This is a genomic window from Roseateles sp. GW821-FHT03B02 (assembly GCF_059421025.1).
In genome coordinates, this window is the sequence record NZ_JBWKUV010000001.1 from 688,831 (window position 1) to 1,136,077 (window position 447,247).

405 protein-coding genes, 1 tRNA gene and 2 pseudogenes (2 of these 408 running past the window's edge) are annotated in these 447,247 nt (G+C 70.3%); 198 read left to right on the plus strand and 210 right to left on the minus strand.

Annotated elements, in window-relative coordinates:
* Positions 1 to 547, plus strand: partial view of a sensor histidine kinase gene (locus AC07VX_RS02990; RefSeq protein WP_493163205.1) — the end only. Its footprint begins 764 nt before the window's first position; the window shows 547 of its 1,311 coding nt (coding positions 765-1,311); the start codon falls outside the window, past its left edge; its stop codon occupies positions 545 to 547.
* Here the strand turns inward: AC07VX_RS02990 and AC07VX_RS02995 are convergent.
* Positions 544 to 927, minus strand: coding sequence for a hypothetical protein (locus AC07VX_RS02995; protein WP_493163203.1), 384 nt, complete (start codon positions 925 to 927; stop codon positions 544 to 546). The genes AC07VX_RS02990 and AC07VX_RS02995 overlap by 4 nt on opposite strands.
* A gap of 135 nt (positions 928 to 1,062) precedes the next feature.
* On the opposite strand from AC07VX_RS02995, the gene AC07VX_RS03000 reads away from it, so the two are divergent.
* The 4 genes from AC07VX_RS03000 to AC07VX_RS03015 all read left to right on the plus strand — a co-directional run bounded on the left by AC07VX_RS03000 (position 1,063) and on the right by AC07VX_RS03015 (position 5,298).
* A complete protein-coding gene (locus AC07VX_RS03000; protein WP_493163202.1) occupies positions 1,063 to 2,307 on the plus strand; it encodes a cyanophycinase in 1,245 nt (414 codons plus the stop codon).
* Positions 2,308 to 2,400: 93 nt separating this feature from the next.
* Positions 2,401 to 3,939: a Do family serine endopeptidase gene (locus AC07VX_RS03005; RefSeq protein ID WP_493163201.1), complete on the plus strand. Its 1,539-nt coding sequence runs from the start codon at positions 2,401 to 2,403 to the stop codon at positions 3,937 to 3,939.
* 21 nt (positions 3,940 to 3,960) lie between these two features.
* On the plus strand, positions 3,961 to 4,425 hold the full coding sequence (locus tag AC07VX_RS03010) for a hypothetical protein (protein WP_493163200.1): 465 nt from the start codon (positions 3,961 to 3,963) through the stop codon (positions 4,423 to 4,425).
* A 6-nt stretch (positions 4,426 to 4,431) separates the two neighbouring features.
* Positions 4,432 to 5,298 carry a hypothetical protein gene (locus AC07VX_RS03015; RefSeq protein ID WP_493163199.1) on the plus strand — a complete coding sequence of 289 codons (867 nt, stop codon included), beginning with the start codon at positions 4,432 to 4,434 and terminating at the stop codon, positions 5,296 to 5,298.
* 6 nt (positions 5,299 to 5,304) lie between these two features.
* Here the strand turns inward: AC07VX_RS03015 and AC07VX_RS03020 are convergent, their stop codons facing one another.
* The 6 genes from AC07VX_RS03020 to AC07VX_RS03045 all read right to left on the minus strand — a co-directional run bounded on the left by AC07VX_RS03020 (position 5,305) and on the right by AC07VX_RS03045 (position 11,999).
* Positions 5,305 to 5,919 (minus strand): glutathione S-transferase family protein, encoded by a 615-nt coding sequence (locus AC07VX_RS03020; RefSeq protein WP_493163198.1) that lies wholly within the window; start codon positions 5,917 to 5,919, stop codon positions 5,305 to 5,307.
* Positions 5,920 to 5,976: 57 nt separating this feature from the next.
* Positions 5,977 to 6,657 (minus strand): dioxygenase family protein, encoded by a 681-nt coding sequence (locus tag AC07VX_RS03025; RefSeq protein WP_493163197.1) that lies wholly within the window; start codon positions 6,655 to 6,657, stop codon positions 5,977 to 5,979.
* A gap of 282 nt (positions 6,658 to 6,939) precedes the next feature.
* Complete coding sequence (locus AC07VX_RS03030; protein WP_493163196.1) at positions 6,940 to 8,685, minus strand: methyl-accepting chemotaxis protein; 1,746 nt, start codon at positions 8,683 to 8,685, stop codon at positions 6,940 to 6,942.
* A gap of 26 nt (positions 8,686 to 8,711) precedes the next feature.
* Positions 8,712 to 9,230 (minus strand): chemotaxis protein CheW, encoded by a 519-nt coding sequence (locus AC07VX_RS03035; RefSeq protein WP_493163195.1) that lies wholly within the window; start codon positions 9,228 to 9,230, stop codon positions 8,712 to 8,714.
* Between the two features lie 245 nt (positions 9,231 to 9,475).
* The gene (locus AC07VX_RS03040) at positions 9,476 to 9,727 is read right to left on the minus strand and encodes a hypothetical protein (RefSeq protein ID WP_493163194.1); all 252 of its coding nucleotides are present in this window, start codon (positions 9,725 to 9,727) and stop codon (positions 9,476 to 9,478) included.
* Positions 9,696 to 11,999 carry an FdhF/YdeP family oxidoreductase gene (locus AC07VX_RS03045; protein WP_493163193.1) on the minus strand — a complete coding sequence of 768 codons (2,304 nt, stop codon included), beginning with the start codon at positions 11,997 to 11,999 and terminating at the stop codon, positions 9,696 to 9,698. The genes AC07VX_RS03040 and AC07VX_RS03045 overlap by 32 nt, the downstream gene beginning before the upstream one ends.
* Positions 12,000 to 12,020: 21 nt before the next feature.
* Between AC07VX_RS03045 and AC07VX_RS03050 the strand changes: the two genes are divergently transcribed.
* Genes AC07VX_RS03050 through AC07VX_RS03060 form a run of 3 tightly spaced genes read left to right on the plus strand, consistent with a single transcriptional unit; the run spans position 12,021 to position 15,863 of the window.
* Complete coding sequence (locus AC07VX_RS03050; protein ID WP_493163192.1) at positions 12,021 to 13,361, plus strand: sigma-54-dependent transcriptional regulator; 1,341 nt, start codon at positions 12,021 to 12,023, stop codon at positions 13,359 to 13,361.
* Positions 13,361 to 14,725: a sensor histidine kinase gene (locus tag AC07VX_RS03055; protein ID WP_493163191.1), complete on the plus strand. Its 1,365-nt coding sequence runs from the start codon at positions 13,361 to 13,363 to the stop codon at positions 14,723 to 14,725. The genes AC07VX_RS03050 and AC07VX_RS03055 overlap by 1 nt, the downstream gene beginning before the upstream one ends.
* 43 nt (positions 14,726 to 14,768) lie before the next feature.
* Positions 14,769 to 15,863, plus strand: coding sequence for a PEP-CTERM sorting domain-containing protein (locus AC07VX_RS03060; protein WP_493183856.1), 1,095 nt, complete (start codon positions 14,769 to 14,771; stop codon positions 15,861 to 15,863).
* A gap of 18 nt (positions 15,864 to 15,881) precedes the next feature.
* Here AC07VX_RS03060 and AC07VX_RS03065 read toward each other — a convergent pair whose 3' ends face one another.
* The gene (locus tag AC07VX_RS03065; RefSeq protein WP_493163188.1) at positions 15,882 to 16,841 is read right to left on the minus strand and encodes an AEC family transporter; all 960 of its coding nucleotides are present in this window, start codon (positions 16,839 to 16,841) and stop codon (positions 15,882 to 15,884) included.
* 104 nt (positions 16,842 to 16,945) lie between these two features.
* Here AC07VX_RS03065 and AC07VX_RS03070 point away from each other — a divergent pair, with 104 nt between their 5' ends.
* The 6 genes from AC07VX_RS03070 to AC07VX_RS03095 all read left to right on the plus strand — a co-directional run bounded on the left by AC07VX_RS03070 (position 16,946) and on the right by AC07VX_RS03095 (position 24,689).
* Entirely contained in the window at positions 16,946 to 17,977 is a 1,032-nt protein-coding gene (locus AC07VX_RS03070) for a serine/threonine-protein kinase (protein WP_493163187.1), read from the plus strand.
* Positions 17,978 to 18,084: 107 nt separating this feature from the next.
* Entirely contained in the window at positions 18,085 to 18,699 is a 615-nt protein-coding gene (locus AC07VX_RS03075; RefSeq protein ID WP_493163186.1) for a PEP-CTERM sorting domain-containing protein, read from the plus strand.
* Positions 18,699 to 21,320: a hypothetical protein gene (locus AC07VX_RS03080; protein ID WP_493163185.1), complete on the plus strand. Its 2,622-nt coding sequence runs from the start codon at positions 18,699 to 18,701 to the stop codon at positions 21,318 to 21,320. The genes AC07VX_RS03075 and AC07VX_RS03080 overlap by 1 nt, the downstream gene beginning before the upstream one ends.
* Before the next feature lie 10 nt (positions 21,321 to 21,330).
* Positions 21,331 to 23,397 (plus strand): ATP-dependent helicase, encoded by a 2,067-nt coding sequence (locus AC07VX_RS03085; RefSeq protein WP_493163184.1) that lies wholly within the window; start codon positions 21,331 to 21,333, stop codon positions 23,395 to 23,397.
* A 106-nt stretch (positions 23,398 to 23,503) separates the two neighbouring features.
* Positions 23,504 to 23,878, plus strand: coding sequence for a hypothetical protein (locus AC07VX_RS03090; protein ID WP_493163183.1), 375 nt, complete (start codon positions 23,504 to 23,506; stop codon positions 23,876 to 23,878).
* A gap of 133 nt (positions 23,879 to 24,011) precedes the next feature.
* Positions 24,012 to 24,689, plus strand: a complete 678-nt coding sequence (locus tag AC07VX_RS03095) for a PEP-CTERM sorting domain-containing protein (RefSeq protein WP_493163182.1) — start codon at positions 24,012 to 24,014, stop codon at positions 24,687 to 24,689.
* On the opposite strand, the gene AC07VX_RS03100 is transcribed toward AC07VX_RS03095, so the two are convergent.
* The 29 genes from AC07VX_RS03100 to AC07VX_RS03240 form a co-directional block, all read right to left on the minus strand.
* The gene (locus tag AC07VX_RS03100) at positions 24,686 to 26,764 is read right to left on the minus strand and encodes a primosomal protein N' (RefSeq protein ID WP_493163181.1); all 2,079 of its coding nucleotides are present in this window, start codon (positions 26,762 to 26,764) and stop codon (positions 24,686 to 24,688) included. The genes AC07VX_RS03095 and AC07VX_RS03100 overlap by 4 nt on opposite strands.
* A 317-nt stretch (positions 26,765 to 27,081) precedes the next feature.
* The gene (gene hemE / locus AC07VX_RS03105; RefSeq protein ID WP_493163180.1) at positions 27,082 to 28,161 is read right to left on the minus strand and encodes a uroporphyrinogen decarboxylase; all 1,080 of its coding nucleotides are present in this window, start codon (positions 28,159 to 28,161) and stop codon (positions 27,082 to 27,084) included.
* Between the two features lie 38 nt (positions 28,162 to 28,199).
* Complete coding sequence (locus AC07VX_RS03110) at positions 28,200 to 29,021, minus strand: D-hexose-6-phosphate mutarotase (protein ID WP_493163178.1); 822 nt, start codon at positions 29,019 to 29,021, stop codon at positions 28,200 to 28,202.
* Entirely contained in the window at positions 29,018 to 29,686 is a 669-nt protein-coding gene (locus AC07VX_RS03115; RefSeq protein ID WP_493163177.1) for a DUF799 domain-containing protein, read from the minus strand. The genes AC07VX_RS03110 and AC07VX_RS03115 overlap by 4 nt, the downstream gene beginning before the upstream one ends.
* Positions 29,687 to 29,699: 13 nt before the next feature.
* Positions 29,700 to 30,083, minus strand: coding sequence for a DUF4810 domain-containing protein (locus AC07VX_RS03120; protein WP_493163176.1), 384 nt, complete (start codon positions 30,081 to 30,083; stop codon positions 29,700 to 29,702).
* Complete coding sequence (locus tag AC07VX_RS03125; RefSeq protein ID WP_493163175.1) at positions 30,080 to 30,757, minus strand: CsgG/HfaB family protein; 678 nt, start codon at positions 30,755 to 30,757, stop codon at positions 30,080 to 30,082. The genes AC07VX_RS03120 and AC07VX_RS03125 overlap by 4 nt, the downstream gene beginning before the upstream one ends.
* Positions 30,758 to 30,912: 155 nt before the next feature.
* On the minus strand, positions 30,913 to 31,929 hold the full coding sequence (locus tag AC07VX_RS03130; protein ID WP_493163174.1) for a SpoIIE family protein phosphatase: 1,017 nt from the start codon (positions 31,927 to 31,929) through the stop codon (positions 30,913 to 30,915).
* A gap of 123 nt (positions 31,930 to 32,052) precedes the next feature.
* Positions 32,053 to 32,466, minus strand: coding sequence for a F0F1 ATP synthase subunit epsilon (locus AC07VX_RS03135; RefSeq protein WP_493163173.1), 414 nt, complete (start codon positions 32,464 to 32,466; stop codon positions 32,053 to 32,055).
* Between the two features lie 70 nt (positions 32,467 to 32,536).
* Complete coding sequence (gene atpD, locus AC07VX_RS03140) at positions 32,537 to 33,949, minus strand: F0F1 ATP synthase subunit beta (RefSeq protein WP_493163172.1); 1,413 nt, start codon at positions 33,947 to 33,949, stop codon at positions 32,537 to 32,539.
* Positions 33,950 to 33,990: 41 nt separating this feature from the next.
* A complete protein-coding gene (gene atpG, locus AC07VX_RS03145; RefSeq protein ID WP_493163171.1) occupies positions 33,991 to 34,875 on the minus strand; it encodes a F0F1 ATP synthase subunit gamma in 885 nt (294 codons plus the stop codon).
* 60 nt (positions 34,876 to 34,935) lie between these two features.
* Positions 34,936 to 36,489 carry a F0F1 ATP synthase subunit alpha gene (gene atpA / locus AC07VX_RS03150; RefSeq protein WP_493163170.1) on the minus strand — a complete coding sequence of 518 codons (1,554 nt, stop codon included), beginning with the start codon at positions 36,487 to 36,489 and terminating at the stop codon, positions 34,936 to 34,938.
* Positions 36,490 to 36,581: 92 nt separating this feature from the next.
* Complete coding sequence (locus AC07VX_RS03155; protein WP_493163169.1) at positions 36,582 to 37,115, minus strand: F0F1 ATP synthase subunit delta; 534 nt, start codon at positions 37,113 to 37,115, stop codon at positions 36,582 to 36,584.
* Entirely contained in the window at positions 37,116 to 37,586 is a 471-nt protein-coding gene (locus tag AC07VX_RS03160; RefSeq protein ID WP_493163167.1) for a F0F1 ATP synthase subunit B, read from the minus strand.
* A 74-nt stretch (positions 37,587 to 37,660) separates the two neighbouring features.
* The gene (gene atpE / locus AC07VX_RS03165; protein ID WP_409983278.1) at positions 37,661 to 37,927 is read right to left on the minus strand and encodes a F0F1 ATP synthase subunit C; all 267 of its coding nucleotides are present in this window, start codon (positions 37,925 to 37,927) and stop codon (positions 37,661 to 37,663) included.
* Positions 37,928 to 37,994: 67 nt separating this feature from the next.
* A complete protein-coding gene (gene atpB / locus AC07VX_RS03170) occupies positions 37,995 to 38,849 on the minus strand; it encodes a F0F1 ATP synthase subunit A (protein ID WP_493163165.1) in 855 nt (284 codons plus the stop codon).
* 16 nt (positions 38,850 to 38,865) lie between these two features.
* Entirely contained in the window at positions 38,866 to 39,363 is a 498-nt protein-coding gene (locus tag AC07VX_RS03175; protein WP_493163164.1) for an ATP synthase subunit I, read from the minus strand.
* Positions 39,364 to 39,510: 147 nt separating this feature from the next.
* Entirely contained in the window at positions 39,511 to 40,404 is an 894-nt protein-coding gene (locus tag AC07VX_RS03180; RefSeq protein ID WP_493163163.1) for an SMP-30/gluconolactonase/LRE family protein, read from the minus strand.
* Positions 40,405 to 40,421: 17 nt separating this feature from the next.
* A complete protein-coding gene (locus AC07VX_RS03185) occupies positions 40,422 to 40,937 on the minus strand; it encodes a GNAT family N-acetyltransferase (RefSeq protein ID WP_493163162.1) in 516 nt (171 codons plus the stop codon).
* Between the two features lie 12 nt (positions 40,938 to 40,949).
* The gene (locus AC07VX_RS03190) at positions 40,950 to 41,654 is read right to left on the minus strand and encodes an alanyl-tRNA editing protein (protein ID WP_493163161.1); all 705 of its coding nucleotides are present in this window, start codon (positions 41,652 to 41,654) and stop codon (positions 40,950 to 40,952) included.
* On the minus strand, positions 41,651 to 42,493 hold the full coding sequence (locus AC07VX_RS03195; protein ID WP_493163160.1) for a PhzF family phenazine biosynthesis protein: 843 nt from the start codon (positions 42,491 to 42,493) through the stop codon (positions 41,651 to 41,653). Before AC07VX_RS03195 ends, AC07VX_RS03190 begins: the two co-directional genes overlap by 4 nt.
* Positions 42,486 to 42,938, minus strand: coding sequence for a GNAT family N-acetyltransferase (locus tag AC07VX_RS03200; protein WP_493163159.1), 453 nt, complete (start codon positions 42,936 to 42,938; stop codon positions 42,486 to 42,488). The genes AC07VX_RS03195 and AC07VX_RS03200 overlap by 8 nt, the downstream gene beginning before the upstream one ends.
* Before the next feature lie 2 nt (positions 42,939 to 42,940).
* Positions 42,941 to 43,663, minus strand: a complete 723-nt coding sequence (locus AC07VX_RS03205) for an ABC transporter ATP-binding protein (RefSeq protein ID WP_493163158.1) — start codon at positions 43,661 to 43,663, stop codon at positions 42,941 to 42,943.
* 10 nt (positions 43,664 to 43,673) lie between these two features.
* On the minus strand, positions 43,674 to 45,587 hold the full coding sequence (locus AC07VX_RS03210; protein ID WP_493163157.1) for a branched-chain amino acid ABC transporter ATP-binding protein/permease: 1,914 nt from the start codon (positions 45,585 to 45,587) through the stop codon (positions 43,674 to 43,676).
* Between the two features lie 3 nt (positions 45,588 to 45,590).
* Positions 45,591 to 46,466, minus strand: a complete 876-nt coding sequence (locus AC07VX_RS03215; RefSeq protein ID WP_493163156.1) for a branched-chain amino acid ABC transporter permease — start codon at positions 46,464 to 46,466, stop codon at positions 45,591 to 45,593.
* Positions 46,467 to 46,577: 111 nt separating this feature from the next.
* The gene (locus AC07VX_RS03220; protein WP_493163154.1) at positions 46,578 to 47,807 is read right to left on the minus strand and encodes an ABC transporter substrate-binding protein; all 1,230 of its coding nucleotides are present in this window, start codon (positions 47,805 to 47,807) and stop codon (positions 46,578 to 46,580) included.
* A gap of 147 nt (positions 47,808 to 47,954) precedes the next feature.
* On the minus strand, positions 47,955 to 49,163 hold the full coding sequence (locus tag AC07VX_RS03225; protein ID WP_493163153.1) for an aminotransferase-like domain-containing protein: 1,209 nt from the start codon (positions 49,161 to 49,163) through the stop codon (positions 47,955 to 47,957).
* A 28-nt stretch (positions 49,164 to 49,191) separates the two neighbouring features.
* Positions 49,192 to 49,887, minus strand: a complete 696-nt coding sequence (locus AC07VX_RS03230) for an aspartate/glutamate racemase family protein (RefSeq protein ID WP_493163152.1) — start codon at positions 49,885 to 49,887, stop codon at positions 49,192 to 49,194.
* Positions 49,884 to 50,177, minus strand: a complete 294-nt coding sequence (locus tag AC07VX_RS03235) for a DUF2917 domain-containing protein (RefSeq protein WP_493163151.1) — start codon at positions 50,175 to 50,177, stop codon at positions 49,884 to 49,886. Before AC07VX_RS03235 ends, AC07VX_RS03230 begins: the two co-directional genes overlap by 4 nt.
* 11 nt (positions 50,178 to 50,188) lie before the next feature.
* A complete protein-coding gene (locus AC07VX_RS03240; protein WP_493163150.1) occupies positions 50,189 to 51,106 on the minus strand; it encodes a DMT family transporter in 918 nt (305 codons plus the stop codon).
* A gap of 73 nt (positions 51,107 to 51,179) precedes the next feature.
* On the opposite strand from AC07VX_RS03240, the gene AC07VX_RS03245 reads away from it, so the two are divergent.
* The 9 genes from AC07VX_RS03245 (at position 51,180) to AC07VX_RS03285 (ending at position 56,876) form a co-directional block, all read left to right on the plus strand.
* Positions 51,180 to 52,622, plus strand: a complete 1,443-nt coding sequence (locus AC07VX_RS03245) for an aminotransferase-like domain-containing protein (RefSeq protein ID WP_493163149.1) — start codon at positions 51,180 to 51,182, stop codon at positions 52,620 to 52,622.
* 91 nt (positions 52,623 to 52,713) lie between these two features.
* On the plus strand, positions 52,714 to 53,436 hold the full coding sequence (locus AC07VX_RS03250; RefSeq protein WP_493163148.1) for a PEP-CTERM sorting domain-containing protein: 723 nt from the start codon (positions 52,714 to 52,716) through the stop codon (positions 53,434 to 53,436).
* A complete protein-coding gene (locus AC07VX_RS03255; RefSeq protein ID WP_493163147.1) occupies positions 53,429 to 53,734 on the plus strand; it encodes a DUF6916 family protein in 306 nt (101 codons plus the stop codon). Before AC07VX_RS03250 ends, AC07VX_RS03255 begins: the two co-directional genes overlap by 8 nt.
* 9 nt (positions 53,735 to 53,743) lie before the next feature.
* Complete coding sequence (locus AC07VX_RS03260) at positions 53,744 to 54,250, plus strand: phage tail protein (RefSeq protein WP_493183857.1); 507 nt, start codon at positions 53,744 to 53,746, stop codon at positions 54,248 to 54,250.
* Positions 54,251 to 54,265: 15 nt separating this feature from the next.
* The gene (locus AC07VX_RS03265) at positions 54,266 to 54,781 is read left to right on the plus strand and encodes a phage tail protein (RefSeq protein ID WP_493163145.1); all 516 of its coding nucleotides are present in this window, start codon (positions 54,266 to 54,268) and stop codon (positions 54,779 to 54,781) included.
* Positions 54,782 to 54,791: 10 nt separating this feature from the next.
* Positions 54,792 to 55,310 (plus strand): phage tail protein, encoded by a 519-nt coding sequence (locus AC07VX_RS03270; RefSeq protein WP_493163144.1) that lies wholly within the window; start codon positions 54,792 to 54,794, stop codon positions 55,308 to 55,310.
* A 10-nt stretch (positions 55,311 to 55,320) separates the two neighbouring features.
* Positions 55,321 to 55,803 carry a GNAT family N-acetyltransferase gene (locus tag AC07VX_RS03275; protein ID WP_493163143.1) on the plus strand — a complete coding sequence of 161 codons (483 nt, stop codon included), beginning with the start codon at positions 55,321 to 55,323 and terminating at the stop codon, positions 55,801 to 55,803.
* Positions 55,800 to 56,162: a DUF6916 family protein gene (locus AC07VX_RS03280; protein ID WP_493163141.1), complete on the plus strand. Its 363-nt coding sequence runs from the start codon at positions 55,800 to 55,802 to the stop codon at positions 56,160 to 56,162. The genes AC07VX_RS03275 and AC07VX_RS03280 overlap by 4 nt, the downstream gene beginning before the upstream one ends.
* 117 nt (positions 56,163 to 56,279) lie before the next feature.
* On the plus strand, positions 56,280 to 56,876 hold the full coding sequence (locus AC07VX_RS03285; RefSeq protein WP_493183858.1) for a hypothetical protein: 597 nt from the start codon (positions 56,280 to 56,282) through the stop codon (positions 56,874 to 56,876).
* On the opposite strand, the gene AC07VX_RS03290 is transcribed toward AC07VX_RS03285, so the two are convergent.
* The 3 genes from AC07VX_RS03290 to fghA are packed head-to-tail and all read right to left on the minus strand — an operon-like array spanning position 56,873 to position 59,980.
* The gene (locus AC07VX_RS03290; RefSeq protein WP_493163138.1) at positions 56,873 to 57,253 is read right to left on the minus strand and encodes a hypothetical protein; all 381 of its coding nucleotides are present in this window, start codon (positions 57,251 to 57,253) and stop codon (positions 56,873 to 56,875) included. The two genes, AC07VX_RS03285 and AC07VX_RS03290, sit on opposite strands and share 4 nt — an antisense overlap.
* On the minus strand, positions 57,250 to 59,133 hold the full coding sequence (locus AC07VX_RS03295; RefSeq protein ID WP_493163136.1) for an ATP-binding cassette domain-containing protein: 1,884 nt from the start codon (positions 59,131 to 59,133) through the stop codon (positions 57,250 to 57,252). Before AC07VX_RS03295 ends, AC07VX_RS03290 begins: the two co-directional genes overlap by 4 nt.
* A 22-nt stretch (positions 59,134 to 59,155) precedes the next feature.
* On the minus strand, positions 59,156 to 59,980 hold the full coding sequence (gene fghA, locus AC07VX_RS03300) for an S-formylglutathione hydrolase (RefSeq protein WP_493163135.1): 825 nt from the start codon (positions 59,978 to 59,980) through the stop codon (positions 59,156 to 59,158).
* 29 nt (positions 59,981 to 60,009) lie between these two features.
* Between fghA and AC07VX_RS03305 the strand changes: the two genes are divergently transcribed.
* The 7 genes from AC07VX_RS03305 (at position 60,010) to AC07VX_RS03335 (ending at position 69,759) form a co-directional block, all read left to right on the plus strand.
* Positions 60,010 to 61,242, plus strand: a complete 1,233-nt coding sequence (locus AC07VX_RS03305) for a multifunctional CCA addition/repair protein (RefSeq protein ID WP_493163134.1) — start codon at positions 60,010 to 60,012, stop codon at positions 61,240 to 61,242.
* Between the two features lie 136 nt (positions 61,243 to 61,378).
* A complete protein-coding gene (locus AC07VX_RS03310) occupies positions 61,379 to 62,575 on the plus strand; it encodes an efflux RND transporter periplasmic adaptor subunit (protein ID WP_493163133.1) in 1,197 nt (398 codons plus the stop codon).
* Positions 62,576 to 62,581: 6 nt separating this feature from the next.
* Positions 62,582 to 65,737, plus strand: coding sequence for an efflux RND transporter permease subunit (locus tag AC07VX_RS03315; protein WP_493163132.1), 3,156 nt, complete (start codon positions 62,582 to 62,584; stop codon positions 65,735 to 65,737).
* Entirely contained in the window at positions 65,734 to 67,110 is a 1,377-nt protein-coding gene (locus AC07VX_RS03320) for an efflux transporter outer membrane subunit (RefSeq protein WP_493163131.1), read from the plus strand. The genes AC07VX_RS03315 and AC07VX_RS03320 overlap by 4 nt, the downstream gene beginning before the upstream one ends.
* Before the next feature lie 4 nt (positions 67,111 to 67,114).
* Complete coding sequence (locus AC07VX_RS03325; protein ID WP_493163130.1) at positions 67,115 to 68,101, plus strand: extracellular catalytic domain type 1 short-chain-length polyhydroxyalkanoate depolymerase; 987 nt, start codon at positions 67,115 to 67,117, stop codon at positions 68,099 to 68,101.
* A 69-nt stretch (positions 68,102 to 68,170) separates the two neighbouring features.
* Positions 68,171 to 68,632, plus strand: a complete 462-nt coding sequence (locus AC07VX_RS03330) for a thioredoxin family protein (protein WP_493163129.1) — start codon at positions 68,171 to 68,173, stop codon at positions 68,630 to 68,632.
* Positions 68,629 to 69,759, plus strand: a complete 1,131-nt coding sequence (locus AC07VX_RS03335) for an MFS transporter (protein ID WP_493163128.1) — start codon at positions 68,629 to 68,631, stop codon at positions 69,757 to 69,759. Before AC07VX_RS03330 ends, AC07VX_RS03335 begins: the two co-directional genes overlap by 4 nt.
* Here AC07VX_RS03335 and AC07VX_RS03340 read toward each other — a convergent pair.
* On the minus strand, positions 69,725 to 70,657 hold the full coding sequence (locus AC07VX_RS03340; protein ID WP_493163127.1) for a PEP-CTERM sorting domain-containing protein: 933 nt from the start codon (positions 70,655 to 70,657) through the stop codon (positions 69,725 to 69,727). The genes AC07VX_RS03335 and AC07VX_RS03340 overlap by 35 nt on opposite strands.
* 35 nt (positions 70,658 to 70,692) lie before the next feature.
* On the opposite strand from AC07VX_RS03340, the gene AC07VX_RS03345 reads away from it, so the two are divergent.
* Positions 70,693 to 71,472, plus strand: coding sequence for an alpha/beta fold hydrolase (locus AC07VX_RS03345; RefSeq protein ID WP_493163126.1), 780 nt, complete (start codon positions 70,693 to 70,695; stop codon positions 71,470 to 71,472).
* 38 nt (positions 71,473 to 71,510) lie between these two features.
* Here AC07VX_RS03345 and AC07VX_RS03350 read toward each other — a convergent pair whose 3' ends face one another.
* Positions 71,511 to 72,416 carry a LysR family transcriptional regulator gene (locus tag AC07VX_RS03350; RefSeq protein ID WP_493163125.1) on the minus strand — a complete coding sequence of 302 codons (906 nt, stop codon included), beginning with the start codon at positions 72,414 to 72,416 and terminating at the stop codon, positions 71,511 to 71,513.
* A gap of 125 nt (positions 72,417 to 72,541) precedes the next feature.
* Here AC07VX_RS03350 and AC07VX_RS03355 point away from each other — a divergent pair, with 125 nt between their 5' ends.
* The 14 genes from AC07VX_RS03355 (at position 72,542) to AC07VX_RS03420 (ending at position 93,949) form a co-directional block, all read left to right on the plus strand.
* Complete coding sequence (locus tag AC07VX_RS03355; protein WP_493163124.1) at positions 72,542 to 72,967, plus strand: GlcG/HbpS family heme-binding protein; 426 nt, start codon at positions 72,542 to 72,544, stop codon at positions 72,965 to 72,967.
* Positions 72,964 to 74,007, plus strand: coding sequence for an amidohydrolase family protein (locus AC07VX_RS03360; protein ID WP_493163123.1), 1,044 nt, complete (start codon positions 72,964 to 72,966; stop codon positions 74,005 to 74,007). The genes AC07VX_RS03355 and AC07VX_RS03360 overlap by 4 nt, the downstream gene beginning before the upstream one ends.
* Positions 74,004 to 74,900, plus strand: a complete 897-nt coding sequence (locus tag AC07VX_RS03365) for a VOC family protein (protein ID WP_493163122.1) — start codon at positions 74,004 to 74,006, stop codon at positions 74,898 to 74,900. Before AC07VX_RS03360 ends, AC07VX_RS03365 begins: the two co-directional genes overlap by 4 nt.
* A gap of 13 nt (positions 74,901 to 74,913) precedes the next feature.
* Complete coding sequence (locus AC07VX_RS03370) at positions 74,914 to 75,783, plus strand: fumarylacetoacetate hydrolase family protein (protein ID WP_493163121.1); 870 nt, start codon at positions 74,914 to 74,916, stop codon at positions 75,781 to 75,783.
* 3 nt (positions 75,784 to 75,786) lie between these two features.
* Positions 75,787 to 77,328 carry a bifunctional 3-(3-hydroxy-phenyl)propionate/3-hydroxycinnamic acid hydroxylase gene (locus AC07VX_RS03375; RefSeq protein ID WP_493163120.1) on the plus strand — a complete coding sequence of 514 codons (1,542 nt, stop codon included), beginning with the start codon at positions 75,787 to 75,789 and terminating at the stop codon, positions 77,326 to 77,328.
* A 19-nt stretch (positions 77,329 to 77,347) separates the two neighbouring features.
* Positions 77,348 to 78,232: an alpha/beta hydrolase gene (locus tag AC07VX_RS03380; protein WP_493163119.1), complete on the plus strand. Its 885-nt coding sequence runs from the start codon at positions 77,348 to 77,350 to the stop codon at positions 78,230 to 78,232.
* 472 nt (positions 78,233 to 78,704) lie between these two features.
* Positions 78,705 to 81,038 carry a TonB-dependent receptor gene (locus AC07VX_RS03385; protein WP_493163118.1) on the plus strand — a complete coding sequence of 778 codons (2,334 nt, stop codon included), beginning with the start codon at positions 78,705 to 78,707 and terminating at the stop codon, positions 81,036 to 81,038.
* Positions 81,039 to 81,058: 20 nt separating this feature from the next.
* Positions 81,059 to 83,851: a glycosyl hydrolase gene (locus AC07VX_RS03390; protein WP_493163117.1), complete on the plus strand. Its 2,793-nt coding sequence runs from the start codon at positions 81,059 to 81,061 to the stop codon at positions 83,849 to 83,851.
* Between the two features lie 20 nt (positions 83,852 to 83,871).
* Positions 83,872 to 85,227, plus strand: a complete 1,356-nt coding sequence (locus AC07VX_RS03395) for an MFS transporter (protein WP_493163116.1) — start codon at positions 83,872 to 83,874, stop codon at positions 85,225 to 85,227.
* Between the two features lie 31 nt (positions 85,228 to 85,258).
* Positions 85,259 to 87,817: a family 1 glycosylhydrolase gene (locus AC07VX_RS03400; protein ID WP_493163115.1), complete on the plus strand. Its 2,559-nt coding sequence runs from the start codon at positions 85,259 to 85,261 to the stop codon at positions 87,815 to 87,817.
* A 1-nt stretch (position 87,818) separates the two neighbouring features.
* Entirely contained in the window at positions 87,819 to 88,778 is a 960-nt protein-coding gene (locus AC07VX_RS03405) for a nucleoside hydrolase (RefSeq protein WP_493163114.1), read from the plus strand.
* A gap of 10 nt (positions 88,779 to 88,788) precedes the next feature.
* On the plus strand, positions 88,789 to 89,730 hold the full coding sequence (locus tag AC07VX_RS03410) for an alpha/beta hydrolase (protein ID WP_493163113.1): 942 nt from the start codon (positions 88,789 to 88,791) through the stop codon (positions 89,728 to 89,730).
* On the plus strand, positions 89,712 to 91,256 hold the full coding sequence (locus tag AC07VX_RS03415; RefSeq protein WP_493163112.1) for a glycoside hydrolase family 43 protein: 1,545 nt from the start codon (positions 89,712 to 89,714) through the stop codon (positions 91,254 to 91,256). Before AC07VX_RS03410 ends, AC07VX_RS03415 begins: the two co-directional genes overlap by 19 nt.
* Positions 91,253 to 93,949 carry an alpha-L-rhamnosidase gene (locus tag AC07VX_RS03420; protein ID WP_493163111.1) on the plus strand — a complete coding sequence of 899 codons (2,697 nt, stop codon included), beginning with the start codon at positions 91,253 to 91,255 and terminating at the stop codon, positions 93,947 to 93,949. Before AC07VX_RS03415 ends, AC07VX_RS03420 begins: the two co-directional genes overlap by 4 nt.
* A 148-nt stretch (positions 93,950 to 94,097) precedes the next feature.
* Here the strand turns inward: AC07VX_RS03420 and AC07VX_RS03425 are convergent, their stop codons facing one another.
* The 5 genes and pseudogenes from AC07VX_RS03425 to AC07VX_RS03445 all read right to left on the minus strand — a co-directional run bounded on the left by AC07VX_RS03425 (position 94,098) and on the right by AC07VX_RS03445 (position 97,319).
* Positions 94,098 to 94,472, minus strand: a complete 375-nt coding sequence (locus AC07VX_RS03425; protein ID WP_493163110.1) for a hypothetical protein — start codon at positions 94,470 to 94,472, stop codon at positions 94,098 to 94,100.
* A gap of 794 nt (positions 94,473 to 95,266) precedes the next feature.
* A complete protein-coding gene (locus tag AC07VX_RS03430) occupies positions 95,267 to 96,010 on the minus strand; it encodes a FecR family protein (protein ID WP_493163834.1) in 744 nt (247 codons plus the stop codon).
* A 129-nt stretch (positions 96,011 to 96,139) separates the two neighbouring features.
* Positions 96,140 to 96,310, minus strand: a pseudogene (locus tag AC07VX_RS03435) (DUF4880 domain-containing protein); the annotation flags it as partial.
* 14 nt (positions 96,311 to 96,324) lie between these two features.
* A complete protein-coding gene (locus tag AC07VX_RS03440) occupies positions 96,325 to 96,816 on the minus strand; it encodes an RNA polymerase sigma factor (protein WP_493163109.1) in 492 nt (163 codons plus the stop codon).
* On the minus strand, positions 96,813 to 97,319 hold the full coding sequence (locus AC07VX_RS03445; RefSeq protein WP_493163108.1) for a transposase: 507 nt from the start codon (positions 97,317 to 97,319) through the stop codon (positions 96,813 to 96,815). The genes AC07VX_RS03440 and AC07VX_RS03445 overlap by 4 nt, the downstream gene beginning before the upstream one ends.
* Before the next feature lie 210 nt (positions 97,320 to 97,529).
* Between AC07VX_RS03445 and AC07VX_RS03450 the strand changes: the two genes are divergently transcribed.
* Entirely contained in the window at positions 97,530 to 97,901 is a 372-nt protein-coding gene (locus AC07VX_RS03450; protein ID WP_493163107.1) for a helix-turn-helix domain-containing protein, read from the plus strand.
* Between the two features lie 100 nt (positions 97,902 to 98,001).
* Here AC07VX_RS03450 and AC07VX_RS03455 read toward each other — a convergent pair whose 3' ends face one another.
* A complete protein-coding gene (locus AC07VX_RS03455) occupies positions 98,002 to 99,345 on the minus strand; it encodes a type II toxin-antitoxin system HipA family toxin (RefSeq protein ID WP_493163106.1) in 1,344 nt (447 codons plus the stop codon).
* A gap of 72 nt (positions 99,346 to 99,417) precedes the next feature.
* Positions 99,418 to 99,795, minus strand: coding sequence for a helix-turn-helix domain-containing protein (locus AC07VX_RS03460; protein WP_493163104.1), 378 nt, complete (start codon positions 99,793 to 99,795; stop codon positions 99,418 to 99,420).
* A gap of 322 nt (positions 99,796 to 100,117) precedes the next feature.
* Between AC07VX_RS03460 and AC07VX_RS03465 the strand changes: the two genes are divergently transcribed.
* Complete coding sequence (locus AC07VX_RS03465; RefSeq protein ID WP_493163103.1) at positions 100,118 to 101,023, plus strand: tyrosine-type recombinase/integrase; 906 nt, start codon at positions 100,118 to 100,120, stop codon at positions 101,021 to 101,023.
* A gap of 42 nt (positions 101,024 to 101,065) precedes the next feature.
* On the opposite strand, the gene AC07VX_RS03470 is transcribed toward AC07VX_RS03465, so the two are convergent.
* From AC07VX_RS03470 to rsmB, 6 genes are all read right to left on the minus strand, one after another.
* Positions 101,066 to 101,815 (minus strand): DUF4145 domain-containing protein, encoded by a 750-nt coding sequence (locus AC07VX_RS03470; RefSeq protein ID WP_493163102.1) that lies wholly within the window; start codon positions 101,813 to 101,815, stop codon positions 101,066 to 101,068.
* A gap of 106 nt (positions 101,816 to 101,921) precedes the next feature.
* Positions 101,922 to 101,997 (minus strand) — tRNA-Phe (locus tag AC07VX_RS03475).
* 86 nt (positions 101,998 to 102,083) lie between these two features.
* A complete protein-coding gene (locus AC07VX_RS03480; RefSeq protein WP_493163101.1) occupies positions 102,084 to 102,785 on the minus strand; it encodes a response regulator in 702 nt (233 codons plus the stop codon).
* 11 nt (positions 102,786 to 102,796) lie between these two features.
* Positions 102,797 to 105,076, minus strand: coding sequence for a sensor histidine kinase (locus AC07VX_RS03485; RefSeq protein WP_493163100.1), 2,280 nt, complete (start codon positions 105,074 to 105,076; stop codon positions 102,797 to 102,799).
* Entirely contained in the window at positions 105,073 to 105,633 is a 561-nt protein-coding gene (locus AC07VX_RS03490) for a DUF4390 domain-containing protein (protein ID WP_493163099.1), read from the minus strand. The genes AC07VX_RS03485 and AC07VX_RS03490 overlap by 4 nt, the downstream gene beginning before the upstream one ends.
* Before the next feature lies 1 nt (position 105,634).
* A complete protein-coding gene (gene rsmB / locus AC07VX_RS03495) occupies positions 105,635 to 106,957 on the minus strand; it encodes a 16S rRNA (cytosine(967)-C(5))-methyltransferase RsmB (protein WP_493163098.1) in 1,323 nt (440 codons plus the stop codon).
* A 42-nt stretch (positions 106,958 to 106,999) separates the two neighbouring features.
* Here rsmB and folE point away from each other — a divergent pair, with 42 nt between their 5' ends.
* The gene (gene folE / locus AC07VX_RS03500; RefSeq protein WP_493163097.1) at positions 107,000 to 107,692 is read left to right on the plus strand and encodes a GTP cyclohydrolase I; all 693 of its coding nucleotides are present in this window, start codon (positions 107,000 to 107,002) and stop codon (positions 107,690 to 107,692) included.
* Between the two features lie 3 nt (positions 107,693 to 107,695).
* Positions 107,696 to 108,118: a BLUF domain-containing protein gene (locus AC07VX_RS03505; protein WP_493163096.1), complete on the plus strand. Its 423-nt coding sequence runs from the start codon at positions 107,696 to 107,698 to the stop codon at positions 108,116 to 108,118.
* A gap of 6 nt (positions 108,119 to 108,124) precedes the next feature.
* On the opposite strand, the gene AC07VX_RS03510 is transcribed toward AC07VX_RS03505, so the two are convergent.
* On the minus strand, positions 108,125 to 108,670 hold the full coding sequence (locus tag AC07VX_RS03510; protein WP_493163095.1) for a LemA family protein: 546 nt from the start codon (positions 108,668 to 108,670) through the stop codon (positions 108,125 to 108,127).
* Positions 108,667 to 109,371, minus strand: coding sequence for a 7-cyano-7-deazaguanine synthase QueC (gene queC, locus AC07VX_RS03515; RefSeq protein ID WP_493163094.1), 705 nt, complete (start codon positions 109,369 to 109,371; stop codon positions 108,667 to 108,669). Before queC ends, AC07VX_RS03510 begins: the two co-directional genes overlap by 4 nt.
* Positions 109,372 to 109,430: 59 nt before the next feature.
* Between queC and AC07VX_RS03520 the strand changes: the two genes are divergently transcribed.
* The gene (locus tag AC07VX_RS03520; protein WP_493183860.1) at positions 109,431 to 111,008 is read left to right on the plus strand and encodes a DUF4139 domain-containing protein; all 1,578 of its coding nucleotides are present in this window, start codon (positions 109,431 to 109,433) and stop codon (positions 111,006 to 111,008) included.
* 431 nt (positions 111,009 to 111,439) lie between these two features.
* Here AC07VX_RS03520 and AC07VX_RS03525 read toward each other — a convergent pair whose 3' ends face one another.
* The 6 genes from AC07VX_RS03525 to AC07VX_RS03550 form a co-directional block, all read right to left on the minus strand.
* Entirely contained in the window at positions 111,440 to 112,690 is a 1,251-nt protein-coding gene (locus tag AC07VX_RS03525) for a glutamate-5-semialdehyde dehydrogenase (RefSeq protein WP_493163092.1), read from the minus strand.
* Between the two features lie 28 nt (positions 112,691 to 112,718).
* Positions 112,719 to 114,524 (minus strand): tetratricopeptide repeat protein, encoded by a 1,806-nt coding sequence (locus AC07VX_RS03530; protein WP_493163091.1) that lies wholly within the window; start codon positions 114,522 to 114,524, stop codon positions 112,719 to 112,721.
* A 61-nt stretch (positions 114,525 to 114,585) separates the two neighbouring features.
* Positions 114,586 to 117,408, minus strand: coding sequence for a M16 family metallopeptidase (locus AC07VX_RS03535; RefSeq protein WP_493163090.1), 2,823 nt, complete (start codon positions 117,406 to 117,408; stop codon positions 114,586 to 114,588).
* Between the two features lie 70 nt (positions 117,409 to 117,478).
* Positions 117,479 to 118,462 carry an AEC family transporter gene (locus AC07VX_RS03540; RefSeq protein ID WP_493163089.1) on the minus strand — a complete coding sequence of 328 codons (984 nt, stop codon included), beginning with the start codon at positions 118,460 to 118,462 and terminating at the stop codon, positions 117,479 to 117,481.
* Entirely contained in the window at positions 118,463 to 120,337 is a 1,875-nt protein-coding gene (locus tag AC07VX_RS03545) for an ATP-binding protein (RefSeq protein WP_493163088.1), read from the minus strand.
* Between the two features lie 63 nt (positions 120,338 to 120,400).
* Positions 120,401 to 123,004 (minus strand): DNA topoisomerase III, encoded by a 2,604-nt coding sequence (locus AC07VX_RS03550; RefSeq protein ID WP_493163087.1) that lies wholly within the window; start codon positions 123,002 to 123,004, stop codon positions 120,401 to 120,403.
* 119 nt (positions 123,005 to 123,123) lie between these two features.
* On the opposite strand from AC07VX_RS03550, the gene AC07VX_RS03555 reads away from it, so the two are divergent.
* From AC07VX_RS03555 to AC07VX_RS03565, 3 genes are read left to right on the plus strand one after another with little or no spacing between them, the layout of a single operon-like run.
* On the plus strand, positions 123,124 to 123,600 hold the full coding sequence (locus tag AC07VX_RS03555) for an SET domain-containing protein (protein ID WP_493163085.1): 477 nt from the start codon (positions 123,124 to 123,126) through the stop codon (positions 123,598 to 123,600).
* Between the two features lie 4 nt (positions 123,601 to 123,604).
* Entirely contained in the window at positions 123,605 to 124,336 is a 732-nt protein-coding gene (locus tag AC07VX_RS03560) for a biotin--[acetyl-CoA-carboxylase] ligase (protein ID WP_493163084.1), read from the plus strand.
* Positions 124,336 to 125,007 (plus strand): hypothetical protein, encoded by a 672-nt coding sequence (locus AC07VX_RS03565; RefSeq protein ID WP_493163083.1) that lies wholly within the window; start codon positions 124,336 to 124,338, stop codon positions 125,005 to 125,007. Before AC07VX_RS03560 ends, AC07VX_RS03565 begins: the two co-directional genes overlap by 1 nt.
* On the opposite strand, the gene AC07VX_RS03570 is transcribed toward AC07VX_RS03565, so the two are convergent.
* The 4 genes from AC07VX_RS03570 to tkt all read right to left on the minus strand — a co-directional run bounded on the left by AC07VX_RS03570 (position 124,990) and on the right by tkt (position 131,361).
* Positions 124,990 to 127,035 (minus strand): S8 family serine peptidase, encoded by a 2,046-nt coding sequence (locus AC07VX_RS03570; protein ID WP_493163082.1) that lies wholly within the window; start codon positions 127,033 to 127,035, stop codon positions 124,990 to 124,992. The two genes, AC07VX_RS03565 and AC07VX_RS03570, sit on opposite strands and share 18 nt — an antisense overlap.
* Positions 127,036 to 127,169: 134 nt before the next feature.
* Positions 127,170 to 128,168 carry a type I glyceraldehyde-3-phosphate dehydrogenase gene (gap, locus tag AC07VX_RS03575; protein ID WP_493163081.1) on the minus strand — a complete coding sequence of 333 codons (999 nt, stop codon included), beginning with the start codon at positions 128,166 to 128,168 and terminating at the stop codon, positions 127,170 to 127,172.
* 82 nt (positions 128,169 to 128,250) lie between these two features.
* Positions 128,251 to 129,258 carry a hypothetical protein gene (locus AC07VX_RS03580; protein WP_493163080.1) on the minus strand — a complete coding sequence of 336 codons (1,008 nt, stop codon included), beginning with the start codon at positions 129,256 to 129,258 and terminating at the stop codon, positions 128,251 to 128,253.
* Positions 129,259 to 129,375: 117 nt separating this feature from the next.
* A complete protein-coding gene (tkt, locus tag AC07VX_RS03585) occupies positions 129,376 to 131,361 on the minus strand; it encodes a transketolase (protein WP_493183861.1) in 1,986 nt (661 codons plus the stop codon).
* A gap of 143 nt (positions 131,362 to 131,504) precedes the next feature.
* On the opposite strand from tkt, the gene AC07VX_RS03590 reads away from it, so the two are divergent.
* On the plus strand, positions 131,505 to 132,122 hold the full coding sequence (locus AC07VX_RS03590; protein WP_493163078.1) for a hemerythrin domain-containing protein: 618 nt from the start codon (positions 131,505 to 131,507) through the stop codon (positions 132,120 to 132,122).
* Here the strand turns inward: AC07VX_RS03590 and AC07VX_RS03595 are convergent.
* The 4 genes from AC07VX_RS03595 to AC07VX_RS03610 are packed head-to-tail and all read right to left on the minus strand — an operon-like array spanning position 132,119 to position 137,289.
* Positions 132,119 to 132,607 carry a hypothetical protein gene (locus tag AC07VX_RS03595; protein WP_493163077.1) on the minus strand — a complete coding sequence of 163 codons (489 nt, stop codon included), beginning with the start codon at positions 132,605 to 132,607 and terminating at the stop codon, positions 132,119 to 132,121. The genes AC07VX_RS03590 and AC07VX_RS03595 overlap by 4 nt on opposite strands.
* Before the next feature lie 10 nt (positions 132,608 to 132,617).
* Positions 132,618 to 133,670 (minus strand): 2-oxoacid:ferredoxin oxidoreductase subunit beta, encoded by a 1,053-nt coding sequence (locus AC07VX_RS03600; RefSeq protein WP_493163076.1) that lies wholly within the window; start codon positions 133,668 to 133,670, stop codon positions 132,618 to 132,620.
* Entirely contained in the window at positions 133,667 to 135,514 is a 1,848-nt protein-coding gene (locus AC07VX_RS03605; RefSeq protein ID WP_493163075.1) for a 2-oxoacid:acceptor oxidoreductase subunit alpha, read from the minus strand. Before AC07VX_RS03605 ends, AC07VX_RS03600 begins: the two co-directional genes overlap by 4 nt.
* Complete coding sequence (locus tag AC07VX_RS03610) at positions 135,511 to 137,289, minus strand: FAD-dependent oxidoreductase (RefSeq protein WP_493163074.1); 1,779 nt, start codon at positions 137,287 to 137,289, stop codon at positions 135,511 to 135,513. The genes AC07VX_RS03605 and AC07VX_RS03610 overlap by 4 nt, the downstream gene beginning before the upstream one ends.
* A 159-nt stretch (positions 137,290 to 137,448) precedes the next feature.
* On the opposite strand from AC07VX_RS03610, the gene AC07VX_RS03615 reads away from it, so the two are divergent.
* On the plus strand, positions 137,449 to 138,150 hold the full coding sequence (locus tag AC07VX_RS03615; protein WP_493163073.1) for an Hcp family type VI secretion system effector: 702 nt from the start codon (positions 137,449 to 137,451) through the stop codon (positions 138,148 to 138,150).
* Here the strand turns inward: AC07VX_RS03615 and AC07VX_RS03620 are convergent.
* Positions 138,131 to 138,802, minus strand: coding sequence for a phosphatase PAP2 family protein (locus tag AC07VX_RS03620; protein ID WP_493163072.1), 672 nt, complete (start codon positions 138,800 to 138,802; stop codon positions 138,131 to 138,133). The genes AC07VX_RS03615 and AC07VX_RS03620 overlap by 20 nt on opposite strands.
* Positions 138,803 to 138,826: 24 nt before the next feature.
* On the opposite strand from AC07VX_RS03620, the gene AC07VX_RS03625 reads away from it, so the two are divergent.
* Genes AC07VX_RS03625 through AC07VX_RS03640 form a run of 4 tightly spaced genes read left to right on the plus strand, consistent with a single transcriptional unit; the run spans position 138,827 to position 141,808 of the window.
* Positions 138,827 to 139,810 (plus strand): KpsF/GutQ family sugar-phosphate isomerase, encoded by a 984-nt coding sequence (locus tag AC07VX_RS03625; protein WP_493163071.1) that lies wholly within the window; start codon positions 138,827 to 138,829, stop codon positions 139,808 to 139,810.
* Positions 139,810 to 140,385 carry a KdsC family phosphatase gene (locus tag AC07VX_RS03630; RefSeq protein ID WP_493163070.1) on the plus strand — a complete coding sequence of 192 codons (576 nt, stop codon included), beginning with the start codon at positions 139,810 to 139,812 and terminating at the stop codon, positions 140,383 to 140,385. The genes AC07VX_RS03625 and AC07VX_RS03630 overlap by 1 nt, the downstream gene beginning before the upstream one ends.
* On the plus strand, positions 140,382 to 141,038 hold the full coding sequence (gene lptC, locus AC07VX_RS03635) for an LPS export ABC transporter periplasmic protein LptC (protein WP_493163069.1): 657 nt from the start codon (positions 140,382 to 140,384) through the stop codon (positions 141,036 to 141,038). Before AC07VX_RS03630 ends, lptC begins: the two co-directional genes overlap by 4 nt.
* Positions 141,035 to 141,808 carry an SDR family oxidoreductase gene (locus AC07VX_RS03640; protein WP_493163068.1) on the plus strand — a complete coding sequence of 258 codons (774 nt, stop codon included), beginning with the start codon at positions 141,035 to 141,037 and terminating at the stop codon, positions 141,806 to 141,808. The genes lptC and AC07VX_RS03640 overlap by 4 nt, the downstream gene beginning before the upstream one ends.
* A gap of 111 nt (positions 141,809 to 141,919) precedes the next feature.
* Here AC07VX_RS03640 and rbp read toward each other — a convergent pair whose 3' ends face one another.
* Positions 141,920 to 142,444: an RNA-binding regulator gene (rbp, locus tag AC07VX_RS03645; RefSeq protein ID WP_493163067.1), complete on the minus strand. Its 525-nt coding sequence runs from the start codon at positions 142,442 to 142,444 to the stop codon at positions 141,920 to 141,922.
* 233 nt (positions 142,445 to 142,677) lie between these two features.
* On the opposite strand from rbp, the gene AC07VX_RS03650 reads away from it, so the two are divergent.
* Positions 142,678 to 143,577 carry a hypothetical protein gene (locus tag AC07VX_RS03650; RefSeq protein WP_493163066.1) on the plus strand — a complete coding sequence of 300 codons (900 nt, stop codon included), beginning with the start codon at positions 142,678 to 142,680 and terminating at the stop codon, positions 143,575 to 143,577.
* The gene (locus AC07VX_RS03655) at positions 143,574 to 144,365 is read left to right on the plus strand and encodes a helical backbone metal receptor (protein WP_493163065.1); all 792 of its coding nucleotides are present in this window, start codon (positions 143,574 to 143,576) and stop codon (positions 144,363 to 144,365) included. The genes AC07VX_RS03650 and AC07VX_RS03655 overlap by 4 nt, the downstream gene beginning before the upstream one ends.
* Here the strand turns inward: AC07VX_RS03655 and AC07VX_RS03660 are convergent.
* A complete protein-coding gene (locus tag AC07VX_RS03660; RefSeq protein ID WP_493163064.1) occupies positions 144,328 to 145,644 on the minus strand; it encodes a reverse transcriptase family protein in 1,317 nt (438 codons plus the stop codon). The genes AC07VX_RS03655 and AC07VX_RS03660 overlap by 38 nt on opposite strands.
* Before the next feature lie 200 nt (positions 145,645 to 145,844).
* Here AC07VX_RS03660 and AC07VX_RS03665 point away from each other — a divergent pair, with 200 nt between their 5' ends.
* The 10 genes from AC07VX_RS03665 (at position 145,845) to AC07VX_RS03710 (ending at position 156,530) form a co-directional block, all read left to right on the plus strand.
* Positions 145,845 to 146,486 (plus strand): MarC family protein, encoded by a 642-nt coding sequence (locus AC07VX_RS03665; protein WP_493163063.1) that lies wholly within the window; start codon positions 145,845 to 145,847, stop codon positions 146,484 to 146,486.
* A 4-nt stretch (positions 146,487 to 146,490) separates the two neighbouring features.
* Entirely contained in the window at positions 146,491 to 147,516 is a 1,026-nt protein-coding gene (locus AC07VX_RS03670; protein ID WP_493163062.1) for an NAD(P)H-dependent flavin oxidoreductase, read from the plus strand.
* The gene (creB, locus tag AC07VX_RS03675; protein WP_493163832.1) at positions 147,504 to 148,175 is read left to right on the plus strand and encodes a two-component system response regulator CreB; all 672 of its coding nucleotides are present in this window, start codon (positions 147,504 to 147,506) and stop codon (positions 148,173 to 148,175) included. The genes AC07VX_RS03670 and creB overlap by 13 nt, the downstream gene beginning before the upstream one ends.
* 80 nt (positions 148,176 to 148,255) lie before the next feature.
* A complete protein-coding gene (gene creC / locus AC07VX_RS03680) occupies positions 148,256 to 149,686 on the plus strand; it encodes a two-component system sensor histidine kinase CreC (protein WP_493163061.1) in 1,431 nt (476 codons plus the stop codon).
* A gap of 49 nt (positions 149,687 to 149,735) precedes the next feature.
* Complete coding sequence (gene creD / locus AC07VX_RS03685; RefSeq protein WP_493163060.1) at positions 149,736 to 151,112, plus strand: cell envelope integrity protein CreD; 1,377 nt, start codon at positions 149,736 to 149,738, stop codon at positions 151,110 to 151,112.
* Positions 151,113 to 151,127: 15 nt separating this feature from the next.
* Positions 151,128 to 152,786: a GMC family oxidoreductase gene (locus tag AC07VX_RS03690; RefSeq protein ID WP_493163059.1), complete on the plus strand. Its 1,659-nt coding sequence runs from the start codon at positions 151,128 to 151,130 to the stop codon at positions 152,784 to 152,786.
* An 88-nt stretch (positions 152,787 to 152,874) separates the two neighbouring features.
* Entirely contained in the window at positions 152,875 to 154,746 is a 1,872-nt protein-coding gene (locus AC07VX_RS03695) for a B12-binding domain-containing radical SAM protein (protein WP_493163831.1), read from the plus strand.
* Positions 154,746 to 155,075 carry an antibiotic biosynthesis monooxygenase family protein gene (locus tag AC07VX_RS03700; RefSeq protein ID WP_493163058.1) on the plus strand — a complete coding sequence of 110 codons (330 nt, stop codon included), beginning with the start codon at positions 154,746 to 154,748 and terminating at the stop codon, positions 155,073 to 155,075. Before AC07VX_RS03695 ends, AC07VX_RS03700 begins: the two co-directional genes overlap by 1 nt.
* A gap of 47 nt (positions 155,076 to 155,122) precedes the next feature.
* A complete protein-coding gene (locus tag AC07VX_RS03705) occupies positions 155,123 to 155,887 on the plus strand; it encodes a ParA family protein (protein WP_493163057.1) in 765 nt (254 codons plus the stop codon).
* 58 nt (positions 155,888 to 155,945) lie between these two features.
* Entirely contained in the window at positions 155,946 to 156,530 is a 585-nt protein-coding gene (locus AC07VX_RS03710) for a 2OG-Fe(II) oxygenase family protein (RefSeq protein WP_493163056.1), read from the plus strand.
* Here AC07VX_RS03710 and AC07VX_RS03715 read toward each other — a convergent pair.
* Entirely contained in the window at positions 156,487 to 157,881 is a 1,395-nt protein-coding gene (locus AC07VX_RS03715; protein WP_493163054.1) for a sensor histidine kinase, read from the minus strand. The genes AC07VX_RS03710 and AC07VX_RS03715 overlap by 44 nt on opposite strands.
* An 11-nt stretch (positions 157,882 to 157,892) precedes the next feature.
* A complete protein-coding gene (locus AC07VX_RS03720) occupies positions 157,893 to 158,561 on the minus strand; it encodes a response regulator (protein ID WP_493163053.1) in 669 nt (222 codons plus the stop codon).
* 119 nt (positions 158,562 to 158,680) lie between these two features.
* Here AC07VX_RS03720 and AC07VX_RS03725 point away from each other — a divergent pair, with 119 nt between their 5' ends.
* From AC07VX_RS03725 to AC07VX_RS03745, 5 genes are all read left to right on the plus strand, one after another.
* Positions 158,681 to 159,520, plus strand: a complete 840-nt coding sequence (locus AC07VX_RS03725) for an alpha/beta hydrolase (RefSeq protein WP_493163052.1) — start codon at positions 158,681 to 158,683, stop codon at positions 159,518 to 159,520.
* Positions 159,504 to 159,761 carry an acyl carrier protein gene (locus tag AC07VX_RS03730; RefSeq protein ID WP_493163051.1) on the plus strand — a complete coding sequence of 86 codons (258 nt, stop codon included), beginning with the start codon at positions 159,504 to 159,506 and terminating at the stop codon, positions 159,759 to 159,761. Before AC07VX_RS03725 ends, AC07VX_RS03730 begins: the two co-directional genes overlap by 17 nt.
* Positions 159,761 to 160,978 (plus strand): beta-ketoacyl-[acyl-carrier-protein] synthase family protein, encoded by a 1,218-nt coding sequence (locus AC07VX_RS03735; RefSeq protein WP_493163050.1) that lies wholly within the window; start codon positions 159,761 to 159,763, stop codon positions 160,976 to 160,978. The genes AC07VX_RS03730 and AC07VX_RS03735 overlap by 1 nt, the downstream gene beginning before the upstream one ends.
* 153 nt (positions 160,979 to 161,131) lie before the next feature.
* On the plus strand, positions 161,132 to 162,004 hold the full coding sequence (locus AC07VX_RS03740) for a c-type heme family protein (RefSeq protein WP_493163049.1): 873 nt from the start codon (positions 161,132 to 161,134) through the stop codon (positions 162,002 to 162,004).
* A gap of 141 nt (positions 162,005 to 162,145) precedes the next feature.
* Complete coding sequence (locus AC07VX_RS03745) at positions 162,146 to 163,633, plus strand: serine/threonine-protein kinase (protein ID WP_493163048.1); 1,488 nt, start codon at positions 162,146 to 162,148, stop codon at positions 163,631 to 163,633.
* A gap of 18 nt (positions 163,634 to 163,651) precedes the next feature.
* Here AC07VX_RS03745 and AC07VX_RS03750 read toward each other — a convergent pair whose 3' ends face one another.
* A complete protein-coding gene (locus tag AC07VX_RS03750) occupies positions 163,652 to 164,554 on the minus strand; it encodes a class I SAM-dependent methyltransferase (protein WP_493163047.1) in 903 nt (300 codons plus the stop codon).
* Positions 164,555 to 164,587: 33 nt separating this feature from the next.
* On the opposite strand from AC07VX_RS03750, the gene AC07VX_RS03755 reads away from it, so the two are divergent.
* Entirely contained in the window at positions 164,588 to 165,499 is a 912-nt protein-coding gene (locus tag AC07VX_RS03755) for a glutaminase (RefSeq protein WP_493163045.1), read from the plus strand.
* Here the strand turns inward: AC07VX_RS03755 and AC07VX_RS03760 are convergent.
* From AC07VX_RS03760 to AC07VX_RS03780, 5 genes are all read right to left on the minus strand, one after another.
* Positions 165,496 to 166,107, minus strand: coding sequence for a redoxin domain-containing protein (locus AC07VX_RS03760; RefSeq protein WP_493163044.1), 612 nt, complete (start codon positions 166,105 to 166,107; stop codon positions 165,496 to 165,498). The genes AC07VX_RS03755 and AC07VX_RS03760 overlap by 4 nt on opposite strands.
* Positions 166,104 to 168,194, minus strand: a complete 2,091-nt coding sequence (locus AC07VX_RS03765) for a protein-disulfide reductase DsbD family protein (RefSeq protein WP_493163043.1) — start codon at positions 168,192 to 168,194, stop codon at positions 166,104 to 166,106. Before AC07VX_RS03765 ends, AC07VX_RS03760 begins: the two co-directional genes overlap by 4 nt.
* A gap of 9 nt (positions 168,195 to 168,203) precedes the next feature.
* Positions 168,204 to 168,752: a tRNA-uridine aminocarboxypropyltransferase gene (locus AC07VX_RS03770; RefSeq protein WP_493163042.1), complete on the minus strand. Its 549-nt coding sequence runs from the start codon at positions 168,750 to 168,752 to the stop codon at positions 168,204 to 168,206.
* Positions 168,753 to 168,756: 4 nt separating this feature from the next.
* Entirely contained in the window at positions 168,757 to 169,329 is a 573-nt protein-coding gene (locus tag AC07VX_RS03775) for a hypothetical protein (protein ID WP_493163041.1), read from the minus strand.
* Between the two features lie 115 nt (positions 169,330 to 169,444).
* Positions 169,445 to 169,627, minus strand: coding sequence for a hypothetical protein (locus AC07VX_RS03780; RefSeq protein WP_493163040.1), 183 nt, complete (start codon positions 169,625 to 169,627; stop codon positions 169,445 to 169,447).
* A 150-nt stretch (positions 169,628 to 169,777) separates the two neighbouring features.
* Between AC07VX_RS03780 and AC07VX_RS03785 the strand changes: the two genes are divergently transcribed.
* Complete coding sequence (locus AC07VX_RS03785) at positions 169,778 to 171,160, plus strand: leucyl aminopeptidase family protein (protein ID WP_493163039.1); 1,383 nt, start codon at positions 169,778 to 169,780, stop codon at positions 171,158 to 171,160.
* Here AC07VX_RS03785 and AC07VX_RS03790 read toward each other — a convergent pair.
* The gene (locus tag AC07VX_RS03790) at positions 171,145 to 171,963 is read right to left on the minus strand and encodes a ProQ/FINO family protein (RefSeq protein WP_493163038.1); all 819 of its coding nucleotides are present in this window, start codon (positions 171,961 to 171,963) and stop codon (positions 171,145 to 171,147) included. The genes AC07VX_RS03785 and AC07VX_RS03790 overlap by 16 nt on opposite strands.
* Positions 171,964 to 171,998: 35 nt before the next feature.
* Entirely contained in the window at positions 171,999 to 172,679 is a 681-nt protein-coding gene (locus AC07VX_RS03795) for a DUF4197 domain-containing protein (RefSeq protein WP_493163037.1), read from the minus strand.
* A gap of 186 nt (positions 172,680 to 172,865) precedes the next feature.
* Here AC07VX_RS03795 and AC07VX_RS03800 point away from each other — a divergent pair, with 186 nt between their 5' ends.
* Both AC07VX_RS03800 and AC07VX_RS03805 read left to right on the plus strand, forming a co-directional pair.
* The gene (locus tag AC07VX_RS03800; protein ID WP_493163035.1) at positions 172,866 to 173,804 is read left to right on the plus strand and encodes a histone deacetylase family protein; all 939 of its coding nucleotides are present in this window, start codon (positions 172,866 to 172,868) and stop codon (positions 173,802 to 173,804) included.
* Positions 173,805 to 173,813: 9 nt separating this feature from the next.
* Positions 173,814 to 176,513 carry a bifunctional acetate--CoA ligase family protein/GNAT family N-acetyltransferase gene (locus AC07VX_RS03805; protein WP_493163034.1) on the plus strand — a complete coding sequence of 900 codons (2,700 nt, stop codon included), beginning with the start codon at positions 173,814 to 173,816 and terminating at the stop codon, positions 176,511 to 176,513.
* Here the strand turns inward: AC07VX_RS03805 and AC07VX_RS03810 are convergent.
* Together AC07VX_RS03810 and AC07VX_RS03815 are read right to left on the minus strand one after the other, a co-directional pair.
* Entirely contained in the window at positions 176,499 to 177,440 is a 942-nt protein-coding gene (locus tag AC07VX_RS03810; protein WP_493163033.1) for a nucleoside hydrolase, read from the minus strand. The two genes, AC07VX_RS03805 and AC07VX_RS03810, sit on opposite strands and share 15 nt — an antisense overlap.
* Complete coding sequence (locus AC07VX_RS03815; RefSeq protein ID WP_493163032.1) at positions 177,437 to 178,210, minus strand: fumarylacetoacetate hydrolase family protein; 774 nt, start codon at positions 178,208 to 178,210, stop codon at positions 177,437 to 177,439. The genes AC07VX_RS03810 and AC07VX_RS03815 overlap by 4 nt, the downstream gene beginning before the upstream one ends.
* A gap of 34 nt (positions 178,211 to 178,244) precedes the next feature.
* Between AC07VX_RS03815 and AC07VX_RS03820 the strand changes: the two genes are divergently transcribed.
* From AC07VX_RS03820 to AC07VX_RS03830, 3 genes are all read left to right on the plus strand, one after another.
* The gene (locus AC07VX_RS03820) at positions 178,245 to 179,138 is read left to right on the plus strand and encodes a DUF3108 domain-containing protein (protein WP_493163031.1); all 894 of its coding nucleotides are present in this window, start codon (positions 178,245 to 178,247) and stop codon (positions 179,136 to 179,138) included.
* Between the two features lie 123 nt (positions 179,139 to 179,261).
* Entirely contained in the window at positions 179,262 to 179,543 is a 282-nt protein-coding gene (locus tag AC07VX_RS03825) for a BTH_I0359 family protein (RefSeq protein ID WP_493163030.1), read from the plus strand.
* Between the two features lie 95 nt (positions 179,544 to 179,638).
* Entirely contained in the window at positions 179,639 to 181,951 is a 2,313-nt protein-coding gene (locus tag AC07VX_RS03830; RefSeq protein WP_493163029.1) for an ATP-binding protein, read from the plus strand.
* Here AC07VX_RS03830 and AC07VX_RS03835 read toward each other — a convergent pair.
* The 3 genes from AC07VX_RS03835 to AC07VX_RS03845 are packed head-to-tail and all read right to left on the minus strand — an operon-like array spanning position 181,938 to position 183,964.
* The gene (locus tag AC07VX_RS03835) at positions 181,938 to 182,456 is read right to left on the minus strand and encodes a GNAT family N-acetyltransferase (protein ID WP_493163028.1); all 519 of its coding nucleotides are present in this window, start codon (positions 182,454 to 182,456) and stop codon (positions 181,938 to 181,940) included. The two genes, AC07VX_RS03830 and AC07VX_RS03835, sit on opposite strands and share 14 nt — an antisense overlap.
* Complete coding sequence (locus tag AC07VX_RS03840; protein WP_493163027.1) at positions 182,453 to 183,019, minus strand: helix-turn-helix domain-containing protein; 567 nt, start codon at positions 183,017 to 183,019, stop codon at positions 182,453 to 182,455. Before AC07VX_RS03840 ends, AC07VX_RS03835 begins: the two co-directional genes overlap by 4 nt.
* Before the next feature lie 45 nt (positions 183,020 to 183,064).
* The gene (locus AC07VX_RS03845; RefSeq protein WP_493163026.1) at positions 183,065 to 183,964 is read right to left on the minus strand and encodes a questin oxidase family protein; all 900 of its coding nucleotides are present in this window, start codon (positions 183,962 to 183,964) and stop codon (positions 183,065 to 183,067) included.
* A gap of 175 nt (positions 183,965 to 184,139) precedes the next feature.
* On the opposite strand from AC07VX_RS03845, the gene soxR reads away from it, so the two are divergent.
* Positions 184,140 to 184,583 (plus strand): redox-sensitive transcriptional activator SoxR, encoded by a 444-nt coding sequence (soxR, locus tag AC07VX_RS03850; RefSeq protein WP_493163025.1) that lies wholly within the window; start codon positions 184,140 to 184,142, stop codon positions 184,581 to 184,583.
* A gap of 69 nt (positions 184,584 to 184,652) precedes the next feature.
* The gene (locus AC07VX_RS03855; RefSeq protein ID WP_493163023.1) at positions 184,653 to 185,429 is read left to right on the plus strand and encodes a ferredoxin--NADP reductase; all 777 of its coding nucleotides are present in this window, start codon (positions 184,653 to 184,655) and stop codon (positions 185,427 to 185,429) included.
* A gap of 48 nt (positions 185,430 to 185,477) precedes the next feature.
* On the opposite strand, the gene AC07VX_RS03860 is transcribed toward AC07VX_RS03855, so the two are convergent.
* The 11 genes from AC07VX_RS03860 to AC07VX_RS03910 all read right to left on the minus strand — a co-directional run bounded on the left by AC07VX_RS03860 (position 185,478) and on the right by AC07VX_RS03910 (position 197,854).
* On the minus strand, positions 185,478 to 186,299 hold the full coding sequence (locus AC07VX_RS03860) for a LytR/AlgR family response regulator transcription factor (protein ID WP_493163022.1): 822 nt from the start codon (positions 186,297 to 186,299) through the stop codon (positions 185,478 to 185,480).
* Between the two features lie 20 nt (positions 186,300 to 186,319).
* Positions 186,320 to 186,724, minus strand: a complete 405-nt coding sequence (locus AC07VX_RS03865; RefSeq protein WP_493163021.1) for a hypothetical protein — start codon at positions 186,722 to 186,724, stop codon at positions 186,320 to 186,322.
* Positions 186,721 to 188,163: a sensor histidine kinase gene (locus tag AC07VX_RS03870; RefSeq protein WP_493163020.1), complete on the minus strand. Its 1,443-nt coding sequence runs from the start codon at positions 188,161 to 188,163 to the stop codon at positions 186,721 to 186,723. The genes AC07VX_RS03865 and AC07VX_RS03870 overlap by 4 nt, the downstream gene beginning before the upstream one ends.
* Before the next feature lie 225 nt (positions 188,164 to 188,388).
* On the minus strand, positions 188,389 to 188,958 hold the full coding sequence (locus AC07VX_RS03875) for a YceI family protein (protein WP_493163019.1): 570 nt from the start codon (positions 188,956 to 188,958) through the stop codon (positions 188,389 to 188,391).
* A 38-nt stretch (positions 188,959 to 188,996) separates the two neighbouring features.
* Positions 188,997 to 189,530, minus strand: coding sequence for a YceI family protein (locus AC07VX_RS03880; RefSeq protein WP_493163018.1), 534 nt, complete (start codon positions 189,528 to 189,530; stop codon positions 188,997 to 188,999).
* A 13-nt stretch (positions 189,531 to 189,543) separates the two neighbouring features.
* The gene (locus AC07VX_RS03885; protein ID WP_493163017.1) at positions 189,544 to 190,080 is read right to left on the minus strand and encodes a cytochrome b; all 537 of its coding nucleotides are present in this window, start codon (positions 190,078 to 190,080) and stop codon (positions 189,544 to 189,546) included.
* A gap of 101 nt (positions 190,081 to 190,181) precedes the next feature.
* Positions 190,182 to 191,108: a DMT family transporter gene (locus AC07VX_RS03890; RefSeq protein ID WP_493163016.1), complete on the minus strand. Its 927-nt coding sequence runs from the start codon at positions 191,106 to 191,108 to the stop codon at positions 190,182 to 190,184.
* Between the two features lie 72 nt (positions 191,109 to 191,180).
* On the minus strand, positions 191,181 to 191,822 hold the full coding sequence (locus AC07VX_RS03895; RefSeq protein ID WP_493163015.1) for a PEP-CTERM sorting domain-containing protein: 642 nt from the start codon (positions 191,820 to 191,822) through the stop codon (positions 191,181 to 191,183).
* Positions 191,823 to 191,990: 168 nt separating this feature from the next.
* Positions 191,991 to 192,764: a substrate-binding periplasmic protein gene (locus AC07VX_RS03900; RefSeq protein WP_493163014.1), complete on the minus strand. Its 774-nt coding sequence runs from the start codon at positions 192,762 to 192,764 to the stop codon at positions 191,991 to 191,993.
* Positions 192,765 to 192,819: 55 nt separating this feature from the next.
* On the minus strand, positions 192,820 to 196,362 hold the full coding sequence (locus tag AC07VX_RS03905) for an indolepyruvate ferredoxin oxidoreductase family protein (protein ID WP_493163013.1): 3,543 nt from the start codon (positions 196,360 to 196,362) through the stop codon (positions 192,820 to 192,822).
* Between the two features lie 226 nt (positions 196,363 to 196,588).
* Positions 196,589 to 197,854 carry a serine hydrolase domain-containing protein gene (locus AC07VX_RS03910; protein WP_493163012.1) on the minus strand — a complete coding sequence of 422 codons (1,266 nt, stop codon included), beginning with the start codon at positions 197,852 to 197,854 and terminating at the stop codon, positions 196,589 to 196,591.
* A 115-nt stretch (positions 197,855 to 197,969) separates the two neighbouring features.
* Here AC07VX_RS03910 and AC07VX_RS03915 point away from each other — a divergent pair, with 115 nt between their 5' ends.
* The 4 genes from AC07VX_RS03915 to AC07VX_RS03930 all read left to right on the plus strand — a co-directional run bounded on the left by AC07VX_RS03915 (position 197,970) and on the right by AC07VX_RS03930 (position 201,308).
* A complete protein-coding gene (locus tag AC07VX_RS03915) occupies positions 197,970 to 198,467 on the plus strand; it encodes an Lrp/AsnC family transcriptional regulator (RefSeq protein ID WP_493163011.1) in 498 nt (165 codons plus the stop codon).
* 76 nt (positions 198,468 to 198,543) lie between these two features.
* Positions 198,544 to 199,644 carry a diguanylate cyclase gene (locus tag AC07VX_RS03920; protein ID WP_493163010.1) on the plus strand — a complete coding sequence of 367 codons (1,101 nt, stop codon included), beginning with the start codon at positions 198,544 to 198,546 and terminating at the stop codon, positions 199,642 to 199,644.
* A 61-nt stretch (positions 199,645 to 199,705) separates the two neighbouring features.
* The gene (locus tag AC07VX_RS03925; protein WP_493163830.1) at positions 199,706 to 200,593 is read left to right on the plus strand and encodes an EamA family transporter; all 888 of its coding nucleotides are present in this window, start codon (positions 199,706 to 199,708) and stop codon (positions 200,591 to 200,593) included.
* Positions 200,594 to 200,681: 88 nt separating this feature from the next.
* A complete protein-coding gene (locus AC07VX_RS03930) occupies positions 200,682 to 201,308 on the plus strand; it encodes a hypothetical protein (protein ID WP_493163009.1) in 627 nt (208 codons plus the stop codon).
* Here AC07VX_RS03930 and AC07VX_RS03935 read toward each other — a convergent pair.
* Entirely contained in the window at positions 201,299 to 202,102 is an 804-nt protein-coding gene (locus AC07VX_RS03935) for an isocitrate lyase/PEP mutase family protein (RefSeq protein ID WP_493163008.1), read from the minus strand. The two genes, AC07VX_RS03930 and AC07VX_RS03935, sit on opposite strands and share 10 nt — an antisense overlap.
* A gap of 191 nt (positions 202,103 to 202,293) precedes the next feature.
* Between AC07VX_RS03935 and AC07VX_RS03940 the strand changes: the two genes are divergently transcribed.
* The 4 genes from AC07VX_RS03940 (at position 202,294) to AC07VX_RS03955 (ending at position 206,763) form a co-directional block, all read left to right on the plus strand.
* Positions 202,294 to 202,662, plus strand: a complete 369-nt coding sequence (locus tag AC07VX_RS03940) for a methylglyoxal synthase (RefSeq protein WP_493163007.1) — start codon at positions 202,294 to 202,296, stop codon at positions 202,660 to 202,662.
* A complete protein-coding gene (locus AC07VX_RS03945; RefSeq protein WP_493163006.1) occupies positions 202,659 to 204,743 on the plus strand; it encodes a putative bifunctional diguanylate cyclase/phosphodiesterase in 2,085 nt (694 codons plus the stop codon). The genes AC07VX_RS03940 and AC07VX_RS03945 overlap by 4 nt, the downstream gene beginning before the upstream one ends.
* Before the next feature lie 57 nt (positions 204,744 to 204,800).
* Positions 204,801 to 204,965, plus strand: coding sequence for a hypothetical protein (locus AC07VX_RS03950; protein ID WP_493163005.1), 165 nt, complete (start codon positions 204,801 to 204,803; stop codon positions 204,963 to 204,965).
* Positions 204,966 to 205,050: 85 nt separating this feature from the next.
* Positions 205,051 to 206,763 (plus strand): NAD(P)/FAD-dependent oxidoreductase, encoded by a 1,713-nt coding sequence (locus AC07VX_RS03955; RefSeq protein ID WP_493163004.1) that lies wholly within the window; start codon positions 205,051 to 205,053, stop codon positions 206,761 to 206,763.
* A gap of 8 nt (positions 206,764 to 206,771) precedes the next feature.
* On the opposite strand, the gene AC07VX_RS03960 is transcribed toward AC07VX_RS03955, so the two are convergent.
* Together AC07VX_RS03960 and AC07VX_RS03965 are read right to left on the minus strand one after the other, a co-directional pair.
* The gene (locus AC07VX_RS03960) at positions 206,772 to 207,245 is read right to left on the minus strand and encodes a DUF4431 domain-containing protein (protein WP_493163003.1); all 474 of its coding nucleotides are present in this window, start codon (positions 207,243 to 207,245) and stop codon (positions 206,772 to 206,774) included.
* A 10-nt stretch (positions 207,246 to 207,255) separates the two neighbouring features.
* Positions 207,256 to 207,492: a hypothetical protein gene (locus tag AC07VX_RS03965; RefSeq protein WP_493163002.1), complete on the minus strand. Its 237-nt coding sequence runs from the start codon at positions 207,490 to 207,492 to the stop codon at positions 207,256 to 207,258.
* A gap of 26 nt (positions 207,493 to 207,518) precedes the next feature.
* Between AC07VX_RS03965 and AC07VX_RS03970 the strand changes: the two genes are divergently transcribed.
* On the plus strand, positions 207,519 to 207,800 hold the full coding sequence (locus tag AC07VX_RS03970) for a DUF427 domain-containing protein (RefSeq protein WP_493163001.1): 282 nt from the start codon (positions 207,519 to 207,521) through the stop codon (positions 207,798 to 207,800).
* Here AC07VX_RS03970 and mltA read toward each other — a convergent pair.
* From mltA to apaG, 3 genes are all read right to left on the minus strand, one after another.
* Entirely contained in the window at positions 207,784 to 208,782 is a 999-nt protein-coding gene (gene mltA, locus AC07VX_RS03975) for a murein transglycosylase A (RefSeq protein WP_493163000.1), read from the minus strand. The genes AC07VX_RS03970 and mltA overlap by 17 nt on opposite strands.
* 207 nt (positions 208,783 to 208,989) lie before the next feature.
* Positions 208,990 to 210,960, minus strand: a complete 1,971-nt coding sequence (gene tlpB / locus AC07VX_RS03980) for a transporter-like protein TlpB (protein WP_493162999.1) — start codon at positions 210,958 to 210,960, stop codon at positions 208,990 to 208,992.
* Positions 210,957 to 211,331: a Co2+/Mg2+ efflux facilitator ApaG/CorD gene (apaG, locus tag AC07VX_RS03985; RefSeq protein ID WP_493162998.1), complete on the minus strand. Its 375-nt coding sequence runs from the start codon at positions 211,329 to 211,331 to the stop codon at positions 210,957 to 210,959. Before apaG ends, tlpB begins: the two co-directional genes overlap by 4 nt.
* A 64-nt stretch (positions 211,332 to 211,395) precedes the next feature.
* Here apaG and AC07VX_RS03990 point away from each other — a divergent pair, with 64 nt between their 5' ends.
* Genes AC07VX_RS03990 through AC07VX_RS04005 form a run of 4 tightly spaced genes read left to right on the plus strand, consistent with a single transcriptional unit; the run spans position 211,396 to position 213,935 of the window.
* Entirely contained in the window at positions 211,396 to 212,148 is a 753-nt protein-coding gene (locus AC07VX_RS03990; RefSeq protein ID WP_493162997.1) for a substrate-binding periplasmic protein, read from the plus strand.
* The gene (locus AC07VX_RS03995; protein WP_493162996.1) at positions 212,145 to 212,759 is read left to right on the plus strand and encodes a DNA-3-methyladenine glycosylase I; all 615 of its coding nucleotides are present in this window, start codon (positions 212,145 to 212,147) and stop codon (positions 212,757 to 212,759) included. The genes AC07VX_RS03990 and AC07VX_RS03995 overlap by 4 nt, the downstream gene beginning before the upstream one ends.
* Before the next feature lie 11 nt (positions 212,760 to 212,770).
* Positions 212,771 to 213,460: a ribulose-phosphate 3-epimerase gene (gene rpe / locus AC07VX_RS04000; protein WP_493162995.1), complete on the plus strand. Its 690-nt coding sequence runs from the start codon at positions 212,771 to 212,773 to the stop codon at positions 213,458 to 213,460.
* Between the two features lies 1 nt (position 213,461).
* Entirely contained in the window at positions 213,462 to 213,935 is a 474-nt protein-coding gene (locus tag AC07VX_RS04005; protein WP_493162994.1) for a low molecular weight protein-tyrosine-phosphatase, read from the plus strand.
* Here AC07VX_RS04005 and AC07VX_RS04010 read toward each other — a convergent pair whose 3' ends face one another.
* The 4 genes from AC07VX_RS04010 to AC07VX_RS04025 all read right to left on the minus strand — a co-directional run bounded on the left by AC07VX_RS04010 (position 213,936) and on the right by AC07VX_RS04025 (position 220,153).
* Positions 213,936 to 217,034 (minus strand): efflux RND transporter permease subunit, encoded by a 3,099-nt coding sequence (locus AC07VX_RS04010; protein WP_493162993.1) that lies wholly within the window; start codon positions 217,032 to 217,034, stop codon positions 213,936 to 213,938. It lies immediately after the preceding gene.
* Positions 217,031 to 218,197: an efflux RND transporter periplasmic adaptor subunit gene (locus AC07VX_RS04015; RefSeq protein WP_493183862.1), complete on the minus strand. Its 1,167-nt coding sequence runs from the start codon at positions 218,195 to 218,197 to the stop codon at positions 217,031 to 217,033. The genes AC07VX_RS04010 and AC07VX_RS04015 overlap by 4 nt, the downstream gene beginning before the upstream one ends.
* Positions 218,198 to 218,339: 142 nt before the next feature.
* A complete protein-coding gene (locus AC07VX_RS04020) occupies positions 218,340 to 219,248 on the minus strand; it encodes a pseudouridine-5'-phosphate glycosidase (protein ID WP_493162991.1) in 909 nt (302 codons plus the stop codon).
* Complete coding sequence (locus AC07VX_RS04025; RefSeq protein WP_493162990.1) at positions 219,245 to 220,153, minus strand: carbohydrate kinase family protein; 909 nt, start codon at positions 220,151 to 220,153, stop codon at positions 219,245 to 219,247. Before AC07VX_RS04025 ends, AC07VX_RS04020 begins: the two co-directional genes overlap by 4 nt.
* A gap of 175 nt (positions 220,154 to 220,328) precedes the next feature.
* Between AC07VX_RS04025 and AC07VX_RS04030 the strand changes: the two genes are divergently transcribed.
* The gene (locus AC07VX_RS04030) at positions 220,329 to 220,976 is read left to right on the plus strand and encodes a response regulator (protein WP_493162989.1); all 648 of its coding nucleotides are present in this window, start codon (positions 220,329 to 220,331) and stop codon (positions 220,974 to 220,976) included.
* On the opposite strand, the gene AC07VX_RS04035 is transcribed toward AC07VX_RS04030, so the two are convergent.
* Complete coding sequence (locus AC07VX_RS04035; protein ID WP_493162988.1) at positions 220,977 to 221,603, minus strand: glutathione S-transferase family protein; 627 nt, start codon at positions 221,601 to 221,603, stop codon at positions 220,977 to 220,979.
* A 208-nt stretch (positions 221,604 to 221,811) separates the two neighbouring features.
* Here AC07VX_RS04035 and AC07VX_RS04040 point away from each other — a divergent pair, with 208 nt between their 5' ends.
* Genes AC07VX_RS04040 through purB form a run of 3 tightly spaced genes read left to right on the plus strand, consistent with a single transcriptional unit; the run spans position 221,812 to position 225,518 of the window.
* A complete protein-coding gene (locus AC07VX_RS04040) occupies positions 221,812 to 223,032 on the plus strand; it encodes a YjgN family protein (protein ID WP_493162987.1) in 1,221 nt (406 codons plus the stop codon).
* On the plus strand, positions 223,029 to 224,108 hold the full coding sequence (locus AC07VX_RS04045) for a M48 family metallopeptidase (protein WP_493162986.1): 1,080 nt from the start codon (positions 223,029 to 223,031) through the stop codon (positions 224,106 to 224,108). Before AC07VX_RS04040 ends, AC07VX_RS04045 begins: the two co-directional genes overlap by 4 nt.
* A gap of 33 nt (positions 224,109 to 224,141) precedes the next feature.
* The gene (gene purB / locus AC07VX_RS04050; RefSeq protein WP_493162985.1) at positions 224,142 to 225,518 is read left to right on the plus strand and encodes an adenylosuccinate lyase; all 1,377 of its coding nucleotides are present in this window, start codon (positions 224,142 to 224,144) and stop codon (positions 225,516 to 225,518) included.
* Between the two features lie 6 nt (positions 225,519 to 225,524).
* Here purB and AC07VX_RS04055 read toward each other — a convergent pair whose 3' ends face one another.
* Positions 225,525 to 226,034, minus strand: a complete 510-nt coding sequence (locus AC07VX_RS04055; protein WP_493162984.1) for a GNAT family N-acetyltransferase — start codon at positions 226,032 to 226,034, stop codon at positions 225,525 to 225,527.
* A 70-nt stretch (positions 226,035 to 226,104) separates the two neighbouring features.
* Here AC07VX_RS04055 and AC07VX_RS04060 point away from each other — a divergent pair, with 70 nt between their 5' ends.
* The 4 genes from AC07VX_RS04060 to AC07VX_RS04075 are packed head-to-tail and all read left to right on the plus strand — an operon-like array spanning position 226,105 to position 233,178.
* The gene (locus AC07VX_RS04060; RefSeq protein WP_493162983.1) at positions 226,105 to 228,330 is read left to right on the plus strand and encodes a putative bifunctional diguanylate cyclase/phosphodiesterase; all 2,226 of its coding nucleotides are present in this window, start codon (positions 226,105 to 226,107) and stop codon (positions 228,328 to 228,330) included.
* Positions 228,330 to 229,133 carry an orotidine-5'-phosphate decarboxylase gene (pyrF, locus tag AC07VX_RS04065; RefSeq protein ID WP_493162982.1) on the plus strand — a complete coding sequence of 268 codons (804 nt, stop codon included), beginning with the start codon at positions 228,330 to 228,332 and terminating at the stop codon, positions 229,131 to 229,133. The genes AC07VX_RS04060 and pyrF overlap by 1 nt, the downstream gene beginning before the upstream one ends.
* Positions 229,134 to 229,135: 2 nt before the next feature.
* Complete coding sequence (locus AC07VX_RS04070) at positions 229,136 to 232,432, plus strand: PAS domain-containing hybrid sensor histidine kinase/response regulator (RefSeq protein ID WP_493162981.1); 3,297 nt, start codon at positions 229,136 to 229,138, stop codon at positions 232,430 to 232,432.
* A gap of 32 nt (positions 232,433 to 232,464) precedes the next feature.
* Positions 232,465 to 233,178: a queuosine precursor transporter gene (locus tag AC07VX_RS04075; RefSeq protein ID WP_493162980.1), complete on the plus strand. Its 714-nt coding sequence runs from the start codon at positions 232,465 to 232,467 to the stop codon at positions 233,176 to 233,178.
* A 128-nt stretch (positions 233,179 to 233,306) separates the two neighbouring features.
* Here AC07VX_RS04075 and AC07VX_RS04080 read toward each other — a convergent pair whose 3' ends face one another.
* From AC07VX_RS04080 to AC07VX_RS04095, 4 genes are all read right to left on the minus strand, one after another.
* The gene (locus AC07VX_RS04080) at positions 233,307 to 235,367 is read right to left on the minus strand and encodes an alpha/beta hydrolase family protein (protein ID WP_493162979.1); all 2,061 of its coding nucleotides are present in this window, start codon (positions 235,365 to 235,367) and stop codon (positions 233,307 to 233,309) included.
* A 65-nt stretch (positions 235,368 to 235,432) separates the two neighbouring features.
* Entirely contained in the window at positions 235,433 to 238,393 is a 2,961-nt protein-coding gene (locus AC07VX_RS04085; RefSeq protein WP_493162978.1) for a TonB-dependent receptor domain-containing protein, read from the minus strand.
* 509 nt (positions 238,394 to 238,902) lie between these two features.
* On the minus strand, positions 238,903 to 241,233 hold the full coding sequence (locus AC07VX_RS04090) for a xanthine dehydrogenase family protein molybdopterin-binding subunit (RefSeq protein WP_493162977.1): 2,331 nt from the start codon (positions 241,231 to 241,233) through the stop codon (positions 238,903 to 238,905).
* Positions 241,230 to 241,694, minus strand: coding sequence for a (2Fe-2S)-binding protein (locus tag AC07VX_RS04095; protein ID WP_493162976.1), 465 nt, complete (start codon positions 241,692 to 241,694; stop codon positions 241,230 to 241,232). Before AC07VX_RS04095 ends, AC07VX_RS04090 begins: the two co-directional genes overlap by 4 nt.
* 63 nt (positions 241,695 to 241,757) lie before the next feature.
* On the opposite strand from AC07VX_RS04095, the gene AC07VX_RS04100 reads away from it, so the two are divergent.
* Positions 241,758 to 242,426 carry an alpha/beta hydrolase family protein gene (locus AC07VX_RS04100; protein WP_493162974.1) on the plus strand — a complete coding sequence of 223 codons (669 nt, stop codon included), beginning with the start codon at positions 241,758 to 241,760 and terminating at the stop codon, positions 242,424 to 242,426.
* On the opposite strand, the gene AC07VX_RS04105 is transcribed toward AC07VX_RS04100, so the two are convergent.
* From AC07VX_RS04105 to AC07VX_RS04115, 3 genes are read right to left on the minus strand one after another with little or no spacing between them, the layout of a single operon-like run.
* Positions 242,423 to 243,193: an FAD binding domain-containing protein gene (locus AC07VX_RS04105; RefSeq protein ID WP_493162973.1), complete on the minus strand. Its 771-nt coding sequence runs from the start codon at positions 243,191 to 243,193 to the stop codon at positions 242,423 to 242,425. The genes AC07VX_RS04100 and AC07VX_RS04105 overlap by 4 nt on opposite strands.
* Before the next feature lie 10 nt (positions 243,194 to 243,203).
* On the minus strand, positions 243,204 to 245,561 hold the full coding sequence (locus tag AC07VX_RS04110; RefSeq protein ID WP_493162972.1) for a xanthine dehydrogenase family protein molybdopterin-binding subunit: 2,358 nt from the start codon (positions 245,559 to 245,561) through the stop codon (positions 243,204 to 243,206).
* Between the two features lie 2 nt (positions 245,562 to 245,563).
* Entirely contained in the window at positions 245,564 to 246,034 is a 471-nt protein-coding gene (locus AC07VX_RS04115) for a (2Fe-2S)-binding protein (protein ID WP_493162971.1), read from the minus strand.
* A 99-nt stretch (positions 246,035 to 246,133) separates the two neighbouring features.
* Here AC07VX_RS04115 and AC07VX_RS04120 point away from each other — a divergent pair, with 99 nt between their 5' ends.
* Positions 246,134 to 247,114 carry an XdhC family protein gene (locus AC07VX_RS04120; RefSeq protein WP_493162970.1) on the plus strand — a complete coding sequence of 327 codons (981 nt, stop codon included), beginning with the start codon at positions 246,134 to 246,136 and terminating at the stop codon, positions 247,112 to 247,114.
* 1 nt (position 247,115) lies between these two features.
* On the opposite strand, the gene AC07VX_RS04125 is transcribed toward AC07VX_RS04120, so the two are convergent.
* Positions 247,116 to 247,751: a DUF6515 family protein gene (locus AC07VX_RS04125; RefSeq protein ID WP_493162968.1), complete on the minus strand. Its 636-nt coding sequence runs from the start codon at positions 247,749 to 247,751 to the stop codon at positions 247,116 to 247,118.
* Positions 247,752 to 247,870: 119 nt separating this feature from the next.
* Between AC07VX_RS04125 and AC07VX_RS04130 the strand changes: the two genes are divergently transcribed.
* Positions 247,871 to 248,497, plus strand: coding sequence for a glutathione S-transferase family protein (locus AC07VX_RS04130; protein WP_493162967.1), 627 nt, complete (start codon positions 247,871 to 247,873; stop codon positions 248,495 to 248,497).
* Here the strand turns inward: AC07VX_RS04130 and AC07VX_RS04135 are convergent.
* The gene (locus tag AC07VX_RS04135; RefSeq protein ID WP_493162966.1) at positions 248,491 to 248,889 is read right to left on the minus strand and encodes a nuclear transport factor 2 family protein; all 399 of its coding nucleotides are present in this window, start codon (positions 248,887 to 248,889) and stop codon (positions 248,491 to 248,493) included. The genes AC07VX_RS04130 and AC07VX_RS04135 overlap by 7 nt on opposite strands.
* 152 nt (positions 248,890 to 249,041) lie before the next feature.
* Positions 249,042 to 249,662 (minus strand): glutathione S-transferase family protein, encoded by a 621-nt coding sequence (locus tag AC07VX_RS04140; protein WP_493162965.1) that lies wholly within the window; start codon positions 249,660 to 249,662, stop codon positions 249,042 to 249,044.
* Positions 249,663 to 249,704: 42 nt separating this feature from the next.
* On the opposite strand from AC07VX_RS04140, the gene AC07VX_RS04145 reads away from it, so the two are divergent.
* Together AC07VX_RS04145 and AC07VX_RS04150 are read left to right on the plus strand one after the other, a co-directional pair.
* Positions 249,705 to 250,184, plus strand: coding sequence for a hypothetical protein (locus tag AC07VX_RS04145; RefSeq protein ID WP_493162964.1), 480 nt, complete (start codon positions 249,705 to 249,707; stop codon positions 250,182 to 250,184).
* Positions 250,181 to 251,653: a hypothetical protein gene (locus AC07VX_RS04150; protein ID WP_493162963.1), complete on the plus strand. Its 1,473-nt coding sequence runs from the start codon at positions 250,181 to 250,183 to the stop codon at positions 251,651 to 251,653. The genes AC07VX_RS04145 and AC07VX_RS04150 overlap by 4 nt, the downstream gene beginning before the upstream one ends.
* Here the strand turns inward: AC07VX_RS04150 and AC07VX_RS04155 are convergent.
* Genes AC07VX_RS04155 through AC07VX_RS04165 form a run of 3 tightly spaced genes read right to left on the minus strand, consistent with a single transcriptional unit; the run spans position 251,640 to position 253,863 of the window.
* Entirely contained in the window at positions 251,640 to 251,939 is a 300-nt protein-coding gene (locus AC07VX_RS04155) for a putative quinol monooxygenase (protein ID WP_493162962.1), read from the minus strand. The genes AC07VX_RS04150 and AC07VX_RS04155 overlap by 14 nt on opposite strands.
* A complete protein-coding gene (locus AC07VX_RS04160) occupies positions 251,936 to 253,327 on the minus strand; it encodes an amidase (RefSeq protein ID WP_493162961.1) in 1,392 nt (463 codons plus the stop codon). Before AC07VX_RS04160 ends, AC07VX_RS04155 begins: the two co-directional genes overlap by 4 nt.
* A complete protein-coding gene (locus tag AC07VX_RS04165; protein WP_493163829.1) occupies positions 253,324 to 253,863 on the minus strand; it encodes a peroxiredoxin in 540 nt (179 codons plus the stop codon). The genes AC07VX_RS04160 and AC07VX_RS04165 overlap by 4 nt, the downstream gene beginning before the upstream one ends.
* Positions 253,864 to 253,962: 99 nt before the next feature.
* Between AC07VX_RS04165 and AC07VX_RS04170 the strand changes: the two genes are divergently transcribed.
* Positions 253,963 to 254,835 (plus strand): hypothetical protein, encoded by an 873-nt coding sequence (locus AC07VX_RS04170; protein ID WP_493162960.1) that lies wholly within the window; start codon positions 253,963 to 253,965, stop codon positions 254,833 to 254,835.
* Here the strand turns inward: AC07VX_RS04170 and AC07VX_RS04175 are convergent.
* The 3 genes from AC07VX_RS04175 to bufA2 form a co-directional block, all read right to left on the minus strand.
* Positions 254,817 to 255,602 carry an HvfC/BufC family peptide modification chaperone gene (locus AC07VX_RS04175; protein ID WP_493162959.1) on the minus strand — a complete coding sequence of 262 codons (786 nt, stop codon included), beginning with the start codon at positions 255,600 to 255,602 and terminating at the stop codon, positions 254,817 to 254,819. The genes AC07VX_RS04170 and AC07VX_RS04175 overlap by 19 nt on opposite strands.
* Entirely contained in the window at positions 255,599 to 256,420 is an 822-nt protein-coding gene (gene bufB, locus AC07VX_RS04180) for an MNIO family bufferin maturase (protein WP_493162958.1), read from the minus strand. Before bufB ends, AC07VX_RS04175 begins: the two co-directional genes overlap by 4 nt.
* Before the next feature lie 67 nt (positions 256,421 to 256,487).
* Positions 256,488 to 256,742, minus strand: a complete 255-nt coding sequence (gene bufA2 / locus AC07VX_RS04185) for a BufA2 family periplasmic bufferin-type metallophore (RefSeq protein WP_056200244.1) — start codon at positions 256,740 to 256,742, stop codon at positions 256,488 to 256,490.
* Positions 256,743 to 256,970: 228 nt separating this feature from the next.
* On the opposite strand from bufA2, the gene AC07VX_RS04190 reads away from it, so the two are divergent.
* The 4 genes from AC07VX_RS04190 to AC07VX_RS04205 are packed head-to-tail and all read left to right on the plus strand — an operon-like array spanning position 256,971 to position 261,631.
* Positions 256,971 to 257,852, plus strand: a complete 882-nt coding sequence (locus AC07VX_RS04190; protein WP_493162957.1) for an N-acetylmuramic acid 6-phosphate etherase — start codon at positions 256,971 to 256,973, stop codon at positions 257,850 to 257,852.
* Positions 257,849 to 259,120: an MFS transporter gene (locus AC07VX_RS04195; protein WP_493162956.1), complete on the plus strand. Its 1,272-nt coding sequence runs from the start codon at positions 257,849 to 257,851 to the stop codon at positions 259,118 to 259,120. The genes AC07VX_RS04190 and AC07VX_RS04195 overlap by 4 nt, the downstream gene beginning before the upstream one ends.
* Complete coding sequence (locus AC07VX_RS04200; protein WP_493162955.1) at positions 259,117 to 260,331, plus strand: acyltransferase family protein; 1,215 nt, start codon at positions 259,117 to 259,119, stop codon at positions 260,329 to 260,331. Before AC07VX_RS04195 ends, AC07VX_RS04200 begins: the two co-directional genes overlap by 4 nt.
* Before the next feature lie 4 nt (positions 260,332 to 260,335).
* Complete coding sequence (locus AC07VX_RS04205; RefSeq protein WP_493162954.1) at positions 260,336 to 261,631, plus strand: glycoside hydrolase family 10-like protein; 1,296 nt, start codon at positions 260,336 to 260,338, stop codon at positions 261,629 to 261,631.
* On the opposite strand, the gene AC07VX_RS04210 is transcribed toward AC07VX_RS04205, so the two are convergent.
* Entirely contained in the window at positions 261,583 to 262,401 is an 819-nt protein-coding gene (locus tag AC07VX_RS04210; RefSeq protein WP_493162953.1) for a DeoR/GlpR family DNA-binding transcription regulator, read from the minus strand. The genes AC07VX_RS04205 and AC07VX_RS04210 overlap by 49 nt on opposite strands.
* 222 nt (positions 262,402 to 262,623) lie before the next feature.
* Between AC07VX_RS04210 and AC07VX_RS04215 the strand changes: the two genes are divergently transcribed.
* The 9 genes from AC07VX_RS04215 to AC07VX_RS04255 all read left to right on the plus strand — a co-directional run bounded on the left by AC07VX_RS04215 (position 262,624) and on the right by AC07VX_RS04255 (position 272,633).
* A complete protein-coding gene (locus AC07VX_RS04215; RefSeq protein ID WP_493162952.1) occupies positions 262,624 to 264,867 on the plus strand; it encodes a TonB-dependent receptor in 2,244 nt (747 codons plus the stop codon).
* Positions 264,867 to 266,000 carry an alkaline phosphatase D family protein gene (locus AC07VX_RS04220; protein ID WP_493162951.1) on the plus strand — a complete coding sequence of 378 codons (1,134 nt, stop codon included), beginning with the start codon at positions 264,867 to 264,869 and terminating at the stop codon, positions 265,998 to 266,000. Before AC07VX_RS04215 ends, AC07VX_RS04220 begins: the two co-directional genes overlap by 1 nt.
* A complete protein-coding gene (locus AC07VX_RS04225) occupies positions 265,997 to 267,040 on the plus strand; it encodes an ABC transporter substrate-binding protein (RefSeq protein WP_493162950.1) in 1,044 nt (347 codons plus the stop codon). Before AC07VX_RS04220 ends, AC07VX_RS04225 begins: the two co-directional genes overlap by 4 nt.
* Positions 267,037 to 267,813 carry an alkaline phosphatase family protein gene (locus AC07VX_RS04230; protein ID WP_493162949.1) on the plus strand — a complete coding sequence of 259 codons (777 nt, stop codon included), beginning with the start codon at positions 267,037 to 267,039 and terminating at the stop codon, positions 267,811 to 267,813. The genes AC07VX_RS04225 and AC07VX_RS04230 overlap by 4 nt, the downstream gene beginning before the upstream one ends.
* Positions 267,804 to 268,631 (plus strand): hypothetical protein, encoded by an 828-nt coding sequence (locus AC07VX_RS04235; RefSeq protein ID WP_493162948.1) that lies wholly within the window; start codon positions 267,804 to 267,806, stop codon positions 268,629 to 268,631. Before AC07VX_RS04230 ends, AC07VX_RS04235 begins: the two co-directional genes overlap by 10 nt.
* Positions 268,628 to 269,440, plus strand: coding sequence for an ABC transporter permease (locus AC07VX_RS04240; protein WP_493162947.1), 813 nt, complete (start codon positions 268,628 to 268,630; stop codon positions 269,438 to 269,440). The genes AC07VX_RS04235 and AC07VX_RS04240 overlap by 4 nt, the downstream gene beginning before the upstream one ends.
* A complete protein-coding gene (locus AC07VX_RS04245) occupies positions 269,416 to 270,429 on the plus strand; it encodes an ABC transporter ATP-binding protein (RefSeq protein WP_493162946.1) in 1,014 nt (337 codons plus the stop codon). The genes AC07VX_RS04240 and AC07VX_RS04245 overlap by 25 nt, the downstream gene beginning before the upstream one ends.
* A 90-nt stretch (positions 270,430 to 270,519) precedes the next feature.
* The gene (locus AC07VX_RS04250) at positions 270,520 to 271,779 is read left to right on the plus strand and encodes a glycerophosphodiester phosphodiesterase family protein (protein WP_493162945.1); all 1,260 of its coding nucleotides are present in this window, start codon (positions 270,520 to 270,522) and stop codon (positions 271,777 to 271,779) included.
* A 71-nt stretch (positions 271,780 to 271,850) separates the two neighbouring features.
* Entirely contained in the window at positions 271,851 to 272,633 is a 783-nt protein-coding gene (locus AC07VX_RS04255; protein ID WP_493162944.1) for a substrate-binding periplasmic protein, read from the plus strand.
* On the opposite strand, the gene AC07VX_RS04260 is transcribed toward AC07VX_RS04255, so the two are convergent.
* Entirely contained in the window at positions 272,578 to 272,997 is a 420-nt protein-coding gene (locus AC07VX_RS04260) for a DUF779 domain-containing protein (RefSeq protein ID WP_493162943.1), read from the minus strand. The genes AC07VX_RS04255 and AC07VX_RS04260 overlap by 56 nt on opposite strands.
* A gap of 166 nt (positions 272,998 to 273,163) precedes the next feature.
* Positions 273,164 to 274,687, minus strand: a complete 1,524-nt coding sequence (gene exaC, locus AC07VX_RS04265; RefSeq protein ID WP_493162942.1) for an acetaldehyde dehydrogenase ExaC — start codon at positions 274,685 to 274,687, stop codon at positions 273,164 to 273,166.
* 400 nt (positions 274,688 to 275,087) lie between these two features.
* Here exaC and AC07VX_RS04270 point away from each other — a divergent pair, with 400 nt between their 5' ends.
* The 3 genes from AC07VX_RS04270 to truD all read left to right on the plus strand — a co-directional run bounded on the left by AC07VX_RS04270 (position 275,088) and on the right by truD (position 278,377).
* On the plus strand, positions 275,088 to 276,836 hold the full coding sequence (locus tag AC07VX_RS04270; protein ID WP_493162941.1) for a PQQ-dependent methanol/ethanol family dehydrogenase: 1,749 nt from the start codon (positions 275,088 to 275,090) through the stop codon (positions 276,834 to 276,836).
* Between the two features lie 72 nt (positions 276,837 to 276,908).
* Positions 276,909 to 277,214 (plus strand): high-potential iron-sulfur protein, encoded by a 306-nt coding sequence (locus AC07VX_RS04275; protein ID WP_493162940.1) that lies wholly within the window; start codon positions 276,909 to 276,911, stop codon positions 277,212 to 277,214.
* Positions 277,215 to 277,351: 137 nt separating this feature from the next.
* Entirely contained in the window at positions 277,352 to 278,377 is a 1,026-nt protein-coding gene (gene truD / locus AC07VX_RS04280; RefSeq protein ID WP_493162939.1) for a tRNA pseudouridine(13) synthase TruD, read from the plus strand.
* Between the two features lie 69 nt (positions 278,378 to 278,446).
* Here truD and AC07VX_RS04285 read toward each other — a convergent pair whose 3' ends face one another.
* From AC07VX_RS04285 to AC07VX_RS04320, 8 genes are all read right to left on the minus strand, one after another.
* Entirely contained in the window at positions 278,447 to 279,115 is a 669-nt protein-coding gene (locus tag AC07VX_RS04285; RefSeq protein WP_493162938.1) for a response regulator transcription factor, read from the minus strand.
* The gene (locus AC07VX_RS04290; RefSeq protein WP_493162937.1) at positions 279,112 to 280,014 is read right to left on the minus strand and encodes a sensor histidine kinase; all 903 of its coding nucleotides are present in this window, start codon (positions 280,012 to 280,014) and stop codon (positions 279,112 to 279,114) included. The genes AC07VX_RS04285 and AC07VX_RS04290 overlap by 4 nt, the downstream gene beginning before the upstream one ends.
* Positions 280,011 to 280,718, minus strand: a complete 708-nt coding sequence (locus AC07VX_RS04295; RefSeq protein ID WP_493162936.1) for a hypothetical protein — start codon at positions 280,716 to 280,718, stop codon at positions 280,011 to 280,013. The genes AC07VX_RS04290 and AC07VX_RS04295 overlap by 4 nt, the downstream gene beginning before the upstream one ends.
* 2 nt (positions 280,719 to 280,720) lie before the next feature.
* Positions 280,721 to 281,212: a hypothetical protein gene (locus AC07VX_RS04300; RefSeq protein WP_493162935.1), complete on the minus strand. Its 492-nt coding sequence runs from the start codon at positions 281,210 to 281,212 to the stop codon at positions 280,721 to 280,723.
* Positions 281,209 to 281,820: a hypothetical protein gene (locus AC07VX_RS04305; RefSeq protein WP_493162934.1), complete on the minus strand. Its 612-nt coding sequence runs from the start codon at positions 281,818 to 281,820 to the stop codon at positions 281,209 to 281,211. Before AC07VX_RS04305 ends, AC07VX_RS04300 begins: the two co-directional genes overlap by 4 nt.
* On the minus strand, positions 281,820 to 282,470 hold the full coding sequence (locus AC07VX_RS04310; protein ID WP_493162932.1) for a hypothetical protein: 651 nt from the start codon (positions 282,468 to 282,470) through the stop codon (positions 281,820 to 281,822). The genes AC07VX_RS04305 and AC07VX_RS04310 overlap by 1 nt, the downstream gene beginning before the upstream one ends.
* Complete coding sequence (pqqB, locus tag AC07VX_RS04315; protein WP_493162930.1) at positions 282,467 to 283,411, minus strand: pyrroloquinoline quinone biosynthesis protein PqqB; 945 nt, start codon at positions 283,409 to 283,411, stop codon at positions 282,467 to 282,469. The genes AC07VX_RS04310 and pqqB overlap by 4 nt, the downstream gene beginning before the upstream one ends.
* 194 nt (positions 283,412 to 283,605) lie before the next feature.
* Positions 283,606 to 285,738 carry a sigma-54-dependent Fis family transcriptional regulator gene (locus AC07VX_RS04320; RefSeq protein ID WP_493162928.1) on the minus strand — a complete coding sequence of 711 codons (2,133 nt, stop codon included), beginning with the start codon at positions 285,736 to 285,738 and terminating at the stop codon, positions 283,606 to 283,608.
* Between the two features lie 292 nt (positions 285,739 to 286,030).
* Between AC07VX_RS04320 and pedF the strand changes: the two genes are divergently transcribed.
* The 8 genes and pseudogenes from pedF to AC07VX_RS04360 all read left to right on the plus strand — a co-directional run bounded on the left by pedF (position 286,031) and on the right by AC07VX_RS04360 (position 295,271).
* Positions 286,031 to 286,453 carry a cytochrome c-550 PedF gene (pedF, locus tag AC07VX_RS04325; RefSeq protein ID WP_493163828.1) on the plus strand — a complete coding sequence of 141 codons (423 nt, stop codon included), beginning with the start codon at positions 286,031 to 286,033 and terminating at the stop codon, positions 286,451 to 286,453.
* A complete protein-coding gene (locus tag AC07VX_RS04330; RefSeq protein WP_493162927.1) occupies positions 286,450 to 287,292 on the plus strand; it encodes a substrate-binding periplasmic protein in 843 nt (280 codons plus the stop codon). The genes pedF and AC07VX_RS04330 overlap by 4 nt, the downstream gene beginning before the upstream one ends.
* Before the next feature lie 28 nt (positions 287,293 to 287,320).
* A complete protein-coding gene (locus AC07VX_RS04335) occupies positions 287,321 to 289,432 on the plus strand; it encodes a TonB-dependent receptor family protein (RefSeq protein ID WP_493162926.1) in 2,112 nt (703 codons plus the stop codon).
* 13 nt (positions 289,433 to 289,445) lie between these two features.
* Positions 289,446 to 290,387, plus strand: a complete 942-nt coding sequence (locus AC07VX_RS04340; RefSeq protein WP_493162925.1) for a beta-propeller fold lactonase family protein — start codon at positions 289,446 to 289,448, stop codon at positions 290,385 to 290,387.
* Positions 290,388 to 290,520: 133 nt separating this feature from the next.
* A complete protein-coding gene (locus AC07VX_RS04345; protein WP_493162924.1) occupies positions 290,521 to 293,001 on the plus strand; it encodes a TonB-dependent receptor in 2,481 nt (826 codons plus the stop codon).
* 241 nt (positions 293,002 to 293,242) lie between these two features.
* Positions 293,243 to 294,373, plus strand: a complete 1,131-nt coding sequence (locus AC07VX_RS04350) for a porin (protein WP_493162923.1) — start codon at positions 293,243 to 293,245, stop codon at positions 294,371 to 294,373.
* Positions 294,374 to 294,689: 316 nt separating this feature from the next.
* Positions 294,690 to 294,893, plus strand: coding sequence for a type II toxin-antitoxin system VapB family antitoxin (locus AC07VX_RS04355; RefSeq protein ID WP_493162922.1), 204 nt, complete (start codon positions 294,690 to 294,692; stop codon positions 294,891 to 294,893).
* Positions 294,890 to 295,271: pseudogene (locus AC07VX_RS04360) on the plus strand (type II toxin-antitoxin system VapC family toxin). Before AC07VX_RS04355 ends, AC07VX_RS04360 begins: the two are co-directional and overlap by 4 nt.
* Before the next feature lie 139 nt (positions 295,272 to 295,410).
* Here the strand turns inward: AC07VX_RS04360 and AC07VX_RS04365 are convergent.
* The 3 genes from AC07VX_RS04365 to AC07VX_RS04375 form a co-directional block, all read right to left on the minus strand.
* Positions 295,411 to 297,978 carry a carbohydrate-binding protein gene (locus AC07VX_RS04365; protein ID WP_493162921.1) on the minus strand — a complete coding sequence of 856 codons (2,568 nt, stop codon included), beginning with the start codon at positions 297,976 to 297,978 and terminating at the stop codon, positions 295,411 to 295,413.
* A 152-nt stretch (positions 297,979 to 298,130) separates the two neighbouring features.
* A complete protein-coding gene (locus AC07VX_RS04370; RefSeq protein WP_493162920.1) occupies positions 298,131 to 298,595 on the minus strand; it encodes a nuclear transport factor 2 family protein in 465 nt (154 codons plus the stop codon).
* 60 nt (positions 298,596 to 298,655) lie between these two features.
* Entirely contained in the window at positions 298,656 to 299,207 is a 552-nt protein-coding gene (locus tag AC07VX_RS04375; RefSeq protein WP_493162919.1) for a carboxymuconolactone decarboxylase family protein, read from the minus strand.
* 117 nt (positions 299,208 to 299,324) lie between these two features.
* Between AC07VX_RS04375 and AC07VX_RS04380 the strand changes: the two genes are divergently transcribed.
* A complete protein-coding gene (locus AC07VX_RS04380; protein ID WP_493162918.1) occupies positions 299,325 to 300,245 on the plus strand; it encodes a LysR family transcriptional regulator in 921 nt (306 codons plus the stop codon).
* A gap of 62 nt (positions 300,246 to 300,307) precedes the next feature.
* Entirely contained in the window at positions 300,308 to 300,979 is a 672-nt protein-coding gene (trhA, locus tag AC07VX_RS04385; protein WP_493162917.1) for a PAQR family membrane homeostasis protein TrhA, read from the plus strand.
* On the opposite strand, the gene AC07VX_RS04390 is transcribed toward trhA, so the two are convergent.
* Positions 300,970 to 304,317 (minus strand): PAS domain-containing protein, encoded by a 3,348-nt coding sequence (locus tag AC07VX_RS04390; RefSeq protein ID WP_493162916.1) that lies wholly within the window; start codon positions 304,315 to 304,317, stop codon positions 300,970 to 300,972. The genes trhA and AC07VX_RS04390 overlap by 10 nt on opposite strands.
* Before the next feature lie 446 nt (positions 304,318 to 304,763).
* On the opposite strand from AC07VX_RS04390, the gene AC07VX_RS04395 reads away from it, so the two are divergent.
* The 3 genes from AC07VX_RS04395 to infA all read left to right on the plus strand — a co-directional run bounded on the left by AC07VX_RS04395 (position 304,764) and on the right by infA (position 305,619).
* Positions 304,764 to 304,976, plus strand: a complete 213-nt coding sequence (locus AC07VX_RS04395) for a cold-shock protein (protein WP_493162915.1) — start codon at positions 304,764 to 304,766, stop codon at positions 304,974 to 304,976.
* A gap of 18 nt (positions 304,977 to 304,994) precedes the next feature.
* Positions 304,995 to 305,273: a hypothetical protein gene (locus AC07VX_RS04400; protein ID WP_493162914.1), complete on the plus strand. Its 279-nt coding sequence runs from the start codon at positions 304,995 to 304,997 to the stop codon at positions 305,271 to 305,273.
* Between the two features lie 88 nt (positions 305,274 to 305,361).
* A complete protein-coding gene (gene infA / locus AC07VX_RS04405; protein WP_493162913.1) occupies positions 305,362 to 305,619 on the plus strand; it encodes a translation initiation factor IF-1 in 258 nt (85 codons plus the stop codon).
* Between the two features lie 20 nt (positions 305,620 to 305,639).
* Here the strand turns inward: infA and AC07VX_RS04410 are convergent, their stop codons facing one another.
* The gene (locus tag AC07VX_RS04410) at positions 305,640 to 307,286 is read right to left on the minus strand and encodes an acyl-CoA synthetase (RefSeq protein WP_493162912.1); all 1,647 of its coding nucleotides are present in this window, start codon (positions 307,284 to 307,286) and stop codon (positions 305,640 to 305,642) included.
* 107 nt (positions 307,287 to 307,393) lie between these two features.
* On the opposite strand from AC07VX_RS04410, the gene AC07VX_RS04415 reads away from it, so the two are divergent.
* Positions 307,394 to 309,484 carry a phosphocholine-specific phospholipase C gene (locus tag AC07VX_RS04415; RefSeq protein ID WP_493162911.1) on the plus strand — a complete coding sequence of 697 codons (2,091 nt, stop codon included), beginning with the start codon at positions 307,394 to 307,396 and terminating at the stop codon, positions 309,482 to 309,484.
* Here AC07VX_RS04415 and AC07VX_RS04420 read toward each other — a convergent pair.
* Together AC07VX_RS04420 and dmeF are read right to left on the minus strand one after the other, a co-directional pair.
* A complete protein-coding gene (locus AC07VX_RS04420) occupies positions 309,475 to 310,566 on the minus strand; it encodes a threonine aldolase family protein (protein ID WP_493162910.1) in 1,092 nt (363 codons plus the stop codon). The genes AC07VX_RS04415 and AC07VX_RS04420 overlap by 10 nt on opposite strands.
* The gene (dmeF, locus tag AC07VX_RS04425; protein ID WP_493162909.1) at positions 310,563 to 311,522 is read right to left on the minus strand and encodes a CDF family Co(II)/Ni(II) efflux transporter DmeF; all 960 of its coding nucleotides are present in this window, start codon (positions 311,520 to 311,522) and stop codon (positions 310,563 to 310,565) included. Before dmeF ends, AC07VX_RS04420 begins: the two co-directional genes overlap by 4 nt.
* A gap of 104 nt (positions 311,523 to 311,626) precedes the next feature.
* Here dmeF and AC07VX_RS04430 point away from each other — a divergent pair, with 104 nt between their 5' ends.
* From AC07VX_RS04430 to AC07VX_RS04480, 11 genes are all read left to right on the plus strand, one after another.
* On the plus strand, positions 311,627 to 312,304 hold the full coding sequence (locus AC07VX_RS04430; RefSeq protein ID WP_493162907.1) for a DUF3348 family protein: 678 nt from the start codon (positions 311,627 to 311,629) through the stop codon (positions 312,302 to 312,304).
* Positions 312,301 to 314,859, plus strand: coding sequence for a hypothetical protein (locus AC07VX_RS04435; RefSeq protein WP_493162906.1), 2,559 nt, complete (start codon positions 312,301 to 312,303; stop codon positions 314,857 to 314,859). The genes AC07VX_RS04430 and AC07VX_RS04435 overlap by 4 nt, the downstream gene beginning before the upstream one ends.
* Positions 314,852 to 315,511, plus strand: a complete 660-nt coding sequence (locus AC07VX_RS04440; protein ID WP_493162905.1) for an OmpA family protein — start codon at positions 314,852 to 314,854, stop codon at positions 315,509 to 315,511. The genes AC07VX_RS04435 and AC07VX_RS04440 overlap by 8 nt, the downstream gene beginning before the upstream one ends.
* A 2-nt stretch (positions 315,512 to 315,513) precedes the next feature.
* A complete protein-coding gene (locus tag AC07VX_RS04445; protein ID WP_493163827.1) occupies positions 315,514 to 316,032 on the plus strand; it encodes a DUF2894 domain-containing protein in 519 nt (172 codons plus the stop codon).
* A 76-nt stretch (positions 316,033 to 316,108) separates the two neighbouring features.
* On the plus strand, positions 316,109 to 316,756 hold the full coding sequence (locus AC07VX_RS04450; RefSeq protein WP_493162904.1) for a glutathione S-transferase family protein: 648 nt from the start codon (positions 316,109 to 316,111) through the stop codon (positions 316,754 to 316,756).
* A gap of 145 nt (positions 316,757 to 316,901) precedes the next feature.
* Positions 316,902 to 317,819: an N-acetylmuramoyl-L-alanine amidase gene (locus tag AC07VX_RS04455; RefSeq protein ID WP_493162903.1), complete on the plus strand. Its 918-nt coding sequence runs from the start codon at positions 316,902 to 316,904 to the stop codon at positions 317,817 to 317,819.
* Positions 317,819 to 318,832 (plus strand): ABC transporter permease, encoded by a 1,014-nt coding sequence (locus AC07VX_RS04460; RefSeq protein WP_493162902.1) that lies wholly within the window; start codon positions 317,819 to 317,821, stop codon positions 318,830 to 318,832. Before AC07VX_RS04455 ends, AC07VX_RS04460 begins: the two co-directional genes overlap by 1 nt.
* Positions 318,832 to 319,728 (plus strand): ABC transporter permease subunit, encoded by an 897-nt coding sequence (locus AC07VX_RS04465; RefSeq protein ID WP_493162901.1) that lies wholly within the window; start codon positions 318,832 to 318,834, stop codon positions 319,726 to 319,728. The genes AC07VX_RS04460 and AC07VX_RS04465 overlap by 1 nt, the downstream gene beginning before the upstream one ends.
* Complete coding sequence (locus tag AC07VX_RS04470) at positions 319,728 to 320,678, plus strand: ABC transporter ATP-binding protein (RefSeq protein WP_493162900.1); 951 nt, start codon at positions 319,728 to 319,730, stop codon at positions 320,676 to 320,678. The genes AC07VX_RS04465 and AC07VX_RS04470 overlap by 1 nt, the downstream gene beginning before the upstream one ends.
* Positions 320,671 to 321,630: a peptide ABC transporter ATP-binding protein gene (locus AC07VX_RS04475; RefSeq protein WP_493162899.1), complete on the plus strand. Its 960-nt coding sequence runs from the start codon at positions 320,671 to 320,673 to the stop codon at positions 321,628 to 321,630. The genes AC07VX_RS04470 and AC07VX_RS04475 overlap by 8 nt, the downstream gene beginning before the upstream one ends.
* A gap of 157 nt (positions 321,631 to 321,787) precedes the next feature.
* The gene (locus AC07VX_RS04480) at positions 321,788 to 324,778 is read left to right on the plus strand and encodes a TonB-dependent receptor (RefSeq protein ID WP_493162898.1); all 2,991 of its coding nucleotides are present in this window, start codon (positions 321,788 to 321,790) and stop codon (positions 324,776 to 324,778) included.
* A gap of 58 nt (positions 324,779 to 324,836) precedes the next feature.
* On the opposite strand, the gene AC07VX_RS04485 is transcribed toward AC07VX_RS04480, so the two are convergent.
* The 3 genes from AC07VX_RS04485 to AC07VX_RS04495 form a co-directional block, all read right to left on the minus strand.
* A complete protein-coding gene (locus AC07VX_RS04485) occupies positions 324,837 to 325,088 on the minus strand; it encodes a YMGG-like glycine zipper-containing protein (protein ID WP_493162897.1) in 252 nt (83 codons plus the stop codon).
* A gap of 160 nt (positions 325,089 to 325,248) precedes the next feature.
* Positions 325,249 to 325,527 (minus strand): PsiF family protein, encoded by a 279-nt coding sequence (locus AC07VX_RS04490; RefSeq protein WP_493162896.1) that lies wholly within the window; start codon positions 325,525 to 325,527, stop codon positions 325,249 to 325,251.
* Positions 325,528 to 325,609: 82 nt separating this feature from the next.
* Complete coding sequence (locus tag AC07VX_RS04495) at positions 325,610 to 326,956, minus strand: serine/threonine-protein kinase (protein WP_493162895.1); 1,347 nt, start codon at positions 326,954 to 326,956, stop codon at positions 325,610 to 325,612.
* Positions 326,957 to 326,986: 30 nt separating this feature from the next.
* Between AC07VX_RS04495 and AC07VX_RS04500 the strand changes: the two genes are divergently transcribed.
* The 8 genes from AC07VX_RS04500 (at position 326,987) to AC07VX_RS04535 (ending at position 334,154) form a co-directional block, all read left to right on the plus strand.
* Positions 326,987 to 327,382, plus strand: coding sequence for a VOC family protein (locus AC07VX_RS04500; protein ID WP_493162894.1), 396 nt, complete (start codon positions 326,987 to 326,989; stop codon positions 327,380 to 327,382).
* A 63-nt stretch (positions 327,383 to 327,445) separates the two neighbouring features.
* Positions 327,446 to 329,164, plus strand: coding sequence for an arginine--tRNA ligase (gene argS, locus AC07VX_RS04505; protein WP_493162893.1), 1,719 nt, complete (start codon positions 327,446 to 327,448; stop codon positions 329,162 to 329,164).
* Entirely contained in the window at positions 329,161 to 329,811 is a 651-nt protein-coding gene (locus tag AC07VX_RS04510; RefSeq protein ID WP_493162892.1) for an SPOR domain-containing protein, read from the plus strand. The genes argS and AC07VX_RS04510 overlap by 4 nt, the downstream gene beginning before the upstream one ends.
* Before the next feature lie 31 nt (positions 329,812 to 329,842).
* A complete protein-coding gene (locus AC07VX_RS04515) occupies positions 329,843 to 330,505 on the plus strand; it encodes a thiol:disulfide interchange protein DsbA/DsbL (protein ID WP_493162891.1) in 663 nt (220 codons plus the stop codon).
* The gene (locus AC07VX_RS04520; RefSeq protein WP_493162890.1) at positions 330,502 to 331,158 is read left to right on the plus strand and encodes a thiol:disulfide interchange protein DsbA/DsbL; all 657 of its coding nucleotides are present in this window, start codon (positions 330,502 to 330,504) and stop codon (positions 331,156 to 331,158) included. The genes AC07VX_RS04515 and AC07VX_RS04520 overlap by 4 nt, the downstream gene beginning before the upstream one ends.
* Before the next feature lie 85 nt (positions 331,159 to 331,243).
* Complete coding sequence (gene lptA, locus AC07VX_RS04525; RefSeq protein ID WP_493162889.1) at positions 331,244 to 331,864, plus strand: lipopolysaccharide transport periplasmic protein LptA; 621 nt, start codon at positions 331,244 to 331,246, stop codon at positions 331,862 to 331,864.
* Positions 331,864 to 332,640 (plus strand): LPS export ABC transporter ATP-binding protein, encoded by a 777-nt coding sequence (lptB, locus tag AC07VX_RS04530; protein WP_493162888.1) that lies wholly within the window; start codon positions 331,864 to 331,866, stop codon positions 332,638 to 332,640. The genes lptA and lptB overlap by 1 nt, the downstream gene beginning before the upstream one ends.
* A gap of 14 nt (positions 332,641 to 332,654) precedes the next feature.
* Positions 332,655 to 334,154 carry an RNA polymerase factor sigma-54 gene (locus AC07VX_RS04535; protein ID WP_493162887.1) on the plus strand — a complete coding sequence of 500 codons (1,500 nt, stop codon included), beginning with the start codon at positions 332,655 to 332,657 and terminating at the stop codon, positions 334,152 to 334,154.
* 6 nt (positions 334,155 to 334,160) lie between these two features.
* Here AC07VX_RS04535 and AC07VX_RS04540 read toward each other — a convergent pair whose 3' ends face one another.
* Entirely contained in the window at positions 334,161 to 334,994 is an 834-nt protein-coding gene (locus AC07VX_RS04540) for an AraC family transcriptional regulator (protein ID WP_493162886.1), read from the minus strand.
* 110 nt (positions 334,995 to 335,104) lie between these two features.
* Here AC07VX_RS04540 and AC07VX_RS04545 point away from each other — a divergent pair, with 110 nt between their 5' ends.
* Positions 335,105 to 336,034: an alpha/beta fold hydrolase gene (locus AC07VX_RS04545; RefSeq protein ID WP_493162885.1), complete on the plus strand. Its 930-nt coding sequence runs from the start codon at positions 335,105 to 335,107 to the stop codon at positions 336,032 to 336,034.
* Between the two features lie 34 nt (positions 336,035 to 336,068).
* On the opposite strand, the gene AC07VX_RS04550 is transcribed toward AC07VX_RS04545, so the two are convergent.
* Positions 336,069 to 336,890: an alpha/beta hydrolase gene (locus AC07VX_RS04550; RefSeq protein WP_493183873.1), complete on the minus strand. Its 822-nt coding sequence runs from the start codon at positions 336,888 to 336,890 to the stop codon at positions 336,069 to 336,071.
* Positions 336,891 to 337,002: 112 nt separating this feature from the next.
* Between AC07VX_RS04550 and AC07VX_RS04555 the strand changes: the two genes are divergently transcribed.
* Positions 337,003 to 338,271 (plus strand): THUMP domain-containing class I SAM-dependent RNA methyltransferase, encoded by a 1,269-nt coding sequence (locus AC07VX_RS04555; RefSeq protein WP_493162884.1) that lies wholly within the window; start codon positions 337,003 to 337,005, stop codon positions 338,269 to 338,271.
* A complete protein-coding gene (locus AC07VX_RS04560) occupies positions 338,258 to 338,770 on the plus strand; it encodes a hypothetical protein (RefSeq protein WP_493162883.1) in 513 nt (170 codons plus the stop codon). Before AC07VX_RS04555 ends, AC07VX_RS04560 begins: the two co-directional genes overlap by 14 nt.
* Here AC07VX_RS04560 and AC07VX_RS04565 read toward each other — a convergent pair.
* From AC07VX_RS04565 to AC07VX_RS04595, 7 genes are all read right to left on the minus strand, one after another.
* Positions 338,752 to 339,915, minus strand: a complete 1,164-nt coding sequence (locus AC07VX_RS04565; RefSeq protein ID WP_493162882.1) for an MFS transporter — start codon at positions 339,913 to 339,915, stop codon at positions 338,752 to 338,754. The two genes, AC07VX_RS04560 and AC07VX_RS04565, sit on opposite strands and share 19 nt — an antisense overlap.
* The gene (locus AC07VX_RS04570; protein WP_493162881.1) at positions 339,912 to 340,625 is read right to left on the minus strand and encodes a 16S rRNA (uracil(1498)-N(3))-methyltransferase; all 714 of its coding nucleotides are present in this window, start codon (positions 340,623 to 340,625) and stop codon (positions 339,912 to 339,914) included. Before AC07VX_RS04570 ends, AC07VX_RS04565 begins: the two co-directional genes overlap by 4 nt.
* Before the next feature lie 42 nt (positions 340,626 to 340,667).
* The gene (locus AC07VX_RS04575; RefSeq protein WP_493162880.1) at positions 340,668 to 341,198 is read right to left on the minus strand and encodes a hypothetical protein; all 531 of its coding nucleotides are present in this window, start codon (positions 341,196 to 341,198) and stop codon (positions 340,668 to 340,670) included.
* Between the two features lie 58 nt (positions 341,199 to 341,256).
* Positions 341,257 to 342,930 carry a long-chain-fatty-acid--CoA ligase gene (locus AC07VX_RS04580; protein WP_493162879.1) on the minus strand — a complete coding sequence of 558 codons (1,674 nt, stop codon included), beginning with the start codon at positions 342,928 to 342,930 and terminating at the stop codon, positions 341,257 to 341,259.
* Between the two features lie 107 nt (positions 342,931 to 343,037).
* Positions 343,038 to 344,513 (minus strand): NAD(P)(+) transhydrogenase (Re/Si-specific) subunit beta, encoded by a 1,476-nt coding sequence (locus tag AC07VX_RS04585; protein WP_493162878.1) that lies wholly within the window; start codon positions 344,511 to 344,513, stop codon positions 343,038 to 343,040.
* Positions 344,510 to 344,833: an NAD(P) transhydrogenase subunit alpha part 2 gene (locus tag AC07VX_RS04590; RefSeq protein ID WP_493162877.1), complete on the minus strand. Its 324-nt coding sequence runs from the start codon at positions 344,831 to 344,833 to the stop codon at positions 344,510 to 344,512. Before AC07VX_RS04590 ends, AC07VX_RS04585 begins: the two co-directional genes overlap by 4 nt.
* 4 nt (positions 344,834 to 344,837) lie before the next feature.
* On the minus strand, positions 344,838 to 345,953 hold the full coding sequence (locus tag AC07VX_RS04595) for a Re/Si-specific NAD(P)(+) transhydrogenase subunit alpha (protein WP_493162876.1): 1,116 nt from the start codon (positions 345,951 to 345,953) through the stop codon (positions 344,838 to 344,840).
* An 82-nt stretch (positions 345,954 to 346,035) separates the two neighbouring features.
* Between AC07VX_RS04595 and AC07VX_RS04600 the strand changes: the two genes are divergently transcribed.
* From AC07VX_RS04600 to AC07VX_RS04620, 5 genes are read left to right on the plus strand one after another with little or no spacing between them, the layout of a single operon-like run.
* Entirely contained in the window at positions 346,036 to 346,533 is a 498-nt protein-coding gene (locus tag AC07VX_RS04600) for an NUDIX domain-containing protein (RefSeq protein WP_493183863.1), read from the plus strand.
* Between the two features lie 12 nt (positions 346,534 to 346,545).
* Entirely contained in the window at positions 346,546 to 347,247 is a 702-nt protein-coding gene (locus tag AC07VX_RS04605) for a 2OG-Fe(II) oxygenase (protein ID WP_493162874.1), read from the plus strand.
* A 25-nt stretch (positions 347,248 to 347,272) separates the two neighbouring features.
* Entirely contained in the window at positions 347,273 to 348,394 is a 1,122-nt protein-coding gene (gene mnmA, locus AC07VX_RS04610) for a tRNA 2-thiouridine(34) synthase MnmA (RefSeq protein WP_493162873.1), read from the plus strand.
* On the plus strand, positions 348,391 to 349,611 hold the full coding sequence (locus tag AC07VX_RS04615) for a sensor histidine kinase (protein WP_493162872.1): 1,221 nt from the start codon (positions 348,391 to 348,393) through the stop codon (positions 349,609 to 349,611). Before mnmA ends, AC07VX_RS04615 begins: the two co-directional genes overlap by 4 nt.
* The gene (locus AC07VX_RS04620) at positions 349,602 to 350,255 is read left to right on the plus strand and encodes a response regulator (protein WP_493183864.1); all 654 of its coding nucleotides are present in this window, start codon (positions 349,602 to 349,604) and stop codon (positions 350,253 to 350,255) included. The genes AC07VX_RS04615 and AC07VX_RS04620 overlap by 10 nt, the downstream gene beginning before the upstream one ends.
* Here the strand turns inward: AC07VX_RS04620 and AC07VX_RS04625 are convergent.
* The gene (locus AC07VX_RS04625; RefSeq protein ID WP_493162870.1) at positions 350,227 to 350,742 is read right to left on the minus strand and encodes a CAP domain-containing protein; all 516 of its coding nucleotides are present in this window, start codon (positions 350,740 to 350,742) and stop codon (positions 350,227 to 350,229) included. The two genes, AC07VX_RS04620 and AC07VX_RS04625, sit on opposite strands and share 29 nt — an antisense overlap.
* Before the next feature lie 122 nt (positions 350,743 to 350,864).
* Here AC07VX_RS04625 and AC07VX_RS04630 point away from each other — a divergent pair, with 122 nt between their 5' ends.
* Entirely contained in the window at positions 350,865 to 351,233 is a 369-nt protein-coding gene (locus AC07VX_RS04630; protein WP_495122008.1) for a hypothetical protein, read from the plus strand.
* 83 nt (positions 351,234 to 351,316) lie between these two features.
* Here AC07VX_RS04630 and AC07VX_RS04635 read toward each other — a convergent pair whose 3' ends face one another.
* The 13 genes from AC07VX_RS04635 to AC07VX_RS04695 all read right to left on the minus strand — a co-directional run bounded on the left by AC07VX_RS04635 (position 351,317) and on the right by AC07VX_RS04695 (position 365,746).
* Positions 351,317 to 354,469 carry a S8 family peptidase gene (locus AC07VX_RS04635; RefSeq protein WP_493162868.1) on the minus strand — a complete coding sequence of 1,051 codons (3,153 nt, stop codon included), beginning with the start codon at positions 354,467 to 354,469 and terminating at the stop codon, positions 351,317 to 351,319.
* A gap of 68 nt (positions 354,470 to 354,537) precedes the next feature.
* The gene (locus AC07VX_RS04640; protein ID WP_493162867.1) at positions 354,538 to 355,218 is read right to left on the minus strand and encodes an NF038120 family PEP-CTERM protein; all 681 of its coding nucleotides are present in this window, start codon (positions 355,216 to 355,218) and stop codon (positions 354,538 to 354,540) included.
* Between the two features lie 243 nt (positions 355,219 to 355,461).
* Entirely contained in the window at positions 355,462 to 355,989 is a 528-nt protein-coding gene (locus AC07VX_RS04645; RefSeq protein ID WP_493162865.1) for a hypothetical protein, read from the minus strand.
* Positions 355,986 to 356,381 carry a type IV pilin protein gene (locus tag AC07VX_RS04650; RefSeq protein ID WP_493162864.1) on the minus strand — a complete coding sequence of 132 codons (396 nt, stop codon included), beginning with the start codon at positions 356,379 to 356,381 and terminating at the stop codon, positions 355,986 to 355,988. The genes AC07VX_RS04645 and AC07VX_RS04650 overlap by 4 nt, the downstream gene beginning before the upstream one ends.
* Before the next feature lie 6 nt (positions 356,382 to 356,387).
* Positions 356,388 to 356,855, minus strand: coding sequence for a type II secretion system protein (locus AC07VX_RS04655; protein ID WP_493162863.1), 468 nt, complete (start codon positions 356,853 to 356,855; stop codon positions 356,388 to 356,390).
* A 14-nt stretch (positions 356,856 to 356,869) separates the two neighbouring features.
* Entirely contained in the window at positions 356,870 to 359,014 is a 2,145-nt protein-coding gene (locus AC07VX_RS04660) for a secretin GspD/PilQ domain-containing protein (protein WP_493162862.1), read from the minus strand.
* The gene (locus AC07VX_RS04665) at positions 359,011 to 359,526 is read right to left on the minus strand and encodes a hypothetical protein (protein ID WP_493162861.1); all 516 of its coding nucleotides are present in this window, start codon (positions 359,524 to 359,526) and stop codon (positions 359,011 to 359,013) included. The genes AC07VX_RS04660 and AC07VX_RS04665 overlap by 4 nt, the downstream gene beginning before the upstream one ends.
* Positions 359,523 to 360,035, minus strand: coding sequence for a hypothetical protein (locus AC07VX_RS04670; protein ID WP_493162860.1), 513 nt, complete (start codon positions 360,033 to 360,035; stop codon positions 359,523 to 359,525). The genes AC07VX_RS04665 and AC07VX_RS04670 overlap by 4 nt, the downstream gene beginning before the upstream one ends.
* Positions 360,032 to 361,156 (minus strand): hypothetical protein, encoded by a 1,125-nt coding sequence (locus AC07VX_RS04675; protein WP_493162858.1) that lies wholly within the window; start codon positions 361,154 to 361,156, stop codon positions 360,032 to 360,034. The genes AC07VX_RS04670 and AC07VX_RS04675 overlap by 4 nt, the downstream gene beginning before the upstream one ends.
* Positions 361,149 to 362,660, minus strand: coding sequence for a GspE/PulE family protein (locus AC07VX_RS04680; protein ID WP_493162857.1), 1,512 nt, complete (start codon positions 362,658 to 362,660; stop codon positions 361,149 to 361,151). The genes AC07VX_RS04675 and AC07VX_RS04680 overlap by 8 nt, the downstream gene beginning before the upstream one ends.
* A complete protein-coding gene (locus AC07VX_RS04685; protein WP_493162856.1) occupies positions 362,657 to 363,850 on the minus strand; it encodes a type II secretion system F family protein in 1,194 nt (397 codons plus the stop codon). Before AC07VX_RS04685 ends, AC07VX_RS04680 begins: the two co-directional genes overlap by 4 nt.
* A gap of 8 nt (positions 363,851 to 363,858) precedes the next feature.
* Entirely contained in the window at positions 363,859 to 364,278 is a 420-nt protein-coding gene (gene gspG / locus AC07VX_RS04690; protein WP_493162855.1) for a type II secretion system major pseudopilin GspG, read from the minus strand.
* 91 nt (positions 364,279 to 364,369) lie between these two features.
* Entirely contained in the window at positions 364,370 to 365,746 is a 1,377-nt protein-coding gene (locus tag AC07VX_RS04695) for a TIGR03790 family protein (RefSeq protein ID WP_493162854.1), read from the minus strand.
* A 450-nt stretch (positions 365,747 to 366,196) separates the two neighbouring features.
* Between AC07VX_RS04695 and AC07VX_RS04700 the strand changes: the two genes are divergently transcribed.
* Both AC07VX_RS04700 and AC07VX_RS04705 read left to right on the plus strand, forming a co-directional pair.
* Complete coding sequence (locus tag AC07VX_RS04700; RefSeq protein ID WP_493162853.1) at positions 366,197 to 366,958, plus strand: sulfite exporter TauE/SafE family protein; 762 nt, start codon at positions 366,197 to 366,199, stop codon at positions 366,956 to 366,958.
* A 36-nt stretch (positions 366,959 to 366,994) separates the two neighbouring features.
* Positions 366,995 to 367,813, plus strand: a complete 819-nt coding sequence (locus tag AC07VX_RS04705) for an HDOD domain-containing protein (RefSeq protein ID WP_493162852.1) — start codon at positions 366,995 to 366,997, stop codon at positions 367,811 to 367,813.
* Between the two features lie 3 nt (positions 367,814 to 367,816).
* Here the strand turns inward: AC07VX_RS04705 and AC07VX_RS04710 are convergent, their stop codons facing one another.
* On the minus strand, positions 367,817 to 368,803 hold the full coding sequence (locus AC07VX_RS04710) for a GGDEF domain-containing protein (RefSeq protein ID WP_493162851.1): 987 nt from the start codon (positions 368,801 to 368,803) through the stop codon (positions 367,817 to 367,819).
* 83 nt (positions 368,804 to 368,886) lie between these two features.
* Positions 368,887 to 369,765: an amino acid ABC transporter substrate-binding protein gene (locus tag AC07VX_RS04715; protein ID WP_493162850.1), complete on the minus strand. Its 879-nt coding sequence runs from the start codon at positions 369,763 to 369,765 to the stop codon at positions 368,887 to 368,889.
* A gap of 38 nt (positions 369,766 to 369,803) precedes the next feature.
* Here AC07VX_RS04715 and AC07VX_RS04720 point away from each other — a divergent pair, with 38 nt between their 5' ends.
* A complete protein-coding gene (locus AC07VX_RS04720) occupies positions 369,804 to 370,514 on the plus strand; it encodes a hypothetical protein (protein WP_493162849.1) in 711 nt (236 codons plus the stop codon).
* Here AC07VX_RS04720 and AC07VX_RS04725 read toward each other — a convergent pair.
* From AC07VX_RS04725 to trhO, 5 genes are all read right to left on the minus strand, one after another.
* Complete coding sequence (locus AC07VX_RS04725; protein WP_493162848.1) at positions 370,486 to 371,592, minus strand: GGDEF domain-containing protein; 1,107 nt, start codon at positions 371,590 to 371,592, stop codon at positions 370,486 to 370,488. The two genes, AC07VX_RS04720 and AC07VX_RS04725, sit on opposite strands and share 29 nt — an antisense overlap.
* A complete protein-coding gene (locus AC07VX_RS04730; protein WP_493162846.1) occupies positions 371,589 to 372,506 on the minus strand; it encodes a pseudouridine synthase in 918 nt (305 codons plus the stop codon). The genes AC07VX_RS04725 and AC07VX_RS04730 overlap by 4 nt, the downstream gene beginning before the upstream one ends.
* 3 nt (positions 372,507 to 372,509) lie before the next feature.
* The gene (locus tag AC07VX_RS04735) at positions 372,510 to 373,409 is read right to left on the minus strand and encodes a TIGR02285 family protein (protein WP_493162845.1); all 900 of its coding nucleotides are present in this window, start codon (positions 373,407 to 373,409) and stop codon (positions 372,510 to 372,512) included.
* Entirely contained in the window at positions 373,410 to 374,711 is a 1,302-nt protein-coding gene (locus AC07VX_RS04740; RefSeq protein WP_493162843.1) for a UDP-N-acetylglucosamine 1-carboxyvinyltransferase, read from the minus strand.
* A gap of 106 nt (positions 374,712 to 374,817) precedes the next feature.
* On the minus strand, positions 374,818 to 375,615 hold the full coding sequence (gene trhO, locus AC07VX_RS04745) for an oxygen-dependent tRNA uridine(34) hydroxylase TrhO (protein WP_493162841.1): 798 nt from the start codon (positions 375,613 to 375,615) through the stop codon (positions 374,818 to 374,820).
* 33 nt (positions 375,616 to 375,648) lie between these two features.
* Here trhO and asd point away from each other — a divergent pair, with 33 nt between their 5' ends.
* On the plus strand, positions 375,649 to 376,485 hold the full coding sequence (gene asd / locus AC07VX_RS04750) for an archaetidylserine decarboxylase (RefSeq protein WP_493162839.1): 837 nt from the start codon (positions 375,649 to 375,651) through the stop codon (positions 376,483 to 376,485).
* On the opposite strand, the gene AC07VX_RS04755 is transcribed toward asd, so the two are convergent.
* The 10 genes from AC07VX_RS04755 to AC07VX_RS04800 form a co-directional block, all read right to left on the minus strand.
* Positions 376,427 to 378,724: a putative bifunctional diguanylate cyclase/phosphodiesterase gene (locus AC07VX_RS04755; protein WP_493162837.1), complete on the minus strand. Its 2,298-nt coding sequence runs from the start codon at positions 378,722 to 378,724 to the stop codon at positions 376,427 to 376,429. The genes asd and AC07VX_RS04755 overlap by 59 nt on opposite strands.
* Positions 378,725 to 378,781: 57 nt before the next feature.
* Positions 378,782 to 380,734 carry a sialate O-acetylesterase gene (locus AC07VX_RS04760; RefSeq protein WP_493162836.1) on the minus strand — a complete coding sequence of 651 codons (1,953 nt, stop codon included), beginning with the start codon at positions 380,732 to 380,734 and terminating at the stop codon, positions 378,782 to 378,784.
* 6 nt (positions 380,735 to 380,740) lie between these two features.
* Positions 380,741 to 382,123 carry a glycoside hydrolase family 30 protein gene (locus tag AC07VX_RS04765; RefSeq protein WP_493162835.1) on the minus strand — a complete coding sequence of 461 codons (1,383 nt, stop codon included), beginning with the start codon at positions 382,121 to 382,123 and terminating at the stop codon, positions 380,741 to 380,743.
* A 9-nt stretch (positions 382,124 to 382,132) separates the two neighbouring features.
* Positions 382,133 to 383,620, minus strand: coding sequence for a tryptophan halogenase family protein (locus AC07VX_RS04770; protein WP_493162834.1), 1,488 nt, complete (start codon positions 383,618 to 383,620; stop codon positions 382,133 to 382,135).
* Entirely contained in the window at positions 383,617 to 384,669 is a 1,053-nt protein-coding gene (locus tag AC07VX_RS04775; protein WP_493162833.1) for an ABC transporter ATP-binding protein, read from the minus strand. The genes AC07VX_RS04770 and AC07VX_RS04775 overlap by 4 nt, the downstream gene beginning before the upstream one ends.
* The gene (locus AC07VX_RS04780) at positions 384,666 to 385,529 is read right to left on the minus strand and encodes a carbohydrate ABC transporter permease (RefSeq protein WP_493162832.1); all 864 of its coding nucleotides are present in this window, start codon (positions 385,527 to 385,529) and stop codon (positions 384,666 to 384,668) included. Before AC07VX_RS04780 ends, AC07VX_RS04775 begins: the two co-directional genes overlap by 4 nt.
* Complete coding sequence (locus AC07VX_RS04785; RefSeq protein WP_493162831.1) at positions 385,529 to 386,404, minus strand: carbohydrate ABC transporter permease; 876 nt, start codon at positions 386,402 to 386,404, stop codon at positions 385,529 to 385,531. The genes AC07VX_RS04780 and AC07VX_RS04785 overlap by 1 nt, the downstream gene beginning before the upstream one ends.
* A gap of 3 nt (positions 386,405 to 386,407) precedes the next feature.
* Positions 386,408 to 387,637, minus strand: a complete 1,230-nt coding sequence (locus tag AC07VX_RS04790; protein ID WP_493162830.1) for an ABC transporter substrate-binding protein — start codon at positions 387,635 to 387,637, stop codon at positions 386,408 to 386,410.
* Positions 387,638 to 387,769: 132 nt separating this feature from the next.
* Positions 387,770 to 389,125, minus strand: coding sequence for a GH1 family beta-glucosidase (locus tag AC07VX_RS04795; RefSeq protein WP_493162829.1), 1,356 nt, complete (start codon positions 389,123 to 389,125; stop codon positions 387,770 to 387,772).
* A gap of 116 nt (positions 389,126 to 389,241) precedes the next feature.
* Positions 389,242 to 391,986: a TonB-dependent receptor gene (locus AC07VX_RS04800; RefSeq protein ID WP_493162828.1), complete on the minus strand. Its 2,745-nt coding sequence runs from the start codon at positions 391,984 to 391,986 to the stop codon at positions 389,242 to 389,244.
* A 216-nt stretch (positions 391,987 to 392,202) separates the two neighbouring features.
* Here AC07VX_RS04800 and AC07VX_RS04805 point away from each other — a divergent pair, with 216 nt between their 5' ends.
* The 5 genes from AC07VX_RS04805 (at position 392,203) to AC07VX_RS04825 (ending at position 400,115) form a co-directional block, all read left to right on the plus strand.
* Positions 392,203 to 394,137 (plus strand): glycoside hydrolase family 3 protein, encoded by a 1,935-nt coding sequence (locus AC07VX_RS04805; protein WP_493162826.1) that lies wholly within the window; start codon positions 392,203 to 392,205, stop codon positions 394,135 to 394,137.
* A gap of 31 nt (positions 394,138 to 394,168) precedes the next feature.
* Positions 394,169 to 395,191: a LacI family DNA-binding transcriptional regulator gene (locus AC07VX_RS04810; protein WP_493162825.1), complete on the plus strand. Its 1,023-nt coding sequence runs from the start codon at positions 394,169 to 394,171 to the stop codon at positions 395,189 to 395,191.
* Between the two features lie 271 nt (positions 395,192 to 395,462).
* Positions 395,463 to 396,746: a tryptophan--tRNA ligase gene (locus tag AC07VX_RS04815; protein WP_493162824.1), complete on the plus strand. Its 1,284-nt coding sequence runs from the start codon at positions 395,463 to 395,465 to the stop codon at positions 396,744 to 396,746.
* A 1-nt stretch (position 396,747) separates the two neighbouring features.
* Positions 396,748 to 397,332 carry an ECF-type sigma factor gene (locus tag AC07VX_RS04820; RefSeq protein ID WP_493162823.1) on the plus strand — a complete coding sequence of 195 codons (585 nt, stop codon included), beginning with the start codon at positions 396,748 to 396,750 and terminating at the stop codon, positions 397,330 to 397,332.
* Positions 397,332 to 400,115, plus strand: a complete 2,784-nt coding sequence (locus AC07VX_RS04825) for a serine/threonine-protein kinase (protein ID WP_493162821.1) — start codon at positions 397,332 to 397,334, stop codon at positions 400,113 to 400,115. The genes AC07VX_RS04820 and AC07VX_RS04825 overlap by 1 nt, the downstream gene beginning before the upstream one ends.
* A gap of 38 nt (positions 400,116 to 400,153) precedes the next feature.
* Here AC07VX_RS04825 and AC07VX_RS04830 read toward each other — a convergent pair whose 3' ends face one another.
* Positions 400,154 to 400,723: a PEP-CTERM sorting domain-containing protein gene (locus AC07VX_RS04830; RefSeq protein ID WP_493162820.1), complete on the minus strand. Its 570-nt coding sequence runs from the start codon at positions 400,721 to 400,723 to the stop codon at positions 400,154 to 400,156.
* A gap of 361 nt (positions 400,724 to 401,084) precedes the next feature.
* Between AC07VX_RS04830 and AC07VX_RS04835 the strand changes: the two genes are divergently transcribed.
* On the plus strand, positions 401,085 to 402,785 hold the full coding sequence (locus AC07VX_RS04835) for an AMP-binding protein (protein WP_493162819.1): 1,701 nt from the start codon (positions 401,085 to 401,087) through the stop codon (positions 402,783 to 402,785).
* 92 nt (positions 402,786 to 402,877) lie between these two features.
* Here the strand turns inward: AC07VX_RS04835 and AC07VX_RS04840 are convergent, their stop codons facing one another.
* Positions 402,878 to 404,488, minus strand: a complete 1,611-nt coding sequence (locus AC07VX_RS04840) for an outer membrane protein assembly factor BamB family protein (RefSeq protein WP_493162818.1) — start codon at positions 404,486 to 404,488, stop codon at positions 402,878 to 402,880.
* A gap of 181 nt (positions 404,489 to 404,669) precedes the next feature.
* The gene (locus AC07VX_RS04845; RefSeq protein ID WP_493162816.1) at positions 404,670 to 405,587 is read right to left on the minus strand and encodes a LysR family transcriptional regulator; all 918 of its coding nucleotides are present in this window, start codon (positions 405,585 to 405,587) and stop codon (positions 404,670 to 404,672) included.
* Between the two features lie 159 nt (positions 405,588 to 405,746).
* Here AC07VX_RS04845 and AC07VX_RS04850 point away from each other — a divergent pair, with 159 nt between their 5' ends.
* Together AC07VX_RS04850 and AC07VX_RS04855 are read left to right on the plus strand one after the other, a co-directional pair.
* The gene (locus tag AC07VX_RS04850; RefSeq protein WP_493162815.1) at positions 405,747 to 407,933 is read left to right on the plus strand and encodes a malate synthase G; all 2,187 of its coding nucleotides are present in this window, start codon (positions 405,747 to 405,749) and stop codon (positions 407,931 to 407,933) included.
* Between the two features lie 118 nt (positions 407,934 to 408,051).
* Complete coding sequence (locus AC07VX_RS04855) at positions 408,052 to 408,543, plus strand: hypothetical protein (RefSeq protein WP_493162814.1); 492 nt, start codon at positions 408,052 to 408,054, stop codon at positions 408,541 to 408,543.
* On the opposite strand, the gene AC07VX_RS04860 is transcribed toward AC07VX_RS04855, so the two are convergent.
* Together AC07VX_RS04860 and AC07VX_RS04865 are read right to left on the minus strand one after the other, a co-directional pair.
* Positions 408,544 to 410,370, minus strand: coding sequence for a tetratricopeptide repeat protein (locus AC07VX_RS04860; RefSeq protein ID WP_493162813.1), 1,827 nt, complete (start codon positions 410,368 to 410,370; stop codon positions 408,544 to 408,546). It lies immediately after the preceding gene.
* Positions 410,371 to 410,473: 103 nt separating this feature from the next.
* On the minus strand, positions 410,474 to 413,365 hold the full coding sequence (locus AC07VX_RS04865) for a TonB-dependent receptor domain-containing protein (protein ID WP_493162812.1): 2,892 nt from the start codon (positions 413,363 to 413,365) through the stop codon (positions 410,474 to 410,476).
* A gap of 332 nt (positions 413,366 to 413,697) precedes the next feature.
* On the opposite strand from AC07VX_RS04865, the gene AC07VX_RS04870 reads away from it, so the two are divergent.
* Positions 413,698 to 414,945, plus strand: a complete 1,248-nt coding sequence (locus AC07VX_RS04870; protein WP_493162811.1) for an NAD(P)/FAD-dependent oxidoreductase — start codon at positions 413,698 to 413,700, stop codon at positions 414,943 to 414,945.
* 231 nt (positions 414,946 to 415,176) lie between these two features.
* Here the strand turns inward: AC07VX_RS04870 and pcaF are convergent, their stop codons facing one another.
* From pcaF to AC07VX_RS04885, 3 genes are read right to left on the minus strand one after another with little or no spacing between them, the layout of a single operon-like run.
* Positions 415,177 to 416,379, minus strand: coding sequence for a 3-oxoadipyl-CoA thiolase (pcaF, locus tag AC07VX_RS04875; RefSeq protein ID WP_493162810.1), 1,203 nt, complete (start codon positions 416,377 to 416,379; stop codon positions 415,177 to 415,179).
* Positions 416,376 to 417,824, minus strand: coding sequence for a 3-hydroxyacyl-CoA dehydrogenase (locus tag AC07VX_RS04880; RefSeq protein WP_493162809.1), 1,449 nt, complete (start codon positions 417,822 to 417,824; stop codon positions 416,376 to 416,378). The genes pcaF and AC07VX_RS04880 overlap by 4 nt, the downstream gene beginning before the upstream one ends.
* Entirely contained in the window at positions 417,821 to 418,618 is a 798-nt protein-coding gene (locus AC07VX_RS04885) for an enoyl-CoA hydratase-related protein (protein ID WP_493162808.1), read from the minus strand. The genes AC07VX_RS04880 and AC07VX_RS04885 overlap by 4 nt, the downstream gene beginning before the upstream one ends.
* A 117-nt stretch (positions 418,619 to 418,735) precedes the next feature.
* Between AC07VX_RS04885 and AC07VX_RS04890 the strand changes: the two genes are divergently transcribed.
* The 4 genes from AC07VX_RS04890 to AC07VX_RS04905 all read left to right on the plus strand — a co-directional run bounded on the left by AC07VX_RS04890 (position 418,736) and on the right by AC07VX_RS04905 (position 423,144).
* Positions 418,736 to 419,788, plus strand: a complete 1,053-nt coding sequence (locus tag AC07VX_RS04890; protein ID WP_493162807.1) for a sensor histidine kinase — start codon at positions 418,736 to 418,738, stop codon at positions 419,786 to 419,788.
* The gene (locus AC07VX_RS04895) at positions 419,785 to 420,543 is read left to right on the plus strand and encodes a LytR/AlgR family response regulator transcription factor (RefSeq protein WP_493162806.1); all 759 of its coding nucleotides are present in this window, start codon (positions 419,785 to 419,787) and stop codon (positions 420,541 to 420,543) included. The genes AC07VX_RS04890 and AC07VX_RS04895 overlap by 4 nt, the downstream gene beginning before the upstream one ends.
* Before the next feature lie 119 nt (positions 420,544 to 420,662).
* On the plus strand, positions 420,663 to 422,381 hold the full coding sequence (locus AC07VX_RS04900; protein ID WP_493162805.1) for a M14 family metallopeptidase: 1,719 nt from the start codon (positions 420,663 to 420,665) through the stop codon (positions 422,379 to 422,381).
* 151 nt (positions 422,382 to 422,532) lie between these two features.
* Positions 422,533 to 423,144, plus strand: coding sequence for an OmpA family protein (locus AC07VX_RS04905; protein WP_493162804.1), 612 nt, complete (start codon positions 422,533 to 422,535; stop codon positions 423,142 to 423,144).
* Between the two features lie 20 nt (positions 423,145 to 423,164).
* On the opposite strand, the gene AC07VX_RS04910 is transcribed toward AC07VX_RS04905, so the two are convergent.
* Positions 423,165 to 424,151, minus strand: coding sequence for a LacI family DNA-binding transcriptional regulator (locus tag AC07VX_RS04910; protein ID WP_493162803.1), 987 nt, complete (start codon positions 424,149 to 424,151; stop codon positions 423,165 to 423,167).
* Positions 424,148 to 425,002: a 23S rRNA (adenine(2030)-N(6))-methyltransferase RlmJ gene (locus AC07VX_RS04915; RefSeq protein WP_493162802.1), complete on the minus strand. Its 855-nt coding sequence runs from the start codon at positions 425,000 to 425,002 to the stop codon at positions 424,148 to 424,150. Before AC07VX_RS04915 ends, AC07VX_RS04910 begins: the two co-directional genes overlap by 4 nt.
* 147 nt (positions 425,003 to 425,149) lie before the next feature.
* Between AC07VX_RS04915 and AC07VX_RS04920 the strand changes: the two genes are divergently transcribed.
* Positions 425,150 to 426,232 (plus strand): alkene reductase, encoded by a 1,083-nt coding sequence (locus AC07VX_RS04920; RefSeq protein WP_493162801.1) that lies wholly within the window; start codon positions 425,150 to 425,152, stop codon positions 426,230 to 426,232.
* Between the two features lie 6 nt (positions 426,233 to 426,238).
* Here AC07VX_RS04920 and AC07VX_RS04925 read toward each other — a convergent pair whose 3' ends face one another.
* A complete protein-coding gene (locus AC07VX_RS04925; protein WP_493162800.1) occupies positions 426,239 to 427,288 on the minus strand; it encodes a C1 family peptidase in 1,050 nt (349 codons plus the stop codon).
* Positions 427,289 to 427,456: 168 nt separating this feature from the next.
* On the opposite strand from AC07VX_RS04925, the gene AC07VX_RS04930 reads away from it, so the two are divergent.
* From AC07VX_RS04930 to AC07VX_RS04945, 4 genes are all read left to right on the plus strand, one after another.
* Positions 427,457 to 428,671: a peptidoglycan-binding domain-containing protein gene (locus AC07VX_RS04930; protein WP_493162799.1), complete on the plus strand. Its 1,215-nt coding sequence runs from the start codon at positions 427,457 to 427,459 to the stop codon at positions 428,669 to 428,671.
* Between the two features lie 92 nt (positions 428,672 to 428,763).
* Entirely contained in the window at positions 428,764 to 429,165 is a 402-nt protein-coding gene (locus AC07VX_RS04935) for a hypothetical protein (RefSeq protein ID WP_493162798.1), read from the plus strand.
* A 43-nt stretch (positions 429,166 to 429,208) separates the two neighbouring features.
* Positions 429,209 to 431,326 (plus strand): hypothetical protein, encoded by a 2,118-nt coding sequence (locus AC07VX_RS04940; protein WP_493162797.1) that lies wholly within the window; start codon positions 429,209 to 429,211, stop codon positions 431,324 to 431,326.
* A 29-nt stretch (positions 431,327 to 431,355) separates the two neighbouring features.
* On the plus strand, positions 431,356 to 432,648 hold the full coding sequence (locus tag AC07VX_RS04945) for a hypothetical protein (RefSeq protein WP_493162796.1): 1,293 nt from the start codon (positions 431,356 to 431,358) through the stop codon (positions 432,646 to 432,648).
* Positions 432,649 to 432,656: 8 nt separating this feature from the next.
* On the opposite strand, the gene AC07VX_RS04950 is transcribed toward AC07VX_RS04945, so the two are convergent.
* Complete coding sequence (locus AC07VX_RS04950; protein ID WP_493162795.1) at positions 432,657 to 433,790, minus strand: hypothetical protein; 1,134 nt, start codon at positions 433,788 to 433,790, stop codon at positions 432,657 to 432,659.
* Positions 433,787 to 434,353: an MOSC domain-containing protein gene (locus AC07VX_RS04955; RefSeq protein WP_493162794.1), complete on the minus strand. Its 567-nt coding sequence runs from the start codon at positions 434,351 to 434,353 to the stop codon at positions 433,787 to 433,789. Before AC07VX_RS04955 ends, AC07VX_RS04950 begins: the two co-directional genes overlap by 4 nt.
* A 95-nt stretch (positions 434,354 to 434,448) precedes the next feature.
* Between AC07VX_RS04955 and AC07VX_RS04960 the strand changes: the two genes are divergently transcribed.
* From AC07VX_RS04960 to AC07VX_RS04980, 5 genes are all read left to right on the plus strand, one after another.
* A complete protein-coding gene (locus AC07VX_RS04960) occupies positions 434,449 to 435,684 on the plus strand; it encodes a cation:proton antiporter (protein ID WP_493162792.1) in 1,236 nt (411 codons plus the stop codon).
* Positions 435,681 to 436,796, plus strand: a complete 1,116-nt coding sequence (locus AC07VX_RS04965; protein ID WP_493162790.1) for a YbdK family carboxylate-amine ligase — start codon at positions 435,681 to 435,683, stop codon at positions 436,794 to 436,796. The genes AC07VX_RS04960 and AC07VX_RS04965 overlap by 4 nt, the downstream gene beginning before the upstream one ends.
* 180 nt (positions 436,797 to 436,976) lie before the next feature.
* Entirely contained in the window at positions 436,977 to 437,315 is a 339-nt protein-coding gene (locus tag AC07VX_RS04970) for a hypothetical protein (protein WP_493183865.1), read from the plus strand.
* The gene (locus tag AC07VX_RS04975) at positions 437,315 to 438,316 is read left to right on the plus strand and encodes a hypothetical protein (protein WP_493162786.1); all 1,002 of its coding nucleotides are present in this window, start codon (positions 437,315 to 437,317) and stop codon (positions 438,314 to 438,316) included. Before AC07VX_RS04970 ends, AC07VX_RS04975 begins: the two co-directional genes overlap by 1 nt.
* Positions 438,313 to 438,708 (plus strand): carboxypeptidase-like regulatory domain-containing protein, encoded by a 396-nt coding sequence (locus AC07VX_RS04980; protein WP_493162785.1) that lies wholly within the window; start codon positions 438,313 to 438,315, stop codon positions 438,706 to 438,708. Before AC07VX_RS04975 ends, AC07VX_RS04980 begins: the two co-directional genes overlap by 4 nt.
* Positions 438,709 to 438,916: 208 nt before the next feature.
* Here the strand turns inward: AC07VX_RS04980 and AC07VX_RS04985 are convergent, their stop codons facing one another.
* The gene (locus tag AC07VX_RS04985; RefSeq protein WP_493162783.1) at positions 438,917 to 439,393 is read right to left on the minus strand and encodes a MarR family winged helix-turn-helix transcriptional regulator; all 477 of its coding nucleotides are present in this window, start codon (positions 439,391 to 439,393) and stop codon (positions 438,917 to 438,919) included.
* 34 nt (positions 439,394 to 439,427) lie between these two features.
* On the opposite strand from AC07VX_RS04985, the gene AC07VX_RS04990 reads away from it, so the two are divergent.
* Entirely contained in the window at positions 439,428 to 440,165 is a 738-nt protein-coding gene (locus AC07VX_RS04990; RefSeq protein WP_493162781.1) for a siderophore-interacting protein, read from the plus strand.
* 173 nt (positions 440,166 to 440,338) lie between these two features.
* On the opposite strand, the gene AC07VX_RS04995 is transcribed toward AC07VX_RS04990, so the two are convergent.
* The 7 genes in view from AC07VX_RS04995 to AC07VX_RS05025 are tightly spaced (at most 38 nt apart) and all read right to left on the minus strand, a layout consistent with a single transcriptional unit that may run on beyond the window.
* The gene (locus tag AC07VX_RS04995) at positions 440,339 to 441,031 is read right to left on the minus strand and encodes a pentapeptide repeat-containing protein (RefSeq protein WP_493162779.1); all 693 of its coding nucleotides are present in this window, start codon (positions 441,029 to 441,031) and stop codon (positions 440,339 to 440,341) included.
* Between the two features lie 33 nt (positions 441,032 to 441,064).
* Entirely contained in the window at positions 441,065 to 442,570 is a 1,506-nt protein-coding gene (locus AC07VX_RS05000; RefSeq protein ID WP_493162778.1) for an MFS transporter, read from the minus strand.
* Positions 442,571 to 443,770 carry an MFS transporter gene (locus AC07VX_RS05005; protein WP_493162777.1) on the minus strand — a complete coding sequence of 400 codons (1,200 nt, stop codon included), beginning with the start codon at positions 443,768 to 443,770 and terminating at the stop codon, positions 442,571 to 442,573.
* 38 nt (positions 443,771 to 443,808) lie between these two features.
* On the minus strand, positions 443,809 to 445,485 hold the full coding sequence (locus tag AC07VX_RS05010) for a GMC oxidoreductase (protein WP_493162776.1): 1,677 nt from the start codon (positions 445,483 to 445,485) through the stop codon (positions 443,809 to 443,811).
* A 10-nt stretch (positions 445,486 to 445,495) separates the two neighbouring features.
* The gene (locus AC07VX_RS05015) at positions 445,496 to 446,263 is read right to left on the minus strand and encodes a TIM barrel protein (RefSeq protein WP_493162775.1); all 768 of its coding nucleotides are present in this window, start codon (positions 446,261 to 446,263) and stop codon (positions 445,496 to 445,498) included.
* Complete coding sequence (locus tag AC07VX_RS05020; RefSeq protein WP_493162774.1) at positions 446,260 to 447,042, minus strand: TIM barrel protein; 783 nt, start codon at positions 447,040 to 447,042, stop codon at positions 446,260 to 446,262. Before AC07VX_RS05020 ends, AC07VX_RS05015 begins: the two co-directional genes overlap by 4 nt.
* 27 nt (positions 447,043 to 447,069) lie before the next feature.
* On the minus strand, positions 447,070 to 447,247 hold the end of the coding sequence (locus AC07VX_RS05025; protein WP_493162773.1) for a sugar phosphate isomerase/epimerase family protein. 779 nt of this gene lie beyond the right edge of the window; 178 of the gene's 957 nt are visible here — the last part of the coding sequence; the start codon falls outside the window, past its right edge; it ends in the stop codon at positions 447,070 to 447,072.

The window sequence follows — 447,247 nt, forward strand, 5'->3', positions numbered from 1 at the left end:
GCAGCAGGACGAGGCCATCGCCCGCCTGCGCGGCGGCATCGACCGCGCCGTGCACCTCGTCGAGCAGCTGCTGGCCCTGGCCCGCGCCGAGCCCGGTGCCGCGGCGGCCGACCATCCGCTGGACCTGGCCGAGCTGGCCGCCCAGGCGGTGGGCGACGTGCAGCCCCTGGCCGACAAGGCCGGCGTGACGCTGAGCCTCGCCGCCCCCGACCCGCTGCCGCTGGAGGGCGACCCCCAGGCCCTGCGCAGCGCACTGCGCAACCTCATCGACAACGCCGTGAAGTACGGCGCCCGCACCGTGCAGGTCAGCGCCCTGCGCGGCCCGCGCGGCGCGCCGCTGCTACGCGTGGACGACGACGGCCCCGGCATCCCGCTGGACGCGCGCGAGCGCGTGTTCGACCGCTTCCAGCGCGGCGAGGGCGCCGCGGCCGAGGGCAGCGGCCTGGGCCTGGCCATCGTGCGCGCCGCGGCCCGGCAGCAGGGCGCGACGGTGCGGCTGGCGGACTCGCCGCTGGGTGGCCTGCGCGCCGAGATGGCCTGGCCTTAGCGGCCAGCCACCGCGTGCGGCCGGCGCTGCCAGCCGTCGATGGCGCCGACGACCTGCTCCCAGGCCGCGCGGTCATAGGTCACCGTGGCGAAGAGGTTGTCCTTGGCCGGCTCCTGCCGGGAGGCGCTACGGGCCAGGCGCTCCAAGGGCGCGCTCGCCGCTGCCACGCAGCCGGCCAGGTCGCCGAAGGCGGCACCGACCCGATGGAACAGCACGCCACGGTGCAACTCCGTGGCCTTGAGCGACGGCTGCTCCACCGCCCTCAGGAAGATGCGCGCCTGGCCATCGCCCAGCAATTCCACACAAAACTCGCGGCGCCAGCCGGTCAGGGTCTGGGCCGACGTCAGGGCCGCGGGGGTGTCATCGATCTGCAAACTCATGGGAGGAGTCTGAGGCATGCGACGCGGCCGCCGGCGCGGCATGTATCGCGATGCTTCCCATGCCTCGCCCCGGACGGTGCCGCGCTAACGCCCACCTGCAGGAAGTTGCGCGCTGTTTCCTGCCAAGATGGCGGCATGACCACGCTGCGCCTCTCCCTCCTCCGCCTCGCCGCCACCGCGCTCGTCGCCGCCGCCGCCGCCGCCCAGGCCGGCACCGCCATCGTCATCGGCGGCGCGCTGAGGAGCGACAACGAGGCCGTCTGGCAGCGCATCGTCGACGAGGCGGGCGGCGCGGGCACGCGCATCGCCGTGTTCGCCACCGCCGCTGCCAACCCCGAGCGCAGCGCCGGCATCATCGTCGCCGCGCTGAACCGCCACGGCGCCAATGCCGAGACCATCCCGGTCGCGCCGCGGCTGAAGGACGTCGATCTGCGCGCCAACCTCGACGACCCGGCACTGATCGCCAAGGTCGCCGCGTCGCGCGGCGTGTTCTTCTCCGGCGGCGCCCAGGAGTACATCGTCGACACGCTGCAGCCCGGCGGCGAGCCGACGGCCATGTTGAAGGCCATCCGCCAAGTGTTCGACGGTGGCGGCGTGGTGGCCGGCTCCAGCGCCGGCGCGGCCATCATGAGCCGCATGATGTTCCGGGACGCACCGGACAACATGCAGATCCTCAAGGGCCAGTGGCGCGACAAGCGCGAGTACGACCAGGGCCTGGGCTTCGTCGGGCCCGAGCTGTTCGTGGACCAGCACTTCCTCAAGCGCGGCCGCATCGGCCGCATGCTGCCGGCCATGCGCGCCTTCGGCTACCGGCTGGGCCTGGGCGTGGAGGAGGACACGGCGGCCGTCGTCAAGGGCCAGGAGGTGGAGATCGTCGGCGCGCGGGGTGCGCTGCTGGTGGACTTGTCCGAGGCCAGCTCGGACGCGAAGCTGCCGGCCTTCAACCTGCGCGGCGCGCTGGTGAGCCACCTGGACCGCGGCGACCGCCACGACCTCAAGACCGGCATCACGACGCCCGCCGCGCACAAGCTGCGCGAGCCACGCATCGACCCGGCCTCGCCCGACTACAAGCCGACGCGGCGCTTCGACAACTACTTCCTCGACGTGCTCGGCGACAGCACCATCGTCAACGCGCTGGCCCAGCTGCTCGAAGGCCCCGCGCCGGAGGTCCGCGGCCTGGCCTGGCGCGCCAAGCCGCGGCCCGGCGACCTGGCGCCCGAGCTCGGCTTCGAATTCCGCCTCTACCGCGGACCCGGGCTGGTGGGCTGGCTCAGCAACGCGCTGGGCAGCGACGACTACACGGTGCTGAAGGCACGGCTGGACGTCGTCCCGGTGCGCATGGCCGCGCCGCTGTTCACGCCGCTCGCAGCCTCGCCCTAACTTTCGCCTCACCTTGGCCTCATCGAGCCCTCACCCGCGCTGCCTAGAGTGCCTGGCAACGGGCTGCGCCGCAGCCTGCATGAGGAGTACCCGATGACCCGCAACGCCAAGACCGCCCTGACCGCCACCGCCGCCGCCCTGCTCGCTGCCGGCGTGACCGTCACCACCGGCGCCTCCGGCTGGACGCTGCCGGCCTGGCTGCAGAACAAGGCGCCGAGTTCCGCCCCTGCCAGCGGCGATGCGCCGGTCAGCCTGACACCGACCGCGGCCGCCGCCGCTGCCGTGGCCGCGCCGGTTGCCCCGCTGCCCGCGGCCCAGACGCCCAACTACCGCGCCATCGTGCAGACGCAGGGCCCGGCCGTCGTCGGCATCACCGTGGCCGGGCTGCACAAGGCCAGCGCCGAGGATGGCGATGACGCGCAGCAAGGCCTGCCGGGCATGGAGAGCGACCCCTTCTTCCGCTTCTTCCGCGGCGTGCCGGGCCTGCGCATGCAGCCACGCGGCGCGCAGCCCTTCCGCGGCCAGGGCTCGGGCTTCATCATCAGCAGCGACGGCCTGGTGCTGACCAATGCCCACGTCGTGCGCGACGCCAAGCAGGTCACCGTCAAGCTCAGCGACCGCCGCGAGTTCTCGGCCCAGGTGCTGGGCAGCGACCCGGCCACCGACATCGCCGTGCTCAAGCTCGACGCCAAGGGCCTGCCCACCGTGCAGCTGGGCGACCCCAAGCAGGTGCAGGTGGGCGACTACGTGCTGGCCATCGGCGCGCCCTACGGCTTCGAGCAGACCGCAACGCAGGGCATCGTCAGCGCCAAGGGCCGCTCGCTGCCGGGCGACAGCAGCGTCGTGCCCTTCATCCAGACCGACGCGGCCGTGAACCCCGGCAACTCCGGCGGCCCGCTGTTCGACGCCTCGGGCCGCGTCGTCGGCGTGAACGCGCAGATCTACTCGCAGAGCGGCGGCTTCCAGGGCCTGGCCTTCTCCATCCCGGTGGACGTGGCCCTGCGCATCAAGGACCAGATCGTCGCCCACGGCAAGGTCGAGCACGCGCGCCTGGGCGTCACGCTGCAGGACCTGTCGGCGCCGCTGGCCGCCTCCTTCGGCCTGAACGCGCCGGACGGTGCCCTGGTGTCCAGCGTCATGCCCGGCAGCGCCGCGGCCAAGGCGGGGCTGAAGGCGGGCGACGTCATCACCGCCGTGGACGGCGAGCCGGTGCGCGTGGCGGGCGACGTGTCCAGTCGCGTGGGCCTGGCCCGCCCCGGCGACAAGCTCAAGCTGGAACTGTGGCGCGACAAGGGCCGCCTCAGCGAGACCGTGGCGCTGGGCCGCGCCGACAAGGATGTGCAGGAGGCCAGCGCCGCGCCCGAGGGCGGCTCGCTCGGCCTGGCGCTGCGCCCGCTGGAGCGCCAGGAGCTGCGCGGCTCGGGGCTGGACCATGGCCTGCTGATCGAGCGCGTGACCGGCCCGGCCCAGCTGGCCGGCGTGCAGCCCGGCGACGTGCTGCTGGCGCTGAACGGCAAACCGGTGCAGGACATCGAGCAGGTGCGCGCGGCGATGAAGGACAAGCCGCGCCAGGTGGCGCTGCTGGTGTCGCGCGACGGGCAGCAGATCTTCGTGCCGGTGCGCATGGGCTGACCGCCCCCGCCGCCGCGGCAGGTGAAAACTGCCGGCCACGCCTGTTCGGGCCGTGGCCGGTTTTGCGTTGCGCTAGGCTGGGCACCTTGCTCGCACGCGGAGGCCGCCCTGGAGATCCTGCTTGAACTGCTGCTGGAACTGATCTTCCAGGTCTTCGGCGAGCTGCTCGTCGAACTGGGCCTGCATTCGCTGGCCGAGCCGTTCCGCAGGCAGCCCAGCATCTGGGTGGCCGTGCTGGGCTATGTGCTGCTGGGCGGCATCGTCGGTGCACTGAGCGTGTGGCTGATGCCGCAGCACCTGACGCGCGACGGCTGGCCGCGCCTGCTCAACCTCGTCGTCACGCCCGTCATCGCCGGCTTCGCGATGACGCTGATCGGCCTGTGGCGCGCGCGCCGCGGCGACCCGGTGCTGCGCATCGACCGCTTCGCCTGCGGCTATGTGTTCGCGCTGGCGGTGGCCGTGGTGCGCTACAACTTCGCCGGCTGAGAGGCCATGGACGCGCTCCGCTGGGTGCTCATCCTCATCGCGGTTGGCACCGCCGCCGCCGTGGCGCTGTGGCTGGGGCTGAGCGGGCCGGCCACGAGTACCGCCCCCGAGGCGCCAGCCGCGCCGGTGGCGGCCCTGCCCTTGAGCCTACCGCCGGTGGCTTCCACGGCTTCGGCGGCGGCGCGCGCTGCGCCCCCGGCGGCCACGCCCCTGCCCGCCGCCAGGCCGCCCGCACCGCGCGTCGGCTCCGAGGGCTACGGCCCCCACATCGACCGCGCGATGGCCGGCAGCGACGCGACGGCGGCCTGGGAAGCAGTGCACTGGCTGCGCCAGTGCGCGTCCAACGAGGCCAGGCGCAGCAGTTTCGAGACCGTCCGCAACCAGGGAATTTCGCCAGAGATGATGACCCAGATGATGGTGGAGGCCGATGCCGAGGCGAGGCGCTGCCAGACGGTGACGCCCCAGCACCGCGCGATGCTGGCCGAGCTGGCCTCGCGGGCCATGCGGGCCGGCGTGCCCGAGGCGGCCTCGGCCTTTGCCGCCGCCACCTTCGCGGGCGACCTGAGCGCCGCGCAGCGCCGGCAGGTGGCCGACGCCATGCGGCGCGATGCGCTCGCGGGGGATGGGCTCAGCCTCATCAACGCGGCCACGTCCAACCCGGCCTGGGGGCTGAGCGACGCCGAGCGGCTCGCCTTCCTGATGGCCTATGCCGAACTGCCCGACCACCCCGAGGCGAAGCGCGTGGTGCAGTCGCTGCTGGAGCAGCGCGCCCTGCCGCTGGCGGCACCGCCCACGCCGCAGCAACTGGCTGCGGCCAGGGAGGCAGCGCAGCAGATCCTGGCCCGCAGGGCCGGCGGCAGCCGCCTGCCCTGAAGCCGTTCAGGGCATGCCGTTGTCAACGTAGTCGGCAAAGCCCGGCCTCGCAGCCAGCCGCTGCATCCAGGCCTGCACCGCGGGCAGCTCGGCGCGCTCGATGGGCGCGTTCTTCCAGCGCTGCGCGGACAGGCCCAGCACCACGTCGGCCAGCGTGAAGCTGCCGCCGCAGACGCAGGCCCCGGTACGCGCCAGCTGCGCGTCCAGCAGGCCCATGTGCTTGTTCCAGCTCGCCACGCCGGCCTGAATCGCCTCGGGCGTGGCCGGCTGGCCGCGCACCAGGGCCATGAAGGCGACGCGCCAGCTGTTGTTGAGCTCGCCGGCCTGCCAGTCCATCCACTGCTCGACGCGGGCGCGCGCCTGCGGCTCGGCGGGCAGCAGGTCGGTCGCACCCAGCTTGGCTGCCAGGTAGCGGCAGATGCTGTTGCTCTCCCACAGCGTGAAGTCGCCGTCGACGAGGACGGGGATCAGTCCGTTGGGATTCATCGCCAGATAGCCCGCCTCCTGCGGCGAGCGGAAACCCACGCCCCAGTCCTCGCGGTCGAGCTCCAGCCCCAGCTGCGCGGCGGTCCACATGACCTTGCGGACGTTGATGGAGGAGAGGCGTCCGAGAAGCTTCATGGCGGGGCGACAGGCGGGGTGGCGGCCCCGCAGTGTGTCAGCCCGCGCAAAGACCGGTCAGCCAAAGGCCAACACGATGTCCCAGGACACGGCCAGCGCGCCGTTCTCCTGGCCGGCGGTCGGCGCGCCGGGGCGGGAGATCAGCGTCTTGCGGTCTTCGGGCTGCTGCAGCTTGAGCAGCGGGTCGGTCTCGTTCGCGGCCTCGCCCTCGAAGTACATCTGAGTGATCAGCCGCGTGGCGCGGCCGCGCACGTCGAAGTGGATGTGCCGGGTGCGCGGGCCGTAGAGGCCGGGCTGGATGGTCTTGAGCCGGTAGCTGCCGTCCGGCCCGCTGCGGATGCGGGCGTAGCCCTGGAAGTCGGGGTCCAGCGGTGCCGCGCTGGTATCGCCCGGGTGCGCGTAGCGCCCGGCCGCATTGGCCTGCCAGACCTCCAGCACCGCGTTGGCGATGGGCTCACCGCGCGGGTTGACCACGCGGCCGCCGACGTAGAGCAGCTGGCCCAGGGCCCGCGCCTTGTGGCCGGCGATGCGGCTGAGGTCGAAGTCCTGGTCGCGGGGCAGGGTCAGCGGGTAGAAAGGCCCCAGCGCGTCCTCGGCGGTCTCGTGGCGCAGTGCCTCGTCGGCCATGGCCGGCGACAGGCCGGCGAGGCCGGCGGCCCCCCATAGCAGCTGGCGGCGGGACAGGTGTGGGCCGGCGTGGTGGTGGCCGTCGTTCTGGGTGGCTGTCGGTGTCAACATGGCATCCCCTCTCGATCACATGGCGCAGGGCCATCCTAGGCGCACGGGCCACGGCCGGCGCGGCGCCAACCTACCGTTTGGGGATTCGTCGCAGCCACAGCCCGAAACCCGGCGCCGTGTCCTGCAGCTGACCGGGTACAGCGCCAGGCCGACCTCGTGAGTGATGGCGGCGCACGGCGGGCGTGGCAGCCGGTGTCTCAGGAGGCTCTGGCGATGGTGCCGGGCCTGACGCGCCAGCCCCCGGCAGGGCGCCGGGCGAGCGGGGAACCGAGGCCCCGGGGGTCAGAAGTCGGTCCAGTCGCCCTCGGCCGCGGCCAGCGCGGGCTGCAGGCTGGGGCGCGGCGCGGCCACTGCCGCCTCGGCCCTGGCCTTGGGCACAGGCGCTGCCGCCGGCTTGCGGGCCACCGGGGCGGCCTTGCCGGCCTCCGCCGACAGCGGCTTGCTCGCCCTGGGCGCGGCCGCGGCGCGGGCTTCATGGGCCAGCTGGAAGACGGCCACCGCGTCCACCAGCTGGCGGGCCTGCTCCTTGAGGCTCTCGGCCGCGGCCGCGCTTTCCTCCACGAGGGCCGCGTTCTGCTGGGTGGCCTGGTCCATCTGCGAGACGGCGTCGCCCACCTGGGCCACGCCGCTGCTCTGCTCGCCACTGGCGGCGCTGATCTCGCCCATCAGGTCGGTGACGCGGCGGATGGCGCCGACCACCTCGGTCATCGTCGAGCCGGCCTGGTCCACCAGCGTGTTGCCGCGCTCCACGCGCTCCACGCTGGCGAGGATCAGGGACTTGATCTCCTTGGCCGCCTCGGCGCTGCGCTGGGCCAGGCTGCGCACCTCGCTGGCCACGACTGCGAAGCCGCGGCCCTGCTCGCCGGCCCGCGCGGCTTCCACGGCCGCGTTCAGCGCCAGGATGTTGGTCTGGAAGGCGATGCCGTCGATGGTGCCGATGATGTCGGCGATGCGCTGGGAGCTGTGCTGGATGTCCTTCATCGTGGCCACCACTTCGCTGACGACCTGACCGCCCCTGGCCGCCACCTCGCTGGCGCCCTGGGCGAGCTGGTTGGCCTGGCGGGCGTTGTCGGCGTTCTGCTGCACGGCAGAGCCGAGTTGCTCCATGGACGCCGCCGTCTGCTGCAGCGCGCTGGCCTGCTCCTCGGTGCGGCTGGACAGGTCCTGGTTGCCCTGGGCAATCTGGGCGCTGGCCGTGGCCACGCTGTCGGAGTTGCCGCGCACGGTGCGCACGATGCCCACGAGCGACTGCTGCATGCGGCCCACGGCGGCCATGGTGCTGGTGGTGTCGCCGGCCCGCACGGGCACGGGATGGGCGAGGTCGCCATCGGCCACGCGCTGCACGGCCTCGCTCAGCTCCGCGGGTTCGGCCCCCAGAGCGCGGCCCAGGCTGCGCGACAGGGCCCAGCCCACCAGGCCGCCCAGCAGGGCCATGACGGCCGCCGCGGCCAGCATCAGCGTGCTGCCGCCGGCGGCCACCCGGCCGGCGTCCTCGGCGAGCCGGTGTGCGATCTTGCCCTGCAGCTCGATCGAGTCGTCGACCGCCTTGAACATCAGGTTCTGGTACTGGCGCACCTCACCGCCCAGCAGCGCGGTGGCCTCGGCCGCCTTGCCGTCTTCGGCCAGGGCGATCGCCTGCGTCAACCCCTTCTGGTAGGGCGGGTTGTTGTCGGTGATGACCTTGAGCAGTACGCGACTCTCCGGACGAAGCAGCACCTTGTCCAGCTCGGCGATCAGCCTGTCGTTGGCCTCGCGCATCTCGGCGATGCGCTTGACCTCCGCGGCGCGGGCGCCGGCATCGGCCGCCAGCAGCGCATTGCGCACCGAGCGTGCGCTGGTGTTGAAGTTGTCCTTGACGTCGCCGAGCTTGTCCATCTTGGGCATGCGGTCCAGCGCCAGCTCGTCGACCTGGGCGGCCAGTGTCCGCATCTGCACGGTGCCGGCGATGGCGATGACGACGCCCAGCAGGACGCAAGCGCCGAAGCCCAGGGCCAGGCGGGTGGAGACTTTGAGGGAAGCGATGTTCATGTCGGGCTCGAGTCGAGGGCTGAAGGTCAGGCGGCCAGTGCCGCCGGTGCGCCGGCCTGGATGTCGGCCAACAGGGATTCCACGTCCATCAGCACCACGCTGCGCTGGTCGAGGGTGGCGATGGCGACCAGGTGGCGCTGCTCGGCGCCGCCCTTCATGGCCGGCATGGTGCGGATCTGCTGCGGCGCCAGCTCCACCACGTCGTCGACGCGGTCGGCCACGACGCCGATGCGGCGCTCGCCCAGGCTGATGACGATGACGACGGTGAGGTCGTCGACGGCCGGCGCGTGCAGGCCCAGCCGGCGGCGCAGGTCGATCAGCGGCACGACCTCGCCGCGCAGCTCCATGATGCCCAGCAGGTAGTCGCAGGCACCGGCCAGGCGCGTCGGGGCCTGGTAGGAGCGGATCTCCTGCACGCAATGCAGCGCGATGCCGTATTCCTGGCCGTCCAGCAGGAAAACCAGGGCCTCGGTCGGCTGGCTGGCGTCCGGGCGGAAGGCGATGGCGGCGGTGGCTGTGGCGGGAACCAGTTGAAGGTTGTTCATGACTGCAGGCCCGGCGGGCGGGCGGTGTGTGAAGCGATGCCGTCCATGCTATTTGCTACATTTGATATTTGCTTGTCGATTTGCGTAGCATTGGTCACACGATGCCGTTCTGCATGCACGTCACCCCGCCTCCATGGCAGCCAAATGCAATCGATTCCCAACTGGGATGGCGCAAGCAAATTTCGAACCGGGGCGCGTCCAGCCGTCGCTGCGATCAGCGATCAATCGGTATCAAATCACGCAATTCAACGAGTCCGGGCGCGCGGGCTTGCCCGGCCGGTCTCGGTCAGGCACGCGGTCCAGCGACCGGCGTCGTCGCAGGCCAGCTGCACCAGGCCCGGCCCCGATGCGCCGCCGATGCTGGCGTCGGTGAGGCCGTTCAGCTCGCGCAGCAGCACGCTGACGCGCTGGTCCAGCCGCTTGGCCAGCCGGGTCAGCGCGACCGATTCGCCCCCGGGCGCCAGCTCACGCAGGGTCCGCAGCAGCGTGTCCTGCATGGCGGGTCAGCACGACCGGGATGGACTTGCTCGTCGGCGTGCGCGCCGTGACGGAGAAGCTCTCCAGCGGCACCAGCGGGTTGGTCTCCGGGTAGTAGCTGGCCAGGCAGCCGCGCGGGATGTCGTAGGCCACGAGCACGAAGGCTTCCGCGCGGCGCTGCTGCACGTCGGCACCGCCCTCGGCGCAGTAGAGGCTGGTGATGTCGACCCAGTCGCCGGCCTTCATGCCGAGATCACGGAGGTCATCGGCGTGGATGAAGACGACGCGGCGGTGGCCGTAGACGCCGCGGTAGCGGTCGTCGTGGCCGTAGATGGTGGTGTTGTACTGGTCGTGGGAGCGCAGCGTGGTCAGCGTGAAGACGCGCTGGTCACGGTGCCGTTCGGCGATGCGCTCGACCGCCAGGTCGGTGGGCATCGCGTGCACGCTGAACTCGGCACGCCCCGATTCCGTGGCCCAGACGCGCTCGCTGGCCGTGTTGCGCAGGCGGAAGCCTCCGGGGGCCTTGAGCTTCTCGTTGAAGCCGGCGAAGTCGGGCAGCACGGCCTCGATCTTGTCGCGGATGGCAGCGTAGTCGCCGGCCAGCGCCAGCCAGGGCGTGCGGCTCTTCGCCAGGGTGGCCGCGGCCATGCGCGCGACAAGCATGGGCTCGGACAGCAGGTGTTTGCTGGCCGGCGCATTCATGCCCGACGAGAGGTGGACCATGCTCATCGAGTCCTCCACCGTGATGCCCTGCGGCCCGGTGGCCTGCACGTCGATCTCGGTGCGGCCCAGCACGGGCAGCACCAGCGCCTTCCTGCCGTGCACGACATGGCTGCGGTTGAACTTGGTGGCGATGTGCACGGTCAGCTCGCACTGGCGCAGCGCGCGCCAGGTGGCCGCGGTGTCGGGCGTGGCGGCGGCGAAGTTGCCGCCCATCGCGATGAAGACCTTGCCGCGGCCGTCCAGCATGGCCTGGATGGCGCCCACGGTGTCCAGGCCGTGCTCGCGCGGCGGCTCGAAGCCGAAGACCGCGCCGAGCCTGTCGAGGAAGGCCGGCGCCGGCTTCTCGTAGATGCCCATGGTGCGGTCGCCCTGCACATTGCTGTGGCCGCGCACCGGGCAGGCCCCCGCGCCGGGGCGGCCCAGGTTGCCGCGCAGCAGCAGCAGGTTGACGATCATCTGGATGGTCGCCACCGAATGCCGGTGCTGGGTGATGCCCATGCCCCAGCAGGCGATGACGCGCTCGCTCGCGGCGTAGAGGTCGGCCGCCTGCTCGATCTGTTCGCGGCTCAGGCCCGAGGCTTCGACGAGCGGCGCCCAGGGCTGCTCGCGCAGCTCCGCCACGAAGGCGTCGAAGCCGTGAGTGTGTCCGGCGATGAAGTCGGCGTCGAGCAGGCCCCGTTCGACGACGCGCTTGCACATGCCCTTGAGCAGCGCGAAGTCGCCGCCGACCTTGAGCTGGAAGTAGTGGCTGCTGATGGGCGAGTCGCCCAGCGTCGCCATCTCCATCGCATTCTGCGGGTCGGCGAAGCGTTCCAGGCCGCGCTCGCGCAGCGGGTTGAAGCTGACGATGCGCGCGCCACGCTTCCTCGCCGCGCGCAGCTCGCCCAGCATGCGCGGGTGGTTGGTGCCGGGGTTCTGGCCGAAGACGAGGATGCAGTCGGCCTGCTCAAAGTCCGCCAGCGTGACCGTGCCCTTGCCGACGCCGATGGTGGGCTTGAGGCCCGAGCCGCTGGGCTCGTGGCACATGTTGGAGCAGTCGGGGAAGTTGTTGGTGCCGTACTCGCGCACGAACAGCTGGTAGAGAAAGGCGGCCTCGTTGCTGGTGCGGCCCGAGGTGTAGAAGAAAGCCCGGTCGGGATCTGGAAGCGCCTGCAGCTCAGCCGCGATCAGCGCGAAGGCCGCGTCCCAGGTGGTGCGCCTGTAACGGTCGGTCTGCGGGTCGTAGACCATCGGTTCGGTCAGGCGGCCAGTGGCCTCCAGCTCGTAGTCCGACGCCTCGGCCCATTGGCCAAGAGTCTTCGCCCCGATGACCTCGGGCGTGGCCCGCCGCGCCGTCGCCTCGGCTGCCACCGCCTTGGCTCCGTTCTCGCAGAACTCGAAGGTGGAGCGGTGGTCGCGGTCGGGCCAGGCGCAGCCGGGGCAGTCGAAGCCGTCGGCCTGGTTGGCGTGCAGCAGCGTCCTGGCGCCCTTCACGGCCACACCCTGCTCGTTCAGGTGCTTCGCCACGCTCTTCAGCGCGCCCCAGCCGCCGGCGGGGCCGTCGTACAGCTCGATCTTCCGTTCCGTCATTCCGTCAGTATCCTGCGCGCCATGCGACGAGTCTTGATCATCGACGACCACCCCGGCGTGGGCCAGGCATTGGAGCTGCTGCTGTCGCTGCACGACATCGAGGCCAGCGTCGCGGCGAGCCCCGAGGCGGGCCTGGCGCTGCTCGAACAACGCCCCTTCGGCCTGGTCATCCAGGACATGAATTTCACGGCGGACACGACCTCCGGCGAGGAAGGCGAAGCCTTGTTCCGCGCCATCCGCGCCAGGCGCCCCGACCTGCCCGTCATCCTGCTGACGGCCTGGACGCGGCTGGACGCGGCCGTGGCCCTGGTGAAGGCCGGCGCGGCCGACTACCTCGCCAAGCCCTGGGACGACGCCAAGCTGCTGGCCACCGTCGAGAACCTGCTGGAGCTGGGCGAGGCCAACCGCGAGATCGCGCAGCTGCGCGAGGCGCGGGCCGTGCGCCGTGCGGCACTGGCACGCCGCCACGACCTCGCCGGCCTCGTCTTCGGCTCCGACGCGATGGCCAATCTGCTGGAGCTGGCCGGCCAGATCGCCGCGGCGCCGGTGCCGGTCCTCATCACCGGGCCGAACGGCGCGGGCAAGGAGCGCATCGCGGCCTTCGTGCACGCCAATTCGTCGGCCAAGGACGGGCCTTTCGTGGCGCTGAACTGCGGAGCCCTGCCGGCCGACCTGATCGAGGCCGAACTCTTCGGCAGCGACAGCGGCGCCTACACCGGCGCGGCCAAGGCGCGCGTCGGCCGCTTCGAGGCGGCGGACGGCGGCACGCTGTTCCTGGACGAGATCGGCAATCTGCCGCTGGCCGGCCAGGTGAAGCTGCTGCGCGTGCTGGAAACCGGCCAGTTCGAGCGTCTGGGCTCCAGCAAGACGCGCCAGGTGCGCGTGCGCGTGCTGTCGGCCACCAATGCCGACCTGCGCGCCATGGTCAGGGCCGGAGCCTTTCGCGAGGACCTGTTCTACCGACTCAATCTCATCGAGCTGAAGCTTCCCGCGCTAGCCGAGCGCCGCGACGACGTGCTGCCGCTGGCCGAGCATTTCCTGGCCGGCCGTGCCCGGCTCGGCGATGCGGCGCGCGAGGCCCTGCTGGCCCACCGCTGGCCGGGCAATGTGCGCGAGCTGAAGAATGCCGTCGAGCGCGCCGCCCTGCTCTGCCAGGGCGGCGAGATCACGCCGGCCCTGCTGGGGCTGGAGGAGACCGGCGGCAACGGCGGCGCGTGGCGCAACCTGGACGAGCCCAGCCGGGAGACGGTCGTCGCCGCGCTGGCGGCGGCCGGCGGCGTCGTCAGCCGCGCCGCCAGCCAGCTCGGGTTGTCGCGCCAGGCGCTGTATCGGCGGCTGGAGCGTTACGGGATCGCGCCTTGATGACGCTGTCGCTGCGCGCCCGCGCGCTGCTGGCCCTCGGGGCGTCCGCGGTCGTGCCGCCGCTGGTCATCCTGGGCGTGCGGCGCATCGGGCTGGAGACCGGCACCGCCCTCGCGGTGGCCATCCTGGTCATGCTGCCGCTGATCGGCTGGCTGGCGGCCTTCTGGCTGGCGCCGCTGCTGCGGCTGACCCGGGCGCTGGAGGGTGCCGTGCTGAGCTACCGCGACGGCGACTTCAGCCTCAATCTCGCGCCCGACGGCCCCCGCGAGCTGGTCGAACTGACCCAGCTGCACGCCGAACTGGGCCTGGCCCTGCGCGAGCAGCGCCAGCACCTGGCCCAGCGCGAACTGCTGCTGGATACCGTCGTGCAGAACACGCCGGTCGCGCTGGTGCTGACGGCTGCGAACGAGCGCATCGCCATCGCCAACCTGGCCGCGCGCCAGCTGCTGGGCGACGGCCGCAGCCTGACGGGGCTGGACTTCGCCACCGTCATCGCCCCCCTGCCCGAGACGCTGCGCGAGGCCCTCGCCGGCGACGGCGACCGGCTCTTCACGGTGACGCTGCCCGACGGGTCAGAGGAGACCTTTCACCACAGCACGCGCTCGTTCCGCCTGCAGGGCCAGCCGCACCGGCTGCGGCTGCTGCGGCGCATGACGCGCGAGCTGTCGCGCGCCGAGGTGGCGACGTGGAAGCGCGTCATCCGCGTGCTCAGCCACGAACTGAACAACTCGCTGGCGCCGATCTCGTCGCTGGCCCACAGCGGCGCCGAGCTGGCGCGGCGCGGCAACACCGAGCGCCTGCCCCAGGTGCTGGCCAGCATCGGCGAGCGCGCGGCGCATCTGCATGGCTTCCTGAGCGGGTATGCGCGCTTTGCCAAGCTGCCGGCGCCGCGCCGCGAGGCGGTCGCATGGCCGGCCTTCCTGGCCCGCCTGGCCACGCTGGGCGAGTTCCGCGTCGACGGCCCGCTTCCCGGGCAGCCTGGCTGGTTCGACCCGGGCCAGATCGAGCAGGCGCTGCTCAACCTGATCAAGAACGCCCATGAATCGGGCAGCGACCCCGCCGAGGTGGCGCTGCGCCTGCGCGTGGACGTCGGCGAGCTGCGCATCGAGGTGCTGGACCGAGGCCCCGGCATGAGCGAGGCGGTGCTGGCCCAGGCCCTGCTGCCCTTCTATTCCACCAAGCGCTCGGAGCCCGGCTCGCAGGGCGGCACGGGCCTGGGCTTGGCGCTGGCGCGGGAGATCGCCGAGGCCCATGACGGCCGGGTCGCACTGACCAACCGCGGCCACGGCGGACTGCGCGTGGCGATCCGGCTGCCCCAGCCCGCCGTCCTGACGAATGGGGATGGCAAGCCCGGCAATTCGTGACAGACTGCACGAATCGTTTCCGGGCCATCGACGGCCCACCGCCATGGGAGCCGTTGCCATGTCCTTCCGCGTGTCCCTTCGCGTCCTGGCCCTGCTGGGCCTGACCTCCCTGTCCTGCTCCGGTCACGCGCAGTCGCAGTTCCGCCTGTTCTCCGAGGCGTACGGGGGGTACTACAACTACGTGCAGACGACGAGTCCCGTCTTCGGCCTGAACCCCAGCGGCAATCCCAACACCGTCTATGGCTCGCTCTACTACGGCTCCGACTACGCCAGCGCCGCCGCCTACGATCAGCTCACGCCGCTGCCCAACGTGACGGCCGGCGGCACCTGGGCGGGCGACGCCAGCCAGGGCATGACGACAGTGACCAGCGGCGCCTACGGCAAGACGGACTGGGGCAGCAACCATGCCAGCGCCTCGACCTCGGGTTTCACGCCGGTCAGCCAGAGCTACGACGGCCAGTTCGTCGTCGGCGGCACCAGTTGGCCTATGCATGTGGACAGCAGCAACTACGCCTACTCGACGGGGCGCTCGATCTGGGAAGAGCTCTACCAGATCGGCGGCGGCACCGGCACGGGCCAGTTCACCGGCACCATTCACATCGACGGTTCGCTGGCCGGCACCCTGGGCAGCGGCACCGCGTCGCTGAACTGGTCGCTGAAGACCTTCTCCAACCAGCTCGTCGCCTCCGTTTCGGCCTCCTATGACGCCACGGCCGATAACTGGTCCATGAACGTCTACAGCAACGGCCAGTGGACCAGCACTAACGGCAGCGGCGCACTGACGATCAACGCGGACGTCATCGGCGGCTACAGCTTCACCTATGGCGCGGCTCTGTATCTGAAGTCCGAGCTGATCACCAGCGTCGACGGCAATGGCGCAGCCGACTTCTCCAATACCGTGCAGTTCACCGGCATGAAGCTGCCGCAGGGCTCGGCGGTGTTCGTGATGTCCGGCGCCCGTGCGGCAGACTACGGCATCAGCTTCGCCGGCGACGGCAGCGGCACGATCTGCGAGACCCTGTCCTGCGCCACCGGCGGCGGTGGCGGGCTGCCCATCCCGGAGCCAGAAACCTACGCGCTGCTGCTGTCGGGCCTGGGCGTCGTCGCCTGGGTGGCGCGGCGCCGCAGCCGCCGCTGAGCGGCGCCCTGCCAGTCCTCAGATCAGCGCTGCCGCCAGGCCGCTGAAGCTGAAGAAGGCCAGGGCCGTCGACGCCAGGATGATGCGCGCGACACGGCCGTTGTCCGCGCCGTAGCGCTCGGCCAGCAGCGACACATTGCTGGCGCTCGGCAGCGCGGCCGCCAGCGTCAGCGCGACGAGCTGAAGCCCGGTCAGCGGTGCACCCAGCCAGCGCGCCGCGGCCCCGAGGGCGAAGACCAGTGCCGGATGCAACAGCAGCTTGATCGCAGCCACCGGCAGGTAGAGAACCGGCGCCGTCACCCGGCCGGCCTGGCGGTTGGCGCGCCCCGAACGGCTCAGCACGGCACCGATCGTGAACAGTGCCACCGGCGAGGCGGCATCGCCAAGCATCGCGATGACCTTGGCCAGCGGCCCCGGCAGCGACCAGCCGCTGGCGCCCACCGCCGCACCCAGGGCGATGGCCCAGGGCAGCGGGTTGGACGCGGCGGCCTTCAATGCCTGCACGAAGGCCGCACGGCCGGCACGGCCACTGGCGCCGGCCTGGGCCAGCGCAATGCACAGCGAACTGGTCACGAAGAGATCCACCAGCAGGGTGCCGACCACAGGCCCACCGGCGGCGCTGCCCAGCAGCGCGACGGTCAGCGGCACACCCATGAAGCCGGTGTTGGGGAAGGCCGCCACCAGGGCGCCGAAGGCCGCGTCCTTCATGCCGACCTGCGCGGACAGCGTCGTTGCCACCGTGAAGAAGACGATGAGCAGGGCGGCGCTCAGATAGACGCCCAGCAGGGCCGGGTTCAGCAGCTCCCGCAGCGGCGTGTCGCGACCGAAACGGAACAGCAGGCAGGGCAACGCGAAGAACAGCACGAAGCCGTTCAGGCCCGGGATGGCACTGTCTGGCAGCAGCCCCCGCTCGGCAGCCAGCCAGCCGCACAGCACGAGGGCGAAAAAGGGGAAGGTCGTGGCCAGGACGGCAAGCATCTTGGCACGCGAGTATGAAGGCCGTGAGCGAATGCGCGGCCGACCCGGGTTCGTCACAAAGAGGGATGGCGGCGAACCTGGGGTCACCCCTAATATGCCGCGCCATGCGCATGCCCAACCTGTCCCTGCCGCCTCCGGCCGCCGCCGCTCCGCTGGAGGAAGGCCAGGCCCTGGGGGTGTGGCGGCTGATCAAGCCGCTGCCCGATGGCGAACAGGCCCATGCCGGCCAGTGGTACAGCGCCCATCATTCGATGGCCACCGTGCAGCAGGCCGCCGTCCTGGTGCTGGACCGCAGCGACCAGGGCGCCGGCGTCATGCTGCGCTACGCTGACCAGGCCGGTGACCTCGGCAAGTTGCAGCACCCCCACATCGCCGTGCCCAGCGACAGCGGCGTGACGCCTGACGCCCACCCCTACCTGATCCTCGAAGGCACCCATGGCGAGCCGCTGCTGCCCCGGCTGCAGGCGCTCGGCCTGCGCGAGCGCGTGGAACTACTCGTGCAACTCTGCGAGGCGCTGCGCTCGGCCCACCAGCAGGGCTGGCTGCTGGCAGAGATCGACCCGGCCATGATCTGGCTCGACCCGGCAGGCGATGTGCGCCTGATGGGCCTGGGCCTGACCAAGATTCCCGACCCGACCGATCCCTTCGACCGCGGCCTGAGCCTCGGCGCCTCGCCCGCCTTCGTCGCGCCCGAGCGCCGCAACGGCGAGCCGCCCAGTCTGGCCAGCGAGGTCTACGGGCTGGGTGCACTGGCCCGCGTCTTCGTCTGCGGCTGGGAGGACACGCCCAAGGGCCTGGCGCCGCTGCGCGGCAGCGCCGCCGACCAGTGGCCGATGATGAAGGAGGCCCAGCAGGTCAAGCTCGACACCCTGCTGCGCGCCGCCATGGCCGAGTCGCCCGACCTGCGCACGCGCGGGGCCGAGGGCCTGGCCGATGAACTGCGCGAGTGGCTGGGCCTGAGCCCGCAACGCAGCGCCATGGCGCAGGTCGAGGCGCTGCCGCCCAAGCCGGCGGCCTGGTGGAAGCGCTGGCTGTGGCTGGGCGCCGCCGCCGGCCTGGGGCTGCTGGCGATGACCGCCCGCGTGTCCGAGCCGCCGCAACCCACCGCCAGCTCGCACAGCCAGCCCGCGGGCTGAGCACGCCCACAAGTTCCACGGCACCGGCCGCCCGGCTTGGGGGATTGTTTGGGGGTGCGCCGCGGGCAGGCCTCGGCAACAATGCGAGCCCCACCCCTGGAGGTTCCATGGCCCGTACGCTGCGTGCGATGCTGCTCGCCACCTGCACCGCCCTGCCGCTGGCCGTTTCGGCGGCGGGCTTCGCCACCGACGCCGAGGGCTGGACCACCACCAGTGGCGGCGCCCAGACCTGGGTCGCCACGGGCGGCAACGGCGGCGGCTGGCTGCGCGTGGCCGATACCTCCAGCGATGACTTCCTGCTGAACGCACCCGCGGCCTGGCTGGGCGACTGGTCTGCCTTTCTCGGCGGCACGCTGTCCTTCGATGCGCTGAACGCCAACGGCGATGCGCCGGACTGGGCGCCGTTCGGCGAGGTGGTCATCAGCGGTGCCGCTGGCAGCATCGTGCTCGACGCCGTGGCAGCCAACAATCCGCCGGCCGATGGCCTCTGGCACCACTACAGCGTGTCGCTCTCCCCCGCCGCCGGATGGGGCGGCAGCGCGTCGGTTGCGGCGGTGCTCGCCAATGTGACCAGCCTGACGATCAAGGGCGAGTTCCACAACGGCGTCAGCGAGGTTGTCGGTTTCGACAACCTCCAGATCAGCGCCGTGCCCGAGCCGGCGAATGCCGCGCTGCTGCTGACGGGCACGGGCCTGCTGGCGGTCCTGCGGCGCAAGCGCTGATGGCGGCCGTCGGCACCCAGCCCGCCCCTACCGGCCTGCTCGGCTTCGGGGAGCTCAAGCTCAGCCTGCCCACCTCGCGGCTGCAATGGCTGGCCCTGGCCGCAGGCCTGGGCCTCGGCCTGGTCGGCGCCGAACTGGCGTGGCACCACCCGCTGTCCGGCCCGCTGGCACTCGCGGCATGGGGCGCCGTCGTGCTGCTGGCCGCCCTGTTCTGGATCAAGACGCCTGTGCTGCTGCTCGCGCCACTGCCCCTCGTCGGCCTGGCGCCCTGGAGTGGCTGGATCACCTTCGAAGAGATGGACCTGCTCGTCACGGCCTGCGGCTGCGGCGGCTACCTCGCCTATGCACTGCAGCTGAATGCGCGCGACCGGGCGCCGGCCTGGCGCCACGCGCTCGTCTATTCACCCGTCGTCGTCGCGCTCATCCTGGCGCTGGCGCTGTCGGCAGCCTGGAGCGTGAGGCGCGGCTTCGCGGATGCCGGCGGCTTCAGCTTCGGCTGGTTCCATGGCTATCACGAGGCCATGAACTCGGTGCGCAACGCCAAGGCCATCTTCCTCGTGCTGGCCCTGCTGCCGCTGTGGACGGCCGCCGCCGCGGCCCGCCCGCGCGGCTTCTCGCGCGGCCTGTTGCTGGGCCTGGTGCTGGCCCTGGCCGGCTGCAGTGCTGCCGCGCTGTGGGAGCGGCTGGCCTACACGGGCCTGCTGGACTTCTCCACCGACTACCGCACGACGGCGCTGTTCTGGGAGATGCACGTGGGCGGCGCGGCGCTGGACGGCTTCCTCGTCCTGACCCTGCCCTTTGCGCTGCTGGCGTTGCTGCGCACGCGCTCGCCCTTGCGCTTTGTCCTCGGCATGCTCATCGCGCTGCTGGCGGCCTATGCCTGCCTCACCACCTTTTCGCGCGGTGTCTACCTCGCGCTGCCGCTGGCGCTGATTCCGATGATCATGCTCGCGGACGCCCAGCGCCGCCGTGCGGCGACCTCGGCGCCGGAAAGCAGCCAGATCGACAGCACGCTCGGCACCGTCGACGAGCCCTTGCCGCGCCTGGCCAAGATCGGCGCCCTGGCCATGGCCGGCGCCTTCGCGCTGGCAGCGGCCCTCGTTTTCGGTGGTGGCGGCTATCGCGGCCTGCTGGCCCTGTTCCTCGTGCTGGTCGTGCTGCTGACCATGCCGGCCAGCCTGTGGCTGCCTAGCCTGGGCCAGCGGCTGACGGCCCTGGTCATGGGCGGCCTGCTGGCCTTGCTGCTCGGCGGCGCGAGCTGGGCCTTGTCCATGGCCGTACCCAAGGCGGCCTATGTCCTCAACGTTGTCGCGGCGCTGTGCTGCGGGCTGCTGCGCTGGCGCGACGCACCCGGGCAGGCCCGCCCCGTCTATGTGCTGCTGGTGTCGACCTGCTGGTTCTGGCTGCTGGCCACCATGGTCATCGTGGCCGACTACTGGGGCGGCGCCGCTGGCCGCTGGACGGCGCTGGCCGCCGGCCTTGCGCTGGCCGGCATCTGGGCCGCGGTGCTACTGGAGCAGCGTCTGTGGCCCCTGCGCAGCAGCGGCAAGGCCGGCTGGCGCAAGCGCGCCCTGCTCGTGGCCGGGCTGGTGTTCGTCATGGCCATCGTCGCAGCTCTGGGTGGCGGAGCCTATCTGCGCGACCGCGTCGCGACCTGGAAGGAAGACGGCCAGACCCGACTGACCCACTGGCGTGACGGCCTTCGTCTGCTGCACGGCGGGCGGCAATGGTTGCTTGGCAAGGGTGCCGGGCGCTTCGTGCCCAGCAACTTCTACGACGGCCCTGTCAGCGCCCGGATCGGCGACTACCGTTTGCGCACCGACGAGGCCGAGGCCTATCTCGCCCTGACCGCGGGTAAGCACATTCTGGGGCGCGGCGAACAGTTCCGCGTCAGCCAGCGCATCGCACCGCCCGCGCCTGGCTCCTTGACGCTGGATCTTGTCAGCCGCACGGCGGCCAACGCCAACCTGGTGATACAGATCTGCGAGAAGAACCTGATCTATCCGGACAACTGCATTGGCAGCGAGGTGACGCTCAAACCGCCGCAGCCCGCCACCCCGACCGAAGGCCGCGTGGAGGAGCCCACGTCGGCACCGGGCGCGAGTGGCTGGCAGACCAGCAAGATCCCGCTCGGGTCGGCCCCCCGGCTCGGGGGTGACTGGTGGGCACCGCGTTTCGTGACCTTCTCCGTGGCCTTGAACACGCCCGGCGCACGGGTCGACATCGGTCGCATCTCGATGCAGGACGCCCAGGGCCGCCAGTTGCTGCAGAACGGCGACTTCAACCGCGAGATGGCGCACTGGTTCTTCTCCAGCGACCGCCACCACCTGCCCTGGCACGTCAAGAATGCAGCGCTGCATGTGCTGTTCGAACAGGGGCTGGTGGGCCTGGCCCTGCTGAGCGGTGCCTACCTGCTGGCGCTGGTGCGCCTGTCCTTCGGACGCGGGCGTGATCATCCGCTGGCACCGGCCATCGTCGCAGCGCTGATCGGCTTCGGTGCCGTGGGCGCCTTCGACAGCCTGCTGGACGCGCCGCGCATCGGCTTCGTCTTCTTCACGCTGCTGCTGCTGGGCCTGGGGCTGCGCGCCCTGCCCGGTGAAGGCGTGGCGCGAGTGGCATGATGCGCGCCCCATGTCTTCTGCCGCCCCGCCGTCTGCCGGCCTCAACCCGGCCCAGCTCGAAGCCGTCCATCACCTGAGCGGCCCCTGCCTCGTCATCGCCGGCGCGGGCTCGGGCAAGACGCGCGTCATCACGACCAAGATCGCCCAGCTGCTGGTGTCGGGCTACCGGCCCAGCCAGATCGCCGCCATCACCTTCACGAACAAGGCCGCGCAGGAAATGCGCGAGCGCGCCAAGGCGCTGGTGGGCAACAAGGCCGCCAAGGACCTCGCGATCTCCACCTTCCATTCGCTGGGCGTGCGGCTGCTGCGCGAGGAAGGCACGCGCCTCGGGCTGAAGGAGCAGTTCTCCATCCTCGACAGCGACGACGTGCTCAACGTGCTCAAGGACGCCGGCGGCACCACCGACATGAACCAGGCCCGGCGCTGGCAATGGACGATTTCGCTGTGGAAGAACCAGGGCCTCGGCCCGGCGCAGGCCGCGCAGGTGGCCAAGGACGAGGACGAGCGCGCGGCCGCCGCCGTCATGGTGCGCTACCAGGAGCGACTCTCGGCCTACCAGGCCGTCGACTTCGACGACCTCATCACGCTGCCGCTGAAGCTGCTGACCACAGACGCCGAGGCCCGCGAGAAATGGCAGGCCAAACTGCGCTATGTGCTGGTGGACGAGTACCAGGACACCAACGCCGTGCAGTACGAGTTGTTGAGGGCGCTCGTCGGCGAACGCGGCATGTTCACGGCCGTGGGCGATGACGACCAGTCCATCTATGGTTGGCGCGGCGCCACCATCGAGAACCTCAAGCGCCTGCCCACCGACTACCCCGCGCTCAAGGTCATCCCGCTGGAGCAGAACTACCGCTCCACTGGGGCCATCCTGCGCGCGGCCAACAACGTCATCGCCGGCAACCCCAAGCTGTTCGAGAAAAAGCTGTGGAGCGAGTACGGCGACGGCGAGCCCATCGCTTTGCTGGAGGCCGACGGCGAGGAGCACGAGGCCGAGCGTGCCGTCGCCCGCATCCAGCAGCTGCGCGCCGACGGCAAGGGGCCGCAGTTCCGCGACTTCGCCATCCTCTACCGCGCCAACCACCAGGCCCGCGTCTTTGAGCAGGCCCTGCGCCGCGCCCAGATTCCCTACAAGGTCTCGGGCGGCCAGAGTTTCTTTGACAAGGCCGAGATCAAGGACTTGTGCGCCTGGCTGCGGCTGCTGGTGAACCAGGACGACGACCCTGCCTTCCTGCGCGCCGTCACCACCCCCAAGCGCGGCATCGGCCACACGACGCTGGGCGCGCTGAGCAGCTTCTCGGCGCAGTGGAAGTGCAGCATGTTCGAGGCGCTGTTTTCCGAGTCGCTCGCCACCGCCGTCACGGCCCGGGCGCTGGCTGGCCTGCACGAGTTCGGCCGCGCCGTGAACGAGCTGCAGTACAAGGCCCGCCACACCGAGGGCCACACCGCCGCCCACGCCATGCTGATGGAATGGCTCAAGGACATCGGCTACGAGCAGCACCTGCTGGAGAATGAGGAGAACGAGAAGGTCGCCCAGGCGCGCTGGGGCAATGTGCTGGACTTCGTCGACTGGGTGGCCAAACGCTGCGGCGGCCAGCACAGCGAGGAAGGTGGCGTCAGCTTCACCGAACCCAAGCAAAGCGTTTTGGACGTGGCCCAGACCATCTCGGTCATCCTGTCGCTGGCCGAGCGCGGCGACGAGCAGGACCAGGTCACGCTGACCACACTGCACGCCTCCAAGGGCCTGGAGTGGCCCCACGTCGTGCTGGCCGGCGTCAACGAGGGGCTGCTGCCCTTCAAGCGCGAGGAAGCCGAGCTGACGCCCGAGGCGCTGCAGGAGGAAAGGCGGCTGATGTATGTCGGCATCACCCGCGCCCGCACGACGCTGGCCGTTTCGACGTTGCGTCGGCGCAAAAAAGGCCGCGACACCGTGGTGGGCATCCCTAGTCGCTTCCTGGCCGAAATGAAGCTGGGCGAGGGAGGCACCCGCGAGGACCCCCGGGAAAAGCTCAAGCGCATGCGCGAGGAAATGGCCGCCAAAGCAGCTGCACGGGCATCCTCAGCCGGTCAAGGCTGAATCGCTCATTCGCGGGGGTCCCCCCCGAGCGCGTGAAGTCTTCACAACTTCGCCACGCTAGGCTGCGAACAATGCGATCTAGACCTTTTTTTCACGGTGAGTCCGCATGAAAGCCCTGGTCCTTGCTGCTGCCCTCGCTGCCCTGAGCTCCACTGCCACCGCCGGCGCCTCGCGTGAAGCGCGTGCGCTGGACGCCGTGGACAAAGCGACGGCCTCCGTGATCGCCGACGCCAGTCGCCTGGGTTCGACCAGACTGGTGTCGCTGAATGGCAACGGCAGCCCCTGGACGCCGACAAGCCATCAGGCCGCGGCCGATTTCGACAGCCTCGCGCCCCAGGTCGACACGGGCACGCTGCTCGTCGTCTTCGGCGCACTGGCACTGGCGCTGGCCCGGCCGGCCAGCCGACTGCTGCGCCGCCATGAGCAGCACCGCCGCGCCACGGCGCTGGCCAGCACGCTCGGCCACAACCCGCGAGCCTGAGCCCCCAGTGAATTGCGTCACAGGCCATCCACCGGCCTGAGGGGGGCATTTCAGCAGGCGTGAAGTCTGCACCCGGCGCCGATCGAACGAGGCCGAAGAATCGCGGCGATTCACAACGCCCGTCGGCCCGTCCATGAAACGCACGCTGTCCCTGCTCGCTCTGCTCGCCTGCGGCATTGCCGCCTCCGCCGCCCCGGTGCCGACCGGCAATCTGATCGTCAACGGCGGCTTCGAAAGCACGGTCGTCGCCAATGGCAACTGGGTCAACGTCGCCGCCACGCCGGGCTGGAACTGGCTCGGCGGCCCGGGCACCGGCTTCGAGATCCGCAACAACGTCGCCGGCGCCGCCCAGGAAGGCCGCAACTACGTCGAGCTGGACACCAACGGCAACACGCTGATCGGCCAGTACTTGGACAACCTCGGCGCCGGTGCGGGCTACGACCTCAGCTTCTGGTACTCGCCCCGCGAGTTCCAGGCCGCGTCCACCAACGGCATCCAGGTGTTCTGGAACAGCACGCTGCTCGACGCCACGCTGACCGGCCTCGGCGGCAGCGGCAATGACTGGACCCGGCACCAGTACCGCGTGACGGCCCAGGCTGGGCGCAACCTGCTCAGCTTCGCCTCGGTCGGCACCAGCGACAGCCTGGGCGGCAACCTCGACAACGTCAGCCTGACCAACCATGTACCCGAGCCTGGCTCGCTTGCGCTGACCTTGGCCGCGCTGATGGGTGCGTTGCTGCTGCCGCGCAGCCTGCGCCGCCGAGCCGAAGCACGCCGCGCCGCCGCGCTGGCGAGCACGCTGACGCGCTAGATTGCCAGCGGGTCGACGTCCACGGCCCAGCGCAGCACGGCCCTGAACTCCGATGAACGCTCGCGCTTGAGCGCGATCAGCTCCGGCACCCAGCCGCGCAGGAAGGCCTGCAGCCGTGCGCGCTGCGGGGCCTCCACCAGCATCTGCATGCGTTCCACGTCGGCCACGCGCGCCACCGCGTGCGGCACGGGCGGGTAGACGAGCACGCCCTCGTCATGAGCCAGTTGGGCTGCGGCCTCAAGAAACGACTTGGCCACTGCGGCCGTCCGTGACTCGGCGCGCAGCAGCGCCAGGTGGGAGAACGGCGGCAGGCTGGCCGAGCGGCGCTCGGCGAGCTGGTCGCGCGCAAAGCGCTCGTAGTCATGCCGTGCCAGGGCCTGGTACAGCGCGTGGTCGCGGTGCCAGGTCTGCACCCACATCTCGGCCGGTGTCTCGCCGGACGCGTCGCGGCCGGCGCGGCCACCTGCCTGCATCAGCAGCGCGAAGAGCCGCTCCGGCGCCCGGAAATCGCTGCTGAACAGCGCGCCGTCCGGGTTCACCGCGGCGACGAAGCGGATGCGCCGGAAGTCGTGGCCCTTGGTGATCATCTGTGTGCCGACGAGGATGTCCACGTCGCCGTCGTGCACGGCCTTCAGCTGGGCCTCCAGCTCGCCCTTGCGCCGCGTGGAGTCGGCGTCGATGCGCAGCACGCGTGCGCCTGGCAGTGCCTCGCCCAGTTGCTCTTCCAGCTTCTCGGTGCCGCGCCCGATGGGAGCGATGTCATGGTTGCCGCAGTTCGGGCAGGCGCTGGGCACGCGCTCGGTAAAGCCACAGTGGTGGCACCGCAGCGTGCGGTCGCGCTTGTGGAAGACGCGCCAGGCGCTGCAGTGCGGGCAGTCGCTTTTCCACTGGCATTCGCCGCAATGCAGCACCGGCGCGTAGCCACGCCGGTTCAGGAACACGAGGCTCTGCTCGCCGCGGTCCAGCCGCGCCTTCAGCTCGGCCAGCAGCGGTGCGGTCAGCGCGGTCGTCACGCCGGCTGATGGCGGCAGCGACTTCATGTCGAACAGCTTCACCCGCGGCAGGGCGCCGCCGCCGATGCGGGCCGCCAGGGTCAGTCGTTCATAACGGCCACTCTCGGCGTGCTGCCAGCTCTCCAGCGAGGGCGTGGCCGAGCCCAGCACGACGGGAATCTTCAGGTCATGCGCGCGCCAGACGGCCAGATCGCGCGCCGAGTAGCGGGCGCCGTCCTGCTGCTTGTAGGAGGGGTCGTGCTCCTCGTCGACGACGATCAGCCCCAGTTCGGGCAGGGACGCGAACACCGCCAGCCGCGTACCCAGCACCAGCCGCGCCCGGCCCAGGTGGGCGGCCAGCCAGTTCTGCAGGCGCTGGGCCGGGGTCAACGCGCTGTGCAATGACACGATGGCCAACGGCTGCGGCAGCAGCGCGGCAAAGCGCTCGGTGAAACGGGCCTCCAGTTGCGGCGTCAGGTTGATCTCGGGCACCAGCACCAGCACCTGACGCCCAGCCGCGAGCGCAGCCTCGGCGGCGCGCAGATAGACCTCGGTCTTGCCGCTGCCGGTCACGCCGAACAGCAGCAGGGGCTTGGCAGCCCCGCCCGCCACCTGCGCCTCGATACGGGCAACGGCCTCGGCCTGCTCCGGCGCCAGCTGCGGTTTGACCGGCACCGCCACATCGCCTCCCCTGGCCGGCTTGCGATCCAGCTTGCGCAGCCGGGCCGCCAGTTGCTCGGGCGACAGCTCGCGCAGCTGCGGCGGCAGCACGGCGCTGGCCAGCTCGCCCACGCTGCGCTGGTAATAGCCCGCTGCAAAGTCCAGCAGCCGGCACCAATCGGCGCCCAGCGGCGCGAGTGCATCGAACACCGCGGCCACCGGTCGCAGCAACACCTCCGACGCGGCCGCTTCGCCGCCCGGCCAGACGACACCCAGCAACTCGCGCCTGCCCAGCGGCACCCGCACCAGCGACCCCGATGCGAGCGCCTGCTCACTGGCGTAGTCAAGCGGGCCATTCAGACCACTGTGCTGGGGCGTGTCCACGGCCACGCGCACCGTCACGGGGCCGGCCTGCTCAACCATGCACGGCTCCGCGCGCTTTATGAAGCAACAGCTCAGCAAGCGGCCGCAAGTCCATGATTTTCAAAGGCTCTCGGGTTGCCCACAATTTCTGTGGATAAGTTTGTGAGCAAATCGGCCCACCTCAGCCGCCGGTCCGTCTCGAAGCGCCGGCCACCGAGGTCGAGCCCTCCCTGAGAGTTTTTCGAAGCGCCTTTGAAATCAAGCACTTAGGGCGAGCTCGGGAAAACTCTTAGGTGCGCTGCATCAATCGATCGCCGCACGGCCCGCATCCCGATATTTGGGGATAAGTCCGCGGGCAAGCGCAGATTTGACACCCGTCAAAGGGCCGCGCGCAGCCTGCGGGAATGGCCATGCACCTCGTCCACCAGGGCCGTCACGCTCTCCGGCGGCGTGAACTGGCTGATGCCGTGGCCGAGGTTGAACACATGGCCGCTGCCCGCCGTCGGCGCGCCGAAACTGTCCAGCACCGCGCGGACCTGGGCACGCACCGCTTCGGGCGGCGCGAAGAGCACATTGGGGTCGAGGTTGCCCTGCAGCGCGACGCGGTCGCCCACGCGGGCGCGGGCCTTGCCGAGGTTCATCGTCCAGTCCAGGCCCACGACGTCGGCGCCAGCGTCGGCGATCTCGTCCAGCCACAGGCCACCGCCCTTGGTGAAGAGGATGCGCGGGATGCGCACGCCCGCGTGCTCGGTCTTCACCGCCGCCAGCACCTGTCGGGAATAGGCCAGGCTGAACTGCTGGAAGGCCCCGTCGGCCAGCACGCCGCCCCAGGAGTCGAACAGCATGACCGCCTGGGCGCCGGCCTCGATCTGCGCGTTCAGATAGGCGGCCACGGCGCGGGCGTTGATGTCCAGGATGCGGTGCATCAGGTCCGGGCGCGCGTACATCAGGCTCTTGACGAGCCGGTAGTCGTCCGAGCCGCCGCCCTCCACCATGTAGCAGGCCAGCGTCCAGGGGCTGCCGGAGAAGCCGATCAGCGGCACGCGGCCGTTCAAGGCCTTGCGGATGGACGTGACCGCGTCGAAGACGTAGCGCAGCTTGTCCATGTCAGGCACTTCCAGCGCGGCCACCGCCGCCTCGTCGCGCACGACCCTGGCGAACTTCGGTCCCTCGCCCTGCTGGAAGCTCAGGCCCAGGCCCATCGCATCCGGCACGGTCAGGATGTCGCTGAACAGGATGGCCGCGTCGAGCGGGAAGCGCTCCAGCGGCTGCAGCGTCACCTCGGTCGCGTAGTCGGTGTTCGTCGCCAGGCCCATGAAGCTGCCGGCCTTCTCGCGCGTGGCACGGTATTCCGGCAGGTAACGGCCAGCCTGGCGCATCAGCCAGACGGGCGTGTAGTCGGTGGGCTGGCGCAGGCAGGCGCGCAGGAAGGTGTCGTTTTGCAGGGGGGCGAACATCGCCGGATTATCGGCGGCGCCCCGCACCGCCAGCTGATTCAGAGCAAGGCCAGGCTCTGCCGCCCCACCCAGCTTTCGCCCGCCTGCAGCAGCACTGGTACGCCGATGGTGGCCGCCTCCACGCAGAGCATCTCGCTCCAGCCCTCGGGCGGCATGTCGGCCAGCTTCGCGCAGCGCTCGGGGCCGGGATTCCACACCACGGCGTCGTCGAAGCCCTGCTGCTTGATGACGACCTGGCGGCGGTCCTCGGTCACGACGAGCGGCCGCTCCTTCACGCCGAAGTAGATGCGGTCCAGGTCGAGCACGCCCTTCTCGCCGGTCAGCAGCAGGTCCATGCGCTGCAGGGCCTCCGCCTGCTTGATGCTGTCGAAATAACGCAGACCGGCCAAGCCCTCGACACTGACCGCGTCCAGGTCGGCCACGCGCAGATAGGTGTGCAGGGCCGTCGTGAATTGCAGAGGTGCATCACCCGTGTTCTCGCAGGCCAGCTCGATGTCCAGGCTGCGGCCGCCCACCCGCACGCTCAGCTCCAGTTCGAAGGCATGAGGCCAGAGGGCACGCGTCGCCTCGCTGTCGCGCAGGCGCAGCACGGCCAACGCGTCGTCCTTGCCCTGCTCCTGGCTGACCAGCTCCCACGGCAGCGTGCGCGCAAAGCCATGCTTGGGCAGCGGACCACGCTCGGCGAACTGCGGAAAGCACACCGGCACGCCTCCGCGGATGGCCTTGCCGGGCACGAACTCGCTGCGCGGGGAGAGGTAGAGCTGCTCGGGCGCGCCAGCGGGCTTCCAAGAAAGGAGATGGCCGCCGGCGAGACTGATTCGCGCGACGGCACCGTCGGGAGCCAGAAGATCGAGTGTCAAGGCTTGCTGTAATTGGGAGAACGCGGACCGTAGAGCATGCCATTCACACGGCCTGCCGCCAACAGGCGCTGGCTGGCAATGCCGGCCATCGGGTGGCTGCGGTCGGTGGCCGAGTTGATGATCTGCTCGACCACCGCCTTGACTAGCAAGCCGATCAAGCCACCCTGGCTGTTGTTGGCCTGTTCCGCGCTGGAAGCCGTTGCAACGCCTTCCCACAGAAGCGCCCCGCTGCGCAGGTCGACCAGCTTGGCCTCCAGGCTCACGGCGGTCTCGCTGTTGACGACCTTGTAGACCGAGCCATAGCGCTTGACTGCCACGTACAGGGCCGCGTCGGCACCGAAGATCTCACGCAACTTTGGCACTGCGATGGCCTGGGCTTCAGCCGGCGTTTGGACGCCGTTGCCCTTGAGCGTTTCGTCCACCAGCGACACGGGCATCACGTAGTAACCCGACTCGGCCAACGGAAAGGTCATCTGGGCCATCACGCTCGGCACAGCCATCACCTCGGGCGTGTCGTTGACGGGCGGCAGCACCAGGATGGAGGCCGGCTTGGCGGCCTTGAACGCCGTGTAGTCGTACGGCTTGGGTGGCGTAGCGCAACCTTGCAGCAGCGCGAGTACGACCACAGCGCCCAGCGGTGCAAGGCGGCGGATCTGGATGTTCATCTTGATTTCTCCCTCAGCTCTTGGCGGCTGCAGCCGTCTTGTTGCCGTTCTTCAGCAGGAAGTCCACATAGGTCGCCGATTCCGGAAACTTGGCCCGCTCGGCTTCCAGGTGCTTACGTGCACTGGCATCGTCGCCGTTCTTGGCGTATAGCAATGCCAGATGGCCGTGCATGCCGGGCGGGCAGGCAAGGCCAGCAGCGTTGTTCTTCTCGATCTGAGCTTCCAGCTGCGAAATCTGGGCGCCCGGGTCACTGCCGTTGGTCTTCAGGTACTGGTAGACAGCAGCGTCGTAACCGGCCCAGCTGTACAAGGGCTTGGGGCCCGGCTGCGCGCAGCCCACCAGGGCCAGCACAGCAGCAGCGGCGGCCAACCGAACGACGATCTTGCGCCCGCTCATTTGACAGGCCTCCAGGCGCCGCTATCGATGCCAGCAACGAGAGCGTTGACGGCTTCTCGGATCGCCAGGTCGAGCACCTTGCCGTTGAGCGTCGCGTCGTAGCTGGCGGTGCTGCCGAAGCCAAGCACTTCGCGCTCCGACAGGCTGTACTCGCCCGCGCCCTGGGTCGAATACACCACCTCGGACGTCGTCGCGTTGACGACGTTGATCGTCACCTTGGCATAGGCCACCTGCGACTTGCCGCGGCCCAGGATGCCGAACAGCTGCTTGTCGCCGACCTCCTTGCGGCCGAACTCGCTCACCGCACCGGTCACGAGGTAGTCGGCGCCTTTGGTCGCCTGGGCGCTGCCCTTGAACTTCGCTTCCTGGCTGGACTCCTCGAGATTGTCCCGATCCAGCACGCTGAATCGGTTGGTCTGTTGAAGATGCGAGAGCAGGATGGTCTTGCTCTGGCCGCCGAGGCGGTCCACGCCGTCGGCAAAGATGCCTCGTGCGTAATTGCTGCGATTGTCGAACTTGCCGACTGCAATCGGCGCGCGAGCACCTTGATAGGCCGACGCGCTGGCAGCGGCCACCTTGGGAACTTCGAGGGTGCGTGACTGCTCAGTGGCAGCACAGCCGGCGAGCGCCAACGTGGCGCTCACCACGACACAGAGTCGCGTTTGGTATGACATGGGACCTCCCAGATTGGACAGAAGTGCTGCGCGTGGCTTCGCTGGCCGCGCAGCGGGCGAAGTCTAGTGCTGAGAATTGGTGCGGCCCGTCGGGTCTAACCCAACTTCTTCACGTCATGGCGGACAGACATGCGATGGTCGGCGCCCGACTTGACTCAGTCCGGAAATTCGGCGTGCAGCAGCAGGAAGTCGTCACCCAGCCGGGAGCTCTCCGCCATGCGCCGCAGCTGCACGAAGGCCTGTTCCGGCGCGTTACCCGGCGTGAGCGGCGTGCAGGCCAGCAACGCTTCGAGATCATCCAGTTCCAACGGGCGGCCGCTCCGGTCCATGAAGTCGAAAGCGCCGCGGTTGAATAGATAGAGCCGGCTGCCCGGCGGGACTGTCAGCGTGTCCTCGACGAACTCAGTGCCGGGCAGCAGGCCGACGGGCGGGCCAAGCGCCTCCAGGCGCAGCATCTCGCCGTCGGGAATGCGCAGCAGGGCGGGATGCTGGCCCGCACAGGCGTGAGAGAGGCGGCGCGTGGCGGGGTCGTAGATGGCGGCCCAGGCCGTGAAGAAGAGGCCGACGTTGGCGCCCTGGCGCCAGCGTGCGTGCAGTTGCCCGAAGAGGTCGGCCGGGCCGGCCAGGCCGCCGATGTCCTGCAGTTCCTGCAGCAGGCGGGCGGCATGCCGGGCGACATGCTCGGCAGGGCCGCAGACGTCGATGAGGACCAAGCCGACTCGGTCCTCGGCCAGCGGCAGCACGGCGAAGCCGGCACCGCGACGCGGCTCGGCCGGGCGGTAGCAGTACTCGGTGCGGACCGCCCCCCTGGCGAGGGGCGCCGGCAGCCAGGCTGGCACGACCTGCTCGCGGTCGACGTCCTGGCAGGCCGCACGGACCAGATTACCGGGTGATAGGAAATCGTGGCGGAACAGGTGCCGCCCCAGCGCCAGCGTGCTGCCCGGCGCCAGGTAGGCGGTGCCGGCGATGCGCTGGCCGTTGATGAAGCTGCCGTTGGTGGAGTTGAGGTCGGTGACCTTCAGCGCCGGCCGGCCCCGATCGACCTGCACGCGGCAGTGCAGGGCCGAGACCTGGAGCTCGGGCAGCACGAGGTCAGCGGCCGTGCGGCGGCCCAGCACCAGGGGCTTGTCGCCCAGCTCGATGCGCAGCCCCGGCTGCTGGCCCTCTAGCACAAGCAGGCTGTGTTGCCACTCCCCATGAGCACCGGACCCAGAAACGCCAAGCGCGGCCGGAGCCGCGCTTGGTTGGGGGGTGCCGAGCGTGCGCTCGTCCATCGCTGTGCGCGACGTGGCGCCTTATTTCTTCAGGAACTTGCGCAGCGCGGCGATCTGGGCCGCCTGGATCGCGAGTTCGCTCTGGATCGCGGCCTGGTCGAGCTTGTCCTTGGCGTTGCGCAGCGCTTCCTCGGCGGCCTTCTTGGCTTCCGTGGCCTTGGCCTCGTCGAGGTCCTTGCCACGGATGGCGGTGTCGGCCAGCACGGTCACGCGGTGCGGCTGCACTTCGAGGATGCCGCCGGCGACGAAGACGAACTCTTCGCCACCATTGGCCAGCTCGATGCGCACGGCGCCCGGCTTGATGCGGGTGATCAGCGGCGTGTGCTTCGGCAGGATGCCGAGTTCGCCACTCTCGCCCGGCAGGGCGACGAACTTGGCCTCGCCAGAGAAGATCTGCTCTTCGGCGGAGACCACGTCGACGTGGAGGGTTGCCATATCAATCGTCCTGGGCTGTAGGGGTGGGAAGACTCAGTGGAGCAACGGGGCCGGCCGGCCCCGCCGGGCTTTACTGGATCTTCTTCGCCTTTTCGAAGGCCTCGTCGATCGTGCCGACCATGTAGAAGGCCTGCTCGGGCAGCGAGTCGCACTCGCCGTTGACGATCATCTTGAAGCCGCGGATGGTTTCCTTCAGCGGCACGTACTTGCCCGGCGTGCCCGTGAACACTTCGGCGACGTGGAAGGGCTGCGACAGGAAGCGCTGGATCTTGCGGGCGCGAGCCACGGCCAGCTTGTCTTCCGGCGACAGTTCGTCCATGCCCAGGATGGCGATGATGTCGCGCAGTTCCTTGTAGCGCTGCAGCACGGCCTGGACCGAGCGGGTCGTCGTGTAGTGCTCTTCGCCGACGACGTTGGGGTCGATCTGGCGCGAGGTGGAGTCCAGCGGGTCGACGGCGGGGTAAATACCCAGGGCGGCGATGTCACGAGACAGCACGACGGTGGCGTCCAGGTGGGCAAAGGTCGTGGCGGGCGACGGGTCGGTCAGGTCGTCCGCAGGGACGTAGACGGCCTGGATCGACGTGATCGAGCCGACCTTGGTCGACGTGATGCGTTCCTGCAGGCGGCCCATTTCCTCGGCCAGCGTCGGCTGGTAGCCCACGGCGGAAGGCATGCGGCCCAGCAGGGCGGACACTTCCGTGCCGGCCAGCGTGTAGCGGTAGATGTTGTCCACGAAGAACAGCACGTCACGGCCTTCGTCGCGGAAGGACTCGGCGATGGTCAGGCCGGTCAGGGCCACGCGCAGACGGTTGCCCGGGGGCTCATTCATCTGGCCGTAGACCATGGCGACCTTGGAGTCTTCGAGCTTCTCCTGCACGACGACGCCGGAGTCCGACATCTCGTGATAGAAGTCGTTGCCCTCACGGGTGCGCTCGCCCACGCCGGCGAACACGGACAGACCGCTGTGCGCCTTGGCGATGTTGTTGATGAGCTCCATCATGTTCACGGTCTTGCCGACGCCGGCGCCGCCGAACAGACCCACCTTGCCGCCCTTGGCGAACGGGCAGATCAGGTCGATCACCTTGATGCCGGTTTCCAGCAGGTCTTGCGACGGGCTCAGCTCGTCGTAGGCCGGGGCCGTGCGGTGGATGGAGGCGGTCAGCTCGGAAGACACCGGGCCGCGCTCGTCGATGGGGTTGCCCAGCACGTCCATGATGCGGCCGAGGGTGGCCTTGCCGACCGGCACCTTGATGGTGTCGCCGGTGTTGTAGACCTCGGTGCCGCGGCGCAGGCCGTCGGACGAACCCAGCGCAATGGTGCGGACCACGCCGTCGCCCAGCTGCTGCTGGACTTCCAGCGTCAGGGCAGAGCCGTCCATCTTCAGCGCGTCATACACCTTGGGCATGCGGTCGCGCGGGAATTCCACGTCAACGACGGCGCCAATGCACTGAACGATCTTGCCGACTGCTTGAGTGTTAGCCATTTGTGCGTTCCTTCAATTCAAATCTTTGCGTTCGGGCTGGATCAGCCCACCGCGGCCGCGCCGCTGACGATCTCGGACAACTCTTTGGTGATGGCAGCCTGGCGGGTCTTGTTGTAGACCAGCTTCAGCTCGCCGATCAGCGTGCCGGCGTTGTCGGTCGCAGCCTTCATGGCCACCATGCGGGCGGACTGCTCGCTGGCCATGTTTTCGGCGACGGCCTGGAAGACCAGCGCTTCCGTGTAGCGCACCAGCAGTTCGTCGATGACGGTGGCGGCGTCCGGCTCGTAGATGTAGTCCCACGAGTGGGCCGGCTTGTCGGCCGAACTGGCGGTCGCCAGGTCGCTGGCCTTGAGGGGCAGCAGCTGGTGCACCTGCACCTCTTGCTTCATCGTGTTGATGAACTGCGTGTAGCAGAGGTAGACGGCGGAGAGCTTGCCGGCGGCGTAAGCGTCCAGCAGCACCTTGACGGGGCCGATGAGGGCCTCGATGTGGGGCTGATCGCCGAGCTGCGTGGCGTGGGCCACGACCTTGGCGCCGACACGATTCATGAAGCCCAGGCCCTTGCCGCCGATGGCGACGACCTCGGCCTTCTGGCCCGCGTTTTCCAGCTCCTTGAGCTTGGCCGTGGCCGCGCGCAGCAGGTTGGTGTTCAGGCCACCGCACAGGCCCTTGTCCGTCGTGACGACGACCATGCCGACCGCCTTCGCGTCCTCGTTCTTCACGAGGAAGGGATGGCGGTATTCGGGGTTGGCCTTGGCCAGCTCGGCCGCGATGTTGCCGATCTTCTCGGCGTAGGGGCGGGCCGAGCGCATCCGTTCCTGCGCCTTGCGCATCTTGGACGCGGCGACCATCTCCATCGCCTTGGTGATCTTCTTGGTGTTCTCGACCGACTTGATCTTGCCGCGGATTTCTTTGCTTGAAGCCATTCGAACTCCTAGTCAGTGCGGGGCTGGGTTGAGGCCTGGCCCCGCGTGTTCCGTGGCTTCTTAAGCGAAGGACTTCTTGAAGGCCGTGATGGCGGCGTTCAATTCGGCTTCCGCGTCCTTGTCCATCGCCTTGTCGTTTTCGAGCTTGGCGAGCAGGGCGGCGTGGCTGGTCTTCAGGAACTGGTGCAGGCCGTGTTCGAAGGCCAGGACCTTCTTCACTTCGATGCTGTCCATGAAGCCCTTGTTGGCGGCGTACAGCGAGGCGGCCATCAGCGAGATGGACAGCGGCGAGTACTGGGCCTGCTTCAGCAGTTCCGTCACGCGGGCACCGCGGTCCAGCTGCTTGCGGGTGGCTTCGTCCAGGTCGGAAGCGAACTGCGCAAACGCAGCCAGCTCACGGTACTGGGCCAGGTCGGTACGGATACCACCGGACAGCGACTTCACCAGCTTGGTCTGGGCGGCGCCACCGACGCGCGACACCGAGATACCGGCGTTGATGGCGGGGCGGATACCGGCGTTGAACAGGTTGGTTTCCAGGAAGATCTGGCCGTCGGTGATCGAGATCACGTTGGTCGGCACGAAGGCGGACACGTCGCCGGCTTGCGTTTCGATGATCGGCAGGGCCGTGAGCGAACCGGTCTTGCCCTTGACCTCACCCTTGGTGAAGGCTTCGACGTAGTCGGCGTTCACGCGGGCGGCGCGCTCCAGCAGGCGGCTGTGGAGATAGAACACGTCGCCGGGGAAGGCTTCGCGGCCCGGCGGGCGGCGCAGCAGCAGCGAGACCTGGCGATAGGCCACGGCCTGCTTGGACAGGTCGTCATAGACGATCAGCGCGTCCTGGCCGCGGTCGCGGAAGTACTCGCCCATCGTGCAGCCGGAGTAGGCCGACACGTACTGCATGGCGGCGGATTCCGACGCCGAGGCGGCCACGACGATGGTGTATTCCATCGCGCCGGCCTGCTCCAGCGAGCGCACCACGTTCTTGATCGACGACGCCTTCTGGCCGATGGCGACGTAGACGCAGGTCATGTTCTGACCCTTCTGGTTGATGATCGCGTCGATGGCGACGGCGGTCTTGCCCGTCTGACGGTCACCAATGATCAGTTCGCGCTGGCCGCGGCCGACGGGAACCATGGAGTCGATGGACTTCAGGCCGGTCTGCACGGGCTGGTCAACGCTCTTGCGGGCGATCACGCCCGGGGCGACCTTCTCGATGACGTCGGTCATCTTGGCGTTGATCGGGCCCTTGCCGTCGATGGGCTCGCCCAGCGCGTTGACGACGCGGCCGATCAGTTCGGGGCCGACCGGCACTTCCAGGATGCGGCCCGTGCACTTCACGGTGTCGCCCTCGGAGATGTGCTCGTAGGCACCCAGAATCACGGCGCCGACGGAGTCGCGCTCGAGGTTCAGGGCCAGGCCGAAGGTCTGGCTACCGTCCTTGGCGACCGGGAATTCGAGCATTTCGCCCTGCATCACATCGGACAGGCCGTGGACGCGGACGATGCCGTCGGAAACGGACACGACGGTGCCCTGGTTGCGGATGTCCGTGCTGCCACCAAGACCCTCGATGCGGCTCTTGATCAGTTCGGAAATTTCAGCGGGATTCAGTTGCATGCTTGGTCTCCCAGTTGGCCGTTCCTTCGCCGGATCAAGGGCGGGGTCAGACGCGGGGTAAATCGGAATGTCTTGCGTGGCGTGGCTGCGGATCAGGCGGTCAGCGCGACCTTCATGCGCTCAAGGCGGGCCTTGACGGAGGTGTCCAGCACCTCGTCGCCGACGACGACGCGAACGCCGCCGATCAGGCCAGGCTCCAGCTGCACATGGGCGTCGAGCTTGCGGCCGAAGCGCTTCTCCAGCGAAGCCTTGAGGTCGGCGAGCTGCGCGTCGCTGATCTCGTAGGCGCTGAAGATCTGCGCGTCGGACACGCCCGAGGCGGCGTTGGCCAGCACGTGGTACTGGGCGACGATCTCGGGCAGCGCGGCCAGGCGGCCGTTCTCGACGACGGTCTGCAGGAAGTTCTGCACGCCGGCAGCGAGCGCCTGCTTGGACGCAGCGGTCACGACCGCCACGACCTGCTCGGTCTGCGCCTTCGGGTGATCGGCGAACTGGCGCAGATCGGCGTCCTGCGCCACCTGGGCCAGCGCGTCGAGCTGCTGGCCCCAGGCCGCGAGGTCGTGCGACTTGGCAACCTGAAACAGGGCTTCGGCGTAAGGCCGGGCGATGGTGGCGAGTTCAGCCATTTACAGCTCCGTCTTCAGGCGAGCCAGCAGCTCGGCGTGGACGCCGGCGTTGACTTCCTTCTGCAGGATCTGCTCGGCGCCCTTGACGGCCAGCGCGGCGACCTGCTCGCGCAGGGCCTCGCGAGCGCGGGAAACCTGCTGCTCGGCGTCGGCCTTGGCGGCGGCCAGGATCTTGGCGCCTTCTTCTTCGGCCTTGCCCTTGGCGGCATCGACGATAGCGGCGGCGCGCTTCTCGGCATCCGAGATCAGCTTGCCGGACTCGGCCTTGGTCTGAGCCAGTTCCTTGGCGATCTGCGCTTCGGCGCCGGCCAGCTCGGCCTTGGCCTTGTCGGCGGCGGACAGGCCGGCGGCGATCTTCGCGGCACGCTCGTCGAGCGCCTTGACGATCGGCGGCCACACATACTTCATCGTGAACCCGACCAGAATCAGGAACACGATCATCTGAACGATGAGCGACGCGTTAATAAACACGGTGGTGCCTCACAAAGTTTCGAGGTGCTTGAAGCCGCCCCCCAGGAGTCGGAGGGCGGGGCGGCAACGTCGAATTACTTGGCGACGACTTGGGCGATCTGGCCCAGGAAGGGGTTGGCCGTGGCGAACCACAGGGCGATACCGGTGCCGATGATGAAGGCGGCGTCGATCAGGCCGGCCAGCAGGAACATCTTGGTCTGCAGTTCGTTCATCAGCTCGGGCTGACGAGCGGCGGACTCGAGGTACTTGCTGCCCATGATGCCGATGCCGATACAAGCACCGAAGGCGCCCAGACCAATGATCAGACCAGCGGCGAGAGCAACAAAGCTAATGACTTCCACGATGACTCCTTAGAGGGATAGAGAGGGAAAGGGTTGGAAAAGGAACTGCTGAGGTTGGTGCGCCGCTTTAGTGCGCGTCGTGGGCCTGACCGATGTAGACCAGCGTCAGCATCATGAAGACGAAGGCCTGCAGCGTGATGATCAGGATGTGGAAGATGGCCCACACCGAACCCGCGATGATGTGGCCGATCGCCAGGCCGATGCCGGTCGCCGAGAGGCTCCAGGCACCGCCCATCAGGGCAATCAGCATGAAGATCAGTTCGCCGGCATACATGTTGCCGAACAGTCGCATGCCGTGGGACACGGTCTTGGCGACGAACTCGATGAGCTGCATGGCGAGGTTGATCGGGTAGAGCGCTACCTTGTCGCCGAAGGGTGCGGAGATCAGCTCGTGGCCCCAGCCGCCGGCACCCTTGATCTTGATGTTGTAGATCAGGCAGGTGATCAGCACGCCCACCGACAGGCCCATGGTCATGGACAGGTCGGCCGTGGGCACGACACGCAGATAGGCATGGTGGTCACCGGTGACCGCCTGGAAGGCCCAGGGCAGCAGGTCGACCGGCAGCAGGTCCATCGCGTTCATCAGGAAGATCCAGACGAACACGGTCAGGGCAAGCGGAGCCACCAGCTTGCGGCTCTCGGCGTTGTGAACGATGCCCTTGGCCTGGTCGGCGACGACCTCGACGAGGATTTCGACGGCGGCTTGAAAACGGCCCGGAACGCCCGACGTGGCAGCCTTCGCGGCGCGCCACAGGAAGAAGCAGCCCAGCACGCCGATGACGATGCTGAAGAACAGGGAGTCGAGGTTGACGACGGAGAAGTCGACGATGCCCTTCTGGGTGCCGCTCTGCGCGTGGTGCAGGTGGTGAATGATGTATTCACCAGCGGTCGGGGCTGCTGTTGCGTGGCCTTCTGCTGCCATGTTTCGTTCTGCCTCGTCAGTTCGGTCTGCGGCCGCGCCACGCGAGCGCAAGCCAGTTCACTTTGATGCACACCGCGAGGGCTACCAGCAGGGCTGGCCAGCTCAGGCCCGGCACCACCTTTGGCGCCAGCACCAGCATCGCGATCGATGCACCGATTTTCAAAAATTCCCAACCCATGAATCCGGCGGCCGCTGCGACCACAGAATCCACGCGCTTCGTCATGCCCCGCGCCAGCAGCATGTTTGGCAGCACCACCGCCGCAACGCCGTAGAGCGCCGAGGCCATGGCCACGCCGGATGCCGTCCACAGCCGGATCACGGCCACGCACAGCAGACCTGCCATCAGCTGCCAACCCAGCACACGCCAGGGCGACAACATCGGCAACGCGGACTTCAGTGCCGCCGCCTCCTGCGGGCTCAGCGCCTTGACGGGCGGCTCCTCGTTGTCGTCGTCCCAGCCGCCGGCCGTCGAAACGGCGGGGGGCCAGGTCTTTCGGGGGCCGTTCTCGGTCATGGCGCCAGGGTCCTGGGGTGGGCGGCTCAACCCCCAAGACTGCCGAGGGCTGATTGCACCGGGATGACGCGCAAGCGCCATCCAACAAAGCCCCTCATTATATGTGACGAGTTACACCGGGGTAAACCTGCCCCGGGTCACAGGGATTCAGGCCTGTGTCAGCGTCGCGGGCAATCCCGGCACATCGACGCGCAGTTGCAGCACCGCGCCGGCCAGTGGCTCACGCTCGAGTTCCTCGGCGGGACGCTTCTCGCAAGCCGTCGTGATGAAGAGGGTGCGCAGGTCGGCACCGCCGAAGGCGGGCATGGTCGGACAGGTGGCGGGCAGGTCGATGCGCTGCACGACCTCGCCGGATGGCGCGATACGCACGACGCAACCGCCCTCGAACATCGCTGCCCAGTAGCAGCCTTCGGCGTCCATAGCAGCGCCGTCGGGGCGGCCACCATAGGCCGCGCCGCTTGTGCGCGGCCTGAATTCGGCAAAGACACGCGGGGCGGACAAGGTGCCCGTCGCCACGTCAAAGTCGGCCATGTAGACACGGTGGGCCTTGGTGTCGGACCAGTGCATGCGCTCACCCGAGGGGCTCCAGGCCAGGCCGTTGGACGTCGTCAGCCCAGGCACCTGAGCCGTGAACGCGCCGCCGTCGAAGCGATAGAGCGCAGCCTCGGGCGCGCGGGCATCCGAGATGCTGCCGATCCAGAGCCGACCGGCGGGGTCGACCTTGCCATCGTTGAAGCGCAGGCGCGCAGGGTCATAGGGCGGCGGGCTGACCAGCGCCTGCGCGCCCGTGACCGTATCCAGCGACCACAACCCGTCGCGCCGCGCGACGAGCAGCCCCCCGTCCGCGCGGGCCGCGATGCAGCCGGGCTCGGCCTCCTGCGGCCAGATATCGGGTGCGCCGGCACCCGCACGCCAGCGCAGCACCTGGCGGCCGGGGATGTCGACCGCGTAGAGGCATTGCTCCGTCGGATGCCACAGCGGTGATTCGCCGAGCAGGCAGCGGTGGGCGCCGAGCGCCTGGATGTCGTGTTCAAGTGCCATGTCGGCACTCTAGGCGGTTATCCGAAGTAACTCGGACGGAAGGCACCAAGCTCGGCCTTCAGGTAGTGGGCGCCAGGGATGGGGTTGAAGTAGAACGGCGGCACCTCGACGAAGCCCAGGCTCTCGTAGAGGCCGCGGGCAGCCTCCATGTCGTCCAGCGTGTCCAGCAGCATCGACGAATAACCGGCCTCGGTGGCGCGGTCCATCAGTGCCTGGGCCAGGATGCGCCCCAGACCGAAACGGCGAAAGGCCGGACGCACGAACAGGCGCTTCATCTCGCAGGCATTGGGGTAGTCAGCGTCGGGCAGCGGCCGGAAGGCGCCGCTGCCGGCAATCGCGCCGTCCACGGTGGCCAGCAGCATCAGCCCGCCGGGAGGGGCGTAAGCGCCAGGCAGCGCGGCCAGTTCCTCGTCGAAGCCCTGGAAGTCGAGGTCGATGTCGAGGCTCGCGGCGTAGTCGCGCAGGACGAGTCGGGCTTCCTGCCAATCCGCGGGGGACTCAGGCGTGATGAGCTGGATGTCGGGGCCGGCCATAGGCGCCGCAGTTTAGCCAGCGAAGCCCAGCACGACCCGACGGGTCTTGGCGCTCTTCTTCTCGATCTTTGTGACGACGACGGCACCGATCTCGGCAGTGTTGGACACATGGGTGCCTCCGCAGGGCTGCAGATCCACGCCCTCCACGTCCAGCACCCGAACGCGCCCGAGGCCCCGAGGTGGCTGCACGCTCATGGAGCGGACCAGCCCCGGGCTCGCATCCAGCTCCTCTTCGCTGATCCAGCGATGGCTGACCGGATGCGCCTCGGCCACGAGCCGGGCGAGCCCGGCCTGGATGGCCTCCCTGTCGAAGGGCTCGTCGGTGTGGAAGTCCAGCCGGGCATAGGTCTCGGTGATGGAGCAGCCGTCGACCGGGTAGGGCAGCAGCGCGCACAGCAGATGCGTCGCGGTGTGGAAGCGCCGGTGGGCCTGACGCCGCGCGGCGTCGACCTCGACGCGCACGGCCGCGCCCACGGCCGGCGGCTCGCCATCGATCAGGTGCAGCACGGCACCAGGACGCTCCTTGCTCTTGCGCGTGTCGGTAACGCGCCAGCGCTGCTCGCCGGCCAGCAGCCAACCGGTGTCGCCGGCTTGGCCACCGCCCAGCGGGTAGCAGACGGTGCGGTCGAGCAACACGCCACCCTCTCCTTGCGCGACCACGGTGGCCTCGCAGGCCAGCAGCGTCGCGTCTTCGCGGAAAAGTTCTTCGGTCATCACAGCCTCACCTGGCCATGGATCAGGGGCGTCACATCGCCGCCGATCCAGGTGGCATCGCCCTCACGGCTCACATGCACGCGGCCGGCCCGGCCGAGCGCGGCACCCTGCGCGGCCACGTAGCGGTCACCCGCCAAACCGGACGCCTGCAGCCACAGCGCCAAGCCGGCATTGAGGCTGCCGGTGACGGGATCCTCGGGGATACCGAGGTCCGGCACGAAGGCGCGTACCTCGAACTGGCATTCGCTGCCCGCCGGATGGCCGCCGACGACGCCGAGCTTGAGCCCCCGCATGGCCACGAAATCCGGCCGCAGCGCCAGCACGCCGGCCGCGTCGGGCAGGCGGGCGGCCATCCAGCCGGGACCGTTGTCGACCCAGACCAGATCGAGCAGCGCCTCGGGTGCGATCCGCAGCGAGGCGATGGCTTGAGCACGCAGGGCGGCGTCCTGCACCGGACCGCTGCGCTTGAGCGGCGGTGCAGCGAAGGCCAACCGCGCGCCATCGCGCATGACGCGCACCAGGCCGATGGCGCACTGCTGCACCACCTCGCCGGGCTTCTTCGCATCGCCGCCGCTGGCCAGGAAAGCGTGCGCGCTGCCCAGCGTCGGGTGACCCGCAAAGGGCAGCTCGCCGCCCGGCGTGAAGATGCGCACGCGGTAATCGGCTGCCGGGTCTGTGGGCGGCAGCAGGAAGGTCGTCTCGCTGAGGTTGGTCCAGCGCGCGAAGTCGGCCATCTCAGCGTCGGACAGCCCGGCGCCGTCGACGACGACGGCCAGGGCGTTGCCCTTCAGCGGGGTGGCGGTGAAGACGTCGACTTGGACGAAGCGGCGCAGTTCAGGCATCGGCAGGAGGCGTGGCGGTCAGGTAGAGCCCCGGCCGCACGACCTCCATGCCGCGGTCCGGCGTCGCCAGCGGCTGGAAGCCGTGGCGGGCATAGAGCGGATGGGCGTCTCGCGTGAACAGCATGAAGCGGCGCAAGCCTTGCAGGTCCGGGTGGGCGAGCAGTGATTGAACCATCCAATCGGCCAGGCCCTGCCCCCTATGGTCTTCAAGGACATAGACATCGCAGAGGTAGGCGAAGGTCGTGCGGTCGGTGACCACGCGGGCGAAGCCCACCTGGCCCTGCCCCTCGGCATGCAGCGCGATGCACAGCGAGTGCCGAACAGCCCGCTGCACGGTCGTCAGCGGGATGCCCTCTGACCAGTAAGCCCGGGTCAGGAAGGCATGCGCGGCAACGGCATCGATGTCGGCCGCGTCGAAGCTCAGCCGGTAGCCGTCACGGCGCACGCTCAGTGGCCACCGCCCAGGTAGGCGGCCTGCACGGCCGGGTCGCTGCGCAACTTCTCGGCCGGGCCGTGCACGGCGATGCGGCCGTTCTCCAGCACATAGCCATAGTCGGCCACCTTCAGCGCGGCGGCGGCGAACTGCTCGACGAGCAGCATCGTGACGCCACGCGCCTTCAGGCTCTCGATGATGCGGAAGACCTCGTCCACGAGGATGGGCGCCAGGCCCATGGAGGGCTCGTCCAGCAGCACGACCTCGGGGTTGAGCATGACTGCGCGGGCCATGGCCAGCATCTGCTGCTCACCGCCGGACAACGTGCCGGCCAGCTGCAGGCGGCGCTCCTTGAGGCGCGGGAAGAGCTCCAGCGCCCGCTCCAGGTCGCCGGCGATGTCGCCCTTGGGCCGCTCGCCGGTGTAGCGCGGGAAGGCGCCCAGGCGCAGGTTGTCGGTGACGGTCATGGTCGCGAACACGCGGCGGCCTTCGGGCGAATGCGCCAGGCCGCGGCGGGCGATGTGATAGCTCTCCATGCCGTCGATGCGGCGCTCGTTCAGCGTGATCTCGCCCCCGGTGGGCTTGATCATGCCGCTGACGGCGCGCATGGTGGTCGTCTTGCCGGCACCGTTGGAGCCGATCAGGGTCACGACCTGGCCCTTGGGCACCTCCAGCGAGATGCCGTGCAGGACCTGGACCTTGCCGTAGCCGGCGCTGAGGTTCTTGATGGTCAGCATGTTCTCGTCCTCAGCTCGCCTGGCCGCCGAGGTAGGCCTCGATGACTTTCTCGTTCGCCTGCACTTCGGCAGGCAGGCCCTCGGCGATCTTCTGGCCGAAGTCCAGCACGGAGACGCGGTCGCACAGGCTCATGACGACGTCCATGTGGTGTTCGATGAGGATGACCGTGACGCCCGCGTCGCGGATCTTGCGGATGATCTCCAGCAGCTCCTTGATGTCGGGGGCGGTCAGGCCGGCGGCGGGCTCGTCGAGCAGCAGCAGCTGCGGGTCCAGCGCCAGCGCGCGGGCGATCTCCAGCAGGCGCTGCTTGCCGTAGGGCAGATTGCGCGCCTCCTCGCTGGCCAGCTCGCCGAGGCCAACGAAATCCAGCAGCGCATGCGCGCGGGCGCGCTGCTCGCGATCCTCGCGCAGATAGCGCGGCAGGTGCAGAGCGACGTCGACGAGGTTGCTGCGGAAGCTGTGGTGCAGGCCCACCAGCACGTTCTGCAGCGCCGTCATCTCGCCGAACAGCTGAACGTTCTGGAAAGTGCGGGCGATGCCCGACAGCGCGATGTCCGACGAGGTGCGGCCGTTGACGCCGCGGCCGGCGAACGCCACCGTGCCGGCGGTGGGCTGGTAGATGCCGGTGAGCACGTTCATCATCGTGCTCTTGCCGGAACCGTTGGGGCCGATGAGGCCGTGGATGGTGCCGCGCTTGACGACCAGATCCACGTTGTTCAGCGCCTTCAGGCCGCCGAACTGCATCAACACACCGCTTGCCTTCAGCAGCTCGGGCTCGCCCTGGGTACTGGCGCGGGTGAGCGCGGCGGCGGCGGCCGTCGTCGTGTCGCGCTCAGTCTTAACCTTCAGGTTCAGCGCCTGGCGCACGAAGCCGACGATGCCGTCCTGCAGGTAGTAGACGACGAACAGCGTGATGAGGCCGAAGATGGACAGCCGCCAGTCGGTCATCGTCTCCAGCTTGAACGACAGCAGCGCGAGGCCGATCGTGCCGAACACGGGAATGGCCGCGAGCTGGCCGGTCATCTTGCCGCGCTTCATCGCCACGCCGACCGAAATGGTCACGATGACGGCCAGCACGACGGCGCCGATGCGGAAGACCTCCAGGTCGTCCAGCAGCTTTGGCAGCATGACGATGATGGCGGCCCCCAGCAGCGCGCCCGTGCGAGTCTTGCGGCCACCCATGATGATGGCCAGCAGGAACATCACCGTCTGCTCGAAGTTGTAGGTGTTGGGGCTGATGTACTGCTCGGAGTAGGCGTACAGCGCGCCGGCCAGGCCGGCCAGCGCCGCCGAGATGACGAAGGCGTAGACCTTGTAGCGGTAGACCGAAACACCCATGCAGTCCGACGCGACCGGGCTGCCGCGCAAGGCCTCGAAGGCCCGACCCAGCTGCGAGTGCAGCACGCGGTGCACGAAGATGAGTGCCGCGACGAGGCACACCATGACCAGCCAGTAGAACTCCGTCTCGTCCAGATGGTGACCGAACAGCGTCGGCTTGGTCAGCGTGATGCCCATCGGACCTTCGGTGAGGAAGGTCATCTCGTTGATGAGGATCTGGATGATGGTGCCGAAGGCCAGCGTCACCATGGCCAGATACGGTCCGGTCACGCGCAGCGCCGGCAGCGCCAGCATCGCGCCGAAGACGGCCGCCACCGCGATGGCGGCCGGCAGCGTGGCGTAGACCGGCGCATCCAGTTTGAGGATGAGCACGCCGGCCGTGTAGGCGCCGATGCCGAACAGGCCGGCATGGCCGAGAGACACCTGGCCGGTGTAGCCCACCACGATGTCCAAGCCGAAGAGCACGATCGCGTAGATCATGATCGTCTCGACCAGGTGGATGTAGTACGGGTTGCCGGAGGCGAGCGGGAAAACGGCGACGGCCGCGATGGCCAGGGCGCCGAGAAAGAGCTTCTTGAAGTTCACGCGTCAGACCTTCTTGATGGCGGTCTTGCCGAACAGGCCCGCGGGTTTGACGGCCAGCACGATCAGCAGCAGTACCAGGCCCGGCACGTCCTTGTAGCCGGTGGACAAGTAGAAGCCCGTCGTCGTCTCGGCCACACCGAGGATGATGCCGCCCACGATGATGCCCATGCCGCTGGTCAGGCCGCCGATGATGGCGACGGCGAAGGCCTTCAGGCCCAGCACCGCGCCCATGGTGGCGCCCGTCAGTGTCAGCGGCGCGATCAGCACGCCGGCGAAGGAGGCGGTCAGCGACGACAGCGCATACGAGAAGGTGATGACCAGGCCGGTGTTGATGCCCATCAGCTTGGCCGCGTCGCGGTCGTTGAAGGTGGCCACCACCGCCTTGCCGTAGATGCTCTTGCGGTTGAACACCTCGACGGCCAGCATCATGCCGACGGCGCCGAAGATGACCAGCAGCTCCATCGGCAGCACGTTGGCGCCGAGGAACTTCATCGGCGCCTCGGGCAACGGTGACGGGAACTTGAGGTCGTCGCGGCCCCAGACGTTCTCGGCCACGTTCTTGAAGATGATGCCCAGCGCGATGGTGGACATGATCCAGCCGAACTCGCTCTTCATCTTGATGGCAGGCCGCACGCCGATGCGCTCCACCACGGCGCCCTGGAAGGCACCGAACAGGCAGACGAGCGGAATCATCAGCCAGTAGTTCACGCCCCAGCCCACGAGGCTGAGGCCCACCAGCGCCCCCAGCATCAGCGATTCGCCCTGACCGAAGTTCAGGGTGTCGCTGGTGGCGAAGGTGAGCTGGTAGCCGAAGGCGATGACGGCATAGATCATGCCCAGCGCGATACCGCTGAACACGAGCTGGGTCAGGATTTGCATGTCATTCCAGTGCGTAGTGCCTTCCCCAACCGCCGCCGCGGAACCGGCTTTGCCGGGCCGCCAGCGGCGCCCCCTTGAGGGGGCCGGCAAAGCCGGTCGGGGGCAGGCCGATTACTGACGCTTCTTCTGCTCGAGGGCGCCCTTGGCGTTGAGGTCCTTCACCCGCACTTCCGAGGCCTTCTTGAAGTCGTCGGTGTAGGCATAGACCACGCGCTGGCCCTTGACCTCGCCCATGACCGGGATGTTGGCCGTGATGGCCTCGTGGTCGGCCTTGGAGAAGGGCTTGTTGTAGGTCGTCACCACGCCTTCAACCGGCGCCTTCAGGTCTTCCAGCGCGGCCTTGATCTTGGGGCCTTCGGTGGAGCCCGCCTGCTTGATGGCCGCAGCCAGCAGGTAGACCGAGTCATAGCCTTGGGCGGCCGACACCGGCGAATCGATGCGCGAGTTCTTGGGAGTGAAGGTCTTCAGGTAGTTGATGATGAAGCTCTGGCGCTTCGGCGTCGTCGGCTCCTGGATGAAGGTCTGCGGCATGCGCGCGCCCTCGCCGCCGGGGCCGGCGTTATCGATGTAGTTGGCCATGGACAGGGTCCAGGAGCCGATCATCGGCACCTTCCAGCCCAGCTTGGTCATGCCGTTGGCGATCTGCGCCAGCTCGGGGCCGATGGCGTAGGTCAGGATGGCTTCGGCGCCGGCTTCCTTGGCCTTCAGCAGCTGGGGCGTCATGTCGACGTCCTTGATGTTGAACTTCTCGACGGCGACCGGCGTGATGTTCTTCAGCTTCAGGGCTGCTTCCAGGTCGGCGCGACCGAGCTGACCGTAGTTGGTGCTGTCGGCCAGGATGGCGACCTTCTTGAAGCCGCGCTTGGCGATGGCCTCTTCCACGATCATCGGCGCCTGGATGGAGTCGTGCGCCGCGTTGCGGAAGATGTAGTTCTCGGGCTGGCTCTCGAACTGCTTGGTGATGATGGAGCCGGTGGCCACGTTGTTCATCACCGGAATCTTGGCTTCCTGGTAGAAGCGCTGCGAGGCCAGGGCCACGCCGGTGTTGATGTAGCCGACGGTGGCGGCGACCTTTTCCTTGTTGATGAGCTCCTGGGCGATCTGCACGCCACGCTCGTTCTTGGCCTCGTCGTCACGCTCGACGAGCTGGATCTGGCGGCCCAGCACGCCGCCGGCCTTGTTGATCTCGTCGGCCGCCAGGCGCACGCCGTCGCGCATGCTGACGCCCATCGACGAGGAGCCACCGGTGAAGGGCCCCGCCACACCGATCTTGATCGGGTCCGCCGCCTGGGCACCCACTGCAAAAACCGCCGCAGCCACGGCTGTCCAAACCTGCTTCATCGCTTGCCTCGTCTGTCGTTATGCAATCCACCCGGCGTCATTGCCGGGACCGATTGCATACGATGCCAGAGCGGCAGCGACTTTGGGATATGGAAACCCGGGAGCCCCAGAAAGCCCCCGGCTTCAGCTATGTGTCAGGGTTCAGGATTAAGGAGCCGGCTCCAGCGCCACGGCCAGGGCCTCGTGAAGCAGCACGCCGAGCTTTTCGACGCCCTCCCGGATCAGGTCCGGCGTCAGCGTGACGAAGGACAGCCGCAGCGTACGTGCATCAGGTTGGTGCGCGTAGAAGGCCGCTCCCGGCACGTAGGCGATGCCGGCCTCCACCGCCTGCGGCAGCAGCGCCATCGCGTCCAGGCCCTCGGGCAGCCGGATCCAGAAGAACATGCCGCCCTGGGGGCTCTGCCATTCACAGCCGGCCGGTAGGTACTGGCGCAGCGCCTCGGCCATCGCGTCGCGGTTGGCCTTGTAAAGCGCGCGGATGGAGGGAATGTGCCGGTCCAGGAAGCCGTCGCGGATGACTTCGTGCACCACGCGCTGGTTGAAACCCGGCGTGTGCAGGTCGGCGGCCTGCTTGGCCTGCAGCAGCTTCGGATACAGCTCGGGCGGCGCGATCAGGTAGCCGAGGCGGAAACCCGGCGTCAGCACCTTGGAGAAGGAGCCGAGATACAGCGAGCCCTCGGGCCACAGGCTGGACAGCGAGGCCGGCGGCGGCTCGTCGAACCAGAGGTCGCCGTAGGGGTTGTCCTCAACGATGGGCACGCCGGCACGGCGCGAGGCCTCGACAACCTCGGCACGGCGCTGGGCACCCATAACGCGGCCGGTGGGGTTCTGGTAGTTGGGCAGCAGGTAGCTGAAGCGTGTGCCGGGCGCGTCGTGCGGCAACTGGCGAATCGCCTCGGGGCGGGGGCCCTCGCTGTCGCTGGCGAGGCTGGCGAACAGCGGCTCGAAGGGCGTGAAGGCCTGCAGGGCGCCGAGGTAGGTGGGCGTCTCGACCGCGACCGGCGCGCCGGCGTCGCAGAGGATCTTGCCCACCAGGTCCAGTCCCTGCTGGGAACCGCTGGTGACGAGCACCTGCTCGGGCGTGACCTTCATGCCGAGCGAGGCGACCCGCGCCGCCACCCACTCGCGCAGCGGTGCGTAGCCCTCGCTGGCGGCGTACTGCAAGGCCTCGCGCGGCGTCTTGGTCAGCACGCGGTCGCAGGCGGCCTTCAGCGCGTCGACGGGAAAGGTGTCCGCGCTCGGCAGGCCGCCAGCCATGGACAGGATGCCCGGCTTCTCGGTGACCTTGAGGATCTCGCGGATGATGGACGGGTTCATGCGCGCGGCGCGGCGCGCTTGGGTCCAGACGGTGCTCATGATGGAGTTACGTGGGATTTCAAAGGAGTCAGCCTAGCATCCAGTCGACCGCGGCGCGGGCCTGCAAGTCGGTGGAGTCGAACAAGGGCAGTGCCGCGGCGCTGCCCGCGGGCAGTGACAGGCCGAGCTCCGTGCAGCCCAGGATGGCGGCCTGGGCGCCCCGATCCGCCAGCGCCGCCACCTGGGCGCGCAGCATTTCGCGGCCGGCCGGCTCGAAGCGGCCGCGGCACAGTTCCTCGTAGATCAGCCGGTGCACCTCGGCACGGCCGGCCGCATCGGGCGTGATGAGCTCGATGCCGAAACGGGCCCACATGCGCTCGCGGTAGAAGTCCTGTTCCATCGTGAAACGCGTGGCCAGCAGGCCGGCCCGGCGCACGCCGGCCGCGCGCAGCGCCTCGGCCGTCGCGTCGACGATGTGCAGCACCGGCAACCCGGCCACCTGCTCGATCTCGGCGGCGACGAGGTGCATGGTGTTGGTGGCGATCAGCAACGCCTCGGCGCCGGCACGGCGCAGGCCCGTCGCGGCATCGCCCAGCAGGCGCGCCGCGCCGGCCCAGTCGCCGGCCGCCTGCATGGCCGCGATGGGCGCGAAGTCCACGCTGTGCAGCACCAGCTGCGCACTGTGCAGGCCTCCCAGGCGAGCCGCCACACCGCGGTTGATCAGCGCGTACAGATGCTGAGTCGATTCCCAGCTCATGCCGCCCAGGATGCCCAGCGTCTTCATGCCGCCCCCGCCAGATTCATGCGCCAGCCACGTGCCGGCCGGGCCTCGGCTCTGCGCCTGGGCGCCGGTTGCAACAACTGGAAGCTCGCCTCGGGCCAGGCCTCGACGACGACTTCCTGGCCGGCGGCCAGCGTCAGGCCTTCGCCGACGCGCAGCCAATGGTCATCGGCGCTGCCGGCCATGGTCAGCCACAGCCGGCCGCCGATGACGACGAGGCGGCGCGGCGTGCGAGCGGCGGCCAGGGTCAGGGCCTGGCCGGGGGCGAGTCGGGTCGTGAAGCTGTCGTTCAAGGGCGTCTCCTTCAGTGAACGGGTTGCCGCTTGGCGCACCACACGACCGCGAGCACGGCGGCGGCGAAGACGACAGTCATCGCGTCCAGCCGCTCGCCCAGCAGCGGCACGGCGAACAGCATGGACAAAAAGGGCTGCAGCACCTGCACCTGGCTCACGCGCAGCGTGCCGCCCAGGGCCAGGCCGCGATACCAGGCGAAGAAGCCGATCCACATCGAGAACAGCGAGACATAGGCAAAGCCGCCCCAGGCCGAGGCCGCCACCGGCGCCGCAGGCCACGTCAGCACGGCCAGCGGCACGGTGATGGGCAGGCTGATGACCAGCACCCAGCAGATGACCTGCTCGGCGGTGAAGGCCCGGGACAGGCTCGCGCCGCTGACATACCCCGCCGACGCGCACAGCACGGCGCCCAGCAGCAGCCCGTCCGCCATCTCCAGCCCGCCCGCGCCGCGCCAGGCCGCAAAGCCGATCACCAGCGCCAGGCCGGCGAACGCACAGGCCCAGAAGCCCAGGCTCGGCCGCTGGCGCAACGCCACCGCGGCAATGACCGCCGTGGCCAGCGGCAGCACGCCCGACACGACCGAGGCGTGCACGGCATCCACATGCCGCACCGCCACACCCAGCAGCAGCGGCCAGCCGAACACGACGCCCGCGGCCGTGAAGGCCAGCAGCCGCCACTCGCCGCCGCGCGGCCGGCGCGCGCCGGTGACCCACAGATAGGCCACCGACAGCAGCCCGGCGACGGCCGCGCGGCCGAAGGCGACGAAGGCCGGGTCGAGCTGCGGCGCCGCGCCGCTGCCGCCGGCCAGGCGCGTCATCGGAATGCTCATCGCGAACATGACGACGCCGGCCAGACCAAGCAGCAAGCCGCGCGTCGCGTCGGACGCCAAGGTGGCCGAAACGGTGGAGGACGTGGATAACCCTGGCATGAGTCCAGTCTGAGGCACGAAACCAGTACAGAACCAGTACAGTCCGCCGATCAACCCACGAATCTGTACTGCCGTGCCCACCGGTACACACCCGCCGCTGCAGCGCGGCGCCAGCGCCTCCCTGGCCGGCCAGCTGGCCGATCGCTTCGCCGAGCGCATCCGCGAACGCCTGCTGCTGCCCGGCGCCCGCCTGCCCTCGGTGCGCGACTGCGCCCGCCAGCATGGCGTGAGCCCGCACACCGTCGTCGCCGCCTACGACCAGCTGCAGGCCGCCGGCCTGCTGGAGGCGCGCCGCCAGCGCGGCTTCTTCGTGCGTGAAAGCCGGCCTGCCACTGCCCGAAGCCCGGCCCGCGCGCCCGCCACCACCATGCCGCGCCAGGCGCCGATGGACGCCACCGCCCTGATCCGCGGGATGTTCGAGGCCGACGCCGCCCGCTCGCCGGGCCTGGGCACTCTGCCGGCCGACTGGCTGGACCCGACGCTGCTGCAGGGCGCGCTGCGCCGCCTGCACGCGGCCGACGCCCAGGCCGTGCAGGTGAGCTACGGCGACCCGAATGGCGACCTGCGCCTGCGCACCGCCCTCGTGCAGCGCCTGGATGACCTCGGCATCCACGCCAGCCCCGCCCACATCCTGACGACCAACGGCGCCACGCACGCGCTGGACCTCATCATCCGCACCCAGCTGCAGCCCGGCGACGCCGTCCTCATCGACGACCCCGGCTGGGCCATCATGTTCGCGCGGCTCACGCAGGCCGGCATCCGGCTGCTGCCGGTGCCGCGCGGCGCGCACGGCCCCGACCTCGACGTGCTGGGCGCGCTGGCCGCCGCGCACGCGCCGCGCGCCTACCTGACCGTGTCGGTGCTGCACAACCCGACCGGCCACAGTCTCAACCTGGCCGGCGCCCACCAGCTGCTGCGCCTGGCCGACGAACACGACTTCTTCATCGTCGAGGACGACAGCTACGGCTTCCTCGCCCCCGAGCACCTGCCCCGGCTGGCCGCCCTGGACGGGCTACGCCGCGTGACCTACGTGTCGGGCTTCTCCAAGGTGCTGACGCCGGCCTGGCGTGTGGGCTATCTGGCCACCTCGCCCGAGCGCCTGCGCGCGCTGACCGATACCAAGCTGCTGGACGGCCTGACCAGCTCGCCCGTGCTGGAGCGCGCCGTGGCACTGTGCCTGGAGCAGGGCCGGCTGCGCCGCCACGCACAGCGACTGCGCGAGCGCCTGGCCAACGCGCGCCAGCGCATCTCGGCCCAGGCCACCCGGCAGGGCTTCCGGTGGGCCGCGCCGCCCGACGGCCTGTTCGGCTGGCTGGACGTGGGCGTGGACACCGAGCGCCTGGCCCAGCCGCTGCTCGACGCCGGCTGGCTGACCGCGCCCGGCGCCCTCTTCAGCGCCACGCGCCGGCCCGGCTCGCTGATGCGCATCAACATGGCCACCTCGCAGGACCCGGCCTTCTGGCGGGCGCTGCGCGCCGCAGTGGACGACATGCGCCATCCGACGACGCCCCCCTGATTCCCCCACCCCTCATTCACGGGGCGAGCCACTGGCGCCAACGGCGGGCAACGAGTCAACTTGGGGCTCGGTTCACGCCAGGGAGGGTTCCATGCGACTCGCTTCTTCCCCCGTCCGCAGCTTGCTCAGTGCCGCTCTGGGCACGTTGCTCGCGCTGTCCTCGCTATCTGCCCAGGCCAATTTCGTCAGCGGGGTCTCCATCCAGCTGATCGTGCCGGGCGGGTACACCGGAAACAGCGTCGATGGGTTCAGCGCCACACAAAACGTCAGCCTGGCCGGCATGCCGACGGGCATCTTTCAAGGCGACAACGGTGCCATCGGCGGCGACTCACTCGCCAGCTTCGGCTACATGCTGCGCGGCGAGACGATCTTCTTCGACGACGCCACCAACTCCATCCGGCTGCACGTCGCCGGTGGCGTGGACGATGCCCAGACGCACCTGATCAAGACCGGCTACTTTGGGGCCAACGGTGCCCACGCCCGTTACGAGATCAGCGGGCTGGATATTGGCGCGGCCATCACCGGCTTCAATGCCTATGACTCCACCGGGTATTTGACGAGCGGGCCTTCAGGCCTACAGAGCCCATCGGACCCATTGCAGTACATCTCGTTGGTGGGTGGCACGCTGACCTTCAATCTCGACGATCTCGTCTTCGTGCGACCGGCGAGCGGCAGCGGTGACGCCTTCGCCGAGTTCCGCATCGACCTCCTCACGCGGAGCGATGGCACCGGCGGCAACCTGCCCGAGCCCGCCACGCTGGCTCTGTTCGCAATTGCAGCCCTGGGCGCCGGTGCGGCGCGTCGCCGTGTCTGAGGGCCTGCTCACGCTGGCCCGCTTCGAGCCCCTGGTCGGCAGCCGCTTCACGCTGCGGCTGGACCCGGCCGATGGCGGCGCCGAACTGCCGGCCCAGCTCATCCAGGCCCAGGCCGGGCGTGGCGGCGCACCGGACGGCCGCCAGCCCTTCAGCCTGACCTTCGAAGCGCCACCCGAGCCGGCCCTGCCGCAAAGCATCTACCGGCTCGAGCACCCACAGCTCGACGCGATGGACATCTTTCTCGTGCCTGTGGCCCGCACCACCGCCGGCCTGCACTACGAAGCCGTATTCGGCTAGGAGACCGCCATGGCAAACCCCTTCCTCGGAGAACTCAAGCTCGCTGGTTTCAACTTCGCGCCCCGTGGCTGGGCCTTCTGCAATGGCCAGATCCTGCCCATCTCGCAGAACACCGCCCTGTTCTCGCTGCTGGGCACCACCTACGGCGGCAACGGCCAGACCACCTTCGCCCTGCCCGACCTGCGTGGCCGGGCGCCGGTGCACATCGGCAGCATCAGCCTTGGTGAACAGGGCGGCGCCGAGAACGTGACGCTGAACGTGAACCAGCTGCCGGCCCACAGCCACACCTTGTCCGGCAGCAGCGACCTCGCCAACGCCAGCGCCCCCGGTGGCGCCCTGCCAGCGGTCAAGCCACGCGGTGGCATCAACCGCTATGCGCCGGCCGGCAGCGACACCGTCATGACGCCGGGCTCCGTGGGGCTGGCCGGCGGTGGCCAGCCCCACAACAACATGCAGCCCTACCTGGTGCTGTCCTGGCTGATCGCGCTGGAAGGCGTCTTCCCCAGCCGCAACTGAACCGAGGAGACCGTCATGTCCGACTACTTCATCGGCGAGATCCGTCTGTTCGCGGGCAACTTCGCGCCGCGCGACTGGGCCTTCTGCGAGGGGCAGATCATGTCCATCGCGCAGAACACCGCGCTGTTCAGCCTGCTCGGCACCACCTACGGCGGCAACGGCCAGACCACCTTCGCCCTGCCCGACCTGCGCGGCCGTGTGCCCGTCCATCAGTTCCAAGGTCCGGGACTGAGCAACCGCAACCTCGGCGAGGTGTCGGGCAGCGAGAGTGTCACGCTGCTGTCGACACAGATCCCGGCCCACAGCCACGCGCTGCGCGCCAGCACGGCGGCGGCCACGGGCTCGACGCCGGCAGGCGCCCTGCTCGGCTCGACCGCCGTCAACAGCTATGACAACTCCGCCGCCGGCGTGGCCATGGCGGCCGGCGCCATCGGCAACAGCGGCGGCACCCAACCGCACGACAACATGGCCCCGACGATGGCGCTGAACTACATCATTGCGCTGTTCGGCATCTTCCCCTCTCGCAACTGAGGAGCCCGACATGTCCGAACCCTTCCTCGCCGAGATCCGCGTCATGCCCTACAACTTCGCCCCGCGTGGCTGGGCGAGTTGCGATGGCCAGTTGCTGCCGATCAGCCAGAACAGCGCCCTCTTCGCGCTTCTGGGCACGAACTACGGCGGCAATGGCACCAGCAACTTCGCCCTGCCCGACCTGCGCGACCGCATGGCCATGCACGCCAGCCAGGGCCCCGGGTTGAGCCCGCGCACCCTGGGCCAGATCACCGGCCAGGCCGCAGTCACGCTGCAGAGCAACGAGATGCCTGCCCACGGCCACGGCCTGATGGGTGGTGCCTCCGGCCTCGCAGCCAGCCCGGCCAATGCCGCCATGGCGCCGCCGACCACCGGGGCCAACGTCTACCGCATGCCCGGCGTCACCGTGCCGATGGCGGGCGAGAGCATCGGCCCCTCGGGCGGCAGCCAGCCCCACGAGAACCGCCAGCCTTACCTTGGCCTGATGTTCTGCATTGCGATGCAGGGCATCTTCCCGTCCCGCAACTAGACCGCTCACCATGGACTACCGCCTGCGCGTGGCGACGCCGGCCGATGAGGCCCTGCAGCTGGCCATCTACGCCAGCACCCGGGCTGAAGAGCTGGCGCTGACCGGCTGGCCAGCGCAGCAGTGCGAGGCCTTCGTGCGCCAGCAGCACCACGCCCAACAGGCCCACTACACGCGCCATTTCCCGCGCTCGGTCTGCCATCTCATCCTCGTCCACGGCGACGAGGTCGCCGGCCGGCTCTGGCTGGACGAGCGTGACGACCATCTGCACATCCTCGACATCACCGTGCTGCCGGCTTGGCGCAGCCAGGGCCTGGGCACGCGCTGCCTGCAGGCGCTGGCCGCCGGCGGCCGGGCGCTGGGCATCCAGGTCGAGATGCACAACCCCGCCCGGCGGCTCTACGAGCGCCTGGGTTTCGTCATCGACGGCGAGCCCCGCGGCCTGCACCAGGCCATGCTGAAGCCCGCCGCACAACCCGAGGAGTGCCTGCCGTGATCAACAAGCGCGATTTCCTGAAGGGCGGCGCGACCGCAATCGTCGCCAGCGCCGGGTCGACCGTGGCACTGGCGGGCGTGCGCCCCAGCCTGGCCAGCCGGTCCGGCCTGGCGAGCTGGCAGGCCCATGTCGGCCAGCGCTTCGAGGTGGACGGGCATGTGGTCACGCTGGTGGCCGCAACCGCCGTGCCCAGCCATCAGCCGGGAGAGCAGTTCAGCCTCAGCTTCGCCGGCCAACTGCCAGCCGGCCTGGGCGACGCCATCCACCAGCTCACCCATGAAGGAACGGCAGGTCAGCCCCTCTATCTGGCCCGCACACCGCAGGGCCTGCGGGCCGATTTCTGCCGGCTGCAAGGCTGACGAATAGTTCTCGCTCCGGACGGGGTTTGTCATCGGGCCGGCGCAAGGCTGCCGGCAGAATCCGCGTCACTTGGCGCCGCCGCGGCTGCGGCGCCCGATGTGGACATGAGCAACCCCTTGAAATTTCTCGTTGTAGATCCCCTGGCTGGGGTGCAAACCTTTGCACGACAACTGCTGCTGGGCCGAGGTTTTGCCGCCGACGGCATCCTCTGTTGCGCCGACACCGACACGGCCCTGGCCCAGGGCCTGACCTTCAAGCCCCATTTCCTGATCACCGACTGGTTTGCCAAGGCGCCGCTGACCGGCATCCAGCTCTACCAGCGCCTGCGCGCGGTGCAGCCCTCGCTGTACCTGTCGCTGCTGAGCTTCGAGGTGACGCCCGAGCACGAGTTCGAAGCCGAGGCCCATGGCGCCCACTTCCTGCTGAAGAAGCCCTTCACGGCCGAGCAGCTCAAGGCCGAGGTGCACCGTTCGCTTGACCTCCTGGCCAAGAATTCACCCGGCCTTCACGGCCAGGTGCGCGACCCGATGCGCCCCGCCCGGCCGGTGCTGCCCGTCATCCCGCCTCAGCCCGTCATCAAGCCTGGCGACAAGGTGCGTTTCAACGGCGCCGTGCACGTGGCGCAGTACGTCGTGCACCGCCAGGGTGAAACCGTCGTCCAGCTCAAGGGCCAGAACAGCTTTGTGCCGGTGGCCAAGCTGCAGCCGGCCTAGACCGCAACCACCAGCAGCATCAGCAGCGGGTAAGGCAGCGCCACCGTCGGGCGCAGGGCGCTCTTCAGGTATTGCCCGGCCAGGCCCGGGCCGCGCGGCCGGCTCGCAAGCCAGTCGCTGTGCAATTGCATCGCGGTCACGTCTCCACCGGCCCTCAGCCCCGCCTCGACGACCAGCAGGCGCTCGCCCAGCCGCCCCTGGAAGGTCTTGAGCACGGCCTCCTGCAGCCACAGCAAGGCCAGCAACGCCAGGGCCAGCGAGTTGTCCGGGACGAGCACGGTCGCGGCGAAGGCGACCAGCTTCACGCCCAGGGCCAGCGCCTCGTAGCGCTCGTGCTGCGCCTGCAGGGCCAGCCACTCCTGGTGCAAGGCGTTCATTTGGCTTCCAGCACTTCCCAGCGCTCCATCAGTGCCAGCAGTTCGGTGTCGATCTCGGCCGCCCTGTCGGTCACCTCGGCGATGCGCTTGGCGCCCTGGGTGTAGAGCTCGCTGCCGGTGATCAGCGCATTCAGCTGGGTCTGCTCGGCCTCCAGCGCGGCGATCTGCTTGGGGATCTCGTCGAGCTCGCGCTGCTCCTTGTAACTGAGCTTGCGCTTGGTGGCGACGACAGGAGCCGGCTCGGGCGCGGGCGGCGGTGTGGGTGCGGCGGCGGCCGGCGCGGCCTTGGCCTGCTGCGCCTGGATCGCACTCGCACGCCTGGATTGCGTCAGCCAGTCCTGCACGCTGCCCTCGTACTCGCGCCAGCGCGCGTCGCCCTCGTAGACGATGGTGGAGGTGACGACGTTGTCCAGGAAACGCCGGTCGTGGCTGACGAGGAAGACCGTGCCGTCGTAGTCGGCCAGCAGCTCCTCCAGCAGTTCCAGCGTCTCGATGTCGAGGTCGTTGGTGGGCTCGTCCAGCACCAGCACATTGGCCGGCCGCGCGAACAGGCGCGCCAGCAGCAGGCGGTTGCGCTCGCCGCCGCTCAGCGTGCGCACCGGCGAGTTGGCCCGCGCGGGCGAGAACAGGAAGTCGCCGAGGTAGCTCTTCACATGCTTCTTCTGCGTGCCGATCTCGATCCACTCCGAGCCCGGGCTGATGGTGTCGGCCAGCGTCGCGTCCAGGTTCAGCGTGTCGCGCATCTGGTCGAAATAGGCCACCGTCAGCCGCGAACCCAGGCGCACCGTGCCGCTGTCGGGCGGCAGCTCGCCGAGGATCATCTTCAGGAGCGTCGTCTTGCCAGCGCCGTTGGGGCCGATGAGGCCCACCTTGTCGCCGCGCAGGATGGTGGACGAGAAGCCGCGCACGATGGCGCGGTCGCCGAAGCTCTTGGACACGTCCTCCAGCTCCGCGACGATCTTGCCGCTGCTCTGTCCGGTGTCGATGTCCAACCTGACCTTGCCCTGCACGTCGCGCCGCGCCGCATGCTGCAGGCGCATGGCTTCCAGGCGCTGGATGCGGGCGACGGAGCGCGTGCGCCGCGCTTCCACGCCCTTGCGGATCCACACCTCCTCCTGCGCCAGCACCTTGTCGAAGCGCGCATTGGCCAGGGCCTCGTTCTCCAGCTCATAGGCCTTGGCAGCCTGGAAGGCGGCGAAGTTGCCCGGGTAGCCGCGCAGCTGGCCGCGGTCCAGCTCGACGATGCGGTTGGCCACGTTGTCCAGAAACTGGCGGTCGTGGGTGATCAGCAGCAGCGAGCCCTTGAAGTCGTTCAGCAGGCCTTCCAGCCAGGTGATCGCGTCCAGGTCCAGGTGGTTGGTCGGCTCGTCCAGCAACAGCACATCGGGCTGGGCCACGAGCGCCCGGCCCAGGGCCACGCGCTTCTTCAGGCCGCCCGACAGGCTGCCCACGAGGCGCGAGCCGTCCAGCCCCAGGCGATGCAGCGTTTCGTCCACGCGCTGCTCCCAGTTCCAGGCGCCGATGTGCTCGATGCGCTCCTGCACCCAGGCCAGGTCGTCGTTTTCGTCGTGGCGCTCGTAGCGTTCGCGCAGGGCCTTGGCCTCGGCCACACCCTCGCTGACGACGTCGAAAATGGTCGCGTCAGCGCGCAGCTCGGGCTCCTGAGGCACGTAGACGTTGGTGAGGCCCTGCTGTTGCTGCAGCAGGCCGTCGTCGAGCTTTTCCAGGCCGGCGAGGATCTTCAGCAGCGAGGACTTGCCCGTGCCGTTGCGGCCGATGAGGCCGACGCGCTCGCCGGTCTCCAGCGAGAAATTGGCGCCGTCAAGCAGGGCAACGTGGCCGAAGGCGAGGTGGGCGTTGGTGAGGGAGAGGACTGCCATTCGGGGGATTGTCCCCCGAGGGTCAAGTCAGGGCCCGCGCGTGATGCCGCAGGTGGTCGTCGACGAAGCTGGCGATGAAGTAATAGCCGTGGTCGTAGCCCGCGTGACGGCGCAAAGTCAGTGGCTGGCCGACGGCAGCGCAGGCGGCCTCGAAGGCCTCGGGGTGGAGCTGCTCGGCCAGGAACTTGTCGGCCAGCCCCTGGTCGATGAGGATGCCGCCGGGGTAGGGCACCGCCGTCTGCGCGCGCATCAGGGCACTGGCGTCGTGCGCGGCCCAGGCGCTGCGGTCCTCGCCCAGATAGCCGCTGAATGCCTTCTCTCCCCAGGGGCATTGCATGGGCGCGGCGATGGGCGCAAAGGCCGACAGCGAAGCGAAGCGACCTGGATGGCGCAGCGCCAGCGTCAGCGCGCCATGGCCGCCCATCGAGTGGCCGAACAGGCCCGCCCTGGCGAGGCCCGTCTCGCGCTGCACGAGGGGCAGCAGCTCCTTCATCAGCCAGCTCTCCATGCGCCAGTGCTTCGCCCAGGGCGCGCGGGTGGCGTCGAGATAGAAGCCGGCGCCGACGCCGAAGTCCCAGCTCTCGCTCTCGCCGGCCACGCCCGCGCCGCGCGGGCTGGTGTCGGGCATCAGCAGGGCCAGGCCCGATTCGGCCGCCAGCCGCTGCGCGCCGGCCTTCATCGTGAAGGTCTCTTCCGTGCAGGTCAGGCCGGCAAGGAAGACCAGCAGCGCCCGCGGCTCGGGCGGCGTGAAGAGGGCGAAGCGCATCGGCAACCCCGTCTCGGCCGAGTCGTGCTGGAGAAAGCGCTGGGTGCCGCCGAAGCAGCGGTGTTCGCTGAGGATCTGCATGCCGCGAGTGTGGCCGCAGAATGCGGGCGATGCCTCCATTCCAGACCTATCTCGTCGGCGGCGCCGTGCGCGATCGCCTGCTTGGCCTGTCGGTGCAGGACCACGACTGGGTCGTCGTCGGCGCGTCGCCGCAGGACCTGCTCGCCGCCGGCTACCAGCCCGTCGGCAAGGACTTCCCGGTCTTCCTGCACCCCGAGACCCACGAGGAAGTGGCGCTGGCCCGCACCGAGCGCAAGACGGCGGCGGGCTATCACGGCTTCGCCTTCCACACGGCGCCCGACGTGACGCTGGAGCAGGACCTGGCGCGCCGCGACCTGACGATCAACGCGATGGCCCTGGACGCCGCCGGCCGGGTCATCGACCCCCACGGCGGCCAGCGCGACCTGCAGGCCAAAGTGCTGCGCCACGTCTCGCCCGCCTTTGCCGAAGACCCCGTGCGCATCCTGCGCCTGGCCCGCTTCGCGGCGCGCTTCGCGGACTTCGGCATCGCCCCCGAGACCGTCGGGCTGATGCGTGCGATGGTGGCCGCCGGCGAGGTGGACGCGCTGGTGGCCGAGCGCGTCTGGCAGGAACTCTCTCGCGGGCTGATGGAGGCCAGGCCATCGCGCATGTTCGAGGTGCTGCGCGAGGCCGGCGCGCTGGCCCGGCTGCTCCCCGAGGTCGAGGCCCTGTTCGGCGTGCCCCAGCCTGAAGCCCACCACCCGGAGATCGACACCGGCATCCACCTGCTGATGGTGCTGGACCAGTGCGCCCGGCTGCATGCGCCGCTGACCGTGCGCTACGCCTGCCTCTGCCACGACCTCGGCAAGGGCACCACGCGCCAGGAGGAACTGCCGCGCCACATCGGCCACGAGGGGCGCAGCGAGAAGCTCGCGCGCAGCGTGAGCGCGCGCTGGAAGGTGCCGAACGACTGCCGCGAGCTGGCCGAGCTGGTGGCCCGCGAGCACACCCATGTGCACCAGAGCAGCAGCTTCGGCCCCGAAGCCCGGCTGCGCCTGCTGGAGCGCTGCGACGCCTGGCGCCGGCCGGAGCGCTTCGCCGAACTGCTGTGGGCCTGCGAATGCGATGCCCGCGGCCGCCTGGGCCTGGAGGACCGTGACTACCCGCAACGCGAGCGGCTGGCCGCCGACCTGGCCGCCACGCAGCAGGTCGACCTCGCCGCCGCCAGCGCCGAGGCCATGGCCCGCGGCGCCAAGGGGCCGGACATCGGCCGTGCCGTGCAGCGTGCGCGGCTGGCGGCGTTGCAGGCGTCGGCGAGCTGAGCTCATCCGGCCCAGGGCTTTGCGTTGCTTCACCGACGTGAAAGCGATTGCATGGCTAAAGTCGCCGGTTTTGCTTCGCGCGCCAGGGTCGGCGCCGGGGCAGGATCGGCACAAGCAAGTCGAACAGGACGCAATGATGAAGTTGGCACGGGGTAGCAAGGCGGGGCTGGGCGCGATGGTCGTGCTGTTGACGGGTCTGGGCGCCGGCCTGCAGGGATGCAGCCCCTCCGCCAGCCAGACCCCGGCCGCCGCGCCGCCGCCGCCCGAGGTGGGCGTCGTCACGGTCACGCCGGGCCGGGCCGACCTGGCCGCCGAACTGCCCGGTCGCCTGGAGGCCTACCGCGTCGCCCAGGTGCGCGCCCGCGCGGCCGGCATCCTGCAAAAGCGCCTGTTCACCGAAGGCAGCGACGTGAAGGCCGGCCAGGCCCTGTTCGAGATCGACGCCGCGCCCTACCGCGCCGCCCTCGCCAGCGCGCAGGCCCAGCTCGCCCGCGCCGAAGCCAATCTCGTGCAGGCCCAGGCCCTGGCCGACCGCTACGCGCCGCTGGCCAAGACCCAGGCCGTCAGCCAGCAGGAAGCGCTGAACGCACAGGCCGCCGCCGGCCAGGCCAAGGCCGACGTGGCCGCCGGCAAAGCCGCCGTGCAGACGGCCCAGATCAACCTCGGATACGCGGCCGTCAGCTCGCCGATCGCCGGCCGCATCGGCCGCGCCCTCGTCACCGAAGGCGCGCTGGTGGGCCAGGGCGAGGCCACGCCGCTGGCCGTGGTGCAGCAGGTGGACCGGCTCTACGTCAACTTCACGCAGTCGGCCGCCGAGGTCATGCGGCTGCGCCAGGCCCTGGCGGACGGCAGGCTGCAGAGCGCCGGCAAGGACGCGGCCAAGGTGCAGGTGCTGATGGAAGACGGCAGCGTCTACGCCCAGCCGGGCAAGCTGCTGTTCTCCGACCTCAGCGTGGACGCCGCCACCGGCCAGATCACGCTGCGCGCCGAGCTGCCCAACCCCAAAGGCCTGCTGCTGCCGGGCCTCTACGTGCGCGTGCGCCTGGCCCAGGCCGAAGTGGACGGCGCCGTCTGGCTGCCCCAGCAGGCCGTGGCCCGCGGCGCGACAGGCGAGACGGTGCTGGTGGTGGCCGATGACGGGGCGGTGAGCGCGCGCCCCGTCAAGCTCGGCCCGGCCCAGGACGGCAAGGCGCTGATCCTCAGCGGTCTGAAGGCCGGCGAGAAGGTCATCGTGGACGGTCTGCAGAAGGCCAAGGCCGGCGGCAAGGCGCGGCCCGTGCCCTGGACGCCGGCGGCCCCGGCCGCGCCCGCTTCGGCCGCCTCGAAGGGCTGACCCGACATGGCGCAGTTCTTCATCAACCGGCCCATCTTCGCCTGGGTCATCGCCCTCTTCATCACGGTCCTCGGCGGCGTCGCGGTCACGCAGCTGCCGATCGCGCAGTACCCGCCGGTGGCGCCGCCCTCCATCGTGCTGTCGGTCAGCTACCCGGGCGCGTCGGCGCAGACGCTGGAGGACTCGGTCATCTCCGTCATCGAGCGCGAGATGAACGGCTCGCCCGGCCTCATCTACATGGAGGCCGTGGCCCAGGCCGACGGCACCGGCTCGCTGACGATGAGCTTCGACCCGGCCACCAACCCCGACCTGGCCCAGGTGGACGTGCAGAACCGCTACGCCCGCGCCCAGCCGCGGCTGCCGCAGGCGGTCATCCAGCAGGGCGTGCGGGTGGACAAGGCCAACCCCAACTTCCTGCTCTTCATCATCCTGTCCAGCGACAACCCGGCCTTCGACCCGATCGCGCTGGGCGACTACGCCTCGCGCACCGTGCTGCCCGAGATCCAGCGGGTGCCCGGCGTCGGCCAGGGCCTGCTGTTCGGCACCGAGCGCGCCATGCGCATCTGGCTGGACCCGGCCAAGCTGGTCGGCTACCGCCTGGCACCGGCCGACGTGAACGCCGCCATCCAGGCCCAGAACGCCCAGGTCAGCTCCGGCTCCATCGGCGACCTACCCAATGTGCCCGGCCAGCCCATCGCCGCCACCGTCGTGGTGCGTGGCCAGCTCACCAACGTCGAGCAGTTCCGCAACATCGTGCTGCGTGCCAACGCCGACGGCTCCACCGTGCGCCTCAAGGACGTGGCCCGCGTCGAGCTCGGTGCCGACAGCTACACCGGCCGCTCCACGCGGCTGAACGGCACGCCTTCGGTGGGCGTGGGCGTGCAGCTCGCGCCGTCGGCCAACGCGCTGCAGACGGCCAAGCTCATCAAGCAGCGCCTGAAGCAGCTGCAGCCCTACTTCCCGGCCGGCGTGAAGGCCAGCATCCCCTACGACAGCTCGCTGTTCATCGACATCTCCATCTCGCAGGTCGTCGAGACGCTGGTGGAGGCCGTCGTGCTGGTGTTCCTGGTGATGTTCCTGTTCCTGCAGAACATCCGCTACACGCTGATCCCGACGCTGGTGGTGCCCATCGCGCTGCTGGGCAGCTTCGCCACGCTGCTGGCGCTGGGCTTCTCCATCAACGTGCTGACGATGTTCGGCATGGTGCTGGTCATCGGCATCGTGGTGGACGACGCCATCGTCGTGGTGGAGAACGTCGAGCGCATCATGAGCGAGGAGGGGCTGTCGCCCCTCAAGGCCACGCGCAAGGCCATGAGCCAGATCTCCGGCGCCATCGTCGGCGTGACGGTGGTGCTGATCTCGGTGTTCGTGCCGCTGGCCTTCTTCAGCGGCTCCATCGGCAACATCTACCGCCAGTTCTCGGCGGTGATGGTCTCGGCCATCGCCTTCTCGGCCTTCCTCGCTTTGTCGCTCACGCCGGCGCTGTGCGCCACGCTGCTCAAGCCCGTGGAGGCCGGCCATCACATGGAGAAGCGCGGCTTCTTCGGCTGGTTCAACCGCGGCTTCGCGCGCACGGCCAAGGGCTATGAGGGCTGGGTGTCCCGCTTCATCCACCGCGGCGTGCGCATGGCCTTCGTCTACGCCGCCGTCATCGCCGCCGCGGTGCTGATGTTCCAGAAGCTGCCCACGTCCTTCGTGCCGAACGAGGACCAGGGCAACATCCTCGTCAACATCCAGCTGCCGCCGGGGGCCACGCAGGCCCGCACGCTGGAGGTCGTCAAGCAGGTCGAGGGCTACATGCTGGCCCAGCCCGAGGTGGAGAGCATGGTCGGCGTGGTCGGCTTCAGCTTCTCGGGCGCCGGGCAGAACGCGGGCCTGGCCTTCGTCACCCTCAAGCCCTGGGACGAGCGCCACGGCGCCGAGCATTCGGCGCAGGCCCTGGCCGCGCGTGCCTTCGGCGCGCTGAGCAAGGTGCGCGACGCCATCATCTTCCCCACCAGCCCGCCGCCCATCCGCGACCTGGGCCGCGCCAACGGCTTCGCCTTCCGCCTGCAGGACCGCAGCGGCCACACCCGCGCCGAGCTGCTGGCCGCGCGCAACCAGCTGCTGGGTGCCGCCGCCAAGAACCCGCTGCTGACCGCCGTGCGCCCCGACGGCCTGGAAGACGCCGCCCAGCTGCAGCTGGACATCGACCGCGACCGCGCCCAGGCGCTGGGCGTCAACATCGGCGCCGTCAACGCGGTGCTGGGCACCTCGCTGGGCTCCAGCTACGTGAACGACTTCCCCAACGCCGGCCGGCTGCAGCGCGTCATCGTGCAGGCCGACGCCCCGGCGCGCATGCAGCCCGAGGACCTGCTGCGCCTGAACGTGCTGAACAGCTCCGGCCAGCCGGTGCCGCTGTCCGCCTTCGCCAGCAGCAAGTGGATCACCGGCGCCATGCAGACCGTGCGCTACAACGGCTACCCGGCCATGCGCATCTTGGGCGAACCGGCCAAGGGCGTGTCCACCGGCGTGGCCATCGCCGAGATGGAGAAGATCGCGGCCACCCTGCCCGACGGCTTCGGCTACGAGTGGACCGGCCAGTCGCGCGAGGAGAAGCTCTCGGGCTCCACCGCCTTCATCCTGTTCGGCTTCTCGCTGCTGGCCGTGTTCCTGTGCCTGGCCGCGCTGTACGAGAGCTGGAGCATCCCGCTGGCCGTGCTGCTCGTCGTGCCGCTGGGCGTGCTGGGCGTGGTGCTGGGCGCCAACTTCCGCGGCCTGGAGAACGACGTCTACTTCAAGGTCGGCATGATCACCATCATCGGCCTGTCGGCCAAGAACGCCGTGCTCATCATCGAGTTCGCCAAGGACCTGCAGGCCCACGGCCGAAGCGTGTTCGACGCCGTGCGCGAAGCCGCACACCTGCGCTTCCGTCCCATCATCATGACGTCGCTCGCCTTCATCCTCGGCGTGCTGCCGCTGGTGCTGGCCAGCGGCGCGGGCTCGGCCAGCCAGCGTGCCATCGGCACCGGCGTCATGGCCGGCATGATCTCGGCGACGCTGTTCGCGGTGTTCTTCGTACCGGTGTTCTTCGTCGTCGTGCGGCGCTTCTTCCCGGGCAGCGAAAGGCAGCGCAGGCGCGATGCCCACGAGAGCGAGGAAGAGTCGGGAGGCCAGGCATGAAGACATCCCTCTCCCTGATCGCCCTGGCTGCACTGCTGGCCGCCTGCGCCGGCCCGGAGCCCAGGCGCCCGGTGGCCTCCGAGGCCGCCGCCGCGGCGGTGCCGACCACGTTCCCGCAGCCCGGCGGCCCCGGCGCGACGGCCGCCGCCGAGCTGCCCTGGGCCCAGGCCTTCCGGGGCGCGCGGCTGCAGAAGCTCATCCCGCTGGCCCTGGCCAACAACCGCGACCTGCGCGTGGCGGTGCTCAACATCGAGACGGCGCGCGCCACCGCCCAGACCCGCGACGCCGACCTCTGGCCCACCGTCAACGCGGGCCTGAGCGGCTCGCGCACGCCCACGGCGGCCGGCGGCATCAACAGCCTCTACACGGCCGGCCTGCAGGTCTCGGCCTATGAGCTGGACCTGTTCGGCCGCCTGCGGGGCTTGAGCGCCGCCGCTGCCGGCCAGGTGCTGGCCGCGCAATCGGCCCAGCAGGCCGTGCGCACGGCCCTGGTCGCCAGCGTGGCCAATGCCGAGATCGCACTGCAGGCCGACGCGGCCCTGCTCAAGCTCACGCGCGACACCCTCGCCACGCGCGAGCAGTCGCTGTCGCTGACCCGCCAGCGCTTTGACGGCGGCGTGTCCGGCGAGCTGGACCTGCGCGCGGCCGAATCCTCCTGGCAGGCCGCCCGTGCGGTGCTGGCCCAGGCCCAGCGCCAGCGCGCGCTGGACGAGAACGCGCTGGCCCTGCTCATCGGTGGCCCGCTGCCGGCCGACCTGCCGGCCCCCACCGGCGACCTGGCCGACTTCGAGCCCCTGGCCGAGCTGCCCGCCGGCCTGCCCGCCGAGGTGCTGACGCGCCGGCCCGACATCCGCCAGGCCGAGTTCGCCCTCGGCGCGGCCGATGCCAACATCGACGCCGCCCGCGCCGCCTTCTGGCCGCGCATCACGCTGACCGGCCAGGTCGGTACGGCCAGCGGCCATCTGTCGGACCTGTTCAAGAACTCGGCCTGGAGCTTTGCGCCGCAACTGGTGCAGCCGATCTTCGACGCCGGCCGCAACCGCGCCAACCTGAGCGGCGCGCGCGCCAGCCGCGACGTCGCGCTGGCCCAGTACGAGAAGGCCATCCAGACCGCCTTCCGCGAGGTGTCCGACGGGCTGAGCAGCCGCGCCACGCTGGCCGAGCAGCGCGCGGCCCTGACCGCCCAGGTGGACGCCGAGACGCGCCGCCTTGCCGCGGCAGAGCAGCGCTACACCGCCGGCGTTTCCAGCGCCCTGGACCGGCTGGACGCACAGCGCTCGCTGTTCGCCGTGCAGCAGACGCTGGTGCAGGTGCAGAGCCAGCGCGCGCAGAACCTCGTGGCCCTGTACCGGGCGCTCGGCGGCGGAGGCTAGGCCGATGCGGGCGCTGGCGTCGGCCCTGGCCCTGCTCGTGCTGCTGCCTGCAGCCCAGGCCCAGGCCCAGGCCCAGGACACGCTGCGCGACCGGCTCAAGGCCCGCATCGAACAGCGGCGCGCCGAGCGCGGCACACCCGCCGCGGGTGGCCTGCAGGAGCTGCAGGTGCAGGGCCGCAAGGTGCTCGTCCACCTGCCGGCGGGTTATGACGCCGCCCGGCCCGCGCCGCTGGTGCTGGCCTTGCACGGCGGCGGCGGCCATGCCGAGTACATGGCCGACGACACGAAGTACGGCCTGCAGCGCAAGGCCGACGAGGCCGGCTTCGTCGTCGCCTTTCCCAACGGCTACAGCAAGCTGCCGGGCGGGAAATTTGCCACCTGGAACGCCGGGGGCTGCTGCGGCGATGCGCGCGACCGCCACATCGACGACGTGGCCTTCGCCCGCGCCGTGGTCGCGGCGCTGCAAGCTCGCTACAGCATCGACGCCAGCCGCGTCTTCGCCACCGGCATGTCCAACGGCGGCATGCTCAGCCACCGCCTGGCCTGCGAGGCGGCCGACGTCTTCCGCGCCGTGGCCTCGGTGGCCGGCACCGACGCCACCGCCAGCTGCACGCCGGGCAAGCCGATCTCCGTGCTGCACATCCACGCCCGCGACGACGACCACGTGCTCTTCAACGGCGGCGCCGGCCCGAAAGCCTTCCGCGACGAGGGCCAGGTGATGGCCTTCGTGTCCGTGCCCGAGACCGTGTCGCGCTGGGTGCAGCGCGACCACTGCGCCGCCCCGCCGCGGCGCACGCTGGACGCGGCCGGCGCCAGCTGCGAGGCCTACGACAGCTGTGCCGGCGGCGTGGCCGTGCAGCTCTGCGTCACCGAGACCGGCGGCCATTCCTGGCCCGGCGCCGACAGCGTGCGCCACGGCAGGCCGGCAGCGTCGCGGGCCCTGGACGCCAACGACGTGATCTGGCGCTTCTTCGAGCAGGCCTCCCGGTAATTCGATTGGAATCGCTTCCAATTTCCTGCTCCATACTGCGCTGCACGCCCTGATGCCGCGACTCGTCCCATGCGTTTACTGACTGCCGCCCTCCTCCTCGCCACCAGCCTCGCCGCCACCGCCGGCGGCCCGCCCCCCATCTACGACGAAGCGGCCGACGCCAAGGCCACCATCCACGCGACGCTGGCCGAGGCCGCCCAGGCCCGGCTGCCCGTCCTCGTCGTCTTCGGCGCCAACTGGTGTGGCGACTGCCGCATGCTGGACGCCACTTTCAAGCACGGGCCCAGCGCCCCGCTGATCGCCAGGAGCTTCAAGGTCGTCAAGGTGGACGTGGGCCGCTTCGACCGCAACGTCGACATCGCCGAGAGCTACCGCGTGCCGCTGAAGAAGGGCATCCCCGCCGTGGCCGTGCTGTCGCCGCAGGGCCGACTGCTCTACGCGACCGAAGGCGGCGAGCTGGCCGATGCCCGCAAGATGGGCGACCAGGGCGTCTACGACTTCTTCACCCGCATCAGCGCGGGCGCCCGATGAATCCGGTCGTCGGCGCATCGCGCGCGCTGCGCGCGCAGTTCTTCGTGCTCGGCGTGATGTTCGCAACCTGGGGCGTGCACGTGCCCACCGTCAAGGGCCACTACGGCCTGGGCGAGCAGGCGCTGGCCCTCGCAATGCTGTCCGGCGGCGTCGGCGCGCTGATGGCCCTGGCCCAGGCCGGCCGCGTCGTCGGCCGCTGGGGGCCGCGGGCCGTGTCCGCCGTCATGGGCGTGGCCTGCTGCGCCTCCATCGCCTGCCTGCTGGCGGGGTCGGCCTACGCGGCGCTGCTGGCGGTGATGCTGGTCTTCGGCATCACCGGCAGCCTGATGGACGTGGCCATCAACACCGAGGCCACCGAGATCGAGCACCTTGCGGCCAAGCCCCTGATGAGCGGCTTCCACGGCATGTTCAGCCTCGGCGGCATGGCCGGCGCCGGCCTGGGCAGCGCGGCACCTGCGCTGGGCCTGTCGCCGCAGGCGCATCTGCTCGTCGCCACGGGCCTGGGCGCGGTCGTCACACTGCTGGCCAGCCGCGCCATGCTGCCCGTGCCCGAGAAGGCCGCCGAAGAAAAACATCCGCTCAGCCTGCCGCGCGGCCCGCTGCTGCTGCTGGGCGTGCTGGCCTCCATGGGCCTGATCGCCGAGGGCGCGATGTACGACTGGAGCGTGCTCTTCATGAAGCAGGAGCGTGCCAGCGAGGCCAGCACGGCGGCCCTGGCCTATGCCAGCTTCAGCGGCGCGATGGCGGCAGGCCGCTTCGGCGGCGACTGGGTGCGCGCGCACATTTCCGGCGCCGGGCTGATGCGCGCCAGCGGCGTGCTGGCCGCGGCCGGGATGGCCCTCGCGCTGGCCCTGCCCTCGCCCACCGTCGCGCTGCTCGGCTTCGCCCTCGTGGGCCTGGGGCTGAGCAATGTGGTGCCGGTGTTGTTCAGCGCGGCGTCGAAGGTGCCGGGGGTGTCGTCGGCCCACGGCATCGCTGCCGTGTCGGGCGTGGGCTATCTCGGCATGATGGCCGGCCCGCCGCTGATCGGCCTCGTCGCCGAGCACTCGTCGCTGACGGCGGGCCTCGTGGTCGTCGTCGTGTTCGCCGTCTTCATGGCCTTGTCGGCGAAGCGGGCGATGCGCTAGCGCGCAGCTGGCGCGAGGCCACGCCCTGCGCCGCGTCGATCTGCGCAGGGCTCAGGCCCAGCTCGCGCCCCGCGCGGCTCGCCGCCCCCAGGCTGGCCGGGTCACGGCCGGTGAGCTGGCCGAAGATGACCAGCGCCTCCAGATAGCTGCCCCAGGCGCTGAGGTGATAGCTGTCGTCGCCCCACAGGTTGACTTGCCCGGGCGTGATGCCGTCATAGGGATCGCGGTCGGCAACGCCTTCCTGCACGGCGCGCAGCGCCGCATCACCCACCGGCAGCACGCCGGCGATGCAGCCGGCGCGCGCCGCGGCCAGAGCATAGGCCGCGTGCAGGTCGCCCTGCATGGCTTCCAGGGTCATGCCCGCCCAGCGGCCGCCGGGCGTGCGGTAGACCTGATCGGCGCGCGCCCAGGTTTCAAGCAGGTGGACGCGAGCGGCGGGATTGACCACCTGCACCAGGGCCTGCAGCCTGCCGGCCGCAGCCACGAAGGCCGTGGCGTCTCCGGGCTTGCGCGGGCTCAGCGTGCTGTACTCCTGCAACACGACGATGTCCCAGGGCCGGCTGGCGATCAACGCGTGCTTCTCGTCGAGGTGAAACTGCAGCGTCTGGCCGCTGACGAGCTCGCTGGCCACGTCGACGGACACGCCCGCCTCGTCCGCCAGCTGCTTGAACACGCCCGGCACGCCCCCGTAGCCGCTGCCGTTCAGGTCCGTCACACGCGCCGCGTTGTAGTGCAGCACCGGCGGCGCATGGCCGTGCAGGAAGCTGTTGCCGACGAACAGGATGCGGTGCGGCACCGGCGCGGTGGCGGGCGGCAGCGGCGTGCGGTCGCAGCCTGCGGTGGCCGCTGCTGCGGCGGCGAGCAGGGCCAGAGGCAGGAGATGGCGGGCGAAGCTCATCCGGGCAAGTATGGCCGGGCTGGGATGATCGCGGGATGCAGGTCGACGATCACTGGGTTCTTCATCCGCGCGGCAGGCTCTTCGCACGCTCATGGGCGCCGCCGGGCGAGGCCGCCGGCGCACCCCTCGTGCTGCTGCACGATTCGCTGGGCTGCGTGGCGCTGTGGCGGGACTTCCCGGCGGCCTTGTGCAAAGCCACCGGCCGCCGCGTCGTCGCCTACGACCGGCTGGGCTTCGGGTGCTCCGATGCGCGGGCCGGCGCGATGCCACTGGACTTCATCGCCGACGAGGCGCAGCGCTTCTTTCCGGTCGTGCTGGCGCAGCTGGGCATCACGCGCTTCGCCGTGTTCGGCCATAGCGTGGGCGGCGGCATGGCGGTGCACTGCGCGGCCGAACTGGCGGCGGGCTGCGAGGCGCTGATCACCGAGTCGGCACAGGCCTTCGTCGAAGACAGAACGGTGCAGGGGCTGCTGGCCGCCCAGGCGCAGTTCGAGGCCGCGGAGCAGATGGAACGCCTGGCCCGACACCACGGCGACAAGGCTCGCTGGGTGCTGGATGCATGGCTGCAGACCTGGCTCAGCCCGGCCTTCGCGGCCTGGTCGCTGGCGGACGTGCTGCCGCGCCTGGCATGCCCGGTGCTGGCGATCCACGGTGCCGACGACGAGTACGGGTCGGCACTGCACCCCCGGATGATCGGCCGACTCGCCGGCGGCCCGGCGCAGCTGGCCTTGCTGGCCGACACGGGCCATGTGCCGCACCGCGAGCGGCCGGATCAGGTCATCGCGGCCGTGCAGGGCTGGCTGCCGCGGCCCTGACGCGGCGCCGGGGCCGGGGCCAGGCCGTCAGGCGGTGATCAGGCGGCGAACAGCTTCTGGATGCTGGCCCGCAGCCACACGGTGGCCGCGTCCTTGTGCGCGCGCCGGTGCCAGAACTGGTGCACCGGGATCACCGGCGCCTTCACCGGCGTCTCGACGATGCGCAGCTCGGCATAGCGCGAGCAGATGTCGGCCAGGTCGCGTGGCACGGTGGCGATGAGGTCGCTGCTTTCGATGATGGGCGGCAGGCTCATGAAGTGCGAGATCTCCAGCGCCACGTCGCGCTTGAGGCCCTGCTGCTGCAGGTATTGCTCGAACACGTGGGCACGCCCCTCGGGCTTGACCAGCACGTGGCGCATGGCCAGGTAGCGGTCCACGCTGAGCGGGCCCTCGCCCACATGCGGATGGTCGCGCCGCACGATGCAGACATGGTGGTTGTCGAACAGCTTCTGGCGGAAGAACTCGGCGCTGTCCAGGTCGGGGAAGTAGCCCACCGCCAGATCGGCCGCGCCCGAGGCCAGCGCCTCCGACGCCGCCAGCCGCGGGCGCGACACGACGCGCAGGCGCAGATGCGGCGCGGCCTTGGCGAGAAAGGCCAGCAGCGGCGGCACGAAATGCATCTCGCCGATGTCCGGCGTGATCAGCGTGAAGGTGCGCTCGCTGGTGGCAGGGTCGAACTCGGCGCTGTTCAGGATCTCGGTCTTCACCGTCTCCACGACGCGCCGCACGTGCGGCGCCAGCGTCTGCGCCCGAAGCGTCGGCTCCATGTGGCTGCCGGTCTTGACGAACAGCGGGTCGCCGAACAGCGCACGCAGCCGGTTCAGCGCGGCGCTCATGGCGGGCTGGCTCAGCCCGATGGCCTCGCCGGCGCGCGTGACGCTGCGGTGCTCCGCCATCGCGTCAAAGCTCACCAGCAGATTCAGGTCGACCTTGGATATATCCATTTCGTGGATTCTAAATATCCACCCCATCATCTGGATGAATTGAAGGCATTTTCCTAGAGTCGCCGCCAGTGCAAAGCAATGCCTCGCGCCCGTCGGGCCAAGAGGCTCACCCGGAGACGACACCCATGACCCCGCTGACCCTGGCGCAGGCAAACACCCTGCTGTCCGCCGCGCTCGCCGCGGCCCGCGCCGCCGGCCATGCGCCCATGGCCGTGGTGGTGCTGGACGAGGCCGGCCACCTGAAGGCCGCCCAGCGCGAGGACGGCGCCAGCATGTTCCGCATCGACATCGCCACGGGCAAGGCCTGGGGCGCGGTCGGCATGGGCGTGTCCAGCCGCGTGCTCGCCGAGCGCGCCAAGGGCAACCCCCATTTCTTCACCACGCTGGCGGACACGGCGCAAGGCCGCTTCCTGCCGCAAACCGGCGCCGTGCTCATCAAGGATCAGGCCGGCCGCGTGCTCGGTGCCGTCGGCGCCTCCGGCGGCAGCGGCGACGAGGACGAGGCCATCTGCATCGCGGGCGTGCGGGCCGCGGGCCTGGTCGCCGCATGACCCTGCAAGCCTGCGCCTGCCGCGGCATCGACGTGCATGCGCATGTGGTGCCCGAGCACTTTCCGACCTACCTCGGCGCGCATGTGCCGGCCAGCTGGCCGTCCACCATTGCCGCCCCCAGCCAGGGCGGCCTGTGCCACCGCCACGTGATGATTGCCGGCAAGCAATACCGCACCGTGTCCGAGAAGTGCTGGAGCACGCCGCGCCGCCTGGCCGACCTGCCCGGCATGGGGCTCAGCCGGCAAGTCATCTCGCCCATGCCCGAGCTGCTCAGCTACTGGCTGGACGCGGCCGACGCACAGCCGCTGCTGCGCTACCTGAACGAGCAGACCGCCGCCATGGCGGCCAACAGCGGCTGCGCGCTGCTGGGCCTGGCCGCCGTGCCGCTGCAGGACCTGGACCTCGCCATCGCCGAGCTGCAGCACGCCGTGCAGGCGCTGGGCCTGGTGGGCGTGGAGCTGGGCAGCAACGTCAACGGCGTGCCCATCGGCGACCCGCGCTTCCTGCCCTTCTTCCAGGCCTGCGAGGCGCTGGACGTGCCGGTCTTCGTGCACGCCCTCAAGCCCACCGGCATGGACCGCCTCGTCGGCCCCGCGCCGCTGCAACAGGTGCTGGCCTACCCCAGCGACGTGGGCCTGGCGGCCGCCTCGGTCATCACCGCCAACCTGCTGCTGGCCTGCCCACGGCTGCGCCTGGCCTTCAGCCACGGCGGCGGCACGCTGGCGATGCTGCTGCCGCGCCTGCAGCAGGGCTGGCAGGTGTTCCCGGCACTGCGCGAGCAATTGCAGGCGCCGCCCGTCGAGCAGGCCCGCAAGCTGTTCTTCGACACGCTGGTGTTCGACGACGCCACGCTGCGCCATCTGGTGGAGCGCTTCGGCGCGAGCCAGCTGATGCTGGGCAGCGACCACCCCTTCAACTTCCATGACCGCACGCCGGCGCAGCGCGTCGAGGCCGCCGGCTTCGACGACGCCACCGTGACCGCGCTGCTGCATGGCAACGCCGAGCGCTTCCTCGGTCTCACTCCCAAGGTTCATCCATGAGTTCACGCTGGATCAGCGGGCTGCGCAGCGTGGCCCTCGATGTGCCCGACCTGGCACGCGCGGAAAGCTTCTACACCGACGTCTGGCGCCTCAAGGTCGCCGCCCGCACGGCCGACGCCATCTACCTGCGCGGCACGGGTGCCGACCATCACCTGCTGGCGCTGCACGCCGCCGACACGCTGGCCATCCGCCAGGTCACGCTGCGCGCCCGCAGCGAAGCGGCCCTGGCCGAGATCGCCCGCGCGGCCACCGCGGCCGGTGGCCGCGTGCAGCAGGCCCTGGCCCCCATCGCCGAGCCCGATGGCGGCACAGGCCTGACCGTGCGCGACCCCGAAGGCCGCCTCTTCCAGGTCGTCCACGGCGACGCCCGCCACACCGACACCGCCGACGAGCCCGACCGCCCCGTCCGCCTCGCCCATGCGGTGCTGAACAGCCATGCACTGCCCGCCAGCCAGGCCTGGATCGAACGGGCGCTGGGCTTCACGCTGGCGGACCGCACGCGCATCATGGCCTTCCTGAACTGCGACCGCGACCACCACACGCTGGCGCTGGGCGACGCCGACAACGACGCGCTCAACCACATCGCATTCCTCATGCCCGACCTCGACGCCGTCATGCGCGGCGGCGGTCGCATGCGCGATGCCGGCCACGCCATCGAGTGGGGCCCGGGCCGGCATGGCCCCGGCAACAACGCCTTCAACTACTTCATCGGCCCCTTCGGCGAGGTCATCGAATACACGGCCGAGGTCGAGCAGATCGATGACAGCTACGCCGTCGGCGGCCCCGCCGACTGGACCTGGCCGCCCGGCCGCGTCGACCAATGGGGCATCTCCGCCCCACCCAGCGCCGCGCTGAAAGCCGCGCAGCGCAGCGTCTTCTTCATCCCGACTTGAGGCCCTCACCGCCATGAAATTCACCACCTTTGCCACCGCCGATGGCCGCACCCGCCTGGGCCTGGTCGATGGCGAGCACGTCATCGACCTGAACGCCGCCCAGCCGCAGGTGCCGGCCGACCTGCGCGCCGCGCTCGAAGCGGGCGTGGACCTGACCGCTGCCGCCGGCGCCGCACTGGCGAGCGGCGCGCCGCGGCTGCCGCTGGCCGAGCTGACACTCGCGCCGCTGGTGCCCGAGCCCGGCAAGACCATCTGCTTGGGCCTGAACTACTACGACCACGCCAAGGAAGGCGGCCGCGAGAAGCCCGAATACCCCTGGTTCTTCTTCCGGGGCAAGAGCTCGCTGATCGGTCACGGTGCGGCGGGCCAGTTGCCCAGCGTGTCGGAGAAGTTCGACTACGAGGCCGAGCTGGCCCTGGTCATCGGCGCCAAGGTGCCGCGCCACGTGAGCCAGGCCGACGCGCTGCAGTACGTGTTCGGCTACACCTGCTTCAACGACATGTCGGTGCGCGACTACCAGAAGCGCACGCCGCAGTGGACCATCGGCAAGAACTTCGACGCCACCGGCGGCTTCGGCCCGGTGCTGGTCACGGCCGATGAACTGGCGCCCGGCGCCACCGGCCTGCGCATCCAGAGCCGGCTGAACGGTCTGGTCATGCAGGACGCGTCCACCACCGACATGATCTGGAGCGTCGCCGAGACCATCTCCCTGCTGTCCGACTGCCTGACCCTGGAGCCGGGTGACGTCATCGTCATGGGCACACCGGCCGGCGTCGGCCAGGCGCGCACGCCGCCGGTGTGGATGAAGGACGGCGACGTAATCGAGATCGCCATCGAGCGCATCGGCACGCTGGTCAACCCCATCCGCCGCGAGGGAGCCTGAGCGATGGCCGAGCCGCTGTACGACGTCGCCATCGTCGGCTTTGGGCCTTCGGGCGCCGTGGCCGCGGCCTTGCTGGGCCAGGCCGGGTTCAAGGTCTTTGTGGCCGACCGCGAGCATGAGGTCTACGACCGCCCGCGCGCCATCGCGCTGGACCACGAGGTGCTGCGCGTATTCCAGCAACTGGGCGTGGTCGAGCAGATCGAGCCCTTCATCGAGCCTTTCACCGACTCCTGCTACTACGGCGTCGATGGTGAACTGATCCGCCGCATGACCATGGTGGCGCGGCCCTACCCGCAGGGCTACACGCCCTCGGTCGTGTTCACGCAGCCGCCGGTCGAGGAGGTGCTGCGCGCCGCCGTCGCCGCACGGCCCTCGGTCATCGTCAACACCGGGCTGACGGTCTTCGACCTGCAGCAGTCGGACGCGCAGGTCGTGCTGCACTGCCGTGCCGAGGACGGCCGCGAAAGCCAGGTGCGAGCCCGCTACGCCGTCGGCTGCGACGGCGCGTCCAGCACCGTGCGCGAACTGGTCGGCATCACGCTGGAAGACCTGTCCTTCGACGAGCCCTGGCTGGTCGTGGACGTGCTGGCCAACGCGCAGGGCCTCGCCAAGCTGCCCACCACCAGCGTGCAGTACTGCGAGCCCGACCGGCCCTGCACCTACGTCATGGGCCCCAAGAACCATCGCCGCTGGGAGATCTCGCTGAAGCCCGGTGAAGACCCCAAGGCGGTCGTCGAGGACGAAGCGACCTGGGCGCTGCTGTCGCGCTGGATCACGCCGGCCGACGGCGAGCTGTGGCGCCAGGCGGCCTATCGCTTCCATGCGCTGGTGGCCGAGCGCTGGCGCGTGGGTCGCGTCTTCATCGCCGGCGACGCGGCGCACCAGCAGCCGCCCTTCCTCGGGCAGGGCATGTGCCAGGGGGTTCGAGACGTCGTCAACCTCGCCTGGAAGCTGGCGGCCGTGCTGCAGGGCAACGTGCAGGGGCCGGCCGCCGACGCGCTGCTGGACAGCTACGGCCAGGAGCGCAAGGCCCATGTGACCGACCTGACGATGCGGCTCAAGGGCATCGGCGCGGTGATCTGCGAGCGCGACGTCCAGGCGGCCCGGGCCCGGGATCGGCAGATGCTGGCCGAAGGCGTGGCACCCAGGCCGCGCCAGGACATGCTGCCGCGCCTGACCACCGGCCTGCTCGACAGCAGCGCCGCGGCGGGCAGCCTCGCGCCGCAGCCCTGGCTGCAGCTGCCGGACCGGCGAGTGCGCCTGGACCACTGGCTGGGCTGCGGCTGGCGGCTGCTGATCGCCGCCTGCAGCGACCTCGGCGGCCCCACGCCGGCCCAGGCCCGCGCGCTGCAGTTGCAGACGCTGCGCTTCGGTGACGGCGAGGGCTGCATGGCCGAGGCCGAAGGCGTCATGGCGCGCTGGTTCGAGGCGCAGCGCTGCCAGGCCGTGCTGCTGCGGCCGGACCACTACGTCTACGGCACCGCCGGCGATGCCGCGGGCCTGCGCGCGCTGCTGGACGGCGCCGTCATGGCCCTGCATGGCTGACCACTTGGATACTCAAGCCATGAACCCCGTGCCCGACTCCATCGCCGCGCGACTGGCCGCACTGGGCGCCGGCTTCAACCTGCCCGAGGTGCAGGCGCTGTACGAGCCGCTGCTGGCCCGCCAGCCCACCGACGGGGTGCTGCTGCAGCAGTCGCAGCGCTACGGCGCGCACGCGCGCCAGGTGCTGGACGTCTACCGGCCCGCCGCCGAGGCGCTGGTGCCGCGCCCGCTGCTGCTGTTCTTCCACGGCGGCGGCTTCATCCGTGGCGACAAGAGTCACAAGGCCAACATCGGCTGGCACCTGGCACGGCAGGGCATCGTCACGCTGCTGCCCAACTACCGCCTGGCACCCGAGCACCGCTGGCCCGCCGGCCCCGAAGACGTGGCGGCCGCGCTGGCCTGGGCGCGCGCGCAGGCGCCGGCCCTGGGTGCCGACCCGGCGTGCATCTTCCTGATGGGCGAGTCGGCCGGCGCAGCCCATGTGGCAGCGGCGACGCTGCTGCGGCGATTTGGCGTGCAGGTCTGCGGCGCCATCCTGGCTTCAGGCCCCTACAACGCCCGGCTGGAGCGCCTGTCGCGCGTGGCCTTCGGCATCGCCACGCCCGACCCGCGCAACGACGCCTATTTCGGCACCGACGACCCCGAGGCCCTGGCCGCCATGAGCATCGTCGAGCAGATCGATATGCCCCCCTTCCCGCTGCTGCTCAGCTACGCCGAGCGCGACCTGCTGCAGATGCAGGTGCAGGCCGGCGAGCTGTTCGCGCGGCTCGCTGGCCGGCATGGCTTTGCGCCCGAGCTGCGCTTCATCCGCCACCACAACCATTTCTCGCAGACGCTGGCCGTCAACACCGGCGACGACAGCCTCAGCGGCCCGTTGCTGGACTTCATCGCCCGCCACGCCTGAGCGGCGGCGCCGCGCGCTGCCCCAAGCCCCAAGCCCCTCGCCACGCGGCCCGTTTGTGGCCCGGAGACCTCGGTGTTTTCCCCTGAACGCACCGGCTGGAAGGACCTGTTTTTCGCCCGCCAGAGCCCCGCCACGCCCGGGCCGGCAACCCACCCGCAGCACCATCCACAACATGGATTCAGAGAATTCACTTCATCCCCTGGATGAATAAATGGTGAGTCCATAGACTGGCCCGCAACAGATCAAAAAGCCCGCCAGCCATCCCCGCAGGGCGAGGTTCACAGGAGACAAGCCATGACCCAGCCGACCCCGGCAACCTCGCCGGATTCCGCCTCGGCGCCGCCCTGCCGGCGCCCCGCCGCGGGCCTCGATTTCCCCCGTTCCTGAAACCCGCGCAGCGGCCACGCGGCCCGCTGCCAGCACACGACCAACGCACAAGGCTCAGCCTTGGCATCCATCCCAGGAGACAAACTTGACGACCCACTTCGTGCCCTTCCGCCCCAGCGCCATCGCGCTGGCGCTGTCCACCGCCAGCCTGATGTCCGTGGCGCCGCCCGCATCCGCGCAGCAAGCCGCCGCCGACACGCCCCCCGCGGCCCGGGCCGACGTGAACGAGTTGCCGACGGTCATCGTCACGGCGCAGAAGCGCACGCAGACGCTCAAGGAAGTGCCGGTCGCCATCAGCGTGGTCAGCGCCGAGCAGCTGCAGAAGCAGGGCGTCAGCGAGATCACCGACCTGTCCAAGGCCGTCGCGGCGCTTGAGTTCGGCGACACCAAGACCGGCGGCGCCGGCGGCAGCGCCTCCATCCGCGGCATCGGCACGGCGGTGTTCACGACCTCGGCCGAAAGCTCGGTGGGCATCGTCGTTGACGGCGTGCCGCTGGGCAACACGGCCGGCGGCGCGCTGTTCGACCTGGAGCGCGTGGAAGTGCTGCGCGGCCCGCAGGGCACGCTGTTCGGCAAAAACGCCTCGGCCGGCGTGCTGAACATGGCCACCAAGGCACCCCGATTCAACGCCTTCGAAGGCTCGGCCTCGCTGGAACTCTCGGGCAAGAACGTGCTGGGCTCCCGGCTTGGCAACACGGTGCTGCGCGGCGCGGTCAACCTGCCCATCAACGACATCTCGGCGCTGCGCATCACGGCCCATGCCGACCAGCTCACCGGCGTCTATCACAACGTCTACAACGGCACCGACGCCAAGACCGTGGGCACCGGCGCGCGGCTACGCTATCTGCTCAAGCCCGACGCCGACCTGAGCATCAACCTCATCGCCGACTACGACAGGAACAAGAGCAGCAATGCGGTGTTCTTCGCGCCCGTCATCGCCAACGCCTCGAACACGGCCGGCAACCATGCGCCGCTGGCCGAGTTCGCCGCCTGCGGCGTGACGGTGAGCCTGCGCAACAACGACGTCTGCTCCGACTCGCCGGAAATCTGGCAGGCCAAGGTCGGCGGGCTGTCGGCGCAGGTCGACAAGACGCTGGCCAACGGCCTGACGCTGACCTCCATCACCGCCGTGCGCGAGCGCCGCACGGGCCCGGACTACGCGGCCATCGACATGTCCGCGGGCTACGACAAGATCCGCACGGAGGGCACGGCGATCAACATCCGCCAGGCGTCGCAGGAGCTGAGGCTGGCCTCGCCGAGCGGACAGGCGGTGGACTGGGTGGCCGGCGTCTTCCTGTCCGACTATCACTCCACCAAGACCTCCACCACCACCATCCTGCCGGCGCCCTATCTGCCGTCGCCACCCGTGCCGCGCTCGATCTCCACGCTGATCGACTACACCACCGACAGCGGCTCCGCCGCGCTGTTCGGCCAGGCCACGTTCAAGCTGGACGAGCAGTTCAAGCTGCTGACCGGCCTGCGCTACACCCGCGACCGCGTGAAGGACTTGCAGGTCCGCACCGGCAACGTGGCCTTCGCCAACTTCGCGCTGCCCACCACCGTCATGAGCGGCCAGGGCGCGGCGCGCGAGAGCGACCTGTCCGGCAAGCTGGGCCTGCTGTACGCGCTGGACAAGCAGACCCAGGGCTATCTGACGCTGAGCCGCGGCTACAAGGGCCCGCAGATCGACAACGACACCCCCATCAGCGCGCTGACCGCCAACGGCGCCACCAGCGGCGCCCTCGTCAAGGCCGAGCAGCCCACCAGCCTGGAGCTCGGCCTGAAGACCAGCCTGTTCAACAAGCACCTGGACGTGGACATCGCCGTTTTCAACACCAGCATCAAGAACTTCCAGGAACAGAACTGCACGCTGAATGCGGTCGGCGCATTGAACTGCATCCCGCTGAACGTGCCCAAGGTGAAGAGCTACGGGCTGGAGCTGGACCTGCGCGCCCGCGTGCTGGGCGCGCTGAGCCTGCGTACCAGCGGCGCGCTGATCCTGGGCACCGAGTACCCGGCCGGCTTCACCTTCGACAACCAGAACGTCGGCGGCCAGCGCCTGCTGTACTCGCCCAAGGGCAAGCTGACCGTGGGCGCCGACTACGACACCGAGGTCTGGGGCGGCTACGAGTGGAGCCTGGGCCTGGACGCCACCTACAAGACCGCCGTGCGCCTGTGCAACACGCTGGCCGCCGAGTGCAGCTACAAGGCCCACAACATCCTCGGCCTGCACACCGGCCTGCGCAGCCCGGATGACAAGTGGGGCCTCAGCCTGTTCGTGCGCAACGCCGGCGACGAGCGCGTGCCCAACGCCATCCTCTACCCGCTGCCGGGCAAGGGCGCGGGCTCCGGCTACGCCTACTCGCTGGGGGCCAATTCCTTCCGCACGGTGGGACTGACGGCCGACATCAAGTTCTGATCCGGCGCAAGCTCCGTCCCATGTCCTCGATCGAAGCCGCGTTCCGCCAGCCGCCCACCGCCCAGCGCCCCATGCTGCGCTGGTGGTGGCCCGGTGGCGCCGTGGACGCGGGCGCGCTGTGCGAGCAGTTGCGCGGCTTTGCCGGCGCCGGCTGGGGCGGCGTCGAGATCCAGCCCTGCCGCGTGGGCCTGCCCCACGGGCTGACGGCCGAGCAGTCGGCCCGCGTGCACGACGTGTTCACCCCGGGCTGGTTCGAAACCGTCGCCACCGTCATGGCCGAGGCGGCGCGGCTGGGGCTGCTGGTGGACGTCACCTTTGGCTCGGCCTGGCCCTTCGGCGGCGGCGAGGCCGTAACGCCCGAGCTGGCCACGTCGGAGCTGACGCTGGCCTGGACCTCCGTGCAGGGGCCTTGCCATTGGCTCGGCGTGCCCCGCCAGCCCGAGCGCCCGCTGCGATCGGCGAGCTGGCTGGCCAGGCAGGGCGGCATTGCCGAGGAGCAGGCGCTGCCGGCCGCATGGCAGGAACGCATGGCTGCCCCCGTCGAGACCGTCGCCGTGCTGGCCCTGCGCGGCGGCGTACCCAGCCTGGGTCCCTACCCCGGCTTCGTGCCGATGACGCTGCCCGACCGCTGGGGCCAGGTGCTGGCAGCCGGCTGGGTGGACGCCGGCCGCACCGTCGACCTGACCGAGCGCCTGCAGCCCGACGGCAGCCTGGCCTGGCAGGTGCCCGAAGGCGACTGGCAGATCGTCGTCGTGCAGCGCTTCGTCGGCGACCACATGATCCTCGAAGGCGCCGGCTGCGGCCCGCAGCTGGTGCTGGACCACCTGCAGCGCGCCGCCTTCGACGCCCACGCCGCCCGCGTCGGCGACGCGGCGCTGCCGCACTGGCGCGCGCATGCCGGCGGCACCTGGCGCAGCATCTTCGTCGACAGCCTGGAGATCCCCGCCGACCTGCCGTGGACGGCCGACTTCCGCACCGAGTTCCGGCGCCGCCGCGGCTACGACCCGCGCCCGCACCTGCCGCTGCTGCTGCAGCCCGGCTGGCGCAACTGCTTCCAGGCCCGCCAGGGCGCGCCGCTGTTCGACGACGCCGACATCGGCCCGCGCCTGCGCCACGACTACCGGCTGACGGTGTCCGAGCTGATGATCGAGCGCCTCTACGGCGCCATGGCCGGCTGGGCCCGCGATCACGGCCTGCAGGCCAAGGTGCAGGCCCATGGCGCGCCGGTGGACTGGCTGCAGGCCTATGGCGCGGCCGGCATCCCCGAGACCGAAGACCTGGCTGGCGGCGCCGCACCGCACTTCCTGCGCGTGGCCCGCTCGGCCGCACACATCTACGGCCGCGAGCTCGTCACCGGCGAGGCCTTCTGCTGGCTGCTGGAAGGCTTTGCCGTCACGCCGCAGCAGGTGCGCGAGCGCGCCGACGCTTTCTTCGCCGCCGGCATCCAGCAGCTCGTCGGTCACGGGGCCAGCGCGCGCATGACCGGCTGGAGCGGAGGCCACCCCTGGTACCCCTTCGAGGCCATGGAGATCGGCACCCCGCTGGACGACGCCAACCCCTGGTGGACCATGGTGCGCCCGCTGACCGACTACATGGCCCGCAACCAGCTGCTGCTGCAGCGCGGCCGGGCCTGCGTGCCCGTGGCCGTGCTGGCGCCGCTGGACCTGTTCGCCTTCACCAGTGCCGCCGAGCGCATGACGCCGCCGCCCTGGCACGACGCGCTGCTGGATGCCGGCTACGACTGGGACTGGATCAACGACCACGGCCTGCTGGCCAGCCGCCTGGAAGCTGGCGCGCTGGTGACGCCGGGCGGCCACCGCTACCGTGCGCTGCTGCTGCCCGACCTGCCGGCACTGCGTGCCGAGGTGGCCGAGTTCCTGGCCGCCTGTGCCGAGGCCGGCGTGACGGTCAGGGCCTGCGGCCGCGTGCCGGCCCGCGAGGCAGGCTTCAAGGACGCCGCGGCGCGCGACCTGCGCGTGCAGCAGGCACTGCGGGCGGTCCGCCTCGTCGCGCCCTCCGCGCTGGGCCGCGAGCTGCGCACGGCCAAGGTGCCGCCCAGCCTCCCGCTGGACCCGGGCCATGGCTGCAGCTTCCACGTCCGCGAGGACGGCGAGCAGCAATGGGTGCTGCTGCGCAACGCCGGCGCGACGGCGCAGACGCTCTCCTGGCCGTTGCCGGCCGGGCAGGCCGCCGAGGTCTGGGATGCATGGAGTGGAGAGGTACAAGGCATGAAGACCATTGACCGCGTCGAGACGCCACTGCCGGCAGGCAGCTCACGCTGGCTGCGCATCGCGCCCGCGGAGCGCTGCCGTACGCCGCGCGCAGCCCGCGCGGCAACGGCCGGCAAGGCCATCGAGCGCGAACTGCGCGGCCCCTGGCAGGTCAGCGCCGACGGCGTGGGGCTGGGCGGGCGCCGCGTCCGCTTCGACGCCACCTGGGACACGCTGGCCGACCTGCGCAACCTGGCCGACATCGCCGACTTCGCCGGGCAACTGCGCTACACGTTGCAGTTCGACGTGACGGCCAAGGACCTGGCCGCCGGCGCGCTGGTGCTGGACCTCGGCACCGCCCACGATGCGCTGTCACTGCAGCTCAACGGCGACACGCCCTGGATGCGCAGCGAGGGCCCGTTTGTCTTCGACGTGACCCGCCGCGTGCAGGCGGGCATGAATACTGTCGTCATCACCGTGGCCAATGTGCCCGAGAACGCTCACCGCGACCCCGCCCGCCCCGGCGGCCTGCCGCTGCCCGGACGGCGCCTGACCCGCCTGCCCACCGGTCTGCTCGGCCCGGTCCGGCTGCGCACGGCCTGACCCTTTTCAGAAAGCCCTCCATGAGCCAGCTCCGCATCCCCTTCCATGAAAAGGTCGCCTACGGCCTGGGCAACTTCATGCCGACGGCCGTGACGGCCACCGGCGGCATGGCGATGTACTTCTACACCGACGTGGCCGGCCTGTCGGCGGCCTTCATCGGCGCGCTGCTGCTGCTGGTGCGCGTGGTGGACGCGGTGTGGGACATCGTGGTCGGCCGGCGCGTGGACGCCACGCACAGCCGCTGGGGCCAGGCCCGGCCCTACCTGCTGTGGTTCGCGCCGGTGCTGGCCCTGGCGCTGGTGGCCAGCTTCACGGTGCCGCCCCTGCAAGGCATGGCCCGGACCCTGTACTTCGTGGGCGCCTACATCGCGCTGTGGTGCGCCTACAGCCTGATCATGATTCCCTTCCAGTCCATGCTGCCGATGATTGCGCCCGACCCCGACGAGCGCCTGCGCATGGCCGGGGTCAGCAGCTTCGTGCAGTTCATCTTCGTGGTGGGCTGCAGCGCCGGCTTCCCCCTGCTCAAGGACGTGCTCTCCGAGGGCAACCCGGCCCAGGGCTTCCAGCGCGCGGCGCTGGTGTTCGGGACCCTGGGCCTGCTGTTCACCTGGCTGTGCTTCGCCTTCGTGCGCGAACGCGTGCCACCCATGAGCGGGCCGCGCGCCGACCTGCGCGCCGACCTGCGTGCCCTGCTCGCCAGCCGCGCCTGGCGTGCCGGCGTGCTGGCGCAATGCGCGCTGGGCACGCTGATCGGCCTGCCGCTGGCCAGCGGCGTGTACTACTTCGCCGTCGTGATCGGCAAGCCACAGCTCATCGGGCCCTTCATGGGCCTGGGCGGCATCGGCCTGGTGCTGGGCGTGGTGCTGAGCGACCAGCTCACGCGGCGCCTGTGCAAGAAGCGCGTCTACGTCGGCGCCATGCTCGGCGCGGCCGCGCTGCTGACGGCCCTGGCGCTGGGCGGGCCCGAGCGCCTGCCGCTGGTGTTCGCGCTGTCGCTGCTGTCCAACGTCTGCCTGGGCATCAGCGCGCCCATCAGCTACTCGATCAACGGCGACATCGCCGACGACATCGAGTTCCGCGAAGGCCAGCGCGTGGTGGGCACCTTGATCGCGACGATCAACTTCGCCTCCAAGGTCGGCTCCGGCCTGTGCAGCGCCATCGTCGGCGGGGTGCTCAGCGTCACGGCCTACCAGGCCGGCGCCGCGGCGCAGGCGCCCCAGGCCCTGCAGGGCGTGGTGGCGCTGATGAGCGTCATCCCCGCCTGCATGGCCCTCGGGGTGGCCGCCATCATGGGCTGGGCCTACCCGCTGGGCCGCACCCAGCTCTCGCGGATGAACCAGCAACTCGGGGCGCGCCGCAAAGCCGCGGCCGCCTGAATCCCCAAACCGAACGATCAACGCTCCCCTCATGCAAAAGAACTTTCCCGCAGGCTTCCTCTGGGGCGCCGCCACCGCCGCCCACCAGGTCGAGGGCGGCAACGACAACTGCGACACCTGGGCCGAGGAATGGGCCGAGGGCTCGCCCTATGTGGACAAGAGCGGCGACGCCATCGACCACTACCACCGCTTCCGCGACGACATCGCGCTGCTGGCCTCGCTGGGGCTGAAGGCCTACCGCTTCTCGATCGAGTGGGCCCGCGTCGAGCCGCGCGAGGGCGAGTTCAGCGCCGAGGCGCTGGCGCACTACCGCGCGGTGGTGGACGCCTGCGTCGAGCATGGCCTGGAGCCGCTGGTCACGCTGCACCACTTCACGTCGCCCAAGTGGCTGATGCCGCTGGGCGGCTGGCGCGGCGAGCGCACACCGGCGCTGTTCGCGCGCTACGTGGAGCAGATCATGCCGGCGCTGGGCACGGCCGTAAGGCGCGTGGTCACGCTGAACGAATGCAACATCGGCGTGCTGCTGCAGGGCATGTTCGCGTCGCTGGGCTTCGTGCCGCCCATCGGCGTGGACGTTAAGAGCTGGCGCGCGCCGGGCTGGCGCAACAGCGCCGCCCAGGCCTGCGGCACCGACGCGGCCACCTACTGCGCCTTCCAGATGGCCGGCGACGAGCGCGGCGTGGCCACCATCTCGGCCGCCCACGTGGCCGCGCGCGCCGTCATCCGCCGCGTCGCGCCCCATGTGCAGGTGGGCCTGGCGCTGGCGCTGTCCCAGCCCCAGGTCGCGCCCGGCGGCGAGGAGCAGGCGGCCAGGATGTGGCACGGCAACTTCCGCCAGTGGCTGCCGGCCATTCAAGGCGACGACTTCTTCGCGCTGCAGAACTACACCCGCGAGATCTACGGCCCCGAAGGCCAGGTGCCGCCGCCCGCCGGCACCGAGACGACCGGCGCCCGCTACGAGTTCGCGCCCCAGGCCATCGCGTCCGTCGCGCGCCGCGTGGCCCACGAACTCAAGCTGCCCATCCTCATCACCGAGAACGGCTACTGCGGCGACGACGACGCGCGCCGCATCGACTTCATCCAGCAGGCGCTGGCCGGCCTGCACGCGGCCATCCAGGACGGCGTACCGCTGATCGGCTACACCTACTGGACGGCCTTCGACAACTTCGAGTGGGTGTTCGGCTTCGGCATGCGCTTCGGCCTCGTGGCGGTGGACCGCAGCACCCAGGCGCGCACCCCCAAGCCCAGCGCGCACGTGCTCGGCGCCATCGCCCGCGCCAACGCGCTGCCCGACGGCATCGTCATCCAGCCGCAACCCGGCACCTCCCAGGAACTGGCCATGGACCACGTCTACACCCCGCCCGCCGCCGAGCCCGGTGTCGTCTTCACCAACGTGCGCATCTTCGACGGCAGCGGCAGCCCGGCCTTCGCCGGCGAGCTGCGCGTGGACGGCCGCCGCATCACGGCCGTGGGCGCCAGCGTGCCGCATGACAACGCCCGCGTCATCGACGGCCGCGGCGGCGTGCTGATGCCCGGCCTCACGGAGGCCCACGCGCATCTGACCTGGCCCACCAGCGTCGAGAAGTTCGTGCCCGGCATGAGCCTGCCGCCCGAGGAGCTGACGCTGACCGCCGCGCGCAACGCCCGCATCCTGCTGGACCACGGCTTCACCAGCGCCTACTCGGCCGGCGCGCTGGGCAAGCGCATCGAGCCCGCGCTGAAGGACATGATCGACTCCGGCGGCATGCCGGGGCCCCGCCTCATCGCGTCGTCGGTGGAGCGCGAGCCGCCGATGGAAGGCACGCTGCTGGACCCGGGCAAGGTCGACGAGCACGGCGCCGGCCCGGCCAACGTGGCGGCCTTCGTGAAGGGCTGCAAGGACATCGGCGCCAAGGCCGTCAAGTTCCTGATCTCGGGCGAGAGCGCGCTCAAGCCCGGCGCGTCGCTGGAGCTGCTCTACACCGAGGAGGAGCTCATGGCCGCCGGCCGGGCCGCCCGCGAGCACGACCTCTGGCTGACCGGCCACGCCCACGCGGCCGAGGCCGTCAAGCTGGGCCTGAAGGCGGGCTTCCGCGTGCTGTACCACTGCACCTACGCCGACGAAGAGGCGCTGGACATGCTGGAGGCAGCGCGCGACGAGGTCTTCGTCGCGCCCAGCATCGGCATCATCCAGGCCACGCTGGATGCCACGCCGCCGCCGCACTTCGACATGACGCACATGAAGCAGGACGCGGCCCTGGTGCTGGAGACGCAGAAGGCCCTGGTGCCCGAGCTGCGCCGCCGCGGCGTGCGCCTGCTGCCGGGCGGCGATTACGGCTTCCCCTTCAACCCCAATGGCCGCAACGCGCGCGACCTGGCGCTGTGGGTCGAGCACTTCGGCTACACGCCCGCCGAGGCCCTGCACGCGGCCACGGCCCTGGGTGGCCAGATCATGGGCATGGGCGACGAGCTGGGCCTGCTGAAGCCAGGCTTCCTGGCCGACCTGCTGCTGGTGGACGGAGACCCGACCGCCAACGTCGCCATCCTGCAGAACAAGCACCACCTGAAGGCCATCATGAAGGACGGCCGCTTCCACAAGAACCCCGCCTGACATGGACCGCCGCCTGCTGTTGGGCCACGCCGCGGCGCTGGCCCTGGCTCCCCCATGCCTGGCCGCCGCGCCGCTGATCGCGCAGCGGCCGACCGCCCGCGTCATCGTCGACAACGACTTCGCCGGCGATCCCGACGGCCTGTTCGCGCTGGCCCACCAGTGGCTGAGCCCCAGCACGAAGACCGTGCTGGTCACGACGACGGCACTGGACGCCGGGCTCGCCACGCTGGCCAAGGAGCCGGCGGGCAGGACGGCCGCCAAGGGCCGCGACCTCGCCGTGGCGCTGGCCCGCGTCGCCGGCCTGCGCCAGGCCTGCCCGGTCGTCACCGGCGCCGAGCGCTTCGGCACGGGCGACGGGCAGCTCAGCGCCGCCGCGCACGCCATCGTTGCCGAAGCCCGGCGCGACGACCCGCTGCCGCTGTTCCTGACCTGCGGCGGGCCGCTGACCAACGTCGCCGCCGCGCTGCGCCTGGCGCCGGAGATCGCCGCGCGCCTGACGGTGATCTGGATCGGCGGATCGCTCACCGCCACCGGCGAGCCCGAATACAACCTCGCCACCGACGCCGACGCGGCGCGCGACGTGCTCGCGCATCCATCGCTGCCGCTGTGGGTGGTGCCGCGCGAGACCTACCAGCAGCTGGCCGTCTCGGTGGCCGAGCTGGGCGCGGACCTGCGCCCCATCTCGCCCCTGGGCCGCTGGCTGTACGAGCGCTACCTGCAGCTGCCGCCCTTCGTGCAGCTCGGCCCCACCGTCACGCTGGGCGACAGCGCCCTGGTGCACGCCGCGGTGCTGGCGCGCGGCGCAGCGCTGCGCACGGCGCCGGCACACACCGTGCTGCCGCAGGAGGCCGCTGGGCCTGCCGGGCGCGACATCCGGGTCTGCGACCACGTGGACACGCGCGCGCTGATGGCGGACCTGCTGGCCAAGCTGCGGCTGCATGCCGCTTCACAACACTCTTGAATAACAGCCCATGAGACATCACCCCGCCATCGCCCATCGCGCGGCAGCCACCGCGTTCTGCCTAACGGCTCTGCTCGGCGGCCTGCCCTCGGCCCACGCCGCCGAGGGTGGCGGCCCGCCGGCCCATGTCTTCCGCACCGTGCCCGCCACGCCGATGGAGCTGCCGGCGCCGCTGTCCTTCGGCGGCAGCGGCACCGGCCCGGCCTTCCAGTGGACCGGCCTGGGCCAGGAACGCATCCTGCGCAACGTGCAACGGCCGCAGCTCTTCCCGGTGCGGCCCGCCGCCGGCAAGGCCAACGGCCGCGCCGTGCTGGTGGTGCCCGGCGGCGGCTACCGCTTCGTGGCCATCGAGAACGAGGGCCTGCCCATCGCGCGCCGGCTGGCCGACCAGGGCTTCACCACCTTCGTGCTGGTCTACCGCGTCAAGCCCACGCCGGTGGCGGACGCCGACTTCGCCGCCGAGGTCAACGCCGAGATCGCGCAGCGCTTCGCGCCCGGCGCGCCCAAGGCCGCCGACGACCTCGCGCCGCACGGCCCCGCGATCGAGGATGCCCGCGCCGCGATGGCCTGGCTCAAGGCCCACGCGGCCGAGCAGGGCTTCGACGCCAGGCGCCTGGGCTACATCGGCTTCTCGGCCGGCGCCCGCAGCGGCCGCGCGTTGGTGACGCAGGCCACGGCCGACGAGATGCCCGACACACTGGCGCTGATCTACGGCGGCTTCTACGCCACGCCGCCGCGCCAGCCCGTGCCGCCGCTCTTCCTCGCGCAGGCGGCGGACGACCCGCTGTTCCCGCCCGACGGCTTCGACATCGTGCAGAACTGGCGCCGCGCCGGCCAGCGCGTCGAGCTGCACCTGTACGAGCGCGGCGGCCACGGCTTCGGCTCCCTGCCGCGCGGCACGACGGCCGACGGCTGGCTGGACGCCTACCTCGCGTGGCTGAACCGCCAGTGAGCCTGAGCTATCGGAACCCGGTGCTGCCGGGCACCCATCCCGACCCCAGCGTCTGCCGCGTCGGCGACGACCACTACCTCGCCTGCAGCTCCTTCGAGTTCTTCCCCGGCGTGCCGCTGTTCCACAGCCGTGATCTCGTGAGCTGGCGGCCCATCGGCCATGCGCTGACGCGCGACAGCCAGCTCGACCTGCGAGGCTGCAAGAGCTCGCTGGGCATCTTTGCGCCCACGCTGCGCCACATCGCCGGGCGCTTCTGCCTGGTCACGACCAACCTGAACCGGTTCCGCAACTTCCTCGTCCGGGCCGACCGGGCCGAGGGGCCGTGGTCGGAGCCGGTCTGGCTGGACTGGCCGGGCATCGACCCCTCTCTGTTCGAGGACGCCGACGGCCGCGTCTTCATCAGCGGCAATGGCGGCTTCCTGGGCGACGAGCCCGTGGGCATCTACCAGGCGGAGATCGACCTTGCCACCGGCGTGCTGCGCTCGCCGCGCCGGCTGGTCTGGACGGGCAGCGGCGGCAAGGCGCCGGAGGGGCCGCACCTCTACCGCCGGGGCGCCTGGTACTACCTGCTGATCGCCGAGGGCGGCACCGAGTACGGCCACATGGTGACCGTGGCGCGCAGCACGCGGCCCGACGGCCCGTTCGAGCCCTGCCCGCACAACCCCATCCTCAGCCACCGCAGCCTGGACAGCCCCATCCAGGCCACGGGCCATGCCGACCTCGTCGAGACGGCGGATGGCCGCTGGTGGGCGGTGTTCCTCGGCATCCGGCCCGCGCCCGTGCGCTTTGCCGGCCAGCACCACCACCTGGGCCGCGAGACATTCCTGGCGCCGGTGACGTGGACGGCCGATGGCTGGCCGCACATCGGCCAGGTCTTCGAGACGATGGACGCTGGCAGCCTGCCGCTGCAGCCGCCCGAGACACCGGCGCCGCGCACCGAGTTCAACGGTGCGGACCTGCCCCCCGCGTTCAACCACCTGCGCAACCCGGCGCCCGGCAGCTGGAGCCTGCAGGCCCGCCCCGGCTGGCTGACGCTGCAAGGCCAGTCCGACACGCTGGACGATGCGGCCGCGCCGGCCTTCGTCGGGCGCCGCCAGCAGCATTTCGACTGCGAGGTCGCCACACTGCTGGACTTCGAGCCCGCCGCCGACGGCGAGGAGGCGGGCCTGACCGTCTTCAAGAGCGAACGCTTCCACTACGAGATCGCCGTCGGCCGCCGCGCCGGCCAGCGCATCGCCTTGCTGCGCCGCCGCCTCGGGAGCCTGTGGAAGGTGGAGCGGGAGCAGCCGCTGCCGCCCGGCGAGCTGGTGCTGGGCCTGCGGGCCGACGCACAGCACTACCGCTTCTTCTTCCAACACCCGGGCCAGCCCGCGCAGGACTTCGGCGGCGGGGAATGTGCCTTGCTGTCCACCGAGACGGCCGGCGGCTTCACCGGCGTCTACCTGGGCCTCTACGCCACCGGCAACGGCCGCCACAGCCTGGCGCCGGCCTGCTTCCGCTGGCTGGACTACATCACCACCCCATGAGCCACACCATCGATTCCACCGCCGCATGCTGGCTGGCCGCCGAAGACGCCGCCGCACGCGCGGAACGCCAGGCCGGCTGGCATTGGGCCTGGGGCACCCTGCCCGCAGGCGTCACGCCCGAGCCCAAGTTGCGCGAGTTCGTCTGGGACTTCCACCTCGACGCGCCTCTGCCCGACGCCCGCCTGCTGATTGCCGCGCAGAAGGGCCTGCCCGGCGTGTGGCTGGACGGCAAGGCACTGCACGAGTCGGCGGACGTGCTGTCCGGCCGCGCGATGCAGGACCTGGCACTCGGCACGCTGGCCGCCGGGCCGCACCGGCTGGCGGCGCAGGTGCGCGTCTTCCACCCCTTCATCGCCGAGCCGCGCCAGGGCGGGCTGGCGGCGCTGCTGCGGGGTGGCGGGCGCTTCCTGTCGCCGCAGCCGGCGGACTGGCGCACGCGCGTGCTGTCCGAGCCGGGCTGGCATCTCGGCACCCTGGGCCCCGAATGGCAGCCCGCCAGCGCGCCCGCCGAGCCCATCGACTGGCTGCCCATGCCGGCCCAGCCCGCACGGCTGCTGCGCCGCGCTTTCCACCTGCCCGCCAAGCCCGTGTCCGCCACGCTGACGCTGACGGCACTGGGTGGCTGCGAGGCCGAGCTGAACGGCCACCGCGTCGGCGACGCGCTGCTGGCGCCGGAGAACAGCGACTTCCGCCACCGCCTGCTGGTGCAGCAGCACGACGTGGCCGCCCAGCTGCAGGCCGGCGACAACGCCATCGGCGTGATGGTGGGCGACGGCTTCTACGCCAGCGAGGCCATCGGCCGGGGCCGCTACCCCTTCGGCGCCGCACCGCGCCGCCTGTGGCTGACGCTGGACCTCACGCTGCCCAACGGCAGCACCCAGCGCATCGCCACCGACGCGCACTGGCGCGCCGCCACCGCACCGGTGCGCTTCGCCGAGATCTACCACGGCGAGACCTACGACGCGCGGCTGGAGCAGGCGGGCTGGTCGTCGCCTGGCTTCGACGATGGCGGCTGGGACGAGGTCTGGCCGGCGCCCAAGCCTTCCTGCACGCTGTTCCTGCAGGAAGGCCCGCCCGTCCGCGCCACCTTGACGCTGCGGCCACAGGCCATCAGCGAGCCGGTACCGGGCGAGTACGTCATCGATTTCGGCCAGAACTTCGCCGGCTGGTGCCGCATCCGCGTGCGCGGCGAGACCGGCCGCACGGTCACGCTGCGCTTCGCTGAGATCCTGGGCGAGGACGGCCAGGTCGACATGCGCAACCTGCGCGCCGCCCGCTGCACCGACCGCTACACGCTGCGTGGCGACCCCGCCGGCGAGATCTGGGAACCGCGCTTCACGTACCACGGCTTCCGCTACGTACAGGTGGCCGGCTGGCCCGGTGCGCTGAACGCCGACGACATCGACGGTGTCGTGGTGCACAGCGATCTGCCCGTCATCGGCCACTTCGAGAGCAGCCAGCGCATCCTGCAAGGCCTGTGGCACAACACCTTCTGGAGCCAGCGCAGCAACTTCGTCGGCATGCCCACCGACTGCCCGCAGCGCGACGAGCGCCTGGGCTGGACGGGCGACGCGCAGGTCTTCTGGCCCACCGCCGCGTTCAACATGGACGTGCGCGGCTTCACGCGCCGTTTCCTGGCCGACCTGCGCGCCAGCCAGCGCGCCGACGGCGCCTACGCCGACACCAACCCGCCCGCGCTGCCGGCCTACGGCGCGCATGGCTGGAGCGATGCCGGCGTCGTGCTGCCGTACACCGTCTGGCAGCACTACGGCGAGACCGCGCTGATCGACGAGCACTGGGACTCCATGGAGCGCTGGATGGCCTGGATCGCCGAGCCCAACGCCGAGGGCCTGTGGCGCGCGCGGCGCGAGGTGGACTTCGGCGACTGGCTGTCGCTGGACGCCGTCAGCCTGATGGACGAGACCACGCCCAAGCTGCTGACCGCCACCGCCTGCTGGGGCCGCATGCTGGGCATGATGGCCGACATGGCCACGGCCACCGGCCGGCACGGGCGCGCGGCCCACTTCGGCGCCTGGCGCGAGCGCGTCGGCCAGGCCTTTGCCGCGCACTTCATCCAGCCCGACGGCCGCATCGGCAACGGCAGCCACACCGGCTACATCCTCGCGCTGGCCTTCGGCCTGGTGCCCGGGGCGCTGCAGCAGGCGGCGGCCGACCACCTGGCCGCTGCCATCCGCGCCCGCGGCACGCTGCTGACCACCGGCTTCCTCGGCACGCCCTTCAGCCTCGACGTGCTGGCCGACCACGGCCACGGCGCACTGGCCGTCGAGCTGCTGCTGCGCACGGAGTTCCCGAGCTGGGGCTACATGGTCGAGCGCGGCGCGACGACGATCTGGGAACGCTGGAACGGCGACACCGGCGACGTGGCGATGAACTCCTACAACCACTACGCGCTGGGCGCCATCACCGGCTTCCTCTACCGGCGTGTGGCGGGCCTGGCGAGCGCGGAACCAGGGTTCAAGGCCGTGCTGTGCCGTCCGCTGCTGGATACCCGCCTGGGATCGGGCCATGCCACGCAAGCCACGGCGCATGGGCGCATCGGGTCAGCCTGGGGCGTCGACGAGCGGGGGCAGCCCTGGTTCGAGCTGGATCTTCCCGCAGGAGTGGAGGCCCGCGTGGTAATGCCCGGCGGGGCGGCGCGACACATGGGCGCGGGCAGGCATCGGTTCTCGTGACACGACAGCTTGAGCGCCTGCGTCAGCAGTCCCGTGCTCCGCGCCTCGCCGAACACGCGCTTCCCCATGCCCGTCGTTCCGCTGAAGAGCGGCCTCCCTGCCCCTGCGGTCTGGCAGGGCATCAGGCGCACAGGTCAGGGCGGCCTCTTTAGCTCACCGCTTCAGCTTCGACGTGGGCCTCGCGTCCATGCCGGACACATAGCATCGCTGCCAATTGTTCCGGCACGTCATTGTCAAAGCTCATCAGCAGGTCGGAGGTCTGGCTCTCAGCTGCAGCCCTGAGAACTTCGGTCACGCAAGTCTTCTGTGCGGCGGTGGCCGGATGCCCGAGCTTGGCCTCCAGCAGCGCCACCGTCTCGTCGCACAAGCGGTCCGACGCGAGGACATGCCACGCGTAGTCGATCTCGTACCGCTGCACGGCGTCCCTCAGGCTCTCGCCGTCCAGCCGGGACTCTTGCGCAAAGCCGTTCAGCGTGCGGGTGCACAGGCTCTTGGCGACAAGCGCCAGCAGTTCATCGTGCATGAGGTTTTTTCCAGCGGCCATGGGGGTCCTTGGTACGTCAATTCACCCACGGGAACTGCAGCTGCCGCAGGTCCATGGGCGGACCAGCGGCCACCGGCGGCAAGGCCGGCCAAGAAAGCAAAAGCCCCTGATTCCAATCGAAATCAGGGGCCTGCAATCTAGGTGGCTGGGGCGGAATCCAAAAATGCGCTACAGGCCGCGCAAACACTGCATCTTCCCCAGCAATCGTCATCTTGGGTACTCAGGTGGGTACACCAGACCAAGATTCGAGCACGGCATCAAGCCACCTCGATCAGTGTTGATTGTCTCATCCTTCACTGTTTTCCCTTGAGCAAGCTCCAACCACAGCACCTGCAACCTGCGGCTGAGGTAAGAGAAGTCAAAAACTGCGCTGCGGATGCGCCAGCTTCCATGTCGCGACAGAGGGGGGCGTGAACGCCGATGTACCGCAGTTGCGCATAAGGGAGCGCGATCCAACGTCATTGAAGGAAAAACTGTCTGACTTCGCGGGCTCAGTGGTTGCCGCTGCCACAGCGTCCTGGCCTACTTTCGAGCGGCTCGGAGGCGTCCGATTGCAGCGCGCTCACTGCCGGCAGTCCAAGCTGGCGGTCATCCGTTTTGTCGCTGGCTGCACGCAAGCCTCACATGCTGATCGCAGCGGCACGAAAGCGATAGCACCTGCCTCTCGCGCTTGGGTTGTCCCGCGACGCGTCAGGCTGACCCGCTGAGTTCAACGAAGTCCCATCCGCACACTGCGCAGCTCACCATTCGTATCAACTTCAGGGCAGCCACAGCTACTTTGCGGCCAGTTCGAGGTGGCCTGCACCTAACCGAACGACCAAGCCATGCAACTCGGCCACGGCGTGGGCGAAGGATTCGCTATCGCGGGTCCGGTAGACCCCGCTGACTCGCAATGCAGCCACGCGCTCGCCCTCAAGGGTGATCGGAACCTTGTTGTAGCGGTTCATCTCAGACACGGCGTCGAGCAGCGTCACGTCTTCAAACACGGCCTCGCCTCGTTGCCAAGCCGTCAGGGGGCCAATCGACGGCCGGTCCAAGCGTGAGGGCAATGGGGCACGCGAAGCCTGGTCATCGCCCGAGCGCGCCATCCGCAAGCGTTCGCCAGGCACCATCACGATGGGCGTTGCCGTTGAGTCCCCGTCACGGGTTGCGCGATGCACGATCACTTGTCCTTCGATCAGGGTGACGTCGAAAGCGGCGTCGCCGTTTCTCGCATCTGACGTCGACCGGATCAGGAACGCCGTCCCTGTCGCCACAACCTTTGCGCCTGATACCTGGACCACGAACGGTCTACTCGGATCCTTGGCGACCTCAAAAATTACTTCGCCGCGAAGCACGTTCACCACGCGCTGGGCCTGAGTCATGTCCACCCGCACATCGGTCGACGTGTTCAGCGTCAACCGCGTCCCGTCCGCAAGCATGACGATGCGTTGCTCTCCCAGCGCTGTTTCATAGGCCTGCTCTCGCGGCCATGCGCGCCAGGCGAGCAGTGCTGTGACTCCCAAGGCCGTCGACATCAGGACAGCGCGCCGGGTGTTGCTGCTTCTGTTCGTGGTGCCTGGCTGCCCCACTTTGGCTGCAGCGCGAGCGTAGGTGCTGAGCGTGACGCCTGAGACCGCTTGCCAAGTGTCAGTACACCGCTCAAAGGCCAGACGATGCATTGCGGAGCGGCCTTGCCAAGCCAGACATTCCAGCTCCATGGCGCGTGACCGGTCGGGGCCGTGAAGACGAGCCACCCACACGGCCGCTTCCGAAGCGAGCTCCGGCGACACGCGAGGGGGCCTGCTGGACTCGGCTCCCGGCACGTCGGAAGCCATTGGCGAGCGCACGGCTACCAGCCTTCCATCCAGGTGGTGAGCAGCAGCGTGGCTTTAGCGACGTGCTTGTGCACCGTGCTGATGCTCATGCCGTGGGATTGTGCGATGTCGGCGTACGGCCTGCCATCGATGCGATGCGCTAGGAAGACGCTGCGGGTGGTCTCGCTCAGACGGCTGAGACCGAGACTCAGGCGCGCGAGACGCTCCTTGGCGAGCACCATGGCTTCTGTTGTGGGTGCGAGGTCGATGAGGACCACGTCCTCGACAAGGACCTCCTCGCCTCGCGTCACTTGCGCGCGGTGGGCGTCGATCGACAGGTTGAGCGCCGCGCGCATTAGGAAGGCTTCAGGGCGCTCCACCGGCTGCTCACTCTCGTAGCAGGCCAGCCGCACCCAGGCCTCCTGCACCAGGTCATCGGCATCCTGCTCGCTGCGGCCACGCCGCATCAGTGCACCACGGACGCGGGCGAGCGTTTCGCGCAGGTTCTTGACGAGGAGCGCGGTCATGCCTCGTAGAAGCGACGGTCAACGGCCTGGAGCGTCTGAGCAAGAAACGCAACCGCGGCGGTCTCATCGGCAAAGGGTGCACGACGCTTGATCGCCCGCGTGATGCTCAACTGCAAGCGCTCTGCCTTAGCTGCCGCCGACTGCAGCGCTGCGCGGCGCCGACGTCCGAAAACACGTGCGCTGTCCGAGGTCGACACCTCGCATTCGTCAGTCGATGGCCACCGGGTCGCGTCAGGGTAATTTGGCGCGAGGTCGGCATGATCGTCAGCGGAAATTGCCTTGATGTGCTCGACCCCGCGGTTGTCCAGGTCCTGAGCGAGGAGCGCGGGCAAAGCTTGTGCAGGCCAAGCGCCGAGGACTTCGTATTGGTTTTGCTTGAACAGCCCGAGCGCCCAGCGCCAGGACACGTCCTTGACAGCATTGCCTTCGCGCACGGGAAGGTGCAGCGTGTTGAAGCCGGCAAAAACGTACCGGCAGCAAAGTGGTTTGTTGAGCCAGTCCAAGTTTGCAGAACTTCGGCCATCTGCCTGAGCTGACTGCCGAGATGACTTGAGCGCTGATGACTGAACGTCCATGACTACTCCTTCAGCACCGACTCAAGCTTCACCGCTCTTATATCGGTGCAAATCGTTGACCTTCTAGTCAACGATTTAGATTCTGGCGCAGAGGGATCCTCGAGGCAACCATATCTGTTGGCTAGATATCCGACACTAATGGTTGACCGACGACGCCGACTGACGCCCGATGAAGTGGCTCACACTGACCTGCCGGTTAGATTGGGACGCAACCTCTCAGCGCGTCGTAAGGCTCTTGGGCTGACTCAGGCTGCGGTGGCCGAACGTCTCGGCGTAGACACGGAGACGCTATCGAGGTTCGAGCGCGGCAAGCATGTGCCATCTCTGCTGACGCTTGAGCGCCTAGCGGGGCTTCTGGGTTCTAGCTGCGCCGCGTTGCTTGAGGAAGTTCCTCCAGAGCCGTCATCCGACGCGCTGATGATGGAAACGTGGCTGTCGGGCCTGAGCACAAAGGACGCAGCATTTGCGAGGCGCATGCTTAAAGCTTGCTGCGACCATCTGGCGCGCTGAACCAGCAGTTCAGAAACGTCGTCTTTTGCCTGCGCTGTAACCACAGTTCGGCAGTCATTGAAGGTGCCAGGCTGCTCAGAATCAGTGCCGCTGTTGGTGACTAAGCGAGTCCCAGCAGGCCGCTCTCCCATGCCCGGCTTTGCCGGCGCAGACCTTCAAAGATGGACTGAGCTGTGCACTCAGGGAAGCCTGCTGGCAACAGCCTCTGGACTGCGGCGATGGCGGTCTCTACGCTGCCTACCAGAGCCTTCATCGCCTCCCAGACGCCCGCTGCACCGCTGCGCTGCGCCAATCCATACCAATGACGCGTCAGGATACGGTCGAGCTCGAAGTACACGTTTTTTGAACGCACCGCCATCGCGAGCTTCGCCTGCTGCCATGCAATCAGGTTCGGCCCGTGGCCGATGACCGGCCACACCGAAATGACGTCGTACAGAGGCGTCATCCGGTAGCCGCCACCGGGTAGCAGGAAGACCGAAAAGTTCTTTGCGTGGCCATCGGTCGCCGCCAGCAACCAGAAAGCCAGTTGAGCGCAAAGAAAGTGACGAATGTCGGCGTTCGCAGTCCGGCTGTTTCGGAGCACTTGCAGGCACTGGGCCATGCCCGGCCCGCCTTGGGCTTCGTACTTCTGGTGGGGAGGCATGCCCATCACCTGGCAGAAGTCTTCCTGCGGGATGCGCGCGATCCAGCGGCGTCCGGTATCAGGCGCTTCCACCCATTGCCGATCAAATCGCTCCACTGCGAGCACGGTTTCGCCACCGAAAGTGGCGAGATCCGTCACCGCCGTGGGCAGACCCAGCTCGCGCAGCAATTGCGCGCACAGCCATTCGTTGTAGACCGAATGCGTGAGGTCCAGCCGGCGGCCACCGACCAGCCCGAGGGGTAGCTTAAGGATGTGCGTTGTCGGCGTTGCGCCAAGCGGGCGACACCATTGACCATCGAGTTTGAGAAGTGCCGTCTTTTCCTGTGCCCCTGCGATCGAAATGCGCAGGTCGTCGGGCTCCTGGTCTGCGCCCAAGCCAGGTTCGGCAGCGATCCCGCGCAAGTGCCGTACGACGGCTTCCTCATCCATGCGCTCGCTTTCAACCTGGTCGAAGCCCGTCGGGGGCTGTCCATGGGGCAACAGCTGGACAGCGCCGACGCAGTCACGACCGATCGCCTGCAACAGCTCGAAGACATCGGTCGAGCCGACCTTGAAGCGTGCGCTGACACGACGCCGGATCCTCTCGTCGTCCGGCAGAAGGTTGTCGAAGAAGTTGGCCACGACGGGGCCGCTGATCGTCCGGTCCGGTGTGATGGGCAGCGATAGCGACAAGGGCCGTACCCGGTCTGACGCCAGCCATGTAGCCTCATAGACGAAGCGGTGACCGCCGGTGCGCATGCGTTGCCATGCGCCTACGTGCTCACCGTTCATCCAGACCCAGAGTTCGCGTGACTCAGCCATTGACTCCCCCTTTGGAGCTCTTGGGCCAGGCAATGTTCACGTCCTTTGCGTTGGGCATGGGCGTCGCGCTCATCACCACTCCCCCCGCGGCTCGCCGTCAGTCGGGCTGTCGGGTTGTGTGTCCGACGTCGGAGATGCCTGTTTGGGAACTGTGGTCAGCGAGCCCGTCGCGCTCGCCATGGCCCGGGCATGCCCCTCCAGCTCAATGCTCGGCCTGGTTGCTGAGATCTCAGCGGCGATGTCACGGACCACCATCTGAGCACCAAGCATGGTCAGGACTTGCAGTAGTTGCTCAACGCTCACTGCGCCGGGATTGCGCTCAATGTCAGCAATGCGCGACTGCACGACGCCCAGCCTTTGGGCCAGTTCGTACTGCGTCATCTTTCGCGACTTGCGCAGGGACTTCAGCAGTTGCTGCAGCTGGCTCGTGAGTTGGACGGAATAGTCCATGTCAGTTATCGGTTAGAGGTGATTTTTTAAGGATATCGCTTTAATGCGATTAATTCAAGAAATCGCCTTTGGCAGACAAATAAAAACAATCGCCTAAGAACGATATGCAGCATCGCACGGCGCCTTAAAGCAGGAGCGAACGCACACCTCGCTTCGCCAGCGCCCTGCGCCGAATCGGTACCCCGCGCAGTCAGGACCAGTGCGCGCTGCGACCGATTGCGGGCCCAACCTCTTTGCCAACGGTCAGGTCATCCAACAAGTCCACCAACAAGGATTTGCCGCGTGGCATGGCGCTCAAGGATGGGCGCTACTACCACGCAACGTGACCACCGTAGCGCCTCGCGTCTGGACGCCGCTCGGCCGCGACCGCGCGAAAGCGTTCCTGATGTGGGCACGGCTGGAAGGCGGCCAGCCTGACACGAGCATCAAGACGTTCGAGGCCATCGCCAATCGCTACGAGCTGGAAGTGATCCCGACGAAGGCCAGGCGCACCCAGGCCGACAACCTGAAGGAGCTCGCCAAGCTGCGCGCGGTGTTCGGTCGCATGCAAATCGACGCGATCAAGCCTCACCACGTGCGCGGCTACATGGACAAGCGCGGGCAGCAGGCCAAGGCCCGTGCAAACCGCGAGAAGGCCCTTCTGAGCCATCTTTTCAACAAGGCGAGGGAGTGGGGCTACACCGACGCCACGAACTCCTGCCAGGGCGTGAAGGGCTTCAAGGAATCGGGACGCGCCCGCTACGTCAGCGACGGCGAGTTTCAGGCGGTGTGGGAGAAGGCAGACCAGACCACGCGGGATGCAATGGACCTGGCGCTGTTGACGGGCCAGCGGCCGGCCGACGTGCTGAAGATCGAGCGCACCGACCTGCGCGACGGCGCGTTGTGGATCGTGCAGAACAAGACGAAGGCGAAACGGGCCATCGAGATCACCGGGGAGTTGGCCCAGTTGATCGACCGGATCAACGCCAGGCCGCGCCAGCGTCTGAGCGCCTGGCTCATTCAGGATGACGACGGCAAGCCGCTCGGCACCTTCGGCCTACGGTCGCGGTTCGACAAGGCGCGCGCGCTGGCGGGCGTGGACTTTCAGTTTCGGGACATCCGGGCAAAGGCGGCGACGGATACCGGCGACCTGGCGCATTCACAAAAGCTGTTGGGACACCGGAACCGCGAAATGACTGAGCACTACGTGCGCTCCCGAGTTGGTGAGCGAGTTCGACCGCTTCGATAGCGACGCTACTTGCCTGCCCTTTGTGGATTCCAGCTTCCCCGATCACGTAGCGGCGTCGGGTTTGTCCACCTTGGCACCTCCCGTCCTCGCTTCGGCCTTTACCTTGCCAAGCGCAGTCACCTTGGCAAGCCTTGCAGCCCGATCTGCACGCGCGACGTACCACTCATCGTCAAGCAGGTGAATCAGATCGAGAAGCTCTTGGGCTTCGCCTGGTTCAATCTCAACGATCAGGCTTATGTCTCGTTCGGGATGTGCCCCGATATTGCCCACACCCTTCATCGCCATCATGGCTTCCCAAAGCGCGTGATCGCATTGGTCCTTGATTGCCCACAACTCCGCGGCTAGCGTGTCTTTTGCGATGCCCCAAAAGTCGCGAATCATTCCCTGCAATGCCCGTCGAGCCAATGTGGCCGACGCTTTTGGGCTCAACGCGCGAATCAGGTAGGCCTCTGCATAGTCCGCCAGAACTTGTGCAGGCACATGGTCAGACAGCGGTTTCACCGTCGTTGGCAAGAACTGAAATGACCCGATGCCAACTGGCCGCGCATCATCGGCCGTCACGTTGATGCCATACGAGCCCCGTGACGGCTTCCCATGCACAGCACTCACTCGGAAATCAGACTGCTGGCAAGCCTCATTTGGGCAGCGGATTAGCGTTGCGGACAGTGAGATTCCGTCGCTCTTTACCAATCCGGTCTCGGTGCAGAGGGAGAGGGTTGAGAACCTGAAATCGTCGTCGCCGAGCGTGACGTGATTGCGGCAAGAAGGACAGACCCAGTTGAACCTCGCCATCGTCAGCTCCCCTCGATTTGTAGACAACGCCCCGGGTTGTAGAAAAGCCCCGACCAGTTTCCTGTGCGGGGCTTTCGCCTAAGTGCTTGTCAGCCTTAGTAAATTCTGGTGGCCTGGGGCGGAATCGAACCACCGACACGCGGATTTTCAATCCGCTGCTCTACCAACTGAGCTACCAGGCCTCGTTCTGATCGCCGGCAGCGCAACGGCCGCTCAGCGAAGTCCGCGACTATAGCACAGGCGCCGTAGCTGCCAAGCCGGCAGCGCGTCAGCCGCCGCTGCCGCGCTTGTTGCGGCTGAGGTCCACGCCCAGCTGCTTGAGCTTGCGGTAGAGGTGGGTGCGCTCCAGGCCAGTCTTCTCGGCGACACGGGTCATGGAGCCGTTTTCCTTGGCGAGGTGGAACTCGAAGTAGCTCTTCTCGAAGGCGTCGCGCGCCTCGCGCAGCGGGCGGTCGAGCTCGAAGCTCTGCTCGGACGCCAGCGAGTTGCCGCTCGGCAGGTGGCTGGTCATCGCCATGCCATGGCTGGCCGCAACGGGCATGCCGACGGTCTCTGCGCGGGCGTAGCTGGGCAGGCCCGGCGCGGCCGGCGCGGGGCGAGGCGGTGCCGTCTTGACCAGGGCCTGCTCGACGGCGCGCAGCAGCTTCTGCAGCGTGATGGGCTTTTCGAGGAAGGCGATGGCGCCGAACTTGGTGGCCTCGACCGCCGTGTCGATGGTGCCGTGGCCGCTCATCATGATGACCGGCATGGTCAGCAGGCCGGCGCTGCCCCACTCCTTGAGCAGCGTCACGCCGTCGACGTCGGGCATCCAGATGTCGAGCAGCACAAGGTCGGGGCGCATGCGCTCCCGCATCGAGCGCGCCTGGGTGGCGTTCTCGGCGAGTTCGATGGTGTGCCCCTCGTCGCTGAGGATTTCGGACAGCAGAGCGCGGATGCCCAGCTCGTCGTCGACAACAAGAATGGTGGCCATGAATCCTTAGATCAGGCGCCTTGCGCACCGGGCTCGGTGGCGGGCGTCAGGTTCGAAAATGATAGCGAAACTTGCGCGCCGATCACGGGCGCGCCTTGACCGTCGTCAAGGGGAGAACCCGCATCGGAAGCGGGATGCAGGTTGCGCAGCGCGATGCGGGCACCGTGTTCGTCGGCAATTTTCTTGACGACGGCCAGGCCCAGGCCCGTGCCTTTGGCCTTGGTCGTCACGTAGGGCTCGAAGGCGCGCTTGAGCACTTTCTCGGCGAAGCCGGGGCCGTTGTCGACGATGTGCAGGCGCACGGAACGCGGCGTGCCGGTGTCGGTCAGGGACAGCGAAGAGCGCACGACGACATGGCCGTCGGGGCGATCGTGCACGGCGTCCAGCGCGTTCTGCACGAGGTTGTGGATGACCTGGCGCAGCTGGCTGGCGTCGCCCTTGATGTGGGGCAGGCGGGGGGCGAGTTCGGCCGTGAGGCGGCCCTTGTCCTGCGGCTCGGCGTAGAGGCTGAGCACCTCGTGGATGAGGGCGTTGAGGTCCAGCGGGTGCAGTTGCGCCGAGGGCAGGCGGGCGTAGTCACGGAACTCGTTGACGAGCTGCTTCATGGCCTGCACCTGGTTGACGATGGTGGCGACCGAGCGCACGAGCATGGCCTGGTCGGCACCCTCCAGCTTGGCTTCGAGCTTGTGCTGCAGGCGCTCGGCGGAGAGCTGGATGGGCGTCAGCGGGTTCTTGATCTCGTGGGCCAGGCGGCGGGCGACCTCGCTCCAGGCCGCCGAGCGCTGGGCGGAGACGACCTCGGAGATGTCGTCGAAGACGACGAGGCGGGCGCCCTGCGGCAGCGGCGCGCCGCGCACGAGCAGGGTCAGCGGGTCCTGCTTGGGGTCGAGCTGCAGCTCGAAGGATTCCTGCCAGAGCTCGCGATCCATGTCGCGGTCGCTGTCGCTGCTGCCGCTTTGTTCGAAGCGCCGGTCCAGCGAGGCGGAGAACTCGGCCAGCGGCGCCATGTCGGCCAGCGGGCGGCCGACATAGGCCGACAGCGGCAGTCGCAGGATGCGCGTGGCGCCGGGGTTGACGGTCTCCAGCGCGCCGTCGGCGTCGAAGACGAGGACACCGGCGGTGAGGTTGTCGAGGATGGTCTGCAGGTGGGTGCGGGCGGCGTCGAGCTCGGCCACCGTGCGCGAGACCTGGGCGCGCGCGTCGGCGAGCTGGCCGGTCATGTCGGCAAACGAGCGCGTCAGGCCACCGAGCTCGTCGCGCGAGGTCAGCACGGGACGCACGGAGAGGTCGCCCTGCGCCACCAGGCGCATGCCGTCGGCCAGCATCAGCAGCGGCCGCGCCAGCTGGTTGCCCAGCGTAACGGCCAGCAGCAGGGCCGCGAAGGTGGCGAGGATGAGCACCAGCGTAAGCGTGCCCAGGTACATGCGGCGCAGGCCCACGCGCTCCAGCGAGCGCTGCTGGTATTCGCTGTTGGCCGTCTGCACGGCCAGCGCATTGGTCAGCACGCTGGCCGGGATGCGCTGGATGATCATCAGGTAGCGCTCGCCCAGGCCCAGGCGCAGCTCGGTGTTGGGCAGCAGCGCCAGCGTGCGGATCTGGGCGCCGCCCTGCAGGGCCGCGGCCTCGTCTTCCAGGCCTTCGAGCTGGCTGGCCACGCTGCCGCCGCGGGCCTGGCGCAGCATGCTGCCGCTGGGACGGTCGGGCGTCAGCTGGCGGGTGTCGCCACCGCTCTCCAGCAGGATCTGGCCGTTGCCGCCGACGAGGGCGACGGTGCGGGCGCCCAGCTTGTCGCGCACGCGCTCCAGCGCCAGCAGCTGGGGCGTGCTGTTCTCGGAAAGCTGGTCGGCGGCGTCGCGCGTCTTGCTGCCGAGGTCCGCCACCATCGCGTCCAGCGTGCCACGGCCGAGGTTGAGGCCGGCCTCCAGCGCGCTGGCGAGCTTCACGTCGAACCAGTTCTCGATGCTGCGGTTCACGAACTGGTAGGAGACCGCGTAGATCATCAGCCCCGGCACCACGCCCACCAGCGCGAAGATGGCCGCCAGCTTGAACAGCAGCCGGCTGCCGAAGCGCCCCTGGCGCACCCGCACCACCAGGCGCACGGCGGCCGTCAGGATGACCAGGGTGAGCACCGCCGCCACCGCCACGTTGACCCAGTAGAGCCAGTGGTAGTGGCGCTCGAAGAAGCCGCGCTCGGAGGTGGTGCCGACGGACAGCAGGAAGGCCAGCACGCCGGCCACGCCCGTGAGGGTCACCAGGGTGATGACCCAGCCCCAGCGAGCAACCTTGGTCATCGGAGGCTGAAGTCGGGCGCGAAGTTGCGCTTCTGCTCGATGCTGAGCGCGAAGCCGCTCTGCAGGCCGATCTGCATGGGCCGGGGCAGCTGGGCGACGTCCAGCCGGTAGCTGAACTCCAGGTAGTAGCTGCCGCCGTCGTCGATGTCCTTGGGCTCGGCGATGCGCCAGGCGCTCTGGCCGCGGATGACGGTCAGGGCTTCGTCCAGCGTGGCGAAGCTCTGGTGCAGGCCGCCGTTGGAGACGCGGTACTGCCGGGTCAGCGGCTGCCAGGACAGGCGCCAGGTGCGCTCGGCACGCGCCACGCGGGCATCGCGCCAGTACCAGCGGTTGCGCAGCACCGTGGCCTCGGCGACGAAGTACAGCGGCACGCCCTTGTGCAGCGCGTCGTCGGCCGGGTGGCCGAGCTCGAAGCGGGTCGTGAAGCTCAGCTCCAGCCCGTCATCGGCACGGCGCGCGGACAGCTGCGCCAGCTCGACGCCGTCGGCCCGCGCGCCGCCCGGGAGCAGGGCAAGCAGCGCGGCGAAGAAGGCGGCGATGGCGATGCGGGCGAACAAATCAGGGCTTGGTCAGCAAGGCGTAGAAGAAGCCGTCCAGGGGCGGCTGGGCTTGCGAACCATTGTCAGCCAGGGGGAGCAGGTGGCCCGTGAACCCGGGCACGGCATGGGACTTCGCGTCAGCTTGGCGTTGCAAAAACGCGTCGAGCTGGGCCTGGCCCTCGGCGCGGAAGACCGAACAGGTGGCATAGACCAGCCGCCCGCCCGGCGCCAGCAGCGGCCACAGCGCATCCAGCAGCTCGGCCTGGATGCAGGCCAGCGCGGTGATGTCGTCGGGCCGGCGCAGCCAGCGTACGTCCGGGTGGCGGCGCACGATGCCGGAGGCGCTGCAGGGGGCGTCGAGCAGGATGGCGTCAAAGGGCTGGCCGTCCCACCACACGGCCGTCTGGCGGGCGTCGGCCGCCTTCAGCGTCGCCGTCTGCCGCAGGCGGTTGAGGTTGTCCTGCACGCGGGTCAGGCGCTGGGCGTCGGCGTCCAGCGCGGTGAGCTGCAGGTCGGGCTGCAGCTCCAGCAGATGGGCCGTCTTGCCGCCAGGGGCCGCGCAGGCGTCCAGCACGCGGGCGCCGGGTTTCAGGCCGGCACCGAGGACCAGCGGCGCAGCGAGCTGGGCGGCCGCGTCCTGCACGGAGACCAGGCCCTCGGCGAAGCCCGGCAGGGCCGACACCGGCACCGGCCTGTCCAGCACGACGGCCTGGGGCGTGGGGGCGCCGAGCGCGCGGGCACCGATGCCCACGGCCGCCAGGTGCTCGACGTACTCGGCCGCCGTGGTGCGCCGGGCATGCACGCGCAGCGTCATCGGCGGCGGGCGGTTGTTGGCGGCCAGCATGGCCTGCCATTGCGCCGGCCAATCCTGGCGCAGCTTCTCGATCCACCAGGGCGGGTGGTTGAAGGCGCCCTGCGGGTCACGCTGGGCCGCGGCCACCAGCGCCTCGCGCTCGCGCAGGAAGCGGCGCAGCACGGCGTTGATGAAGGCGGCGCTGGCCGGGGCACGCTGCTTGGCGGCGTTGACGGCCTGGTCGACGAGGGTGTGGTCGGTGTAGGCCGGGGGCTGGTCGGGGTCGGGCCAGAGCAGGGCCAGCGCGACGACGAGCAGCGCGTCGACGCGCGGCGGCGGCGCCTTGGGGGCGAGCTGTTTGCGGGCGGCCTCGGCCGCGCCCAGGCGGCGCAGCGCCGTGAAGGCCAGGGCCTGGGTGCCGGGGCGCAACTCGGCCGGCGTGCGGGCCAGCAGTTCGGTCAGGGACTTGCCCTCGCGCACGCCCTGGACCGCGTCGGCCGCCTGGGCCAGCAAGCGGTGCAGGGGCGCGGACTGGGGGCTTTGGGACATGGGGGCAGTGTAGGAGTGGCAACCGCAGCACAATCCGCCGCCATGAATGCACCCGCCTCTGACGCGCCTGTCTCCGAGCGCATCCGCTACCGCCTGGTGTCCGCAGGCTGCCGCCACCATGCCAACGACAACATCGCCGCCTTCATCGAGCCGGGCGAGCTGGACGCGCTGCAGGCCGAGGTGCAGACCAAGATGCAGGAGGTGCTGAAAAGCCTCGTCATCGACACGGACAGCGACCACAACACCCAGGAGACGGCCAAGCGCGTGGCCAAGATGTTCGTGCGCGAGGTGTTCGCCGGCCGCTATGCCGCGGCGCCGCCGGTCACCGAGTTCCCCAACTTCAGCCGCCTGAACGAGCTGATGATCGTGGGGCCGATCACCGTGCGCAGCGCCTGCTCCCACCACCTGTGCCCCATCATGGGCAAGGTCTGGATCGGCCTGCTGCCCAATGAACACTCCAACCTCATTGGTCTGTCCAAGTACGTGCGCCTGACCGACTGGGTCATGAGCCGCCCGCAGATCCAGGAAGAGGCCGTCACCATGCTGGCCAACGAGTTGCAAGAACGCGTGCAGCCCGACGGCCTGGCCCTGGTCATGGAGGCCGACCACTTCTGCATGCACTGGCGCGGCGTGAAGGACAGCGAGTCCAAGATGACCAACAGCGTCATGCGCGGCGCCTTCCTGAAGGACGCCAACCTGCGGCGCGAATTCCTTTCACTGATTGCCAGGGGCTGAACCATGCTCGTCCGCCTGATGTACGCCAGCCGCGCCACCGCGACGCCGGCCGACGCCGACCTCGCTGCCATCCTCAAGACCTCGCGGGAGCACAACCCGGCCGAGGGCATCACCGGCCTGCTGTGCTTCACGGACGGTGTGTTCGTGCAGGTGCTCGAAGGCGGCCGCGATGCAATCAACGCCCGCTACAAGCACATCGTGCAGGACGCCCGCCACCGCGACCTCATCCTGCTGGGCTACGAGGAGATCACCGAGCGCGCCTTCCCCGGCTGGACCATGGGCCAGGTCAATCTGCACCGCCTCAACCCGGCCCTGGTGCTGAAGTACTCCGAGGCCGGCAAGCTCGACCCCTACGCCATGAGCGGCGGCGCGATGGCCGCGCTGTTCAAGGAGATGTGCGCCTCGGGGGCGATTGCGGTCAGCTGATGGCACTCACAGCGAGCGCGCTTCCTTGAAACCGTAGAGATTCGCCAGCACCCGCGTCGGGAACTGGTTCAGCGCCTCGTTGTACTGCCCCACCGCCTGGTTGAAGACCTGGCGGGCGAAGGCGCGCTGGCGCTCGATGAGCTTGAGCTCGCTGACCAGCCCGTCGATCTCCGCCTCGCTGCGCAGCTCGGCCTGGTGGTCCAGCAGCGACAGCAGGCGCGTCAACGCTGCCGCGTGCAGGGCGCTGGCCACGGCCAGGCTGCCGACCGGATCGGGCGCCCAGGGCTTGCCGCGCGAGGCCAGGGTAGCCGCCTGCGACTCGGCCTGCGCGCTGGCCAGCGCGTCGAAGGTGGCCTGCTCGCTCGCCAGCCGTGGCGCCACGGCGGCCAGCAGCTTGTCGCAGACCTCGCTGCGGTCCTTCAAGTGGGCGTCCAGCTGCACATAGGCCTCGCCGATGGCATTGCGCAGCGCCATCAAGCGGTTGTAGGCGCCCACGCCCCAGAAGAACAGCAGCGCCGCCGCCGCGACGCCCACCCACTGCCACGCCGTCATGCGCCGGCCTTGTACTGCGAGAAGCCGCGTGCCCGCAGCTCGCAGGCCGGGCAGTGGCCGCAGCCATGCCCCCAGTCGTGCAGCTGGCCGCGCTCGCCGAGGTAGCAGGTGTGGGTGTCCTCGACGATCAGCCTCACCAGGGCTTCGCCGCCCAGGCCTTCGGCCAGCCGCCAGGTGGCGGCCTTGTCGATGAACATCAGCGGCGTCTCCAGCGTCATCGGCGCATCCAGCCCCAGGCTGAGCGCCACCTGCAGCACCTTCAGCGTGTTGTCGCGGCAATCCGGGTAGCCGGAGAAATCGGTCTCGCACATGCCGCCCACCAGCACGCTCGCGCCGCGCCGGTAGGCCAGCGTCGCGGCAAAGGTCAGGAACAGCAGGTTGCGGCCGGGCACAAAGGTGTTGGGCAGCCCCCCCGCCTGCAGCTCGATAGCGCGCTCGCTGGTGAGGGCCGTGTCGCTGATCTGGCCCAGCAGAGAGAGGTCCAGCAGGTGGTCGGCGCCCAGCTTGCCGGCCCAGCCCGGGAACTGCGCGGCGATCTTTGCGCGCACGGTATTGCGGCAGTCCAGCTCCACGCGGTGGCGCTGGCCGTAGTCGAAGGCCAGCGTCTCGACCTCGGCGTAACGATCCAGCGCCCAGGCCAGACAGGTGGTGGAGTCCTGGCCGCCGGAAAAAAGCACCAGCGCCTTGCGGTTGTCGATCATGGGCGGGATGCTACCTTTGCGGCCCGCGCCTGCCCTCTGCGCGCCTAGGGAGAAACGTCTTGAACCGAGCCTTGCTTGCCCTCGCCGCCCTGCCCGTCGCTGCCATGGCGCAGTCCCGCATCGACGAGGTGCTCGTCTACCCCGGTGGCGCGCAGGTCACTCGGCTGGCCACGGTGGCGGCCGGCGCGCGCGAGCTGGTGCTGAACTGCCTGAGCGCCCGCTTCGACCCCGACTCGCTGCAGATCGCCGCGCCGGAAGGCGTCAACCTCGGCCCCGTGCAGCTGGAAACCCTGTCGCGCGAGCGCACCCCCGAGTGCGCCCACGGCCCGCTGGACGACAGCATCCGCAAGCTGGAAGTGCAGCGCGACGGGCTGACGGCCGAGTCGAGCGCGCTCGACACCAGCCTGGGTTATCTCAAGGCGCTGGGCTCGGGCGAGGCGCGCAGCACGCCGGCCACCGGCATCGCCGCCACGGCCGACAGCATCCGCAAGACCGCCCAGGACGCGCTGCTGCGCCAGGCCCAGCTCAAGCGCCAGCTGGAAGAGCTGGACAAGCAGCTCGCGCCGCTGCAAGGCGAACGCGAGCGGCTGACCCAGGCCAACCCGCAATGGCGCAGCCTGCGCCTGCGGCTGTCCACGGCGCGCGAGGCCGAGCTGAAACTCAGCTACCGCGTCACGCAGGCCGGCTGGGCGCCGAGCTACCGCGCGCTGCTGGACACCGCCAGCGGCGCACTGGCCCTGGAGCGACTGGCCCAGGTGTCACAGCAGAGCGGCGAGGACTGGAAGAACGTGAAGCTGCGCCTGTCCACGGCCCAGGTGACGCCGCGTGTCGGCGTTGGCCAGCCGCCGCCGTGGCGGCTGGACCTGCAGCGCCCCCAGCCGCAGGCCGAAGGGCGCGTCTTGTACGCGCCCGCGCCGGCTGCGCCTGCGATGCTGGCGCAGAGCGTGGCCGTCACGGGCTCGCGCATGGCGGAGCCCGAGCTGGACCGCTTCGACCTGAGCGTGTTCCAGAGCGCCTACGCCACCGAGTTCGTGCTGCCGCTGCGCGTCACCATCGACAGCAGCACTCAGCGCGCCAGCCTGGCGCTGGGCAGCGAGAAGCTGCAGGCCAAGGTCATCGCCCGCGTACAGCCGCAGAGCGAGGCCGCGGCCTACCTCGTGGCTGACGTGGCCCGCCCCGCCGGCTCCTGGCCGCGCGGCACGATGCAACTGCTGCGCGACGGCGCGCTGGTGGGCAGCAGCATGCTCAACGTGGCCGGCAGCGAGGAAAGGCTGGAACTGCCCTTCGGCCGCGACGACGCGGTGCGCGTGCAGGTCGAGCCCGAGCAGCGCAACGCCGGCAACACCGGCTTCATCGGCACGCGGGCCGAGCACAAGTACTCACGTGCCTGGGTGGTGGAGAACCGCCACACGACCGGCTCGCTGACGCTGCAACTCCTTGAGGCCGCGCCGGTGTCCCAGCACGAGGACATCAAGGTCCAGACCCAGTTCAGCCCCGCGCCGACGACACAGGCCTGGCGCAAGCAGCCGGGGCTCATCCTCTGGGAGCAGCCGCTGGCCGCGAGCCAAAGCCAGCGCTTCACCGCCGAGTACCTGATCAGCGCACCGAAGGAAGCACAGGTAACGGGGCTGCGCTGACGCATCTGTTGGCTGTTCGGCAGTTCGGCTGTTCCCGCTGACCCCTTTGGAGGAGCCGAGCATCGCAGGGCGTCGAGGCGCGCGCGCAGCGCGCTTCGTCAACTGACTCCGCGCGGCTGTTTGAGCAGAGCGTAGCGGCGCGAGTTCCGCGCGGGCCTCGGCGCCCGAGAAGCGCAGGGGACCCGCAGCGAAGCGGAGGGCGACGGAGCAGGGGCGACTTTTTGCCTTCTTTCTGGGCGCTCAACAAGAAGGTCGCCCGCCGGGGCTGAGCCCGGCTGGGCCTCACGCAGAGGCCCGCCGCCGGATGAGCAAACATGCGGTGGGCGGGGGACTGGCAGGCGCCTGCGCGTTGCGATGCGGGATTCGTTGGGGTTCATTGCATTCACCCCAACCTACTGAGCTGAAAAGCCAAGGCTTCAGTCGGTCAGGGCTCAGCCCCTCACCTCACCCTGCCCCAACACCACCCACTTCATCGACGTCAGCCCCTCCAGCCCCACCGGCCCGCGCGCATGGAACTTGTCGGTGGAAATGCCGATCTCGGCCCCCAGCCCGTACTCGAACCCATCCGCAAACCGCGTGCTGGCATTGACCATCACGCTCGCCGAATCCACCTCCCGCAGGAAGCGCATCGCCGACACATGATTCGCCGTCAGGATCGCATCCGTGTGATGCGACCCATAGCGGTTGATGTGCGAGATCGCCTCGTCCAGCGAGTCCACAACCTTGATGCTGATGATGGGCGCCAGGTACTCGGTCGACCAATCCTCCTCGGCAGCCGCCACCGCGCCCGGCACCAGCGCCAGCGTGCGCAGGCAGCCGCGCATCTCCACGCCCTTGGCCTTGAAGACGGCCGCGATGCGCGGCAGAAAGGCCGGCGCCTGGGCGGCATGCACCAGCAGCGACTCGGTCGCGTTGCAGGGGCTGTACTTCTGCGTCTTGGCGTTGTCCACCACCTTCACGGCCAGATCCAGGTCCACCACCTCGTCCACGTAGCTGTGGCAGTTGCCGTCCAGGTGCTTGATGACGGGCACCTTGGCCTCGGCCGAGATGCGTTCGATCAGCCCCTTGCCGCCGCGCGGGATGATGACGTCCACCCACTGCGGCGACGAGATCAGCAGGCCCACGGCCGCACGGTCGGTCGTGTTGACGAGCTGCACGGCCGCGCGCGGCAGGCCGGCTTCTTCCAGCGACGCGGCGACCAGCTCGGCCAGCGCCAGATTCGAATGGATGGCCTCGGAGCCGCCGCGCAGGATGCAGGCGTTGCCGCTCTTGATGGCCAGCGACGCGGCCTCGATGGTCACGTTGGGGCGGCTCTCGTAGATCATGCCGAACACGCCCAGCGGCACGCGCATCTGGCCCACGCTGATGCCACTGGGGCGGCGCTTCACGCCCGTGATCTCGCCGATGGGGTCGGGCATGGCGGCGATCTGCTCGCAGCCCTCGGAAACGGTGGCCAGTGTCCTGGCGTCGAGCTTCAGGCGATCGCGCAGCGGGCCGCTCAGCTCGGCGGCGCCGGCCAGGTCGCGCGCATTGGCGTCGGCCAGCGCCGGGCCGGCTTCGCGCAGTCGGCGGGCCAGGGCCAGCAGCGCGGTGTTCTTGGCGGCCGTGGAGGCGGCGGCCATCTGCGTGGCGGCGGCGCGGGCGGCGCGGCCGAGGTCGTCCATGTAGGCGGTCAGGCTCATGCCGCCATTGTCCCAAACGGTCTGCGACCTAGAGCTTCGTAAGGTCGGGCCCGCCCTCCGCGCCGAACCAAGCCTTGCTCAATGCCTGGCGAGCGCTCTTCTCGGCCGCCGTGTCGCCGCGCTTGCGGTAGACCTCGGCCAGCCCGGCCAGCGCCCAGCCGTTGTTGCGCACGCGCACGAGCGAGTCGCGCAACGCCTTCTCGGCCTCGTCCAACCGCCCCTGGCGCAGGCGCACGGCGCCCAGGGATTGGCGTACCGGGTAGTACCAGTAGGCGGGCTCGGTGTAGGCCAGGCCCTCCTCGACGACGACGGCCTGCTCCAGCGCCGCAGCGGCGCCGGCGAGGTCGCCCTGGGCATCGGCCAGCCGTGCCGCGGCAACGAGGCGGGCCGTCTGCGTGATGGCCTGGGCCGGCACGCCCCAGGCGTCGAAGGGCTTGAAGTCGGCGGCCTTCTCCAGCGCCTCGATGGCGGCGATCTCCTGCCGGGCGGCGGCCAAGTCGCGGCGCTCGGCCTGGGCCAGCGCGCGGGCGTAGTGGTAGAAGACCTTGACCAGCACGAACTCGTCGGCCGGCGCGGGCAGCTTGAGGATAACCTCGGGCGGGCTGAACTGCGCATGCGTCGTGTAGGGCGCGGCCTTGACGGGCTGCATGACGGCGAAGGCGCGGACGACCTCGTCGGGCAGGGCCGCGTCGAGCTTGGCCGCGGCCTCGATGGCCGTCCTGCCGGCCCCGCCCATCTGCGCCGACACCATCAGGAAGTGGATGTTGTGGGGGTAGTAGGCCGAGCGGTAGGTGGGGTCGGACGGCGAGCGCTTGAAGTAGGCCTCGTCGACGGCAATAGCCAGGCGGTTGGCCTCCAGCGACTCGCGGTACAGGCCCACGCGGAAGTAGATGTGGGCCGGCATGTGCACGATGTGGCCGGCGCCGGGCATCTGCGCGGCCAGGCGGCGCGCGGGGGCCAGAGCGCGATCGGGCGTCGTGGAGGCCTCGACGGCGTGGATGTAGAGGTGGATGGCGCCAGGGTGGTTGGGGTTGCGCTTGAGCACGGTCTCCAGCGCGGCCAGGATGTCGGCCGTGCGGCCCTTGGGTCTGGCGCCGGCAGCCTCCCAGTAGTCCCAGGGCTGGGTGTCCATCGCGGCCTCGGCATGCAACGTCTGCATCAGGTCCTCGCCGGGGAACTGGGCGGCGGCGCGCTTCATCGCGTCGGCGTAGGCGGCGTCCAGCGGCGCGCGGTCGGCCGGCGGCTCGGCCTGGTAGCGGGCCTGCAGGGCCTCGATGAGCACGCGCTCGCGGACGGGCAGCTTGTCCTTCAAGACCACGGCGCGCTGCAGCGCGGCCCAGGCGGGCGCGTTGGCCTCCGGCGCCATCGGCACGTTGATGTTGGGGCCGAGGATCAGCGCCTCGCCCCAGAAGCACAGCGCGCAGCCGGGGTCGAGCTTCTGCGCGGCCTGGAAAGCGCGCTGGGCCTCGGCGTGATTGAACGCGAAGGACAGGCGCAGGCCCTGGTCGAAATAGGCTTGCACCTTCGGGCTCGCGTGGTCGAGCTTGAAGCTCATGCGGCCCAGGTCCTTGTAGACCGGCACGGCGCCCGGGGCAGCCTTCATCGGCGCGGGCTGGAAGGGAGCCGTCTCGGTCCTGGGCTGGGTGGCGGCGGCGGCCAGCAGGGCCTGCAGCAGCACGGGCCGGCCGGCCACCGCCGGGGTGCAGACGCCGCCGGGGCCGCTCAGCAGCGGGTCGAAGGCGGCGGCGGGGTCGGCGCTGCCGCCCAGGGCGACAAGGCCGACGGCGGCGAGCGCCTGCAGCAGGCGGGTGACGGAAGCGTGGTGCGGGTTCATGCAACCTCCTGGCCCGGCAGGGGCCAGCGGGCATGCTCGCACCGGCGCGACCGGCACGCAATCAGGGCTGGGGCTTGCCGTCCGCGTCGCGCAGTTCGGGCTTGCGGGCCACGGCCTCCAGCTGGGGCAGCACCTTGGCCTTGTCGCCCACGGCCACGACGATGAGCCGGGACGGGTCCAGATGCTCGCGGGCGGCCGCCAGCGCGCTGGCGGCCGTGACGGCACCGTACTGCCGCGGCAGGTCGGTGATGACGCTCAATGGCTGGCCCGCGGCCCAGTTGCCGGCATAGCCGCTCACGATGGCGACGTTGGTGTCGAACAGGCCGGGCAGAGACAGCAGCTGGGCGTTGCGCACGCGCTGCAGTTCGGCGGCGCCCATGGGCCTGGCGCGCATGCCCTCGATCTCCTTCCACATGTCGACCAGGGCCGCACCCGTCACGTCGGTACGCACGCTCCCGCGGATGCTGAACTGGCCGCTGCTGCGGCCCATGCTGTAGCCCGAGAAGATGCCGTAGGTGTAGCCCTTGACCTCGCGCAGCTGGTTGTTGATGCGCGACGTGAAGAGGCCGCCCAGGCCCGCGTTCATGACCTTGACCGAGGCCGCATCGGGCCGGCCGGCCACGGGGCCGGGCGCGACGACGGCCAGCGCCGTCTGCGGCGCGCCCGGCTTGTCGACCAGCACGGTGCGCGCAGCGACGGGCCGGGCCGGCGGCAGCGGCGCCTCGGGCGCTGCGGCGCCGGCGGGCTGCCAGGCGCCGAACAGCGGCTCGACAAGGGCGCGCAGCTCGGCCTCCGTCAGGTCGCCGGCCACGACGAGGGCCGCGCGCTCAGGGCGGTAGCGCGCCTGCCAGAAGCCGTGCAGCGCGGCCGCGTCGATGGCCTTCAGGCTGGCCTCGTCGCCGAGCGGGCCCGCGGCCAGCGGATGACCTTCGCCGTAGAGCACGCGGGCACCGACGTTGACGGCCAGCTGGTCGGCCTGCTCGCGCATCTGGGCCAGCGCGGCCAGCAGCTGGGCGCGCTTGCGCTCCACCTCGGGAGCGGCGAAGGCAGGGTGCTGCACCACGTCGGCCATCAGCGCCAGGCCCTCACGGGCGCCGGACTTCAGGCTCGAAAAGTCCACGCGGGCCTCCTCGGCACCGGCGTGGGCCTGCAGCGTCGCGCCGAGGCCGGCAAGGCTCTCGGCCACCTGCTGCGCGCTGCGCGTGGCCGTGCCCTCTGGCAGCATGGCCGCGACGAAGCTGGCCAGGCCGGCGCGGTCGGCGGGGTTGGCGGCCTGGCCGGCGCGCAGCACCAGGCTGGCGCTGACCAGCGGCAGGCCGGGCTTGGGCGAATGGATGACGGTCAGGCCGTTGGCGAGCGTGAAGCTCTGCGCGGCGGGCAGCGTCAGCGGCTTGGCCTTGGCGGCGGCGGGCGGCTTGCTGCGCCAGGTCTCGGCGGCGTTCAGCGATTCGCGCTCGCCCTTGGCGACACGGGTGGGTGCCGGGGGCGTGGGCACCTCGGCCGGCAGCACCTGCTCGCCGGGCAGCGCCTGCACGACGACGCGGCGGTCCTTCTGCATCCAGCGCGCGACGGTGGCGCTGACGGCGGCCGGCGTCGTGGCGGCGTAACGCGCCAGGTCCTGGCCGACAAAGCCGGGGTCGCCCGCCATCTGGTTGTAGTGGTTGACGAGGTCGGCCAGCGACGTGACCTTCTCCATGCGCTGCAGCAGTTGGGTCTGGATGGTGGCGCGGGCCTGGGCCAGCTCGGCGTCCGTGGGGGGCGTCGTCGCCAGCCGGGTGATCTCGGCATCGACGAGTTGCTCGATCTCGTCCAGCGAGGCGCCCGGCCGGGCCACGATCTCGATGTTGAACAGCGAACTCAGCGACTGCGAGTCCTGCGCCACCTGAACGCTCTGCGCGAGCTGCCGGTCGCGCACCAGCAGGCCGTAGAGCCGGCTGGCCTTGCCGCCGCCCAGCACATGGGCGGCCACGTCCAGCTCGGCGTCGCCGGCCGCGAACATGGAAGGCGTGTGCCAGGCCAGGTTGAGGCGGCTCAGCTCGATGCGGTCGGTAACGACGAGGCGGCGCTCCTTCGTGATCTCGGGCATGGCCACACGGACCTCGGGCACCTTGGCGCCGGCCTTCAAGGTGCCGAAGTACTTCTGCACCAGAGCCTTGGCCCGCCTGGGGTCGAAGTCGCCGGCCAGCACGAGCGTGGCGTTGTTGGGCCGGTAGTAGGTGCGCGCGAAGGCCTTCACGTCGGCCAGCTTGATGCTCTGGATGTCGGCATGCGAGCCGATGACGGCCGCGCGATAGGGGTGGCCCTCGGGGTACAGCGCCTGGTACATCGCCTCCTCGACGATGCCGTAGGGCCGGTTCTCGAAGCTCTGGCGGCGCTCGTTGCGCACGACGTCCTGCTGGTTGGCGAGGGCCACGGAGTCGACCTCGTCGATCATCCAGCCCAGCATGTCGGCCTTCAGCCACAGGCCCATGGCCAACTGGTTGGACGGAAGCGTGAAGAAGTAGTTGGTACGGTCGAAGTTGGTGGAGCCGTTGCTGTCGGTGCCGCCGGCGGCATCGACGAATTTGTCGAACTCGCCGCGCGGCACATGCCGGCTGCCGGCGAACATCAGGTGCTCGAAGAGGTGGGCGAAGCCCGTCTGCCCCTTGGCCTCGTTGCGCGGGCCGGCATGCACCCAGAGGTTGAAGGCCACCAGCGGCAGGCGGTGGTCTTCGACGAGGATGACCTCGAAGCCGTTGGCCAGCGTGAACTTCTCGTGGCGCACGGCCAGCCGGCCGGCCTCGGTGCTGACGGCAGGCGCGGCGGGGGCGCTCCAGGCGGGCAGCGAGAGGGCGCCGGCCAGGGCCAGCAGCGCGATGAGGCGGCGGGGAGCGGGTGCGTTCATGGGGGCAGGAGTCCTCGGAATCAATGCGGTGATTGGGCGATGCCGGCGCGCCCGGGCCAAGTGCCGGGAGTCACCATGGGGAAAGCCAGGCCAGCAGCGCCAGCCACAGCGGCGCCGTGGCGACGTAGAAGATGGTGGAAATGACGGTGGCCGCCGTGACCTCGGCCTCCAGCGCGCGGTAGCGCTGCGCGAAGATCAGCGCGTTGGAGCCGGTGGGCAGGGCCGCGATCATGACGATGACGGCCAGCGGCATGCCGTTCAGGCCCAGCAGCCAGTGGCCCACGGCGAGCACCACGGCCGGCATCAGCAGCAGCTTGGCTGCAATGAGCCCGGCCAGGCCATGCCAGGTGCGCGGCCAGCCGTAATAGGCCAGCGACATGCCGATCAGCGTCAGGCACAGCGGCACGACGGCCGTGCCCAGGCTCTGCAACGCCTCGTCGGCCACGGCGGGCAGGGCCAGCCCCGTCGCATTCCAGGCCAGGCCCGCCAGCACCGGCAGCACGACGGGGTGGATGACGGTGTTGCGCACCGTCTGCAGCAGCGTGCCGGCCAGGTTGCCGCTGCTGCGCTCGCGCGCCAGGTCCAGCTCGACGATGGCCGTCAGCAGCGTGAGGATGGACAGCGCATGCAGGCTCACCACCGCGATGTGGATGGCCAGGCCCTTCTCGCCGAACACGCCGGCCGCGACCGGCAGGCCCACCTGCAGCGTGTTGCCGAAGCCGGCCGTGATGGCCCGCACGCTGGGCGCGACGACGTTCTCGCCCGGTTGGCGGCGCCAGCGGTGCAGCCCGTAGAGCCCCGCGATCAGCAGCAGCGCCGGCACGAAGAAGGCCAGCAGGAAGGCCCAGGGCAGCGTGGCCGTGTCCAGCCGCGCCGTGGTGCGGAACAGCAGCGCCGGCACGAAGATGTAGAAGGCCGCGTTGGCCAGCACACGAGCCGGATCGCTGTCGCTGCCGGCCGCGCCGCCGCCCAGCCAGCGCATGCGGCCGACGGCCCAGCCGATCGCCACGGCGACCAGGATCGCCAGCAGCTTCGCTGCGATCGCCCAGGTCATCTACGCCACAGCAACGCGAAGTTCAAAGACGAAGCTGCTGCCCTGCCCCGCCGTGCTCTGCGCCAGGATCTGGCTGCCCATCAGCCGCACGAGCTGCTGGCTGATGGACAGCCCGAGGCCCGTGCCGCCGAGGTGGCGCGAGGCGTCCGACACCTGCTCGAAGGCCTGGAACAGGCGCGCCTGCTGGGCCGGCGTCATGCCGATGCCGGTGTCGGCCACCTCCAGGCGCAGGCGCACATGCGCACCGTGCTGCTCGACGACGCGGGCCGACAGCTGCACCATGCCGCTGTCGGTGAACTTGACCGCGTTGGACAGCAGGTTGAGCAGCACCTGGCGCAGGCGCTGGCCGTCCACCATGACGAGGTGGGGCAGGCGCGCATCGATGTCCAGCACGAAGGCCAGGCCCTTCTGCTCGGCCCGCAGGCGCACGCTGTCGCTGGCCATGTCGAGCAGGGCGCGCAGGTCCACCGCCGTGGGCTTGAGGCTGACCTTGCCGGCCTCGATGCTGGCCATGTCGAGCACGTCGTTGATGAGTTCCAGCAGATGCAGGCCCGAATCGCGCATCAGCTGCAGCTTGGCCTGCTGGCCGGGCGGGATGGCCGTGTCCATCTGCATGAGCTGCGTGAAGCCGAGGATGGCGTTCAGCGGCGTGCGGAACTCGTGGCTCATGGTGGCCAGGAAGCGGCCCTTGGCCTGATTGGCGGCTTCGGCGCGCAGCTTGGCTTCGCTGAGCTCGGCGGTGCGTTCGGTGACGAGCTCTTCGAGGTGGTCGCGGTGGCGGGTCAGCTCGGCCTCGGCCTGGCGGCGCAGCGAGATGTCACTGACCATGCCCTCGATGCGGCGCTGGCCACCCTCGCCTTCCACCCAGTGCGCATTCAGCTCCACCCACAGCGGGCGCCCCCCCGCGCCACGCAGCAGCAGCTGGGCCTGCTGGATCTTGCCCTGCTCGTTCATGACGGTGGCCACGCGGTGCAGTTCGGCGCGGGCGATACCGGTCAGCTCGCGCAGACGCCGGCCAACCGGGTTTTGCGTGCCCAGCCCCAGCATCTGCGTGAAGGCGCGGTTCATGCTCAGCACCTTGCCTCGGTCGTCGGCCTGGAAGATGCCTTCCGTCGCGTTCTCGAACAGGCTGCGGTAGCGCGCCTCGCTGGCGCGCAGGCCCTCGGAGCTGAGCTGCACCTGGTCGGCCGCGCTGCGCAGCTTCAGGCTCATGGCGTTGAAGCGCATCGTCAGCTCGCCGACCTCGTCGCCGCGCTCGACGGTCTCCTGGGCGCCCAGGTCGCCCTTGGCCACGCGCTGGGCCAGCGCGCCCAGCCTCAGCACGGGCCGGCGCACGAGGAAATGCACCAGCAGCGAGCTGGCGATGACGATGCCGGCGACGACGACCGCCAGCAACTGGACGACGAACACCCGCGTGCGGCGGATCTGCTCGTCGACGAGGTCGCGCGTGAAGACGAGGACAGCCGAGGCGACCTGCGTGCCGTCCGCATCAGCCGCCGGCTGGTAGGTGACGGCGAACTCGCGCCGCAGCGCACCGCTGGCGGGCCCGTCAGTCTGCGTACTGCGCTCGCGCCGCGCCTGGCCGCCGCGCAGGCCCAGGCCCTTGAGCTCGATGGCATGCACTTCGGGGTCGGCCATGACGGCGTCGAGCAGGTTCTCGATGGCGACGTGGTCGAGGTTCCAGATCGGCCCGGCGAAGCCGCGCTCGATGAGGCCGGCCATGCGCGCCTCGCGCTGGCGCAGGCCGGCCATCAGCTCGGCCTCCTCGTGCGTCGTCCAGTACCAGCCGACGGCCAGCACCAGCAGGCTCGCGACCAGCGCGATGCCGGCCGTCAGGCGCGTCTGGATGCCGATGCTGATCGGTGTCAACGCCATCCCCTGCTCTCCCCGTTAGGCCTGCTCAGGTCCAGGCAACGAGCATAAGTCCAGAGCACCGGATCAGCCCTTGGCCGCTGCCTTTTTCGCGGCGGCCTTCCTGGCCGGCGGGGCCTTGCCGGCGGGTTTTCCGGCCCTGGGCTCGAACTCGAAGACGACCTTGCCTTCCTTCTTGTCGTAAGCCAGGAAGGCCTTGAACTTGCGGCGCGTCTTGTTGGAGACGAAGTTCTCCAGCAGGTCGGTCTTGCCTTCGGCCAGCAGCTTCGCAGCCTGGGCCGGCTCGATGGGCTGGGTCAGGATGACCTTGCCGGTCTTGAAGTCGCAGGTGACGTGGGCACCGACCGAGTGCTCGCAGACATAGTTGGCGCCATGCTCGTAGACGTGGCCCTGGCACTTGGGACAGGCGCCCAGGCTCTGCTGGCCGCTGAAATCCACCGGCTCGCCGTCGTTCTCGGCCTTCTTGGCGTCCTCGCCGAAGTCGAACTCCAGCTTCCAGTTGGCGATCTCGTCGTCATAGACCAGCGCGAGTTCCGCCGTGAACGGCCAGCCGGCCTTGGAGCGGAAGCCTTCCAGCGGGCCGATCTTCTTGTTCGCCAGGAACTGCTCCACCTCGGCCAGCTCGAAGCTGCGGCCGCCCGGGATCTTGCCGATGGAGAAGCCGCAGGCGTCGTCGCCCGTGCCGCTCTTGCCGTTGCAGGTGAAGCGGCGGTAGTTCTCCTTCACGATGCCGCCGCACTTCGGGCAGGGCGTCTTCAGCGTCGCGTAGTCGCCGGGGATGGTGTCGCGGTCATAGCCCTTGGCCTTGGCGACCATCTTCTCGGTCATGGCCGCGATCTCGGCCATGAAGACCTCGCGCTTGAGGCGCCCCTTCTCCATCTCGGCGAGCTTGAACTCCCAGTCGCCGGTCAGCTCGGGGCGGGTCAGGTCTTCCACGTCCAGGCCGCGCAGCAGCGTCATCAGCTGGAAGGCCTTGGCCGTCGGGATCAGCTCGCGGCCCTCGCGCAGCATGTATTTCTCGCTGATCAGCCCTTCGATGGTGGCCGCGCGCGTGGCCGGCGTGCCCAGGCCCTTCTCGGCCATGGCCTCGCGCAGCTCGTCGTCGTCGATGAGCTTGCCGGCGCCTTCCATGGCGCTCAGCAGCGTGGCTTCGGTGTAGCGGGCCGGCGGCTTGGTCTGCAGGGCCTTCACGTCCACGCTCTCGGTGCGCACCACCTCATTGGGCTGCACCGGCACCAGGTTGGCGTCCTCATCGTCCACGTCCTTGCCGTAGACGGCCAGCCAGCCCGGCTTCACCAGCACCTTGCCGTTGGTCTGGAAGTGATGCTTGTCCAGCACCTTGGAGATGCGCGTCGTGACCAGGAACTCGGCCGGCGGGAAGAACACCGCCAGGAAGCGCTTGACGACCATGTCGTAGAGCTTGGCCTCCACCTCGGTCAGGCTCTTGGGCGCCTGCAGCGTGGGGATGATGGCGAAGTGGTCCGACACCTTGGCGTTGTCGAACACCTTCTTGGTGGGCTTGATGTAGCCCTCCTTCAGCGACTTGGCGGCGTGCTGACTCAGCGCGGCCAGCGGGCCGGGCAGGTCTTCGGTGGCCAGCATCTTGGCCGTGTCCTTGGCCACGGCCAGGTAGTCCTCGGGCAGGAAGCGCGAGTCCGTCCGCGGGTAGGTCAGCACCTTGTGCTTCTCGTACAGCGCCTGGGCGATGGACAGCGTCGTCTTGGCCGAGAAGCCGAAGCGCGAATTGGCCTCGCGCTGCAGCGTGGTCAGGTCGTAGAGGCCGCCGCAGCTGGTGGTGCTGGGCTTGCTCTCTTCCGTCACCGTGGCCGGCTTGCCCAGCACGGCCTTGGCAATCTCGTCGGCCTCTGCCTGCGTCCACAGGCGATCGGCGCGGCGTTCCGCGTCGTCGTTCTTCTTCCAGGCGGGGTCGAACCACTTGCCTTCGTACTGGCCGGCCTGCGCGTCGAAGTTGGCGCGCAGCTCCCAGTAGTCGCGGGCGACGTGCTTGCGGATCTTCTCTTCACGCTCCACGACGACCGACAGCGTCGGCGTCTGCACGCGCCCCACCGTGGTCAGGAAGAAGCCGCCGTCGCGCGAGTTGAAGGCCGTCATCGCCCGCGTGCCGTTGATGCCCACCAGCCAGTCGGCCTCGGAGCGGCAGCGCGCGGCATCGGCCAGCGGCAGCATCTGGGCATCGCTGCGCAGCTTCTCGAAGCCTTCGCGGATGGCCGCCGGCGTCATGGACTGCAGCCACAGGCGCTGGATGGGCTTGTTGAGCTTGCCCTTGGCGGGCTGGGCGTACTGCTCGATGAGGCGGAAGATCAGCTCGCCCTCGCGGCCCGCGTCGCAGGCGTTGATCAGCGCCGTCACGTCCTTGCGGCGGATCAGCTTGGAGAGCGCGTTGAGCCGGCCCTTGTTCTTGTCGATGGGGTTGAGATCGAAGTGCGGCGGGATCACCGGCAGGTTGGCGAAGCTCCACTTGCCGCGCTTGACGTCGAACTCCTCCGGCGCCGCGATCTCCACCAGATGGCCCACGGCCGAGCTGACGACGTAAGCGTCGTTCTCGAAGTGGTCGTCGTGCTTGTCGAACTTGCCCGCCACGGGGGTCAGCGCGCGGACGATGTCCTGCGCGACGGAGGGCTTCTCCGCAATGATCAGTGTCTTGCTCATCTCTCGGTTTCTCTTCGACTTCCCTCGGCAGGCCAACCCGATGCCCTGCCTACAATCCGGGCCTCGCGCGCATGCCCACGCACGCGCGCACCCATGAAATCACCGTACCACAGCGTTTGATGCCCACCAAAACCCCCCGCCGCAAGATCGAAGTCCGTGATTCCGGCGTGCACGGCCGGGGCGTCTATGCCACGGCGCCCATCGCCGCGGGCACGCGCATCATCGAGTACACCGGCGAGCGCATCGGCTGGGAGGAGGCCGTGCGGCGCCACCCGCACGATCCCGAACAGCCCAACCACACCTTCTACTTCCACATCGACGGCGGCCAGGTCATCGATGCGCTGCATGGCGGCAACGACGCGCGCTGGATCAACCACGCCTGCGAGCCCAACTGCGAAGCCGACGAGGTGGACGGACGCGTCTTCATCCAGGCCCTGCGCGACATCGAACCCGGCGAGGAGCTGTTCTACGACTACGGCCTGGTGCTGGACGAGCGCCACACGGCCAAGGTCAAGAAGCAGTTCGCCTGCTGGTGCGGCGCCGCCACCTGCCGCGGCACGATGCTGGCGCCCAAGACTCGACGTTCGGGGCGCTGACGCCATGGAGCGGCGCCATCTCGCGGAGTGCGGCTCGACCAACACCGAGGCGCTGGCCCATCTGCGCGACGGCGGCGGGCCGCTGCTGGTCTCGGCCTCGCGCCAGACGGCAGGACGCGGCCGACTGGGCCGGGCCTGGCAGAGTGACGCTGCCGGCGGGGAGGGGGCGCTGACCTTTTCCGTCGCCCTGCCGCTGCCGGCCGAGCTGGACCTGTCGGGCCTGTCGCTGGCCGTCGGCTGCACGGTGGCCGACGTGCTCGACCCGTCGGGCGAGCGCATCAGGCTGAAGTGGCCCAACGACCTCTTCCTGGACGGTGCCAAGCTGGGCGGCATCCTCATCGAGACGGCCCCCTTGCCGGCCGGGCAGCGCGGCGTCGTCATCGGCATCGGCATCAATCTGCATTCCCTGCCGGCCGGCGCCGACCGCAGCGCCTTCGCCAGCGGCCATGCGGCCCTGCAGACGCTGGACCCGACCGCCACCGCCGCCGCCACGCTGGACCGCCTGGCCCCCGCGTTGCGCGCCATGCTGGCCGATTTCGAGACGCTGGGCTTCGCGCCCTGGCAGGCCGCGTTCGCGCGCCGCGACCTCGCTTCGGGTCAGCGCGTGCGCGTCGGCGAGCAGGCCGGCGTGGCCCGCGGCGTGTCGGCGCGGGGCGAGCTGCTGCTGGAAACAGCCGCCGGCATCGCGCCCTGCAGCGGCGGCGAACTGAGCCTCAGACTGGAGACCGCTCTGTGATGCGCATCGTCGTGATCGTGCTGTTGGCCTTGAACGCCCTCTTCTTCGCCTGGTCGCGCGGCTGGCTGGACACCGTCACCGGACTGCCCGCCGAGGGGGGGCGCGAACCGCAGCGCCTGGCCGCCCAGCAGCATCCCGAGCGCATCCAGCCCCTGGCCGCCAGCGCCGCTGCGGCCCTGGCCCAGCGCAACTGCCTGGAGCTCGGCCCGCTGGAGGGCGACGCTGCGCTGGCGGCCGCCCAGGCCGCGCTGAAGACCCTCGGCGCCGAGGCCCAGGTGCGCAGCAGCGAGCAGCCGGGCGTGTGGGTGGTGGCGACCATCAGGCTCGCCGACCCCGAGTTCCGCGCCCGCAAGGAAGCCACCTACAAGCAACTCAGGCTGCCCTTCGAGCCGCTGGACGGCCTGCCCGCCGAGCAGCCCGCCTTCGTGCTGGGCAAGCATGCCAGCCAGGCCGAGGCGAACGCAGAGATCGCGGCCCTGGACAAGCGCGGCCTGAAGGGCCTGCGCGTGCTGGCGCTGAAGGCGCCGCTGACCCGCCACACCCTGGTCCTGCCCCAGGCCGACGGGCTGCTGGCGGGCAAGCTCAAGGCGAGCAAGGACGCGGCCCTGGCCGCCGGATTCAAGGCCTGCAGCGCCACGTCAGCGGCGCCGGCCTCAGCCGCGAGCAGCTGAACGCCGCAGCGCCAGGGCTGCCAGCAGCAGCGCGGCCAGCCAGGCCGCGCTGGCTGCACCGCCGCCGCCACCACCGCCGCTGGAGGGCGCCGGCGCAGTGGCGGGCGCAGCGGCGACGGTGAAGGTTGCCGTCTGGCTGTGCACGAAACCGTCGCTGTCGGTCACATCGGCCTGCACCGTGAAGCTGCCTGCCGCGCTGGGCACCAACGACACCGTCGCCGTAGCAGCACCACTGCTGAAGGCCGAGAGCGCCGTGCCGCCATCCAGCAGCGTCCAGTTCGTGGACACCGCCGACTTGCCGGTGGCGAGCCCGGCAATCGATGCCGTCAACGTGGCCGACTGCGTCGCCGTCAGGCTGGTCGCGGAAGGCGCGACGGCGACCGTGGCGTCGTTGAGCTTCTTGGCTGCCGCGACGGCCGCCGCAGCGTCCACCATGCCGGCGCCACAGGTATCGACAGTGCAGTAGCACTCGTCCTGGACGGCTGTGCTGCTCGGCGCCTTGCACTGCGGAGGATTGGGGTCGGCCGAGCTGCCGCCCCCCGTCGTGGGGAACGCTCGCGCCGTCTTGCGCAACGCGGCCGTCGCCTCCGCCGAGGTCAGACCCGGCCGCACCGAGGCCATCAGGCCCACGATGCCGCTGACGACGGGCGCAGAGAAGCTGGTGCCGACCGAGGCCGCGCTGCCGGTGTAGGCGCCGTCGGCGGCCACCGGCGTCGTCGTGCCGGAGTTGGTGGTGCTGATCATCGGATACAGGCAGGCCTGGCCGGCACCGACGTTGATGCAGTTGCCGCCCGGCGCGGCGATGGTCACCTCGGTGCCCAGGCTGGAGAAGCCGACCTTGGTGCCCACGTGGCGCAGTGCCGCCACGGTGACGACGCCGGGGCAGTTGCCCGGCAGGCCCACGGCCTGGCCCTCGGAGTTGCCGGCCGCGACGACGATGGTGGCGCCGGCCGCGTTGACCTGGGTGATGGCGTCGCGGTAGAGCGCGCCGGTGCCGCTGGTGCCGCAGCTGCCGCTACCCCCCAGGCTGAGGTTGAGCACCTTGGCCTTGCTGGCGTTGGCCGGCAGGCCCGGCACGGCGACGCCGGCTGCCCACTTCATGCCGGCGATGATGTCGCTGTCGTAGCCGCCGCATTTGCCCAGCACGCGCACGGGCATGATCTTCAGGCCCCAGCCCACGCCGGCCATGCCGACGCCGTTGTTGCTCAGCGCCCCGATGAGGCCCGACACGCGTGTGCCGTGCCAGGAGCTGTTGCCGATGTCGCTGCTGTCGCAGCCGCTGCCCAGGGTGCCGCCGTTGATGTCGGCCTGCGTGACCCAGTCGCCGGGGTCCGAGGGGTCGGCATCGGCGCCGCCGCCGTCGTTGGCGATGGCCGTGGAGGTGGCGCCCGGGCTGCCGAAGCCGATCATGTCGTAGCCGCTGACGAACTGGCCGGCCAGGTCGGGGTGGTCCATGCGCACGCCGGTGTCGAGCACGGCGACGATGGCCGTGGTCGCGCCCGTCGTCACATCCCAGGCCGCCGGCGCATTGATGCTGGAAACGACCTGGCCCGGCGTGCTGCTGGGCGCCTTCAGATACCACTGGTCGATCGTGCGGGCCTGGATGCCGCCGACGGTGGTCTCCGGGTTCACGTCCGCGCCGCCGAACAGGGGATCGTTGGGCAGCCTGGCGTGCTTGCGGCGCTGATCCACCGCCACCAGCTCGACCTCGCCGTCAGCCGCCAGCCGCCTGGCGAGCTGGGCGCCGGTCAGGCCCTTGGCGAAGACGACATGGGTGCGCTCGTCCAGGCTGATGCCGGCCGCGAGCCGGTGGCCGGTGCGCAGGCCCAGGGCGGTCGCACGCGTCTGCGCGATCTCGCGCGCCTCGCCGCGCGTGGCCCGCAGGCCCAAGGCCTTGGCGCGCACGCTGTCGGCCTGGGGCTTGAAGCGCACGATGACCCGCGCTTCGACCTCGGCCGACTGCGCCAGGGCGGGCAGGCAAGCCAGCGCGGCCAGGGTGGCGATCAGCAGCGGGCGCAAGGGCTTCATGTCGGCAGACTCATGCAGTGCAGGGGCGGCCAGTTTAGGTGCGCCCCCGGCGGCCATTCGCAAACAAATGTGGCGTGCAAGAAAGCAGAAGGCCCCGCCGGGGCGGGGCCTTCATGACGGTGTCAAACGACGGCTCAGCCGTTGACGACGCGCACCATTTCCAGGCACTTGTTCGAGTAGCCCCACTCGTTGTCGTACCAGGACACGAGCTTGATGAAGGTGCCGTCCAGCGCGATACCGGCGTCGGCGTCGAAGATGGAGGTGCGCGGGTCGCCGCGGAAGTCGGTCGCCACGACCTTGTCCTCGGTGTAGCCCAGCACGCCCTTCAGCGCGCCTTCGCTCTGGGCCTTGAACTCGGCGCAGATCTCTTCGTAGCTGGCGTCCTTCAGCAGCTCGACGGTCAGGTCGACGACCGACACGTCGCTGGTGGGCACGCGGAAGCTCATGCCGGTCAGCTTCTTGTTCAGCTCGGGGATGACCTTGCCGACGGCCTTGGCGGCGCCGGTGCTGCTGGGGATGATGTTCTCCAGGATGCCGCGGCCGCCGCGCCAGTCCTTGTTGCTCGGGCCGTCCACGGTCTTCTGCGTGGCGGTGGCGGCGTGCACGGTGGTCATCAGGCCGCGCTTGATGCCCCACTTGTCGTTCAGCACCTTGGCCAGCGGTGCCAGGCAGTTGGTGGTGCAGGAGGCGTTGGAGATGATGGCTTCGCCGGCGTACTTGGTGTGGTTCACGCCGAAGACGAACATCGGCGTCTCGTCCTTGGACGGGGCCGAGAAGATGACCTTCTTGGCGCCCGCGGCCAGGTGCTTCTCGCCGCCGGCCTTGTCCAGGAAGATGCCCGTGGCTTCGATGACGATGTCGGCCCCGACCTCGGCCCACTTCAGCTCGGACGGGTCCTTGACGGCGGTCAGGCGGATCTTCCTGCCATTGACGACCAGGGTGTTGCCGTCCACTGAAACCTCGCCCTCGAAGCGGCCATGCACCGAGTCGTACTTCAGCATGTAGGCCAGGTAATCGGGTTCGAGCAGATCGTTGATCGCGACGACCTCGATGTCCTTGAAATTCGCAATGGCGGCACGGAACACCATGCGTCCGATGCGGCCGAAGCCGTTGATGCCGATCTTGATGGTCATGGAACAGTCTCCAGGAGGATGAAAAATTCTGCGCGGGCGGGATTCTCGGCGATTCGGGCGAGGGGGTGGTTTCGGCGCGATTTCACTCAGCCTTCGGCGCCAGCGCCAGCCGGCCGCAGGGCACGTTGACGATGACAGTCTGGCCCACCAGCTGCTCGAACTGCGTGGCCTTCACCTCCATCTCCAGGCCCGCCAGCCAGGCCAGGAACTCGGTGCGGTTCAGGTCGGGTTTGCCGACCTCGCCGACGCGGTTGTCCAGCGCCGGCCTGCCCAGGGTCCAGGCCATCTGGAAGGGGCAGGACATGGTGTTGAGGTCAAAGTCCGTGCGCATGGCCTGAATGCCCTTCATGTTGGACAGGAAGGAGACCAGCGGCACCGCGTCCTTGAACACCCGGGCTCCCACGCCGTAGGGCCGGAACTGGAAGTGCTGCTGCACCACGTAGGGTTTGGCGCCCGCTTCCAGGCAGGGCAGGCGGTACTGGCGCACATAGTCGGCCACCACCCTGGCCTGGCGCTCGCCGACGCTGGCATAGGCCATCTTCACGTCCGGCGGCGCATCGGGTGCGGTGAAGCTGAGCTCGACGAAGGCGTTGGCCACCTCGCGCTGCAGCGTCGAGCCGCCGTACTCGGGCGGCTCCTTTGGCGTACGCATGCAGGCCAGCGCCTTGGGGCGGCCCTGCAGGGCCTCCTCGCGCTCCGCGACAGCGCGTGGCGCGGTCCAGGTGATGGGGTCGGTCACGCGGGGCGTGAACTCGAACTCCTGCACCGCCAGCACGCTCTGCGCCCCTGCCGGCAGGCAGGGCAGGCGGTAGCCGCGCACGAACCAGTTCACCTCGTCCAGCATGGCCTCGCTGGCGGCGCGGAACAGCACCGTGACCTCGGGCGCACGGTCCGGCGCCGTGAACCTGAGGCTGAGGCGCACATGGCCGGGCAGGCGCATCTGCTCGTCGCGTGCGGGGTAGCGGATGGCGGGGCCGCCCTTGTGCAGGCAGGCCAGGGCCTGGGGGTCGACACGGTCGATCTCGACCACCTGGGCCTGCGCGGCGCAGGCGAGAAAGCCAGCCGCAAGGGCCATGAAGACATTGCGCATCCGAACCTCCCTGGTCTTTTCGATGCAGGCGGGTTTGTAGCGCAGGACGGCGGGCCCAAAAGCAAAGGGCCGCAAAAGCGGCCCTCGTGGTCATTCGGCGCGGCGCGTGCCGCGTGATCACTTCTTCTTCAGCACGGCCTTGACGGTGGCCGCCACGTTCTCGGGCGTGAAGCCGAAGTGCTTGAACAGCACCGGCGCCGGGGCCGATTCGCCGAAGCTGTCGATGCCGACGACGGCGTCCACGCCGTACTTCCACCAGAAGTCGCTGACACCCATTTCCACGGCCACGCGCGGCAGGCCCTTGGGCAGCACGCTCTTCTTGTAGTCCTTGTCCTGGCGGTCGAAGACGTTGGTGGACGGCATGGAGACAACGCGCACCTTCACGCCCTCGTCGGCCAGCAGCTTCTGCGCGGCCATGGCCAGCTGCACTTCGGAGCCGGTGGCGATGATGACGGCCTTGGCCTTGCCCTTGGGCGGTTCGGCCAGCACGTAGGCGCCCTTGGCGATCTCGTCGACGTTGGTCTTGGGCGAGTAGGCCAGGTTCTGGCGGCTCAGCGCCAGCAGGCTGGGGCGCTGGGCGTTGCCCAGGGCCATGGTCCAGGCGACCACCGTCTCGGTCGTGTCGGCCGGACGCCAGACGTCCAGGCCGGGGATCAGTCGCAGCGACGCAACGTGCTCGATGGACTGGTGGGTCGGGCCGTCTTCGCCCAGGCCGATGGAGTCGTGCGTCATCACGTGGATGACGCGCTGCTTCATCAACGCGGCCATGCGGATGGCGTTGCGGCTGTAGTCGCTGAAGGTCAGGAAAGTGCCGCCGTAGGGGATGAAGCCGCCGTGCAGGGCCACGCCGTTCATGATGGCGGCCATGCCGAACTCGCGCACACCGTAGTTGATGTGCCGGCCGTTGTTGGGCGTGCCATTCGCCTCGAAGCGCAGGTTGGGCGTCGAGCTGGTGTTGGTGAGGTTGGAGCCGGTCAGGTCGGCGCTGCCGCCCAGCATCTCGGGCAGCTTGGCGGTGAAGGCTTCCAGCGCGATCTGGCTGGCCTTGCGGCTGGCGACGGTCTGCGCGTCGGCATGGGCCTTGACGACGGCGTCGACGGCGATCTGCGCGAAGTCGGCCGGCAGCACGCCGGCCATGCGGCGCTGGAACTCGGCGGCCAGCTCGGGGTGGGCTTCGGCATAGGCGTCGAAGCGCCGGTCCCACTCGCTCTCGGCGCGGTCACCGGCGGACTTGGCATCCCAGGCGGTGTAGACCTCGGGCGGCACGATGAAGGGCTCGTGCGTCCAGCCGATGGCCTCGCGGGTCAGCTTGATTTCCTCGGCGCCCAGCGGCTCGCCGTGGGCCTTGGCCGTGTTGGCGCGGTTGGGCGAGCCCTTGCCGATGTGGGTCTTGGCGATGACGAGCGTGGGCTTGTCGGCGCTCTTCCTGGCCTGGGCGATAGCGGCGTCGACCGCGTCGACGTCATGGCCGTCCACCGGGCCGACGACGTTCCAGCCATAGGCAGCAAAGCGCTTGGCGGTGTCGTCGCCGAACCAGGGCGCGACCTGTCCGTCGATGGAGATGCCGTTGTCGTCGTAGATGGCGATCAGCTTGTTCAGCTTCCACGAAGCGGCCAGGGCGGCGGCCTCGTGGGAGATGCCTTCCATCAGGCAACCGTCGCCCAGGAAGACGTAGGTGTGGTGGTTGACGATCTCATGGCCGTCGCGGTTGAAGTCGCGCGCCATCAGCTTCTCGGCCAGGGCCAGGCCGACGGCGTTGGTCACGCCCTGGCCCAGCGGGCCGGTGGTCGTCTCGATGCCGGCGGTGATGCCCACCTCGGGGTGGCCGGGCGTCTTGCTATGCAACTGGCGGAAGGCCTTCAGCTCCTCGATGGGCAGCTCGTAGCCCGTCAGGTGCAACAGGGCGTAGATCAGCATGGAGCCGTGGCCGTTGGACAGCACGAAGCGGTCGCGGTCGGCCCAGTGCGGGTTGGCCGGGTTGTGCTTCAGGTGCCGCGCCCACAGCGCCACGGCGATGTCGGCCATGCCCATGGGAGCGCCCGGGTGGCCCGAGTTGGCTGCCTGCACCGCGTCCATCGCGAGGGCGCGGATCGCGTTGGCCATGAGAGTGGGGGAGGCGGTCGATGCAGTCATGGCCGGGGCTTTCCTTGGGCGGTTGGGCAAAACCAGGGATTTTACGGGGGTGGCTCGCCGTGGCTTGATCCAGCGCAAGGTCGGCTTGCCGCCGCCGCGCGACGCTTCGAAACATGCCCTCCTCGACCATGCCCCTGGCCGTGCGCGTCATCCGCGCCGAGCACGATGCCCTGGCCGCCATGCTGCGAACGGTGCCGCTGCTGCTGGAAGCCCAACGCCGCGCCGGCACGACGCCCGACTTCGGCGCGCTGCGGGCCATGCTGTTCTACGTCGACGAGTTCCCCGAGCGCCTGCACCACACCAAGGAAAGCGAGCTGCTCTTCCCCAAGTTGCGCGCACAGGCGCCGGATCTGCGCCTCGTGCTGGACGACCTGGATGCCGACCACGCCCAGGGCGAGCGCGCCATCCGCGAGCTGCAGCACAGCCTGCTGGCCTGGGAGCAGATGGGCGAGCCGCGGCGCGAGAAGTTCGAGCAGCAGCTCAAGGTCTACACCGCCCGCTACCTGCGCCACATGAAGCGCGAGGAAACCGAGATCCTGCCGCGCGCGGCGGCCCTGCTGTCGGCCGCGGACTGGGCCGAGCTCGACGAGGCCTTCGGCAGCCACCAGGATCCCCTCGCGCCGCGCGCCGGTCAGCAAGTCGACGAGGCCTATGCGCCGCTGCGCCAGCGCATCCTGGCGGCCCTGCCGGCACCACTGGGCTGGGGCCCGGCGCTGCCGCCCCCGCCTTAAACGGACTTGGCCGGTGCCGCCGTGCAGGCCTTGGCCGACGCCAGGCCGCGCAGGAAGCCGCGCCGCACGCCGCCGGCCGTGATGGCCGCGCTGACCTGGCGGGCGTAGCGCTCTGCGCCGGTCAGCTTGCGCACCCAGCCGCGAAAAGGAATGACGCCCTCGGCAGTGCGCTGCAACGCACCGGTGGCGGCATCCTCGCCGCGGTCCAGCAGGCCGGGGTTGCCGGCCGTGTGCGGTGCGTCGAGATCAGGACCGAGCACTTCGTCGAGCGCGCGAATGTCAGCGGCGAGGCCCGCGCAGCTGCCGTCGGCCGGCAAGGCATAGGGCGCAGTGGCGGCGGCCTTCAGGACGTCGGGAATGTCGGCCCGCACGACGTTGAGATCGCTCAGCGGCGTCGTCGCCGCGGTGGCAACCTTGTCCTGGCTGGAGCTGGCGCAGGCGCAGAGGGCTGCGGCGAGGAAGAGGGTGAGGTGATGTGGGCGCATGGCCCGCGCATCATCTCAGCCCGGCATTGATCTTTTCGAGCGCCGCCGCGCCCGGACAGAGTGCTTTTTCACCCAGCGTGTTCAGGGGGCTGGCCACGGTGCGCTGGGCGGCATGCCAATCCCGGGCGGCGGGGTCGACGTAGAGCAGGCCGGTGGCGATCTCGCCGGCCGCGGCGCGCAGCTGCATGGCGTTCATGGCGCCGAGGCGGTCGGTGGGGTCGTAGTCGGCGGCCATCCTGCGCAGGCGCAGCGTGCTGCCGTCGGCCTGCGGGACGTCGATGACGTCGGGCGAGTGCTCGACGACCTGCTCTTCGGCCAGATCGATGAAGTCGATGCGGTTCAGCGCCTCGTTGTGGGCGCGGACATGGTCGTAGCTGCGCGTGGAGCCGGCGTGGTTGTTGAAGGCCACGCAGGGGCTGATGACGTCGATGAAGGCCGCGCCGCCGTGGCGGATGGCGGCCTCGATCAGCGGCACGAGCTGGGCCTTGTCGCCCGAGAAGCTGCGCGCAACGAAGGTGGCGCCCAGCTGCAGCGCCAGCGCCGCGAGGTCGATGGCGGCGTCGTTGTTGGTCGCGCCCTTCTTGGCGACCGAGCCCTTGTCGGCCGTCGCGCTGAACTGGCCCTTGGTGAGGCCGTAGACGCCGTTGTTCTCGACGATGTAGACCATGCGCACGCCGCGGCGCATCGCATGGGCGAACTGGCCGAGGCCGATGGAGGCGGAGTCGCCGTCGCCCGACACGCCGAGGTAGAGCAGCTCGCGGTTGGCGAGGTAGGCCCCGGTCAGCACGCTGGGCATGCGGCCGTGCACGGTGTTGAAGCCGTGGCTGGCGCCGAGGAAGTAGTCGGGCGTCTTGCTGGAGCAGCCGATGCCCGACAGCTTGGCGACGCGGTGCGGCTCGATGTCAAGCTGCCAGCAGGCCTGGACGATGGCGCTGGAGATCGAGTCGTGGCCACAGCCGGCGCACAGCGTCGAGACCTTGCCCTCGTAGTCGCGGCGCGTGTAGCCGACCTTGTTCCTCGTGAGGCTGGGGTGGTGCAGCCTGGGTTTGGCGAGGTAGGTCATGCTGCGCTCCTCGGGGCTGTCCTTGGTGAAGTTGCCAGCGCGTGGACGTGGCGCGTGATCGCGTCTGTGATGAAGCGGGCCGTGATGGGCGTGCCGTCGAAGTGCAGCACCTTGATCAGCTGCGCGGGCGCCACCTCCAGCTCGTTGACCAGCATGCGGCGCATCTGCGCGTCGCGGTTCTGCTCGACGACGAAGACGGCGTCGTGGGCGGCGATGAACTCGGCCACGCTGGGCGCGAAGGGGTAGGCGCGCAGCCGCATCGCGTCGATGTGGATGCCGGCCTCCGACAGCGCCACCAGGGCCTCGTCCATGGCCGGCGCGGTTGAGCCGAAGTAGAGAACGCCGAGCCGCGTCTTCTGCGCCGCGGCCCGCACCAGAGGCTGGGGCGCCAGCAGGGCCGCGGTCGCAAACTTGCGCTTCAGCCGCTCGACGTTGCGGATGTAGTCGTCGCCACGCTCGGAGTAGATGGCCTGCTCGTTCCTCGTCGTGCCGCGCGTGAAGTAAGCGCCCTTGCTCGGGTGGGTGCCGGGCAGCGTGCGCCAGGGGATGCCGTCGCCGTCCACGTCCTTGTAACGGGCGAACTCGCGGCCGGCCTCGAGCTGCTCGGCCGTCATGACCTTGCCACGGTCATAGCGGCGTTGGTCGTCCCACTCGAGGGGCGCACACAGGCGCTGGTTCATGCCGATGTCCAGGTCGCTCATCAGGAAGACGGGCGTCTGCAGGCGCTCGGCCAGGTCCAGGGCCGTGGCCGCGAACTCGAAGCATTCGCGCGGGTCCTCGGGCAGCAGCAGCACATGTTGCGTGTCGCCATGCGAGGCGTAGGCGCTGGACAGCAAATCGGCCTGCTGGGTGCGCGTGGGCATGCCGGTGCTGGGGCCGCCGCGCTGCACATCGATGACGACGAAGGGGATCTCGGCGAAGTAGGCCAGGCCGAGGAACTCGGTCATCAGCGAAACGCCAGGGCCCGAGGTGGCCGTGAAGGCGCGCGCGCCGTTCCAGCCGGCGCCGGTGATGATGCCGATGGAGGCGATCTCGTCCTCGGCCTGCACGATGGCGTAGCGCTTCTCGCCGGTGTCGGCATCGACGCGGAACTTGCCCGCGTACTTCTCGAAGGCCTCGGCCACCGAGGACGACGGCGTGATCGGATACCAGGCGCAGACGGTGGCGCCGCCGTACACGCAGCCCAGGGCCGTCGCGGCATTGCCCTCCAGGAAGATCTTGTCGCCCACCTTGTCGGCGCGCTTCACCTTCAGGCCGAAGGGCTGCACCGACAAATGATCCCGCGCAAACTCACGCCCGGCGTGCAGTGCGCGAACGTTGGAGTCCAGCAGCCGCTCCTTGCCCTTGTACTGCTCGGCAAACAGCTTCTCGATCACCGCCGCCTCAATGCCCATCAGCTCGCTGAGCGCCCCCAGCACGAGGATGTTCTTGAACAGCGTGCGCTCGCGCGGCACGTCGTAAGTGGCGTTGCAGATGGCCGTGGCCGGCATGCCGATGACGTGAATATCGGGCCGGAAGGCGCTGGCCGGCATGGGCTTGGTGCTGTCGTAGAACAGATAGCCGCCGGGCTGGATCTCCGCCAGGTCCTGGGCCCAGGTCTGCGGGTTCATGGCCACCATCAGGTCCACGCCACCGCGCCGGCCCAGCCAGCCGGCCTCGCAGACGCGCACCTCGTACCAGGTCGGCAGGCCCTGGATATTGCTCGGGAAGATGTTGCGCGGGCTGACCGGCACACCCATGCGCAGGATGGCGCGAGCGAACAGCTCGTTGGCCGAGGCCGAGCCCGAGCCGTTGACATTGGCGAACTTGACGACGAAGTCGTTCACTGCCTCGATACGGCTCATGCAGCCTCCTTGCGAGTGGCATGGTCGCGGCAGGCCGCGCCGGCCTTGGCGGTGACGAGCAGGAACTTCTGCATGTCCCAGGCCCCCGTCGGGCAGCGCTCGGCGCACAGGCCGCAGTGCAGGCAGACGTCCTCGTCCTTGGCCATCACGCGCCCTGTCTTCAAGCCGCCCTCCACGTAGATGTCCTGCAGCAGGTTCAGCGCCGGCGCCTTGAGCCGCTCGCGCAGGTCGTCGCCGTTGTCGGTGAAGGTGATGCAGTCCATCGGGCAGATGTCCACGCAGGCATCGCATTCGATGCAGAGCTTGGGCGCGAATACGGTCTGCACATCGCAGTTCAGGCAGCGCCCGGCCTCCTTCAGCGCAGCCTGGGCGTCGAAGCCCAGCTCCACCTCGACCTTGATGCTGGCCAGCGCCTTCTCGGCCGCCGCCCACGGCACCTTGCTGCGCGCGTCCAGCGTGATGGCGTTGTCGTAGCTCCACTCGTGGATGCCCATCTTCTGGGACACGAGGTTGACGTGCGGCGGCGGGCGCTGCGTGACAGGCTCGTCGTGCAGCAGGCGGTCGATGCTGACGGCGGCCTCGTGGCCGTGCGCCACGGCGGTGATGATGTTCTTGGGGCCGAAAGCCGCGTCGCCACCGAAGAAGACCTGGGGCAGTGTGGACTGGAAGCTGGTCGGGTTCAGCACCGGCAGGCCGTCGTCGCCGAAGGCGATGCCAGCATCGCGTTCGATCCACGGAAAGCTGTTCTCCTGACCGACCGCGATCAGCACCTCGTCACAGGGGATGACGACCTCCTCGCCGGTCTGCGCCTTGCGAAAGCGCATGCCGGTCAGCTTGCCGTCCACATGCTCGAAGGCCAGCGGTACGTGGAAATCCAGGATGGGGATGCCCTCGTGCTCGGCGTCCTCCTTCTCCCACGGGCTCGCCTTCATCTGCGCATAGCCGCTGCGCACAGCCACCGTCACCGACGACGCGCCAAGCCGTCGCGCCGAGCGGCAGCAGTCCATGGCCGTGTTGCCGCCACCCAGCACGATGACGCGCGGCTGCACCGCCGTCACGTGACCGAAGGACACGCTGCTCAGCCAGTCGATGCCGATGTGCACCTGGGCCCGCGTCTCCTCGCGGCCCGGCAGCGCCAGGTCGCGGCCGCGCGGCGCGCCGCAGCCGACGAAGACGGCATCCCAACCTTGGGCCAGCAGCGCCTTCATCGAGTCCACGCGCTGGCCGGCGCGCCACTCGACGCCCAGGCCGAGGATGTAGCCGCACTCCTCGTCGATGACGCGCTCCGGCAGCCGGAAGCGCGGGATCTGCGTGCGGATGAAGCCCCCGGGCCTGGCCTCGCCGTCGAAGACGGTCACGGCATAGCCCTCCAGAGCCAGGTCGCGCGCCACCGCGAGCGACGCCGGCCCGGCGCCCACGCAGGCAACGCGCTTGCCGTTCCTCGCCGCGGGCTTGGGCAGCATGGCGCGGAACTCGTCCGTCTTGCTATCCGCCGCCACGCGCTTCAAACGGCAGATCGCCACGGGCTCCGGCTTGGCCGCCTGCTTTTCCTCCACGCGCCCGCGCCGGCAGGCAGGCTCGCAGGGCCGGTCGCAGGTGCGCCCGAGCACGCCCGGGAAGACGTTGCTGACCCAGTTGACCCAGTAGGCCTCGTCATGCCGCCCCTGGGCGATGAGGCGGATGTACTCGGGCACGGGGGTGTGCGCCGGGCAGGCCCATTGGCAATCGACGACCTTGTGGAAATAGGCCGGGTCCGAGATGTCGGTCCGCTGCACGGTGTCTCCTCCGTGGTGCGCTTTTTGTGAGCCCAGTCTAGGACGGCGCCTTCGTCCTCATCCCTGTGGAAACCCTTTGCAAGCTGGGGATGTCGACGCACTCCACAGCGGCGCAGCATGCAGCGCCGGCCATTCCGGCCGGGCTCAGAAAGGAAACTCATGAAGAAGACCTCACTTCGCTGGCTGCACGCTGCGGCCCTCGTGCTCGGCCTGGCCATCGGCAGCAGTGCCGGCGCCGCCAACAGCTACTTCCTGCAGATCGGCGGCATCCCGGGCGATTCCGTCGACAAGAACCACGCGAACTGGATCAACCTCGACAGCTTCTCCTGGGGCCTGACCAATGTCGCCGGCAGCGGCGCCAGCAAGGCCACGTTCAACGACTTTGCCTGGACCCAGGGCGTCGACAGCTCGACGCCGAAATGGTTCCTCGCCGTCGCAACGGGCCAGGAGATCCCCACGGTAACCCTCGACGTGACGACCCCCAACTTGGCCGGCGCGCCGTACTCCTTCTTCCAGATGATCTTCACCAAGACCCAGGCCACCGGCCTGAAGATCACGGGCAGCGGCGCCGCCCCCGAGGCCGATGCCTCGATGAGCTCGGGCACGACCGTCAAGCTGCGCTACCGCCAGCTGGACGCCAAGGGCGTCCCCCTCCCCTGGGTGGAGGGCAGCTTCAACCTGCTGACCAACCAGCCCAACGCGCTGTTCAGCGGCGACGAGCGGGTGATGCTCGGCCTGTTCAGCGCCGGCGGCAACATCAGCTTCGACGGCAGCGCCGTCACCGCGGTGCCGGAGCCGGCCAGCGCCGCGCTGCTGATCGCCGGGCTCGCGCTGCTCGGCCTCAGGCGGCGCCGCGGCTGAGGCGCCACGGGCCGAGCCAGGCGGCGACCACCGTCACCGCCCAGCAGATCCAGCCCGTCCACATGGTGTGGCTGGGGTAGTGGGCGCCGCGCAACATCTGCCCAACGCCATAGATGGCGCCGAGCAGCATGACGGCGGCCAGCCAGGCTCGGGCTGTGCGCGGGTAGGCCCGCGCCAGCGCCCAGCCGCCGGCGAGATACGCGAAGGCCGCACTCGCATGACCGGACGGGAAGCAATGCCCGCCGCCCCCGTCGCGCACGCCGAAGGCCCAGTGCGACACATACTGCGCCGCGCCGCCGAACTCGGCCAGGTCCCACGGGCAGCTCGTCAGGCTGGCGCGCTTGGCCAGGGAGATGACGGCCAGGCAGGCCAGCGTCGTCACCAGCCACCAGGTGCGCTCCCTGCGGGTCAGCGCGGGCAGCAGCCGGGGCCACAGGTTGATCAGCACGATGAACCCCGTGGCCAGGTAGGACACGATGCGCCCGCCCTCGTGGATCAGGGCCCGCGTGACCCAGGCCTCGCGCAGCGCAAAGCCGTTCGCGTCGGCCACCTGGCGCATGGCCAGGAGATCGAGGGGGCTGGCGTCCCAGGCGAGCAGCAGGACGAGGGCCAGGAGCGGGGCGAGCAGGGGCCAGCGCAGTGTCTTCAACATCGGGGCATTGTCTACACTGGCCCGATGTCTTCCGATTCCTCCGCTGAGCGCGCCATCGCGATCGGCCGCCAGGCCCTCGAGGTCGAGGCCCGCGCGCTGGCCGCGCTCGCGCCCCGCCTCAGCGAGCCCTTCGCCCGCGCCGTCCAGCTCGTGCTGGCCTGCCGCGGCCGCGTCGCCGTGATGGGCATGGGCAAGAGCGGCCACGTCGGCCGCAAGATCGCCGCCACGCTGGCCTCCACCGGCACACCGGCCCTGTTCGTCCACCCCGCCGAGGCCGCCCATGGCGACCTCGGCATGGTCACGGTGGGCGACGTCGTGCTGGCCCTGTCCAACTCCGGCGAGAGTGACGAGCTCAACGCCATCCTGCCGGTGCTCAAGCGCCTGGGCGTGCCCGTCGTCGCGATGACGGGCCGCGCCGAATCCAGCCTGGCCGCGCATGCCGACATCGTGCTCGACAGCGCCGTGGCCGAGGAGGCCTGCCCGCTGCAGCTCGCGCCCACCGCCAGCACGACGGCGCAGATGGCCCTGGGCGATGCGCTGGCCGTGGCCCTGCTGGACGCCCGTGGCTTCAAGGCCGAGGACTTCGCCCGCTCCCACCCCGGCGGCGCTTTAGGCCGCAAGCTGCTCACGCATGTGCGCGACCTGATGCGCAGCGGTGACGCCCTGCCCCGCGTGGCGGCCGGCACCGGCTTCACCGACCTGATGCGCGAGATGAGCGCCAAGGCCCTGGGCATGGCCGTCATCGTCGACGCCGAGGACCGAGTGCAGGGCATCTTCACCGACGGTGACCTGCGCCGCCTCGTCGAACAGGGCCGAGACCTGCGCGCGCTGACCGCCGCCGAGGTGGCCCATGCCAAGCCGCGCACCGTCGGCCCCGAGGCGCTGGCGGTGGACGCCGCCGACCTGATGGAAGCCGCCCGCATCACCGTCGTCCTCGTCGTCGATGCGCAGCAACATCTGCTCGGCGCGATCAGCATCAACGACCTGATGCGGGCCAAGGTGATCTGATGGCTGCGCTCGCTTTCCCTCCTGAACTCCTCGTCAAGGCCCAGGGCGCGGGTCTGGCCATCAAGCTGGCCATCTTCGACGTCGACGGCGTGCTGACCGACGGCCGCATCTACATCAGCGACGCCGGCGAGGAATTCAAGGCCTTCAACACGCTGGACGGCCACGGCCTGAAGTCGCTGCAGCAGGTAGGCATCACGCCGGTCATCGTCACCGGCCGCGACAGCCCCGCCGTGCGCCGCCGCGTGGCCGACCTGGACCTGGCCCATGCCGTCTACGGCGCGCGCGACAAGCTCGCCGCAGCCGAACCACTGCTCGCCAAACTCGGCGCCAGTTGGGGCGAAGTGGCCGTCATGGGCGACGACTGGCCCGACCTGCCGCTGATGACCCGCGCCGGCTTCGCCTGTGCCCCGCCCGGCGCGCACGCCGAGGTGCTGGCCATCGCCCACCACGTCACCCGCGCCGCAGGCGGCTATGGCGCGGCGCGCGAGTACTGCGACATCCTGCTGATGGCCAGCGGCCACTACGAGCGCCTGCTGAACGCCCACCACGCTACGCTGGACGGGGGCCGGCCGTGAATGCGGCGCTGCCGGCGCCCGCGCCGCGGCGCCAGAAGCCCCGGCCCTGGCTGTGGCGGGCGCAGAGCCTGGTCTCCAACTACCTGCCGCTGCTGCTGATGGCCCTGCTGGCCAGCGGCACCTGGTGGCTGGTGAAGAACACGCCGCTGCTGGACACGCCGGGCGAGCTCGCGCCGCCGCGCCATGTGCCCGACTACCGCATGGCCAACTTCGAGATCCAGCGCATCGGCGCCGACGGACGGCTGAACGTGCAGATCGCCGGGGCCGAGCTGCGCCACTACCCGGACACCGACACCGTCGAGATCGACCAGGCCCGCGTGCGCGCCATCGCGCCCGACGGCAGCCTCGCCATCGCCGAAGCCAGGCGGGCGCTGAGCAATGGTGACGGCAGCGACATGCAGCTCATCGGCGACGTGCGCCTGCGCCGCCTGCCGCCGGGCTCCGGCGACAACGCCCCGGCCCAGCTGGAGATGCGCGGCGAGTTCCTGCAGGCCCTGGCCAACAGCGAGATCCTGCGCTCCCACCTGCCCGTCACCATCCGCCAGGGCGGCTCGACGTTGAATGCACAGAACTTCGAATACCGCCACCTGACCGGCCAGGTCAGCTTCACGGGCAAGGCGCAGGGGCAGATTGCCTCCAAACCCGCCAGATGAGCGAACTCGTTTTCATCACCGGCGCGTCCAGCGGCATCGGCCAGGCCCTGGCGCTGCGCTACTACCGCGACGGCGCCCGACTGGCTCTCGTTGCGCGCCGTACCGCAGAGGTCGAGCGCTGGGCCGCGGAGCAGAGGCTCGACGCCAGCCGCTTCAGGGTCTACGGCGCCGACGTCGCCGACCTCGACGCCATGGCCCGCATCGGCCACGAGTGCATCACCGCCCAGGGCCTGCCAGACGTGGTGATCGCCAACGCCGGCATCAGCATTGGCATGGACACGGCCCACTTCGACGACCTGGAAGTGATGCGCCGCACCTTTGAGACCAACAACGTCGGCCTGGCCGCCACCTTCCACCCCTTCGTCGCCGCGATGAACGAGCGCCGCTCCGGCACGCTGGTGGGCGTGGCCAGCGTCGCCGCCATCCGCGGCCTGCCGGGGCACGGTGCCTACTGTGCGAGCAAGTCGGCCGTCGTCGCCTACTGCGAAAGCCTGCGCGGCGAATGCCGGCCTTTCGGGGTGCGCGTCGTGACCCTCCTGCCGGGCTACATCGACACGCCGCTGACGCGCGGCAACCGCTACGGCATGCCCTTCCTGATGCAGGTGGACGACTTCGCCGACCAGGCCGTGCGTGCCATCCACGCCCAGGTCAGCTACCGCGTCATTCCGTGGCAGATGGGCGTGCTCGCCAAGGTTCTGCGCCTGCTGCCCAACTGGCTCTACGACCGCGCGCTGGGCAGCCGGCCGCGCAAGAAGCGCGCCGGCGAATAGCCGAACGAGCGCTTCGCAACAGCGGCCCCGGCCCGGCCAGACGTCGAGCGCTGCCGTAAACGAACAAAGCGCCCGAAGGCGCTTTGTCGAACTTGCCGTGAGGCCGGGAGATCAGTAGCCGCCCGAACGGCCACCGCCGCCGTAGCCACCACCGCCGCCGCCGTAGCCGCCGCCACCGCCGGAGCGGCCACCGCCGCCGCCGCCGTAGCCGCCGCCACCGGAACGGCCACCGCCGCCACCGTAGCCGCCACCACCGCCGCCGTAGCCGCCACCGCCGCCGCCGTAGCCGCCGCCGCCCGAACGGCCGCCGCCGCCGTAGCCGCCGCCGCCACCGAAGCCGCCGCCGCCGGAACGACCACCGCCGCCGCCGAAGCCGCCCGGACGCTCTTCACGAGGACGGGCCTCATTCACGACGATGGCGCGGCCTTCCAGAGCCTGGCCGTTCATGCCGTTGATCGCGGCCTGCGCCTCGGCATCCGAGCCCATTTCCACGAAGCCGAAACCCTTGGAGCGACCGGTTTCACGATCCATCATGACCTTTGCGGAGGTCACGGTCCCGAACTGACCGAACGCTTCTTGCAGCGATTCGTCACGCACGCTGTAGGCGAGGTTGCCCACGTAAAGCTTGTTTCCCATGGGGAAGCCCTTCTCTTCTCAAAACCAAAAAACCGTGTGGTGCTTCAACCCATCGTGAACCATTCAAGCGAAGGTGCGGCGTCCAGACACAGGCAATTGATTATGGTGGCGGGGTGCTGAGATTGCGGGACGGCACTCCCGCAAGTGTTGTTTTTACGAGCTAGCACAAACCCTGGCGATTCCTGAGCGTCACGGCATCGTCATCGATACCATCGCCGCCCGACCCTGAAACCATGACTGCAAGCCTGCTTCCCGCCCTCTCCCGCGTCCTGGCCAGCATCGACGCACTGCGCAATCTGCGCGCCCTGTATGCGCTGATGGCCAGCTTCTGCTTTGCCGGCCTGCTGCTGGCATCCGCCCAATCCGCGCTGGTGCGCGAGCAGCCGCTGATGAGCGCCGTCTGGATGGGCCTGGCCCTGGCTGTCGCTTTTTTTGGCGTCAATGCCACCGGCCTGATGCTGATGGACCAGGCCCGCGGCCTGCCAGTGCGCGACCCGCAGGACGCCATCGTTGACGCGCTGCGCAGTGCCCACCACGTGCTGCTGTCCCTGCTGGCCTGCCTGGCCCTGGCCGGGCTGGCCGCCCTGGCGCTGGCCGCACTGCTGTGGGCGACGCGCTGGCCCGTCGTCGGCGCGCTGCTGCTGGCCGTGGTGCTGCCGCTGGCCGTGCTGGCGCTGGGCGGCATCGCGTTCGCGCTGGTCGTGCTGGTCGGGCCGCTGGCCGGGCCGGCGGTCTGGGCCGGGCGGCGCAGCGCCGGCGTGCTGGCCTTTCTGCGCGAGCGTCTGCGCCACGGCCTGCCCGAGGCGGCGCTGCTGATGGCCGCCGTCTACCTGCTGGCCGCGCTGGCCACGGCGGCGGTCAGCTTCGTCGTCGTCAGTGGCGGGCGGCTGATGGCGGGCCTGGCCATCCTGGGCGCCGGCGTGGAGCTGCCGGCCGGGCAACTGCTGGCCGGCGTCATGGGGCTGGGGCCACGTGGCATGGGGGCCAGCGGCGTGCCGCTGCAGGGCGGCACGCTGGGCCTGGCCGCGCTGGTGGGCGGTGGCGTCGTCTTCGCCATCGCACTGGTGCTGCCCACGCTGGTGTGGCTGCGCGGGTGCTGCGCGGTCTACCTGGCGCTGACCGAAGAGGCGTGAGCCCCCGCATCGCGTCGCTAGTGCCCAGCGCGACCGAGACGCTGGTGGCACTGGGCCTGGGGCCTTGCCTGGTCGCCCGCACCGGCTTCTGCATCCACCCGGCCGAGGCCGTTGCGGCCGTGCCCAAGGTGGGCGGCACCAAGGACGTGAATCTTCCCAAGCTGAAAAAGCTCGCGCCGACGCACGTCGTCGTCAATGTGGACGAAAACCGGCTGGAAACGGCTGAGGCGCTGCGCGCGTTCGTGCCCGAAGTCATCGTGACCCACCCGCGCCGGCCCGACGACAACCTGGCCTTGTTCGAGCAGCTGCGCGCGGCCTTCGCCGGAGAGCCCGGCGTCAACGAGCGCGCGGCGGCGCTGTCTGCCGAATTCAGCGCCGCGCTGGCGCGCTGTCGCGGCGGAGACCGTCCGCCAGAGAAGGTGCTCTACCTGATCTGGCGCGAGCCCTGGATGACGGTGGCCCGCGACACCTACATCTCGACGCTGCTGGCCGAGGTCGGCTGGCAGACCTGGCCCGACCTGCGCGGCGGCGAGCACGGCGCCGCTCGCTACCCCACGCTGACGGGCGAAGAAACCAGGCTTGCCGGCATCCACCGCGTGCTGCTCAGCTCCGAGCCCTACCGCTTCGGCCCCCAGCACCTGGCCGAGGCGCAGGCGCTGTGCCCGCAGGCCCGCGTGCAGCTGGTCGACGGCGAACTGCTGAGCTGGTGGGGCAGCCGCGGCGCAGCAGGGCTGGACTATCTGCGCCAGCTCAGCGTTCCCAGTCGATGCGATCCAGCAGGGCCTTGAGTTTCTCGGCCTTGCCGGCGTTGAGCTGAGCCGTCCAGGCCACGCGGCCGCGCAGATGGGCCTGCCAGTCGGCATGCCCCTCGCGGTTCTGCGTCGAGGGGCCGTCGACAACGCAGCGATGCAGCGTGGCCTTGAGCCGGTCGAACTCGTCGCGCGCCAGATTGGGCCGGGCGTTGACGACGATGCCGCAGACCGATTGGCGCTGCGCGGCACCCAGGCTGCGCGTCTTGCGCGGGTGGATGACGAAGCCCTCGTCCGCCGCGATGGCGGCCACCCAGGCTGAGACCGCCCGCACCGGCAGCGCGGCCGGGCCGGAGATGACGAGATCGTCGGCATAGCGGCTGTAGCGGGCGCCAAAGCGTTCGGCCAGGCCGGCGAGGCGCGCGTCCAGCGCGAAGGCGCAGAGGTTGGCCAACGCCGGCGAGGTGGGCGCGCCCTGCGGCAGATGGGCGTCGCGCAGACGCTGGCGCTGCGGCCAGCCCAGGCGCGGCTCGCTGCACAGCCAGGCCTCGGGCACAGCGGTGGTGCACAGCGCCGTCAGCGCGCGGGCCACGGCGGTGGAGTAGCCCAGGGTCTTGAAGAGGGCATGGATGCGCGCGGCGCGCACCGTCGAGAAGAAGTCGCTCAGGTCGAAGCGCAGGACCCGGCCCTGACCGGCGTGCCGGGCGGCATGCTGGACGACGTTGCGCCCCGTCGCGTAGCCGAAAGCCGCCTCATGGGGCGGCAGGCCATTCAGCAACTGGGCCAGCAGGCGGCGCTGCACCGCGCGCAGATGCGGCGCGGGCACCTCCAGCAGCCGCCAGCCGGCCGAATCACCGCGCTTGGGCACGAGTTGGGGGCGGTAGTGCTGCTGCGCCAGCGGGCGGCGGCGCTGCCAGTCGGGCGGCAAGGTCAGCCGCCACAGGCCGGCCGGCGTCAGCCCCAGGCCGCGGGCCAGGGCGCCGACGGTGGGCCAGTGCGGGCGCTCCAGGCCGGCGGGCGCAGGCGCCAGCGCGTCGGGCGGCCTCAACAGCCAGCGGCGCGCCTCGGGCCGGGCGTCGCTGGCCCAGGCCTCGGCAAAGCCCTCGTGCGCATCCACGCGCTCGCCCAGGGCTTGCACTTCCAGCCGCAGCCAGACCTCGCCCGGCAGGCGCGCCATCGCGGCGGCCAGACCGCTCAGCCAGGGCGGGCGCGCGCCCAGGCAGGCCGCCATGCGCGCTGCCAGGGCCGCCTCGTGGCGAGGGCCGGCCAGCATGGCGTGGGCCAGGGCCCGGGCCGTTGTCCTGCGGGCGTGGTCCACCCGTTCTACTCCCTGAAAAAAGGCGCGGCGCGCCGCCCGAGCGACGGGTGGTGCATGGGGTGTCGGGCGCCGTGCGCCCCGCACTCCATGCCCTGCCGGGCGCGAGATTCATGTCCCCCGGGGTTGCCCCGGAGCGCTTGCCGGTGAAGGCAGGCCAAGACCTCGGACGACGCCCGCGCGGCGATGGTAGCCTCGCCTGAATGGACATCTACAAGCCCCTCGTCGCGCTGCTGGCCATCGTGAATCCGGTCGGCGTGGTGCCCTTCTTCATCCACTTCACGAGCAGCCTCACGCGCGAGCAGCGGCGCAAGACCATGCTCGTCAGCGCCTGCACGGCCGGCATCGTCATCGCGCTGTCCGCCCTCTTCGGGCTGAAGATCATCGAGTTCTTCGGCATCTCGCTGGCGAGCTTCCAGGTGGGCGGCGGCTGCCTGCTGCTGATCAGCTCGCTGCAGATGCTCAACGCCCAGCCCGCCGAGGCGCGCAAGGAGGACGTGAGCGAGGGCTCCAGCAAGGTGGACGCCGGCGCCAGCATCGCCGTCGTGCCGCTGGCCATCCCGCTGCTGACCGGGCCGGCCACCATCTCCACCATGGTCATCTACGCCGACAAGACCCGGCACTGGTGGGAGCTGGCCGTCCTGTGCGGCTACGGCGTCGTCGTCGCGGCGGTGACCTTCCTGACCTTCTCGGCCAGCAGCAAGATCGCCAAGGTGCTGGGCCAGACGGGCATCAACATCATGACGCGGCTGATGGGCCTCATCCTCGCCGCGCTGGCGGTGGAGCTGCTGGCCGACGGCCTCATCAAGCTCTTTCCGGTGCTGGCGGCGCGAACCGTGGGCTGACACCGTGAGCCTGTTCAACCTGCCGCCGATCTGGATGGCCCCGATGGCCGGCGAAGCATCCAGCGCGGCCCTGGTGGCCGCCGTCGGCGCGGGCGGCGGCTTCGGCCAGCTGGGCGCGGCCTACCTCGCGCCGGCGCGCATCGGCGAGATCGCGGCCGACATCCGCGCACGCACGAACAAGCCCTTCGGCGTCAACCTTTTCTGCCCCCTGCCCTGGATGCGCGATGACGACGCGCTGGACGACTACCTCGCCCGCCTCGCCCCCTGGCATGCCGAGCTGGGGCTGCCGGCGCCGGCACGGCCCGAGCGCTGCGAGGAAGACTTCGACGCCCAGCTCGAAGCCACCATCGCCGCCGGGCCCGCCGTCATCAGCTTCGCCATGGGCGACCCCGGCGTGGCGCGGGTGTCCGCGTTGAAGGCGCAGGGCTTCACCGTGGTCGGCACCGCGACGCAGGTTGCCGAAGGCCTGCTGCTGCAGGCCAGCGGCGTCGACGCCGTCGTCGCCCAGGGCTTCGAGGCGGGCGGCCATCGCGGCGGTTTCCTCGGCACGCCGGAAGGCGCACTGATCGGCACGATGGCCCTGGTGCCGCAGCTCGTCGATGCGCTGGACATCCCCGTCATCGCCGCCGGCGGCATTGCCGATGCACGCGGGGTGGCGGCAGCGCAGGCGCTGGGCGCGAGTGCGGTGACGGTGGGCACGGCCTTCCTGCTCGTCGACGAATGCCCGCTGTCGCCGGCCTACCGTGCGGCGCTGCTCGCGGCCCGCGATGCCGACTCGACGCTGACCCGCGCGTTCTCGGGCCGCCTGGCGCGCGGGGTGGCCAACCGCGTCACCCGCGAGCTGGAAGGCGTGGCCCTGCCCGCCTTCCCCCAGCCCAATGCCGCCAGCCGGCCCATGCGCCAGGCGGCGGCCAGGGCGGGCCGGGCCGACTTCATCAGCCTGTGGGCCGGCCAGGCGCTGCCGGTCTGCCGCACCCCGGGCACGGCGGCCGATCTGGTGGCGGCGCTGAGCCAAGGCTGGCGGCCTTGACCATCCTGCTGCTGGAAGACGACCCCGCCATCGCGGACACCGTCGCGTTCGCGCTGCGGCGCGAGGGCTTCGAGGTGGCCCATCACGCCTGGCTGGCCGAGGCGCGCGAACGGCTGCGCAGCGCACCGGCACCGCAGCTGCTCATCCTCGACATCGGCCTGCCCGACGGCCACGGGCTGGACCTCTGCCGCGAGCTGCGCGCAGGCCCGCTGGCTCATCTGCCCGTGATCGTGCTCAGCGCCCGCAGCGACGAGATGGACCGCGTGCTGGGCCTGGAGCTGGGCGCCGACGACTACCTCGCCAAGCCCTTCAGCCCGCGCGAGCTGGTGGCCCGCGTGCGCGCGCTGCTGCGCCGCGCCCAGGCCGCGCCGCCGGCCACGGCGGGCTTCCTGGTTGACGGCTCGCGGGTGAGCCTGGACGGCGTGCCGCTGAGCCTCACCAAGCTGGAGCTGGGCCTGCTGACGCATCTGCTGCGCGCGCCGCAGCGCATCCACAGCCGCGACGCGCTGCTCGACGCCGTCTGGGGCAGCAGCGCCGAGAGCGCCGACCGCACCGTGGACACCCACATCAAGACGCTGCGCGCCAAGCTGCGCGAGGCGGCCCCCGCGCGCGACCCGATCAAGACCCACCGCGGCCTCGGCTACTCATTGGAACCCTGACGTGAAGCCCCCGCGCTCGCTCCGCTCACTGCCCCCCGCGGGGGCGCGTCAGCGCCTTCGGGCGGCCGGGCGGCGCTGACATGCGCCTCGGTCTCCGCGTTTTCTTCGGCTTCTTCCTGATCGCCGGCCTCAGCGCCGTGCTGCTGCTGAAGGTCTTCCTTGCCGAAGTGAAACCCAGCGTGCGCGAGGTCATGGAAGACCTGATGGTGGACACGGCCCACCTGCTGGCCGAGGTGGCCGCCGACGAGATGGCCGCCGGCCCGCCCCGTGCCGACGGCCCGCTGGCCGCGCAGCTGCGGCGCTACACGCAGCGCGAGGTCGACGCGCTGATCTGGGGCCTGCGCAAGCAGAGCCTGGACCTGCGCATCTACGTGACCGACGCACGCGGCATCGTCGTGCTCGACTCGGGCAAGCCCTCGGCCGTGGGGCAGGACTATTCGCAGTGGAACGACGTCGCCCGCACGCTGCGCGGCGACTACGGCGCCCGCGCCACGCCCTACGAGACGCACAAGGACCTGAGCACCGTCCTCATCGTCGCCGCGCCGGTGCTGAAGGACGGCCGCACGCTGGGCGTCGTCAGCGTCGCCAAGCCGGTGGCCAGCGTGCAGCGCTTCATCGACCGCGCCGAGCGGCGCGTGTTCTGGGCGGGCGCCGCGCTGCTGGCGGCCAGCCTCGTCGTCGGCGTGGCGGTGACGCTGTGGCTCGTGGCCTCGGTGCGGCGCCTGCGCCGCTACGCCCAGCAGGCCCAGGCCGGCCAGGCCATCGCGCCGCCGGCCATGCCCGGCGAGCTGGGCGACTTGGCTCACGCGATGGACGACATGCGCCGCCGCCTCGAAGGCCGCGAGCAGCTGGAGCACGACGTGCGCGCGCTGACCCACGAGCTCAAGAGCCCCCTGGCCGCGCTGCGCGCCAGCGGCGAGCTGCTGCAGGACGAGCTGCCCGCCGCCGACCGCCAGCGCTTTGCCGCCCAGGTGCTGGACCAGACCGCCCGGCTGCAGATGCTGGTGGAGCGCGTGCTGGCGCTGTCCCAACTGGAGGCGCAGGTGGGACTGGGCGAGCGCCAGCGCATCGTGCTGGCCGACTGGGCCGAGGCCCAGCTGGAGCGCCAGGCGCCGCGGCTGGCGCAGAGGGAGCTGCGCGTCACGTGGACGGCCCGCGAGTACGTGACGGTGAACGCCGACGCCCCGCTGCTGGAGCTGGCCTTCGGCAACCTGCTTGTGAACGCCATCGACTTCGCGCCCGCAGGATCGACGCTGGAACTGGCCGTCAGCACCACGCCCACCGGCGCGCGCCTGACGCTGCGCGACCACGGCCCCGGCGTGCCACCGGCTGCCTTCTCGCAGCTGGGCCGGCGCTTCTTCTCGACGGCGCGGCCCGGCAGCCTCGTCAAGGGCTCGGGCCTGGGCCTGGCCATCGCGCGCCGCGTGGCGGAGCTGCACGGCGGGCGGCTGGCCTTCGAGGCCGCTGGGCCGGGGCTGCGAGTGAGCCTGATCCTGCCCGCTTCACGCTGACTTCACACAGCTCGTCCTGCCCTCACATCGCGCCGCGATGCTGGGCGGCATGAACAAGACCCTCCTCATCAAGCTGGCCATCTTGGCCGTCATCACCGTCCTGCTGTGCATCGTGCTCGCCCAGATCGGCGGCCTCGCGCACGAACGCCAATGGCGCCAGCGCGAGGCCACGCAGAGCGTCGAGCAGTCCCTGGCCGGCGCCCAGGCGCTGGCAGGGCCGCTGCTCGTGCGAGCCTGCAAGGAAAGCTGGATCGTGCCCGGTGTCGACGGCAAGAAGGAGGCGGTCGAGGCCCGCGACTTCTGGCTTGTCGCCGCGCCGGGCAAGCTGAACGTGAACGGCGGCATCAGCCCCGAGGTGCGCAAGCGCGGCCTCTTCAAGGTCAACACCTATGCCAGCCAACTCAACATCGAGGCGCGCTGGGACACGCTGGCGGCCCTGACGCCCAAGGCCGAGCACGCCAACGGCCGTCTCGCCTGCAACGACCCCGCGGTCATCGTCGCGCTGAGCGACACGCGCGGCATCCGCACCGCCGAGCTGAAACGCGACGGCCATGCGCTGGCCGTGCGGCCAGGCACCACCCACCCGGCCTTCCGTGGCGGCCTGCACGCCGTGCTGGCCGAGCTGCGCCCCGAGGAACCGCTGGTGCTGTCGCTCAAGCTCAGCCTCGTCGGCAGCCAGCGGCTGGGCATCGTGCCCGCGGCCGGCGACACGCAGGTGGCGCTGCAGTCGAGCTGGCCCCACCCCAGCTTCACGGGCCAGTTCCTGCCCGTCGAGCACCAGGTCGGCGTCAGCGGCTTCTCGGCGCGCTGGCAGGTGTCGTCGCTGGCCAGCAGCGCGGTGGCGGATGTGAAGGCCGGGCGGCCGCTGCCGGAGCTGAGCGGCGACGGCACGCCCGGGGCCTACGCCGAGGCGGGCAAGACGGCGAAGGGCAGTCTCGATGTGCTGGCCGTCGAACTCATCGACCCCGTGAACCCTTACGTCATGAGCGACCGCGCCATCAAGTACGGCCTGATGTTCATCGCACTGACCTTCGTCACCGTGGGCCTGACCGAGCTGCTGACGGGCCGGCGCGTGCACCCGGTTCAGTACCTGCTCGTCGGCATGGCGCTGAGCCTGTTCTTCCTGCTGCTGCTCAGCCTGTCGGAGCACCTGCCCTTCCTGGCGTCCTATCTCATCGCCGCCGGTGCCGCGGCCGTCGTGCTGACGCAGTACGCCGCCGCCATGCTGGGCGGCTGGCTGCGCGGCGCGGCCTTCGGCGGCGGCATCGCCCTGCTCTACGGCGCGCTCTACGTGCTGTTGAGCCGCGAGCAGACGGCGCTCGTCATCGGCGCCGTGCTGCTGTTTGCCGTGCTGGCCGTCGTCATGACGTTGACCCGCCGGCTGGACTGGTACGGACTGGCGTCAGCCAAACCGCGGGACGAGTGAATTACGCTAGGGGCCATGTCCCAAGGATTCGACTACATCATCGTGGGCGCCGGCACCGCCGGCTGCCTGCTGGCCAACCGCCTCAGCGCCGATGCAGGTAAGCGCGTGCTGCTCATCGAGGCCGGCGGCAAGGACGACTACCACTGGATCCACATCCCCGTCGGCTACCTCTACTGCATCGGCAACCCGCGCACCGACTGGTGCTTCAACACCGAGGCCGAGCCGGGGCTCAACGGCCGCAGCCTGCGCTACCCGCGCGGCAAGGTGCTGGGCGGCTGCTCCAGCATCAACGGCATGATCTACATGCGCGGCCAGAGCCGCGACTACGACCACTGGGCCGAGCTGACGGGCGACGACACCTGGCGCTGGGAGCGCGTGTTGCGCGCCTTCCGCCGCCACGAGAACCACTGGCGGCTGGACAAGCCCAAGACCGCGCCTCCCGGCTTCGCTGACCTGCACGGCCCCATCCCAGGCAAGAAGGGCGAATGGCGCGTGGAACAGCAGCGCCTGCGCTGGCCCATCCTCGACGCCTTTGCCGCCGCCGCCGAGCAGGCCGGCATCCCGGCGACGAGCGACTTCAACACCGGCAGCAACGAAGGCGTGGGTTATTTCGAGGTCAACCAGAAGAAGGGCTGGCGCTGGAACACCGCCAAGGCCTTCCTGCGGCCCACCACCTTCGGCCGCCCCAACTTCGAGCTCTGGACCGGCGCCCAGGTGCGCAAGCTGCGCCTGATGCACGACGACAGCGGCCTGCGCTGCGGCGGCGTGGAGGTGCTGACGCCCCACGGCGTGGAGCAGCCCTGGCTGAACGCGGGTGGCGAAGTCATCCTCGCGGCCGGGGCCATCGGCTCGCCGCAGATCCTGCAGCTCTCGGGCCTGGGCCCGGCGGCGCTGCTGCAGGGCCTGGGGCTGACCGTGGAGCGCGACCTGCCCGGCGTCGGCGCCAACCTGCAGGACCACCTGCAGATCCGCGCCGTCTACAAGGTGCAGGGCGCGAAGACGCTGAACACGCGCGCCGCCTCGCTGCTGGGCAAGGCCATGATCGGCCTGGAATACGCGCTGCGCCGCAGCGGCCCGATGAGCATGGCGCCCAGCCAGCTGGGCGCCTTCACGCGCAGCAGCCCCGACAAGGCCTGGCCCGACCTGGAGTACCACGTACAGCCGCTGTCGCTGGACGCCTTCGGCGAGCCGCTGCACGGCTTCAACGCCTTCACGGCGAGCGTGTGCAACCTGAACCCGACCAGCCGCGGCACGGTGCACGCCACGTCGCCGGACGCAGCCGTGGCGCCGGCCATCCGGCCCAACTACCTGTCCACCGACGAGGACCGCCGCATCGCCGCGCAGAGCCTGCGCGTCACGCGCCACATCGTGGCCCAGCCGGCGCTGGCCGCCTTCAAGCCCGAGGAATACAAGCCCGGGCCGCAGTACCAGACCGACGAGGACCTGGCGCGGCTGGCCGGCGACATCGCCACGACCATCTTCCACCCGGTAGGCACCTGCAAGATGGGTCGCAGGGACGACCCGATGGCGGTGGTCGACTCGCGGCTGCGCGTGCGCGGCGTGACGGGCCTGCGTGTGGCGGATGCGAGCGTGATGCCGACGATCACGAGCGGCAACACCAACTCGCCGACGTTGATGATTGCAGAGAAGCTTGCCGGCTGGCTGACGGGCTGAAAGCCTCAACTGCGGGGCGTCACGGACAATTGGGGCCGTGGATCAACCTGTGCCAAACCCTTTGCGCGTGCTCGCCGTCATCCCCCCGATGACGCAGCTGAACACGCCCTACCCGTCCACCGCCTACCTGACCGGCTTTCTGCGCTCGCGCGGGGTCGATGCGCAACAGGTGGACCTGGCGCTGACGCTGGTGCTGGCGCTGTTCTCGCCCGCCGGCCTGGCGCAGATCCGTGAAGCGGTCCAAGCCCTGCCCGACGCGAAAAGCACGCCGCAGACCGCCTGGTTTGCCGCAGAGTTCCCGGCCATCGCCGCCGCCGCGCCGCGCGTGCTCGGCTTCCTGCAGGGCCGTGACCCGACGCTGGCCCATCGCATCAACACGCGCAGCTTCCTGCCTGAGGGCGCCCGCTTCGCGTCGCTGGACAACTACGTCGACGAAGACGGCGGCGACCCGCTCGCCTGGGCCTTCGGCGCCCTGGGCCTGCAGGACCGCGCCCGCCATCTCGCCACCCTCTTCCTGAACGACCTCGCCGACGTGCTGCGCGACGCGGTGGACGAGCGCTTCGAGTTCGTCCGCTACGCCGAATCCCTGGCCGCCGCGCAGGCGCATTTCGACCCACTGGCCCAGGCCCTGGCCGCGCCGCCGAACCTCGTCGATGAGACGTTGCAGCGCCTCACGCTGGAAGCGCTGGAGCAGCACCGGCCCGACGTCCTGCTGCTGTCCGTGCCCTTCCCCGGCTCCGTCTACGCGGCGCTGCGCATCGCCCAGGCGATCAAGGCGGCGCGGCCCGAGGTGGTCTGCGTGCTGGGCGGCGGCTATGTGAACACCGAGCTGCGTGAGCTCGCCGAGCCGCGGCTGTTCGACTTCGTCGACTACGTGACGCTGGACGCCGGCGAGCGACCGCTGCTGGCGCTGCTGGAACACCTCGCGGGCAAGCGCTCCAAGGCCCGCCTGGTGCGCAGCTTCTGGCGCGACGGCGAAGGCCAGGTGAAGTACACCAACTTCATCGAGCCCGACGTGCCGTTCGACGACGTCGGCACGCCGACCTGGGACGGTCTGCCGCTGGACCGTTATCTGTCGCTGCTGGACATGCTCAACCCGATGAACCGGCTGTGGAGCGACGGGCGCTGGAACAAGCTGACCGTGGCCCATGGCTGCTACTGGAAGAAGTGCAGCTTCTGCGACGTGAGCCTGGACTACATCTCGCGCTACGAGGCCGCCTCGGCCGAGGTGCTGGTGGACCGTATCGAGGCCATCGTGCGCGAGACCGGCCAGACGGGTTTCCATTTCGTCGACGAGGCTGCGCCGCCGAAGGCGCTGAAGGCGCTGGCCGAGGAGCTGATCCGCCGCGGCGTGGCGATCTCGTGGTGGGGCAACATCCGCTTCGAGAAGACCTTCACGCCCGAGCTGTGCCAGCTGCTGGCCGACAGCGGCTGCATCGCCATCTCGGGCGGGCTGGAGGTGGCGTCGGACCGGCTGCTCAAGCTGATGAAGAAGGGCGTCAGCGTGGAGCAGGTGGCGCGCGTGACCAAGGCCTTCGCCGATGCCGGCGTGCTGGTGCATGCCTACCTGATGTACGGCTTCCCGACGCAGACGACGCAGGACACGGTGGACGCGCTGGAGTACGTGCGCCAGCTGTTCGAGCACGGCTGCATCCACAGCGGCTTCTTCCACCGCTTCGCCTGCACGGTGCATTCGCCCGTGGGCCTGAACCCGGCGGAGTACGGCGTCACGCTGCAGCCGCTGCCGGCCGACGGCCGCTTCGCCAGGAACGACATCGCCTTCGTCGACCCCACGCCCACCGACCACGACGGCCTGGGCCAGGGGCTCAAGAAAGGCCTCTACAACTTCATGCACGGCGTCGGCATCGACCAGGACATCCGCGCATGGTTCCCCGTGCGCGTACCCAAGACCACCGTGCCGCGCCGCTTCGTCGAGCGCGCACTCTCCACGATCAACTGATGTTCACCTCCACCTTCACCTTCGCCGCGGGCGACTACGACGACGAGTTCCACGCGCTGGATGCACGCATCGCCGCGATGGCCCGCGCCATCCCCGGCTACCTGGGTGAGGAGACCTGGGAGAACGCGTCGACAGGCCTGATCTCCAACGTCTACTACTGGGACTCGATGGAGGCCCTGCAACAGCTGATGGGCCACCCCGACCACCGCGAGGCCAAGCAGGCCCAGGCGCGCTGGCTCAAGGGCTACCAGGTGGTCGTCGCCCAGGTGCTGCGCAGCTATGGCGACGGCGGCATCCCGCATCCGCTGAAGGGCGCGCCGGCCGCCTGACTTTTGTGCAGTGCACAATCGCCACTTCCAGCAACGGAGGTACGGCGATGCGGCGGGTCGTGTTCAACCAGAAGGGCGGCGTGGGCAAGTCCACGATCACGAGCAACCTGGCGGCGATTGCCGCGGCTTCGGGCCAGCGCGTGCTCGTCATCGACCTGGACCGCCAGGGCAACACCAGCCGCTACCTGATGGGCGAAGCGCTGGAGGATGGCGCGCCCGGCTCGGCCGAGTTCTTCGAGTCGACGCTGAAGTTCAGCGTGCGCGCACCGGCCCCGACGGAGTTCGTCGTCGAGACGCCGTGGGAGAACCTGCACCTGATGCAGGCCAGCCCCGAGCTGGACGAGCTGCACGGCAAGCTGGAGAGCCGCTACAAGATCTTCAAGCTGCGCGACGCGCTGCTGCCTCTGGCGGACGAATACGACGAGATCTGGATCGACACGCCGCCGGCGCTGAACTTCTACACGCGCTCGGCGCTGATCGCGGCCCAGGGCTGCCTCATCCCCTTCGACTGCGACGACTTTTCGCGCCGCGCGCTGTACGGGCTGCTCGAAGCCGTCGAGGAGATCCGCGCCGACCACGCGCCCGAGCTGTCGGTGGAAGGCATCGTCGTCAACCAGTTCCAGGCCCGCGCCTCGCTGCCGCAGCGCGTCGTGCAGGAGCTGCTGGACGAGGGCCTGCCGGTGCTGCAGCCCTATCTGTCGAGCAGCGTCAAGGTCAAGGAATCGCACGAACTCTCACGGCCCATGATCCACCTGGACGCCCGCCACAAGCTGACGCAGGAGCTGCAGGCGCTGTACGAATCGCTGGGCTGACCGGTCTTTTTCCGGCCATGGCGGGGCGGCGCGAGCCGCCAGAATTGCCGCCATGACCATGTCCGAGTCCGTCCGCGTCGTTGGCGCCAGCGTCCAGACCGAGCTGCCCGTCATCATTGCCGAGCTGGGCGCCATCGCCGACCGGCTGCAGCTCGCGCGCGAAGCCATCGAGGAGCTGCGCGTCAGCCACCCGCAGTCGCCCGAGTCGAACGTGAAGGCGGCCTACATGAGCCCGTGGAAGAGCCACATGCTCAATGGCAAGCTGATGCCGCTGTGCGCCAGCGTCGTCGAGATCGCCCGCGCGGCGGCACCCAAGGCCTGGTCGGGCGACCTCGGCGCGCTGGGGCTGGACCTACTCGTCACCCACTGCTGGGGCGCCGTCTACGAACAGGCCGACTACACGGCCCCGCACAACCACTGGCCGGCCGACCTGAGCTGCGTCGTCTACCTGGAGGCCGAGCCGGGCTGCGCGCCGCTGGTGTTCTCCAAGACCAGCGTCTACCAGCCGCGGCCGGCCACCCTCATCATGTTTCCCGGCATCGCCATGCACGAGGTGCCGGCCACGCCGGGGCGGCGCGTCGTCGTCGCGATGAACCTGTTCAAGCAGCTGGCGCTCGAGCCGACTGCAGCGGCGGCAGGCTGAGCCGTGCCCGCAGGCCCGGGCCTGCGTGGGCGTCCAGCAGTTCCAGCCGCCCGCCATGGCGGGCCGCGATGTCGGCCGCGATGGCCAGACCCAGGCCGCTGCCGGAACCACTGGCGCTGCTGCCGCGCCGGAAGCGCTGCATGGCCGCCTGGCGCTCCGCCGCCGGAATGCCGGGGCCGTTGTCCTCCACCTCCAGCCACGGCCCCTCGGGCCCGCTGCCGCAGCGCACCGTGATGCGCGCGCCGGCGCCGGCATAGCTGACGGCGTTGTGGATGAGGTTCTCCAGCAGCTCGCGCAGCAGGAAGGCATGGCCCAGGGCCGGCGCCTCCGACAGCTCGAAGCCCAGGTCCACGCCGCTGGGCAGCGCCCGGTGCGCCCAGTCCTGGCCGCTCTCGGTGGCGATGTCGCGCAGGTTCAGCGCCGAGCCGACGTCGACGCTGCGGTCCTCCGCGCGTGCCAGCGACAGCAGCTGCTGGGCCAGCCGCGCACTGCGCACGACGCGCTGGCGCAGCCGCTGCAGCAGCGGGTCCATGCGCTGGTCGTGCGGCTCCAGCATGGCCAGCTCGATCTCGGTCTGCAGCGAGGTCAGCGGCGTGCGCAGCTGGTGGGCAGCGTCGGCCAAGAACTCGCGCTGCGCGCCGGCTGCACGCGCCAGGCGCTCGAAGAGGCGGTTGAAGGCGGCCTGCAGCGGCACCAGTTCGCGCGGCAGGCGGGACGTCAGCGGCGTGAGGCGGTGCAGGTCGCGATGTTCGAGCTCGGCGCTGAGGTCGGTCAGCGGCGCCAGCCCCTGGCGGATGGCCCACCAGCCAGCCAGCGCCAGCAGCAAAGCGAGGCCGGCGCCGTTCAGCGCCACCAGGCCGCCGATCTGGCGCTGCAGCGCGTCACGCTTGTGCAGGGTCTCGGCGACGAGGATCTGGCAACTGCCCACGCCGCAGTCATGGCCCAGCTGCACGAGGCGAAGTTCGCGGCCGCGCAGCTTGACGTCGCCGTACCAGGACTTGCCCGCCGGCTGGTGGCCCGGCCGGGGCTGCAGGTCGGCCAGGCCCGCGTCGCCCTGAAGCACCTCGCCGCGCGGGGCGAGCACGAGGTAGAACACGTCGTCCTGGCGGTCGAAGCGCAGCGCGCGGTCCATGGTGGCGCTCATCTCGATGCGCGGCTCGCCGCCGCGCGTGTCGATCTGGCCCGCCAGGGTCAGCGCGGTGTCTTCCAGGCCCTCGTCCAGCCAGCTCTGCGCGCTGTGCTGCACCTGCTGGTACAGCCCTATGCCCAGCAGCGGCAGGGCCACCAGCAAGGGCAGCAACAGCCAGCAGAACAGCCGCCGCTGCAGGCTGGAGCGCGGCGCCTCAGCCAAGGTCGACCACCTCAGCCGATTTCTTCCAGGAGGTAGCCCAGGCCACGCACCGTCCGCAGCTGCACGCCGCCCGGCTCGATCTTCGCGCGCAGGCGCGACAGGCAGACCTCGATGGCGTTGTCGCTGACACCCTGGTCCCAGGCGTTGCTGGCCAGCGCGATGTGCTCCTTGGGCACGACCTTGCCGGCGCGCGCCATCAGGAAACCCAGCACGTCCCACTCGCGCGCCGACAGCGCCAACGGCTCGTCGTCGATGTAGGCGCGGCGCGCCTCCTGGTCGATGCGCAGGCGGGCCAGCTGCAGCTGGTTGCTGGTGCGCGCCTGGCTGCGCCGCACCAGCGCACGGGCGCGGGCGACGAGTTCGGTCAGCGCGAAGGGCTTGACGAGGTAGTCGTCCGCCCCGCCCTCCAGGCCGCGCACGCGGTCCTCGACGGCGTCGCGGGCGGTCAGGATCAGCACCGGCACGGCGATGCCCTCGCCGCGCACGCGGCGCAGCGTCTCGAAGCCGTCGATGCCGGCCAGGCCGATGTCGAGGATGAGGAGGTCGTAGGCGTCCTCGCGCAGCGAGCGCGGCACGGGCTCACCGCGGGCGGTGCAGTCAACGACCCAGCCCTGGGAGCGCAGCGCGCGGGCGGTGGTTTCGACGAGATGTTCGTCGTCTTCGACGAGCAGGATTCGCATGATGGCCGCAGTATGGCGCGACAGCGGCCCGCGTGCTGACACCTGACTGTCAGCGCGCGAAAGCTCGCGGCAAGGCGGGCGTCAAGGCGGCGACGGCGCCGCTTTCGACACTGTCGGTCATGGATGCGTCAATCGAGCAGCGCCCCGCCGTGCTGCTGTTTCATGGCCTGTGCGCCAACCCGCTGGAGCTGGCTCCGGTCGCCAAATCCCTGCGTGAAGTGGGTTATGTCGTCGAGGCGCCGGCCATGGCCGGGTATGGTGTCAGCAGCGCCACCGGCGAGCAGCTGCCCGTGCCGCCCTTCGAGCACTGGCTGGCCGAGGCCGAAAGGCTCTTCGACCGCCTCGCCGCCACCCATGGCCGCGTCGCCGTCGGTGGCCTGTGCATGGGCGCCGTGCTGGCTCTGGCCCTGGCCGCACGCCGCCCCGCCGCGGCCCTGGTGCTGATCTCGACGACCCTGCACTTCGACGGCTGGAACGTGTCGCCCTGGCGCCGCCTGCTCCCGCTGGCCTATCTGCCGCCGCTGCGCCGGCGCATGAGCTTCAAGGAGACGGCGCCCTTCGGTCTCAAGAACGAGCGGCTGCGCGCCTGGGTCGAGCAGGCCATGGCGACCACCCAGGTCTCGGCCGTGGGCGCCGCGCGCCTGTCGGCCGCCTCGCTCTACGAAGCCACGCGGCTCATCCGCCATGTGCGCGGCCGCCTCGGCGCGCTGGCCGCGCCGGCCGTCGTGCTGCACGCCAGCGAGGACGACGTGGCCGGCCCGCGCAGCGTGCGCGAGCTGCAACAGCGTCTGGGCCAGCGGCCCGAGGTGCACTGGTTCCACGACAGCTATCACATGCTGACGCTGGACAACGAACGCGTCGCCGTCGCCCGCACGGTGCGCGACTTCCTGCTGCGCAGCCACCCGCTCGCGGCGCTCCCTCCCCTCCCGGCAGTCCCCCATCATGAGCAACACGCTTGAACAACTCTGCAGCATCGCCCAGCGCGAACTCGGCGCCGAGGCGCTGAGCGACAAGGTCGACACGCCCTTCGCCGAGCTGGGCCTCGACTCCCTCGGCCTGGTGGACTTCATGTTCACCGTGGAGGACCACTTCCACGTCAACATCGAGCACGACCGCGCGCTGCAGAACCCCACGCTGGCCGGCCTGGCTGCGCTGGTGGACGAACTGCTCGCCGCCAAGGCCCAGCCGGTCCCCGTCTGATGCGCGTCTGGATCACCGGCCTGGGTGCCGTCAGTGCTCTCGGCCAGGGCGCCGAGGCGCTGGCCGACGCCTTGCAGGCCGGCCGGTCAGGAGTCGCCGCCCAGCCGGGCAGCGAGGAGCACGGCCTGAGGCCCTACGCCGCTGCCGCCGTGACGGTGCCGCTGGCCGCCGGCATGCCGCCGGCCCAGCGCAACCTCTACGACCGCCATAGCCTGATGGCGCTGGAAGCCGCCGCCGAAGCCTGGGCCCAGGCCGGCCTGCCGGCCACCGCCGCCGACCCCGACCGCGCGGCCGTCGCCTGGGGCACCGGTCTGGGCGGCTCGGTGTCCATGGAAGCCTCCTACGAGCAGATGTTCACGGCGCACCCGCCGCGCGTGCATCCCTACACCGTCGTGCGCGTGATGGCCAACTCGGCGGCCTCCCACCTCGCCATGCGACACCAGCTGCGCGCGGCCCAGCTGGCCGTCTCCAACGCCTGCGCATCCTCGGCCCAGGCCATCGGCGAGGCGCTGTGGCTGCTGCGCACGGGCCGTGCCGATGTCGCCCTCGTCGGCGGGTCGGAAGCCATGCTGCACACCGGCAGCGCCCTGGGCTGGCAGGCCATGGGGGTCATGGCGCCATTGGACGCCGGCGCGCCCGAACAGAGCTGCCGCCCCTTCGACGACACCCGCCGCGGCCTGGTGCTGGGCGAGGGCGCCGCCGCCCTCGTGCTTGAAACCGATACCCATGGCCGCGCCCGCGGCGCCACGCCGCTGGCCGTGCTGGCGGGCTACGGGCACAGCGTCGACGCGGTGCACCTGTCCCGGCCCGACGCCGCCGGCCAGGCCCGCGCGATGACGGCCGCGCTGCGCGACGCCGGCCTGGCGCCGGCCGCCATCGGCTACATCAACGCCCATGGCACGGCCACCGAAATCGGTGACGCCGTCGAGGCCGAATCCGTCACCGCCGTCTTCGGCCCGCGCGCCGTGCCGGTGTCGGCCACCAAGGCCCTGCACGGCCACCTGATCGGCGCGGGCGGCGCGCTGGAGCTGGTGGCCACGGTGCAGGCCCTGCGCCGCGGCCTGCTGCCCGCCAGCGCGCATGTGCGCACGAGCGCGCTGGCCGCGCAGGTCGACCTGATCACCGGCGCCGCGCGCACCACGACGGCGCGTGCGGCGATGTCCAACTCCTTCGCCTTCGGCGGCAGCAACGTCGCGCTGATCACCACGCTGATCTGAGCACCTCCGCTGGGGCCCCGGCCCCGATGCCAGGCTGCCCGGCCCGTGCCGGGCGGCCTTTTTTGTGCGCTTTTCACCGGGAACCACGCGCAAGCACGCAGCCACTCAGCCATACCGACGCACTACCATTGCCGACCTCCGGTAGAGGCCACCATGAAACTGCTTGCCAAATTCAATCTCGTCTACCTGCTCGTGATGAGCCTGGGCATCGCCCTGAGCGGCTACATCGCGCGCCAACTGCTGCAGGACAACGCCAAGCAGGAAACCGTCGCCACCGCGCAGATGTTGATGGAGAAGGCGCTGGCGGTGCGCAACTACACCAACACCAAGATCAAGCCCTTGCTGGTCGGGCAGATGACCGACAAGTTCCTGCCCGAAACCGTGCCCAGCTTCTCCGCCACCGAAGTGCTGGGCACCTTGCTGGCCAAGCACCCCGAGTTCGCCTACAAGGAGGCGACGCTGAACCCGACCAACCCGCGCGACCGCGCCACCAGCTGGGAGGTCGATATCGTCGGCCAGTTCCGCAGCGCGGCCGACCTGAAGGAAACCGTCGGCACCCGCGACACGCCGGCCGGCCCGTCGCTCTACATCGCCCGCCCGCTGCGCATCACCGACCCCGCCTGCCTGGCCTGCCACAGCAGCGTGGACGCCGCGCCCGCCACCATGGTGGCCAAGTACGGCCCGGCCAACGGCTTCGGCTGGAACCTCAACGAGGTCATCGGCGCGCAGATCGTCTCCGTGCCGCTGGGCGTGCCGCTGCAGCGCGCCGACCAGACCTTCAAGGTCTTCATCACCTCGCTGATCGGCGTCTTCGTCGCGGTCGGCATCGTGCTCAACCTGATGGTGTGGATGCTGGTCGTGCGCCCCGTCACCCAGCTCTCGGCGCTGGCCGACCGCGTCAGCCAGGGCGAGCTGGACGCGCCCGAGTTCCAGGCCAGCGGCAGGGACGAGATCGCCACGCTGTCCGACTCCTTCTCCCGCATGCGCGCCAGCGTCGTGCAGGCCATGAAGCTCCTCGATGCCTAGATCTGGCCCACCCCCTACCGGCTTCGCCGGCCCCCTTCAAGGGGGCGCCGCTGGTGGCCTGGCAAAGCCAGTTCGACGGCGGCCGCTCGGGAATGCACGCTGCATCCGTCGCCGACCGTGCGAAACCAAAGCTGAGTTGGCATGAGCGAGTCGAAGCATCCCAAGCAACTGGGCAAGTACCGCATCACCGAGGTCCTCGGTGAGGGCGCAATGGGCGTCGTCTACAAGGGCTTCGACCCCGACATCCAGCGCGTCGTCGCGCTGAAGACCATCCGCACCCAGCTCGACTCCGACGACGACAGCCCCGGCGCGCCGGCCTCGCGCTTTCGCAACGAGGCCCAGGCCGCCGGCCGGCTGATGCACCCCGGCATCGTCGCCGTCTACGACTTCGGCCGCGACGAGCAGGTGGCCTACATCGCGATGGAGTTCGTCGAGGGCCGCTCGCTGGCGAGCTATCTCGGCGCCAAGGTGCGCTTCACCGACACCGACATCCCCGGCATCATGAGCCAGCTGCTCGATGCGCTGGGCCACGCCCACGACAAGGGCGTCTGGCACCGCGACATCAAGCCCGCCAACATCATCATGACGACGGCCGGGCGGCTGAAGGTGGCCGACTTCGGCATCGCTCGCATCGAGAGCACCAACCTCACGCAGACCCACTACATGGTGGGCACGCCCAGCCACATGGCGCCCGAGCAGTTCCTCGGCAAGCCCATGGACCGGCGCGTGGATATCTACGGCGCCGGCGTCGTGCTCTACCAGCTGCTGACCGGCCGCGCGCCCTTCGCCGGCACGACCGAGGCGCTGATGTACAAGGTCGTCAACGACATGCCCCAGCCGCCGTCGACGGTGGAAGGCGCAGAGCGCCCGGGCTGGTTCGACGCCGTCATCGCCCGCGCGCTGGCCAAGCGGCCCGAGGACCGCTACGCGACGGCCGAGGACTTCAAGCAGGCGATCACCGAAGGCATGGGCCAGGCCATCGACGACACCGCCTGGGAGAAGACCGTGATGCTGGCGCCGCCGCGCGCCCGCGCGCCGCAGCCCCTGGCCACGCCGACGCATGCGCCGCCCTCGCTGTCCGGCAGTTCGCTGCCGGGTTCGACGGCGGGCACCGCCACGGCGCCCCCGCCCTCGCACTGGGACAAGGCCCAGCTCACCCAGGCCGAGCTGACGCTGGCCAGGCACGTCGGCCCGCTGGCCAGCGTGCTGGTGCGCCGGGCCGCCCGCGAGTGCCACGACATCAACGAGCTCTACAGCAAGCTCGCCGAGCAGGTCAGCGACCCGCGCGCCCGCGACGCCTTCCTGGGCCAGGCCAGCCTCGTCACCGGCGGCCAACATCACCGCACGGCCGGCGGCAGCACGGCCGGCGCGCCCTCGGCAGGCGGCTCGCGGGGTGCGACGGCCGGTTCGGCCGGCGGCACGATGATCGGCGGCCCGCTGAACGAGGCCGTCATGGACAAGGCCCAGGCCTTGCTGGCCCAGCATGTCGGCCCCATCGCCAAGGTGCTGGTGAAGCGCGCCGCCACCGGCACGGACAGCCGGGCCGTGTTCTACAACCGGCTGGCCGAGGCCGTGAACGACCCGGCCGCGCGGGCCAGGCTGCTGGCCGATCTCGGGCGCCTGGCCTGAGGCCGGCTGCACCGCGCCTCAGGGCGCGCGGTAGGCCAGCACCTTGAGCGCGCGGTCCTCCGACACGTCCGCGAAGGCGGCCGGATTGGCCACACGCTCGACGAAGCTCAGCGCCGGCGCGTTCTCCGCCATGACGTCGCGCAGGAAGGCCGCGCCCAGTTCGGGCGCATTCAGGCACAGCAGCGCCAGCCCGCCAGGCGCCAGCAGCGCCGGCAGCCGCCGGGCCAGCCGGGCGTAGTCCTTGGTGGCGACAAAGCTGCCCTTCTGGAAGCTGGGCGGGTCGCAGACGACGAGGTCGTAGGGCCCGCCACGGGTCAGCTTGCCCCAGGAGCTGAAGATGTCGTGGGCCAGGAACTTGGCGCCCGCCCCGGACCCGCGCAGGCCGTTGAGCTCGTGGTTGCCGCGGCCGATGGCCAGGGCGCCGGAGGCCATGTCCACGTTGGTGACCTCGGCCGCGCCGGCCTGCATTGCGACGACCGAGAAGGCGCAGGTGTAGGCAAAGAGGTTGAGCACCTTGGCGCCGGGCTTCACATGCCCGTGCACCCAGCGCCGCCCCTCGGCCATGTCCAGGAAGAGGCCATGGTTCTGGCCGCGCAGCAGGTGCACGCCATAGCGCGTGCCGGCCTCGGTGACGACGTGGGGCTCGGGCACGCTGCCGGCCATCAGGCGCGTTTCCGCGCGCTCGCCGCGGCACTGGTAGACCCAGGGCTGCGCCGGCCAGCGCGCGGCGATCACCGCGGCGACCGCGGCCAGGTCCGCCTCGTCCAGCGGCCTGAAGCTGGTCAGCAGCAGCACCGGCGGGTAGATGTCCAGCGCGAGATGCTCGCAGCCTGGATGCAGGCCGCCGCGGCCGTGGAAGAGGCGCTGGGCGTCTTGAGGAAGTTGCGCCATCGCGGCGATGGCGTCGAGCAGGGCTTGCATGGGTCGGCATTCTGAAGTCCAGAATGCCCCTTCATGGACTTCCAGCTCATCCTCGACGAGATCGATGCCGAACTGCGCCCGCGCCTGGGCCAGGGCGGCAAGGTCGCCAGCTACATCCCGGCGCTGGCGCGCGTGTCGCCGCTGCAGTTCGGCATCGCGCTGCGCACCTGCGACGCGCAGGTGGCCCAGGCCGGCGACAGCGCCGTGCCGTTCTCCATCCAGAGCATGTCCAAGGTGTTCTCGCTGACGCTGGCGATCAAGGCGCTGGACGAGGCGCTGTGGGAGCGCATCGGCCGCGAGCCCTCGGGCAGCCCGTTCAATTCGCTGGTGCAGCTGGAGTCGGAGCGTGGCATCCCGCGCAACCCCTTCATCAATGCCGGCGCCATCGCCGTGGCGGACCGGCTGGTCAGCCAGGCGGATGCGCTGCCCCAGCTGCTGCGCCTGCTCGGCGGACTGTGCGGCGAGGCCGTGCAGGTGGATGCGGAGGTGGCGCAGTCGGAGGCCGATACCGGCTACCGCAACACCGCGCTGGCCAACTTCATGAAGGGCTTCCGCACGCTGGACAACGACGTGGCCGAGGTGCTGGACGTCTATTTCCACCAATGCGCCATCCGCATGACCTGCGAACAGGTGGCCTGCGCCGCCGGCTTCCTGTGCCGCGACGGCCGGCATCCGCTGGCCGGCCCGCCGGTCATCAGCGCCACGCAGGCGCGCCGCATCAACGCGCTGATGCTGACCTGCGGCACCTACGACGCGGCCGGCGAGTTCGCCTTCCGCATCGGCCTGCCCTGCAAGAGCGGCGTGGGCGGCGGCATCGTCGCCATCGTGCCCGACCGGCTCTCAATGTGCGTCTGGTCGCCCGCGCTGGACGCCACCGGCAACTCGTGGCTGGGGCGCCAGGCGCTGGAGCTGTTCGTCGCGAGGACGGGACTGTCGGTGTTCTAGCCGGCGTACTTGACGCTGCAGCCATAGGGCCGCGTCGACGCCTTCTCGACCTTGCGGCCCGTGGCCACGGCGGCGAGCGCCTCGGTCACGAAGGGCTCGGCCCTGGCGATGTCCTCGGCCTTGGACGTGGCGATGCTGTCGATGCCGCCCTTGTAGGCCAGCGTGCCGTCGCCCTTGATGACGAACATGTGCGGCGTCGTCTGCGCACCGTAGAGCCGGCCGAGTTCGCCCTTGGGGTCCAGCAGCGTGGCCGTGGCCGCCGCGCCGCGCTCGGCGTTGAGCTTCTGCGCCGTGGCGCCGTCGACGAAGCCCTGCTGGCCGGGCGCCGAGGAGATGACCTGCAGCCAGACCACGCCCTGGGCGGTGGCGGCCTTCTGCTGGCCTTGCATGTTGCCGCTGCCGTAGTGTTTTCTGACGAAGGGGCAGTCGTGGTTGGTCCACTCCAGCACGACGGTCTTGCCCTTGAAGTCCGCCAGATTGACGGTGCTGCCGTCGGCCGCCGTGGCGGTGAAGGCCGGCGCGGGCGCGTCCACCGTGGCGTTGGCCAGGGCCAGCACGGGGGCGGCAACGGCAGCCGCGATCAGCGCGCGGCGAAGCAGATTCTTCATGTCGAACTCCGGGAGGCTGCAGGAGAGGAGACTGCCTCGATGACGAGGCCGGGGGTGAGGATCTGCGGCAGCACCTGGGCCTCGGCGGCGCCCGGTGCGTAGTAGAGGTAGAGAGGCACGCCGGAGCGGCCATGGGCCTTGAGGACGGCGGTGATCCCGGGGTCCTCGCGGGTCCAGTCGCCCTTCAGGTAGACGACGCCGGCCTTGGCAAAGGCGTCCTTCACCTCGGGGCGGGACAGGGCCACGCGCTCGTTGACGAGGCAGGAGATGCACCAGGACGCGGTCAGATTGACGAACACCGGCCTGTTCTGACCGCGGAGTTCGGCCACGCGCTCGGCGCTGTAGGGCTCGACGGTCGATCCGGTGGCCGCTGCATGGGCGTCGGCCGCGAGCGGCCTGATCCAGCTGGCGACGCTGAAGGCCAGCAGGAAGCTCAGTCCCGTGAAGACGGCGCCACGAAAACTCTTGCTGACGCGCCGCAGCCAGAGGCCGAAGGCGATCAGCACCAGGCCGCCCAGCGCCAGCGCCACGCCGTCCGCCCCGGCCTGCTGGGCCAGCACCCACAGCAGCCAGACGACGGCGGCGAACATGGGAAAGGCCAGGAACTGCTTGAACCTGTCCATCCAGGCACCCGGCCGCGGCAGCCAGCGCTGCGCCGCCGGCCAGAAGGCCAGCACCAGGAAGGGCAAGGCCAGGCCCAGGCCCAGCGCCAGGAAGACCGCCAGCATGACGGCCGCCGGCTGAGCCAGCGCGAAGGCCAGCGCCGCGCCCATGAAAGGCGCCGTGCACGGCGTGGCCACCACGGCCGCCAGCACGCCGGTGAAGAAGCTGCCGGCCAGCCCCCGGCGCTCGGCCAGGCCCGAGCCGATGCCGGTGAAGCTGCCGCCGAACTCGAAGAAGCCCGACAGGTTCAGACCGACGAAGAACAGCAGGTAAGCCACGACCAGCACGAACACCGGCGAATGGAATTGGAAGCCCCAGCCCACCTGCTGGCCGCCAGCGCGCAGCACGAGCAGCACGGCCGCCAGCACCGCGAAGCTGGCCAGCACGCCGGCCGTGTAGGCCAGGCCCTCGGCCTTGTGGTCGCCCTTGTTCACGAGGGCCAGCGCCTTGATGGACAGCACCGGGAAGACGCAGGGCATCAGGTTCAGGATCAGCCCGCCGAGCAAGGCCAGGGCCAGCGCAGGCAGCAGGCCCAGGTCGCTCTCGGGCGCCACCGCGGGCACGGCGGCCTCGGCCCCCGGGGCCGACAGGTCGGCGGGGCCGGGGCCTTTGCCGGCGCCCTCGGGCATGGGGGCGGCAACGGTCCAGGCCTGCTCGCCGGCCGCCGTCGTCAGCACGATGACGCCGGACAAGGGCTGGCCGGCCTTAACCGGCTCGTCGCCGGCCGGGATCTCCAGCGCCCAGCCGCTGCCGTCCTGCCTGAGGGGCTGGGGCGCGCTGTGCGCCACGGCTCCCCAGGTGTCGGCAAAGAAATAGGCCTTGGTGACGCGCTCGTTCGGGCCGCTCAGGCGCACGCCCTGCGACGCTGCCTTGAGCTGCACTGCAAAGGGTGCGGGCCTGGGAATGGCCGCACGCCATTCATCGATCTGCGCCGCGTCGGCACCGGCCCTGGCTTCGGCCGCCACGGGCAGGTCCAGGCCCAGACTCACCTGCTCGGGAATGCAGACGTCCTTGCAGACCAGCCAGCGCACCTCGGCCGTCGGCTTGAAGCGGCCGCCAGGCTTGGCATCCGCGGGCACGGTCAGGTCCACCAGCAGGGCCGGCCGGCCCTCGTAGCCGTAGTTGACGATGGGGCCTATGGCCTGGATGGACGGCGTGGGCCACTGGATGGCGCCCGCCTGAGCACCCTGCCAGTCGATGGTCGTCGCCTGGCCGGAATCCCCCGGGTTGAGCCAGTAGGTGTGCCAGTGCGCCTTGATGTTCTGCTCCAGCGCCACCGTGAAGCGCTGGCCCGGCGCAACCACGGTCTGGGCCGACACGAGGCGGGCCTGCACATGCTCGGTGGCGGCCTCGGGTGGGGCGGCGAGCGCGAGCAGCGGGGCGGCCAGCAAGGCCAGGAAGACGGGACGCAGGGCGGATGACATCCCGAAATCCTAGGCTAAACCGATTTCCCTTCTGTAAAGCCCGGCCTGAACGAAGCGATCAAAGGCCGCCCACAGCGGCTCGAAACGCTGGGCTCCGCCCTCCAGGTGCGCCAGCGCGTGCAGGCCGGCCTCCAGGGTGGACAGCTGGCCGGGCCGGTGGGCGCGGCGGATGGCGTAGCGCGACGGCAGTTTCGGCAGAGCCAGGCGCGGCAACGCGGCCAGCCAGGGGTTGGCGGCCAGCAGGCGGCGGCTCTGGCGCCAGCTGCCATCGAGCAGGATCAGGCGCCGCACGTCGGCCGGTGCAACCGGTTCGCCGTCGCCGGGGTAGAGCAGCGCCGTGCCGGGGCCGGCCAGCGTGGCAGCGAACTCCTCGCCACGCAGCAAGCGCACGGATTGCAGGCCCAAGGTCAGGAACGCCGCCGTGTTCTTCGCATGGCCGGCCTCGGCCGGATGCTGCAGGATCAGCAGCTCGGTGCGATGGGCCAGCGGCGGCGGCAGCGTCGCGCACAGGCAGGTGGACGCCGGGCGCCCGCAGCGCGGGCAGACCGCGCGCGACATGGCCTCAATGCGGCGGCGAGACGGTCTGGGGCCCGACGGTCGACACGGTGCTGTCGGCCCCCGCATCCTGCACGCCAGCCTCCTGGGAGCGCCGCTGCGAACGCGTGCTGGGCAGGCCCATCTGGCGCTTCTTGGCCCAGTAGCCGGCCAGCCAGACGCCGGCGACGACGCCGAAGATGTTCAACGCGCCGAACAGCGGCGCCGCGTTGGACGACAGCAGCATGCTCTGCAAGGGTGCCGAATAGGCGCGCGGCTTCAGCGCGAAGCTGAAGGCACCGAAGATCAGCCAGCCGGCCCAGGCCGTGCCGACGCCGGACATCATCCAGGCGATGTAAGGCCGGTGGCGGCGGCGCTGGGGGCGCAGCGTCACATAAGCCCAGATGGTGGCCACGATGAAGAGCAGCACCACGATGGCGATGGCCTCGCCCAGCATGACGGGCAGGCTGCTGCGGCCGCCCAGCTGCACATAGACCTGGCGCGGCAGGCCGGTGCTGGCGTACTTCATGGCGGCGCCGGCGCCGAAGCAGTAGAGGAAGACGCCTGAGAAGAAGGCGATGGAGCGGCGGGCGGCTTTCATGGGGGCGCATTCTCGCGGCAGCCGGCGCCCGGGATCCGGGAGGATTTCCCAATCGGGGCAAAACAAAGCCCGCGATCCGGGGGCCGGATGGCGGGCTGGAAGGAGCGGGAGCGACTCAGCGCTTGCGGTCCAGGCGCATCGCGCGGGCCAGGCCGCGACGTTCGCCGCTGTAGAAGCCCGTGTCGAAGGCCTCGTGCTTGCGGCCCTTGTCGACGGATTCCTCGGCGCTCCAGGCCCCGCCCATCTCGGGCACGGGGAGGCGGCGATGCTGGGTTTCGGTACGGGTCTGGATCTTCATGATGGCTGTCTTGCCTGTCTCGCGGCCCGGAAACCGGCGCGATTGGGAGGCACAACGCACGCCATTTCGGGTCGGTTGACAAGGTCCATCACATTTCTTTGCCGAGCCGCTTTGCCGACAATGCCGGCTCTGCGAATTCCAGGACCCGCGATGACCGTCCAGCTGAAAAAGACCCCCCCGGCCAAGGCCACCCCCATCACCGTCGTCGACCGCGCCGCCTGGCCGGCCCTCGCCGCCGGCCTCCCCGAAGCCACCCGGTCCTGGCTGGCCACGGTGGGCTTCGTCGGCGCCGCCGACAGCCACGCCCTGGTGCCCGGCGCCGACGGCCGCCTGGCCCGGGTCTTTGCCGGCGTGGCCCACGCCGCCCACCCCTTCGCGCTGAGCCACCTGCCGCTGGCGCTGCCGGAAGGCGTCTACAAGCTCGACGACGCCGGCCTGGCCCTGCTGCCCGAGGCGGCGGCCATGTCCTGGGAACTGGGCGGCTACCGCTTCGACCTCTACAAGCCGGCCAAGCGCGCGCCGGCGACGCTGGCGCTGAAGGGCGGCGCCGACGCCGAGCGCGGCCTGGCCCTGGCTGCCGCCATTGCGGCGACGCGCGACCTCGTCAACACGCCGGCCGAACACATGGGCCCCGCTGAACTGGCCGGCGCCGCCAAGGCGCTGGCCAGGCAGTACGGCGCCAGCTTCTCCGAAACCGTCGGCGACGCGCTGTTGAAGAAGAATTTTCCCAGCATTCACGCAGTTGGCCGCGCGAGCGTGCGCTCACCTCGGCTGATCGAGGTGAACTGGGGCAACCCCAAGCACCCCAAGCTGTCCCTGGTCGGCAAGGGCGTCTGCTTCGACACCGGCGGTCTGAACATCAAGGGCGGCGAAGGCATGCGCCAGATGAAGAAGGACATGGGCGGCGCGGCCAACGCGCTGGGCCTGGCCGGCCTCATCATGGCTTTCCGGCTGCCGGTGCGGCTGCAGCTGCTGATCCCGGCAGTGGAGAACTCGATCGCCGGCAACGCCTACCGGCCGGGCGACGTCATCAAGACGCGCAAGGGCCTGCACATCGAGATCGGCAACACCGACGCCGAGGGCCGCGTCATCCTGTGCGACGCGCTGGCCTACGCCGCCGAGGGCAAGCCCGATCTCATCATCGACCTGGCGACGCTGACCGGCGCGGCCCGCGTGGCCCTGGGCGCCCAGCTGCCGGCGCTCTTCGCCAAGCACATGGACACGGCGCGCGACCTCGTCGACCTGGGCCTCAAGCTGGACGACCCGCTGTGGCACATGCCGCTGTGGGCGCCCTATCACGCCGGCATCGAGAGCTCAATCGGCGACATCGTCAACACCGGCAAGAGCGCGCTGGCCGGCGCCATCAATGCGGCGCTGTTCCTGGAAGACTTCCTGCCCGCCCAGCAGGACTGGCTGCACGTCGACCTGTTCGCCTGGAACGACGCGCCGCGGGCCGGCCGGCCGGTGGGCGGCGAGGCGCAGACCATCCGCACCCTGCTCGCCTACCTGGAGCAGCGTTACTCGGGCGCCTGATCCTTGGGCGACTCGGCCGGCGCCTGTTCGGCCGGCTGGGCCTGAGGCGCCGCAGCCTTGGCCGCCTGATCGCGGCGGGGCTGCTGCGGCTGGCCGGGCTTGCGGCCCGGCTGCGGCGGGCGGCCGCCCTCGCGGCGCTCACCGCGGGGCTGCTCGCGGCGGCCTTCCGGACGCTGCTCGGGCCGGCGCGGGCCGCGGCCCTCCGGGCGACGGTCGTCACGGCGTGCTTCACGGGGCGGTGCCGGCGGCGCCTCGGCGCGCTCCTTGCGGGCGATCTCCAGCAGGCCCGGCAGTTCCTCGGGCACCACGCCCTTGAGCACGCAGAAATTGGCCTCGGTCAGCGTCGTGCGTTCAAAATCCCAAAGCAGCTGGGCGCGGTTGCGCTTCTGCTGCGCCTCCAGCTGGTGGCGCTGCTGGTCCTGCTGCTCGCGCTCCTGGCGCAAGCCCTTGCGGCGGGTCAGCTCTTCCTTGGCGGCGTTGAGGTGCTCCTCGGTGATCTCGCCGGCCGGGTTGCCGTCCAGGTCGAAGCGGGTCTTGGCCTGGGTCAGCGCGATCAGATAGCCCGTGCCGCCGGTGTGGCGGCGCAGGAAGGCGCTGAGCTGGGCCTTGCTGAACCGGCCCGGCGCGCGCTCCTGGATGTCGGCCTGGATGCGCAGCTTGACGGGCTTGGGCTTGCCAGTGAACAGGGCCGGGAACAAGGCCTTGAGCTCGGCCGTCGCGTCGGCGGCCGGGGCGGGTGCAGCAGCAGCCTCGGAAGCCTCGGGGGCGGGAGCGGGAGCAGATTCGGGAAGATCGGAATTCATGAACGGGGCCGGCTTGCGGAACCGGCGATTGTCCTTCAGCCGCCCAAGCCCCCAAACACCTTCTTCAGGATGGCGCTGCCGGTGCCCACCGGATCCTGGCGGATCTTCTTTTCTTCCTCGCCGATGATGCGGTAGAGCCCGTCCAGCGCCCTGGCCGTCACGTACTGCTGGATGTTGGCCTCGTCGCCCTTCACGAGGCCGAAGCCGCCGGCCTTCTTGGCCACGGCGTTGTACTTGTCGGCCAGCGAGACCTTCTCGGTGGCCCTGGTGACGATGGGCAGGAACTGCTGGCCCAGCGGCTCGCGTGTCTTGCCGGCGAAGAACTGCGTCACCGAGTCGTCGCCGCCCTTGAGGATCTTCAGCCCGTCCTCGACGCTCATGTCCTTCACGGCCTTGACGAGCAACGGCTTGGCCGCAGGCACGGCGGCCTCGGCGGCACGGTTCATCGCGGTGACGAGTTCATCCAGCTTGGCGCCCTGGCCGGTGGCCTTGAGCAGCTTGGCAGCGTCCTTCAGATAGCCCGGCAGCTCGATCTTGACGAGGGGGTTGCCGAGAAAACCGTCGGGCCGGCCCAGCAGCGCCACGGCCGCGTTGGCGCCGCGCTCCAGCGCGGTGCGGATGCCCGCGTTGGCATCGCCCTCGCTCAGGCTCAGCGCCCAGGCAGGACGCAGAAGCAGCAGGGCGGGGGCACTGGCGACGATGAGGCGGCGTTGCATGGCGATCTCCGGCAAGTCGGGAGGCCCATCTTCCCACCGCTGACGGCACTCAGGCGGCCACGTGCAGCAGCGCGCTTGTGGCGGCACATGCGCGGGTCGGCCAGGTCGAAGAACTCGGCGGCGCTTGCTCTCGGTCAAGGCCACGCCAGCCGGGGCTGCCTAGCATGAGCCGCAGGAGACAAGACCATGCTGCCCGCCTACATCAGCCACCCCGACTGCGCCCGCCACGAGATGGGCCCGGGCCACCCCGAATGCCCCGAGCGGCTGGGAGCCATCGCCGACATGCTGCTCATCCAGGGCCTGCTGGACTACATGCTGCCGCATGACGCGCCGCCGGCCACCGCGGCCCAGCTGGAGCGCGCCCACTCCGCCCTCCACGTGAAGCGCGTGCTGGATGCCGCGCCCGCCGAGGGCTACGCCCAGGTGGACCCGGACACCCGCATGAACCGCTTCACCGTGCCCGCCGCGCTGCGCGCCGCGGGTGCTGCCGTGCTGGCCACCGACCTCGTGCTCGCCGGCCAGGTGCCATCGGCCTTCTGCGCCGTGCGGCCGCCCGGCCACCATGCCGAGCACGACGCGGCCATGGGCTTCTGCTTCTTCAACAACGTCGCCGTGGGCATACGCCACGCGCTGGATGAGCACGGCCTGCAACGCGTGGCGCTGATCGACTTCGACGTGCACCACGGCAACGGCAGCGAGGACATCCTGGCCGGCGACGAGCGCGTGCTGATGTGCAGCATCTTCGAGACCGGCCTCTACCCCTTCAACGGCCCCGATGCCCGCTCGCTGAAGGATGCGCCCAACATGGTCAACGTCGGCCTCGCCGCGCGCTCGGGCAGCGAGCATTTCCGCGCCGCCGTCACCGAGCACTGGCTGCCGGCGCTGGAGCGCTTCCAGCCCGAGCTGATCTACATCAGCGCCGGCTTCGACGCCCACCGCGAGGACGACATGGGCAACCTCGGCCTGGTCGACACCGACTACGCCTGGGTCACCCGCCAGCTGATGGACCTGGCCTGGCGCCACTGCCGCGGCCGCGTCATCTCCTGCCTGGAGGGCGGCTACGTCCTCAACCCGCTGGCACGCAGCGCCGCGGCCCACATCAAGGTGCTGATCGGCGCCGACTAGAGTTCCACGATGGACAACCATTTCCTGACCCCGCTGTTCATGCCCCGCTCGGTGGTCGTCTTCGCCGGCCCGCCGGACGAGCCCGAGCGCCAGACCCGCCAGGCCCGCGTGCTGCGCGCGGCCCTCACGGCCGCGCCGGGGCCGCACCCGCCGCAGTTCCTGCACGGCGACACCACCGGCACGCTGGGCGAGCTGGCCCGCTCGCGCGCCGACCTGGCCGTCATCGCGCTGCCGGCCGACGAGATCGCCGCGGCGCTGGAGGTGGCCGGCCGCATCGCCTGCCGCTCGGCGCTCATCGTCAGCGACGGCATCGAGCCTGAGCAGGCCGCCCAGCTCAAGCGCATCGCCCGCCGCGAGGGCGTGCACCTGCTCGGGCCCAACTGCCTGGGCTTCCAGCGCCCGCACCTGAACCTCAACGCGAGCGCCGCCGGCCCGCTGGCGGCCGAGGGCTCGCTGGCGCTGGTGTCGCAGTCCGGCGCGCTGACCTCGGCCATGCTGGACTGGGCGCGCCAGAACGGCGTAGGCTTCAGCCAGGTCGTGTCGCTAGGCCCCAATGCCGCGGTGGACCTGGCTCAGGTGCTGGACTTCCTGGCTGCCGACACGCGCACGCAGAGCATCGTCGTCTATCTCGAAGGCATCTCCAGTGCACGCCGCTTCATGAGCGCGCTGCGCTCGGCCGCCCACGCCAAGCCCGTCGTCGTGCTGAAGGCCGGCCGGCGCAGCGCCGGCAACGAGGCGGCGCTGACCCACAGCCGCGCCATCGTCGGCAGCGACGACGTCTTCGACGCCGCGCTGCGCCGCGCCGGCGCGGTGCGGGTGCGCAGCTTCGTGGAGCTGTTCTCGGCCGCCAAATGCCTGGCCGCGCGCTACCGCCCGGTGGGCAAGAGGCTGGCCATCATCACCAACGGCGGCGGCCCCGGCGTGCTGGCGGCGGACTGGGTCAGCGAGATCGGCCTGCAACTGGGCAAGCTGTCGGCCGACACCGCCCGGGCGCTGGCGCCCAAGCTCGCGCCGCTGGCCTCGCTGGCCGATCTCATCGACCTCTCGGCCGCGGCCACGCCCGAACACTTCCGCGCCGCCATCGAAGCCGCCGCGCAGGACACGGCCGTAGACGGCCTGCTCGCCGTCTACGCACCGCAGATCGGCTCCGACGCCACCGAGATCGCCCACGCCGTCGTCGCTGCCAAGGCCGCCACGGCCAAGCCGCTGCTGGGTTGCTGGATGGGCGACGCCTCGGTGCTGGAGGCGCGCCGCGTGCTCAACGACGCGGCCATCGCCAACTTCCGCACCCCCGAGGCGGCGGTGGGCGCCTTCGGCAACATCGCCAGCTTCTACGCCAACCAGCAACTGCTGCTGCAGACGCCGCCGCCCATGTCCAACCTCGCGCAGCCGGACGTGGAGGCCGCGCGCCTGCTCATCGAGAGCGTGCTGGCCGAGCGCCGCCGCACGCTGACCGAGATGGAGAGCAAGGCACTGCTGGCGGCCTTCCACATCCCGGTCACGCAGACCGTGCTGGCGCGCAGCGCCAACGAGGCCATGATGCTGGCCACGCAGATGGGCTTTCCCGTCGCGCTGAAGATCGACTCGCCCGACATCGCCCACAAGAGCGACGTGCAGGGCGTGGCGCTGAACATCCAGAGCGGCTCGGCCGCGCGCGACACCTACAACGAGATGGTGGCCCGCGTGAAGCGGCTGCAGCCGCAGGCGCGCATCAACGGCGTGACGGTGCAGAAGATGGCGCGTGCCCGGCGTGGCCAGGAGGTCTGCGTGGGCCTGGTGACGGACGAGGCCTTCGGGCCCACCATCGTCTTCGGCGCTGGCGGCACGATGATCGAACTCATCGCCGACCGCGCGATGGAGCTGCCGCCGCTGAACCAGTTCCTGGCGCGGCGCCTGATCGAGCGCGCGCGTGTCTCGGAGGCTCTGGCCGAAGGCCGGGGCGGCGGCGCGCCGGCCGACATGGAAGCGCTGGAACGCGTGCTGCTGCGCGTCAGCGAAATGGTGTGCGAGTTCCCGCAGCTGCGCGAGATGGACATCAACCCGCTGATCGTCGACGAGACCGGCGCCATCGCGGTGGACGCCCGCGTGGTGCTGCAACCCGGCCAGCAGGTCGGCAACCCGCGCGCCTTCGACTACCCGCACCTGGCCATCCTGCCCTACCCGGCCCGCTTCGAGCAGGTGTGGCCGCTGGCCGGTGGCGGCGAGGTCACCGTGCGCCCGGTGCGGCCCGACGACGCCCAGATGCTGCAGGACCTGGTGCGCGGCCTCAAGCCCGAGAGCCGCTACTTCCGTTTCGCCAGCGCCATCAAGGAGCTGCCGCCCGGGCTGCTGGCGCGCCTGACGCTTATCGACTACGACCGCGAGATGGCCCTGGTGGCCGTCTACACCGAACGCGCGGCGCGCGAGGACGGGGGGTTCGACGAAGTCGAGCGCATCGTCGGCGTGTCGCGCATCATCACCAACCCCGACCAGACCAGCTGCGAGTTCAGCCTGCTGGTGGCCGACGACTTCGGCGGCAAGGGCCTGGGCTCGCGGCTGATGGAAGGCATCACCGACGCGGCGCGCGAGATGGGCCTGGCCGACATCGAAGGCCTGGTGCTGACCAACAACAGCGACATGCTGAAGCTGATGCGCGGCCTCGGGTTCACCGTGAAGCCCTTCCCCGAAGACCCCGACTTCAAGCTGGTGACGCGCTCACTGCAGGGCTGACAGGCGCTCGGTCAGCAACGCGAAGAACCCGTCCGCGTCCGCGTGACGCAACACCTGGGCGTTGGCCGACAGGCCGCTCACGGCCCACCAGTCGATGACGGTCATGCCACGCGTGAGTTCGCTCTGCGTCTCGACGCGCACATTGCAGTCGCGGCTGGTGAACAGCTCGGGCTTGAGCAGGAAGGCGATCACGCAGGGGTCGTGCAGCGGGCCGCCGTCCTGGCCGTATTTCTCTTCGTCGTAGCGCTCGAAGAATTCCATCCAAGCAGCGACCACGGCGCCGACGCGGTTGGGCAGCGCGCGGATGGCGGCGATGCGCTGGGCCGTCGTCAGCACCTCGTGTGTGACGTCGAGTGGCGCCATCGTGATCGGCACGCCGCTGGTGAAGACCTCATGCGCGGCCCGCGGGTCGACGTAGATGTTGAACTCGGCCGCGGGCGTCACGTTGCCGCCCTCGAAGAAGCCACCGCCCATCAGCACGATGCGGCGGATGCGCGCGGCGATGTCGGGCGCCTTGCGCAGGGCGAGCGCGATGTTGGTCAGCGGCCCCAGCGGGCACAGCGTCACTGTGCCGGCCTCCCGCTCGCGCAGCGTCTGGATGATGAAGTCCACCGCGTGGCGCGCGTCGACCGGCAGCGTCGGCTCGGGCAGCTCGACGCCGTTCAGGCCGGTATCGCCATGCACATGCTCAGCGGTGACCAGCGGCACGTCCAGCGGCCGGTCGGCGCCGGCGCAGACGGGCACGTCGCGGCGGCCGGCCAGCTCCATGACCTTGCGCGCGTTCAGCGTCGTCAGCGCCAGCGGCACGTTGCCAGCCACGGTGGTCACGCCCAGCAGCTCCAGCTCGGGCGAGGCGGCGGCCAGCAGCAGCGCGATGGCGTCGTCCTGGCCGGGGTCGGTGTCGATGATGATGGGCAGGCGGCTCATGGGGCTTCGGGGGCGATGTCGAGGTCGATGGCGCCGAACAGGCTGCTGCCCTCGGCGGTCTTGAGGTCCAGGTGCAGGCTGTCGCCGGGCGCGAGCGTCAGGTCCAGGGCGCCGAGGTCCGCGCCCGCCACCTGGCCGGCCCGCTGCGCGCGCAGGCGGGCCAGCCGGGCGATCGCTTCGCCAGGCGCAGCCGCCACGTCGCGGGGCTCCTGCTTGCTGCCGTTGTGCAGGCGGTGCAGCCGGGCCTGCAGGCGTCCGGCGCTCCAGGCGCTGCCGAGTTCGTCGGGCGTGACGGCCAGCGGGGCGGCCTGGGTGGCGACCAGCTCGCCGTCGATGCGCCAATCCACCGCGAGGGTCAGCAGGCGCAGCGCATCCAGCGCTGCGGCCGGGTCGCTGGCGGCGGCGAGGTCGCCCGTGATGGCGGCCAGCACCGCCTGGCCCTGGGCCGGCGCGCGCAGCGGCTGGCGCGGCGCCGAGAAGCTGCCCGCCTCGCGCTGCACGCCGCCGTCGGCATCGACGACCGCCCAGCCATAGACGCGCGGCAGCGGCGCCACGCACTTTTCGGGCTCGAAGGCGAAGGCATGGCGCAGCTTGCCGTGGTTGAGCTGCACGGCCAGGTCTTCGAGCTGGGGCGCGAGGAAGCCCCAGTCGTCGAGCACCTGCTGCAGGCGGGTGGCGATGCCGGTGGCGTAGTGGGCCTGGGTCAGGTCGCGCGAGACGACGACGAGGTGGCCGTCGCGCGAGCCGTCGGCGTAGCTGGCGAGTTTCATGGGCGGGAGGTCTGGGTGATGGCAGCATTGTGCGATGCGCGCCGGCCTGCTCCCTCCCCGCGCCGCCCTGCTCGCGCTGGCGGCCAGCCTGCTCGCCCACGCGGCACTGCTGGGCGGCGAGCGGGTGCGCGCGGACGCCGCCCGGCCGGCGCGGGCCGTCAGCGTCGCGCTGCTGCAGCCGCCCAGCCTGCCGATGGCCTTGCCCGAGCCGGCGGCACCCGTGCTGCCGGCGCCCCAGGCCCGCTCACCCCGGCCCAGCGCCAAGGCGCCCGAACCAGCCCTGGACATGCCGACGCCGGCCCCCGACACACCGCTGCTACGCCTGGCCGGCCCCGCCGCCTGGCAATACCGGCTGCGCCAGGGCGGCCAGGACGGCGAGGCCCTGCTGGACTGGCGCCCCGAGGCGGACGGCCGCTACAGCCTGCGCCTGACCCGCCGCATCGGTGAGCGCACCCTGCCCGCCTGGGAAAGCCTGGGCCACACCGGCAGCGCCGGCCTGGCACCGGAGCGCTTCGCGCTGCAGCGCAGCGGCCAGGACCGCCAGGCCATCAACTTCGATGCCGAGGAGCGTCGCGTCAGCTTCTCGGCCAGCCCGGCCCGGCTGGAACTGCCCGAAGGCGCGCAGGACCGGCTGTCGTGGTGGCTGCAGCTCGCCGCGCTGGTGCAGGCCAATCCTGCCCCGGGCGGGCGCTGGCGCGTCTGGGTGGCCGGGCTGCGCGGCGAACTGCGCGAATGGACCTTCGAGGCCGTGGACGCCGAGCCGGGAGACGCGGGCTCCGTGCATCTGCGCCGCCAACCCCTGGGCGAGCGCGACCCCGGCGTCGAGCTCTGGCTGGACCCGGCGCGCGGCTACTGGCCGGTGCGTCTGCGCCAGGGCGACCCGGAGACCAGGGGTTACGAAATCGTGTTGAGCGTTGTGAACTCCTGACGCTTCCTACACGTTGTCGGCATGCGGGATGACCCGAACAGCGGGGCGTTCTGCCAGTATCTGAACCGAGCGGGGCTTGAAACCACGGGCCCCACCCGCAGTTGAAGCCACGAGGAGAACTTCATGCACATGCTCTACAACTCCGACAGCTTCATCGTCGTCCAGTTCGACGTGCCGACCGCCGAGTTGCAGGCTGTCGAAGCCGGTCCGCAGCTCAACCGCGGCGGTTTCGAGATCGTCGACAAGTTCGCCCGCAAGGAAATCTTCATCGAGGGCGCGCTGGCCGAGTCCTTCCAGCAGGGCGTGCAAGCCATCATGGACGAGGGCGAGCCGTCCGAGGACGAACTCGACGCCTTCATCGAGCGCTACGCCGTCATGGGCCAGCAGCCGGTCGTGATGCACTGAACACTTTGGGGGGCGGATCTGACATTGATCTGCGCCCAAGCCTGATACAAGATGGGTTCGCGCCGGCCGTCCAAGGCCGGGCAAGGAGTCCATCGATGGTGAAGCGAGCCGCCGCAGAGACAGCCTCCCGGGCATCGACCCGCGTGCTGCCCTCGCCCGGCCTGGACAGCGCCCCGGTGCTGGACCGCATGTGCTCCCAGTTCGTGCTGACGTTGACCGTCCGCCACGCCGGGCGCTTCAACCTGCGGCGCGATTTCAACGGCCTGCTGTCCTTCACGGGCCGCCACCTCGTCTGGCCCACCCGTGTGCTGCAGCGGCTGCGTGGCTATCTGGCGCAACGCTGCGCCGGCAACGAGCTGTGGCGCGGCCATGAGGCACTGAACGACGAGGCCTTTCTCGACCGCTTCGGCCAGTGGAGCGGCCCCTTCTCCGAAGCGACGCTGTTCTTCTACCTGGACGAGTACGTCAAGGACGCGCCCAAGGACATGATGGCCCTGCTGGCCACCACCTGCGAGCACCTGGACCGGCAGTTGAAGCGCGAGTCCACGCTGGTCGAGAAGAACATCGCCGCGCTGGGCACGCTGCTGCAGCTCAACCCGGCCGAGCGCGCCATCCTGCTCTACGGCACGCTGGCCCGCTACCAGCGCGAGCTGCGCGGCGCCCTTGTCGAGTTCAAGGTCAACACTGCCCAGGAGGCCTTCGCCGCCATCGCCGCCGTGGCCGGCGTGGACGAGCGCGAAGTGGCCGAGGCCCTGCGCGCCGGCTCGCGGCTGGAACGCATCGGCATGGTGGAGAACCTGATCTCCGAGCACAACATCACCGACCTGGCCGACCTGATGAAGGTCAGTGACCAGCTGCCGCCGGTGCTGATGCGCGAGTACCAGGGGCCCCACGACCTGATGGCCGTGTTCACGCGGCCGGCCGCGCTGAGCACGCTCGGCACCAGCGACTTCCAGTTCGTCGTCGAGGACCTGGACCTGCTCAAGGGCCTTCTGCGCCAGGCGGTCGCCACGCACGCCACCGGCGTCAATGTGCTGCTCTACGGCCCGCCGGGCACGGGCAAGACCGAACTGGCCAAGGTGGCCGCCGCGGCCGCGGGCCTGGACCTGTACGAGGTCGAGTACGCCGACCGCGACGGCAACTCCCTGTCGGGCCGCGACCGCTACCGCTCGCTGCAGATCAGCCAGGTCTTCCTGAAGGCCAGCGCCAACGTGGCGCTGCTGTTCGACGAGGTCGAAGATGTGTTCCCGCCCCTGTCCAGCGACACCGCCTCGCTGCTGAACCGGCTGGATGCGAGCGGTGAAGGCGGCGTGGGCAACTCCGTCAGCGGCAAGGCCTGGGTGAACCAGATCCTGGAAACCAACCCGGTGCCGGTCATCTGGGTCACCAACCGCATCGAACAGATCGACCCTGCCTTCCGGCGCCGCTTCCAATACCACCTGGAGCTCAAGTCGCCGCCCCCCGGCGCGCGCAAGGGCCTGGTGGCCAAGGCGCTGGGCGAGGTGGCCGTCAGCGAGGGCTTCGTCGCCAAGCTGGCCGAGCGCCCGGGCCTGACGCCGGCGCAGATCCGCACCGCCGTGCGCTTTGCCCTGCTGGCCGGCGGCGCCGGCGACGCCGAGAAGCACATCGAGCGCCAGCTGCTCAACGCCGACAAGGCGCTGGGCCGCGACGACGGCAGCAGCCTGGCCCGCCCCTGCGTCACCCGCTACGCGCTGGACCTGCTGAACTGCGAGAGCCGTTTCGAGATCCCGCGCATCATCGAGGCCCTGCGCCGCACAGGCCGCGGCCAGCTCTGCTTCTACGGCCCGCCCGGCAGCGGCAAGACCGCCCTGGCCGAGCACATCGCCCAGGCCCTCGGCCGGCCGCTGATGGTGCGCCGCGCCAGCGACATCGCCAGCAAGTTCGTCGGCGAGACCGAGCAAAACATGGCCCGGATGTTCGAAATGGCCCAGACCGAAGGCGCCGTACTGCTGCTTGACGAGGCCGACAGTTTTCTGCGCAGCCGCAAGCATGCGGAGCGCAACTACGAAGTGTCAGAGGTGAACGAAATGCTGGCCGGCATGGAGCGCTTCAACGGGCTCTTCATCTGCACGACCAATCTCTTCGACGATCTCGACGAAGCCGCGCTGCGGCGCTTCGCGTTCAAGATCCGCTTCAAGGCGCTGAAGCCCGAGCAGCGGGTGGCGATGTTCGAGCGCGAGGCCAGTGCCGTGCCGACCGACGAGCAGCACTCAAGGCTGGTGGCGATGGACTGCCTGACGCATGGCGACTTCGCGGCCGTGCGGCAGCAGGTCGAGATCCTGGGCGAAGCCTTCACGGCGGATGAGTTTCTGGCGCAGTTGGAGGCGGAGCACCGAGCGAAGCCCGAGGTGCGTGAGCGCCGCGGGATCGGCTTCAGAGCACCCTGAAGTAGTAGGTCGTCGAGCAGAACGGCCCGTCAGGCATCAAGGCGTAATTCGGAATGTCTCCGGCCTTCGCCCAACCTGTCCTCTCATAGACCCGCGACGCATCGCTGCCCGTGACGGTGTCCAGCACCAGCGTCGTCCTGCCCAGTTCGCGCGCCTTCGCCTCCAGCGCGCTCAGCAGCCGCTCGGCGATGCCCTGCCGGCGTGCCCTGCGATGGACCAGCATCTTGCTGACATCCGCCCGATGCGGCTGGTTGTCCGGCATGTCGACGACGAGAGACAGCGTGCCGCAGATGCGGCCAGCCTCGTCCTCGGCGACGAAGAGGTAGCGCTCGCCGGCCGCGACACCCGCCGCCACCTTGCGCCAGAAAGCTTGCGGCCGCCCGTCGGCCAGCGGCAGCATGAAACCCACCGACGCACCGCCTTCGACGCAGTCGCGCAGCACCTCGGCCAGTTCGTCCACGCGGGCCAGCGCCTCGGCGCCGTCGAGTTCACGGATCGTGGTCATGGCCGGGCTCCGGTGAGGGCGACGAGGTAGCGCGCCGGCTTGCCTCCAGGATTGTGGAAACGGATGGGTGCGTCCAGCCGCATGGCCAGGCAGTCGCCGGGGCTGAGCTGCCACTGCTCGCTGCCATGGGCGATCTCCATGACGCCGTCGATCATCCAGACGAGCTGGTGGATGTCGGCGTCGCGCTCGGAAGTTTCGAAGGACACGCGCTGGCCGGCGGGGAAGACGACGTCCACCAGCTGCAGCGGCGACGCGCTGGCGGGCGACACGTTGCGGCGGACATAGCCCGAGGCGGGGTCGCTCCAGACGGGCTGGTCGGCCACTCGGGCCAGCGGCGAGGGCGCGGCGGGCGCCTCGCCGGCCTCGAACATCGACGCGACGCTGACGCCCAGCGCCGACGAGAGCTTGTCCAGCACAACGGCCGTGGGGCTGCTCTGGCCGCGCTCGATCAGCGAGATGTTGGAACGGCTGACGCCGCTCTTCTGGGCCAGCGCGTCGAGCGACAGGCCGGCGGCGGCGCGCAGCTCGTGCAGGCGGCGGCCGATGCGTTGGGTGATGTCCATTCCTCCAGTTTACTGGAATTTCCCTTTTACTGGAATTTTCATCCATCAAAGTGGAATTGCGCGCTCCACCGCCCTTCGCCAAGCGGGGTCGGGCCAGCGCCGGCCGAGGCGCCAGGCGGCGTGGGTGAGCTTGATGACGTGGGCATCGTCCTGCTCGCAGGCTGCGGAGATCAGCGCCGGCCAGGGGCGGCTGGGCGGTCGGTCCAGCATCGACGCGGGTTCGGTGCCGCTGGCCAGCAGCCCGGCCGCGGCAGCCACGCTGAAGCCACGCGCCAGCTCGGGCGCCGGCCACCAGGGCTCCAGGACCGACAACGCGTGACTGGCGGTCAGCAGGTGCAGCACGATGAAGTTGCCGGTGACGGCATAGGTGCGGGCGGCAAGCAGCGCGAGGTCACGCAGCGTGTCCGGCCCGTGTTGCAAGCGGCCGGCGATGGCGGCAAAGCCGGTTGAGCCGCCCCAGACCTGCATGCGGGCGGTGATGAGGCTGCCAGCCGGCACGACCGGGCGGGACAGCGCCCGCAACGCCTGCAGCCAGTCGGCGAACCCAAGCGGCTGCCCGTCACCGCCCGTCGGCAACGGCATGAAGTGGGACGCCCAGTGCGCCAGGCCAGCGGCCAGCTCGCCCTCGTGGCCGGCCAGCACGGCGTGACCGGTGCGGATCAGGCCATGGAAGGCGATCGCGCCGGCGCCGGGCAGCAGCAGGGCCAGCGCTTCGCGCAGCGCGCCGCCCGAGCCCAGCAAGGCGATGCGGGCCGCGAAATGGGCGCGCCAGGCGGCGTCGCTGTCCGGCCGCCCCAGATCGCGCTCGACGGCGATGCGCGCCGGGCGGGCAGCGGCGCGTGGCTCAAGCATGGCTTCCTGCGCCTGCGTGAACGCCTGCAGCCGTGCGGCCGAGGCCCTCAGCTCCAGCAGCGCCTGCAGAGCCATGGGCAGGTGATTGCTCAATTGGCCGCGATAGGTGGCGGACAGGGCCTAGCCGGCGTCGAGCAGGTGGTGGAGCTGGGCCAGGGTGGCGGGCGGGGTGGCGATCTTCATCAACATGGGCGAGCTCGTTCGTGGGAACATGGCTGCCATGCTCGAAGTTGAAGTTAACTTGAAGTCAAGCCCTGCGACTTCGAACGTGGCTGCACTGACCATCGGCCAGCTTGCCCGGCGTGCGGGTGTCGCGACGAGTGCATTGCGGTTTTACGAAGCCGAGGGGCTGCTTGCCGGCAGCCGCAGTTCCGGCGGCCACCGCCAGTACCCGCGGCATGCGCTGCGGCGTGTCGCCTTCATCCGGGCCGCACAGACGGTGGGGCTGACGTTGCCGCAGATCAAGGCGGCCCTGGCCACGCTGCCCGATGGACGCACGCCCACCAAGGCCGACTGGGCGCGACTCTCGGCCAGCTGGGCACCGCTGCTGGATGCACGCATCGCGGCACTGCAGCAGCTGCGCGAGCGGCTGACCGGCTGCATCGGCTGCGGCTGCCTGTCGCTGAAGGCCTGCGCGCTCTACAACCCCGAGGACAAGGTGTGCAGCGAAGGCGCCGGGGCCAGGCTGCTGCGCATCGAAACGACGCGTTGACCCTTGCGCGACGCCCGCCTATCACTTCCGGGCGAAAATATCGGGTTAACCCGTCACCTTGATCGCCCCATGAGTGCCTTCCACGAAGAGACCGTCCTGACCGTCCACCACTGGACCGACCGCCTGTTCAGCTTCACGACGACGCGCGACCAGGCGCTGCGTTTCTCCAACGGCCACTTCACGATGATCGGCCTGAAGGGCGACAACGGGAAACCGCTGCTGCGTGCCTACTCCATCGTCAGCGCCAACTACGAGGAGAACCTGGAGTTCCTCAGCATCAAGGTGCCGGACGGCCCGCTGACCTCCAAGCTGCAGCACATCAAGCCGGGCGACAAGATCATCGTCGGCCGCAAGCCCACGGGCACGCTGCTGATCGACTATCTGCTGCCGGGCAAGAACCTCTACCTGCTGGGCAGCGGCACGGGCCTGGCGCCCTTCATCAGCATCGTGCGCGACCCCGAGACGTATGAGCGCTTTGAGAAGGTCATCATCGTGCACGGCGTGCGCGAGGTGGCCGAGCTGGCCTATCACGACCACCTCACGGTGGACCTGCACCAGCACGAGTTCCTGGGCGAGTACGCTGCCGAGCAGCTGCTGTACTACCCGACCGTCACGCGCGAGTCCTACAAGAACATGGGCCGCATCACCGACCTGATCCAGACCGGCAAGCTGCAGGCCGACCTGGGCCTGCCGCCGCTGGACCCCGAGAACGACCGCATCATGCTGTGCGGCAGCCCGGCGCTGCTGAAGGACATGCAGGAGATGCTGGAGATCCGCAAGTTCAAGGAAGGCAGCACGACGACGCCGGGCGACTACGTGATCGAGCGGGCATTCGTAGAAAAGTGAGCCCCTCGCCTGCGGACCGGCTTTTGGCGGCCCGCAGCGGCCTAAGCCCTACATGCCCTTGAACAGGTGCGTGTAGCTGCGGCTGACTTCCAGCTTCTCGGTCAGCCCCTTCACGCCCACCAGTTGGCGCCCGCGGAAGTCGCGGGTGATGCCGTCGATGGCGCGGGCGTTGACCAGCGTGGAGCGGTGGATCTGCCAGAACAGCTGCGGGTCCAGCTCGTCCACCAGCTCCTTGATGGGCTTGCGGATCAGGGCCTCGACCTTGGCTGTCTGCACGCGGGTGTACTTCTCGTCGCTGATGAAGAAGAGCACATCCTCGACCGGGATCATCTGGATGGCCTGGCCAACGGTCGCTTGAATCCATTGCAGGTAGTTGGGCTTGCCGCCGCCACCGCTGACCTGGGCGGACAGCTTGTGCAGCAGTTGCTGCAGCGGTGCTGAAGACGTCTCGACGGCCTCCTTGCCCTCGCGCTGGGCCAGGCGCTTCTTGATGCGTGCAACCGTGAGCTGCAGGCGCTCGCGCTCGGCGGGCTTGAGGACGTAGTCGGCCACGCCCTGCTCGAAAGCCTCGACGGCGTACTGGTCGTAGGCGGTGATGAAGACGATCTCGGGCACCAGCCAGTCGTCGTCCTCGGGCAGCTGGGCGATCTGGCGGGCGGCGTCCACGCCAGTCAGGCCCGGCATGCGGATGTCGAGGAAGACCAGGTCGGGCTTGTGCTCCTTGGTCAGCTCGACAGCTTCGAGGCCGTTCTTGGCCTCGGCCACGATGTCCAGCTCGGGCCAGACCTCCGTCAATCGCGCGCGCAACTGCTCGCGCATCAGTCGTTCGTCGTCGGCCAGAACGGCGCGGATGGGGGCTGCTGTGTTCATGGCCGCGGATGCTAGATCAATCAGACCGGCGTCGAGCGGGCGGCGTTGGCGCGGCGCCGGTTGCGCAGCACGACGAAGAGCAGCAGGCCCAGCAGGATCAGCGGCGAGCCCAGCACCGCGCCGACGCCGAGCAGGCTGGCGACGACGACGGCCAGCACGCCGCCGACGATCAGCAGCGGCAGGGCCACGCCCAGCAGCAGCACCAGCGGCACGACGAACAGGCAGACGGCACCGGCCACGAACAGGCCGATGCTAGCGCCCAGCCAGTCGCCGAAGTCGCTGCCGCCGAGGAAGAACTCGCCGTCGTCCAGCACGATGTGCATGTCCGGGCCGCCATGGTGGTGCAGCAGCGCGAAGCCACCAAACATCGCCATCAGGACCATCAGCGCGGTGCCGATGAACAGGATCTTGAACAAGGTCTTCATGCTGCGGCTCCTTCGTCGTTGCGGCTGCGGTAGGGCACGGTGATGGTGACCACGGTGCCCGAGGGTTGGTTCTCGGTGACGGTGACGCTGGCCTTGCTGCCGTGCAGCAGCTGCAGGCGTTCGCGGATGTTGGCCAGGCCGACGCCGGTGCCGCTGGTGGCGGCGCGGCCGAAGCCCAGGCCCGTGTCGGCCACGGTGACGGCGAGCTTGCCGTGCACGATCTCGGCCTTGACCTTCAGGCTGCCGCCCTCGGCCTTGGGCTCCAGGCCGTGCTTGATGGCGTTCTCCACCAAGCCCTGGATCATCATGGGCGGGAACTCGGCGGACAGCAGCCCCTCGGGCACGTCGATCTCGGTCTGCAGGCGCTCTTCCATGCGCATCTTCAGGATCTCGAGATAGGGCCGGATCACGGCCAGCTCGCGGCCCAGGTCGCGCACGGCGCCGTTGGCATTGGCCTCGCGCATGGTGGGCATGGAGGCCCGCAGCAGCGCAATGAGGTTCTTCTGCATCTGGCTGGCGCGGGGCGGGTCGACCTCGATCAGGTGGTCGATGCTGGCCAGCGTGTTGAACAGGAAGTGGGGCTCGACCTGGGCCTGCATGGCGGCCATGCGGGCCTCGACGACCTGGCGCTTCAGCGCCTCGCTCTCGGCGTTCTCGGCCGCCTGGGCAGCCTTGACCTCGGCCTGGATGCGGCCCTTGTACATGGCCTTGATGACGGCCGAGGCCAGGATCCACAGGATCGCCAGGTCCACCAGCGAGTCGCCGGCATGCACGATGGTCACGCGCTTGCGGTTCTGGGAATTGGCGGCTTCCTCGGTGGCCTCCTGCAGCGCCTGCTGGGCCTCGGCAGCGGCCTGCTGGGCCTGCTCGACCTCCTCGGCCTGGGCCTTGAGCTGGCCCAGCTGCTCCTTGGCCTGCTCGACGGCGGCGCGGATGTCCTCGGGCTTGGCGCTCTTGGGGAAATCGATGGCGATGACGGGGGCCTCGTCGGCCTTGGGCTCGCCGTCCTCGCCGACTGCGCTGGCGGCCGAGGCCGCGCTGCGCACCGGCTGGATGCGCACGCCGCGCTCGTCGATCTTGACCTCGTAGTGGAGGCCCTTGTCGCCGACCTTGCGGCCGGATTTCTCGGCCTTCTCGGCCACCTTGCGGGCCTGGTCGGCTGCCTTCTTGGCCTCGGCCTCCAGCTTGGCCTGGCGGCGCACGGCGCCACGATCTTGCTCCTCGACCTGCTCGCTGACGCGCCAGGTGAAGGGGGGCAGGTTCTTCAGCACGTTGACGCCGATCAGCAGCGCCAGCGACAGCAGCACGAAGCGCTTCCAGCTGATGCCCACCAGCCAGCCGGCGTAGACGTGGAAGTAGCGCACCGCCGTGGTGGAAAAGCGCTGCCAGCGCTCGATCCAGAGCTTCTGCTGGGGGCTGGGAGTGAAGGAGGTGCTCATGGCCGGTTTGTCGTCGTTGGGGCCACTGTACGCAGCCGCCTCGGGCCCTGTGGGGCCGGCGCGACGCTCTGGCCGGCGCGGGTGACGAACTGCATGGGGAGGCGACAGGCCGCGCAGGCTTCGATGACGCCGCGATGAAGGGCCCGGCAATAGTTCACGGATCGCCACCGCGCAGGCAGCAAAAAGCCCGCCATCGGCGGGCTTCGGGGCTGGGCGAAGCGGGCCTTACTGCTTGACGCCTTCGGCCTGGATGACGATGCGGACGCTGTCGGGAATGCCGTAGTCGATGCCGTAGGTGATGCCCCACTGGCTGCGCTGGATGGTGGCCTCGAAATCGCCGCCGCAGACTTCACGCTTGAGCATGGGGTTGTCGTAGCAGTTGAAGTTGTTGGCGGTGAGCGTGACCGGGTTGGTCTTGCCGCGCAGCGTCAGCTCGCCGGAGATGCTGGCGACCTTGTCGCCATTGAAGACGAACTTGCTGCCGACGAACTTGGCCGTCGGGAACTCGGCCGCGGCGAAGAAGTCCTTGCTCTTCAGATGGCCGTCGAAGGGGCCCACGCCGCTGGAGATGGAGTTCATGTCCAGCGTGACCTCAACCTTGCCGGTCTTGGCGGCCTTGTCCAGCGTGATCGTGCCTTCCTTCTTCTCCCAGCGGCCGCGGTTGGTACTGGTGCCGAAGTGATTGGCCTCGAAGAACACGGTGGTGTGGGTCGGGTCGAGGGCGTAGGTGGCGCTCAGGGCCTGGGCGGTGCCGACGGCGGCGAACAGGGCGGTGAGCAGCAGGGCTTTCTTCATCGGGGAAATCTCCGGGGGGACTGAGGGTAGAGAGGGGGTTAGACGCCGGCAAAGGCCAGCTTGAACTTGACGGTGACGTCGTTGGCGACCATGGAGGTGTCGGCCCATTCGCCGTCGCCGATCTTGAAGTCCAGGCGCTTGATGAGCACGCTGCCGCTGGCCACGCCCGCGGCGAGGGTGATGGGCACGACCACGTCGCGCACGGCGCCCTTGATGGTCAGCTTGCCGGTCACGTCGTACTTGCCGGCGCCGGTGGGCTTGATGCCGGTGGACACGAAGGTGGCCTTGCCGTTGCGTTTGGTATCGAACCAGGTCGGGTCGACCAGCTCCTTGTCGAAGGCCGGGTCACCCAGCGACACGCTGCCCAGGTCCACCGTGAAGGCGATCTTGCCGGCCTCGGGCTTCTTGGCGTCGAAGTCCAGCTGGGCTTCGAACTTCTTGAACTTGCCATCCACCGGCACGCCCATCTGCTTGAACGTGAAGGCGAGGTCACTCTTCTCGGGCTGGAGCGTGGCAGCCTGGGCCGGCGCGAGGGCCGCGGCGAGCAGCAGGGATGCGAACAGTTTGGTCATGGGGAATCCTCTTTCAGGGGCGACGCAGCGACATGCGGCCCAGCAGGCCGTCGCGGTCGATGAAATGGTGCTTGAGCGCGCCGGCCACATGGGCCAGCACCAGAACGGCCAGGCCCCAGGCCAATGCGCCGTGAACCTCTTCCAGCAGTTCGCCGAGGTCATGGTCCTTGGGCACGAAGTCGGGCAGCGGCAGCACGCCGAACCAGACGATGGGGAAGCCCTTGGCCGAGCTCATGGCCCAGCCGGTCAGCGGCACGGCAAAGAAGACGATGTACAGCAGCACGTGCACGCCATGAGCGACACGCGCCTGCCAGGCGGGCATCGGCAAGTCGGCCGGCGGGCGATGCGCGAGTCGCCACAGCAGGCGCAGCGCAGACAGCGCCAGGATGGTCATGCCGGCCCACTTGTGCCAGTTGAACAGCTTGAGCTTCATGGGCGACAGCGGCAGGTCAGCCATGTACAGGCCCACGCCGAAGGCGCCGACGATGGCCAGCGCGAGCAGCCAGTGCAGCAAGATGGCGACGGGGGTGTAACGGGTGGGGCTCGTCATGGGCTTGCAGTGTGTTCCTCGGCGGGCGCGCGTCGGTTCATGCCCCTTGTCGCCAATGTTCAGCGTTTTTGAACATGCGGGTGGCCGAAGGGCCTTCCCGCTCAGCGCGCGGCGGGCTTGCGGCCGACGAGGAAGACGCCGGCCAGCACCAGCGTCGTGCCCAGCGCGATCCAGCCGTTCATCGGCTCGCCGAGAATGAAGACGCCCATCAGCAGCGTGCTCATCGGCCCGACCATGCCGACCTGCGACGACAGCGGCGCGCCGATGCGGGCGATGGCCAGCATGACCATCAGCACGGGGGCCACAGTGCAGGCCGTCGAGTTCAGCAGCGACAGCCAGAACACCGGCGCGGGCACGATGGCCGCGGCCAGCGGCTTGAGCAGCAGGAACTGCGCGATGCACAGCAGGCAGGCCACGCTGCTGGCCAGGCCGGCCAGGCGCAGCGCGCCCAGCCGCTGCACGACCTTGCCGCTGAGCGCCAGATAGACCGCGTAGCTGATCGCGCTGCCGAACACCAGGGCCGCGCCGAGGGCCGTGTTCGCGCCTTCGAAGCTGAGCTCATGCGCGAACACGGCTACGACGCCAGCGTAGCTGGTGGCCATGGCGATGACCTGCCGCGCCTGCAGCCGGTGGTGGAAGAACACCACCGACAGCAGCAGCACCAGCGTCGGGTTGAGGTAGAGGATGAGGCGTTCGAGACTCGCCGAGATGTAGGCCAGGCCGGCGAAGTCCAGGTAGCTGGCGAGGTAGTAGCCGGTGAAGCCCAGCACGGCCAGGTCGCGCCAGTCACGACGCGTCAGCGCCGGCTTGCCGCGCCCGGCCCACCAGGCCATGACGAGGAAGAACGGCAAGGCCAGCAGCATGCGCCACATCAGCAGCGTGACCGCGTCGACGCCATGGCGGTAGGCCAGCTTGACGATGATGGCCTTGCCCGAGAACCCGATGGCGCCAAGCATGGCCAGCAGCAGCCCGGCCCAGCTCAACCGGGCGGCGGGAAGGGCGGGAGTGGAGGCGGCCATGGGCGCCATGGTGCCTGCACCTGGCGATGCAGGGGCTTTCCGCGTCGTGGACGGCCGCTTCGCCGGACCGTCGGCGGGGCCTCAGGGGCCCGCGCGGCGCCGCACGGCTACGGCGCAGGCGCCGGCCAGCGACAGCAGGGCCAGCGAGCCGGGCTCGGGCAGGCGCTGGCCGCTGGTGACGGCTGTGCGCTGGATGCTGAGGATGGTGAAGTCCTCCAGCGCACCGACGCCCTGCTGGACATCGATCAGGCGCACGCGGTGTTCGTAGCCCCAGTCCGACAGGTCCAGACTGGTAGGCAGGTCCATGCTGCTCAGGGCCGTCTTCGTGTCGTCGAAGAAGCTCACGAACATGCCGGAGTAGATGATGTGCAGCGCATCGCCCGAACAGTCGGCGCAGGCGGGGTCCAGATCCTGCACGTTCCAGGTCAGGCCGCTGGCCGTGATGCTTCGGCCATCGAGCACGCCGCCACTGACCTGGCCGGTCAGGAAGCCAGCGCCGTCATAGCGCCTGGCGAGGACGACGCCGCCCAGCCCGATGAGGGTGGGCGAACTGGACGCGCTGGTTTCCCAGCCGAAGGTGCCCTGCACCGTGGAGCCGTCGGCAGCCTGGCCGGTGTAGTCGAAGGACACGAGGCCGGCCAGGGCCGGCGTGGCCGCGAACGATGCGGCGGCGACAAGAGCGGCAACGACGGGTCGCAAGATGCGCAGATGAAAGGCGGGCATGGTGTTTTTCCTGAATCGTCGAAAGGTCGTCGGGTGTCCGACACCCCAGCGGGAAGCGCCGTCCACGAGGCTTTGGGGCCTGTGGCGAAATTCTGGAAAGCGCCGGATTCAGCCGCGTTTCATGCCGCGTTTCATTTGTTGTCCGAGCGCCATGAAAGGCCTCAGGTGTCAGCGCAGGCCGTAGGCCAGCCGGAGCCTGGCCGCGCCGCCACTCGCCTCCAGCGCACGCATGGCGGCCAGCACGCGCGCCAGGCGCTCGGCGGGCAGCGTGGGCGTGTAGGCCAGCAACAGGTCCTGACGGCGGAAGATGGCCGGCAGGATGCGGACCTGGGTCTGCAGCCCGCTGGCCTGGATCGCGCGACGCAGCGACGACTCGGAGTCGTAGAGGAAGCGAGACCGCCCGCTGACCAGCTTGCGCAGGTTCTGGTCGACGCTGGTCGCGCCATCGTCGACGTTGAGCCCGAGCTGATCCCTCAGCAGGTTGGCATAGCCACTGCCCCGGGTGGCCAGGATGCCGCGCGAGCCGACGGCGGCCCGCAGGTCGTCGATGCTGCGCACCTGGTCGGCCTGCACGTCGGAAGCGAGCACGGCGACCTGGTGGTGGATGGTGTAGATCCGAGGCATGTCCGTGAAGCGGTACAGGGCTTCGCGTTCCGGCGTCTTCAGCATGCCGAAGAAGACCTCGACACGCCCTGAAGCCAGCTCCTGCTCGATGCGCAGGGTCGGCAGCATCTCGTCCAGGCCGCTGAAGGCCAGGCCGGGGTCGATCTGGCTCAGCGCCTGGATGTACTCGATGCAAAAGCCCGGCTGCCCCGGCCCGCCCACGTTGAACTTGTGCGGGAAGCCGCTCTGGGCCGCCGAGCGCAGCAGCAGCTGTTCGGCGCGCACCGGCGGCAGCCAGCCGAACAGCAGGCCCAGGGGCAAGGCGAGACGACGGCGCATGGCCGCCACTGTAGGCGAGGCGCCAGCGCCTCGCCAGGCCAGTCGCCCGGCGCGCTCAGACCTTCGCCAGCAGCGTGTCCCACCTGGCCTTGGCGGCCTTCTCGTGGCGCGCCTTCACGTGGCCGTAGCCACGGATGTCCTCCGGCACGCGGGCCAGCTCGACGGCATTGGCGAGGGACTCGACGGTGAGCCCCGCCAGCGCCTTCTCGACGCCGGCGCGGTAGTCGCCGATCCAGCGGCGCTCCATCCGGCGCTCCTCGGTGTGGCCGAAGAGGTCGAAAGCCGTGCCACGCAGGCCCTTCATCTTTGCCAGCAGGCCGAAGGCAGGCCGCACCCAGGCGCCGAAGGGGCGCTTGACCAGCTCGCCCTTGGCGTTCTTCTTGGCCAGCAGCGGCGGTGCGAGGTGGTGCACGAGCTTGTAATCGCCCTCGAACATGCCGGCGATCTTGGCCGTGAAGGCCGGGTCGGTGTGCAGACGGGCGACCTCGTACTCGTCCTTGTAGGCCATCAACTTGAAGAGGTAGCGAGCCACCGCCTCGGTCAGCTTGGTCGTGCCGCCCAGCTTGGCTTCGGCGGCGCGCACCTTGTCGACGAAGGCCTTGTACTCGGCCGCGTAGTCTGCGTTCTGATAGCCGGTCAGGAAGTCCACGCGTTTGGCGACGATCTCGTCCACGCCCTGGCGCTTGACGAGCTGGATGACGGCCTGGGCGGCGTACAGCGACTGCACGCTCTTCAGGTCGTGCGCGCAGCGGCGGCCCCACTCGAAGGCGGCCTTGTTGTTGTCCACCTGCACGCCGTTGAGCTCGATGGCGCGCATCAGCGCGTCATAGCTCAGCGGAATGCGGCCCTGCTGCCAAGCGTAGCCCATCATCAGCGGGTTGGTGTAGAGCGAGTCGCCCACCAGCTTGACGGCCACCTCCTCGGCGTCGAAGGCGCCGAGATGCCCCTGGCCCACGGCCTTGCCCAGCGCCTGCTCGCAGGCCGCGCCGGGGAAGCTCCAGTTCGGGTCGTTGACCAGCGTGGCCGTGGGCGAGCCATGCGTGTTCAGCGCCACATAGGTGCGACCTTCGCGCATCACGGCCAGCGTGGCCTTGTTGGCGGCGACGATGGCGTCGCAGGCGATGACGAGGTCCGCCTCGGCCGTGCCGACCTTGGTGCAGTGGATGGCCTCGGGCGTGTTGGCGATCTGGATGTGGCTCCAGGTCGCGCCGCCCTTCTGGGCCAGGCCGGCGGCGTCCTGCGTGATGACGCCCTTGCCTTCCAGGTGGGCGGCCATGCCCAGCAGCTGGCCGATGGTGATGACGCCCGTGCCGCCCACGCCGGCGACGACGATGCCCCAGGCCTCCTCGGCGTTCGGGATCACCGGCATCGGCAGGCCCGGCAGCGCCGCGTCGAAGGGGCTCTTGCGCGCCTCCTTCTTGGGCTTCTTCAGCTCGCCACCCTCGACGGTGACGAAGCTGGGGCAGAAGCCCTTCACGCAGGAGTAGTCCTTGTTGCAGGTGTTCTGGTTGATCTGGCGCTTGCGGCCGAAGTCGGTCTCCAGCGGCTCGACCGACAGGCAGTTGCTCTGCACCGAGCAGTCGCCGCAGCCTTCGCAGACCAGCTCGTTGATGACCACGCGCTTGGCCGGGTCCACCAGCTTGCCGCGCTTCCTGCGGCGGCGCTTCTCGGTGGCGCAGGTCTGGTCGTAGATGATGGCCGTGGTGCCCGGGATCTCACGGAACTGGCGCTGGATGTCGTCGAGCTCGTCGCGGTGGTGCACGGTCACGCCGGGCGCCAGGGCCACGCCCTCGTACTTGGCCGGCTCGTCGGTGACGATGACCAGCTTCTTCACGCCCTCGGAGATCACGCTGTTCATGATCTGGATGACGGTGTGGCCCTCGGGGCGCTCGCCCACCTGCTGGCCGCCGGTCATCGCGACGGCATCGTTGTAGAGGATCTTGTAGGTGATGTTCACGCCCGCGGCGATGCTCTGGCGGATGGCCAGGCTGCCGCTGTGGAAGTAGGTGCCATCGCCGAGGTTGCTGAAGATGTGCTTCTCGTCGGTGAACGGCGCCTGGCCCACCCAGGGCACGCCCTCGCCGCCCATCTGCGTGAAGGTCGCGGTGTTGCGGCCGGGCATCCAGGTCACCATGTAGTGGCAGCCGATGCCGCCCACGGCGCGCGAGCCCTCGGGCACGCGGGTGCTGGTGTTGTGCGGGCAGCCCGAGCAGAACCAGGGCGTGCGGTCGGCGCCGCCGGCCGTCTTTTCCTCGGCCTTGAGGGACGCCTCCTTGGCATCGATGACCGCCATGCGCGCATCCAGCCGGGCCACGATGTCGCTGTCCACGCCCAGCTTCTTCAGGCGCTTGGCGATGGCGCGGGCAATGATGGCCGGCGTCAGGTCGGCCTGCGGGCGCAGCAGCCAGTGCTCGCTGGGGTTGGGCACGCTCCACTCGCCGCCATCGGCATCACCCGCATCGAACTTGCCGAGCACGTTGGGGCGCACGTCGGCGCGCCAGTTGTAGAGCTCTTCCTTGACCTGGTACTCGATGATCTGGCGCTTCTCCTCGACGACGAGGATCTCCTGCAGGCCCTTGGCGAACTCGCGCGCCACCTGCGCCTCCAGCGGCCACACGACGTTGACCTTGTGCAGCCGGATGCCGAGGCGCCGGCAGGTGTCGTCGTCCAGGCCCAGGTCGTGCAGGGCCTGGCGGGTGTCGTTGAAGGCCTTGCCGCTGGTGATGATGCCGAAGCGGTCGTTCGGGCCTTCGATGACGTTGTAGTTCAGGCGGTTGGCGCGGATGTAGGCCAGCGCCGCGTACCACTTGTAATTCATCATCCGCGACTCTTGTTCGAGCGGCGGGTCCGGCCAACGGATGTGCAGGCCGCCCGGCGGCACGACGAAGTCCTCGGGCAGGATGATGTTGACGCGGTCCGGATCCACGCTGATGGAGGCCGACGATTCGACGATCTCCTGGATGGTCTTCATGCCAGCCCACAGGCCGGAGAAGCGGCTCATGGCGAAGGCGTGCAGGCCCATGTCGAGGATGTCCTGCACGCTGCTCGGGAAGAAGGTCGGGAAGCCCACCGCCTTGAACACGTGGTCGCTCTGGTGGGCCGCCGTCGAGCTCTTGGCGATGTGGTCGTCGCCCGCGATGGCGATGACGCCGCCATGCTTGGACGTGCCGGCCATGTTGGCGTGCTTGAACACGTCGATGCAGCGATCCACGCCCGGGCCCTTGCCGTACCAGAGGCCGAACACGCCGTCGAACCTGGCCTTCTCGGGGAAGAGGTCGAGCTGCTGCGTGCCCCACACGGCCGTCGCGCCGAGTTCCTCGTTGACGCCGGGCTGGAACACGATGTTCTGCTTGGCCAGGTGCTTCTTGGCCGCCATCAGCGCCTGGTCGTAGCCACCCAGCGGAGAACCCCGGTAACCGCTGATGAAGCCCGCCGTGTTCAGCCCGGCCATCGCGTCGCGCGTGCGCTGAAGCATGGGCAGCCGCACCAGGGCCTGCACGCCGCTCATGAAGGCACGGCCGGAATCGAGCGCGTATTTGTCGTCGAGGGTGACGGTCTGCAGCGCGCGCAGGATGTGTTCGGGCAGCGGGGCGTTCATCGGGGGTCTCCTGAATCGGGATGCCCTGGCGGACCGCTCTTGTGGAGCGGGCGCACGGGCGTCGGGCCAGTATGGCCGGACCGGGCAGTGTAGGGAAATGGGCGCGAGTGGTGCTTTCTCATTCAATCCAGACTTGAGCCATTGGCGCAATGTCCTTTCCCTCAATCGCAAAAATAACTTCTTTCATATCAAGTTTCGAATGATTAGGGCAAACCACGAGCCGCACTCAATCGACCAGGGCTTGCTGCACCAAGGCCCGCACCAGCGACCGATATCGCCCCACCGTCGCACCACGCGTGTTGAGAAGAAAGACCACCGCCAGCTGCTCCTTGGGGTCCACCCAGAACTGCTGGCCGAGTGCACCAATCCAGCCGAATTCGCCGGCGGACCCCGGCGAAGATGCCTGCGCACCCTGGCGCCGCACGGCCACGCCCAGGCCGAAGCCGTAGCCCGTGTAGGGCGTGAAGGCGGCGACACGTGGCTCAGGTTCGGCGGGCAGCTGGTCGGTCGCCATGAAGTCAACCGTCTTGCGGCCCAGCAGGCGCACGCCGTCGAGCGTGCCGCCGTTCAGCAGCATCTGGGCGAAGCGCAGGTAGTCACCGGCGGTGGAAGCCGAGCACGCGCTGCAGTCGAACTTCAGGGCCTGCGTCATGTCGAAGGCCTGCGGTGGCTTGCCCGTCAGCGGATCTGGGCTCAAGGGCTGGGAATAGCGCGAGGCCTTGTCGCCAGGCACGAGGAAGTGGCTGTCGGCCATGCGAAGCGGCCGGAACAGCTGTGCCGCCAGGAACTCGCTCAAGGGCTGGCGGACCACCGACTCCAGCGCGATGCCCAGGACGGTCGTCGAAGCGCCGTACTCCCACGTCGTGCCCGGCTGGTAGAGCAAGGGCAGGCTTGCCAGCTTGTCGATCAATTCCTTCGAGGTCAGCACCCGTGCGCCGGCCGATTCCCCGGGCGGATACGCCTGGTGCACCGAGGTATTGCCCATCACGGCATAGCTCAGCCCGGAGGTGTTGCGCAGCAGGTCGAGCAGCGTGATCGACTTCAGCGCGGGCGACAGCTCCGGCGCGGCGCCGGTGGCATCGGTCGTGAACCGCGCCACGTTCATGTTCGCGAACTGCGGCAAATACTTCGACAAGGGGTCGGTCATCAGCCACTGCCCCTGCTCGTAGAGCATCAAGGCGGCCACGGCCACCAGCGGCTTGCCCAGCGAGTTGAGCGGAAAGATCGTGTCCGTCGTCATCGGCAAGCCGACGGCCTTGTCCCGCCAGCCGTAGGCCTTGAAGTAGGCCAGGCGGCCACGCCGGGCGATGGCTATGACGGCACCCGGGATGCGCCCCTCCGCGACGTCCTGCTCGATGACCCGGTCCAGCCTCTGCAGCCGCTCGATCGAGAAGCCCAACGACTCGGGCCGCGCCTCCGGCAAAGGTGGTGCGGCCTGGACCGATACAGCGGTCAGCAGGACCGCGACGAGGGAAGCCATGGGACGGAGCATGAGGAACTCCTGGCGCTAGTAGGGCTCGATCAAGCCTAGCATCGCGGTTCGATTCGGCAAGCGCCGCCCGCCACCGCGCGCGCCTTGCTCCCGCCTCCGTCAACCAACCGCAAGCATGAGTTCCGAAGACGCCACATCCGACGAGCTGGACCGCTACCACATTGCCATCCTGGCCGAATTGCAGCGCGACGCACGCCAGTCCAACGCCGAGCTGGCCCAGCGCATCGGCCTGTCGGCCGCCCCCACCTGGCGGCGCGTGAAGTGGCTGGAGGACCAGGGCTACATCACCGGCTACCGCGCCGAGATCGACCGCCGCAAGCTGGGCCTCGGGGTGCTGGCCTTCGTGCGCGTGGATGCCGAGCGCAGCGCGGGCGCGGCCACCAAGCCGCTGGAAGACGCCATCCGCCAGCTGCCCGAAGTCATCGCCTGCCACTACATCTCGGGCGCGGGCACCTTCGAGCTGCAGGTGATGGCCACGGACCTGGACGCCTTCTCGCGCTTCTCCATCGACACGCTGCTGAACCTGCCCAACGTCAAGGACATCCACACCAGCTTCTCGCTGGGAGAGGTCAAGGCCAGCGGCGTGCTGCCGCTCGGCCACCTCAAGGGATGACCGCCATGCGACCGGCCCTCGCGCCGCCGGGCCGATGCCGCCGAGCGGTTAGGCTTGCGGCATGAGGGGCGCAAGCATGCGGCGGCTGGGAAATCTGTGGCTGGGCACCGACTCGGCCCAGCGATTGCGGCTGCGGCAGACCTCGCTGGCGATGGCGCTGATGGGCTTGTGCGTGCCCATGCTGCACTACGCAGTGGCGGTCGGGCACGGTGAGCGCGGCCTGGCCCTGTGGGCGTGGACGGCCGGCGCGCTCGGCGGCATGGGACTGATCTACGGCGCCATCCGCAGCGGCTGGTCGCTGCGCTTCGCCGACCCGTCGCTGACCGGCGTGCAGATCGCCTTCGCTCTCAGCGCCGCGGCGCTGGGCTATGCCCAGGCCGGCATCCTGCGCGGCGCGGTGTTCCCGGTGCTGACGCTGATCCTGATGTTCGGCATGTTCCAGCTGCGAGCACGCACCGCCTACGCGCTGTGCCTTTACGCGCTGGCCCTGTTCGGCGCCGTCATGGCCGGCATGTCGGCGCTGCGTCCGGCCGCCTACCCGGTGGCGGTGGAGGCGGGGCATTTCGTCATGCTCGCCATCATGCTGCCGGCCGTCGCCGTGCTGACGGCCCGGCTCAGCCGCATCCGCCACCGCCTGTCCGACCAGCGCGAAGAACTGGCCCGCGCGCTGGCCCAGCTGCAGGCCATCGCCACGCGCGACGAGCTGACCGGCCTGCCCAACCGCCGCCAGATGCAGGCCCTGATGGACCAGGAGCTGCTGCGCTCGCTGCGCCACCATCATGAGTTCTGCATCGCCATCGCCGACCTCGATCACTTCAAGCGTGTCAACGACGCGCACGGCCATGCCGCTGGCGACACCGTGCTGCGCGCCTTCGCCCAGGCGGGCCAGGCGGCCCTGCGGGCAACCGACGTGCTGGCGCGCTGGGGCGGCGAAGAGTTCCTCGTGCTGCTGCCCGACACCAGCATGCCGACCGCCCTCGTCGGCATGGAGAGGCTGCGGCAGCACATCGCCGCGCTGCGCGTCGACGTGGGCAGCGACCAGCCCGTCGCCATCACCGTTTCCATCGGCCTGACCGGCCACCAGCGCACCGACACCCTGGCCCAGACACTGGAGCGCGCCGATCGACTGCTCTACCAGGCCAAGGCCACGGGCCGCAATCGCACCTGTGCCGACTAGGGGCAGCCACCGGCTGGCATAGTCCGCCGCACCTCCGCCAACGCCTCCTCGCATGGCCCCCCTGCCGCTGCGCCACTTCCTGCTCGCCCTCGCCGTCGTCGCCATCTGGGGCAGCAATTTCGTCGTCATCAAGTACGCGCTGCACACGCTGCCGCCGATGACGCTGGCCGTGCTGCGCTTCAGCTTCGCGCTGGTGCCGGCCTGCTTCTTCCTGCGCCGCCCGACCGTGGGCTGGCGCAACCTGGCGGGCTATGGCGTGCTCATCGGCGTCGGCCAGTTCGGCCTGCTGTATCTGGCCATGCGCAGCCAGATTTCGCCGGGCCTGGCGTCGCTGGTCGTGCAGACGCAGGTCTTCTTCACGCTGCTGCTGGCCGTGCGCATCCGCAAGGAGAAGGTGCTGGGCGCGCAGTGGCTGGGCCTGGCGCTGGCAGCCGGCGGCGTGGCCGTCATCGCCTCGCACACCGACGGCACGACCACGGCCCTGGGCGTAGCCATGGTGCTGGCCGCCGCCTTCTCCTGGGCCTGCGCCAACCTGCTGACGCAGCGCGCCGGCCGCATCGACATGCTGGCCTACGTCGTCTGGAGCAGCGCCTTCGCGGTGCCGCCGCTGCTGCTGCTGGCGCTGCTGATCGACGGCCCGCAGCCGATGATGGCCGGCATCGCCGCGGCCGACCTCGGCACCTGGGCGGCGGTGCTGTGGCAGTCGGTCGGCAACACGCTGTTCGGCTACGGCGTCTGGAGCTGGCTGCTGGCCCGCCACCCGGCCGGGAGCATCGTGCCCATGGCGCTGCTGGTGCCGGTGTTCGGCATGGGCTCGGCGGCGCTGCTGCTGGGCGAGCCGCTGCCGGCCTGGAAGCTCATCGCGGCGACCCTGGTGCTGGCCGGTCTGGCGATCAACCTGTTCGGACCGCGGCTTTTGCAGCTCAGGGCCAAGGCTGCCGCGGACTGAGGCTGCACCGAGGACAGCGCCTGCGCGCTGTCCGACGGCTGCCGAAGACCCTGGCGCGTCTTGAGCGCTAGGGCATAAGCTCACGTGCATGAAGCGCCGCCCCCTGCTCCTGCTGAGCCTGCTGGCCTTGCCCGCCGTTGCCGCACCGCCGGCCGTGACGCTGCTCGTCGAGCTGCGCTGGGTGGACAGCCACCTGCCGCCCGCCGCCCAGGCCGGCGTGCGCGACGGCGCCGTCGTCGTCGGCACCGCCGGTGCGGTGTCGCCGCGCGGCCCCGGCGTCGTCACGTCCACGGCCGCGCCGCCCGTCCAGCCGGCCCAGCGCCTGCAGGTGCTCAACGGCCAGCGCGCCAGCGTCCGGCTGACGACGCGCGAACCGCTGCAATGGCTGGACGCCATCGCCGAGCTCGACCCCAAGGGCACCGTGCGCGGCATTTACGCCAGGCCGCAGCCGCGCGAGCGCCAGGTCTCGCACAGCTTCACCGTCACGCCCACCTGGCCCGGTGGCCGGGCGCCGGTGCGCGTCGCCTTCAGCGTGGAGGAGGACGGCAGCGAGTTCCAGTCCACGCTGGACCTGCCGCTGGAGCGCTGGCAGACCGTCGCGCGCAGCGGCGCAGGAGCGGCGCCGGCACCGGCACAGAAGGGCACGATCAGCAGCAGCGACGCCGCCGGCCAGCCCGAACGCGAGCTGCAGTTGCGCGTCTCGATTCAGCCCTGAGCCGGGTTGGCGGCGCTCAGCGCCCCGTTGATCTGCGGATACGGCGCCGCGCCGTCGAACAGCTCGGCCCCGCCGCCCTGCGCCAGGAAGCCCGCCGCCGCGCGCTGCGCCCGCCCCCAGGCGGCCTCGGCGATGGCGCTGCCGGCACTGATGCGGCGCACGCCCAGGCGCTGAAGTTCGTCCAGGCCGGGCAGCGCCGGCCGGGCCATCACGTTCAGTGGCAGCGGCTGGCCCGCCACCAGGGCCTGGATGTCGGCCACCGCCGTGACGCCGGCCGCGAACAGGCCGTCGGCCCCGGCCGCCGCGTAGTCTCGGGCGCGCAGCAACACCTCGTCGGCCGCACGGCCGGGCGCCAGGTTCTTCAGCCAGACGTCGCAGCGCGCGTTGACGAACAGGTCCACGCCGGCCCGCGCCGTCGCGGCCTTGATGGCCTCGATCTTGCGCGCCAGCAGGGCCGGCGCGCCGGCGCCGTCCTCCAGGTTGATGCCCGCCACGCCGGACTCGACGAGGCGCATCACGTTGTCGGCCACCGTGGCCGGGTCGTCGCTGTAGCCGGCCTCGCTGTCCGCGCTGAGCGGAACGCGGGCCACGCGGGCGATGCGCCGCAGGGCCGCGGCATGCTCGGCGACGGGCAGCTGGTTGCCGTCGGCATAGCCCAGCGCCCAGGCCAGGCCGGCACTGGTGGTGGCCAGGGCCGGCACGCCCAGGGCCTGCACAAGGACGGCGCTGCCGGCGTCCCAGACGTTGGCGATCTTCAGGAGTTCGGGGCCTTGGTGGAGCTGGCGGAAGTTCATGGGGCTGCGAGGTTGGCGGATGGAGTTCACGATGCTGCCCGCCGCCACTGCCAGCCCCTGGCAGCAGGGGCGCGCAGGTACATCCGGGTAACAGCGACCGGCAATGTGTCAATGTGCCCAGTCTGGCAGCGTTTATGACAGCGCCTTGCGTGTAACGTCAATCCTTTGCGGACCGCAACGCCCTGCCCACGATGAAACTCGCACTGATCGCCCACGACGGCAAGAAGGACGCCATGATTGCCCTGGCGGCCGAATTCCTGCCGCTGCTGCGCCGCTGCCAGCTAATGGCCACCGGCACGACGGGCACCCGGCTGCACGCGGCCCATGGCCTCACTGTCGAGCGCATGCTGAGCGGCCCGATGGGCGGCGACCTGCAGATCGGCGCGCGCCTGGCCATGGGCGACCTGGACGGCGTCATCTTCTTGCGCGACCCCATGACCCCCCAGCCCCACGAACCCGACATCAACGCCCTCGTGCGCGCCTGCGATGTGCACGACGTGCCCTGCGCCACCAACGTCGCCACCGCCCGGCTGCTGCTGACGCGCTGGAGCGTCGAATGAGGTTTGCGAGGCGGCTGCGCATCCGCACCCGCCTGGGTCTGGCTTTCGGGCTTCTTCTTCTTCTGCTGCTGGGCCTGGCCGCCCTGTCGGCCTACCGGCTGACGGGGCTGTCCGACGCACTGAACCGCATCGTCGACGACCAGGCCGTCATCCGCGACTCGGTCAACGAGATCAACCGCAACGCCGAGGCCGCGGCGCGCAAGCTGCTGGTGCTGATGAGCCCCGACGCCGAGCTGCGCGTGGCCGCTTACCCCGAGATCGCTTCGGCCAACGGCCGGCTCGACGACGCCATGCAGCGCCTGGCCCTGGTGCTGCCCGCGGGCCCGCGCAGCGAGCGCCTGGCCGAGGTGCGCCAGCGCCTGGCCGAGTACCGCGCCAGCTACATCGTCGCGCGCGACCTCATCGAGCGTGACGACTTCCAGGCCGCGCGCGCCCAGCTGGGCAGCGACACGGAATCCGCCCTGTCCCTCTTCGTCAGCGCCATTCACCAGCTGGCGTCCAGCGAGGAGCGCGTCGGCACGGCACAGGCCCGCGAGCTGCGCGACCAGATCGACGCCGACCGCACCGGCGTGCTGGCCCTGTGCATCGGCGCGCTGGTGGCCGGCGCCGGGCTGGCCGTGGGTGTCACGCGCTCCATCGTCAACCCGCTCAAGCGCGCCGAGGGCGGCGCCGAGCTGATCGCCCAGGGCCAGTACGGTCATCGCATCGCCGTCGACTCCGACGACGAGCTGGGCCACATGGCCGGGGCGATGAACACCATGGCCGCGGCGGTCGGCGAGCGCGAGGCCGAGCTGCGCCGCCTGGCCGACATCGACCTGCTGACCGGCCTGCCCCAGCGCGCCCGCTTCATCGCCGACGGCGACCGGCTGCTGGCCAGCCTGCCCGAGGGCGAGCGCCTGGCCGTGCTGATCTGCATCGACGTGGACCGGCTCAAGGCCGTCAACGGCGTGCTCGGCTTCGACGCCGGCGACGCGCTGCTCAAGGGCGCGGCGGCCAAGCTTCAGACTCTGTTCGAGGGCGTGGCCGCCTACGGCCGCCTGGCTGGCGGCACCTTCGCCGCCCTGGCCCCGGTGCTGCGCCTGGAGCATGGCACGGCGCTGGCCACCCAGCTGCGCGAGGAAGTCGAGCACAAGCTCTCCTGGCAGGGCCAGTCGCTGGACCTGTCGGTATCCCTGGGCGTGGCCCACTGGCCCGAGCACGCAGCCGACACCGAGGCCCTGCTGCGCCGGGCCGAGCAGGCCATGTTCGAGGCCAAGCGCCTGCGCCAGGCCGTGGCCGTCTTCAACCCCGGCGCGGAAGCGGCGCGGGCCCTGCACCTGAGCCTGCTGTCCGACCTGGCCACCGCCATCCAGCAGGACCAGCTGCGCCAGTTCCTGCAGCCCAAGCGCTGCCTGCGGACCGGCCGCATCACGGGCGCCGAGGCCCTGGTGCGCTGGCAGCACCCGCAGCGCGGCTGGCTGCCGCCGGGCGACTTCATCCCGTTCGCCGAGCGCAGCGGCCGCATCCGCCAGATCACCGACTGGATGCTGGCCCGCGCCGTGCGCACGCTGGCCGCCTGGGAAAAGGCCGGCCGCTCGCCGCTGTCCATCGCCGTCAACATCTCGACGCTGGACCTGCAGGACCAGGGCCTGCCGGCCCGCCTGGCCGCGCTGCTGGCCGAGTACCGCGTCGACCCCAGTCAGCTGCAGCTGGAGGTGACCGAGACCGGGCTGATGGCCAGCGGCGCCGACCCCATCGCCGTGCTGCATGCGCTCAAGAGCTGGGGCGTGAAGCTGGCCATCGACGACTTCGGCACCGGCCAGTCGTCCCTCGCCTATCTGCAGCACCTGCCGGTGGACGAGCTCAAGATCGACCGCAGCTTCGTGCAGGACGTGGACCGTGACCCGCGCCGCCAGGCCCTGCTGAAGTCCATCGTCGGCGTGGGCCAGGGCCTGGGCCTGACGGTGACGGCCGAGGGCGTGGAGAACGAGGCCGAACTGGCCTGCATCACCGCCTGCGGCTGCGACCTCGTCCAGGGCTTTCTGCTCGCCCGGCCGATGGACTTGCCGGATTTCGAGACCTGGCTGGGCCGAGCAAGCTAAAATCCGCGCCTTTCGTCGTTTTGCCCCTGCTGTGGGCTAGTTTCACTGGAGCCATTCATGGGCAACAAGATCATCACCGAAGCGGCCGCCCGCGCCACCCCCCGTCCCGCCGCACCCAAGGGCGTGACCTTCACCGCCGGCCGCGGCCAGAAGCGCAGCCTGGAGCGCGGCTCGCACACCCGCTCCAAGAAGAACCCGGGCAAGCGCCCGCATTCGGGTTGATCGACGGGCGCATCGCCCAACGATCTCGCACACAGGCCCTTTGAGGGCCTGTTTGTTTTTGTCGGCTAGAAACTGACCAAAGAACATGATCCGCATCACCGAACTTCGCCTGCCGCTGAACCACGCCGAAGACGCGCTGCGCCCCGCCGTGCTGGCCCGCCTGAAGCTGGCCGACGCCGAGCTGGCCGCCGTCCACGTCTTCCGCCGCGGCTACGACGCGCGCAAGCGCAGCGACATCCAGCTCGTCTACACGCTGGACTGCACGCTGGCTGAAGGCGCGGACGAAGCCGCCGTGCTGGCCCGCTTCGCCGGCGACCACCAGATCCGCCCCACCCCCGACACCGGCTATCACTTCCTCGCCCAGGTCGGCGAATACACCGGCCCGCGCCCGGTCGTCGTCGGCTTCGGCCCCTGCGGCCTGTTCGCCGCGCTGATCCTGGCGCAGATGGGCTTGAAGCCCATCGTGCTGGAGCGCGGCAAGTCCGTGCGCGAGCGCACGCAGGACACCTGGGGCCTGTGGCGCGAGCAGAAGCTGAACCCCGAGAGCAACGTGCAGTTCGGCGAGGGCGGCGCCGGTACCTTCTCCGACGGCAAGCTCTACTCCCAGATTTCCGACCCGCGCCACCTCACCCGCAAGGTGCTGACCGAGTTCGTCAAGGCCGGCGCGCCGGAGGAGATCCTCTTCGTCAGCAAGCCCCACATCGGCACCTTCCGCCTGGTCAGCATGATCATCAAGATGCGAGCCGAGATCGAGGCCCTGGGCGGCGAGATCCGCTTCCAGCAGAAGATGACCGACCTGCTCATCGAGGACGGTGCCGATGGGAAGCATGTTCGCGGCGTGCAGCTGGAGTCCGGCGAGCAGATCAGCACGACCCACGTCGTCATCGCCCTCGGCCACAGCGCCCGCGACACCTTCCAGATGCTGCACGCCCGCGGCGTGCAGATGGAGGCCAAGCCCTTCTCCATCGGCTACCGCATCGAGCACCCGCAGTCGCTGATCGACGCCGCCCGCTTCGGCCCGAATGCCGGCAACCCCATCCTCGGCGCGGCCGACTACAAGCTGGTGCACCACGCCAAGAACGGCCGCGCCGTCTACAGCTTCTGCATGTGCCCCGGCGGCACCGTGGTGGCGGCCACCAGCGAGGAGAACCGCGTCGTCACCAACGGCATGAGCCAGTACTCGCGCAACGAACGCAACGCCAACGCCGGCATCGTCGTGGGGCTGACGCCCGAGGACTACCGCCAGGACGGCAAGCGCGACGGCAGCCCCGTGAACCCGCTGGACGGTATGGCCTTCCAGCGCATCTGGGAAAGCCGCGCCTATGAGCTGGGCGGCGGCGGCTACCTGGCGCCGGGCTCGCTGGTGGGCGACTTCGTCAAGCGCCAGGTCAGCAAGGCCTTCGGCGACGTCGCGCCCAGCTACAAGCCCGGCGTCACGCTAACCAACCTGCAGGAAAAAGGCCGCGGATCGCTGCCGACCTACGCGCTGGAAGCCATCCGCGAGGCCCTGCCCGCCTTCGCCCGCCAGATCCGCGGCTTCGACCGCGCGGACGCGGTGCTGACCGGCGTGGAGACGCGCACGTCATCCCCGCTGCGCATCAACCGCGGGCGCGACTACCAGAGCGTCAACGTGCGCGGGCTGTTCCCGGCCGGCGAGGGTGCCGGGTACGCGGGCGGCATCATGAGCGCAGGCGTGGACGGCATCGAAGCAGCCGAGGCGCTGGCGGCTGACTTGCTGGACATGCCGGACGCGGCGGTGCTGCAGGGCAAGGGGTCCAAGGCGGGTGGGCAGGTGTGAGGTCGGGGTCAACGCCCGACGACCTTGATACCGGCAACGTGAATCAGCAGCTTCGTGTGGTGGTGCGCCGTCAAGGCACGGAAGAGTTCGCCACGGATCACGACCCGCCGCGCTGGCAGCGGGCGGAGCGACACACCCTCGCCAGGCACCAACGTCAATTCCCGCTGAGCTGACTCAGCCTCGTCGCCAGGCGCCTCGCCTTGGATCACGCAAACCGCGCGATCAAGCACGAGGATGGCCTGTGTTTCTCGGCTGTCCGTCTTCGGGTTCTCGCCGTACCCAGGTGGTCCGAAGAAGCTGCGCTTCACCACCTTGCCGACCAGATGGACCGTCGAGCCATAGCCCAGGCACTGCGCTTGCACTGGCATTCCCATGCACAGCAGCATGGCGGGCAGCAGGCCGAGCACCCTGCCAACCCTTCGGGTCTCGCCGCCGTGCGAACAGGGCGACGTGCATGCGGGCCGGGTTGCGAAGAGGCGCATGGACACGAGTCTAGGACGCCATCATCCCGATCAGCTCCTTCGCAAACGCCAGCGCGTCCTCTGGCAGCTCGAAGTGCATCTCGTTGTTGAGCTCCACCACCTCGCCGTCCGGCCCCTTGTGAACGACGGACCAGCCGCCCGCGCCGCCGTCGATGGCGAGCACGCCGAACTGGCCCGGCGCGAGATCCCGGGCGCTGCCGCCGGTGACGACGATGTCGCGCCCAAGGTGGGAGTGGTAGCGTTTCATCCGACCCATTTTCAAGGAGACCCGCCATGAAGGCAGTCTGGAACGGCATCACCCTGGCCGAGAGCGACGACACCGTTGTCGTCGAAGGCAATCACTACTTCCCGGCCGAGTCGCTGAACCGGCAGTACACGACCTTCAGCAACCATGTCAGCCGCTGCGCCTGGAAGGGCGAGGCCAAGTACCTGAGCCTTCTGGTGAATGGCGAGATGAACACGGACGCGGTCTGGTACTACCCCGACCCGCTGCCCGCGGCCGCGGAGATCAAGGGCCGCTACGCTTTCTGGAAGGGCGTCAAGGTTTCGGAGTGACCCCTTCGGGCCACAGCGCCCACAGCCGCAGGCCCTGCTTGGTGCGCCCGGCCTGCTGCGCCGCGGTCTCGCCCCAGCCCCAGAACAGGTCGGCCCGCACCGCGCCCTGGATGGCACTGCCGGTGTCCTGGGCCAGCACGAGGCGGCGCAGCGGCGTGGTGGACAGCGGCTCGGTGCTGTCCAGCCACAGCGGCGTGCCCAGCGCGATGAAGCTGCGGTCGATGGCCACCGAGCGGCCCGGCGTCAGCGGCACGCCCTGGGCGCCGCGCGGGCCCAGGCTCGCATCGGGCAGGGCCTCCTCGCGGAAGTAGACGACGCGCGGGTTCACGGCCAGCGCGTCGCGCACCTTGGCCGGGTTGCGGCGCGCCCACTCGCTCAGCGTGCGGGGCGTCGCGTCGGCCACCTCACCACGGTCCAGCAGCGCGCGCGCGACGGACTGGAAGGGCTGGTCGTTGTGGCCGGCCCAGGCGACGCGGCTGATGCGCTCGGCGCCCGTCGCATCGCGCACGACGAGGCGGCCGGAGCCCTGGATCTGCAGTTGCAGCAGGCCGAAGGCGTCGTCAACGTAGGCCAGCTCCAGCATCGCGAAGCGCGGATTGGCCTCGATGTCGCGGCGCGGCGTGCGGCGCAGCGTGGGGTCGCCCGGCAGCGCGTGCAGCGGCCATTGGAAGGCGCCCTGGCGCGTGCGGCTGGCCGCGAGCTGGGGCTCGAAATAGCCGGTCAGCAGGCCGGTGGCCTCGCCGTTGTCGGCGGCCAGCCGCCAGGGGCGCAGGTGCTTCATCAGCAGCAGCGCGGCTTCCATCGCATCGGCGGGCGACTGCAGCGCGGCGCGGGCGCAAAACTCGGCCCAGCCGGGCATGGGGCGCTGGCAGCCGGCGAGCAGGGCCGGCCAGGCAGCCAGCAGGTCGTCACCGCCCCAGCCCGGCAGATCCTTCCAGTCGGCCGCCACCCAGCGCTGCGCGGCGGGGGCGGGCTTGGGCAAGGCGGGAGCGACGGGCGCCGGGGGCTCGGGCTGCAGCGGCGGCGATGAGCAGGCGGCCAGGCTTCCTAGAATCGCCGCCAACACTCCACGCGCCCACCACCCCATGCTGCTCCTTGCCCTCGAAGCCCTCGGTGCGCTGCTGATCTTCGTCTTCATCATCTGGTGGACCATGTTCGCCGGCCGCAACAAGGGCGAGCGCCGCGACGACTAGCTCGGCGGCAGCAGGAAACTCAAGGGCGCGCGCCGCAGCCGCGCGCGGATGGCCGCGTAGACGCGGCGGCGGTCGGCCAGGCGGACGCCCCGCGAGCGCATCGCGACCTTGAAGGCACAGAAGAAGCTGACGCCGACGTTGAGCATGCCGATGCCGGCGATGCACAGCACGCAGGACCAGAAGGCCCAGGTCGCCATGACGCCGACGCCGAGCGCACCCACGGCCGCCGCGAGCTGGCCGGTGGACAGCGTCACATGCCGCACCTCCAGCCCCAGACCGAAGAAGCCGCCCAGCGCGGGCACCAGGCCCAGCATCAACCCCAGGCTGGTGTTGGCGGTCAGCCCGGAGATGTTGGCCCGCCACCAGCGCGCCCAGCGCTGCGCCCGTGCCCGGCCCAGCGTGGCGACGATGCGCGGGTTCCAGGCGATGGCGCTGTCCAGCCGGTGAAAGACGAACCAGTTCTCCACCCAGCCGGCGATGAGGCTGGACGCGAACAGCAGCGTGCCGGTGAAGGCCGCGAACAGCAGCGACGGGCCGAACAGGCTGAGCGACTTCAGCACGTAGAGCGCGTCCTTCTCGCCCACCAGCGGCGCGCCGAAGGCCAGCCAGCACAGGCCCTGCACGGCCAGCACCAGCGGCGCGGCCAGCGCGAGGTTGCCGATGATGCCGGCGGCCTGCGAGCGCACGAGGTGGGTCACCTCGTCGACAAAGCCCTCCAGCCCGTCGTCGCGGTCGATGTGCCGCAGCTTTTCGGCCATGGCCGGTGCCGTCATCGCGGGCTGCTTGGTGGCCACCGTCCAGTGCAGCAGATGGATGAGGACGAAGCTGGCCGCGTAGTTCACGCCGGCCCAGAAACCACCCCAGAAGGCGGTGAAGCCCAGCAGCGCGATGAGGAACTTCAGCAGCGTGGTGCCGGCGATCACGGCGCCGCCGCCGGCCGCGCGCCTGAGCATGTCGCGGTACTCGTCGCCGCTGCGGGTGATGTAGTGCTCGCCCGTCTCGGCGCTGCGCTCGGCCACCTTGCGCGCCAGCAACGAGTAGTGGCGCGCGAACAGCGTGCGCAGGCTGCGCCGCTCGTGCACCACGCGCACCAGGCCCGCTACCAGGCGCAGCAGCTCGCGCTGCGGCTCGTGCGACAACAGGCAGGCCAGCAGGGCCTCGATGCGGTCCAGCCGCGCGGTGAGCTGCTCGACGGAGAACATCAGGTCCACCGACACGCCATGGGCTTCGAGATGCTCGGGCACCGTGAGCGCGGCGGCGCGGCAGCGGTCCAGCAGCGCGCGCAGATAGGGCGTGGCCGGCGCGAGGGCGGCGTCATCGCCGCTGGCCAGCGCGCGCTCGACGGCCTCCCAGGCCGCGGGCAGCTGGTGGAAGGGCCGGTCCTGCACGAGCTGGCTGTCCATGCGCACCCGCAGCGGCCCGGCCAGCCCGGCCGCGTGCACATGGCTGACGAGCACGGTGATGGCCGCCCGCGCCTCGACGCGCCAGCCGTCGTCCGGCGTGGCGGCGAACAACAGGCTCAGCCGGCCCAGCAGCTCGTCGTCGATGGCGGCGATCCAATGCTCGTCGCTGTCCCGGCCGTAGCTGCCGAACAGCAGCTCGAAGAGCTCGGCGAGATCGCGCGTGTCGGTCGTGCCCGGCAGCAGGCGGCGGCGCAGGCGGCCCAGGAACTCGTGCCACAGCGCCATGCGCGGCGCAAAGCCCACCTCGGCAAACAGCGCGACCGCGTCGACGTCGTTCCACACCCCGCCGATGACGTTGGCGAAGGCCCAGGCGTGCTCGGGGTGGCGCTCCAGCACGTTGAGCAGGTGCTTGAGCCGCACGAGGGGCCGCGGCGTGCCGGCGGCTGCCTCCTCGCGCGGCGCGTGGCGCAGCCATTCGAGCAGGCGCACCAGCCAGAGGTTGCGCTCGGCGAGCGCCGCCTGCGGATCGGCCGCGTTCAGCAGGGCGGTGAGGTCCCAGGTCAATGGAGGGAGGCGCTGTCGGCGAGCAGGAACTCGGCGACCTCGGTGTGGAAGACCTCGCAGGCCTCGGTCACGCACAGGAAGCGTCCGCGCATCGTGCCCTGCGGCGTGCCGATCTGGGCCCAGGAGCTGTACTGGAAGCTCTGTCCCGGCGCCAGCACCGGCTGGTGGCCGACGACGGCCAGGCCGTCGACGACCTGCACCTGGCCGCGGGCGTCGGTGATCTCCCAGTGCCGGCCTATGAGCTGGGACAGCACGTCGCCGGTGTTCTCGATGGTCACGGTGTAGCTGAAGGCGTAGAGCCCCTGCTCGAGATGGGTCTGCTCGGGCAGGGCCTGGACCGCAACGGTGCAACTGAAACGAGGGTTGGCCATCAGCGCATTCTGCCGGTGTCGGGCGCTATGCTCCACGCATGTCCCCTGCACCGCGTGATCCCAAATGCTGAGGCGCGCCGCCTGCGGGCTGATCGGCCTGCTCGCGGCGCTGAGCGGCCACGCGCAAGAGCTGTCCCTGCGTACCGTCCAGCAGGCGAGCTCCATCGTCAAGTACGACCCCGACGGCGGGCCGCACAAGCCCGGCCTCTGCATGGAGGTGCTGCGCGCCGTCGAGCGCGTGGACCCCGGCCTGCGTTTCAGCGGGCTGGACCAGCAGGTGCCGCTGCGCCGCGTCGAGCGCCTGCTGGCGGATGGCCAGGTGGACGCGTTCTTCTGCCTGCTGCGCTCGCCGGAACGCGAGCGGCAATGGCGATATGTGCCGGTGCCCCTCTACGGCGTGCGCCATGTGATCGTGCAGCGGGTGGACGACATGCGGCCCGTCGACAGCTTGCTGGACCTGGCCACGCTGAGCCAGGTCAAGCCGGTGCTCGTCGCGCGTGGCACGGTGCTGGTGCGCAAGCTGGACACGGCAGGCGTCAATGTCGCCGAGGTCGGCTCGGAGCGCGAGGCGCTGCAGATGCTGACGCTGGGCCGCACCGACGCGATCTACGGCCAGGACATCAACCTGCTGCGCCACATCCGCGACACGCGGCTGGCCGACAAGGTGCGGCTGGGTCGGGCCTCCTTCCAGGACGAGTTTCAGTACCTCGCCGTGCGCGCCGACCTGCCGTCAACCGTCGTCGAGCGCCTGACCGACGCCCTGCGCCGCCTGGAGCGCGATGGCTCTCTGCGCCAGCTGGCCGAGAAATACCGTTGAAGCCCCTGTACCTCCCCCCCGACGGCCGGCCGCGCTGCGCCTGGTGCGCCGCCGCGCCCGGCGACGCGCTCTACCTGCGCTACCACGACGAGGAATGGGGCCGGCCCGTGGCCGACGAGTTCCGCCTGTTCGAGAAGCTCTGCCTGGAAGGCTTCCAGAGCGGCCTGTCGTGGCGGACCATCCTGAACAAGCGCGACGCCTTCCGCGCGGCCTTCGCGGGCTTCGACTACCACCGGGTCGCGCGCTTCGGCGAGCAGGACGTGATCCGCCTGCTGCTGGATGCGGGCATCGTGCGCCACCGCGGCAAGATCGAGGCGGCCATCCACAACGCGGGCCGCTGCGTCGATCTCGTGGCCGAGACCGGTTCCCTGGCCGCCTACCTCTGGCGCTTCGAGCCACCCAGGAACTCGGTGGCGCACAACCTGTCGCAATCGGCGCCCTCCGAGGCCCTGTCCAAGGACCTGAAGAAGCGCGGCTGGAAATTCGTCGGCCCGACCACCATGCATGCGCTGATGCAGGCCATGGGCCTCATCAATGACCACCAGCCCGGCTGCCACCACTGGAAGGAAGCCCAGAAAGCGCGCGACAGCTTCGAGAGACCGGGAACCTAGAATCCCGGCCCATGGCCGCCCCTGACTACCGCATCGCCCCCAGCCTCCTGTCCGCCGACTTCGCCCGCCTGGGCGATGAAGTGAAGAACGTGCTGACCGCCGGCGCCGACTGGATCCACTTCGACGTGATGGACAACCATTACGTGCCCAACCTGACGTTCGGGCCCATGATCTGCGAGGCGCTGCGCAAGCACGCGGTGAAGCCCGACGGCACGCCGGCCATCCTGGACGTGCACCTGATGGTGCAGCCCGTCGACAGCCTCGCCCAGGCCTTCTGCCGCGCCGGCGCCGACATCGTGACCTTCCACCCCGACGCCAGCACCCACGTGGACCGCACGCTGCAGCTCATCAAGGGCGAAGGCAAGCAGGCCGGCCTGGTGTTCAACCCGGCCACGCCGCTGGACGTGCTGGAGTGGGTGATCGACAAGGTGGACCTCATCATGCTGATGAGCGTGAACCCGGGCTTCGGCGGCCAGAGCTTCATCCCGAGCGCGCTGCAAAAACTGAAGAAGGTGCGCGAGATCATCGACGCCTCCGGGCGCGACATCCGCCTGGAGATCGACGGCGGCGTGAAGGTGGACAACATCCGCGAGATCGCCGCGGCGGGCGCCGACACCTTCGTCGCCGGCTCGGCCATCTTCGGCAAGCCGGACTACAAGGCCGTCATCGACGCGATGCGGGCCGAGCTTTCGAAAGTCTGAGATGGCCGCCGTCCTGCTCGTCTGCACCGCCAACATCTGCCGCTCGCCGATGGCCGAGGCCATCTTCAAGGCCCGCCTCGGCGACGTGTTCCAGACCATCGCCTCGGCCGGCGTGCATGCCGACCCGCGTGGTGGCCCGGTGGATGCGCGCGCCGCCGCCGCGCTGGAGCGGCACAAGTACAGCCTGGAGCGCAAATGGCGCTCGCGCCGCGTGGAGCCCGAGCAGCTGGGCCAGTACGACCTGGTGCTGGCGATGGAGTCGGAGCATGTGGACGCGCTGCGCAAGAAGGCCGCCCCCGAGCACCACGCCAAGATCCTGCTGCTGACCGACTTCGTGCCGGAGCTGGCCGGCCAGGACATCCCCGACCCCTACTTCGGCCCCGTCGCCGGCTTCGATGTCGTCATCGGCATGATCGAGCGCGCGGCCCAGCGGCTGCTGGCGGAAAGCCGCGAAGGCCGCCTGCGGCTGAGCTGATCAGGCCTTGCTGGCGAAGTCGGCAACTTCGCGCACGTCCGGCCCCGTGCCGCTGAAGCGGTCCAGCGCCAGATAGATCACCGGCGTGATGTAGAGCGTCACCGCCTGCGACAGGATCAGGCCACCCACCACGGCCAGGCCCAGCGGCTGGCGCAGTTCGGCGCCGGCGCCCAGGCCCAGCGCGATGGGCAGGGCGCCCATCAGCGCGGCCAGCGTCGTCATCATGATGGGCCGGAAGCGCAGGATGCAGGCTTGGCGGATGGCCTCGGCAGGCACCAGGCCCTGGCTGCGCTGCACGTCCAGCGCGAAGTCGATCATCATGATCGCGTTCTTCTTCACGATGCCGATCAGCATGACGATGCCGATGGTGGCGATGATGGTCAGCTCCATGCCGAAGAGCTGCAGCGTGATCAACGCGCCCACCGCCGCCGACGGCAGGCCGGCCAGGATGGTCAGCGGGTGGATGTAGCTCTCGTAGAGCACGCCCAGCAGCACATAGATGACCGCGACCGCGAGGCCGATCAGCAGCAGCTGGCCGCTCTGCGAGTCCTGGAACACGGCAGCGTCGCCACCGTAGCTGGTGATGACGCTGGGCGGCAGCTTGATCTCCTGCGTGAAGGCCTCGATCTGCTTGGTCGCGTCGCCCAGCGGCACGTTCGGCGCGAGGTTGAAGCTGATGGTGATGGCCTGCAGCTGGCCCTGGTGGTTGACGGCCGTCGGTCCGAGCGTGCGCTGCACGGTGGCGAAGGCCGTCAGCGGCACCTGCGCGCCGTTCTTGCCGCGCAGGTAGATCTTGTCGAAGGCGGTCTCGCTGCTGCGGTCGTTGTCGCCGGCCTCCATGATGACCTGGTAGGTGTTGCTCTCGGCATAGATGCTGGACACCTGGCGCTCGCCGAAGGCACCGTAGAGGGCATTTCGCAGGTCCTGCATCTGCACGCCCAGCAGGGCCGCGCGTTCGCGGTCGATGACGAGGCTGGCCTGCAGGCCGCGCAGCTGGGAGTCGCTGGTGATGTCGCGGAAGCGCTCATCGGTGCGCAGCTTGTCCTGCAACTTGGTGGCCCAGGTGCCCAGCTCGCCGGCCGACACCGACTGCAGCGTGTACTGGTAGCGACTCTTGCTCTGGCGGCCGCCGAGCTGCAGGTTCTGCACCGGGCGCAGATAGACCTGGATGCCCGGCACCGCGCGCAGCTTCTTGCGCAGGCCCTCCAGCACCTTGGGCATGGGCTCGCGCTGGCCACGCGCCTTCAGGTTGATGAACATGCGGCCGGTGTTGGTGGCTGCCCCGGAAGGCCCGCCGCCGACGGCCGAGCTGAGCGCCGCGACGTTGGGGTCGTTGCGCACGATGGCCGCCACGCGCTCCTGCAGCAGGGTCATCGCCGCGAAGGAGGTGTCCTCGGCGGACTCGGTGCTGGCCTGGATCTGGCCGATGTCCTCCTCGGGGAAGAAGCCCTTGGGGATGGACATGTAGAACCACACCGTCGCGACGAAGCTCAGCGCGGCCACGCCCAGCACCCACCAGCGGTGGCGCAGGGCCAGGTCCAGCGTGCGCGTGTAGGCGTTCAGCGTGGCGGTGAAGCCGCGCTCGAAGAGCCGGCCCAGCGGCCCGTCCTCGTGGTGCTCGCCGGCCTTGAGCAGACGGCTGCAGAGCATGGGCACCAGCGTCAGCGACACCACGGCCGACACCAGGATGGACAGGCCCACGACGACGGCGAACTCGTGGAACAGCAGGCCGATGACGCCCGGCATGAAGAAGATGGGGATGAGCACCGCCACCAGCGACACCGAGATGGACAGGATGGTGAAGGCCATCTCGCGCGCCCCGCGCACGGCGGCGTCGAAGGGCTTCATGCCGTCCTCGACGTGGCGGACGATGTTCTCCAGCATGACGATGGCGTCGTCCACCACCAGGCCCACGGCCAGCGTGATGCCGAGCAGCGAGATGTTGTCCAGCGAATAGCCCAGCGCGAACAGGAGCGTGAGCGCACCGATCAGCGAGATCGGCAGCGAAGCCGTCGGGATCAGCGTCGCCACCGCGCGGCGCAGGAAAATGAAGATGACCAGCACCACCAGGCCGACGGTCAGCGCCAGCGTCAGGTAGACGTCGTGCAGCGACTCGCGGATGGACACCGAGCGGTCGTTGAGCGTGCTCATCTGGATGGACGCTGGCATCTGCGCCGCGTAGCGCGGCAGCAGCGCCTTGACCCTGTCCACCACCTGCACCGTGTTGGCGTCGGGCTGGCGCTGGATGGCCAGCACGATGGAGCGCTCGCCGTTGTAGGTGGAGTAGGTCTTGCTCGTCTCGACGCTGTCCTGAACCTCAGCCACGTCGCTCAACAGCACCGGCGCCCCGTTGCGCGAGGCCACGACGATGCGGCCGAACTCGGTGGCGTTGCGCAGCTGCTTGTTGGCCTGGATGGTCAGCGTTTGGCGCGAACCGTCCAGCACGCCCACCGGGGTGTTGGCGTTGGCCGTGCGTACGGCCGTCTGCAGCTCGTCCAGCGTGATGTTGCGCTGGTTCAGCAGGTCGGTTCGCACCTTGATGCGCACTGCGTAGCGCTTCTGTCCGAAGATGGAAACCTGGGCCACGCCGTCGATGGTGGACAGGCCCGGCGACAGCAGGTTCTCCGCATAGTCGTTGAGCTCGGTCAGGTCGATGGACGGTGAAGTCAGCGCCACCAGCAGCACCGGTGCGTCGGCCGGGTTGACCTTGCGGTAGCTGGGCGGCGAGGTCATCTCGGCCGGCAGCGCACGCAAGCTGCGGAACAGCGCCGCCTGCACGTCCACGGCGGCGGCGTCGATGTTGCGCGAGGGGTCGAACTCCAGCGTCAGCGAGGTGCTGCCCAGTGTGTTGGTCGACGAGATGGTCTGCAGGCCTGCGATGGTGGCGAACTGCTTCTCCAGCGGCAGCGCCACGGAGGACGCCATCGTCTCGGGCGACGCCCCGGGCAGCGACGCACCCACGTTGATGATGGGCGTGTTGTAGGACGGCAGCGCCGCCACCGGGATCTTGCTCCAGGCGGCCAGGCCGGCGATGACGAGCGACAGGTTCAGCAGCACGGTCATGACCGGCCGCCGGATGAAGACCTCGGTGAGCCTCATTTGCCGGAGTCCGAAGCTGCTGCGGACGCGGCCGCGGCGGCGGCAGTGCTGCCGCCGCTGGCCTGGATGCGCAGCGGCGTGCCCGGCCTCAGGTTCTGCTTGCCTTCCATGACGACCTGGGCCGTCGCGTCCAGGCCTTCGACGACGGCCTGCTCGCCCATGGCCTGCAGCAGTTGCACCTGCACCAGCTTGGCCGTGTTGTCCGGCGCGACGACATAGACCCAGCGCCCGCTGCCGCGCAGGATCAGTGCCGCCTGCGGCACGACCGTCACGCCCTTGAGCGTGCGCAGCGTAACGCGCACGCGCAGGTACTGGCCCGGCCACAGCGTCTGGGCCTTGTTGGCGAACTCGGCCTTGACCTTGATGGTGCCGGTGGTCGTGTCGACGAGGTTGTCCACGGCCGTGACGCGGCCCTTGATGGACGCCGCGCCGCGCGGCGAGCCCGGCGGCGGCAGGGCCTCCACGTCCAGCTCGCCGGCGCGCGTGGCGCTGAGCAGCGAACCGAGCTGGGTCTCGGGCACCGTGAAGCTGATGGCGATGGGGTCCAGCTGGGCGATGTTGACCAGCGGAAGGGCCGTCGCATTGGCCTGCACTAGGCTGCCGGGGTAGACGCTGACGATGCCGGCGCGGCCGTTGATGGGCGCGCGCAGCTCGTTGTAGCCCAGCGTGACCTGGGTGGCCTGGATCGCGGCTTCATCGCTGCGGATCAGGGCCTGGCCGGCGTCGAAGTTGGCCTGCGCCGTGTCGACGGCGTTCTGAGCGATGAAGTTCTGCGCCTTCAGCTCCCTGGCGCGGTTGAGCTGGCGCTCCAGGTCGGCCTGGGCTGCGCGGTCGCGCGCGAGCTGGGCGCGCGCCTTTTCAAGCGCGGCGCGATCGGCACGGTCGTCGAAGCGAAACAGCAGCTCGCCCTTCCTGACGTTCTGGCCGTCCTTGACGAGCACCTGGGCCACGGTGCTGGTAGTCTGCGCGCGCAGGTCCACGCTCTGCAGCGCCGTGACGGTGCCGCTGGCTTCCACGGTGATGGGCACGTCGGCCTGCCTGACCTGGACGACTCCCACGTTCTGCGCCGGCGGCGCGCTCGCCGCGCCAGCCGGCGCCGACGCAGCTGGCGCCGCGCTGCCGGCGTCGTCCTTGCGCCCGCAGCCGGCCAGCAAGGCCAGCATCAGGCCGCAAAGAATCAAGGGAGGGATCGCGCGCATGCAAGCCTGCCGAAAGTAATAGGGGTTGACTGGAAAAACGGATCAGCTTAACCGGCCCGTTTTTCTCGCAGGTTGCTGGCGGCCCCAGCTTGCGCGTTTTTCGCTTTCAGTTCTGCAGCGCACGCGCCAGCCGCGCCCCGGCGACGGCGTTGTGCTTCACGAGCGCGATATTGGTGGCCAGGCTGCGCCCGCCGGTCAGCGCCTTGATGCGGCCGAGCAGGAAGGGCGTGATGGCCTTGCCGGCGATGCCTTGCGCGTCGGCCTCGGCCAGCGCCTGGGCCGTGATGGCATCGATCTCCTCGCGCGGCATGGCCTGGGCCGCCGGCACCGGGTTGCTGACGACGACGCCGCCACCCAGCCCCAGCGCCCACTTGGCGCGGATGAAGCGGGCCTGCTCGGCCGCGTCGTCCATGCGGAAGTCGGCCCTGAGGCCGCTGTCGGGCGTGAAGAAGGCGGCGAAGTTGTCCTGGCCGATGGACAGCACGGGCACGCCATGCGTCTCCAGGTATTCCAGCGTCAGGCCCAGATCCAGGATGGACTTGGCGCCGGCGCAGACCACGGCCACCGGCGTGCGCGCCAGCTCCTGCAGGTCGGCCGAGATGTCTAAGCTCTCGGCGCCGCCCCGGTGCACGCCGCCGATGCCGCCGGTCACGAAGACCTCGATGCCGGCCAGGTGGGCGCAGATCATCGTCGCGGCCACCGTCGTCGCACCCAGGCGGCCCGTGGCGATGGCGTAGGGCAGGTCGCGGCGGCTGAGCTTCATCGCATCGGGCGCCTGGGCGAGTTGCTGCAGCTCGGCGTCCGTCAGGCCGACACGAATGCGCCCGCCGATGACGGCGATGGTGGCCGGCACGGCGCCCTCGATGCGGATGACGTCCTCGACCTGGCGCGCCGTCTCCAGGTTCTGCGGCCAGGGCATGCCATGGGCAATGATGGTCGATTCGAGGGCAACGATGGGGCGGCCCTGTTCACGGGCGGCGGCCACTTCGGGGGAGAGCTGGATCAGTTCGTTCATCGGTTCAACAGGAAATCGGGTGTGAGGTCGGCATGGACGCTGTCCTCGGTCTGCAGCGTCAATGCGGCGAGGTCCAGGCCCAGGCGGGCGGCGGCATCGAAGTCGCCGGCATCGCGCAGCAGGGCCGCGCAGACGCCGGCCGACAGCGCATCGCCGGCGCCGGTGACATCGACGACATGCACGTCGGGCGCCGGCCAGTGGCGCGGCGCATGGTCGGGCTCGCTGAGCAGCAGGCCCTCGGCGCCCTTGGAAACGAGCACGCGGGCCACACCACGGGCATGCAGCGCCGCAAAGGCGTCCAGCGGGTCGGGCGCGACGCAGGCCAGCTCGCCGGCGTTCAGGATCAGCAGATGCAGGCCGGCCAGCTGCTCGGGCAGGCGCTCCATCTTGGCCTCGGACACGGCCACGCCCACCAGCGGGATGCCGCTGGCGCGTGCCTCGGCCAGCAGCAGCGGCCACGCGTCGGTCGGCAGGTTGCCGTCGGCCACGACCAGGGCCGCGCTCGCGCGCAAGGCCTTGCTGGCCTCCAGCGCCCAGGGGTTCAGGCTCTCCACCAGCGGCATGGCCGCCAGGCCCAGCTCCAGGCTGCCATCGGGCGCGAGCACGGCCGTGTAGCTGTCGCTGGCGTGGCGGCGCAGGCGGATGACGGCACGGGTGTCCATGCCCACGGTGGCGGCCTGCTCCAGCAGCATGCGGCCGCCGGCGTCGTCGCCCACGGCCGCGACGAGGGCCACCGGCAGCCCCAGGCGCGCCAGGTTCTCGGCCACGTTGCGCACGACGCCGCCGGGCGTCTCGTGCGATTCGCAGGGGTTGGACGATCCGCGCAGTGCTCGCGCCAGCAGCTTGAGCTTGCGGTCGATGTTGAGGCCGCCGATGCAGACGATGGGGGCGGCGGAGAAGTTCATCGCGCGATTCTAGGAAGGCCGCCCACCCGCGCTGCGCCGGCGGCACCAGCGGCAACGCCGCCGCGGGCCCGGCACAGCCCGGCCGGACAACCGCCCGGACGCGGGGGGAGAAGGCTACAAGTTAGGGGGGCTGGCCTCGGAACGCGCACAATGCGAGACGCCGTACCACGCCGCCATGCCCACCGTCTACCTTCTCCGCCTCAGCGAGACCTCGCTCCAGCGCACGCGCTCATTGCTGCTGCAGGCCAAGGGCGTGGAGCTGGCCGGCAGCAGCCATGTGCTGGCCGATGCGCTGGAGGAGATCGGCGCGCTGGCGCCGGACATCGTCGCCAGCGACCTGCGTCTGGTGGACAGCCACGCGATGCGCGTCGCTCATGAACTCGGCCGCCTGCCCGTGCGCCCCCAGCTGCTGCTGCTGACGCCGACGGCCGACGATCTGCAGCTGTTCGCGGCCTTGAGCGCCGGCGCCAATGCGTATCACGTCGATGACGGCGGGGGTGACGACCTGGTCGAAGCCCTGGACCGCCTGCACGACCGTCGCGCCATGCTCAGCCCACAGCTGGCCCGCCAGGCGCTGGCGGCCTTCGGCATCGAGCGCAGCCCTGTCGTCACGGCCCGCCAGGCTTCAGCGCCGCTGGATGCCAGCCCGGCCGGCCGCCAGATCGAACAGGCCAGCCGGCATCTGCTGACGCTGCTGGCGCAGGGCCTGCTGCTGCAGGAGATCGCGTCGCTGTGGAAGCTGGAAGCCGCCGAGATCGAACGCCGCGTCTGGCGCCTGGTGCGCCTGCTGCACGTCAGATCGCGCGAGCTGCTGATCGCCTGATCAGACCACCGGCACCGTGTCCGCAAAGCTCTGGCGCTGCGAGAGCTTGTCCATGTGGCGCGCCAGGTTGGGATAGTCCTCGCGCCAGTTGTTCTCCGGGAAGCGGAACTCCAGCCAGCCCAGGGCGCAGCCGACCGAGATGTCCGCCAGCGAGAAGTGGTTGCCGGAGCACCAGGGCTTCTCGCCCAGGCCCTGGCTCATCGCGGCCAGCGCGGCGTTCACCTTGGTCAGCTGGCGGTCGACCCAGGCCTGGCTGCGCTGCTCGGGTGGGCGGTGCACCCAGGTGCGCTCCATGCGCACGAGGATGCCGGCGTCCATGACGCCGTCGGCCAGGGCCTCCCAGGTGCGCACCTCGCAGCGCTCCCGGCCGCGCTCGGGGATGAGCTTGCCCACGGGCGACAGCGTATCCACGTACTCGACGATGACGCGCGAGTCGAACACCGCGCCGGTGATGGAGTCCTGCCCCTCCATGACCAGGCAGGGCACCTTGCCCAGCGGGTTCATCTTCAGGATGGCGTCGCTGCCCCAGACGTCTTCCAGCACCAGCTGGTAGTCGAGCTTCTTCTCGGCCATCACGATGCGCACCTTGCGCACGTAGGGGCTGGTGAGAGATCCGATCAACTTCATCGTCATAGAGGCGGCAAGGGGGTCACAGGTCGAAACGATTCTAGCCAGCGCCCCTTGACGGTCCGCCCGTGAAAAAGGCCTGTCGGCCTGGGCCGACAGCCACCGCAGGCGGGGGTTGCCAGCTATGAAGACCCACTGCACAGTGCTGCCGCTCAAACACCGGCACCGTCCCAGGAAGCCGGGACAAAAATCATCCGGGGGAGTATGAATGCTTGATTCCGAAGCGACCACGGACCCGGTGTCCGTGGCCCCGGCGCCGGCCATGCCCGGCCCCGACAAGCCAATTGCGCGCCGGTTGCCCATCCACTTCAGCGGCAGCGGCCTCGAGTACCTGCGCATCTGGCTGCTGCACCTGCTGCTCATCGTGCTGACGCTGGGCCTGTACCTGCCCTTTGCCAAGGTGCGCCGCATCCGCTACTTCTACGCCAACAGCTGGATCGACGGCGACGCCCTGGCCTTCCACGGCGACCCGAAGACGATGTTCCGCGGCTTCCTGGTGCTGGTGGCGCTGTTCGGCGTCTACGCCATCGGCGGCCGCTTCGCGCCGCTCGCCGGCTATGTGGCCTTCCTCGGGCTTTGCGTGCTGTGGCCGGCGCTGTGGCGGGCCGGCCAGCAGTTCCGGCTGGCCAACACCTCGTGGCGCGGCCTGCGCATGGCCTTTCGCGGCGACCTGGGCGATGCCTACTCGGCCTTCGGCGTCGTCATCTGGCCGCTGGTGCTGATGGTCGGCGTGCAGCGCGTCGCCCAGGACATCGTCACGGGCCGCGTCGCCGTCGGCGCGCAGTGGGCGGGCTGGGTGGCCGGTGGCATGGTCGTCGTGGGCGGCCTCGGCACCCTGCTCTACGTCTCGCTGCTGCCGCTCGCGCTGGCCAAGGTCAAGCGTTACCAGCACAACCACTACCAGCTAGCCGACCAGCGCGCGCAGATGCCGGTGAAGACGCGGCGCTTCTACGCCCTGGCCCTCAAGACGGCGTGCTGGGTCCTCGTGCCGCTGCTTGTGCTGGTGGGGCTGCTGATGATTCCCGGCGTCCGCAACTGGCTCGACTCGAACAAGACGGCCGGCATCATCGTGATGAGCGCCGCGATTCTGGTCTATCTGCTCTCCTTCGTGGTGGTCGGCCCCTTCTTCAACACGCGGCTTCAGAACCTGGTGTGGAACCACACGGCGTCCGAGCAGGTGCGCTTCTCCAGCCAGCTGAGCTTTCGCAGCCAGGCGTGGCTGACGGCCAAGAATTGGCTGCTGACGCTGCTGACCCTGGGCCTGTACCGGCCCTTCGCCGCCGTCAACATCTGGAAGCTGCGCCTGGAGGCGATCAGCATCGAGGTGACGGGTTCCATGGCCGGCTGGGACGGCAGCGACAGTGCCGCCTACGCCGATGCTTCCGGCGAAGCCGCCGGTGACTTCTTCGGCATCGACGTCGGCCTATGAGCAATTCCACTTTCCCCATGCTGGCCGCGCAGTGGTTCGACGGCCTGCATCCCGTGCCGCGGCCGGCCTCGGTCTGGTTCGATGCCAGCCGGGTCTGCGTGCGGGCCGGCGACGATGACGGCGCCGCGCCGCGCGACTACGCCGCCAAGCGGCTGCGCTGGCCCGAGCCCCTGCGTCACGGCCAACGGCAGATCCTGCTGCCCGACGGCGGTGTGCTGACCTGCTCCGACGCCGCGGCCTACGACGACTGGCTCAAGCAGAGCGGCCGCCGCCACGCCGCCATCCCGCGCTGGCAGCAGAGTGGCTGGCTGGCGCTGCTGACGCTGCTGCTGCTCGCCGCCACGCTGTTCGCTGGCTGGCGCTGGGGCGTGCCGATGGCAGCCGACGTGACCGTCAAGTTCCTGCCCGAGGCTGTCGACGACCGCGTCGGCGCCCAGGTGTTGACGGAGCTGGACCGGCACTGGCTGCGCCCGAGCAAGCTGACATGGGCCCAGCGCCGCGCCGTTTTCGACCGCTTCGCCGATGCGGTGGACACCGCGCTGGACCGCCGCGCCCTGCCCAAGCTGACCCAGTTCGACTTGCAGTTCCGCGAGGGCGGCCGCCTGGGGCCTAACGCGCTGGCCCTGCCGGGCGGCACCATCATCGTCACGGACGAGCTGGTCAAGCTGCTCGAGGACCAGCCCGACGCCATCGTCGGCGTGCTCGGCCACGAGTTGGGCCACCTGAAGCATCGCCACGGCATGCGGCTGACGCTGCGCGCCAGCACCGTGGGCCTGGCCGCCAGCGTGCTGCTGGGCGACTTCTCCATTGCGCTGGCCACCGCGCCGGCCATGCTGGCCCAGCAGAGCTACTCGCGCGATTTCGAGCGCGAGGCCGACGACTATGCGCGCACGCTGCTGCGCGGCGCGAACATCAAGCCGGCCGTCATGGTGGGCTTCTTCGAGCGGATCCAGAAGCGGCGCGAAGAGGAGGGCATGCGGACCGACGGCTTCGCCGCGGCCTTCTCCAGCCACCCCGCCGACGCCGAACGCATCGCCTTCTTCAAGGCCGAAGGACCGGCCGCGTCCAAAAACTAGAATTGCGGGTTTTCCACGACCCGCCGGCCCGCCATGACCACATCCGACTACTCCGCCATCAGCGCCCTCTCGCCGCTGGACGGCCGCTACGCCGCCAAGGTCGCCGCCCTGCGCCCGCTGCTGTCCGAGTTCGGCCTGATGCACCGCCGCGTGCAGGTCGAGGTCGAATGGTTCATCGCGCTGTCGGACGCCGGCTTCAAGGAGTTCAAGCCGCTGTCGAGCAGCGCGCGCTCGCGCCTGCGCCGCCTCGTGAAAAAGTTCAGCGAGGCCGACGCCGAGGAGATCAAGGCCATCGAGCGCACGACCAACCACGACGTCAAGGCCGTCGAGTACTGGATCAAGCGCAGCTTCGAAGGCCAGCCCGAGCTGCTCGCCGCCAGTGAGTTCGTGCACTTCGCCTGCACCAGCGAGGACATCAACAACACCAGCCATGCGCTGATGCTGAAGGCGGCACGCGACGAGGTCATGCTGCCGGCGCTGGACGGCATCGTCGCCACGCTGCGCAAGATGGCCCACCAGTTCGCGGCCACGCCCATGCTCTCGCGCACGCACGGCCAGACGGCCAGCCCGACGACGGTGGGCAAGGAGATCGCCAACGTCGTGGCCCGTCTGACCACGGCGCGCGCCCGCATCGCCTCCGTCAAGCCGCTGGCCAAGATGAACGGCGCGGTCGGCAACTTCAACGCCCACCTGTCGGCCTGGCCCAAGCATGACTGGGAAGCCTTCTCCAAATCGGTCATCGAGAAGCAGCTAAAGCTGACGTTCAACCCGTACACCATCCAGATCGAACCGCACGACTACATGGCCGAGCTGTTCGACGCGTTCACGCGCGCCAACACCATCCTCATCGACTGGTCGCGCGACGTCTGGGGCTATATCTCGCTGGGCTACTTCAAGCAGAAGACCAAGGCCGGCGAGATCGGCAGCTCGACGATGCCGCACAAGGTCAACCCGATCGACTTCGAGAACGCGGAAGGCAACTTCGGCCTGGCCAGCGCGGTGCTGACGCATCTCTCGCAGAAGCTGCCCGTCAGCCGCTGGCAGCGTGACCTGACCGACTCCACGGTGCTGCGCAACATGGGCGTGGGCCTGGGCTATGCGCTGCTGGGCTACGACTCGCTGGCCAAGGGCCTGGGCAAGCTGGAGGTGAACGAGGCCGCGCTGGCTGACGACCTCGACGCCGCCTGGGAAGTGCTGGCCGAGCCCATCCAGACCGTCATGCGCCGCTTCGGCCTGCCCAACCCCTACGAACAGCTCAAGGAGCTGACGCGCGGCAAGGCCATCACGCAGGAATCCATCCGCGCCTTCATCGAGGGTCTGGACCTGCCCAAGGCCGAGAAGGCCCGCCTGCTGAAGATGACGCCGGGCAGCTACACCGGGCTGGCGCAAGACCTGGCTCGCCGCGTCTGACCTCGTTCAGAGTGTCAGTCTGAACACCCTGGAGGGCTCGCTGTAGCCCTCCAGCCATTCCTGGCCCTGCTCGACGAAACCCAGCCGGCCCAGCAGCGTCACGCTGCGCGGGTTGTCGACGGCCGTGATGGCCATCAGCGTGGGCCAGCCCAGCGCGTCCCGCGCGTGCGCAACGCAGCCGCGCGCCGCTTCCAGCGCGTAGCCGCGGCCCTCGTGCTCGGCCAGCAACGCATAGCCCAGGTCGGGCTCGGGCAGGGCCGGCCGCTTGAACAGGCCGCACATGCCGACGAGCACGCCGTCCTCGCGCCGCTGCACGGCCCAGAAGCCGTGACCCAGTTCTCGGTAAGCCTTGAAGAGCCGCCCCTCGGCCCAGGCCAGCGCCTCGTCGACGCTGCGCACGCCGGGGTCGTTGATGTTGCGGATCCAGCCCGGCTCGTTGACCAGGCGGAGCAGGAAGGGCGCGTCAAGCGGTGTGAATTCACGCAGCGACAGGCGTTCGGTATCCAGGATATGCATGAGACCAGACAATAACCGGTCATGCTCCGCTCCCCGCACGACCACCAGACCGCCGTCTCATAGCCTCTTCATGAGCCCCGCGCCCGACTCCAGCGACAACCCCGCGCTCGACCAGGTCCTGCGCGAGCTGGACGTCATCCTGGCCAACGCGGGCGTCGGCGTCGTCTTCGTGAAGGCGCGTACGCTGGTGCGCTGCAACCAGCGCTACGCCGAGATCTACGGTTTCGACAGCCCGGAGGCCGCCGTCGGCCGCAGCAGCGTGGAGCTCTACGAGAGCGAGGGCGACGCCCGCAGCCTGGGCCGCCGTGCCTACCCCGTGCTGGCTGCCGGCGAGACCTTCCGCAGCGAGCAGCTGATGCGGCGCCAGAACGGCGAGCTGTTCTGGACCCACCTGACCGGCCGGCTCATCAACCCCGCCGACCCGGCAGACGGCTCGATCTGGATCGTCGACGACGTCCACGAGCGCAAGCTGGCCGACGCCACGCTGGCCGATCTGCACGCCGAGCAGCAGCTCATCTTCGACCACGCGATGGTCGGCATCGTGTTCCTGCGCGGCCGCCGCGTGACGCGCTGCAACCGCGCCTTCGAGCAGCTCTTCGGCTACGCGCCCGGCGAGCTCGACGGTCAGCTGTCGCGCGCCTGGTACCTCAACGACGAGGACTGGAAGGCCGCCGGCGACCTTTGCTACGAACCGCTGTCGCGCGGCGACTCCTTCCACGCCGAGATGCTGCTCGGCAAGAAGGACGGCACGCCCATCTACTGCGAGGTGCGCAGCAAGGCCATCGACCGCAGCGACCTGTCGCGTGGCTCGATCTGGATCACCCAGGACATCACCGCCCGCAAGCAGGCCGAGCTGGAGCTGGTGCAGGCCAAGGCGCAGCTGGAAGCGCTGGTGGAGCAGCGCACCCAGCAACTCAGCCAGACCGTCGCGGCGCTGGAGCTGAAGGTGGCCGAGCAGCAGGCCGCCGAGGCCCGTGCCGAGCGCCTGGCGCTGTTCGACGGCCTGACCGGCCTGCCCAACCGCCACCTGCTGGCCGACCGCGCCAGCCAGGCCATGGACATCGCCCGCCGCAGCGACGAGCCGCTGGCCGTGCTGTTCCTGGACCTGGACCACTTCAAGAACGTCAACGACTCGCTGGGCCACCGCGTCGGCGACTCGCTGCTGACCCAGCTCGCCCAGCGCCTGCGCGGCGCCGTGCGCGAGCAGGACACCGTCGCGCGCACCGGCGGCGACGAGTTCGTGCTGGTGCTGCCGCTGACCGACATCGCCGGCGCCGCCCATCTGGCCACCAAGCTGATGGCGCTGGCCAGCGCCCCCTTCCAGGTCGACGGCCAGGAGCTGACCGTCACGCCGTCCATGGGCATCGCGATGTTCCCGACCGACGGCGACGACTTCGAGACGCTGTGCAAGTGCGCCGACGCGGCCATGTACCGCGCCAAGCGCGACGGCCGCAACGCCTACCGCTTCTTCACGAGCGAGATGCAGGCCCAGTCGGCCCGCGCGCTGCAGCTGGAGAACGCGCTGCGCCGCGCCCAGGAGCGCAACCAGCTCAGCCTGCACTACCAGCCGCAGTTTGCGCTGGGGGCCGGCGGCGAGAGTCACATCGTCGGCGCCGAGGCCCTGCTGCGCTGGCACCACCCCGAGCTGGGCTGGGTGTCGCCGGCCGAGTTCATCCCGGTCGCCGAGACCTCCGGCCTCATCCTGCCCATCGGCGAATGGGTGCTGCGCGAGGCCCTGTCCCAGCTGCGCCGCTGGGATGCCGCGGGGCTCCCCGAGCTGACGATGGCCGTCAATCTGTCGACCGTGCAGTTCCGCCACGACGACCTGCCGGAACTCGTCGGCCGCGTGCTGGACGAGGTCGGCATGCCGGCCGAACGCCTGGAGCTGGAGCTGACCGAAGGCGCCGCCATGGACAACCCCAGCATGGCCATCACCGTCATGAACGAGCTGCATGCCCGCGGCGTGCAGCTGTCCATCGACGACTTCGGCACCGGCTACTCGTCGCTGTCATATCTGAAGAAGTTCCGCGTCAGCAAGCTCAAGATCGACCAGTCCTTCGTGCGCGACCTGACCGAAGATTCCGAAGACCGCGCCATCGTCGATGCCGTCATCCGCATGGCCGGCGCCCTGGGCCTGCAGACGCTGGCCGAAGGCGTCGAGACCGAGGGGCAGCTCGCCTTCCTGCGCCGCCAGGGCTGCCAGGCCGTGCAGGGCTATCTGTTCAGCCGCCCGCTGCCGGCCGAGGCTTTTGCAGAATTCGTGCTCACCCGCACCATTCCCATTTCCGCCTTCTGATGAACTTCGTTGCCCAACTCCAAGCCCTGACACCCCAATCGCGCCTGTGCGTCGGCCTCGACCCGGAGCCCTCGAAGCTGCCCGGCGCCTGGGCGGGTGACACGAGCAAGATCTACGACTTCTGCTGTTCAATAGTCGACGCGACCAAGGACCTCGTCTGCGCCTTCAAGCCGCAGATCGCCTACTTCGCCGCCCACCGCGCCGAAGACCAGCTGGAGCGGCTGATCGCCCACATCCACGAAGTCGCGCCCGGCGTGCCCGTCATCCTCGACGCCAAGCGCGGCGACATCGGCTCCACCGCCGAGCAGTACGCCCGCGAGGCCTTCGTGCGCTACCAGGCCGACGCGGTGACGCTGTCGCCCTTCATGGGCTTCGACTCCGTCGAGCCCTACCTCGCCTACGAAGGCAAGGGCGCCATCCTGCTGTGCCGCACCTCCAACAAGGGTGGCGACGACTGGCAGATGCAGCGCCTGGCCGACGTGCCCGGCCAGCCCAGGCTGTTCGAGCACCTCGCTTTTCTTGCCGAGACACAGTGGAACCGCAACGGCCAGTTGGGCCTGGTCGTCGGCGCCACCTACCCCGGCGAGATCGCCCGCGTGCGCGAGCTCGCGCCCACGCTGCCCCTGCTCGTGCCGGGTGTCGGCGCCCAGGGCGGCGACGCGGCGGCCGTCGTGCAGGCCGCGGGACGAGCGGCGCCGCTGGTCGTCAACTCGTCGCGCGCCATCCTCTATGCCAGCAGCGGCGCGGACTTCGCCGATCGCGCCCGCGCCGTTGCCCTGGTCACCCGGCAGTCGCTCGCCTGAACATGGCGCGCGCGGCTGACGATCTCAGCAGCCTCGTCGGCCATGCGGCGCCGATCGACCAGCAGCGCACGCGGCTGCAGAGCAGCATGCGCTGGCATGCCTCGCGCATCTTCCTGCTGGCCTGCGCACCCGTCTTCCTGCCGGTCGCGGTGCTGCTGTGGTTCACGCGCCAGCCGCAGGAGTGGGCCGACGGCTGGGCACCGCCAGCGCTGGCGCTGCTGATCTCGCTGCTGGCGCTGCTGCGCCTGCTGCTGCCCGGCCGCGCGCCACGGCCCGAGCGCCCGACCCTCGCGCTGGGCATGATGATCCTGGTCATGGCGCTGCCGGTGGCCGTGTCCGTCTCGCGCGACCTCGGCCTGTGGGCGCTGAGCCTTGCCTTGCTGGGCGTGATCGTCGCCTTTGCGACCGGCGTGCTCGGCCTGGGCGCCGGCGCGCTGCTGACGCTGCTCGGTGGCGGCGCACTGGCCGGCCTCGGCGCCGCCGAAGCCATGGGCTGGGCCACCCACCCGATGGCGATGAACAGCCTGCTGCTGCGCAGCATCGTGCAGATCTGCCTGCTGGGCTCCGGCCTGATCGCCGGGCTCGGCCTGCTGCGCATGGTGCAGCGCTCCCTGGCCGAGGCCGAGGAGCGCACGACGCGCTTTCGCGGCCTGCTCGGCATGGCCGTGGACTGGTACTGGGAGATGGACCGCGAGTTCCGCTTCACCCACATGGCCGAGGAGCGGCCCGGCACATCGGGGCTGGACCTGGCTGCCCGCCTGGGCAAGACGCCCTGGGAGCTGGAGGGCATGGGGCTGACCGACGACGAGCTCGACGCCCACCGCGCCGACCTCGAATCGCACCGCCCCTTCCACGGCATGGTGGCGCGCCGCGTGGCCCAGGACGGCAGCGCGCGCTGGGTGTCCATCAGCGGCGAGCCGCGCTTCGACGCGCAGGGCAATTTCCGCGGCTACTGGGGCGTGGGCCGCGACGTGACGGGCGAGGTCGCCGCCGAGCAGAGCCTGCAGGCCACCGAGACACGCTACCGCGAGCTGTTCCGGCGCTCGCCCAGCCCGCTGGTGCTGCACCGCTGGGGGCGAGTCGTCGACGCCAACCCCGCCGCGATGGCCATGTTCGGCTACGCGCAGCGCTCCAGCATGATCGGCCAGGACCTGTTCAGCCACTACGAGCCCGGCGACGACGAGACGGCACGCCAGCAGGCCGCGCGGCTCGAAGGCCTGGCCCCTGGCGCCATGCAGCCGATGGCCGAATACCGCCTGCGCACGCTGTCGCGCCGGCGCCGGCTCGTGCAGGCCACCAGCGTTCGCGTCGAGACGGCGTCGGGCCCGGCCACGCTGACCTTCTTCACCGACCAGACCGAGCAGAGCCGCGCCCAGGACGCGCTGCGCCGCAGCGAGGGCCTGCTGTCGCACCTGGTGGCCACCAGCCCCGACGTCATCACGCTGACCGAGGCCGAGAGCGGCCGCTACGCGATGGTCAACAAGGCCTTCGAGGCCCTCTCCGGCTGGAACAGCAGCGAGGTGCTGGGCCGCACGGCCGACGAGATCGGCATCTGGCACAACGCCGCCGACCGCACGGCCGTGCGCGACGCCATCCGCCGCGACGGCATCGCCAACAACGTGCCCATCGCCTTCCGCCGCAAGGACGGCAGCGCCATCTCCATGCTGGTGTCGGTCGCGCCCTTCGAGATGGACGGCCAGAACTACCTCGTGCTCTACGCCCGCGACGTCAGCGAGAGCGAGCGCACCCGCCTCGTGCACGGCGCCATCCTGGAGAACGCGTCCATCGGCATCGCGCTGACGCGTGACCAGCAGTTCGTGCTGGCCAACCCGCGTGTGGAGTCCATGTTCGGCTGGGCCCGCGGCGCGCTGATCGGCCAGCATGGCAGCGTCGTCTGGCCCAGCGTGGAGGACTGGCAGAGCGTGGGCCGCGACCTGGGCCCGCCGCTGGCGGCCGGCCAGCAGGTCGAGGCCGAGCGCACCATGCGCCGCCGCGACGGCTCCACCTTCCTGGCCCGCCTGCTGGCCCAGGCCGTCGACCCGGCCCACCCCAGCCGCGGCGGCACGATCTGGATCATCGAGGACGTTACCGAGCGCCGCCGCGTGGAGGCACAGCTGGCCACGGCCAAGGACGAGGCCCAGGCCGCCAGCCGCGCCAAGAGCGCCTTCCTGGCCAACACCAGCCACGAGATCCGCACGCCGCTCAACGGCCTGCTGGGCCTCGGCCGCCTGGCCCAGCAACCCGACATTTCCGAGACGCAGCGGCGCGACTACCTGAACCAGATGATGGACAGCGCCGAGAGCCTCTCCGGCCTGATCTCCGACATCCTGGATCTGTCCAAGATCGAGGCCGGCCGCCTGACGCTGGAGACCCAGCCCTTCTCGCTGCGCGAGCTGCTCGCCTCCATCCGCCTGGCCTACCTGACGCTGGCGCAGGCGCGCGGCCTGAGCTTCGCCGTCGAGATCGACCCGGCCCTGCCGAGCTGGGTCTTCGGCGACCCGCTGCGCACGCGCCAGATCCTGTCCAACTACCTGACCAACGCGCTCAAGTTCACCGAGACCGGCGGCATCACCGTCAGCGTGCGCGCGCTGCCGGCCAACGCCCGCGGCAGCGCCGGCGAGTGGGTGCACATCGAGGTGCGCGACACCGGCCCAGGCATCGCGCCCGAGCAGCAGGCCCGCCTCTTCCAGCCCTTCACCCAGGCCGACGAGTCGACGACGCGCCGCTTCGGCGGCACGGGCCTGGGGCTGTCCATCTGCCGCGAGCTGGCCTCGCTGATGGGCGGCGAGGTCGGCGTCAACAGTACGCCTGGCGAGGGCTCGGCCTTCTGGGCCGAGCTGCCGCTGCCGGCCGCGCCGGCCCCAATGGCCCACCAGCCGCGCGAACCGCGCAGCACGGCCCACGAGGCCCTGCACGGCCGCCGCGTGCTGATCGCCGAGGACCACCCGGTCAACATGCTGATCGCCGTGGCCCAGCTGGAGCAGTGGGGCATGGAAGTGGCCCAGGCCAGCGACGGCCGCCAGGCCATCGAGGCCGTGCTGGCAGCGGCCAGCGTCGGCAAGCCCTTCGACATCGTGCTGATGGACGTGCAGATGCCTGTCATGGGCGGGCACGACGCGACGCGCGAGCTGCGCAAGCACTTCAGCGCCGAGGAGCTGCCCATCGTGGCGCTGACGGCAGCCGCCCTGGTGTCCGAGCGGGATGACGCCTTTGCGGCCGGCATGAACGACTTCCTGACCAAGCCCATCGACACGCCCAAGCTGCACCAGACCCTGCTCAGGCTCACGGCCAAACGCTGACAATGCCGGCTCCATCGAGGAGACCGAGCCCCATGAACACGTCCGCGCCCCGCAGCTTCAAGTACTACGACTTGATCATGGCGGCCTTCGTCACCGTGCTGCTGTGCTCCAACCTGATCGGCGCGGCCAAGGCTGCCCAGCTGACGCTGCCCGTCATCGGCACGGTCACCTTCGGCGCGGACCTGTTCTTCTTCCCGATCAGCTACATCTTTGGCGACATCCTGACCGAGGTCTATGGCTATGGCCGCGACCGCCGCGTCGTCTGGGCCGGCTTCGGCGCGCTGGTGTTCTCGGCCTTCATGGCCTTCGTCGTCGTGCACCTGCCGCCGGCGCGCAACGACTTCATGGCCGTCTACCAGCCGCAGCTGGAGGCGGTGTTCGGCAACACCTGGCGCATCGTCGCCGGCTCCATGATCGCGTTTGCCTGCGGCAGCTTTGCCAACAGCTTCGTGCTGGCCAAGATGAAGATCGCGACGCAAGGCCGCTACCTGTGGGCGCGCATCGTCGGCTCCACCGTCGTGGGCCAGGCCGTCGACACGGGCATCTTCTTCATGATCGCCTTCTACGGCATCTGGCCCAACGACCAGCTCTTCGCGGTCATCGTCACGCAGTACCTCTTCAAGACCATCTGGGAGGCCGTCGTCTACCCCGTCACCGCCCAGGTCGTGCGCTTCCTGAAACGCGTCGAAGGTGTGGACTACTACGACCGGGGCACCAACTTCAACCCCTTCTCGATCAAGGTCTGAGCCGGGACCGGGGGTTGGCCCCGCGCGGGTCCGGCACCTGACGCAGGACGGGCAGCCCGCAGACCCGGGCTGAAACGGAAACGGCGGCCCGCGGGCCGCCGTCTTTTTTCGCCAGGTTGCTCAGGCGGTCAGAGGCCGCCCTTGCCGCAGCCCGTGGCCAGGTAGTCGCCGATCAGGTTCAGCTGGTCGGCGTTGGTCTTGCGCGTCCAGGCGGGGCCGTGGGCATAGTCCTGCAGCACGTGGTACTCCACGGGCTTGCCGGCGGCCTTGGCCTTGTCGACGAAGAGTTCCGACTGGATCAGCGGCACGGTCTGGTCGCGGTCGCCGTGGTAGACCATGATCGGGATCTCGATCTTGTCCGCCTTGGCCAGCGGATTCAGGCCACGCATGGTGGGCTCCTGGGCCGACTGGAAGAAGGGGTTGGTGAACAGGCGCGCACCGATGCGCTCGATGTCCGACACACCCGCACCGGCGATGGCGCACTTGTAGAGCCCGTTGGGCCGCACCGCCGCGGCGAAGGCCGAATACCCGCCGTAGGAGAAGCCGAACATGGCGATGCGCTTCGGGTCGGCCAGCTTCTCGCTGACCAGCCACTTGGCGCCGTCGTCCTTGTCGTCCTGCATCTTCTGGCCCCACTCGCGGTCGCCGGCGTACCAGAGCGTGCGGCCCCAGCCCGACGAGCCGCGGAACTGCGGCTGCAGCACGACGCGGCATTGCGACACCAGCAGCGGCACCCAGCCCGAGCGGTCGTAGTCCATCGTGTCGCGCGACCACGGGCCGCCGTGCGGATGGATGACGGTGGCGTAAGGGCCGGGGCCGCACAGCTGCGGGTTCGGCACGGTCAGGTAGGCCGGAATGTTCAGTCCGTCGCGGGCCTTGTAATAGACGAAGCGGGCCGTTCCCAGCGCGCGCTTGTCGACGTCGGGGTACTCCCTGGCCAGCAGCTGGATGTTCTGCCCGCGCAGCAGGTAGTGCTCGGTGGGATAGGTCAGACCGCTGACGCGGATCAGATAGGTCGGGGTCTCGCCGCCGACATAGGAGACGAGCCTTACCGACACGCCGTCGAAGGAGCGGATCGTTGCGCGCTCGCCGCTGCCGACGCTCACCAGTTCCTGGTTGATCTCCTTGATGCCCAGCGCCTGGGCCACGCCGCGCACGGCCGCGTCCAGCTTGGGGTTGTCCCAGTGTTCGTCACCGCCCTGGTGCCCATCGAAGGCGTAGCCGTCGAAACCTTCGCCGCGAGGCGCGTCGTCGTCGCGGAACGAGCGCACGCCGGTGGCGTCAAAGTACTTGTGCTCGAACACCGCGGCGCCCACCTTGCGGCTGGCGATGTCGTACTCGTACAGGCCGGTGAACTCGCGGCCCACGTTGCTGCGGATGATGGCCGTGCCGGGCTTGGTGCCCAGCGAGACCACGTCCACGACGTCACGGTTCTTGACGTAGCTGCGGAAGTGCTCGATCCACTCGCCCTCGCCGCTGCGCAGGTCGATCGCGATGAACGCGCCCTCGGCGTCGATGCCCGCCCGCGACTTGGCCCAGGGCTGGCCCGCGCCGTTGACGCGCACGGTGTTGTCCGACTCGCCCAGGCGCATGACGCGCGCGGTCTTGCCGGTGCGCAGGTTGTAGCGGTAGATGTCGCGGCCTTCGGTGCGCGAGCCGCTCTGGATGATGATGTTGTCGGGGTCGGACAGCAGCCGGTTGAGCACTGTCGGGTTGGCCAGCGCGGCGACCTTCTTGGCCGCCTCGGAGCGGGGCACATCGCCCGACACCGTCGGCTCGATCCAGTTCTTGCCCTCGAGGTCGGTGAACAGCAGCTTGGAGATGAAGGTCTTGGTGATCTCGTCCCCACGCCAGTCGTAGGGCTGCGTCATCGTGACCTGCAGCATGTCGTTCTTCAGGAACGAGGCGCCGCTGATCTGCATGTTCCTGGCACCGATGACGGTCGGCTTGGCCGCGAGGTCGGCCAGCTTCCAGACCAGGATGCTGCGGTTGTCGCCCTGGCTCTGGATGGCCAGCATGTGCTTGCCATCGGGCGAGATGCGAAAGCCCGTCATGCCGGGGAACTGCGCCAGCGTCTCGACGGTGGGGACGCGGATGGGGGGAGCATCGGCAGCCATGGCCGGGTAGGCCAGCGCCACGGCGCCCGCGATGGCGAGCATCCGGCCCCATTGGTTCAAGTAGGTTTTCATGGAAGTCACACCTGAAAAAAAGCCCTGGCAACCGCGGTTGCCAGGGCGTCAGATCGCTGGATCTATCAGAAGGTCTTGGAGACGTTCACGAACAGCGTACGGCCGCGGGGGTCATAGCCGCTGTACAGGGGCGCATTGCCCACGCGGTTGTAGACGCCCGAGGAGATCACCGGCGGCTTCTCGTCCAGCAGGTTGCGCACGCCGACCGTGGCCTTCCACTTGCTCACGGTGTCGTTGTACGACACCGACACGGAGTGCAGGAAGTAGCTCGGCGTGTTCAGCTTGAAGCGGCTGGTGGCCGGGTCTTCGCCGTAATAGGCGTAGCTGGAGGTCTTGTCGATCCACTCCAGGCCGTAGTAGACGCTCCAGTTCTTCAGCGTGTACTTGACGTCCAGCTGGCCCGACCACTTCGGCGTGCCGACGTTGCCGTTGTTGTCGTCCAGCGCGTCCTCGGCGAACAGCTTGTAGGCCTGCGAGCGGTACTCGGTCAGCGACAGGTCGACCTTCAGCTTGCCGTTGCCGATCTCGTTGACGTACTGGGCCGTGTAGTCGAAGCCACGGGCGATGTCGGTCGCCAGGTTGACGTAGCTGTCGTTGACGGTCAGCGCATTCGAGCTCGGGTTGCGGGCATCCACAAGTCGGCAGAAGCCACCGGCCTGACGGAAGCCGACGCTGTCGTAGCAGCGCTGCAGGATGTTGCCCGTGCCGGCGCGCGAGACGCCGTTGTCCACCTTCAGGTCGAAGCGGTCGACGGCCAGCGACAGCGAGCCCCAGCCGGTCGGCAGGGTGGGCTGCAGCACGACGCCCCAGGAGGCGTTCTTGGACGTCTCGGCCTTCAGGCCCGCAGCACGGCCGCCGGAGTTGACGACGGTGATGCCGGACGTGGCCTGGTAGCCGGCAGGCAGGCCTTCGGCCTTGCAGTTGATGGCGCGCGGCGTGCCGGCCTTGGCGGGGTCGTCCCAGCTGTTGCACGGGTCGCCGGTGCTGCTCAGGAAGCCGGTCGTGGCACCCAGGAACTGCTCGTACAGGGCCGGCGCGCGGTAGGACGTGCCGTTGGTGCCGCGCAGCGAGATCCAGCTGGCAGGCGCCCAGACGGCGCCGAACTTGTAGGTCGAGTCGGAACCGTAGGACTTGTAGTCGGCGTAGCGGGTCGACGCATTGAGCGTCAGCTCCTTGGCCAGCGGCAGGTTCTTCAGCAGCGGAACCTCGACTTCACCGAAGAAGTCCGTGGCCTTGTCGCTGCCGCGCGTGGGCGTGGACGAGGTCAGGTTGTAGAGGTTGTTGTTCTGCGAGTCGAGCGACGGCGTGTCGTCGATCTTGTTGCTGCGGAACTCGGCGCCGAAGGCGGCCTTCACGTCGCCGTAGGGCAGCTTGAACAGCGAACCGGTCACCGAGGCCGTGACGATGTCTTCCTTGTACTTGGTCAGGCCCGACACCGTCTGCCAGACGTAGTCGACCCAGGCCTGGGGCAGCTGGCCGCCGATGACGGCCGACGTCAGCTTGGGTGCTGCCACGCAACCTGCGGCCGCGGTGTTGGCGCAGGCGAAGCCGCTGCCGCTGGCAACGACGTTCAGGCTGGCGGCCAGGCGGTCGGTCAGGAAGGACTGCTGGTTGTAGGCACCGCGGTTCTCGGAGTGGGTCCACGACACGTCGTAGTCCCAGCTGCTGAAGGCGGGGATGGCGCCGCGCAGGCCAACGGCCGTGCGGACGAAGTCCACCGACTGGCTGCTGCTGTCGTTGCCGAAGCCGATGAAGGCGCGCACGCCGACGTTCAGGCCGTTGCTGGTATTGACCGGGCCGGAGAAGGTGCTGCCTGCCAGGTTGGCGGGGATCAGCGGGCTGCCCTTGATGTAGTCCAGCGACAGCTGGCGGTAGCCGACCTGCGAGGACTCGCGGCGGTTCAGCAGCACTTCGTAGTACAGCTCAGCATCGCCCAGGATGCCCAGGTCCACGCCGCCCTGGGCGTAGATGTTGTGGTTGCGCACCGGCGAGATCAGCGTGCGGTTCAGCGTGCGCGGATCGAAGGTGTCGCGGATGTTCGTGTTGGTGGTCTGGCCACCGCCCACGCCCTCGAAGCCCACCAGACCGGTCGTGACGGCCGAGTTCGGGCGCCAGCGGTTGAAGCTGCCGCCCGTGGAGCCCACCGCGCCGACACCGGCCAGCGTGTTGGTGCCGATGGTGTTGATGGTCACGCCGTTGGAGCCGGTGCCCGTGATCGGGTAGCACTTGGGCTTGCCGGTCAGCGGGTCGATGGTGTCGGCGCTGCCCCATTCGCCCACCACGCCGTTGACGCTGGTGCGGCGGTAGTCGGTGTTGCAGGTGGTCCAGTCACGCTGGCCCAGCGTCATGCTGGTCAGCTCGTTGAAGTTGTACGAGGCCAGGAAGCGCGCGTGGTCGGTGACGAAGCCGCCGGCGATCGAGAAGTTGTAGGAGTTGCCGCCGCCGTCCACGGTGCGGGCCATGGTGCCGTCCACCTGGATGGAGGTCAGGTCCTTCTTGGTGATGATGTTGATCACACCGGCCACGGCGTCGGAGCCGTAGATGGACGAGGCGCCGTCCTTCAGCACTTCGATGCGGTCGACGATGGAGTTGGGCAGCGTGTTCAGGTCGGCCGCGCCGACGGAGCCGCGCGTGCCCGAGGGCGACATGCGGCGGCCGTTCAGCAGCACCAGCGAACGCGTCGGCGCGAAGCCGCGCAGGCCGATGGTGTTGGCGCCCGGGCCGCCGTCGGTGACGTAGCCGCCGAAGGTGTTGTTGACCTGGCCCTGGCCGCCGGTCACGGCGGTGCCTTGCAGGATCTGGGTCGTCGAGCTGTAACCGGCCAGCGCGGCATCTTCGGACTTCACGACCAGCAGCGGCGCAGCGGTGCTGTAGTTGTCGCGCTTGATGCGGGAGCCGGACGTGACGAAGACCGTCTCCAGCTTCTGCGGGGTGTCCGCCTGCTTGGCGGCGGTTTCGGTGGCGGCGGTCGACTTGCTGTCGTTGGCCTGGGTTTGCTGGGCAACGGCGTGCTGCGTCAGGATCAAACCGAGAACGGCGAGCGCAATGGGTTTGCGGGCAGGTTTGAATGGGGAGGAATTCGAGGGCATAAATGGTCCATCAAGGGTGTTTTCGAGCCCTCCGCTACCCGGATGGGGCGGCGCGGCCATCAGGCTCGAAAGTTCATGTTAGGGATGGGCCCTCGGATGACCCGTGCGCTTCGTCAGCACCTAGGGTCATCACGTATTTCAAATTGACCCTTCATGAACCTTGCGTTGTTTACAAGCAACACTCTCGGACCCGCACGGCGAGCGATCGCAGGTGCGGGGGTCAAACACCGCGCGGGCCGAGGCGCCATGCGTGAAACCGTGATGAAAACCCCTTCATTACTTTCAACACGGGTGTCGGCAGCCCGGGCCCGAGTTTCTCGGCGGCACGATTTATTACTGACCAGGAAGATTCATTGCCGGCCGTAAATAACTGCGCAGCGCGACAGGCAATCGCCGCCGATTCATGCCGCAAAACTGCACGAAGAGGTATCGGCCGTCAGGCCATCTCACGGTATCAGCGGCAGATTGCGCTTCCTCTGACCCGTCAGCGCGAACCAGGCGTTGGCCAGCGCCGGCGCGACCGGCGGCGTGGCGGGCTCGCCGACACCCGTGGGCGGGCCCTCGCCGGGCACGAAATAGGTCTCGATGACGGGGCACTGGGCCAGCGTCAGCAGCGGATGGTCGGGGAAGCTCTTCTGGCGCACCTCGCCGTCGACGATGTCGATGCGGCCCCACAAGGCGGCCGTCAGCCCGAAGACGATGCCGCTCTCGACCTGGCGCACGACGATGCCGGGATTGACCACCGTGCCGCAGTCGATGGCGCAGACGACGCGCCGCACGCGCGGCCGGCCGCCCTCTTTCGCCACCTCCACCACCTCGGCTACGACGCTGCCGAAGCTCTCGTGCACGGCCACGCCGCGCGCGACACCGGCCGGCAGCGGCTGCCCCCAGCCAGCCATCTCGGCGGCACGCCCGAGCACGGCCTGGTGGCGCGGCAACCCTTCCAGCAATGAGAGGCGGAAGGCCACCGGGTCGGCCTTGGCCGCGTGGGCCAGCTCATCGACGAAGCCCTCCATGAAGAAGGCATGGTGGGAATGCCCCACAGCCCGCCACATGCCGACCGGAACACCGCTGTGCGCGGGCTGGTGGGCGACGCGCGCATGCGGGATGGCATAGGCCAGGTCGAACAGCCCCTCGGATGCCGTCTTGTCCGGCGCATCGCCGCGCCTGAAGAGGGCGGCGGGAGCGCGGCCGTCGGGGAAGGCGTTGCGGTTGAGCAGATCCAGCGTCGGCGCCAGGCCGGGCATGACGCGCTCGGCCCAGCGCGGCAGCAGAGCATCGGCCGCGTTCGTGACGGACAGCGCCACCGGCCGGCCCGCCGCATCCAGCCCAGCCTGCAGCACGGCCACCTCGGCGGGGCGGTAGAAGTCGTGCGTCATGTCCTCCTCGCGCGACCAGACCAGCTGCACCGGCAGCCCGCCTGTCTCCAGCGCCACACGCACGGCCTGGCCGACGAAGTCCACGTCCAGGCGGCGTCCGAAGCCGCCACCGAGATAGGTCACATGCACCGTCACCTGCTCGGCCGGCACGCCGGCCACGCGGGCGGCCACGTCGCGCGCAAAGCCCGGCACCTGGGTCGGCGCCCAGACGGTGACCCGGCCGTCGGCCACCTGGGCCGTGCAGTTCATCGGCTCCATCGTCGCGTGCGCCAGGTAGGGCGCGCTGTAGACGGCCTCCAGCTGCGTCGCGGCCTGTGTCAGCGCGGTGCGAACATCGCCCTGCGCCAGAAAGGCGAAGCCCTCGCCGGCCGCGTGGGCGCGCCGCGCCTCGCCCTCCAGCGCCGCGAGGATGGCCCCCGAGTCGAGCCGGCCGCCCGGTGGCGGCTGCCAGGCCACGTCCAGCGCCCGGGCGGCATCGAGGGCATGCCAGGTCGTGCGCGCGACTACGGCGTAGGCAGCAGTCGAGCCGGCGATGGGGCCCAGGGCAACCACGCGCAGCACGCCAGGCCGGGCCCGCACCGCGTCGACGTTGGCCGGCCCGAGGCCGCCGCCCAGCATGGGGCAGTGGCGGATGGCGGCGAAGACCTGGCCCGGCTCGCGCACGTCCAGGCCATAGCGGGCGCTGCCGTCCACCTTGGCCGCGAGGTCGATGCGCGGCAGGGCCTGGCCGATCTGCGTCCACTGCCGGGGGTCCTTCAGCCTGACCTCGCCCGGCGGCGTCAGCGCAGCCTGGGCGGCCAGCTCGCCGTAATGGCTCAGCGCGCCGCTGGCATGGTGGACGACGCCGGCCTTGACCGTCAGCTCGGCCACCGGCAGCTTGTGCTTGAGCGCCGCAGCGCCGAGCAGCTGGGCGCGTGCCGTCGCGGCCGCCAGCCGCAGCGTGTCCCAGGCATCGGCCGTGGTGGACGAGCCGCCGGTCAGGTTCAGGCCCAGCTCGCGCGCCACCTTGGCCGTCACCCAGGACAGCAGCCTGAACCCGCCGCGCTGATGGTCGCGCGGACCGAAGGGCATGTTGCCCAGCGACGCGGCGATGTTGCCGTAGATGGCGTCATGGCCGGCCGCGGTCAGGCGCACGCTGCGCAGCGGAACGTCCAGCTCCTCGGCCACCAGCTGGGCCAGCGCCGTGTGCACGCCCTGGCCCATCTCGCTGCGGTTCATGGCCAGCAGCACCGTGCCGTCGGCGGCGATCTTGATCCAGCCGTTCAGCCCCACCTCGCCGTCCACCGGTGCCAGCGTGTGCGCACGCCCCAGGCGCGAGCGCGGCGGCATGAAGCCCCAGCCCACGATGAGGGCCCCGGCCGCCCCCAGGCCGGTCAGCAGCAGCGTGCGCCGCCTCACTTCCCGAGCCCCTTGGCGGCCTGCCTGATGGCGGCCCGCACGCGCGGGTAGGTACCGCAGCGGCAGAGATTGGTCATTGCCGCATCGATGTCGGCGTCGCTCGGGTTCCTGTTCCTCGCCAGCAAGGCCGCGGCGGCCATCAGCATGCCGCTCTGGCAGTAGCCGCACTGCGGCACCTGCTCGGCCAGCCAGGCGAGCTGCAGGGCGTGCGGGTGATCCCCGCTGCCCAGGCCCTCGATGGTGGTGACGGCCTTGCCCTGGCAGGCGCCGAGCGGCGTCACGCAGGAGCGCGCGGCCTGGCCGTCGATGTGCACCGTGCAGGCACCGCAGGCCGCGATGCCGCAGCCGAACTTGGTACCGGTGAGGTTCAGCCCGTCCCGCAGCGCCCACAGCAGCGGCATGGCCGGATCGCTGGCGACGTCCGGCAGCACGACGGCCTGGCCGTTGACTTTCAGTTCCATCGCGTCGGGCCCCGGTGGGAGAAACAGCGCCCCAGGATAGCCGCCAAGGCCGAAAATACGCGCATGAGCCTCCCCCAAGTTGCAACAGCACCCGACCTGCTGTTCGCGCTCCTGCCCGACAGCGGCCTCGCCCCCGACGGGCCCGACACGCTGGCGCCGCTGGCCGCGGCGCTGACCGCCCAATACCCCAAGGCCCTGACGCTGCACCTGCATCCGCCGCTGCGCGATGCCGAAGGCCGCTGCCGCTGGTGGCCGGGCGCCGAGCCCGACCCTGACGGCCTCAACGCCGCCCTGCCCCATCTCATCGAGCGCCTGCGCTTCGAGGCCCGCCGGCTGGACCTGCCCTGGCAGCGTGTGGCGCTGGCCGGCGTGGGCGACGGCGCGATGCTGGCGCTGGAAGCCGTGCAGGCCGAGCCGGCCCTGGTGGGCCGCGTGCTGGCCTTTGCCGGCGGCTATCTGGCCCGGCCGGAAGCGGCGCCGCAGGATGTCTGCGTGCACCTGCTGCACGGCCTGGCCGACCAGCGCTTCTCCTATCGCCACGTCGTCGACGCAGCGCAGGCCCTCGTCGACCTCGGTGCCGACGTGACCGCCGACCTGCTGCCCCACCTCGACCACGGCCTGCACCCGGCCCTGATCGAGAAGGCCATGGAGCAGCTGCGCAATTTCATCCCCGCGCGGCTGTGGCGCGAGGCGCTCATTGCGGCGCAGGAGAACGAGCGGCCGGTCAGCTAGGCCGAGGCGACGGCGCGGGCCGCCAGCTCCGGGATCAGCGCCGCGCGGTACTCGGCCGTGCCGTGCAGATCGCTGTTCAGCCCGTCAGCGCCGACCTTGACGGCGCGTGCCGCGGCCGGGCTCCAGTCGCGGCCCAAGGCCTGCTCCAGGACCGTGCAGCGGAACACGCCCGCCCCGGCGCCGGTCACCGCCACGCGAACGCCGGCGTCGAAGCGCGCGGCGAACACGCCCACGAGCGAGAAGCGCGAGGCCGGCTGCTTGAACTTCTGCCAGGCGGCCGCCTTCGGAATGGGAAAGCTGACCGCGGTGATCAGCTCGCCCTCCTGCAGCGCCGTCGTGAACAGGCCCTGGAAGAAGTCGTCGGCCGCGATCTGACGGCTGCTAGTGTGGATGGTGGCGCCCAGGCCCAGCGCGGCGGCCGGGTAGCAGGCGGCCGGATCGTTGTTGGCCAGGCTGCCGCCCAGCGTGCCGACGTTGCGCACCTGGCGGTCGCCGATGCGGCCGGCCAGGTCGGCTAGCGCGGGGAGGGCCTTCAGCACGTCGGCCGAGGCGGCCACGGCGGCGTGCGTGGTGGCTGCGCCGATGCGCACGGCGCCACCACCCACGCTGATGCCCTGCAGCTCGGGCAGGCGGCGCACGTCCAGCAAGCCCTCGGGCGCGGCCAGGCCAAGCTTGATGGCGCCGAGCAGGCTCTGCCCACCGGCCAGGAACTTGTCGTCGGCGCCCAGGCGGGCCGTGGCGACGGAGGATGCGGCTTGATAGTTCATCGTCATCTCCTCAGGCCTTGGCCGGTTGCAGCGCCGTCCAGACCGTGCATGGCGTGGCCGGCATGGGCAGATCCTTGACGCCGATGGCGTCGCAGATGGCGTTGATGACGGCCGCCGGCGAGCCGATGGCGCCTGCCTCGCCGCAGCCCTTAACACCCAGCGGGTTGTGCGTGCAGGGCGTGCCCTTGGCCGTCTGCACCCGGAAGCTGGGCAGGTCGTCGGCGCGCGGCATCGCGTAGTCCATGTAGCTGCCTGACAGCAGCTGGCCCGAATCGGCGTCGTAGACGCCGTGCTCCAGCAGCGCCTGGCCGATGCCCTGGGCCAGCCCGCCATGCACCTGGCCCTCGACGATCATCGGGTTGACAATGTTGCCGAAGTCGTCCACGGCACTGAAGCGGTCGATGCGCACGACGCCGGTGGCCGGGTCCACCTCCACCTCGCAGACATAGCTGCCGGCCGGGTAGGTGAAGTTGCTCGGGTCGTAGAAGGCGTTCTCGTTGAGGCCGGGCTCCAGCTTGTCCAGCGGGTAGTTGTGCGGCACATAGGCGGTCAGCGACACCTGGGCGAAGGGCACGGCACGGTCGGTGCCGGCGATGCGGTACTCGCCGTTGCTGAACTCGATGTCGCCCTCGCCCGCCTCCAGCAGGTGGGCGGCGATCTTGCGGCCCTTGGCGATGACCTTGTCGACCGCCTTCAGGATGGCCGTGCCGCCCACGGCGAGGGACCGGCTGCCATAGGTGCCCATGCCGAACAGCACCTTGCCGGTGTCGCCGTGCTGGATGTCGACGTCCTCCAGCGGGATGCCGAGGCGGTCGGCCACGACCTGGGCGAAGGTCGTCTCGTGGCCCTGGCCGTGGGAGTGGCTGCCGGTGAACACGGTGACCTTGCCGGTCGGGTGCACGCGCACCTCGCCGGCCTCGAACAGGCCGGCGCGAGCGCCGAGCGCCCCGGCGACGTTGGACGGCGCCAGGCCGCAGGCCTCGATGTAGGTCGAGTAGCCGATGCCGCGCTTCAGGCCCTTGGAGGCACTGACCGCCTTGCGCGCCGCATAGCCGGCCACGTCGGCCAGCTGCTGCACCTGGGTCAGCGTCGCGTCGTAGTCGCCGATGTCGTAGGTCAGGCCCACCGGCGTCGCGTACGGGAACTCCTTGATGAAGTTGCGCCGGCGCAGCTCGGCCGGGTCGATGCCCAGCTCGTGCGCGACCGTCTCCACGAGGCGCTCGACGACATAGGTTGCCTCCGGACGGCCCGCGCCACGGTAGGCGTCCACCGGCGCGGTGTTGGTGAACACGCCGGTGACCTCGGCATAGATCTTCGGCGTGGCGTACTGGCCGGCCAGCAGCGTCGCGTACAGGATGGTGGGCACGCAGGACGCGAAGGTGGACAGGTAGGCGCCCAGATTGGCCGTCGTGTGCACGCGCATCGCGAGGAAGCGGCCGTCCTTGTCGCTGGCCAGCTCGGCCGTCGTCACATGGTCGCGGCCATGGGCGTCGCTCAGGAAGCTCTCGCTGCGCTCGGCCGTCCACTTGATCGGCCGGCCCAGCTGCTTGCTCGCCCACACCAGCGCGGTCTCCTCCGCGTAGAGAAAGATCTTGGAGCCGAAGCCGCCGCCCACGTCCGGCGCCACGACACGCAGCTTGTGCTCGGGGATGCCGAGCACGAAGGCGCACATCAGCAGGCGCTCGACGTGCGGGTTCTGGTTGGCGACGTAGAGGGTGTAGCTGTCGCCGCTGGGGTCGTAGCTCGCGTTGGCCGCGCGCGGCTCGATGGCGTTGGGGATGAGCCGGTTGTTGCGGAAGCTCAGCTTCGTGACATGGGCGGCGCCTGCCATCGCGGCATCCGTCGCGGCCTTGTCGCCGCAGCCCCAGATGTAGCAGCGGTTGTCGGGCGCCTCGTCGTGCACGCTGCCGGCGTGGCCGGCCGCGGTGGCGGTATCGGCCACGGCGGGCAGCTCGTCATAGTCCACCTCCACGAGCGCCGCCGCGGCCTTGGCCTCGGCCAGGGTTTCGGCCACGACCAGGGCCAGCGCGTCGCCCACGTAGCGCACCTTGCCGTGCGCCAGGATGGGATGCTTGGGCTCCTTCATCGGCTGGCCGTCGGTGCTGGTGATGAGCCAGCCGCAGGGCAGGCCGCCGACGTCCTTGAAATGTTCGCCGGAGTAGACACCCAGCACGCCGGGCGCGGCGGCGGCCGCGGCGGTGTCCACGCGGGTCAGACGGGCGTGGGCGTAACTGCTGCGCACGAAGACGCCAAAGGTCTGGCGCGGCAGCACGATGTCGTCGGTGTACTGGCCACGGCCGGTCAGGAAGCGCGCGTCCTCGCGGCGCTTGACGCTCTGGCCGATGAAACCTTCCTTGGGTGAGTTCATGGTCAGGCCCCCTTCATCGCCTGGGCGCCGGCCTGCACGGCCCGCACGATGTTCTGGTAGCCGGTGCAGCGGCACAGATTGCCCTCCAGCCCCTCGCGGATGGCCGTCTCGCTGGAACAGTCGTGGTGCTGCACCAGGTCGATGGCGCTCATGACCATGCCCGGCGTGCAGAAGCCGCATTGCAGGCCGTGGCATTCCTTGAAGGCGGCCTGCATGGGGTGCAGGGTGCCGTCGGTGGCGGCCAGGCCTTCGATGGTGGTGATGGCGGCGCCGTCGGCCTGCACGGCCAGCATGTTGCAGGCCTTGACGGCATGGCCGTTCAGGTGGACCGTACAGGCGCCGCACTGGGCGGTGTCGCAGCCGACGTGGGTGCCGGTCAGGGCCAGATCCTCGCGCAGCAACTGCACCAGCAGTTTCTCGGGAGTCACGTCGCGGCTGACCACACGGCCGTTGACCGTGAGCTGGATCTTCATCGCTTGTCTCCTGGGGTTGTAGGGACGATGCTCCGGCGGCTTCAAGGGCTTGTGATTGACGATTACCCTAGTGGAAATTCAAGTTGGGGATGAACGTCCATGGACAACCTCGATCTCAGCGTGTTGCGCACGGCCGCCGGCTGGCGGGCCGAGGCGCGCGGCGTCGTGCTCGGCACCATCACGCGCACCTGGGGCTCGGCGCCCCGGCCGGTCGGCTCGCTGGTGGCGGTGCGGGATGACGGGCTGATCGCCGGCTCGGTGTCGGGCGGTTGCATCGAGGACGACCTCGTCGCCCAGCTGCGCGCCGGCAGCCTGAAGCTGGCCAAGCCAACGCCGCTGCGCTATGGCGTCGGCGCCGAGGAGGCGCGCCGCTTCGGCCTGCCCTGCGGCGGCACGCTGGAGCTGATGCTGGAGCCGCTGGGGCCGCAGTCGGGCGTGGACGAGCTGCTGGCGCGGCTCACGCGCGGCGAGCGGGTGCGCCGCACGCTGGACCTGGCCAGCGGCGCCGTCGCCCTGGCCGACGCCGAACCCGGCGCCGACACGCTGGCCCTGACCGACACCCACCTCGTCAGCCACCACGGCCCGCAATGGCGGCTGCTGGTCATCGGCGCCGGCCAGATGACCGACTACCTGGCCCAGATGGCCCTGGCCCTAGGCTATGGCGTGACGGTGTGCGACCCGCGCGAGGAATATGCCGACGGCTTCGCCATCCCCGGCGTCATGCTCACGCGCGACATGCCGGACGACGTCGTCACCGCCTTCCGGCCCGACGGCGCGACGGCCATCGTCGCGCTGACGCATGACCCCAAGCTGGACGACCTCGCGCTGATGGAGGCCCTGGGCAGCGCGGCCTTCTACGTCGGCGCCATCGGCTCGCGCGTCAACCAGGCCAAGCGCCGTGCCCGGCTGGCCGAGCATTTCGGGCTGACGGCCGAGCAGCTCGACCGCCTGCATGGCCCCGTCGGCCTGGACATCGGCGCCCGCACGCCACCGGAGATCGCACTCAGCATCCTGGCGGAGATGACGGCGGTGCGCTACCGGGCGGCCGGCGCCAGGCCCGAGGCCGGCTGCGCCGTCTGAATCACCTCATGGTGTAGCCGCGCCCGTCCATGCAGGCTTCCACCGCGCGGTTGAACACGCTGGCGTCGGCCTGGGCGTTCGGCTGCGTCGTGGCCCAGCGGTTGCACTCGCGGCGGTCGTTCTCCAGTTGCTCGGGCGACTGGCCGTTGCGCGGGTAGACGATGGGCTCGGCCCGGGGCGCCGGCGGCGGCGGAGCAGGCACGACCTGGGCCGGCGCGGGTTCCGGCGGTGGGGTCACCACGGCGTAGCCCTCGGGCACGGCACGGTAGTACACGCCGCCCGCATAGTAGTAAGGCAGGCCGCCCAGCGTCAGCGTCACATAGGCCGGCGGCAGCAGCGGGATGACCAGGCCCACCGGCGGCAGCACGACGCGGTAGCGCGGCCCATAAGGCTGGTACCAGACGCCACCATGGAACCAGTAGCGGCCGGGGCCGGCGCCAACGACGACGGCGCCATGCGGCACGTACGGCGCCACATAGCCGGGTGCGGGGTAGTAGTGGTCGTGGTGGTAGCGGTTGTCGAACACCATGCCGATGTTGGCGCGCACGCGCACGTCGGCATGGGCGGCCGGAGCAGCGAAGGCAGCGCACAGCGCAAGCGCGGCTGCGGCGGTGGAATGGAGCCAGGTCTTGTTCATCGTCTTCAACCCGAAGTCAGGGGTGGATGGCCAACGCCGCCAGCGTCACGCGGGTGGACTGCTGCGGCATTGCGGCCGCGTAAAGTTCGCCGCTCCACCTGTCGCCACGCTGTCCCGCCATGATCGAACTGCTCTACTACCCCAGCAACGCCAGCTTCGCGCCCCACATCCTGCTGGAAGAGATGGGCATTTCCTACAAGCTGCGCCAGGTGGACCGTGCCAACAACGAGCACAAGTCGCCGGCCTATCTGAAGCTCAACCCCAACGGCGTCATCCCGGTTCTGCTCGACGGGGATCTCGTGCTCTACGAGACGGCGGCCATCCTGATGCACCTCGCCGACCGCCACCCCGGCTTCTGCCCGGCACCCGGCACGCCGGAGCGGGCCCAGTACTACAAGTGGATGGTCTGGCTGACCAACACGCTGCAGGCCATGCTGATCCACTACTTCTACCCCGACCGCATGGCGACGGACGCCGCCGAGGTCAAGGCCCGCGCCGAGGCCCAGATCGCGCCCATGCTGGACCAGATGGACGCCGAACTGGCCCGCCACGGCGGCGACTGGTTCCTGGGCGGGCAGTACACGGCCGTGGACCCACTGGCTTTCATGCTGTGCCGCTGGACGCGCATGCAGGCCAACCCGGCCAAGACGCGGCCGGCCCTGGGCGCCTACCTGAAGCGCGTGTTCGACCGACCGGCCACGCAGCGCGTGGTGGCCAAGGAAAAGCTGCCCGACCCGGTCTATTGAGAAGACTGCTGCTGCTTCGCCAGCAGCTCGGCCATCTTCAGCTGCACGGCCTGGATGGCCTTCAGGGGCCGGACCATGACCTTGAAGTCGGTGATCTGCCCGGCGCCGTTCCAGCGGATCAGGTCCACGCCGTTGACCTGCACGCCGTCCAGCGCCAGTTCGAACTCCAGCAGCGCATCCCGCTCGCCGCGGATCTCGCGCACGTAGCGGAAGCTGTCGTTGCCGAGGATCATCAGCGCCGCGCCGAGGTATTGCGTGGCCAGCAGCCGGCCGCGCTGCGGCGTGTGCACGACAGGCGAGTGAAAGACAACCTCGTCCGCCAGCAGCGCCGCCAGCGCGCGCGGGTTACGGGCCTGGGCGAGGGCGTGCCAGGCATCGATGGGGTGGGTCATGTCAGATGTCCATGGGGTCTTTGAAACAGGCGGGCGAGCGCCGGGCCGCTCCCAAGCCGGCCCGCTCTGGCGATGTGCTTGCGGCTCGATGCCTCGAGCATCGCCGCCAACGCGGGGGACCGACCGCGTGCGCGCGGGCGAGGGGCGTCATTTCAAGGCCAGTGGCGCTGGAAGACGGCGGCGACCTGCGGGTGCTGCTCCACGCGCAGCAGCTGCGCGTGGAAGCTGGGCCGCTCGGCCTGCAGCATGGGCCGCGAGCCCGACCATTTGGAAACGACCGTGGCCAGCAGCTCCAGCGCACCGGGGGAACCGGCGTCGAAGCCGATCTCGAACTGGTCGGCGAACAGCCGCCAGTGCTCGTGCAGCCGTGCCCGTGTGCCGGCGCGGATGCGGGCCTTCATGTCGTCGTCGCAGGGCTCGCACCAGCGCTCGGGGTAGTCGATGACGCTGATGGCCGCATAGCAGTTGGCCGCGATGTAGACCAGGCCGCGCAGCACGCGCGCCCGGGCGCCGGCATCGGCGGGCAGCAGCAGGCCGGGCACCGTCGTCAGGCCGAGGTGGATCAGGATGGCCGCGCTCTCCGTCAGCACCGTGCCGTCGGCCAGCACCAGCGTCGGGATCTGGCCCAGCGGGTTCACGCGCAGCAGCGCGTCGCGGCCGGAGCCCAGGTTCCAGGAGGCGGCGTCCACGCCGGTGTAGGCCAGGCCGGCGCGGGCCAGCGCCGCCTCGATGGCCGCCGAACCCGATCCCTTGGTGCCGTACAAGGTCAACATCGTCCTGACTCCTCCGTTGAGCGTGCAAAATCGTCGCACATCATGAGCACCCGGTCCGCCCTGCCCCCCTCGAATCGCGCCGGCCCCAGGCCCAGCTTCGGCCGGGTCAGCGTGGGCGTCTACGGCCGCGTCATGATGTCGACGGCCGAAGGCCCGTTCGACGCCGAGCTGATGACGGCCACCCAGCGCGCCATCGCGCTTGCGGGCAAGCGCCTGCCTGCCGACCGCCGCTTCGGTGACCTGCTGGAGATCCGCGGTAGCCTGCAGATGGACAGCGACGCGCTGAGCGCGCTGCGCGCCAGCATCGACGCCTTTGCCTCGCGCGGCGTCGTGGCCATCTCCACCGTCTTCCTCGTGCGCCCCGGCATTCCGGGCATCGAGCGGCTGCCCGCGCTGATGGACATCTGGCGCGCCAGCCGGCCGGTGCGGCGCGCCGACAACTTCGACGCCGCCTGGGCCCTGGTCAACGCTGACCTGGCCGCGGCCGGCCTGCCGACCCAGCCACCGCCCCCCTATCCATGAGCGACGTCACCGGCCTGCAGTGGCCGCTCGATGCCAAGGGCAGGCGTGCCTCGGGAGCGCCCGGCCAGCGCATCGTGGCCGCTGCACTGCGCGGGCCGGATGCCGCCGCGGCCGCTGCCGTCGCCGCCGAGCGCGACTGGCGCCATGCCTACCCCCGCCACTGGCGCGCGCTGGTGCAGGCGCAGGCGGCGCAGCCCACCGGCGTCGTCGCGTCGGCCCGCGCCGGCCTGGCTGCTGCCTGGGCCGAACTGCCCTTCGTGCGTGCCGGCCGGCCCGTGGCCCTGGCGCAAGCGATGGGCACGCCGCAGCACCGCTTTCAGACCCTGCAGTTGCGCGGCAGCGGCGACGCGGCGCCGGCCCGCTGGAGCGTGCCCCACCAGGGGCGCGAGCTGGCCGGCGATGCGCTGGCGCGGCAGATCGACCGCTGGGAGCAGGCCGGCGTCTGCGAGGCCGCCCATGCCCAGGCGCTGCGCGACTGCCTGGCCCACCCCGAGTGGTTCGACCTGTCCGACCAGCACCTCGTGCTGCTGGGCGCCGGCAGCGAGGCCGGGCCGCTGGCCTGGCTGGCCCGGTGGCGGGCCAACCTCGTCGGCATCGACCTCGCACGCACCGCCACCTGGAAACGCATCGCCACCACCGTTGCAGCCGGCAACGCCACGCTGACGGCACCCGTCGCGCCGGGCCAGCCGCTGGACGCGGCCCACGCCGGCGCCGACCTGCTGGCCGACACGCCCGAGATCGCGGTCTGGCTGGCCGGCCTCGGCCAGCCCCTGTCCATCGCCAATCTGGCCTATCTCGACGGCGAGCGCCATGTGCGCGTATCCCTTGCCATGGACGCCATCAGCGCGACGCTGTGCGCCGCCGACGCACGCACCCAGCTCGCCTACATGGCCACGCCCACAGACGTCTTCGCCGTGCCCGAGGCGCTGGCGAACGACGTGATGCGCCGCTATGCCGAGCGGGGCGTCGTCAAGAAGCTGGCCCAGTTCGGCGCGCGCCTCTCCAGCGGCGGGCGGGGCTTCGCGCCGCACATCGAGCGCCTGATCGACGCGGGCGACTTCGGCCACTGGGGTCTGGTGGACGCCCTGGTCGTCGAGCAGGGGCCCAACTACGCGCTGGCCAAGCGGCTGCAGCAATGGCGGGCCCTGGTGGCCCGTGCCGACGGGCATCGAGTCGCCTTCAACGTGGCGCCCAGCACCACGACGGCCTCGGTCGTCTCCAACCCGCTGCTGGCCGCGGGCTTTCGCGGCGCCAGGGCCTTCGGCGTCGAGGTCTTCGCGCCGGCAACGACGAATGCGCTGATGGCCGCGATGTGGGTGCACCAGTTGCGCACCGCGCCGCGCGACTTCGCCCACCCGCTCAAGCTGCTGGTGCATACCGCCAACCACGGCGGCCTGTGGCGCCTGCCCTATCTGCCGCGCTCGGTGCTGCCGATGGCGGCGCTGCTGGGCTTCGTCAAGCGGGCTTGACGGACGCCGCGTCGTAGAGCTCCAGCCCCGGCGGCTCCGAGGCCATCGCTGCCAGCGCCTTTCCGAACTCGCGCGAGGCCGGCACACGGAAGTGAGCCTGCAGGGCGGACATGTCGCGCCACTTCTCGACGAAGACGAGGCGCAGCGGGTTCTCCGCGTCGCGGTGCACCGCGTGCGCCAGGCAGCCGGGCTCGGCGCGCGAGCGCTCGACATGCTGCCGGCTCAGGCGCAGCACCTCGTCGAAGTGCTCGGGGCGGGCGGTGACATGGCCAAGGACCAGGATCATGGTGACGGGCTCCCTCGGAAGGGCCAGGGGCGTTGGGCAGGCCGCAGCCGCTCCCAGGCGGCACCGAGGGCCAGCACGCCGGCGTCGTCGAAGCGCCGGCCGGTGATCTGCAGGCCGATCGGCAAACCGCCCGCGGTGTAGCCCGCATTGATGGACAGCGCCGGCTGCTCGCTCATGTTGCAGGGCAGCGTGAAGGCGATGTGCTCGAAGGGCCGGGCCGGATCGTGCAGCGGGCTGGCCCGATGCGCCGGGTAGGCCGGCATGGGGCTGACCGGCGACAGCACGAAGTCGAACGCCCCGCAGGCCGCGTTGGCCGCCTCGCGCAGGGCCTGCATCTGGCTGTAGCCGCGAAAAACCGTGCCGCCGTCGTAGCCGGCCGCGGGCGCCACCCAGTCGAGGATGTAGGGCAGCACCCTGGCGCGCCGCTCGGGAGCCAGGGCCGAGATGTCCAGCCAGGAGCGCATGCGCCAGAAGCGGTCGATGCCGTCGGCCATCTCGCGCGTCGTGAACGCCGGCATGGGCTCGACGATGGCGCCGGCCTGCTCGAAGGCGAGCGCGGCGGCGGTGATCGCTGCGGCCACCTCGGGCTGCACGGCCTCGCCCCAGCCCGCATCCAGCAGCAGGCCGAGGCGCAGGCCGCGCAGTTCCAGCGGTCGCGGCGCAACGGGCTGCGGCGGCAGCTGCGTCGGGTCGCGGTCGTCCGGCTGCGCGAGCACGGCCAGCATCAGCGCGGCGTCCGCCACCGTGCGCGTCAGCGGCCCGGCCACGCGGCCGGCATAGCCCGGCTTGATGGGCACGCGGCCATGGCTGGGCTTGAGCCCCACGAGGCCGCACCAGCCGGCCGGCAGGCGGATGGAGCCGCCGATGTCGGTGCCCAGGTGCAGCGGGCCATAGCCCGCCGCGCCCGCGGCGGCCGCGCCGGCGCTCGACCCGCCGGGCGTCATGCGCACATCCCAGGGGTTGCGCGCCGGTTCGGCATAGAGGCTGGACAGGCCCGAGCTCAGCATGCCGTAGTCGGGCATGGTGGTGCGCGCCCAGGCGATGGCGCCGGCCTCGCGCAGCCGTGCGGCGGGCGGGGCCTCGAAGTCGGCCGTCGCGTCGTCGGCCGTGGCGGCGGTGCCCAGGCGGTAGGCGGCACCGGGCACGGCGATGTTTTCCTTCAGCGTGACGGGCACGCCGTCCAGTGCGAGCGGCGTGCCGGCGCGCCAGCGGGCCTCGCTGGACCGTGCGGCGGCCAAGGCTGCATCGGCATCGACGGCACACAGCGCGTGCAGTTCGGGCTCGCGCCGCCCGGCCTGGGCCAGCACGTCCCGCATCACGTCGACGGGCGACAGCTCGCCCGCGCGATAGGCCGCCAGCAGCTCGGCGACCGACAGGCCGGCGATCACTTCTTCAGCTTCTCGGCGGCCTTGAGCATCGCGTCGATGTGGCCGTCGGGGTTCATGCTGGCATGCACGGCGGCGACCTTGCCGTCGGGGGCGATCAGGTAGGAGACGCGGTCGGCCATGCTGCCGGGCACCAGCTTCAGGCCGGCGTCGTAGGACTTGATGACCTTGCCCTGGGCATCGGCCGCCACGGCGAACTTGCTGCGGCAGGCCTCGACGCTGAACTTCTTCAGCGTGTCGATGTCGTCGTTGGACATGCCGATGACGGTCGTGTTCAGCGCCTTGAACTTGTCCGTCGCCTCGGCGAACTGGTGGGCCTCGACCGTGCAGCCGCTGGTGAAGGCCTTGGGATAGAAGTACAGCACCACGGGCCCCTGCTTGAGGGCCTCGGCGAGCTTGAACTTGAAGGGCTGGCCGCCGACGGCGGCGTCGGCGGTGAAGTCGGGTGCCGCTGCGCCGACGCCGAGGGCAGCATGGGCCGGCAAGGCCAGGGTCAGCAGCAGGGGCAGTGCGGCGAGAAGACGAACGGGGCGCGACAACATAACGACTCCAAAAGGTGAACAGTCACGGAAATCGGTCCGACGGCAGCGGCCGGGTCGCGCCTAGTATCTGCTGCCCATGAAACCGAGAGGAATGTCATGTCTTTTGTCACCTGCTGCCGCGTCGCGGCGCCCGTGATCCTCGCCGCCCTCGCCGTGACCGGCTGCGGCGGCATCGCCAGCGGCGTGGGAGACGCACTGGACGCCATCGGGGACGGACTGATCTGCGGGCTGCGCAACTGCACGGAATCGTCCACGCTGAACGTGGACGAGATCAGCCCCCGCTTCACGGCGACCCAGACGGCAGGCGACGACCGGGTCGTGGTGGACGGCTTCCTCGGCAAGTCGGCCAATGTGCTGACCACGGTGCTGATGGCTCCCGGCGAGCGCCTGTCGGTCAGCGTGGACGGCGGCCCCGAGGTGACGATGAGCAACCCCGACGGCAAGCGCCAGGACTACACGGCCACGCTGGCCACCACCAGCACGCGGCCGGTGGTGCAGCTGGCCTTCACGCGGGGCGGCATGCGCCACGTCAGCCAGGTCACGCTGCCGGCGCCGTTCACGGTGCTGCAGCCCACGGGCGCCCCCTTGCTGACGCGCAACGGCGCGGCCCTGCCCGTGCGGCTGAGCCTGGCCGGCGTGGGCGACGCCGCCGCGGTGGCCAGAGGCAGCTGCAACCGCTCGGATGGCAGCAGCTTCGCGCTCAAGGGCACCGCGCTGGGCGCGCGGGCCGAGGGCAGCGTGGCGGGCGGCTACCGGCTGGAGCCGGCGGCAGTTGACGAGGCGCTGAACACCACCAGCCGCAGCGCCAACAACAACGACGCCAAGACCGCCGCCGTCAGCCGCTGCGAGCTGACCGTGACCTGGGTGCAGTCCGCTCGCGGCAGCATCGCGCCCACGATGAACGCGCATGGCAGCTTCACTGGCGAGCGTCGCGCCAGCCACCCGCTGAGCTACGACGCGCGGCTCTGAAGCAGGCCGTCGGCCAGCCAGCGCTGCAGAAGGCCGATGACGGCCGGCGCAGCGGCTTGCGGGTCGCCCAGCTGCTCGGCGGCGTGCTCGCACAGCCGCGCGAAGGGCGCGCCTTCAGCCACCGCCGCCAGCAGCGCGGCCTCCAGCGGCTCCAGCGAGCGCCAGCGCGTTTCCAGGTCCTGGCGCCAGGCCAGCAGCGTGTGCTCGTGCGGCACGGGCTCCGGCAGCTCGGGCTGGTCGGCGCCGGCCTCGGGTTCCCACTCGCGCAGCACGCGCCAGGCGGGCTCGATGGCGTGGGCCAGCGTCACGCGTTGCACGCCAGGCTGCAATGCCAGCACGAGGCCGGCCCAGTCGTCGGGGCTGAGCGCGGCCAGCGTCGCGGCGTCGAGCAGCGGCGCCTCGGCGGCGTCGAAGGCGCCGCGCAGCGCCCAGTCCATGCGGGCGAAATCGACGAGGCTGGCGTGGGGCACGAGGTCGTCCCCGGCCGTGGCCATGAAGTCGGCCAGCGCGTGGCCGAACCAGCGGATAGACGGATGCCGGCTGGGACGCGCATCGACGTAGGCGCGGCCCAGCGCGTCGAAGGCCTCATCGCCCAGCGCGCGGGCCAGCACGGTGAAGTTGTCGGTCAGCGCGGCGACGAGGCGGGCGCGGTAGGCGTGGCGGTAGGCCTCCAGGCCGAGGGCGAAGTCGCCGGCCAGCAGGCCGGTTGCATCGGCGCCGTCGCGGATGGCGGCGGCCAGGCGCTGTTGCAATGCGGCCGTGGTCATGCGGCCTCCGCGAGGCGGCGCGCCACAGTCAGCTCGGCCAGCAGGCTGTCCAGCGGCGGGATATGGTCGTCGCGCTCGATCATGGTCGGCACCGGGCCGAAGCGCCTGACGGCGTGCTGGTACAGCGCCCAGACCTCGTCGCGCACCGGGTGGTCGTGGGTGTCGATGACGATGTCGCCGCGGTCCTCGTGGCCGGCAAGGTGGATCTGGCGCACCGGCTCGACGGGGATGCCGGCCAGGTAGTCCAGCGGGTCGAAGCCATGGTTGCGGCCCGAGACATAGACGTTGTTGACGTCCAGCAGCAGCTGGGCGCCGGTGCTCTTGAGCAATTGGGCGATGAAGTCCCACTCCGTCATCTCGTCGGCGGCAAAGCGCACGTAGCTGGACACGTTTTCCAGCACAAGGGGCCGGCCGAGGACGTCCTGCACCTGGGCGATGCGCCCGCCGACGTGGTCGAGCGCGGCGCGCGTCAGCGGCACGGGGAGCAGGTCGTGCAGCTGGCTGTGGGCGTCGGCGCTCCAGCACAGGTGGTCGGACACCCAGCCGGGCTGCAGGCGGTCTGCCAGGTCCTTCAGTTCGCGCAGATAGGCCAGGTCCAGCGGCGCCGGCCCGGCGACGGACAGCGACACGCCGTGCATGACCAGCGGGTAGTCGGCCCGGATGCGCTCCAGGTGCACCATCGGCGGACCGCCGGGCACCATGTAGTTCTCGGAAATGATCTCCAGCCAGTCGGGCCGCAGGGCGACATCGACGCCGGCCTCGAAGTCGGCGTAATGCTCCACGCGCAGGCCGAGGCCGAAGCCTTGGATGTGGGTCATGGGGAGAGAAGGAAAACGCCGCCCAGGCATCAGCCTGGCGCGGCGTCGATTTGGCTAGCTGAGCCGATTACTTTTCAACCTTGCCACCAGCCTTGGTGCACTCGTCAGCCGACTTCTTGCTGACCCAGCCCTGGCCCTTGCAACCGTTGTGGCCCTTGCAGTCGCTCTTGGCGGTCTTGCATTCGGAAGTGCCCTTGCAGCCGTTCACGCCGGAACACTTGACCATGCCATCGGCGGCCATGGCGGTCGTCGGCACGGCGGTGGCGAACAGGGCAGCGGCAGCGGCAGCGATGCCCAGGCCGGTCTTGAGGGATGCGTTCATGTGGAGTCTCCAGAAGAAAGAGGAAGTGGATGAGATCGGGGTTCACCACAGGTCGATTCCGGAGAGGCCCCGACATCGACTTGCCAGCTTGCGTCGGAATGACCCTTCAAGTCCTTACAGCCAGCCGGCAGATTCTGATTACCTGCCGTTATGGCTGCAAGGGCGCGTGGCATTCGTCATGCCGGCGTCCCAGCCGCTAGAGTCCGGCAGCTTGCCGCCGCCATTCCCATGCTGAACACCGAAACCCCGAGCACCCGTCATCCCGACCTGGACAGCTACGCCACGCCGGCCCTGCTGGATGCATTCATCGACGACCAGACCGCCGCCGTCGCCGCGGTCAAGGCCGCCCTGCCGCAGCTCGCTGCCGCGGTGGACGCCGCGCTGCCGCGCATCCGCGCCGGTGGCCGGCTGCTGTATGCCGGCGCGGGCACCTCCGGGCGGCTCGGCGTGCTGGACAGCGTGGAGCTCTACCCCACCTTCTCCTGGCCACGCGAGCGGGCCGTGGCCGTCATTGCCGGCGGCGCGGGCGCGATGTTCGTCGCGGTGGAGGGCGCCGAGGACGACCGTGCCCAGGGCGCCGCCGACCTTGCCGCGTTGAACCCCGGCCCCAACGACGTGGCGCTGCTGCTGGCCGCCTCGGGTGGCACGCCCTATGTGCTGGGCGCTATACAAGCCGCGCGCGCAGCTGGCGCCTTGACCATCGGTTTCGCCAACAACCCCGGCGCCCCGGTCACCGCCCAGGCCGACATCGGCATCACACTGGACACCGGCCCCGAGGTCATCTCCGGCAGCACGCGGCTCAAGGCCGGCACCTCGCAGAAGATCGCGTTGAACACGTTCTCGTCGGCGCTGATGGTCAAGCTGCACAAGGTCTACGGCAACCTGATGGTGGACCTGAAGGCGACCAACGCCAAGCTCGTGAAGCGCGCGCTGGCGCTGGCCGTGCGCGCCTCGGGTGCCAGCGAGGCCGACGCGCAGGCGGCACTTGGCGCTTGCGACCACCACGTGAAGACAGCCCTCGTCATGCTCAAGCGCGGCGTGGGCGCCGACGCCGCCCGCGCGCTGCTTGATGCGGCGGACGGCAGCGTCAGCCGCGCCCTCGACGCATGAACCGTTCCCCCTGGGCGTGGATTCCCACGCTCTATTTCGCCCAGGGCATCCCCTATGTCGTCGTCATGACGCTGTCGGTGGTGCTCTACAAGAACCTGGGCATCTCCAACACCGACATCGCCCTCTACACGAGCTGGCTCTACCTGCCCTGGGTCATCAAGCCGCTGTGGTCGCCGCTGGCCGAGTTGTTCGGCACCAAGCGGCTGTGGGTGACGGTGCTGCAGTTCTTCGTCGGCGCGGCGCTGGCCGGCGTGGCGCTGACCATCCCGACCGACAAGGTCTTCCAGCTCTCGCTCGCGGTGTTCTGGCTGATGGCCTTCGCCTCGGCCTCGCACGACATCGCCGCCGACGGCTACTACATGCTGGCCCTGCCGCAGCACAGCCAGGCGGCCTTCGTCGGCGTGCGCTCCACCTTCTACCGCCTGGCCAACATCGGCGGCCAGGGCGGGCTGGTCTACCTCGCCGGTGAGCTGACCGAGCGCACGGGCAGCGTCGCCCAGGCCTGGAGCACGGTGTTCTGGCTGCTGGGCGGCCTGTTCGTCACGCTGGCCGCCTGGCATGCCCTGGTGCTGCCGAGGCCCGCTGCCGATGTGCGCGGCACCGGCCGCAGTGCGGCGCGCGGGCTGGTGGCCGAGTTCTTCGCCGTCTTCGCCAGCTTCTTCAAGAAGCCCGGCATGGCCGTCACGCTGGGCTTCCTGCTGCTCTACCGCTTCCCCGAGGCGCAGCTGCTCAAGCTGGCCTCGCCCTTCCTGCTCGACCCGGTCGACCAGGGCGGCCTGGGCCTGTCCACCAAGGCCGTGGGCATCGCCTACGGCACGGTGGGCCTGACGGCGCTGACGCTGGGCGGCCTGGCCGGCGGCTGGGTCATCTCCCGCGTGGGCCTGAAGCGCGCGCTGTGGCCGCTGGTGCTGGCCATGCACGTGCCCAACGTGGCTTTCCTTCTGCTGGCCCTCTCACACCCCACGAGCCTGGCCGTCATCAGCGCCGCGCTGGCCGTCGAGCAGTTCGGCTACGGCCTGGGTTTCACGGCCTATCTGATGTACATGATCCATGTCGCCGAAGGCCCGCAGAAGACGGCCCACTACGCCATCTGCACGGGCTTCATGGCGCTCGGCATGATGATCCCCGGCATGTGGAGCGGCTGGCTGCAGGACCACATCGGCTACGTGCCCTTCTTCGGCTGGGTGCTGGTGGCCACGCTGCCCAGTTTCGTCATGGCGGCGCTGATCAAGGTGCCCGATGACTTCGGAAAGAAGGTCGACGAATGAAGGACCGGTTCAGCCCGTCGCCGGGCCGCCCCAAGACGGGCGGCATCCCCTCGGGGGAGCGGACGCCGTACGCGGCGGCCCAAGGACGAGTTCTCTCGCTGGACGCCTTCCGCGGCTTCGCCATCGCGGCCATGCTGCTGGTCAACAACCCGGGCGACTGGGGCCATGTCTACGCGCCGCTGCTGCACGCCCACTGGAACGGCTGGACCTTCACCGACTGGGTCTTCCCCTTCTTCGTCTTCATCAGCGGCATGGCGATGACGATCAGCCTCGCTCGGCGTGCGCAGGCGGGGGCCGACAAGACGGCCCTGCTGCTCGCTACCTCGCGACGCGCTGCCGTCATCATTGGCATCGGACTGGCTCTCAACCTCATCCCCAGCTTCAACTTCGACACCTTGCGCATCCCCGGCGTGCTGCAGCGCCTGGGTCTGTGCACGCTGGCGGCAGCCCCCATCGTCATCTGGTGCCGCGCGCGCGGCGTGGCGCTGTGGGCGCTGGCGCTGATGGCCGTCTACTCCCTCATCCAGCTCTGCCTGCCGGTGCCCGATGCCGATGGCGTCGTCCACACCGGCCTGCTGGAGCCGGGCAAGGATGCCGGGGCCTGGCTGGACCGCCTGCTGATGGACGGCCACCTGTGGCGGCAGGCCAAGACCTGGGACCCCGAAGGCCTGCTGTCCACGCTGCCCGCCGTGGCCTCGCAGCTGCTGGGCGTGCTGGCCGGCTATGTGCTGGCATCGTCCAGGCAACCCGCAGAGAAGGCCATGACCTGGGTGCTCGCGGGCCTGGCCTCGCTGTGGCTGGGCCAGGTGCTGGATACCTGGCTGATGCCCATCAACAAGTCGCTGTGGACGCCGAGCTTCGTGTTCACCATGGCGGGCTGGGCCTGCGTCGTGTTCGCCGTCTTCTACTGGCTGCTGGACGCCTCGCCGCGGCCGCTGTCGCGCGCCCGCTGGGCGCGGCTGCTGCACCCGCTGGTGGTGTTCGGCATGAACGCCCTGTTCCTGTTTGCGCTGTCGGGCCTGGTGGCCAAGATGCTCTACACGGTCAAGTTCGCCGACGGCCGCACACTGGGCGCCGCGCTCTACGCCCCGCTGCGCGACTCGGGCCTCGCGCCGGTGAACGCCTCGCTGCTGCACGCCATCGCCTTCGTGCTGGCGATGTACGCCGTGGCCTGGGTCATGTACCGCAAGCACTGGTTCGTGAAAGTCTGAAGCCATGAAACGCCGCCACCTGCTGAGCCTCGCCTCGGCGCCCCTGCTTGCCGCGTGCGCCACGCCGCCCCTGCCTGCGCCTGTGCCGCCCGGCGAGGCCGCACTGGCGCCGACACCGCCCGCACCCGCCGCTGCCTCGCCGTTGCCTGTGCCGCCCCGCGAATGGCGGGCCGCGTGGATCGCCACCGTCGCCAACATCGACTGGCCCAGCAAGCCCGGCCTGAGCGCCGAAGCCCAGCAGGCCGAGATCCGCGCGCTGTGCGACACGGCCGTCGGCATCGGCCTCAACGCGCTGATCCTGCAAGTGCGCACGGCCACCGATGCGCTCTACGAGTCGAAGCTGGAGCCCTGGAGCGAGTACCTCACCGGCACCCAGGGCCAGCACCCGGGCTACGACCCGCTGGCTGTGTGGCTCGCCGAGGCCAAGGCCCGCGGCCTGGAGCTGCACGCCTGGTTCAACCCCTACCGCTCGCGCCACAGCTCGGCCAAGTCGCCGGTGGCGGACAGCCACGTCAGCCGCAGCCACCCCGACTGGGTGCGCCGTTATGGCGACCAGCTCTGGATGGACCCCGGCGAGCCCGCCGCCGCCGAGCACACGCTGGCCGTCGTGCGCGACTGCCTGAGCCGCTACGCCGTGGACGGCGTGCACATCGACGACTACTTCTACCCCTACCCCGTCACCGACCCGACCACGAAGCAGGAAGTCGATTTCCCCGACGAGCCGAGCTGGCAGAAGTACGTCGCCAAGGGCGGCAGCCTGGCCCGCAACGACTGGCGGCGCTACAACGTCAGCAGCCTGGTGCAGCGTCTCTATACGTTGGCCCACGAGGTGCGCCCCGGCACGCGCGTCGGCGTCAGCCCCTTCGGCATCCCCAAGCCCGCCGCGCGCCCGGCCGGCATCAGCGGCTTCAGCCAGTACGACAAGCTCTACGCCGACGTGGAGCTGTGGCTGCGCGAGGGCTGGATGGACTATCTGGCGCCCCAGCTCTACTGGCCGCGTTCGCAGACGGCGCAGGCCTTCGAGCCGCTGCTGCAGGCCTGGCGCGCGAGCAACCCGCTGGGCCGGCCCATCCACCCGGGCCTGTTCACCAGCCGCATCAACGACACGCCGCAGAGCTGGCAGCCCGACGAGGTGCTGGCGCAGATCGACGCCATCCGGCGCCTGTCGCCCGGCAGCGGCCACATCCACTTCAGCATGGCGGCGCTGACGCAGAACCGCAAAGGCATTGCGGACGCGCTGCGCAGCGGGCCTTACGCGGGGGCCGCGGCAGCTTCGGCGCAGGCCTCGCCCACGCGCTGAGCCCGGCCGGGCTGCAGCACGCGTGACACGCCGGCCGCCATGAAGCCCGCCAGCAGCGTCGCATCGGCGCTGCCGTCCGTCACCAGCACGTCTACATCGGCCGGCGGGCAGATCTGCACGCGGCTGGCCTGCCCCAGCTTGCTGGCGTCCGCCAGCACGACGCGCTGGCGCGCCCGGTCCAGCATCGCGCGGGCCACCGTGGCCTCGTGCCACAGGTAGTCCATCGCACCGTTGACGGCATCGAAGCTCACCGGCGACACGAACGCCCAGTCCACCTGCAGCCGGGTGATCTCGGCGACCGTCTGCTCGCCGTAGGTGGCAGGCACGTCGTCCTCCAGCCGGCCGCCCAGCAGGCGCACCTCGTGGCGGCGGTGGCAGGCCAGCACCATGGCGGCGTCCAGCGAGTTGGTGATGACGATCAAGCCCTCGCGCCTGGCCAGCTCCTGCGCCAGCGCCAGCGTGGTGGAGCCGGCGTCCAGCAGGCAGGCCTGGCCGGGCTGCATCAGGGCGGCGGCGGCCACCGCGATCTCGAGCTTCTCCAGCCGCTGCAGGCCCGTGCGCTCGGCGTAGGCGGGCTCGGGCGGCCCGCCCGCGGCCGCCACCGCACCGCCGTGCACGCGGGCCAGCTGGCCGGTCCGCTCCAGCTCGATGAGGTCGCGCCGCACGGTCTCGCGCGACACACCCAGCGCATCGGCAAAGCGTTCAGTGGTCAGGCCCTGGTGGGTGGTCAGCAGGTCGAGGATGAGGCGGTGTCGTTCGGCAACCCACATGAGCGGCGGCGGTGGTCGGGTAAGGCAATGCGCAAGCAGTGGATCAGCGGCCTGTGGCGGTTGTGTGAATCCGAGGCCGGATGTGGAAATCCGTGGAAATCAGGTCACAGACACCAATGTGTCGCAGAACTGTCGTGGATTTTTGTGACATTGCGGCCCGTTCCAACGCCGCTCACCGGCCCTCGCGCCGGTGGCCCCGTCACTTCTAGCCCACTCCACACCATGCGTTCAGCCGTTCACGCCCTCACCCCCGTTGCCGCCCTGCTGGGCCTGGCCTTCGCCGCCCTGCCGGCCCTGGCACAGAACACCGAGACCCAGGAGCTCGAACGCGTCACCGTGACGCTGGGCCGCGGCCAGATCCGCTCCGTGCAAGGCCTGACCAAGGCCGACTTCGAGGCCGCCGCGGCCGCCGGCCAGAGCCCGCTGGCCACCGTGTCGCGCCTGCCCGGCGTGAACTTCCAGTCCGCCGACCCGCTGGGCAACTACGAGTGGTCCACCCGCTTCACGGTGCGCGCCTTCTCGCAGAACCAGCTGGGCTTCACGCTGGACGGCGTGCCCCTGGGCGACATGAGCTACGGCAACCTCAACGGCCTGCACATCAGCCGCGCCATCTCCAGCGAGAACGTGGCCCGCGCCGACCTGTCGCAGGGCACCGGCTCGCTGGACACGCCCTCGTCCAGCAACCTGGGCGGCACGCTGCAGTTCTACTCGGCCGACCCGGCCAAGGCCTTCGGCCTGCAGGCTTCCCAGACGCTGGGCAGCAACAGCAACAGCCGCACCTTCCTGCGCCTGGACAGCGGCGCCTCGGAGCTTGGCGCCGTCTACCTGAGCTACACCCGCCAGGTCGCCGACAAGTGGCGCGGCGAAGGCCAGCAGCGCCAGGAGCAGGTCAACCTGAAGTACGTGAAGGACTTCGGCGAGAGCCGCCTGTCGGCCTTCATCAACACCTCCAACCGCCGTGAGATCGACTACCAGGACATGTCGCTGGAGATGGTCAACCGCCTGGGCTACGAGTGGGACAACTTCTTCCCCAACTTCGCCGCCGCGGTGAAGGCCTCCAACACGCTGTGCGGCAACAACGGCAGCACCTACGTCGCGCAGTGCGACGACGCCTACTACGCCGGCTCCGGCCTTCGCAAGGACACGCTGGCCGGCGCCACGCTGGACGCCAAGCTGGCCGACAGCCTGCGCCTGAAGACCACCGTCTACCACCACAAGAACGACGGCCGCGGCCTCTGGTACACGCCGTACACCGCGTCGCCCGACGGCACGCCCGTGGCGCTGCGCACCACCGAGTACGCCATCAAGCGCAACGGCGTGACCGCCACGCTGGACTACGACATCGCCGGCCACCAGCTGCGCGCCTCGGTCTGGCACGAGAACAACGACTTCGACCAAGCCCGCCGCTTCTACGCCACGCCGCCCAGCGCCGTGCCCAGCCCCTACGACTTCCCGAGCAACCCCTTCTTCACGCAGTGGCAGTACGCGTTCACGACCAAGACCGACCAGTTCTCGCTGTCCGACACCGTCTCGCTGACGAATGAGCTGACGCTGGGTGCCGGCTTCAAGTCGCTGCGCGCCACCATCGACGCCAACCGCCAGGTCGGCAGCGGCCCGGCCGGCAGCATCACCGCCAGCAAGGGCTTCCTGCCCCAGGTCGGCCTGAACTACCAGCTCAGCCGCACGGACGAGCTGTTCACCAGCGTGTCCAGGAACATGCGCGCCTACCAGGGCGCGGCTACCGGCACGACGCCGTTCGCCACCACGCAGGCCGGCTTCGACGCCATCAAGGGCTCGCTGCGCCCCGAGACCTCCACCAACTTCGAGGCCGGCTGGCGCACCACGTCCAAGCTCTACGAAGCGGCCGTCACGGCCTACATCGTGGACTTCAAGGACCGCCTGCTGGGCGTGACGCAAGGCTCGGGCATCCAGGGCAACCCCACGGTGCTGAGCAACGTCGGCGGCGTGCGCACCAAGGGCCTGGAGGCCGCGCTGTCGCTGCGCCTGATGCCCGGCGTGAGCTGGTACAACAGCCTGAGCCTGAGCAACTCGACGTACAAGGACGACGTCGTCAGCAAGAACGCCAGCAACCAGACCACCACTGTCGCCACCGCCGGCAAGCACGTCGTCGATGCCCCGGACCAGATGGTCAAGAGCATCCTGAGCTACGACGACGGCCAGTGGTTCGGCAACGTCGGTGCGGACTACATGTCCAAGCGCTACTTCAGCTACCTCAACGACGCCTCGGTGGCCGGCCGCACGCTGTTTAACCTGAGCGGCGGCCTGCGCACCAAGTCACTGGGCTTCCTGTCCGAAGGCAGCGTGCAGGTGGGCGTGACCAACCTGGGCGACCGCAAGTACATCTCCACCATCGGCAGCAACGGCTTCGTCAACAGCGGCGACAGCCAGACCCTGCTGCAGGGGGCGCCGCGCCAGTTCTTCGTGACCTTGACGGGCAAGCTCTGATGAGCCCGGCGCCCGCCCAGCTCGACCGGCGCCAGCTCATGCTGGCCGCCGGGCTGGCTGCGGTGGGCGTGAGCGCGCAGGCGGGCTCGCGCCCGCTTGCGCTTGCCACGCCCGCTGACGCCCAGCACCTGCGCATCGCCTTCGGGTCCTGCGCCAAGCAGTCCAAGCCGCAGCCCATCTGGTCCACGGTGCGGGCCGCGCGGCCGGACCTGTTCCTGTTCCTGGGCGACAACCTCTACGCCGACGCGCGCGACGCCGACACGCTGCGCCAGCGCTACGCGGAGTTCCGCAAGGTCGAGGCGCTGCAGTCCTTCCGCCGCGACACCCCCCACCTCGCGACCTGGGACGACCACGACTTCGGCGACGACGACGTGGGCGGCGAGTACCCGCTCAAGCGCCTCTCCCAGCAGCTGTTCTGCGACGAGTGGAACGAGCCCGCCGATTCGCCGCGCCGCACCCGCCCGGGCATCTACGAGGCCTGGCGCATCGAACGCGGCGGCCGCACGGTGCAGGTGCTGATGCTGGACCTGCGCTTCAACCGCACGGCGCTGGTCGCCGACCCCGGGCTGAAGCAGGGCTACGCGGCGATGTACGCGAAAGCCAAGCTCGGCGGCGGCGCGATGAAGGGCTGGTACCTGCCCAACCCCGACCCCGCCGCCACGCTGCTGGGCGAGGCGCAATGGGCCTGGCTGGCCGAGCGCCTGGCCGAGCCGGCCGATGTGCGCCTCATCGTCTCCAGCGTGCAGCTGGCAGCCGAGGGCACGGGCTGGGAAGGCTGGAACAACTTCCCGCGCGAACGCCAGCGCCTGGTGGACCTGATCCGCGAGATGCGCGCCGAAGGCGTGGTCGTCGTCAGCGGCGACATGCACTACGCCGACCTCTCGCGCTGGGACGTGCCCGGCGGCTACCCGCTGTGGGACCTGACCTCCAGCGGCCTGACCGAGGTGTGGGACATCCCCACGCCCAACGCTCGCCGCGTGGGCAGCGTCTACGCCGACCTCAACTTCGGCCTCGTGGACCTGGACTTCACCACGCCGGTACCCACGCTGGAACTCAGCATCCGCGACCTGAAGGGCGACACCCGCCTGCAGCACCGCCTGAGCCTGGACCAACTGCGTTTCCCCACCGCATGAGCCACCTCCACCGCCGCCACGTGCTGGCCGCCCTGTGCGGCCTGGCGCCGCTCGCCCAAGCCCAGCCCTCGGCGCTGGAACAGGCCGCCCGCGCCGAAGGCCGCGTCACCAGCGTCGGCATGCCCGACGACTGGGCCAACTGGCGCGCCACCTGGGCCGACCTGCAGCGCCTGCACGGCCTCGCCCATGTGGACACCGACATGAGCAGCGCCGAGCAGATCGCCAAGATGGAGGCCGAGCGCGCCAACGCCAGCATCGACATCGGCGACGTGGGCTTCGAGTTCGGCCCCATCGCCAAGGCGCGCGGCCTCACCCGCGCCTACAGGCCCGGCACCTGGGCCCAGGTGCCCGACTGGGCCAAGGACGCCGACGGCCACTGGGCCCTGGCCTACACCGGCACCATCGCGTTCGCCGTCAACAAGCGGCTTCTCAAGGACGTGCCGCGCAGCTGGAAGGCGCTGTTCGCGGCGCAGCCGCGCGTGATGATCGGGGCCGTCGGCCGCGCCGCCCAGGCCAACGCCGCCGTGCTGGCCGCCGCCCACGCGCTGGGCGGCAGCGAAGCCCAACTCAAGCCCGCGCTGCAGGCCTTCGCCGCGCTCGCCAAGGCCCGCAAGCTGCTCGGCACCGAGCCCTCGCCCGCGCTGATGGAGCGCGGCGAGGCCGAGGTCTTCCTGCTGTGGGACTTCAACGCGCTGAGCTACCGCGACAAGCTGCCCAACGCGGCCGACTACGAGGTGCTCATCCCCGGCGACGGCAGCATCACCAGCGGCTACACCACGCTGCTGAACACCTACTCCAAACGCCCCAACGCCGGCAACCTGGCGCGCGAGTACATCTTCAGCGACGCCGGCCAGCTCAACCTCGCCCGCGGCAACGCCCGGCCCATCCGCGTCGACCACCTGACCCTGCCCGACGACGTGAAGAAGAAGCTGCTGCCCGCCGCGCAGTACCAGACCGCGCGCGCGCTCAAGCCGCAGCTGTGGACCGAAGAAGTCAAGAAGCTGCCCAGGGCGTGGCAACGGGAAGTCCTCGGCGCATGAACAAGCTAGTCCTGCTGCTCGTCGACGGCCTGCGCGCGGACACCGCCCGCGACTACCTGGGCTACGTGCAGGCGCTGAACGAAGCCGGCCGCGCGCACTGGAGCACGCTGCGCTGCGAGCTGCCCAGCCTGTCGCGCCCGCTCTACGCCACCGTGCTGAACGGCCGCACGCCGCTGGAGCACGGCATCCTCGGCAACGCGCAGGCCGGCCAGCGCTGCGGCCCCACCCTGTTCGACGACCTCGCCGCCGCCGGCCGCCGCTCGGCCGTGGCGGCCTACCACTGGGTGTTCGAGCTGCTGGCAGGCGCCGTCTTCGACCCGCTGCTGCACCGCGAGACGGCGCTGCCGCAACTGGGTGTCGAAGGCGCACGCTGGTACTGGGAGGACGACTACCCCGACTCCCACCTGCTGGCCGACGCCGAGGCGCTGCGCCAGGTCCACGCGCCCGATTTCCTGTTCATCCACCCGATGGGCCTGGACCTGGCCGGCCACCGCCACGGCGGCGAGTCCACCGGCTACAGCTTCGCCGCCCGCAAGCTGGACCAGGTGCTGGCCCAGGCCCTGCCGCGCTGGCATGCCGCCGGCTACGACCTGCTGCTGACCAGCGACCACGGCATGCACGCCGACCACTGGCACGGCGGCCCGTTGCCGGTGGAGCGTGACGTGCCGCTGGTGTGGCTGCCGCATCAGGCCGGCCCCGACGCCCCCGCCGGCTGGCCCGCCACGCAGCTGGGCATCCGTCGCTTCGTCGCCCAGCGCCTCGGATGCCCCTGACCCCGGCCCGCGCCTGGCTCATCGCCACGCCGCTGCTCGGGCTGCTGGCCGCCGCGCTGCTGCTGCCCTTCGGCTGGCGCAGCCTCGACCTGCTGCACGCCTGCCTGGGCGGCGGCGAATGCGCGTTGCAGGAACTGTGGGCCGACCGCTTCTACGTCGATGCCATCGCGCGCACCGTCGCGCTGTCAGCAGCCTCCACCGCCTTGGGGCTGGTGCTGGGCCTGGGCGCGGCACTGCACCTCGTCGCCCACCCGCGCTGGGAGAGGCCGGTGGCAGTGCTGGCGGGCCTCGGCGCCAACTTCGCCGGCGTGCCGCTGGCGCTGGCGCTGACCCTGCTGCTGGGCAGCCAGGGCGTGCTCACCGCGCTGGCCCGCGGCGCCGGCCTGCTGCAGGACTGGGACCTGGCCAGCGACGCCGGCCTGCTGCTGGCCTTCACCGCCTTCCAGGTGCCGCTGGCGCTGGTGCTGCTGATGGCGCCGGTGCGGCTGCTGGACCCGGCCTTCGCCGAGGCCGCCGCCACGCTGGGCGCCTCGCCCGCGCGCTTCTGGCGCCGCGTGGGCCTGCCGCTGCTGGCGCCCAGCCTGGTGGAGACGGCCAGCCTGCTGTTCGCCAACGCCGCCGCGGCCTACGCCACGCCGTTCGCGCTGGCCGGCACGGCCAGCCCGGTGCTGGCGGTGCGCATCGCCGCGGCCGTCAGCGGCGACATCTTTTCGCAGCCCGAGCTGGCCACCGCCCTGTCGCTGGTGATGGCCCTGCTGCTGCTCACGGTCATCGTCGGCGGCCGGCTGCTGGCCGCCCGGTTGAGGCGTTCGGCATGAAGCCCTTGAAGTCAGCCAACCGACCCTGGCGCCTGCCCGCCCTCGCCTTCTGGGCCGCCGCGCTGCTGGTGCTGCTGCCGCCGCTGGCCGTGCTGGCCTACGCTTTCAGCGAGCGCTGGGACCAGGGCCTGCTGCCGCAGGGCGCCACGCTGCACTGGCTGGCCGGCCTCGCGGCGGACGAGCGCGTGCGCGGCGCGGCGTGGAATTCGGTGTGGATCTCCGGCGCCGCCGCCGCGCTGGCGCTGCTGCTGGGTGGCGCGGCCAGCCTGGCCGCCCACCTCGCGTCGCCCCGGCTGAAGCGCCTGCTGGACGCGCTCGCGCTGGCACCCTACGCCATCCCGCCCGTGGTCGTGGCCATCGGCGCGCTGGACCTGTTCGTCGGCCGCTGGGGCGACATGCTGGACCTGCGCGCGGTCTACGTCGGCCTGCTGGCCGCGCTGCTGTTCCCGCTGGTGCACCAGACGCTCACCGCCGCGCTGCAGCAGCTGGACGCCCGCCCGCTGATCGACGCCAGCCGCACGCTGGGCGCCTCCGACGGGCTGCTGCTGCGCCGCGTGCTGCTGCCGCTGCTGCTGCCGGCCTTCGCCGCGGCCGGCCTGCTGGCGTGGACGACGGCGGCCATGGAGTTCGCCATCGCCAACCTGCTGCTGGCCGGCTCGCTGGAGCTGCTGCAGCCTCTCATCAACGGCCTGCGCGGCGCCAACGGCCATCTGGCGGCGGCCCTCATCGTCGTCAGCCTCGTCGTCGTCACGGGGCTGGGCCTGCTCATTCAACTGCTCACCTCATGGCGAACCCCAGCGCGCTCCTGATCCACCAGGCCGGCCTCGCCCTCGGCGGCCGCGCCATCCTGCAAGGCATCGACCTGGACCTGCCGCCCGGCCAGGTGCTGGCCCTGCTGGGCGGCTCGGGCTGCGGCAAGACCACGCTGCTGCGCGCCATCGCCGGCCTGCAGCCCCTGGACAGCGGCAGCGTGCAGCTCGCCGGCCGCGACGTGAGCGACCTTCCCACCGCGCGGCGCGGCATCGGCGTGGTGTTCCAGCACTACGCGCTGTTCCCCAACCTCAGCGTGGCCGACAACATCGCCTTCGGCCTGCAGGCCCGCCACGAGCCCGCCGCGCAGCAGCAGGCCCGCGTGGCCGAGCTGCTGCAGCTCGTCGGCCTGGCCGAGCATGCCGCCAAGCGCCCGGCACAGCTCTCCGGCGGCCAGCGCCAGCGCGTGGCCCTGGCGCGGGCGCTGGCACCGCGCCCTTCGCTGCTGCTGCTGGACGAGCCCTTCTCGGCGCTGGACGAGAGCTTCCGCGTGCCACTGCGGCGCTCGTTCCGGCAACTGCAGCGCGAGCTGGGCCAGAGCTGCGTGCTCGTCACCCACGACCGCGACGAAGCCTTCGAGCTGGCCGACCAGGTGGCCGTGATGTTCGACGGCCGCATCGAGCAGTGCAGCCCGCCGGCCGAGCTGTGGCAGCGCCCGCGCACGCTGCGCGTGGCCGAGTTCCTCGGCGCCTTCAACCGGCTGGACGCATGCAGCGCGCCCGCGCCCTGGCGGCGTGACACGGGCTGCTGGATCGCGCCGCTGGCGGCGCTGCAGCCGGCCGGTGCCGACACGCCGGCGCACGCCTGGCGCCTGAACGCCCGCGTGCTGGCCACCCACCCCGGGCGCACGCACACCAGCGTGGAACTGCGGGCAGCGGCCGAGCAGGCATTGACGCTGAACCTGCCGCCGGGCGCACCGGCGCCGGCCCCGGGCACGCAGCTGGCGCTCGCCTTGCCCGCCGCGGCGCTGCAATGGCTGGCGGACTGACCCCCTAGTTCGGCAAGGCCCGGCCCGGGTGTCACGCCGGCTTCATGCCCGGCGCCTAGCGTGACCACACCCCCCCAACGGAGACACGCCATGCGCCGCACCCTCACCCGACTGGCCCTGCTGGCCCTGGGCATCGCCAGCCTGCCCGCCTTCGCACATGACGGCGACGGCGAACGCCGAGCCATCGGCAGCGTGCAGCTCGGCCCGCGCCCCTTCTTCCTCGTCAATGACATGGCCGACAGCGCGCTGAAGAAGCGCCTGCAGCAGTGCGCCGCCACCCGCGAGAGCTACAAGCCCACGCTGTTCTCCATCGGCCATCGCGGCGCGGCGCTGCAGTTCCCCGAGCACACCAGGGAGAGCTACGAAGCCGCCGCGCGCATGGGTGCCGGCATCGTCGAGTGCGACGTGACCTTCACGAAGGACAAGGAACTCGTCTGCCGCCACGCGCAGAACGACCTGCACACGACCACCAACATCCTCGCCACGCCGCTGGCGGCGAAGTGCATCAAGCCCTTCACGCCCGCCGTGTTCGACGCCGCCGGCACGCTGGTCGCACCCGCGGCCGCCGAATGCCGCACCAGCGAGCTGACGCTGGCCGAGTTCAAGACCCTGCGCGGCAAGATGGACGCTGCCAACCCGCGCGGCCGCACGGTGGCCGAGTACATGGCCGGCACGCCCAGCTGGCGCACCGACCTCTACGCCGGCCCCACCAGCGGCACGCTGGTGACGCTGAAGGAGGCCATCGCGCTGTACAAGAAGCTAGGCGTGAAGATGACGCCCGAGCTGAAGGCACCCAGCGTGGCCATGCCGTTCGACGGCTTCAGCCAGGCCGCCTACGCGCAGAAGATGATCGACGAGCACAAGGCCGCCGGCGTGCCCGCGCGCGACGTGTGGGCGCAGAGCTTCAGCAAGGACGACATCCTCTACTGGATCGCCAACGAGCCCGCCTTCGGCCGTCAGGCCGTGTTCCTCGACGGCGCCGCCACCGCCGCGGACCTGCCGAACGCCGACCAGCTCAAGGCCTACCGCGCCGCCGGCATCCGCATCGTGGCGCCGCCGCTGTTCGCGCTGCTGACCGCCGACACCAGCGGCAACCTGCTGCCCTCGCAGTACGCCCGCAACGCCCGCGCGGCCGGCCTGGACATCATCACCTGGTCGCTGGAGCGCAGCGGCATCCTGGCCGACGGCAACAACGGCTCGTACTACCAGACCTACGACAGCGCCATCACCCGCGAGGGCGACATGATGCGCATGCTCGACGTGCTGGCCCAGGACATCGGCGTCATCGGCGTGTTCTCGGACTGGCCGGCCACCGTCAGCTTCTACGCCAACTGCACCGGCCAGAAATAGGCCGCCCCGCGCCCGGGGTCGGGCGGTCGCGGCGGGCTACATTGCAGCCCACCTGAACCGCTCGCCCCGGCATGCGCTCCGTCGTTTTCCGCCTCCTGTGTCTCGCCCTGCTGCCCTGCGCCTTCGCATCGGCCTGCGAGCTGCGCATGACCTGGAAGCATGACCCGCCCTACCAGTACGAGGACGAGCAGCGTCGGCTCACCGGCCTGGAGATCGAGGTGGCGCGCGCCGCCCTGGCGCGCATCGATTGCCGGCTGGTCCCGGTGGAGCTGCCCTTCGCCCGCGCCATGGCCGAGCTCGAAGCCGGCCACATCGACGTCGTGCCCGGCGTGCTGCCCAGGCCCGATCGCGAGCGCTTCGCACGCTTCTCGCGGCCGGGCCTGCGCACCCGCAACCTCGTGTTCCTGCGCAGCGACCTCGCGCCCGAGCGGCGCGTCGCAACGCTGGACGAGCTGGGCGCGTCGGACCTGCGCGTCGGCCTCGAACGGGGCACGGCCTACCGCGTCGAGCTGAAGGCCCGGCTCACACGGCCCGGCCAGGAGCGCCGCGTGGAGGAGGCGACCAGCCTCGAAGTGCTGCTGCGCATGCTGCAGATGCGCCGCATCGACGCCTTCGTGGCCGACGAGTATTCGACCGCCTACCTGGCCCGCCAGCTCGGCCTCGCCGCGGTCGTCCAGGCCAGCCCCATCGTCATCGACGAGGACGCGCCGGTGTTCGCCTTCTCGCGGCTCACCGTGGCCGCCGCCGTCGTCGAGCGCTTCAACGCCGCGCTGGACGCGATGCGGCGCGACGGCAGCCTCAGGCGGCTGGAGACCCGGTTCCTCCACGCGCCGGCGGCGGCACCGCGCAGGTGATCGGCGCCAGCCGCGGCACCTCCTCGTCGCTCCACAGCCGGAAGTGGGCGACGAAGTGCCGGCCCGAGCCGTCTTCCAGGCCGAAGCTGCCGCTGTTGCCGGGCGCCACGTCCAGCGTCATCTGCAGGCCGGCCAGGTAGTCGCACTGCGCGAGACTGGCGTAGACGGGCATCTCGCCCACGCGCCCCAGCAGCCGGTCGTCGGCGTTGAGCTTGAGCTCGTGCACGGCAAAGCACATCGGCGCGCTGCCGGCACAGCAGCCGTGGGATTGGTAGAACAGCAACTCGCCGTGCTGGCGGCGCAGCTGCTCGATGAGCGCTCGTGCGGCCTCGCTGGCCTGCACGCGGGGGATGGTGTCTGGCATCGGCGACCTCAGGAAAAAGAGGCGGACCGAGCGTCGGGCCGCCCCAAGCCGGTCCGTTCTGGCGATGTGCTTGGCGGTCGGACCGCCAGGCATCGCCGTCCCCTCGGGGACCGTCCAGACTCGCACGCGTTCAGCGATGCGAGCCTGGGCGAGGGGCCACGTTGCTTCAGAAGAAGCCCAGCGCGTTGGGGCTGTAGCTGACCAGCAGGTTCTTGGTCTGCTGGTAGTGGTCGAGCATGGCCTTGTGGGTTTCGCGACCGATGCCGGACTCCTTGTAGCCGCCGAAGGCGGCGTGCGCCGGGTAGGCGTGATAGCAGTTGGTCCAGACGCGACCGGCCTGGATGGCGCGGCCCATGCGGTAGGCGCGGCTGCCGTCGCGGCTCCACACGCCGGCGCCCAGGCCGTAGACGGTGTCGTTGGCGATGGCCAGGGCCTCGGCTTCCGTCTTGAAGGTCGTCACGGCCAGCACGGGGCCGAAGATCTCCTCACGGAAGATGCGCATGTTGTTGTTGCCCTGGAACAGCGTCGGCTGGATGTAGTAGCCGCCGGCCAGGTCGCCGCCGAGTTGCGCGCGGTCGCCGCCGATCAGCACCTTGGCGCCTTCTTCCTTGCCCAGCGCCAGGTAGGTCTGGATCTTGTCCATCTGGATGGCCGAGGCCTGGGCGCCCATCATGGTGTCGGTGTCCAGCGGGTTGCCCTGCTTGATGGCGGCCACGCGCTTCAGGGCGCGCTCGATGAACTTGTCGTAGATGGATTCCTGGATCAGCGCGCGGCTGGGGCAGGTGCAGACCTCGCCCTGGTTGAAGGCGAACAGCACCAGGCCTTCGATGGCCTTGTCCAGGAAGGCGTCGTCCTCGGCCATCACGTCTTCAAAGAAGATGTTGGGGCTCTTGCCGCCCAGCTCCAGCGTGGCGGGGATGAGGTTGGTGGCCGCGGCCTGGGCGATGACCTTGCCGGTGGCTGTGGAGCCGGTGAAGGCGATCTTGTTGATGCGCTTGCTGTTGGCCAGCGGCATGCCGGCTTCGCGGCCGAAGCCGTTGACGACGTTGAGCACGCCGGCGGGCAGCAGGTCGGCGATCAGGTCCACCAGGATGAGCAGGCTGATGGGCGTGCTCTCGGCGGGCTTGAGCACCACGCAGTTGCCGGCACCCAGCGCGGGGGCCAGCTTCCAGGCCGCCATCAGGATGGGGAAGTTCCACGGGATGATCTGGCCGACGACGCCCAGCGGCTCGTGGAAGTGGTAGGCGATGGTGTTGTGGTCGATCTCGCTGAGCGCGCCTTCCTGCGCACGCACGCAGCCGGCGAAGTAACGGAAGTGGTCCACCGCCAGCGGGATGTCGGCGTTCAGCGTCTCGCGGATGGGCTTGCCGTTGTCCACGGTCTCGGCGTAGGCCAGCAGCTCCAGGTTGGCTTCCAGGCGGTCGGCGATCTTCAGCAGGATGTTGGCGCGCTCGGCCGGCGGCACGGCGGCCCACTTGGCGGCGGCGGCGTGGGCGGCGTCCAGCGCCAGCTCGATGTCCTTGTCGCTGGAGCGGGCGGCCTGGGTGTAGACCTTGCCGCTGATGGGCGTGACGACGTCGAAGTACTGGCCCTCGACGGGCGGCACGAACTTGCCGCCGATGAAGTTGTCGTAGCGGGGCTTGTAGGCGATCTTGGCGCCGGCTTGGCCGGGGGCGGCGTAAACGGTCATGGCTTGTCTCCTGCGGTATGCGGTGTGGGGTTGGGACAGGCCTTCATCGCAGAACCCGTGCCAGGCCGCTGCGGGGGCTCGCAGGCCCGCCGCAGCAGCCCTGTGCTGAGGGAAATCACCGGCCGGTTGTTGCAGGCTGGAGCAGCGAGGCACAGGACGGGACAGCGCGGCACAGCCATTGCCGGCCACTGCTCCAGACACCGGCTGTCCCAGAGCGGCGCAGCAGGCGCACGCCGCTGACACAGCCGTCCGTAGAACCCTGCATCCAGCGCAGGCCGACGCGGCCGCGACTGCTCCATCTCGCCGCGAATTTCGTTGGCATGGAGCTTGCGCTTTGGCTGCCCATCCGCTCGCCGCATCGGCATGGCGGTGCATATCCATCCACAAAGGAGACAACACCATGCAACTCAAACCCCTTGCCGCCCTGCTGTCCGTGAGCCTGGGCCTCGTGGCCGCCGGCGGCGCCACCGCTGCCGTCACCGATCAGATGATCGAAGCCTCGTCCAAGTCGGGCAGGGAAGTGCTGTCGTGGGGCCTGGGCACCGAGGGCCAGCGCCACTCGCCGCTCAAGCAGATCAACAGCGGCAACGCCGCCAAGCTGGTGCCGGCCTGGGCCTTCTCCTTCGGCGGCGAGAAGCAGCGCGGCCAGGAGTCGCAGCCGCTGATCCACAACGGCAAGATGTTCGTGACGGCCTCCTACTCGCGCATCTTTGCGCTGGACGCCGCCACCGGCGCCAAGCTGTGGAAGTACGAGCACCGCCTGCCCGACGGCATCATGCCCTGCTGCGACGTCGTGAACCGCGGCGCGGCGCTGTACGACAACCTCGTCATCTTCGCCACGCTGGACGCCCAGCTCGTGGCCCTCGACCAGGCCACCGGCGACGTGGTCTGGAAGGAAAAGATCGACGACTACGCCGCCGGCTACTCGGCCACGGCTGCGCCCATCATTGCCCAGGGCCTGCTGCTGACCGGCGTGTCGGGCGGCGAGTTCGGCGTGGTGGGCCGCGTGGAGGCGCGCGACCCCAGGACCGGCAAGATGGTCTGGGTGCGCCCCACGGTGGAAGGCCACATGGGCTACACCTGGGACAAGGCCGGCAACAAGCGCGAGAACGGCATCTCTGGCACCCAGGGCAAGAGCTGGCCCGGTGACCTGTGGAAGACCGGCGGCGCCGCCACCTGGCTGGGCGGCACCTACGACGCCAAGACGGGCCTGGCCTACTTCGGCACCGGCAACCCCGCGCCGTGGAACAGCCACCTGCGCCAGGGCGACAACCTGTTCAGCTGCTCCACCGTCGCCATCGACGTGAAGACCGGCCAGATCAAGTGGCACTACCAGGGCACGCCCAACGACGGCTGGGACTTCGACGGCGTCAACGAGTTCATCACCTTCGACATGGACGGCAAGCGCATGGGCGCCAAGGCCGACCGCAACGGCTACTTCTACGTGCTGGACGCCAACAATGGCCAGCTGGCCAACGCCTTCCCCTTCGTCAAGAAGATCACCTGGGCCTCGGGCATCGACCTGAAGACCGGCCGCCCCAACTTCATCCCCGAGAACCGCCCCGGCGACCCGACCTCCGCGGCCGACGGCAAGAAGGGCAACTCGGTGTTCTCGGCGCCCTCCTTCCTGGGCGGCAAGAACCAGATGCCCATGGCCTATAGCCCCGACACCAAGCTGTTCTACGTGCCCGCCAACGAATGGGGCATGGAGATCTGGAACGAACCCATCGCCTACAAGAAGGGCGCGGCGTATCTCGGTGCCGGCTTCACGATCAAGACCATCAACGACGACTACATCGGCGCGATGCGCGCGGTGGACCCCAAGACCGGCAAGATCGTCTGGGAAGTGAAGAACGGCGCGCCGCTGTGGGGTGGTGTGCTGACCACCGCCGGCAACCTGGTGTTCTGGGGCACGCCGGAAGGCTGGCTCAAGGCCGCGGACGCCAAGACCGGCAAGATCGTCTGGCAGTTCCAGACCGGCTCGGGCGTCGTCGCGCCGCCGGTGTCCTGGCAGCAGGACGGCGAGCAGTACATCAGCGTGGTGTCCGGCTGGGGTGGCGCCGTGCCGCTGTGGGGGGGTGACGTGGCCAAGAAGGTCAATTACCTGGAACAGGGCGGCATGGTCTGGGTGTTCAAGCTCCCCAAGTAAGCCGCTCGTCTTTCTCTCCGAAGGAGCCGGCCCGCACGGGCGGGCCGGCTCCGCTCATGTCCCGAGGTTCCCATGCATCCCACCCGCCGCATCTTCATGCTCCAGGCCACGATGGCCACCCTGGCCGTCCCGGCCATCGCGCAGACGTCGCCCGTCGACGAAGCCAGCGAAACCGCCGTGGCCCTGGGCTACAAGCACGACACGACCAAGGTCGACACCGCCAAATTCCCCAAGCACCAGGCCAGCCAGCACTGCGCCAACTGCCAGTTCTGGCAGGCCAAGCCCACCGATGCGTGGAGCGGCTGCGCGATGTTCGGCCGCAAGGCCCAGGTCGCCAAGAACGGCTGGTGCAACGCCTGGGTGAAGATGCCTGGCTGAAACGCCTGCGTCGGCGCAATTGCGACCTGCAGCGACGCTCGTGAAGGCCCGCGGGTAGGGAGAGAATCGCCGGCTGGACGGCCCCTGGTCAGCTGGACAGCCTGTCCCGATCTGCAGCTGGTGCCGTCAGACCGCCCATGCCCGACGCTCAATACACGACCTTGCCGCAGTGGCCCCACGCTTATCCGGCCAGCGGCGCCAGCGCCACCCTGAAAAGCCTCAACGAGGATTTCATCGTGACCGAACTGCCGCTGCAGCTGCCCGGCGGTGCGGGCGAACACCTCTGGCTGGACATCGAGAAGAACGGTGCCAACACCGCCTTCGTCGCCCAGCAGCTGGCCGAGGCCGCCGGCGTGCAGGAATGGGACGTGGGCTACGCCGGCCTCAAGGACCGCTACGCGATCACCCGCCAGTGGTTCAGCATCTATCTGCCGAATGGGAAGGGAAAAGGCGAGACGCCCGACCTGACCCAGCTCCAGCACCCGGAATTCAAGGTGCTGAGCCAGAGCCGCCATCTGAAGAAGCTGCGCCCCGGTGATCTGCAGGGCAACCGGTTCCGAATCGTGCTGCGTGACGTGACCGGCGACCGCGACGCCATCGAGGCCAATCTGCAGGCGGTGGCCTCACAAGGCGTGCCCAACTACTTCGGCGCCCAGCGTTTCGGCTTCGAGGGTGGCAACGTCGAGCAGGGCCGGGCCATGCTGGCGCGCGAGATCCGCGTGCGCAATCCGAAGAAGAAGGGCATCTACCTGTCGGCGGTGCGCTCCTTCGTCTTCAATGAGGTGCTGGGGCTGCGAATCCAGCAGGGACTCTGGGGCAAGACGCTGCCCGGCGACGTGATGGACGAGGCCGGCCGGCCCACCGGACCGCTCTGGGGGCGAGGCCGCGTGACCACCACCGATGAAGCGCAGGCCCTGGAAATGGGCGTGGCTGAACGCCACGCCACCTTGTGCGACGGCATGGAACACGCCGGTCTGGATCAGGAGCGCCGCGCCCTGGTGGCCAGGCCGGGGGACATGTCATGGGAATGGCCGCAGGCCCATCAACTGGTGCTCACGTTCTCCCTGCCCGCCGGGAATTACGCCACTGCCGTTCTGAACGAGATCCTCCGCACCACGGAGCCTGACCGGCACACGGAGAACGAGTCTGCGGCTGTCGAATGACGGTGGCCTCACCTCGCCCTGTTCCTCGCACACCACCTCCCGTCCGGCCGCTTTCCCATCGGGGCGTGTTCACACCTGATGCGGCAGTTGGCCGCCGCTGATCCCGCCTTCGATCAGCCCCCGTCTCAGGGCCAGGTGCGCCATCGCCGCCGCCGACGCCAACCCCAGCTTGTCGCGGATCTGCGTCTGCAGGTTGGACACGGTCTTGGGGCTCAGGTGCAGCGTGCCGGCGCAGTCTGCCGGCGTCAGGCCGCGCGCCAGCAGGCGGAAGACCTCGAACTCGCGGTCGCTCAAGGCCTCCAGACCGTCGGGGTCGCCCGGCGGCGGCAGCGGCTGCAGCCAGTGCGCCGGCAGCGAGCCGCAGAGATAGCGCCGGCCCGCCATCACGCACGCAGCCGCATCCAGCAGCGCCTCGGGTGCGCTGCTCTTGGTGACATAGCCGCGCGCGCCCATGGCCAGCGCCCGCCTCACCATGGCCTCGCCCTCGTGCATGCTGAAGACGAGCACGCGCACGCCGGCGTCGCGCTCCACCAGCTGGCGCAGCAGCTCCAGCCCGCCGCGGCCGGGCAGGCCGAGGTCGGTGATGGTCAGCTCGGGCTGGTGCTGGCGGTGCAGGTCCAGCGCCTCGTCCACGCAGGCCGCCTGCGCGACGACGCGCCAGCCGCCGGCCATCTCCAGCAGGCGCTGGTAACCGGCGCGCACGACGGGGTGGTCGTCCACCAGCAGCAGCCGCGTCATGGCCGGCCTCCCAGGGGCAGCCACAGGTCCACCCGAGCCCCCCTGCCCGGCGCGCTGCGCACGCCCAGGTGCCCGCCCAGGGCTGCCGCCCGCTCGCGAGCGCCGAGCAGGCCCAGCCCCGCGGTTTCGGCCGCGGCGTCGAAGCCCAGGCCGTCGTCCTGCACGATCAACTGCACGGCATCCGGCGTCGACCTCAGCTGCACGTCCACCGCCGTCGCATGCGCGTGGCGCAGCGCGTTGGACAGCGCTTCCTGCGCGACGCGGTAGACGGCCATGTCCACTTCCTCGCCGAAGCTGGCGGTCTCGTCGCCCGTGAAGCGGCAGACCGGCCAGGCCCGCTGCGCGCACAGCACGCGCAGCGCAGCGCTCAGGCCCAGCGCGTCCAGGTCGGCCGGGCGCAGCTGGCGCAGCAGGCGGCGCACGCCGTGCTGCAGGCTCTCGGCGCTGGCGGCGGCGCGCTGTGCGGCGGCCACGGCCTGGGGCAGTTCGGTGCAGCGCTCGGCCACGGCGGCCTCGATGCGGATGGCGGTGCAGTGCTGGGCCAGCTCGTCGTGCAGCTCGCGTGCGAGCGCCTGGCGCTCGCGCTCCTGCACGGCGATGAGCTGGCGGGCCAGCTCGCGGTTGCGCCGCAGCAGTCGCGCGGCCTCGCGGTGGCGGCGCCACAGCAGCCCCACCAGGCCCACGGTCATCACGGTCAGCGCCAGCGGCAGCTCGTCCGCCTGCCAGGCTTCGTAGCGGTCCAGGGCCGTGCTCAGCTTCTCCTGCCACTGGCCGAGGCTGCCCAGCACGAAGACGGCCAGCGTCGCGCCGCCCACCCAGAGCAGGTCGCGGCGTAGGCGCGTGGGCGGCAGCCAACCTGCCGCGCGTTGGTTGGCTGCCGCCCACGCGCCTCGCTTCACTCCCAGCTCTCCAGCTCCAGCGTGCGCGAGCCGCCCACCAGCATGGGCGACGTGGATGGCTCGCTGCGCTCCATCTTCACCAGGCCCACGCCGCGGCAGTACCACTCCACGCTGGCGAGCGGCTGGTCCTTGAAGCCGCTGATGGGGTCGACGAAGACCCGCACCGTCGCAATGCCGCGCACGCGCAGGCAGGGCGAGAAGCTGCCCGCCGCCACCTTCACCTCGTCGGCCACGGCCTCGATGGTGTAGGTCATGGGGATGTTGGGGTGGCTGTGCTTGAGCTCGCGCGGGTACTCGTGGGTGCGCATCAGCAGGTAGGTGGTGGTGCCGGCCTGCCACTGCGTGCCCACGGCGAAGGGCGCCTTCAGCACGAAACGGCCGGCCGGGTCGGCCACCGGGTCCACCTGCATGTCGCTCTTGCTGGCCACACGCCGGATGCCGGTGTCGTCGGCGCGCAGCCAGTAGTTGATGCCGCTGTCGCTGCGGCGCACCCAGGCGGGCTGGTCGTCCAGCACCAGCGTCTCGCGGCCCTGGGTGCGCAGCGTGAGGCTCTCGCGCTCAGAGGTGTCGGCGCCGCTTTGCGTGGTGACGCGGTAGGTCCAGCGGTGGCCGGCCGCGAGCGGGAACCAGGCTTCGTTGCCGGCCTCGGGCGAGCGGCCGCAACCCACGAGGGCCAGGACGAGGAAAGGAAGGCAGCGGCGCATGGTCACTTCTCAGGAAGCTGGGGCAGCGGCATGTCGCGCAGCTTCACTTGCTGCTCGTCGCTGCCCGGCCGCAGCCACGACAGGCCCTTGCGCGGCTTGGCCTCGGCCGTGCCGAGCTGGCTGATGCCGTTGCGCACCTTTTTCAGCCCTTCGTTCAGCAGGCCGTGCAGGTCCTTGCTGTAGGGCAGCGCGTAGGCGCGCGGCTGGGCGGCGGGCTTGCCGTCTTCCACGGCGTTCACCCACACATAGAGCGCGCCGTCGCGCTTGGGGCCCGGCTCCTCGATGACCGCCGCCAGCAGCACGAAGCGCTCGGGCAGCGGGTCGCCGCTGGGCCAGCCCCAGAGGGTGTGGATGGCGCCCTCGGCGTAGAAGTAGAAGGCGCTCACGCCCACCACCAGCAGGCCGCGCAGCCAGGCCGGCCAGCGGGACTGCAGCAGGGCGAGAAGGCACAGCAGCAGCAGTGCGGCGAAGCTCAGGATGATGGGCAGAGTCATGGGCGTTGCATCAGGCTTTTCGGGAGCGTGTTCACGTTGACCACGCTGCCGTCCGGCTGCAGCGTGAAGCGCACGGCGGTGGCCTCGTCGCCCTGGCGGGCGAGGGTGACGGTGCCGTAGAAGACGACGTCGGCGCGCGGGTTGACCTTGATGACCGTCACGGTCACCGGCACCGGCTGGCCGTCGTGCGACTGGTAGTACTGGGCGTTGACGACGAACTCGCCCGGCACCAGGCCACGGATGGTCACCACCTCCTGCCGGAACGGGCTCTGGATCTTCTGGCCGTTGATGATGGTGGAGGCGTTGCCCTCGCCGCGGTCGTCGCGGTCCAGGTACATCAGCCCGGCCTCGCGCTGGCGGAACCACACCAGGTTGCCGCCGGGGTCCTGCACCCAGGTGTCGATGTCGTTGGGACTGTTGTCGGGCCAGGCCACGTTGATCATGTACTCGGCCTTGGAGGGCACGTCGCCGGCCTTGGTCGCGCGCGGGTTCATGGCCAGCAGCGCCACGATGAAGCAGAAGACGAAGCCGATCAGCAGGTTGAACAGCATGTCGTAGAAGGGGTCGACCTCCGCTTCCCGCGAGCCCCGGCGGCGTGCGCGGGCCATCAGTCGGCGTCCTTCGCAAGCGCGGCGCGCTGGATGTCAGCCACCAGCGCATCGGCGAAGCGATCGAGGCGGGTCAGCTGCAGGCCCAGCAGGATGTTGCCCACCAGCCCGACCATCGTCGTCAGCAGCGCCACGCCCAGGCCGGCGGTGAGGTTGCGCAGCAGGTCCTGCGACTGGGCCGGGTCGAAGCTCTGCATCTTGCCGATGGCGAGCGCCAGCATGGAAAAGCCGATCACCTTGCCCAGCAGCCCCAGCTTCAACTGGATGCCGTTGACCCACCAGGCCGTGCCGTGCGGGCCGTGGCTGTGCTCCAGCAGCAGGTCGGCCGCGGTGCCGGGCTCAAGCTGCAGCGCGGCGGCGTAGTCGGCCGCCCAGCTGCGCTCATCGATGCGCGCCTGCAGTGGCTGGGTGAGCAGCAGGCGCTGGCGCTGCAGCTCGCGCGAGCGCTGGCCGCACCAGATCGTGGAGCAGCCGAAGACCGCGATGATGACCAGCGTGAGCCCCGTCGGGTCGGCGCCCAGCAGCAGCGCCCACACGCCCTTGATGCCCAGCAGCCAGGTGCAGAAGGCCAGTCCGCCGACGAGCGTGAGCCACTCCAGCCACAGCGGCTCGGGCGGGCGCGAGGAGCGGGTGAGGGGCAATGCATTCATAGCTCGATCACCATGCCGTCATGCGCCAGCTCGATGCCCTGCTCGGCCAGCTCGCGGTGCTGGGCGCCGCTGCGGTCGAGGATGGGGTTGCTGTGGTGGATGTGAGTCAGCACCTTGCGCGGCGCGCCGCTGGCGCGCAGCACGTCGATCATGCCGGGCCGCTCGCCGTGGCGGCGCTGCGGCAGGTGGCCCTTGTCGCTGGCGCTCAAGGCTCCGACGCCGGCCTCCTGCATGCCGTGCTCGGTCCAGAAGCTGCCGTCCACGACGACGCAGTCCGACTCGCGCATGCAGGCCAGCTCGGCCTCGCCCACGTCCGCCAGCGCCGGCGACAGGAACAGGCGCCGGCCGCTGCGCCGGTCCTGCACCTGCAGCGCGATGCCTTCACCCGTCGCCTCGCCGCGCAGCCGCGCATGCCGCGGCGTGCGCGCCGGCACGGCCACGGCGGCGAAGCTCAGCGCCGGGAAGCCGGGGATCTCGAAGCTCGCGCTGCGCCGCTCGCCGGCGATGGGCAGCATGCGCCAGCGCACGCGGCAGTAGCTTTCCAGCACGTGCAGCAGCGGCAGGTCGGCCGTCAGGTCCTCGAAGACCAGCGGCGTCGCGTAGATCTCCAGCTCGCGGCTCTCGCGCAGGCTCAGCAGCCCGGCGACGTGATGCAGCCGCGAGTCCAGCAGCACGACGGCACGGATGGGCTGGTCCCCGGGATGGCCGGCATGGCCGGGCTGCAGCGCGGGCGTGGCGCGGATCTGCTGCGGCAGGTCGGGGCTGGCGTTGATGAGCAGCCAGCCCTCGCCGGGCCGGCCGTCCTGGGAGATGGCGATGGAGGATTGCGTGCGCGCGTCGGCGTCGAGTTCACCGCGCCGCCAGGCGCTGCACAGCCGGCAGTGGCAGTTCCACAGCGGGAAGCCGCCGCCGGCGCCGGAGCCGAGCACGAGGAGCTTCATGCGAAGCCCCACTGAAGGAGACGGGACATGGGTGCAAGGTGTCAGCAAGTCGATGCACCCGGGGGTGCAAGACCCGTGCCTTGCCAAAAACGGCATCCATCAGGGTTTTTGCTCCAGTTCGGCACAGCGCGGCGGCGCACCTCCCCGGGAAAGTCCCGGGCCTGCTTTGAGGCCCGGGAACAACGCTCAGGCGCTCATTCCGGGCGTTCGCCCGTGTTCCAGCGCAGCCGGCGGTAGATGGTGTTGCGGCTGATGCCCAGCTGCTTGGAGGCCAGCGAGATGTTGCCGCCCACGGCGTCCAGCGTGGCGCGGATCATGTCGATCTCGGCCTGCTCCAGCGTGCGCGCGGCGGCGGGTTCGGCGGCTGCGGCTGCGGCCGCAGCGGGCGCAGGCATGGGCGTGGCCAGCGTGGCCTGGGGCTCGAAGGCCGGCCAGGCCGGCGCGGGCGCCGGGGCCGTCGGCAGGCTGCCACCGACGGCGCGCTGCATGTCTTCGAGGAAGTCGTCGGAGAGGTGCGCCGTCGTCACCAGCCGCTCGCCGGCCGACATCACCGCCGCCGTGCGCAGCACGTTGGCGAGCTGGCGGATATTGCCGGGCCATTGGTAGCGGCGGAACATGCCCAGCACCTGGGGGCTGAGCTCGGGCGTGTCCTGCGGGCGCTCGGCCTGCAGGATGCGCCGCACGATGGCCTCGATGTCAGCCCGCTCGCGCAGCGCCGGCAGGCGCAGGGCCAGGCCGTTCAAGCGGTAGTACAGGTCTTCGCGGAAGGTCTGCTGCTCGATCATCTCGCGCAGGTTGCGGTGGGTGGCGCCGATGACGGCGATGTCCACCGCGATGGACTTGGTGCTGCCCAGCGGCGTCACGCTGCGCTCCTGCAGCGCGCGCAGCAGGCGGGCCTGCAGCGGCAGCGGCATGTCGCCGATCTCGTCCAGGAACAGCGTGCCGCCGTTGGCCTGCACCAGCCGCCCGGGCGCGCCCTTGCGCCGCGCGCCGGTGAAGGCACCTTCCTCGTAGCCGAACAGCTCGGCCTCGATCAGCGATTCCGGGATGGAGGCGCAGTTCACGGCCACGAAGGCCTGGCGCGCACGGTTGGAATCGTGGTGCACGGCGCGCGCCAGCAGCTCCTTGCCGGTGCCGGTCTCACCGAGGATGAGCAGCGGGATGCCGCGGTCCAGCACGCGCTTGACCTTCTGGATGACGGTCTCCAGCTGCGGGTCGCCGGTGCGCAGGTATTGCAGGCCGGAGAAGCGCTGGGCGCCGTTGGCCGTGGCCGCCATGTCTGCCGGCGCGGCCGAGGCCGCTGTGCCGGCGCTGCCGGCCCATTCGCCCTCGCGCAGCGTGCTGGTCCCGGGCGAAGGCTCGCGGGCGTCGACGACGTCGGCCATCTCGGCGGGGCGCAGGCCGGCAACAACCGGGCGCGAAGGCCAGTCGAAGCGGGCGCTGACGAACAGGGTCTGGCCGGTCGGCAGGCTGAGCTGCATCGGCGGCGACAGCGGCATGCGGAAGTGGTCGTAGATGGCCGCCGGCGTGGTGCCCAGCAGGCTGCTCAGGCTGCGCATGCGCAGCTCGGCGCCGCCCATGCCGAGCTGGTCCAGCGCGGCGCGGTTGGCGCCCAGCACGCGGCCCTCGGGCGACACGACGAGGATGCCTTCCAGCAAGGTACCGATGAACTCGGGCCGGCTGTGGAAGTGCAGGCGCAGGCGGTTGTTGTAGTCGTCCGAGAGCCAGTGGTTCTCGATCATGCGGGCCGACATGCGCACCAGGCCCATTGTGTGCTGGTGGTAGCCGCGGTGGTCGCCGGTCACGTCCAGCACGCCCAGCATGTTGCCGCGCGGGTCGAAGATGGGCGAGGCGGAGCAGGTCAGGAAGCTGTTGGCGTGCATGAAGTGCTCGCCGCCGTGCACCAGCGTCGGCGCCTCCTCGAACAACGCCGTGCCGATGGCGTTGGTGCCCTTGGCATGCTCGGCCCAGTTCTCGCCCGGCGCCAGCGCCACGCGGTGGGCGCGGGCCAGGAAGCTGTCGTCGCCCACGGCGTGCAGGATGGTGCCCTGCGCGTCGGTCAGCACGATCATGCTTTCGGTGTTGACGATCTGCTCGTAGAGCAGCTGCATCACCGGCGCGGCGTGGGTGTATAGCCGCTGGTTGCGCTCGCGGGCCAGGTTCAGGTCGCTGCGGATCATCGGATCCAGCCCGGTCTTCTCGTGGCGCTTCAGGCCCAGGGCTTCGCTGCGCAGATGGCTGCGCTCGATGAAGGCCTGTCGCGGCGGTGCCGGTGGCGCCGGGCTGCCCGGCACTTCGGTCTCGATGGTTTGCATAGAGGCTTTCATGGGCCTGCCTCCACAGGCTTGTCTCCGGAGGGCCGGCGGTCCCGGCTCAGGGCCGCGCCGCTCGTCTTGGTGTCTGGCCATCGTGTCCCAAACCGCACCGACTGTCCATCGGCGCCGGTCTGGCCGCGCAGGAACAAGTGTGTCAGCTTGGAACACTCCCGTCCTGGCATGTGGCTTGCAGCACAGCAGGCGAGCCCTCCCGGGCCCCGCAGACCTCGACAAAGACGGAGACAGCCTCATGAAACTCAACCAACCCCTCGTCATCGCCGGCAGCCTATGCATCGCTGCCGTCATGGTCACCGTGCAGGCTTGGGCCCACGGCGACGTCACGCCGCAGGCCGTGGACACTTCCAGCCTGCCGCAGCTGGGCGACGGCTGGCGCCCCGAGAACCCCTACCGTAGCAACGAGCCCGCCATCAAGATCGGCACCTCGGCCTACAACCAGAACTGCGCCCGCTGCCACGGCCTGGAGGCCATCTCCGGCGGCATCGCCCCCGACCTGCGACGCCTGGACAACGACTGCTCCACGCTGAAGGACGCCGCCAGGAAGGCCGCCTGCGTGAAGGAGAACGACGACTACTTCCTGAACACCGTACGCCACGGCCGCAGCCGCAACGGCGCCGTCTACATGCCGCCCTTCGAAGGCGTGTTCACGCAGGAAGCCATGTGGGCCATCAAGTCCTACCTGGAAACCCGCCGGGAGAAGCCGCTGTGAACGGCGCGCCACGCCGTTCGCTGAACCGCCGCCAGCTGCTGGCCTGGGCCGCCGCCGGCGCCCTCGCGGGCCAGGCCGGCGCCGCCACGCTGGCCCAGGTGCGCGAACGCGGCCGCCTCGTCGTCGGGCTGTACGAGGACATGCCGCCCTTCCACGTCAAGGGCCGCGGCATCGACATGGAGCTGGGCCAGGCGCTGGCCGAGGCGCTGGGCGTGAAGTTCTCGCCCCTGCCCTTCAATGCCGACGAGAACATGGCCGACGACCTGCGCAACATGGTCTGGAAGGGCCACTACCTGGGCTACGGCCCGGCCGACGTGCTGCTGCACGTGCCGGTGGACCGCCCGCTGATCGAGGCCACGCCGCAGGCGCGCATCTTCGGCCCCTACTACCGCGAGCGCGTGATGCTGGCGCGCCGCGTGGCCGACCTGCCGGTGCTGGACAGCCTGTCCCAGCTCGGCACCGCCAAGGTGGCCGTGCCCGGGCAGACGCTGGCCGGCTGGCTGATGATCGGCGCCGACGGCGGCGCCTACCGCGAGCAGCTGCTCACGCAGTGGAAGGACGGCTGCGAGGCCGCCCGCGCGCTGCAGCGCGGCGAAGTGGCCGCCGCGGCCGGCCTGGCGTCGGAGCTGGAAGCCGTGCTGGCGGGTGACGCGGCCTACCGCATCGAGCCCCTGCCCTCGCCGCGCGCGCCACGCGAAGGCTGGGCGGCCGGCATGGCCGTGAAGAAGGATGCCGGCGACCTGGCCGAAGCGCTGCAGGCCGCACTCAACCAGCTGACCCAGCAGGGTCGCGTGGCCGAGATCTTTGCCAAGTACAAAGTGGCCTGGCGCCCGGCCTGAGCCGACCCGACCCCATCTGGAGACAACCATGACCACAAGATTCGCGCACCGGGCGCGAAGGACCGCGCTTGCCCTGGCCGCGAGCGCCACGGCGGCGCACGGCGCGCCCACCGTCCTCGATCCCGTCGTCGTCACCGCCACGCGCACCGAGGCCGCGCCGTTCGACGTGCCCGCCTCCATCGACCGCATCTCCGGCGACGCGCTGCGCGCCGGCCGGGCCCAGGTCAACATCTCCGAGGGCTTGGGCGCCGTGCCCGGGCTGCTGGCGCGCGACCGCCAGAACTACGCCCAGGACGTGCAGATCTCCGTGCGCGGCTTCGGCGCGCGGGCCAGCTTCGGCATCCGTGGCGTGCGCGTCTACGTGGACGACATCCCCGCCACGCTGCCCGACGGCCAGGGCCAGATCACCAACGTCGAGCTCGGCACCGTGGGCCGCGTGGAGGTGCTGCGCGGGCCGTTCTCGGCGCTGTACGGCAACTCCTCGGGCGGGGTCATCAGCATCTACTCCGAAGCGCCCAGCGGCCCGCCGCGCGTGGACGCGAGCGTCGGCTTCGGCAGCGACGGTCTGCGCCGCGTGGCGGCCTCGGCCAGCGGCCAGGCCGGCGCCATCGGCTACACGCTGGGCGCCAGCCGCTTCACGACCGACGGCTACCGCCAGCACAGCGAGACGGAGCGCCGCCTGGGCAACGCGCGGTTGAACTTCAAGCTGGGCAGCGCCACCCAGCTCACGCTCATCGCCAACAGTGTGGAGCTGCCCGAAGCGCAAGACCCGCTGGGCCTCACGCGGACCCAATGGCAGGCTGACCCGCGAGGCGTGGACCCGTCCGCACTGAGCTTCAACACCCGCAAGACCATGAAGCAGCAGCAGGGCGGCCTGGTGCTGGAGCACGGCATCGACGCGGCCAACACGCTGCGCGTGATGGTCTACCAGGGCCACCGCACGACGATGCAGTTCCAGTCCATCCCGGTGGCCACGCAGGCCAACGCGCTGCATCCGGGCGGCGTCATCGACCTGAGCCGCGACTACGAAGGCGCCGATATCCGCTGGCGCTGGAAAAGCGAGACCGCCAGCCTCGTCGCCGGCGTGGCCGCCGACACGCTGCGCGAGCACCGCGTGGGCACGCAGAACTTCATCGGCACGACGCTGGGCGTCCAAGGTGCGCTGCGCCGCGACGAAACCAACCGCGTCTCCAGCGCCGACCCCTACCTGCAGGCCGAATGGCACCCCACGCCCGCCTGGCTGCTGAGCGCCGGCGTGCGCCGCAGCAAGGTCGATTTCAAGTCCACAGACGCCTACATCACCAAGACCAACCCCGACGACAGCGGCGCCGCCAGCTACGCGGCCAACCTGCCGGTGCTGGGCGTGAGCTTTGCCGCCAGCGACAGCCTGCGCGTCTACGCCACCGCCGGCCGCGGCTTCGAGACGCCCACGCTCAACGAGCTGGCCTACCGCGCCAGCGGCGCCACGGGCCTGAACTTCGCGCTGCAGGCCGCCACCAGCCGCAGCCTGGAGGCCGGCGTGAAGGCCAGGCCCTGGGCCGGCAGCGAGCTGACGCTGGCGCTGTTCGAGACCGGCACCGAGCACGAGATCGTCACGCAGACCAACGTGGGCGGCCGCGCCACCTTCCAGAACGCCGGCGCCACCCGCCGCCGCGGGCTGGAGGCGGCGGGCGCCTTCCAGCTCGGCGCCACGCTGCAGGCGCAGGTGGCCGCCACCTGGCTGGACGCGCGCTACCGCGACGGCTTCCTGACGTGCACGGCCACGCCCTGCGCCGCGGCCAACCAACAGGTCAACGCCGACAACCGCATCCCCGGCATCGCCCGCACCTCGCTGTACGGCGCCCTCACCTGGCAGCCGGCCGGCGGCTGGCGCCTCGGCGTGGAGGGCCGGGCGCTCTCCAAGGTCTACGTCAACGACCTGAACAACGACGCCGCGCCCGGCTACGCCACGCTGGCTGCGCACGCCGGCTACCAGCTCAGCCTCGGCCCCTGGGACCTGGGCGCGCTGCTGCGCGTGGACAACCTGGCCGGCCGCCGCTACGCCGGCTCCGTCATCGTCAACGACGGCAACGGCCGCTTCTTCGAGCCCGCGCCGGGCCGCACCTGGCTGGCCTCTGCCTCAGCCAGCTATCGATTCTGATCCGGAGACCGCCATGCACCGCCTGCTGCCCACGCTCACACTGCTCGCCACGGCACTAGCCTCGGCACATGCCGGCCCGCTGGCCTATGTCTCCAACGAGGGCTCCGGCACGCTCAGCGTCATCGACACCGCGACCGACGCCGTGCTCTACGAGCTGCCCGCCGGCAGCAAGCCGCGCGGCGCCGTCATCAGCCCCGATGGCCGGCGCGCCTACGTGAGCGACCAGCCCGGCAACCGCCTCGTCGTGCTGGACCTGGCCGCGCGCCGCCAGGCCGGGGAGATCCCGCTGGGCGAGTCGCCCGAGGGCCTGGGCCAGTCACCCGACGGCCGCTGGGTGACGGCCGCCGTGGAGGAGGCCAACGAGGTCGTCTTCGTCGACACGCGCACCATGGCGCGCAGCTTCGCCGTGAAGGTGAAGGGCAAGAACCCCGAGCACGCCGTGTTCAGCCCCGACGGGCGCTGGGTGCTGGTGAGCGCCGAGGAAGGCAGCGCGGTGGACGTCATCGACGTGGACAAGCGCGCCCAGGTGGCGCAAATCCCGGTGGGCACGCGGCCGCGCGGCATCGGCTTCTCGCCGGACGGCCGGCAGGCCTTCGTCGCGGCCGAGATGTCCAGCGAGATCTACGTCATCAACACGCAGACATTCACGGTGCAGGGCAAGCTCAAGGCCGGGTCCAAGAGCAACGGCATCAGCGTGCACCCCGACGGCCGGCGCGTCTTCATCTCCAACGGCGGCGACGCCAGCGTGTCGGTGCTGGACGTGGCCAGCATGGCCTTCGTCGCCACCATCCCGGTCGGCCAGCGCCCCTGGAACATGGCGCTCACGCCCGACGGCCGCAAGCTCTACGTGGCCTGCGGGCGCTCGGGCGCGGTGTCGGTCATCGACACCGAGACGCAGCAGAAGGTGGCCGACGTGACGGTAGGCAAGCTGCCCTGGGGCGTGGTGATCCGCTGACTGTTCCGGCCTGGCACAAGGACAGGGCGAACGCGGTAGTTCCTCGGGGCCCGTGCCGGGAAATCTTCCCGGGCCTCGCACCGCTTCGCTGCGAAGAATCGATCGCATCGATTCCCGGAACACGGAGACCGCCATGAAACCCGCGCTCTGCCTGGCCACGCTGGCCTGCATCGCCTCCCAGCCCGCCGGCGCGCAGATCCAGCTGGAACGCGTCGAGGTCGTCGGCGTGTCGCCGGTGGCGGGCGCCGGCGTCGCGCGCGACCTGATCCCGGCCAACGTGCAGACCGCGCGGGCGGCCGACATCGAGCGCAGCCAGGCTCCGGACCTGGGCAGCTTCATGAGCCGCCGCCTGGGCAGCGTCCATCTCAACGAGATGCAGGGCAACCCGCTGCAGCCCGACGTCAATTTCCGCGGCTACACGGCCTCGCCGCTGCTGGGCTCGCAGCAGGGCCTGTCGCTCTACCTCGATGGCGTGCGGCTCAACCAGCCCTTCGGCGACGTGGTGAGCTGGGACCTGATCCCCAAGGTGGCCATCGCCTCCGTGGCGCTCAACCCCGGCTCCAACCCGCTGTTCGGCCTCAACACGCTGGGCGGCGCGCTCAACGTGCAGACCAAGGACGGGCTCGGCAATCCGGGCACCTCGGTGCAGCTGCAGGCCGGCTCCTTCGGCCGCCGCACGGCCGAGTTCGAGCAGGGCGGCCGCAGCGCCGACGGCACGCACTGGTTCGTGGCCGGCAACCACTTCCACGAGCGCGGCTGGCGCGTGGATTCGCCGTCCGACGCCAGCCAGCTTTTCGCCAAGCTCGGCCGGCGCAGCGACGACACCGACGTCACGCTGACCGCGTCCCTCGCCGACACCGACCTCAACGGCAACGGCCTGCAGGAGCAGCGCCTGCTGGCCCGCGACCGCGCCAGCGTCTACACCCGGCCCGACAACACCAGGAACCGCGCGGCGCTGCTCAACCTCGCGCTGTCGCAGCAGCTGAACGACGCGTGGAAGCTGGCCGGCCATGCCCACGTGCGCGGCATCCGCACGCGCACCACCAACGGCGACATCAATGACGACGCGCTCGACCAGTCGCTCTACCAGCCCGGCGCCTCCGAGCGTGCCGCGCTCACTGCCGCGGGCTACACGGGCTTCCCCACCACCGGCGAGAGCGCGGCCAGCGCGCCCTTCCCCAAGTGGCGCTGCATCGCGCAGGCGCTGCTGAAGGACGAGCCCGGCGAGAAGTGCAACGGCGTCATCCACCAGACGCGCACGCGGCAGCGCAACGCCGGCTTCACCGCCCAGCTCAGCCACGACGGCCCGCTGCTGGGGCTGCCCAGCCAGGCGCTCGTCGGCGCCGCGGCGGACTTCAGCCACAGCCGCTTCGTGCAGGGCTCGGAGCTGGGCTACCTCAATGCCGACCGCAGCATCACCGGCGTCGGCGCCTTCGGCGACGGCGTGAACGGCGGCAACGTGGACGGCGCGCCCTACGACACCCGCGTGGATCTCTCGGGCCGCACGCGCACGTTCAGCGTCTTCGCCAGCACCGTGCTCACGGTGGCGAACGGCATGCACCTGACCGTGGCCGGCCGCTACAACCACAGCAGCGTGCGCAACCGCGACGCCATCACGTCCGGCGGCGGCCCGGGCTCGCTGGACGGCGACCACGCCTTCCGCCGCCTCAACCCGGCGCTGGGCCTTACCTTCACGCCGGCGGCCGGCATCAACGGCTGGGTGGGCGCGAGCCAGGGCAGCCGCGATCCATCGGCCATCGAGCTCGGCTGCGCCGATCCGGCCAACCCCTGCAAGCTGCCCAACGCCTTCGCCGGCGACCCGCCGCTCAGGCAGGTCGTCACGACGACGCTGGAAGCCGGCCTGCGCAGCGCCGCCGGCGCGCCGTTGGTGTGGAGCGTGGGCCTGTTCCGCGCCGACAACCGCGACGACCTGCTGTTTGTCGCCGACGACGCGGCCGGCTTCGGCTACTTCAAGAACTTCGGCAAGACCCGCCGCCAGGGCGTGGAGCTGGGCCTGAGCGGCCAGCCAATGAAGGGCTTCACGGCCGGCGCGAACCTCACGCTGCTGGACGCCACCTACCGCTCGGCCGAACTCGTCAACGGCGCCTCCAACAGCAGCAACGACGCCGCACTGGCCGGCCTGCCCGGCGTGGACGGCACCATCGCGATCCGCCCCGGCGACCGCATCCCCCTCGTGCCACGCCGCATGCTCAAGCTCTACGTGGACCTGGACCTGGGCGACGCCTGGAGCCTGGGCGCCGACGCCGTGGCGATGGGCGGCGCGCTGGCTCGCGGCAACGAGAACGGCCAGCACCGGCCCGACGGCATGTACTACCTCGGCGCGGGCCGCAGCGCCGGCTACGCGGTGGTCAACGTCACCGCAGCATGGAAGCCGGCGAAGGGGTGGAAGCTGTTCGCCCAGATCAGCAACCTGCTGGACCGCGCCTATGCCACCGCCGCCCAGCTGGGCCCCACGGGCTTCAACGACGCGGGCGATTTCCAGAGCCGGCCCTTCCCGGCCAACGCCAACGGCGACCGGCCGCTGCGCCACGCCAGCTTCTTCGCGCCCGGTGCGCCGCGCAGCGTGGCGGTGGGCGTGAAGGTCGGCTTCTAGCGAGAAGCCCTCGGGCACTGCTGCGCAGTGCCACAACCGCGCTGCGCCACGGCACAGCAGGCCGCGCAGGCGGCGCAACAGCCCAGGTCGGGGCGCACCCTCGCCACCGTGCCGTCGCGGCACGCTGAACTGCTCCCACTGCGCCGCGCGGCAACGCCCGCGCGGGCACATCGCTCCAGGCCGGCACTGGCACACCCCTTGCGCAAAGGGCTCCGGCTACCCCACCACAACTGGAGACAACATGAACAGCACCCGCACCCTCATCGCCGCCGCCCTCGCCTCGGCCGGCTTCGCCGCGCACGCCGCCGACCTCAAGGCCGGCGACTGGGACATCGGCATCGGCGGCATCGTCAACGCCTACTACACCCACACCAGCTGCAGCGGCGCGCAGACCGTGGGTGGCGTGGCGCTGGCCACCAAGGGCCTGGGCTGCGGCGGCACCGACGGCCGCACCGTCATCGGCAACGGCCTGCTGCCCAACGCCCTCACCACCACGGCCAAGACCCGCCAGGACGGCATCGACATCGGCGCCACGCTGATGATCGGCGCCGCCGTGGCCTCGGGCGACGCCATCTCCAACAACAACAACGTGGACGTGCGCCAGGGCTTCTTCACCTTCGGCAACGCCGACATGGGCACGGTGAAGCTCGGCCGCGACTACGGCCTGTTCGGCAAGACTGCCATCCTGGGCGACATGACGCTCATCGGCGCCGGCGCACCGGTCAGCGCCACGCAGCGCAACCGCGTCACGCTGGGCCACATCGGCTCCGGCTACACCTACCTGGGCACCTACGGTCAGCTCGCCTACAGCCTGCCCACCAGCGGCGGCATCAGCGCCACCGTGGCGCTGATGAGCCCAGTGGACGCCGGCACCCTGGTCGGCCGCAACTCGCCCCAGCTCCAGGCCCTGGCCACAGTCGACTTCGGCGGCGGCAAGGCCTGGCTGGGCGCCAAGAGCCAGAAGTTCGAAGGCCCAGCCAACACCGGCTTCACGATGAACGGCGTGGAGGTGGGCGCCAGCGTGACGGCCGGCGCGCTGGGCCTGTCGGCCAACCTGCAGAGCGGCAAGGGCCTGGGCGTGCTGACCGACGGCGACAGCGGCAACCGCAAGCAGACCAACCTGCTGCTGCAAGCCACGTGGCAGGCCACGGCCAAGACCAAGCTGGGCCTGAACTGGGGCGAAAGCAAGCTCAAGGACGGCGTGGCCGCCAACGACCTGCGCAGCAACACCAACGTGACGGCCGGGCTGTACTACGGGCTCACGAAGAGCGTGACGCTGGTGGGGGAGGTGAGCCGGACGACGTCGAAGCCGGTGAGCGGCGGCGACGCGAAGATGAGCGGCGTGGCGCTTGGCGGCATCGTGTTCTTCTGATCGCCTGATCCCTGCTCGCGGCACGCCCGCGAGCAGGGTGTTCTTGGCACGCGTCTGATTGGAGTTGCGCGGCTGCGGCTGCCGAAGGCCATCACGGCTGATGTGCGGGTAACCGCCACACCGCCGAGTACCGCTGCGTCTCAACCCACCGTGCCGACCACTCGCGCAACGTCCGCTGCATCGAAGTGACGCTCAGGTCGCACTGCCTGTCTGCGCAAGGCGGGGTCAGGTCTCAAATTCAAAGTCCCCCGCCAGCACTACCCTCCTTGTGCAACCATTTGGCGCGCGGCTTGGAATGATGCAACCGGGCCTCGCCATGCGCACCACCGTAACGATTGACGATGCCCTGTACCAGCAGGCGCTGGACGCGGCCGACCCCGAGATGGACAAGGCCGACCTGTTCCGCGAAGCGGTCAAGACCTTTGTGCGGGTTCAGGCGGCCAAGCGGTTCGCGGCCCTCGGCGGCAAGGCGCCGGAGATGCGCGATATACCGCGCCGCCACGAGGACGCCGCGCCGTGAGACCGGTGCTGGTGGACACCTCGGTCTGGTGTGGATCACTTTCGGCGCCACAACCCCGCGCTGGCGGAGCTGCTGGCCATGGACCTGGCGCTTTGCCACCCGATGGTGCTCGGCGAGATTGGCTGCGGCTCCCCGCCGGCGCGCACGCAGACGCTGGCGGACCTCGCCTTGCTGACCTCTGCACAGCAGGCCAGTGTGCAGGAGGTGCTCGCCTTCCTGGAATGCGAGCAGCTCTTCGGCCTGGGCTGCGGCTTCGTGGACATCACGCTGCTGGCCTCGACGCTGATAACCCCCGGCGCCGAGCTGTGGACGCTGAACAAGCGGCTGGCGGCCTTGGCGGAGCGGGCCGGCGTGCTGCATCGGCCTGGGATGCACTGAGGCCGGCGCGAGGTAGCCGGCCGTTGCAGCCAGCGCCACTGCTGCGCGTCGAACCAGACAAGCCGGCAAGCAGGAGAACCCGCCGGCTTGTCCATTCAACCCCGGCGAGCCCCGGGGGTTGATTCGGCTTCACACCGCCCTACTGCGCGTTCACCTTGAACCAGTTCAGGTTCCACTCCTTGCCGATGGACTTGAACCGCAGCGTGTGGTTGCCGGCCGTCATCGTGAACGGCGCGCTGGTCTGCGTGACCCAGGTCTGCCAGCCGCCGGTGTTGGGCACGGCCATCACGGCCACGGCCTTCACGCCGTCCACCCAGATCTCGAAGCCGGTGCTGCCGTTGGCGGTCGCCAGGCGGTAGTCCAGCGTGAACGTGCCGGCGGTGGCGACGCTGATCTTGAACTCGATGAAGTCGTCGGGGTCGAAGTGGCCCACGTCCTGGCCGCCGCCGGTGTCGGTGCAGGCTTCCAGTTCCACGCCGCTCATGGCGGTGAAGGTTTCGGCCTGGATCGTCGCCGGCACGGCCACGTACTGCACGGTGGTGCTGGCCGGGTCGCTGTAGAAGCTCTCGTTGGCGGCCGTGAGGGCCGTCACCACGTAGTTGTAGGTGGTGCCGGGCACGGCGGTGGTGTCGGAGTAGGTGACGGCGGCGACCTTGTCGGCGAGCTTGGTGTAGTTGGCCGAGGCGCCGGGGGCACGGTAGACGGCGTAGCCCGTCACCTTGGCATCGCTGCTGGCCGTCCAGCTCAGCGCGTTGCCGCCTGAGCCTTCCAGCAGCTTGAGGCCGGCCGGGCGTGCGGGCAGCTGGAAGACCTCGGGCGCGGTGGCGCTCACCAGCCACTGGGCCAGGCCCGCGTGCGGCTCGTTGGCCTGGGTAGCGTAGCTCTTGAACAGGGCCTCGATCTCCGCGACCGTGGCGGTGGTGAAGTCCACCTTGCCGGTCATGTCGACGACATCCTTGCCGGGCACGGGCGGCTTGTCGAGCAGGTACATCTCGGCCCAGGTGTTGCTGCTGCCGTTGTCCTTGAACACGCCGCTGAGGGTGTAGCTCTTGCCGCCTTCGAGGGTGATGGCCTGGTAGACGCCGCCGTTGATCTCGCCCGTCACGCCGGCCGGGCGCGTCACGCGCAGCACGGCGCCGTCGCTGCCGGTGGGGGCCTTGTCGGCGGCGGTGCTGTTGAAGTCGAGATCGAGGCTGCCGCTGATGGCGAGCGTCGTCCAGCCGGTGGCGGCGCCGAAGCCGCCGTTGGCGATGACCTCGGTCTTGGCCGTGCTCTCGACGATGCTGATCTTGTCGAAGGTCACGTCGGGGTTGCTGCCGGCATTGGCGCCGGTCTTGATGACGAACCAGTAGGTCTTGGCGCCCGTGCCGCCCACCTTGATGGTGGGCGCCTTCACCGCGCAGGCGTTGGCGAAGCTGCTGTTCCAGCCGGCGCAGTCCCAGGTGCTGGCCTTGGCCACCAGGCCCAGGCCGCTGTCGGCATTGGGGTTGGGCGCGTTGGTGACCATGCCCCAGGTGCCCTTGCCCGAGCCGCCGGCCGGCGTGACGAGCTTGTAGGCCCAGGAGGTGGACGCCCAGCCGTAGCTGGCGTAGGTGTCGTAGGTGGCGCGGCCGATCTGGCCGCCGAGGTCCAGGCCCGCGCCCTGCCAGGGCTGGAACTCGCCGACGAGCAGCGGCACCTTGAGGTCGCTGACCTGCTTGTTGTAGGCACAGACGCCGCCGGCGCCGCTCTGGCCGCAGCGCAGCCAGTCGCGGTGGATGGCGTAGGGCGTGTCGCCGGGGCGATCGCCAAAGAGGCCGGGGTAGGGGTGGATCTCGAAGGCGACGTTGGTGAAGCCCTTGGCGGTGGGGTTTCCGTAGCCATCGATGCTGCCGTAGTGGCTGGGCAGCAGCACGATGTGCTGGCCGTCCACGGCGCGGATGGTCTTGTAGAGGTCTTCCACGCGGGTGACCATGGCCTCGGGCGTGGAGCCCCAGGGCTCGTTGAGCGGGTCGTAGGCGGCCACGACGGGCTCGTCCTTGTACTTGGTGGCGATCTGCGTCCACAGCCAGCGGGTGCGCTCCTGGGCGTCAGTGTCGGTCCAGTACTTGTTCTGGCCGGCGCAGCCGGTGTGGTCGTTGGGCGTCTGGCCGCCGGCGGCGCCGTGCAGGTCCAGGATGACGTAGAGGCCGCGCTTCCTGGCCTGGGCGATGCTCCAGTCCAGGTAGGTCCAGGCATCGGCGCGCAGGGTCTTGGGCTTCTTCTCGTCTTCGATGACGCTCCACAGGATGGGCAGGCGCACGACGTTGAAGCCGAAGGCCTTGAGCTGGTCCCAGTCACGCTCGGTGATCCAGCTGTCGCGGTAGAGCTTGATGAGGCGCTCCTTCTCGGCGTAGCCGAAGCGCTCGGTGAGCTTGGCTTCGAGCGTGCACTGGTCAGTCACGCCGTTGCCGCCCTGGCCCATCATCCAGAACTCCTGCACCAGCCAGTTGCCGAGGTTGGTGCCCTTGAGCAGCACCTGCTTGCCGCTGGCATCCACCCATTTGCTGCCGTCAGTCTTCAGCAGGCCGGGACCTTCGGGCGTGGTCGTCGGGGCCGGTGCGGGCGGCGTGGTGTCTGCACCGCCACCCGAACCACCGCCACAACCCGCCAGAACCGCCACGGCCAGCAGGCCGCCCAGCAATGCACCGCGCAGGGCGCGTTTCTTGCGGCCGGCAGGGCCGCTCACGAACCATCGTTGAACCACGTCTTGTCTCCCGTTGTTGATTTGGAACCGGTTCCAAATCAGTATCGAAGAGGCGTGGCGGGCGTGTCAACTTCCTGAACCCGCGTGCTTGGCGCGGGCCAAGGCCAGCGCGGCCTGCACATCGGCGGCACCCATCACAGCCCCAGGGCGGTGAGCCCGGCATGTTCGTCGGGGCGGCGGCCGGCGGGCCAGTGCAGCAGGCGCTGGTCGGCGCGGATGGGCAGGTCGTTGATGCTGGCGATGCGGGTGTGCATCAACCCCTCGGCATCAAAGGCCCAGTTCTCGTTGCCGTAGCTGCGGAACCACTGGCCGCTGTCGTCACGCCACTCGTAGGCGAAGCGCACTGCGATGCGATCGCCCTGCGTGGCCCAAAGCTCCTTGACGAGGCGGTAGTCCAGTTCGCGGCGCCACTTCAGCGCCAGGAAGGCCTCGATGGCTTCGCGGCCCTGCAGGAACTGGCTGCGGTTGCGCCAGCGGCTGTCGGGCGTGTAGGCCAGCGCGACGCGGGCGGGGTCGCGGCTGTTCCAGGCGTCTTCGGCCAGCCGCACCTTCTGCAAGGCGGTCTCGGTAGTGAAGGGCGGCAGGGGCGGGCGGGACATGGCGATCTCCTGAAGGAAGGAACGGGGCCGCAGGGCGCGGCCCCGTGGGGGGCGGCGGGCTCAGGCCGCAAGCGGCAGCGCGGCGGGGAAGTCGACTTCGGTGCGGGCGACGTTGTTGAGGTAGTTGGTCCAGGTGTTCAGCGCGACGTGCTGGACGATCTCGACGATCTGCGCGTCGTCATAGCCGGCGGCGCGCACGGCCGCCAGTTCGGCGTCGGCAACCTGGCCGCGCTGCGTGGCGACGGCCACGGCGAACTGCACGGCGGCGTGGGCCGTGGCGTCGTTGGAGCGGCCATGGCGGTTGGCCTGGATCTCAGCGGCGTCGAGCTTGGCGAGATGGCTGCCCATGTAGCTGTGGGCCGACAGGCAGTAGTCGCAACCGTTGATCTGGGCCAGGGCCAGCGCGATGCGCTCGCGGGTGGCGGCCGGCAGGCGGCCCTTGGCCAGCGCGCCCGACATGCCGAGATAGCCCTCCAGCGCCGCCGGGCTGCTGGCGACGGTGCGGAACAGGTTGGGCACGCTGCCGATCCGGGCCTCGACGGCCTTCAGCAGGGGCTGGGCGGCGGCGGGAGCGGTGTCGATGGCGGCGAAGGTGTGCAGGCGGGTGTTCATGGTGGGTTCCTTGGGTGGTGTTGAAGGCCGGTAAGTGCCGGTGACATCACTGTAGGAATTCCCGATCTACGGCACTAGACGCCAAAATGGCGAATCAGTCTCTCGAAATTTGGAAACATGGACCGCCTGGATGCAATGGCCGTCTTCGTGGCGGCGGTGGACGAGGGCAGCCTGTCGGCCGCCGGCCGGCGGCTGCAGATGCCGCTGGCCACGGCAAGCCGCAAGCTGGCCGACCTGGAAGCCCACCTGGGCACGCGCCTGGTCACGCGCAGCACGCGCCAGCTGGCGCTGACCGAGGCGGGGCGGGACTACCTCGTCGCCGCCCGCGAGATCCTGGAGCGCGTGGAGGAAGCCGAGCGCGAGGCCGCCGGCGTGCAGGCCGCGCCGCGCGGCGAGCTCGTCGTGGCGGCGCCGCTGGTGTTCGGGCGGCTGCATGTGGTGCCGGTGGTGGCCGACTACCTCGCGCGCTTCGCCGACGTGAACGTGCGCCTGCTGCTGAGCGACCGCAACGCCAACCTGCTGGAGGAGCACGTGGACGCGGCGCTGCGCATCGGCACGCTGCCGGACAGCGGCCTCGTCGCGCTACGCGTGGGCGAGATCACGCGCGTGGCCTGCGCCAGCCCGGCCTATCTGGCCGCGCGCGGCACGCCGCTCACGCTGGACGACCTGCGCGGCCACGACTGCGTGAACTTCGACGGCCTGGGCGCCGCGTCGGCCTGGAGCTTCGCGGCGGGCGAGGCGACGCAGCGCGTGCCCATCCGCACGCGGCTGAACGTGACGACGGCCGACGCCGCCATCCGCGCGGCCGAGGCGGGCGTGGGCGTCACGCGGCTGCTGTCCTACCAGCTGGCCGAGTCGCTGCGCGAGGGCCGCCTCGTGCGTCTGCTGGCCGCGCACGAACCGCCCGCCGTGCCGGTGAGCCTGCTGTACTCGCGCCAGGGCCGGCTGCCGGCGAAGACGCGCAGCTTCCTGGACTTCGCCGCGCCGCGGTTGCAGGCGGCCTTGCGCGGGATCGCCTCGCCATCCCCGCAAATCTAGGGTCGGCGTCCTCAGGGCACACTGGCATGCTTGGCCTACCCCGTCAGCAGTTCGAGACGACCATGTTGTACCCAGCCCCCACCCAAGACCGCCCCCAGACCCTCGGCGAAGAGGTCGCCAACGCCATCAGCCACGGCCTGGGCGCCCTGCTGGCCGTGGCCGCCCTGCCCATCCTCGTGACGCGCGCGGCGGACCGCGGCGGCGTGGCCGACGTGGCGGCCGCCGCCATCTTCGCGGCGACGATGATCCTGCTCTACGGCATCTCCACGCTCTACCACGCACTGCCGGCCTCGCTGGCCAATGGCCGCGTCAAGGCCTGGCTGAACCGGCTGGACCACGCGGCCATCTACGTCTTCATTGCCGGCAGCTACACGCCCTTCACGCTGGGCGTGCTGCACACCGGGCCGGGCATCACGCTGCTGATCGCCGTCTGGGCCGCGGCCGCATTCGGCGTGGCGATCAAGCTGCTGAACCGGCTGCGCCAGCCGCTGGTGTCCACGCTGCTGTACCTGGCCATGGGCTGGGTGGTGGTGTTCGCCGTGGGGCCGCTGGTGGAGCGCATGCCGGCGGCGGGACTGGCCCTGCTGGTGGCGGGCGGCCTGAGCTACACGCTGGGCGCCATCGTCTTCCTGCTGGACAACCGGCTGCGCTACGCCCACTTCGTGTGGCACCTGTTCGTGCTGGGCGGCAGCGTCTGCCACTTCTTCGCGGCGCTGTTCTACGCCTACGGCTGAGGCGCTGCGGCGCAGGCCTGCAGCGGCTGGGGCCGGCCGATGTGAAAGCCCTGGGCGAAGTCGAAGCCCAGCTCGCGCACGCGGGCCAGCACGGCCTCCTCGTCAACGAACTCGGCCACCGTCTGCACGCCCAGCACCTTGGCCACTTCGAGAAAGCCGCGCACCGAGGCGTCGTCCAGCGGGTCGTGCAGCATGCCCTTGATGAACTGGCCGTCGACCTTGATGAGATCCACTTTCAGCGAGCGCAGATAGCCGAAGTGTGAGGCGCCGGCGCCGAAGTCGTCCACCGCCACGCGGGCGCCACGGGCGCGCACGCCGTCGACGAAGCCGGCCAGCTCGGCGAGGTTGGCCAGGGCCACGGTCTCGGTGATCTCGAAGCACAGCGCACGGCAGGCCGTGGCGCCCGCATCCTCCAGCACGGCCAGGATGTCGCGGCAGAAGCTGGCATCGGCCAGCGACTGGGCCGACAGGTTCACATGCAGGCAGGCCAGGCCGCAGGCCGCGCCATGCGCGCGCAGCCAGCGCAGCGCCTCGCCCACCACCCAGCGGTCCAGCCTCGGCGCGAGGCCGAAGCGCTCGGTGGCGGGCAGGAAGCTGCCCGGCAGCGTCAGGCTGCCGTCGGGCTGGCGCATGCGCACCAGGGCTTCGACGTGCAGGCCGCCGGCCGCGGCACCAAGAGGCTGCAGGCGCTGGCCGAACAGCACCAGCCGGTCCTCGTCGATGGCCTGCGTGAGCCGCGTGGCCCACTGCATGTCGCCGCTGCGCTCCAGGATCATGCGGTCGGACTGGTACCAGATGTGCACGCGGTTGCGGCCGGCCTCCTTGGCGGCGTAGCAGGCGGCGTCGGCGGCCTTGAGCAGATCGGCCAGTTCGCTCCAGCGGGCGTCGATCTGCACCAGGCCGATGCTGGCGCCGATGCGAAAGCGCCGGCCATCGTGCACGAAGCGGAACTCGTCCATGCGGTCGCAGATCTGCTGCGCCACGCGCCGGGCCTGCTCGCTGGTGCACTGCTCCAGCACGATTGCGAATTCGTCCCCGCCCAGCCGGGCCAGCGTGTCGCGCGAGCGCAGCGCGCTGGCGAGCATCTGCGCCATCTGCTTGAGCAGCTGGTCGCCCACCTGGTGGCCGCAGGCGTCGTTGACGAGCTTGAACTGATCGAGGTCGATGAAGAGCAGCGTGTGGCAGGCGTTGTCGCGGTGCGCCTGGTCGAGCGCGCGGCGCAGCCGGTGCTCGAATTCCTGGCGGTTGACGAGGCCGGTCAGTGCGTCATGCTTGGCGCGGTAGGTCATCTCCGAGCTCAGGCGCCGCTGCTCGGTCACGTCGTGGAAGACGAGCACGGCGCCCAGCAGGCGCCCGCGCGCGTCGCGGATGGGCGCGGCCGATTCCTCCACGCCAAAGTGCTCGCCGCTGCGCGACACCAGCACGGTGAGCGGGCTGTGGCAGGTGACCTCGCCACTGGCCAGGCAGGCCTGCACGGGGTTGGGCGCCGGCGCCCGCGTTTCCTCGGAGCGGATGAGGAAGACTTCGTCCAGCGGCCGGCCAATGGCCTCGGCGACGAGCCAGCCGGTCATGCGCACCGAGACGGGATTCATCCAGGTGACGCGGCAATGCCCGTCGGTGGTGATGACGCCGTCGGCGATGGATTCCAGCGTCACGCGCATGAGCTCATGCTGCTCGGCCAGCTCGGCCCCGAGCTCCTTGAGCTCGGTGTCGTCCGAGGTGGTGCCGACGAGGCCGGCCACGCGGCCCTGGCCGTCCAGCCGGGCACGGGCCACGGAATGCAGGTGGCGCACGGCGCCGTCGGGCCGCACGATGCGGAAATGCACGTCGTAGTCGCGCTGCCCGAGGAGGACCGCCCTCACCTCGGCCTCGACGCGCGCGCGGTCGTCGGGGTGCAGCATGGCCAGCCATTGCGGGTAGTCCAGCCGCCCCGTCTCCTCCGGCAGGCCGTACAGCGGGAACAGGCGCCGCTGCCAGCTCAAGGTGTTGCGCGCGACGTCGTATTCCCACAGGCCCACGCCGCCGCCCTCCAGCGCCAGCTCCATGCGCCGCCGGGCCAGCTCGGCGGCCTCGCGGTGGCTCACTTGCTCGGAGAAATCCAGGTGGGTGCCGAAGGCCCACTCGGGCGTGCCGTCCGGCCCATGCGTCAGCACGCGGCCGACGGCCAGCACCCAGACCCAGTGCCCGGCCTTGTGGCGCATGCGGAACTCGCAGCGGTACTGGCTCGCCTCGCCACTCAGATGCCGCTGCAGCGCAGCCTCGGCACGCGCCAGGTCCTCGGGGTGGACGAGGCGGCGCCAGGTCTCGATGGACACCGGCTCCAGCTCCTGCTGCCCATGGCCGAGGATGTCGGCCCAGCGCTCGTTGATGCGCAAGGCACCGCTGGGCACATGCCATTCCCAGGTGCCCACGCCGGTGCTCTCGATGACCGAGGCCAGGTACTGGCGCTCGTCCAGCAGCCGCTCCTGCTGCACGCGGGCCTCGGTGACGTCTTCGGCCAGGCCCGCGAAGCCGGTCATGCGCCCCTGGGCGTCGAACTGCGGCGCGGAGCGGCTGCGCACGCTCAGGCACCCGCCGCCGGGCCGGCGGATGGTCATGACCTCGTCGAACAGCTGCCTCTGCTGCACCGCCGCCTGCCAGGCCGCGCCCAGGCGTTCCAGCTCGGCCGGCTCCACGACGCGCATCCAGCCCAGGCCGAGACTGTCCTCCAGGCCCAGCCCGTGGATTTCCTGCCAGCGCGGGTTGGTGTAGGTGCACAGGCCCTCGGCGTCGCCCAGGAACAGGCCGGCGGGCGAGAGCTCCGCCAGCGCGCGGTAGCGTGACTCGCTCTTGGCCAGGGCCAGCGCGTTCCGGCGGGCAGCCAGCAGCGCCGCAGCGGCCTGGCCCAGCTCGGACAGCACCTGCCGCTGGCGGTCGTCGAGCCGGCGTGGCACGCGGTCGATGACGCAGAGGGTGCCCACCGCCGCGCCGTCACCCAGGCGCACCGGCACGCCGGCGTAGAAGCGGATGCCGGGCTCGCCGGTGACCAGCGGGTTGTCGGCGAAGCGCGGGTCGGCGGCGGCGTCCGGCACTTCGAAGATGCCGGCCTCCAGGATGGCATGCGCGCAGAAGGCCTGCTCGCGCGGCGCCTGCGTGATTGCAGGCAGGCCGACGCAGGCCTTGCACCACTGCCGCTGCGCGTCCACCAGCGAGAGCAGCGCAACGGGCACGCCACAGGCTGCCGCCGCGGTGCGCGCGAGCCCGTCGAAGACGGGCTCGGCCGGCGTGTCCAGAACGGCCAGTTGCCGCAGCGCCTGCAGGCGCGCGGCTTCGTCCGCGGGCAGGGCCGCTGGGATCATGTCGCCTCCTGGGCCGGTCGCCGGGTGGCGCCCGCTCCTCGTGTTTGCCGGGCCGCGGCGCCTTCTTGCCGGCGCCTGCGCGAAACCCGCCCCAATCTACAACGTTTGCAGGGCGGCCGATAAGCCGGGCAAACGCGCCACAGTGCCAATGTCATGGCGGCGGCGGTGGCAACGGTTTCAACCGCCCGCCGCCATGCCCGATACCGGCCGAATCGACCCCGGCGGCCGGGGGGCTTGACACGGCTGCTACATTAACGGCATAGATTCGCACAAGACCGTTTCCTCAAGGTCTTATCTGCAGCCCCGCTGGCCACCCCCTGGCCCTTCTTGCGAGCGGCTCGCTACAGCTTCAACTCCCGGTGAGTGTTCTTGAGTGTTTCTGTCTCTGCACGGCATGACGCCGGCGGAGGGTTTTTATCCATCTACGCATTCCCAAAGGAAACACCATGACTACAGAAACCGGCACCGTGAAGTGGTTCGACGACGGCAAGGGCTTCGGCTTCATCACGCCTGACAGCGGCGGCAAGGACCTCTTCGCCCACCACAGCGAAATCAAGAACGGCGGCGGCTTCCGCTCGCTGGCCGAAGGCGCCAAGGTGTCGTTCGAAGCGACGCAAGGTGCCAAGGGCCCGCAGGCCTCCAACATCCGCACGCTCTAATCCGTGCCCGGGCGCCTCGTGCGCCCGACGCCGCAACCGGCACAGGCCGGCGCGGCACTCACCCAAAAGAAGAACAACAACATGAAGAACAACAACATCGAGGTGGGACGTTTTCTCGTTTCACCCATGACCCAGGCCCGCGCGGGCGGCGGCTTCGACGCCTTGGTGTCGATCCGCTCCGGTCGCGGCATGGCCAGCGTGGATCGCGTCATGCGCTTCACGCCGCAGTTCATCAGCCCGAAGGCGGCATTGCGCTATGCCCGGGCCGAAGGCCTCGCCTGGGCGCGCTGCCATTGAGCAGCGCCCGCGGTCAGCGGCCGCACCACGTGCCGGCAGGGCCTCGTGCCCGGCCCCCGTCTTAACCATCGCAAACGGAGCCCCACACTTGGCCAAAGAAGAACTGATCGAAATGCACGGCGTCGTCGACGAAATCCTGCCCGATTCGCGCTTCCGCGTGACGCTGACGAATGGCCACAAGGTCATCGCCTACACCGGCGGCAAGATGCGCAAGCATCACATCCGCATCCTGGCCGGCGACAACGTGTCGCTGGAGATGTCGCCCTATGACCTGAGCAAGGGCCGCATCACCTTCCGTCACCTGGGCGGTCCGCGCCCGGCGCCCACCGGCGGCGCCCGCCGCTGAGGCCTTTCGGCCCGGCGCCATCACTCGATGGCGCTGGCCGACTTCGCGCGCTCGCGCAGCACGAACTTCTGGATCTTGCCCGTCGAGGTCTTGGGCAGTTCGGCGAACACCACGCGCTTCGGGACCTTGAAGCGCGCCAGCTGGCCGCGGCAGAACTCGACGATCTCCGCCTCGCTCGCGCTCGCCCCCGGCTTGAGCTCGACGTAAGCGCAGGGCACCTCGCCCCACTTCGCGTCGGGCAGGGCCACCACCGACGCCAGCATCACCGCCGGGTGGCGGTGCAGCACATCCTCGACCTCCACCGAGCTGATGTTCTCGCCGCCGGAGATGATGACGTCCTTGCTGCGGTCCCTGATCTTGATGTAGCCGTCGGGCTGCACCACGGCCAGGTCGCCGGTGTGGAACCAGCCGCCGGCGAAGGCCTCCTCGGTGGCCCGCTCGTTCTTCAGGTAGCCCTTCATCACCACGTTGCCGCGGAAGCAGATCTCGCCCATGGTCTCGCCGTCGGCAGGCACGGGCTTGAGTGTGTCCGGGTCCAGCACCGTGACGGCCTCCTGAAGCGGGTAGCTGACGCCCTGGCGGCCATTGAGCCGCGCGCGTTCGGCTGGCGGCAGTTCCGCCCAGTGTTCCTGCTGCACGCACACGGCCGCCGGGCCGTAGACCTCGGTGAGTCCGTAGACATGCGTGATGGCGATGCCCGCCGCCTCGCAGCCCTCCAGCACGGCCGCCGGCGGCGGCGCGCCGGCGATCAGCCCCCGCACGACGCGCTGCAGCTGGCCGCGCGCTTCGGCCGGCGCGTTGATGAGCATGCTGTAAACAATGGGCGCACCGCACAGATGCGTCACGCCGTGCTCTTGCATCAACTGCCACACCAGCGCCGGGTCCACGCGCCGCAGGCAGACGCTGGTGCCGCCCACCAGGGCCATGGTCCAAGGGAAGCACCAGCCGTTGCAGTGGAACATCGGCAGCGTCCACAGATAGACTGGGTGGTCCGGCAGCTGCCAGGCGATGACGTTGTTGGCCGCGTTGAGATACGCGCCGCGGTGGTGGGTGACCACGCCCTTGGGGTTGCCCGTCGTGCCCGAGGTGTAGTTCAGCGCGATGGCGTCCCACTCGTCGCCCGGCAGCTGCCACGGCGCCGAAGGGTCGCCCTGGGCCAGCAGCTCCTCGTAGCTCAGCGTGCCCAGGCGCGGCGCCTCGGGCGCGGCGCTGTCCAGCACGTCGATGACCAGCGGCCGGTGGCGCGGCTCCACGGCCTGCAGCGCACGGCCGACGACGCTGGCGAATTCCGGGTCCACCAGCAGCACGCGCGCCTCGCCGTGCTCCAGCATGAAGGCGATGGCCTCGGCGTCCAGCCGGGTGTTCAGCGTGTTCAGCACGCCGCCGGCCATGGGCACGCCGTAGTGGGCTTCGAACATCGCCGGCGTGTTGGGCAGCATGGCCGCCACGGTCACGCCCGGGCCCACGCCATGGGCCGCCAGCGCGCTGGCCAGGCGGCGGCAGCGCGCCTCGGTCTCGCGCCAGGTTTGGCGCAGCTCGCCGTGGATCAGCGCCACGCGCTCCGGAAACACCGCCGCCGCGCGGCCGAGAAAGCTCAGCGGCGACAGCGGCACATGGTTGGCGGCGTTCCTGTCGAGGCCGGTCTGGTAGGGGCTGGTGCGGGTCATGGGCGGGTCCTGCAAAGCTGCAACTGCGCCCAGCCTAGGCCCGCGGGCTTACGGGGAAGCTGACATCCCGTGGTGTACTGGCCACCCTGCCAGCGCCCCACCTCTCCATGACGCAACGCCGCCAGTTCCTCGCGCAAGCCGGTGCCGCCGGCCTGATGGGCATCATCGACAAGGCCCGCGCCATCGCGCCCGCACGCAGCACCGGCACGCTGCAGGACGTGCAGCACATCGTCGTGCTGATGCAGGAGAACCGGGCCTTCGACCACTACTTCGGCAGCCTGCCCGGCGTGCGCGGCTTCGCCGACCCTTTCCCCCTGCCCACGCCTGGCGGCGGCACGGTCTGGACCCAGCCGCGCGCCAAGGACGGCCAACCGCTGCGGCCCTTCCGCCTCGACACCCGCGCCCGCCCGGCGCTGATGCGCCTGCACGGCACGCCCCATACTTGGCCCGACGCCCAGCTCGCCTGGGACCACGGCCGCATGAGCCAGTGGCCGGCCCACAAGCACGACCACGCCATGGCCCACTACGGCCTGGAGGACATCGCCTTCCACACCGCCCTGGCCGAGGCCTTCACCCTCTGCGACGCCTACCACTGCAGCTTCCAGGGCGGCACCCACCCCAACCGCTACTACCTCAACACTGGCACCATCGACCCCACCGGCGCGGGCGGCGGCCCGGCCCTGTTCAACGACCTGGAAGGCTTCGGTCCCGCCGACGGCAGCGCGCCGAGCTACCGCTGGACGACCTATGCCGAGCGCCTGCAGGCCGCCGGCCTGCCGTGGCAGGTCTACCAGGTGCTGGCCGACAACTTCGACGACAACTCCCTGGCCAGCTTCCAGGTCTTCCGCGACGCGCACTTCGGCCGCGACGGCCACAGCCCCGAGTTGCGCGCCCGCGGCGTGGCCGACGCCGGCCTGGACCGGCTGCGCGCCGACGTGCTGGCCGGCCGGCTGCCGGCCGTGAGCTGGATCGTCGGCACCGCCGAGGGCTCGGAGCACCCGGCCACGTCCAGCCCTGCCCAGGGCGCCAGCTACATCGCCAAGGTTCTGGACGCGCTGACCGCCGACCCCGCCGTCTGGGCGCGCACGGTAATGTTCATCAATTACGACGAGAACGACGGCTGGTTCGATCACATGCCCCCGCCCGCCGTGCCCTCGCGCGACGCCGCCGGCCGCCCGGCCGGCCACTGCAGCGTTTCCACCGAAGGCGAGTACCACGAGCGCCTGTCGGCCCGCCACCAAGAGCCGCGCGACGAGGCCCTGCTGGGCCGCCCGCTGGCGCTGGGCCCGCGCGTGCCGATGTTCGTCGTGTCGCCCTGGAGCCGCGGCGGCTGGACCTGCTCGGAGGTGTTCGACCACACCTCCGTGCTGCGCTTCCTGGAAGCCCGCTTCGGCGTGATGGAGCCCAACATCTCGCCCTGGCGCCGCGCCGTCTGCGGCGACCTGACCTCGGCCTTCGACTTCGCGGGCAACGAGGCCACGCCGCCGCTGGGCCTGCTGCCCGATGTCGAGCCCCTGGCCGTGCAGGCCCGCGCCCTGCCCAAACAGGTCAAGCCCGTGCCGCCGGCCCGACTGGCCGTGCCGGTGCAGGGCCGGGGCTCGCGCAGGCTGCGCGCCCAGGAGCTGCGGCCCGAGGCCAGCACCACGGCTCTGCCCGACGGCGGCCTGCGCCTGCGCCTGGTCAACCCCACCGGCCGCGCCGTCGTGCTGCACGCCATGGATCGCCTGCACCTGGACGCGCTGCCGCGGCGCTACACGCTGGCGGCCGGCGAGCAGGTCGAGGCCGACTGGCCGACAGGCGCTCGGGACCTCTGGCTGCTGGGCCCCGGCGGCTGGCACCGCCACCTCATCAACCCGGCCGGCACGGCCCTGCCGCAGGCCGATGTCGTCGTCGCCCGCGACGGCCGCTCGCTGCGCTGGACGCTGCGCAGCGACACCGCGCGCCGCTTCGAGCTGCGCGACCTGGCCTATGGCGCTGCCTCACGCAGCGTCGACGTGCCGGACGGTAGCGAGGTAACGGTCGAGCTGGCGCTGCCAACCCACCGCTGGTACGACTGGGCCGTGGCCTGCGAGGCCCTGCCCGGCTGGCACCGCCGCGCCGCCGGCCATGCCGAGAACGGCAGCCCCTCGATCAGCGACCCGGCCATGCACGGCAAGGCCCAGCTGAAAAGCTGGCAGGGCGGGCCGCGTCAGGCCTGAGCGAGCTGAACGGCGCTGCGCCAGGCAGCCAGTGCCTCGGCGTCCGTCCAGCCCTCGGCCGCGTCACCGATGACGACCTCCACCATGGCGCCACCCTCGATGTGCTGCGAAGCCACGGCCCGCGCGCCCAGCCAGAAGCCATCACGCTGCGCGACGGACAGCAGGGACTTGCGCAAGGCCTCGGGCGCCACGGGCAGGTGCAGCTGGAAGGCATTGACCTGCGGCGGCTCCGGCGCCAGGCGCCAGCCGGGCTCGGCGGCCAGCACGGCCGCCAGCGCACGGGCCCGCGCGCGGTAGGCCGGCATGCGCGGCAGCTGCGCGCGCAGGCCCTGCAGCGCGCTCAGCACGAAGGGATAGACCGTGAAGAGGTTGCCGGCCAGCCGGGTCTGCCAGGGCGCGGTCTTCTCGATGAAGTCCGCCGGGCCCGCCAGCACGCAGCCGGCCAGGCCGCCCAGGCCCTTGTAGAAGGATACGTAGACCGAGTCGGCCAACGCCGCGATCTCGGCCAGCGGGCGGCCGTAGTGGGCCGAGGCTTCCCACAGCCGCGCGCCGTCGAAGTGCAGCGGCACGCCCGCCGTGCGGCACCAGCCGCTGAGGATGACGAGGTCTTCCCACGCCGGCAGCACATAGCCGCCACGGCGCAGCGGCAGCTCGATGGTGACGACGGCCGGCGGCTCAGGCTCGGCCATCAGGTCTTCGATGTGGCTGGGCTGGTCCATGCGGCCGATGCGCAACCCTCGCAGCCCCATCAGCTTCTCGAAGGCCTCGGCCTCGTCGATGGCGATGTGGCTCTGCGGGTGCAGGGCCACCGGCCCGTCGCCCTCGCCACAGTGCACCCGCAGCGCCGCCAGCTGGGCCGCCACGCCCTTGTGCATGAAGCGCGCGGCCGGCTTGCCCAGCAGCGCTGCCACCTCGGCCTCCAGCTGCTGGAGGGCCTCACCCTCGCCGTAGACGTCCGGCGGCAGTGCGCCCTCGGGCACGTCGGCCAGGGCCAGCAGCGACTCGCGCATGGACCGCTGCGGGCGGTGGCCGTTGAGCCAGCGGCTGCAGCGGTTGCGCAGTTCGATGTCGGTGCGGCTCACGGCTTCCCGCAGCGATGGATCTCGATGGTGGCGTGCACGATTTCCTCGTGCACCGCCAGCCAGTCGCGCACGTCCCGCGGCGTGAGCGCCGTGTCGTGCGTGACGACGCTGAGCGCGCACGAGTAGGTGGCGCGGCCGACGCGCCAGACGTGCAGGTCGGCGATCAGCGTCTCGCCCGCCACGCCGCGTTCGGCGATGACCTCGCGGATCTCGTCCACGACGGGATGGTCCATCTCGCGGTCCAGCAGCACCTTCGAGGTCTCGGCGATCAGGCCCTTGGCCCACAGCGCCACGACGACGGCGCCGACGATGCCCATGACCGGGTCCAGCCAGGCCCAGCCCAGCCACCAGCCGCCGGCCAGCGCCGCGATGGCGGCGACCGAGGTGGCCGCGTCGGCCACGACGTGCAGGTAGGCCGACTTCAGGTTGAGGTCGTGGTGGTGATGGTGGTGATCGTGATCGTGCGAATGCCCGTGGTCGTGATGGTGGTGCCCATGGTCATGGGCGTTGCCGAGGATGAGCGCACAGACCAGGTTCACCACCAGCCCCAGCACCGCGATCGCCATCGCCTCGGGGTAGTGGATGGGCTCGGGCTTGAACAGCCGCTCCACCGAGCCATAGACCATCAGCGCGACGATGACGAGCAGGAAGACGGCGCTGGCGAAGCCGCCCAGCACCTCGATCTTCCAGGTGCCGAAGGCGTAGCGAGGGTCGCTGGCATGGCGGCGCGCGGTCGCGTAAGCATAGGCGCTCAGGCCGATGGCAACCGCGTGGCTGCTCATGTGAAAGCCGTCGGCCAGCAGCGCCATGGAGTTGTAGAACCAGCCCGCGGCGATCTCCACGAGCATCATCGCGAAAGTGATCCACATCACCAGCTTCGTGCCGCGCTCGGCGGCCGCGTTGCCGGTGTCGAAAACATGGTCGTGCCGCCATTCGGCCAGGTCGTGGGAGTGCATGGCCGGCATTTTGCGCCGGCCGCATGAAGGCTGCCCGGCCCGCCGGGGCCGTCGCCAGGGGCTTCACTAAAATCTCGCCCTTTTTCCCTCGCGCGGCCCTCCCCATGCAAGCCTCCCTTTCGCAGCCCCACGCCGCCGAGCCCCTGGCCCGGCTGCTGCTGCAATGGGGCGTGGCGCCGGTGCCCGCCGCGCCCGTGGCCGAGCGGCTGGGCGGCTGGCTGGGCTGGGCGGAGGCCATCGGCCTGTCCCAGGTGCTGGCCACGCCGCCCGCGGCCGGCAGCAACGCCGCGGCCGGCGCCCGGGCGCGGGACTGGGCCGATGCCGCCCTGCAGCGGCTGCAGGCCGAGCTGACCGCTGCCTTCGACGACGCCCTGCTGGCGCGCGAGTCGGCCGAGCCCGCGCCCGAGGGCGTACCGCTGGCCGACCTGCTCGCGCCCTACCGCCTGCACCACGCCCAGCAGCAGCGTGGCATGGCGGCGCGCATCGGCACGCTGCGCGAGCGCCTGCGCCCCCACCTCGCCGACAGCTCCGGCCCGCTGGCCCGCCTGGCCCAGCTGGACGCGATGTTCGAGCGCGCCATTGCCACCCAGGAGCGCGAGCGCCTGGCCGGCCTGCCCGCACTGCTGACGAAGCGCGCCGAGCGCCATCAGGCCACTGACCCGCGCCGCTGGCGCGCCGCCTTCTGGGCCGACCTGCAGCGCGCGCTGCTGGCCGAGCTCGACCTCCGACTTCAACCGGTGCTGGGGCTGATCGAAGCCCTGCACACCGACGCCTCCCGATGAACCGTGTCCTGAACGCTCTCTACCCCCTCGCGCTGGCCGCCGGCCTCGCGGGCATTGCCGGCGCCGCGCTGGCCGCCAGCCGCCACCACCCGGTCGCGCTGGCGATGACGCTGCTGATCGCCGCCTTCTTCCTGCTCGGCGCGCTGGAGCTGCGCGCCTTCCGCCGCGCCAGCCGCGAGCTGGACACGGCGCTGGCCGCCGAGCCGAGCGAGGCCTGGATCGACACCCTGCCCGCCGCGCTGCGCGCCGCCGTGCAGCAACGCCTGGAAGGCCTGCGCGTGGCGCTGCCCGGCCTGGCGCTGGCGCCTGCCCTGGCCGGCCTTCTGGTGCTGCTGGGCATGCTGGGCACCTTCATCGGCCTGGTCATCACGCTGAGCAGCACGGCGTCGGCCCTGGGCCAGACCGCCGACCTCGCCGCCCTGCGCAACGCGCTGGGCGCGCCCGTGCAGGGCCTGGGCCTGGCCTTCAGCGCCAGCGTGGCCGGCGTGACCGGCTCGGCCATGCTTGGCCTGCTGGTGGCGCTGGCGCGTCGCGAGCGCGCCGCCGTGGCCGGCCGGCTGGACGCGGCCCTGCTGGGCCGCCTGCGCCCGTTGACGGCCGCCCACCGCCGCGCCGTCGAGCAGCAGGCCGCCGAGGCTGCCGCGGCTGAGGCCGCGAAGCGCAACCAGCTCGAACTCGTCGCCCAGTTGCAGCAGTACGCCAGGCAGATGGCCGACCAGCTCGCCGCGCAGAACAGCCAGTTCCACGGCGAGACGAGCCGGGCCTACACGGCGCTGGCCACGAGCGTGGACACGTCGCTGCGCCACAGCCTGGCCGAGAGCGCCCGCCTGGCCGGCGCCGCCATCCAGCCCGCGGCGGAGGCCGCCATGGCCGGCATCGCCCGCGAAGCCGCGGCCCTGCATGAGCGCGTGGGCGCGCAGGTCGGCCAGCAGCTCGGCGGCTTGGCCGCGAGCTTCGAGGCCGGCGCCGCCCGCATCGCCAGCCAGGGCGAGATCGCCGCCCAGGCCCAGGCCCGCGCACTGGCCGAGCAGCGCGAGGCCGCACTGAAGCTGCTGGCCGACGGCAGCGCCGCCGCCCACCAGGCCGCGGAACGCCTGGCCGAACGCAGCGCAGCCGAAGCGCAGGCGCTGCTCGCCGCGCTCAGCGCCACCACCGAGCGCCACGCCGCTCAGACGCAGGCCCTGCTCGACCGCATCGCCGACGCCCAGGCCCGCCAGCAGGCCGCCCAGGCCGAGCGCGACACCCAGGCCCGCGCCGACCTGCAGGCCGAGTACCAGGCCCTGGCCGCGCAGCGCGCCGAGAACGAGCGCCTGCTGGCGGCCCAGCGTGAGGCCGCCCAGCAGCTGCTGGCCGACAGCGGCGCCCGGGCCCAGAACGCGCTGACCGAGCTGACCACCGGCTTCGCCACGCAGACCCAGGACCTGCTGGACCGCATCGCCGACGCCCAGACCCGTCATGCCGCGCTGCAAGGCGAACTCGACGCCCAACGCCGTGCCGAAGCTCGCACCGAAGCCGAGGCCCTGGCACGCCAGCGCGAGGCCAACGAAGCCCTGCTGGCCGCCCAGCGCGAAGCCGCCCAGCAGCTGCTGACCACCAGCGGCCAGCGCGCTCAGGACGCGTTGACCGAGCTGACCGCCGGCTTCACCGCCCAGACCCAGCAGGCCATCGCCGCCATCGCCGCCGCCCACGGCCAGCTGCAGTCCGCCCACGCCAGCCACGATGCCGAGCGCCTGGCCGCCTGGCGCGCCGAGCTGCAGACGGCAGGCGCCGCCCAGCTCGCCCAGCAGCAGCAGCTCGCCGATGGCCTGCTGCAGCACACCCGCGACCTGGTCGCCCAGACGGAGGCCCAGGCGAAGACGACGCTGACCGAGGCCGGCGCGCTGCTGAAGGCCGCCGGCGAGGCGCCGCGCGCCGCCGTGGAAGTGGTGGCCGCGCTGCGCGAGCAGCTGGCCCAGAGCCAGGCCCAGGACCGTGCGGCCCTGGCCGAACGCGCCGAGCTGATGCAGACCGTGTCGACGCTGCTGGCCTCGCTGCAGCAAGCCGCCGGCGAGCAGCGCGCGGCGCTGGATGCGCTGGTGGCGGGGGCTGCCGGCCGCGTGGACACGCTGGTGGGCGGCACCTCGTCGCAGGTGGAAGCCCTGCTGCAGGGCGCGGCCAGCCAGGTCGAGTCACTGCTGGCCGGCACGGCCTCGCAGGTCAGCGCGCTGATGGGCAGCTCGGTCACCCAGCTGGAGAGCCTGGGCCAGCGCTTCACCGCGCAGACCGATGCCACCGGCCAGGCCCTGTCCGAGGCCGCGACGAACATCGCCGCCAGCGCCGCCGAGATGGGCAGCTTGGGCGAGGGCTTCAGCGCCGCCGTCGAGCAGTTCCAGGGCGCCAACGCGCAGCTGGTGCAGCACCTGGCGGCGCTGGAGGAGCGCCTGGGCAGTGCGATGAACCGCAGCGACGAGCAGCTGGGCTACTACGTCGCCCAGGCCCGCGAGGTCATCGACCTGTGCCTGGGTTCGCAGAAGCAGGTGCTGGACGCGCTGCAGGGGGCGGCCGCGCATGGATGAGCCGCTGGAGATCGAGCAGGAAGGTGTCGGCACGCCCGCCTGGGCCGCCTTCGGCGACCTGATGGCCGGCGTGCTCGGCGCCTTCGTGCTGGTGCTGGCCGCGGCCCTGGTCGGCCAGCTGGACCTGGCCAACAAGCTGGAGGCCGAGGTGGCCCAGCGCCAGGCCGAGCAGGCACGGCGCGAGGCGCTGGAGCGCGCGCTGGCCGGCCCGCTGGCGGACGGGCGCATCACGCTGGTGGAGGGCCGCATCGGCATCAGCGGCGCGGTGCTGTTCGCCATCGGCTCCGACCAGCTGCACGCCGACGGCCGCGCGCTCATCAGGAGCCTGGCCACGCCGCTGCGCACCTACCTCGCGCAGCGCGACGAGATCCTGATGGTGAGCGGCTTCACCGACGACCGCGGCATGCTGACCGGCACCAAGGGCGGCCCGCAGAAGTTCGCCGACAACTGGGAGCTGTCGGCTCAGCGCGCGCTGACCGTCACGCGCACGCTGATGGCCGAGGGCCTGCCGCCGGACGCCGTCTTCGCCGCCGCCTTCGGGCCGCAGCAGCCGGTGGCGTCCAACGACGACGTGGCCGGCCGCGCGCTGAACCGGCGCGTGGAGATCGCGCCCACCCCGCGCCCGAAACGCGCGGCCGCCTCGGCCCCGTGACGATGAACGCGCTGCACGACCCGCTCGCCTGGGTGCAGGCCCGCACCGAGCCCGACCCGGTGCGCCGGCGCGTGCTGGAAGGGCTGGCGCGGCGGGCCGCGGCGCAATCGGGGCCCTTGCGCGAGCGGCTGGTGGCCCGGCTGGTGCAACGCGCTTCGGCTCCGCCGGCGTCCCCGCCTTCTCTGCCGCCCGCAAACGCCGCGAGCCCGCTGACCCAGCTCGTCGCCGAGCTGCAGGCCGGCCCCGAGCTGCGCAACGTGGCGGCCCACCGCCGCACCTGGGGCGAGTTGCGCGTGCAACGCCGCATCGCCGAGGTCAGCGCGCCGGTGCCGGAGCACCTGGGGCCGCTGAACAGCCAGGTGCTGGTGGCGCGTGCGCTGCAGCAGCTGAAGGACTTGTCGCCCGACTATCTGCAGCGCCTGCTGACGCAGCTGGATGCGCTGGCAGCGCTGGCGCCGCTGCAGGCCACGCCCGAAGCCGCAGCCAAGCCGGCCCGCAAGCCGACTGCGCGCCGTCGCTGAGCCCCGAGGCAGCTGACAGGATCTGGCAGGGTGGCGGCGCCAAGATGACAACGCTGCCGCCGTCCAGGTCCTCCGCATGACACCCATCCTCTACTTCTCGCGCAACCCCAACCCGCGCCTGGCCGTCGCCGTAGCCCGGCACCTGGCCGCCCCTGTGAGCTACGAGTTCGCGGCCCCGCTGGCGCCGGGCCAGGCCGAGAAGTTCAGGTCGCTGAACCCGTCGCTGCGCGTCCCAATCCTGGTCGAGGCCGACGGCAGCTCGCTGTTCGAGGCCGATGCCATCGCCTGCCGGCTGTCGCAGCGGGTGGGCTCGGAGTTCTGGCGCGCAGGCGTCGAGCTGCCGGACATGATCCGCTGGATCAGCTGGAGCCGCGACAACTTCATGGCCGCCTGCGACATGGTGCATTTCGAGCGCGGCACCAAGCAGCGCTACGGGCTCGGGCCGCTGGACGAGGCCCTGGTGGCGCGCGGCACCGAGCGCTTCCACGAGACCGCGGCCATCCTCGACGCCCACCTGAGCCGCCAGGACTGGCTGCTGGCCAGCGGCCTGAGCTATGCCGACTTCCGCATGGCCGTCTTCCTGCCCTACAACGACGTGGCCCGGCTGCCGCTGGCCGACTACCCGGCCGTCGCGGCCTGGCATGCGCGGCTGATGGCGCTGCCGGCCTGGGCGCATCCCTTCGAGGGGCTGGACGCGCCGGAGCTGCCGCCGCTGCCGGGCTGAGCGCGCAGCGGCGGGCGCCGACCATCACCTGCACTCATACCCGCATCGTCCTCCGACATGACCCCCAAGGGCTGGCCCCGAGCCGGCGGCCCGGGTGCGCTGCAACAATCCGGGCCTGGCCACGCCGTCCGCCCTCGCCTCCTGCATGAAGTCCACCTCCCTCGTTGCCGCCTCCCTGGCCCTGCTGCTCAGCGCCTGCGCCAGCGTGGCGCCAACGCCGCCGGCGCCCGCCCCGCTGCCCGCACAGCCCGCGCCCACGGCGCCGGGCGCTGCCGTGCGCGCGCCCAACATCGACCGCAGCTACACCTCGCAGAACCAGGACAGCCGGGCTCTCTACATCGTGCTGCACTACACGGTGCTGGACTGGGAAAAGTCGCTCAAGGTGCTGACGACGGGCGGCCAGGTCTCGGCGCACTACCTGGTGCGCGACAACCCGGTGGCCAGCTACGCGCTGGTGGACGAGAACCGCCGCTCCTGGCACGCCGGCGCCAGCTTCTGGGCCGGCAACACCAACCTGAACTCGGCCTCCATCGGCATCGAGATCGTCAACGCGGGCTATGTCGACACGCCGGCCGGCCGCGTCTACGCGCCCTTCCCGCAGGCCCAGGTGGACGAGGTGATCGCCCTGGTGCGCGACATCCAGAAGCGCCACGGCGTGCGCCCCGAGCGCATCATCGGCCACGCCGACATCGCCCCCGGCCGCAAGCAGGACCCCGGCCCCAACTTTCCGTGGAAGCAGCTCGCCGACGCGGGGCTCATTCCCTGGCCGGACGGTCCCGCCGTCATCGTGAAGACGCTGGAGCACGAGGTCGCGCCGCGCGACGCGGGCTGGCTGCAGGAGCGGCTGGCGCGCATCGGCTACAACGTGTCGCGCTCGGGGCAGATGGACGTGCTGACCAAGGAAGTCGTGTCCACCTTCCAGATGAAATACCGGCCGCGCGACATCACCGGCACGCTGGACGCCGAGACGGCCGCGTTGATCGAGGTGGCCTCCACGCCGGCCACGATGCGGGTGGTCGGCAGCCCCGAGGGCGAGACCCGTCCCTACACCTCGCGCTGGTGATGCTGGGCTTTCTGCTCAAGCGCCTGGCGACGCTGGTGCCGACGCTGATCGGCATCACGATCGTCGCCTTCGGCCTGATCCGCCTCGTGCCGGGCGACCCCATCGAGGTCATGATGGGCGAGCGTCGGCTGGACCCCGAGGCCCACGCAGCGCTGGTCAAGCGCATGGGGCTGGACCAGCCGCTGCCGGTGCAATACGCGGACTACGTCGGCAAGCTGCTCCACGGCGACCTGGGCCAGAGCCTCGTGAGCCGCGAGCCGGTCAGCAAGGAGTTCGCGGCGCTGTTCCCGGCCACGGTGGAGCTGGCTTGCGCCGCGCTGCTCTTCGCCGTGGGCTTCGGGCTGCTGCTGGGCGTCAGCGCCGGATTGAAGCGCGGCTCGCTGCTGGACCAGGGCGTCATGGGCACGGCCACCATCGGCTACTCCATGCCGGTGTTCTGGTGGGGGCTGATCCTCATCATGTTCTTCTCGGTGCAACTGGGCTGGACGCCGGTGTCGGGCCGCATCGGCATCGAGTTCGACCCCGAGCGCGTCACCGGCTTCATGCTCATCGACGCCTGGCTGAGCGGCGAGGAAGGCGCGTTCAAGTCGGCCGTCATGCACCTCATCCTGCCGGCCCTGGTGCTGGGCACCAGCACACTGGCGGTCGTCGCGCGCATGACGCGCTCCAGCATGCTCGAAGTGCTGCGCGAGGACTACGTTCGCACGGCCCGCGCCAAGGGCCTGTCGCCGACGCGCGTGGTCGTCGTGCACGCGCTGCGCAACGCGCTGATCCCGGTGCTGACGGTGGTGGGCCTGCAGACCGGCAGCCTGCTGGCCGGCGCGGTGCTGACCGAGACCATCTTCTCGTGGCCCGGCATCGGCAAGTGGCTGATCGATTCCATCGCGCGACGCGACTACCCCGTCGTGCAGGCCGGCATCCTGATCTCGGCGCTGACCTTCATCGGCGTGAACCTGATCGTGGATGTGCTCTACGGCGTGGTGAATCCGCGCATCCGCGGAGGGGGCCACTGATGAGCGCCGTGCTGGATAAACCCGTCGAGCCGCCCGGCCCGCTGCGCGAGTTCTGGCAGGGGTTCTCCGCCAACCGCGGCGCCTTCGCGGCCCTCGTCGTGTTCGCGCTGATCGCGCTGGCATCCCTCTTCGCGCCGCTGATCGCGCCGCACGACCCCATCGAGCAGTACCGCGACTTCATGCTGACGCCACCCGTCTGGGCCGAAGGCGGCAGCACGCGCTTCCTGCTCGGCACCGACGAGCTGGGCCGCGACATGCTGAGCCGGCTGCTGCACGGCGGCCGGGTGTCGCTGGGCATCGGCCTGGCGGCCGTGCTGATGTCGCTCGTGCCCGGCGTGATGCTGGGCCTGCTGGCGGCCTTCTTCGAGCGCTGGCTGTCGCCGGCCATCATGCGCGTGATGGACATCGTGCTGGCGCTGCCGGCGCTGCTGCTGGCCATCTGCGTCATCACCATCCTCGGCCCGGGCCTGGTCAACACCGTCATCGCCATCGCCATCGGCGCGCTGCCGGGCTATGTGCGGCTCACGCGCGCCGCGGCGCTGGGCGAGATCGGGCGGGACTACGTCACCGCCAGCCGCGTCGCCGGCGCGAGCGTGTGGCGGCTGATGTTCATCACCGTGTTGCCCAATTGCATGGCGCCGCTGATCGTCAACGCGACGCTGTCGTTCTCCTCGGCCATCCTGGAAACTGCGGGCCTGGGCTTCCTGGGCCTGGGCGTACAAGCGCCAACGCCCGAGTGGGGCACGATGCTGTCGGCCGCGCGGGACTACATCACCCGCGCGCCCTGGGTCGTCACGCTGCCGGGCCTGACCATCCTCGTCACGGTGCTGGCCATCAACCTGATGGGCGACGGGCTGCGCGATGCGCTCGACCCCAAGCTGAAGAAAGTCGCCTGATGCGCCTGTTGAACATCAGGAATCTGCGCGTGCAGTTCGGCAACTTCCCCGCCGTCGATGGCGTGGACCTCACGCTGGACGCTGGCGAGCTGCTGGGCATCGTCGGCGAATCGGGCTCGGGCAAGTCGGTCACCATGCTGGCGCTGATGGGCCTCATCGACGCGCCGGGCAAGGTCAGCGCGGACGCCATCGAGTTCCAGGGCCGTGACCTGCTGAAGCTGTCGCCCGGCGAGCGCCGCAAGCTCATCGGCCACGACGTGGCCATGGTGTTCCAGGACGCGCTGACCAGCCTCAACCCCAGCTACACCGTCGGCGCGCAGATCGCCGAGGTGCTGAAGGCCCACCTGAGTCTGCGTGGCGCCGCGGCGAAGCAGCGCGTGGTCGAGCTGCTGGAGCTCGTCGAGATTCCCGACGCGGCCAGCCGCGCCCATGCCTACCCGCACCAGCTGTCGGGCGGCATGAACCAGCGCGTGATGATCGCGATGGCCATCGCCTGCGGCCCGAAGCTGCTGATCGCCGACGAGCCGACGACGGCGCTGGACGTGACCATCCAGGCCCAGATCATGGCCCTGCTGCTGAAGCTGCAGCGCGAGCAGGGCATGGGCCTGATCATGATCACCCACGACCTCGCCGTGGTGGCCGAAATGGCCCAGCGCGTGGCCGTCATGTACGCCGGCCAGATCGTCGAGACCGGCCCCGTTCCCGATCTTTTCGACGCACCCCGCCACCCCTACACGCACGCGCTGCTGGCCGCGATCCCCGAGCACAACAAGGGCGCGCGGCGCCTGTCGGCCCTGCCCGGCATCGTGCCCGGTGCGCTGGACCGGCCCGCGGGCTGCCTGCTGAGCCCGCGCTGCCCGCGTGCACAGGACCGCTGCCGCGCCGAGCGGCCGCTTCTGGAAAACGGCGTGCGCTGCTTCTTCCCCGTCGAGGAGGCCGCCCATGTCTGAGCTGCTCCTCGAAGCCAACGACCTCGCCCGGCACTACAGCGTCAGCCGCGGCCTGTTCCGGCCCAAGGCCACGGTGAAGGCGCTCAATGGCGTGAGCTTCTCGCTGGCCGCGAGGAAGACGCTGGCCGTTGTCGGGGAGTCCGGCTGCGGCAAGAGCACGCTGGCGCGGCAGCTGACGCTGATCGAGCCACCGACACGCGGCACGCTGAAGATCCGCGGGACCGACGCCGCGACGGCCGATGCCGCCACGCTCAAGGCCCTGCGCCGCGACGTGCAGATGGTGTTCCAGAACCCGTTCGCCTCGCTGAACCCGCGCAAGACCATCGCGACGACGCTGGCCGAGCCGCTCTTGATCAACACGCCGCTTTCGGCCGCCGAGCGCCAGGAGCGTGTGGCCGCGCTGGCGGCCAAGGTGGGCCTGCGGCCCGAGCACCTGCGCCGGTATCCGCACATGTTCTCGGGCGGCCAGCGCCAGCGCATCGCCATCGCGCGGGCCATGATCCTGAATCCGGGCATCGTCGTCGCCGACGAGCCGGTGAGCGCGCTGGACGTGTCCATCCAGGCCCAGATCCTGAATCTCTTCATGGACCTGCAGGACGAATTCGGCACGGGCTACGTCTTCATCTCGCACAACCTCTCGGTCGTCGAGCATGTGGCCGACGAGGTGATGGTGATGTACCTCGGCGCGGCCGTGGAGGTGGGCGAAAAGAAGCGCCTCTTCGCCGCGCCGCTGCACCCCTACACGCGGGCGCTGATGAGCGCCACGCCGGCGCTGCGGCGGGCCGACCGGCGCGAGCGCATCGTCATCCACGGCGAGCTGCCCAGCCCGCTGAATCCGCCCAGCGGCTGTGCCTTCCACAAACGCTGCCCGCTGGCCCAGGCGCGCTGCGCCGACGAGGTGCCGCAGCTGCGCGAAGTGGACGGCCGGCGCGTGGCCTGTCACGTCGTTTAGGGACAGCGCGCCGCAGGGCATAACCGCCGCACATGCCACGGCGTCATTCCGTCATGCGCGGAATGTTGCTGCGGTGCCGATTTCGCGGGCCTGACCTTTGCTGCGGCGCCCCTGGCATCGCAAGAATCTTCACGTTCAGCAACGCGGAGACATAACCATGCGATTCCAGCCCACCCCCATCGCCATCGGCCTGGCCAGCCTGCTGCTGAGCCTGCAGGTCCACGCCCAGCAGGCCAGCGAAGGCGCCAAGGCCAAGGCCGACGCACAGGCGCTGGAGAAGGTCGTCATCACCGGCATCCGCGCCTCCACCGAGGCCTCGCTGAACGCCAAGCGCGACGCCGCCGCCAACGTCGAGGTCATCACGGCGGTCGACGTGGGCAAGATGCCCGACAAGAATCTGGCCGACTCCCTGCAGCGCCTGCCCGGCGTGGCCGTGCGCACCGACTACGACGAGGCCGAGAAGGTGGCCATGCGCGGCACCAACCCGGACATGACGCTGATCCTGTTCAACGGCCACACGGTCAGCGGTGGCGACTGGTACATCTCCGACCAGACCTCCAGCAGCCGCTCCACGTCCCTCAGCCTGATGCCCAGCTCGGTGCTGAACGCCGCCACCGTCTACAAGACATCGCAGGCCAACATCCTGGACGGCGGCCTGGCCGGCACGGTGAACGTGACGACGCGCAAGCCGCTGGACGAGAAGAAGCGCTTCGGCGGCGTCGTCAGCGTGGGCGGCGTCTATGCCGACCTGCCGGACAAGACCAGCCCCCAGCTCAGTGCCAGCCTGAACTGGAAGAGCGACGACGACCGTGTGGGCCTCATCGGCCAGGTCTTCGCCGAGAAGCGCTATGTGCGCCGCGACTCGGCCTCGCGCTTCGCCTACGGCGCCAGCAGCGGCTGGGACGTCATCAACACGGCGACGATGAAAGGCATCACCGACGCGTCGCTGGCCGGCACCGGCTACACCGCCGCCGACCTGAACGGCGTGCGCCTGCCGGGCAGCATGTCCACCGAGTTCGTCGAGGGCGTGCGCGACCGCAAGGGCGGCATGATCTCGGCGCAGTGGCGGCCGGTGCAGAACCTCGACGTCGGTGTCACGGCCTTCCAGTCCAAGATGAACTCGGACAACTTCGGCCGGCTGACCTCGGGCGCGATGTACTCCATGCTGGTGGGCAAGGCCGAGCCCTTCGGCGCCGTGACGGCGGCCGCGGCCAACACCAGCTCCAACGGCCAGCAGGTGTTCGCGTCCATCAAGAACCCGCAGATCGTCGAGGAGACGACGATCTACGGCGACAAGATCAAGGTGCTGCGCGGCGGCACCATCGCCTTCGCGCCGGGCACGACGCCGCAGTACATCGGCAACTCGGAGGGCTTCTTCCGCAGCGGCGCCAGCGCCAGCAGCGGCTTCCTGGACCTGGACGCGAGCTACAAGTTCAGCAACGACTTCAAGGTCAAGGGCCTGTTCAGCAGCACGCGCGGCGTGGGCGAGACCGACCAGGACCGCGGCATCACCTTCGCCCGCTATGGCACCGGCATCACCTTCGCGCTGCAGGGCGTCAACGAGGCGCCGACCTGGGCCTACCAGGGCGCCGGCGACGGGACCAAGCCGGTGCGCAACGCGGACGGCAGCGGCTACAGCCTGATCTCGCGCGCCACACCGACGCACTACAAGACCATCGACCGAGAGAAGAGCCTGGCGCTGGACGCCGAGTACCAGCAGAACAGCGGCGTGTTCCAGAGCATGGAGTTCGGCGTCCGCCACGCCGACCACCACCGCGACCACCGCCGCTGGCAGCCGGCGATGAAGGCCCCGGCGCTGGCGGCGCCGGACCCGTCCCTGGCCGTGGGCTACCCCGGCGACTTCGGCGCCAATCTCGGCAGCGGCTTCGAGAACACCGGCTTCTACTACCCGCGCGAGGTGCTGCGCTCGTTCTACGACGGCCAGATCAAGGCGACGACGCCGGAATTCGAGCGCCGCGTGGCCGCCGAGATCGAGATGCGCGAGCGCCAGAGCGCGATCTACCTGCAGCAGAACCTGGAAACGGCCGACGGCATCTGGAGCGGCAACTTCGGCCTGCGCTATGCCCGCACCGTCGTCGACGCGCAGATCGCCACGCCCGTGCCGACCGGCCTGTGCCAGCGCATCGAGCCGGGCAAGGCCGTGACGCCTTGCTCCGCCTTCCCGACCGCCATCGTGACCGCCGGCGACGGCGCCACCTACTACGACGGCGCGGCCTGGAACCCCAACACCGGCACCATCTACTACAAGGTCCCGACGCACAAGGTCTTCGACCACATCCTGCCCAGCCTGAACCTGCGCTGGCAGTTCGCACCGACGTGGATCGCGCGCCTGGGCCTGTCGCAGACGCTGGGGCGCCAGAACTACAACATCTACGGCGCCGGCTTCACCAGCCAGACCTGCACGGCCCAGGGCTGCCAGGTGAACGGCCCCAACGCGCAGCTGGAGCCGATGACGGCGGCCAACACCGACCTGTCGCTCGGCTGGTACTACGCCAAGCGCTCGGCCGTCGTGCTGAGCCTGTTCGACTCGATGCTGCGCAACTACGCCAAGACCGGCGCGGTGCGCCAGGACGGCGTGACGGTGGACCTGCTGGACAACCAGAACGTTGTCCACACCTACGCCATCAACACGACGACCAACCAGCGCGCCCGCATCCAGGGCGCCGAGCTGAGCTGGGAGCAGCCCATCTGGGGCGGCTTCGGCTTCCAGTCCAACCTCAGCTACGCCGACACCAAGGTGGCCGACGGCCGCCCGCTGCCGGGCGCCTCGCGCAAGAGTGCCAATCTGGTGGGCTATTTCGAGACGGACACCTTCAGCGTGCGCCTGGCCTGGAACTACCGCAGCGAGTACGTCAACAGCACGACGGCGCCGGCGCCCACGGCCAACAGCCAGGGCCTGTCGGTGGTGCAGGGCATCACCATGCCCACCGCGCCGACGATCCAGGCCCCCGTCACCAACGTCGCGCTGAGCGTGAACTACACGGTGCTGCCGGGGCTGGAGTTGTCGTTCAGCGGCACCAACCTGACCAACCCGTCGCGCGGCCAGTACCGCTACAGCGAGCTGGAGCCGCAGAAGGTCGACTCGTCGGGCCGCCAGTACTACGTGGAAGCACGCTACAAGTTCTGAACGCCTGACGGCGCCAGCACCCAGGCCGGCTCAGACCGGCCTTTTTCTTGCTGCAGCCTCAGCGGCGCTTCTTGGACACCTCGTTGCCGATGACGCCGCCGGCCGCGGCGCCCACGGCCGCGCCGGCGGTCGTGCCGGTCACCACGCCGCCGACGACGGCACCGGCCGTTGCGCCGACGACGGTGCTGGTTTCGCGCGCCGACATGCCGGCACAGCCGGTCAGGGCCAGCGTCGCCGCGGCAGCCACGGACAGCAGCGCCAGGCGCCAGTAGGCGGTGCCGGGGCTGGAGATCAGGTCAAGGGTGTTCATGGTGTGCTCCTGGGGAAGTGGCAATCACTTGAGCCCACTTTCGGCGCCCGCGACGGCCGCCGGAACCGGCCGACGACGCAGTCATGCGTCGGACACCACCTACCCTCCCAAAGCAGAGAGCCACCCGGAGGTGGCTCTCGTCCTGCGTGAGGTCAGCGCCTTACTTGGGCGCCGAGGCCGCGTCGGCCATGCACTTCTTCATGTGGCTCTTGGCCGCTGCGCCGTGCAGCTTCTTGTCGGCAGCGGACTTCTCGCAGACCGCGGCGCCGGGGTCGGCGGCGGGCTTGGCGGCCAGGCATTCCTTCATGAAGGCCTTGCGCTCGTCGCCCTTCTTGTCCTTGGCATCGGCATTGCAGGCCTTCATCTTGTCCTGTTGCGGCGTGGCCTGGGCACCGAAGGCGACAGCGGCACAGGCGAGCAGGATGGCGAATCGTTTCATCGGGAGTTCCTTCCTCGTCGGGGTGATGGACGACTGATTCAAGCACGCGCTCTTGGCCATGCCAAGCCGTGTTTCATCCGCGTCACAAGATTCGCCGCGGATGGGCCAGCGCTTCGTGCGCCGCGTGCAGCCGGCGCACCAGCACGCGGATGAAGCCGCGGTCGAAACGGTGCTGGCATTCGGGGCTCAGCTGGCCGACGGACTCGGGCGTGAAGCAGATCGTCGTGCACTCCTGGCTGACCTTGATGTCGGTGCTGTGACGGCGCAGGTCGGGGTTGGGCGCGAGGTAGGCCATCTCGCCCACCGACGTGCCCTGGCCCAGCTTGGCCACCAGCTTGCCATCCCGGAAGACCTCCACCTCGCCCTGGGCAATGATGTGGAAGCTGTTGCCCTCCTGGCCGCGCTTGAAGAGGGCATGGCCCAGCGGATAGCGCTTCCAGCGCGCGCGCCGCACCACCTCCCACAGCTGCACGTCGCCGAAGTCGGCGAAGAATTCCAGCGAGCGCAGCAGGTTGAAGCGCTCGGAGTCGCGCACCTCGCCCAGGCGGTTCAGCGGCACCTGCTGGCTGGCCACCAGGGCCGACAGCGCCTGGGCGAAGCTCTCCCAGTCGGCAAAGCGCTCGTGCGGGCTCTTGGCCAGCGCACGCAGCACGACGGCGTCCAGGCCGTCGGAGACGCCCTGGCGCTGGCCCACCAGCGGCAGCGGCGGCTGGTGATAGATCTGGTGCATCAGCGCCATCTGGTGCGGCGCGTCGAAGGGCGGGCGGCCACTGATCAGGTGGTAGAGCACTGCACCCAGCGCGTAGATGTCGGCCCGGCAGTCCACGTCACCGCCCTCGATCTGCTCGGGCGGCATGTAGGCCAGCGAGCCAACGCGGTGGATCTGCGTCGCGTCGGCATTCAGGTTGAGCGCCGAACCGAAGTCGCTGACCTTGACGTCGACAACCTGGCCGCCGGGGTCCAGCACGGCCAGCAGATTGGCCGGCTTCACGTCGCGGTGGATGACGCCCTGGCGGTAGACATAGCTCAGGGCCATCGCGCACTTGAAGCCGAGTTCAACGATCTGGTCCAGCGGCAGCAGGCGATCGGTGCGGCAGAAGTGCTTCAGCGTGACGCCGGGCACGTACTCCATGACGAGGTAGGGCGAGGCGTCTTCCGACACCGCGTCGACGATGGCGACGACGTTCGGGTGGTGCAGCCGCCCGGCCAGGGCCGCCTCGGCGCTGAAGAAGCGGTTGCTGAAGTCGCTGCTCGGCGCATCGGCCGGCGGCGCCCAGGCGCGCATGCGCTTGATGGCCACGTCCATGCCCTGGAAGGGGTCGCGGGCCAGGAAGACGTCGCTGGTCGCGCCCTCGCCCAGGCGCTTGAGCACCTGGTAACGGCCGATATGGGAGGGCAGGTCGTCTGCGATGGCACTCACGCGGGGCATGATACGGGCCGCTCCGAGGAGGCCTGTCCCTTGTTCTCGCACATCTACATCGGCACCCGTGACTTCGATCGCGCTCTGGTCTTCTACCGGCCGTTGCTGGCGCTGCTGGGCGTGCCCGAGCGCTTCTGCGACCCGGCCGGCGGCTGGGCAGGCTGGCAGAGCACGCCCGGGCCGCGCCCGCTGCTGGTGCTGGGCCGGCCCTTCGAGGGGGAACACACCCCGGGCAACGGCCAGATGGTGGCGCTGCTGGCCGCCAGCCGCGCGCTGGTGGACCAGGCTCATGCGCTGGCCCTGGCCCACGGCGGCCGCTGCGAAGGCCCGCCGGGGCTGCGGCCGCACTACCACCCGAACTACTACGGCGCCTACTTCCGCGACCCCGACGGCAACAAGCTCTGCGTGGCCTGTCACGAGGCCCCGGCCGACTGAGTCAGCCGGGAGCCGCGCCCGTGCGTTCTGGCTGGACGAGGCCCGCCTCCTAAAATCGCCCCCATGATCCAAGCCAAGCAGGCGCTGCTCGCCGCACTCGCCGACTCCCTCCAGGAAATCGCCCCCGGCTCGAACGCCGTGGCCGCCTTCGAATCCCCCAAGCAGGCCGCCCATGGCGACTTCGCCTGCACGGCCGCCATGCAGCTGGCCAAGCCGCTCAAGGCCAACCCGCGCGAACTGGCCACCCGACTGATCGCCGCGCTGCAGGCCAAGCCCGCCTTCCAGCAATGGGTGCAGGCGCTGGAAATCGCCGGTCCCGGCTTCATCAACATCCGCCTGAAGCCCGAGGCCAAGCAGGCCGTCGTCGGCGAAGTGCTGGCGGCGGGCAACAAGTTCGGCCACCGCGCGCCCACCGGCAAGCACGTGATGATCGAGTTCGTGTCGGCCAACCCGACCGGACCCCTGCACGTGGGCCACGCCCGCCAGGCCGCGCTGGGCGATTCGCTGTGCTCGGTGTTCCAGAGCCAGGGCCACCAGGTCACACGCGAGTTCTATTACAACGACGCCGGCGTGCAGATCGCCACGCTGGCCAACTCCACGCAGATGCGGCTGAAGGGCTTCAAGCCCGGCGACGCCGAATGGCCCGAGTCGGCCTACAACGGCGACTACATCCAGGACATCGCCGACGCATTCGTCGCCAAGGAAACGGTCAAGGCCGACGACCGCGAGTTCACCGCTTCGGGCGACGTGAACGACCTCGACAGCATCCGCCAGTTCGCCGTGGCCTATCTGCGCCACGAGCAGGACCTGGACCTGCAGGCCTTCGGCCTGAAATTCGACAGCTACTTCCTGGAGACCAGCGTCTACAAGGGCGGCCAGCTGGAGAAGACAGTCGAGCGCATCGTCGCAAGCGGCAAGACCTACGAGGACGGCGGCGCGCTGTGGCTGCGCACCACCGACTACGGTGACGACAAGGACCGCGTGATGCGCAAGTCCGAGGGCGGCTACACCTACTTCGTGCCCGACGTGGCCTACCACATCAACAAGTTCGAGCGCGGCTACACGCAGTGCATCAACATCCAGGGCACCGACCACCACGGCACCATCGCCCGCGTGCGCGCCGGCCTGCAGGCGGTGAACCTGGGTATCCCGCAGGGCTTCCCCGACTACGTGCTGCACAAGATGGTCACGGTGATGAAGGGCGGCGAGGAGGTCAAGATCTCCAAGCGCGCCGGCAGCTACGTGACGCTGCGCGACCTGATCGACTGGACCAGCCGCGACGCGGTGCGCTTCTTCCTGATCAGCCGCAAGGCCGACACCGAGTTCGTCTTCGACATCGACCTGGCCCTGAAGCAGAACGACGAGAACCCGGTGTTCTACGTGCAGTACGCCCATGCGCGCATCTGCTCGGTGATCCGCAAGTGGGGCGGCGACCTGGCCTCGATCGCCGGCGCCGACCTCGGCCTGCTGACCGCCCCGACGGAAGAGGCGCTGATGCTCAAGCTCGCCGCCTATCCCGACATGCTGACCGGCGCCGCCAGCGGCATCGCGCCGCACGACGTGGCCTTCTACGCCCGCGACCTGGCCGGCGCCTACCACTCCTACTACGCCGCCGAGCGCGTACTGGATCAGGCGCCCGAGCTGAGCCGCGCCCGCGTGGCACTGCTGGCCGCGACCCGCCAGGTGCTGGCCAACGCGCTGGGCATGCTGGGCGTCAGCGCGCCCGAGCAGATGAGCCGCGACACTGCTGAAACCCCGTCCGAAAGCCCGGAGAACGAATGACTGCTGCCTCCAAACCCGCCGGCCAGAAGAACCAGAAAGGCGGCTTCGTCCTCGGCCTGATCGTCGGCCTGCTCGTCGGCCTGGCCGTCGCCCTCGGCGTGGCCCTCTACATCACCAAGGTGCCCATCCCCTTCGTGAACAAGGTGCCGCAGCGCACCGCCGAGCAGGACGCCCAGGAGGCCGAGCGCAACAGGAACTGGGATCCGAACGCGCCGCTGGCCGGCAAGGCCGCACGCAGCGCCAGCGGCGTCGTCAACGCGCCGGCGGCCACGCCCCCCCAAACGCAGAGCACGCCGCCGGGCAACGCCGCCCCCAGCGCCAGCGCTGCCGCCATCCTGCCCCTGCCCAAGCCGGCCGCCAAGGCCGAGGCGCCGGCTGCGTCCGCACCGACACCGGCCGCCGCCGCCGACGCCTATGTCTACTTCGTGCAGGCCGGCGCCTTCACGCGCCCCGAGGAGGCCGAGGCCCAGAAGGCCAAGCTGGCCATCCAGGGCTTCACGGCCAAGGTCATGGAGCGCGAGCAGAACGGCCGCACCGTCTTCCGCGTGCGCCTGGGCCCCAACGACACCCGCGAAGCCGCCGAGGATCTGCAGCGCAAGATTGAGGGTGCCGGCTTCGAGGCCAATCTCGTTCGTGTACAACGCTGACCGCATTACCGTCTGAAGGATGACTGCCGCCATGAAGCGCCGCGATTTCTCTGCCCTGCTCGCCTCCGCTCCCCTTGCCGGCGCTGCCGGCAACGCCCTCGCCCAGGGCGGCCCTGTCGAGGGCCGCCACTACGCGGTGCTCAACCCGGCGCTGCCGACGACACCCGGCAAGATCGAGGTCGTCGAGTTCTTCTGGTACGGCTGTCCGCACTGCTATGCCTTCGAGCCCGCCATCGAGGCCTGGGTCAAGCAGTTGCCGGCCGACGTGGCCTTCCGCAAGGTGCACGTGGCCTTCCGTGCCAACGTCAAGATCCACCAGCGCATGTTCTATGCGCTGGAAGCCCTGGGCAAGGAAGCCGCGACCCGCCAGGCCATCTTCAATGCCATGCACCAGCAAGGCCAGGCCCTGGACGACGCCAAGAGCCAGGCCAAGTTCCTCGGCCCGCTGGGCATCGACCCGGTCAAGTACCAGGAGGCCTACAACTCCTTCGGCGTGGTCACCAAATGCCAGCAGGCCGAGAAGCTGTCCGAGGCCTACCGCATCGACGGCGTGCCCAGCATTGGCATCGCCGGCCGCTTCCTGACCTCGCCCAGCCAGGCAGGCGCCGGCCAGCGCCTGCCCGAGCTGGAGCTGGGCGCGAAGGCGCTTCAGATCACCGACTTCCTGATCCAGCGCGCGCGCAACAAGGCATGAACCGCCGCGACGCCACGGCGGCGCTGATCGCAGCCGGCTTCGGCACCGCGGCCCTGGCCCAGGGCGGCCCGGTCGAAGGCCGGCACTACGCCCGCCTGGGCCAGACGCTGGCCGGCGCGCCGGGCAAGATCGACGTCGTCGAGTTCTTCTTCTACAAGTGCCCGCACTGCAACGCCTTCGACCCGCTGCTGGAGGCCTGGGTGCACCGGCTGCCGGCCGACGTGAGCTTTCGCCGCGTGCCGGTGGGCCAGCAGCTGATGCTCAAGCTGCACCAGCGCATGTTCTACGCGCTGGAGGCCATGGGCGCGCTGAGTCCGCAGGTGCACAGCGGCATCTTCAATGCCTTCCACCGCGCCGGCGTCGAAGCCAATGACGAGGCCGGCGTCGTCGCCCTCGTCGGCCAGCTGGGCGTGGACACGACGAAGTTCAGGCAGGCCTTCGGCTCCTTCGGCGTGCAGACCAAGATGGCGCAGGGCCTGAAGCTCGCCGAGGCCGCCGGTGTGGACACGGTACCCGCCCTCGTGGTGGGCGGACGCTGGCGCACCGGTCCCGGCATGGCCGGCACGCCGGGCCAGAGCGAGGCCGCACAAGGCCAGCAAGCGCTGGCCGTGGCGGACTTTCTTGTCAAGCAGGCCCGCGGCGGCAAGGGCTGACGCGCTTTTCCTGACACGCTTGCCGCTCCGGAAAGGCTGATGACGGCAGCAGGCCCCTAGAATGGCCTGCAACTTCCGTGCCGCCATGCATCGCCACCTGATCCCGCTCGCCCCCGTGCTCGCCCTGGCGCTCGCTCTGCCTGCCGCGCAGGCAGAGAAGGCCGACCGGCTCAAGCCCATGGTCTTCACGGCCGAGAAGCAGGGCCGGCTGGACGGCGTGAACCAGCGCACCGAGCTGGTGGGCAACGTCATCATCACCAAGGGCAGCCTGTTGCTGCGCGCCGAGAAGGTGGACGTGCGCGAGACGCGCGACGGCTACCACCAGGCCTTTGCCAGCGGCATGGCCGGCCAGCCGGTCAGCTTCCGCCAGGCGCGCGACGTGCCCGGCGAGGCCATCGACGGGGTCGCCGACCAGCTCGAATACGACACCAAGAGCGAGACCGTGCGCTTCATCGGCAACGCCACCGTGCGCCGCCTGCGCGGCACGGCCGTGGCCGAGGAAGTGACGGGTGCCGTCATCGTCTACGACAGCCGCACCGAGGTCTTCACGCTGGAGGGCGGCAGCGCCTCGCCCAACCCCAACGGCCGCACCCGCATCGTCATGATGCCGCGCGTGCAGCCGGGCGATGAGGCGGCCTCCGCGCCGGCCGCCGCGCCCCTGCCGCTGAAGCCGTCGACGACGCTGCAGCCGGGCAAGCCTTCGTGATGGCCGACGCTTCCGTGAGCGCCCCGGCGGCCTGCGGCAGCCGCCTCGAAGCCGAGGGCCTGGCCAAGAGCTACGGCGTGCGCCGCGTCGTCAAGGACGTGCATGTGCGCGTGGACTGCGGCGAAGTCGTCGGCCTGCTCGGCCCCAACGGCGCCGGCAAGACGACGAGCTTCTACATGATCGTGGGCCTGGTGCGCTCGGACGCCGGCGTCATCCGCATCGACGGCGCCGAGGTGCAGCGCCTGCCCATCCACTCGCGCGCCCGCCTGGGCCTGAGCTATCTGCCGCAGGAAGCCTCCATCTTCCGCAAGCTGACCGTCGAGCAGAACATCCGCGCCGTGCTGGAGCTGCAGCAGGACGACGACGGCCGCAGCCTCTCGAAGGGACGCATCGACGAGCTGCTGAACGGCCTGCTGCACGACCTCTCCATCGAGGGCCTGCGCGACAGTCCTGCGCCTGCGCTGTCCGGCGGCGAGCGCCGCCGCGTGGAGATCGCCCGGGCCCTGGCCACGCAGCCGCGCTTCATCCTGCTGGACGAGCCCTTCGCCGGCGTCGACCCCATCGCGGTGCTGGAGATCCAGCGCATCATCGGCTTCCTGAAGAGCCGCGGCATCGGCGTGCTGATCACGGACCACAACGTCCGCGAGACGCTGGGCATCTGCGACCGCGCCTACATCATCAGCGAGGGCGCCGTGCTGGCCGAAGGCACGCCGGACGAGATCGTGGCCAACGCGGACGTGCGCAAGGTCTATCTCGGCGAACACTTCCGGATGTAGCGGAAGCCGGCGCGATGAAACAGACGCTCCAGGTTCGCCTGAGTCAGCATCTCGCGCTGACGCCCCAGCTGCAGCAATCCATCCGTCTGTTGCAGCTCTCCACGCTGGAGCTGCACCAGGAAGTCGAGCAGATGCTGGCGACCAACCCGTTGCTCGAAACGGAGGAGGAGTTCACCGTCAGCACCCCCGAGCTGGCCGCCAACGCGCCGGCCGAGGCCGGCAGCAACGACACCGCCACCGACGGCGGCGAGGCCGAGGCGCCGGAGCTCAGCGGCGAAGACTTCGGCGGCACGGAGCGCGAGGACTGGGAGAACGGCACCGAACGCGACGACTTCGACGGCATCCGTGAGCTGCCCGCCAGCAGCGGCAGCGGCAGCGGCAGCGGCGAGGACGACGGCGAGCGCGAGAGCCAGGAGTCGGCAGAAGCCACGCTGGCCGAGCACCTCGCCCAGCAACTGGCCGGCCACCACCTGTCGGCCGAGGACCGCGCCGTCATGCAGGTGCTCATCGAGTCGCTGAACGAGGACGGCTACCTCGAAGACACGCTGGAGGAGATCGCCGCCGCGTTCGCCGAGGACGACGAGGAGCGCGAGGAATTGCTGGACCGGCTGCGCTTCGCGCTGCACCTGCTGCAGAGCCTGGAGCCCGCCGGCATCGGTGCGCACGACCTGTCCGAGTGCCTGGCGCTGCAGCTGCGCGCCCAGCCCAAGAGTCCGGCCCAGGTCATCGCCATGCTGATCTGCAAGCGCCACCTGGAGCTGCTGGCCCGGCGCGACATGCGGCGGCTGATGGCCGAGACCGGCGCCGACGAGGCGCTGCTGCGCGAGGCGCAGGCGCTGATCACCCAGCTCGAACCCAAGCCCGGCCGGCGCTTCGCGCAGGGCGCGGCGGCGGCCATCGTGCCCGACGTCATCGTGCGCAAGGTGGGCCGCGAGTTCCGCGTCATGCTCAACCCCGAGGTGGCACCCAAGCTGCGCATCAACGAGCTCTACGCCAACGCGCTGCGCGCCACGCGCGGCGGCATCAGCAACTCGCCGCTGGGCGGCCAGCTGCAGGAGGCACGCTGGTTCATCAAGAACATCCAGCAGCGCTTTGACACCATCCTGCGCGTCAGCCAGGCCATCGTGGAGCGCCAGCGCGGCTTCTTCACGCATGGCGAGCTGGCCATGAAGCCGCTGGTGCTGCGCGAGATCGCCGACGAGCTGGGTCTGCACGAATCCACCATCTCGCGCGTGACGACGGCCAAGTACATGGCCACGAGCTGGGGCACCTTCGAGCTGAAGTATTTCTTCGGCTCGGGGCTGAGCACCGAGGCCGGCGGCGAGGCCTCCAGCACGGCGGTGCGTGCGCTCATCAAGCAGTTCGTCGCGGCCGAGGACATCAAGAAGCCGTTGTCCGACAGCGCGCTTGCGGCCATGCTGGAAGAGCAAGGCATCCAGTGCGCGCGGCGCACGGTGGCCAAGTACCGCGAGGCGATGAAGATCGCGCCGGCGAATCTGCGCAAGGCGCTGTAGGGCGCCTCAAGCCAGGACCACCTCCGCCTTGCGCCATTCCCGCGGCGACAGCCCCGTGTGCGCACGGAAGGCGCGCGACAGCGCAGCCTCGCCGCCATAGCCCACCTCCGCGGCGATGTGCTTGAGCGCCCGCCCCTCGCGCAGCGCCTTCTGCGCCAGGCCGATGCGCCAGCGCTGCAGGTAGACGCCGGGCGTGCAGCCCACCACGTCGCGAAAGCTGTTGGCGAACACCGTGCGCGACATGCCTGCCGCCGCCGCCAGTTCCTCCAGCGGCCAGTCACGCCGAGGCGCATCGTGCATCGCCACAAGCGCGCCGCGCAGCTTGGGATGGGACAGCCCGGCCAGCATGCCCGATTCGACCCGCCCCTGGGCCATCAGCTCGCGGATGACCCAGATCATCAGCACCTCGAACAGCCGGTTCAGCATCAGCTGGCGCCCGCAGTGGGTGGCCTCGGCCTCGGCGAACAGCTGGGCCAGCACCGGCCCGCAGCTGGGCACCGTGGACAGGGGCAGGCAGATCCAGGCCGGCAGCGCCGCCGCGATGGGATGGCTGGCGCCGCCCTCGAACGCCATGTGGGCGCACAGGAACTGCGCGCCGCAGCTCGGGTCCGTCACGAAGCGGTGCGACAGCGGACGCGGGTAGAGCAGCAGGCTGGGCTCCGCGATGCGCAGCGGCTCGGCGCTGCCATGGTGGACCTCGACGCCACCCTCGCGGATCAGATGCAGCTGACCACGCCCCGCCTGGGGCTCCAGACTGTTGACACCGCACAGCGGGCCAACCTGGAAGGTTTCGGCCCGCACGGCGAAGTGAGCAAAGAGAGCGGCAAGTCGATCGGCCACGATCAGTACGGATTGCAAAGTTAAACGTACTTTACGGCATATCAGGTACGGGGCAGGCCGGCACAGTTCGTCCTGTCGCAAGACAGCCCCGTCACCCCAGGAGTTCCAACATGAACGCTCTCGCCCGCATCGCCCTCGCCGCAGCCATCGCCCTCGGGGGCATGGCCGTCCAGACCACGGCCTCGGCCGCCCCGGCCGCCGTCGTCGCCAGCCCCTTCGTCGCCGCCAGCGACGGCACGCCGCTGTACGTGAAGGACTGGGGCCCCAAGGACGGCCCGGTCGTCGTCTTCAGCCATGGCTGGCCGCTGAACGCGGACAGTTGGGAGTCGCAGATGCAGTTCCTGGCCGAGCGCGGCTACCGCGTCATCGCCCATGACCGCCGCGGCCACGGTCGCTCGGGCCAGCCCTGGACCGGCAACAACATGGATCAGTACGCCGACGACCTCGGCGCCGTGCTGGCGGCGCTGGACGTGAAGCACGCCACTCTCGTGGGCTTCTCCACCGGCGGCGGCGAGGTGGCCCGCTACATCGGCCGGCACGGCACGGCACGGGTTGCCAAGGTCGTGCTGGTGAGTGCCGTGACGCCCATCATGGGCCAGACGCCCACCCACCCCGAGGGCGTGCCCGCGGCCGTCTTCGACGGCCTGCGCAAGGCGTCGCTCGACAACCGCGCGCAGCTCTACAAGGACATCGCCAGCGGCCCCTTCTTCGGCTTCAACCGCCCGGGTGCCAAGCCCTCCAGCGGCCTCGTGGACAGCTTCTTCGCCCAGGGCATGCAGGCCGGCGCCAAGGCGACCTACGACAGCATCGACGCCTTCTTCCATTCGGACTTCCGTGACGACCTGAAGAAGTTCAACGTGCCGACGCTGGTCATCCACGGCGCCGATGACCAGGTCGTCCCCATCGAGACCACCGGCCGCGCCACGGCCAGGCTGGTCAAGGGTGCGCGCCTGATCGAGTACGCCGGCGGCCCGCACGGCATCACCGACACGCACAAGGACCGCCTCAACCAGGACCTGCTGGACTTCGTGCGCCAGTAAGCGCGTGGAGGCCGCCGGCTGCTGCCGGCGGCCCTCAGTCCGTCGATGGGCCCTTCTCCGGTGCCAGCGGCTCGAAGACAAAGCGCATGCCGCGCGAGTAGCTCTCGGCCTTGGTGCCGGCATGCCGCTCACCATCGATGGTGCGGTTCTGGAACACGAGCTCCGGATGTTTCAACTCCGGCAGCAGCGCCTGGTAACGCCTGATGCCGGCCAGGAAGCCGGGCCACTCGTATTCGGCCCCCGTCACATAAAGCCGCGCCTTGATGGGCTTGCCGGTGGCGGCATAGGCCCTGGCTTGGCCGATGATCCAGTCGCCGCCCACCACCACGGCCGGGCTGGCGGCGATGTAGCCCCTGAACAGCTCGGGCCTGGCATACATCGCATGCAGTGTGAACAGCCCGCCCAGCGAGCTGCCGGCGAGGTAGCGCTGCGCCGGGTCGGCGCGGTAGTCGCGCTCCACCAGCGGGAAGATGTCCTTCTCCAGCGACGCGATGAACTTGTCGGCATGGCCGGTGCCAAACGCCAGCGGCGCCAGCTTCACCGGCGACAGCTCCCAGCCACGCAGCTCGCCGTAGTCCAGGTTGTCACCCGCATAGCCCAGGCCCACGATGATGAACTCGGGCACGACCTTGTCGTAGTTCAGGTTGTTGTACGACGCGACGACGGTGGCGAAGTCCCAATACCCGTCGGTCACGTACAGCACCGGGTAGCGCCGCTTGGGCTCCTTGGCGAACGATCCCGGCAGGTGGATGTGCAGCTGGTAGGTGCGGCCATCGGCGTTCCTGGGCAGCGCGCGCAGCTGGGTGCTGGGTGCTGGGAATCGTGTGCGCAGGATAGGCCGGCACGGAGTCGGCAGCCTGCGCCTGCAGGGCGCCGAACAGGAAGGCCAGGGTCAGGACGATTCGCTTCATGGCTCGCACAGGTCTTGGACAACGCTGTCCAGTGTAGGGCCGGCGACAATCACGCCCGTGAGCCTGCCCAACAAGTTATCCCTCTTCGTGTCCTGCCCCGGTGGCGTCGAACCGCTGCTGGAGGAGGAGCTCAAGCGCTTCCTGCCGCCCGGCGTGCGCAGCAAGGTCGAGGCCCTGCGCGGCGGCTGCGGCCTGCTCGGCACGGCCGAGGACGTCATGCGCATCAACCTCGAAAGCCGGCTGGCCCAGCGCGTGCTGGTCGAGATCATCGAAGGCCCATACCGCCACGAGGACGACCTCTACTCGCTGGCCCGTCGCGTCGACTGGCGCGACTGGCTGACGCCGAAGCACACGCTGCGCATCGACACCACGGCCCAGCGCTCGCCACTGAAGAGCCTGAACTTCGCCGCGCTGCGCATCAAGGACGCCATCTGCGACCAGCTGCGCGAACACACCGGCGAGCGCCCCAGCGTGGACACGCAGCGCCCCGACCTGCCCGTCGTGCTGCACGTGGGCCCCGAGCGCGCGGCCATCTACGTGGACACCTCGGGCGAGCCCCTCTTCAAGCGCGGCTGGCGCATCGACAAGGGCGACGCACCGCTGAAGGAGACGCTGGCCGCCGCGATGCTGGCCGCCGCCGGCTGGCGCGGCGACAGCGCGCTGCACGACCCCTGCTGCGGCTCCGGCACCATTCCCATCGAGGCCGCGCTGATCGCCTGCGACTCGGCGCCCGGCCTGCAGCGCCGCTTCGCCTTCGAGCACCAGCTGCCGTTCTCCACCGGCGCCATGAAGCAGGCCTGGGGCGAGATGGCCCAGGCCGCCCGCGCGCGCATCCACCCGCCCGCCGTGCCCATTTACGCCAGCGACGTGGCCTTCCGCATGGTCGACTTCGCGCGCCGCAATGCCGAGCGCGCGGGCGTGGCGCAATACATCCAGTTCAACGGCGGCGATGCGCTCGAACGCCCGGCACCGCAGCTGCCCGAGGGCATGGCCGGCGTCATCGTCATGAACCCGCCCTATGGAGAGCGCATCGAGGTGCGCGGCAAGGCGGCGATGTCGCGCGATGCCGGCGGCAGCGAGGAGCGCGACGCCGGCGACGACTTTTTCCCGCGCCTGGCCGCGCACTGGAAGCGCCAGTACACCGAGAACCCGGCCGGCTGGACGGCCTGGATGCTCAGCCCCGACATGAAGCTGCCGAGCCGGATGCGGCTGAAGGAATCGCGCCGCGTGCCGATGTGGAACGGTCCCATCGAGTGCCGGCTGTTCCGCTTCGACCTCGTCAAGGGCTCGGCGCGCAAGGTCGGCGAAGGCGATGCGCCCGCGTGAGCTGATCGCCGCCGCGCTGCTGGCGCTGGCCGCGGCCGCCGCTCAGGCCGAACCCTGCACGCTGGTCTTCGGCCAGGGCCGCAACCCGCCGCTGCGGGGCGGCCCCGACTGGGACGACCTGAACCAGCGCTTCAACGCCGCCGTGGCCAATGCGCTGGACACCGAGGGCCGGCGCGTCTTCCCGATGACGGCTTCCGCCGTGCAGGTCGACCCCGAGACCGCCGGCATTGCGCTGCTGCAGGAAGCCGACCGCCTGCGCTGCGCCACGCTGGCCGAGACCACCGTCTTTGCCGACGAGCAGGACACGCTGATCGTGCGGCTGCGCGTCTACCCGCTGCTGCCCACGCTGGGCGACGGCGGCGCCATCGTCGGGCTGCGCATTGGCGCGCCGCTGTTCGTCACGCAGCGCGACCTGGACCTCAAGGCGCTGCTGCGGCTGAAGCTCGATCTGGTCGGCCAGCAGATGGCGGCCGAATACCTTCAGCACGACCGGCGCTGATACAGCGCCAGGCCCGCGAGTGCCGCCGCGCACAGCGCGATCGGCACCAGGCTGGCCCAGTTCATCCACTGCCAGCCGCCCGTCGTGACCAGCGCGCCCGAGGAGAACGAGGTCAGCGTCATCGTCGCGTAGACGCCGGTGTCCAGCAGCCCTTGCGCGCGCGTCTTCTCCTCGGGGCGGTAGGCCCGGGTAAACAGCGTCGTGCCGCCGATGTAGAGGAAGTTCCAGCCCACGCCCAGCAACAGCAGGGCGCCGAGAAAATGTTCCAGGTCCTGCCCCGCCAGCGCGAAGGCGACGCAGCCCAGGTTGAGCAGCACGCCCACCGCCATGACGCGCAGCACGCCGAAGCGCTTGATGAGCGCCCCCGTGAAGAAGCTCGGCACGAACATGCCCAGCACATGCCATTGCAGCACCATGCCGGCGTCGGCAAAGGGCAGACCGCACTGCCCCATGGCGATGGGCGTGGCCGCCATCAGCAGGTTCATGACGCCATAGCCGAGCGCACTCGCCGCCAGCGCCACGAGGAAGACCGGCTGACGCGCAAGCTCCGCGCTGCTGCGGCCGCCCGCACCTGGCGCGGGCCGGGCCAGCGCGGGGAAGTCGATCAGCGAGATCAGCAACAGGCCGGCCAGCGCGACGACCATCAGCAGCAGATAGGCGCCGGCAAAAGGCGCCACGAGCAGGTTCTTGCTGACGCCGGCCACCCACGGCCCGAGCACCGCGCCCAGGCAGCCACCGGCCAGCACCCAGGAAATGGCGGCCTCGCGCCGTTCGGGCGCGACGAGCTCGGTTGCCGCGAAACGGTAGAGCGCTGCGCCGGCGTTGTAGTAGCCGGCGATGAGCGTGGCCAGGACGACGCCCCAGAACTGCTGGTGGGTCACGCTCCACAGCGCGATCGCGCAGCTCGCCACGGCGACGAGCAGGCCGATCTGGAAGCCGCGCCGCCGCCCGAAGCGCAGCTGGTGCCGCCCCACGAGGCGTGCCATCAGCGCACCACCGGCCACGTAGGCGCAGATCGGCAGCGTCGCCATCCACGGCCGCGGAGCCAATGCCAGGCCGACGAGGCCATTGATGGCCATGAAGCAGATGTTGTTGGTGAGGAAGAGTCCCTGGGCCAGCACCAGCAGGGCCAGTTTCCTGTTCACGACAAGGCGAGCCAGGACATCACGGCCAGCGGTGCCGTGTCGGCGCGCAGCACGCGCGGGCCCAGCGTGACGGACGCGAAGCCGCGGGCGCGGGCCGCATCCTCCTCGGCGTCGCTCAGGCCGCCTTCGGGGCCGCTGAGAAAGAGCGCCCGCTGCTGCGGGAAGGGGGCCAGCGGCAGGGCTGCGCGCGGACTCAGCAGCCCGCGCCATTCGTCGGCGTGATCCGCCAGCGCCGCCAGCCAGGCAGCCAACGGCAGCACCGGCCCGACGCGCAGCGGCACCGTGCGCCCGCACTGCTCTGCCGCGGCAATAGCCACGCCCTGCCAGTGCGAGCGCTTCTTGTCGGCGCGCTCGCCGCTCAGGCGCAGCACCGAGCGCTCGCTCATCAGCGGCTGGATGGCGGTAGCCCCCAGTTCGGTCGCCTTCTCGACGAGAAAGTCCATGCGGTCGTTGGCGGGCATGACCACGGCCAGCGTCACGGCACGCGCCAGCTCGCGCTGCGGCTGCTCGGCGGAGATCAAGCGCACCCTCACCTCGCTGCGCCCCATGGCCGTCACCTCGGCCTGCCATTCGGGGCCGCTGCCGTCGAAGAGGGTCAGCGCGTCGCCAGGCTGCAGGCGCAGCACCTGCACATGCCGGGCCGCGCCGGGGGTCAGGGCGATGTCGCCATCGATGGCGACGAGGGGCTGGTCGACGAAGAAGCGGGGCAAGGCGGTGGACTGGCGGCGGGGACGGCCCGCCAGTGTCCCAGATCAGCGCAGGCCGAGTGCCTCGCGCACGGCGGCCGCGGCCGCGTCGCCCTTGGCCTTCTGCACGCGCTCGACGAGCTGCAGCGCCAGTGCCTGCAGCGCCGCCAGGCTGTCGGCGCGCTCCACCTCCAGCGCGAAAGCGTAGCCCTTGAAGGGGCCGAGCAGCTTGGTGGCCTCGCCGCTCAGGTAGGTGTAGAGCGCCGCGCGGTCCAGCAGCGGTGAACCGCTGGCCGGGGCCTGGGCGGCGGGCGCTGCTGCCGGCGTGGGGACCGCTGTCGGGGCCGGCGCGGGTGCGGGCGCAGGCGGGGGTGCCAGTGGCTGGCCCGCCGCGTTCTGCGGTGCGATCAGGCCATGCTGGCGCAGCGTCACGAAGTCGGCCTCGGTGGCACCCGCGACGAGGCGCACCCATTCGCCGGCCGGCTTGCTGGCGTCCAGCACAAGCAGCAGATTGCGCGCGGTGCGCGACAGCGGCAGGGTGCGCGCGCGGATTTCCGCGCGGCCGGCATCAGTCTTGGAGTGCAACAGGTCGATCACGTTCTCGGGCCTCGCCCGCGCGCGGCATCACCGCTCGCAGGCCATCGGGAGGAAGCATTCAGCTCTTGTCCCGCAACTCCCTGCGCAGGATCTTGCCCACGGGCGTCTTGGGCAGCTCAGTGCGGAACTCAACGATCTTGGGGCGTTTGTAGCCGGTCAGGTTGGCTTCGCAATAGGCCCGCACGTCGGCCTCGGTGACATTCGGGTCTTTCTTCACGATGACGACCTTCACGGCTTCGCCGGCCTTGCTGTCCGGCACGCCAACGGCGGCGCATTCCAGGATGCCAGGCATCTGCGTGAGGACGTCCTCGACCTCGTTCGGGTACACGTTGAAGCCGCTGACGAGGATCATGTCCTTCTTGCGATCGACGATCTTGAAATAACCACGTTCGTCGACGGTGCCGATGTCGCCGGTCCGGAAGAAGCCGTCGGCCGTCATGACCTTGGCCGTCTCGTCCGGGCGCTGCCAGTAGCCGGCCATGACTTGCGGACCCTTGATGGCGATCTCGCCGGGCTGGCCCATCGGCACTTCGTTGCCGTCATCGTCCAGCAGCTTGAGCTCGGTCAGCGGCATGGGCAGGCCGATGGTGCCGCTGTAGGCGGTGCTGTCGGTCGGGTTGCAGCTGGCCGACGGCGAGGTCTCGGACAAGCCGTAGCCCTCGACGATGGGGCAGCCGGTCTTCTCCAGCCACAGCTTGGCCGTGGCCTGCTGCACGGCCATGCCGCCGCCCACCGAGATGACCAGGCGGCTCCAGTCCACCGTGCCGAAATCGGGGTGGTTGGCCATGGCCATGAACAGCGTGTTGACCGCGGGGAAGCTGTGGAAGCGGTGGTTGGCCAGCTCCTTGAACACGGCCGGCAGGTCGCGCGGATTCGGAATCAGCACGTTGGCGCCGCCCATGTGCATGGACAGCATCATGTTCGTGTTGAAGCCGAAGATGTGATATAGCGGCAGCGCGCAGATGGTGACGACCTGCTCGCCCTTCGGAATCTTCTTGAGCGCCGGCTGGTACCAGGCTTCGCTCTGCAGGATGTTGGCCACCAGGTTGCGGTGCAGCAGCACGGCGCCCTTGGACACGCCGGTGGTGCCGCCGGTGTACTGCAGCACGGCGATGTCGTCCGGGCCCAGCTTGGGCGCCTTGTAGGTCAGGCCGCGGCCCTTGGCCAGCGCATCGTTGAAACGCACGGCGCCAGGCAGCTCGAAGGCCGGCACCATCTTCTTCACCTTGCGCACGACGTAGTTGACGATGCTGCCCTTGACCAGGCCCAGCATGTCGCCCATCGCGGCCAGGATGACGTGCTTGGTCGGCACGTTCTTGATGACCTGCTGCAGCACCGAGGCGAAGTTCTCGATGATGACGATGGCCTTGGCGCCGGAATCTTTGAGCTGGTGCTCCAGCTCGCGCGGCGTGTACAGCGGGTTCACGTTGACAACGACGAAGCCCGCGCGCAGCACGGCGGCCACGGCCACCGGGTACTGGAACAGATTGGGCATCATCAGCGCCACGCGGTCGCCCTTCTCCAGCCCCAGGCTTTGCAGATAAGCCGCAAGCGCGCGCGAGGCCTCGTCCACCTGCGCGAAGCTGACGCTCTTGCCCATCATCAGATAGGCGGGGCTGGCTGCGTTCTTCCTGAACGAGGTGTCCAGCAGGTCGACCAGGCTGGGATAGAGCGACGTGTTCACGTCGCGCGGCACTTCGGCCGGGTAATGCTTCAGCCAGATCGGCTCCATGCCTTGTCTCCTTCTTCTTGACTGGCGGCGATTCTGACCGAAGGCTGACAGCGAGCGGCTCAGGGGATTCGATAGCGCTCTCTAGGAAGCGCCTTGCGCGGCGCGCGCTACTCGACGGCCTTGAGCATGTCTTCGACCACCTTCTTCGCGTCCCCGAAGACCATCATGGTCTTGTCCATGTAGAACAGCTCGTTGTCCAGGCCCGCATAGCCGGCTGCCATCGAGCGCTTGTTGACGATGATGGTCTTGGCCTTGTGGGCTTCCAGGATGGGCATGCCGTAGATGGGGCTGCCCTTCACGTGCGCGGCCGGGTTCACGACGTCGTTGGCGCCGAGGATGATGGCCACGTCGGCCTGGGCGAACTCGGCGTTGATGTCTTCCATCTCGAAGACCTGGTCGTAGGGCACCTCGGCCTCAGCGAGCAGCACGTTCATGTGGCCCGGCATGCGGCCGGCCACCGGGTGGATGGCGTACTTCACCGTCACGCCCTTCTCGTGCAGCTTGGCAGCCAGCTCCTTGACCGCATGCTGGGCGCGCGCCACCGCCAGGCCGTAGCCGGGAACGATGATGACCGTCTCGGCATTGCCCATGACGAAGGCCGCGTCGTCGGCGCTGCCGCTCTTCACGTTGCGCTGCTGCGCCGCGCCCGCCGCCGGGCCGCCCGCCTCGCCACCGAAGCCGCCCAGGATGACGTTGAAGAACGAGCGGTTCATCGCCTTGCACATGATGTAGCTCAGGATCGCGCCCGAGCTGCCCACCAGCGAGCCGGAGATGATCAGCATGGGGTTGTTCAGCGAGAACCCGATGCCCGCGGCGGCCCAGCCGGAATAACTGTTGAGCATGCTCACCACCACCGGCATGTCGGCGCCGCCGATGGGAATGATGAGTGTCACGCCCAGCACGAAACCCAGCGCCACGACGATCCAGAACGCATGGTGGTAGCCCGCCAGGCAGAACACCGCGCAGCCCCACAGGGCCAGCAGGCCCAGCAGCAGGTTGAGCCAGTGCTGGCCCTTGAACACCACTGGCGCGCCCTGGAAAAGGCGGAACTTGCTACCGCCCGAGAGCTTGCCCCAGGCGATGACCGAGCCGGTGAAGGTGATGGCACCGATGAAGGCCCCCAGCGCCAGCTCCAGCCGGTTGCCCATGGGGATGGGCGCGAGCGCACGCGCGGCGACGCCGTCCTCGGCCGCGATGCCGGCCAGCGCGGCATCCAGCGGCGGCGTGATGCCGAAGGCGGCCGGCTCGTAGACCGCGGCCACCGCGATAGCCACCGCGGCCAGGCCGATCATGCTGTGGAAGAAGGCCACCAGCTCGGGCATCTTGGTCATCTCGACCGTCTTGGCCTTCCAGGCGCCGAAGCCGCCGCCGACGACCAGGCCGAGCAGCACCCAGCCCAGGCCGACGGCAGAGCCCGCCAGCTTGACGATGAGCGCGGCCGTGGTGAAGGCGGCGATGGTCATGCCCACCATGCCGAACAGGTTGCCGCGGATGGACGTTGTCGGATGCGACAGCCCCTTCAGCGACTGGATGAAGCAGACGCTGGCGATCAGGTAGAGCAGCGTGACGAGATTGAGGCTCATGCCTGGCCCTCCTTCTTCGCGGCGGGCTTCTTGTCCTTCTTCTTGAACATCTCCAGCATCCGCCGCGTGACGAGGAAGCCGCCGAAGATGTTCACGGCCGCCAGCGCCACGGCCAGCACGCCCATGCCCTTGGCGAAGGGCGTCTCGGTCAGCGCCGCCGCCAGCATGGCGCCGACGATGACGATGGCCGAGATCGCGTTCGTCACGGCCATCAGCGGCGTGTGCAGCGCGGGCGTGACCGTCCAGACGACGTGGTAGCCCACGTAGATGGCCAGCACAAAGATGATGAGATTGATGATGGTGTGGTCGACCATTTCCATGGCTTCAGCTCCTCGTGACCTGGCCGTCTTGCGTGACGCGGCAGGCCGCGACGATGTCGTCATCCAGCGGCACGTTGAAGGTGCCCTCCTTGGTGATGACGAGCTTCAGAAAGTCCAGCACGTTGCGGGCGTACAGCGCCGACGCATCGGCCGCGACCAGTGCCGGCAGATTGGTTTCGCCGACGATGACGACGCCATGCTTGGTGACCGTCCTACCGGCCTCGGTCAGCGGGCAGTTGCCGCCGGCCGGGGCCGCGATGTCGACGATGACCGAACCCGGCTTCATGGCCTTGACCATGTCCTCGGTGACCAGCACCGGCGCTGCGCGGCCGGGGATCAGCGCCGTCGTGATGACGATGTCGGCCTGGGCCACGCGCTTGGCCACCTCGGCCTTCTGACGGTCCAGCCAGCTCTGCGGCATGGGGCGGGCATAGCCGCCGACACCTTCGGCCGCCTCCTTCTCCTCGGCCGTCTCGTAGGGCACGTCGATGAACTTGCCGCCCAGCGACTCGACCTGCTCCTTCACCGAGGGCCGCACGTCGCTGGCCTCGATGACGGCACCCAGCCGCTTGGCCGTGGCGATAGCCTGCAGGCCCGCCACGCCCACGCCCAGGATGACGACGCGCGCCGCCTTCACGGTGCCGGCCGCCGTCATCAGCATCGGGAAGAAGCGCTGGTAGCGGTCGGCCGCGATCATGACGGCCTTGTAGCCGGCGATGTTGGCCTGGCTTGAGAGGACGTCCATGCTCTGCGCGCGCGTCGTGCGCGGCGCGGCCTCCAGCGCAAAGCTGGTCAGGCCTGCACCGGCCATGGCCGCGAGGCCGTCGCGGTCGAAGGGGTTGAGCATGCCGACCAGGGCCGTGCCCGGCTTCATCAGCGCGAGCTCGTCGGCCGCCGGCGCACGCACCTTCAGCACCAGTTCGCTGGCCAGCGCCGCGGCCTGGTCGACGATCACGCAGCCCACGGCTTCATAGGCCGCGTCGGTGACGCTGGCACTGACGCCGGCGCCGGACTCGACGCGCAGCACATGGCCCTGGGCCTTCAATTTCTTCGCCGTTTCTGGCGTCACAGCCACACGGGTCTCTCCGGCCGCGCGTTCGCGCGGGACGCCGATCTGCATGGAATCTCCTTGCGGGCAGGGGTGCGGCGCAGCTTACACAATGGATGCACTCGCCCGGTGCGGGATATCGAGAGGAAGTTTCATGGCTGGTACAGACAGGTTTCGCCCCAGCGTGACTGTCGCTGCGGTGATTGCGCGGGAAGACCACTACCTGCTGGTCGAAGAAGACACACCCGAGGGCCTGATGCTGAACAACCCGGCGGGACACCTGGAACAGGGTGAGACACCGCTGGAGGCCGTCGTGCGCGAGGCGCTGGAGGAAACGGCGCGCGCCTTCACGCCCGAGGCTTTTCTCGGCGTCTACCTGGCCCGCTTCGTGCGGCCGGCACGTTTAGAGGATGTCACCTATGTCCGGCTGGCCTTCTGCGGCGCGGTGGGCGAGGCCATCGCCGGTCGCAGTCTGGACGAAGGCATACGCCGCACGGTGTGGATGACCGAGGCCGAGCTCGCCGCCTGCGCGCACCGCCACCGCAGCCCGCTGGTGCTCCAGTGCGTGCGGGACCACGCGGCCGGGCGGCGGCTGCCGCTGCAGGCCGTCTTCAGCCACGCCTCTCTGCGGACGCCCCAGGTCAAGGGCTGAAAATCCGCGTCCATGACGACACCCGACTTCATCGAGGTCTACGAGCAGGCCCTGAGCCCCGGCGCCTGCCAGGCATTGATTGAGCGCTTCCTGGCCAGCCCGCACGTGCAACGCGGCGAGACCGGCAGCGGCGTCGACATTGGCATGAAGGACAGCTGGGACATCGCCATCAGCCGCCACCCCGAGTGGGCCGACGCCAGCGCCCAACTCAACGACGCAGTCATCCGGGGCTTCAAGCACTATCTGCGCCGCTATGCACACCTCGCGCTGGCACCGCTGAAGCTGCAGATGCAGCAGCCTGACGGCAGCATGGCCCTGCTGGATGCCGACAGCGTCGCCGCACTCGGCGACGACCTGCTGACGGGCCTGATCGCCAAGGTCTTCCGGCCCGGCGCCATCAACCTGCAACGCTACCTGGCCGGCCAGGGTGGCTACCCCTACTGGCATTGCGAGCAATACCCCAGGCTCGACCAGGGCGAGGCCCTGCACCGGGCCGTGCTGTGGACCCTGTACCTGAACGACGACTTCGCCGAGGGCGAGACCGAGTTCCTCTACCAGGGCCGCAAGATCGCGCCGCGCACTGGCAGCCTGCTCATCGCGCCGGGCGGCTTCACCCACACCCACCGCGGCAACCGCCCCCGGGGTGGCGACAAGTTCATCGCCACCTCCTGGGTGCTTTACCAGCGCGCGGAAAACCTGTTCGGCCAAGGCTGAAGGGGCGTTTGGGACAATCGCGCCCATGAGTTCAGCAGAAAAAAAGCAGCGAGTCGTCGTCGGCCTGTCCGGCGGCGTGGACTCGGCCGTGACCGCCCACCTGCTGAAAGCACAGGGGCACGAGGTCGTCGGCATCTTCATGAAGAACTGGGAAGACGATGACGACGACGAGTACTGCTCGACGCGCCAGGACTTCCTGGACGCCGCCTCGGTGGCCGACGTGCTGGGCATCGAGCTCGAGCACGTCAACTTCGCGGCCGAGTACAAGGACCGCGTCTTCGAGAGCTTTCTGCACGAGTACCAGGCCGGCCGCACGCCCAACCCCGACGTGCTGTGCAATGCCGAGATCAAGTTCAAGGCCTTCCTCGACCACGCCATGCGCCTGGGCGCCGAGAAGATCGCGACGGGTCACTACGCGCGGGTGCGCGAGGTCGACGGCGAGTTCCAGCTGCTCAAGGGGCTGGATCCGCTGAAGGACCAGAGCTATTTTCTGCACCGGCTGACGCAGGCGCAGATCAGCAAGGCCATGTTCCCGGTGGGCCACCTGCCCAAGACCGAAGTGCGCCGCATCGCCGCCGAGATCGGCCTGCCGAACGCGAAGAAGAAGGACTCGACCGGCATCTGCTTCATCGGCGAGCGGCCGTTTCGCGAGTTCCTGAACAAGTACCTGTCCCACCAGCCGGGCCCCATCAAGGACGAGCGCGGCCGCAAGCTCGGCGAACACGTGGGCCTGTCCTTCTACACGCTGGGCCAGCGCCAGGGCCTGGGCATCGGCGGCGTGAAGGAGAAGGGCTCGCCGCGCGGCGGTGGCGAGCACGAACCCTGGTTCGTTGCCGCCAAGGACATCCCGAACAACACGCTCATCGTCGTGCAGGGCCACGACCACCCGCTGCTGCTGAGCCCGTCCCTCGTGGCCGACGACCTGAGCTGGGTCGCCGGCCGTGCGCCGGCCCCTGGCACGGCGGCAGCCAAGACGCGCTACCGCCAGGCCGATGCGCCCTGCAGCGTCGGCTTCGATGCCGGAGGCCGCCTGACGCTGCGCTTTGCCGAGCCTCAGTGGGCGGTGACGCCGGGGCAGAGTGCGGTCGTCTATGACGGCGAGGTCTGCCTCGGGGGCGGCGTCATCGCCGCGGCTCCCGCCGCATGACCAAGCTCGACCGCCTGCTCGCACGCCTGGCCGAGCCCGGCGTGGTGCTGCGGCTGGCAGCCCTCGTCGTCTGCGCAATGGAGCTGGTCAGCGCCGGCGCGGCGCTGCTGGGTGCACGCACCGAGCCCTACGACGGCCTGGTCGCCTGGGTCTGGCGCGCGGCCGGTGGCGGCGCCAATGACCGCGGACTGCTGCTGCTGTGCGTGGGCCTGCTGCTGGCCTTCGTCGCGCTGATGTGGCGGCTGGCCAGCCAGGGCACGACCGTCGTCGCCGTGAACCGGCGCCTGGCCTGGCTGCTGCTCGTCGACCTGCTGGCCTTCGGCGTCACGCCGGGCCTGCCCTTCCTGGTCACGGCGCTGGCCGCCGTGCTGCTGCCGGCGCGGCTGGCCCTGGGCTTCGGCTTTGCCCAGGTGCTGCTCAACACCGGCATCTACGCCGCGCCGCAAGCCACCGCCTGGCTGGACCAGTTCGGCCTGCTGTCCTCCATGCTGGCCCTGCACGGCCTGGCCTTTGGCCTGGGGCGCATGGCCGCAGCCGAAGGCGAGAAGCGCCGCTGGTTGCAGGCTCTGCTGGCCGAGCAGCTGTCCGGCGAGCACCTGCTGGCCGAGCAGATGCGCTACAGCGAGCGCATGCAGATCGCCCGCGAGCTGCACGACCTGATGGGCCACCACCTGACGGCGCTGAACCTGCAGCTGCAGCTGGGCGGTGCGCTGCTGGCGCGCGCGGATGCGGGCGGCGCCGGCCAGGCCCTGGACCGCGCCCAGGGCGTCGCGGCCCAGCTGCTGGCTGACGTGCGCGAGTCCGTGTCGCAGCAACGCAGCTCTCAGCGCATCGACCTGTCCGCGGCGCTGCAGGCCCTGGCCGAGGGCATCGCCAGCACGCGCGTCGAGCTGACGCTGGACGAAGCCGCGCGCGACCTGGGGCCCCGCGCGGCCCATGCGCTGCTGCGCTGCGTGCAGGAAGGCGTGACCAATGGCGTTCGTCATGCCGGCGCGCGTCGCGTTCTGGTCGAATTGCGCGGCCAGGGCGACGAGATCGCCGTCAGCATCGACGATGATGGGCGCGGCGCGCCGAACTGGCAGCCGGGCCGGGCCGAGGGCTTTGGCAATGGCCTCTCGGGCATGACCGAGCGCATGGCCGAACTGGGCGGGCAGATGCGCGTCACGCGTGTGAGCCCTGGGTTTCGAATCGAGCTGAGATGTCCGCGATGGGTGTGATCAAGATCCTGCTGGTCGAAGACCAGCAACTGGTGCGCGAAGGCCTCAAGGGGCTGCTGGCCCTGCACGACGAGCTCAGGGTCGTCGGCGAGGCCAGCGATGGCGCCGAGGCGCTGGAATGGCTGTCCGCCGCCGCGGCCGACGACATGCCCGACCTCATCCTGTCGGACATGCGCATGCCGCGCCTGGACGGCATCGGCCTGATCCGCGCACTGGCCGCGCGGGCCCTGCGCCTGCCGGTCGTGCTGCTGACCACCTTCGACGACACGACGGCCTTCGACGAAGCCGTGCGCGCCGGCGCGCGCGGCTTCCTGCTCAAGGCCATCAGCCCCGAGACGCTGGCCCAGGCGCTGCGCGACGTGCATGCCGGCGGCACGTCGCTGCGGCCGTCGCTCACCACCCGCATGGAGGCCAAGGGCGGCGAGCGCGCCTTCACGGCGGCCGACCATCCCGATCCGCTCAGCCCGAAGGAGCTACAGGTGCTGAGGCTGGTCGCGAGCGGCCGCAGCAACACCGAGATCGCCGGCCTGCTGGGCAACAGCGAGGGCGTCATCAAGAACCACTGCTCGGCCATCTTCTCCAAGATGGGCGTGCGCGACCGCACGCAGGCGGTGCTCAGGGCGATCGATCTGGGCTGGATCTAGGCCGAGGCGTGACCGCCGGTGCGGCCAGGTGCAGCACCCAGTAGTGACGCAGGCGCCCCGGCACCGCCACGCAGGCTGCGCCGACATGGATGTACTCGGGGCGCATCAGCGTCTCGCAATGCCCTTCGCTCGACAGCCAGAGTTCCAGTGCCTCTTCCAGCGTCGCCGGCCCACCGCCGAGCACTTCACCCGCACTTGCCATGGGGTAGGCCACCGCTCTGAGACGCTGGCGGAGCGTGCCGCCATGCGCTCCGCCATGGCTGATCTCTTCGCGAGCGGCCATCTCCCCGGCGTAGGCCACGGTCGACGCGGCGAGACGCTCGTCCCACGCGACGGCGCCGGCCGCCCCATGCGTCGTGCGGCCGCATTCCCGCGCAACCGCCCGGATGCGGTTGAGCGCCTGCACGACGTCCGACGGCGCTGGCTGGCAGGCCGGGGCGAGGGCGTGGGAGATGCAGAGCAGGACGAACAGGCAGACGCGTGACATCGGGCGACATCGGGCAAAGGATTGGCACAGGGATTGTCACGGGCCCGTGCTTGCACGACCATGCCCGCATGACACTTCCCTCACTCGGGCTGCGGCACGCCGCACTGGCCGCATCGGCCGCAATGACCTTGCTGCAGGGCTGCGCCGTGGCGCAGACGTCGCCGGCAGGTACGGAGCAACTGGCATCGCAAATCCAGGCGCTGGTGGGAGACGCGGCCTGCAACAGCCCGGCCCAATGCCGCACCATCGCAGTCGGCGCCAGGGCCTGTGGAGGACCTGACAGCTATCTGGCCTGGTCAACGCTGCGCACGGACGAGCAACGGCTGCGCGAGCTCGTGAAGCAGCATGCCGAGCAGCGCCGGGCCGATGACCGCGCGAACCGCGCCGCATCAATCTGTCTGATGGAGACGGACCCCGGCGCCAGCTGCCGCGCCCGCCGCTGCACGCTGAATCCGCGCGGCCAGGGCACGGCGCCGTCGCGGGCTGACTGAGAGAGCCAAACAAGAAAGCCGCAGCAATCGCTTGCTGCGGCTTGCGTCGGGGCGGCAGGCCGAGGCCCGCCGCCGGCCCGTCATCAGTCAGCCGCGGGGCTGCCCACCTTGGAGTTGACGCCCACCGGCACCGGATCGTTGGTGCGCACTTCCAGCAGCGTCGTGCCTTGTGGCGTGCCACCGACCATGAAGCTGGCCGCGCCGAGGAAGCGCTGGCCCGCTGGCAGGCCCGACCAGCTCATGCCCGCCGAGGCCGTGCCGCCGACATAGACCGTCGCGGGCGCCAACACCTTGAAGCTGCCGCCGACGTCGGTCTTCGTCACGATCCAGCTGGACATGGTGTAAGTCGTGCTGGGGCGCTTCTGCGTGTCGTAGGAGATCGTGCAGACCTTGTACGTGCCGGCCGCCGGGCGAATCATCGTGGCCGTCTCGTTGGAGCCTCCATTCAGGCTGCCGGCAACCGCGACGTTGCTGGAGTTCAGCACAAGGATGTCGATGTCGTCCTGCCCGCCGGGGAGCTGGCCGCCGGTGGTTTCGGCATCGAACAGCTGGAAGCGCGCCACCAGCGTGCCGGCCGGAATGCTGACGCTGCGCACGCTGACGCCGGTGGGTGTCGGCGAGGCGTTGCAGATCGTGGCAGCCGCGCCGGTGTTGTTGCCGGTGATCGTCTCGACCGTGCGCGTCGCGGCCTGCAGGCCACCCTTCTCCACCGTCATCGCGCCGCCGAAGCCGGTGCCGATCGTGAAGATCTTGCTGGCGCCCGCAGCGTCGCTGGTGATCGTCGACGGGACGGCCAGCGCGATGCCGCGCGCGGTCAGCGGGCTGCGCACGTTGTGGACGCCGTCCGACCAGGTCAGCGTGCCGTAGGCCCAGGTGTCCAGCGGCGCAGTCGTGCGGGTCAGGCGCACCGTGAAGCTGGCCTGGGCGCCCGGCGCCAGGGTCAGCGAGGCGGGCAACACGTCGGCGGTGAAGCCGCTCATGCTGACGCTGGGCGTGTAGGTGCTTGTCGTGCTGCCCACGTTGGTGACCGTGCGGGTCAGGGTCTGCACGCCGAGCACGCTGGCGGCGGTCAGCGAGGGCAGGTTCAGGTTCTGCGCCGTGATCGAGCCGATCGCGGTGCAGGTGGCCGCCGAGTAGAAGCCCAGGTTCAGGCCGCAGCTGAAGCGCGCGTAGTCCAGCGCGCCGGCGTCGTACACCAGGCCCGGGTCGGTGGCGGCATTGGGCGCCACATGGCCGGCACCCTGGGCCCAGGGCAGACGGCCGTTGGCATTGGCCGTGGCGCTCCAGGGCAGGGGGGCGTTGACACCGTCGTCGTAGGTGTCCGTGGCCGTCGTCATCAGCGCCGACTTGATCATGGCCGGCGTCCAGGTCGGGTGCGCCTGCTTGAGCAGCGCAGCCAGGCCGGCGATGTGTGGGCTCGCCATCGAGGTGCCGGAGATCATGCCGACGTTGGTCTTGGTCGTCGTGCCGCCCCCCTTCAGTGCCGTGACTTCAGCCGAGGTCATCGAGGGCGAGAAGGCCGCCACGATGTCGACACCGGGTGCCGTGAAGTCGGGCTTGAGGATGTTGTTGTCGGCGACGTTGGGGCCGCGCGACGAGAAACCGGCCATCTGCGGCGCCAGCACGTCGCCGAAGCGGGTCTGGGCGACGCCCAGGGAAGCCACCGCGGCCGCACCGCTGGCCGTCGCGTAGGCCTTGACGGCGGCACCGTCTGCGGCATTGATGTGGATGGTCGGCACCGAGTGCACTTCGGCCACCAGGCCCACACCGTTGTCCGCCATGATCATGCCGACACCGCCCGCCTGCAGGACCGCCAGGCTCTTGTTGACGCGCGCCGTGGTGCCGCGCGTGCAGATGACGATCTTGCCGGTGACCTTGGCCGGGTCCAGCGTCACCGCGCCGTCGACGGCGCCATAGCAGAGGTCGGCCTTGCTCAGGTCGGCGCCCGCCACGGCGGCGTCGGTCGAGCGGATCAGCGGGGTCGAGGGCACCGGGGTCTGGTTGACCGAGGCGCCGACATAGTCGGCGTTGTCGCCGGTATGGGCCACGGCACCGACGGTGCGGCCATGCGTGGACGCGGCGACGGTGGCATGCCACGGACCGAGGTTGGCGGACGGCGCGGTGTTCGGGCCCGAGTTGCCCGCCGAGGCGGCCACGAACACGCCCGCGTTGGAGGCGTTCAGGAAGGCAACTTCCGTCGAGTCGGTGAAGGCACCGCCACCGGCCGACGGGCCGATGGAGTAGTTGATGACGTCGACGCCATCCTTGACGGCCTGGTTGACCGCCGACACGCTGTTGCTGGCCGGGCAGCTGCTGTTCCCGGCCGTGTTAGACCAGCACACCTTGTACATCGCCACGCGCGCCCGCGGCGCGATGCCGGAGATGTTGCCCATGGGGATGCCGTTGATGCTGGCCGCCACGCCGGCGTTGCCACCGGCCGTCGACAGCGTGTGGGTACCGTGGCCGCCGTTGGCTTCCGCGGCGCCATCCCGGCCGGAGTTGAAGTCGCTGGCGTTCGCGCCTGCAATCTGCGTGTAAGACCGGATGCCGATCAACTTGTTGTTGCAGTTGCTGGCCAGGATGCCCGGCTTGACCTGGCAGCCGATGCCCTTCCACTTGGCCGGCGGGGGACCATAGACCTGCGTGCCACCGGGGTTGTGGGTGGGCACGCCGTTGGCGTCGACCCGGTCGGCGAAGCTGGTGTCTTCCGGCCACACGCCGCTGTCCACCATCGCGATGATCATGTTCTCGCCGGCGGCACCCACGCCACCCAGCTGGCTCCACAGGCCACCCGGCTGGTTCAGGCCGAGGAAGGTGGGCGTGTAGCTGGTGTGCACCGTGTAGATTGCATCGGCTTCGATGCTGAGGACGCCGCTGTTCTTCTTCAGAGCCCGGACTTCGGCATCCGTCAGGTTGGCCGCGAAGCCGTTGAGGACGACGTCGTAGCGCGCCGTCACGTTGGCCGGGTCGATGGTGGCCAGCACGTCGGACTGCTTCTTGTCGAGATAGCTCAGGTAGGCCTGCACGTTCTCGGCGCTGACATCCAGGCGCTGGCCCGGTGCCGGCTTGGTGGCGGCGAGGCCGGTGATCTCGCCACCGTAGCTGGCGGCGGGCGCACCGACGAGCTGGACGATGTAGGAGCGCCGCACTTCCTGCGCGCTGGCCGTCATCGCGGCACCGGACAGGAGCATCATGACCGCCAGCGAGGCCGGCGTAAGCGTCTTCTTGGACTTCATGGGGTGATTCCTCTGACTTGCTTGTGGCAGTTGGGGGGCCGAGGCGTCGATCGGACGCGCTCTGGATGTCAGATCGACTTGCGGCGGCGGCCGGCAGCAAGCAGGCCGGCCAGGCTCACGCCCACCAGTGCGATGCTGCCCGGCTCGGGCAGGTAGCCGATGTTGTCGACCGCGAACTGGGCCTGGTTGCCGGCCGGGTTCACGCAGTTGTTGTTGCCGTCGTAGAGGCAGCTGCTGATGGTGACCGACTGGAACCACTTCGAGGCAAAACCGCTGCCGAAGTCCCAGTGGCCGAAGTTGAAGTTGCCGGCGGCGTCCTGCAGGTCGAAGTCACGGGAAATGCGGGTCGAACCACCGGCGTCGTCGAAGCCGGTCACGACCAGTTGGCCGACGCTGAAATTCAGCAGCAGGTCCAGGGGCATCACGAAACCGAAGTCCAGGCTGGTCAGGCTCAGGCCGCCCTGGGCCAGCCTGATGTTCAGCCCGCCATCGTTGAGGGCCGTGTAGAACTGGGTCGAGTTGCCGCCCGGGCACACGGCGATGAAGCAGCTGCCGAAATCGCCGATGGCCCCGTCAAAGCCACCCTGGCCCACCGTCGTCACGACGGCTACGCCTTCGGTGAACAGGTCGCCGTTGGTCATGATGTTGGGCGCGGCCGCATCAAAGGTGACGTAGCCGCCGCCTGCGAAGGCCAGCGTGCATGCCATGGTTGCAGCGGTGGCCAGTGCCGATTGGAAATACTTCTTCATGGTGTCCTGCTCACATTCCAAGGGTTGGGTCCGAGCGACCGGCGGCCGCCCTGCTACGAAACTGCCGAACCCAAACTTGCGATGCGGGAGAAGCTCGCCCGTACAAACTCGAATTGCGTCACTTTGTAGCGTGAACTGCGGATTCTCTTGAACCGCCCCTTGACAGCCATCCACACTTGCCCGTCCCTGCAGACGGGGGGAATCAGGGTTAGTCCGGGTGACGAAAAGGCGGGCCATGCGCTGTCAGCGCGGCATTGACGCGGACGTGCTCGCTGCCGCGGATGCCGGCAGGACAGGCTCTGCCGGCATCCGCGCCGTGAACAGCCATTGCGAGGCCTTGTGCGCCGTGCCGTACTCCATCGCCACCTCGCGCAGCAGCGGCTGTTCGGAGCGACTGTGAACGGCGCTGAAGCGGCCGGGCTGGCCCGCTTCGGGCACCAGCACCCAGTCCGGCGCGCGCGTGAAGGGGTCGGGATAGAGACGGCGCAAATGGTGCCGCGGCAGCACGCCACGGCGGTCGACGAGCAGGTCCTGCAGTTCGCGCGGGTACTCGGCGGGCGGAACCGGCGTGGCCTTGGCATAGCTCGCGATGGCGCGGGCGATCTCGGCGCCCCGCCAGCCCAGCTCCAGTTCCCTCTCGCGCTGGGCGGCAGTCGACCAGACCTGTCCCAGCGCCGCCAACGCGGCCGCCGTGAGGGCCACGAAGAAGAGCACGGCCAGGTAGGTGAACCCGGCCGAGTTCGATGCAGGGCCCGCCGAGCGCAAGCTCACCACTCCGCGTAGAGGCGCCCGTCGGCGGCGCGGCCCGCCGCGCCGCTGCGCACGTCCCAGACCTGCCCCTGCGCCTGCATCTCGGCCGGCGGCGCAACCACCACCCAGGCATCGCGCCCCCCGGCAATGGGGTCCTCGGGAACGTCGCGGATGTAGCGCAGCGTCGCCAGTTCCTCCAGGGAATCCGGGTAACGGCCCTTGTCGGCAGCGAACTGGTCGATGGCATCCCGCATCGTGTTCAACGACGCCAGCAATGCCGTTTCGCGGCTCTTCTGCAGTGAGGCGAAATAGCGCGGCGCGGCGATGGACGCGAGCAGCGCCACGATGGCCATGACAACGATCAGCTCGATCAGCGTGAAGCCGCGGCGACGCGGGAAAGCAGGGCGCTGCACGGCCGGTCACCAGTCGCGCAGCCGCGTGCCGTCCAGGGCACGCCGCTCCGAACGTGAGAAGACGTCGAACACGTCGCGGCCGGCTCGCGGCTCGTCCGGCGCACTGTCATGGGCGCGCAGCCCCCAGCCCTCCTCCGGCGGCAGATCGGCGGGCGCGAAAGGGTCGCGCGGCAGGCGACGCAGGAAGTACAGGCGCCGCCCGTTGGCCGACTTGGCGTCCTTCACGCCGTCCACCAGCACGCGCAGGTTTGGCGGATAGCCACTGTCCTCCGCGCCCAGCGTGATGCTGCCCGTCTCGGCAGCGCGCTTGTAGGCGTCGATGGCGCCGCGCAGGCTGCGCAACGCGGCGCGCAGTTCGGTCTCGCGGGCGCGCTGCGTCGACAGCTCGAGCAGGGGCCGCGCGGCCGATGCCAGCACTGCCAGCATGGCCAGCACCACCAGCATCTCGATCAGCGTGAAACCGCGCGCTCGCATGTCCAACCCTGGCTTCAGCGGGGGGCGTCGATGCTGATCAGCCCGCTACCCTCGACGCGCACGGAGGCCGTCTCGCCGTTCAAGCCGCTGGCCTGCAGGGGCGATACGTTGATCTGCGTGATGCCTGCGCCGGGAAGCGCGCGGAACACGAAGATGCGCTCGCCTCGCGGCAACAGCTCCACCGGGATGCGGCCGGGCGCGGCGCCGGGCTGGGCCTGAGCCAGCTGCAAGCGCGCCACGTCGTACTCGATCTCGCCCTTGACCGATAGCGGACTCTCGTTCTTCAAGGTCACGGAGACCGTGCCGCCAACGCTGATCTGCGGGGTCACGTCGAGCTTGACGGTGGCATCTCCGGGCGGCGAGGCCGCCGCCGACGGCGCTGCCGCCGGGGCCGCATTGCTAGGCGCCACCCCCACCCTGGCCTCGCGCCGCAGCAGGCTGCTGAAGGCGCCGGGGCTGGCGTCGATGCCGCTGGCCAGGCGCGTCAGCGATGCATCCGGCACCGCCAGGTTGCGCACCACGCGCGGCGTGATGAGCAGCACCACCTCGGTCTTGTTGCGCGTGTCGGTGGTCGTGCCGAACAGCCGGCCCAGCACGGGGATGCGCGACAGGCCGGGGATGCCGGTGGCCGCCTTGCGGTCCTCGTCGTTGATGAGGCCGGCCAGCACCTGCGTCTCGCCGTCGGCCAGGCGCAACGTGGTGGAGGTGTTGCGCGTGCCGATCTCGTAGGCCGTCGTGCCGCCCGGGCCGGTGACCTGGCGGATCAGGTTGCTGACCTCCAGGCCCACCTTGATGACGACGTCGTTGTCGAGCTGGATGGTGGGCTCGACGTCGAGCTTCAGGCCGATGTCGAGGTAGCTCACCGAGGCCGCCACCGAGGTCGAGCCGGTGAAGTTGGTCGTCGTCGTAAACACCGGCAGCTTCTGGCCGATGTGGACCTTGGCCTTGTCGCGGTTGCGCACGCGGATCTTGGGGTTGGCCAGGATGTTGGAGTTGCCGGCCGTGCCGCGGATGGTCGCGACGACAGCGGGGTTGGCGATGCTGGCGCGGAACTGGTCGCGCTGGCTCAGCAGCACCTGGCCGACGGCGCCGGGCAGGCCGTACTGCACCGTCTCCGGCCACTGCAGGCCCAGCGCATCGACCTGGTCGGTGGCCAGCTCCATCACCTCCACTTCCAGCATCACCTCGGGCTCGGGCAGGTCCACCGAAGCGATGAGCTTCTCGACGAGCCGCAGCACCTCGGGCGTGTCGCGCACGACCAGCAGGTTCAGCCGCTCGTCGATGTGGATGTCACGTACCTTGGCGATGGTGCGCACCATGGCCTGCACCTGCTTCACGTCGGCGTTGGTCAGGTAGAGCGTGCGGGTGATCAGTTCCTGGTGCTCGCGCTGCTTGGCGGCCGTGTTCGGGAAGATCAGCACCGAGGTCTCGTTGAGCAGCTTGCGGTCCAGCTGCTGGGTGTTGAGGATGACGCGCATGGCCTCGTCCATCGTCACGCTGCGCAGGAAGACGGTCACGCGGGCGTCGGCGCGCACATCCTTGTCGAAGACGAAGTTCACGCCGCTGGAACGCGACAGCGCCTCGAACACCTGGCGCAGCGGCGCCTCGCGGAACTCCAGCGTGACCGGCTTCTGGAAGGCCGGGCCCAGCTCGCCTAGCGCCGACTCCAGCGGACGCGCCTGGGCCACCTGGCTGGCCAGCAGGCGTGCCCCGGGATGCTGGGGCGACTCGGCCAGGATCTCGCGCGCGACGGCGTCGGCGCGCTCGACACGGCCCTCCTTCAGCGCGGCACGGCCGGCGGCGAGCTGCACGTCCTGGCGGCGGCTGCGCTCCACCTCCGTCGTCAGCGCGGCCAGGCGCGGGTGGCGGGCATCGGCCTGGGTCAGTTGACCCAGCAGGGCGGCCGCCTCGTCCCAGCGACCCGCGCCCCGCAGCGCCTCGATCTGCAGGATGAGGCGAGCCGTGGCCTGCTCGCGGGCGCGCACCTGGGCCGCGCGCAGCTGGGGGTCGGTGGGGTCCTTGGCGACGGCGGCATCCAGCACGCGCAGCGCGGCCGGCCATCGATTGCTGCGGCCGAGGTCTTCGGCCTCGCGCAGCGCCGGGTTGGCGCAGGCGGTCAGCAGCACGGCACTGACGAGGATGAGGAGGAACTGCTTCATGGGACGGGCCTGAAGACGATGTTTTGGGGGAGCTGCGCAGGCAGCCAGGTCAGGCGCACGCCGCCCTCGGACACCTGCTCGACGCGCCATTGGCCGTCGATGACGTCGCCGCGCTTCGCGCTGATGGCCTTGTTCGGGCCGGTCAGCAACGCGACCTCCACGGCCTTGGCGCCTTCGCCCTCGATGACGCGACCGATCATCTGGTAGGGCGCGGGCGGTGCGACGGGCGGCGGAGGCGGGGCGGCCGCCATGGGAGGCGGCGCAGGCGGCGGAGGCGGCGGCGGGGGCGGCTGCCAGGCCGCGAGCTGGGCAGCTGGCGCCTCGGCCCACGGCCGGCGAGACGCGCTGCTGGCGGCCAGCGCAGCGCCCGCGGGCGTGGCAACGGCCGCAGTGCGACGCGCCGGCGCGACCACGACGGCAGCCGTGTCGTCCTCAGGCCGGGTCGCGACCCAGCCCGTGACGGCCAGCGTTGCCGCCAGCGCGCCGCCGAGAGCGAGTTGGCGCGGCGTCATGGCGCAGCCCTGCCGTGCAGCGACCACTGCAGCTCCGCATCGACGTCCGTCGCCATCGGGCTGACGCGGCGCAGCTTGACGGCATCCAGGCTCAGGGCCGGGTCATGTTCCAGCGCGGCAGCGATGAGGCGGCGCACCTGGGCGTAGCTGCCGGTCACCGGCATGGTCACGCGCAGCCTCTCCAGGCCCTCGCTCGTCGACAGCCGGTGCTCGGTGCGCGCGCCGTTCAGGTCGAGGCGGATGCCAAGTTCCAGCAGGTCCGCCAGGCGTTGCTGGCGCTCGCTGGACGGCGGCAGCGCGGCCTGCCATTGCTGCACGCCGATCGGCGCCGAAGCAGCGGCGGCGGCCGGCCGGGCCTTGGCGCGCAATTCGCGGGCCTCGGCCTGCAGCCGGGTGGCCTGGGCATCCCAGCGTTGGCCGAGCGCGATGGCGGCCACGGCCAGCGGCAGTGCCGCGAGGCCGGCCAGGCCGGGCCAGCCCAGGGATTTGATCAGGCCGGCGCGGTTCACGAGCCGCCCCCGGTCGCCACACGGGCATTGATCTCGAAGCGCTGGCCGGTGAGGCCGGTCTCGGCCGCCGAGAAGCGCGACAGCACGACCTGGCGCCAGCCCGGCGTCGTGCCCAGCTGCTCGGCCAGCTGCAGGGCCAGCAGCTTGTCGGGCGTCAGGCCCTCCAGCCGCAGCTCGCCGCGGCCGGCGCTGGCGTCCAGACCCAGCCAGGCAATGGTCCTGGCCTCGGCACCGGCCGTCTCGACGCGGGTCAGCAGCGGCTCCCAGGGCATGGCCAGCAGCGCGCGGGCTTCGGCGGCGGCACGGTTCACGGCGGGCTCCGTGCGGCTGCGTGCGGCGGGCCTGGACGCGGCGGCCGGGCGCAGCGCGGCGACGCGGTCGCGCGCGGCCTGGGCGGCGTCGAGGGCTCGATGGCTGTCGATGGCGCTCCAGGCAGCCGTGGCCAGCACCAGGGCGCCTGTCGCCGCCAGCGGCCAGGCCAGCTTGGATCGGCCGCTGCGCGGCAGGAAGTCGGGTTGCGGCGTCGCGGGGCCGGGCTGGGGCGCGAGCCCGTCGGCGGGCGTGCCGACGGCCAGCGGCGCATCACCGCCGAGATCGGCCAGGCTCTGCACGCGGCGCGACTGCAGGCCCGTGACGCGGCCGCGGTCGAGCTGGATGACGACTGCCACCTCGCCTTCATGCCAGACGACACGGCCGGTGCCGGCGCGCGTCGCCGCAGGCAGCGCAGCCAGCCACGCGCTCCATGCCGGCCGCACGGCGGCCAGGCGCACGCGGGCAGCCTCGGCCTGGGTGCGCAGCGCGGCCAGGTCCAGCCCATGAAGGGCCGACGCCCCGACGGCCTCGCCCAGCTTCCACGGCGCGATGGCGAAGCGCTGCGCCGCGGCGCCGAAGTAATGGGCGAACTGCTGCTGGGCGTAGGCCTGCACGGCGTCCAGGTCGGCCAGCGGCAACCCCGGCTCGACGACCAGCTCGTGCAGCGCGCGGGCGCTGACGACCAGCTCGACGGCCGTGCCGGGCAGCTCGCGGCACCAGGCCCCGAGCTCATCGCCCCCCGGCGTGACGAAGACGCGCCGCGGCCTGGCCAGCCGCGCGGCGAGCTGCTGGCGCAGGCGTTCACTCATCAAGGGTGACACGTTCCAGCTCCTCGAAGGTGGTGTCGCCGCGGCAGACGGCGGCCAGCGCCATCTCGCGCAGCGACTTCATGCCGCGCGCCTTGGCCGCGGCCTTGATCTCGGACATCGGCGCCCGCGCGGCGATGAGGTCGCGCAGCCCGTCGTCGAGCTTGAGCAGCTCGGCCACCGCGCGGCGGCCCTTGTAGCCGGTGCCGCGGCAATGGCCGCAGCCCTCGCCCTTCATGAAGTTGCCGTTGATGACACCGTGCCTGGCCAGGGCGGCGGCATCGGGCGTGAAGGGCCGCGCGCAGTGCCTGCACGTCAGCCTCACCAGGCGCTGGGCCAGCACGGCGTTCAAGGCCGACACGACGTTGTAGAGGTCCAGCCCCATGTGCATGAAGCGGCCGATGACGTCGAAGGCGTTGTTCGCATGCACGGTGCTGAAGACCAGGTGGCCGGTCAGCGCGGCCTGCACGGCGATCTGGGCCGTCTCGGCATCGCGGATCTCGCCGACCATGACACGGTCGGGGTCGTGGCGCAGGATGGAGCGCAGGCCGCGCGAGAAGGTCAGGCCCTTCTTCTCGTTGACGGGGATCTGCACGATGCCGCTGAGCTGGTACTCGACCGGGTCCTCGATGGTGATGATCTTGTCGGCGCCGGTGTGGATCTCGGCCAGCGTCGCGTACAGCGTGGTCGTCTTGCCGGAGCCGGTTGGGCCGGTCACCAGCAGCATGCCGTGGGGCTGGCGGGCCTGGTGGCGGATGGCGGCGCGCTCCTCGTCGTCGAAGCCCAGGGCATCCAGCGTCAGCGTGCCGGCACGGGCGATGGCCGCGCGGTCCAGGATGCGGATGACGGCGTCCTCGCCGAACACGCTGGGCATGACGCTGAGGCGGAAGTCGATCTCGCGACCCTGCACGCGCAGCTTGAAGCGGCCGTCCTGGGGCAGGCGGCGCTCGCCGATGTCCAGCTCGGCCATGACCTTCAGCCGCGACACCAGCTGCTCGGCCACCTGCGGGCTCTCGACCTGGCGCACGACGGCCATGACGCCATCCACCCGGAAGCGGATCGCCGCGCCGCGCGCCGTGCATTCGATGTGGATGTCGGAGGCGGTGTCCTGCAGCGCGTCGTAGATCGTCGCGTTGAGCAGGCGCACCACCGGGCTCGCCTGTTCGGACAGGGCCAGGGCCGACAGCTCCTCGGTGTGGTCCTCGACGGCGGCCAGTGCATCCTCGACGTCGGACAGCGCGCGGAAGTCGGCCTCGCCGGCGCCGAGGAAATGCGTCACCGCCTCGGCCGATGCGCGCTGCCAGCCCACCGGCGCGTTCAGGCGGGCCTCCACGCTCTGCAGCAGCATCGCGTCCTCGTCGCGCTCGGCGAGCAGCACGCGGCGGTTGTTGGCGCCGACGGCCAGCACCGCGCGCCAGCGCTGGGCCTGGGCCTGCGGCCATTGCTCGAAGTCGAGGTGCCAGGGGCCTTGCTCGGCCGGCAGCCAGTCGGCAAGCGTCGTCGTCATTGCACCTGCTCCACCAGCTGGAAGATCGGCAGATACATCAGCACGATGATCCCGCCGATCAGCACGCCCATGATGAGCATCAGCGCCGGGTTGACGAGGCGGGACAGGAGATCGGTCAGCCGCGCGGCTTCCTCGTCGTGGAAGGCGGCGGCGCGCTCCAGCATGGCGGCCACCTCGCCGCTGCGCTCGCCCACACGCAGCATGCGGCGCGCGACCGGCGTAGCAAGGTCCTGCGCGTCGAAGGCGGCGGACAGGCGCTCGCCGCGCTCGATCTGCGCGGCCGCCGCCTGCACGGCGGCGCGCCAGGGCGCGGCCACCACGTCGACGACGATCTTCAGCGCCGCCAGCGCCGGCACGCCCGAAGCGAGCAGCATGGCCAGCGACCGGTAAAGCCGCGCCAGGGCCAGCACGCGCAGCCGCGGGCCCAGGCCGGGCAGCGTCCACATGGCCGCCTGCGCGCGCTGGCGCACGGCGGGCTGACGCAGCAGCGCGTAGACCGCAAAGCCCACCGCGGCGATGCCGCCGATCACCAGGACCGGGTGCGCACCCGCCACCTGGCCGAACTCGATGAGCACGCGGGAGGCCCAGGGCAGCTCGGCGCTGGTCTGCTCCAGGATGCCGGCAAAGCGCGGCAGCACATAGAGCAGCAGGAAGAGGATGACGGCGCCGCCCACGCCCAGCAGCATCAACGGGTAGACCAGGGCCGCGACCAGGCGCGCGCGCAGCGCGTCCACCCAAGCCAGGTAGCGCGCATGCTGGGCCAGGGCCGTGGAGAGCTGGCCAGTCTTCTCGTTGGCGGCGACGATGGCGCAGATCAGCTCGTCGAAGGCCTGCGGCTGCTGGCGCAGCGCGACCGAGAGCGGCTGGCCCTGCTCGATCTGGCCGATGACGGCGTCCAGCGCCGCGCGCACGCCGGGCTGGCCCTCCTTCTCACGCAGCGTGTTCAGGGCTTCGAGCAGCGCGATGCCGGCGTCCAGCAGCACGGCGAGTTCCTGGCTGAAAAGCTGCAGCGGGAATCTGCTGTTGCGCCGCCAGGGCCGCACGGCCTCGGCGCTGGCGACTTCGCGCACCTCCAGCACATGCTGCGGCGGCACGCCGAGCACCGCAGCCACGGCGGCGCGGTCGGGCGCCTCCACGCGCTCCGAGCTGACGGCGCCCGCGCGCAGCACGCGGGTCTGGAACTGCGGCACGATGGGGCTTACCAGCTGGTGAGGTCGGCGTCCTCACCCTCGCCGCCAGGGCGGCCGTCCTTGCCCAGGCTCAGCAGGTCGTATTCGCCATGCTCGCCGGGGCTGCGGTACTGGTAGTCGTTGCCCCAGGGATCCTTGGGGAGCGCCTTGGACAGGTAAGGCCCGGCCCACTTGGGCTCGTCGGCCGGCTTGGTGACCAGCACCGCCAGGCCCTGCTCGGTGCTGGGGTAGCGGCCGACGTCCAGGCGGTACTGGTCCAGCGACTTGGTCAGCGCGTCGATCTGCGCGCGCGCCGCCTTGACCTCGCTCTTGCCGATCTGGCCGAAGAACTTCGGCCCGACATAACCGGCCAGCAGGCCGATGATGACCATGACGACGAGGAGTTCGAGCAGCGTGAAGCCGCGGGCGCGGTGGGACGGCAGGGACATGGCGGGGCAGGGTACAGCGGGACGGCGACTGTTCAACGGCGGGCGGCACGCGGCAATCGGGATTTGACCGCCCCGCATTCTCAGGGGCCGATCATGACGACTGGGCCAGCGTGCAGGTGTTCGCCGCGTTGTCCGGGCAGGGGCCTTGCCAGCGGATGCGCGTGGCTGCAGCCGGCGGCAGCGGCGCGCGCCCGTCCAGCGCCTGGCCGCGCACGCCGGTGAACGTCGCCAGCGTCGTCCAGGCCGCCCCCTGCAGGTACTGCAGGCTGTAGCGGCTGCCGGGACGCAGGGCTCGCGTCTTGATCTGGTACTCCCCCGCCACGATGGCGAAGCTCGGGCTGTCGCGGAAGGGCTGGGCCAGGGGCTCGCCGACGAACAGGCCCTGGCCCGGCCACTGCACGGCCTTCCAGTAAGCCTCGATGGCGGTCGCACCGCGCCAGTACTGGTCGACGAGCACCGAAGCGCGCGAGAACTTCTGCTGGAAGTTGCAGGGCTCCTCGACGGTGCCGTAGCTGGCCGTGGCGCCCGCCTCCAGCCAGGCCGTGATGGGCATCTGGCCTCCGCCGGTGGGAAGGACGCCGCCGGTGGAGGTCAGCGTGTCGGCCAGCGCGCCCGGGCGGAACTGCAGCGTGGGCAGACTGCCGACGCTGGCCAGGCCCGTCAGGTAGAAGAGCACGCCGCTCTTGCCCGCCAAGGCGTCGCCGCCGGCCGGGCCGGCGCTGTTGTCGACGTAATTCAGCGCCAGGGCGCCGTTCCAGGCCGCCGCAAGGCTGGCGAAATCGGCCCAGCGGGCACTGCGGTCGACATCGGTCGTGCGCACCAGCCAGCCCTCGCCGGCCGGTCGGCTGGCATCGGCCGCGACGCCGCGGCCGATCAGCGCCTGGGCCGCCGCCAGCGTGCCGGCGCCCAGCAGCATGGCGGGGCGCACCTGGGCCTCGACCTGCGGCCGGCGCACCTCGCTGTCGTAAAGCGGCGACGCCGCCGTGCCGGCGCACAGCTGGGTCGCGGGGCTGGGATTGCAGTAGCGGGCGTCGAAACCGAAGGCCATCGCGCTCGTGATGCCCATGCTGCAGCTGCCGACGACCCGGCTGGGCGCGGCCCAGGTCAGCAACGTGGCCTGGGTGCCGGCGGGCAGCCGAGCGTCGATGTCGGTTTTCAGCAACGCAAAGTCGGCGGCCGGGATTGCGTCGTTGGCGGTATTGACACGCACGCGGACCAGATTGGCCGCCGGCACGCCCCGCGCGGCCACGTAGGCCGCCCCCACGGCCTCGCTCAGGGCATCCCCCTCGGCCACGATGACCGCCAGATCGGCCGGCACCAGACCGTTGGCCGGCAACGTCAGGGTCAGGGTCTGGCCCAGGCCACCACCACCCCCATCGGTGCCACCGCCACTGCCTCCGCTTCCGCCTCCACAGGCGCTGAGCAGGGCTGGTATCAAGAGGGGCAGCAGAAGGAGCAAGCGGCGCATGGCCGGATTCTTACCGCAGGTCGGCTCCGGCCAGAATGCACACAAATGGGGCGTCCTGCACCTTTCGCAGCCGACGAACCCGGGCTTACCCCAGTTTCATGCACCGTCGCGGGGCAATACATTCTCGGCACTCGACGCGGTTCCGGGCTCTGGTCCAGGACCGCCGGGCGGGTTGTGAGGAGACAAGACAAGCGCCAAGCGCACAAGGTTGCTTCGTAACCCCGAAGACAATCCCACCGGCCACCAAGGCACCCCTTGGTGGCCGTTTTCTTTGGGCCCCTCGCCCGGTCTGCGTCCGCTGGACGCGGGCAGCCCAGTCGGGCCCCCCGAGGGGACGGCGATGCTCGCGGGGCCTGCCCCGCTCGCACATCGCCAGACGGGCCGGCTTGGGAGCGGCCCGGCGCTCGGCCCGATCAATGGACGACGCCGCGCCGGATTGGAATCAAGGACATGCTCGACCTCGCCATCGTCGCCCTCGCCTCCCTGCTCGCCGGCTTCATCGACGCGGTGGCGGGCGGCGGCGGGCTCATCCTGACGCCGGCCCTGTTCAGCACCTTCCCGAACGCGCCGCCGGCCACGCTGATGGGCTCGAACAAGGGTGCGGCCATCTGGGGCACGGGCTGGGCTACCGTGCAGTACGTGCGGCGCGTTTCGCTGCCCTGGCGTCGGCTGCTGCCCGCCGCTGCACTGGCCGGCGCCGGCAGCTTCACGGGCGCATGGGTGCTGACCCTCGTCAACCCCGACGGCCTGCGCAAGGCCCTGCCGCTGGTGCTGCTGGCCGTATTCATCTACACGCTGGCCAGGAAGGACCTGGGCCGCGAGCACAAGCCTCGCTTCGCCGGCCGCGCCGAGGCGCTGGCGGCCGGCGCCATCGCGCTCGGCGTGGGCTTCTACGACGGCTTCTTCGGCCCCGGCACCGGCAGCTTCTTCGTCTTCCTGTTCGTGCGCGTGCTGGGCTACGACTTCCTGCACGCGTCGGCCACGGCCAAGCTGATGAACCTGCTGACCAATGCGTTCGCGATCACGCTCTTCGTCAGCAAGGGCCACATCTGGTGGCAGGTGGCGGCGGTGATGGCCGTCACCAACGTCATCGGCAGCCTGGCCGGCACGCGGCTGGCGCTCAAGCATGGCGCCGGCTTCGTGCGGGGCGTCTTCATCACCGTCGTCGGCGCGCTCATCCTCAAAACAGCCTGGGACGCCTTCTTCCGCTGAACTACGATCAGGCATTCCCCAGCGATCCCACTCACCATGCCCGTCGATCCTCAACTGCGCAATCTGGACATCGAGATCCCGACCCAGCCCGAGGTCCTGGTCAAGCTCTCGCTGCTGATGGCGGCAGAGGACATCGACCTGCAGGCCATGTCCTCCCTGGTCGAGACCGACATGGCGCTGGCGGCGGCCGTCATGAAGGCGGTCAACTCCTCCCTCTACGGCCTGCGCGGTCGCGTGCAGACCGTTCACCAGGCCCTGACCTATCTGGGCATGCGCGAGGTGGCCGCCATCACGTTCGAGATGGGCCTGCGCGCCGCCTTCCCGGCCGCAGCCGAGCTGGAAGCCGTGTGGACGCGTGCCTCGCAGCGCGGCCTGCTGATGGGCCGCATGGGCCAGATGCTGGGCGTGGACCCCTGGGCCGCCCACTCGGCCGGCCTGTTCGAGGAATGCGGCAAGGCCGTGCTCTACCGCCACGCGCCGACGCACTACCCGGCCATGCTGCGCGCCGCCACGCGCGACGCGGAGCTCGTCGAGCTGGAGCGCACGGCCTTCGGCGTCAGCCATGACGCCCTCGGCGCAGCGTTGTGCGAAAGCTGGGGCCTGGCCCCGGCAGCCGTCGCCAGCGTGCGCCACCACGTCGAGATCCAGGCCACGCTGACCATGCCCGAGAGCCTCGCGCGCCGCAGCGTCGCCGCGATCTCGACGGTGGCCTGGGCCCTGCTGACCCACCCCGAACAGCTCGACGAGGTCGCCAGCCAGATCGCCCCCCAGGCCCAGCTCGACGAGACGCTGGTGCTGCGCGCGGCACGGCGCGTCAACGAGCAGCTCCTGGCCGCCCAGGAACACGGCCGTTGAGGTTCAGGCCGCCAGGCTGAGACGGTCCCGGCCGGCGTGCTTGGCGATGTAGAGCGCCTCGTCGGCGGCCTGCAGCAGCGCCTGGGCGCTCAGATAGGGATGCGCCGGGCTGGCCGCCGCGAGGCCCACGCTCAGCGTCAGACTGCCCTGCCCGTCGGGAAGGCGCAGTGCGCGCAGCTCGTCACGCAATGACTCCAGTACGCCCTGGGCCTCGGCCATGCCGAAGCCCGGCAGCAGGGCCACGAACTCCTCGCCCCCCAGGCGGGCAACGACGTCGGTGTCGCGCTTGAAGCGCTCGTTCAGCAGGCTGGCCACGCGCTGCAGCGCGGCGTCGCCGGCAGTCGTGCCGTGGACGAGGTTGAACTGCTTGAACTGGTCCAGGTCCAGCACGGCCACGGCCAGCAGGCCGCGCAGGCGCTGCGCGCGCTTGAATTCGCGGCGCAGGGCCTCGTCGAAGGCGCGCTGGTTGGCGATGCCGGTCAACGCGTCGGTGCGCGCCAGGCTGGCCAGTTCGCGCTGGTTGGCCTCCAACGCTGCATGGGCCTCCTGCAGCAGATGGCGCTGCTGGGCCAGCTCGCGCCGCAACTCGCGGGCATCCTGGTCCTGCTGCCACAGCGAGCCGCGGGCGCGCAGCATCGCGTGACCGATGCGGTCCAGCTCGGCGGTGAGGCCGGGCGCCGGCACGGCGGCCTCGGGCGTCAAGGGCACGGGCGCCGACTCCATGGCCTCGCAGCCTGCCGCCAGCCGGCGCAGCGGCCGCAGCAGCAGGGCCTCGATGAGCAGCAGCTGGGCGGCACTGACCAGCAGCACCAGCCAGGCGGTGCGGGCCAGGCCTTCCGGCATGGACTCGAAGCCCCCCAGGCTCCACTCGAAGACCGCGACGATGAAGGCCGTCAGCAGCGGCACCGCCAGCGTCAGCCGCAGCCGCAGCGAACCCAGCCGGCGCGGGCTGACATGGGTCATGGGTTCGGCGAGGGAATCGGTGCTCATCTGTGACGCGGACTGCGGCACAAATTGTCACGGCCTCGGCGCGCCCTGTGCGAGCCGTTGTCTCGGGGTTTGTCAGGGGTCGCTCAGTATGGGACTTGATCGGAGGGGTACTTCCAGAAGTCCTTGAGCAGGTAGTTCATGGGCAGGTTCAGTGCCGTGTTCCTGGGCGGAATGGGCCTCATGAACCAGCGCTCGTACAGCGCGTGCGCCTCGTGGCTGGCAACGAGGCGCTTCATCTCGTCGTCGACGATGGCCTTGAACTCGGCGTCGCCCTTGGGCAGCACGATGGACAGGGGCTCGATGGTCAGGAACTTGCCGACGACGCGGAACCTGGCGGCGTCCGGGCGGGCCGAGACGATGCCGTAGAGCAGCACGTCGTCCATGACGAAGCCGTCAGCCTGGCCCGCGGCCAGCATCTCCATCGCCTTGGCATGGTCGGGCGCCTCGATGATGCTGATGTGCAGGGCGCGTTCGTTGTTGGCCTGGGTGATGGATTTCAGCGGCGTCGTGCCCTTGGTGGACACCAGCGTCTTGCCCTCGAACTGCGCCAGCTCGGTAATGCCGCTGTCGGCCCTGACGAGGTAGCGCGCGCCAGTGATGTAGTGGGGCACGGTGAAGGCGACCTTCTCGCGGCGCTCGGCGTTGTTGGTCGTCGAGCCGCATTCCATGTCGGCCTTGCCATCGGCCACCATCTGGATGCGGTTGGCCGGCGTCACCAGCAGGAACTGCGGGCTCAGCGTGTTCATCTTGAGCTTCTTGCGCACGGCCTCGGCCAGCTTGAGGCACAGGTCCACCGCGTAGCCGACCGGGCGGCCGTCGGGCAGCAGATAGCTGAAGGGCACGGAGGACTCGCGGTGGGCCAGCACGATGCGGCCGCTGGACTGGATGCGCTCCAGCGCCGGGCCGGCATGGGCGGAGGCGGCGAGACCGAGGGCGAGCAGGAGGGGCGGCAGGGTTTTCATGGCCGAACCATTGTGATTCAGCCCCCTAGAGTCCGCCCATGCGAAGTTGGCGTTGGTTGATGCTTGCGGCCCTGGCTGGATCGGCTGCGGCCGACCCGGGGTACTACATCGTGACGCCCTATGACCAGGCCGGCCGCGTCGGTGCCGAGCTGCGCTACTGGACCGTGAAGGCGCCCGACGAGAAGGCCGTGCTGTGGCCGGAGCTGGGCCTGAGCTGGGGCGTCAACACGCGCTGGACGACGCGGCTGCTGGCGAGCTGGGAGGGCGAGACGCTGCGCGGGGCCAGGCTGGAAACCTGGAACTGGATCAACGAGGTCATGCTGACCCAGGGCGAGAAGCCTTATGACCTCGCCATTCACGCCCAGCTCGTGCGCAACCGCGAGGACCGCAGCAGCGCGCTGGAGTTGGGCCCCGTCTGGCAGACCGACCTGGGCGCCTTGAAGCTCAACGCCAGCGCCTTCTGGGAATACGACAGTGACAAGCACGACACGCGGCTCAAGCTGCAGTGGCGGGGTGTCTACCGCGTGGCGCCGGGCTGGCGCGTCGGCGTGGAGGGCTTCAGCGAGGTCGGGCAATGGAACGACTGGGCACCGCGGGCGCGCCAGTCCCACCGCGCCGGGCCGGCCCTGCTGGCCACGCTGTGGGACGAGGGCCCGGACACCGTGACGCTGAACGCGGCATACCTGTTCGGCAAGACCTACGGCCGCCGCGGCGACATGTTCACGATGCAGCTGCAGTGGCTGCACTGAGCTCGTCGCCGCCGTCGGCCACGGTGCGGTTGCGCCCGGCGCGCTTGGCCCCGTAGACGGCCCGGTCTGCTGCCGACAGCAGGTCCGCAAAGCTCGTCGCACCCGCCGGCAGCATGGCCAGGCCCACCGACAGCGTCGCGCCGACCGTACCGCCGTCCGGCGTCACGAAAGGCGCCTCCTGAACCATCAGCCGGATGCGCTCCGCCACCTCGCAGGCGCCGGCCAGGTCGGTGCGCGGCAGCAGCACGACGAACTCCTCGCCGCCGTAGCGTGCGGCCAGGTCGCCGGTGCGCAGGGAACGCAGGATTAGCCCGCCGACCTGGCGCAGCACCTCGTCGCCGGCGGGGTGGCCGTGGCGGTCGTTGATGGCCTTGAAGTGGTCGATGTCCAGGAACAGGCAGGCCAGCGGGTAGCGGTGGCGCACCGCCTGGCTGAACTCGATGAGGCTGCGGTGGTCGAAATAGCGGCGGTTGTGCACGCCGGTCAGGCCGTCGGTCATGCCGGCGCGGCGCAGGCGCTCGCGGTTGAGCATGCTCTCGATGGCGATGGCGGCGATGGCCGAGAGCCGGTCCAGGAACTTGGTGCCGGAGGCGGCGTCGTAGCGCTCGGGGTCGCGCGAACCCAGGTGCAGGCTGCCGATCAGCAGGCCCTGGCGGATCAGCGGCAGCAGCGCCGCCGAACGCACGCCGGACTCGGGCGCGAAGGCCAGGGCCAGCAGGGCTTCGTCGGGCCCGGGGCCGATGAGGCGGGTGGTGCGAGCGGCGCCGAACAGATCCTTCAGCGGGCCATGGCCGTCCAGCAACCTGGGCGCCTTGATCATGGGCAGGGCCGGCAGCGCGCGGCGCAACTCCTCGTCGGGGTCCAGCAGCCACAGCTCCGCCGCGTCCAGGCCGAAGTCGTCGCGGCAGTCGACGAGCAGCAGGTTGACCAGCTCCTCCATCGACGTCACTGCGATGAGGCGGCGCTCCAGCGCGTCGAAGCGATCCAGCTTGCGCTCGTTGGCCGTGGCGGCATCCAGCAGCGTCTGCAGCTGGCGGCGCAGTTCCTGGACTTGGGCTTGGGGGTCGGCGGCGGTCATGGCTGCGCGATTGTCGCGGCGCCGCGCCGGAAAGCGCGTGGCAGGCCCGTGACAGGATCGGTGAACGCGATCGCGCGGGCCACCAGCTGCAGTGGTGCGTCGAAGCGCGGCGGGTTCTCGTGCGGCTGCAGCAGCGGGTAGATGCGGTCACCCACCAGCGGCAGTCCCAGCGCGTTCATCTGGGCACGCAGCTGGTGGCGCAGGCCCGTGCGCGGGCGCAGCTCGTAGCGGGCCAGGCCCTGTTGCCGGCCTTGCAGGGCCTCCACGAGATCGATCCAGGTCTCGGCATTGGGCTCGCCGTCGACCACCTGCATCTGCATGAAGCCCTCGCCGCCGGGCTCTTCGAGGCGATGCCGCACCACGCGCGGCCATGGGCCGGCACCGAGCGGCGCGATGGCCTCGTAGACCTTGTCGACGGCGCGCTCGCGGAACAGGCGGTGGTAGGCGTCGCGCTCCGCGCGCCGGATGTTGAAGACGACGAGACCGGCCGTCTCGCGGTCCAGCCGGTGCACGGGGTTGAGATCCACGAGGCCGGTGGCGTGGCGCAGCCGCGCCATCAGCGTCTGCCGGGCGTAGATGCCGCTGGGCGTGACGGGCAGGAAATGGGGCTTGTCAGCGACGAGCAGGTGCTCATCCTGGAACACGATGCGGGCCTCGAACGGCACCTCGGGTTCGGCGTCGAGGTGGCGCCAGTAGTAGACCCGCCTGCCGCCGGCGTAGGGCGTCGCCGGCAGCGGGTGGCCGGCGTCGTCCACCACGTCGCCACGGGCGATGCGCTCGGCCCAGTCCGGCACCCGCGGCAGGCGCTCGTCGAGAAACGCCGTCAGCGTGGGCCAGGTGCCGGCGGGGCAGAACACCGCGCTGGCCGCAACGCCGTCGCGCAGCGGCAGGGCGGGCTTGGGCGGCCTCGCCACGCGCTACTCGATGCGCGGCCCGCCGCGGGCGCGCTCGTCCATGTAGGCGTTGAGCCGCTTCATGTCCAGGGGATCGGAGCGCTCGCCTCGCCATTCGCGTACCCAGGCCTCGCGGTTCGGATCGCGGGCCAGCTCGCGCACGGCGGCGTCGATGGCCTCGATGTGGCGCCGGCCCATGGCAGTACGGCTGCAGGAGACCGTGGCCAGCAACGTACTCAGGCCCTCGGCCATGGGCAGGGCGACCAGCGAACCTGGGTCACCCACGCGGCCGAGGTAGTCCTTGACGACGGAGGGGTACTCCAGCGTGTAGTCCATGCGGCCGGCCCGCAGCATGTCCAGCAGCTGGCTGCTGAGCTGGGCGCCGACGGCCATGCGCGGCACGGTGTGCTGCGACAGCAGGCTGTCGATCTGCGCACCGAAGGCGCGGTCGCGCGCCACCAGCAGGCGCAGCTCGGGGCGCTTGAGCAGGTCGGCCAGCAGCAGGCGGCCATCCTGGGGGCGACCCTGGGAGAGCCGGTCCATCAGGTCGCGCCTGACGATGACGTGGATCTCGCGCGAGATCAGCGGCGGATACAGGTGGGAGAACCAGGCCCACTGCAGCCGCTCGGGCGTGCGCACGTGCATGGTGGAGCACAGCGTCTGCCCGCGACGGCTCTCCGTCTCGTAGCGGGCCGTGCTGGCCTCGACGAACTCGTGTCGGTAGCCCGGCATGCGCGCCAGCAGCACGCGCATGAAGCCGTCCACCTCGCCATGGCCCAGCTCGGCAACGGAGCGCGGCGGACGGCCCTGCACGAAGCTGAAGTGGGGCGGCACGTCCTGCGCCACCCAGCGGATGGTGTCAGCGGGCGGTGCGGCCTGGGCGGCCGAAGCCACCAGGCATGCAGCCGCAAGCCAGCGCAGCACTTAATCGCCTTCCACCCACTCCATGCGCGCCCCCAGCTCGCCGATGTGCTCGACGAAGTTCGGATGGGCGCGGCGGATGGGCGTCGCGTTCCTGATCACGCTCTTGCCGGGGATGCTGGCCGCCACCATCAGCAGCGCGATGGCGACGCGGATGATGTAGGGGCTCTCGACCTCAGCCGGCGAGAGCGGCTTGCCGCCGAAGGTAATCATGCGGTGCGGGTCGCTGAGGAAGGCGTGGGCGCCGAACTTGGCCAGCTCGCTGGTCCAGCCCATGGCGCCGTCGTAGACCTTGTTCCAGAACATCACGCTGCCCTCGGCCTTGACGCCCAGCGCCACGAAGATAGGCAGCAGGTCCACCGGCACATAGGGCCAGGGCGCGGCCTCGACCTTCTGCAGGATGGTGCGCGTGAAGGGCTCCTTGACCTTGAGCGGGCCGCTCGTCACGCAGCGGCTCCAGCCGTCTTCGTGCACGATCTGCACGCCGAACTTGGCGAAGGTGCGGTCCAGCAGCGGGAACATTTCCGGCGCGCTGTTCTTCACGCGCACGTCGCCACCGGTGATGGCGCCCAGCGCCAGGAAGGTGACGATCTCGTGGAAGTCTTCGGTGAAGGTGTAGTCGGCGCCGCCGAGCTCCTGCACACCGGTGATCTTCAGCTTGGACGTGCCGTGGCCTTCGATCTTCGCGCCCAGCAGCGACATGAAGTTGCAGAACTCCTGCACATGGGGCTCGCTGGCGGCATTGGTCAGCGTCGAGACGCCATCGGCCAGCGCCGCGCACAGCACGAAGTTCTCGGTCGTCGTGACGGAGGCGTAGTCGGTCCAGTGGGCGTTGGCCGTGAGGGGCCGGTGCACGCGCAGGATGAGGCCGTCGGGCAGGCGCTCGACCTGGGCACCGAAGCGCTCGAAGACCTCGACGTGCGGGTCGATCTCGCGCGCGCCCAGCGTGCAGCCCTTGACGTCGTCCTCGATGCGGGCCGCGCCGAAGCGCGCCATCAGCCCCGGCACCAGCATGATGGAGGAGCGCATCTCCTCCGGCAGGCGGTCGGTGTTGGGGTCGAAATGGGTGTGCTCGTGGTGCACGTCGAGGATGCCGGTCTTGAAGTCCAGCTCGACCTTGGAGCCGAGCTTGCGGAAGACCTCGACGATCTTCTTCACGTCGGTGATCTCGGGCACGCCACGCAGGCGCACCGGCTGCCGGGTCAGCAGCGTCGAGCAGAGGATGGGCAGGACGGCGTTCTTGTTGGCCGAGGGGACGATGCGGCCGGAGAGGGGCGTGCCGCCGTGGACGATCAGATGGGACATCGAGTGAGGGATTTCGGTGCGCGCAAGCGGCGCGCGGGGGGATTGTCGGCGTTTGCGGCGCGGCAGATGCGCGGCCGTCCGGAAGCTTTGTTCCGGTCTGTGGGAATCAATCCTCCGCGCCCGGGTCCAGCCGACGGGCGCGCACCAGGCGCCAGGCGTCGGCCGGATCGCTGAACACGGCCTCGGCCGTCGTGCCGGTCTCGCGGGCCCGGGCGTCGATGGCGATGCGCTTGTCGAAGACATAGCACTCGCCCTGCCAGTCGCGCGCCGCGTCGGGGAAGGCTTCGAGGAAGTTCAGGATGCCGCCGTCGAGCTGGGCGACCTTCAGCCCCAGGGCCTGCATCCAGGCCGCCGTCTTCTCGCAGCGGATGCCGCCGGTGCAGTACATGGCGACCGTCTTGCCCTGCCACTCGTCGCGGTGGGCCTGGACGTAGGCCGGAAAGTCGCGGAAATGGGCCACGCCGGGGTCGACCGCACCGCGGAAGCGCCCGAGCTTGAACTCGAAGCCGTTGCGGTTGTCGAGGACCACGGTGCCGGGGTCGTCCAGCAGCTCGCGCCAGCGCTGGGGGCTGACGTGCGTGTCGGTCGCATCGCCTCGAACACCCGGCACGCCGAAGGCGACGATCTCGCGCTTGACGCTGACCTTGAAGCGGCTGAAGGGGCGGCGCTCGCAGGCGTTGTGCTTGAAATGCAGCGCCGCGAGACCGGGGCTCGACTGCAGCTCGCGCTCGAAGGTCTGCACCGCCTCGGCCTCGCCGGCAATGGCCGCGCTGATGCCCTCCTCTGCCACGAGCACGACGCCGCCCAGGCCCAGTTCGGCACCGCGTCGGCGCAGGCTTTCGGCCAGGCCGGCGGGGTCCGGCATCGGGGTAAAACGGTAGAAGGAGCTGTGCACGATGGACATCGAGGCGAATTGTCGACTCTTACACTGAAGCCCATGTCCGATCGCCTCAAAGTCCTGCCCCAATACCTGATGCCCAAGCTGGCCATGACGCGCCTGGCCGGGCACTACGCCTCCAAGCCGCTGGGCGGGCTGACGACCTCGACGATCCGCCGCTTTGTCGCCCGCTACGGCGTCAACATGGCCGAGGCGGCCGACCCCGACATCACCGCCTACGAGACCTTCAACGACTTCTTCACCCGTGCGCTCAAGCCAGGCGCGCGGCCGCTGGCCAGCGCGCCGCTGATCTGCCCCGTGGACGGCGCAATCAGCCAGGTGGGCCGCATCCAGGGCGACCAGGTCTACCAGGCCAAGGGCCAGACCTTCTCGACGGTGGCGCTGGTGGGCGGCGATGCCGGACTTGCGGCGCGCTTCCAGGACGGCCTGTTTGCCAACCTCTACCTCAGCCCCAAGGACTACCACCGCATCCACATGCCGGCCGCCGGCCGGCTGGTGCGCATGGTGCATGTGCCGGGCGAGCTGTTCTCGGTGAACCCGACGACGGCGCGCGGCGTGCCGGGGCTGTTCGCGCGCAACGAGCGCGTCGTCTGCGTGTTCGACGACGACGCGCTGGGCCGCTGGGTGCTGGTGCTGGTGGGCGCCACCATCGTCGGCAGCATGGCCACCACCTGGCACGGCCTCATCAAGCGCAGCGGCCCGGTGCGCGAATGGGACTACGCGCCCGGCCAGGTCACGCTGGCCCAGGGCGACGAGATGGGCCGCTTCCTGCTCGGCTCCACCGTCGTCATGCTGTTCGAGAAGAGCGGCCTGCAGTTCAACCCGGCGTGGCAGCCGGGAGGCTCGATCCGGATGGGTGAGCTGATGGCACGCTGAGCAGGGCGCCGGCGGCGTCGGCCGGCAGGGGCTTCGAGAGCAGCCAGCCCTGCAGATGCGTGCAGCCCAGGCGCTCGACCTCGGCCGCCTGCACCTCGGTCTCCACACCTTCCGCGACGATGGTCAGGCCCAGCGCCTCGGCCAGCACGCAGGCGGCACGCACGACCGCACCGGCCGACGGCTCGGGCAGGGGCTCGACCATGCTGCGGTCGAGCTTGAGCGTGGTGATGGGCAGGCGGCGCAGCAGCGTCAACGAGCTCTGGCCAGTACCGAAATCGTCGAAGGCCACGCCGACGCCGGCCTCACGCAGCCGCGCGAGCTGGGGTAACACGCGGTCCATGTGCGTCATCGCGGCGGTCTCGGTGATCTCGACCTCGATCAGGGCCGGCGTCACGCCGTGAGCCTGCACCAGGGCCAGCACCCAGTCGGCAAAGCCCGCATCCTCGAACTGCAGCGGAGACACGTTGACGGCCACGGGCAGCGGCACCAGGCCCTGCTGCTGCCAAAGGCGCAGCTGCTGGGTGGCCTGGCGCAGGATCAGCGCGCCCAGCGGCACGATCTGGCCGGTGCGCTCGGCCGCGGGGATGAAGTCAGCCGGGCTGACGCGACCGCGGCCCGGCCGCTGCCAGCGCACCAGGGCCTCGAAGCCGGCCAGGCGCCGCGTGCCGGATGCGAACTTGGGCTGGTAGTCGAGCTGGAACTCCCCACGCTCGATGGCCGCGGCCAGGGCCTGCTCGATCTCCAGCAGGCCGCCCGCCGCCGCAGCCATGCCTGACTGGAACGCGACGACGGCGGCCCCGGCCATCTGCTTGGCCTGATGCATCGCCACGTCGGCGGCGCGAAGCAGGGCCGCGCCATCCAGCCCATGGGCCGGGAAGCGCGCCATGCCCACCGACAGATGCACGTAGAGCGCCCGGTGGCCCACCGCGAAGGGCGCGTTCATCAGCGCGAGCAGGCGCTGGCCGGCCAGCTGCGCGGCGTCGTCGTCGGCCACGCCGGGCAGCAGCAGCAGGAACTGGTCCTCGCCCAGCCGGGCCACCAGGGCGTCGGGCGTCTGGGCCTCACGCAGCCGGGCGGCGATGGCCTGCAGCAGCGCGTCGCCGGTCTCGTGGCCCAGGCTCTCGTTGACGAGCTGGAAGCGATCCACGTCGGCCGACAGCAGCACAAAACCGGGTGCACCCGGCACCGTCATCGCGGCCAGGCGATCCAGGGCCGCATGGCGGTTGGGCAGGTCGGTCAGCTCATCGTGCAGCGCCTGACGGCGCAGGGCCTCGGTGGCACGCTGGCGCTCGGTGTCGTCCAGCATCAGCACGAGCAGGGCCGGTTGGCCCTCCCATTCGATGTAGCTGGACGTGCCCCGCAGGTAAACGGTGCTGCCATCGCGCCGGTAGCGCTCGCCCTCCCAGGTGACATGTCCGGCGCGTTGCTGGATCAGCCGCGCATAGCGCACCCGCGAGGCATCGAGATCGGCGGGCGGGATCAGCAGCTCGACCGGGAGGACGCCCTCGACGCGATCGAAGCCGAACATGGCCAGCGCCGCCGGGTTGGCATAGACAGCATGACCGTCGCGCAGCACGACGAGGCCCTGCATCGACTGCTCATACAGCTGGCGCAGCCGCGCGTTCACGAGTTGGGTTTCGTGATGGGCCCGGCGCACCGACAGCAGGATGAGGGCCATGGCCAGCACGGCCTGCACATAGGTGCCGAGGATGTGGGTGACGGAGGAGCGGGCCAGCGGGTCCAGCAGCGGACCGCTGAGGTGGACCAGGCCCGAGGCGGCGAAGCAGCCAGCCACGAAACGCTCGCCACGCGCGCCGCCGTGCCACAGCCACGCCGCCGCCAGCCAGGCGCCGCCGGTCAGGATCAGGGCCGCCACGATGACGGCATAACGCTGCTGCAGCAGAGCTAACGCCAGGATGAGCCCGAGCAGCGCCACGAACCAGGGCGCGTTGCGCCGCCAGCGCCAGGCCCGGCCGCGGTAACGCGCCGCGCCGGCCAGCTGCAGGGCCAGCGACGCGATGATGGCCGCCGTCGCCGCCGTCGCCTGGGCCTTGTAGCGCGCGGATTCCACGTCCGTCGGCGCCAGCGCCACACCCAGCGTCAGCCCGACTGCCAGCAGCACATGGCTCCAGCCCCAGTCGCTGATGTGGGGGTGGCCGGGCTCCAGCCTGGACAGCACCAGCAGCGCCACGCCCAGCAGGGCGATCAAGCTGGTGCTGATCAGCAGAGACCCGGTCATCGCCCCATCCTAGCCAGGATGGGCCGCTCGGCGCCTCCTCAGCCGGACGGGCAGTCGTCAGAACTCAGGACGAATCTCACGCGTGACCAGCGGCCAGCGGTCGTTGCGCCAGGGCGTCGCCGGCAGGCCGGCGCCATCGACGAGATTGGCCTCCAGCGGCGTATCGCCCCAGGCATAGCGCAGCGCCGAGGGCTTGGCGACCTCGTCGCTCCAGACGCGCACGCGGTCGCGCCCGACGATTTCTGCGCGCGCTGGAACGAAGCGCCGATCGGTGCCCGCGACGGCGAAGCCCAGCAGCGGGCCGCCGCCGCGCGTGGCGAGGCCGCTGGCGACGTCGGCGAACCTCAGCTCGAAGCTGCCGTCAGCAAGGCGGCGGCTTGCCTTCAACGTGGGGCCTTTGTAGGGCAGGGCTTCGCCGTAGACCTGGGCCAGCGCGACGCGGGCCAGGCGCTCGCCGACGGTTCGCTTGTCGCGCGGATGGATGTCGTCGGCGTCGCCCACGTCGATGCTGACGGCCATGCCGGTGGCGGGCAGCTTCAGCGTCTGGCGCTGGGCATCGCGCAGCTCGGCGAAGGCGCTGCCTTCGGGCAGCGGCGGGCGGGGGCCGTAGGACGAGAGCTGCACGAAGTAAAAGGGCAGCGGGGCCTGCTGACCTTGCTCGCGCCACTGCGCGCGCCAGTCCTCGATCAGCCGCGGGAAGGCCTGGGCGTAGCGCGCGGCGCGCGGCGCGTTCGTCTCGCCCTGGTACCAGATCACACCCCTGGCCGCGAAGGGCGTGAAAGGGCGGACCATGCCGTTGAAGAGCAGGCTGGGCAGGTCGTTGGGGCCGGGCTCGGCGACGGGCTGGATGGCCTCGACACGGGCCTGCCAGCGGCCGGCCAGGGGCCTCGGTCCCGCGGTGGTCTCCAGGCGCAGGTTGGCGGCCTGGCCATGAAGGCCGCCGTCGCCGCCGGTGTCGGTCACGCGCACGGAGACAAGGTTGTCGCCGGTGCGCAGCAGGCCAGCGGACAGCGTGTAGGCGCGCGGCGTCTCCCAGCCGCAGGTCTTGCCGACGGGCTGGCCGTTGACGAAGGTCTCGTCGCAGTCGTCGACAGGGCCGAGGTGAAGCGTCGCGGCGCCTGCAGCTTCGGCCGCCGTCAGCGTGACGTGGCGGCGCAGCCAGACCTGGCCGTCCAGGCCCGGCAGGCCCTGACGCTCCCAGACCCCGGGCGTGTTCAGCGTGGGCCAGCGGCTGTCGTCCAGTGCCGGGTCGGCGCCGGCCACGACCTCCGGCGCCGTGCGCTGGAAGGCCAGCACGCGCGCCAGCATCTGGGCCTGGCGGCGCTGCACGAAGGCGGCCGCGTCGGGCGGCATCGCGCGCATCGTGTCGGCCAGCTCGCGGTCGGCGGCGTTGGCGCGCGGGCTGGTCCAGGTCTCGACGTGGGTGCCGCCCCAGCTGAGGTTGAGGATGCCGATGGGCACCTTCACATCCGCCTGCACGCGGCGCGCGAAGTGCCAGGCCACGGCGCTGAAGTCGCCGGCGACAGCCGGGCCGGCGACGTCCCAGCGCAGCGACGGCGCATCCTTCAGCGGCTGCAGGCTGACGCGATGCGGCATCTTGGCGTGGCGGATCAGCGGATGATCGCCGGCCGCGGCGATCTCTGCGGCGGCACCGCTCGAGTCGGCCAGGCGCCACTCCATGTTGGATTGCCCGGCGGCGATCCAGACGTCGCCGATCAGCACGTCATCCGCCGTGCGCTGCTCGCTGCCCGCGCTGACCTGCAACCGGTGCGGCCCGCCGGCCTTCAACGGCGCCAGCGTGGCCTGCCAGCGGCCGTCGCGGCCCGCCTGCGCAGTGGCCCTGCGGCCGGCCAGTTGCACGGCCACGCGCTGGCCCGGCTCGGCATGGCCCCAGACACGCAGCGGTGCCTCGCGCTGCAGCACCATGTGGTCGGCAAACACACCGGCGAGTTCGAGGGCCTGGGCGGAGCCGCAAGCGGCGATGACGGTGCTGAGCAGCAAGGCGCGCATGGAGGCTTACCAGGTGAAAGTCACGACGCCACTCGCCGGCAGCTCGTAGTTGAAACGCTGGCCGGGAGCCTGCACCGTAAAGCGGCGCGCCTGGGGCGCTGAGTTGGCGACGATCAGCACCGCGCTGCCATCGGGGTTGCTGAAGGCCACATGGTCCAGGCCCTCACGGCCGCCCTCGGAATCCACCCGTCGAGCGCCCTGGAGCACGAAGCGGCTGGCGTGGCCGAAGGCGTAGTACTCGATGTTGCGCTTGACCTGGCCGGTCTTGGGGTCGATGGTGACGACGCCGCGGCAGTCCCTGCAGCCACCCAGGTGCGGGCCGTAGGCCGGGTCCAGCGCCAGGTTCCACATCAGCACGCCGCGCGCACCGTGGCGGGTGCTGCCGATGATGAGGTTGCGCGTGATCCAGGGCAGGGTCTCGGCCCACTGCGGCTTCCATTCGCCGCCGGAGCATTCGGTGAACCAGACGTCCAGTTCCGGGAACTGCCGCGCCACCTGCGACTGGGCCGACACGTCGCCCGCGTAGCAGTGCCAGGCCACGCCGGACACGAACTTGCGCGCTGTCGCGTCGGACAGCATGGACAGCGGACTCCAGGGCTCGTCCCAGTTGTGGTCCCACTCCAGGATCTGGGTCTTCATGCCCCTGGCCTGCAGCAGCGGGCCGAGATGCCGGCCCACGACCTCGGCGCGAGTGCGCGGCGGCATGCGCATGCCGGGGTAGTCCGGCGGCTCGAAGTGGGGCTCGTTCTGCAGCGTCAACGCGAAGATGGGCACGCCTTCAGCCTTCATCTCCTCGACGTAGCGCACCATGTAGTTAGCGAAGGCGCCGTAGAACTCGGGCCTCAGCTGGCCCTGCACGAGGCTGTCGGTCGTCTTCATCCAGCCCGGCGCGCTCCAGGGCGAGGCCATGACCTGCAGCCTCGGGTTGAGCGCCAGGGCCTGCTTGACGGCGGGGATGACGTCGTTGCGCTCGGACGCCAGCGAGAAGTGCTTGAGCTCGGGGTCGGTCTGGCCCGGAGGCATGTCGTCCAGGCTGTAGTGGCTGCGGGAGAAATCCGAGGCGCCGATGGTGAGGCGCGTCAGCTCGAAGCCGACGCCGCCGTTCTCGCGCGTGAACATCTCGCGCATCAACGCGTCGCGCTGGGGCTGGCTCATGCCGTGGCGGATCAGCCAGGCCGAGCCCTCGGTGATGGCGGCGCCGAAGCCGGCCATGTGCTGGTACTGGCGCTTGGGGTCGATGCGGATGACGTCACCCGCCTTGGCTGCCTTGTCGACGGTGCTGGGCGCCAGCAGTTGCTGCTGGTCGGCCGTGGTCAGAAAGGCCCGCACAGGCGCAGCGTTAGCAATGCCGGCGAGCGCGGCCGTCAGGGTCAGAAGCAGTGTCTTCATGGTCTCTGGCTAAGAAGCCGCGCAGTGGGCGGCGATGAAATCGGCGTGGGCAGGCATCACGTCCACGCAGCGGCGCACGACGCGATGCACGTCGTCGATGAATTGCTGGGCTTGCTCTCGTGGGCGCGATTCGGCCAGCGGGTGGTGACCGCGCGGCACCAGGCCCTGGCCGATCAGCACCTGCAGCCAGCTCGGCTCGGAGAACAGCTCCTGGCCCTGGCGGAACAGCCGGCCGTGGCTGGCGAAGAGGTCCATGCGGGCCTGCAGCGACTCGGGCACAGCCATGGCGCGGCAGTGGCGCCAGAAGGGCGAGTCGCCGCGGCGCGTCAGCTTGTAGTGCAGGATGATGAAGTCGCGCACCGAGGCCATCTCGGCGGCGGTCTGGCGGTTGTATTCGGCGATGTCGGCAGCATCCAGCCCGCCACTCGGGAAGAGGTCGATCAGCCGCAGCACCGCACTCTGGATCAGGTGGATGCTGGTGGACTCCAGCGGCTCCAGGAAGCCGCTGGCGAGGCCGATGGCGACGCAGTTGCCCACCCAGACCTGCTGGCGGCGGCCGGTTCGGAACCTGATGAGGCGAGGTTCGGCCAACGGTTCCGCGTCGAGGTTGCGCAGCAGCGTCTCGCGCGCGGCGGCCTCGCCGGTGAAGGCGCTGGCGAACACATGGCCGTTGCCGGTGCGGTGCTGCAGCGGGATGCGCCACTGCCAGCCGGCGTCGCGCGCCGTGGCTCGCGTGCAGGGCAGCAGCGGGCCGTGGGAGACCGTCGGCACGGCCCAGGCACGGTCACAGGGCAGCCAGTTGCTCCATTCCTCGAAGGGCACACCCAGGGTCTGGCCGATCAGCAGGGCATGCAGGCCGGAGCAGTCGATGAAGAAGTCGCCTTCGACGGCCGGGCCGCCGTCCAGGTGCAGGCGGCGGATGCCGGCATCGTCGCGCTCCACACGGGCGATGCGCCCCTCGATGCGGCACACGCCGGCCACCTCGGCCTTGCGGCGCAGCAAGGCGGCGTAGCGGGACGCGTCGAAGTGGAAGGCGTAGGCGATGTCGGCCAGCGGCGAGCCGGCCATGTCGGGCCGCGGACGCATGAAGCGGCCGGCCAGCGCCGCCTGGTTGTTGATGGAGAACTCGGCCAGCGGCACATCGGAACCCAGGCGCAGCCAGTGCTGGTGAAAGGGCAGTTCATCGAGCGGCCGGCCGACGTCGCCGAAGGCATGCATGTAGCGCTCTCCCGGAGCGCCCCAGTCGACGAACTCGATGCCCAGCTTGAAGGTGCCGCCGGTCTCGCGCAGGAATTCGTCCTCGTCCAGGCCGATGCGCGCATTGAAGCCGCGGATGGGCGGGATGGTGGCCTCGCCGACGCCGACGATGCCGATGTCGTCGGACTCGACGAGGGTGATCTGCCAGCCGCCCTGCCCCAGCCGCGCCGCCAGTGCCGCCGCGCACATCCAACCGGCGCTGCCGCCGCCCACGATGACGATGCGGCGCAGCTCGGTCACAGCCGCTGCTCGGTACCGGCGTCGAAGACGTTCAGGGCCGTCTCGTCGATGTCGAAGGCCAGCTCCTCGCCCGCCGCGATGCGGCGGCCGTCGTGCACGAGGACGGCGAAGCCCTGCTCGCCCAGCTTCATCCAGACGACCTGGTGGTTGCCCATGGGCTCGACGAGCTGCACCGTCGCGCGCCAGCGGCCGTCGGACTGCAGGCGCACATGCTCGGGGCGGATGCCGAGCACCAGGCTCTGGCCCGGCTTCACACGGCCCTCGGCCAGTTGCAGCGGCAGCAAGCCTTGCAGCGAGCGGCCGTCGGCGCCGACCTGGGCCGGCACGAAGTTGATGGCCGGCGCGCCGAGAAAGCCGGCGACGAAGAGGTTGGCAGGCGTCTCGTAGACCTCGGCCGGCGTGCCGATCTGCTGGATGACGCCGCTCTTCATGACGACGATGCGCGAAGCCAGGGTCATGGCCTCGACCTGGTCGTGCGTCACGTAGATCATGGTGTTGCCCAGGTTCTGGTGCAGCAGCTTGAGTTCGCGGCGCAGCTCGGCGCGCAGCTTGGCGTCGAGGTTGGACAGGGGCTCGTCGAACAGGAAGACGCCGGCCTCGCGCACCAGCGCGCGACCGATGGCCACGCGCTGGCGCTGGCCGCCGGAGAGCTGGGCCGGCTTGCGGTTCAGCAGCGACGTCAGTTGCAGCATCTCGGCCGCGCGGTTGACCCGCTTCTCGATCTCGGCCTTGGGCACGCCAGCCACGCGCGGGCCGAAGCTCATGTTGCGCTCCACCGTCATGGTCGGATACAGCGCATAGCTCTGGAACACCATGCCGATGCCGCGCTCCGAGGGTTCGGCATCGGTCATGTCGGTGCCGCCGATGTGGATGCTGCCGCCGCTGACGTCGATGAGGCCGGCGATGCTGTGCAGCAGCGTGGACTTGCCGCAGCCCGAGGGGCCGAGCAAAACAAGGAATTCGCCCTCGTGGACCTGCAGGTCCAGGCCCTTGATGACTTCGTTGGCGCCGAACTTGATGCTCAGGCCCTGGATGTTCACGCCACTCACTTGACGGCTCCCGCTGCAATGCCGCGGACGAACCAGCGGCCGGAAATCAGATAGACCAACAGGGGCACGGCAGACGTCAGGATCGTCGCGGCCATGTTGAGGTTGTAGAGACGCTCGCCGGTCGTCGTGTTGATGACGTTGTTCAGCTGCACCGTCATCGGCAGGCTCTCGCGGCCGGCGAAGGTCAGGCCCAGGATGTAGTCATTCCACACGCCGGTGATCTGCATGATGGCCGCGACGATCAGCATGGGCGTGCTCATCGGCAGCACCAGCTGGATGAAGATGCGCCAGAAGCCGCCGCCGTCCACGCGCGCCGCCTTGAAGAGCTCGCTCGGCAGGCCCGCGTAGTAGTTGCGGAACAGCAGCGTCATGATGGGCATGGCGAACACCAGGTGCACGACGACGATGCCAGGGAGGCTGCTGTAGATGCCGATGGCCGCTTCCAGCTTGACGAGCGGATAGATCATCACCTGGATGGGGATGAAGGCGCCCAGCATCAGCACGCCGAACAGCCACTGGCTGCCCTTGGGCTTCCACCACGAGAGCGCGTAGCCGTTGATGGCGCCCAGCAGGATGGGCAGCACGACGGAGGGCACGGCGATGGTCACCGAGTTCCAGAAGCCGCCGCGCACGCCCTCGCAGCTGACGCCGGTGCAGGCCTCGCTCCAGGCGGCGCGCCAGGCATCGAAGGTGATGCTGGACGGCAGCGCGAAGATCTGGCCAAGACGGATCTCGTCCATGCTCTTGAACGAGGTCGTCAGCATCACGTACAGCGGCAGCAGGAAGAAGGCCGCGGCGAAGACCAGGAAGGCGTAGACGCCCACCCGCGCCCAGGCGGCGGTTTGCTTGCGCTTGCTCATCAGTGGCCTCCCTGCGTCTTCTGGCGGCTGCGGGCATAGGCCAGCGGCGCGACGAGGGCCAGCACGGTGATCAGCAGCATCACGGCGCCCGCGGAGGCCAGGGCCAGGTTGGCGCGACCGAACAGGTGGTCCATGATGAATTTCGCCGGCACATCGCTGGCCGTGCCGGGGCCGCCCTGGGTCATGGCGACGACGGTGTCGAAGACCTTGACGACGCCGGTGGCCAGCAGCGTGAAGACCGTCGCCAGCGTCGGGCCCATCATGGGCAGCACGACGGAGAGATAGACGCGCCAGGTCGGGATGCCGTCCAGTCTTGCCGCCTTCCAGATTTCTTCATCAATGCCGCGCAGGCCGGCCAGCATCAGCGCCATGACGAGCCCTGCACCTTGCCACGTCCCGGCGATGACAACGGTGTAGATCACCATGTCCTGGTCCACGATCCAGTCGAACGTGAAGTCCTTCCAGCCCATCTGCTGCACGGCGTTTTGCAGACCGCTGTCGGGATTGAGCACCCATTGCCAGACCAGGCCCGTGGCGACGAAGGACATCGCGTAGGGGTAGAGAAAGGCCGTGCGCAGCACGCCCTCGCCGCGCACCTTCTGGTCGATGAAGACGGCCAGCAGGAAGCCCAGCAGCATGGCCGCCACGATGTAGAGCACGCCGTAGATGGCGAGGTTGTGGATGGCGAGCTGCCAGCGCTCGTTGTCCAGCAGGCGCTCGAACTGCTGCAGCCCGACGAAGTCGTCCTTGGGGAAGGTGCGCGACGTGGACATGGACGTGCGCAGCGTCCACAGCACGGTGCCGACATAGCCGACGAGAACGATGACGGCCAGGGGCAGCAGCGCACCCCAGGCCGCGAGACCGCGACGTTTCATGGCTCAGTTCCTCAGAGCCGACACGATGTCTTTCTGGACCTTCTCGACCGGGATGTTGCGGTTCCAGTAGCCGGTCAGCACATCCTGCAGCGCGCCGTTCTGGTCGGGCGTGATGTAGATCTCGCCGTTGGCCAGGTGGCGCGACTTGTCCTTCATCGCCGCCACGCCCATCTGGGCGCAGAGGTCCATCTTGGAAACGTCCACGTCGGTGCGGATGGGGATGGAACCCTTCTTGATGCTGAAGGCCACCTGCGTGGCAGGCTGGGTGATGACGCTGGCCAGCAGCTGCTGGGCCTTGATCTGGTCGGGCTTGTCGGTCTTGGGGAAGACCATCACGTCGCCCTGGATGATGTAGGGCGCGGTGGGGCCAAAGCCGGGCGCGCATCCGTAGTCCTTGCCGGCCTCCTGCTTGGCCTGGGCAAACTCGCCCTTGGCCCAGTCGCCCATGATCTGCACGCCGGCACGGCCGCTGATCAGCATGGCGGTGGCGTCGTTCCAGTTGCGCCCCGGCGAGCCCTTGTCGGTGTAGCTCTGCAGGCGCTTGAAGGCCAGCAGCACCTTCTTGAACTCCTCGCCCTGGATGGCCTTGGGGTCGCGGTCGCGGAAGATCTTGAGATACAGGTCACGGCCGCCGAAGTGAGCCAGCGTGGCGGTGAAGACGATGCCGTCCTGCCAGGGCTGGCCGCCGTGGGCCAGGGGCACGAGGCCGGCGGCCTTGAGCTTGTCCAGCGCCGCGAAGAGCTCGTCGAAGCTCTTGGGCTCCTCCGCGATGCCGGCCTTCTTGAAGGCCGCCTTGGAGAACCAGAACCAGCTCATGTTGTGGATGTTGACGGGCGCGGCGTAGTAGTGGCCCTTGACCTTGATGGCCTGCAGCACGGCCTCGGGAAGGAACTTGTCCCAGCCGTCGCGCTGGGCGACCGCGTCGACGTTGTTCAGATAGCCCTGGTCGACGATGTCGCGGAACTGCTGGGTGGTGTTGAACTGCGCGGCCGTGGGCGGGTTGCCGCCCGCGATGCGGTTGATGGCCACCGAGCGGGCCTGCTCGCCCAGGGCGACGGCCGTGTCCACCCACAGGCCACCCTGGGCCTTGTAGGCCTCGGCCAGGGTCTTGGCGGCGGCGGATTCACCGCCCGAGGTCCACCAGTGGATGACCTCGGCCTTCAGCGGCTGGGCGTTGGAAGCGGTTGCAGCCAGCAGCGCAACCAGGGCCAGGGCGTGGCGGGGGAAATTCATCTTGTCTCCGGATCTTGTGGGGCGGCGAGCGCAGTGTGCCCCGGCGCGTCTCGGCGCGCCTGAGGGAGGACCCTGTAATATTTCATTTAGAAACCGCCTGTACTACTGCACGACCGGCTTCTGTGGCGTTAATTATTTGTTCAGAAATTGGCCATACCAGAGGCCGCTGTCCTTCAGGATGCGCTTCTGGGTCGCGTAGTCGACATAGGCCAGGCCGAAGCGGCGCAGGTACCCCTCGGCCCACTCGAAGTTGTCCAGCAGGCTCCAGGCGAAGTAGCCCTTGACGGGCACGCCGGCGTCCACGGCCTGCTTCAGGGCGGCCAGGTGGCGCTGCAGATAGGACAGGCGCTCCTTGTCGTGCACGCGGCCCTCGGGCGTCAGCACGTCCTCGAAGGTGGAGCCGTTCTCGGTGAGCTGGATGACGGCGGGGTTGTAGTCGCGCTGCACGCGGGTCAGCAGGTCCACCAGGCCCTGCGGCGACACCTCCCAGCCGAAGCCGGTGCGCTCGACGCCTTCCTTCTCGACCAGGCTGGCGCGCATGGGGCCGCCCTGCTCGTCGTGCCTGACCATCTCGGGGAAGTAGTAGTTCACGCCGAGGAAATCGGTCGGTGTGGCGATGGCTTCCAGGTCGCCCGGCAGGATCTTGGGCGCCGCGTCGCCGACCAGCGCCAGCGTGTCCGCCGGGTAACCGCGGCCGAACAGCGGGTCCAGGAACCAGCGGTTGCGCAGGCCGTCGTGGCGCTTCAGCGCCGCCTGGTCTTCGGCGCTGTCGGAAGCGGCGGTGATGGGGTGCAGGCTCAGCGTGATGCCGATGTCGGCACCGGCCACGTTCCGGCGGATCACGGGAATGGCCTGCCCATGGGAGAGCAGCACGTGGTGGCTGGCCTGCAGCGCGTCGGCGAAGCTGCTGCCACCGGGCGCATGGATGTTCTCCCAGTAACCCATCATGCAGGAGCACCAGGGTTCGTTGTGGGTGATCCAGTGCTTGACGCGGTCGCCCAGGCGGCGGGTGACGATGTCGGTGTATTCCACGAAGGCGGCCACGGTGTCGCGCGACAGCCAGCCGCCCCGCTCCTGCAGGGTCTGGGGCAGGTCCCAGTGGTAGAGGGTGCACCAGGGGTCCAGGCCGCGCTCCAGCATGGCGTCCACCAGGCGGTCATAGAAGGCCAGGCCGGCTTCGTTCACGGCGCCGCGCCCAAGACTCCCATTGGGCATGATGCGCGGCCAGGCGATGGAGAAGCGGTAGGCGTTGACGCCCAGCGACTTCGCCATGTCCAGGTCCTGCGGGTACAGGTGGTAGTGATCGCAGGCCACCAGGCCATTGCTGCCGTCGCGGATGCGGCCGGGCTCGCTGCAGAAGCGGTCCCAGATGGACTCGCCCTTGCCGTCCTCGCGGCCGGCGCCTTCGATCTGGAACGAGGAGGTGGACACGCCCCAGCGGAAGTCGGCGGGGAAATCTTGGCGGGTCGGGGCGTTGTGGGAGCTCATGCTTCGGATGTAGGGGCGCCGGCCACAGGAGCCGGCGCGGGTTCAGGTCACCAGGGAATCAATTCAGGCCTTCAATGGGCGTCGAACAAGCCGCTGGGCTTGTTCTCGGTCCCATCTCAGAACTTGTAGGTGCCGCCCAGCAGGTACTGGCGGCCGTAGGACGTGTAGCGCTCGGGCAGCGTCGCGTTGGGGTCGGCAGACCCGGTCGAGACACCCACCCGCGTGCGGTAGGGGCGGTCGCGCAGGTTGTTGACCTGCAGCGTCAGCGACAGGCCCTTGAAGGCGCCGGATTCGAAGGCATAGCCGACCTGGGCGTCGATGATGGTTTCACCCGAGATCATGCTGGGCACGTTCTCGCCGAAGGTGCCCCGCACCGTCGTCACGAAGGGCGAACGGTGGCGGCTGCCGACGCGGGCCGACACGCCATCGCGCTCGTAGTAGACGGTGAAGTTGGTCGCCTTGCCCGACAGGCCATCCAGCGGCTTGGCTACGTCATTGCCCTCGTGCAGCGAGCTGCGCGTGTCGGAATAGCTCACCGTCACGCCGATGCCGTCCAGCGCCGGGCTGAGCAGGCCACCATCCAGCGAGCCGCTCAGCTCGGTGCCGGCGATCATGCCGCCCTTGCCGTTGGACTGCGTGCTCAGCGTGCCGATGTTGCTGTAGGGCGTGAAGGCCGTCGGGTTGGGGAAGCCGGTGAAGTCGTAGTTGATGGACTGCGAGTAGACGAAGTTCTTGATGTTCTTGTGGAAGGCCGCCGCCGCCACATAGCTGCGCTTGCTGAAGTAGTGCTCGACGGACAGGTCCACCGCGTCGGCGCGCCAGGGCTCCAGCTTGGGGTTGCCGCCGTTGGCCGACCACAGGTGCGGCTCGGTCGTGCTGACGCCGATGCCCGAGAAGCCGGCACGCATGTCCTCCATGTTGGGCCGCGCCAGCACCTTGGCCAGGCCGAAGCGCACGATGGTGTTGGCCGTCACGTCGGCTGCTATGTTCAGGCTGGGCAGGGTGTCGGTGTAGCTGGTGCCGCCGGTGGCAGGCTCGGTCGCGTTGGTCTTGCCGTTCCAGAACAGGCCGTTGCTCCACTGCTTGGCATGCACCACGCGCAGGCCCAGGCTGCCGTGGATGGGCACGCCCCATTCCCACTCGAAGCCCAGCTTGGCATGCGCCGCCGTGACCTTCTCGTGCACCGACCAGATGCGGCCCGGAGCCTGGTCGGCCGAGGTCGGCACGACGTCATAGAGGCTCAGCGCGGCGGGCAGGTCGAAATTGACCATGCGGATGTTGCTGCCGGCAAAGCTCAGGTCGGTCGGCTCGCGCAGCAGGCTCGACGGAACCAGCATGGCCGCACGGTTGTTCTTGAGGTTGTAGTTCACCTCGGTGCGGTTCATGTCCTTGTCGCGCTCGGAGTAGTCCAGCCCCGCCTCGAAGCTGCTGAGCCAGCTCTCGAACGTGCGGCCGGCGGTGAGCTTCAAGGCCTTGATCTGGTCGCGCACCTTGGGGAACTGGCTGCGGCCGTCGCGGCCCCAGCCGGCGGGGTCGCGCAAGTAGACGTTCTTGGGGTCGGAGAAATCGAAGCTCGGCTGGAAGGTGGAGCGGCCGTCGCCGGTGGCGATGGTCGTCTGACCCAGGCTGACGCGGTTCAGCGAACCCGCCTCCAGCTCGGCGTTCTGCTCGTCGCGCTTGGCCTTGGACCAGCTCAGGTCGCCCACCAGCTTCCAGTCGGCCAGCTTCAGCTCGTTGTTCCAGCCGATGGCGCGGATGTCGTCCTGGCGCTTGTTGTAGGTCGTCAGCGCAACGGGCGTGGTGTTGTTGACGATGCCGCTGGTGACGACCTTGTCGCCGTTGACGTTGGTCGTCTGCGCGTTGCTCCAGGTGGCACCCGACCAGGTCGACATGTCCGACATCACCGTGCGGCGCGCCTCGGTCTGGTCGAACTTGGAGTAGTAGAGATCCAGCGTGCTGTGAAAGCCGGCGTTCGGCTTGTACTCCAGCACGCCCATCAGGCCGTCGCGCTTCTGGCGCGACGAAGCCGCACCCAGCTCGAAGCCCTGCAGCGCCACGGCGTCCGTCGGCACGCCGGGCAGCGGCGCGCCCCAGTTGTTGGTGTTGGCCCACCACCAGCTCTTGTAATGCTTCTCCTGGTTGGGCGAATCGAGGTGGGCGAAGCCCACGGCCGCGCCCCAGGTGCGGTCGGCCGACTGCGTCACATAGGAGGCGCTCAGGCGGTTGCCCGTGCCCGAGATCTCGGGGTTCAGCGAACCGTTTGAATTGCGCTCCATGCGCACGCCGACGACGGCCTGCGTCTTGGCGAAGTCCAGCGGCCGCAGCGTCTTCATGTTGACGGTGCCCGACAGGCCCTGCGCCGCGAGGCTGGCGTCGGGCGTCTTGTAGACGGTGGCGGCGTTGATCAGCTCGGAGGGGAACTGGTCGTACTCCACCGAGCGGTTGTCGCCGGTGGAGACGATCTCGCGGCCGTTCAGCAGCGTCACGCCGTAGCGCGGCGCCATGCCGCGGATGCTGATGACCGACGAGCGGCCGGCCACACGCTGGGCAGTCAGGCCGGGCAGGCGCGAGATGGCGTCGGCGATGGACACGTCGGGCAGCTTGCCGATGTCCTCGGCCGAGACGGACTCGACGATGGCATCGGCATTGCGCTTGGTGCTGATCGACGATTCCAGGCTGGCACGGAAGCCCGTGACCGTCACGGTGTCGAGCTTCTGCTCCGCGGCCGGTGCGGCCTGGGCACTGGCGAGCAGCGGCGCGCTCAGCAGGCCGGCACAGACGGCCGCGACCGGCGTGAGACGTCGGCGGGAAGGAATGGACGCGAGGGCGCGCTCTGCGGCGCGCAGCTGGTGGGTGGTCATTTGTCGTCTCCTGGTTCGATCTTGTTCGCTGCTTGGGAGGCCGCCCTGCCGCACAACCCCGCTTGCCTGGCGAGCGGGGCGTGTTGCAAAATGGAACCGGTTCCAAACGCGACGCAAATCTAATGCGGCACAGTTGGGGCTGTCAATCTCGTCGGCCCGAGGGTTGACGTTTTTTTGCTTCACTCACTACCTTCGCGCCCCCAACAGAAGATGACGATGACGCGCAAACCGACTTCCCTCCTGCTCGCTGGCGCCCTGCTGCTGGCGACCGCCGCCGGCGCCACCGGAACCGATGCCATCGTGCAGGCCTGGCCGGCCCGCAAGCCCCAACGCGACGCCGCGCTGGAAGCCCGCGTGGACACCGCACTCAAGGGCCTGAGCCTGCGCCAGAAGATCGGCCAGATGGTGCAGCCCGAGATCCGCGCCATCACGCCGGACGAGGTGCGCGAGTACGCCATCGGCACGGTGCTGAACGGCGGCGGCGGCTGGCCGGGGCAGGACCGCGCGGCCACGCCGGCACAGTGGCGCGAGCTGTCGGAGAAATTCCAGGCCGCGGCCCTGCAGGCCACGCCCGGCATCCCGCTGATCTGGGGCACGGATGCCGTCCACGGCCACAACAACGTGCGCGGCGCCACCCTCTTCCCGCACAACATCGCGCTGGGCGCCACGCGCGACGCCGACCTCGTGCGCGACATCGGCCGCGCCACCGCCCGCGCCATCCGCGCCTCGGGCCTGCACTGGGCCTTCGCCCCCACGCTGGCCGTCGTGCAGGACGTGCGTTGGGGCCGCACCTACGAGAGCTTCGGCGTGGACCCGAGCCTGGTTCGCAAGCTCGGCCAGGCGTCCGTCGAAGGCCTGCAGGAGGGCCTGAAGGACGGCCGCGGCGTGCTGGCCACGGCCAAGCACTACATCGGCGACGGCGGCACCCGCCGCGGCATCGACCAGGGCGTCACGCAAGCCTCGCCAACGGACCTCGCCAACGTCCACGGCGCCGGCTACCTCGGCGCGCTGGACGCCGGCGTGCTGACCGTCATGGCCTCCTTCAGCAGCTGGACCGACAGTGCGGGCTATGTCGAGCACGGCAAGATGCACGGCAACAAGACGCTGCTGGACGGCCTGCTGAAGCAGCGCCTGGCCTTCGACGGTCTCGTCGTCAGCGACTGGGACGGCGTGGGCCAGTTGCCCGGCTGCCGCAACGACGACTGTCCCGCAGCCATTAATGCCGGCATCGACATCGTCATGGTGCCCTTCCACTGGAAGGCCTTCTTCAACAACACGCTGCGCGACGTCGAGCAGGGCAGGATTCCGATGGCCCGCATCGACGACGCGGTGCGTCGCATCCTGCGCGTGAAGTTCAGCATGTCGGTGCCGACCCCGGTGCCCGCCACCGTCGAGGCGATGCAGGCGCCCGAGCTGGCGCGCCGCGCGGTGCGCGAGTCGCTGGTGCTGCTGAAGAACAAGCCGGGGCTGCTGCCGTTGAAAGCCACGTCGCGCCTGCTCGTTGTCGGCGCTGCAGCCGACAGCCTGGCCCACCAGAGCGGCGGCTGGAGCGTGACCTGGCAGGGCCGCGACACGAGCAACGTCGACTACCCCCAGGGCACGACGCTGCTGGCCGCGCTGCGCCGGCGCCTGGGCGCGGCCAACGTCAGCTTCGACGCCGACGGCAGCAGGAGCGACCCGAAGCAGTTCGACGCCGTCATCGCCGTGCTGGCCGAGACGCCCTATGCCGAGGGCGAGGGCGATGTGCGCATCACCGAGAACCTGCGCCACAGCCGCCGCCACCCCAAGGATGCCGAGGTGCTGCAGCGCATCACCGGCCGCGGCACGCCGGTCGTCACGCTGCTGTACTCCGGCCGGCCGCTGTACGTTAACGACCTCGCCAACAAGAGCGATGCCTTCGTCGCCGCCTGGCAGCCGGGCACCGAAGGCGCGGGCCTCACCGACGTGCTCGTCGCACCGGCCGACGGCAGGGCCTGGCCGGGCTTCACCGGCCGCCTGTCCTTCCCCTGGCCCTCCGGCCCCTGCCAGTTCAGCGCCCATGAGGCCAGGCCCTGGTGGCCGGTCGGCGGCGGCATGAGCGGCAAGGAGACCCAGGTAAACACCAAGCCCCTGCCCGAGCCGGCCGCCCCGCAACCCATCTGTCCCTTGTGATTCAATCCGCCCCGACGGAAGAAGAGGGCGAATGGCAACGATCAAGGATGTGGCGCGGCTGGCTGGCGTGGGCGTGGGCACCGCCTCGCGCGTCATCAGCGGAAACGGTTCCGTCGCGCCGGCCACGGCCGAGCGCGTGCGCAAGGTCATCGCCCAGCTGAAGTTCCGGCCCTCGCACACGGCTCGCTCCTTGGGCGCCGGCACCTCCAAGCTGATCGGCGTCTACATCCCCTTCCTGCGCGGCACCTACTACACGCCCATCCTGCGCGCCATCGACCTCGTGCTGCGCGCGCAGGGCCTGCACATGGTGGTGGCCTTCGGCGAGGGCATCGAGGACGAGCGCGTCGAGACCAACGACGGCATGCGCTTCCTGCTGGACCGCGACTGCGACGGCCTCATCGTGCTGTCCAACGCCATGCAGGACGAGGACATCAAGGCCCTGGGCCCGGCGGGCCGCCAGGTGGTCGTGCTGAACCGCCACTTCGATCGCATCAAGGACCAGTGCTTCACGGCCGACCACGTGCAGGGCGGCGTGCAGGCGGCGCGCGCGCTGCTGCAGCACAAGCACAAGGACATCGCCGTCGTCTCCGGCCCCACGACCTCGCCGGACAACGTCGCGCGCCTGAACGGCTTCATGGGCGAGCTGGCACTGCGCGGCCTGGACACGGCCAAGATCCTGACCGTGCCCGGCGACTTCTCCAACCAGGCCGGCTGGGACGCGGCCGACGTGCTGCTCAAGCTCAAGCGCCTGCCCACGGCCGTGTTCTGCGCCAACGACGAGATGGCCATCGGCCTGCTGGCCCATTTCCAGGAGCGCGGCGTGCAGGTGCCGCAGCAGGTGTCGGTGCTGGGCTATGACGACTCGCCCAGCGCCGAATTCGCCGCGCCACGCCTCACCTCGGTGCACATCCCCAGCCACGAGGTCACGCTGGCCGGCCTGCACTGGCTGCTGAACCGCTGCTACGGGCTGGAACTGCCCGTGTCGCGGCAGTTCGACATCTCCGTGACCTGGCGCGCCTCGGTGGCCGCACCCCCATCTCGCAAACGCGGTTGACGCGCGGCTGAGGCCACAATCCGGGCTCGACTTCGGTCCTGTTCACAGGACGGGGATCGGATGCGTTGCCACTCAAAAGCCCGCGAGCAAGGCGCGGAGCCGAAGCTGGGGTCGTCCCCAGCGAGGCTTCGCAACGCCGCGCGCGGGCTTTTGAGTGACAACCCTTCGGGAGAGGGTCTGCGCGGGAGCATGGCGTCGTTGCGCGCCTTGCCCTGCACCCGCGCAGACCCTCTCGCACCGATTCCCGTCCTGTGAACAGGCCCTAGCCCCCATGTCCCATCGCGTCCTCACCGGCATCACCACGACCGGCACCCTGCATCTCGGCAACTACGTCGGCGCCATCCGCCCGGCCATCGCCGCCAGCCGCGCGCCCGGCGTGGAGAGCTTCTTCTTCATGGCCGACTTCCATGCGCTGATCAAGTGCGACGAGCCGGACCGCCTGGCCCACTCCAGCCGCGCCATCGCCGCCACCTGGCTGGCCGCCGGCCTGGACCCCGAGCGCGTCACCTTCTACCGCCAGAGCGACATCCCGGAGATCCCCGAGCTGACCTGGCTGCTGACCTGCGTGACGGCCAAGGGCCAGATGAACCGTGCCCATGCCTACAAGGCCGCGGTGGACGCCGCCGTGGCCGCCGGCGAGGAGCCCGATGCCAACGTCAGCATGGGCCTGTTCAGCTACCCGGTGCTGATGGCGGCCGACATCCTGATGTTCAACGCCCACAAGGTGCCGGTGGGCAAGGACCAGGTCCAGCACATCGAGATGGCCCGCGACGTGGCCCAACGCTTCAACCACCTGTTCGGCCAGGGCCGCGAGCTGTTCACCCTGCCCGAGGCCGTGACCGACGCCGAGATGGAACTGCTGCCGGGTCTGGACGGCCGCAAGATGAGCAAGAGCTATGACAACGTCATCCCGCTCTTCGAGGGCGGCGCCAAGGCCTTGCAGGACGCGGTCGCTCGCATCGTGACCGACAGCAAGCTGCCCGGCGAGCCCAAGGCCCCGGAAGGTCAGGCCCTCGTCACCATCTACGACGCCTTCGCCACCCCCGAGCAGCGTGCGGCCTTCCGCGCCGCGCTGCGCGGCGGCCTGGCCTGGGGCGAGGCCAAGCAGCAGCTGGTCACGCTGATCGAAGGCCAGATCGGCCCGATGCGCGAGCGCTATGCCCAGCTGATGGCCCACCCCGAAAAGCTGGAGGCCACGCTGCAGGCCGGCGCCGCCAAGGCCCGGGCCATCGCCGTGCCCTTCCTGAAGCAGTTGCGCGAGGCCTGCGGCCTGCGGCCCTACACGTCCACGGCGGCGACGGCCGTGGCCAAGGCAGAGAAGGCCGCATTGCCCGTCTTCAAGCAGTACCGCGAGGCCGACGGCAAGTTCTACTTCAAGCTGCTGTCGGCCGGCGGCGAGCTGCTGCTGCAGAGCAGCGGCTTCGAGCAGGGCCGCGACGCCGGCCAGTGGGTCGCGCGGCTCAAGCGCGAGGGCTGGGTGGCCGACGCCCCCGTGCAGCGCGAGGCCAGCGAGGCCGACATCGCCGCGGCGCTGGCCGCCTTCCAGGAGGACTGACGTGGCCGACGTGACCGCACTGCTGATCGGCACCTCCCGCGGCGACCCGGCGGCGCTGCAGCAGCTCTACGCCCTGCTCTACCCCGAGATCAAGCGCGTCGCCCGCATCCGCCTGGCGCAGAGCGGCCCCGGCGGCAGGTCGGCCGGCCTGAACACGACGGCCCTCGTCCACGAGGGCTTTCTGCGCATGGCCGACCAGCAGGGCCTGCAGGGCGAGACGCGCGGCCAGTTCTTCGCCTACGTGGGCCGCGTGCTGCGCTCCGTCGTCATCGACCACCTGCGCGGCGAGGGGCGAGAAAAGCGCGGCGGCGACGCCGTGATGGTCACGCTGTCCGCCGCCGGCGACGTGGCGGCCGAGCAGAGCCACGCCGTCGACATGATCGGCCTGGACCGCGCACTGGAGCGCATGCGCGCGCTGGACCTCGGCCTCTACGAGCTCATCGAGATGGTGGGCTTCGCCGGCCTGACCATTGCCGAGGTCGCCGAGCTGCGCGGCCTGTCCACGCGCACCGTCAACCGCGAGCTGCTGAAGGCGCGGGCGCTGCTGCAGGAGCTGCTCGGCGACAAGCCCGACACGGTCTACTGATGGACTCCGGCCTGCAGGCGGACGACTGGCAGCGCCTCTCCGCGCTGTTCGACGAGTTCGCCGACCTGCCAGCCGCCGAGCGCGAGGCCCGGCTGCGCAGCGTGCAGCCGCCCGAGCTGGCCGCGCGCCTGGCGCGCATGCTGGCCTCGCTGCCCGACGACGACGCCACGGTGCTGGCGGCCCTGCCGGGCTTCGAGACCCACCTGGCCATGGCCCTGGCCGAGCCGGCCGGCCTGCCGCCGCCCCAGACGGGCGACCGCTTCGGCGACTGGTGCCTGGCCGAACTGCTGGGCGAGGGCGGGATGGGCCAGGTCTGGCGCGCCGAGCGGGCCGACGGCCTCTACCAGGGCGAGGCCGCCATCAAGCTGCTGCGCGACGACCTCGCCAGCCCCGGCCTGGCCGCGCGCTTCGCCCGCGAGCGCGCCGTGCTGGGCCGCCTCACCCACCCCGGCATCGCCCGCCTGCTGGACGCCGGCGAGCAGGACGGCCGCGCCTACCTGGTGCTGGAGTACGTCTCCGGCCAGACGCTGAGCGCCCATGCCCGCGACCACGCCCTGCCGCTCGCGGCGCGCGTGAAGCTGCTGGTGGAGGTGGCACGCGCCGTCGAGCATGCGCACGCCCAGCTCATCGTGCACCGCGACCTCAAGCCCAGCAACGTCATGCTGGACGAGAGCGGCAACGCCAAGCTGCTGGACTTCGGCATCGCCGGCCTGCTCAACGACGCCGGCATGCAGGCCGACAGCCAGCTCACGCTCATCTCCGGCCGGCGCCTGACGCCCGCCTACGCGGCGCCCGAGCAAATCAGCGGTGGGGCCGTCGGCGTGGCGGCCGACATCTATTCGCTGGGCGTCATGCTCTACGAGCTGGCCAGCGGCCAGCTGCCCTTCGGTGGCCGCGGCGGCAGCCGCACGGCGCTGGAACACGCCGTGCTGCACACCGAGCCCGCGCGGCTGACGCGCACGACCGGTGGCTCAGGCGGCGAGCGCGACCATGGCCCGGGCCGCCCGCCCGATGCCGAGCGCGCCAGCGGTGACCTGGAGGCCGTGGCCGCCAAGGCCCTGCGCAAGGACCCGGCCGAGCGCTATGCCAGCGTCGGCACCTTCATCGACGACCTACAGCGCTGGCTGGAGCAGCGCCCGGTCAGCGTGCGTGCGGAGGAGTGGCGCCACCGCCTGCACCTCTGGGCGCGGCGCAACGCGGCGCTGGCCATCGGCGGCGCGCTGGTGTTCGCGGCGCTCAGCCTGGGCCTGGCCGTCAGCCTCTGGCAGCGCCGCGAGGCGCAGGCCGCGGCGCGCGAGTCCGAGCAGGTCACGGGCTATCTCGCCGAGATGCTCAGCGCCGCCAGCCCCGACCAGAACGGCGGCCGCCAGCCCACCGTCGTCGAGCTGCTGGACCGCAAGCGCCAGGAGCTGGCGACGCGCTTCAACGACCAGCCCGAGGTCAAGGACCGGGTCTTCGACACGCTGGTGAAGACCTATTTCGCGTTGCAGCGCTTCGATGTCGCCGCGCCGCTGGCCGAGCAGCGCCTGGCCCATGCGCGGCAGGCCTTTGGCGAGGACGACCCGCGCACCGAGGACGCCGTCTTCACGCTGGCCGGCATCCACACGGCTGTGGCCGGCGGCCAGCCCATCATCGACCTGCTGGAGCCGCTGCTGCCGCAGTGGGACAGCCGCTACGGGCCGCTGAGCGAGAAGCCGCACCGGCTGCGCCTGCACCTGCTGGCGGCCTACGGCCGCCTGGGCCGCTTTGCCGATGCCGAGCGCGAGCTGGCGCTGGCCCGCCGCTCCAACGACGCCATCAACGCCAAGAAGCCCTTCGAGCACGCCGGCTTCGCCACCTACGAGAACGTGCTCTACGTTTACGAGGGCCGGCTGCGCGACGCCGAGCGCGTGCTGGAGGCGGCGCGGCCGTTCTGGAATCCCCAGGAGGCCGAGCGCATCCGCCCGGCCCTGGTGCTGGAGCGCAACCTCGCCTTCGTGCGCTGGCGGCTGGCACGCGAGAGCGCGGCCGAGGCCACGGCGCGCAGCGACGACCTGATCCGCCGCTGGGACGGCGTGGCCCGCCCCGGCAACCACGCCAGCACGCTGATGCGCCAGATGCTGGCCGCCTATCTGCAGCAGCTTGGCGAATTCGCTCCGGCGCTGGCCCAGCTGGAAAAAGCGCAGGCCGAGACCGAGGCCGCCGGCGCGGACGACGCGGTGACGGGCCTGCTGCGCCACAACCTGGTGCTGGAGGCCCGCGTGCTGGCGGCAGCGCGCGCCGATGCCGCCGCCGTGCAGGCCGCCACCCAGGCCCTGGCCGGCCTGGACGCGGCGCCGCTGATCGGGGACGTGCGCCGCGCCGAGGGCCTGCTGACGCTGGGCCGCGTCGCCCTCGCGCCAGGCGCGGGCGAGGCCGGCCAGAAGCTGGCGCGCGAGATCGACAACCGCCTGAGCACGCTGCGCCCCCTGCTCGCCCAGGCCCGCAACCTTGCCAGCCGCATCGACCTCTTCAAGGGCCGGCTGGCCGGGTCGCCCGCCGGCTGGTTGGCCGCGACGCGCGCCCGCGTGGCCTATTTCGACGGCCTGCCCGAGCCACAGGGCCTGCCCGAATGGAGCGCCCGGCTGCAGCAGGCCTGCGCGCTGCGCGCGGCCGGCGAGCCCTGGCAGGCGGCCCTCACGCGCGCCGAGGCTGCCCGCCCGGCCAACCTGGCCGGGCTGACGCCCACCCCCCATCCACTGGCCGACGTGGCCGCCCAGCTGGCCGCCGGCACGGCGCCGCGCGACTGCGACTGGCGTTTCTAGCAGCCGCCGGACCGCCGCTCGACGACCGGGCGTGACGCTCAGCCGCGCCGGCGCCGCGCCAACGTCACCATCACGGCCAGCCCGGCAGCCAGCGTCACCGCGACCGAAGGCTCGGGAACGGGTACGGGTGGGGTGTACGTCACCCACTGCACCGCCAGACCATGGTTCGGGGCGTCGACGAGGGGGCCGGTGACCGGGACCTTGGCGTAATTGCCGGCGCCGGTCTGGACGGCGAACACATAACCGGGCACCAGCGCATTGCCGGCGTCGCTGCCGGGAATGCCCACCGTGCCGAAGGGCAGCGCGGCCAGCGCGACGTCGGTGAGCGATGCGAAGTCGACGACGCCGAGCGCGGAGATGCGTGGCGACGCGCTGGTGTAGGGGTTCGCCACGAGCTGGCGCTCGGTGGGGTTGAGCATTTCCCAGAAGACGTCGCCGCTTTCGAAGTCGGGCCAGTCGTTGCGGACGCCGGCGTCGAAGTCGAAGATCCAGGAGCCCGGGATGACGGTCGAGCCCGAACTGATCACGGCGGCCTGCGTGGCCAGCGACACGCAGGCCAGCGCGAGCGCTGCCAGGCGCGGACGCGCGAAGGACATGAGCGACTTCATTCCCGAACTCCTGAAAGCCAGCACGATCTGCCTGCGCCGCATTCTGGACAGGCGCAGCCGGCCGCCAAGCAGCGAGCCCCCGCGTGCGGGGGGCCATCACGTCGTGCCGTCCCACTTCCAATACCGATTGCGAGCGCGCCCCCGCGTGCGGGGGGCCATCGCCCGCACGACCATTGATCCCGATCAAGGACCCTGCCGTCTCCACCGCGCGGCCCGGCGACCCGGCCAGCGCGGGGACGCCGGATTTAGAGCCACCGCCCTAGCAAGGCGTCACGCCGCAAGGTGTTTTCCCGTAGCGGTGGCCGGTTTACACGCGGTTAACTTTGCAGCTCCCGAAAAGAATGTCCGAGGAGACACGCCCATGGCCACCATCGCCGCCGACCAGCTCGCCCTGCAACGCCTCTACCACTGGGAGCGCACGGCCGGCAGCCAGGTCACGCTGACCCAGCCCATGGGCGGCCCCGAGGTGAAGGACTTCACCTGGGCCCAGGTCGGCGACCAGGTGCGCCGCATGGCCGCCTTCCTGAAGGCCAAGGGCCAGGCCGAGGGCTGGCCGGCCGATGCCAAGGTGGCCATGCTGTCCAAGAACTGCGCCTGGTGGCTGATGACGGACCTCGCCATCTGGATGGCAGGCTACGTCAGCGTGCCGCTGTATCCGACGCTGGCCGCCGAGACCATCACGCAGATCCTCACCCACAGCGAGGCGCGCTTCGTCTTCATCGGCAAGCTCGACGGCTGGGAGGGCATGAAGCCCGGCGTGCCGCCCAGCTTGCCCGGCGCCAGCTATGCGCTGTCGCCCGACGACGTCAAGAAGCGCTACGAAAGCTGGGACAGCATCTGCGCCCGCACCGAGCCGATGAAAGGCGAGCCCACGCGCGGCGCCGACGAGCTCTGCACGCTGATCTACACCTCGGGCACGACGGGCAACCCCAAGGGCGTGATGCACAACTTCGGCGCCTTTGCCTGGGCCATAGCCGAGGGCCTGGCGCGCTTCCCGATGAGCGCCGCCGACCGCATGATGTCCTACCTGCCGCTGGCCCACGTGGCCGAGCGCGTGCTGGTGGAGCACAGCTGGCTGAAGGTGGGCCTCAAGGTGTTCTTCGCCGAGTCGCTGGACACCTTCACCGCCGACCTGCAGCGCTCGCGGCCCACCATCTTCTTCAGCGTGCCGCGGCTGTGGGTCAAGTTCCAGCAGGGCGTGCAGGCCAAGATGCCGCCGCAGAAGATGAACAAGCTGCTGCGCCTGCCCATCATCGGCGGCCTGGTGCGCAAGAAGGTGCTCAAGGCGCTGGGTCTGGACCAGTGCCGCATCGCCGTCGGCGGCGCCGCGCCCATGCCGGTCGCGCTGCTGGAGTGGTACGGCACGCTGGGCCTGCACATCAACGAGGGCTACGGCATGACCGAGAACCTGGCGCTGTCGCACATGACACTGCCGGGCAAGAACCAGCGCGGCACCGTAGGCCCCGCCTATGGCGGCGTGCAGACCCGCATCGACCCCGCCAACGGCGAGCTGCAGATGCGCAGCCCTGCGCTGATGATGGGCTACTACAAGGAGCCCGGTCTGACGGCCGATGCGCTCACCGCCGACGGCTGGCTGCACACCGGCGACAAGGTGACCCAGGACCCCGACGGCTGCGTGCGCATCACCGGCCGCGTGAAGGACCTGTTCAAGACCAGCAAGGGCAAGTACGTCGCCCCCGCGCCGATCGAGGACAAGCTGGGCATGAACCCCAGCATCGAGGCCTGCTGCGTGGCCGGCGCCAACATGGGCCAGCCGCTGGGCATCGCCATGCTGTCGCCGCAGGGCCTGCAGCGCGCCACCAGCGAGGCCGAGCGCGCCGCGCTGATGGCCGAGCTGAGCAAGCACCTGGACGACGTCAATGCCCGCCTGGACCCGCACGAGCAGCTTGACACGCTGGTGCTGATCAAGACGCCATGGACGGTGGACAACGGCTTCATCACGCCCACCTTCAAGGTCAAGCGCAACCGCATCGAGGAGGTCTATGCGGCCAAGTTCGACGCGTGGGCCGGCAAGCGCGCCAAGGTCCAGTTCGGTGACTGAGTGAGTGCCGAGGACAAGCCCTGCGGCTTGTCCAACGACTCACGAAGGCCCATCGCCGTTCGAGGCGATGGGCATGGGCAGGTACCCGGCGATCAGTCCGGGACCGTGAACGCGTAGAGCTTGCTGTTCGGCGTACCGAAGCCGAAGTTGCTGTAGCCCGAGCCCCAGTAGAGCGTGCCATCCGCAATGGCCGCACCCGACAGGCACGAACCTCCGCTCGCGTAGCTCCACAGGACGGCACCGCTCGCGCCGTTGAGCGCGTACATGCGGCCGCTGGCATCCAGCGAGCAGCCGTAGACGACGCCATTGGCTGTCGTCACGGGGCCAGCGGGTCCGCCGCCGATGCCTCCCGGCGCCTGCGGGTCGGTCGTCTGCCACAGCATGGCGCCCGTGGCCGCATCCAGGCCGAACCACGCTCCGCGCGTCGTCGGCAAGGTCGCGCCTGCCGGCGTCCACGGGATCTGGTTGCTGTTGGAGTTGGCGGTATAGACGCGCGCACCGTCCGTCGCCGACCCCCATTGCAGGCCACCCGCCGTGCCACCCGGGCCGGCCTGGGTGACCCAGACGACGGCACCGGTGTCCGGGTTCAGCGCCCAGTACTGCCCGCTCTTCTGCCCGACGCCCAGCAGATCGACCGGCTGGCCGTTGCCGGCCCTGGACTTGAACAGCGCCGGAGCCTGTCCAAAGTCGTAGTCCGGCCCCGCCGGGGACGGGCAGTTGCTGCCGTCACCGAAGAAGGGGATGCAGTCCACCGTCCAGGCGTCGTAGGGGATGGCGCGGGTCGCCCAGCGCACCGCGCCGGTCTTCATGTCGAGCGCGAGCACGCTGTCGAAATGGTCGTTCGCCGGCAGGCAGGCGGCCTTGGCAACCGGATCACCGCCGGCCGCTGCCACGCAGGCCAGCACCGCAGGCGGCACCGAGTAGTTGTTGCCGGTGGCGATGTAGACCACGCCGCGCCGGGTGTCGATGGCCGGCGAGCTGCCCCAGACCGCGTTGCCGGTGTAGCCGGGCGGCGCGAGCAGGGTCTTCCAGCGGATGGCGCCGGTCTGCAGATCCAGCGCCAACATGCTGCCGCGGAAGGACAGCTGGTAGCCCGGCACGAAGGCGGCGAGGGCCTCCTCCTGCGACGCAACGCCGACGAAGACTTGGTCGCCATGGATGGTGGCCGACTGCGTGACGATGGCTGCCATGTGCGGGTCGGCCTGCGTGCTCCAGACGAGGGCCCCCGTGTCCTTGTCGAAGGCGAGCACCTTGGCGCCCGGGCCGCCACCCGCCAGGATGGATCCCTGGGTGCCGATGATGACCTTGCCGCCGCCGAGCGCCGGCGTCGCGCGCGCCTTGTCCCTCGGAACGCCCGTCACCGCGGGCAGGTGAACCGCCCAGCGGACATTGCCGTTGCTGCGGTTGACGGCATAGAGCCAGCCTGCCCAGTCGGGCACGTAGACCGTGTCGGCATCGACCGCCGGGGTGGCCGACACGTCGCCTGCCGTCGTCAGCGCCCATTTGACGGCGAGCTTGTCGACATTGCCAACGCCGAGCTTGTGCTCCGATGGTTGGCTGCGTGTGTTCTCGCGGTCGCCCCCCGCATTGCTCCATTCGCTGCCCTGCGCCGCGGCGGCGATCAGTGGCACGGCCATGGCGGCCGCTGCAATCACTGCGCGCCTTGGCGCGATCCGCTCTCGAAACCAGGTCGTCTTGTTCATCGACATCCTCCGTCCGTTGTCTGCGATGCCCGGTTCACGGGCTGCGGTCGGACGGGCATCGCGCAGCCCGCCGCAGCAGACGCTCGACGCCACATCCTCGACGAGGACGGGAGCGACAAAGCGGCGACCCATCAGAGGCCGCTGCTGCAGCGACCGGCATCGGGGTATACCCACCACCCCCCTAGCTTCGCCAGTAGCTGGGCCGCCCGTAGTGCGCGCGCAGATGCTCCACCCACAACCGCGTGCGCAGCGGCAGGTGGCGGGATTGCGCAAAGACAGCGTAGATGCCGTTGGGCGGCGCCGCGAACTCGTCCAGCAGGCTGACGAGGCGGCCGGCGGCGAGGTCGGCCTCGACCTCCCAGGTGCTGCGCCAGGCAATGCCCAGCCCTTCCACGCACCAGTCGTGCAACACCTGACCGTCGCTGCAGTCCAGCCGGCCCTGAGCTCGGGTTTCAGGCCGCAGGTGCTGCACCGCACCTTCGATCTGGAAGGCCCAGCCGCGGGTCTGGCTGGCTTCGGAACTCAGCGTCAGGCAGGCGTGGCGGCCGAGTTCGTCGGGGTGCTTGGGAACACCGGCCCGCTTCAGGTAGGCCGGCGCGGCCACGCACAGCCGCCGGTTGTCGGCCAGCCGCGTGCTGACGAGGCTGGAGTCCGGCAGGTCGCCCACGCGCACGGCGCAGTCGAAGCCCTCGTGGACGATGTCGACGACGCGGTCGCTAAGGTTGAGCGACAGGCTCAGGTCGGCATGCTCGGCCAGGAAGCCCGGCACCAGCGGCGCGACATGGCGGCGACCGAAACCGGCCGGCGCCGTCACGCGCAGATGGCCGCTGGCCTTCAGCCCCCCGGCGCTCACCGCCGCCTCGGCGTCGGTCAGGGCGGCGATGAGGCGTTGGCAGTCCTCCAGGAAGGACTGCCCCTCGGGCGTGAGCGTCAGCCGCCGCGTCGTGCGCAGCATCAGCTTCACGCCCAGGCGCGCCTCCAGCGCATCCAGCCGCCGGCCCATGACGGCCGGCGCCACGCCCTCGGCCTGGGCCGCCGCGGTGAGGCTGCCCTTGCCCGCCACGAGGACGAAGGACTCGATCTGCTTGAGCTTGTCCATGCCCGGATTGTGCTGCCGCCCGGACGCAAAGGCAGCAGTTTCACGAACCATCTTTGCGTTTTGGTCACAGATGAATGGCGCGCGCAACAGCGAATCCCGACACGCGGGGCGGCTAGATTGGCAGCATCCGTTGTTGTTCTCTCGCAGGAGCCCCGCCCCATGTCCACCGCCAGCCGCACCACCCTCCACCGCCTGCAGGTCGATGCCGACCTGGCCCGCTTCATCGACACCGAGGTGCTGCCCGGCACCGGTGTGGCCGCTGACGCGTTCTGGGCCGGCTTCAGCCAGCTGGCGCACGAGCTGGCGCCGACGAACCGCGCCCTGCTGGCCGAACGCGACCGCCTGCAGGCCGAGCTGGACGCCTGGCACGAGGCCCATCCCGGCCCGATCGCCGACATGCCCGCCTACCGCGCCTTCCTGACCCGCATCGGCTATCTCGTAGAGCCGCCGGCCCAGGTGCAGGCGACGACCGCCAACGTCGACGCCGAGCTGGCCCTGCAGGCCGGCCCGCAGCTCGTCGTGCCCATCCTGAACGCCCGCTACGCGCTGAACGCGGCCAACGCGCGCTGGGGCTCGCTGTACGACGCGCTGTACGGCACCGACGCCATCTCCGAAGCCGACGGCGCCACGCGTGCCGGCGCCTACAACCCCGTGCGCGGCGCCAAGGTCATCGCCTTCGCCCGCCAGGTGCTGGACCAGACCGCGCCGCTGGCCGCCGGCTCGCATGCCGAATCGACCGGCTACCGCGTGGAAGCCGGCCAGCTCGTCGTGACGCTGGCCTCCGGCGCCACCACGGGCCTGAAGGACGCCGGCGCCTTCGCCGGCTACCAGGGCGACGCCGCCGCGCCGAGCAGCGTGCTGCTGGTCCACCACGGCCTGCACCTGGACATCCGCATCGACCGCAGCACGGCCATCGGCAAGAGCGACGCGGCCGGCGTGGCCGACGTCATCGTCGAATCGGCGCTGTCCACCATCCTGGACCTGGAAGACTCCGTCGCCGCGGTGGACGCCGAGGACAAGCTGCTGGCCTACCGCAACTGGCTCGGCATCCAGCTCGGCACGCTGACCGAGGAAGTCGCCAAGGGCGGCAAGACCTTCACGCGCCGCCTGAACGCCGACCGCGTCTACACGGCGCCAAGTGGCACGGATGGCGGCACCGTCACGCTGCATGGCCGCTCGCTGATGTTCGTGCGCAACGTGGGCCACCTGATGACCAACCCGGCCATCCTGCTGGCCGACGGCAGCGAGATCCCCGAGGGCATCATGGACGCGGTCGTGACGACGACCATCGCCATGCACGACCTGAAGCGCCGCGGCAACTCGCGCACAGGCTCGGTCTACATCGTGAAGCCCAAGATGCACGGCCCCGCCGAGGTGGCTTTCGCCTCCGAGCTGTTCAGCCGCGTGGAGCAACTGCTCGGCCTGCCCGACAGCACCGTCAAGCTGGGCATCATGGACGAGGAGCGCCGCACCTCGGTCAACCTCAAGGCCTGCATCGCCGCCGCCGCCAGCCGCGTTGCCTTCATCAACACCGGCTTCCTGGACCGCACCGGCGACGAGATGCACACCGCCATGCGCGCGGGCCCCATGCTGCGCAAGGGCGACATGAAGACGTCCAGCTGGATCACCGCCTACGAGCGCAGCAACGTGCTGACGGGCCTGGCCTGCGGCCTGCGCGGCCGCGCCCAGATCGGCAAGGGCATGTGGGCCATGCCCGACCTGATGGCCGAGATGCTCAAGCAGAAGATCGGCCACCCCAAGGCGGGCGCGAACACGGCCTGGGTGCCCTCGCCGACGGCCGCGACGCTGCATGCGCTGCACTACCACCAGGTCAGCGTCGCCGCCGTGCAGCAGGAACTGGAAAAGGTTGACCTCGCCGCCGAGCGCGAGGGCATCCTGAACGCGCTGCTGACCGTTCCCGTCGCCCCCAACGCCGACTGGACGCCCGAGCAGCGCCAGCAGGAGCTGGACAACAACGTGCAGGGCATCCTCGGCTACGTGGTGCGCTGGATCGACCAGGGCGTGGGCTGCTCCAAGGTGCCGGACATCAACGGCGTCGGCCTGATGGAAGACCGCGCGACGCTGCGCATCAGCAGCCAGCACATCGCCAACTGGCTGCGCCACGGCGTGGTCAGCGCCGAGCAGGTGCGCGAGACCTTCGCCCGCATGGCCAAGGTCGTCGACGGCCAGAACGCCGGCGACGCGGCCTACAAGTCGCTGACCGCCCACCCGCAGGGCGCTGCCATGCAGGCGGCGCTGGACCTCGTCTTCAAGGGCGAGGCCCAGCCCAGCGGCTACACCGAGCCGCTGCTGCACGCCTGGCGGCTGAAGGTGAAGCAGGGCTGAGGCTGGACGGCGCAGGGCACCGGCGTGATCTGCGACGCCTGCCGAAGGCCTGAGCGGATCTCGCGCGCGAGGGCATGACCCGCTGCGCGCTGCCCGGCGCTGCTGCTAGGCTTGCCGCATGCGCACCTTCACCCTGATCGCCCTCTCCTTCGCCGCCCTGCCGGCCCTGGCCCAGGACGGCCTGCAGCGCTGCCGCGCGCTGACCGACGGCGCGGCCCGACTCGCCTGCTACGACGCGCTGGCCGACGCGGCCCGCGTGCCGGCAACACCGGCCCAGCCTGCCGCGCCCGTGGCGACGGCCCGGGTGGCGCCGGCCGCGCCGGTTGCCGCTGCAGCACCCACCGGCGAAGCCGCCTTCGGCCTGCCCGAGGCCAAGCGCCCAGGCGCGGTGGAGTCCGTCGAAAGCTCGGTCGGCCCGAGCTTCGGCGGCTGGGGTCCGAACTCGCGCATCCGCCTGGCCAACGGCCAGGTCTGGCTGGTCATCGACGGCAGCTCCGTCGTGCTGCCGGAAGGGCCGCGCAAGGTCAGCGTGAAGCGCGGCGCGCTGAGTTCCTACTACCTGGACTTCGAAGGCCTGAAGACCTCGCCGCGCGTGCGTCGCGTGGAGTGATCAGTCGGGCACCACGTCGAAAGCCACCGTCAGCCGGTAGGCATCGTCCTGGAAGGGCGTGGTGCCATGCCACAGATACGACGGGAAGAGTGCCAGTCGTCCGGGCCTGGGCGCCTCCATGCGGCCCGGCGGCAGGCGGCCTCGCACCGGCTCGGGCAGGTCGGGCTCGCCGAACTTGATCCAACCGTCACGGCTGCCCTCGCGAAGCGCGCTCGGCGGCGTGGCCACGTAGTAGCAACTGCTCAGCCAGCCGTGCCCGTGGATATGGTTGGTGTGGAAGCCGCTGCTGCGCAGGCGCGAGCTCCAGCTGTCAGTGAAATGCCAGGCACCGGCGGGTGATGGCAGGCGACCCAGCATGGGGTGGCCGGCCTCGGCCGGCCGGGTGGCCAGCCAGGCCGTGATGGCCTTGGCGATCTGGGCCTTCAACGCCTGCACCAGCGGCAGGTCGAGGTCGAAGAGGTTGCCGCGCGTCTGGGTGCCGTGGCGCAGCGTCTGGTCGATGGGAGCTTCGGCGTCGGTGTGCAGCCGCGTCAGCTCCTCGGCCAGCGCGGCGTTGAAGCTGGCGATGTCGGCCCAGCCGGGCGGGGGTTCGATGTCGACGACGCCGACGCAGCGGTCGAGATCGTTGAGCCAGCCGGCGCGCGCATCACCCGTCAGCCGCCAGCCCGTGCCGACCAGGGCCAGGGCATGCTGATCCTTGGGCGCCAGCGCGAAAGCCCGCTCGGCCAGAGCCAGACCCTCGGCAGATTCACCGGCCGCGTAGAGGCTGCGCGCGGCGTTGCTGAGCACGGCCACGTCCTCGGACGCCAGGGCCACGGCCTGCCGGTGAGCCGCGCAGGATTCCTCGAAGTGCCCCAGCAGGCACAGGGCCTGGCCCAACCCGTCGGCATAGGCGGCATGGGTGGGCGCCAGTGCGGCGGCACGGCGGTAGGCCGCAGCCGCGGCTTCGCCCTGCTCGGCGCGCAGCAGCAGCAGGCCGAGCAGGCTGGGCGGAATGTCGGACTGCGGCGCGGCGCGTTCGGCGGCGTCGAGCTCGGCGCTGAAATCGGCATGGCCCAGGGCCCAGCGCAGCTTGGCGAGGTCGTAGAGGCTGAGCGCGTGAAGCGGCGCGAGCGCCAGCGCGCGGCGGTAGGCGGCGAGCGCGTCATCGGCGCGGCCCAGGGCCTGCAGCGTGTTGCCCAGGTTGTAGTGCGCCTCGGCGACATCCAGGCCCAGGGCTTGCGCGCGTTCGTGGGCTGCCAGCGCGTCGGCATGGCGGCCGAGGCGGTGCAGCACGACGCCGCGGTTGTGGTGCAGCGCGGCGCGCTCGGGCGCCAGGCGCAGCGCGGCGTCCAGCGTCGGCAGCGCGGCGGCCAGCGTGCCGCTTTCTTCCTGCAGCATGGCCAGCAGCTGCAGCGCATTGGCATCCTGCGGTGCCAGCTCGGCCGCCCGGCGGGCCGACTGCAGCGCGCGTTCGCGCTCGCCCAGGTCGCGCCGCAGGCGCGCGTGCTGGTAATGGGCCGCGGCGAGGTCGGGCTGGTGCTGCGCGGCCTGGTCGAAGGCTTCGGCAGCGGCGGCGGGGCGCTGCAGCATCTCCAGCATCTGGCCGCGCGCCAGCCACACCCGCGGCTGGCGGGCATGCAGCTGCAGCGAGCGCAGGAACCAGGCCTCGGCCTCGGCCCATTGCTGGCGCTGGGCCGCCAGCTGGCCCAGCGCCGCAGGCGCCTCGGGCGCGGCGGGCGTCTCCTGTAGCGCGCGCTGCAGCATGGCCTGGGCGGCGTCGAGCTGGCCGGACGCCAGCGCCCGCAGGCCCTGGCCGAGGGATGAAGCCGGATGGATGGCTGCCATGGTGATGAAGGGGTGAGGCGCGGATTGTCCGCGCCATGAAAAACGGGCCCCGAGGGGCCCGTTCGATGCTGCCACCCCGAGGGGCGGCAGAGCCTGACTTCGATCAGAAGTTGGCCTGGACGGTAGCCGTGTAGCGGCGGCCGATGATGTCGTAGGCCGTCGGGAAGGTGTTGCCGAAGTTGGTCGCACCCGGGCCGATGCCGGTGCCGGTGAACGGGGGCTGCTTGTCGAACAGGTTGTTGATCGTCATCGACAGCTTGATGTTCTTCGTCACCTGCCAGGTGCCGTTCAGGTCGAAGTAGTCATAGGCCTTGATGGTCTCGTAGGCGGCGACGTAGCTGCCCTTGAGGTCAGGCTGGACCGACGACGAACCGATGTGGCGCCATGCCAGACCCACGGAGTAGTCGCTCAGCGTCCAGGAAGCGCGTGCGTTGAAGCGCGTCTTGGAATAGGGCGTGCCCACGTCGACACCGTAGTAGCCGGCCTGCTCCAGGGTCGCGACGCTGGGCAGCGACTTGAAGTCGGCGCGCTTGAGCAGCGCGGCCTGCATGCTCAGGTCCACGCGGCCCCAGTTCGGCAGACCCAGCTTCTTCATCGGCAGACGGTAGCTCGCGCCCAGGTCGATGCCGGAGAAGTTGTAGAAGCCAAGGTTGGACGACTGGGTGCTCACGCCCTTGCTGCCCGTGCCGTTCAGGCCGCCGTTCAGCGGGTCGCGCTGGATCAGCTGGCAGAAGGCGTTGTAGGACAGGCCGGCGTTCAGCGTGGAGTCGAAGCAGCCGTTGATGACCTGCGACGAGGTCGGGCTGGACACGGCGCCGTTGATCTTGATCTTCCAGTAGTCGACCGTCAGCGACAGGTTCTCGATGAAGTCGGGCTCCCACACCACGCCAAGGGTCGTGGTGTTGGCCTTCTCGGGGCCGAGGTTGGGGTTGCCGCCACCGGTGTTGTTGATCTGGTTGGACGACGGTGCCGCGACCGAGCCGATCTGCGCGACCGGCACGCCGGTCAGCTGGCAGAGGTTGGTCAGCGTGCCGGCCTTGCCGGCGTCGGCCGCGACGATGCGGGTGCCCTGGCAGGGGTCGGTCGTCAGCGTCGACAGGCCCGTGGTGACCGGCGCGTAGAGCTCGTTCACGTTCGGGGCGCGGGTGGCGCGCTGGCTTTCGCCGCGGAAACGCAGGCCCTTCATGGGCGAGTAGTCCATCGACTTCTTCCAGCTGCCATAGCTCTTGGTGCCGCCGATGGAGTCGAACTCGGTGTCGCGGTAGCCGTAGCCGATGTTCAGCGAGTGCACGAAGGGCTTGTTCTGCACCAGGGGCAGCGTGGCTTCGCCGTAGACCTCGCGGAACTTCAGCGTACCGCTACGGTCAGGCGTCGGAGCGCCGGAGCCCAGCAGTTCGCCCTGGGTCTGCACGACGGCATCGGAGGCATTGCCGCCGAACACCGTGCGGTCTTCGTAGCCGACGGCCATGCCCAGCGGGTTCTTGGCCCAGGGGCTCTTGGCGAAGGCGACCTCGCCGCTGGCCGAGCCGGCCACGACCTTCTGATCGACGCGCGTGGTCTGGAAGGTCGGCGTGGCGATGAAGGCCAGCATCTGCGGCGTGATCGTGCCGGCAGCGCCGAACAGGTTGATCGGCACGCAGCCGCCGGTGGTCACCGTGCAAGCCGTCGTGCTGGTCGCGCGAACGGCCTGCTGCAGCTTGGTGGCCGAGAAGCCGTTGCCGGTGCGCTGGATCTGGTCCGAACGGCCGCTCTGGTAGTAGGCGTCGTAGGTCCAGCCCTCCAGCATCGGGATGTCGCCGCGCAGGCCGGCCGTGTACTGGGTCGTCGCGTTGTCGTAGCTGTAGACGCGCGGGCCGGCTTCGACGAAGCGGCGGGCGATGTTGGCGCGGAACTCGGTCGTGCCACCGGCCACGCAGTTGGCGGCCGAGATGCCGTAGGCCGCGCACAGCTGCGAACGGACGGCCGGCGTGATGTAGGGGTTGCCGATGGGGATGTTCAGCGCCGCGCCGAAGGTGCCCGAGGGCGCCAGGTTCAGCGTCACGTTGGACTTGGTGTGGAAGACCTCGGCGTAGACCTCGGCGTACTCGTTGATCTGGAAGCGACCCAGGCCGGTGGCCTGCGTGCGGGTCAGCGGCGTCTCGAAGTAGTTCGGCGGGTTGGTGTTGTACGCGTCGGCAACGCCGCTGACCGGGCGCAGCAGGCCGGTGGTGGAGTCGATCACGCGCGAGCCGTTGATCGGCGAGGGCATGCCGGACCACTGGGCGGGCACGGCCGTGCCGGAGAAGCCGCCGGGGTTGCCGGTGGTGGAGGCGATCACGGTGCCGGAGTAGTCGCGGTCGGCGAGCTTCAGCGGGCTGGTGCGGGTGGTGCCGATGTGCAGCACCACGTTGCCGCGACCGTCTGCCAGGTTGGCACCGACGGTCAGGTCGTTCTTGTAGCGCTGGGCGTCGCCCTTCTCGGAGGCGCTGTACAGGGACGTCGCCTCGACGCCCGAGAAATTGCGCTTGGTGATGAAGTTCACCACGCCCGACACGGCGTCGGCACCGTACACGGCGGACGCGCCACCGGTCACCAGGTCAACGCGCTCGAGCAGCGAGACCGGGATGGTGTTGGTGTCGACGACACCGCCCAGCGTGGCGGGCACGATGCGGCGGCTGTTGATCAGCACCAGCGTGCGGTTGGAGCCGATGCCGCGCAGGTCGATCGAGGCCGTGCCGTTGGAGCCATTGTTCACGTTCGGGCCGATGGCCGGATACGCGGAAGGCAGGCCACGCACCAGTTCTTCAACCGCGACCGGCTGCTTGATGCTGATGTCTTCCTTGCCGACCGAAGTGATCGGGCTGCTGGACTCGGCACCGACGGACTTGATGCGGGAACCGGTGATTTCGATGCGCTCGAGCTTCTCCGGCGAGGCTTCTTGGGCCATTGCCGAGACGGCGCTCAGCGTGCCGATCATCGCCAGCGCGGCTGCGCTCCGGGCGTTTCGTTTAAACATGACTACTCCTTCGTGAGGACGTTCTCAACGCTGTGTTGCAGGTGACTTGGAAACGCGCATCCCCAGCGGAGAAACGCTTTTTCGCGGCGCGAGTCTGGCGATTGCCGACGGGCCGGCCGATCCGGGTAGGCCCCAATAGACTCGGCAACCTCCCGCTCGACGTGCTTTACATGACAGAAACCTAGGGCAATCACCGCCCCAAGCAGGGGGTGACGGACGGCACTGGCGTTGTCACATGACCACACAAATTCAAATCCCCTGAATCAGTCAGGGCAGCACCCGAAGTGCTAAGGGACACGCCAGCGACTTCTAGAATCGCCGACCCCATCGACATGCCCATCCAATTGACAGCTGAGAGACAGGCCGGCAGCCCGCCCGCCGGGCCCGATTGCGAGATCCTGGTCATCGGCGCCGGCCCCGCCGGCAGCGCCTGTGCCCGCCTGCTGGCCCGCGCCGGCGTCGATGTGCTGCTGGTCGACCAGCACCCGCCTGGCCGCGACAAGATCTGCGGCGACGGCCTCATCCCCGACACGCACAAGGCCCTGGCGCGCCTGGGCCTGCTGGACGAGGTGATGCGCAAAGCCCAGCCCGTGGCCCATGTCGGCTGTATCGGCCCGCGCGGCGGGCGCATCGACGTGCCGGGCTCGCTGGCCGTGCTGCCGCGGCGCGAGCTGGATGCGTTGCTGCTGCGCGCGGCCCGCGAGGCCGGCGCGCGCTTCGAGCAGGCGCGCTTCGAGGCGCCGCTGGAGGACGCCGGCCGCGTTGTCGGTGCACGGCTCAGGCAGGGTGACGCCACCGTCGAAGTCCGCGCCCGCTGGGTCGTGCTGGCCACCGGCGCCGTGCCCAAGGCGCTGACGGCCGCCGGCATGTGCGAGCGCCACACGCCCAGCGGCGTGGCGCTGCGCGGCTATGTGAAGGCGCCGCAGATGGTGGGCCGGATCAAGGCGCTGGAAGTGGTCTGGGACAAGTCCGTGCGGCCGGGCTACGGCTGGATCTTCCCGGCGCCGGACGGGCACTTCAACATCGGCGTCGGCGTGACCGACTCGCACAAGGACCTGGGCGGCGGCAAGGGCCGCAAGAAGGACGTCAACCTGCGCGCCATCTTCGACGCCTTCGTCGCCAAGTACGAACCCGCCGCGGAGCTGATGCGCGTCGGCGAGCTGGTGGGCGAGCTCAAGGGCGCGCCGCTGCGCTGCACGCTGACGGGTGCGACCTGGACACGGCCCGGCCTGCTCGTCACCGGCGAGGCGGCGGGCAGCACCTATTCATTCACGGGCGAGGGCATCGGCAAGGCGATGGAGACGGGCATGCTGGTCGCCGACGCGCTGCTGGCCCACCGCGAGGACGACGCCGCCACGCGCGCGGCCTACGAGGCCGGCCTCACCGCCCTCAAGCCCAAGTTCGACCTCTACGAACGCGCCAACCGCGTCAATGCCCACCCCTGGCTGGCCGACCTGCTGATCTGGCGGGCCAAGAAAAGCCCGCGCCTGCTGGCGCGCATGAGCGGCGTGCTCAACGAAACCAGCAACCCGGGCAACCTGGTCAGCCTGAAGGGCATCAGCCGACTCTTCTTCGAGTGAAGCGGTTTGGGGCCTTTGCGGGCCGAGCGCCGGGCCTGCCGTGGGCCAGAGGCCCACGGCCCTCCGTGGGCCCAAGCAGTCCGCAGGGACTGCTTGTGTCCGACTCCAGTTCCCAAGCCGGCCCGCCTTGGGCGATGTGCTTGCGGTCCGATGCCGCAAGCATCGCCGTCCCCCCGGGGGACCGCCCATGCTGGCCGGCGTTCAGCGCGGCCAGCCTGGGCGAGGGACACCTCAGACCCGCTCGATCACCATCGCAATGCCCTGGCCCACGCCGATGCACATCGTGCACAGCGCGTAGCGGCCGCCCGTCGCTTCGAGCTGGTTGATCGCCGTCGTCACGAGGCGTGCACCGCTGGCACCCAGCGGGTGACCGAGGGCAATGGCACCACCGTTGGGGTTCACGCGGGCGTCGTCGTCCGCCAAGCCGAGGTCGCGCAGCACGGCCAGGCCTTGCGCGGCGAAAGCCTCGTTCAGCTCGATGACGTCCAGTTGCGCCAGCGTCAGGCCCGTCAGCGCCAGCACCTTGCGCGTGGCCGGCGCGGGGCCGATGCCCATGATGCGCGGCGCCACGCCCGCCGTCGCCATGCCGACGACGCGGGCACGGGGCGTCAGGCCGTGGCGCGCCGCCTCGGCCTCGCTGGCCAGCAACAGCGCGCAGGCGCCATCGTTGACGCCGCTGGCATTGCCCGCCGTCACGCTGCCGTCGGGCTTCACGACGCCCTTCAGCTTCGCCAGCGCCTCGAGGCTGGTCGCGCGCGGATGCTCGTCCAGCAGCACGCGCAGCGGGTCGCCCTTCTTTTGCGGCACCTCCACCGGCACGATCTCGCGCTCGAAGAAGCCGCGCTGCTGGGCCGCAATCGCCTTCATCTGCGAGGCCAGTGCCATGCGGTCCTGCGCCTCGCGCGCGATGCCGAAGTCGGCCGCCACGTTCTCGGCCGTCTCGGGCATCGAATCGACGCCGTACTGCGCCTTCATCTGCTTGTTGATGAAGCGCCAGCCGATGGTGGTGTCGTAGACGGCATTGGCGCGGCTGAAGGCCGACTCGGCCTTGGGCATGACGAAAGGCGCGCGGCTCATGCTCTCGACGCCGCCGGCAATCATCAGCCCGGCTTCGCCGGCGCGGATGGCACGCGCCGCGGTGCCGATGGCATCCATGCCAGAGCCGCACAGCCGGTTGACCGTGCTGCCCGGCACGTCCACCGGCAGGCCGGCCAGCAGTGCGGCCATGCGGGCGACGTTGCGGTTGTCCTCGCCAGCCTGGTTGGCGCAGCCGTAGATGACGTCGGCCACCTGGGCCCAGTCGACGTTCGGGTTGCGCGCGATCAGCGCCTTGATGGGCAGCGCAGCGAGGTCATCGGTGCGGATGGAGGACAACGCGCCACCGTAGCGGCCGAAAGGCGTGCGGATGGCGTCGCAGATGAAGGCGTGGGTCATGGCGTGAGTCTCAGGTGGGGGCTGACGCGGTAGCGCTCGCCGCGGTAGTAGGTATCGAGTCGGTCCAGCAAGGCCACGATGGGCCCGGCGCCCCACAGCCTCTGCCAGTCGAACGGGCCGGCCGGATAGTTCACGCCGAGCTTCATGGCCGCGTCGGCGCCCGCCTCGTCGCAGACCCCTTGCTGCACGGCGTCGTTCGCCTCGTTGACCAACATGGCGATGGTGCGTGCGACGACGAGGCCGGGCACATCCACCATCTCGCGCGGCGTGAACCCCAGCGCCGCCAGCCAGCCGACCGGCTCGCTGAAATTGCCGGACTTGGCAAAGGCCAGGTCCCTGGGCTCGCCCAGCGGCAGGTCGAAGACGACGACCGGCGCCTGCAGGTCGCGCTCGGCCGCGATCTCGCGGGCGGTGCGGCCATCGGTGAGGCGGATCTGTGCGCGGTCGGCCTCCAGGCCTACCCAATCGCTGAGCGCCTGCCGTTCGGCCTGCGGGAAGGCCGCTGCGAACCGCTCGGCGACGAAGCCCTGGCCGTGCACGACCAGACGCGTGGCCGTCGGCACCGCGGTTGAGTGGGCGGCCAGCGCCGGCGCGCCTTCCGGATAGCGGTAGAAGCCCCGCCCGCTCTTGCGGCCGAGAAAGCCGGCGTCCACCAGCTCCTGCTGCACGAGAGAAGGCGTGAAGCGGCGGTCGAAGAAGTTGGCGGCGAAGACCGAGTTGGTCACCGCGAAATTGGTGTCGTGGCCGATCAGGTCCATCAGCTCGCACGGCCCCATGCGAAAGCCCGCTGCACGCAGGCAGGCGTCGATGACCTCCGGCGCGGCCGCACGGTCCTGCAGCAGCATCAGCGCCTCGGCGTAGTAGGGCCGGGCGATGCGGTTGACGATGAAGCCGGGCGTGGAACGCGTGTGCACGGCCGACTTGCCCCAGCGGCCGGCGAGATCGAAGACGGCCTGTGCAACGGCGGGATCGGTGCCCAGGCCCGAGACCACCTCGACGAGCTTCATCAGCGGCACCGGGTTGAAGAAGTGCATGCCCACCAGCCGCTCGGGCTTCTTCATGCCGCGCGCCAGCGCCGTCACGGAGATGGACGAGGTGTTGGTGGCAATCACGGCGTCATCCGCCAGCAGCGCCTCCAACTCGGCGAACAATGCACGCTTCACGTCGAGGTTCTCGACGATGGCCTCGATGACGAGGTCGGCGGCCACCAGCGCGTCGGCGGGCCTGATGCGCGCCAGCGTCGCCTGCGCGGCGTCGGCGCTCAGCTTGCCCTTGGCGACCAGGCCGTCCAGCGTCTGCGCCAGCTTGGCCTTGGCGGCCTCGGCCGCGCCGGCGCGGTTGTCGCAGAGCGTCACGGCATGGCCGGCCTGGGCGGCCACCTGCGCGATGCCGGCGCCCATCAGGCCGGCACCGACGACGAGGATGCGGGAGTCGTTCAGGTTCATTCGGGAGCAATCCAGTTGGGCTTGCGCTTTGCCAGGAAGGCCGCAAAGCCCTCGCGGGCCTCGGGCGCCGTGCGCACGCGGGCTATTGCCCGCGCCGTCAGCTCGCGCGCCTCGGCCGTCACCGGGCCGGGCGCGAGCCGCGCATAGAGCTGCTTGATTTCGGCCTGGGCGGCCGGGCCGCAGGCCAGCAGGTCGGTGATGACGGCCTCGACGGCGGCGTCCAGCCCCTCGGCCGGCACCACGCGCTGCACCAGGCCCACACGCTGCGCCTCGGCGGCGTCGATGCGGCTGGCCGTCAGCGCAAGGCGACGCGCCTCGCGCAGGCCCACGGCGTTGACGAGGTGGGGGCCGATGACGGCGGGCAGGATGCCCATGCGCGCCTCGCTGACGGAGAAGCTCGCGGCGTCGGCCGCGACGGCCATGTCGCAGGCGGCCACCAGGCCCACGCCGCCCCCCAGGGCCGCGCCCTGCACGCGGGCCAGCGTCGGCTTCGGGCACTCGGCGATGCGCGCCAGCATGGCCGAGAAGCGGCGCGCGTCGGCGAGGTTGTCGTCCTGCGAGGCGGCGGCGGCGCGCTGCATCCACTGCAGGTCGGCGCCGGCGCTGAAGTGCTTGCCGGCGCCGGCCAGCACGACGGCGCGCACGCTGGCGTCGCCGCCGAGCAGGGTAAAGGCCGCGTCCAGTTCGGCGATCAGCGCCTCGTCGAAGGCGTTGAACACGGCCGGTCGGTTCATCGTCAGCACGGCCACGCCATCGGGGCGGCGCTGCAGGTCGAGGGAGGTCCAGGCAGGCATCCGGGCATTCTGCACTTTTCCCGACCGATCGGTCGACTCAGCCATTCATGCGCCCCGGAAGGCCGTTCGCCGCACGCGCCGCGGCGCGGCCAGGCGCGCCGCCTAGACTCGCCCGCCATGTCCTCCCTGCTCGACAAGCTGCACTGCCGCCAGTGGTTCTACCCCGGGCCGATGCGCGTGTTCACCCCCGAAGAGATGGCCAGGGCCGGCATGCAGCCCTGGCCCATCGCGGTGGACAGCTACGCGGGCATCAACCTGCTGGTGCTGCTGCCCGTCATGGTCTGGACGCGGCACGGCACCGGGTGGGCCACGTCGGCCGGATGGTGGCTGCTGTGGTGCGTCCTGGCGGTGGGCGCGCTGGCGGTGGCCCGCTCCCTGTGGCGGCTGCCGACGCGCAGGCGCCTGAACCTGTACTGCTACGGCACGGCGGCGGGCGTGTGCGCCGCGGCCTGGGCACTGATGAGCATGGGCTACCGCGACTGGTTCAAGGACAACGACATCTCGCTGGTCGCGGCCCTGACGGGCGTGCTGAGCGCCTGGTGGATGGTCACGCTCTTCCGCGTGCAGCAGATCGAGGCCCGGCTGCGCGAACTGCGCGACCAGGAGGCCGCGCTGCGCCTGTCCACCCGGCTGGCCGCGGCCCAGATCCAGCCGCATTTCCTGTTCAACACGCTGGCCTCGCTGCAGCACTGGGTGGACACGGGCGACGCCCGCGCCGCGCCGCTGCTGCGCGACTTCACCGCCTACTTGCGCGCCACGCTGCCGATGTTCGAGCGCGAGCTGCAGCCGCTGGCCGACGAGATCGAGATGGTGAGACGCTACCTGGCCATCATGCAGGCCCGGCTGGGCGCGCGGCTGGCCTTCACGCTGGACGTGCAGGCCGGCCAGGACACGCCGGTGCCGCCGGGCGTCGTGCTGACGCTGGTGGAAAACGCCATCGCGCATGGCATCGAGCCCCAGCTGCGCGGCGGCCACATCGACATCGCCGCGCGCCGCGACGGCGAACGCCTGGTGCTGGGCATCCGCGACGACGGCCCCGGCCTTGCGCCCGGCTGGACCGAAGGCGTGGGCCTGTCCAACACGCGCCGCCGGTTGGTGAGCGCCTTGCCCCACGCCACGCTGACCCTGGCCGACGCCCACCCCGGCTGCATCGCCACCCTGACGCTATGAACCCCACGACCGCCCTGATCGCCGATGACGAGGAAGCCCCGCGCGAACAACTGCGCGCCGCCCTGAACCGCCTGTGGCCCGAGCTGCGCATCGTCGCCGCCAGCACCAACGGCATCGAAGCCTGGGACGACTGCCTGGCCCTTGAGCCCGCCGTCGCCTTCCTCGACATCCGCATGCCGGGCCTGACCGGCCTGGAGGTCGGCCGCCGGCTGTCGGCCCTGGCCGCGCCGCCGCTGATCGTCTTCGTGACGGCCTTCGACGACCACGCGCTGGCCGCCTTCGACGCCGGCGCGGTGGACTACGTGCTCAAGCCCGTCGACGACGAGCGCCTGGCCCAGACGCTGACCCGCTTGCGCGCGCGACTGGCCCAGCCCGCACCCGACACGACGGCCCTGCAGCGCCTGCTGGCCAGCCTGCCGCAGCCCAAGCCCTCGCCCCGCCCCATCCAGGCCAGCGTGGGCCGCGAGGTGCTGCTGATCCCGCCGGAGGAGGTCATCTATTTCGAGGCCGACCAGCGCTACACACGCGTCGTCCACCAGGGCGGCGACGCACTGATCCGCACGCCGCTGCGCGAGCTGCTGACGCAGTTCGACCCCGAGCAGTTCTGGCAGATCCACCGCAGCGTGCTCGTCAACAGCCGCTGCATCGCCAAGGCCGTCCGCGTGGACGAGGGCACCATGGTTGTCACGCTGCGCGGGCGCGAGGAAAGGCTGCCGGTGTCGCGGCAGTTCCAGGCCCTGTTCAAGGGTCAGTAAGCCTTCAAAGCCCACCTTCAAGGGCAAACCCCTGGGCATCCTCCGGGACCGGCTTCCGACAATCCGCGGCACTCAAAGACCCCTAAATCTTGGGGTCACCTATACGGGACACCGCCGCCATGCCCAGCCCATTGCCCAGCCCTCGTTTCGACCATTTCTACCGCCACGACGAACTCACCGCGCTGCTCTTCGCCTACGCCGAGGCGCGCCCCAACCTCGTGTCGGTGCGCTCCATCGGCAAGAGCTACGAAGGCCGCGACATCTGGGTCGTCGTCGTCACCAATCTGGCCAGCGGCATGGACATCGACAAGCCGGCGCTGTGGGTGGACGGCAACATCCACGCGGCCGAGCTGACGGCCTCGACGACCTGCCTGTACTACCTGCACCAGTTGCTCAGCCTGCACGGCGGCACGTCGGCCGAGGGCCAGCAGATCAACCGCCTGCTGGACACGCGCACCGTCTACCTCGTGCCGCGCCTGAACCCCGACGGCGCCGAGCTGGCCCTGGCCGACCGGCCGCGCCACATCCGCAGCTCCACCCGCCCCTACCCCTACACCGAAGAGCCGGTGGACGGCCTGACCGCCGAGGACATCGACGGCGACGGCCGCATCCTGACCATGCGCGTGCCCGACCCGCATGGCGGCTACAAGAAGCACGCGGCCGACCCGCGCCTGATGGTGGCGCGCGAGCCCGGCGAGTTCGGCGGCGAGTACTACCGCCTCATTCCCGAGGGCTTCATCAAGAACCACGACGGGCTGACGGTCAAGGTCAACAACGACCGCGAAGGGCTGGACCTGAACCGCAACTTCCCCGGCGAATGGCGCCAAGAGTTCCAGCAGCTCGGCGCCGGCCCCTACCCCACCAGCGAACCCGAGGTGCGGGCCATGGTGGACTTCATCACCCAGCACCCCAACATCGGCGCGGCGGTGAGCTTCCACACCCACAGCGGCGTCATCCTGCGCCCCTGCGGCACGCGCAGCGACCACGACATGACGCCCGAAGACCTGTGGCTGTTCAAGAACTTCTCGGCCCTGGGCGAGAAGCACACGGGCTATCCCGCGGTCAGCATCTACGAGGAATTCCGCTACCACCCCAAGGAAGTCATCACCGGCACGCAGGACTGGGTCTACGAGCACCTGGGCGCGCTGTTCTGGGTCGTGGAGCTGTGGTCGCCCAGCAAGGAAGCCGGCGTGGCGGTCGAGAAATACATCGACTGGTACCGCGAGCACCCGGTCGAGGACGACCTCAAGCTCTTGAAGTGGAGCGACGAGCAGTGTGGCGGCAAGGCGCATGTGGACTGGACGCCCTTCCAGCACCCGCAGCTCGGCGCGGTGGAGATCGGCGGCTGGGACAAGATGAACTACTGGCGCAACCCGCCGCCCGCCCTGCGCGAGCGCGAGGCCGCGCGCTTCCCGGCCTGGCTGAGCCAGATCGCGATGAGCCTGCCCAAGCTGGAGCTGATCCGCACCGAAGTCCGCGCGCTGGGCCCCGACATGTGGCGGGTGCGCATGGCCGTGGCCAACGCCGGCTATCTGCCGGCCTACGTCACGCAGCGAGCGCTGGAGCGCAAGACGGTGCGCGGCGTGATGTTCGAGATCCACCTGCCCGTCAACGACCCGGCCATCAGCCTGGTCAACGGCAAGGAGCGCATCGAGGGCCCGCAGCTGGAGGGCCATGCGCCCAAGCAGAGCCAGCTGGCCTTCCTGTTCAACAAGCACCCCACCGGCGACCGCGCCGTGGCGGAGTGGGTGGTGCGCGCCCCGGTGGGCACGCGGCTGGCGCTGTCGGCCAGTGCGGAGCGGGCGGGGGTGGTGCGGACCGAGGTGGTGCTGGACTGAGGGTTGGCGGGCTGGTGACTGACACGGGCGGCCATCGGTAGTAAGGCTTTGTTGAGCCCGGTAAGCGCAGCAAGGCTTGCTCACAGCTCGGTACGTTTGCTCTGCAGGACTGCCTAGAGTCGCGGCTCTTTCCTCCTCCATGAGCTCACCGATGTCGAAACCTTCGCTCCTGATCGTTGCCAGCAGCGTCCTGCTGCTGAGCGCTTGTGCCACCAGGGATTTCGTCAAGGAGACCGTCGCGCCGGTGCAGACCAGCGTGGACGGCCTCGGCACCCGCGTGCAGGCGCATGACGACGGCCTCAAGGCCCTGGATGGCCGGCTGCAGGGCAGCGAGGCGCGCATCCAGGCCCTGCAGCAAGAGGCGGCGGCGCGAGCCCAGGCCGCCAACAACCTGCCCAAGCCGCCCGGCCTGCTGATGAGCACCGTGCTGACCGATGACAAGATCAGGTTCAGCTCGGGCCGCGCCCAGCTCACCGGGCAGGCCGCCCAGGAACTCGATCAGCTCGTCGCCAGGCTCAAGGCCGACAACCAGCCGGTGTTCGTCGAGATCCAGGGCCACACCGACGCCACCGGCAGCGACGCGATCAACCAGCAACTGGGCCTCAAGCGCGCCGAAGCCGTGCGCCTGCACCTGTCCCGCGCCGGCCTGCCGCTGGCGCGCATGGCCACGATCAGCTACGGCGAATCAGCGCCCCTGGCCGACAACAACACCCGCGAAGGCCGCAGCGCGAACCGGCGGGTGCAGCTCATCGTGATGCGCTGAGCGGCGCCACGGCCCTCAGGTCAGGTCGCCCGAACCACCAGCTCGGTCGGCATGATCTCGCTGGCCGCGTCCTGGCCGGCGATGAGGTCCAGCACCTTGCGCGCCAGCAGCACGCCGCCGTGGTGCCAGTCCTGGCGCACGCTGGTCAGCGGCGGCGCGAAGCTCTGGGCCGCGGGCGAGTCGTCGTAGCCGATGACGGAGACCTGCTCCGGCACGGCCAGGCCCGCGTCGGTGAAGGCGCGCACGGCGCCCATGGCCAGCAGGTCGCTGGCGGCGAAAAGGCCGTCCGGGGCCTTGCCGCCTTTCGCCAAGTGCGCCTGCACCGCCGTGAACCCGGCGCCGAAGGTGAAGGCCGCGGGCGTCAGCGTCTGGGCCTTGAGGTTGGCCTTCTTCAGCGCCTTGACGAAGCCCTGCTGGCGGTCGCGAATCTCGGCGTGGCGCACGTCGCCGAGGAAGAAGAGTTCGCGCCGCCCCAGCGCGATGAGTCGCTCGGCCGCGCTGGCGCCGCCATGGGCGTTGTCGCCGCCGACGACGACGGCGTCACCCCGCCCATGCTCGGCGCCCCAGACGACCATCGGCAGGCCCATCGCGGCGGCCGACTTCACGGCCGAGCCGTTGGCGCCCTGGCCCAGCAGGATGACGCCATCCGCCGACGCCGCCATGCCCTGGCCGGGGCTCTGCAGGGCCGACAGCAGCACGCTGTAGCCGCGCGAGGTCAGCTCCTGCGTGATGCCGCCCAGCAGCTGCAGCGGGTAGGCGTCGGTCATGGGCCGGTCGGTGTCGGGCTGCATCTCCAGCATGACGGCCACCATGTGGCTGCGCCGCAGCCGCAGGTTGCGGGCATGGTGGTTGAAGCGGTAGCCGGCGGCCTCGGCCAGCGTCTTGATGCGCTCGCGCGTGGCCGGCGTGACCGAGGGGCTGTCGCGCAGCGCGCGCGAGACGGTGATGGTGGAAACGCCGGCCAGCGCCGCGATCTGCTCCATCGTGACCGGCTTGGATTCGCTCATACGGCCTTTTGTTCGAGCACGTAGTTCGCGCCGTCGTACTGTCCCAGGCGCTCCACCAGCAGCGGCAGGCACTCGGCCAGCTCGTCGTGCAGCGTGAACGGCGGGTTGACGACCAGCATGCCGCTGCCCAGCATGCCGAAGCCGCGCTCGTCGGCCTGCGCCACGGTCAGCCGCACATGCAGCCAGCCCTTCTTGGCGGCGGCGTCGGCACTGGCCTTCAGCCGCGCGACGAGCTGGGTCGATTCGAGCAGCTGCAGCTGCGGGTACCAGATCATGATGACCGTGTCGGCCGCGCGCTCCAGCGCCTCGCGCAGCGCGGCCAGCACCTTGCCGTAATCGGTCTTGATCTCGTAGGGCGGGTCCATCAGCAGGGCCGCGCGGCGCGTGGGCGAGGGCAGCTCGGCCTTGATGGCCGCGAAGCCGTCGCGGTCGCTGACCTGGGTGTTGGGGCGCGCTTCGAGGTAGCTGGCGAGGATGCGGTGGTCGGTCGGGTGCAGCTCGTAGACGCGCAGCCGGTCGGTCTCGCGCAGCAGGAAGTTGGCGATGGCCGGCGAGCCGGGGTACTGGCGCAGCTGGCCATCGGGGTTGAAGTCGCGCACCAGCTGCACGTAGTCCGCCAGCGGCGCGGGCAGGTCCTTGCGGTCGTAAAGCCGGGCGATGCCCTCGCCGTACTCGGCATTCTTCTGCGCGTAGCGGCCCTCCACCGAGTAGCCGCCGGCGCCGGCATGGGTGTCGATGAGGGTGTAGGGCTTGTCCTTTTCACCCATGTAGCGCAGCACGCGGGTCAGCACGAGGTGCTTGAGGACGTCGGCATGGTTGCCGGCATGGAAGGCGTGGCGGTAGGCGAGCATGGGCCGATTGTCGCCAAGGCCGGCCCTTGCGTTGCGTCAAGGCGGCTGCATCTGGCGTGATATCACACTCCGCAGCAACCGCACGCACCGCAGGGGCGGCGCCCGCTGCGTAGCCTTCGCGCCATCGTTTTTCCTATCCGCACCCTCATGCCCACGCTCTTCGACCCCGTTCGCCTCGGCGACATCCCCCTGGCCAACCGCGTCGTCATGGCGCCGCTGACGCGCAACCGCGCCACGCACCAGACCCCGCACGACCTGCACGTCGAGTACTACCGCCAGCGCGCCGGCGCCGGCCTGCTGATCACCGAGGCCACCCAGATCCGTCCCGATGGCCAGGGCTATTTCGACACACCCGGCATCCACTCGCCCGAGCAGATCGCCGCCTGGAAGCAGGTGACCGACGCCGTGCATGCCGCAGGCGGCAAGATCGTCGTGCAGCTCTGGCATGTGGGCCGCATTTCGCTGAAGAGCCTGCAGCCGGGCGGCCAGCAGCCGGTGTCGTCCACCAACCGAGCCGCCAAGACCAGGACCTACGCTGCCTACGGCGAGCTGGTGCCCACCGACGTGCCGCGCGCGCTCGCCACCGAGGAGATCCCGCAGCTGATCGCCGACTACGTGCAGGCAGCCAGGAATGCCATCGCCGCCGGCTTCGACGGCGTCGAGGTGCACGGCGCCAACGGCTATCTGCTGGACCAGTTCCTGCGCGACAGCGCCAACGACCGTACTGACCGCTACGGCGGCAGCATCGAGAACCGCGCCCGGCTGCTCGTCGAGGTCATGAGATCCATAGCCGCCGCCATCGGTGCCGGCCGCACGGCGCTGCGCCTGTCCCCGGTCACGCCCAGCAACGACATCGGCCAGGACAGCAACCCGCAGGCCCTCTTCAACCACGTGGCCGACCAGCTCGCCCCGCTGAAGCTGGCCTTCCTGGAAGTGGTGGAAGGCGCTACCGGCGGCGCGCGCGACAACGCCCCCTTCGACTACGCCGAGCTGCGCCGCCGCTTCGCCACCCCCTACATCGCCAACAACGGCTACGACCGCGCGATGGCGCTGGACGCCGTTGCCAGCGGCCGCGCCGACGCGGTGGCCATCGGCCGGCCCTTCATCGCCAACCCCGATCTCGTCGAACGCATCCGCGCCGACCTGCCCTGGGCCACGCCGCACAAGGAAACCTTCTACGGCGGCGGCGTGCAGGGCTACACGGACTATCCGGCCTTGAAGCAGGCCTGACGCCCCTCACCGCGCCTCGGCCACGTCCTCGATGACGTAGGCGACCTCCAGGATGCGCTTGAGGTCGCTGTCGCGGATGACCAGGGTGCCCTTGTCGCCCCAGTCGGCGCCCCACATGTTGGCGAGGCGGAACTCGGCCCTGGCCTGATCGAAGCCGACGACGGCCATGCTGTGGCCGCCGGTGGGGCGCAGCGGCGTGCGGATGACGACACGGCCGTCGGCGCCCACCCGGTCGAAGTCGTCGGTGACGTTGATCTGCACCACGGGCACCCGCCCGGCCTGCATCGCGCCGACGAGGGCCTCGGGCTTGGCGTCCAGCTTGCGGAACTGGGTGACCTTGTAGGCCGGCTTCACCGACGCCGCCGGGGCAGGGCCGGCGTAAGGCCATTGCGATTCCAGATAGGCGCCCACCGACTGCGCGCCCTTGAGGCCGCCGCTGACGCTGCTGCCCTCGTAGTCCTCGCCCGGCCATTCGTCGAATTTCCGGGCGGTGACGAAGAGCCCGCGTGCCGAGATCGTCACCTTGCGGTTGAACTTGCTCTTGATGGCGGCCTGCAGCGCGTAGGCGACGGAGAAGCCGATGGTGGTGCCTTCGCTGCCCTGGTTGCGGATCTCGCCGATGGACTCGCGCAGGTCCAGCAGCAGCGCCGGGCCCGCTGCCGGCGCACTGGCGGGCCGGTACTCCGGCGCCACCATCGTCATCTTCATGAACTCGTCGCTGCGCTGCGCCACCTCCTTGCGCCGGCCCTCCATCTCCTTCTCGAAGTCGGCCAGCATGCGCGCCACCTTCTCGGAGGCCTGTTTCTCCTTGCGGGCGATCTCGTCCTCGAACTTGGCCTCGATGCCCTTGCGCATCTCGTCCAGGCCCTTGAGCCCCACCAGCGTCAGCACCACGGTGGCAGCGCCGAAATAGGCCAGGATGCGGGACTTGGCCTTCTCGGCCACCCTGAAGGCCCAGTAGTCGTCCCAGTCCGGGTCCTTGGGGCGGGCGGGCGGCTGGGGCGGCGGCGTGCCCGAGGGCGCCGGGGCGGCGTTGCCGGTATCTGCCGAAGTCATGCGGGCCTCCCTGCCTGGGTGCGATGGATTCTTGCGCCTGTGCCCCGGGCCGCTCATCCTCAACGCGGGGGAGGGGCGCCCGTCCCCAGGATCGAGGATGCCGCCACCGCCCGGCCTCACTATCTTGGGCGCCACCCGCCGGTGGTGCCGGCGCGAATGGAGACGCGCATGATCAGCCTGGGATGTGTGGACGGTGAGGTGTCGGATGCACAGTGCGGCGCCTACCTGAAGGAAGTCGAGACCCTGACGCGCCGGCCGCTGGCCGAGATCCAGGATGGCAGCGACCACCTGCACGTGCAGCGCCTGCCCGCGCCCGCCGCCGGCATGATGAGCGTGAAGCAGGTGCAGCAAGCGCTGAAGGACCTCGGCTTCTTCCCCGGCGGCCAGGTGGACGGCATCTGCGGCTACCGCACGCAGTCGGCGATCCGGCTGTTCCAGGAAACCGTGCGCACCGGCGAGCACCTGGACTGCACGCCCGACGGCCAGTTCGGCCCCCAGTCCCAGGCGCATCTGCAGCGCTGGCTGCGCGACGGGCTGAAGCCGGACTGGGCCCCGGCCGTCGCGGACTGGGCGACGGGCACGGTCTCGGGCGAGTTCGCCGCGTGGCTGGCCTGGCTGAACGCCGTCAAGGCGAAGTACGCGGCCGCACCCAGCCCCGTGCTGCAACTGGTGAACGCATCGGCCAAGCCCAGCGACACGCGCAAGGTGAAGGACTGGGACTTCTCGCCCCAGGCCGGCGTGCACCTGATCGGCATCCGCCGCGAGGTCATGTCGGGCAAGTTCGACGACATCTTCGTGCTGCTCATCAAGGGCCTGGTCTACAAGTTCCAGGGCACCACCGACCCCGGCGCCACCGAGAACCCCGCCGGCATGCCCTTCCTCGTGCCCGGCCAGCACAACTACCACTTCGGCTGGCACAAGAGCACCTACCTCGCCCTCAAGCCCGAGGGCGCGGGCGTGCTCGTGGTGCGCGCGGGCGCGGACGCGAAACTCACGCCCGACGACCTCGCCCGCGGCCTGGAGGTCAATCCGACGATCAACGTCCACTGGGGCGGCCGCGGCCTGCTGGGCCAGGTGAACAACTGGTCCGAGGGCTGCCAGGTCATCACCGGCTCGGTGTACGTCGACCCGGCCAACCGCCTCGTCAGCTGCCAGCCCTTCGCCGCCGTCACGCCCGCCGAGCCGCGCGACCCGGCCTCGAAGAAGACCCGCGGCGCCTACAACATGCTGCTGGACCTCGTCACCGCGCTGGCCAGCGACCTGGGCGACGGCCGCGTGAAGTACACGCTGGTGGAGGCCGCCGACCTGGCCCTGCTGCCCGAGGCGCTGCGCCAGGACCTGGCGCGGGTGGGCCAGGAAGTCGTGGCGCTGGCCGGCGGCTGAGCCGCCTTCATCACTCCTGCGGATGACCCCGGGCCGCCGCCCGCGGCCTACTGCCGGCAGGCGGCGACGCGCCATCCGCCCAGGAGAACACCATGGCAACGACCAAGCCCGCACCCAAGCCCGCCGCCGCACCCGCGGCCAAGGTCACCACCGACATCACGGTCGACCTCGTCGTCAACACCGAGGACGATCTGCGCCGCATCGTCTTCGGCCTGGAGAAGAGCACCGACGACGATGGCCAGCCCAAGTGGACCATCCACTTCAAGCTCTTCCAGCGCGCCGACAAGTCCGTCGACTACACCCAGCCCCGCGTGAGCCTGGATGTGGTGGTGGACAAGAACCTGCACGACAAGGCGGCCACGACGGCCGCCAACGGTCTGAGCGCCGCGCAGGCGGCCTTCCTCGCCGGGCCCGGCGCCAAGGCCGCGCTGGACAGCACCAAGCCCGGCGGCAAGCCCGCCGGCCCCAAGGTGCAGAGCACGCTGACCAGGTAGCCATGCGGCCGGCCCCCGGCGGGACCGCAACCGCGACCGCCCCATGCACCACGCGGCCCGCCTGATGGCCGCGGCGGCCCTGCTGGCCGCCCTGGCGCCCGCCCGGGCCGGCCGCCCCGCGCCAGCGCCGGCGCAGGATCAGCTGGTCATCGCCGAGCCTGGCTGCCCGGCCAGCCGGGCCTTCGGCGGCCAGTCCATCCTGTCGGCGGACGTGCGCACGCCGCTGACCTTCCTGCCCTGGATCCGCGCCGACCTGGATCGCGCCCGCGAACTGGCGGCCCCGCTGGCCGGCACGCCTTACCGCGCCGAGCAGGTCCACGCCATCCAGCAGCAGATCGGCGAGCTGCCCTTTGCCCGGCTGGACCGCGAGGCCCGCGTGGGCGGCCGCGTGCTGGCCGTGACGGTGGCCTGCCGGCCGCAGGGGCTGGACCTCGTCTTCCTCGTCTATGCCGTGAAGGCGTCCACCACCGTCGCCGCCACCTGGGAGGCGCGCCAGCGCGAGGCCGCAGCGCCCGAGGAGCAGGCGGGCCAGGAGGCGCTGCGCCAAGGCCTGCGCCTGCAGCCGCGTCTGGGCTACCAGGCCGGCGAGGGCCCGGGCGCCGGCGCTTCGGCGCGCTACCGGCGCAGCGACGCCGGCCATGGCGCCTACTGGCGCACGCTCGCCGTCGACGGCTATGCCAGCGACCGGCTGCACGACGTCAGCCTGGCCGTGGAAGGCGCGCACGACCCCGCCAACGGTCTGTGGGGCCACCTGTCCTGGCGCTTGGCCTATGCCGACCGCACGGCCCCCGCCAAGGCCGTGTCCCGCCTCGGCCAAAGCGGCCTGGAGGCCCAGCTGCTGGCCCAGACCCGGCCGCTGGGCGCCCTGGCCCTGCCGCTGCGCCTGGGCGCCGCGCTGGATGCCGGCCAGCACCGCAGCGGCGGCCAGGACAACCCGGCCGCCGGCCTCGCGGCCGAGCAGCACACCCAGTCCCTCAAGCTGATGGCCGGCACCACCGCGCGGCTGGACCGGCAAAGCCTGGCCGCCAGCTACGCGGTCGAGTTCGGCGCCGGCAACGGCGGTGCGGGCAGCGTGGACTGGATCAAGCAGATCGTGGACATCGCCCACCAGGGCCGCTGGCTCGTGGCAGACCACCGCAGCCTCTCGCTCGACACGCGCCTCACCTTCGGGCGGCTCAGCGAACGCGGCCTCGTGCCGCTCAGCGCGCGCTTCTACGCGGGCGGGCGCGAGCAGCGCTTCACCGGCGGCGAGGAATGGCAGATCCGCGCGGCACCGCTGCTGCGCAGCCTGGGCACCAACGCGCTGGCTGGTGCGGCCGCCAGCCCGGGCTACCGGCGCTTCGCCGCGCTCAACCTCACGGCCACCATGCCCGTCTACAACCTGCCGCTGCTGCCCGCCGAGCTCTACGACAACCCCGACGTGCTGCCGCTGATGCAGGGCCAGCTCAACACCGCCGTGGGCGCGCTGGCCAGCACGCTGCGCGCGGACCTGCCCGCCTACCGCCAGGCCATCGCCCACTTGCCGCAGGTGCAGCAGACGCTGGCCGCGATGGACGCGGCCGTGGCCGCCGCCCGGCCACCCGCGGGCAGCGCTGCCGCCGAGGCCTTCGCCGCCTGCCGCGACCAGATCGCCCAGGCCCGCAGCGACGTGGCCGGCGTGCTGGAGGAGAGCGGCCTGTCGCAGCTGGGCCTGTTCGCCGACCTGCTGCCGCCCGAGCAGGGCAGCGACACGCTGGGCCAGGTCGCGGCGCTGTGCGTGGATGGCTTCGACGCCGCCGCGAGGAAGCCGCCGATCGCCCAGCAGGCTGCCGCACTGCGCGCATCCATCGCCCGGCTGGTGCAGTGGTTCGCCGCGGCCAGCCCCGAAGCGGCCGAGGCGGCGGCGCGGCGCGAGATCCAGCCCGTGCGCCGCATCGTCGACACGCTGTTCAAGGAGATCAACCTCCTCGCCGTCAGCCCGCTGCTGATGCTGGACGTCGTGCAGCTCGGCCCGAACCTGGCCGGCGCCCCGCGCACCCGCGTGGGCCTGGGCACGGGCCTGCGCGTCACGCTGGTGGACAGCGTGGACCTCAGCCTGGGCTTTGTCGCCAACCTGCGCCGCCAGGCCGGCGAGGCGCGCGGCGCCTTCTTCCTGGCGATGGAATTCAAGGACCCGTTCTGAACCCGCCCGAGCGATGACAAGGAGGCCCCATGGCCCAGATCGACGACATGATTGCCAACGCCGCACGGCTGGCGGCCTTTGCCCAGCAGCGCAATATCCAGCTCACGCCTGCGCAGCTGACGGCACTGCTGGGCGCCACGGCCAATGCGGCGGCGCTGCAGGTGCCGGGCGCCGCGCAGGAGGAGTTCTTCGCGGCCTACAACGCGGCCATCCACGCCATCGGCCTGCCCAATTACGCCGGGTTCGCGCGCTGCGAGCTGGTTCGCCCGCAGCTGGCCGAGGCCGACGTGCTGCTGGCCTTTGCCGCCGCCAACGGCCGCAAGGTCGATGCGTCCGTGCGCAACCCCATCGTCGCCACCGGCGTCGCCGTCAACACCGGCGTGCTGAGCGCCGACGACGAGCAGAAGTTCCGCCAGGCCTACGAAGGCCTCACCGTTGCGCTGGCCCCCGTCACGGTGCAGACGCTGGCCGCCTCCGAGACCGTGCTGCCCGGCTGGTCGAGGTCGATCTTCGACTTCCAGAGCTGGTCCTTCGGCCGCTTCCTCAACGTCGCCGTCTTCTTGGTGGTGCTGGTCGTCACCTGCGTCACGCTCAGCTACTACGCCGAGGGCACCTTCAGCCTGACCCGCCACCAGGAGCTGGCCAGGATCCTTGCCGACGCCGACAAGGACGTGACTGCCAAGACCAGTGCCAAGGCTAGCAGCGCCCTGGCGCTGGCCGCCGCCGAGAAGAAACCCGCCGATGCCACCGCGCTGGCCGCGGCCCGCAAGGCCGACGACGACGCGGGCACCGCCCTCCAGCTCGCCCTTGACGCGCGCAAGCAGGCCAAGGCCGAGCAGGACGCCATCCCCGACCGCCTCGGCGCCTGGGCCGCCCGGCCCTGCGGCCAGGGGGCCAGCCTGCTGCAGCAGTATTTCCTCTGCAGCGAAGCCCAGCGGGCCACGCAGTCGGCCAAAGGCAGCGTCACGCCCGCCGACAAGCTGGACGCCGCCCGCGCCGTGGCCGCGCGGCTGAGCGGTGTCTACCTGCTGCTGATGATGGGCTGGCTGGGCGCGCATGCCTACATCCTGCGCAGCATGAGCAAGGCCATCGCCGAGCGCAGCTTCGCGCCCAACGCCGGCTTCGGCCACATCGTGCGCGTGGGCATGGGCGCACTGGCCGGCATCGCCTCCAGCTGGCTGCTCAAACCCGGCGACGTGGGCGGCGCGCAATGGGCCAACCTGCCCGTGTGGGCCCTGGCCTTCGTGGCGGGCTACAGCACCGAGCTGGTGTTCGCCTTCATGGACCGCATCCTCGGCGCTTTTCTCGACAAGAAGTCCTGAGCCCCGCCTCAGGACTGGAAAGCACCCGGGCTGGTTGCCGGCCCGCCGAGGGCCAGCGTGCCGCGCGGGTGGCGGTACTCGCGCGTCGGCGCGAGCTTCAGCCCGCCGCCCTCGCCTGCGTCCTGCGCCTTGCCGCGCAGGCTGGAGCCGGGCTTGAGGCGGTAGTCGTCGCGCGCGGCGCGCACGAACTCGTCCCAGTCGGCGCTGAAGTTGGCGCGCCGCGTCCAGTGGCCCTCGGCCGCCAGCCTGGGCGCGCCGACGAGCAGATTGTTGGCCAGCACCACCTCGGCCTGCAGCGGCGCCACGCGCAGCCAGATGCCACCGCTGGAGAGCTGGTCCACCAGCGTGTTGTTGACGAGATAGAGAGCCTGCCTGTCCCACTTCACGCCCTCGGCGCCGAAGGAGATGACGTGGGCGTTCTCCGTCGTCGAGCTCTGGCCGATGAGGTTGCCCATGACGACGGCGACGCCGCCGTTGGGGAACTCCAGCTCGTAGCTCGCGCGGCCGCCGATCTCGTCGGTGAGGCGGTTGTAGAGGATGTGGTTGAGGGCCGCGCGGCTCTTCAGCAGGTGGCCGTGCAGGCCGTGATGGAACCAGCTGCCGCTGACGGCCAGGCGCCTGATCGCGCCAACGTAGAGGTTGTGGGTCTTGCCCTCGCGAGGCTGGATGGGGCCGAAGTCGCAGTCGACGATGTCGAGCTCGATGCTCTCGTCGTTGGCCGTCATCAGGCCGTTCTCGTTGTCGCGGAACGTGCAGTCCACCAGGGTCAGCGAGCCCGATTCCAGCCGGATGCCGGCGCCGTTGCGGTCGGGCACGACGGCGCCCGTGAAGTCGAACCCCTCGATGCGCTGGCGGCGACCGTTGGTGACGAACAGGCCCTTGCCCTGGGCGTGGGCGCCGGCCGCGACGAGCTTCACGCGGCCGCCCACGGCGCGCAGCGTCAGCTCGTGCTGGGGCCAGGTTGCCACGTCGGCCACGTAGTCGCCCGCGTCCACCTCGATGAGCATGCCGTCCCTGGCCTGGCGCGCCGCGGCGGCCAGCGACTTGACGGCGCGCCGCGGCCCGACCTGCAGCACCGGCCCCGCATGGGCAGCGAAGGGCAGCAGCCCGGCAGCGCACAGCAGCTCGCGGCGCCGGGTCATGTCTTGCCCCTCATCTTGGCCTTGAACAACTCGACGATGCCGACTTCGCGCGGGCCGGGGATCAGCTCGAAGGCCTGGCCGGCGGCGATCGCGCCTTCGCGCTTCACAGCCAGGTAAAAGCCGCACCAGCCGCTCTGGGCCATCAGCTTGGCGGCCTGGTTGAAGCCCATGTGGGCGTTGAACTTGAAGCAGGGGTAGCGCGGCTCGGAGACGGCGAGCTCGCAGTCCGGGAAGCGCAGCACGTCGCCCACCCAGACCTGGCTTTCCAGCAGGCCAGCCAGTGTCAGGTTCTCGCCGCAGTCGCCCGGCTGCAGCTCGCCCTGCACCTTGGCCTGGCCACGCACCGTCTGCCAGAACGCGTAATGGGCCTGCGGGTAGGCGTAGACCGCCTTGGCCAGGCCGCCGTGCACGGTCGGGTCGGCCTGCTCGTCGCCCGCCAGACCCAGCGGGCCGACGGCGATGGCCCCCGTGCGCGCGCGCTTGCGGATGGCCGAGGCGAGGGTCTGGCCGTCGGTGGCGGCGAAGTGCTCGACACGGGCCGTGTTGACGCTGAGGAGGTGCATGCCGCCATTGTCCAGGAGGCATTCGGCGTCTCGGCCTACACGGCCCGTCACGCCAGGCCCCTAGGCTTGCCCACAAAACTTCCAATGGGAGACCGATGTCTGCTTTCGACACCGGCGCCCGGGTCTGGGCGGGCCTGGCCGTCCCGCCGTCCAGCGGGCTGATGTTCGTCGTCGGCGTGCTGCTGGCCGGCGCGCTGGCCGGCGAGTTCATCGCCGCCACGACGCGGCTGCCACGCGTCGTCGGCTACACGCTGGCGGGCTGCGTGGCGGCCGCCTTCGGCCATGGCGTGGGCATGCCGCTGGCCGGCGCGGCCCAGACCGTCACCGACCTGGCGCTGGGCCTGCTGCTGTTCGAGATCGGCAGCCGCGTGCACCTGCGCTGGCTGCGCCGCAACCCGGGCCTGGCCGCCACCAGTCTGGCCGAGGCCCTGCTGAGCGCGGTGGCGGTCGCCTTCGTGCTGCGCCTGTTCGACCTGGGCTGGCAGACAGCCATCGCCTGCGCCATCCTCGCCATGCCGGCGCCGGCCGCCGTGTCGGGCCGCGTCGCGATGGAGCTGGGCGCAGAGGGCCAGGTCACGCAGCGGGCCTCGCTGCTGACGGCGCTGAACACCCTCTACGCCGTCGTCGCGCTGACGCTGATGCGCACCTGGTGGGCGGCCGACGACGGCGGCAGCCCGGCCCAGGCGCTGGCCGGCCTGGCGATCGCGCTGCTGACGACGCTGGGCCTGGCCGCGCTGCTGGCCGGCGCCGTCTACCTCGTCGCGCGGCGGCTGGACCTGCGCAACGAGAGCGCCGTGCTGCTGCTGTTCGGGCTCGTGGCCTTCGCCATCGTCGCGGCGCGCGCCATCGGCGTGTCGACGCTGCTGATGCCGCTGCTGGCCGGCCTCTTGCTGCGCAACACGAGCGAGCGGCCGTGGGTGTGGCCGCGCCACTTCGGCACCTCGGGCGGCGCGCTGGTGCTGATGCTCTTCGTCATCGTCGGCTCGGCGTGGTCGCCCCAGATCCTGGTGGCCGGCGGCTTCGCCGCGCTGGCCCTGCTGGCGGCGCGCTTCGTCGCCAAGGCGGTGGCCATCGTGGCGCTGGCACCGCTGGCACGCATCAGCTGGCGCCAGGGCCTGGCGCTGTCGATCGCGATGACGCCGCTGTCGGGCACGGCCCTCGTCATGCTCAGCGAGCTGATGCGCGCCGAGCCCGACCTGGCCGCCGGCGCCGTGCCCATCATCCTGGCCAGCATCGCCGTGCTGGAGCTGATCGGGCCCATCGCCGTGCAGTTTGCGCTGCGCCTGGCCGGCGAGCTGCCGCCGGCGCGCCGCAAGGAGTCCAGGCCATGAGCCTCGGGGTGTTCTCCCGGTCCCAGCCGCTGACGCTGGGCGTCGAGCTGGAACTGCAGATCGTCAACAGCGACGACTACGACCTCGCGCCCGTCTCGGGCGACCTGCTGCGCTTGATGGAAAAGCGCAGCATCCCCGGCGACGTGAAGCCCGAGATCACCAGCAGCATGATCGAGCTCTCGACCGGCGTGTGCACGGGCTTCGGCCAGGTGCTGTCGGAGCTGGGGCAGATCCGCGACGCGCTGGTGGACTGCGCCGAGACGCTGGACGTGGCCCTGTGCGGCGGCGGCACCCACCCCTTCCAGCACTGGACGCGCCGGCGCATCTTCGAGACGCCGCGCTTCCACGAGCTGTCGTCGCTGTACGGCTACCTCTCCAAGCAGTTCACCGTCTTCGGCCAGCATGTGCACATCGGCTGCCCGAGTGCCGACGAGGCGCTGGTGCTGCTGCACGGTATGAGCCGCTTCATCCCGCACTTGATCGCACTGGCGGCTTCATCGCCCTTCGTGCAGGGCGAGGACACGGGCTTCGACTCGGCGCGGCTGAACTCGGTGTTCGCCTTCCCGCTGAGCGGCCGCGCGCCCTTCGTGACGACCTGGCGCGAGTTCGAGAGCTTCTTCGCCAAGATGGCGCGCACCGGCGTCGTCTCGGGCATGAAGGACTTCTACTGGGACATCCGCCCCAAGCCCGAATTCGGCACCATCGAGGTCCGCGTGCTGGACACGCCGCTGACCATCGAGAAGGCCGCGGCCCTGGCCGGCTTCATCCAGTGCCTGGCGCGCTGGATGACGCTGGAGAAGCCGTTCACGCTCAGCGAGGACGACTACCTGCCCTACACCTTCAACCGCTTCCAGGCTTGCCGCTTCGGCCTAGACGGCACCTTCGTCGACCCCGAGACCGGCGAGCACCGCGTGCTGCGCGACGACCTCAGCCTCGTGCTCGCGAGGCTCGACACCCACGCCGGCGACCTGCACGCCGAGGCTGCGCTGCAGTACCTGCGCCGGGAGATCAACAGCCTGGGCAATGACGCAGCCTGGCTGCGTGCGCAGGAGGTCGAAGAACACCTGCTGCCCGAGGTGGTGCGACGTGCGGCGCAGCGCTGGCACGGCTGAGAGGCGTCTGCGGTCTGCGTAGGCCCTGAGCGAGGCGCATCGACCTGGCGGCATCCTCAAGAGAGGTGATGGCGTCACACGCGCCGCTTGAGCGTAGCCAGACAAGCGAGCACAGTGAGCGCATCGGGCGGCGACCATGCCAAGCTTGGTAAGCCCCCCTCCTGGCCAGAAGGAGCACCGATGAGCCCAATCCGCCGAGGCATGGCAACGGTCGTTCTCGCCACGCTGCCGCTGGCAGTGCATGCAGGATCGCTGTATGGCACCGTGCGCAACCAGCAAGGCCCGATGAACGGCGTGAAGGTGCAGATCGCCTGTCCCGGGTTCGACGCGGCGGCACGAAGCGCCGACATGATCAGCGACGGCAGCGGCAGCTATGCACTGCGCGTGCCGGGCAGCGGCAAATGTCAGATGCGGATGCAGCAAGGCAACGTGGTCGGCCCGCCTTTCGATGTCTACCTGTCCGAGAGCCCCATCCGTCTGGACCTCGTCCTCGGCCCCCGGCTTGAAAGGCTGCGCTGATGGAGAAGGAGAAGGACAACCGGCTGGAGTGGATCAAGGCGGTCGGCATGCCGCTGGTCACTCTCGTCGTGAGCCTGGTGGGCGGCTGGTACCTGACCAATATGTCCAAGGAACGGGAGACACGCGAAAGCAACGAGAAGCTGTATGCGCAGCTGTTGACGCAGCGCGAGCAGTCGGACACGCAGATCCGCAAGGACATGCTCAATGTCGTCATCACCAATTTCATGAAAGACGTCCAGAAGGCCGACTTGCCCGCGCAGTTGCTGCGGCTCGAGTTGCTGGCGAGCAACTTCAACCAGTCCCTGGACCTCGCGCCGATGTTCAAGGACATGGCCCGGCAGGTATCGCGCGCCAGCGGGCTGCCGGCATCGCAGAAGGCAGAACTGCGCGCCCGCCTGGACGTGAGCGCGGGCAGCTTGGTCGCCAAACAGGTGGACAGCCTCGCACGTCGCGGTTTCGCAAAACGCCTGCAGTTGCCACTGGGCGAGTGGGAAAAGGGCTTTGGCAAGCCCTTCATCGACGAGCAAGTACCGCTGTCGCGCCTGCTGGGACTCGACCGTCAGCGATCCGGCGCGCATGGGGCGACGGCAGCCTCGGCAGCAGTTGCCGCATCGCGGGCCGGCGGCGAGCCCACCGTCCGCTTTCGCGTGGAGCTGCTCGACGTGAACTTCGAGCGCCGCGAGGTCGAAGTGCGGCTGCGTGTCGATTTCCCAGGCGACTCCGACCAGGACGTGGACCGCCATTTTTGGGTGAGCCAATACGACTTTCCGATGCTGGACAACACGCAGCTACCGCGCGGCTTGCGCAGTTCCATCGTCATCACGGAATTCTTCGCGCCTGACAGGCCTGACCAGAACCGCGACGCAGCGCTCGCGGTGTTTTATTTCGTCGTCTTTCCCGCTGCCAGTGCCAGCTTCAAGGAGCGACAGGACTATGACGATGTGCTGGCGGACATGCGTTTCAGCGGTCAACGCAGCGAAAAGCAAGGGGAACGTCCATGAAGATCCCGCGCCCGACGGGTCGTCGGTCAGCGCTGTGCGGCATCGCTCTGGCGCTGGCCGGCGCCCTGCAGCCTCTAAGCGCCGCCGAACCTGACGACGAGACTCTCAAAACCAAACCCAGGGACGAGGGCGAAAGGCCGGCCAAGCCCGCCACGCTTCTCGTCCAGGTCAAGGACGGCGCCGGCCAGCCCATCGCCGATGCTCAGGTGAGGGTGAAGAACACCGCAGGCGGGGTCGAGAATCGCTTCACCGACAAGAAGGGCAGCGCCATCGTGAGGGGCGCGGCGCCTGGCAGGTTCAGCGTGATCGTCATTGCCACGGGGCTAAACACCTCGCATGACGAGGTCGAACTCAAGTCAGGGGACAACACGCTGGTCGTGACGCTGCATTGAGTTCGACGGCGGGTTCACAGGTCGCCAGGCGGGCCAGAGACACCTTGGAAGTTGTTGGAGAAACCGGGAGATGCCAAGGCGGGCTGAGTTCGACAACCATGTCGAACGCTGTGGCCTTCGAAGTTCAGGACTGTCCAAGCCGGCCGCAGCCCATTCATGGCTGGTCGCGCTGCACCCATATCGTCCCCAGGAAGACAGCCACTCTCACTCAGCCGCCCGCATCGTTGCAATCGAGGTTGCCGCGCAGCTTGGACAGCAGCCCCAGCAGCTGCCGTTGCTCGGCCTCACTGAGGTTCTGCACGGCCTGGGCCGACAACTGCTGCGCCTGCCGTCGCACGGCGACCTGCACGGCCTGACCGGCAGCGCTGACCGACAGCCTCACGCTGCGCCGGTCGTTCTCGTCGGTGCTGGCCTCCAGCCAGCCCCGCTCGCGCAGCCCGGCGATCAGCCGCGCGACCTGGCCCTTGTCACGCCCCGAGTGCTGCACCACCTCGCTCTGCGTCGCGCCCGGGTGAGCCGCGAAGAAGCCCAGCATCTTGGCCTCCATGTGACTGAGTTCGTGAGCGCCGTCTTTCAACGCCCGGAACTGGCGCGCCCGGAACAGATGCATGACGCCGTGAATGGCTTCCACCACCTCGTCGGCGAGCGCACCCCTATGGTTGACAAGGTCAACTTGTTTTCGCATGATGGATGACATTATCAACCAATAGACCATCGCCATGTCTCTCATCACCGACACCCCGCCCAGCCGCGTGCGGCGGATACGCCATGACATCGTCAGGCGTGAGCTGCAGGTCAGCCGCGTCGAGCGCCTGGGGCCGAATTTCGCCGCCATCACGCTGAGCGGCGAAGCGCTGGCCGGCTTCCGCTCCGACGGCTTCGACGACCATGTGAAGCTGTTCTTCGGCGCGGACGGCGCCACGCGCCGGGACTACACGCCGCGACGATTCGATGCCCAGCGCGGCGAGCTGACGCTGGAGTTCGCGCTGCACGAGGCCGGCCCTGCGTCGGACTGGGCTCGCCAGGCAAGCGCCGGCCAGCGCCTGGCGATGGCCGGCCCGCGCGGCTCCATGGTGATCCCCACGGACTACGACTGGCATCTGCTGATCGGCGACGCCTCCGCCCTGCCGGCGGTGCACCGACGGCTGGAGGAATTGCCCGCCCAGACCCGCGCGCTGGTGCTGCTGCAACTCGACGACGCCCGCGACCGCCGTGAGCTGCGCAGCGCGGCGCCGCTGGAGCTGCACTGGGTCGACAGCCGCGAGGCCTTGTTGTCCGCGGTCGCGACGCTGCGCCTGCCGACCGGCGACGGCTTCGCGTGGGCTGCTGGTGAAGCCGGCACCATGGCACGACTGCGCCCGCTGCTGCTGGACAAAGGGCTGGCCAAGACTTCGCTCAAGGTGGCGGCCTACTGGAAGGCCGGCACCACGGCTTTTCACGAGACCCTGGAGGATTGAGCTCGGTACCGGCGGCGCGTTGCTCGGTCGCCTGCCTCTGGCTCAGTCCACACGCAGCGCAATGAAGATCCGACCGGCCGGCGCCTGTGCAATTTGGTCGTCCGACGCGGCTATGCCCGACGTCTGCCAAAAGTCCGACTTCGCTTGGCGTCAGGCCGCCGATGGCGGCCGCGCTAGAGAACTTGAACGCCGAGCCCCGCGACGATGGAAACAGCCTGGTCTGTCGACATCGTGCTGCCCTTGAAGTGCTGCAGCAGGTCACCAACCTGGAGGCTACCCAACTTGGCGCGGCGCAGGTCAGCCCGGGTGAACCGCGCGTTCTTCAGTGCCGCATGGACAAGACTGCATTCGAGCAGGACTGCGTCGGTGAAATCACACCCTGACAGATCGGCCCCCTCCAGGTTGAGCGACTCAAGCACCTGCTTGCGAAACGACAACCCCCGCAGATCCGCATTCACCGCCAGACTTTGCTTCAGGCTCATGCCCAGCGTGACAGCCTCGCTGAAGCGTGCACCCGTCAGCTTCACATCGCAGAACCCCGCAGACGACAGCCGCGCTCGGCGCCATTGGGTATTGCTCAGATCGCAAGCTTCGAATCGAGCATCGGTCAGGTCGCAGAGTTCAAAGTCAGCGCCTGCGGCTCGGCAGCCGCGCCAGCGTGTTCCGGCAAGCAAAGCACGGCGCCACCGCGTTCCCACGAAGCTGCAGCTGACGAATTCGGCGCGCCCGAGATCCAGCTCCTCAAGATCCTCTCCGTCGAACATGCAGTGCTGAAAGCGCAGCTCGGGGGCACCGGCCATCAGAAACTGCTGCAGCGATGCGCGATCGAACTGCTGCTGAGTCGCCGTGGTAGCGGACATGGTCATGACGAAACTCCTGGCGCAGGGACAAAGGCCGGCTTACCGGCTGGCGGACTGCCGGGGAGCACCGTGCAATGCAGCAGCCAGCGGCGGCAGGCGCCAGGCCAACAGCACACTGGCACCCATCAATGTCAGCAGGCCAGGCACGGCCAACAGCAACAGGGTCGGCGACCGCGGAGCGGCATCCGGGCGATGAATCAATGCAGCCACCACGGCAACGGCCGCGACGGCCGCGAACTGCCGACACGCGTTGACCACGCCGGACGCGCCACCAGCCTGGTCACGGGGCACCGCCTGCAGCGTCAGCGCAGTCAACGGCGGGCCGATGAAGCCCACCCCGAGGCCCAGCAGCCCTTGAGCCAGCAGGCCAGGCCAAGCCATGACACGCAGTATGGGCTCGCCCCAAAGGCCGGCCGCGGTGGCAGCCATCATCGCAATGCTGGCCCCCTGCAACCCCAGGCCCAGCAGGATGCAGCGCCCTCCCAGCTTCGCAAACGCCAGCTTGCCCAGATAGGTGACGCTCAGCATGACGCCCAATGCGATCGGCATGCACAGCAGCGACATCTGGGTGGCGCTCAGCCCCCCACCCATCTGCCAGGCCAGCGTCAGTGCGAACAACTGGGCCGGGACCACACCAGTGCAAAGCAGCGACAGCAAGAGGCCGCGCCGATAGCCGGCGTCCCGCATCAAGCGTGGTTGCACGATGGGGCGACCACCACGGACCTCGAGCCGGCGGCAATGCGCCCACAACATCCAAGTCCACAACGGCGCGCTGGCCAGCCACAGCAGCAATGCCGCGCTCCAGCCCTGCTCGGGCCCTTGCACCAGCGGCACGCTCCAGGCCAGGGCCGCCAGGAGGCACAAGGTCGCGCCGGCCAAGTCCAGCGCGGTGCCGGGCGACGGTGGGTCCTTGGGCAGCAGCCGCAGCGCGCCGGCAATGGCCAGCAGGCCGACCGGCAGATTGATCAGGAACACCGAGCGCCAGCCCAGGCCGCCCAGATTCGCGTCCACCATCAGGCCCCCGATCACCGGCCCCAACGCGGACGACACGCCGCCCAGCAGGCCGAAGATGGTGAAGGCCCGCATGCGCTCGTGCGGCGCGTACATGGCCTGCATCAGCGTCAGCACCTGGGGCACCATCACGGCGCCACAGGCGCCCTGCATCACCCGGGCCAGCACCAGCCCGGCGGCCGACGTGGCCAGCCCACAGGCCAGCGACGCCAGCGTGAAGCTGGCCACGCCCCACACGAACATGGTGCGGTGCCCGTACAGGTCGCCCAGCCGCCCGCCGACGACCAGCAGCACGGCGAAGGACAGCGCATAGCCGGCCACGATCCACGCCACCTGGGCACCGCTGGCCTGCAAGGCCTGGCCAATGCCGGGCAGTGCGACGTTGACGATGGTGACGTCCAGCAGGTCCATCACGAAGGCGATGGCCACCACCGCGAACGCCAGGCTGCGCCGCCGCGGCGGCATCACCTGGCTGGCAGCGGCGCAGGGCTGCGCCGCCGGCCCCGCGGGGCCGGCGTTGATGCGTTCCCCCATTCAGCGCCCCTGGCCGCTCAGCTGCGGCAGCGGCGTGCGCCGCGCCAACAGCGCCTGGCCCAGCGCGATGGCGATGCACAGCGCGCCGGCGGCCACAAAGGTCTGCAGCAGCCCGCCCGTCCAGCCCCGCGCCAGCGTGACTGCCAGCGGCGACAGGAACTGGCCCAGGAAGAAGGCGCTGGTCCACCAGCCCATGCCGCGGCCGCGGAATTGATCGGGCAGCTCGCGCAGGCCCCAGCCGATCAGGATGGGAATGCACATGCCGGCGCCGAGCTGCTGCACGAAGGCGAAGCCCACCACGGTGTTGATGTCGTGCGACAGGCCGATGCCCACCATGCCGGTGCCCAGCAGCAGGAACAGCACGGTGAACTGCAGCGCCGAGCTGCGCTTGGACAGCAGCTTGTAGACGATGGCCCCCAGCGGCACGGCGATGCTGGCCACGGCGCTGTAGTTGCCGATGCGGTGGATCTCCTTCAGGCCCATGGCGTCCAGGGCCAGCGAGAACTGCAGCGTGTAGACGAAGTAGAGCGCCGCCAGCACGAAGGTGGTGCCGGCGATGCGCAGCATCATCGCGGTCGGGAAGCGCGGCTGTATCCAGCTGCCCGAGGCGGTGAAGGCCGGCGCGGGGCGCTCGGGCTCGAAAAGGAAGAACCACGCCGCCAGCGCAATGACCAGGGCCACGCCGTAGACCAGGAAGGAGAAATTCCAGCCGAAAGACGCCAGGTAGCCGCTGGTTGCCAGCAGCAACGAGCCGCAGAAGGAGCCGACGATGCCCTGCCACATCAGCCACTTGGCGCGCTGGTCCTTGTCGAAATAGTCGCCCAGCAGCGTGTTGCCCATGGTCAGGATGAAGGCCTCGCCCACGCCCAACAGCAGCCGGCCGGCCAGCAGCGCGGTGAAGTCCTGGATGAAGAAGGGCACCATGCCGCCCACGCCGTAGACAGCTGCGAAGCCGATGGCCAGCTTGCGCCGCCCGACCCGGTCGGCCAGCCAGCCGGCAAACGGCGACAGCAACGCCACGCACAGGCCTGGCGCCGACAGCACCAGCGGCGCCATCGTCTGAATGTTGGGCACGTGCTGGAAGTTCTTCACCAGCAGCGGCACGATGGGCATCAGGGCCACGATGGCCATCATGGGCAGCAGGCTGATCGCGATGATGATCAGCCCCTGCGGGATGCCGGCACGGCGTTGGGTTGGCATGGCTTGTCTCCGTTCTTCTGAGTGTCCGCGACCCGGCGTCAGGCCTGCAGTTCGGCCGAGCGTCCGTACTCGCTGGCGATGTGCTCGCAGGCCCGCACCGTCAGCGCCATGGTCGTCAGCGTCGGGCCGCAGGTGCCGTTGGTGACGAAGCAGCTGCTGTCGGTGACGAAGACGTTGGGTGCGTCCCAGAGCTGGTTCATCGCGTTCAGCACCGAGGTCTTCGGGTCGTCGCCCATGCGCGCGCCGCCGCACTCGTGGATGGCTGCGCCGACCGCGACGCTGCGCTTGTAGGCCAGGCGGAACAGCAGGCGCTCATGCCACTTGTTGTTGGGCATGAAAGGGCTGTCGGGGTCGATGCCCAGCGGGCTGATCAGGAAGTCGGTGCGCAGCCCGGCTTCGCGCATCAGCGCCTTCTGCGTGTCGACCTGGTTGCGCAGCAGCTTCCATTCGTTGTCGCGCATGCGGATGCCCACCGAGGGGATGGCCACGCCCAGGCGGTCGCGGCGGCGCGCCAGCGTCACGCGGTTGTCGGCATGCGGCAGCATCTCGCCGTGGCCGGTCAGGCCGACGATGGCATCCATGTGCTGCGGCACCATGGGCCGGCCGATGATGCCCTGCAGGTTGAAGCCACCGGCAAAGCCGCCCGCGCCGGGGCGCTTGAGGTTCTGGAAGCGCGGGATGTAGATGCCGCCGTGGTTGTCGGCCGGCGAGGTGCCGTCCACCAGCTGGCCACCCTTGAAGCCGGGTGCCGAGCCCAGGCTCAGCGTCAGCATCTGGTCCATGAAGTAGCGCCCCAGCGTGCCCGAGGAGTTGCCCAGGCCGTTGGGATGCTTCTCGCCGGCGGAGTTCAGCAGCAGGCGCAGGCTCTCGATGGTGGACGCGCAGACCACGACCACGTTGCCCTTGGCCTCGTGGCGCGCGCCGCTGAACTTGTCGATGTAGGTGACGCCGGTGGCGCGGCCAGTGCGCGGGTCGGTATCGATGCGCTCGACCGGCGAGTTGGAGCGCAGCGTCAGCTTGCCGGTCGCGGCGGCGGCCTGCAGCGGTGTGGTCGTGCGGTTGCGCTGCTCGTCCGCGGGCGTGGCTTCCTTGCGCACATAGCGCCAGGCCATGACCTTGCAGTCCGGCCAGCGGGCCTCCACCTTGGCCTTGAAGGCCTGCTCGGCGTTGCTCAGGCCGGCCGGGCGGACGTAGCTGCCGCTCGGGCAGTAGGCGATGCCGTCGTCGTTGCCCACCACGCCGAGGAAACGCTCGACCTTCTCGTAGTAGGGCGCGACATCGGCATAGGAGATCGGCCAGTCCAGGCCCTGGCCCTCGTGGCTCTTGAACTTGAAGGTGTAGTCCGACATGCGCAGCGCCACCCGGCCCCAGGCCAGGAAGCGCCCGCCCACCTGCTTGCCGCGCAGCCACAGGTAGTTGTCCTGGGGCGACTGGTAAGGGTGCTCGCGGTCGTTGACGAACAGGAAGCTCTTCTCCGGCGTGAAGAAGGAGGTCAGCGCCTGCTTGTGCTGGCCGTTGATGCCGGCCTTGATGCGGGCCATGGAGCCGATGCTGGCGAAGTTGGCCTTGAGCGCCTGCTCGAACTTCTCCTCCGGCAGCGGGCCGCCGGCCTCCAGCACCAGCACGGTCAGGCCGCGCTCGGTGAGTTCCTTGGCCGCAAAGCCGCCCGTCGCGCCGGAGCCGATGACGATGGCATCGAATTGATCTTGTTTCATGGTCTTGGGTTCAAAGGCCCAGGCTGCGGCGCGTCAGCGCCAGGGATTCGGCGATGGGCAGCGTGGGCAGGTATTCGAGGCCGATGGCGCCGGCATAGCCGCGCTGGCGCAGCAGCGGCAGCAGCGTGGCCCAGGGCAGGCGGCCGGTGCCCGGCTCGTGGCGGCCTTCGAAGTCGGCCACCTGCACATGGCCGACCAGCTCGACGCGATCGGCGAAAGCGTCCTCGAAGCCCTGGCCGTCGACCGCGTTGTGGAAGACGTCGGCCAGCACCTTGAGCGCCGGGCTGCCGACCTCTTCCACCAGGTCCAGCCCCTGGCGGATGTTGCGCACGGCCATCAGGTTGCCGTTGATGATCATGTGCACGGGCTCCAGCAGGATGGTCGCGCCGCCGTCCTCGGCGATGCGGCTGGCCTCGCGCAGCACCTTGACGGCGTTGGTGCGCAGCTCACTGTCGGACTGGCCGGCCAAGCCAAACCCGGAGGCCAGGATCATGTGCGCGCCATTCAGGCGGCGCGCCACCGGTACCGCGTCGCGAACGCCGGCCAGCACGGTGGCGTGCTCGGCCGGGTTCACGAGGCTGGCGCGCGGATCGACGCAGAAGCTGAAGACCTCGACGCCGGTCTCGGCCACCACGTCGACGACCGCATCCAGCGGCTTGTCCCGCCACAGCCACATGTCGACCGCATCGAAACCGTCCGCCTTGGCGGCACGGAAGCGCTCGACGAAATCGGGATGCTCGGTCTTGTAGAGCATCTCGATGCAGGGGATCAGCTTCATGCCGCCACCCCGGCCATGCCAAAAACTTCGCGGGTGCGGGCGAGGGACTCCAGCGTCGAGCCGCTCGGGCGGTACTCCAGGCCGATGTCGCCCTGGTAGCCGGCGGCCTTCAGCGCGGGCAGCCAGGCGGCCCAGTCGATGCTGCCCGTGCCCGGCTCATGGCGGCCGTTGGTATCCGCCACCTGCACATAGCCGATCAGGTGGGCGCGCCGCAGAATCTCGCGGTAGTCCTCGCCCATCACCTCGGCGTGGTAAGCGTCGTACAGCAGGCGCACCGCCGGGCTGTCCACCGCTTCGACGATGTCCAGGCCTTCGATTGCCGAAGCCATGAAGAAGCCGACATGATCGATGCGGTTGTTCAGCGGCTCCAGCAGCAGCCGCATGCCGGCGGCCTGAACGCGCGGCGCGGCGCTCTGCAGCAGGTAGACCATGTTGTCGTGCTGCTCGGCAGCCGATGCGCCGGCCAGTGCCGGGCCGCCGGCGATCACCATGTCCTTGGCCCCCAGGCGCTGGCACATCGCCATCGTGCGATCGATGGCGTCCATCACGTAGGTCTCCTTGCTGCGGTCGACGCAGCCCACGCGTGGCCCGACAGTCAGGCTCAGCAGGCGAACGCCCGTTTCCTTCAGCGCGGCCTCCACCGCGTCCATGCCCTCCGGGCCCCACATGTGGAACTCCACCCGGTCCAGACCGGCGGCAGCGGCCGCACGGATGCGGGCCGGCATGTCGCCGGCTTCGTTGAACATGTAGAGGTTCTCAATCACGGCAGACAGCTTCATCGTGTCTTCTCCTTGTCGTTGTTGTTATCAGAGCAGCGGCTGCAGCACGTGGCGAACGGTCCAGGCGTTCTGCATCATGCCGGCCGCCGCGGGTGCAGGGCCCTTGTCGCTCTCGACGATGAGCCAGCCGGCATAGCCGGTCTCGCGCAGCGCGCCCATCAGGGCCGGCCAGTCCACCAGGCCCGTGCCCAACTCGCCGAACCAG

What these genes read in the sequence shown, in the direction of transcription:
- AC07VX_RS05010 (WP_493162776.1), bottom strand. Translation starts at nt 445,485, where the DNA reads ATGAAACAAGATCAATTCGATGCCATCGTCATCGGCTCCGGCGCGACG.
- AC07VX_RS03080 (WP_493163185.1), top strand. Translation starts at nt 18,699, where the DNA reads ATGGCGGCCGTCGGCACCCAGCCCGCCCCTACCGGCCTGCTCGGCTTC.
- mnmA (WP_493162873.1), top strand. Translation starts at nt 347,273, where the DNA reads ATGAGTTCAGCAGAAAAAAAGCAGCGAGTCGTCGTCGGCCTGTCCGGC.
- AC07VX_RS04370 (WP_493162920.1), bottom strand. Translation starts at nt 298,595, where the DNA reads ATGTCCCGCCCGCCCCTGCCGCCCTTCACTACCGAGACCGCCTTGCAG.
- tkt (WP_493183861.1), bottom strand. Translation starts at nt 131,361, where the DNA reads ATGGCCAACGCGATCCGCGCCCTCGCGATGGACGCGGTGCAGGCAGCC.
- AC07VX_RS03270 (WP_493163144.1), top strand. Translation starts at nt 54,792, where the DNA reads ATGTCCGAACCCTTCCTCGCCGAGATCCGCGTCATGCCCTACAACTTC.
- AC07VX_RS03380 (WP_493163119.1), top strand. Translation starts at nt 77,348, where the DNA reads ATGAACCCCGTGCCCGACTCCATCGCCGCGCGACTGGCCGCACTGGGC.
- AC07VX_RS04080 (WP_493162979.1), bottom strand. Translation starts at nt 235,367, where the DNA reads ATGAAAACCTACTTGAACCAATGGGGCCGGATGCTCGCCATCGCGGGC.
- AC07VX_RS03790 (WP_493163038.1), bottom strand. Translation starts at nt 171,963, where the DNA reads ATGAATTCCGATCTTCCCGAATCTGCTCCCGCTCCCGCCCCCGAGGCT.
- AC07VX_RS03965 (WP_493163002.1), bottom strand. Translation starts at nt 207,492, where the DNA reads ATGAAACGCTACCACTCCCACCTTGGGCGCGACATCGTCGTCACCGGC.
- AC07VX_RS04045 (WP_493162986.1), top strand. Translation starts at nt 223,029, where the DNA reads ATGAGCAATTCCACTTTCCCCATGCTGGCCGCGCAGTGGTTCGACGGC.
- AC07VX_RS03805 (WP_493163034.1), top strand. Translation starts at nt 173,814, where the DNA reads ATGGACAACCATTTCCTGACCCCGCTGTTCATGCCCCGCTCGGTGGTC.
- AC07VX_RS03045 (WP_493163193.1), bottom strand. Translation starts at nt 11,999, where the DNA reads ATGACGGAACGGAAGATCGAGCTGTACGACGGCCCCGCCGGCGGCTGG.
- AC07VX_RS04295 (WP_493162936.1), bottom strand. Translation starts at nt 280,718, where the DNA reads ATGCGCCGCTGCCTTCCTTTCCTCGTCCTGGCCCTCGTGGGTTGCGGC.
- AC07VX_RS03890 (WP_493163016.1), bottom strand. Translation starts at nt 191,108, where the DNA reads ATGGCGCCCATGGCCGCCTCCACTCCCGCCCTTCCCGCCGCCCGGTTG.
- AC07VX_RS04275 (WP_493162940.1), top strand. Translation starts at nt 276,909, where the DNA reads ATGCATCCCACCCGCCGCATCTTCATGCTCCAGGCCACGATGGCCACC.
- AC07VX_RS04490 (WP_493162896.1), bottom strand. Translation starts at nt 325,527, where the DNA reads ATGAAACGATTCGCCATCCTGCTCGCCTGTGCCGCTGTCGCCTTCGGT.
- AC07VX_RS03570 (WP_493163082.1), bottom strand. Translation starts at nt 127,035, where the DNA reads ATGAAGCCCTTGCGCCCGCTGCTGATCGCCACCCTGGCCGCGCTGGCT.
- AC07VX_RS04590 (WP_493162877.1), bottom strand. Translation starts at nt 344,833, where the DNA reads ATGGAAATGGTCGACCACACCATCATCAATCTCATCATCTTTGTGCTG.
- AC07VX_RS04310 (WP_493162932.1), bottom strand. Translation starts at nt 282,470, where the DNA reads ATGAATGCATTGCCCCTCACCCGCTCCTCGCGCCCGCCCGAGCCGCTG.
- AC07VX_RS04155 (WP_493162962.1), bottom strand. Translation starts at nt 251,939, where the DNA reads ATGATCCTGGTCCTTGGCCATGTCACCGCCCGCCCCGAGCACTTCGAC.
- AC07VX_RS04660 (WP_493162862.1), bottom strand. Translation starts at nt 359,014, where the DNA reads ATGAAGCAGTTCCTCCTCATCCTCGTCAGTGCCGTGCTGCTGACCGCC.
- AC07VX_RS04340 (WP_493162925.1), top strand. Translation starts at nt 289,446, where the DNA reads ATGCACCGCCTGCTGCCCACGCTCACACTGCTCGCCACGGCACTAGCC.
- AC07VX_RS04715 (WP_493162850.1), bottom strand. Translation starts at nt 369,765, where the DNA reads ATGAAAACCCTGCCGCCCCTCCTGCTCGCCCTCGGTCTCGCCGCCTCC.
- AC07VX_RS03865 (WP_493163021.1), bottom strand. Translation starts at nt 186,724, where the DNA reads ATGAAGACCTTGTTCAAGATCCTGTTCATCGGCACCGCGCTGATGGTC.
- AC07VX_RS04435 (WP_493162906.1), top strand. Translation starts at nt 312,301, where the DNA reads ATGAACCGTGTCCTGAACGCTCTCTACCCCCTCGCGCTGGCCGCCGGC.
- AC07VX_RS03530 (WP_493163091.1), bottom strand. Translation starts at nt 114,524, where the DNA reads ATGAACCCGCACCACGCTTCCGTCACCCGCCTGCTGCAGGCGCTCGCC.
- AC07VX_RS03390 (WP_493163117.1), top strand. Translation starts at nt 81,059, where the DNA reads ATGTCCTCGATCGAAGCCGCGTTCCGCCAGCCGCCCACCGCCCAGCGC.
- AC07VX_RS04015 (WP_493183862.1), bottom strand. Translation starts at nt 218,197, where the DNA reads ATGCTGGCCTTGCTGGCCGGCTGCGGGCGCAAGGACGACGCCGGCAGC.
- AC07VX_RS04825 (WP_493162821.1), top strand. Translation starts at nt 397,332, where the DNA reads ATGGACTCCGGCCTGCAGGCGGACGACTGGCAGCGCCTCTCCGCGCTG.
- AC07VX_RS03505 (WP_493163096.1), top strand. Translation starts at nt 107,696, where the DNA reads ATGCTCGTCCGCCTGATGTACGCCAGCCGCGCCACCGCGACGCCGGCC.
- AC07VX_RS04195 (WP_493162956.1), top strand. Translation starts at nt 257,849, where the DNA reads ATGAACCGTTCCCCCTGGGCGTGGATTCCCACGCTCTATTTCGCCCAG.
- AC07VX_RS03740 (WP_493163049.1), top strand. Translation starts at nt 161,132, where the DNA reads ATGAAACTGCTTGCCAAATTCAATCTCGTCTACCTGCTCGTGATGAGC.
- AC07VX_RS04720 (WP_493162849.1), top strand. Translation starts at nt 369,804, where the DNA reads ATGCGAAGTTGGCGTTGGTTGATGCTTGCGGCCCTGGCTGGATCGGCT.
- AC07VX_RS04860 (WP_493162813.1), bottom strand. Translation starts at nt 410,370, where the DNA reads ATGGCAGCCATCCATCCGGCTTCATCCCTCGGCCAGGGCCTGCGGGCG.
- AC07VX_RS04635 (WP_493162868.1), bottom strand. Translation starts at nt 354,469, where the DNA reads ATGAAGTCCAAGAAGACGCTTACGCCGGCCTCGCTGGCGGTCATGATG.
- AC07VX_RS04615 (WP_493162872.1), top strand. Translation starts at nt 348,391, where the DNA reads ATGACCAAGCTCGACCGCCTGCTCGCACGCCTGGCCGAGCCCGGCGTG.
- AC07VX_RS03565 (WP_493163083.1), top strand. Translation starts at nt 124,336, where the DNA reads ATGCGCATCGTCGTGATCGTGCTGTTGGCCTTGAACGCCCTCTTCTTC.
- AC07VX_RS04145 (WP_493162964.1), top strand. Translation starts at nt 249,705, where the DNA reads ATGAGCACCCGGTCCGCCCTGCCCCCCTCGAATCGCGCCGGCCCCAGG.
- AC07VX_RS03665 (WP_493163063.1), top strand. Translation starts at nt 145,845, where the DNA reads ATGGACATCTACAAGCCCCTCGTCGCGCTGCTGGCCATCGTGAATCCG.
- AC07VX_RS03640 (WP_493163068.1), top strand. Translation starts at nt 141,035, where the DNA reads ATGAGCGAACTCGTTTTCATCACCGGCGCGTCCAGCGGCATCGGCCAG.
- AC07VX_RS04665 (WP_493162861.1), bottom strand. Translation starts at nt 359,526, where the DNA reads ATGACGCCGCGCCAACTCGCTCTCGGCGGCGCGCTGGCGGCAACGCTG.
- AC07VX_RS04920 (WP_493162801.1), top strand. Translation starts at nt 425,150, where the DNA reads ATGCCCACGCTCTTCGACCCCGTTCGCCTCGGCGACATCCCCCTGGCC.
- AC07VX_RS02995 (WP_493163203.1), bottom strand. Translation starts at nt 927, where the DNA reads ATGAGTTTGCAGATCGATGACACCCCCGCGGCCCTGACGTCGGCCCAG.
- AC07VX_RS04695 (WP_493162854.1), bottom strand. Translation starts at nt 365,746, where the DNA reads ATGCGCCGCTTGCTCCTTCTGCTGCCCCTCTTGATACCAGCCCTGCTC.
- AC07VX_RS04175 (WP_493162959.1), bottom strand. Translation starts at nt 255,602, where the DNA reads ATGACCACGGCCGCATTGCAACAGCGCCTGGCCGCCGCCATCCGCGAC.
- AC07VX_RS04410 (WP_493162912.1), bottom strand. Translation starts at nt 307,286, where the DNA reads ATGACCCGCACCAGCCCCTACCAGACCGGCCTCGACAGGAACGCCGCC.
- AC07VX_RS03880 (WP_493163018.1), bottom strand. Translation starts at nt 189,530, where the DNA reads ATGACCAAACTGTTCGCATCCCTGCTGCTCGCCGCGGCCCTCGCGCCG.
- AC07VX_RS04465 (WP_493162901.1), top strand. Translation starts at nt 318,832, where the DNA reads ATGAGCGCCGTGCTGGATAAACCCGTCGAGCCGCCCGGCCCGCTGCGC.
- AC07VX_RS03335 (WP_493163128.1), top strand. Translation starts at nt 68,629, where the DNA reads ATGAATCCGGTCGTCGGCGCATCGCGCGCGCTGCGCGCGCAGTTCTTC.
- pyrF (WP_493162982.1), top strand. Translation starts at nt 228,330, where the DNA reads ATGAACTTCGTTGCCCAACTCCAAGCCCTGACACCCCAATCGCGCCTG.
- AC07VX_RS03755 (WP_493163045.1), top strand. Translation starts at nt 164,588, where the DNA reads ATGGACTTCCAGCTCATCCTCGACGAGATCGATGCCGAACTGCGCCCG.
- AC07VX_RS04535 (WP_493162887.1), top strand. Translation starts at nt 332,655, where the DNA reads ATGAAACAGACGCTCCAGGTTCGCCTGAGTCAGCATCTCGCGCTGACG.
- AC07VX_RS04070 (WP_493162981.1), top strand. Translation starts at nt 229,136, where the DNA reads ATGGCGCGCGCGGCTGACGATCTCAGCAGCCTCGTCGGCCATGCGGCG.
- AC07VX_RS03360 (WP_493163123.1), top strand. Translation starts at nt 72,964, where the DNA reads ATGACCCTGCAAGCCTGCGCCTGCCGCGGCATCGACGTGCATGCGCAT.
- AC07VX_RS03545 (WP_493163088.1), bottom strand. Translation starts at nt 120,337, where the DNA reads ATGGCGTTGACACCGATCAGCATCGGCATCCAGACGCGCCTGACGGCC.
- AC07VX_RS03180 (WP_493163163.1), bottom strand. Translation starts at nt 40,404, where the DNA reads ATGGCACTTGAACACGACATCCAGGCGCTCGGCGCCCACCGCTGCCTG.
- AC07VX_RS03100 (WP_493163181.1), bottom strand. Translation starts at nt 26,764, where the DNA reads ATGGTTGAGCAGGCCGGCCCCGTGACGGTGCGCGTGGCCGTGGACACG.
- AC07VX_RS03055 (WP_493163191.1), top strand. Translation starts at nt 13,361, where the DNA reads ATGACGCTGTCGCTGCGCGCCCGCGCGCTGCTGGCCCTCGGGGCGTCC.
- AC07VX_RS04460 (WP_493162902.1), top strand. Translation starts at nt 317,819, where the DNA reads ATGCTGGGCTTTCTGCTCAAGCGCCTGGCGACGCTGGTGCCGACGCTG.
- AC07VX_RS03420 (WP_493163111.1), top strand. Translation starts at nt 91,253, where the DNA reads ATGAGCCACACCATCGATTCCACCGCCGCATGCTGGCTGGCCGCCGAA.
- AC07VX_RS03195 (WP_493163160.1), bottom strand. Translation starts at nt 42,493, where the DNA reads ATGCCTGAACTGCGCCGCTTCGTCCAAGTCGACGTCTTCACCGCCACC.
- AC07VX_RS04865 (WP_493162812.1), bottom strand. Translation starts at nt 413,365, where the DNA reads ATGTTTAAACGAAACGCCCGGAGCGCAGCCGCGCTGGCGATGATCGGC.
- AC07VX_RS04990 (WP_493162781.1), top strand. Translation starts at nt 439,428, where the DNA reads ATGTCTCTCATCACCGACACCCCGCCCAGCCGCGTGCGGCGGATACGC.
- AC07VX_RS04625 (WP_493162870.1), bottom strand. Translation starts at nt 350,742, where the DNA reads ATGTCACGCGTCTGCCTGTTCGTCCTGCTCTGCATCTCCCACGCCCTC.
- AC07VX_RS04210 (WP_493162953.1), bottom strand. Translation starts at nt 262,401, where the DNA reads ATGTGGGTTGCCGAACGACACCGCCTCATCCTCGACCTGCTGACCACC.
- AC07VX_RS03410 (WP_493163113.1), top strand. Translation starts at nt 88,789, where the DNA reads ATGAGACATCACCCCGCCATCGCCCATCGCGCGGCAGCCACCGCGTTC.
- AC07VX_RS04060 (WP_493162983.1), top strand. Translation starts at nt 226,105, where the DNA reads ATGAGCCCCGCGCCCGACTCCAGCGACAACCCCGCGCTCGACCAGGTC.
- AC07VX_RS03480 (WP_493163101.1), bottom strand. Translation starts at nt 102,785, where the DNA reads ATGGCCACCATTCTTGTTGTCGACGACGAGCTGGGCATCCGCGCTCTG.
- AC07VX_RS04905 (WP_493162804.1), top strand. Translation starts at nt 422,533, where the DNA reads ATGTCGAAACCTTCGCTCCTGATCGTTGCCAGCAGCGTCCTGCTGCTG.
- AC07VX_RS03065 (WP_493163188.1), bottom strand. Translation starts at nt 16,841, where the DNA reads ATGCTTGCCGTCCTGGCCACGACCTTCCCCTTTTTCGCCCTCGTGCTG.
- AC07VX_RS03825 (WP_493163030.1), top strand. Translation starts at nt 179,262, where the DNA reads ATGCACATGCTCTACAACTCCGACAGCTTCATCGTCGTCCAGTTCGAC.
- atpG (WP_493163171.1), bottom strand. Translation starts at nt 34,875, where the DNA reads ATGGCTTCAAGCAAAGAAATCCGCGGCAAGATCAAGTCGGTCGAGAAC.
- trhO (WP_493162841.1), bottom strand. Translation starts at nt 375,615, where the DNA reads ATGTCCATCGTGCACAGCTCCTTCTACCGTTTTACCCCGATGCCGGAC.
- AC07VX_RS03765 (WP_493163043.1), bottom strand. Translation starts at nt 168,194, where the DNA reads ATGTCATCCGCCCTGCGTCCCGTCTTCCTGGCCTTGCTGGCCGCCCCG.
- AC07VX_RS04935 (WP_493162798.1), top strand. Translation starts at nt 428,764, where the DNA reads ATGGCAACGACCAAGCCCGCACCCAAGCCCGCCGCCGCACCCGCGGCC.
- AC07VX_RS04705 (WP_493162852.1), top strand. Translation starts at nt 366,995, where the DNA reads ATGCCCGTCGATCCTCAACTGCGCAATCTGGACATCGAGATCCCGACC.
- atpD (WP_493163172.1), bottom strand. Translation starts at nt 33,949, where the DNA reads ATGGCTAACACTCAAGCAGTCGGCAAGATCGTTCAGTGCATTGGCGCC.
- AC07VX_RS03340 (WP_493163127.1), bottom strand. Translation starts at nt 70,657, where the DNA reads ATGAGCTTCGCCCGCCATCTCCTGCCTCTGGCCCTGCTCGCCGCCGCA.
- AC07VX_RS04245 (WP_493162946.1), top strand. Translation starts at nt 269,416, where the DNA reads ATGGCGAACCCCAGCGCGCTCCTGATCCACCAGGCCGGCCTCGCCCTC.
- AC07VX_RS04520 (WP_493162890.1), top strand. Translation starts at nt 330,502, where the DNA reads ATGAACCGCCGCGACGCCACGGCGGCGCTGATCGCAGCCGGCTTCGGC.
- dmeF (WP_493162909.1), bottom strand. Translation starts at nt 311,522, where the DNA reads ATGCACTCCCACGACCTGGCCGAATGGCGGCACGACCATGTTTTCGAC.
- AC07VX_RS03620 (WP_493163072.1), bottom strand. Translation starts at nt 138,802, where the DNA reads ATGTTGAAGACACTGCGCTGGCCCCTGCTCGCCCCGCTCCTGGCCCTC.
- AC07VX_RS04805 (WP_493162826.1), top strand. Translation starts at nt 392,203, where the DNA reads ATGACGCGCAAACCGACTTCCCTCCTGCTCGCTGGCGCCCTGCTGCTG.
- creD (WP_493163060.1), top strand. Translation starts at nt 149,736, where the DNA reads ATGAACAAGACCCTCCTCATCAAGCTGGCCATCTTGGCCGTCATCACC.
- AC07VX_RS03250 (WP_493163148.1), top strand. Translation starts at nt 52,714, where the DNA reads ATGCGACTCGCTTCTTCCCCCGTCCGCAGCTTGCTCAGTGCCGCTCTG.
- AC07VX_RS04125 (WP_493162968.1), bottom strand. Translation starts at nt 247,751, where the DNA reads ATGAACAAGACCTGGCTCCATTCCACCGCCGCAGCCGCGCTTGCGCTG.
- AC07VX_RS04305 (WP_493162934.1), bottom strand. Translation starts at nt 281,820, where the DNA reads ATGGCCCGCGCACGCCGCCGGGGCTCGCGGGAAGCGGAGGTCGACCCC.
- AC07VX_RS03950 (WP_493163005.1), top strand. Translation starts at nt 204,801, where the DNA reads ATGGGCAACAAGATCATCACCGAAGCGGCCGCCCGCGCCACCCCCCGT.
- AC07VX_RS03295 (WP_493163136.1), bottom strand. Translation starts at nt 59,133, where the DNA reads ATGGCAGTCCTCTCCCTCACCAACGCCCACCTCGCCTTCGGCCACGTT.
- pedF (WP_493163828.1), top strand. Translation starts at nt 286,031, where the DNA reads ATGGTCACCGTGCAGGCTTGGGCCCACGGCGACGTCACGCCGCAGGCC.
- AC07VX_RS03560 (WP_493163084.1), top strand. Translation starts at nt 123,605, where the DNA reads ATGGAGCGGCGCCATCTCGCGGAGTGCGGCTCGACCAACACCGAGGCG.
- AC07VX_RS03120 (WP_493163176.1), bottom strand. Translation starts at nt 30,083, where the DNA reads ATGAGCGGGCGCAAGATCGTCGTTCGGTTGGCCGCCGCTGCTGCTGTG.
- AC07VX_RS04640 (WP_493162867.1), bottom strand. Translation starts at nt 355,218, where the DNA reads ATGAAGAAGTATTTCCAATCGGCACTGGCCACCGCTGCAACCATGGCA.
- AC07VX_RS03590 (WP_493163078.1), top strand. Translation starts at nt 131,505, where the DNA reads ATGCCCTCCTCGACCATGCCCCTGGCCGTGCGCGTCATCCGCGCCGAG.
- AC07VX_RS04965 (WP_493162790.1), top strand. Translation starts at nt 435,681, where the DNA reads ATGAGCCTCGGGGTGTTCTCCCGGTCCCAGCCGCTGACGCTGGGCGTC.
- AC07VX_RS03085 (WP_493163184.1), top strand. Translation starts at nt 21,331, where the DNA reads ATGTCTTCTGCCGCCCCGCCGTCTGCCGGCCTCAACCCGGCCCAGCTC.
- AC07VX_RS03240 (WP_493163150.1), bottom strand. Translation starts at nt 51,106, where the DNA reads ATGCCAGGGTTATCCACGTCCTCCACCGTTTCGGCCACCTTGGCGTCC.
- AC07VX_RS03215 (WP_493163156.1), bottom strand. Translation starts at nt 46,466, where the DNA reads ATGCAAATCCTGACCCAGCTCGTGTTCAGCGGTATCGCGCTGGGCATG.
- AC07VX_RS05020 (WP_493162774.1), bottom strand. Translation starts at nt 447,042, where the DNA reads ATGAAGCTGTCTGCCGTGATTGAGAACCTCTACATGTTCAACGAAGCC.
- AC07VX_RS04925 (WP_493162800.1), bottom strand. Translation starts at nt 427,288, where the DNA reads ATGACTTCGGCAGATACCGGCAACGCCGCCCCGGCGCCCTCGGGCACG.
- creC (WP_493163061.1), top strand. Translation starts at nt 148,256, where the DNA reads ATGCGCCTCGGTCTCCGCGTTTTCTTCGGCTTCTTCCTGATCGCCGGC.
- AC07VX_RS03840 (WP_493163027.1), bottom strand. Translation starts at nt 183,019, where the DNA reads ATGGACATCACCCAACGCATCGGCCGCCGCCTGCACGAGCTGCGCGCC.
- AC07VX_RS04190 (WP_493162957.1), top strand. Translation starts at nt 256,971, where the DNA reads ATGCTGAACACCGAAACCCCGAGCACCCGTCATCCCGACCTGGACAGC.
- queC (WP_493163094.1), bottom strand. Translation starts at nt 109,371, where the DNA reads ATGATCGACAACCGCAAGGCGCTGGTGCTTTTTTCCGGCGGCCAGGAC.
- AC07VX_RS04055 (WP_493162984.1), bottom strand. Translation starts at nt 226,034, where the DNA reads ATGCATATCCTGGATACCGAACGCCTGTCGCTGCGTGAATTCACACCG.
- lptB (WP_493162888.1), top strand. Translation starts at nt 331,864, where the DNA reads ATGGCCGACGCTTCCGTGAGCGCCCCGGCGGCCTGCGGCAGCCGCCTC.
- AC07VX_RS03855 (WP_493163023.1), top strand. Translation starts at nt 184,653, where the DNA reads ATGAGTGCCTTCCACGAAGAGACCGTCCTGACCGTCCACCACTGGACC.
- AC07VX_RS04215 (WP_493162952.1), top strand. Translation starts at nt 262,624, where the DNA reads ATGCGTTCAGCCGTTCACGCCCTCACCCCCGTTGCCGCCCTGCTGGGC.
- AC07VX_RS04890 (WP_493162807.1), top strand. Translation starts at nt 418,736, where the DNA reads ATGTCCTCCCTGCTCGACAAGCTGCACTGCCGCCAGTGGTTCTACCCC.
- AC07VX_RS03485 (WP_493163100.1), bottom strand. Translation starts at nt 105,076, where the DNA reads ATGACCAAGGTTGCTCGCTGGGGCTGGGTCATCACCCTGGTGACCCTC.
- AC07VX_RS03900 (WP_493163014.1), bottom strand. Translation starts at nt 192,764, where the DNA reads ATGCGCCGTCGTCTCGCCTTGCCCCTGGGCCTGCTGTTCGGCTGGCTG.
- AC07VX_RS04710 (WP_493162851.1), bottom strand. Translation starts at nt 368,803, where the DNA reads ATGAGCACCGATTCCCTCGCCGAACCCATGACCCATGTCAGCCCGCGC.
- AC07VX_RS04285 (WP_493162938.1), bottom strand. Translation starts at nt 279,115, where the DNA reads ATGACGCGGCTGCTGCTGGTGGACGACCACCCCGTCGTGCGCGCCGGT.
- AC07VX_RS04140 (WP_493162965.1), bottom strand. Translation starts at nt 249,662, where the DNA reads ATGTTGACCTTGTACGGCACCAAGGGATCGGGTTCGGCGGCCATCGAG.
- AC07VX_RS03780 (WP_493163040.1), bottom strand. Translation starts at nt 169,627, where the DNA reads ATGAAGATCCAGACCCGTACCGAAACCCAGCATCGCCGCCTCCCCGTG.
- AC07VX_RS04850 (WP_493162815.1), top strand. Translation starts at nt 405,747, where the DNA reads ATGTCCACCGCCAGCCGCACCACCCTCCACCGCCTGCAGGTCGATGCC.
- AC07VX_RS03290 (WP_493163138.1), bottom strand. Translation starts at nt 57,253, where the DNA reads ATGAACGCCTTGCACCAGGAGTGGCTGGCCCTGCAGGCGCAGCACGAG.
- AC07VX_RS04450 (WP_493162904.1), top strand. Translation starts at nt 316,109, where the DNA reads ATGACACCCATCCTCTACTTCTCGCGCAACCCCAACCCGCGCCTGGCC.
- AC07VX_RS03425 (WP_493163110.1), bottom strand. Translation starts at nt 94,472, where the DNA reads ATGCACGATGAACTGCTGGCGCTTGTCGCCAAGAGCCTGTGCACCCGC.
- AC07VX_RS04380 (WP_493162918.1), top strand. Translation starts at nt 299,325, where the DNA reads ATGGACCGCCTGGATGCAATGGCCGTCTTCGTGGCGGCGGTGGACGAG.
- AC07VX_RS04130 (WP_493162967.1), top strand. Translation starts at nt 247,871, where the DNA reads ATGATCGAACTGCTCTACTACCCCAGCAACGCCAGCTTCGCGCCCCAC.
- AC07VX_RS03095 (WP_493163182.1), top strand. Translation starts at nt 24,012, where the DNA reads ATGAAACGCACGCTGTCCCTGCTCGCTCTGCTCGCCTGCGGCATTGCC.
- AC07VX_RS04235 (WP_493162948.1), top strand. Translation starts at nt 267,804, where the DNA reads ATGCCCCTGACCCCGGCCCGCGCCTGGCTCATCGCCACGCCGCTGCTC.
- bufA2 (WP_056200244.1), bottom strand. Translation starts at nt 256,742, where the DNA reads ATGAACGCATCCCTCAAGACCGGCCTGGGCATCGCTGCCGCTGCCGCT.
- AC07VX_RS03035 (WP_493163195.1), bottom strand. Translation starts at nt 9,230, where the DNA reads ATGAACAACCTTCAACTGGTTCCCGCCACAGCCACCGCCGCCATCGCC.
- AC07VX_RS03745 (WP_493163048.1), top strand. Translation starts at nt 162,146, where the DNA reads ATGAGCGAGTCGAAGCATCCCAAGCAACTGGGCAAGTACCGCATCACC.
- AC07VX_RS03050 (WP_493163192.1), top strand. Translation starts at nt 12,021, where the DNA reads ATGCGACGAGTCTTGATCATCGACGACCACCCCGGCGTGGGCCAGGCA.
- AC07VX_RS03785 (WP_493163039.1), top strand. Translation starts at nt 169,778, where the DNA reads ATGACCGTCCAGCTGAAAAAGACCCCCCCGGCCAAGGCCACCCCCATC.
- AC07VX_RS04785 (WP_493162831.1), bottom strand. Translation starts at nt 386,404, where the DNA reads ATGAAACGTCGCGGTCTCGCGGCCTGGGGTGCGCTGCTGCCCCTGGCC.
- AC07VX_RS03275 (WP_493163143.1), top strand. Translation starts at nt 55,321, where the DNA reads ATGGACTACCGCCTGCGCGTGGCGACGCCGGCCGATGAGGCCCTGCAG.
- AC07VX_RS03225 (WP_493163153.1), bottom strand. Translation starts at nt 49,163, where the DNA reads ATGAGCACCGTCTGGACCCAAGCGCGCCGCGCCGCGCGCATGAACCCG.
- AC07VX_RS04595 (WP_493162876.1), bottom strand. Translation starts at nt 345,953, where the DNA reads ATGCAGATCGGCGTCCCGCGCGAACGCGCGGCCGGAGAGACCCGTGTG.
- AC07VX_RS04260 (WP_493162943.1), bottom strand. Translation starts at nt 272,997, where the DNA reads ATGCCAGACACCATCCCCCGCGTGCAGGCCAGCGAGGCCGCACGAGCG.
- AC07VX_RS03830 (WP_493163029.1), top strand. Translation starts at nt 179,639, where the DNA reads ATGGTGAAGCGAGCCGCCGCAGAGACAGCCTCCCGGGCATCGACCCGC.
- AC07VX_RS04415 (WP_493162911.1), top strand. Translation starts at nt 307,394, where the DNA reads ATGACGCAACGCCGCCAGTTCCTCGCGCAAGCCGGTGCCGCCGGCCTG.
- AC07VX_RS03310 (WP_493163133.1), top strand. Translation starts at nt 61,379, where the DNA reads ATGAAGTTGGCACGGGGTAGCAAGGCGGGGCTGGGCGCGATGGTCGTG.
- AC07VX_RS04470 (WP_493162900.1), top strand. Translation starts at nt 319,728, where the DNA reads ATGCGCCTGTTGAACATCAGGAATCTGCGCGTGCAGTTCGGCAACTTC.
- AC07VX_RS05005 (WP_493162777.1), bottom strand. Translation starts at nt 443,770, where the DNA reads ATGCCAACCCAACGCCGTGCCGGCATCCCGCAGGGGCTGATCATCATC.
- AC07VX_RS04515 (WP_493162891.1), top strand. Translation starts at nt 329,843, where the DNA reads ATGAAGCGCCGCGATTTCTCTGCCCTGCTCGCCTCCGCTCCCCTTGCC.
- AC07VX_RS03320 (WP_493163131.1), top strand. Translation starts at nt 65,734, where the DNA reads ATGAAGACATCCCTCTCCCTGATCGCCCTGGCTGCACTGCTGGCCGCC.
- AC07VX_RS03040 (WP_493163194.1), bottom strand. Translation starts at nt 9,727, where the DNA reads ATGCAGGACACGCTGCTGCGGACCCTGCGTGAGCTGGCGCCCGGGGGC.
- AC07VX_RS04120 (WP_493162970.1), top strand. Translation starts at nt 246,134, where the DNA reads ATGGACAACCTCGATCTCAGCGTGTTGCGCACGGCCGCCGGCTGGCGG.
- AC07VX_RS04980 (WP_493162785.1), top strand. Translation starts at nt 438,313, where the DNA reads ATGAAGATCCCGCGCCCGACGGGTCGTCGGTCAGCGCTGTGCGGCATC.
- AC07VX_RS03630 (WP_493163070.1), top strand. Translation starts at nt 139,810, where the DNA reads ATGGCTGCGCTCGCTTTCCCTCCTGAACTCCTCGTCAAGGCCCAGGGC.
- trhA (WP_493162917.1), top strand. Translation starts at nt 300,308, where the DNA reads ATGTTGTACCCAGCCCCCACCCAAGACCGCCCCCAGACCCTCGGCGAA.
- AC07VX_RS03940 (WP_493163007.1), top strand. Translation starts at nt 202,294, where the DNA reads ATGAAACTCGCACTGATCGCCCACGACGGCAAGAAGGACGCCATGATT.
- AC07VX_RS03365 (WP_493163122.1), top strand. Translation starts at nt 74,004, where the DNA reads ATGAGTTCACGCTGGATCAGCGGGCTGCGCAGCGTGGCCCTCGATGTG.
- AC07VX_RS03595 (WP_493163077.1), bottom strand. Translation starts at nt 132,607, where the DNA reads ATGCGCCCACATCACCTCACCCTCTTCCTCGCCGCAGCCCTCTGCGCC.
- AC07VX_RS04345 (WP_493162924.1), top strand. Translation starts at nt 290,521, where the DNA reads ATGAAACCCGCGCTCTGCCTGGCCACGCTGGCCTGCATCGCCTCCCAG.
- AC07VX_RS04110 (WP_493162972.1), bottom strand. Translation starts at nt 245,561, where the DNA reads ATGAACTCACCCAAGGAAGGTTTCATCGGCCAGAGCGTCAAGCGCCGC.
- AC07VX_RS04795 (WP_493162829.1), bottom strand. Translation starts at nt 389,125, where the DNA reads ATGAGCTCCCACAACGCCCCGACCCGCCAAGATTTCCCCGCCGACTTC.
- AC07VX_RS03735 (WP_493163050.1), top strand. Translation starts at nt 159,761, where the DNA reads ATGCGCGTCTGGATCACCGGCCTGGGTGCCGTCAGTGCTCTCGGCCAG.
- AC07VX_RS03580 (WP_493163080.1), bottom strand. Translation starts at nt 129,258, where the DNA reads ATGCGCAATGTCTTCATGGCCCTTGCGGCTGGCTTTCTCGCCTGCGCC.
- AC07VX_RS03025 (WP_493163197.1), bottom strand. Translation starts at nt 6,657, where the DNA reads ATGTTGACACCGACAGCCACCCAGAACGACGGCCACCACCACGCCGGC.
- AC07VX_RS04810 (WP_493162825.1), top strand. Translation starts at nt 394,169, where the DNA reads ATGGCAACGATCAAGGATGTGGCGCGGCTGGCTGGCGTGGGCGTGGGC.
- gap (WP_493163081.1), bottom strand. Translation starts at nt 128,168, where the DNA reads ATGACCATCAAGATCGGCATCAACGGCTTCGGCCGCATCGGACGCATG.
- AC07VX_RS03325 (WP_493163130.1), top strand. Translation starts at nt 67,115, where the DNA reads ATGCGGGCGCTGGCGTCGGCCCTGGCCCTGCTCGTGCTGCTGCCTGCA.
- AC07VX_RS03905 (WP_493163013.1), bottom strand. Translation starts at nt 196,362, where the DNA reads ATGAACGCCCCGCTGCCCGAACACATCCTGCGCGCGCTGCAGACCGTC.
- AC07VX_RS03535 (WP_493163090.1), bottom strand. Translation starts at nt 117,408, where the DNA reads ATGAACGCACCCGCTCCCCGCCGCCTCATCGCGCTGCTGGCCCTGGCC.
- AC07VX_RS03955 (WP_493163004.1), top strand. Translation starts at nt 205,051, where the DNA reads ATGATCCGCATCACCGAACTTCGCCTGCCGCTGAACCACGCCGAAGAC.
- AC07VX_RS03370 (WP_493163121.1), top strand. Translation starts at nt 74,914, where the DNA reads ATGAAATTCACCACCTTTGCCACCGCCGATGGCCGCACCCGCCTGGGC.
- AC07VX_RS03920 (WP_493163010.1), top strand. Translation starts at nt 198,544, where the DNA reads ATGCGGCGGCTGGGAAATCTGTGGCTGGGCACCGACTCGGCCCAGCGA.
- AC07VX_RS04675 (WP_493162858.1), bottom strand. Translation starts at nt 361,156, where the DNA reads ATGAGTGAACGCCTGCGCCAGCAGCTCGCCGCGCGGCTGGCCAGGCCG.
- AC07VX_RS04200 (WP_493162955.1), top strand. Translation starts at nt 259,117, where the DNA reads ATGAAGGACCGGTTCAGCCCGTCGCCGGGCCGCCCCAAGACGGGCGGC.
- AC07VX_RS03355 (WP_493163124.1), top strand. Translation starts at nt 72,542, where the DNA reads ATGACCCCGCTGACCCTGGCGCAGGCAAACACCCTGCTGTCCGCCGCG.
- AC07VX_RS03185 (WP_493163162.1), bottom strand. Translation starts at nt 40,937, where the DNA reads ATGGCCGGCCCCGACATCCAGCTCATCACGCCTGAGTCCCCCGCGGAT.
- pqqB (WP_493162930.1), bottom strand. Translation starts at nt 283,411, where the DNA reads ATGAAGCTCCTCGTGCTCGGCTCCGGCGCCGGCGGCGGCTTCCCGCTG.
- AC07VX_RS03550 (WP_493163087.1), bottom strand. Translation starts at nt 123,004, where the DNA reads ATGAGCAAGACACTGATCATTGCGGAGAAGCCCTCCGTCGCGCAGGAC.
- AC07VX_RS04945 (WP_493162796.1), top strand. Translation starts at nt 431,356, where the DNA reads ATGGCCCAGATCGACGACATGATTGCCAACGCCGCACGGCTGGCGGCC.
- atpB (WP_493163165.1), bottom strand. Translation starts at nt 38,849, where the DNA reads ATGGCAGCAGAAGGCCACGCAACAGCAGCCCCGACCGCTGGTGAATAC.
- AC07VX_RS04985 (WP_493162783.1), bottom strand. Translation starts at nt 439,393, where the DNA reads ATGCGAAAACAAGTTGACCTTGTCAACCATAGGGGTGCGCTCGCCGAC.
- AC07VX_RS03860 (WP_493163022.1), bottom strand. Translation starts at nt 186,299, where the DNA reads ATGAACACAGCAGCCCCCATCCGCGCCGTTCTGGCCGACGACGAACGA.
- AC07VX_RS03650 (WP_493163066.1), top strand. Translation starts at nt 142,678, where the DNA reads ATGACTGCAAGCCTGCTTCCCGCCCTCTCCCGCGTCCTGGCCAGCATC.
- AC07VX_RS03910 (WP_493163012.1), bottom strand. Translation starts at nt 197,854, where the DNA reads ATGCTCCGTCCCATGGCTTCCCTCGTCGCGGTCCTGCTGACCGCTGTA.
- AC07VX_RS03470 (WP_493163102.1), bottom strand. Translation starts at nt 101,815, where the DNA reads ATGGCGAGGTTCAACTGGGTCTGTCCTTCTTGCCGCAATCACGTCACG.
- AC07VX_RS04335 (WP_493162926.1), top strand. Translation starts at nt 287,321, where the DNA reads ATGACCACAAGATTCGCGCACCGGGCGCGAAGGACCGCGCTTGCCCTG.
- AC07VX_RS03895 (WP_493163015.1), bottom strand. Translation starts at nt 191,822, where the DNA reads ATGCCCGCCTTTCATCTGCGCATCTTGCGACCCGTCGTTGCCGCTCTT.
- AC07VX_RS04445 (WP_493163827.1), top strand. Translation starts at nt 315,514, where the DNA reads ATGAACGCGCTGCACGACCCGCTCGCCTGGGTGCAGGCCCGCACCGAG.
- AC07VX_RS03990 (WP_493162997.1), top strand. Translation starts at nt 211,396, where the DNA reads ATGCTGAGGCGCGCCGCCTGCGGGCTGATCGGCCTGCTCGCGGCGCTG.
- AC07VX_RS03345 (WP_493163126.1), top strand. Translation starts at nt 70,693, where the DNA reads ATGCAGGTCGACGATCACTGGGTTCTTCATCCGCGCGGCAGGCTCTTC.
- hemE (WP_493163180.1), bottom strand. Translation starts at nt 28,161, where the DNA reads ATGTTCGCCCCCCTGCAAAACGACACCTTCCTGCGCGCCTGCCTGCGC.
- AC07VX_RS03075 (WP_493163186.1), top strand. Translation starts at nt 18,085, where the DNA reads ATGGCCCGTACGCTGCGTGCGATGCTGCTCGCCACCTGCACCGCCCTG.
- AC07VX_RS04580 (WP_493162879.1), bottom strand. Translation starts at nt 342,930, where the DNA reads ATGGAGCCGATCTGGCTGAAGCATTACCCGGCCGAAGTGCCGCGCGAC.
- AC07VX_RS04480 (WP_493162898.1), top strand. Translation starts at nt 321,788, where the DNA reads ATGCGATTCCAGCCCACCCCCATCGCCATCGGCCTGGCCAGCCTGCTG.
- AC07VX_RS04855 (WP_493162814.1), top strand. Translation starts at nt 408,052, where the DNA reads ATGCGCACCTTCACCCTGATCGCCCTCTCCTTCGCCGCCCTGCCGGCC.
- bufB (WP_493162958.1), bottom strand. Translation starts at nt 256,420, where the DNA reads ATGACCCACATCCAAGGCTTCGGCCTCGGCCTGCGCGTGGAGCATTAC.
- AC07VX_RS04885 (WP_493162808.1), bottom strand. Translation starts at nt 418,618, where the DNA reads ATGCCTGCCTGGACCTCCCTCGACCTGCAGCGCCGCCCCGATGGCGTG.
- AC07VX_RS03810 (WP_493163033.1), bottom strand. Translation starts at nt 177,440, where the DNA reads ATGAGCCGCCTGCCCATCATCATCGACACCGACCCCGGCCAGGACGAC.
- AC07VX_RS04355 (WP_493162922.1), top strand. Translation starts at nt 294,690, where the DNA reads ATGCGCACCACCGTAACGATTGACGATGCCCTGTACCAGCAGGCGCTG.
- AC07VX_RS03815 (WP_493163032.1), bottom strand. Translation starts at nt 178,210, where the DNA reads ATGAAACTCGCCAGCTACGCCGACGGCTCGCGCGACGGCCACCTCGTC.
- folE (WP_493163097.1), top strand. Translation starts at nt 107,000, where the DNA reads ATGAATGCACCCGCCTCTGACGCGCCTGTCTCCGAGCGCATCCGCTAC.
- argS (WP_493162893.1), top strand. Translation starts at nt 327,446, where the DNA reads ATGATCCAAGCCAAGCAGGCGCTGCTCGCCGCACTCGCCGACTCCCTC.
- AC07VX_RS03375 (WP_493163120.1), top strand. Translation starts at nt 75,787, where the DNA reads ATGGCCGAGCCGCTGTACGACGTCGCCATCGTCGGCTTTGGGCCTTCG.
- AC07VX_RS04100 (WP_493162974.1), top strand. Translation starts at nt 241,758, where the DNA reads ATGAGCCTCCCCCAAGTTGCAACAGCACCCGACCTGCTGTTCGCGCTC.
- AC07VX_RS04910 (WP_493162803.1), bottom strand. Translation starts at nt 424,151, where the DNA reads ATGAGCGAATCCAAGCCGGTCACGATGGAGCAGATCGCGGCGCTGGCC.
- AC07VX_RS03935 (WP_493163008.1), bottom strand. Translation starts at nt 202,102, where the DNA reads ATGAACTTCCGCCAGCTCCACCAAGGCCCCGAACTCCTGAAGATCGCC.
- AC07VX_RS04840 (WP_493162818.1), bottom strand. Translation starts at nt 404,488, where the DNA reads ATGAACAAGACGACCTGGTTTCGAGAGCGGATCGCGCCAAGGCGCGCA.
- AC07VX_RS03405 (WP_493163114.1), top strand. Translation starts at nt 87,819, where the DNA reads ATGGACCGCCGCCTGCTGTTGGGCCACGCCGCGGCGCTGGCCCTGGCT.
- AC07VX_RS03175 (WP_493163164.1), bottom strand. Translation starts at nt 39,363, where the DNA reads ATGACCGAGAACGGCCCCCGAAAGACCTGGCCCCCCGCCGTTTCGACG.
- AC07VX_RS04440 (WP_493162905.1), top strand. Translation starts at nt 314,852, where the DNA reads ATGGATGAGCCGCTGGAGATCGAGCAGGAAGGTGTCGGCACGCCCGCC.
- AC07VX_RS03835 (WP_493163028.1), bottom strand. Translation starts at nt 182,456, where the DNA reads ATGACCACGATCCGTGAACTCGACGGCGCCGAGGCGCTGGCCCGCGTG.
- AC07VX_RS04900 (WP_493162805.1), top strand. Translation starts at nt 420,663, where the DNA reads ATGCCCAGCCCATTGCCCAGCCCTCGTTTCGACCATTTCTACCGCCAC.
- gspG (WP_493162855.1), bottom strand. Translation starts at nt 364,278, where the DNA reads ATGTCCCTGCCGTCCCACCGCGCCCGCGGCTTCACGCTGCTCGAACTC.
- AC07VX_RS03015 (WP_493163199.1), top strand. Translation starts at nt 4,432, where the DNA reads ATGGACGCGCTCCGCTGGGTGCTCATCCTCATCGCGGTTGGCACCGCC.
- AC07VX_RS04620 (WP_493183864.1), top strand. Translation starts at nt 349,602, where the DNA reads ATGGGTGTGATCAAGATCCTGCTGGTCGAAGACCAGCAACTGGTGCGC.
- AC07VX_RS04880 (WP_493162809.1), bottom strand. Translation starts at nt 417,824, where the DNA reads ATGAACCTGAACGACTCCCGCATCCTCGTCGTCGGTGCCGGCCTGATG.
- AC07VX_RS04725 (WP_493162848.1), bottom strand. Translation starts at nt 371,592, where the DNA reads ATGACCGCCGCCGACCCCCAAGCCCAAGTCCAGGAACTGCGCCGCCAG.
- AC07VX_RS03600 (WP_493163076.1), bottom strand. Translation starts at nt 133,670, where the DNA reads ATGACCTACCTCGCCAAACCCAGGCTGCACCACCCCAGCCTCACGAGG.
- AC07VX_RS04105 (WP_493162973.1), bottom strand. Translation starts at nt 243,193, where the DNA reads ATGAACTATCAAGCCGCATCCTCCGTCGCCACGGCCCGCCTGGGCGCC.
- AC07VX_RS03125 (WP_493163175.1), bottom strand. Translation starts at nt 30,757, where the DNA reads ATGTCATACCAAACGCGACTCTGTGTCGTGGTGAGCGCCACGTTGGCG.
- AC07VX_RS03525 (WP_493163092.1), bottom strand. Translation starts at nt 112,690, where the DNA reads ATGAGCCTGACCGCCTACATGGACGACCTCGGCCGCGCCGCCCGCGCC.
- AC07VX_RS04005 (WP_493162994.1), top strand. Translation starts at nt 213,462, where the DNA reads ATGGCCGCCGTCCTGCTCGTCTGCACCGCCAACATCTGCCGCTCGCCG.
- AC07VX_RS04350 (WP_493162923.1), top strand. Translation starts at nt 293,243, where the DNA reads ATGAACAGCACCCGCACCCTCATCGCCGCCGCCCTCGCCTCGGCCGGC.
- lptA (WP_493162889.1), top strand. Translation starts at nt 331,244, where the DNA reads ATGCATCGCCACCTGATCCCGCTCGCCCCCGTGCTCGCCCTGGCGCTC.
- AC07VX_RS03020 (WP_493163198.1), bottom strand. Translation starts at nt 5,919, where the DNA reads ATGAAGCTTCTCGGACGCCTCTCCTCCATCAACGTCCGCAAGGTCATG.
- AC07VX_RS03330 (WP_493163129.1), top strand. Translation starts at nt 68,171, where the DNA reads ATGCGTTTACTGACTGCCGCCCTCCTCCTCGCCACCAGCCTCGCCGCC.
- AC07VX_RS04020 (WP_493162991.1), bottom strand. Translation starts at nt 219,248, where the DNA reads ATGAACGAACTGATCCAGCTCTCCCCCGAAGTGGCCGCCGCCCGTGAA.
- AC07VX_RS04605 (WP_493162874.1), top strand. Translation starts at nt 346,546, where the DNA reads ATGACGACACCCGACTTCATCGAGGTCTACGAGCAGGCCCTGAGCCCC.
- AC07VX_RS04995 (WP_493162779.1), bottom strand. Translation starts at nt 441,031, where the DNA reads ATGACCATGTCCGCTACCACGGCGACTCAGCAGCAGTTCGATCGCGCA.
- AC07VX_RS03000 (WP_493163202.1), top strand. Translation starts at nt 1,063, where the DNA reads ATGACCACGCTGCGCCTCTCCCTCCTCCGCCTCGCCGCCACCGCGCTC.
- AC07VX_RS04680 (WP_493162857.1), bottom strand. Translation starts at nt 362,660, where the DNA reads ATGACGACGACGCTTGCCGACTGGCTGCCGGCCGAGCAAGGCCCCTGG.
- AC07VX_RS03265 (WP_493163145.1), top strand. Translation starts at nt 54,266, where the DNA reads ATGTCCGACTACTTCATCGGCGAGATCCGTCTGTTCGCGGGCAACTTC.
- AC07VX_RS04940 (WP_493162797.1), top strand. Translation starts at nt 429,209, where the DNA reads ATGCACCACGCGGCCCGCCTGATGGCCGCGGCGGCCCTGCTGGCCGCC.
- AC07VX_RS03090 (WP_493163183.1), top strand. Translation starts at nt 23,504, where the DNA reads ATGAAAGCCCTGGTCCTTGCTGCTGCCCTCGCTGCCCTGAGCTCCACT.
- AC07VX_RS04025 (WP_493162990.1), bottom strand. Translation starts at nt 220,153, where the DNA reads ATGAACTTCTCCGCCGCCCCCATCGTCTGCATCGGCGGCCTCAACATC.
- fghA (WP_493163135.1), bottom strand. Translation starts at nt 59,980, where the DNA reads ATGCAGATCCTCAGCGAACACCGCTGCTTCGGCGGCACCCAGCGCTTT.
- AC07VX_RS03625 (WP_493163071.1), top strand. Translation starts at nt 138,827, where the DNA reads ATGTCTTCCGATTCCTCCGCTGAGCGCGCCATCGCGATCGGCCGCCAG.
- AC07VX_RS04930 (WP_493162799.1), top strand. Translation starts at nt 427,457, where the DNA reads ATGATCAGCCTGGGATGTGTGGACGGTGAGGTGTCGGATGCACAGTGC.
- AC07VX_RS03725 (WP_493163052.1), top strand. Translation starts at nt 158,681, where the DNA reads ATGGATGCGTCAATCGAGCAGCGCCCCGCCGTGCTGCTGTTTCATGGC.
- AC07VX_RS04585 (WP_493162878.1), bottom strand. Translation starts at nt 344,513, where the DNA reads ATGAGCCTCAATCTCGTCACGCTGCTCTACCTGATCGCCAGCGTCTGC.
- AC07VX_RS04475 (WP_493162899.1), top strand. Translation starts at nt 320,671, where the DNA reads ATGTCTGAGCTGCTCCTCGAAGCCAACGACCTCGCCCGGCACTACAGC.
- purB (WP_493162985.1), top strand. Translation starts at nt 224,142, where the DNA reads ATGACCACATCCGACTACTCCGCCATCAGCGCCCTCTCGCCGCTGGAC.
- AC07VX_RS04485 (WP_493162897.1), bottom strand. Translation starts at nt 325,088, where the DNA reads ATGAACACCCTTGACCTGATCTCCAGCCCCGGCACCGCCTACTGGCGC.
- AC07VX_RS03450 (WP_493163107.1), top strand. Translation starts at nt 97,530, where the DNA reads ATGGTTGACCGACGACGCCGACTGACGCCCGATGAAGTGGCTCACACT.
- AC07VX_RS03970 (WP_493163001.1), top strand. Translation starts at nt 207,519, where the DNA reads ATGAAGGCAGTCTGGAACGGCATCACCCTGGCCGAGAGCGACGACACC.
- AC07VX_RS03870 (WP_493163020.1), bottom strand. Translation starts at nt 188,163, where the DNA reads ATGAGCACCTCCTTCACTCCCAGCCCCCAGCAGAAGCTCTGGATCGAG.
- AC07VX_RS04815 (WP_493162824.1), top strand. Translation starts at nt 395,463, where the DNA reads ATGTCCCATCGCGTCCTCACCGGCATCACCACGACCGGCACCCTGCAT.
- AC07VX_RS04150 (WP_493162963.1), top strand. Translation starts at nt 250,181, where the DNA reads ATGAGCGACGTCACCGGCCTGCAGTGGCCGCTCGATGCCAAGGGCAGG.
- AC07VX_RS04830 (WP_493162820.1), bottom strand. Translation starts at nt 400,723, where the DNA reads ATGAAGTCGCTCATGTCCTTCGCGCGTCCGCGCCTGGCAGCGCTCGCG.
- AC07VX_RS03705 (WP_493163057.1), top strand. Translation starts at nt 155,123, where the DNA reads ATGCGGCGGGTCGTGTTCAACCAGAAGGGCGGCGTGGGCAAGTCCACG.
- rpe (WP_493162995.1), top strand. Translation starts at nt 212,771, where the DNA reads ATGGCCGCCCCTGACTACCGCATCGCCCCCAGCCTCCTGTCCGCCGAC.
- AC07VX_RS04560 (WP_493162883.1), top strand. Translation starts at nt 338,258, where the DNA reads ATGCGCCCGCGTGAGCTGATCGCCGCCGCGCTGCTGGCGCTGGCCGCG.
- AC07VX_RS04240 (WP_493162947.1), top strand. Translation starts at nt 268,628, where the DNA reads ATGAAGCCCTTGAAGTCAGCCAACCGACCCTGGCGCCTGCCCGCCCTC.
- exaC (WP_493162942.1), bottom strand. Translation starts at nt 274,687, where the DNA reads ATGACCGTTTACGCCGCCCCCGGCCAAGCCGGCGCCAAGATCGCCTAC.
- AC07VX_RS04955 (WP_493162794.1), bottom strand. Translation starts at nt 434,353, where the DNA reads ATGCACCTCCTCAGCGTCAACACGGCCCGTGTCGAGCACTTCGCCGCC.
- AC07VX_RS03690 (WP_493163059.1), top strand. Translation starts at nt 151,128, where the DNA reads ATGTCCCAAGGATTCGACTACATCATCGTGGGCGCCGGCACCGCCGGC.
- AC07VX_RS03885 (WP_493163017.1), bottom strand. Translation starts at nt 190,080, where the DNA reads ATGACGAGCCCCACCCGTTACACCCCCGTCGCCATCTTGCTGCACTGG.
- AC07VX_RS04220 (WP_493162951.1), top strand. Translation starts at nt 264,867, where the DNA reads ATGAGCCCGGCGCCCGCCCAGCTCGACCGGCGCCAGCTCATGCTGGCC.
- AC07VX_RS03430 (WP_493163834.1), bottom strand. Translation starts at nt 96,010, where the DNA reads ATGTCGACGGCCTTGGGAGTCACAGCACTGCTCGCCTGGCGCGCATGG.
- AC07VX_RS03915 (WP_493163011.1), top strand. Translation starts at nt 197,970, where the DNA reads ATGAGTTCCGAAGACGCCACATCCGACGAGCTGGACCGCTACCACATT.
- AC07VX_RS04390 (WP_493162916.1), bottom strand. Translation starts at nt 304,317, where the DNA reads ATGATCCCAGCGGCCCTGCCCGCGGACGAAGCCGCGCGCCTGCAGGCG.
- atpA (WP_493163170.1), bottom strand. Translation starts at nt 36,489, where the DNA reads ATGCAACTGAATCCCGCTGAAATTTCCGAACTGATCAAGAGCCGCATC.
- AC07VX_RS04895 (WP_493162806.1), top strand. Translation starts at nt 419,785, where the DNA reads ATGAACCCCACGACCGCCCTGATCGCCGATGACGAGGAAGCCCCGCGC.
- AC07VX_RS04035 (WP_493162988.1), bottom strand. Translation starts at nt 221,603, where the DNA reads ATGAAGTTGATCGGATCTCTCACCAGCCCCTACGTGCGCAAGGTGCGC.
- AC07VX_RS03460 (WP_493163104.1), bottom strand. Translation starts at nt 99,795, where the DNA reads ATGGACTATTCCGTCCAACTCACGAGCCAGCTGCAGCAACTGCTGAAG.
- AC07VX_RS03775 (WP_493163041.1), bottom strand. Translation starts at nt 169,329, where the DNA reads ATGAAAGCCGCCCGCCGCTCCATCGCCTTCTTCTCAGGCGTCTTCCTC.
- AC07VX_RS04075 (WP_493162980.1), top strand. Translation starts at nt 232,465, where the DNA reads ATGAACACGTCCGCGCCCCGCAGCTTCAAGTACTACGACTTGATCATG.
- AC07VX_RS03220 (WP_493163154.1), bottom strand. Translation starts at nt 47,807, where the DNA reads ATGAAGCAGGTTTGGACAGCCGTGGCTGCGGCGGTTTTTGCAGTGGGT.
- AC07VX_RS04455 (WP_493162903.1), top strand. Translation starts at nt 316,902, where the DNA reads ATGAAGTCCACCTCCCTCGTTGCCGCCTCCCTGGCCCTGCTGCTCAGC.
- AC07VX_RS03695 (WP_493163831.1), top strand. Translation starts at nt 152,875, where the DNA reads ATGACGCAGCTGAACACGCCCTACCCGTCCACCGCCTACCTGACCGGC.
- AC07VX_RS03700 (WP_493163058.1), top strand. Translation starts at nt 154,746, where the DNA reads ATGTTCACCTCCACCTTCACCTTCGCCGCGGGCGACTACGACGACGAG.
- AC07VX_RS03770 (WP_493163042.1), bottom strand. Translation starts at nt 168,752, where the DNA reads ATGTCGCGCGCGGTCTGCCCGCGCTGCGGGCGCCCGGCGTCCACCTGC.
- rsmB (WP_493163098.1), bottom strand. Translation starts at nt 106,957, where the DNA reads ATGTCCCAAAGCCCCCAGTCCGCGCCCCTGCACCGCTTGCTGGCCCAG.
- AC07VX_RS03115 (WP_493163177.1), bottom strand. Translation starts at nt 29,686, where the DNA reads ATGAACATCCAGATCCGCCGCCTTGCACCGCTGGGCGCTGTGGTCGTA.
- AC07VX_RS03315 (WP_493163132.1), top strand. Translation starts at nt 62,582, where the DNA reads ATGGCGCAGTTCTTCATCAACCGGCCCATCTTCGCCTGGGTCATCGCC.
- AC07VX_RS03455 (WP_493163106.1), bottom strand. Translation starts at nt 99,345, where the DNA reads ATGGCTGAGTCACGCGAACTCTGGGTCTGGATGAACGGTGAGCACGTA.
- AC07VX_RS03230 (WP_493163152.1), bottom strand. Translation starts at nt 49,887, where the DNA reads ATGAAGACGCTGGGCATCCTGGGCGGCATGAGCTGGGAATCGACTCAG.
- AC07VX_RS04655 (WP_493162863.1), bottom strand. Translation starts at nt 356,855, where the DNA reads ATGCGAGCGCGCGGTTTCACGCTGATCGAGATGCTGGTGGTGCTGGCC.
- AC07VX_RS03800 (WP_493163035.1), top strand. Translation starts at nt 172,866, where the DNA reads ATGCTGCCCGCCTACATCAGCCACCCCGACTGCGCCCGCCACGAGATG.
- AC07VX_RS03555 (WP_493163085.1), top strand. Translation starts at nt 123,124, where the DNA reads ATGCCCACCAAAACCCCCCGCCGCAAGATCGAAGTCCGTGATTCCGGC.
- AC07VX_RS03930 (WP_493163009.1), top strand. Translation starts at nt 200,682, where the DNA reads ATGAAGCGCCGCCCCCTGCTCCTGCTGAGCCTGCTGGCCTTGCCCGCC.
- AC07VX_RS04135 (WP_493162966.1), bottom strand. Translation starts at nt 248,889, where the DNA reads ATGACCCACCCCATCGATGCCTGGCACGCCCTCGCCCAGGCCCGTAAC.
- AC07VX_RS05015 (WP_493162775.1), bottom strand. Translation starts at nt 446,263, where the DNA reads ATGAAGCTGATCCCCTGCATCGAGATGCTCTACAAGACCGAGCATCCC.
- AC07VX_RS04970 (WP_493183865.1), top strand. Translation starts at nt 436,977, where the DNA reads ATGAGCCCAATCCGCCGAGGCATGGCAACGGTCGTTCTCGCCACGCTG.
- AC07VX_RS03135 (WP_493163173.1), bottom strand. Translation starts at nt 32,466, where the DNA reads ATGGCAACCCTCCACGTCGACGTGGTCTCCGCCGAAGAGCAGATCTTC.
- AC07VX_RS04630 (WP_495122008.1), top strand. Translation starts at nt 350,865, where the DNA reads ATGACCTTGCTGCAGGGCTGCGCCGTGGCGCAGACGTCGCCGGCAGGT.
- AC07VX_RS04495 (WP_493162895.1), bottom strand. Translation starts at nt 326,956, where the DNA reads ATGCCCCGCGTGAGTGCCATCGCAGACGACCTGCCCTCCCATATCGGC.
- AC07VX_RS03350 (WP_493163125.1), bottom strand. Translation starts at nt 72,416, where the DNA reads ATGGATATATCCAAGGTCGACCTGAATCTGCTGGTGAGCTTTGACGCG.
- AC07VX_RS04115 (WP_493162971.1), bottom strand. Translation starts at nt 246,034, where the DNA reads ATGAAGATCCAGCTCACGGTCAACGGCCGTGTGGTCAGCCGCGACGTG.
- AC07VX_RS04010 (WP_493162993.1), bottom strand. Translation starts at nt 217,034, where the DNA reads ATGAGGCTCACCGAGGTCTTCATCCGGCGGCCGGTCATGACCGTGCTG.
- AC07VX_RS03005 (WP_493163201.1), top strand. Translation starts at nt 2,401, where the DNA reads ATGACCCGCAACGCCAAGACCGCCCTGACCGCCACCGCCGCCGCCCTG.
- AC07VX_RS04790 (WP_493162830.1), bottom strand. Translation starts at nt 387,637, where the DNA reads ATGAATTTCCCCCGCCACGCCCTGGCCCTGGTTGCGCTGCTGGCTGCA.
- AC07VX_RS04960 (WP_493162792.1), top strand. Translation starts at nt 434,449, where the DNA reads ATGTCTGCTTTCGACACCGGCGCCCGGGTCTGGGCGGGCCTGGCCGTC.
- AC07VX_RS04545 (WP_493162885.1), top strand. Translation starts at nt 335,105, where the DNA reads ATGAACGCTCTCGCCCGCATCGCCCTCGCCGCAGCCATCGCCCTCGGG.
- pcaF (WP_493162810.1), bottom strand. Translation starts at nt 416,379, where the DNA reads ATGACCCACGCCTTCATCTGCGACGCCATCCGCACGCCTTTCGGCCGC.
- AC07VX_RS04915 (WP_493162802.1), bottom strand. Translation starts at nt 425,002, where the DNA reads ATGCTCGCCTACCGCCACGCCTTCCATGCCGGCAACCATGCCGACGTC.
- AC07VX_RS04040 (WP_493162987.1), top strand. Translation starts at nt 221,812, where the DNA reads ATGCTTGATTCCGAAGCGACCACGGACCCGGTGTCCGTGGCCCCGGCG.
- AC07VX_RS03440 (WP_493163109.1), bottom strand. Translation starts at nt 96,816, where the DNA reads ATGACCGCGCTCCTCGTCAAGAACCTGCGCGAAACGCTCGCCCGCGTC.
- AC07VX_RS03205 (WP_493163158.1), bottom strand. Translation starts at nt 43,663, where the DNA reads ATGCTGACCATCAAGAACCTCAGCGCCGGCTACGGCAAGGTCCAGGTC.
- AC07VX_RS04800 (WP_493162828.1), bottom strand. Translation starts at nt 391,986, where the DNA reads ATGACCACCCACCAGCTGCGCGCCGCAGAGCGCGCCCTCGCGTCCATT.
- AC07VX_RS04760 (WP_493162836.1), bottom strand. Translation starts at nt 380,734, where the DNA reads ATGCGCGCCTTGCTGCTCAGCACCGTCATCGCCGCTTGCGGCTCCGCC.
- AC07VX_RS04395 (WP_493162915.1), top strand. Translation starts at nt 304,764, where the DNA reads ATGACTACAGAAACCGGCACCGTGAAGTGGTTCGACGACGGCAAGGGC.
- AC07VX_RS04095 (WP_493162976.1), bottom strand. Translation starts at nt 241,694, where the DNA reads ATGGAACTGAAAGTCAACGGCCAGGCCGTCGTGCTGCCGGACGTCGCC.
- AC07VX_RS03155 (WP_493163169.1), bottom strand. Translation starts at nt 37,115, where the DNA reads ATGGCTGAACTCGCCACCATCGCCCGGCCTTACGCCGAAGCCCTGTTT.
- AC07VX_RS04835 (WP_493162819.1), top strand. Translation starts at nt 401,085, where the DNA reads ATGGCCACCATCGCCGCCGACCAGCTCGCCCTGCAACGCCTCTACCAC.
- rbp (WP_493163067.1), bottom strand. Translation starts at nt 142,444, where the DNA reads ATGGGAAACAAGCTTTACGTGGGCAACCTCGCCTACAGCGTGCGTGAC.
- AC07VX_RS03260 (WP_493183857.1), top strand. Translation starts at nt 53,744, where the DNA reads ATGGCAAACCCCTTCCTCGGAGAACTCAAGCTCGCTGGTTTCAACTTC.
- asd (WP_493162839.1), top strand. Translation starts at nt 375,649, where the DNA reads ATGTCCGATCGCCTCAAAGTCCTGCCCCAATACCTGATGCCCAAGCTG.
- AC07VX_RS03760 (WP_493163044.1), bottom strand. Translation starts at nt 166,107, where the DNA reads ATGAAGAATCTGCTTCGCCGCGCGCTGATCGCGGCTGCCGTTGCCGCC.
- AC07VX_RS04870 (WP_493162811.1), top strand. Translation starts at nt 413,698, where the DNA reads ATGCCCATCCAATTGACAGCTGAGAGACAGGCCGGCAGCCCGCCCGCC.
- AC07VX_RS04510 (WP_493162892.1), top strand. Translation starts at nt 329,161, where the DNA reads ATGACTGCTGCCTCCAAACCCGCCGGCCAGAAGAACCAGAAAGGCGGC.
- AC07VX_RS04975 (WP_493162786.1), top strand. Translation starts at nt 437,315, where the DNA reads ATGGAGAAGGAGAAGGACAACCGGCTGGAGTGGATCAAGGCGGTCGGC.
- AC07VX_RS04225 (WP_493162950.1), top strand. Translation starts at nt 265,997, where the DNA reads ATGAGCCACCTCCACCGCCGCCACGTGCTGGCCGCCCTGTGCGGCCTG.
- apaG (WP_493162998.1), bottom strand. Translation starts at nt 211,331, where the DNA reads ATGGCCAACCCTCGTTTCAGTTGCACCGTTGCGGTCCAGGCCCTGCCC.
- AC07VX_RS04255 (WP_493162944.1), top strand. Translation starts at nt 271,851, where the DNA reads ATGCGCTCCGTCGTTTTCCGCCTCCTGTGTCTCGCCCTGCTGCCCTGC.
- AC07VX_RS03795 (WP_493163037.1), bottom strand. Translation starts at nt 172,679, where the DNA reads ATGCAACGCCGCCTCATCGTCGCCAGTGCCCCCGCCCTGCTGCTTCTG.
- AC07VX_RS03070 (WP_493163187.1), top strand. Translation starts at nt 16,946, where the DNA reads ATGCGCATGCCCAACCTGTCCCTGCCGCCTCCGGCCGCCGCCGCTCCG.
- AC07VX_RS04755 (WP_493162837.1), bottom strand. Translation starts at nt 378,724, where the DNA reads ATGACCGGGTCTCTGCTGATCAGCACCAGCTTGATCGCCCTGCTGGGC.
- AC07VX_RS03960 (WP_493163003.1), bottom strand. Translation starts at nt 207,245, where the DNA reads ATGCGCCTCTTCGCAACCCGGCCCGCATGCACGTCGCCCTGTTCGCAC.
- AC07VX_RS04845 (WP_493162816.1), bottom strand. Translation starts at nt 405,587, where the DNA reads ATGGACAAGCTCAAGCAGATCGAGTCCTTCGTCCTCGTGGCGGGCAAG.
- AC07VX_RS03615 (WP_493163073.1), top strand. Translation starts at nt 137,449, where the DNA reads ATGAAGAAGACCTCACTTCGCTGGCTGCACGCTGCGGCCCTCGTGCTC.
- AC07VX_RS03395 (WP_493163116.1), top strand. Translation starts at nt 83,872, where the DNA reads ATGAGCCAGCTCCGCATCCCCTTCCATGAAAAGGTCGCCTACGGCCTG.
- AC07VX_RS04270 (WP_493162941.1), top strand. Translation starts at nt 275,088, where the DNA reads ATGCAACTCAAACCCCTTGCCGCCCTGCTGTCCGTGAGCCTGGGCCTC.
- AC07VX_RS04430 (WP_493162907.1), top strand. Translation starts at nt 311,627, where the DNA reads ATGCAAGCCTCCCTTTCGCAGCCCCACGCCGCCGAGCCCCTGGCCCGG.
- AC07VX_RS04780 (WP_493162832.1), bottom strand. Translation starts at nt 385,529, where the DNA reads ATGAGCAAGCGCAAGCAAACCGCCGCCTGGGCGCGGGTGGGCGTCTAC.
- AC07VX_RS03720 (WP_493163053.1), bottom strand. Translation starts at nt 158,561, where the DNA reads ATGCGAATCCTGCTCGTCGAAGACGACGAACATCTCGTCGAAACCACC.
- AC07VX_RS03750 (WP_493163047.1), bottom strand. Translation starts at nt 164,554, where the DNA reads ATGCAAGCCCTGCTCGACGCCATCGCCGCGATGGCGCAACTTCCTCAA.
- AC07VX_RS03305 (WP_493163134.1), top strand. Translation starts at nt 60,010, where the DNA reads ATGCCTCCATTCCAGACCTATCTCGTCGGCGGCGCCGTGCGCGATCGC.
- AC07VX_RS04170 (WP_493162960.1), top strand. Translation starts at nt 253,963, where the DNA reads ATGTCTTTTGTCACCTGCTGCCGCGTCGCGGCGCCCGTGATCCTCGCC.
- AC07VX_RS04300 (WP_493162935.1), bottom strand. Translation starts at nt 281,212, where the DNA reads ATGACTCTGCCCATCATCCTGAGCTTCGCCGCACTGCTGCTGCTGTGC.
- AC07VX_RS03540 (WP_493163089.1), bottom strand. Translation starts at nt 118,462, where the DNA reads ATGACCTGGGCGATCGCAGCGAAGCTGCTGGCGATCCTGGTCGCCGTG.
- AC07VX_RS03875 (WP_493163019.1), bottom strand. Translation starts at nt 188,958, where the DNA reads ATGAAGAAAGCCCTGCTGCTCACCGCCCTGTTCGCCGCCGTCGGCACC.
- AC07VX_RS03730 (WP_493163051.1), top strand. Translation starts at nt 159,504, where the DNA reads ATGAGCAACACGCTTGAACAACTCTGCAGCATCGCCCAGCGCGAACTC.
- AC07VX_RS04700 (WP_493162853.1), top strand. Translation starts at nt 366,197, where the DNA reads ATGCTCGACCTCGCCATCGTCGCCCTCGCCTCCCTGCTCGCCGGCTTC.
- AC07VX_RS04205 (WP_493162954.1), top strand. Translation starts at nt 260,336, where the DNA reads ATGAAACGCCGCCACCTGCTGAGCCTCGCCTCGGCGCCCCTGCTTGCC.
- AC07VX_RS04740 (WP_493162843.1), bottom strand. Translation starts at nt 374,711, where the DNA reads ATGTCCCATCTGATCGTCCACGGCGGCACGCCCCTCTCCGGCCGCATC.
- AC07VX_RS03605 (WP_493163075.1), bottom strand. Translation starts at nt 135,514, where the DNA reads ATGAGCCGTATCGAGGCAGTGAACGACTTCGTCGTCAAGTTCGCCAAT.
- AC07VX_RS04765 (WP_493162835.1), bottom strand. Translation starts at nt 382,123, where the DNA reads ATGAAGACACTGCTTCTGACCCTGACGGCCGCGCTCGCCGGCATTGCT.
- truD (WP_493162939.1), top strand. Translation starts at nt 277,352, where the DNA reads ATGCCCGACGCTCAATACACGACCTTGCCGCAGTGGCCCCACGCTTAT.
- AC07VX_RS03510 (WP_493163095.1), bottom strand. Translation starts at nt 108,670, where the DNA reads ATGACGGCGTGGCAGTGGGTGGGCGTCGCGGCGGCGGCGCTGCTGTTC.
- AC07VX_RS03820 (WP_493163031.1), top strand. Translation starts at nt 178,245, where the DNA reads ATGCGCGCCGGCCTGCTCCCTCCCCGCGCCGCCCTGCTCGCGCTGGCG.
- AC07VX_RS04320 (WP_493162928.1), bottom strand. Translation starts at nt 285,738, where the DNA reads ATGAAAGCCTCTATGCAAACCATCGAGACCGAAGTGCCGGGCAGCCCG.
- AC07VX_RS05000 (WP_493162778.1), bottom strand. Translation starts at nt 442,570, where the DNA reads ATGGGGGAACGCATCAACGCCGGCCCCGCGGGGCCGGCGGCGCAGCCC.
- AC07VX_RS03710 (WP_493163056.1), top strand. Translation starts at nt 155,946, where the DNA reads ATGTCCGAGTCCGTCCGCGTCGTTGGCGCCAGCGTCCAGACCGAGCTG.
- AC07VX_RS03945 (WP_493163006.1), top strand. Translation starts at nt 202,659, where the DNA reads ATGAGGTTTGCGAGGCGGCTGCGCATCCGCACCCGCCTGGGTCTGGCT.
- AC07VX_RS03400 (WP_493163115.1), top strand. Translation starts at nt 85,259, where the DNA reads ATGCAAAAGAACTTTCCCGCAGGCTTCCTCTGGGGCGCCGCCACCGCC.
- AC07VX_RS03030 (WP_493163196.1), bottom strand. Translation starts at nt 8,685, where the DNA reads ATGAACATCGCTTCCCTCAAAGTCTCCACCCGCCTGGCCCTGGGCTTC.
- AC07VX_RS04230 (WP_493162949.1), top strand. Translation starts at nt 267,037, where the DNA reads ATGAACAAGCTAGTCCTGCTGCTCGTCGACGGCCTGCGCGCGGACACC.
- AC07VX_RS04600 (WP_493183863.1), top strand. Translation starts at nt 346,036, where the DNA reads ATGGCTGGTACAGACAGGTTTCGCCCCAGCGTGACTGTCGCTGCGGTG.
- AC07VX_RS04950 (WP_493162795.1), bottom strand. Translation starts at nt 433,790, where the DNA reads ATGACCCGGCGCCGCGAGCTGCTGTGCGCTGCCGGGCTGCTGCCCTTC.
- AC07VX_RS04250 (WP_493162945.1), top strand. Translation starts at nt 270,520, where the DNA reads ATGCGCCGCACCCTCACCCGACTGGCCCTGCTGGCCCTGGGCATCGCC.
- AC07VX_RS04030 (WP_493162989.1), top strand. Translation starts at nt 220,329, where the DNA reads ATGCCCACCGTCTACCTTCTCCGCCTCAGCGAGACCTCGCTCCAGCGC.
- AC07VX_RS03060 (WP_493183856.1), top strand. Translation starts at nt 14,769, where the DNA reads ATGGGAGCCGTTGCCATGTCCTTCCGCGTGTCCCTTCGCGTCCTGGCC.
- AC07VX_RS04375 (WP_493162919.1), bottom strand. Translation starts at nt 299,207, where the DNA reads ATGAACACCCGCCTGCACACCTTCGCCGCCATCGACACCGCTCCCGCC.